376 protein-coding genes, 3 tRNA genes, 3 pseudogenes and 1 riboswitch are annotated in these 438,645 nt (G+C 61.0%); of the genes and pseudogenes, 198 read left to right on the top strand and 184 right to left on the bottom strand.

Translation table 11 applies throughout. The features are described from left to right. Nucleotides 1-86: 86 nt before the first annotated feature. Both A7D21_RS01895 and A7D21_RS01890 read right to left on the bottom strand, forming a co-directional pair. Entirely contained in the window at nt 87-1,580 is a 1,494-nt protein-coding gene (locus A7D21_RS01895; RefSeq protein ID WP_053254187.1) for a CoA-acylating methylmalonate-semialdehyde dehydrogenase, read from the bottom strand. A gap of 39 nt (nt 1,581-1,619) precedes the next feature. Further along, on the bottom strand, nt 1,620-2,969 hold the full coding sequence (locus tag A7D21_RS01890) for an aspartate aminotransferase family protein (protein WP_053254186.1): 1,350 nt from the start codon (nt 2,967-2,969) through the stop codon (nt 1,620-1,622). 125 nt (nt 2,970-3,094) lie between these two features. Here A7D21_RS01890 and A7D21_RS01885 point away from each other — a divergent pair, with 125 nt between their 5' ends. From A7D21_RS01885 to A7D21_RS01860, 6 genes are all read left to right on the top strand, one after another. Continuing rightward, nucleotides 3,095-4,015, top strand: a complete 921-nt coding sequence (locus A7D21_RS01885) for a LysR family transcriptional regulator (protein ID WP_053254185.1) — start codon at nt 3,095-3,097, stop codon at nt 4,013-4,015. Nucleotides 4,016-4,103: 88 nt separating this feature from the next. Then, complete coding sequence (locus A7D21_RS01880; RefSeq protein ID WP_053254184.1) at nt 4,104-5,498, top strand: uracil-xanthine permease family protein; 1,395 nt, start codon at nt 4,104-4,106, stop codon at nt 5,496-5,498. A gap of 87 nt (nt 5,499-5,585) precedes the next feature. Next, nucleotides 5,586-6,245 (top strand): TetR/AcrR family transcriptional regulator, encoded by a 660-nt coding sequence (locus A7D21_RS01875; RefSeq protein WP_053254183.1) that lies wholly within the window; start codon nt 5,586-5,588, stop codon nt 6,243-6,245. A gap of 12 nt (nt 6,246-6,257) precedes the next feature. Further along, nucleotides 6,258-6,839 carry a YigZ family protein gene (locus A7D21_RS01870; RefSeq protein WP_053254182.1) on the top strand — a complete coding sequence of 194 codons (582 nt, stop codon included), beginning with the start codon at nt 6,258-6,260 and terminating at the stop codon, nt 6,837-6,839. 186 nt (nt 6,840-7,025) lie between these two features. Continuing rightward, nucleotides 7,026-7,712, top strand: coding sequence for an SDR family oxidoreductase (locus tag A7D21_RS01865; protein ID WP_069550946.1), 687 nt, complete (start codon nt 7,026-7,028; stop codon nt 7,710-7,712). Between the two features lie 204 nt (nt 7,713-7,916). Then, nucleotides 7,917-9,275, top strand: coding sequence for an 8-oxoguanine deaminase (locus A7D21_RS01860; RefSeq protein ID WP_053254180.1), 1,359 nt, complete (start codon nt 7,917-7,919; stop codon nt 9,273-9,275). A 33-nt stretch (nt 9,276-9,308) separates the two neighbouring features. Here A7D21_RS01860 and A7D21_RS01855 read toward each other — a convergent pair whose 3' ends face one another. Continuing rightward, nucleotides 9,309-10,400 (bottom strand): calcium:proton antiporter, encoded by a 1,092-nt coding sequence (locus A7D21_RS01855; RefSeq protein ID WP_069550945.1) that lies wholly within the window; start codon nt 10,398-10,400, stop codon nt 9,309-9,311. 194 nt (nt 10,401-10,594) lie between these two features. On the opposite strand from A7D21_RS01855, the gene A7D21_RS01850 reads away from it, so the two are divergent. Continuing rightward, a complete protein-coding gene (locus A7D21_RS01850; protein ID WP_053254178.1) occupies nt 10,595-11,548 on the top strand; it encodes an adenosine deaminase in 954 nt (317 codons plus the stop codon). A gap of 136 nt (nt 11,549-11,684) precedes the next feature. Here the strand turns inward: A7D21_RS01850 and A7D21_RS01845 are convergent, their stop codons facing one another. The 3 genes from A7D21_RS01845 to A7D21_RS01835 form a co-directional block, all read right to left on the bottom strand. Next, entirely contained in the window at nt 11,685-13,055 is a 1,371-nt protein-coding gene (locus tag A7D21_RS01845; RefSeq protein WP_069550944.1) for an MFS transporter, read from the bottom strand. 102 nt (nt 13,056-13,157) lie between these two features. Beyond that, a complete protein-coding gene (locus A7D21_RS01840; RefSeq protein WP_069550943.1) occupies nt 13,158-13,844 on the bottom strand; it encodes a helix-turn-helix transcriptional regulator in 687 nt (228 codons plus the stop codon). 137 nt (nt 13,845-13,981) lie between these two features. After that, complete coding sequence (locus A7D21_RS01835) at nt 13,982-14,908, bottom strand: LysR family transcriptional regulator (protein ID WP_053254175.1); 927 nt, start codon at nt 14,906-14,908, stop codon at nt 13,982-13,984. Between the two features lie 118 nt (nt 14,909-15,026). On the opposite strand from A7D21_RS01835, the gene A7D21_RS01830 reads away from it, so the two are divergent. The 3 genes from A7D21_RS01830 to A7D21_RS01820 all read left to right on the top strand — a co-directional run bounded on the left by A7D21_RS01830 (nt 15,027) and on the right by A7D21_RS01820 (nt 16,686). Continuing rightward, on the top strand, nt 15,027-15,320 hold the full coding sequence (locus A7D21_RS01830; protein WP_053254174.1) for a putative quinol monooxygenase: 294 nt from the start codon (nt 15,027-15,029) through the stop codon (nt 15,318-15,320). Between the two features lie 24 nt (nt 15,321-15,344). Continuing rightward, nucleotides 15,345-16,358 (top strand): zinc-binding alcohol dehydrogenase family protein, encoded by a 1,014-nt coding sequence (locus tag A7D21_RS01825; RefSeq protein WP_053254173.1) that lies wholly within the window; start codon nt 15,345-15,347, stop codon nt 16,356-16,358. Between the two features lie 145 nt (nt 16,359-16,503). Next, nucleotides 16,504-16,686 carry a hypothetical protein gene (locus A7D21_RS01820; RefSeq protein WP_053254172.1) on the top strand — a complete coding sequence of 61 codons (183 nt, stop codon included), beginning with the start codon at nt 16,504-16,506 and terminating at the stop codon, nt 16,684-16,686. Between the two features lie 8 nt (nt 16,687-16,694). Here A7D21_RS01820 and A7D21_RS01815 read toward each other — a convergent pair whose 3' ends face one another. Together A7D21_RS01815 and A7D21_RS01810 are read right to left on the bottom strand one after the other, a co-directional pair. Continuing rightward, nucleotides 16,695-17,888: a multidrug effflux MFS transporter gene (locus A7D21_RS01815; protein WP_053254171.1), complete on the bottom strand. Its 1,194-nt coding sequence runs from the start codon at nt 17,886-17,888 to the stop codon at nt 16,695-16,697. 87 nt (nt 17,889-17,975) lie between these two features. Continuing rightward, on the bottom strand, nt 17,976-18,176 hold the full coding sequence (locus tag A7D21_RS01810; RefSeq protein ID WP_053254170.1) for a heavy-metal-associated domain-containing protein: 201 nt from the start codon (nt 18,174-18,176) through the stop codon (nt 17,976-17,978). A gap of 147 nt (nt 18,177-18,323) precedes the next feature. Between A7D21_RS01810 and A7D21_RS01805 the strand changes: the two genes are divergently transcribed. The 3 genes from A7D21_RS01805 to cueR all read left to right on the top strand — a co-directional run bounded on the left by A7D21_RS01805 (nt 18,324) and on the right by cueR (nt 21,370). Next, entirely contained in the window at nt 18,324-18,704 is a 381-nt protein-coding gene (locus A7D21_RS01805) for a hypothetical protein (protein WP_053254169.1), read from the top strand. Nucleotides 18,705-18,770: 66 nt separating this feature from the next. Continuing rightward, nucleotides 18,771-20,972, top strand: a complete 2,202-nt coding sequence (locus tag A7D21_RS01800) for a cation-translocating P-type ATPase (protein ID WP_069550942.1) — start codon at nt 18,771-18,773, stop codon at nt 20,970-20,972. Then, on the top strand, nt 20,969-21,370 hold the full coding sequence (gene cueR, locus A7D21_RS01795) for a Cu(I)-responsive transcriptional regulator (protein WP_069550941.1): 402 nt from the start codon (nt 20,969-20,971) through the stop codon (nt 21,368-21,370). The genes A7D21_RS01800 and cueR overlap by 4 nt, the downstream gene beginning before the upstream one ends. Before the next feature lie 145 nt (nt 21,371-21,515). On the opposite strand, the gene A7D21_RS01790 is transcribed toward cueR, so the two are convergent. Continuing rightward, the gene (locus tag A7D21_RS01790) at nt 21,516-22,415 is read right to left on the bottom strand and encodes a PA4780 family RIO1-like protein kinase (protein WP_053254166.1); all 900 of its coding nucleotides are present in this window, start codon (nt 22,413-22,415) and stop codon (nt 21,516-21,518) included. 134 nt (nt 22,416-22,549) lie between these two features. Continuing rightward, on the bottom strand, nt 22,550-23,827 hold the full coding sequence (locus tag A7D21_RS01785; RefSeq protein WP_069550940.1) for an acetyl-CoA C-acetyltransferase: 1,278 nt from the start codon (nt 23,825-23,827) through the stop codon (nt 22,550-22,552). A gap of 114 nt (nt 23,828-23,941) precedes the next feature. Between A7D21_RS01785 and A7D21_RS01780 the strand changes: the two genes are divergently transcribed. The 4 genes from A7D21_RS01780 to A7D21_RS01765 all read left to right on the top strand — a co-directional run bounded on the left by A7D21_RS01780 (nt 23,942) and on the right by A7D21_RS01765 (nt 30,140). Continuing rightward, the gene (locus A7D21_RS01780; RefSeq protein ID WP_053254164.1) at nt 23,942-25,294 is read left to right on the top strand and encodes a 3-oxoacyl-ACP reductase; all 1,353 of its coding nucleotides are present in this window, start codon (nt 23,942-23,944) and stop codon (nt 25,292-25,294) included. A 2-nt stretch (nt 25,295-25,296) separates the two neighbouring features. Then, nucleotides 25,297-26,145, top strand: a complete 849-nt coding sequence (locus A7D21_RS01775; RefSeq protein ID WP_069550939.1) for a MaoC/PaaZ C-terminal domain-containing protein — start codon at nt 25,297-25,299, stop codon at nt 26,143-26,145. Nucleotides 26,146-26,446: 301 nt separating this feature from the next. Then, nucleotides 26,447-28,282 (top strand): collagen-like triple helix repeat-containing protein, encoded by a 1,836-nt coding sequence (locus tag A7D21_RS01770; RefSeq protein ID WP_256555919.1) that lies wholly within the window; start codon nt 26,447-26,449, stop codon nt 28,280-28,282. A gap of 175 nt (nt 28,283-28,457) precedes the next feature. Continuing rightward, entirely contained in the window at nt 28,458-30,140 is a 1,683-nt protein-coding gene (locus tag A7D21_RS01765; protein ID WP_069550938.1) for a ShlB/FhaC/HecB family hemolysin secretion/activation protein, read from the top strand. A gap of 34 nt (nt 30,141-30,174) precedes the next feature. Here the strand turns inward: A7D21_RS01765 and A7D21_RS01760 are convergent, their stop codons facing one another. The 3 genes from A7D21_RS01760 to A7D21_RS01750 all read right to left on the bottom strand — a co-directional run bounded on the left by A7D21_RS01760 (nt 30,175) and on the right by A7D21_RS01750 (nt 31,096). Then, the gene (locus tag A7D21_RS01760; RefSeq protein ID WP_053254161.1) at nt 30,175-30,582 is read right to left on the bottom strand and encodes a response regulator; all 408 of its coding nucleotides are present in this window, start codon (nt 30,580-30,582) and stop codon (nt 30,175-30,177) included. 59 nt (nt 30,583-30,641) lie between these two features. After that, entirely contained in the window at nt 30,642-30,836 is a 195-nt protein-coding gene (locus A7D21_RS01755) for a Flp family type IVb pilin (RefSeq protein WP_053254160.1), read from the bottom strand. A 65-nt stretch (nt 30,837-30,901) separates the two neighbouring features. After that, nucleotides 30,902-31,096 (bottom strand): Flp family type IVb pilin, encoded by a 195-nt coding sequence (locus A7D21_RS01750; protein ID WP_053254159.1) that lies wholly within the window; start codon nt 31,094-31,096, stop codon nt 30,902-30,904. Between the two features lie 329 nt (nt 31,097-31,425). On the opposite strand from A7D21_RS01750, the gene cpaB reads away from it, so the two are divergent. From cpaB to A7D21_RS01710, 8 genes are read left to right on the top strand one after another with little or no spacing between them, the layout of a single operon-like run. Next, nucleotides 31,426-32,352: a Flp pilus assembly protein CpaB gene (gene cpaB / locus A7D21_RS01745; protein WP_069550937.1), complete on the top strand. Its 927-nt coding sequence runs from the start codon at nt 31,426-31,428 to the stop codon at nt 32,350-32,352. 15 nt (nt 32,353-32,367) lie between these two features. Continuing rightward, nucleotides 32,368-33,597, top strand: a complete 1,230-nt coding sequence (locus tag A7D21_RS01740) for a type II and III secretion system protein family protein (RefSeq protein ID WP_069550936.1) — start codon at nt 32,368-32,370, stop codon at nt 33,595-33,597. Further along, nucleotides 33,594-34,787 carry a pilus assembly protein gene (locus A7D21_RS01735; RefSeq protein WP_069550935.1) on the top strand — a complete coding sequence of 398 codons (1,194 nt, stop codon included), beginning with the start codon at nt 33,594-33,596 and terminating at the stop codon, nt 34,785-34,787. The genes A7D21_RS01740 and A7D21_RS01735 overlap by 4 nt, the downstream gene beginning before the upstream one ends. Next, nucleotides 34,784-36,052 carry a CpaF family protein gene (locus tag A7D21_RS01730; protein WP_069550934.1) on the top strand — a complete coding sequence of 423 codons (1,269 nt, stop codon included), beginning with the start codon at nt 34,784-34,786 and terminating at the stop codon, nt 36,050-36,052. Before A7D21_RS01735 ends, A7D21_RS01730 begins: the two co-directional genes overlap by 4 nt. A 13-nt stretch (nt 36,053-36,065) precedes the next feature. Continuing rightward, nucleotides 36,066-36,947: a type II secretion system F family protein gene (locus A7D21_RS01725; RefSeq protein WP_069550933.1), complete on the top strand. Its 882-nt coding sequence runs from the start codon at nt 36,066-36,068 to the stop codon at nt 36,945-36,947. 1 nt (nt 36,948) lies between these two features. Then, nucleotides 36,949-37,842 (top strand): type II secretion system F family protein, encoded by an 894-nt coding sequence (locus tag A7D21_RS01720; RefSeq protein WP_078827692.1) that lies wholly within the window; start codon nt 36,949-36,951, stop codon nt 37,840-37,842. A 10-nt stretch (nt 37,843-37,852) separates the two neighbouring features. After that, nucleotides 37,853-38,575, top strand: a complete 723-nt coding sequence (locus A7D21_RS01715) for a tetratricopeptide repeat protein (RefSeq protein ID WP_053254153.1) — start codon at nt 37,853-37,855, stop codon at nt 38,573-38,575. A 2-nt stretch (nt 38,576-38,577) separates the two neighbouring features. Next, nucleotides 38,578-38,847 carry a DUF3613 domain-containing protein gene (locus A7D21_RS01710; RefSeq protein WP_053254152.1) on the top strand — a complete coding sequence of 90 codons (270 nt, stop codon included), beginning with the start codon at nt 38,578-38,580 and terminating at the stop codon, nt 38,845-38,847. Between the two features lie 143 nt (nt 38,848-38,990). Here A7D21_RS01710 and A7D21_RS01705 read toward each other — a convergent pair whose 3' ends face one another. Both A7D21_RS01705 and A7D21_RS01700 read right to left on the bottom strand, forming a co-directional pair. Further along, nucleotides 38,991-39,773, bottom strand: coding sequence for a response regulator transcription factor (locus A7D21_RS01705; RefSeq protein ID WP_053254197.1), 783 nt, complete (start codon nt 39,771-39,773; stop codon nt 38,991-38,993). Nucleotides 39,774-39,898: 125 nt separating this feature from the next. Then, nucleotides 39,899-40,372, bottom strand: a complete 474-nt coding sequence (locus A7D21_RS01700; protein WP_053254151.1) for a prepilin peptidase — start codon at nt 40,370-40,372, stop codon at nt 39,899-39,901. Nucleotides 40,373-40,443: 71 nt separating this feature from the next. Between A7D21_RS01700 and A7D21_RS01695 the strand changes: the two genes are divergently transcribed. Both A7D21_RS01695 and A7D21_RS01690 read left to right on the top strand, forming a co-directional pair. Continuing rightward, nucleotides 40,444-40,881 carry a TadE/TadG family type IV pilus assembly protein gene (locus A7D21_RS01695; protein ID WP_053254150.1) on the top strand — a complete coding sequence of 146 codons (438 nt, stop codon included), beginning with the start codon at nt 40,444-40,446 and terminating at the stop codon, nt 40,879-40,881. Continuing rightward, nucleotides 40,878-43,610 (top strand): PAS domain-containing sensor histidine kinase, encoded by a 2,733-nt coding sequence (locus A7D21_RS01690; RefSeq protein ID WP_069550932.1) that lies wholly within the window; start codon nt 40,878-40,880, stop codon nt 43,608-43,610. Before A7D21_RS01695 ends, A7D21_RS01690 begins: the two co-directional genes overlap by 4 nt. Here A7D21_RS01690 and A7D21_RS01685 read toward each other — a convergent pair. The 5 genes from A7D21_RS01685 to A7D21_RS01665 form a co-directional block, all read right to left on the bottom strand. After that, a complete protein-coding gene (locus tag A7D21_RS01685; RefSeq protein ID WP_069550931.1) occupies nt 43,607-45,583 on the bottom strand; it encodes a pilus assembly protein TadG-related protein in 1,977 nt (658 codons plus the stop codon). The two genes, A7D21_RS01690 and A7D21_RS01685, sit on opposite strands and share 4 nt — an antisense overlap. 124 nt (nt 45,584-45,707) lie before the next feature. After that, nucleotides 45,708-46,265: a DUF4136 domain-containing protein gene (locus A7D21_RS01680; RefSeq protein ID WP_069550930.1), complete on the bottom strand. Its 558-nt coding sequence runs from the start codon at nt 46,263-46,265 to the stop codon at nt 45,708-45,710. A gap of 45 nt (nt 46,266-46,310) precedes the next feature. Continuing rightward, on the bottom strand, nt 46,311-46,913 hold the full coding sequence (locus tag A7D21_RS01675; protein ID WP_069550929.1) for a DUF4136 domain-containing protein: 603 nt from the start codon (nt 46,911-46,913) through the stop codon (nt 46,311-46,313). Nucleotides 46,914-46,937: 24 nt separating this feature from the next. Next, nucleotides 46,938-47,687, bottom strand: a complete 750-nt coding sequence (locus A7D21_RS01670; protein WP_069550928.1) for a methyltransferase — start codon at nt 47,685-47,687, stop codon at nt 46,938-46,940. Continuing rightward, nucleotides 47,680-47,988, bottom strand: a complete 309-nt coding sequence (locus tag A7D21_RS01665) for a MazG-like family protein (RefSeq protein ID WP_053254144.1) — start codon at nt 47,986-47,988, stop codon at nt 47,680-47,682. The genes A7D21_RS01670 and A7D21_RS01665 overlap by 8 nt, the downstream gene beginning before the upstream one ends. A 163-nt stretch (nt 47,989-48,151) precedes the next feature. Here A7D21_RS01665 and A7D21_RS01660 point away from each other — a divergent pair, with 163 nt between their 5' ends. The 3 genes from A7D21_RS01660 (at nt 48,152) to A7D21_RS01650 (ending at nt 50,338) form a co-directional block, all read left to right on the top strand. Then, a complete protein-coding gene (locus A7D21_RS01660) occupies nt 48,152-48,442 on the top strand; it encodes a hypothetical protein (protein WP_053254143.1) in 291 nt (96 codons plus the stop codon). A gap of 3 nt (nt 48,443-48,445) precedes the next feature. Next, nucleotides 48,446-49,801, top strand: coding sequence for an MATE family efflux transporter (locus A7D21_RS01655; RefSeq protein WP_069550927.1), 1,356 nt, complete (start codon nt 48,446-48,448; stop codon nt 49,799-49,801). 105 nt (nt 49,802-49,906) lie between these two features. Continuing rightward, a complete protein-coding gene (locus tag A7D21_RS01650) occupies nt 49,907-50,338 on the top strand; it encodes a hypothetical protein (protein WP_069550926.1) in 432 nt (143 codons plus the stop codon). Nucleotides 50,339-50,346: 8 nt separating this feature from the next. Here A7D21_RS01650 and A7D21_RS01645 read toward each other — a convergent pair whose 3' ends face one another. The 5 genes from A7D21_RS01645 to A7D21_RS01625 all read right to left on the bottom strand — a co-directional run bounded on the left by A7D21_RS01645 (nt 50,347) and on the right by A7D21_RS01625 (nt 55,575). After that, nucleotides 50,347-51,210, bottom strand: coding sequence for an alpha/beta hydrolase (locus A7D21_RS01645; protein WP_069550925.1), 864 nt, complete (start codon nt 51,208-51,210; stop codon nt 50,347-50,349). 156 nt (nt 51,211-51,366) lie between these two features. Then, the gene (gene speA, locus A7D21_RS01640; RefSeq protein WP_053254139.1) at nt 51,367-53,280 is read right to left on the bottom strand and encodes an arginine decarboxylase; all 1,914 of its coding nucleotides are present in this window, start codon (nt 53,278-53,280) and stop codon (nt 51,367-51,369) included. A gap of 213 nt (nt 53,281-53,493) precedes the next feature. Next, nucleotides 53,494-53,865 carry a translation initiation factor Sui1 gene (locus tag A7D21_RS01635; RefSeq protein ID WP_012722004.1) on the bottom strand — a complete coding sequence of 124 codons (372 nt, stop codon included), beginning with the start codon at nt 53,863-53,865 and terminating at the stop codon, nt 53,494-53,496. Between the two features lie 193 nt (nt 53,866-54,058). Beyond that, entirely contained in the window at nt 54,059-54,595 is a 537-nt protein-coding gene (locus tag A7D21_RS01630) for an NUDIX hydrolase (protein WP_053254137.1), read from the bottom strand. Between the two features lie 2 nt (nt 54,596-54,597). Continuing rightward, nucleotides 54,598-55,575 carry a DUF2333 family protein gene (locus tag A7D21_RS01625; RefSeq protein ID WP_371850841.1) on the bottom strand — a complete coding sequence of 326 codons (978 nt, stop codon included), beginning with the start codon at nt 55,573-55,575 and terminating at the stop codon, nt 54,598-54,600. A gap of 404 nt (nt 55,576-55,979) precedes the next feature. Between A7D21_RS01625 and A7D21_RS01620 the strand changes: the two genes are divergently transcribed. From A7D21_RS01620 to A7D21_RS01560, 13 genes are all read left to right on the top strand, one after another. Continuing rightward, entirely contained in the window at nt 55,980-57,650 is a 1,671-nt protein-coding gene (locus A7D21_RS01620; RefSeq protein WP_053254135.1) for a PleD family two-component system response regulator, read from the top strand. Nucleotides 57,651-57,703: 53 nt separating this feature from the next. Further along, entirely contained in the window at nt 57,704-59,665 is a 1,962-nt protein-coding gene (locus tag A7D21_RS01615) for a methyl-accepting chemotaxis protein (RefSeq protein ID WP_053254134.1), read from the top strand. A gap of 297 nt (nt 59,666-59,962) precedes the next feature. Continuing rightward, nucleotides 59,963-60,418 (top strand): type II 3-dehydroquinate dehydratase, encoded by a 456-nt coding sequence (gene aroQ, locus A7D21_RS01610; RefSeq protein ID WP_053254133.1) that lies wholly within the window; start codon nt 59,963-59,965, stop codon nt 60,416-60,418. A gap of 24 nt (nt 60,419-60,442) precedes the next feature. Then, nucleotides 60,443-60,904, top strand: coding sequence for an acetyl-CoA carboxylase biotin carboxyl carrier protein (gene accB, locus A7D21_RS01605; protein ID WP_017738537.1), 462 nt, complete (start codon nt 60,443-60,445; stop codon nt 60,902-60,904). 17 nt (nt 60,905-60,921) lie between these two features. After that, nucleotides 60,922-62,283: an acetyl-CoA carboxylase biotin carboxylase subunit gene (gene accC, locus A7D21_RS01600; RefSeq protein ID WP_053254132.1), complete on the top strand. Its 1,362-nt coding sequence runs from the start codon at nt 60,922-60,924 to the stop codon at nt 62,281-62,283. Nucleotides 62,284-62,557: 274 nt separating this feature from the next. Further along, on the top strand, nt 62,558-63,436 hold the full coding sequence (gene prmA, locus A7D21_RS01595; protein WP_069550924.1) for a 50S ribosomal protein L11 methyltransferase: 879 nt from the start codon (nt 62,558-62,560) through the stop codon (nt 63,434-63,436). A 30-nt stretch (nt 63,437-63,466) separates the two neighbouring features. Beyond that, nucleotides 63,467-64,705 carry a DUF3426 domain-containing protein gene (locus A7D21_RS01590; protein WP_069550923.1) on the top strand — a complete coding sequence of 413 codons (1,239 nt, stop codon included), beginning with the start codon at nt 63,467-63,469 and terminating at the stop codon, nt 64,703-64,705. 185 nt (nt 64,706-64,890) lie between these two features. Further along, entirely contained in the window at nt 64,891-65,904 is a 1,014-nt protein-coding gene (gene dusB / locus A7D21_RS01585; RefSeq protein ID WP_069550922.1) for a tRNA dihydrouridine synthase DusB, read from the top strand. Next, nucleotides 65,901-66,221 carry a DNA-binding transcriptional regulator Fis gene (gene fis / locus A7D21_RS01580; RefSeq protein ID WP_002555375.1) on the top strand — a complete coding sequence of 107 codons (321 nt, stop codon included), beginning with the start codon at nt 65,901-65,903 and terminating at the stop codon, nt 66,219-66,221. The genes dusB and fis overlap by 4 nt, the downstream gene beginning before the upstream one ends. Nucleotides 66,222-66,302: 81 nt before the next feature. Further along, entirely contained in the window at nt 66,303-67,910 is a 1,608-nt protein-coding gene (gene purH, locus A7D21_RS01575) for a bifunctional phosphoribosylaminoimidazolecarboxamide formyltransferase/IMP cyclohydrolase (RefSeq protein ID WP_053254128.1), read from the top strand. 170 nt (nt 67,911-68,080) lie between these two features. Next, complete coding sequence (purD, locus tag A7D21_RS01570; RefSeq protein ID WP_069550921.1) at nt 68,081-69,373, top strand: phosphoribosylamine--glycine ligase; 1,293 nt, start codon at nt 68,081-68,083, stop codon at nt 69,371-69,373. Between the two features lie 115 nt (nt 69,374-69,488). After that, nucleotides 69,489-72,260 (top strand): hybrid sensor histidine kinase/response regulator, encoded by a 2,772-nt coding sequence (locus A7D21_RS01565; RefSeq protein WP_069550920.1) that lies wholly within the window; start codon nt 69,489-69,491, stop codon nt 72,258-72,260. 162 nt (nt 72,261-72,422) lie between these two features. Next, nucleotides 72,423-73,019 (top strand): MarC family protein, encoded by a 597-nt coding sequence (locus tag A7D21_RS01560; RefSeq protein WP_003217330.1) that lies wholly within the window; start codon nt 72,423-72,425, stop codon nt 73,017-73,019. Here the strand turns inward: A7D21_RS01560 and A7D21_RS01555 are convergent. The 5 genes from A7D21_RS01555 to cobG all read right to left on the bottom strand — a co-directional run bounded on the left by A7D21_RS01555 (nt 73,016) and on the right by cobG (nt 78,372). Next, nucleotides 73,016-73,795 (bottom strand): hypothetical protein, encoded by a 780-nt coding sequence (locus A7D21_RS01555; RefSeq protein WP_069550919.1) that lies wholly within the window; start codon nt 73,793-73,795, stop codon nt 73,016-73,018. The two genes, A7D21_RS01560 and A7D21_RS01555, sit on opposite strands and share 4 nt — an antisense overlap. 237 nt (nt 73,796-74,032) lie before the next feature. Continuing rightward, on the bottom strand, nt 74,033-75,670 hold the full coding sequence (cobJ, locus tag A7D21_RS01550; protein WP_069550918.1) for a precorrin-3B C(17)-methyltransferase: 1,638 nt from the start codon (nt 75,668-75,670) through the stop codon (nt 74,033-74,035). Continuing rightward, nucleotides 75,670-76,401: a precorrin-2 C(20)-methyltransferase gene (locus tag A7D21_RS01545; RefSeq protein WP_053254123.1), complete on the bottom strand. Its 732-nt coding sequence runs from the start codon at nt 76,399-76,401 to the stop codon at nt 75,670-75,672. The genes cobJ and A7D21_RS01545 overlap by 1 nt, the downstream gene beginning before the upstream one ends. Beyond that, nucleotides 76,401-77,027, bottom strand: a complete 627-nt coding sequence (locus A7D21_RS01540; RefSeq protein WP_053254122.1) for a precorrin-8X methylmutase — start codon at nt 77,025-77,027, stop codon at nt 76,401-76,403. The genes A7D21_RS01545 and A7D21_RS01540 overlap by 1 nt, the downstream gene beginning before the upstream one ends. After that, on the bottom strand, nt 77,020-78,372 hold the full coding sequence (gene cobG / locus A7D21_RS01535; RefSeq protein WP_053254121.1) for a precorrin-3B synthase: 1,353 nt from the start codon (nt 78,370-78,372) through the stop codon (nt 77,020-77,022). The genes A7D21_RS01540 and cobG overlap by 8 nt, the downstream gene beginning before the upstream one ends. 38 nt (nt 78,373-78,410) lie before the next feature. On the opposite strand from cobG, the gene A7D21_RS01530 reads away from it, so the two are divergent. The 11 genes from A7D21_RS01530 (at nt 78,411) to A7D21_RS01480 (ending at nt 90,669) form a co-directional block, all read left to right on the top strand. Then, complete coding sequence (locus tag A7D21_RS01530) at nt 78,411-79,616, top strand: bifunctional cobalt-precorrin-7 (C(5))-methyltransferase/cobalt-precorrin-6B (C(15))-methyltransferase (protein ID WP_053254120.1); 1,206 nt, start codon at nt 78,411-78,413, stop codon at nt 79,614-79,616. After that, the gene (locus tag A7D21_RS01525; RefSeq protein WP_069550917.1) at nt 79,613-80,332 is read left to right on the top strand and encodes a cobalt-precorrin-6A reductase; all 720 of its coding nucleotides are present in this window, start codon (nt 79,613-79,615) and stop codon (nt 80,330-80,332) included. The genes A7D21_RS01530 and A7D21_RS01525 overlap by 4 nt, the downstream gene beginning before the upstream one ends. Before the next feature lie 277 nt (nt 80,333-80,609). After that, nucleotides 80,610-81,005 carry a DUF2946 domain-containing protein gene (locus A7D21_RS01520; protein ID WP_053254118.1) on the top strand — a complete coding sequence of 132 codons (396 nt, stop codon included), beginning with the start codon at nt 80,610-80,612 and terminating at the stop codon, nt 81,003-81,005. Nucleotides 81,006-81,051: 46 nt separating this feature from the next. Then, a complete protein-coding gene (locus A7D21_RS01515) occupies nt 81,052-81,534 on the top strand; it encodes a copper chaperone PCu(A)C (RefSeq protein ID WP_053254117.1) in 483 nt (160 codons plus the stop codon). A gap of 64 nt (nt 81,535-81,598) precedes the next feature. Beyond that, the gene (locus A7D21_RS01510) at nt 81,599-81,964 is read left to right on the top strand and encodes a DUF2946 domain-containing protein (protein WP_053254116.1); all 366 of its coding nucleotides are present in this window, start codon (nt 81,599-81,601) and stop codon (nt 81,962-81,964) included. Nucleotides 81,965-82,057: 93 nt separating this feature from the next. Continuing rightward, nucleotides 82,058-84,118 carry a TonB-dependent copper receptor gene (locus A7D21_RS01505; protein ID WP_069550916.1) on the top strand — a complete coding sequence of 687 codons (2,061 nt, stop codon included), beginning with the start codon at nt 82,058-82,060 and terminating at the stop codon, nt 84,116-84,118. A 98-nt stretch (nt 84,119-84,216) separates the two neighbouring features. After that, nucleotides 84,217-85,599, top strand: a complete 1,383-nt coding sequence (locus A7D21_RS01500; RefSeq protein ID WP_069550915.1) for a PepSY domain-containing protein — start codon at nt 84,217-84,219, stop codon at nt 85,597-85,599. Between the two features lie 150 nt (nt 85,600-85,749). Further along, entirely contained in the window at nt 85,750-87,858 is a 2,109-nt protein-coding gene (locus A7D21_RS01495) for a TonB-dependent siderophore receptor (RefSeq protein WP_069550914.1), read from the top strand. Nucleotides 87,859-87,929: 71 nt separating this feature from the next. Continuing rightward, complete coding sequence (locus tag A7D21_RS01490; RefSeq protein ID WP_069550913.1) at nt 87,930-88,718, top strand: ABC transporter ATP-binding protein; 789 nt, start codon at nt 87,930-87,932, stop codon at nt 88,716-88,718. Next, the gene (locus A7D21_RS01485; protein ID WP_069550912.1) at nt 88,715-89,662 is read left to right on the top strand and encodes an ABC transporter substrate-binding protein; all 948 of its coding nucleotides are present in this window, start codon (nt 88,715-88,717) and stop codon (nt 89,660-89,662) included. Before A7D21_RS01490 ends, A7D21_RS01485 begins: the two co-directional genes overlap by 4 nt. Then, nucleotides 89,659-90,669 carry an iron ABC transporter permease gene (locus A7D21_RS01480; protein ID WP_053254110.1) on the top strand — a complete coding sequence of 337 codons (1,011 nt, stop codon included), beginning with the start codon at nt 89,659-89,661 and terminating at the stop codon, nt 90,667-90,669. The genes A7D21_RS01485 and A7D21_RS01480 overlap by 4 nt, the downstream gene beginning before the upstream one ends. A 2-nt stretch (nt 90,670-90,671) precedes the next feature. Here the strand turns inward: A7D21_RS01480 and A7D21_RS01475 are convergent, their stop codons facing one another. Continuing rightward, a complete protein-coding gene (locus A7D21_RS01475) occupies nt 90,672-95,264 on the bottom strand; it encodes a DUF4329 domain-containing protein (protein WP_069550953.1) in 4,593 nt (1,530 codons plus the stop codon). Nucleotides 95,265-95,544: 280 nt separating this feature from the next. Between A7D21_RS01475 and urtA the strand changes: the two genes are divergently transcribed. From urtA to ureC, 11 genes are all read left to right on the top strand, one after another. After that, nucleotides 95,545-96,810, top strand: coding sequence for an urea ABC transporter substrate-binding protein (gene urtA / locus A7D21_RS01470; protein WP_053254109.1), 1,266 nt, complete (start codon nt 95,545-95,547; stop codon nt 96,808-96,810). A gap of 141 nt (nt 96,811-96,951) precedes the next feature. Continuing rightward, nucleotides 96,952-98,454 (top strand): urea ABC transporter permease subunit UrtB, encoded by a 1,503-nt coding sequence (gene urtB / locus A7D21_RS01465; RefSeq protein ID WP_053254108.1) that lies wholly within the window; start codon nt 96,952-96,954, stop codon nt 98,452-98,454. After that, the gene (gene urtC, locus A7D21_RS01460; RefSeq protein ID WP_053254107.1) at nt 98,454-99,533 is read left to right on the top strand and encodes an urea ABC transporter permease subunit UrtC; all 1,080 of its coding nucleotides are present in this window, start codon (nt 98,454-98,456) and stop codon (nt 99,531-99,533) included. The genes urtB and urtC overlap by 1 nt, the downstream gene beginning before the upstream one ends. Further along, nucleotides 99,530-100,390 (top strand): urea ABC transporter ATP-binding protein UrtD, encoded by an 861-nt coding sequence (gene urtD, locus A7D21_RS01455; RefSeq protein WP_053254106.1) that lies wholly within the window; start codon nt 99,530-99,532, stop codon nt 100,388-100,390. Before urtC ends, urtD begins: the two co-directional genes overlap by 4 nt. Nucleotides 100,391-100,536: 146 nt before the next feature. After that, on the top strand, nt 100,537-101,235 hold the full coding sequence (gene urtE, locus A7D21_RS01450; protein ID WP_069550911.1) for an urea ABC transporter ATP-binding subunit UrtE: 699 nt from the start codon (nt 100,537-100,539) through the stop codon (nt 101,233-101,235). A 42-nt stretch (nt 101,236-101,277) separates the two neighbouring features. Then, nucleotides 101,278-102,117, top strand: coding sequence for an urease accessory protein UreD (locus tag A7D21_RS01445; RefSeq protein WP_069550910.1), 840 nt, complete (start codon nt 101,278-101,280; stop codon nt 102,115-102,117). 3 nt (nt 102,118-102,120) lie between these two features. Next, on the top strand, nt 102,121-102,423 hold the full coding sequence (gene ureA / locus A7D21_RS01440) for an urease subunit gamma (protein WP_053254103.1): 303 nt from the start codon (nt 102,121-102,123) through the stop codon (nt 102,421-102,423). Nucleotides 102,424-102,432: 9 nt separating this feature from the next. Next, nucleotides 102,433-102,945 carry a GNAT family N-acetyltransferase gene (locus A7D21_RS01435; protein ID WP_053254102.1) on the top strand — a complete coding sequence of 171 codons (513 nt, stop codon included), beginning with the start codon at nt 102,433-102,435 and terminating at the stop codon, nt 102,943-102,945. A 5-nt stretch (nt 102,946-102,950) separates the two neighbouring features. Beyond that, on the top strand, nt 102,951-103,484 hold the full coding sequence (locus tag A7D21_RS01430) for a GNAT family N-acetyltransferase (protein ID WP_069550909.1): 534 nt from the start codon (nt 102,951-102,953) through the stop codon (nt 103,482-103,484). Beyond that, the gene (locus A7D21_RS01425) at nt 103,481-103,786 is read left to right on the top strand and encodes an urease subunit beta (RefSeq protein ID WP_053254100.1); all 306 of its coding nucleotides are present in this window, start codon (nt 103,481-103,483) and stop codon (nt 103,784-103,786) included. The genes A7D21_RS01430 and A7D21_RS01425 overlap by 4 nt, the downstream gene beginning before the upstream one ends. A gap of 114 nt (nt 103,787-103,900) precedes the next feature. After that, entirely contained in the window at nt 103,901-105,601 is a 1,701-nt protein-coding gene (gene ureC, locus A7D21_RS01420) for an urease subunit alpha (protein WP_053254099.1), read from the top strand. Nucleotides 105,602-105,695: 94 nt separating this feature from the next. Here the strand turns inward: ureC and A7D21_RS01415 are convergent, their stop codons facing one another. Together A7D21_RS01415 and A7D21_RS01410 are read right to left on the bottom strand one after the other, a co-directional pair. Continuing rightward, nucleotides 105,696-112,688, bottom strand: coding sequence for an NEL-type E3 ubiquitin ligase domain-containing protein (locus A7D21_RS01415; protein WP_069550908.1), 6,993 nt, complete (start codon nt 112,686-112,688; stop codon nt 105,696-105,698). Between the two features lie 78 nt (nt 112,689-112,766). Then, complete coding sequence (locus A7D21_RS01410) at nt 112,767-113,705, bottom strand: DnaJ C-terminal domain-containing protein (protein WP_069550907.1); 939 nt, start codon at nt 113,703-113,705, stop codon at nt 112,767-112,769. A gap of 238 nt (nt 113,706-113,943) precedes the next feature. Here A7D21_RS01410 and A7D21_RS01405 point away from each other — a divergent pair, with 238 nt between their 5' ends. Continuing rightward, nucleotides 113,944-115,212 (top strand): Hsp70 family protein, encoded by a 1,269-nt coding sequence (locus A7D21_RS01405; protein WP_069550906.1) that lies wholly within the window; start codon nt 113,944-113,946, stop codon nt 115,210-115,212. Nucleotides 115,213-115,566: 354 nt separating this feature from the next. Here the strand turns inward: A7D21_RS01405 and A7D21_RS01400 are convergent, their stop codons facing one another. The 3 genes from A7D21_RS01400 to A7D21_RS01390 all read right to left on the bottom strand — a co-directional run bounded on the left by A7D21_RS01400 (nt 115,567) and on the right by A7D21_RS01390 (nt 117,946). After that, nucleotides 115,567-116,580, bottom strand: a complete 1,014-nt coding sequence (locus A7D21_RS01400; protein WP_053254094.1) for an AI-2E family transporter — start codon at nt 116,578-116,580, stop codon at nt 115,567-115,569. A gap of 206 nt (nt 116,581-116,786) precedes the next feature. After that, complete coding sequence (locus tag A7D21_RS01395; protein ID WP_053254093.1) at nt 116,787-117,086, bottom strand: PsiF family protein; 300 nt, start codon at nt 117,084-117,086, stop codon at nt 116,787-116,789. A 71-nt stretch (nt 117,087-117,157) separates the two neighbouring features. Further along, complete coding sequence (locus A7D21_RS01390; protein WP_053254092.1) at nt 117,158-117,946, bottom strand: helix-turn-helix transcriptional regulator; 789 nt, start codon at nt 117,944-117,946, stop codon at nt 117,158-117,160. Nucleotides 117,947-118,043: 97 nt separating this feature from the next. Here A7D21_RS01390 and A7D21_RS01385 point away from each other — a divergent pair, with 97 nt between their 5' ends. After that, nucleotides 118,044-118,934 carry a DMT family transporter gene (locus A7D21_RS01385; protein WP_069550905.1) on the top strand — a complete coding sequence of 297 codons (891 nt, stop codon included), beginning with the start codon at nt 118,044-118,046 and terminating at the stop codon, nt 118,932-118,934. Nucleotides 118,935-119,044: 110 nt separating this feature from the next. On the opposite strand, the gene A7D21_RS01380 is transcribed toward A7D21_RS01385, so the two are convergent. Together A7D21_RS01380 and A7D21_RS01375 are read right to left on the bottom strand one after the other, a co-directional pair. Beyond that, nucleotides 119,045-119,935: a triacylglycerol lipase gene (locus A7D21_RS01380; RefSeq protein WP_053254090.1), complete on the bottom strand. Its 891-nt coding sequence runs from the start codon at nt 119,933-119,935 to the stop codon at nt 119,045-119,047. A 77-nt stretch (nt 119,936-120,012) separates the two neighbouring features. After that, complete coding sequence (locus tag A7D21_RS01375) at nt 120,013-120,654, bottom strand: FMN-dependent NADH-azoreductase (RefSeq protein ID WP_053254089.1); 642 nt, start codon at nt 120,652-120,654, stop codon at nt 120,013-120,015. A 136-nt stretch (nt 120,655-120,790) separates the two neighbouring features. Between A7D21_RS01375 and A7D21_RS01370 the strand changes: the two genes are divergently transcribed. Both A7D21_RS01370 and A7D21_RS01365 read left to right on the top strand, forming a co-directional pair. After that, nucleotides 120,791-121,690 (top strand): LysR substrate-binding domain-containing protein, encoded by a 900-nt coding sequence (locus A7D21_RS01370; protein ID WP_069550904.1) that lies wholly within the window; start codon nt 120,791-120,793, stop codon nt 121,688-121,690. Nucleotides 121,691-121,788: 98 nt separating this feature from the next. Then, a complete protein-coding gene (locus tag A7D21_RS01365; RefSeq protein WP_053254087.1) occupies nt 121,789-122,319 on the top strand; it encodes a bacterioferritin in 531 nt (176 codons plus the stop codon). A gap of 133 nt (nt 122,320-122,452) precedes the next feature. On the opposite strand, the gene A7D21_RS01360 is transcribed toward A7D21_RS01365, so the two are convergent. Continuing rightward, nucleotides 122,453-124,522: an AsmA family protein gene (locus A7D21_RS01360; protein ID WP_069550903.1), complete on the bottom strand. Its 2,070-nt coding sequence runs from the start codon at nt 124,520-124,522 to the stop codon at nt 122,453-122,455. Between the two features lie 368 nt (nt 124,523-124,890). Here A7D21_RS01360 and A7D21_RS01355 point away from each other — a divergent pair, with 368 nt between their 5' ends. The 7 genes from A7D21_RS01355 to A7D21_RS01325 all read left to right on the top strand — a co-directional run bounded on the left by A7D21_RS01355 (nt 124,891) and on the right by A7D21_RS01325 (nt 130,069). Then, nucleotides 124,891-125,262: a hypothetical protein gene (locus A7D21_RS01355; RefSeq protein WP_053254085.1), complete on the top strand. Its 372-nt coding sequence runs from the start codon at nt 124,891-124,893 to the stop codon at nt 125,260-125,262. A 151-nt stretch (nt 125,263-125,413) separates the two neighbouring features. Further along, nucleotides 125,414-126,046, top strand: a complete 633-nt coding sequence (locus tag A7D21_RS01350) for a TetR family transcriptional regulator (protein ID WP_069550902.1) — start codon at nt 125,414-125,416, stop codon at nt 126,044-126,046. 298 nt (nt 126,047-126,344) lie between these two features. Continuing rightward, entirely contained in the window at nt 126,345-126,845 is a 501-nt protein-coding gene (gene ureE / locus A7D21_RS01345; protein WP_053254083.1) for an urease accessory protein UreE, read from the top strand. Then, nucleotides 126,842-127,516 carry an urease accessory protein UreF gene (locus A7D21_RS01340; RefSeq protein ID WP_053254082.1) on the top strand — a complete coding sequence of 225 codons (675 nt, stop codon included), beginning with the start codon at nt 126,842-126,844 and terminating at the stop codon, nt 127,514-127,516. Before ureE ends, A7D21_RS01340 begins: the two co-directional genes overlap by 4 nt. 36 nt (nt 127,517-127,552) lie before the next feature. Then, nucleotides 127,553-128,167 carry an urease accessory protein UreG gene (gene ureG / locus A7D21_RS01335; protein WP_017849719.1) on the top strand — a complete coding sequence of 205 codons (615 nt, stop codon included), beginning with the start codon at nt 127,553-127,555 and terminating at the stop codon, nt 128,165-128,167. A 26-nt stretch (nt 128,168-128,193) separates the two neighbouring features. After that, nucleotides 128,194-128,766: a HupE/UreJ family protein gene (locus A7D21_RS01330; RefSeq protein ID WP_053254081.1), complete on the top strand. Its 573-nt coding sequence runs from the start codon at nt 128,194-128,196 to the stop codon at nt 128,764-128,766. 181 nt (nt 128,767-128,947) lie between these two features. Beyond that, the gene (locus tag A7D21_RS01325) at nt 128,948-130,069 is read left to right on the top strand and encodes an AGE family epimerase/isomerase (protein WP_053254080.1); all 1,122 of its coding nucleotides are present in this window, start codon (nt 128,948-128,950) and stop codon (nt 130,067-130,069) included. Between the two features lie 120 nt (nt 130,070-130,189). Here A7D21_RS01325 and A7D21_RS01320 read toward each other — a convergent pair whose 3' ends face one another. The 9 genes from A7D21_RS01320 to A7D21_RS01280 form a co-directional block, all read right to left on the bottom strand. Then, nucleotides 130,190-131,095 carry a cation diffusion facilitator family transporter gene (locus A7D21_RS01320; protein WP_053254079.1) on the bottom strand — a complete coding sequence of 302 codons (906 nt, stop codon included), beginning with the start codon at nt 131,093-131,095 and terminating at the stop codon, nt 130,190-130,192. 182 nt (nt 131,096-131,277) lie between these two features. Continuing rightward, on the bottom strand, nt 131,278-132,045 hold the full coding sequence (locus A7D21_RS01315) for an SDR family oxidoreductase (RefSeq protein WP_053254078.1): 768 nt from the start codon (nt 132,043-132,045) through the stop codon (nt 131,278-131,280). Between the two features lie 778 nt (nt 132,046-132,823). After that, on the bottom strand, nt 132,824-133,540 hold the full coding sequence (locus A7D21_RS01310) for an ABC transporter ATP-binding protein (RefSeq protein WP_053254077.1): 717 nt from the start codon (nt 133,538-133,540) through the stop codon (nt 132,824-132,826). Next, the gene (locus A7D21_RS01305; protein ID WP_053254076.1) at nt 133,537-134,412 is read right to left on the bottom strand and encodes an ABC transporter ATP-binding protein; all 876 of its coding nucleotides are present in this window, start codon (nt 134,410-134,412) and stop codon (nt 133,537-133,539) included. The genes A7D21_RS01310 and A7D21_RS01305 overlap by 4 nt, the downstream gene beginning before the upstream one ends. Further along, nucleotides 134,409-135,686, bottom strand: a complete 1,278-nt coding sequence (gene livM, locus A7D21_RS01300; protein WP_053254075.1) for a high-affinity branched-chain amino acid ABC transporter permease LivM — start codon at nt 135,684-135,686, stop codon at nt 134,409-134,411. The genes A7D21_RS01305 and livM overlap by 4 nt, the downstream gene beginning before the upstream one ends. Nucleotides 135,687-135,688: 2 nt before the next feature. Next, entirely contained in the window at nt 135,689-136,603 is a 915-nt protein-coding gene (locus tag A7D21_RS01295) for a branched-chain amino acid ABC transporter permease (RefSeq protein WP_053254074.1), read from the bottom strand. A gap of 232 nt (nt 136,604-136,835) precedes the next feature. Beyond that, entirely contained in the window at nt 136,836-137,972 is a 1,137-nt protein-coding gene (locus tag A7D21_RS01290) for a branched-chain amino acid ABC transporter substrate-binding protein (protein ID WP_053254073.1), read from the bottom strand. 386 nt (nt 137,973-138,358) lie between these two features. Then, on the bottom strand, nt 138,359-139,642 hold the full coding sequence (locus A7D21_RS01285; RefSeq protein ID WP_069550901.1) for an FAD-binding oxidoreductase: 1,284 nt from the start codon (nt 139,640-139,642) through the stop codon (nt 138,359-138,361). Between the two features lie 172 nt (nt 139,643-139,814). Next, nucleotides 139,815-141,305 carry an aldehyde dehydrogenase family protein gene (locus A7D21_RS01280; protein WP_053254071.1) on the bottom strand — a complete coding sequence of 497 codons (1,491 nt, stop codon included), beginning with the start codon at nt 141,303-141,305 and terminating at the stop codon, nt 139,815-139,817. 154 nt (nt 141,306-141,459) lie between these two features. Between A7D21_RS01280 and A7D21_RS01275 the strand changes: the two genes are divergently transcribed. From A7D21_RS01275 to nadE, 3 genes are all read left to right on the top strand, one after another. Next, nucleotides 141,460-142,356, top strand: coding sequence for a LysR family transcriptional regulator (locus A7D21_RS01275; protein WP_053254070.1), 897 nt, complete (start codon nt 141,460-141,462; stop codon nt 142,354-142,356). 225 nt (nt 142,357-142,581) lie between these two features. Beyond that, complete coding sequence (pncB, locus tag A7D21_RS01270) at nt 142,582-143,796, top strand: nicotinate phosphoribosyltransferase (protein ID WP_053254069.1); 1,215 nt, start codon at nt 142,582-142,584, stop codon at nt 143,794-143,796. Nucleotides 143,797-143,799: 3 nt separating this feature from the next. Beyond that, on the top strand, nt 143,800-144,627 hold the full coding sequence (gene nadE / locus A7D21_RS01265) for an ammonia-dependent NAD(+) synthetase (RefSeq protein ID WP_069550900.1): 828 nt from the start codon (nt 143,800-143,802) through the stop codon (nt 144,625-144,627). Between the two features lie 196 nt (nt 144,628-144,823). On the opposite strand, the gene azu is transcribed toward nadE, so the two are convergent. Then, nucleotides 144,824-145,270 (bottom strand): azurin, encoded by a 447-nt coding sequence (gene azu, locus A7D21_RS01260; RefSeq protein ID WP_053254067.1) that lies wholly within the window; start codon nt 145,268-145,270, stop codon nt 144,824-144,826. 331 nt (nt 145,271-145,601) lie between these two features. On the opposite strand from azu, the gene A7D21_RS01255 reads away from it, so the two are divergent. Next, a complete protein-coding gene (locus A7D21_RS01255; protein ID WP_053254066.1) occupies nt 145,602-145,784 on the top strand; it encodes a hypothetical protein in 183 nt (60 codons plus the stop codon). Nucleotides 145,785-145,830: 46 nt separating this feature from the next. Here the strand turns inward: A7D21_RS01255 and A7D21_RS01250 are convergent, their stop codons facing one another. The 13 genes from A7D21_RS01250 to rnr form a co-directional block, all read right to left on the bottom strand. Further along, a complete protein-coding gene (locus A7D21_RS01250) occupies nt 145,831-146,721 on the bottom strand; it encodes a transglutaminase family protein (protein ID WP_053254065.1) in 891 nt (296 codons plus the stop codon). After that, nucleotides 146,721-149,207 (bottom strand): circularly permuted type 2 ATP-grasp protein, encoded by a 2,487-nt coding sequence (locus A7D21_RS01245; RefSeq protein ID WP_069550899.1) that lies wholly within the window; start codon nt 149,205-149,207, stop codon nt 146,721-146,723. Before A7D21_RS01245 ends, A7D21_RS01250 begins: the two co-directional genes overlap by 1 nt. Nucleotides 149,208-149,366: 159 nt before the next feature. Next, nucleotides 149,367-152,657: a DUF2126 domain-containing protein gene (locus A7D21_RS01240; RefSeq protein ID WP_069550898.1), complete on the bottom strand. Its 3,291-nt coding sequence runs from the start codon at nt 152,655-152,657 to the stop codon at nt 149,367-149,369. A 176-nt stretch (nt 152,658-152,833) separates the two neighbouring features. After that, nucleotides 152,834-153,283 carry a hypothetical protein gene (locus A7D21_RS01235; protein WP_053254062.1) on the bottom strand — a complete coding sequence of 150 codons (450 nt, stop codon included), beginning with the start codon at nt 153,281-153,283 and terminating at the stop codon, nt 152,834-152,836. Further along, complete coding sequence (locus A7D21_RS01230; RefSeq protein ID WP_053254061.1) at nt 153,276-154,199, bottom strand: hypothetical protein; 924 nt, start codon at nt 154,197-154,199, stop codon at nt 153,276-153,278. Before A7D21_RS01230 ends, A7D21_RS01235 begins: the two co-directional genes overlap by 8 nt. A gap of 204 nt (nt 154,200-154,403) precedes the next feature. Beyond that, nucleotides 154,404-156,707 carry a YgiQ family radical SAM protein gene (locus tag A7D21_RS01225; protein WP_053254060.1) on the bottom strand — a complete coding sequence of 768 codons (2,304 nt, stop codon included), beginning with the start codon at nt 156,705-156,707 and terminating at the stop codon, nt 154,404-154,406. A gap of 113 nt (nt 156,708-156,820) precedes the next feature. Then, on the bottom strand, nt 156,821-158,218 hold the full coding sequence (dnaB, locus tag A7D21_RS01220) for a replicative DNA helicase (protein WP_017526410.1): 1,398 nt from the start codon (nt 158,216-158,218) through the stop codon (nt 156,821-156,823). Between the two features lie 110 nt (nt 158,219-158,328). Next, entirely contained in the window at nt 158,329-158,775 is a 447-nt protein-coding gene (gene rplI / locus A7D21_RS01215) for a 50S ribosomal protein L9 (protein ID WP_003171376.1), read from the bottom strand. An 18-nt stretch (nt 158,776-158,793) separates the two neighbouring features. After that, a complete protein-coding gene (locus A7D21_RS01210) occupies nt 158,794-159,687 on the bottom strand; it encodes a hypothetical protein (protein WP_053254059.1) in 894 nt (297 codons plus the stop codon). Between the two features lie 36 nt (nt 159,688-159,723). Continuing rightward, entirely contained in the window at nt 159,724-159,954 is a 231-nt protein-coding gene (gene rpsR, locus A7D21_RS01205; protein WP_002551829.1) for a 30S ribosomal protein S18, read from the bottom strand. 28 nt (nt 159,955-159,982) lie between these two features. After that, nucleotides 159,983-160,405, bottom strand: a complete 423-nt coding sequence (gene rpsF / locus A7D21_RS01200) for a 30S ribosomal protein S6 (protein WP_003217491.1) — start codon at nt 160,403-160,405, stop codon at nt 159,983-159,985. Between the two features lie 326 nt (nt 160,406-160,731). After that, entirely contained in the window at nt 160,732-161,487 is a 756-nt protein-coding gene (gene rlmB, locus A7D21_RS01195) for a 23S rRNA (guanosine(2251)-2'-O)-methyltransferase RlmB (RefSeq protein WP_053254058.1), read from the bottom strand. Next, nucleotides 161,484-164,117, bottom strand: a complete 2,634-nt coding sequence (gene rnr / locus A7D21_RS01190; RefSeq protein WP_069550897.1) for a ribonuclease R — start codon at nt 164,115-164,117, stop codon at nt 161,484-161,486. The genes rlmB and rnr overlap by 4 nt, the downstream gene beginning before the upstream one ends. A 224-nt stretch (nt 164,118-164,341) precedes the next feature. Here rnr and A7D21_RS01185 point away from each other — a divergent pair. The 4 genes from A7D21_RS01185 to A7D21_RS01170 all read left to right on the top strand — a co-directional run bounded on the left by A7D21_RS01185 (nt 164,342) and on the right by A7D21_RS01170 (nt 167,440). Next, nucleotides 164,342-164,428, top strand: a tRNA-Leu gene (locus A7D21_RS01185). Nucleotides 164,429-164,605: 177 nt separating this feature from the next. Next, a tRNA-Leu gene (locus tag A7D21_RS01180) sits at nt 164,606-164,692 on the top strand. Between the two features lie 157 nt (nt 164,693-164,849). Beyond that, complete coding sequence (locus A7D21_RS01175; RefSeq protein ID WP_069550896.1) at nt 164,850-165,875, top strand: extracellular solute-binding protein; 1,026 nt, start codon at nt 164,850-164,852, stop codon at nt 165,873-165,875. Further along, complete coding sequence (locus A7D21_RS01170; RefSeq protein WP_069550895.1) at nt 165,875-167,440, top strand: iron ABC transporter permease; 1,566 nt, start codon at nt 165,875-165,877, stop codon at nt 167,438-167,440. Before A7D21_RS01175 ends, A7D21_RS01170 begins: the two co-directional genes overlap by 1 nt. Before the next feature lie 91 nt (nt 167,441-167,531). On the opposite strand, the gene A7D21_RS36530 is transcribed toward A7D21_RS01170, so the two are convergent. From A7D21_RS36530 to A7D21_RS01110, 13 genes and pseudogenes are all read right to left on the bottom strand, one after another. Next, nucleotides 167,532-168,236, bottom strand: coding sequence for a methyl-accepting chemotaxis protein (locus tag A7D21_RS36530; RefSeq protein WP_371850831.1), 705 nt, complete (start codon nt 168,234-168,236; stop codon nt 167,532-167,534). Between the two features lie 201 nt (nt 168,237-168,437). Then, nucleotides 168,438-168,491, bottom strand: a pseudogene (locus A7D21_RS36525) (hypothetical protein); the annotation flags it as partial. Nucleotides 168,492-169,605: 1,114 nt separating this feature from the next. Beyond that, complete coding sequence (locus A7D21_RS01160; RefSeq protein WP_053254053.1) at nt 169,606-170,895, bottom strand: adenylosuccinate synthase; 1,290 nt, start codon at nt 170,893-170,895, stop codon at nt 169,606-169,608. 54 nt (nt 170,896-170,949) lie between these two features. Next, nucleotides 170,950-172,137 carry an ATP phosphoribosyltransferase regulatory subunit gene (locus tag A7D21_RS01155; protein ID WP_053254052.1) on the bottom strand — a complete coding sequence of 396 codons (1,188 nt, stop codon included), beginning with the start codon at nt 172,135-172,137 and terminating at the stop codon, nt 170,950-170,952. Between the two features lie 303 nt (nt 172,138-172,440). Next, the gene (gene hflC / locus A7D21_RS01150) at nt 172,441-173,307 is read right to left on the bottom strand and encodes a protease modulator HflC (RefSeq protein WP_069550894.1); all 867 of its coding nucleotides are present in this window, start codon (nt 173,305-173,307) and stop codon (nt 172,441-172,443) included. Further along, on the bottom strand, nt 173,307-174,482 hold the full coding sequence (gene hflK / locus A7D21_RS01145; protein WP_012721916.1) for an FtsH protease activity modulator HflK: 1,176 nt from the start codon (nt 174,480-174,482) through the stop codon (nt 173,307-173,309). Before hflK ends, hflC begins: the two co-directional genes overlap by 1 nt. 96 nt (nt 174,483-174,578) lie before the next feature. After that, complete coding sequence (hflX, locus tag A7D21_RS01140) at nt 174,579-175,880, bottom strand: ribosome rescue GTPase HflX (RefSeq protein WP_069550893.1); 1,302 nt, start codon at nt 175,878-175,880, stop codon at nt 174,579-174,581. Between the two features lie 12 nt (nt 175,881-175,892). After that, on the bottom strand, nt 175,893-176,153 hold the full coding sequence (gene hfq, locus A7D21_RS01135; protein WP_003188059.1) for an RNA chaperone Hfq: 261 nt from the start codon (nt 176,151-176,153) through the stop codon (nt 175,893-175,895). A 93-nt stretch (nt 176,154-176,246) separates the two neighbouring features. Beyond that, a complete protein-coding gene (miaA, locus tag A7D21_RS01130) occupies nt 176,247-177,218 on the bottom strand; it encodes a tRNA (adenosine(37)-N6)-dimethylallyltransferase MiaA (protein WP_053254049.1) in 972 nt (323 codons plus the stop codon). After that, a complete protein-coding gene (gene mutL / locus A7D21_RS01125; RefSeq protein WP_053254048.1) occupies nt 177,218-179,131 on the bottom strand; it encodes a DNA mismatch repair endonuclease MutL in 1,914 nt (637 codons plus the stop codon). Before mutL ends, miaA begins: the two co-directional genes overlap by 1 nt. Further along, nucleotides 179,131-180,552 carry an N-acetylmuramoyl-L-alanine amidase gene (locus A7D21_RS01120; RefSeq protein ID WP_053254047.1) on the bottom strand — a complete coding sequence of 474 codons (1,422 nt, stop codon included), beginning with the start codon at nt 180,550-180,552 and terminating at the stop codon, nt 179,131-179,133. The genes mutL and A7D21_RS01120 overlap by 1 nt, the downstream gene beginning before the upstream one ends. Nucleotides 180,553-180,569: 17 nt before the next feature. After that, complete coding sequence (tsaE, locus tag A7D21_RS01115) at nt 180,570-181,040, bottom strand: tRNA (adenosine(37)-N6)-threonylcarbamoyltransferase complex ATPase subunit type 1 TsaE (protein WP_053254046.1); 471 nt, start codon at nt 181,038-181,040, stop codon at nt 180,570-180,572. Beyond that, entirely contained in the window at nt 181,028-181,888 is an 861-nt protein-coding gene (locus tag A7D21_RS01110; RefSeq protein ID WP_069550892.1) for an NAD(P)H-hydrate dehydratase, read from the bottom strand. Before A7D21_RS01110 ends, tsaE begins: the two co-directional genes overlap by 13 nt. Nucleotides 181,889-181,951: 63 nt before the next feature. On the opposite strand from A7D21_RS01110, the gene queG reads away from it, so the two are divergent. Further along, nucleotides 181,952-183,016, top strand: a complete 1,065-nt coding sequence (gene queG, locus A7D21_RS01105; RefSeq protein WP_053254044.1) for a tRNA epoxyqueuosine(34) reductase QueG — start codon at nt 181,952-181,954, stop codon at nt 183,014-183,016. Here queG and A7D21_RS01100 read toward each other — a convergent pair. Both A7D21_RS01100 and orn read right to left on the bottom strand, forming a co-directional pair. Further along, complete coding sequence (locus tag A7D21_RS01100) at nt 183,013-183,630, bottom strand: trimeric intracellular cation channel family protein (protein ID WP_169875734.1); 618 nt, start codon at nt 183,628-183,630, stop codon at nt 183,013-183,015. The genes queG and A7D21_RS01100 overlap by 4 nt on opposite strands. Before the next feature lie 191 nt (nt 183,631-183,821). Next, entirely contained in the window at nt 183,822-184,364 is a 543-nt protein-coding gene (gene orn / locus A7D21_RS01095; protein ID WP_003171343.1) for an oligoribonuclease, read from the bottom strand. 108 nt (nt 184,365-184,472) lie between these two features. On the opposite strand from orn, the gene rsgA reads away from it, so the two are divergent. Further along, nucleotides 184,473-185,504 (top strand): small ribosomal subunit biogenesis GTPase RsgA, encoded by a 1,032-nt coding sequence (gene rsgA, locus A7D21_RS01090; RefSeq protein ID WP_032890468.1) that lies wholly within the window; start codon nt 184,473-184,475, stop codon nt 185,502-185,504. A gap of 49 nt (nt 185,505-185,553) precedes the next feature. Here the strand turns inward: rsgA and motB are convergent, their stop codons facing one another. Beyond that, a complete protein-coding gene (motB, locus tag A7D21_RS01085; protein ID WP_053254042.1) occupies nt 185,554-186,582 on the bottom strand; it encodes a flagellar motor protein MotB in 1,029 nt (342 codons plus the stop codon). 3 nt (nt 186,583-186,585) lie between these two features. Further along, nucleotides 186,586-187,437, bottom strand: coding sequence for a flagellar motor stator protein MotA (gene motA / locus A7D21_RS01080; protein ID WP_069550891.1), 852 nt, complete (start codon nt 187,435-187,437; stop codon nt 186,586-186,588). A 166-nt stretch (nt 187,438-187,603) separates the two neighbouring features. On the opposite strand from motA, the gene A7D21_RS01075 reads away from it, so the two are divergent. The 3 genes from A7D21_RS01075 to asd are packed head-to-tail and all read left to right on the top strand — an operon-like array spanning nt 187,604 to nt 190,889. Further along, entirely contained in the window at nt 187,604-189,139 is a 1,536-nt protein-coding gene (locus A7D21_RS01075; RefSeq protein WP_053254040.1) for an HDOD domain-containing protein, read from the top strand. A 57-nt stretch (nt 189,140-189,196) separates the two neighbouring features. Further along, nucleotides 189,197-190,012: a rhodanese-like domain-containing protein gene (locus tag A7D21_RS01070; RefSeq protein ID WP_069550890.1), complete on the top strand. Its 816-nt coding sequence runs from the start codon at nt 189,197-189,199 to the stop codon at nt 190,010-190,012. A gap of 16 nt (nt 190,013-190,028) precedes the next feature. Further along, a complete protein-coding gene (asd, locus tag A7D21_RS01065) occupies nt 190,029-190,889 on the top strand; it encodes an archaetidylserine decarboxylase (protein ID WP_053254038.1) in 861 nt (286 codons plus the stop codon). Nucleotides 190,890-191,031: 142 nt separating this feature from the next. On the opposite strand, the gene serB is transcribed toward asd, so the two are convergent. Further along, nucleotides 191,032-192,246 carry a phosphoserine phosphatase SerB gene (gene serB, locus A7D21_RS01060; protein WP_069550889.1) on the bottom strand — a complete coding sequence of 405 codons (1,215 nt, stop codon included), beginning with the start codon at nt 192,244-192,246 and terminating at the stop codon, nt 191,032-191,034. Between the two features lie 133 nt (nt 192,247-192,379). Here serB and A7D21_RS01055 point away from each other — a divergent pair, with 133 nt between their 5' ends. Further along, entirely contained in the window at nt 192,380-193,915 is a 1,536-nt protein-coding gene (locus A7D21_RS01055; RefSeq protein WP_069550888.1) for an AhpA/YtjB family protein, read from the top strand. A gap of 191 nt (nt 193,916-194,106) precedes the next feature. On the opposite strand, the gene A7D21_RS01050 is transcribed toward A7D21_RS01055, so the two are convergent. The 9 genes from A7D21_RS01050 to A7D21_RS01010 all read right to left on the bottom strand — a co-directional run bounded on the left by A7D21_RS01050 (nt 194,107) and on the right by A7D21_RS01010 (nt 203,426). Further along, the gene (locus A7D21_RS01050) at nt 194,107-194,814 is read right to left on the bottom strand and encodes a membrane integrity-associated transporter subunit PqiC (RefSeq protein ID WP_073638736.1); all 708 of its coding nucleotides are present in this window, start codon (nt 194,812-194,814) and stop codon (nt 194,107-194,109) included. 176 nt (nt 194,815-194,990) lie between these two features. After that, a complete protein-coding gene (parC, locus tag A7D21_RS01045) occupies nt 194,991-197,255 on the bottom strand; it encodes a DNA topoisomerase IV subunit A (protein ID WP_053254034.1) in 2,265 nt (754 codons plus the stop codon). Nucleotides 197,256-197,265: 10 nt separating this feature from the next. Next, complete coding sequence (locus A7D21_RS01040; protein WP_069550886.1) at nt 197,266-197,787, bottom strand: TIGR02281 family clan AA aspartic protease; 522 nt, start codon at nt 197,785-197,787, stop codon at nt 197,266-197,268. Continuing rightward, nucleotides 197,784-198,779 carry an esterase-like activity of phytase family protein gene (locus A7D21_RS01035; protein ID WP_069550885.1) on the bottom strand — a complete coding sequence of 332 codons (996 nt, stop codon included), beginning with the start codon at nt 198,777-198,779 and terminating at the stop codon, nt 197,784-197,786. The genes A7D21_RS01040 and A7D21_RS01035 overlap by 4 nt, the downstream gene beginning before the upstream one ends. After that, entirely contained in the window at nt 198,779-200,683 is a 1,905-nt protein-coding gene (parE, locus tag A7D21_RS01030; RefSeq protein WP_053254031.1) for a DNA topoisomerase IV subunit B, read from the bottom strand. The genes A7D21_RS01035 and parE overlap by 1 nt, the downstream gene beginning before the upstream one ends. Nucleotides 200,684-200,728: 45 nt before the next feature. After that, on the bottom strand, nt 200,729-201,337 hold the full coding sequence (locus tag A7D21_RS01025) for a YqiA/YcfP family alpha/beta fold hydrolase (protein ID WP_053254030.1): 609 nt from the start codon (nt 201,335-201,337) through the stop codon (nt 200,729-200,731). 116 nt (nt 201,338-201,453) lie between these two features. Then, complete coding sequence (cpdA, locus tag A7D21_RS01020; protein ID WP_069550884.1) at nt 201,454-202,269, bottom strand: 3',5'-cyclic-AMP phosphodiesterase; 816 nt, start codon at nt 202,267-202,269, stop codon at nt 201,454-201,456. A 99-nt stretch (nt 202,270-202,368) separates the two neighbouring features. Further along, entirely contained in the window at nt 202,369-202,818 is a 450-nt protein-coding gene (locus A7D21_RS01015; RefSeq protein WP_017138485.1) for a DUF1249 domain-containing protein, read from the bottom strand. Beyond that, nucleotides 202,809-203,426, bottom strand: a complete 618-nt coding sequence (locus tag A7D21_RS01010) for an NUDIX domain-containing protein (RefSeq protein WP_053254028.1) — start codon at nt 203,424-203,426, stop codon at nt 202,809-202,811. The genes A7D21_RS01015 and A7D21_RS01010 overlap by 10 nt, the downstream gene beginning before the upstream one ends. Nucleotides 203,427-203,619: 193 nt before the next feature. Here A7D21_RS01010 and A7D21_RS01005 point away from each other — a divergent pair, with 193 nt between their 5' ends. Next, nucleotides 203,620-204,366 carry an RsiV family protein gene (locus A7D21_RS01005; protein ID WP_069550883.1) on the top strand — a complete coding sequence of 249 codons (747 nt, stop codon included), beginning with the start codon at nt 203,620-203,622 and terminating at the stop codon, nt 204,364-204,366. Here A7D21_RS01005 and cytX read toward each other — a convergent pair. Together cytX and thiC are read right to left on the bottom strand one after the other, a co-directional pair. After that, nucleotides 204,335-205,624 (bottom strand): putative hydroxymethylpyrimidine transporter CytX, encoded by a 1,290-nt coding sequence (gene cytX / locus A7D21_RS01000; protein WP_069550882.1) that lies wholly within the window; start codon nt 205,622-205,624, stop codon nt 204,335-204,337. The two genes, A7D21_RS01005 and cytX, sit on opposite strands and share 32 nt — an antisense overlap. Before the next feature lie 139 nt (nt 205,625-205,763). Beyond that, nucleotides 205,764-207,653 carry a phosphomethylpyrimidine synthase ThiC gene (gene thiC, locus A7D21_RS00995; protein ID WP_053254025.1) on the bottom strand — a complete coding sequence of 630 codons (1,890 nt, stop codon included), beginning with the start codon at nt 207,651-207,653 and terminating at the stop codon, nt 205,764-205,766. 146 nt (nt 207,654-207,799) lie between these two features. After that, nucleotides 207,800-207,905, bottom strand: a riboswitch (TPP riboswitch). Nucleotides 207,906-208,101: 196 nt separating this feature from the next. Between thiC and A7D21_RS00990 the strand changes: the two genes are divergently transcribed. Beyond that, a complete protein-coding gene (locus tag A7D21_RS00990) occupies nt 208,102-209,541 on the top strand; it encodes a TolC family outer membrane protein (protein ID WP_053254024.1) in 1,440 nt (479 codons plus the stop codon). A 107-nt stretch (nt 209,542-209,648) separates the two neighbouring features. Here the strand turns inward: A7D21_RS00990 and waaA are convergent, their stop codons facing one another. Both waaA and A7D21_RS00980 read right to left on the bottom strand, forming a co-directional pair. After that, nucleotides 209,649-210,926: a lipid IV(A) 3-deoxy-D-manno-octulosonic acid transferase gene (waaA, locus tag A7D21_RS00985; RefSeq protein ID WP_069550881.1), complete on the bottom strand. Its 1,278-nt coding sequence runs from the start codon at nt 210,924-210,926 to the stop codon at nt 209,649-209,651. 23 nt (nt 210,927-210,949) lie between these two features. Continuing rightward, nucleotides 210,950-211,840, bottom strand: coding sequence for a LysR family transcriptional regulator (locus tag A7D21_RS00980; RefSeq protein WP_053254022.1), 891 nt, complete (start codon nt 211,838-211,840; stop codon nt 210,950-210,952). A 102-nt stretch (nt 211,841-211,942) separates the two neighbouring features. Here A7D21_RS00980 and A7D21_RS00975 point away from each other — a divergent pair, with 102 nt between their 5' ends. The 4 genes from A7D21_RS00975 to A7D21_RS00960 are packed head-to-tail and all read left to right on the top strand — an operon-like array spanning nt 211,943 to nt 215,328. Then, on the top strand, nt 211,943-212,278 hold the full coding sequence (locus A7D21_RS00975) for a multidrug efflux SMR transporter (protein ID WP_053254021.1): 336 nt from the start codon (nt 211,943-211,945) through the stop codon (nt 212,276-212,278). Nucleotides 212,279-212,333: 55 nt separating this feature from the next. Then, nucleotides 212,334-213,509 carry an FAD-binding oxidoreductase gene (locus tag A7D21_RS00970; RefSeq protein WP_053254020.1) on the top strand — a complete coding sequence of 392 codons (1,176 nt, stop codon included), beginning with the start codon at nt 212,334-212,336 and terminating at the stop codon, nt 213,507-213,509. Further along, the gene (locus A7D21_RS00965; protein WP_069550880.1) at nt 213,506-214,318 is read left to right on the top strand and encodes an aldo/keto reductase; all 813 of its coding nucleotides are present in this window, start codon (nt 213,506-213,508) and stop codon (nt 214,316-214,318) included. Before A7D21_RS00970 ends, A7D21_RS00965 begins: the two co-directional genes overlap by 4 nt. Nucleotides 214,319-214,359: 41 nt before the next feature. Continuing rightward, nucleotides 214,360-215,328, top strand: coding sequence for a hypothetical protein (locus tag A7D21_RS00960; RefSeq protein ID WP_053254018.1), 969 nt, complete (start codon nt 214,360-214,362; stop codon nt 215,326-215,328). Between the two features lie 122 nt (nt 215,329-215,450). Here the strand turns inward: A7D21_RS00960 and A7D21_RS00955 are convergent, their stop codons facing one another. The 3 genes from A7D21_RS00955 to msbA all read right to left on the bottom strand — a co-directional run bounded on the left by A7D21_RS00955 (nt 215,451) and on the right by msbA (nt 219,826). Further along, a complete protein-coding gene (locus A7D21_RS00955; RefSeq protein ID WP_069550879.1) occupies nt 215,451-216,386 on the bottom strand; it encodes an NAD-dependent epimerase/dehydratase family protein in 936 nt (311 codons plus the stop codon). After that, nucleotides 216,379-217,803, bottom strand: coding sequence for a bifunctional D-glycero-beta-D-manno-heptose-7-phosphate kinase/D-glycero-beta-D-manno-heptose 1-phosphate adenylyltransferase HldE (gene hldE, locus A7D21_RS00950; protein WP_069550878.1), 1,425 nt, complete (start codon nt 217,801-217,803; stop codon nt 216,379-216,381). Before hldE ends, A7D21_RS00955 begins: the two co-directional genes overlap by 8 nt. 217 nt (nt 217,804-218,020) lie before the next feature. Then, the gene (gene msbA, locus A7D21_RS00945; protein ID WP_053254015.1) at nt 218,021-219,826 is read right to left on the bottom strand and encodes a lipid A export permease/ATP-binding protein MsbA; all 1,806 of its coding nucleotides are present in this window, start codon (nt 219,824-219,826) and stop codon (nt 218,021-218,023) included. Between the two features lie 159 nt (nt 219,827-219,985). Here msbA and A7D21_RS00940 point away from each other — a divergent pair, with 159 nt between their 5' ends. Then, nucleotides 219,986-221,845: an O-antigen ligase family protein gene (locus A7D21_RS00940; protein ID WP_069550877.1), complete on the top strand. Its 1,860-nt coding sequence runs from the start codon at nt 219,986-219,988 to the stop codon at nt 221,843-221,845. 41 nt (nt 221,846-221,886) lie between these two features. Here the strand turns inward: A7D21_RS00940 and A7D21_RS00935 are convergent, their stop codons facing one another. The 9 genes from A7D21_RS00935 to A7D21_RS00895 all read right to left on the bottom strand — a co-directional run bounded on the left by A7D21_RS00935 (nt 221,887) and on the right by A7D21_RS00895 (nt 230,941). Continuing rightward, on the bottom strand, nt 221,887-222,771 hold the full coding sequence (locus A7D21_RS00935) for a glycosyltransferase (protein WP_053254013.1): 885 nt from the start codon (nt 222,769-222,771) through the stop codon (nt 221,887-221,889). Next, nucleotides 222,768-223,922 carry a glycosyltransferase family 4 protein gene (locus A7D21_RS00930; RefSeq protein WP_069550876.1) on the bottom strand — a complete coding sequence of 385 codons (1,155 nt, stop codon included), beginning with the start codon at nt 223,920-223,922 and terminating at the stop codon, nt 222,768-222,770. The genes A7D21_RS00935 and A7D21_RS00930 overlap by 4 nt, the downstream gene beginning before the upstream one ends. Continuing rightward, nucleotides 223,919-224,803, bottom strand: a complete 885-nt coding sequence (locus tag A7D21_RS00925; RefSeq protein ID WP_053254011.1) for a DUF6625 family protein — start codon at nt 224,801-224,803, stop codon at nt 223,919-223,921. The genes A7D21_RS00930 and A7D21_RS00925 overlap by 4 nt, the downstream gene beginning before the upstream one ends. Before the next feature lie 59 nt (nt 224,804-224,862). After that, complete coding sequence (locus A7D21_RS00920) at nt 224,863-226,278, bottom strand: PIG-L deacetylase family protein (protein WP_053254010.1); 1,416 nt, start codon at nt 226,276-226,278, stop codon at nt 224,863-224,865. Then, nucleotides 226,275-227,171: an antimicrobial resistance protein Mig-14 gene (locus tag A7D21_RS00915; RefSeq protein ID WP_069550875.1), complete on the bottom strand. Its 897-nt coding sequence runs from the start codon at nt 227,169-227,171 to the stop codon at nt 226,275-226,277. Before A7D21_RS00915 ends, A7D21_RS00920 begins: the two co-directional genes overlap by 4 nt. Then, nucleotides 227,171-228,301, bottom strand: coding sequence for a glycosyltransferase (locus A7D21_RS00910; protein WP_053254008.1), 1,131 nt, complete (start codon nt 228,299-228,301; stop codon nt 227,171-227,173). Before A7D21_RS00910 ends, A7D21_RS00915 begins: the two co-directional genes overlap by 1 nt. Then, on the bottom strand, nt 228,285-230,042 hold the full coding sequence (locus tag A7D21_RS00905) for a carbamoyltransferase (protein WP_017138507.1): 1,758 nt from the start codon (nt 230,040-230,042) through the stop codon (nt 228,285-228,287). The genes A7D21_RS00910 and A7D21_RS00905 overlap by 17 nt, the downstream gene beginning before the upstream one ends. 141 nt (nt 230,043-230,183) lie before the next feature. Continuing rightward, nucleotides 230,184-230,540, bottom strand: coding sequence for a YceK/YidQ family lipoprotein (locus tag A7D21_RS00900; protein ID WP_232005444.1), 357 nt, complete (start codon nt 230,538-230,540; stop codon nt 230,184-230,186). 65 nt (nt 230,541-230,605) lie between these two features. Beyond that, a complete protein-coding gene (locus tag A7D21_RS00895) occupies nt 230,606-230,941 on the bottom strand; it encodes a YceK/YidQ family lipoprotein (protein WP_053254007.1) in 336 nt (111 codons plus the stop codon). A 172-nt stretch (nt 230,942-231,113) separates the two neighbouring features. On the opposite strand from A7D21_RS00895, the gene A7D21_RS00890 reads away from it, so the two are divergent. Continuing rightward, nucleotides 231,114-233,216 (top strand): TonB-dependent receptor, encoded by a 2,103-nt coding sequence (locus A7D21_RS00890; RefSeq protein WP_069550874.1) that lies wholly within the window; start codon nt 231,114-231,116, stop codon nt 233,214-233,216. Between the two features lie 120 nt (nt 233,217-233,336). On the opposite strand, the gene A7D21_RS00885 is transcribed toward A7D21_RS00890, so the two are convergent. From A7D21_RS00885 to glnE, 8 genes are all read right to left on the bottom strand, one after another. Beyond that, entirely contained in the window at nt 233,337-234,788 is a 1,452-nt protein-coding gene (locus tag A7D21_RS00885) for a lipopolysaccharide kinase InaA family protein (RefSeq protein ID WP_069550873.1), read from the bottom strand. Then, nucleotides 234,788-235,540 (bottom strand): lipopolysaccharide kinase InaA family protein, encoded by a 753-nt coding sequence (locus tag A7D21_RS00880; protein WP_053254004.1) that lies wholly within the window; start codon nt 235,538-235,540, stop codon nt 234,788-234,790. The genes A7D21_RS00885 and A7D21_RS00880 overlap by 1 nt, the downstream gene beginning before the upstream one ends. After that, entirely contained in the window at nt 235,537-236,271 is a 735-nt protein-coding gene (locus A7D21_RS00875; RefSeq protein ID WP_053254003.1) for a lipopolysaccharide kinase InaA family protein, read from the bottom strand. The genes A7D21_RS00880 and A7D21_RS00875 overlap by 4 nt, the downstream gene beginning before the upstream one ends. Next, on the bottom strand, nt 236,271-237,077 hold the full coding sequence (rfaP, locus tag A7D21_RS00870; RefSeq protein WP_069550872.1) for a lipopolysaccharide core heptose(I) kinase RfaP: 807 nt from the start codon (nt 237,075-237,077) through the stop codon (nt 236,271-236,273). Before rfaP ends, A7D21_RS00875 begins: the two co-directional genes overlap by 1 nt. Further along, nucleotides 237,074-238,198: a glycosyltransferase family 4 protein gene (locus A7D21_RS00865; RefSeq protein WP_069550871.1), complete on the bottom strand. Its 1,125-nt coding sequence runs from the start codon at nt 238,196-238,198 to the stop codon at nt 237,074-237,076. Before A7D21_RS00865 ends, rfaP begins: the two co-directional genes overlap by 4 nt. Continuing rightward, nucleotides 238,198-239,259, bottom strand: a complete 1,062-nt coding sequence (gene waaC, locus A7D21_RS00860) for a lipopolysaccharide heptosyltransferase I (protein WP_053254000.1) — start codon at nt 239,257-239,259, stop codon at nt 238,198-238,200. Before waaC ends, A7D21_RS00865 begins: the two co-directional genes overlap by 1 nt. Nucleotide 239,260: 1 nt before the next feature. Beyond that, nucleotides 239,261-240,295 carry a lipopolysaccharide heptosyltransferase II gene (gene waaF / locus A7D21_RS00855; RefSeq protein ID WP_053253999.1) on the bottom strand — a complete coding sequence of 345 codons (1,035 nt, stop codon included), beginning with the start codon at nt 240,293-240,295 and terminating at the stop codon, nt 239,261-239,263. Nucleotides 240,296-240,481: 186 nt separating this feature from the next. Beyond that, a complete protein-coding gene (gene glnE, locus A7D21_RS00850) occupies nt 240,482-243,421 on the bottom strand; it encodes a bifunctional [glutamate--ammonia ligase]-adenylyl-L-tyrosine phosphorylase/[glutamate--ammonia-ligase] adenylyltransferase (RefSeq protein WP_069550870.1) in 2,940 nt (979 codons plus the stop codon). Between the two features lie 383 nt (nt 243,422-243,804). Between glnE and aceE the strand changes: the two genes are divergently transcribed. The 4 genes from aceE to msrA all read left to right on the top strand — a co-directional run bounded on the left by aceE (nt 243,805) and on the right by msrA (nt 251,840). Then, the gene (aceE, locus tag A7D21_RS00845; protein WP_017138519.1) at nt 243,805-246,450 is read left to right on the top strand and encodes a pyruvate dehydrogenase (acetyl-transferring), homodimeric type; all 2,646 of its coding nucleotides are present in this window, start codon (nt 243,805-243,807) and stop codon (nt 246,448-246,450) included. 11 nt (nt 246,451-246,461) lie between these two features. Next, nucleotides 246,462-248,108 (top strand): dihydrolipoyllysine-residue acetyltransferase, encoded by a 1,647-nt coding sequence (gene aceF, locus A7D21_RS00840; protein ID WP_053253997.1) that lies wholly within the window; start codon nt 246,462-246,464, stop codon nt 248,106-248,108. 318 nt (nt 248,109-248,426) lie between these two features. Then, nucleotides 248,427-251,120 carry a bifunctional diguanylate cyclase/phosphodiesterase gene (locus A7D21_RS00835; protein ID WP_053253996.1) on the top strand — a complete coding sequence of 898 codons (2,694 nt, stop codon included), beginning with the start codon at nt 248,427-248,429 and terminating at the stop codon, nt 251,118-251,120. A gap of 72 nt (nt 251,121-251,192) precedes the next feature. Next, nucleotides 251,193-251,840: a peptide-methionine (S)-S-oxide reductase MsrA gene (gene msrA, locus A7D21_RS00830; RefSeq protein WP_069550869.1), complete on the top strand. Its 648-nt coding sequence runs from the start codon at nt 251,193-251,195 to the stop codon at nt 251,838-251,840. Between the two features lie 144 nt (nt 251,841-251,984). Here the strand turns inward: msrA and A7D21_RS00825 are convergent, their stop codons facing one another. Then, nucleotides 251,985-252,821, bottom strand: a complete 837-nt coding sequence (locus A7D21_RS00825; protein WP_017138523.1) for a 23S rRNA (adenine(2030)-N(6))-methyltransferase RlmJ — start codon at nt 252,819-252,821, stop codon at nt 251,985-251,987. A 250-nt stretch (nt 252,822-253,071) separates the two neighbouring features. Here A7D21_RS00825 and A7D21_RS00820 point away from each other — a divergent pair, with 250 nt between their 5' ends. Further along, nucleotides 253,072-254,343 (top strand): O-acetylhomoserine aminocarboxypropyltransferase/cysteine synthase family protein, encoded by a 1,272-nt coding sequence (locus tag A7D21_RS00820; protein WP_069550868.1) that lies wholly within the window; start codon nt 253,072-253,074, stop codon nt 254,341-254,343. Here A7D21_RS00820 and A7D21_RS00815 read toward each other — a convergent pair. The 3 genes from A7D21_RS00815 to putP form a co-directional block, all read right to left on the bottom strand. Further along, the gene (locus A7D21_RS00815; RefSeq protein WP_069550867.1) at nt 254,335-255,060 is read right to left on the bottom strand and encodes a DUF4123 domain-containing protein; all 726 of its coding nucleotides are present in this window, start codon (nt 255,058-255,060) and stop codon (nt 254,335-254,337) included. The two genes, A7D21_RS00820 and A7D21_RS00815, sit on opposite strands and share 9 nt — an antisense overlap. Nucleotides 255,061-255,086: 26 nt before the next feature. After that, nucleotides 255,087-257,096 carry a type VI secretion system tip protein VgrG gene (locus tag A7D21_RS00810; RefSeq protein WP_069550866.1) on the bottom strand — a complete coding sequence of 670 codons (2,010 nt, stop codon included), beginning with the start codon at nt 257,094-257,096 and terminating at the stop codon, nt 255,087-255,089. 203 nt (nt 257,097-257,299) lie between these two features. Then, complete coding sequence (gene putP, locus A7D21_RS00805; protein WP_053253991.1) at nt 257,300-258,784, bottom strand: sodium/proline symporter PutP; 1,485 nt, start codon at nt 258,782-258,784, stop codon at nt 257,300-257,302. Nucleotides 258,785-259,245: 461 nt separating this feature from the next. On the opposite strand from putP, the gene putA reads away from it, so the two are divergent. Then, entirely contained in the window at nt 259,246-263,199 is a 3,954-nt protein-coding gene (putA, locus tag A7D21_RS00800; RefSeq protein ID WP_069550865.1) for a trifunctional transcriptional regulator/proline dehydrogenase/L-glutamate gamma-semialdehyde dehydrogenase, read from the top strand. A gap of 213 nt (nt 263,200-263,412) precedes the next feature. After that, on the top strand, nt 263,413-265,215 hold the full coding sequence (locus A7D21_RS00795; RefSeq protein WP_069550864.1) for an acyl-CoA dehydrogenase: 1,803 nt from the start codon (nt 263,413-263,415) through the stop codon (nt 265,213-265,215). On the opposite strand, the gene A7D21_RS00790 is transcribed toward A7D21_RS00795, so the two are convergent. Both A7D21_RS00790 and A7D21_RS00785 read right to left on the bottom strand, forming a co-directional pair. Then, the gene (locus A7D21_RS00790; RefSeq protein ID WP_053253988.1) at nt 265,212-265,505 is read right to left on the bottom strand and encodes a cell division protein ZapA; all 294 of its coding nucleotides are present in this window, start codon (nt 265,503-265,505) and stop codon (nt 265,212-265,214) included. The two genes, A7D21_RS00795 and A7D21_RS00790, sit on opposite strands and share 4 nt — an antisense overlap. Continuing rightward, on the bottom strand, nt 265,502-265,732 hold the full coding sequence (locus A7D21_RS00785; protein ID WP_038844376.1) for a hypothetical protein: 231 nt from the start codon (nt 265,730-265,732) through the stop codon (nt 265,502-265,504). Before A7D21_RS00785 ends, A7D21_RS00790 begins: the two co-directional genes overlap by 4 nt. A gap of 223 nt (nt 265,733-265,955) precedes the next feature. On the opposite strand from A7D21_RS00785, the pseudogene A7D21_RS36520 reads away from it, so the two are divergent. The 6 genes and pseudogenes from A7D21_RS36520 to trxC form a co-directional block, all read left to right on the top strand. Continuing rightward, nucleotides 265,956-266,732 (top strand): annotated as a pseudogene (locus tag A7D21_RS36520) (MCP four helix bundle domain-containing protein); the annotation flags it as partial. A gap of 30 nt (nt 266,733-266,762) precedes the next feature. After that, nucleotides 266,763-267,635: a methyl-accepting chemotaxis protein gene (locus A7D21_RS36515; protein WP_371850830.1), complete on the top strand. Its 873-nt coding sequence runs from the start codon at nt 266,763-266,765 to the stop codon at nt 267,633-267,635. Between the two features lie 240 nt (nt 267,636-267,875). Next, nucleotides 267,876-269,618 carry a potassium/proton antiporter gene (locus A7D21_RS00775; RefSeq protein ID WP_069550863.1) on the top strand — a complete coding sequence of 581 codons (1,743 nt, stop codon included), beginning with the start codon at nt 267,876-267,878 and terminating at the stop codon, nt 269,616-269,618. Nucleotides 269,619-269,674: 56 nt separating this feature from the next. Further along, a complete protein-coding gene (gene mscK, locus A7D21_RS00770) occupies nt 269,675-273,013 on the top strand; it encodes a mechanosensitive channel MscK (RefSeq protein ID WP_053253985.1) in 3,339 nt (1,112 codons plus the stop codon). 48 nt (nt 273,014-273,061) lie between these two features. Continuing rightward, on the top strand, nt 273,062-274,525 hold the full coding sequence (gene selO / locus A7D21_RS00765) for a protein adenylyltransferase SelO (protein ID WP_069550862.1): 1,464 nt from the start codon (nt 273,062-273,064) through the stop codon (nt 274,523-274,525). Between the two features lie 194 nt (nt 274,526-274,719). Next, a complete protein-coding gene (trxC, locus tag A7D21_RS00760; RefSeq protein ID WP_069550861.1) occupies nt 274,720-275,154 on the top strand; it encodes a thioredoxin TrxC in 435 nt (144 codons plus the stop codon). Nucleotides 275,155-275,284: 130 nt separating this feature from the next. Here the strand turns inward: trxC and A7D21_RS00755 are convergent, their stop codons facing one another. Continuing rightward, nucleotides 275,285-275,512, bottom strand: a complete 228-nt coding sequence (locus A7D21_RS00755; protein ID WP_069550860.1) for a DUF6124 family protein — start codon at nt 275,510-275,512, stop codon at nt 275,285-275,287. Nucleotides 275,513-275,989: 477 nt separating this feature from the next. After that, complete coding sequence (locus A7D21_RS00750; RefSeq protein ID WP_053253981.1) at nt 275,990-276,760, bottom strand: ParA family protein; 771 nt, start codon at nt 276,758-276,760, stop codon at nt 275,990-275,992. 337 nt (nt 276,761-277,097) lie between these two features. On the opposite strand from A7D21_RS00750, the gene A7D21_RS00745 reads away from it, so the two are divergent. Genes A7D21_RS00745 through A7D21_RS00650 form a run of 20 tightly spaced genes read left to right on the top strand, consistent with a single transcriptional unit; the run spans nt 277,098 to nt 294,355 of the window. Then, on the top strand, nt 277,098-277,817 hold the full coding sequence (locus A7D21_RS00745) for a beta-ketoacyl synthase chain length factor (protein WP_053253980.1): 720 nt from the start codon (nt 277,098-277,100) through the stop codon (nt 277,815-277,817). Then, nucleotides 277,793-278,605, top strand: coding sequence for a 1-acyl-sn-glycerol-3-phosphate acyltransferase (locus A7D21_RS00740; protein WP_053253979.1), 813 nt, complete (start codon nt 277,793-277,795; stop codon nt 278,603-278,605). Before A7D21_RS00745 ends, A7D21_RS00740 begins: the two co-directional genes overlap by 25 nt. Further along, complete coding sequence (locus A7D21_RS00735; protein ID WP_014716603.1) at nt 278,583-278,852, top strand: phosphopantetheine-binding protein; 270 nt, start codon at nt 278,583-278,585, stop codon at nt 278,850-278,852. Before A7D21_RS00740 ends, A7D21_RS00735 begins: the two co-directional genes overlap by 23 nt. Nucleotides 278,853-278,861: 9 nt before the next feature. Further along, on the top strand, nt 278,862-279,116 hold the full coding sequence (locus A7D21_RS00730) for an acyl carrier protein (RefSeq protein ID WP_053253978.1): 255 nt from the start codon (nt 278,862-278,864) through the stop codon (nt 279,114-279,116). Next, entirely contained in the window at nt 279,113-279,658 is a 546-nt protein-coding gene (locus A7D21_RS00725; RefSeq protein WP_053253977.1) for a hypothetical protein, read from the top strand. Before A7D21_RS00730 ends, A7D21_RS00725 begins: the two co-directional genes overlap by 4 nt. Beyond that, the gene (locus tag A7D21_RS00720; protein ID WP_069550859.1) at nt 279,655-281,325 is read left to right on the top strand and encodes an acyl-CoA synthetase family protein; all 1,671 of its coding nucleotides are present in this window, start codon (nt 279,655-279,657) and stop codon (nt 281,323-281,325) included. The genes A7D21_RS00725 and A7D21_RS00720 overlap by 4 nt, the downstream gene beginning before the upstream one ends. Continuing rightward, nucleotides 281,318-282,052, top strand: coding sequence for a glycosyltransferase family 2 protein (locus tag A7D21_RS00715; RefSeq protein ID WP_053253975.1), 735 nt, complete (start codon nt 281,318-281,320; stop codon nt 282,050-282,052). Before A7D21_RS00720 ends, A7D21_RS00715 begins: the two co-directional genes overlap by 8 nt. Then, complete coding sequence (locus tag A7D21_RS00710) at nt 282,049-282,984, top strand: glycosyl transferase (protein WP_069550858.1); 936 nt, start codon at nt 282,049-282,051, stop codon at nt 282,982-282,984. Before A7D21_RS00715 ends, A7D21_RS00710 begins: the two co-directional genes overlap by 4 nt. Then, nucleotides 282,968-284,509 (top strand): histidine ammonia-lyase, encoded by a 1,542-nt coding sequence (gene hutH / locus A7D21_RS00705; RefSeq protein WP_053253973.1) that lies wholly within the window; start codon nt 282,968-282,970, stop codon nt 284,507-284,509. The genes A7D21_RS00710 and hutH (A7D21_RS00705) overlap by 17 nt, the downstream gene beginning before the upstream one ends. Then, nucleotides 284,502-284,927 (top strand): thioesterase family protein, encoded by a 426-nt coding sequence (locus tag A7D21_RS00700; protein WP_069550857.1) that lies wholly within the window; start codon nt 284,502-284,504, stop codon nt 284,925-284,927. Before hutH (A7D21_RS00705) ends, A7D21_RS00700 begins: the two co-directional genes overlap by 8 nt. After that, entirely contained in the window at nt 284,924-285,514 is a 591-nt protein-coding gene (locus A7D21_RS00695; RefSeq protein WP_053253971.1) for an outer membrane lipoprotein carrier protein LolA, read from the top strand. Before A7D21_RS00700 ends, A7D21_RS00695 begins: the two co-directional genes overlap by 4 nt. Continuing rightward, entirely contained in the window at nt 285,504-287,816 is a 2,313-nt protein-coding gene (locus A7D21_RS00690; RefSeq protein ID WP_069550856.1) for an MMPL family transporter, read from the top strand. The genes A7D21_RS00695 and A7D21_RS00690 overlap by 11 nt, the downstream gene beginning before the upstream one ends. Nucleotides 287,817-287,849: 33 nt before the next feature. After that, nucleotides 287,850-289,097, top strand: a complete 1,248-nt coding sequence (locus tag A7D21_RS00685; protein ID WP_078827646.1) for an NAD(P)/FAD-dependent oxidoreductase — start codon at nt 287,850-287,852, stop codon at nt 289,095-289,097. Next, entirely contained in the window at nt 289,094-289,828 is a 735-nt protein-coding gene (locus A7D21_RS00680) for a class I SAM-dependent methyltransferase (protein ID WP_053253968.1), read from the top strand. Before A7D21_RS00685 ends, A7D21_RS00680 begins: the two co-directional genes overlap by 4 nt. Beyond that, on the top strand, nt 289,825-290,307 hold the full coding sequence (locus tag A7D21_RS00675) for a hypothetical protein (RefSeq protein WP_053253967.1): 483 nt from the start codon (nt 289,825-289,827) through the stop codon (nt 290,305-290,307). Before A7D21_RS00680 ends, A7D21_RS00675 begins: the two co-directional genes overlap by 4 nt. Further along, nucleotides 290,304-291,470: a beta-ketoacyl-[acyl-carrier-protein] synthase family protein gene (locus A7D21_RS00670; RefSeq protein WP_069550854.1), complete on the top strand. Its 1,167-nt coding sequence runs from the start codon at nt 290,304-290,306 to the stop codon at nt 291,468-291,470. The genes A7D21_RS00675 and A7D21_RS00670 overlap by 4 nt, the downstream gene beginning before the upstream one ends. Then, nucleotides 291,467-291,928 carry a hotdog family protein gene (locus A7D21_RS00665; protein ID WP_053253965.1) on the top strand — a complete coding sequence of 154 codons (462 nt, stop codon included), beginning with the start codon at nt 291,467-291,469 and terminating at the stop codon, nt 291,926-291,928. Before A7D21_RS00670 ends, A7D21_RS00665 begins: the two co-directional genes overlap by 4 nt. Continuing rightward, complete coding sequence (locus A7D21_RS00660) at nt 291,925-292,653, top strand: 3-ketoacyl-ACP reductase FabG2 (RefSeq protein WP_069550853.1); 729 nt, start codon at nt 291,925-291,927, stop codon at nt 292,651-292,653. The genes A7D21_RS00665 and A7D21_RS00660 overlap by 4 nt, the downstream gene beginning before the upstream one ends. Beyond that, nucleotides 292,653-293,879 carry a beta-ketoacyl-ACP synthase gene (locus tag A7D21_RS00655; RefSeq protein ID WP_053253963.1) on the top strand — a complete coding sequence of 409 codons (1,227 nt, stop codon included), beginning with the start codon at nt 292,653-292,655 and terminating at the stop codon, nt 293,877-293,879. Before A7D21_RS00660 ends, A7D21_RS00655 begins: the two co-directional genes overlap by 1 nt. Before the next feature lie 26 nt (nt 293,880-293,905). Next, a complete protein-coding gene (locus A7D21_RS00650) occupies nt 293,906-294,355 on the top strand; it encodes a hypothetical protein (protein WP_053253962.1) in 450 nt (149 codons plus the stop codon). A gap of 290 nt (nt 294,356-294,645) precedes the next feature. Here A7D21_RS00650 and A7D21_RS00645 read toward each other — a convergent pair whose 3' ends face one another. Next, on the bottom strand, nt 294,646-295,539 hold the full coding sequence (locus A7D21_RS00645) for a LysR family transcriptional regulator (RefSeq protein ID WP_069550852.1): 894 nt from the start codon (nt 295,537-295,539) through the stop codon (nt 294,646-294,648). A 172-nt stretch (nt 295,540-295,711) separates the two neighbouring features. Between A7D21_RS00645 and A7D21_RS00640 the strand changes: the two genes are divergently transcribed. After that, the gene (locus tag A7D21_RS00640) at nt 295,712-296,938 is read left to right on the top strand and encodes an MFS transporter (RefSeq protein WP_222944631.1); all 1,227 of its coding nucleotides are present in this window, start codon (nt 295,712-295,714) and stop codon (nt 296,936-296,938) included. A gap of 116 nt (nt 296,939-297,054) precedes the next feature. Here the strand turns inward: A7D21_RS00640 and hemE are convergent, their stop codons facing one another. The 10 genes from hemE to pilM all read right to left on the bottom strand — a co-directional run bounded on the left by hemE (nt 297,055) and on the right by pilM (nt 311,511). Then, entirely contained in the window at nt 297,055-298,122 is a 1,068-nt protein-coding gene (gene hemE / locus A7D21_RS00635) for a uroporphyrinogen decarboxylase (RefSeq protein ID WP_053253959.1), read from the bottom strand. A 242-nt stretch (nt 298,123-298,364) separates the two neighbouring features. Further along, complete coding sequence (locus tag A7D21_RS00630) at nt 298,365-299,783, bottom strand: FAD-dependent oxidoreductase (RefSeq protein WP_053253958.1); 1,419 nt, start codon at nt 299,781-299,783, stop codon at nt 298,365-298,367. Between the two features lie 32 nt (nt 299,784-299,815). Next, the gene (gene gltB / locus A7D21_RS00625; protein ID WP_053253957.1) at nt 299,816-304,261 is read right to left on the bottom strand and encodes a glutamate synthase large subunit; all 4,446 of its coding nucleotides are present in this window, start codon (nt 304,259-304,261) and stop codon (nt 299,816-299,818) included. A gap of 352 nt (nt 304,262-304,613) precedes the next feature. Next, nucleotides 304,614-306,182, bottom strand: coding sequence for an SPOR domain-containing protein (locus tag A7D21_RS00615; RefSeq protein ID WP_053253956.1), 1,569 nt, complete (start codon nt 306,180-306,182; stop codon nt 304,614-304,616). Nucleotides 306,183-306,192: 10 nt separating this feature from the next. Further along, on the bottom strand, nt 306,193-307,293 hold the full coding sequence (gene aroB / locus A7D21_RS00610) for a 3-dehydroquinate synthase (protein ID WP_053253955.1): 1,101 nt from the start codon (nt 307,291-307,293) through the stop codon (nt 306,193-306,195). Between the two features lie 124 nt (nt 307,294-307,417). Further along, entirely contained in the window at nt 307,418-307,936 is a 519-nt protein-coding gene (gene aroK, locus A7D21_RS00605) for a shikimate kinase AroK (protein WP_003209345.1), read from the bottom strand. Nucleotides 307,937-307,940: 4 nt separating this feature from the next. Next, nucleotides 307,941-309,269, bottom strand: a complete 1,329-nt coding sequence (locus tag A7D21_RS00600) for a type IV pilus secretin PilQ (RefSeq protein WP_053253954.1) — start codon at nt 309,267-309,269, stop codon at nt 307,941-307,943. A gap of 69 nt (nt 309,270-309,338) precedes the next feature. Then, nucleotides 309,339-310,310: a pilus assembly protein PilP gene (locus tag A7D21_RS00595; protein ID WP_053253953.1), complete on the bottom strand. Its 972-nt coding sequence runs from the start codon at nt 310,308-310,310 to the stop codon at nt 309,339-309,341. Further along, nucleotides 310,307-310,858 carry a PilN domain-containing protein gene (locus A7D21_RS00590; RefSeq protein ID WP_069550851.1) on the bottom strand — a complete coding sequence of 184 codons (552 nt, stop codon included), beginning with the start codon at nt 310,856-310,858 and terminating at the stop codon, nt 310,307-310,309. The genes A7D21_RS00595 and A7D21_RS00590 overlap by 4 nt, the downstream gene beginning before the upstream one ends. Then, the gene (pilM, locus tag A7D21_RS00585; protein WP_069550952.1) at nt 310,855-311,511 is read right to left on the bottom strand and encodes a type IV pilus assembly protein PilM; all 657 of its coding nucleotides are present in this window, start codon (nt 311,509-311,511) and stop codon (nt 310,855-310,857) included. The genes A7D21_RS00590 and pilM overlap by 4 nt, the downstream gene beginning before the upstream one ends. 220 nt (nt 311,512-311,731) lie before the next feature. Here pilM and A7D21_RS00580 point away from each other — a divergent pair, with 220 nt between their 5' ends. Then, a complete protein-coding gene (locus tag A7D21_RS00580; protein WP_371859146.1) occupies nt 311,732-314,194 on the top strand; it encodes a penicillin-binding protein 1A in 2,463 nt (820 codons plus the stop codon). A gap of 193 nt (nt 314,195-314,387) precedes the next feature. On the opposite strand, the gene A7D21_RS00575 is transcribed toward A7D21_RS00580, so the two are convergent. Together A7D21_RS00575 and rpmE are read right to left on the bottom strand one after the other, a co-directional pair. Next, nucleotides 314,388-315,656 (bottom strand): malic enzyme-like NAD(P)-binding protein, encoded by a 1,269-nt coding sequence (locus tag A7D21_RS00575; RefSeq protein WP_053253950.1) that lies wholly within the window; start codon nt 315,654-315,656, stop codon nt 314,388-314,390. Between the two features lie 288 nt (nt 315,657-315,944). Beyond that, on the bottom strand, nt 315,945-316,175 hold the full coding sequence (gene rpmE / locus A7D21_RS00570; RefSeq protein WP_017738861.1) for a 50S ribosomal protein L31: 231 nt from the start codon (nt 316,173-316,175) through the stop codon (nt 315,945-315,947). Nucleotides 316,176-316,535: 360 nt separating this feature from the next. Between rpmE and A7D21_RS00565 the strand changes: the two genes are divergently transcribed. The 10 genes from A7D21_RS00565 to A7D21_RS00520 all read left to right on the top strand — a co-directional run bounded on the left by A7D21_RS00565 (nt 316,536) and on the right by A7D21_RS00520 (nt 329,455). Then, nucleotides 316,536-318,755 carry a primosomal protein N' gene (locus tag A7D21_RS00565; protein WP_069550849.1) on the top strand — a complete coding sequence of 740 codons (2,220 nt, stop codon included), beginning with the start codon at nt 316,536-316,538 and terminating at the stop codon, nt 318,753-318,755. 203 nt (nt 318,756-318,958) lie between these two features. After that, entirely contained in the window at nt 318,959-320,695 is a 1,737-nt protein-coding gene (gene argS / locus A7D21_RS00560) for an arginine--tRNA ligase (RefSeq protein WP_053253948.1), read from the top strand. Nucleotide 320,696: 1 nt separating this feature from the next. Further along, complete coding sequence (locus A7D21_RS00555; protein WP_053253947.1) at nt 320,697-321,398, top strand: SPOR domain-containing protein; 702 nt, start codon at nt 320,697-320,699, stop codon at nt 321,396-321,398. 257 nt (nt 321,399-321,655) lie between these two features. Then, nucleotides 321,656-322,186, top strand: a complete 531-nt coding sequence (gene hslV / locus A7D21_RS00550) for an ATP-dependent protease subunit HslV (RefSeq protein ID WP_010563201.1) — start codon at nt 321,656-321,658, stop codon at nt 322,184-322,186. A 36-nt stretch (nt 322,187-322,222) separates the two neighbouring features. After that, on the top strand, nt 322,223-323,560 hold the full coding sequence (gene hslU, locus A7D21_RS00545) for an ATP-dependent protease ATPase subunit HslU (protein WP_053253946.1): 1,338 nt from the start codon (nt 322,223-322,225) through the stop codon (nt 323,558-323,560). Between the two features lie 148 nt (nt 323,561-323,708). After that, nucleotides 323,709-324,086, top strand: a complete 378-nt coding sequence (locus tag A7D21_RS00540; RefSeq protein WP_053253945.1) for a gamma-butyrobetaine hydroxylase-like domain-containing protein — start codon at nt 323,709-323,711, stop codon at nt 324,084-324,086. A gap of 249 nt (nt 324,087-324,335) precedes the next feature. Beyond that, a complete protein-coding gene (gene phaC / locus A7D21_RS00535; protein WP_069550848.1) occupies nt 324,336-326,015 on the top strand; it encodes a class II poly(R)-hydroxyalkanoic acid synthase in 1,680 nt (559 codons plus the stop codon). Nucleotides 326,016-326,190: 175 nt separating this feature from the next. Beyond that, a complete protein-coding gene (gene phaZ / locus A7D21_RS00530) occupies nt 326,191-327,036 on the top strand; it encodes a poly(3-hydroxyalkanoate) depolymerase (RefSeq protein WP_053253943.1) in 846 nt (281 codons plus the stop codon). 88 nt (nt 327,037-327,124) lie between these two features. Next, the gene (phaC, locus tag A7D21_RS00525; protein ID WP_069550847.1) at nt 327,125-328,807 is read left to right on the top strand and encodes a class II poly(R)-hydroxyalkanoic acid synthase; all 1,683 of its coding nucleotides are present in this window, start codon (nt 327,125-327,127) and stop codon (nt 328,805-328,807) included. A 27-nt stretch (nt 328,808-328,834) separates the two neighbouring features. Continuing rightward, the gene (locus A7D21_RS00520; RefSeq protein WP_053253941.1) at nt 328,835-329,455 is read left to right on the top strand and encodes a TetR/AcrR family transcriptional regulator; all 621 of its coding nucleotides are present in this window, start codon (nt 328,835-328,837) and stop codon (nt 329,453-329,455) included. A gap of 170 nt (nt 329,456-329,625) precedes the next feature. On the opposite strand, the gene A7D21_RS00515 is transcribed toward A7D21_RS00520, so the two are convergent. The 3 genes from A7D21_RS00515 to A7D21_RS00505 form a co-directional block, all read right to left on the bottom strand. Beyond that, entirely contained in the window at nt 329,626-330,567 is a 942-nt protein-coding gene (locus tag A7D21_RS00515) for a phasin family protein (protein WP_069550846.1), read from the bottom strand. 12 nt (nt 330,568-330,579) lie between these two features. Next, nucleotides 330,580-331,002: a phasin family protein gene (locus A7D21_RS00510; RefSeq protein ID WP_053253939.1), complete on the bottom strand. Its 423-nt coding sequence runs from the start codon at nt 331,000-331,002 to the stop codon at nt 330,580-330,582. Nucleotides 331,003-331,107: 105 nt separating this feature from the next. Next, nucleotides 331,108-331,383, bottom strand: coding sequence for a polyhydroxyalkanoic acid system family protein (locus tag A7D21_RS00505; RefSeq protein WP_053253938.1), 276 nt, complete (start codon nt 331,381-331,383; stop codon nt 331,108-331,110). 144 nt (nt 331,384-331,527) lie between these two features. Here A7D21_RS00505 and ubiE point away from each other — a divergent pair, with 144 nt between their 5' ends. The 12 genes and pseudogenes from ubiE to A7D21_RS00450 all read left to right on the top strand — a co-directional run bounded on the left by ubiE (nt 331,528) and on the right by A7D21_RS00450 (nt 341,700). After that, nucleotides 331,528-332,298 (top strand): bifunctional demethylmenaquinone methyltransferase/2-methoxy-6-polyprenyl-1,4-benzoquinol methylase UbiE, encoded by a 771-nt coding sequence (gene ubiE / locus A7D21_RS00500; protein WP_003171186.1) that lies wholly within the window; start codon nt 331,528-331,530, stop codon nt 332,296-332,298. Next, complete coding sequence (locus A7D21_RS00495) at nt 332,298-332,921, top strand: SCP2 domain-containing protein (RefSeq protein WP_053253937.1); 624 nt, start codon at nt 332,298-332,300, stop codon at nt 332,919-332,921. Before ubiE ends, A7D21_RS00495 begins: the two co-directional genes overlap by 1 nt. Continuing rightward, nucleotides 332,918-334,522 (top strand): ubiquinone biosynthesis regulatory protein kinase UbiB, encoded by a 1,605-nt coding sequence (gene ubiB / locus A7D21_RS00490; protein WP_053253936.1) that lies wholly within the window; start codon nt 332,918-332,920, stop codon nt 334,520-334,522. Before A7D21_RS00495 ends, ubiB begins: the two co-directional genes overlap by 4 nt. Before the next feature lie 41 nt (nt 334,523-334,563). Then, nucleotides 334,564-334,956: a phosphoribosyl-AMP cyclohydrolase gene (hisI, locus tag A7D21_RS00485; RefSeq protein ID WP_012721796.1), complete on the top strand. Its 393-nt coding sequence runs from the start codon at nt 334,564-334,566 to the stop codon at nt 334,954-334,956. A gap of 2 nt (nt 334,957-334,958) precedes the next feature. Then, nucleotides 334,959-335,291 carry a phosphoribosyl-ATP diphosphatase gene (locus tag A7D21_RS00480; protein WP_053253935.1) on the top strand — a complete coding sequence of 111 codons (333 nt, stop codon included), beginning with the start codon at nt 334,959-334,961 and terminating at the stop codon, nt 335,289-335,291. A 25-nt stretch (nt 335,292-335,316) separates the two neighbouring features. Continuing rightward, the gene (locus A7D21_RS00475; protein ID WP_012721795.1) at nt 335,317-335,595 is read left to right on the top strand and encodes a twin-arginine translocase TatA/TatE family subunit; all 279 of its coding nucleotides are present in this window, start codon (nt 335,317-335,319) and stop codon (nt 335,593-335,595) included. Between the two features lie 10 nt (nt 335,596-335,605). Further along, complete coding sequence (tatB, locus tag A7D21_RS00470; RefSeq protein WP_053253934.1) at nt 335,606-336,025, top strand: Sec-independent protein translocase protein TatB; 420 nt, start codon at nt 335,606-335,608, stop codon at nt 336,023-336,025. After that, nucleotides 336,022-336,813: a twin-arginine translocase subunit TatC gene (gene tatC, locus A7D21_RS00465; protein ID WP_069550845.1), complete on the top strand. Its 792-nt coding sequence runs from the start codon at nt 336,022-336,024 to the stop codon at nt 336,811-336,813. The genes tatB and tatC overlap by 4 nt, the downstream gene beginning before the upstream one ends. Next, the gene (locus tag A7D21_RS00460) at nt 336,810-337,517 is read left to right on the top strand and encodes a 16S rRNA (uracil(1498)-N(3))-methyltransferase (protein ID WP_069550844.1); all 708 of its coding nucleotides are present in this window, start codon (nt 336,810-336,812) and stop codon (nt 337,515-337,517) included. Before tatC ends, A7D21_RS00460 begins: the two co-directional genes overlap by 4 nt. 186 nt (nt 337,518-337,703) lie before the next feature. Then, nucleotides 337,704-338,762, top strand: a pseudogene (locus tag A7D21_RS36510) (methyl-accepting chemotaxis protein); the annotation flags it as partial. Continuing rightward, on the top strand, nt 338,748-339,620 hold the full coding sequence (locus A7D21_RS36505; RefSeq protein ID WP_371850828.1) for a methyl-accepting chemotaxis protein: 873 nt from the start codon (nt 338,748-338,750) through the stop codon (nt 339,618-339,620). The pseudogene A7D21_RS36510 and the gene A7D21_RS36505, both read left to right, overlap by 15 nt. A gap of 172 nt (nt 339,621-339,792) precedes the next feature. Further along, nucleotides 339,793-341,700: a methyl-accepting chemotaxis protein gene (locus tag A7D21_RS00450; protein WP_069550842.1), complete on the top strand. Its 1,908-nt coding sequence runs from the start codon at nt 339,793-339,795 to the stop codon at nt 341,698-341,700. A gap of 5 nt (nt 341,701-341,705) precedes the next feature. On the opposite strand, the gene A7D21_RS00445 is transcribed toward A7D21_RS00450, so the two are convergent. From A7D21_RS00445 to hutC, 22 genes are all read right to left on the bottom strand, one after another. Further along, complete coding sequence (locus A7D21_RS00445; RefSeq protein WP_053253929.1) at nt 341,706-342,440, bottom strand: amino acid ABC transporter ATP-binding protein; 735 nt, start codon at nt 342,438-342,440, stop codon at nt 341,706-341,708. Further along, entirely contained in the window at nt 342,433-343,392 is a 960-nt protein-coding gene (locus A7D21_RS00440) for an amino acid ABC transporter permease (protein ID WP_069550841.1), read from the bottom strand. The genes A7D21_RS00445 and A7D21_RS00440 overlap by 8 nt, the downstream gene beginning before the upstream one ends. A 145-nt stretch (nt 343,393-343,537) precedes the next feature. Beyond that, entirely contained in the window at nt 343,538-344,335 is a 798-nt protein-coding gene (locus A7D21_RS00435) for a transporter substrate-binding domain-containing protein (protein ID WP_053254192.1), read from the bottom strand. 211 nt (nt 344,336-344,546) lie between these two features. Further along, a complete protein-coding gene (locus A7D21_RS00430; RefSeq protein WP_053253927.1) occupies nt 344,547-345,347 on the bottom strand; it encodes a transporter substrate-binding domain-containing protein in 801 nt (266 codons plus the stop codon). A gap of 186 nt (nt 345,348-345,533) precedes the next feature. Continuing rightward, the gene (gene mdoH / locus A7D21_RS00425) at nt 345,534-348,104 is read right to left on the bottom strand and encodes a glucans biosynthesis glucosyltransferase MdoH (RefSeq protein WP_053253926.1); all 2,571 of its coding nucleotides are present in this window, start codon (nt 348,102-348,104) and stop codon (nt 345,534-345,536) included. Beyond that, entirely contained in the window at nt 348,097-349,872 is a 1,776-nt protein-coding gene (locus A7D21_RS00420) for a glucan biosynthesis protein G (RefSeq protein WP_069550951.1), read from the bottom strand. The genes mdoH and A7D21_RS00420 overlap by 8 nt, the downstream gene beginning before the upstream one ends. Nucleotides 349,873-350,138: 266 nt before the next feature. Continuing rightward, the gene (gene dtd, locus A7D21_RS00415) at nt 350,139-350,576 is read right to left on the bottom strand and encodes a D-aminoacyl-tRNA deacylase (RefSeq protein WP_069550840.1); all 438 of its coding nucleotides are present in this window, start codon (nt 350,574-350,576) and stop codon (nt 350,139-350,141) included. Further along, entirely contained in the window at nt 350,573-351,544 is a 972-nt protein-coding gene (pip, locus tag A7D21_RS00410) for a prolyl aminopeptidase (RefSeq protein WP_053253924.1), read from the bottom strand. The genes dtd and pip overlap by 4 nt, the downstream gene beginning before the upstream one ends. A 105-nt stretch (nt 351,545-351,649) precedes the next feature. Then, nucleotides 351,650-352,585, bottom strand: a complete 936-nt coding sequence (locus A7D21_RS00405) for an alpha/beta hydrolase (RefSeq protein WP_069550839.1) — start codon at nt 352,583-352,585, stop codon at nt 351,650-351,652. Between the two features lie 155 nt (nt 352,586-352,740). Then, complete coding sequence (locus tag A7D21_RS00400) at nt 352,741-353,688, bottom strand: choline ABC transporter substrate-binding protein (RefSeq protein ID WP_069550838.1); 948 nt, start codon at nt 353,686-353,688, stop codon at nt 352,741-352,743. Between the two features lie 176 nt (nt 353,689-353,864). Next, on the bottom strand, nt 353,865-354,665 hold the full coding sequence (hutG, locus tag A7D21_RS00395) for an N-formylglutamate deformylase (RefSeq protein WP_053253921.1): 801 nt from the start codon (nt 354,663-354,665) through the stop codon (nt 353,865-353,867). Nucleotides 354,666-354,694: 29 nt separating this feature from the next. Then, nucleotides 354,695-355,900, bottom strand: coding sequence for an imidazolonepropionase (gene hutI, locus A7D21_RS00390; protein ID WP_069550837.1), 1,206 nt, complete (start codon nt 355,898-355,900; stop codon nt 354,695-354,697). Between the two features lie 15 nt (nt 355,901-355,915). After that, nucleotides 355,916-357,325 carry an amino acid permease gene (locus A7D21_RS00385; protein ID WP_069550836.1) on the bottom strand — a complete coding sequence of 470 codons (1,410 nt, stop codon included), beginning with the start codon at nt 357,323-357,325 and terminating at the stop codon, nt 355,916-355,918. Between the two features lie 181 nt (nt 357,326-357,506). Continuing rightward, nucleotides 357,507-359,045 (bottom strand): histidine ammonia-lyase, encoded by a 1,539-nt coding sequence (hutH, locus tag A7D21_RS00380; RefSeq protein WP_139372183.1) that lies wholly within the window; start codon nt 359,043-359,045, stop codon nt 357,507-357,509. Between the two features lie 45 nt (nt 359,046-359,090). Continuing rightward, nucleotides 359,091-360,614 (bottom strand): histidine ammonia-lyase, encoded by a 1,524-nt coding sequence (gene hutH, locus A7D21_RS00375; protein ID WP_069550949.1) that lies wholly within the window; start codon nt 360,612-360,614, stop codon nt 359,091-359,093. Nucleotides 360,615-360,750: 136 nt separating this feature from the next. Further along, nucleotides 360,751-361,575 (bottom strand): glycine betaine/L-proline ABC transporter ATP-binding protein, encoded by an 825-nt coding sequence (locus A7D21_RS00370; RefSeq protein ID WP_053253918.1) that lies wholly within the window; start codon nt 361,573-361,575, stop codon nt 360,751-360,753. Beyond that, nucleotides 361,572-362,423, bottom strand: a complete 852-nt coding sequence (locus A7D21_RS00365; RefSeq protein ID WP_053253917.1) for a proline/glycine betaine ABC transporter permease — start codon at nt 362,421-362,423, stop codon at nt 361,572-361,574. Before A7D21_RS00365 ends, A7D21_RS00370 begins: the two co-directional genes overlap by 4 nt. A gap of 71 nt (nt 362,424-362,494) precedes the next feature. Further along, nucleotides 362,495-363,460 (bottom strand): ABC transporter substrate-binding protein, encoded by a 966-nt coding sequence (locus A7D21_RS00360; protein WP_053253916.1) that lies wholly within the window; start codon nt 363,458-363,460, stop codon nt 362,495-362,497. Nucleotides 363,461-363,529: 69 nt separating this feature from the next. Beyond that, nucleotides 363,530-364,987 (bottom strand): cytosine permease, encoded by a 1,458-nt coding sequence (locus A7D21_RS00355; RefSeq protein ID WP_069550835.1) that lies wholly within the window; start codon nt 364,985-364,987, stop codon nt 363,530-363,532. Nucleotides 364,988-365,130: 143 nt separating this feature from the next. Further along, nucleotides 365,131-366,801, bottom strand: coding sequence for a urocanate hydratase (gene hutU / locus A7D21_RS00350; RefSeq protein WP_069550834.1), 1,671 nt, complete (start codon nt 366,799-366,801; stop codon nt 365,131-365,133). Between the two features lie 405 nt (nt 366,802-367,206). Beyond that, the gene (locus A7D21_RS00345) at nt 367,207-367,767 is read right to left on the bottom strand and encodes a HutD family protein (protein ID WP_069550833.1); all 561 of its coding nucleotides are present in this window, start codon (nt 367,765-367,767) and stop codon (nt 367,207-367,209) included. Then, on the bottom strand, nt 367,764-368,474 hold the full coding sequence (gene hutC / locus A7D21_RS00340; protein WP_232000148.1) for a histidine utilization repressor: 711 nt from the start codon (nt 368,472-368,474) through the stop codon (nt 367,764-367,766). Before hutC ends, A7D21_RS00345 begins: the two co-directional genes overlap by 4 nt. A 147-nt stretch (nt 368,475-368,621) precedes the next feature. On the opposite strand from hutC, the gene A7D21_RS00335 reads away from it, so the two are divergent. Continuing rightward, on the top strand, nt 368,622-369,986 hold the full coding sequence (locus A7D21_RS00335) for a formimidoylglutamate deiminase (protein ID WP_053253911.1): 1,365 nt from the start codon (nt 368,622-368,624) through the stop codon (nt 369,984-369,986). 131 nt (nt 369,987-370,117) lie between these two features. Here A7D21_RS00335 and A7D21_RS00330 read toward each other — a convergent pair whose 3' ends face one another. The 6 genes from A7D21_RS00330 to A7D21_RS00305 form a co-directional block, all read right to left on the bottom strand. After that, nucleotides 370,118-370,687: a lipocalin family protein gene (locus A7D21_RS00330; protein ID WP_053253910.1), complete on the bottom strand. Its 570-nt coding sequence runs from the start codon at nt 370,685-370,687 to the stop codon at nt 370,118-370,120. A gap of 30 nt (nt 370,688-370,717) precedes the next feature. Further along, on the bottom strand, nt 370,718-370,972 hold the full coding sequence (locus A7D21_RS00325; protein WP_017849914.1) for a hypothetical protein: 255 nt from the start codon (nt 370,970-370,972) through the stop codon (nt 370,718-370,720). Nucleotides 370,973-371,115: 143 nt separating this feature from the next. Then, a complete protein-coding gene (locus A7D21_RS00320) occupies nt 371,116-372,126 on the bottom strand; it encodes a class 1 fructose-bisphosphatase (RefSeq protein WP_053253909.1) in 1,011 nt (336 codons plus the stop codon). Between the two features lie 96 nt (nt 372,127-372,222). Then, on the bottom strand, nt 372,223-373,566 hold the full coding sequence (locus A7D21_RS00315; RefSeq protein WP_069550948.1) for a DUF3999 domain-containing protein: 1,344 nt from the start codon (nt 373,564-373,566) through the stop codon (nt 372,223-372,225). Continuing rightward, nucleotides 373,566-377,078 (bottom strand): DUF2339 domain-containing protein, encoded by a 3,513-nt coding sequence (locus tag A7D21_RS00310; protein ID WP_069550832.1) that lies wholly within the window; start codon nt 377,076-377,078, stop codon nt 373,566-373,568. Before A7D21_RS00310 ends, A7D21_RS00315 begins: the two co-directional genes overlap by 1 nt. Before the next feature lie 170 nt (nt 377,079-377,248). Further along, entirely contained in the window at nt 377,249-379,699 is a 2,451-nt protein-coding gene (locus A7D21_RS00305; RefSeq protein WP_053253907.1) for a glycogen/starch/alpha-glucan phosphorylase, read from the bottom strand. A 236-nt stretch (nt 379,700-379,935) separates the two neighbouring features. Between A7D21_RS00305 and A7D21_RS00300 the strand changes: the two genes are divergently transcribed. After that, entirely contained in the window at nt 379,936-380,370 is a 435-nt protein-coding gene (locus A7D21_RS00300; RefSeq protein WP_069550831.1) for a YkgJ family cysteine cluster protein, read from the top strand. 185 nt (nt 380,371-380,555) lie between these two features. Here the strand turns inward: A7D21_RS00300 and typA are convergent, their stop codons facing one another. Further along, nucleotides 380,556-382,376 carry a translational GTPase TypA gene (gene typA / locus A7D21_RS00295; protein ID WP_053253905.1) on the bottom strand — a complete coding sequence of 607 codons (1,821 nt, stop codon included), beginning with the start codon at nt 382,374-382,376 and terminating at the stop codon, nt 380,556-380,558. A gap of 139 nt (nt 382,377-382,515) precedes the next feature. Continuing rightward, a complete protein-coding gene (gene thiI / locus A7D21_RS00290; RefSeq protein WP_069550830.1) occupies nt 382,516-383,970 on the bottom strand; it encodes a tRNA uracil 4-sulfurtransferase ThiI in 1,455 nt (484 codons plus the stop codon). 333 nt (nt 383,971-384,303) lie between these two features. On the opposite strand from thiI, the gene glnA reads away from it, so the two are divergent. Then, nucleotides 384,304-385,710: a glutamate--ammonia ligase gene (gene glnA, locus A7D21_RS00285; RefSeq protein WP_034117297.1), complete on the top strand. Its 1,407-nt coding sequence runs from the start codon at nt 384,304-384,306 to the stop codon at nt 385,708-385,710. A gap of 68 nt (nt 385,711-385,778) precedes the next feature. On the opposite strand, the gene A7D21_RS00280 is transcribed toward glnA, so the two are convergent. Next, nucleotides 385,779-386,018: a DUF6124 family protein gene (locus A7D21_RS00280; RefSeq protein ID WP_069550829.1), complete on the bottom strand. Its 240-nt coding sequence runs from the start codon at nt 386,016-386,018 to the stop codon at nt 385,779-385,781. 429 nt (nt 386,019-386,447) lie between these two features. On the opposite strand from A7D21_RS00280, the gene A7D21_RS00275 reads away from it, so the two are divergent. From A7D21_RS00275 to ntrC, 3 genes are all read left to right on the top strand, one after another. Further along, on the top strand, nt 386,448-386,984 hold the full coding sequence (locus A7D21_RS00275) for a chorismate mutase (protein WP_069550828.1): 537 nt from the start codon (nt 386,448-386,450) through the stop codon (nt 386,982-386,984). Nucleotides 386,985-387,370: 386 nt separating this feature from the next. After that, nucleotides 387,371-388,456, top strand: a complete 1,086-nt coding sequence (glnL, locus tag A7D21_RS00270) for a nitrogen regulation protein NR(II) (RefSeq protein WP_053253901.1) — start codon at nt 387,371-387,373, stop codon at nt 388,454-388,456. Beyond that, the gene (gene ntrC / locus A7D21_RS00265; RefSeq protein WP_017138632.1) at nt 388,453-389,889 is read left to right on the top strand and encodes a nitrogen regulation protein NR(I); all 1,437 of its coding nucleotides are present in this window, start codon (nt 388,453-388,455) and stop codon (nt 389,887-389,889) included. The genes glnL and ntrC overlap by 4 nt, the downstream gene beginning before the upstream one ends. Before the next feature lie 625 nt (nt 389,890-390,514). Here ntrC and A7D21_RS00260 read toward each other — a convergent pair. Further along, complete coding sequence (locus tag A7D21_RS00260; RefSeq protein ID WP_053253896.1) at nt 390,515-390,955, bottom strand: hypothetical protein; 441 nt, start codon at nt 390,953-390,955, stop codon at nt 390,515-390,517. Between A7D21_RS00260 and A7D21_RS00255 the strand changes: the two genes are divergently transcribed. After that, nucleotides 390,954-391,409: a tRNA (cytidine(34)-2'-O)-methyltransferase gene (locus A7D21_RS00255; protein ID WP_053253895.1), complete on the top strand. Its 456-nt coding sequence runs from the start codon at nt 390,954-390,956 to the stop codon at nt 391,407-391,409. The two genes, A7D21_RS00260 and A7D21_RS00255, sit on opposite strands and share 2 nt — an antisense overlap. Before the next feature lie 132 nt (nt 391,410-391,541). Here A7D21_RS00255 and secB read toward each other — a convergent pair whose 3' ends face one another. From secB to A7D21_RS00240, 3 genes are read right to left on the bottom strand one after another with little or no spacing between them, the layout of a single operon-like run. After that, the gene (gene secB / locus A7D21_RS00250; RefSeq protein ID WP_053253894.1) at nt 391,542-392,021 is read right to left on the bottom strand and encodes a protein-export chaperone SecB; all 480 of its coding nucleotides are present in this window, start codon (nt 392,019-392,021) and stop codon (nt 391,542-391,544) included. A 42-nt stretch (nt 392,022-392,063) separates the two neighbouring features. Beyond that, nucleotides 392,064-392,318: a glutaredoxin 3 gene (gene grxC / locus A7D21_RS00245; RefSeq protein ID WP_053253893.1), complete on the bottom strand. Its 255-nt coding sequence runs from the start codon at nt 392,316-392,318 to the stop codon at nt 392,064-392,066. Between the two features lies 1 nt (nt 392,319). Beyond that, nucleotides 392,320-392,733: a rhodanese-like domain-containing protein gene (locus tag A7D21_RS00240; protein ID WP_053253892.1), complete on the bottom strand. Its 414-nt coding sequence runs from the start codon at nt 392,731-392,733 to the stop codon at nt 392,320-392,322. A gap of 151 nt (nt 392,734-392,884) precedes the next feature. On the opposite strand from A7D21_RS00240, the gene gpmI reads away from it, so the two are divergent. From gpmI to A7D21_RS00215, 5 genes are all read left to right on the top strand, one after another. Further along, a complete protein-coding gene (gene gpmI / locus A7D21_RS00235; RefSeq protein WP_053253891.1) occupies nt 392,885-394,411 on the top strand; it encodes a 2,3-bisphosphoglycerate-independent phosphoglycerate mutase in 1,527 nt (508 codons plus the stop codon). Nucleotides 394,412-394,660: 249 nt separating this feature from the next. Further along, a complete protein-coding gene (locus A7D21_RS00230; protein WP_053253890.1) occupies nt 394,661-395,956 on the top strand; it encodes a murein hydrolase activator EnvC in 1,296 nt (431 codons plus the stop codon). Nucleotides 395,957-395,986: 30 nt separating this feature from the next. Then, the gene (locus A7D21_RS00225; RefSeq protein WP_053253889.1) at nt 395,987-397,303 is read left to right on the top strand and encodes a S41 family peptidase; all 1,317 of its coding nucleotides are present in this window, start codon (nt 395,987-395,989) and stop codon (nt 397,301-397,303) included. Between the two features lies 1 nt (nt 397,304). Continuing rightward, complete coding sequence (locus tag A7D21_RS00220) at nt 397,305-398,090, top strand: divergent polysaccharide deacetylase family protein (RefSeq protein ID WP_069550827.1); 786 nt, start codon at nt 397,305-397,307, stop codon at nt 398,088-398,090. A gap of 63 nt (nt 398,091-398,153) precedes the next feature. Next, complete coding sequence (locus A7D21_RS00215) at nt 398,154-399,446, top strand: Vps62-related protein (protein WP_069550826.1); 1,293 nt, start codon at nt 398,154-398,156, stop codon at nt 399,444-399,446. On the opposite strand, the gene A7D21_RS00210 is transcribed toward A7D21_RS00215, so the two are convergent. The 6 genes from A7D21_RS00210 to hisB all read right to left on the bottom strand — a co-directional run bounded on the left by A7D21_RS00210 (nt 399,399) and on the right by hisB (nt 403,267). Continuing rightward, nucleotides 399,399-400,154: an ABC transporter substrate-binding protein gene (locus tag A7D21_RS00210; RefSeq protein ID WP_053253886.1), complete on the bottom strand. Its 756-nt coding sequence runs from the start codon at nt 400,152-400,154 to the stop codon at nt 399,399-399,401. The genes A7D21_RS00215 and A7D21_RS00210 overlap by 48 nt on opposite strands. A gap of 66 nt (nt 400,155-400,220) precedes the next feature. Then, complete coding sequence (gene hisF / locus A7D21_RS00205; RefSeq protein WP_003171107.1) at nt 400,221-400,991, bottom strand: imidazole glycerol phosphate synthase subunit HisF; 771 nt, start codon at nt 400,989-400,991, stop codon at nt 400,221-400,223. Nucleotides 400,992-401,000: 9 nt separating this feature from the next. After that, a complete protein-coding gene (gene hisA, locus A7D21_RS00200; RefSeq protein ID WP_069550825.1) occupies nt 401,001-401,738 on the bottom strand; it encodes a 1-(5-phosphoribosyl)-5-[(5-phosphoribosylamino)methylideneamino]imidazole-4-carboxamide isomerase in 738 nt (245 codons plus the stop codon). A gap of 39 nt (nt 401,739-401,777) precedes the next feature. Further along, nucleotides 401,778-402,035: a DUF2164 domain-containing protein gene (locus A7D21_RS00195; protein WP_053253883.1), complete on the bottom strand. Its 258-nt coding sequence runs from the start codon at nt 402,033-402,035 to the stop codon at nt 401,778-401,780. Continuing rightward, nucleotides 402,036-402,674, bottom strand: a complete 639-nt coding sequence (hisH, locus tag A7D21_RS00190) for an imidazole glycerol phosphate synthase subunit HisH (protein WP_053253882.1) — start codon at nt 402,672-402,674, stop codon at nt 402,036-402,038. Beyond that, a complete protein-coding gene (gene hisB, locus A7D21_RS00185; protein ID WP_017849940.1) occupies nt 402,674-403,267 on the bottom strand; it encodes an imidazoleglycerol-phosphate dehydratase HisB in 594 nt (197 codons plus the stop codon). The genes hisH and hisB overlap by 1 nt, the downstream gene beginning before the upstream one ends. A 220-nt stretch (nt 403,268-403,487) precedes the next feature. On the opposite strand from hisB, the gene A7D21_RS00180 reads away from it, so the two are divergent. Both A7D21_RS00180 and A7D21_RS00175 read left to right on the top strand, forming a co-directional pair. Then, entirely contained in the window at nt 403,488-404,744 is a 1,257-nt protein-coding gene (locus A7D21_RS00180; protein ID WP_053253881.1) for an MASE1 domain-containing protein, read from the top strand. A 43-nt stretch (nt 404,745-404,787) separates the two neighbouring features. Further along, a complete protein-coding gene (locus A7D21_RS00175; RefSeq protein ID WP_053253880.1) occupies nt 404,788-406,128 on the top strand; it encodes an HdeD family acid-resistance protein in 1,341 nt (446 codons plus the stop codon). A 51-nt stretch (nt 406,129-406,179) separates the two neighbouring features. Here the strand turns inward: A7D21_RS00175 and A7D21_RS00170 are convergent, their stop codons facing one another. After that, complete coding sequence (locus A7D21_RS00170) at nt 406,180-407,841, bottom strand: OFA family MFS transporter (RefSeq protein WP_053253879.1); 1,662 nt, start codon at nt 407,839-407,841, stop codon at nt 406,180-406,182. 325 nt (nt 407,842-408,166) lie between these two features. Between A7D21_RS00170 and A7D21_RS00165 the strand changes: the two genes are divergently transcribed. From A7D21_RS00165 to A7D21_RS00065, 22 genes are all read left to right on the top strand, one after another. Beyond that, a complete protein-coding gene (locus A7D21_RS00165; RefSeq protein ID WP_069550824.1) occupies nt 408,167-410,383 on the top strand; it encodes an AsmA family protein in 2,217 nt (738 codons plus the stop codon). Next, a complete protein-coding gene (gene mutY, locus A7D21_RS00160) occupies nt 410,380-411,447 on the top strand; it encodes an A/G-specific adenine glycosylase (RefSeq protein WP_069550823.1) in 1,068 nt (355 codons plus the stop codon). Before A7D21_RS00165 ends, mutY begins: the two co-directional genes overlap by 4 nt. Continuing rightward, a complete protein-coding gene (locus tag A7D21_RS00155) occupies nt 411,444-411,716 on the top strand; it encodes an oxidative damage protection protein (RefSeq protein WP_053253876.1) in 273 nt (90 codons plus the stop codon). Before mutY ends, A7D21_RS00155 begins: the two co-directional genes overlap by 4 nt. Before the next feature lie 103 nt (nt 411,717-411,819). Beyond that, nucleotides 411,820-411,895, top strand: a tRNA-Phe gene (locus A7D21_RS00150). Between the two features lie 175 nt (nt 411,896-412,070). Then, nucleotides 412,071-413,291: an integrase arm-type DNA-binding domain-containing protein gene (locus A7D21_RS00145; protein ID WP_069550822.1), complete on the top strand. Its 1,221-nt coding sequence runs from the start codon at nt 412,071-412,073 to the stop codon at nt 413,289-413,291. Beyond that, nucleotides 413,291-414,283, top strand: a complete 993-nt coding sequence (locus tag A7D21_RS00140; RefSeq protein WP_069550821.1) for a hypothetical protein — start codon at nt 413,291-413,293, stop codon at nt 414,281-414,283. The genes A7D21_RS00145 and A7D21_RS00140 overlap by 1 nt, the downstream gene beginning before the upstream one ends. Before the next feature lie 231 nt (nt 414,284-414,514). Further along, nucleotides 414,515-414,721 carry an AlpA family transcriptional regulator gene (locus A7D21_RS00135; RefSeq protein WP_069550820.1) on the top strand — a complete coding sequence of 69 codons (207 nt, stop codon included), beginning with the start codon at nt 414,515-414,517 and terminating at the stop codon, nt 414,719-414,721. Continuing rightward, the gene (locus A7D21_RS00130) at nt 414,722-415,087 is read left to right on the top strand and encodes a hypothetical protein (RefSeq protein WP_069550819.1); all 366 of its coding nucleotides are present in this window, start codon (nt 414,722-414,724) and stop codon (nt 415,085-415,087) included. Beyond that, nucleotides 415,084-415,557 (top strand): Rha family transcriptional regulator, encoded by a 474-nt coding sequence (locus tag A7D21_RS00125; RefSeq protein ID WP_069550818.1) that lies wholly within the window; start codon nt 415,084-415,086, stop codon nt 415,555-415,557. The genes A7D21_RS00130 and A7D21_RS00125 overlap by 4 nt, the downstream gene beginning before the upstream one ends. Before the next feature lie 320 nt (nt 415,558-415,877). After that, entirely contained in the window at nt 415,878-416,036 is a 159-nt protein-coding gene (locus A7D21_RS35725; protein ID WP_171902591.1) for a hypothetical protein, read from the top strand. Then, nucleotides 416,033-416,329, top strand: coding sequence for a hypothetical protein (locus A7D21_RS00115; RefSeq protein WP_069550816.1), 297 nt, complete (start codon nt 416,033-416,035; stop codon nt 416,327-416,329). Before A7D21_RS35725 ends, A7D21_RS00115 begins: the two co-directional genes overlap by 4 nt. Further along, nucleotides 416,326-416,553, top strand: a complete 228-nt coding sequence (locus tag A7D21_RS00110) for a hypothetical protein (protein WP_069550815.1) — start codon at nt 416,326-416,328, stop codon at nt 416,551-416,553. Before A7D21_RS00115 ends, A7D21_RS00110 begins: the two co-directional genes overlap by 4 nt. Continuing rightward, nucleotides 416,550-416,849: a hypothetical protein gene (locus A7D21_RS00105; protein ID WP_069550814.1), complete on the top strand. Its 300-nt coding sequence runs from the start codon at nt 416,550-416,552 to the stop codon at nt 416,847-416,849. Before A7D21_RS00110 ends, A7D21_RS00105 begins: the two co-directional genes overlap by 4 nt. Nucleotides 416,850-416,855: 6 nt before the next feature. Continuing rightward, a complete protein-coding gene (locus A7D21_RS00100) occupies nt 416,856-417,143 on the top strand; it encodes a hypothetical protein (protein WP_069550813.1) in 288 nt (95 codons plus the stop codon). Next, a complete protein-coding gene (locus A7D21_RS00095) occupies nt 417,136-417,360 on the top strand; it encodes a hypothetical protein (protein ID WP_069550812.1) in 225 nt (74 codons plus the stop codon). Before A7D21_RS00100 ends, A7D21_RS00095 begins: the two co-directional genes overlap by 8 nt. Further along, entirely contained in the window at nt 417,357-418,235 is an 879-nt protein-coding gene (locus A7D21_RS00090; RefSeq protein WP_069550811.1) for a toprim domain-containing protein, read from the top strand. The genes A7D21_RS00095 and A7D21_RS00090 overlap by 4 nt, the downstream gene beginning before the upstream one ends. Beyond that, nucleotides 418,222-420,018 (top strand): DUF927 domain-containing protein, encoded by a 1,797-nt coding sequence (locus A7D21_RS00085; RefSeq protein ID WP_069550810.1) that lies wholly within the window; start codon nt 418,222-418,224, stop codon nt 420,016-420,018. Before A7D21_RS00090 ends, A7D21_RS00085 begins: the two co-directional genes overlap by 14 nt. Nucleotides 420,019-420,370: 352 nt before the next feature. Continuing rightward, nucleotides 420,371-420,676: a hypothetical protein gene (locus tag A7D21_RS00080; protein WP_069550809.1), complete on the top strand. Its 306-nt coding sequence runs from the start codon at nt 420,371-420,373 to the stop codon at nt 420,674-420,676. Continuing rightward, complete coding sequence (locus A7D21_RS00075; RefSeq protein WP_069550808.1) at nt 420,673-421,602, top strand: sigma-70 region 4 domain-containing protein; 930 nt, start codon at nt 420,673-420,675, stop codon at nt 421,600-421,602. Before A7D21_RS00080 ends, A7D21_RS00075 begins: the two co-directional genes overlap by 4 nt. Before the next feature lie 1,708 nt (nt 421,603-423,310). Then, on the top strand, nt 423,311-423,511 hold the full coding sequence (locus A7D21_RS00070) for a hypothetical protein (protein WP_069550807.1): 201 nt from the start codon (nt 423,311-423,313) through the stop codon (nt 423,509-423,511). Nucleotides 423,512-423,817: 306 nt separating this feature from the next. Beyond that, entirely contained in the window at nt 423,818-424,096 is a 279-nt protein-coding gene (locus A7D21_RS35080) for a hypothetical protein (RefSeq protein WP_141718192.1), read from the top strand. A gap of 710 nt (nt 424,097-424,806) precedes the next feature. Beyond that, nucleotides 424,807-425,481 (top strand): hypothetical protein, encoded by a 675-nt coding sequence (locus tag A7D21_RS00065; RefSeq protein WP_069550806.1) that lies wholly within the window; start codon nt 424,807-424,809, stop codon nt 425,479-425,481. 20 nt (nt 425,482-425,501) lie between these two features. Here A7D21_RS00065 and A7D21_RS00060 read toward each other — a convergent pair whose 3' ends face one another. After that, on the bottom strand, nt 425,502-427,109 hold the full coding sequence (locus A7D21_RS00060) for a glycosyltransferase family 39 protein (RefSeq protein ID WP_069550805.1): 1,608 nt from the start codon (nt 427,107-427,109) through the stop codon (nt 425,502-425,504). Nucleotides 427,110-427,197: 88 nt separating this feature from the next. Then, entirely contained in the window at nt 427,198-428,163 is a 966-nt protein-coding gene (locus A7D21_RS00055; protein WP_069550804.1) for an arsenic resistance protein, read from the bottom strand. A gap of 163 nt (nt 428,164-428,326) precedes the next feature. Here A7D21_RS00055 and A7D21_RS00050 point away from each other — a divergent pair, with 163 nt between their 5' ends. Both A7D21_RS00050 and A7D21_RS00045 read left to right on the top strand, forming a co-directional pair. Beyond that, nucleotides 428,327-429,235 (top strand): alpha/beta fold hydrolase, encoded by a 909-nt coding sequence (locus tag A7D21_RS00050; RefSeq protein ID WP_069550803.1) that lies wholly within the window; start codon nt 428,327-428,329, stop codon nt 429,233-429,235. Nucleotides 429,236-429,307: 72 nt separating this feature from the next. After that, nucleotides 429,308-429,727 (top strand): hypothetical protein, encoded by a 420-nt coding sequence (locus A7D21_RS00045; protein ID WP_069550802.1) that lies wholly within the window; start codon nt 429,308-429,310, stop codon nt 429,725-429,727. A 77-nt stretch (nt 429,728-429,804) separates the two neighbouring features. Here A7D21_RS00045 and gabP read toward each other — a convergent pair whose 3' ends face one another. Then, complete coding sequence (gene gabP, locus A7D21_RS00040; RefSeq protein WP_053253870.1) at nt 429,805-431,196, bottom strand: GABA permease; 1,392 nt, start codon at nt 431,194-431,196, stop codon at nt 429,805-429,807. Nucleotides 431,197-431,751: 555 nt separating this feature from the next. On the opposite strand from gabP, the gene A7D21_RS00035 reads away from it, so the two are divergent. From A7D21_RS00035 to A7D21_RS00015, 5 genes are all read left to right on the top strand, one after another. After that, complete coding sequence (locus A7D21_RS00035) at nt 431,752-432,525, top strand: ABC transporter ATP-binding protein (protein WP_053253869.1); 774 nt, start codon at nt 431,752-431,754, stop codon at nt 432,523-432,525. 13 nt (nt 432,526-432,538) lie between these two features. Next, a complete protein-coding gene (locus A7D21_RS00030) occupies nt 432,539-433,291 on the top strand; it encodes an ABC transporter substrate-binding protein (protein WP_069550801.1) in 753 nt (250 codons plus the stop codon). Between the two features lie 74 nt (nt 433,292-433,365). Beyond that, the gene (locus tag A7D21_RS00025) at nt 433,366-434,061 is read left to right on the top strand and encodes an ABC transporter permease (protein ID WP_069550800.1); all 696 of its coding nucleotides are present in this window, start codon (nt 433,366-433,368) and stop codon (nt 434,059-434,061) included. Nucleotides 434,062-434,099: 38 nt separating this feature from the next. Continuing rightward, entirely contained in the window at nt 434,100-434,789 is a 690-nt protein-coding gene (locus A7D21_RS00020; protein ID WP_053253900.1) for an ABC transporter permease, read from the top strand. Further along, the gene (locus A7D21_RS00015) at nt 434,770-435,957 is read left to right on the top strand and encodes a methyltransferase (protein ID WP_069550799.1); all 1,188 of its coding nucleotides are present in this window, start codon (nt 434,770-434,772) and stop codon (nt 435,955-435,957) included. Before A7D21_RS00020 ends, A7D21_RS00015 begins: the two co-directional genes overlap by 20 nt. A 240-nt stretch (nt 435,958-436,197) precedes the next feature. Here A7D21_RS00015 and bcsQ (A7D21_RS00010) read toward each other — a convergent pair whose 3' ends face one another. Continuing rightward, entirely contained in the window at nt 436,198-437,103 is a 906-nt protein-coding gene (gene bcsQ / locus A7D21_RS00010; RefSeq protein ID WP_069550798.1) for a cellulose biosynthesis protein BcsQ, read from the bottom strand. Nucleotides 437,104-437,271: 168 nt separating this feature from the next. After that, on the bottom strand, nt 437,272-438,135 hold the full coding sequence (gene bcsQ / locus A7D21_RS00005) for a cellulose biosynthesis protein BcsQ (protein WP_256555894.1): 864 nt from the start codon (nt 438,133-438,135) through the stop codon (nt 437,272-437,274). Between the last annotated feature and the right edge of the window lie 510 nt (nt 438,136-438,645).

The raw sequence follows: 438,645 nt of genomic DNA, 5'->3' as shown, positions 1-438,645 counted from the left end.
ACCTTTTTCATATTTCTGTCATATCGATCAACAAGGCCCACAACGCAAAAGCCGGCCCCAAGGGGCCGGCTCTTAATTACAACACCTTACAAACTAGGAAACGCAAATTGCGATGCTTCATGGCTGGCCCGTTGCGGCCAACGCTGGGTAATCGCCTTGCGACGGGTATAGAAACGCACCCCATCCGGCCCATAGGCATGCAAGTCGCCAAACAACGACCGCTTCCAGCCACCAAAGCTGTGATACGCCACGGGCACCGGCAGTGGCACGTTAACACCGACCATGCCCACTTCAATCTCGTCACAGAACAGGCGTGCCGCCTCGCCGTCACGGGTGAAGATGCAGGTGCCGTTGCCATACTCGTGATCGTTGATCAGTTGCATCGCCGCTTCCAGGCTATCAACTCGAACCACACACAACACCGGCCCAAAGATCTCTTCTTTATAGATGCGCATCTCAGGGGTCACACGGTCAAACAGACTGCCGCCCAGGAAGAAGCCCTCTTCATGCCCGGCAACACTCAGGCCACGACCGTCCACCACCAGCTCGGCACCCGCCGCCACACCGTCTTCTATATAGCCACTGACTTTGTCCCGTGCCTGGCCAGTCACCAACGGTCCCATATCCAGGCCACACGAAGTGCCCGCACCGATCTTCAGGGCCTTGACCTGCGGCACCAGCTTGGCAATCAACGCATCCGCCACCTGGTCACCCACGCAAACGGCAACCGAGATCGCCATACAGCGCTCACCGCAGGAACCATACGCCGCGCCCATCAGGGCGCTCACGGCGTTATCCAGATCCGCATCCGGCATCAGCACTGCGTGGTTCTTCGCCCCACCCAGTGCCTGCACGCGTTTGCCGCGTTTGGTCGCTTCGGAGTAGATGTATTCGGCGATCGGCGTCGACCCTACAAAGCTCAGCGCCTTGACTTCCGGCGCTTCGATCAGCGCATCCACCGCGCCCTTGTCACCGTGCACCACGCTCAGCACGCCTTTGGGCAGACCCGCTTCCTGCAGCAGTTGTGCAATCAGCAGCGTCGAACTTGGATCACGCTCCGATGGTTTCAGGATGAAACAGTTGCCGCACACGATCGCCAGCGGGTACATCCACAAGGGCACCATCGCCGGGAAGTTGAACGGGGTAATACCAGCCACTACGCCCAACGGCTGGAAATCCGACCACGCATCGATGTTCGGCCCCACGTTACGGCTGTATTCGCCCTTGAGAATCTCCGGCGCCGAACAGGCGTACTCCACGTTCTCGATCCCGCGTTTCAATTCGCCCGCAGCGTCTTCCAAGGTCTTGCCATGCTCTTCGCTGATCAACTGCGAGATACGTGCTTCGTTCTGCTCCAGCAATTGCTTGAAACGAAACATCACCTGAGCGCGCTTGGCCGGTGGGGTATTGCGCCAGGCCGGGAAGGCCGCCTTGGCCGAGTCGATTGCACGTTGAATGGTTTCGCGGCTGGCCAACGGCACTTGGTGAATCACCTGGCCGGTGGACGGGTTATACACATCGGCAGTGCGACCGGACTCACTGACCAACTGGCCGTTGATCAAATGCTGGATAAGGCTCATGCAGGGCTCCTGAAAAGTTGTTCTATATAGAAGGAGAAATCAGTCGATCTTGTTCAACACTTCGCCGACCGCATCGAACAGGCGATCCAGGTCCTGCGGCTTGCTGTTGAAGGTTGGCCCGAACTGCAGGGTGTCACCGCCAAAGCGCACGTAGAAACCGGCTTTCCACAAGGCCATACCCGCCTCAAATGGACGCACGATGGCATCACCGTCACGCGGGGCAATCTGGATCGCGCCGGCCAGGCCGTAGTTGCGAATATCGATCACGTTCTTGCTGCCCTTCAAACCGTGCAGCGCATTCTCAAAGTGCGGGGCAACCTCGGCGACGCTCTGCACCAGGTTTTCTTTCTGCAACAGGTCCAATGCCGCCAGGCCAGCGGCGCAAGCCACCGGGTGCGCCGAGTAGGTATAACCGTGGGGGAATTCCACCGCGTATTCCGGCGTCGCCTGGTTCATGAAGGTCTGGTAGATCTCGCTGCTGGCAATCACCGCGCCCATCGGGATCGCGCCGTTGGTGACTTGCTTGGCGATGCACATCAGGTCCGGGGTCACGCCAAAGCTGTCGGCACCGAACATCGAGCCGGTACGGCCGAAACCGGTGATGACTTCATCGAACACCAGCAGGATGTTGTGCTGGTCGCAGATCTCACGCAGACGTTTGAGATAGCCTTGCGGCGGCACCAGCACGCCCGCGGAGCCGGCCATCGGCTCGACAAACACCGCCGCGATATTCGACGCGTCGTGCAACTCGATCAGTTTGAGCAGCTCATCGGCCAAGGCGATACCGCCCTGCTCCGGCATGCCACGGGAGAAGGCATTGCTCGCCAGCAAGGTGTGAGGCAGGTGGTCAACATCCATCAAGCCTTGACCAAACAGCTTACGGTTACCGTTGACGCCGCCCAGGCTGGTACCGGCAATGTTCACACCGTGATAACCACGGGCGCGGCCGATCATTTTGGTCTTGGTCGCCTGGCCCTTCAGGCGCCAGTAAGCACGTACCATCTTCACTGCGGTATCGGCGCACTCGGAACCGGAATCGGTGAAGAACACGTGGTTCAGGTTGCCTGGGGTCAGATCGGTAATCTTTTCCGCCAGTTGGAATGACAACGGATGACCGTATTGGAAGCCTGGGGAGTAGTCCAGCGTGCCCAATTGTTTGGATACAGCTGCCTGGATTTCCTTGCGGGTATGCCCGGCGCCGCACGTCCACAGGCCCGACAATGAGTCGTACACCTTGCGCCCCTTGTCATCGGTCAACCAGCTGCCTTCGGCGGCCACGATCAGGCGCGGGTCACGCTGGAAGTTACGGTTAGCGGTGTAGGGCATCCAGTGAGCATCCAACTTCAGTTGGCTGGCCAGGGACGAAGGGGCGTTTTCGGGCATGTTCATCAGCAAAACCTCGCAAGGCAAAAGGCAGCGTCGGGATTGAAAAGCGTTCTTGCAGCTAAATTGCCACGGGGATAAAGTCGGTGAAATCCAACTCTTCTAACCTTCAGTCAGGCCTTCACTAAACTATGAGCAGCCGTCGATCCGACCCTCTGGCCCAAGTCAGCGACTTCGATATACGCCTGTTGCGCATCTTCCGCAGCGTGGTGGAGTGCGGTGGTTTCTCGGCGGCGGAAACCGTACTGGGTATCGGCCGCTCGGCCATCAGCCAGCAAATGAGCGACCTGGAGCAACGCCTCGGATTAAGGCTGTGCCAACGCGGGCGCGCCGGGTTCTCCCTGACCGAAGAAGGCCGCGAGGTGTATCAATCGGCCCTGCAGCTATTAAGCGCCCTGGAAAGTTTTCGCACTGAGGTGAACGGTCTGCACCAGCACTTGCGCGGCGAGTTGATCATCGGCCTCACCGACAACCTCGTCACCCTGCCCCATATGCGCATCACACATGCCCTGGCGCAATTGAAGGAACGCGGCCCCGACGTGCAAATCCAGATCCGCATGATCGCCCCCAACGAAGTCGAGCAAGGTGTACTCGACGGTCGCCTGCATGTCGGTGTGGTGCCTCAGGCCAGCGCCTTGTCAGGCCTCGAATACCAACCGCTGTACAGCGAGCGTTCGCTGCTCTACTGCGCGGTCGGCCACCCATTGTTTTATGCCGACGACAAGCAACTGGACGACACCCGTATCGACAGCCAGGACGCCATCGCCCCAACCTTCCGTCTGCCTGCCGAGATCCAGGCCCATTACCAGGCACTCAACTGCACCGCCAGCGCCTCGGACCGCGAAGGCATGGCTTTCCTGATCCTCACCGGTCGCTATATCGGCTACTTGCCCGACCACTACGCCAGCCTTTGGGTGCAACAAGGCCGACTGCGTGCGCTGAAACCGGCTACACGCTTTTACGATTTAAGCCTCGCATCGGTCACGCGCAAGGGGCGTCGCCCTCATTTGGTGCTGGAAAGCTTTCTCGAGAGTTTGGCGGCAACGCGCTAAGCCGGGCCTTTTGCTAAAAGCTGAGCAACTGGACAGCTTTTTGCAAGGGAGCCAGGACCTAGAACCGTCCGTCTCGAGTTTGCCCGCCATGCCACCAGAATCCTCCAGCCCCAGCGACCTGATCTACGGCCTCAACGATCGCCCCAAACCGATCCCCGCCCTACTGGCAGCCTTGCAACATGTGCTGGCTGCCTTCGTTGGCATCATCACTCCACCGCTGATCATCGGCTCCACCCTTGGCCTCACCGCTCACCTGCCCTACTTGATCAGCATGGCGTTGATGGTTTCCGGCGTAGGAACGTTCATCCAGGCGCGTAGACCTTTTGGCATCGGTGCCGGGATGATCTGCCTGCAAGGCACCAGCTTTGCGTTTCTCGGCGCGGTGTTGTCGGCGGGGTTCCTGGTCAAGCAACGTGGCGGTAGCCCGGAGGACATCATGGCGATGATCTTCGGCGTGTGCTTCTTCGGCGCGGCCGTACAAATCGTGCTGAGCCGGTTTATCGGGCAACTGCGTCGAGTCATCACGCCATTGGTGACCGGCATCGTCATCACCTTGATCGGTATCAGCCTGATCAAAGTGGGCATCACCGACCTTGGCGGGGGGTTCAACGCTCCCGACTTCGGCGCGCCCACCAACCTGGCGCTGGGTCTGTTCGTGGTGCTGACCATCATCCTGCTGAACCGCTCGAACACCCCGTGGGTGCGCCTCTCGGCGATCATCATCGGCCTGGCCCTCGGCAGCCTCGCGGCGTGGTTCAGTGGCAAACTGGTGCCGCAAGCCTTGCCCGACCTGCCGCTGGTCAGCCTGCCGATACCGTTTCGCTTCGGTTTCAATTTCGACTGGAGCGCCTTCCTGCCCATCGCGCTGATTTATCTGATCAGCAGCATCGAAACCGTCGGCGACCTCACCGCCAATTGTATGATCGCTCGCCAGCCTATCAGCGGCCCGTCTTATATAAGCCGGCTCAAAGGCGGCGTACTCGGCGATGGCGTCAGTTGCATGATCGCGGCCACTTTCAGCGCCTTTCCGAATACGACCTTCGCGCAGAACAACGGCGTGATTCAACTCACCGGCGTGGCCAGCCGTTACGTCGGTTTATACATCGGCGTGGTGCTGTGTTGCCTCGGGCTGTTTCCGCTGATTGGCGCCGTGCTGCAGCAAATTCCCAAGCCGGTATTGGGCGGCGCGACCCTGGTGATGTTCGGCAGCGTGGCCGCCGCCGGTGTGCGCATCCTCGCCCAGGCACCGCTGGACCGGCGCAGCATGCTGATCATTGCCACCTCATTTGGCGTCGGCCTGGGCATTGCCGCACAACCGAACCTGCTGCATTTGATGCCGCCTTTGGTGCAAAACCTGTTCGACTCAGCCATCACCAGCGGGGGCCTGACCGCCATCGTGTTGTGCCTATTATTGCCCGAAGCCAAAGCGGCGCGCATTGCCGCAAACCACGCCCCGGAAAGCGACACGCTGGAACCGCTTTGACGGTTTTATTGCATCGGGACTTGTCTGAGGCTTGAGGGTGGGTTATCTGTGCACACGTCGTCTCTATCGATCAGCACGGAAACCTCCATGAGCCTCGAAGTTCCTGCCCACAGCAACCACGCCGGTAAACCCGCCAGCCGCATTCGGCAAAAGAATGAACAAGCAATTCTCCAGGCTGCTGAAGACGAGTTCGCGCGCCATGGCTACAAAGGCACCAGCATGAACACCATTGCCTCGAGTGCCGGGCTGCCCAAGGCTAATTTGCACTATTACTTCACCAACAAACTCGGCCTGTACATCGCGGTGCTGAGCAATATCCTTGAATTGTGGGACAGCACGTTCAACGCGCTCACCGCCGAGGACGACCCGGCCGTGGCGCTCACCCGCTACATCCGCACCAAAATGGAATTTTCCCGGCGCCACCCGCAAGCCTCGCGAATTTTCGCCATGGAAATCATCAGTGGCGGCGAATGCCTCACCGAATATTTCAGCCAGGACTACCGCGCCTGGTTCAGTGGCCGGGCGGCAGTGTTCCAGGCCTGGATCGACGCCGGCAAGATGGACCCCATCGACCCCGTGCACCTGATCTTCCTGTTGTGGGGCAGCACCCAGCACTACGCCGACTTCGCCACCCAGATCTGCCGCGTCACCGGGCGTACCAAGCTGACCAAGCAAGACATGGAAGACGCGGGCACCAACCTGATCCACATCATTCTCAAAGGCTGTGGCATCAAGCCGGCCCTATAAACGAAGCGATTTATGCCTTTCACGCTCACAGGCCTTTGCGAATTTCGTGAAGAAATACGCAAAAGCCGCTTTATCACCCTGGCGGCGCCCATCACCAGCCCGCAAGACGCCCAGGCGTTTTTCGAGCTGCACAGTGACCTGAACGCCACGCACAACTGCTGGGCCTGGAAACTGGCCGACCAGTACCGCAGCAATGACGATGGCGAGCCCGGCGGTACTGCCGGTCGACCGATTCTGGCAGCCATCGAAGCCCAGGGGTTTGATCAAGTCGCGGTGCTGGTGATCCGCTGGTACGGCGGCATCCAACTGGGCACCGGCGGCCTGGCCCGCGCCTACGGCGGCGGCGCAAACAAATGCCTGCAGACTGCCGACCGCATTGAGTTGATCAGCCGCGTACCGCTGAGTTGCGCCTGCGGTTTTTCCGAATTGAACCTGGTGAAACTGCGCGTTGCCGAACTGGGCGGGCTGGTGACGGAAGAAACCTTCACCGCCAACGGCGTCGAGTTACAGCTTGCACTGGGCGAAGCACACATCGCTACGCTGCAGACTCAACTCGCCGACCTGAGCCGTGGGCGTATCCTGCTGGAACGCTGAAACTGCCCACATCTACTGTGCACCCGCCTGTGGATAACCTGAGCACATCCGCCTGTAACCCTTCTGTCACAAGGCGTTGCGGGCGCTGTTCACTTTTTGTCCAATGAGACTTCGCGCCATTTAGCCAAGTCTGCGCTAATGTAGTTCGCTCAATTTCCTGAACCGCGACTTCAAAGGAAGCCCTGCATGTCTACGCCAAAAACTGCACTGATCATCGGCGCCTCGCGCGGGCTGGGCCTTGGCCTGGTCAAGCAATTGATCGAGGACGGCTGGGACGTGACCGCCACCGTGCGCGATCCGAACAAGGCCGATGCCCTGAAAGCCGTTGGCCCGGCACAGATCGAGAAACTGGACATGGACGATCAGCAAGCCGTAATCGCCCTGAGCCAGCGCCTCAAGGACCGCACCTTCGACCTGCTGTTCGTCAACGCGGGCGTCAAAGGCCCGGCCAACCAGGAACCTGGCCACGCCACCCTCGCGGAAGTCGGCCAGCTGTTTTTCACTAACGCCGTGGCGCCGATCAACCTGGCCCAGCGGTTTGTCGGGCAGATCCGCAAAGACAGCGGTGTACTGGCCTTCATGAGCTCAGTGCTCGGCAGCGTGACCATTCCCGATGGTTCGGACCTGGCGCTGTACAAGGCCAGCAAGGCCGCACTCAACTCCATGACCAATAGCTTTATCACCCAGCTGGGCGACCACACACTCACCGTGCTGTCGCTGCACCCGGGCTGGGTGAAGACCGACATGGGCGGCGAAAACGCACAGATCGATGTCGACACCAGCGTGCGCGGCCTGGTGGATCAGGTGAATGCCTACACAGGCAAGGGCGGCCATCACTTTGTTGACTACAAAGGCGACACCATTGCCTGGTAAGGCCCCCGGATCAACAGGTGGGACGAGCAATGCGACGATTCGACTTGCCTCTTCCCACACTGATCGGGTGCTCTTTCCTACACCTAGACCAGATCGCGAACTACACGTAATCTAGCCACCTCGCCTTCACCGGCGACCCTGGATCAGCAGACAGGGCAACACTGAGCTGGCAAACCTGAACCCATCATTCAGAGGAGCCGGCCAATGCCTGCGACCCGTATCTGGTTAAAAAACCCCCTCGCGATTTTCACTGCCAATGGCCTCGACGCCCGTGGTGGCCTGGTGCTGCAAGACGGTGTGATCACCGAAGTGCTGGGCTGGAGCCAAGAGCCCGCAGTACCTTGTGGACACGTGTTCGACGCCCGCGAGCACGTGATTCTTCCCGGTTTGATCAACACCCACCATCACTTCTATCAAACCCTGACACGCGCCTGGGCGCCGGTCGTCAATCAGCCGTTGTTCCCGTGGCTGAAAACCCTGTATCCGGTTTGGGCGCGTTTGACCCCTGAAAAACTCGCCCTGGCCTCCAAAGTCGCGCTCGCGGAACTGCTGCTCTCGGGCTGTACCACGGCAGCCGATCACCACTACCTGTTCCCCGACGGCCTGGAAAATGCCATCGACGTACAGGTCGATAGCGTGCGCGAGCTGGGCATGCGTGCCATGCTTACGCGAGGTTCCATGAGCCTGGGCGAGGCCGATGGCGGCCTGCCGCCGCAACAAACCGTGCAACAAGGCCAAGTTATTCTCGAAGACAGCCAACGCCTGATCCGCGAATACCACCAGCGTGGCGACGGCGCGCAGATCCAGATCGCCCTGGCGCCCTGCTCGCCGTTTTCCGTCACGCCGGAAATCATGGAAGCCAGCGCCGAACTGGCCAACAACCTCGACGTGCGCCTGCACACGCATTTGGCAGAAACCCTCGATGAGGAAGACTTCTGCCTGCAGCGTTTCGGCCTGCGCACCGTGGATTATCTCGACAGCGTCGGCTGGCTCGGCCCACGCACCTGGCTGGCCCATGGGATTCACTTCAACCCGGATGAAATCGCGCGCCTGGGGGCTGCGGGCACGGGCATCTGCCATTGCCCGAGCTCAAATATGCGCCTGGCTTCCGGTATCTGCCCGACCCTGGACCTGCTTGCCGCCGGTGCGCCCATTGGCCTTGGCGTGGACGGTTCCGCCTCCAACGATGCATCCAACATGATCCTCGAAGCCCGCCAGGCCCTGTACATCCAGCGCCTGCGTTACGGCGCGGAAAAGATCACGCCTGAAGGCGTGCTGGGCTGGGCGACCAAGGGCTCGGCGCAACTGCTGGGGCGTACGGACATTGGTGAGTTGGCGGTAGGCAAACAGGCTGACCTGGCGCTATTCAAACTCGACGAACTGCGCTTCTCCGGCAGCCACGATCCGATTTCGGCGCTGCTGTTATGCGGCGCCGACCGTGCGGACAGGGTGATGATCGGCGGCAAATGGCGAGTCATCGACGGCCAGGTCGAAGGCCTGGACCTCAAAGGCTTGATCGCCGACCACACCCAGGCGGCGCGGCAGTTGATCGCCGGAACCTAATCAACATGGGGTTCGTCGACTCTACTTAGTCGGTTACAACCCAAGCAGCGACAGCATGATAAAGGTCGCAAACAACACGAAATGGGTCATCCCTTCGATGGCGTTGGTTTCGCCATCGTTGAGGTTGATCGCGCTGACGACCAGCGTGATCAACACCATCACGGTTTGCACCGGCGTCATTGCCATCTGGAACGGCTGGCCAGTGTAGAGCGCCATGGCCTCCATCACCGGCACCGTCAGAATGACAGTCGACAATGAAGCGCCCAATGCGATGTTCACGACCGACTGCATACGGTTGGCCAAGGCCGCGCGCAATGCCGTCAAAATTTCCGGTGCCGCCGAAATCGCCGCGACCACAATTGCGGTGATGACCGGCGGTGCACCGGTGCCTTCCAGGCCCAGGTCGAGGGTCTTGGACATCACCTCGGCCAGCGCGCCGATCACAATCACCCCGAACACCAGCGTACCGATGGAGAACGCCAGACTTATCGATGGCTCCTGCTGTTCTTCAGGCTGTTTTTTGCGGCGTTTTTCCGGGTAGCTGTAGCTGAAGAAATAACTGTGCGGCCCGACCTGCATGCGCAGAAACAAGGTGTAGAGCACCACCATCGCGCCGATGGTGAAGGCCGAGTAAATTTTCCAGTCCGCTTCTGGGATAAATTCCGGCACCACCATCGACACGCCCATCGCGGTGAGGATCATCACACTGTAAGTGCGCGCCGAATCATCGTTGTAGGACTGCTCGCCATGCTTGATGCCGCCCATCAATGCGGCCAGGCCGAGGATGCCGTTGATATCGAGCATCACCGCCGAGTAAATGGTGTCGCGCACCAGCGTCGGCGACGGCTCGTTGCTCATCATGATCGCCAGGATCACCACCTCCACCAGCACGGCGGCGAGCGTCAGGATCATCGTGCCGTAGGGGTCACCGACTTTTTCCGCGAGTTGTTCGGCATGGTGCGCCACGCGCATCGACGCCATGACGATAAAGCCGATCAGTGCTACGCCGGCCAGCAGCGCCACCATTTGCCCGTTGTGGAGCATCCAGTGCTCCAGCGGGTAGGCTGCGATGGCGGCAATCAGCGCCAGCAGCATGTATTTTTCTTGCTTGAGGGATGTGAGCATTCCGGGCCTTTTCATACGGCTAATCAGTCATTGATGGGGTACAGACTGCGCCACGCTGCTAACGTTTCGTTACACCTTAGTTCACAAGGCTTATAAGTGAAAAAAAACCAATACTCTCCTGCTGGTCAGGTTTTGCCGATTATTTCAGCCATGGCCTGTAGAATGCCGCCATTGCACCTGATGAGAATTTAGACATGTACGATTGGCTCAACGCCCTCCCCAAGGCTGAATTGCACCTGCACCTGGAAGGCTCGCTGGAGCCTGAGTTGCTGTTCGCCCTGGCCGAGCGCAACAAAATTGCGCTGCCGTGGAACGACGTCGATACCCTGCGCAAGGCCTACGCCTTCAACAACCTGCAAGAATTTCTCGACCTGTATTACAAGGGCGCCGATGTGCTGCGCACCTCCCAGGATTTCTACGACCTGACCTGGGCCTACCTGCTGCGCTGCAAAGAACAGAATGTGATCCACACCGAGCCGTTCTTCGATCCGCAGACCCACACCGACCGTGGCGTGCCGTTTGAAGTGGTGCTGAACGGGATCGCGGCTGCACTCAAAGATGGCGAACAGCAACTGGGCATCACCAGCGGCCTGATCCTCAGTTTCCTGCGCCACTTGAGCGAAGCCGAAGCCGAAAAAACCCTCGATCAAGCGCTGCCGTTCCGTGACGCGTTTGTGGCCGTCGGCCTGGACAGTTCAGAAATGGGTCACCCGCCGAGCAAGTTCCAACGCGTGTTCGACCGTGCCCGGCATGAAGGCTTCCTCACCGTGGCCCACGCCGGCGAAGAGGGCCCGCCCGAGTACATCTGGGAAGCCCTCGACCTGCTGAAAATCCAGCGGATCGACCATGGCGTGCGCGCCATCGAAGACGAGCGTTTAATGCAACGGATCATCGACGAGCAGATCCCGCTGACCGTGTGCCCGTTGTCCAACACCAAGCTGTGTGTGTTCGATGACATGGCTCAACACAACATTCTCGACATGCTCGAGCGTGGTGTGAAAGTGACAGTGAACTCGGATGACCCGGCGTACTTCGGCGGTTATGTCACCGAGAACTTCCACGCGCTGTACACCTCGCTGGGCATGACCCAGGACCAGGCCAAACGCCTGGCGCAGAACAGCCTGGATGCGCGACTGGTAAAGCCATAAGCAACACTGATTGAATGAATACAGGCTAAATGTGGGAGCGGGCTTGCTCGCGAATGCGGTGTGCCAGTCACCAGATACATTGACTGACACACCGCATTCGCGAGCAAGCCCGCTCCCACACTGGCCTCACCAGCCTTTAGATTTCAGTTAGCTCTTCCAGCGTCTTGCCCTTCGTTTCCTTCCCGAACACCCACACCACCAGCGCCGCCACCGCAAAGCACAGCGCACCCAAGGCAAACACCCCGCCCTGCCCGGTTATCGGGAACACCAGCCCGGTCACCAACGGCCCCAGCAATGACCCGACCCGGCCAATTGCCGACGCAAACCCCGAGCCCGTCGCCCGCGCCGAAGTGGGATACAACTCAGGCGTGTAGGTGTACAGCACCGCCCACATGCCAAACAGAAAGAACTGCATCAACAACCCTGACGTAATCAGCAGCCCGACGTTGCCGCCGAATACCGCGCTCTGCCCATACAAGAACGCCATTACCCCGCCGCCCAGCAACGTCACGACACACACCGGTTTGCGCCCCCAGCGTTCCACCAGCCAGGCCGCCATCAGGAACCCGGGAATCCCGCCCAGGGAAATGATCACCGTGTAGTACACCGACTGCGTCACGGCAAAACCCGATTGCTGCAATAACGCACTCAGCCACGACGTCAGCCCGTAGAAGCCGAGCAAGGCAAAAAACCACACGCTCCAGATCATCATCGTGCGCTGGCGATACTGTGCCGACCACAACTGCTCAAAGGCGGAGAAAAAGGTCCCCGGCACGCTCTCCACACGTGGCAAGGCAATTGGCTCCGGCAAGTCCGTGCGGCCGAGGGACTCGCGCACTTTGCGCTCAATGCCCTGCAACACCTTATCCGCCGCCTCATGCCGCCCTGCCTGCTCAAGCCAGCGCGGTGACTCGGGGATAAAAAATCGAATCGCCAACACAAACACCGCCGGCACCGCCAACACCAAAAAGATGTCCCGCCAGCCAATCACCGGCAGCAGGAAATAAGACAACACACCCGCCGCCACAAAACCCAAAGGCCAGAAGCCATCCATCAAGGCGATATAGCGCCCGCGCCGTTTGGCGGGGATCAGCTCTGAAAGCATCGACTGCGCGATCGGAAACTCCATGCCCATGCCGATTCCCAGCAGGATGCGGAACAGCGTCAGCGTCTCCACCGTCTGCGCGGTGGAACACAGGTAGCTGGCGACACCCCACAACACGATGCTCCACTGGAACACCGGTTTGCGCCCAAAGCGATCAGCCAGCATGCCGGACAAAGACGCACCGACCACCATGCCGAAAAAGCTCGAACTGGCGAGTAACCCCGCCTGGGCAGTGCTCAGGCCGAACTCGGTTTTGATCGAACCTAACAGGAAGGTCATCATCGCCAGGTCCATGGAGTCGAAGAAAAACGCCAGGGCGATGATGATAAAGATGACGCGGTGGTAACCGCTGATGGGTAACCGTTCCAACCGTTCCGCTGCGCTATAGCCTTGCATACCCATGCCACACCCCTGTATGAAAAATCCCCAAAGCGAGTGTGCGGCATCGTTTTGCCCGGTTATTGCTGGATACGACCTGACTGAAACTCTGAACGACGCTCGCGCCTATGGCGCGGTCAGCCGGTTGATTTGTGCAAGCCCGGTATCCGTCACCAACAACGCGCAGGACTCGTTGATCACGCGGATCCATCCGGACTGTAAAAAAAGCTGCAACAACCCCACCCCCAACGAGCCGCCCAAGTGCGGTTGCTGCTGGCTCCAATCAACACAGTCACAGGCCAGGGGTGATGCCAGTGCCTGGGTGTAAATGCCCAGGCCCGCCAGATGCCGAGCGCCCTTGACGGTGACGTCGGTGCGCTGTTCATGACGGTTGATCCAGCCTGCTTCCAGCATCCGTCGGTACAGCCTTGCCGCCAACTCACCGCCCAGATGGCCATGGCACAACCGCGCATGGCGCAATGATGCCGGGGCGGCCAATGCCTGCGGGATAGCCAGCGGCGAACCACGCGCCGCGCTGGCCATGGTGGTACTGGCCAAGGCGTCGATAGCGGCACTGACATCGGTAGCCGCTACACGGTACAGCCGCTTGCCACGCCGGGTTTCGATCCGCAGCAAACCGCCGCCAGCCAGACGCGCCAAATGCGCATTGGCCGATGCCGCTGACAGCCCGGCGAGTGCGGCCAACTCATCCGAGGTTTTTGCCGAACCGTCCATCAAGGACCAGAGCATCGCGGTGCGCTTGGGGTCAGCGAGCAAGCTGGCGATCTGACTGATGCAAGGTGCTTCTTCCATGTATTCACTCCTTGTTAAATCATTTGTCTGCTGCGGTTGGAACCAAAGTATAAGGGCGCAAACCGCCCGCTCCGCGGCGTCTGACAGCGCGGATTGGGACAGGATTTGAGTGAAATTTCCTGCTGTAGTGAAGGCGATTACGCAGTACGCAATGGCCCTGGCCGTTGCGCGGTCAATACCGCACAACGGGACACGAGCATTTCCCGCAGCAGGTTAATCGGTTTGCTCAGTTGCGCACGGTGGGCGCACAGTAAATTGAGCGGCGTACGCTCGCCACGCAACTCCGGCAGGATCAAGCACAAGCGCCCGGCCAACACGTCGCTGCTCACATCCAGCCAGGATTTGTAGGCAATGCCGACTCCCGCCACCGCCCAGCGGCGTACCACATCGGCGTCGTCACTGAAGCGGTCACCGGTCACCGTCAGGCTGACCTCGCGCTTGCCATCATGAAAACTCCAATGGTCGTGCACGCGACTGCCGAGCATATACAGCAAGCAATTGTGCTGGGCCAGTTGCTCCAGATGGCGGGGTTCGCCATGCCGGGCGAGGTAGCTGGGCGCAGCGCACAGCACCCGGATATTATCCGGGGCGATGGGCAGCGCGATCAGGCTGGAGTCTTCGGGCTCGCCGTAGCGCAGCGCGATGTCCACTGGCTGGCGGAACAAGTCGGCAATCCGGTCGCCGAGCAGCAGGCGGATGCTCAGTTGCGGGTATTCACGCTGAAACTCATCCAGCCACGGCAACAACTGATTACGCCCGAAGTCCGAAGGTGCCGACAGTTGCAAAACACCGCTGACATGGTCCTGGCCGCTGGCCAATAAGCGCCGCCCTTCGTCCAGCGAACTCAACGCGGCGCGGGCATATTCCAGGAAGCCCTCGCCCTCGGCAGTCAACCGCAGGCTGCGGGTGGAACGTGCCAGCAAACGCGCACCGAGTTGCTGTTCAATACGCTTCAACGCGGCGCTGGCTACCGCAGGCGACAGGTCCATCACCCGCGCCGCCGCCGACAAACTGCCCAGGTCCGCTGCCCGCACAAATAACTGCAAATCATCAAAGCGCAGCATGCATTTCCACCAATTATCAAAATTCTATTGAAACAGACTGCTGTTTTAGCCGCTTTTATCTTCACCGGAAATAGCCAATCATCTGCCCATCCCGTTTATCACGTGCCAGGAGTTGAATATGTCCGCTGCCTTTAACGTCATCGCCACGCTGATCGCCAAGCCCGGCCAACACGCCACCCTCGAACCGCTGTTGCGCGATTTGCTGGAGCCGACCCGCCGCGAGGCCGGTTGCGAGCAGTACGACCTGCATCAAGACCTGCAACACCCCGAGACCTTCTACATGCTCGAACGCTGGAGCGACGACGCCGCGCTGGCCGATCACGACCAGAGCGCGCATATCCAGAACTTCCGCACCAAGGCTGCCGACGTGATCGAACACTTCGAACTCAAGCGCCTGAAGTTTCTCGCCTGATTACCGCCCTTTTCCGGAGCCCCCATGAAAGCCATTGCCTACTACGCCTCATTGCCGATCGACGATCCAAAATCCCTGCAAGACATCGAACTGCCAGAGCCCGTCGCCGGCCCACGCGACTTGCTGGTGGAGGTCAAAGCAATCTCGGTCAACCCGGTGGACACCAAGGTGCGCCAGAACGTCGCCCCGGAAAATGGCGCCGCCAAGGTGCTGGGCTGGGACGTGGCCGGTGTGGTCAAGGCCGTCGGCAGCGAAGTGACGCTGTTCAAAGCCGGTGACAAGGTGTTTTACGCCGGCTCCCTGGTACGCCCGGGCGGCAACAGCGAACTGCACACAGTGGATGAACGCATCGTCGGCCACATGCCCAAAAGCCTGGGTTTCAGCGATGCCGCCGCGCTGCCGCTGACCGCCATCACCGCCTGGGAGCTGTTGTTCGAGCGCCTGCAAGTACGTGAAGGCAAACAGGATGAAGGCCAGAGCCTGCTGGTCGTCGGCGCTGCTGGCGGTGTGGGTTCGATCCTGACCCAACTGGCCAGCCAGCTCACCGCGCTGACAGTCATCGGCACCGCCTCGCGCCCGGAAACCCAGGCATGGGCGAAGGCGCTCGGCGCCGACTTGGTGATCGACCACAGCCAACCGTTGAGCGAAGCACTGAAAAACGCCGGCCACCCACACGTGACCCATGTCGCCAGCCTGACCCAGACCGACCATCACCTGGACCAACTGGTAGAAGCCCTGGAACCGCAGGGCAAGCTGGCATTGATCGACGACCCCAAGGCGCTGGATGTGAGCAAGCTCAAGCGCAAGAGCCTGTCGTTGCACTGGGAGTTCATGTACACGCGCTCGATGTTCGAGACACCGGACATGATCGAACAACACAACCTGCTCAACCGCGTGGCCGAGTTGATCGACGCCGGCACCCTGAAAACCACGGTGGGCGAGCACTTCGGTGTGATCAATGCGGCGAACCTGCGCCGCGCCCATGCGCTGCTGGAAAGCGGCAAGGCCAAGGGCAAGATTGTGCTGGAAGGGTTCTAAAAACAGTCTGTCAGTGTCGTCCATTATTCATGTGAGTAATGGACGACACCGCTAGTCAGAGAGTTGATCTTTGTCATATTTGTGAGCGCATTCGGGTTTATATTGGCCGCCTTTGCCACGATTCTTTTACGTGAGGAAGTCAGCAATGAAGATCCTGATAAGAGCGTTAGCAAAATCCCCGGGCAACAAATGGCAAGTCAGCCTCGACGGTGATGCTTTCACCTTCCGCAACGAAGCCGAGGCCCGTGCCTTTGCCGACACCCTGCAGGCGCGTATCCGCGCCCCCCACCGCTTTCCCCTCAACCAGCAACGTTCCGCCGCTGGCTGATCCGCACCTCAGACCTGCGCCTGCGCGGCCCTCGCCCGTTGCAGGCGCTGGGTCAACGTTGCAATGGTCACCGCCAACACACCGCACACGCTGATGACAATCGCCATCGGCATGGCCGTGCCGTCGTGCAATACGCCCACCAGCGACGCCGCGCCCGCCGCCACACCAAACTGAATGCAGCCAAGCAGCGCCGATGCACTGCCTGCCCGCGCACCCTGCCCGCTCATGGCGCAGGCTGACGTGTTGGGCAAAATGCAGCCCAGGCTTGCGATACAAATGAACAGGGGCACCAACAACGGCCACAAGGCCTCGGTGCGCAAGGCGGCAATGCCCAACAGGGTCAACGCCGCCACTACATAGACCCATACGGTGCGTGACAGCAAAAACGCCGGGCCACGCTTGGCCAGCAACCGCGCATTCAGTTGTGCAACCAGGATAAAGCCGGCAGCGTTGGAGCCGAACAGCCAACCGTAATGCTCGGCAGGCACACCGTACAGCTTGATGAATACAAACGGTGAGCCGGCGATATAGGCAAACATCCCGGCGATCGAGATGCCGCCGGTCAACGCGTAGCCGAGGTAAACCCGGTCTGACACCAGCGCGGCGTAGCGGCGCAGTGACCCGGACAACGGCTGGCGAGGCTGGTGGGCCGGAAAGGTTTCCGGCAACCCGACGGCCACGGCAATCGCCGCCATCACGCTGAACACCGACAACGCCAGGAAGATCGACTGCCAGCCCCACACCCCAACCATCACCCCACCTGCCAACGGTGCGAGGATCGGCGCCAGGCCAGTAACCAGCATCAGTTGCGAGTAAACCTTGGCTGAGCCCACGGCATCACATTTGTCGCTGACGACCGCCCGCGAAATCACCATCCCCGCGCAGCCGCCAAGGGCTTGTACGAAGCGCGCGCCGATCAGCCACTCCAGCGATGGCGCATAAGCGCAGGCGAAGGACGCCAAGGTAAACAGGGTGACACCGCTGAGCAGCGGCACGCGCCGGCCAAAGCGGTCCGCCAATGGTCCGTAGATGAGTTGGCCGATGGCCAGGCCCGCGAAATACACTGCCAGGGTCAGCTGGATATGTTTTTCGTCGGTCGCGAACGCCGTGGCCATTGCCGGAAAGCCCGGCAGGTAAAAGTCGATCGCCAACGGCGCGAAGGCGCTCAAGGCACCCAGAATCAGAATTATGCGGAGGTTCATCAGACACCCAAGTGAGTCGGCAGCCCGACAGTCTAGCCGCGCTTGGGTGCCCTGAACATTACGATAGCTCGCTAACTATCAAAAAATTCAAGCAAGCCTGGCACTGTAGCCTTCTTCAGTGATCAGGCTGATGACCTGATCGGCAGACAACCGACTACTTTCAACACTCACGGCTTTCGCCGCCAGGTCGACCTTGACACTCGCCGCCGGGTCCTGGCTTTGTACCGCCTGGGTCACCGCCCGGACGCAATGGCCGCAGGTCATTCCTTCAACGCTGAAAACTTGCATGACATGACTCCTTTGATGAGGTTGTGGCCAGTTTTGACCTTGCCATGATGGCAAGGTCAAGCGTTGAAACTTTCGGCCGGGCTGGTATTCAGCCGCTGCCTCGGCCAAGCTTCATTTCTCTTAGATATGAACCACGGAGCATTCGCCATGCGCTGGTCGTTTTTTAGCCTTATCGGCCTGTTGAGCTTGTCTGCCGCTGCGCCCATGGCCTGCGCCGATGAAGACTATGCGGTGCTGATCATTTCCCGCGAACGCCTGGAAGTGCCGACTAACTGCGAGATCGGCCTGTATATCCAGGATCAATTGGCCGGGCGTCTGTTTCAGGAACAGGCCACCTCGTTTAACTTGCCGGCTGGCAATGTGTCGCTGCGCCTGAAGCTGCTGCCCGGCCAATCGCCTGGTTGCCTGCCGGGCATGCTCGCCCCGCCGGCGCAGAACATCACGCTCAAAGCCGGCGACATACGCAAGTTGCGGATCGCGCAGGGCCCGGACGGCATGTACCTGAAACCCGCTGCACTGGAATATTAAAGGCGCTTGACCTTCCCCACAGGTCAAGGTTGATCCTAGGGGCAACTTCTTTTGGAGGACTGCCCCATGAATGGATCCACCACCTTTGACCTGCCCATCAGCGGCATGACCTGCGCCAGCTGTGCCGGCCGCGTCGAACGGGCGCTGGGCAAGGTGCCGGGGGTGCAAAGCGTCAGCGTCAACCTGGCCAATGAACGCGCGCATGTCGAAGTGCTGGGCAAGATGGACCCCGCAGTGTTGATCGCCGCCGTCGACAAGGCCGGTTACACCGCCAGCCTGCCCCAAAGCGAAACCGTCACCGATGCCAATCAAGCCCAACGCCTGCACCGCGAGCGTTGGTCGTTGCTGCTGGCCATTGTGTTGGCGCTGCCGTTGGTACTGCCGATGCTCGTGGAGCCCTTCGGCCTGCATTGGATGCTCCCCGCCTGGGTGCAGTTCGCCCTGGCCACGCCGGTGCAATTCATCTTGGGCGCGCGCTTCTATATCGCCGCCTGGAAAGCCGTACGCGCCGGCGCCGGCAATATGGATTTGCTGGTCGCCATCGGCACCAGCGCCGGTTACGGCCTGAGCCTGTATGAATGGCTTACCGCGCCCGCTGGCACCATGCCGCATCTGTACTTCGAAGCTTCCGCCGTGGTGATCGCTCTGGTGCTGCTTGGTAAGTACCTGGAAAGCCGCGCCAAACGTCAGACCGCCAGCGCCATCCGCGCCCTCGAAGCGTTGCGCCCGGAGCGCGCGATTCGCCTGTTTGAAGGGCGCGAAGAAGACGTCGCCATCAGTGCGTTAAAGCTCGACGACCTGGTGTTAGTGAAGCCCGGCGAACGTTTCCCGGTGGATGGCGACGTCGTGGACGGCCAGAGCCACGCCGACGAAGCCTTGATCAGCGGCGAAGCCCTGCCCGTGCCGAAACAACCGGGCGACCCGGTCACCGGCGGCGCCATCAACGGCGAGGGCCGTTTGCTGGTGCGCACCCGCGCTGTTGGCGGGGAAAGTGTGTTGGCCCAGATCATTCGCCTGGTGGAAGACGCGCAGGCGGCCAAAGCCCCGATCCAGAAACTGGTGGATAAGGTTAGCCAGGTCTTTGTGCCCGCCGTGCTGGTGCTGGCGCTGATCACGTTGCTGGGCTGGTGGCTATACGGGGCGCCACTGGAAACCGCGATCATCAATGCCGTCGCAGTGCTGGTGATTGCCTGCCCATGCGCATTGGGGCTGGCCACACCGACAGCGATCATGGCCGGTACCGGCGTCGCCGCGCGCTACGGGATTCTGATCAAGGACGCCGAAGCCCTTGAGCGTGCCCATGATGTCAGCGCCGTGGTGTTCGACAAGACCGGCACCCTCACTTCAGGTACGCCAAAGATTGCGCATTTGGTGGCGGTGGATGGCAATGAAACCCTGCTGCTGCAACAAGCCGGCGCGCTGCAACGCGGTAGCGAGCACCCATTGGCCAAGGCCGTGCTGGATGCCTGCCGCGAAAAAGCGCTGACCGTCGCGGATGTGAGCGCCAGCCAATCCCTGACCGGGCGCGGCATTGCCGGCACCCTTGAGGGCCGGCAACTGGCGCTGGGCAACCGTCGAATGCTCGAAGAAAACGGCTTGAATGCAGGCAGCCTGGCCGACGCCGCCAAGGCGTGGGAAGCCGAAGGCCGCACGTTATCCTGGTTGATCGAACAAGGCGCGCAGCCCCGCGTGCTGGGGCTGTTCGCCTTTGGCGATACGCTCAAGCCCGGCGCCCTGGAGGCGGTGACACAACTCAAGGCCCGGCACATCAGCAGCCATTTGCTCACCGGCGACAATCGCGGCAGTGCCCGCGTGGTGGCCGATGCCCTGGGTATCGATGATGTACACGCCGAAGTCCTTCCCGCCGACAAGGCCGCCGCCGTCGCCGAGCTGAAAAAGACCGGCGTGGTGGCGATGGTCGGCGACGGCATCAATGACGCCCCGGCCCTGGCCGCCGCCGATATCGGTATCGCCATGGGCGGCGGCACCGACGTGGCGATGCACGCGGCCGGAATCACCCTGATGCGCGGCGACCCACGCCTGGTGCCGGCCGCGCTGGAGATCAGCCGCAAGACCTACGCTAAAATCCGCCAGAACCTGTTCTGGGCCTTTGTGTATAACTTGATCGGCATACCGCTGGCGGCGTTCGGGTTGCTCAACCCGGTATTGGCGGGTGCGGCCATGGCCCTGTCCAGCGTCAGTGTGGTGAGCAATGCGTTACTGTTGAAAACCTGGAAGCCTGAGGATTTGGAGGATCAACACCCATGAACATCGGCCAGGCAGCCCGTCAGAGCGGGCTGAGCGCGAAGATGATTCGCTACTACGAATCCATCGGCCTGCTCAAAGCCGCGCACCGCACCGACAGTGGCTATCGGGTGTATGGCGGCGGCGACTTGCACACACTTGCGTTTATCAAGCGCTCGCGGGATTTGGGCTTTTCATTGGAAGAGGTCGGCAAACTGCTGACCTTGTGGCAAGACCGACAGCGGGCCAGCGCCGACGTAAAAGCCTTGGCGCGCCAGCACATCGAGGCGCTGAATCAGAAGATTATGGAGCTGGGGCAACTGCGCGATACGTTGCAGGACCTGGTGGAGCATTGCCAGGGCGATCATCGGCCGGATTGTCCGATTCTCAAGGAGTTGGCATCGGGCAGCTGTTGCGCCTGAGCATTTAGCCGGCGCACTGCAACGCCAAATGTGGGAGCGGGCTTGCTCGCGAATGCAGGGTGTCAGTCACTTCATCTTTCACTGATCAACCGCATTCGCGAGCAAGCCCGCTCCCACATTTTTTAGATCTTCATTTGCAGGAAGATCATTGCATCCAGGGCGGCGGCGGTGGTTCGTCGGGCACTTTACTCGCCGGCGCATCATCCGCCGCCCGTATCGCCTGGCGACGCTCTTCATCCAGCCGCGCCGCTTCGATCTCGCGGATCACACCGCCCACGTCCGCCAACTCTTCCGGCTCGTCGAACTCGCCGGTCAAGACGCTGGCCGGGTGCAAGGTGCCGGCTTCATACAACGCCCACATTTCCTTGGCGTACTTGGTCTTCTTCAACTCCGGGGCAAAGCGCCCGAAGTAGGAAGCCATGTTGCCCACATCCCGCTCCAGCATGTTGAACGCGTGGTTGTTGCCAGCGGCATCCACCGCCTGCGGCAGGTCGATGATCACCGGGCCCGTCGGCGTGAGCAGTACGTTGAACTCGGACAGGTCACCGTGCACCAGGCCGGTACACAGCATCAGCACGATCTGGGAAATCAGGAAGGCGTGGTATTCGCGCGCCTGGTCCGGCTCCAGCGTGACGTCGTTCAAGCGCGGTGCCGCATCGCCGTATTCGTCGGCCACCAGTTCCATCAACAGCACGCCTTCGAGGAAGTCGTACGGCTTGGGCACGCGAACGCCCGCACCCGCCAGACGGAACAATGCCGCGACTTCGGCGTTTTGCCAGGCGTCTTCAGTTTCTTTTTTGCCGAACTTGGAGCCCTTGGCCATGGCCCGGGCCTGTCGGCTGTTGCGGACCTTGCGGCCTTCCTGGTATTCGGACGCCTGACGAAAACTTCGTTTATTCGCCTCCTTGTAAACCTTGGCGCAACGCAATTCGTTGCCGCAGCGCACCACATAAACAGCTGCTTCTTTACCACTCATGAGTGGGCGCAGCACTTCGTCGACCAGACCGTCTTCGATCAGGGGTTCAATGCGTTTAGGAGTCTTCATCAGCTTTTATTGTGGGTCCTTTATTACCAAATACGCGTATGGCACTCGTTATACGGCAATCAGCTCGCCGGTGGGAGAGGCTACCGACCTCTGACCACTGAAGAATGCATGCAATGGGCCAATTTCTTCGGCAATTAGCGTTCGATGATCGCCGTCACGCCCTGACCGCCGGCGGCGCAGATCGAAATCAGCCCACGGCCCTTGCCCGCTGCGTCCAGCAGCTTCGCCAGATTGGCGACGATGCGCCCGCCGGTGGCGGCAAACGGGTGCCCGGCCGCCAATGAACTGCCTTTGACGTTGAGCCGGCTGCGGTCGATGGCGCCCAGCGGCGCATCCAGCCCCAGGCGCGTCTTGCAGTAGTCGGCATCTTCCCAGGCCTTGAGCGTGCACAACACCTGGGCAGCGAACGCTTCGTGAATCTCGTAATAATCAAAGTCCTGCAACGTCAGGCCGTTCCTCGCCAGCAGGCGCGGCACGGCATACACCGGCGCCATCAACAGGCCTTCGGCACCGTTGACGAAATCCACCGCAGCCGCTTCACCATCGCGCAAGTAGGCGAGGATCGGCAAACCGCGCGCCTTGGCCCAGGCTTCACTGCCCAGCAATACCAGGGAGGCACCGTCGGTCAGCGGCGTCGAGTTGCCCGCGGTGAGCGTGCCCTTTTCGCTACGCTCGAACGCCGGCTTGAGACTGGCGAGTTTTTCCAGGGTCAAGTCCGCGCGCACGTTGTTATCACGGGTAAGGCCCAGAAAGGGTGTGAGTAAATCGTTGTGCCAACCTTCGGCGTAGGACGCAGCCATTTTCTGGTGGCTTTCCAGCGCCAGTTGATCTTGCTCGGCGCGGGGGATTTGCCAGGTCTGCGCCATCAGCTCGCAGTGCTGGCCCATCGACAAGCCGGTGCGCGGTTCGCCATTACGCGGCAGTTCCGGTTTGAGGTGATGCGGACGAAGTTGTAACAAGACTTTTAATTTATCCGCCATGGACTTGCTGCGGTTGGCTTGCAGCAGGAGCTTGCGCAGCCCCTCATTCACGCCGATCGGCGCGTCGGACGTGGTGTCGACGCCACCGGCAATCCCACACTCGATCTGGCCCAGGGCGATCTTATTGGCCACCAGCAACGCCGCTTCCAGGCCGGTGCCGCACGCCTGCTGAATGTCGTATGCCGGCGTTTGCGGCGACAGGCGCGAGCCCAGCACGCACTCGCGGGTCAGGTTGAAATCCCGTGAATGCTTGAGCACCGCCCCCGCCGCCACCTCGCCGATGCGCAGGCCGTGCAGGTTGTAGCGTTCGATCAAGCCTTCCAGCGCCGCCGTCAACATCGCCTGGTTACTCGCCGTGGCATAAGGGCCATTGGAGCGGGCGAAGGGGATGCGATTACCGCCAATGATCGCTACACGGCGCAATTGAGTCATGGAAAGCTCCCTGAAGGTGATGAGGTGAGTCTGTGAGACTAGCCTAGGCTCAATCGAACGACTTTCACCTCTTGATGGTCCACCGTTTGAACCCCAGCACTCGGAGAGCGTTCCATGTCTGACCGTTATATCGACTTCGCCAACTCAAGCCTCGGCCATCGCCTGGTCGCCGCCATTGGCCTGCCGTCACCGGTACGCCTGGAACGCTGGCAGGCCGGACGCCTGCGCCCGGTGGAAGGTGCGCTGTTGTTGGGTGGCGGCGCGCTCGCGGCCAAGGTGCTGCCGTTTGCCAATAAACTCACCGACGCGATTTACAGCTACGGCCCTGAGCCATTGGCGGCGTCCGCGTGGATCCCGGGGCATGGCCCCAAACTCAAGGCCGTGGTGTTCGATGCCAGCGACTTGCAGCACACCGACCAGCTCAAACAGCTGCGCGAATTCTTTCAGCCGTTGCTGAAAAATCTTGCACACAGCGCCCACGTGGTGATCCTTGGCCGCGCCCCGGAAACCCTCAGCGATCCGTTCGCCGCCAGCGCACAGCGTGCCCTCGAGGGCTTCAGCCGATCCCTGGCCAAAGAGCTGCGCAGCGGCGGGGTTCTGCAGTTGTTGTACGTCGGCGAAGGCGCCGAGGATCAGCTGGAAGGCGCGCTGCGATTCTTCCTCTCCCCCAAAAGTGCCTATATCTGCGGCCAGGTGATTCGCCTGCAAGCCTGCGCCACACCGGTCGCGGATTGGACTCGCCCGCTGGCCGGGCGCAAAGCGCTGGTCACTGGCGCCGCACGGGGTATTGGCGCCGCCATTGCCGAAACCCTGGCGCGCGACGGTGCCGATGTGATCGTACTGGATGTGCCCCAGGCCAAGGCTGATCTTGACGCGCTTGCGGCGCGCCTGGGGGCGCGCACTATCGTGCTGGATATCTGCGCCGAAGATGCCGCTGCACAGTTGATCGAACACTTGCCGGACGGCATCGACATCGTGGTGCACAACGCCGGCATCACCCGCGATAAAACCCTGGCCAATATGACCCCGGAATACTGGGACGCCGTACTGGCGGTCAATCTCAACGCGCCGCAGGTGCTGACCAAAGCCCTGCTGGACAGCGGCACCCTGCACGACAACGGCCGCGTGGTGCTGCTGGCTTCCATCAGTGGCATTGCCGGCAACCGTGGGCAAACCAATTATGCGGCCAGCAAGGCCGGCTTGATCGGCCTGGCTCAGGCGTGGGCCCCTTTGCTTCAAGAACGCGGCATCAGCATCAACGCGGTTGCCCCCGGTTTTATCGAAACCCAGATGACCGCGCACATTCCCTTCGCCCTGCGTGAGGCTGGGCGCCGCATGAGCTCATTGGGCCAGGGTGGTTTGCCGCAAGACGTGGCCGAAGCGGTGGCCTGGCTCGGTCAGCCGGGTTCCGGAGCGGTCAGCGGCCAAGCATTGCGGGTGTGCGGGCAAAGCCTGCTGGGAGCGTGAGCATGGAGTGGCGGACATTAGACAGCACCCCGTTTCTGCCGCCGCTGTACTGGCGGGCGGCGCTCAAGCGCAAGATCACCGGCAGTACGTTGCCCGATGAAGGGCTGCGCTGCCACCTGCGCGTGAACCCCGAGCACCTGGCCGCTTATCGCCAGGTGTGCGGGTTTGCGGACAGCCCGGTGCTGCCGGGTACGTATCCGCACGTGCTGGCGTTCGGTTTGCAAATGCAATTACTCACCGACAAACAGTTTCCGTTCCCGCTGCTGGGGCTGATTCACCTGAGCAACCGCATCCGCATCCATCGCCCATTGGGCGGTGTGAGTCACCTGATGGTTGGCGTGCACGCGAACAACCTCCAGCCCCATGCCAAGGGCGCGACCTTTTATATCGTGACCACGGTGCAAGATTCCCTCGGTCTGTTGTGGGAAGCCGAGAGCCGAATGCTCTGTCGCGGAGTGAAACTGGAAGGCACGCCGCACGATGATCACGTGTCGGCCACAGGAGACGTCAGCGAATTGGCCCGTTGGAAGGCACCCGCCGATATCGGCCGCCGATATGCACGAGTATCCGGCGACTACAACCCGATCCACCTGAGCGCATTGACGGCCAAGCTCTTCGGCTTCCCGCAGGCGATCGCCCACGGGCTGTGGAGCCTGGCGCGAACGCTGGCCGCGCTGGATGAGAACGTGCCTGCTGCCAATGTTGAAATAGAGGTCGAATTCAACAAGCCCGTGCGCCTGCCCAGTGAAGTCATCTTACTGGCCCATGCCGCAGGTGCCAGCGGCGAGTTGCTGTTAAAGGGAATGGGTGACCTTCAGCATATGGCGGGCAAGTGGCACCCGATCGCATGAGAAAAACCATTTAATTGTATATATACACCCTAAGTTATAGCGGACGCCCTGGCGTCCGTTTTTTTATTTAACCCATTGATATATAAAACATAGATAACTTTATACAGCCCTCTGTTACACCCTTCGCATTAACCATTAAGCCGACTAAGACCTTGTGTATATAAATTGTTAATACCAAGTTGAGCGTTGCGAGAAAGAGTGCCCGGGTCTGTGATAACCACACGGACAAACGTATCGCTATCCAAGAAATAACGAGCGTTTGAAAACAACCAAGGTTGTACAGGTGCAAGGGAACTCCATCATGAAAACTCAAACTCAAGTAGTGTTATGGAAAACAAGTACCGCGCTGGCCCTGATCATGGCGATGAGCCTCGGTGGCTGCAGCAGCGGTGGTGGCGGGCATCACAGCAGCGTGGCGGCATCCTCGCCTGACGCAGGCGCGGGAACCGGCGGTGGCACGGGTGGCGGTGGTACGGGCGGTGGTACGGGCGGTGGCACCGGTGGCGGTACTGACGGCGGCACGGGCGGCGGTACTGGCGGTGGCACGGGCGGTGGCACGGGCGGTGGAACCGGTGGCGGTACTGACGGTGGCACGGGCGGTGGAACCGGTGGCGGTACTGGCGGTGGCACCGGTGGCGGTACTGGCGGTGGCACGGGTGGCGGAACCGGTGGCGGTACTGGCGGTGGCACCGGTGGCGGTACTGGCGGTGGCACGGGTGGCGGAACCGGTGGCGGTACTGGCGGTGGCACCGGTGGCGGAACCGGTGGCGGTACTGGCGGTGGCACGGGCGGCGGAACCGGTGGCGGTACGGGTGGTGGCACGGGCGGCGGCACTGGCTCGGTAACACCGCTGGTAACAGGCCAGATCGTCGGCGCCCTGGGCACCACCGTCGGCAACGTAGGCACAGCGGTGGGTAACATTGGTTCGAGCTTGAACGGTGTTCCAATTGTCGGCGTTACCGCTGGCGGCCTGGTCACGTCCACCGGCAATGCCGTCACCAGTATCGGCACCGGTGTCACAACAGGCCTGGGCTCCCTGGGTACCGACAGCAACTCCCTGGGCAAAACGGTTGCTGGCGTAGGCACCGGCGTCGCCAATCTGGGCACCGGCGTGTCCACTGCGGGCCAATCCCTGGGCACCACACTGAGTGGCGTACCCGTGGTGGGTGGCTTGACCGGAGGCGTAGGCACAGCAGCGGGTGGATTGGTTAATACTGCCGGTCAGGCAGTCACCATGCTCGGCGATACCCTTAGCACCGCCAGCACCACCGGCCCACTGGGCTCGTTGACGAATACGGTGGGCAGCAAAGTGCTGGTGCCTGTGGTTTCCCTGGTGGAAAACACCACCGGCAACCTCGGCACGGCCACCGGCCTGGGCAGTCCGGTCAATGGCCTGCTGAATAAAGTCGGCAGTACCGTCACCGGCGTGGGCGGTCAAGTCGCCAGTGCCGGCGGTGCCGGCAACCCTGTCACGACGGTGGTGGGCGGTGCATTGACCGGGGTTGGCAGCGTGCTCGACAAGTCCGGCGGCTATGTCGCTCCTGCCAGCGCTGCGCCAGCCTCAGGCATACCTGAATTGGTGGGCGGACTGGTGGCCAATGTGGGTAACGGGCTGAATGCCGGCAACACCAACGGCACTGTCAGCGCAGCCGGTGTAACCGGCGGCGCACTGGGCGGCACCGTCGCCTCGCTGGGTACCGTGATCGGTGGCAATGGCGTCGCCAATACGGCCGCCACGGCGCCGGTGGCAAGCGTGGCCACCACCGTCGGCGCGGCCCTGAACCCTGTGACAACCGGTGTTGCCAGCCTGACGCAAAATGTCGGCACCACCACAGGCGTCGGCGCTCCGGTCAACGGTCTGGTGACCCAAGTCGGCGGTGCAGTCAGCGGCGTCGGCACCACGTTGACCGCCGCCAACGCCAACCCGGTGACTAACGCCGTGGGCACCACCGTCACCGCCGTCGGCAACACCGTGGGCGCGGTAGGTGGGTTGGTCACCGGCGGTACCGGCAGCGGTGGTGGCCTGCTCGGCGGTCTGACCGTCGGCGCCGGCACCAGTGCCCCGGCCAGTGGCACCACCAGCACCGGCACAAGTGGTGGTCTGGGAGGGTTGTTAAACGGTCTGACCGGCAAATAATAGAATGCACCTGGCCGATTAGACGGCCTCCCCTACAGCGCCTACGCTTGGTTGAGACGAGAGACCCTATCAGTCTCTCGTCTTTTTTATAGGGCTTGATGCCACGCCCTCCCGAACCGCGTCCCAGAACCCGGCGGGCCCGAGACGCTGCTGCAGTCTGACCATGGAGTGTCCTATGCGCGTGTTGACTCCGTTGTTTTTGCTTACCCTCAGTGCTTACGTTCAGGCTGAGACCCTTCCCAGTTTCCTCAACAGCAACGACACCATTCGCAACCTGCCGGTGCCTAACCTACCTGCCGACGCCTATCGACCCGTCACGCCACAAACCCAGGTGCCGCAAGCACCCGCCACCCAGAACCAGCCGTTGCAGATGGACACCAAAGTCACCATCCGCAAGCTGCAGATCGAGGGCGGCACGATCTATCCACTGACCGAAACGGCCCAGGCTTACGCAGCGTTGCTCGGCCATGAAACCAACCTCGCGCAATTGATCGAAGCCACCCGCAGCATCACGCGTCGCTATCAACAGGACGGCTACCTGTTGTCCTACGCGTTCTTGCCGCAACAGACCTTCGAAAATGGCCTGGTGCGCGTGGTATTGGTCGAGGGGTACATCAAGGATTACCAGCAAAGCGGTGACATCGGCGCGGTGTCGGCCTACGTCGACAAACTGGCCAACAAGCTCATGGCCGAACGCCCTCTCACGCGCAAGACGTTCGAGCGCTACACCACCCTGATGGGGCGTATCCCCGGCGTGACCTTGCAGGCGCAAGTGCCGCCGCCGGGCACCACTGATGGGGCCGCGCACATGAAGATCGAAGCCACGCGCAAACCCTTCACCACCAGCATGAGCCTGGTCGATGACAACCGTAACGGCACGCAAGCATTGCTCACCGCTACCAGCAACTCCCAGACGTCGATGGGCGAGCAATTCTACGTCAGTGGTTTGTTCCCACCGGGTGACGATAAACAGCACTACTACCGCGTGGGCTACAGCCAGTTCATCAACGCCGAGGGCAGCCAAGTGGTGGTGGGCGCCGAGCGCTATCGCGCCGACCCCAAAAGCAACATCCAGCTTAACGGTGGCTTCGAACTCAAACCGCATCAGTCGATTGATCGCTACACCATCGGCTTCAGCCATCCGCTGATTGCCTCACCGAATGAATCACTGACCCTGGCTACACGCCTGTACGCGGTGGACCAAACCACGCGCTATCAACTGGTGGGTTACCCGCAGCGTTTCGACATCGAAACCAACCTGCGCGCCCTGGCCTTCGAGGGCGACTGGCGCAAGTCCGACACGCGCCAACTGCGCATCCTCAGCGCCGGGCTTTACCAAGGCATCAACGGCTTGGGCGCCACGACGCGCAGTGACCTGGAGGTGACGAAACCCGACCTGGACTTCTTCCGCCTGCGCCTCTCCGGCGTGCAAAGCGACAAGTTCTTCGATAACTGGCAGGGCGTGCTGTCGGGGGCGTTCTACTGGAGCGACAGCACCTTGCCCGACAGCGAGCGCGCCACATTCGGCGGGCAGAACTTCGGCCGCGGATACCCCGATGATCAAGCCTCAGGCGACAAAGGCTGGGGCGCGGCGTACGAGGTCAACTACAGCTTCAATCGCGCCGGCGAGTGGCTCAAGGTTGTGCAACCTTATGTGGTGCTCGACCGTGCCAAGACCTGGTTCAACGAACTGCCAGCCAAAAGCAATGACCTGTCATCCGCTGCCGTGGGCGTGCGCTTTGGCGATAACAAGTACTACAACATTGCGCTGGAAGCGGCCAAACCGATGTCGGACATCGCCCTGGACAGCTTCAATCGGCGCCCGCGTTATACGCTGAGCTTCAGCTATCAACTCTGAATGAGGAGACTGTGCAGAGGGCGTTAACGCCCTCTCACAGGGAGGACTTTCTAAGCGGGAAAAGGCTGTCGAGGGTATCGAACAAGCGCTTCAGGTAAATCGGTTTGCGGAACAGATCCAGCACTTGCAGACGCAACATATCGCTGACGTCATCCATCTCGGCATGGCCCGACATCACGATCACCGGCAAGTGTTGACGAGCGGTGTGTTCGCGCAAACGCTTGATCAACGAGATACCACTTTCCTCGGGCATCCGCAGGTCGGTAATGACCAGCGCGATATCGGGGTGCAGGGTCAGTTCCTGCAAGGCAAAGGTGACGGAGGTCGCCGTAAAACAAACGAAGCCCTCGTTCTCCAGCGATTCCGCCAGTTCAACGAGGGCATCTTCTTCGTCGTCCACCAACAGGATCTGTTGACGGCAAGGTATAGCTGCAGCATTCATAGGCACTACCTGATGTTCCAATCAACAACGTGTGCACTCAACAGGAGGCCGTCTAACACTCACGTAGTGGTAATGGCGGTCTGGATTTTACCAATGAAGGTCGTAATCTGAGGTCCCAGCGTAGTCCCGGCTGCCAGTACCACCAGCGCTACAATTGCAACGAGAATAAGGTATTCGATCGCCGTTGCGCCGTCCTTGCGCTGAAAAAATACCTGGAGTTGAACATACAGTCTCATCAACAGATTAAAGACCATCTTACTTCTCCTCTGGCGACATGACGCCATATCAAAGCTCTGTCCACGCTACTTGCAGTGAGTCGTTACGTTGTCGTAATCGCCGTCTGAATTTTCCCGAAGAATGTCGTGATTTTTGGCCCCAGCGTCGTCCCGGCTGCCAGAATCACCAATGCAACAATCGCCACGAGAATGAGGTACTCAATCGCCGTCGCGCCATCCTTGCGATGAAAAAGTAACTGAAGTTGAACATGGAGTTTAATCAACAGATCAAGAATCATCGGAATGCTCCCTGGGCGACCAGACGCCCTGCCTCGGTGCTGCACAGTAATTGCGATGTGCCATCTGAGCATTGTCAACAAACTTCCCCCTCACAACTGTAAGAAGGGATTAATCACAAAGTAGTGGCTGCTTTGTTGACCTGCTAAAGCCTCGATTTCAAAGGCCGGTTTGTGCGCCACAAAGAAATGTTGCTGTCAGTAATGGCATTTTGTCCTAGCTGAACTACCTTCAAATAGCTAAATAGTTAGTTACCGTTCATAGCAGCTGGTTGCGGAATTAGCCTGTTTGGATAGTCGGGTTTTAGTGCAACGGGAAAGGGAGAGCCGTCATGAACACGCGGTTGAGCATGGTACTGGCGGGTGTGCTTTTGATAGGTGCGCTGTTTGCCGGTTATTGGGGGCTGGTGCTCAGTCGTCAACCTGCCCCTTTGCCGCCACCACCGCCACAGGCTGCACCGGTCGAAAAGGCGGTGGCCGTGGTGGAAGATCAAACCCGCCAACCGGTGGTGGTGTTGGCCCATGATGTACCACCCTTTGTTGCGCTGAATGCCGCCGACCTGGCCGTGGAAAAACTGCGCACAGTACCCGCCGGCAGCTTGACCAGCGTTGACCAGGCCATCGGCCGCACGCCCTGGCGAGCCCTGCGCGCCGGCACCTGGCTGAACGATGAGAGCTTCACCGCCGGCGGCCCGCTGGCCCGCATGATCCGCCCGGATGAACGCGCCCTGGCCGTCGCGGTCGATGAAGTGATTGGTGCCGCTGGCCAACTGAGTCCCGGTGACTACGTGGATGTGCTGCTGTACCTGCGCCAGGACGCCGCCAACCTCGAACAATCGGCACAAGTGGTGGTCCCGGCCATGCGCCTGCTCAGCGTCGGCGATCAAATGGGCCTGACCAACGACGGTGCCCCGGCCACACCACCGGCGCTCACCGCCGAGGAAAAAGCCCAACGCCACGCGCCCTCTCGCACCGTGGTGCTGGCAGTGCCCGAGCAACTGCTGAGCCGCCTGATGCTGGCGACCCAGGCCGGCACCTTGCGCCTGGCGGTGCGCAGCGCCGATGAACGCTTGCTGAGCCACTACTGGGCCGGCGAAAGCGATGCGCCGGGCAACCTGCAAAGCGCCAACCGCGATCTCTACCAATTCACTCAACTGGCCTTTGCCCAAGCCCCGAAAAAACTCGCCCAGGGCAGCCCACGCCGCACCGGTGTTGAAGTGATACGTGGCAATCAAGCAACCCAACAAACACCCGACTGAACAAGGATGCTGTGCATGAGCCGACGTTTCGCACCGGTGTTCACGCTGAAAATCGCCTGTGCCCTGATGCTGTCGAATGTGTCTGTGGGTATGGCCGTGGCCGCCCCAGGCAACTGCGGCAGCCTGGGCCAACTGCCCGCCGCACTCTCGGTAGGCGAGGGTCTGCAACAGGAGCTGCAATCACCCGTCGCGATCACGCGCCTGGCGATCGGCGACCCGAAAATTGCCGATGTCCACCTCAACGGGGACCGCGGTTTCCTGCTGACCGGTGTCTCCTCCGGCACCACCAGCCTGATGGTCTGGACCGCCTGCTCGAACACGCCGCGCCAGAGCATGGTATTCGTCAAAGGCAAGGCCACCTCGGCCCTCACCAACCTCGCACTGTCGCCTTCCGATGACCCGCTGCTGCCCAGCCAGGTGCAGACCGACATTCGTTTTGTCGAGGTCAGCCGCACCAAGCTCAAGGAAGCCAGCACGTCGATCTTCGGGCGCGGCGGCAACTTCCTGTTCGGCAGCCCCAGCAACGTGGCCAACCCGGTGAGTACGCCGTTTCGCGGCAACCTGCCGGTCAACGGCGACACCTTCAATATCGGCTTCGGTGGCGGGCGTGTCTCGGCCATGATCAACGCCCTGGAAAGCAGCGGTTTTGCCTACACCCTGGCGCGTCCGAGCCTGGTAGCCATGAGCGGCCAGAGCGCGACGTTCCTCGCGGGCGGCGAAGTACCGATTCCAGTGCCCAGCAGCGGTAGCAACAGCATCTCGATCGAGTACAAGGAGTTCGGGATTCGCCTGACGCTGACCCCGACCGTGATCGACCACAACCGGATCTCCCTCAAAGTCGCACCGGAAGTCAGCGAGCTGGACTACACCAACGCGGTGATCATCCAGAACATTTCGGTACCGGCCCTGACCATCCGCCGCACCGACACCAGCGTATCGCTGGCAGACGGTGAAAGCTTCGTGATCAGCGGCCTGATCAGCAGCAACAACAGCACCAATATCAGCAAATTCCCCGGCCTCGGCGACATCCCGGTCCTGGGGGCGTTCTTTCGCGATTCCTCGGTCAAACGCCAGGACAAAGAACTGCTGATGATCGTCACGCCGCACCTGGTGCAACCGTTGGCGGCCAACGCCCAACTACCGTCCTTGCCGGGCGAGAAGCTGCGCAACTACGACCCGAACTGGTACCGCCTGTATTTTCTGGAAAACGGTAATTTCGACCGACTCAACGGTTTGTCCCAATGAGCGATAGCCTGAGCCAGACGTTTCTGGCAATCACGCGCAATACCACCGACCTGGAATGGCTGCAGGGCGCGTTGGCGCCGCTTGGCCAAGTGGTCAGTGCCGGCAGTGGCACCCTGGACGAGCTGCTGGCGCTGGTGGATGTCACCTTCGCCAACCTGGTGTTCATCGGCCTCGACCGTGAGCACGTGGTCGCCCAAAGCGCGCTGATCGAAGGTGCGCTGGAAGCCAAGCCGATGCTGGCCATCGTCGCCCTCGGTGACGGCATGGACAACCAGTTGGTACTCAATGCAATGCGCGCCGGCGCCCGGGATTTTGTCGCCTACGGTTCACGCTCCAGCGAAGTCGCCGGGCTGGTGCGCCGCCTGAGCAAGCGCTTGCCGCAGGTCACCACCAACACCCAACTGGGCGGCCTGACCGTGCTGTACGGCACCCAAAGCAATGCCGACGGCGCCCTGCTCACCAGCCATTTGGCGTTGGTCGTGCAAAAGAGCGGCCAGCAAACGTTGCTGCTGGACCTGGGCCTGCCCCGCGGCGACAGCCTGGCGCTGCTGGGGCTGGAAAGCTCATTCAATTTTGGCGATGCCCTGCGCCACCTCAGGCGGTTGGACACCACCCTGATCAACAGCGCGTTTACCTCAGCCGAAGACGGTCTGCGCATCCTCGCCTACGCCCCCAACGACGAGCCCCTGGAGCTGACCAGCGCCGCCGAGCTGTACATGCTGCTCAGTGCCTTGCGCCAGCACTTCCAACACATTGTGGTGAACCTCGCCGGCCAACCGGACAGCGAAGCGCTGCGCACGTTTGTCAGCCACTGCGACAAGCTGTTGTGGTGCGCCGACCAGAGCGTACTGGACTGCCGTCGCAACCTTGGCGTGCTTAAACAGTGGCGCGAAAAAGGCATGAAACTGGAGCACGCCAAGCTCTTGGTCGACCGCTATATCAAAGGCTGCGCGCCCGATGCCGAGGCCTTGGGCAAAAGCTTCGGGCTGGAAGTGATCGCCGTGTTGCCGTTTAGCCCGGAGGTGCGCCTGAACGCCAAGAACCAGGGGCAAACCCTGTTTGCACTGGCCCCTCGGGAAAGCCTGACCCACGCCCTGAAAACCCTCGGCGAGCGCCTCGCAAAACGCTCGGAAGGCATGAAGAAACCGTCCAACACCTGGCTTGAACGCTTGCTGGGAGCCGGCAAATGAACGGCGAAAAACTCTTTGGCACACCGGCTCGCGAATTCGGGGGCAATACGGACCACGACGGGCTGAAGCTGGTGCTGCATCGTTACATCATCGATGCCATCGAAGAGTCGGGGAAAAACCTGCTGGAGGGCTCGCGCCAGCTGTTGGCGCAGTTCGTCATCGACAAAGTCGCTGAATACATCAACCGCCTGCACCTGGCGATTTCCCGTTATGAGATGGAACGGCTGGCCGAAGAAATCGTCGACGAGTTGACCGGTTTCGGCCCACTGGAAGTCCTGCTGCGCGACCCGTCCGTGACGGAAATCCTGGTCAATGGCCCACACCGGGTGTTTATCGAGCGTGACGGTTTGCTGCACCAGAGCGACCTGCGCTTTATCGATTCGCACCACGTTGAGCGGGTGATGCAACGCATCCTCGCGCCGCTGGGCCGGCGCCTGGATGAGTCATCGCCGATGGTCGACGCCCGTCTGCCCGATGGCAGCCGGGTCAACGCGATCATCCCGCCGATCGCCCTTGATGGACCGTGCCTGTCGATACGTAAATTTCGCAAGGACATGCTCAAGAGCAGCGACCTGGTCGCGATGCAGACCATCGACCAGAACATCTTTGACTTCTTCCAGGACGCGGTCGGCAAGCGCTGCAACATCCTCATCAGTGGCGGCACCGGCACCGGCAAAACCACTTTGCTGAATATTCTCAGCCAATTGATCAACCCCCATGAACGCCTGGTCACCATCGAGGACGTGGCCGAGTTGCAACTGGGCCACCCGCACGTCGTGCGCCTGGAAACCCGCCCGCCGAACGCCGAGGGCCACGGCGAGGTCAAGGCCAGCGACCTGATCCGCAACGCCCTGCGGATGCGCCCCGACCGCATTATTCTCGGCGAGATCCGTGGTGTCGAAGTGCTCGATGTACTGACCGCCATGAACACCGGCCACGACGGTTCCATGAGCACCGTGCACGCCAACAACGCCGGTGATGCGCTGCTGCGCCTGGAAACCCTGGTGGGGTTGACCGGCCGCGTGGTGGCGGAGAAAACCCTGCGGCAAATGATCTGCGCGGCCCTGGATGTGGTGATCCAACTGACCCGCCTGCCCGACGGGCGTCGTTGCGTCAGCGAAGTGGTCGAGGTGGTGGGCATCCGCGAAGACGTCTACGTGACTAACACCCTGTTCCGCCATGACCGGCGTACCGGTTTCGGTTTTCTGCGCGAAGCGGTCAACCCTGCCGGCGAAAAACTGCGCCGCGAACCGACACTGCCTTGAAGGAGGCACAACCATGACCGGGGCTATCCTGCTGCTCATCTGCCTGATCCTGATCGGCCTGTCGCTTCGGTCCTTTCAAAACGGCCTGCGCCGCGCCCAGACCGAGCGCGTGTTGGGCCGGCTCGCCGAAGGCCAGCCGCAACTGACCGAAGAGGCCGGCCAGTGGAGTGGCGTGGAAAAAATGTTCCTGCGTGCGGGCCTCGGCAAACCCAGCGACAGCTTGGGGCTGTGGCTGACGATGTGGGTCCTGGGCGTCGTGCTGGGTGGGTTGGTGGCCGGTTGGGCCGGACTGCTGGTGATGCTGGTATTGCCGCTGTTGCTGTTGCGCCTGTACATCGCCTGGCGCTACCAACGACGCATCAAGCGCATGATCGAACAGTTACCGCAATTGCTCGACCATACCGTGCGCAGCCTCAAGGCCGGACGCACGTTGGCCGATGCGGTGCTGGGCGGTATCGAGATCACAGAGGACCCGCTGCAAGAGGCCATGGGCCGTATCCGGCGCAACGTGCAGTTGGGTGTCAGCCTGCCGGAATCCGCCCACGACTTTGCCGAGTTCTACGAGCGTGATGAGTTTCGCCTGTTCGCGTTGGGCCTGAAGGTCAACCATCGCTATGGCGGCAACGCCAGTGAACTGCTGGAAAACCTGATCAAGATGATCCGCGAGCGCGAGCAGGCCGCTCGCCAGCTACGCGCTCTGACCGGCGAAACCCGGGTGACCGCCTATGTGCTCACCGCTCTGCCGATCTCGATGATCGGCTACTTCCTGGCGGTGAACCCCGCCTACCTGATGACCATGTGGAATGACGGCACCGGGCGCATGCTGTTGTTCGTGGCGCTGATCATGCAGCTGTTGGGCTGCTTCACCTTGTGGCGCATGTTGCGGAGCGTATGAGATGGCTATTTCGCTGCTGATCAGCGCCGTACTGTTCCTGGCTGCCCTGGCGCTGGTGCTGGCCAACTTGATTAAACATCGGCGCAGCCAACGCCTGGTCGCCCAGCGTTTGCAGGGCCAGATGGGCAGCGAACACAAGCTCGGCAACCTAATGCGCCAACTGGGCAACAGCCCTTTGGCGCAGCGTTCGGTCAGCCTGGACAACGAAACCCAAACCCTGCTCAACCGGGTCGGCTGGCGCCAGGCCTCCCAGCGCTCCATGTTCGCGGCCATCCAAGTGGGCACCCCGTTACTGCTGTTGGGCGTTGTGTTGGTGGGCCAGCAACTGCTGTTTCCCCACACGGCGTCGCCGTGGCTGGCGCCCTTGATTGGCCTGGGCATCGGCTACCTGCTGCCCAAGCGGATTCTGGCCAGGGCCGCCAATGCGCGGCAGCAACGCATTGCGCGCGAGGTCTCCACGTTCATTCCGCTGCTGCGCATTCTGTTCGAATCCGGCATGGCGGTCGAACAAGCGCTACGCGTGTTGAGCATTGAAGCGCAGCGCCTGCTGCCGGCGCTGACCCATGAACTGCGCCTGATCCTGACCCGCGTCGACTCCGGCCTGGAACTCAGCGAAGAGCTGGGTAAAACCGCCAGGATGCTGGCCGTGGACGAATTCACCGACACCTGCACCATCCTCCAGCAACTGGTGCAGCAGGGCGGCGGCGCGATGAAATCGTTATTGGCGCTCAAGCAATTGCTCGACGACCGACGCCTGACGCGCATTCAGGAATTCGTGTCGAAAATGTCCGCGAAAATGTCGGTAGTGATGATGGTGTTTTTGTTTCCCGCCCTGCTGATCGTGCTTGGGGGGCCGGCGTTTATCGGTATCTCTCGGGCCTTGAGTAACTTATGAGGAGCGCCCGATGAAAGCCTTGATAGCCGGTATGAGCCTGTTACTGCTCGGCGGTTGCGCCACCAATGGCCAGACCCCGTGGGGCGCCCTGACGGCCACCGGCACCTGCCCCAAGCCCGGCGCCGACCAGGAACTGTCGCTGAACCTGGCCGATGAAATGGCCAACGACGGCAAGCTGCACGCCAGCCTGGCCAACCTGCAGAGCTTGCCGGCCACGCTGCCCCAGGTGCGCCTGCGCCAGGCCAAGGCTTATCGGTTGCTGGGACGCAGCGAGGCCGAGCCACTTTATCGCAGCCTGCTCGGCACCTGCATGGCCGCAGAAGGCGAACACGGGTTGGGGCAACTGGCCTCGGCCAAGGGCGACAACGGGCAAGCCATGTCGCACTTGCAACGCGCGGCGCGACTGGCCCCGACCGACGAAAAGATCCGCAACGACCTGGGCGTGGTGTACCTCAACCAACTGCGTCTTGAGGATGCGCGATTCGAATTCTTGACCGCCATGGAACTCAAGCAGAGCGACCCGCTGGCGGCGATCAACCTGGTGACCCTGCTGATCTATCAGGACAACTGGCAGCAGGCCGCGCAACTGGTCACTCAAATGGGCCTGAGCCCCGAACAAGTCACCGATGCCCAGGCCAGGGCCGAAAAACTCAAGGGCTCCAGCGCAACCGTCGCCAAGGCCAAGGACCAGATCGCGACGGTCGTCGATCCAGCCAGCCACCCGAGGAATTGATCATGAACGTGCCTTATCTGACCAGCCTGGCAGTGCTGGTAATGCCCCTGAGCGTGATGGCCATAGACCCCGGCCCCTCGTCGCCGCAGCAGGCAGTCACCGAGAGCTGGCTGACCTTGCAGGCCAGTGGGCGTGCCGCATCAACGACACCGCAAAAGGCCACGGCCGCAGAACGCGAACAAGCCGCCCAGCGCTTACTGGAGAGCTACAAGCATCCGATTCCGGAGTATTTCGAACAGAAAGTCGGTGGGCAGACCCAAGGCAGTAATTGAGCCAATCCGGCACCCGCGTCGTGCCAAATGGAGGAGCGGGCTTGCTCGCGAATGCGTGGTAGCAGCCGAGACATCCTCAGCCGATTCACCGCTTTCGCGAGCAAGCCCGCTCCCACATTTTGGCCGAGTGTGAAAGGACAGGGTCAGTGGGCAGTGACACGCTGGCGCATTGCCGAATTGTTCGGCGATAGCGCCAACGCCAATTGCGTGCGGTTATGCATGTGGGTCAGGCGTAGAACCTGGGACACATACAGCTTCACGGTGTTCTCGGTAATGCCCAGCTCGCAGGCGATTTGATAGTTGGTCTGCCCCTTGCCCACCAGCCGCGCGACGTCCAACTGACGCGGCGACAATTGGTTGAAGATCGCCGGCGTTTCTAACGGCCCGACCTCCTCGGCCGAGGCATCTTCGCCTTCCAGCACTTGCGGGCTGCGGCGCACTTTGTCGAGGTCCTGGTACAGATCATTGATGGACTCGGAAAGAAATTGCAGCTTCTGGTTCAGGTGCCCCAGTTGCAGCTCCTTCTTGCGTTCTTCCAGCGCGGCTTCCTGGCGCTGCAAGCCTTCGAGCAACTCGTGCAGGTTGATCGGCTTCTGGTAGTAGTCCGCGATCCCCGCGCGCAGGGCCTTGATCACATCTTGCTTATCGGCGCGGCCGGTCAACATGATCGCCTCGAAGGCGCGCTGTTTGCCGGCCACCTTTTGCAGGGCCTGGACCAGCTCGATGCCGTCCATGTCCGGCATATGCAGGTCGCACAGCACCAGGCCGATCTCGGCGTCTTCGCTGAAGCGTTTCAAGGCCTGTTGGCTGGACTCACAAGGCACGCAGCGGAAACCGCTGCTTTCAAGGAACTCACAAAGCTCTTCCACGATCAACGGCTGATCATCGACTACGAGCACTTTTACTGCAGAGGTAAGCTTGTTCACGCGCGACTCCATGCCTTGCAAGCCAATAGTTTGACTAATCCTTCACCACGAAATATTCCTGCACCTGCGTATTAAACGTAGACGTACTTTCTGACTATGTACATAGCGTTAATACCCTCTGACGACTAATGGATCCAAAACCAGGCGAGTGCAAAGCCCACCAGTAAAAACGGCGCAAACGGCAATTTTTTTGACGAATTCGGGGCCAGGTACAGCAGATGCGTTTTAAGCCCTTGACGCATAAGCGGCCACAGTTTTGGCGCGAGTAACAGCCAGAGCACATTGACGGCCGCAGCGCCGACAAATGACCCCAGCAAATACTCGGCATTCGATGCCAGCGCCAGCGCCGCAAGCAGCTTGACGTCCCCCGCCCCCAGCCGGCCAAGGGCGTAACCGGGCAAGGTCAACAGCAGCGCGAGGATAAACGCCCACAGCCCCTGCGCGACGGATGCACCGAGCCAGGTGTTGCCCGTCCACACAAGATAAATCAACGCCAACAGGGCCGCGCCCAGCGTCAGGCGATTGGCAAGCAATCGTTGCCGGGCGTCCTGCCTCGCACACAGCGCCAACCACAACAGCACCACCGCAGCTTGGATCACTAAAAAACGTCCCTTTTCGCCGATTGATTCTATGCTGATATCAAGTAGTAGCCGTCAGGGTAGACGCGGTGATGAAAACAAGCCTCCCCAGTAAGCAAAAAGGCACGGCAGCGATCGAATTTGTGGCCGTGTTTGTGATTTTTTTCGCCGTGTTCTACGGCATGGTCAGCTATAGCCTGCCGCTGCTGCTCTTGCAGTCGTTCAACCAGGCAACCGCCGAGGCCGTGCGGCTGAGCGTGGCCCTGGACCCGACGATGCCGGGCTACCAGGCCGCCGTGCAGAGCACCGCCAAAAACGCTATCACCACGCGTTTGTATTGGATTCCGCCGGCGTACAACTTCAACATCAACCAAATCAGCACCACCTTCAACAACGGCCTGCTGTCGGTGCAGATCAACTACCCGTCGGCCAATCTCCAGTCGGTCATGCCCTTTATTGTCCTGCCCGGCATTGGCACCGTGCCGCAATTGCCGGTGACGTTGCAGGCCCAGTCGAGCCTGCAATTTTGAGTTCCGGCGACAAACTCTTCGGGCGCCTGCTCGGCCGCAGTAGCGCGCTGGCTATCGACACGCCACTGACCCCGGCTGCCGGTTTGCACATGCAGTTGGATGCTCAAGGCCATGTGCTGGAGATCAGCGGCACGCTGCGCCCGCAGTTGGGGCACCCGGTGAACTCGCCACGCTTGCACGACCTTCTGTGTACCCATAGCGCCCTGGCAGTGGAAGGTGTGCCGGCCGATTGGCAACGCCACAGCCTCGACCTGGATTTCCACAGCGTAGCCGGGCAGATCCTGCACACCCGGGCGACGATAGAAGCCCACGAGCACGGCTGGCTGTTGCATGCCGTCGATATCGGCGATTTGCTCGGCGGCCGAGACCGGGCCGAACAGCGCGAACAGAACCATCAACTGACCAGCCGGGTAAGTGAGCAATTGCGCGTGTGCAGCCTCAGCCGCCTGCCCGAGGTGTTCAATGAACAGTTGTGCAGCGTCGCGCAACGCTGGCGTATCCCGTGTGTCGCCCTCGCCTTGCTCGATCAGGAAGATCAGGGCTGGATGATCTACAGCCAGTACGCCAACCATGACGCCCCGCTGTTCTGGCACGCCGGTCAGCGGCTCGGCACCTGCCTGGAAAGTCTCAACGGTACGACGCCGCTGAGCCTGCAAGCCCCCTATGGGCGTGGTGAACACCCGCGTTTGCATAGCGTATTTGGGAATGCCGATGGTTTTCTGGTGCCCTATCGCGATGGCCAAGGCGTCGCCGCATGGCTGCTGTGCGGCGCCTACAGCGGCCAACCGCACACCGGCGATCGAGACTGGCTGAACCTCGCTGCTGCCCTGGCCGCGCCATTGCTCAGCCGCCTGCGCGAACACCGTCACCATCAACAACTGGAACGCCTGGAAGCCCTGCAAGGCTTGCTGGGCACTGGCTGGTTTGAGTTGTTGCCCGCGAGTGACGAAATCCAGCTCGCCCCCCAATTGATACGCAACCTCGACCCGGAGGAAGGCCCGACTCGGCAACCTCTGGACACGTGGCTGAACCTGATCCACCCCGCCGACCGCCAGGAGCTGCACAGTCGTCTGCACGACCTGCAAACCCTGGGTAAGCCGTTGCTCGCCAGCGTACGCCTGAACCGCAGCGACCCCGACCGGCCGCCGACCTGGTATCGCGTGCAGGGCCAAGTGCTGGGCGCCGGTGAGCAACGTCGCTGGGTCGGCTTTATGCTCGATATCAGTGACATCAAGAACCAGCAACTGCAAGCCGACGCCGCCCACGCCCGGTTGGACAACCTGATCGCCAGCTCACCGGCGGTGATCTATGTGCAGCGCTATGTGAACGGGGCCCTGCAGCCGGTGTTTTTCAGTGACAGCCTGCTCCCCTTGCTCGGCCGTACACTCGCCGAGTGCAACCACGACAGCCTGGTGCAATGGGTACACCCGGACGACCGCGACCTGTACTTCCAGCGCACCCGCCAACTGCTGCGTGAAGGCAGCGTGCGCAGCCGTTATCGTGTGCAGGACAAACAGGGCGACTACCACTGGCTGCTCGACGAAGCCAAGTTGCTGCGCGACGACCTTGGCGTGCCGGTGGAAGCGGTCGGCCTGTGGCTTGATGTCACCGAGGCGACCCTGGCGGCGCAACAGGTCAAGGACAGCGAGGAGCGCTACCGAATCCTCGTCGAAGACTCCCCGGCGATGATTTGCCGCTACCGCCCGGACCTGACCCTGACGTTTGGCAACACGCCACTGGCCAACTACCTGGAATGTTCACCCGCACAGCTGCACGGGGTGAACCTGGGGGACTGGCTGTCGACCGAACAGCGCGAGGCATTTACCCACCGCATCGAGCAACTGACGCCGGAATTTCCCGTCAGCACCGCCGAAATCAGCCTGCAATTACCTGGGCGCGAACATGCCTGGTGGGTGTGGTCGGACCGCGGGGTATTTGATGAGCACGGCGCATTGGTGGAAGTACAGGCCGTGGGCCGCGACAACACCGAGGTGCGCCGCTCTCAGCAACAACTGACGCAAAGCGCGAAAATGGCCACCCTCGGCGAAATGGCCACCGGCCTGGCCCACGAGATCAACCAGCCACTGAATGTGATGCGCATGGCCATCGTCAATGTGCTCAAGCGCCTGGGCAATGGCGACGCGCAGGTCGATTACCTGACCGAAAAACTGCAGCGCATTGACGCACAGGTACAGCGTGCGGCCCGTGTGGTGGACCACATGCGCGTGTTCGGCCGCCGTTCGGAGATCGAGCAACAACCCTTCGACCCGGCGCAGGCGCTGGAGGGCACACTGTCGTTGCTCAGCGAAGGCCTGCGCGGCAAAGGCGTGGACGTGCGCCTGACCCAGGCGCAGGTTCCGGTGCAGGTCAAAGGCTACATCGACCAACTTGAACAGGTGTTGATCAACCTGATGGTCAACGCCCGCGATGCGCTGGTCAGCCAACGCGAGAAAAACCCCGCGTTGCGCCCCTGGATTGCAGTGCACACCGAACACGACAGCCGCCACGTACGCATCTGGGTCGAAGACAACGGCGGCGGCATCGACCCACGTTTACTGGAGCGAATCTTCGAACCGTTCTTCACCACCAAGCCGATTGGCGTGGGGACCGGGTTGGGCTTGTCGGTGAGCTACGGCATCGTGGAAAACATGGGCGGGCGCCTGAGCGTCAGCAACGGTGAACACGGCGCGCGGTTTTGTATTGAGCTGCCCAGGGCCACCGACGCTTAAATCACCAGGTAGGCTTCGCCGGTCTGGCCGCAGGTCAGGTTGGCGCCGACGTTCACATTCGCCAGGCTGATCCCCAGGCTGTTCAACAGGTTGTTCAGGATCGGGTTGAGCAATGGGGCCAGCAGGCTATCCACGACCGGCGTGACGATGGCGCTGACACCGCTTAACAGCGAGACCGTATTCGCAATCAGGCTGCCCAGCGGGTTATTGCCCACCGGCTGATAGGCGGTAATGCCCACGCCACTGAGGGTGGTGGAAAGGCTGCTCACCACATTGGTGGCGGGCGTGGCGGCCAAATAGCTAGGCGTAAGGCCTACGTTGGGTGGTGTGGCAAACGGCGTGGGGCTGGAAAACACCTGGGTTTGGCTGCTCCCCACGATCGGGCTTTGCACCTTGATGCCGATACCGCCGCCGGCAAATGGCACCCGGGGACCGCAACTGCCGATAAAGGCAATCATGTGACAGGTCTTGGTGCCAATATCGATCAGTGCCAGAGGGGCCACCGTCATCGGCTGTGTGGTGGAAAACGCATTCGTGATCGCGCCCACATTCAGCGATGCCACAGAGGTTGTGGTGTTCGCCGTCAGACTCTTGGTACCTGCGTTGCCGGTTGGGCAGCTGTACGCGGTGACATAACTGCTGGCGCCCCCGGCATCCAGCACGATGTTAAGCGGCAAGTTGCCCGGCAACGGCAGCAAATCCAACTGTTGGCACCCGGCCCCCAGCAAACACAGCGCCGAGTTGATGGTGGTCACCAGGTTCAAGCTCAGCAGGCCATTGACCACCGGCGTCAACGGCCCCACCAGGTTATTCACCGCGGTGGTCAGCCCTGACAAGTTACTCAACACCGGCAAGCTGACCGTCACCTGCGTACGCACCTGAGCGGTACGTACATAAATCGCATTCGGCCCCAGTGGGTTGGCGGCGGCCAGTGCCGGGTTGCCAATGGCCGACAATTGCGGTGGCTCAATCACTTTGACTTGGGTGGTGATATTGGCCAGCCCCAGCAGGCTCACCGGCAAGGTTGCCGCCACCGCGCTCTGGCTGTTGGACAGTTGCACCACGCCCTGGATCAGTTGGAACACCTGCAGGTTGGCGTTCAGCGCGGCCGCGGTGGTGCCCGTCTGCAATTGCAGGATTTGCCCGAGGGTCAAGGGCGCCTGGTTGATCGCAGCGACTTGCAGGTTGCCCAGCGCCGTCAACACGTCTGCCGTCGCCCCGTTGGCGGTCAGCACGCTGATCGCGGCCTGGATCAACTGCGACGCGGTGACCGTGGTGTTGAGCAACTGGGTGTAGTTACCGGCGGCCACGTTCAGGTTGACCGCCAACTGGTCGAGGTAACTGAGCAGGTTGATATTGGTAGTGAGCAAGCCGTTCCAGCCCGCCAGGGTCAGGTTGACGTTGCCGCCGAGCAAGCCGCTGAACAACGGGTTCAACAGGCTCGCGCTGGCTGTGTTGACGCTGGCCAGGGTGCTGTTGATGGTGAGCTGGGCCAACGATGGCGCAGGCTTGGCCGCCACTGCCGTCGCCGTCAAGACGGTGTTGACGCTGATCGGGCCGCCGGAAACGAGTGCCCAGATCCCGCCGGCCACGCTGGTCGTGACAGTTTTGCTGAGCACCACTTGAATCGCCGATGACACCGCAGGGTTGGCACTGAAGGTGCGCACCCCAGACGCGCCAGTCGTTACCGTGCCGCAAAGGGTCGCCAGGCTATTGCCGTTACCCACCACAAAATAGTTGCGGGCCACACTCTGCGCCGCATAAGCCGCTGCGCTCAGGCCCGCCACACAGGTCCCGCCGCGACTCACGGCTTCCAGTGCCGCCGTATCCGCCACGCCTTGCAGCTTGCGTTTCTCCAGGTACAAACGGCCGCTGTCGACCACCAGCAACGTGCAGACCAACACCAACGCCAACACGCCAGCCGCCATCAAGCCAATGGCACCGCGCTGCTTGCAAGCCAATCGGGGAGACATCGAGCACTCCTGTGCCGGCGAGTTGCCGAGCGCTTACTCTCCTGGGGTGTCAATGAGTGTAGACAAGGGCTGCGGAGGATGACGGGCAAATGCGGGAGGCGGTTTGCTCCCGCACAGCTCAGGTTCAGTGCGGTGGGTAATTCGAGAGGATCTTGGTCACGGTGGTGCGGATCGCATTGCTGCGGTCCTGCGGGTTCGGCGTGCTGCTCATCATCTGCTCGTCGCTGCCACGCCACACCAGCTTGCCATCCTTGCCGTCCAACAGGTCGACCTGCAGGGTTGCCACCTTGTAGGTGATGTTGCGCGTTTCGTTGTACATCGGCGCGCCCCAGTACCCGTTCCACGGGCCGCCCCAGGCGCCGCCGTAATTGGTCGTGACTTGTTGCTGGCGGTCTTCGACGATCAGGTAAACCTGCACGTTCAGGTCAGCCTTGGTGCCTGCCGCTGCGGGACGCAGACCGCGCTGGTCAAGTTGTTCAGCCACGGCCTGGCGGATGCGTTGCTCAGTGAGGTCGCTCTTGATGCGCGGGTCATCCGGGCGATATTGCAGGGCCGGGTCCTTCCAGGCCCAGTTGCGGTAGGCCCCGAAGTCGCGGCTGGCGTCATAGTCGTTGTTGACCTGACTGGTCTGGCAGCCCCCCAGCAGTAAAACAACAGCAAGTGCAGCGAAGCGACGAAGCATGATTGTTCTCCAAAAAACGCCATAAGCCTGAGATGAGAATAGCGGCTAACTGGGCGGGTAAGCCGTCATGGCCTTCTGCATGGCTTCGCGCAGCGCATCCGCCCGCTCGCTCAAGCTGCCCTGGCTGGTCGTTTCGGCGCTGGTGCTCCAGACCGGCTGGCGGGTGCGGGCATCGAACAGGCTGATACGCGCCACCGCCACCGTCACTTCATAGGTGCGCACCACCGGCACCGAGTTGTACATGCCGTAACCGTTGCCATAGCGGTTATAGCCACCGTAACCATAGCCATAATCGTCCTGGACCTGGCGCAGGCGTTTTTCCAGGCGCACGTCGGCGCTTACCAGCAAGTCGGGCGCACGGTTGTCATGCAGGGGGCGCAAGCCGCGCTGGTCAAGGGCACCGCTGACCGCCTCGGCAATTTGCGCCGAGTCGGCCCACGCCGAATCCGCCGGCAGTTGGCCGTTAAGCCAGGCCCAACTGCGGTAGGCGCCATAGTCGCGGACCGGCGCCGGGTAAGCGCTGGCATCAAAGGTGTTGGCCGCCTGTGCCGGCGCCGGTGGCATCGGGGCCGAGGCGGCCACGTAAGGATTCGGGCTGGAGCATGCGCCCAACCCCAGGGACAACAGGATCAAACAGAGACGACGCATTTCGACCTCCGCAGACTGGGCCGCTTAAACCGGACGGCATATCCAGTGTAAATAACGCCCAAGTCCGGCAAAGCTTGGGTGACGACGGTGAGCGAGTTCCATCTCCAACAAATCCTGTAAATCGGCGCGGGCCTGGAATTCCACCGGCATGTAGTCGTGGAACACCCGCACGCCACTTTGGCTTTCGACCTGCCATAGCCCGTCGAGTTGCGCTGCCAGCTCGCGTGGGTCGAGGGGTTGTTGCGGCGTCAGGCTCTGCTTTTCGCCGGCCATGTCGTTCTTGCGCATTTTGCGGAAGTGGCCTTTGAGCAGGTTGCGATAAATCAGCGCATCACGGTTGTAAAACGCCAGCGACAACCAGCCGCCGGGCACCGTGAGTTGGTGCAGCACCGGCAGTATCGCATGGGGTTCGGCCAACCATTCCAGCACCGCGTGGCACAGCACCAGGTCGTAAGGCTCGGTGAGTTGGCCAAGCAGGTCCTGCCAGGGCGCGTGAATAAAAGTCGCGGTCTGCCCCGCATCGGCAAAGCGTTGGCGCGCGCCGTCGAGCATCGGCTCGGCGGGCTCGGCCAGCGTGACCTGATGGCCGCGTTCGGCCAGCCACAACGACATATGCCCCAGGCCGGCGCCGATATCCAGCACACGCAACGGGCGGTCCGGCAGGGCTTCGATCAGGTCGGCCTGGAGCACCGCCAGGCGAATCGCACCTTTGGCGCCGCCGTAGATTTTCTCGGCGAAGCGCGTGGCCAACTGGTCGAAATGACGATCACTCATGGGCAAACCGCCGTTCGCTGTCGGCCAGTTTCGCGCGCACCACTTCATTCATGTCCAGGCCCAGCTCACTGCACAGCAACAGCAGGTACAGCACAATATCGCCGACTTCCTGCCCGGCATGGGCGAGTTGGTCTGCGGGCAGTTGCCGCGACTGGTCTTCGGTCAGCCACTGGAAGATCTCCACCAGCTCGGACATTTCCACGCTGGCGGCCATGGCCAGGTTTTTCGGGCTGTGGAACTGCTTCCAGTGATTGGCATCGCGGATACGGTGCAGGCGTTCGGTGAGGTGTTCGAGGTTCATGCGGGGGCTCCTGAAGGTGTATAGCTTCGGGCGGATGATTAGCGAAGGCAAGTGAATCCCTGCACGCCGTAAACCTCTATGCTAGAAGGGAACTCGCGTGCGCCGATAACGACCAAAGGCTCAGGTCCGGCAGCTACGCCCACCTATTCATCAGGACACACACATGCAAACAGACTTTTTCGGCTGGCTGGGTCTCAAAATCGGCCAGATCATCCACTTTATCGTCGAGCTGTTCAGCGGGCTGTTCAACACGCTGTCCCATGCCGGCGGCGATTTTGTCGACGGGCTGTCCAAATCCCTGGGCATGGATACGTCGATCATCAGCATCATCACCCTGATCATCGGGCTGTTGCTGCTGTACTCGGCAGTGCGCGCGTTTATGCGGGCGTCGATCATTGCCGGGATTATCTGGTTGATGCTGGGCCTGTGGCTGCTCAGCTGGGTTGTGCACTGATACTTGAAAACACTCACGTTACTCACCGACTGGCGCGACCGCCCCACCCATCGCCGCGTCTGGGCCCTGGCCGCACCGATGATTTTGTCGAACATCTCGGTGCCGCTGGTAGCCCTGGTCGACAGCATGGTCATCGGCCACTTGCCACACGCCCACCAACTGGGCGCCGTGGCCGTAGGGGCCAGCCTCTATACCTTCCTCGCCTGGGCCATGGGTTTTCTGCGCATGGGCTCCACCGGGTTTGCCGCGCAGGCCGCCGGGCGTGGCGATGGTGCAGCGTTGCGACAGGTGCTGCTGCAAGGTCTGCTGCTGGCGCTGGGCCTGGCGATGCTCTTGGGCACGGTGGGCATCCCGCTGAGCCAGTTGACGCTGGAGTGGATGCAGCCCTCCCCCGAGCTGAATCAACTGACCCGCGACTTTTTCCACACGCGTTTGTTCGGCCTGCCTGCTGCGCTGGCCAGCTATGCGCTGGTCGGCTGGTTCCTCGGCACGCAGAACGCCCGTGCACCGTTGGCGATTCTGCTGACCACCAACCTGGTCAATATCGCCCTGAACCTGTGGTTTGTACTGGGCCTGGAATGGGGCGTAGTCGGCTCCGCACGCGCATCGGTCATCGCCGAATGGACCGGTGCCCTGCTCGGTCTGGCGCTCACGCAAAACGCCTTGCGCGCCTATCCCGGGCATATCGCCTGGGCCGCACTCAAGCGCTGGCAAAGCTGGCGCCCGCTGCTGGCGGTGAACCGTGACATCTTCATCCGCAGCCTGGCACTGCAGTCGGTATTCTTCATGATCACGGTGCAAGGCGCCCGTCTGGGTGATGCCACCGTGGCGGCCAATGCGCTGCTGCTCAATGGCCTGCTGCTGACTGCGCATGCCCTGGACGGTTTGGCCCACGCAGTCGAGGCCCTGTGCGGGCATGCCATCGGCGCCCACGACCGCCAGGCGTTACGCCGTGCATTGGTGGTCGCCTGCGGTTGGTCATTGATCGCCAGTGTGGGCTTCGCGCTGCTGTTTACCTTTGGCGGCCACCTGTTTATCGCCATGCAAACCAATATCCCCAGCGTGCGCGAAACCGCCGATATCTACTTGCCTTATCTGGCGGTGCTGCCGCTGATTGCCGTGTGGAGTTACTTGCTGGACGGCCTGTTTATCGGCGCTACCCGCGCACGGGAAATGCGCAACGGCATGCTGCTGACCGTGGTGATTTTGCTGCCGTTCGCGTGGGTCTTGCAGGGCTACGGCAACCACGGCTTGTGGATAAGCTTCCTGTTGTTCATGGCCTTGCGCAGTCTCACGCTGTGGGCGATCGCTTGGCGATTGAACAAGAGAAACGCGTGGCTCGGCGAGCCGACCTGTTAGTTCTCACAGGTTACAAAACCCCGTCACCGACGTTGAATGAAGGTTGGGCCTGCACAGCGATACGTTTCCGGCCTCAACCTTCTTTCCACTCAGGGACGAACAAACATGGGCAGCAATACCGTATTTATCATCGGCGCGTTGCTAGTGGCCGGTTTAATCGTGGCCGCCACGATGCGTGCGGCCAAGGCAAAAAAATCGCCGCCTCCGAGCGATGTCGTCGCTGCACCTGCCATTCAAACCCCACAGGTCACCCCGGACACCGGCGAGTGGGCAATCAAACCGGGGAGCGACATGCCTGCAACCCTGCCGGAGCTGCCTGCCTCAAGCGCCGTGGAGGTCTGGAACCAGACGGGTTTCCAGATATTCGCGACGCAGCAGGGCATTCGAGCGACCCTGTCGCCCCAGAGTCGCACGCTGATGAGTAATGGGGTTGCGCTGACAATCACGCCTGCATCACCGGACCACACGCTGCGCTCCGTCACGCTGGAGGAAGCAAGTACCGAGACCTCAACCGTGTACAGCCTCATCGTCCAATAGCGCCAGCCTCACTGGCCCGGAGTGGACTGGATAAACGCCGTGACCCGATCCAGCACTGGTGCCAGCCAGCGCAAGGGTTTGGCAATCGATGCCACCAATGTCGCGTGGTTGGTCTTGGTGAAGTAAAACACCTCGACCGGCACACCCGCGTCGTGCAGTTTTTTCGCCAGCCCGCCGGTGTTGCGTGTGGGGTTGACCAGCGTGTCGCTCGCCGAGGCAATCAACAGGCTCGGCGGCGCGCCATGGTCGACGTGGTTGATCGGCTGGGAGTCGGCCGGGGAATTCGGAAAGAAAAACACCGGGCGCACATCGCGGTTTTCAATCGGCAGAAAGTCATAGGGCCCGGTCAGGCCAATCCAGCCCTTGAGCATCGAGGGCGCCAGGTTCACCTCATTGAGCCAGCGCGCATCCAGCGCCAGCATCGAGGCGTTGTAGGCGCCGGAGCTGTGGCCCATCAGGTACAACTGCGTGGGGTCGGCGCCGTATTCGGCGATGTGTTGACGCGTCCAGGCCACCGCTTGGGCGCCGTCTTGAAGAAAGCTTGGGTAACGCACTTGCGGATAGAGCCGATAGTCGGCGATCACGACGACGATGCCGCGTGAGGCCAGTGCCTCGCCGACAAAACCATAATCGTCCTTGGCGCCGCTGTTCCAACTGCCACCGTAGAAAAACACCACGACGGGCGCGTTGGGTGCGGCCGCGACGGGGCGGTAGATATCGAGTTTTTGCCGGGGGTCATCACCGTAGGCGATGGATGCGGTTTTGGTGAAGGTGCTGGAGGGCGTCAGTGCGTTGAGCACTTTGATCGGCGAGCACGCCGCGAGAAATGCGGCGACCGCCAGGGTGAACACTTGCAAGAGTTTGCTCGACATCGTTCAGACCTCACGAAGAAGGTACAACCAAACGAAGATACAAATGTGGGAGTGGGTTTGCTCGCGAAAGCGGTGAATCAGTTAACACATGTGTGACTGATGTACCGCTTTCGCGAGCAAGCCCGCTCCCACATTTTAGATCTCTGCCAGCCGATATTACGAGGACAGGTACGAAGAGCGGGTCAAACCGAGACGCAACGCATCCAGGAACTGCGTGCGCTCGCTGGCACTGATTTTCGCGCTCGCGCACTTGTCGCGGTAATGCGTCATCAACTCCTCCGGCGACAAGTGCACATAGCGCAGCATGTCTTCGATGGTGTCGTGGGTCTCGATACCGGCGCTGTACACCGAACCGTCTTCGCGCTGGTAGATGTTCACCGAGTCGGTATCACCGAACAGGTTGTGCATGTCACCGAGGATTTCCTGGTAAGCGCCGACCAGGAAGATGCCCAGCAAGTAGTCTTCACCTTCATTCAAGGCGTGCACCGGCAGGCTGGTCTCGATGCTCTGCTCGTCGACGTATTGCTTGATCTTGCCGTCGGAGTCGCAGGTCAGGTCTTGCAGCACGGCGCGGCGCAGCGGCTCTTCGTCGAGACGGTGCAGCGGCAGAATCGGCAGAACCTGGCCGATGGCCCAGGTGTCCGGCAAGCTCTGGAATACCGAGAAGTTGCAGATGTACTTGTCGGCCAACTTGTCGTTGAGTTCGTCCAGCACTTGGCGGTGCGAGCGCTGACGGGCTTTCAACGAGTTGTGCAAGCGACGGCACACGGCAAAGTAGCACTGCTCGGCGAGGGCTTTTTCCGCCAGGGTCAGTTTGCCGTCAGCGTACTGGGTGGCCACGTCGCTCATGTAGTGAGTGGCGCGCCAGTAGGTTTCGGTGACCATTTCGATGTCGGTCGGGCCCAGCAGGTCCACCAGCCATTGCACGGTTTCCGGCAGGCTTTCCTTGTTCTCGATTTGCGGCACGTCGTCGTTGTGTTTTTCGACGTCGGTGACTTGCACCACCAGCATGGCGTGGTGGGCGGTCAGGGAGCGGCCGCTTTCAGAGAAGATGTTCGGGTGCGGCAGGCTCTGCGCGTCGCAGAATTCCTTGAGCATACCGACGACGACGCCGGCGTAATCGTCCATGTCGTAGTTGATCGAGCTGGCATTACGCGAGTGGGTCCCGTCGTAGTCCACGCCCAAGCCGCCGCCGACGTCGATGTGGTCCACCGGCAGGCCGAGGTTACGCAGTTCGCCGTAATAACGAATGGCTTCCTTGAACCCGTGCTGGTAGTCGGCCAGGTTGGCGATCTGCGAGCCCATGTGGAAGTGCAGCAGACGAATGCCTTGATCGAGGCCCGCCGCGCGGAAGCGCTCGACCACCGACAGCAACTGCGCCGCCGACAAACCGAACTTGGACTTCTCGCCACCCGTGTCCGCCCATTTGCTCGACGCCAGCGACGACAAACGCACGCGCAAGCCAACCTGCGGCTTGACCTTGAGGTTGGCGGCTTCTTCGATCACCAGGCCAACTTCGGATTCTTTCTCGATCACGATGAAAACATTGTGACCCAGCTTCTGGCCCATCAGCGCCAGGCGGATGAACTCACGGTCTTTGTAACCGTTGCAGACGATGGTGCCACCCTTGGGTGCCAAGGCCAGCACAGCCAGCAGCTCAGGCTTGGAACCGGCTTCCAGGCCGATGGAAACGTCCTGGGTGGCGATGATGTTCTCGATCACCGCTTCCTGCTGGTTCACTTTGATCGGGTACAGCGCGGTGTACTTGCTCTGGTATTCCAGGCGCTCGATATTGGAATCGAAAGCGCCGGTCAGTTGGCGTACACGGTCTTGCAGGATATCGGGAAAACGCACCAGCAGCGGCAAGGACAAACCGCTTTTGCGCAGCTGGTCGACTTGCTCGTACAGATCGACGGGCGTGCTGTTCGGGCCGTTCGGACGGACTTCAACGCGACCGGCATCATTGATCGCGAAATACCCGGCCCCCCAATGGCGAATCCCGTAAACACTGCGGCTGTCCGCAACTGTCCATTGGCTGCCATCGTCTTTGCGTGTGCGTCGTACGGACATCGAAGTCCCCTATATAAAGTCGAAGATCACCGCGCCCTTCTTGTAAGGCTGGCGAAGTCTAAAGAATGAAAATGACGATTTGCCTGTAAGCAAGGTAGACCCCACTCGCAGGACAGAGTTTAGACACCGGTCAGGAACAGGCTCTGTGAAAACCATGGAGACGACCGTTCGCGTTCAGCAAACCGGCGATCGGGGTGGGTTTCACAGAGGCTGCTAGCCGCCGGATTTCTTCGCCTTGTAACCCAGCTTGATCAGCTCGGCCAACAGCAACTCGACGTGATCGCCCTGGATCTCAATGACGCCGTCTTTCAGGGCGCCACCCGTGCCACAGCGCTTTTTCAGCGTGGTGGCGAGTTCCTTCAGGGCTTCTTCGGCCAGCGGCACACCGGTGATGGTGGTCACCGTCTTGCCGCCACGGCCCTTGCTCTCGCGTCGTACGCGGGCAATACCGTCGCCTTCAGGGATCAGGGTCTGTTTGCAGGTACACGAATCCACGGGCTGGCGACAGTCCGGGCAGTGTCGACCTGCGTCGGTGGAAAATACCAAGCCACCAAGGGCAGCGAAGGATGCGGCTTTTTTGGCCACCGGCAATCCTCTTGGGAGGACAAAGACAGATCGGTGCTCGGTTCTCGTAAACAGAACAGGGCATCGACCGCGAAGCCCCACTCAGGCAGGGGCAGCGCTACCGAACCGCAAAGGTGGTTCGGGTGAAAAGTCGCGCAGTGTAACGGCAAAAAGCCGACTTGCTAAGAGCCAAATAGCGCCAATTTATGCAACTTTAGCGACGCGAGGCCAGATAGCGCCGCAAGCCCTCTTGAGCGTCCGGGCAGTAAGGCTTTTGTTCAGCTTCCTGCAGGACCCTTTCAAGGGGTAAAAACCGCGCTTCCATGACCTCTTCGGGCTGCAGGCGTAAGGGGCCATCCCAGACCGCCGAATAGGATTTGCACCAGAGCCGGCTGGCGCCATCCTCGAAGTAGAAATGGTCATGCTCGACCAGGTCCACGCCGCCCACCCCAAGCTCTTCTTCCAATTCACGGGCCGCCGAATCGGCGTAACACTCGCCTGCCGCGACCATGCCACCCGCGGCCGTGTCCCAAAACCCAGGGTACAAGGCTTTGCTCAAGGTGCGCCGATGCACACACAGTTCGCCGGCCGAATTGAACAGGAAGATAAAGGTGCAACGGCCGATCAGGCCGCGCTCACGCAGGTCAGACCTGACGAGATGGCCGAGCAGGTTGTCCTGGTCGTCGACCCAGCAGATCAGTTCAGCATCAGAGGCCGCGCGGTGCGCGGCCTCATTTTGAGTAGCGTCCATCATTACCCCTGGTTGAGGAGCTGACGCAAGTCGATCACTGCAGCGTTTGCCCGGGAAATATAGTTGGCCATGACCAGCGAGTGGTTGGCGAGAACGCCAAAGCCACTGCCGTTGAGAATCATAGGGCTCCAAACCGGCTCCTGCGAGGCCTCCAGCTCACGAATGATCTGACGCACGCTGACGGTGGCATTTTTCTTGGCCAGCACGTCGGCAAAATCGACTTCGATGGCGCGCAGCAAGTGAGACAGAGCCCAGGCCTGGCCACGGGCCTCGTAGAACACGTTGTCGATCTGCATCCATGGGGTTTCCACCACTTCTTCATCGACCTGCGGCACTTCACCCGGCGCCAGGGCTTCGGTTTTCAGCGCGGTGTTCAGCTTGACCCGACCGACACTGGCCGACAGGCGTTGCGACAACGAGCCCAAACGAGTGGCGACATCACCCAGCCAGTTGTTCAGGTTGTCGGCACGCGCATAGAACAGCGCGCCTCTCTGGTTAGGGTCGGACAGACGCGCTTCGTAGCGGCTCAGGGAATTGATACCTTCCTGGTACTCCGACTCGCTGGATGGCAGCACCCAGCTCTTGTTGTCAAAGTTGAAGCGTGGCTCGGCCTTGGCCAAATCGGCGTCCTCGGCCGACTGCGACTGGGAACGGGCGAAGTCTTTACGCAGGGCACGGGTCAAGTCACGCACCTGCACCAGCACGCCGTATTCCCAGCTCGGCATGTTGTCCATCCACAAGCCTGGCGGGAAACGGTCGTTGGAGATATAGCCACCGGGCTTGTTCAGCAACGTGCCGACCACGGTCTTGAGGGTTTCGACAGTGGTGTAGCCAATCACCATCTGCTTGCCTTCCTTCTCCGCAGCAAGCTGGGCGTTTTGCTGGACCGGAAACAGCGCCGGCTCTTCGCTCCAGTACCAACCCAGGCCGCCGGTGACCAACAGGTACAAGGCCAGCACGCTGAGCAACGCTTTGCTCATCAGCAGGTTGCGAAAGTAGCCGCGTTGGGTCGACTTTGGCTCAGGGGCGGGGCCTTTGGCACTGCCTGCACGATTTTTCCAGTCCAGCATGGCGATATCCTTTCAATCACTTGAGTTCATGCACGTCAATTGTCCGGGTGCGGTCAAACACTCCGACCACAACCCTACCCCATCGTGCCCATCGGTGCGGGCCTTTTAACCAAAGTGGCGCACCGGGCAGATTCGACTATAAAGATCTGCAACCATAACGCATGCCGGCTTTTTACGCAGCGCGACCATAAGGTCAGAAACTGAATCGCACAGACGTGTACTTAATTGACGTATGACACTCATATATAAGAAAAGAGGTGCTAGCATAGAGCCATCAGTCGACCTCAGCATGCACCCTCACTAGTAGTCAGGATATGACCGAGCCAGAAGACCCCAGCCGTGAGCGTCTCAAGCAGCACTTTGCCCAGCGGGTAATTCATCAGGCACGTCAAATTCTTGAGATCTGGCAACGCCTGCAGCGCAGTGAATGGTCAAACACAGATTTGTCCGAACTCAGCGAAGCAAACCTGCGCCTGCTGCGTTTTGCCGAACGCTTCGAACAGCCGGAACACGGCCAACTGGCGCGGCACATTGGCGAGTCCCTCAAGGTCGTGGACGAGAACCGTGGCCGCCTCAGCAGCCAGGTGATCACCGAACTCAACCGCCTGATGCAGCGCCTGTCCCGCACCGGCCTGCGCCAGGGCGACCAGCTTGAGCAAACGTTCCTGCCACCGATGCGCAAGCCGATCTACGTGATGCTGGCCGATCACGACCGCGCCGAGCGCCTGGCCAAGCAACTGGAATTCTTTGGCATGAGCGCCCAGTCGCTGGACAGCGTGGCAGCGTTTCGGTCCTCGCTGGCCGAGCGCCTGCCTTCGGCGATTGTGATGGATGTGGATTTCTGCGGGGCCGGCCTGGGCCTCAAGCTCGCGGCCGAAGCCCAGGAAGGCCTTGAGCAAAAGCTGCCGCTGTTGTTCTTCAGCCTGCACGAAACCGATACCCCGACGCGCCTGGCCGCGGTGCGCGCGGGCGGCCAGGAGTTCCTCACCGGCACGCTGGAAGCCTCCAGCCTGCTGGAAAAGATCGAAGTGCTGACCTGCGTCGCGCAGTACGAGCCTTATAAAGTGCTGATCATCGACGACTCACGCGCCCAGGCATTGCACACCGAGCGCCTGCTCAACAGCGCCGGCATCGTCACGCGCACCCTGATCGAGCCGATCCAGGCCATGGCCGAGCTGGCGGACTTCCAGCCGGACCTGATCATCCTCGACATGTACATGCCCGCCTGTACCGGCACCGAACTGGCCAAGGTGATTCGCCACAACGACCGTTATGTCAGCGTGCCCATCATCTACTTGTCGGCCGAAGACGACCTGGACAAACAGCTGGACGCCATGAGCGAAGGCGGCGATGACTTCCTCACCAAGCCGATCAAGCCGCGCCACCTGATCACCACCGTACGCAACCGCGCCGCCCGCGCGCGCAACCTCAAGGCGCGCATGGTGCGTGACAGCCTGACCGGGCTGTACAACCATACCCACATCCTGCAATTGCTCGAAGACTGCAGCTTCCGCGCACGCCGCGAGAACAAACCGCTGAGCTTTGCGATGCTCGATATCGACCATTTCAAGCGGGTCAATGACAGCCACGGCCACCCCATGGGCGACCGCGTCATCAAGAGTTTGGCGCTGTTCCTCAAGCAGCGCTTGCGCAAGACCGATTACATCGGCCGCTACGGCGGTGAAGAATTCGCCATCGTGATGCCCGACACCGACCTGGAATCGGCCTGCAAGGTGCTGGATGAAATCCGTGGGCGCTTTGCCGAAATTCACTACCCCGCCCAACCCCAGGATTTATGGTGCACCTTCAGTGCCGGGCTGGTGGAGCTGTGCGACGACTCCGACAGCCTGATGATGGCCGCTCAGGCAGACGAGGCGCTGTACCGCGCCAAGGGCGCCGGACGTAACCGTGTGCAGGCCGCACGCACGTCAAAGCAAAGTGCCATCTTTTCACCGGAATCCACTGATACCGTCATAACCTTGTAATGAAAACGCAATAACTTCAGGCACTTATCTTTCGCTGTCGGTTGAAACCACGCATGCGCCTGAAGCTGCTGACCAATCTGAATACCCTTCTTCTGGTAGCCGTGTGCCTGGCACTTGGGGCGACGCTGTGGTGGTCGCAACGCGCACTCGAACGGCCTTACACGCTGATGGAGCGCTACCTGGGTTTGTCGCAAACCTTCCAGAACCAGGCCGCGCGCAATATCGACGACTACCTGGCCAGTGGCGACGCGTTGCGTTTGAGTAGCGCCAGCCAGAGCCTGGAAGACCTCTTGCAGCACCTGGATGAATTGCCCGCCGAGCTGACGCAAAACCTGCGTCCCAGCCTCGCGGACCTGGATGCCTTCAGCAAAACCGACCTGCTGGCCGCCGGCAAACTGGCCGGCGACCCGCAAGCACTGCTGCTACAGGCCGAGCGAGAGCTGAGCGCGAACCTGGAGCAACTGAGCCAGTACGCAATGGGCGTCAACTCGCCCGAGGCAGCCCGTTACTTGCCGCCACTGCTGGCCGCGTCCCAGCATTTGGGCAAGCTGTCACTGGCACGCGATAAGCTGGTGAGCAGCGGGCGCGCGGAATTGGCCGATGACGTAGAGCGCGAAGTCGCCAGCATCCGCACCCAGGCCGACCTGTTGGCGCAGTTACCCCTGCTGGGCGTAAAGGCCAGCGCGGAATCCAGCTCCGATGACTTTTCAGCCATGATGGGCCTTGAAAACAGCGGAAAAACCGACGTCCAGGACACCGGCGTCGACCTCAAGCGCGAACTCAACAGCCTGCTGACCCGCTACCCCGCCGAACTCAAGCGCACCCGTGAGCAGATCCAGCAGCGCACCGCACTGGCTGCAGGCACCCAGCTGAAAATCGCCGCCGTACAACAATCCATCGCCAGCCTGGAACCCGTGGTGCGCGCGCAACACGCCAAGATCCAGGGCGAAGTCCGCCTGATGCAAGGTGTGATGATCGGCCTGATCCTGTTGATCGCGCTGCTGATCGACACCCTGCAGCGGCGCCTGGCGCGAGTATTGACCAACCTGGCGCCAGCCCTGTCCACCTGGGCCGAGGGCGACTTCAGCCAGCCCATTGCGCTGGGCAAGACCAACCGTGAATTGCACGACATCGAAGCCTCCCTGAATCGCCTGCGCGCCTACCTGGTGGACCTGGTGGGCACCATTCGCGGGAATGCCGAGGAAGTGGCCGGCAGCAGCCGCGCCCTCGCCGAGCTGAGCAGTGGTCTGCATGACGGTGCCGAGCGCCAGGCCGGCGATACCGCGCAGATCCGTGACTCCCTGGGCGAACTGGAAGCCACCATCCAGCAAGTGGCCGGGGATGCCAGCCAGGCGGCCGGCGCCAGTCGCAGCGCGGGTCAAGCCGTGGAACAGGGCCAACGCGTGATCGGCCTGAGCCTGACCGGCTTGCACGCGCTGGTCGGTGAAGTGCAGCAAAACGCGCAGATGATCGAAAAACTCGCCGAAGAATCCGCGACCATCGGCGGCGTACTGACCGTGATCCGCTCGATTGCCGACCAGACCAACCTGCTTGCGCTTAATGCCGCCATCGAGGCAGCCCGGGCCGGTGAAGCCGGGCGCGGGTTTGCCGTGGTCGCTGATGAAGTGCGCTCACTGGCCCAGCGCACCGCCGGCGCCACCGCCGAGATTCAGGGGCTGATTGCCGGCCTGCAATCCGCGGCCCACCAATCGGTGCAAGGCATGCGCGCCCAGGTCGAGCACGCCGAAGCCACCGCGCAGCAAGCCCAGGCGGCCGACGGTGCGTTGGATAAAATCGTCGGGGCAATCCAGACGATTTCCGACACGGCAGTGCGCATCGCCGATGTGACCGCCCAGCAGAGTGGCGCCGTCAGTGAAATTCGCGATAACAGTGAACGCATCCACCAGTTGGGTGAAGATAATCTGCTGCGTATTGGCCAGGGCCGTCGCCAGGGCGACCACCTGCTGGTGCTGGGTGGGCAGCTCAATACGGCTGTGCAGGCTTTCCGCGTTTAATCCGCTCCAATGCCATGCACAGATCACAATGTGGGAGCGGGCTTGCTCGCGAATGCGGTGGGTCAGTCAATTCATTTCTTACTGATCCACCGCTTTCGCGAGCAAGCCCGCTCCCACATTGGATCTCCTGAGACTTCAGGACCGTGCTACCAATGACCGGAATCCAGGCCACAGTCACAAATTTCGCGCAATCCTCGCTAATCGTGCTGCCTACTGCATAGAACTGGACAGTCACAAACGCTTTGCGGCATAGTCGCCGAGTTCTGCCGTACCCACATCAATAACAAGGAACAGCCGATGGCGACCTTACTGGTTCTTCACGGACCCAACCTGAACCTGCTCGGCACCCGCGAACCGGGCGTCTACGGGGCAGTCACCCTCGATCAGATCAACGTGGATCTGGAGCGACGGGCGCGTGAAGCCGGCCACCATTTGCTGTACCTGCAAAGCAATGCCGAGTACGAATTGATTGATCGCATCCATGCCGCGCGTGGCGAAGGCGTGGACTTTATCCTGATCAATCCCGCCGCTTTTACGCATACAAGCGTTGCATTACGTGACGCGCTGCTGGCGGTGAGCATCCCATTTATTGAAGTGCACTTGTCGAACGTGCACAAACGCGAAGCTTTCCGCCATCACTCTTACTTCTCCGACGTAGCGGTAGGAGTGATCTGCGGCCTTGGCGCCAGCGGTTATCGACTGGCCCTGGAGGCCGCCCTGGAACACATTGAACAACCGGCCAAGCGCCCCTGACCGACCCTTGGGAGTTGATGATTCATGGATATCCGTAAAGTTAAGAAACTGATCGAACTGCTGGAAGAATCCGGTATCGACGAGCTGGAAATCAAGGAAGGCGAAGAGTCCGTACGGATCAGCCGTCACAGCAAGACCCCGGCCCAACAGTTCTACGCGCCACAGATGCAAGCGCCGGCACCAGCCGCTGCTGCTCCGGCCGCCGCACCTGCTGCCGCTGCGCCAGCCGCACCTGCTGCGCCTGTGTTGAACGGCTTCGTGGTCAAGTCGCCAATGGTCGGTACGTTCTACCGCACCCCGGCACCGACCTCGCCAGCCTTCGTTGAAGTCGGCGCGACCGTGAAAGTGGGCGACACCATCTGCATCGTTGAAGCGATGAAGATGATGAACCACATCACGGCTGAGAAAGCCGGCGTCATCGAATCCATTCTGGTAGAAAACGGTCAGCCGGTTGAGTACGACCAGCCGCTGTTCACCATCGTTTGAACCGCGGAGCACCTTCGATGTTGAAACCTGCGAAGAAACTGCAAAAAGTCCTGATCGCCAACCGCGGCGAAATCGCGCTGCGGATCCTGCGCGCCTGTAAGGAAGAGGGCATCAAGACCGTCGCTGTTTACTCGACGGCCGATACTGAATTGATGCACGTGAAGCTGGCGGACGAAAGCATTTGCATCGGCCCGCCACTGGCCACGAACTCGTACCTGAAAGTCTCGAACATCATCGCGGCCGCTGAAGTGACTGGCGCTGATGGCATCCACCCAGGCTACGGCTTCCTAGCGGAAAACGCCGACTTCGCCGAACAGGTGGAAAAATCCGGGTTTGCCTTCATCGGTCCGAAAGCCGAAACCATTCGCCTGATGGGCGACAAGGTATCGGCCAAAGACGCCATGATCGCGGCCGGCGTACCCACCGTTCCAGGTTCCGACGGCCCGCTGCCTGAAGACGAGGCAACCGCCCTGCGCATTGGTCGCGAAGTCGGTTACCCGGTGATCATCAAGGCCGCCGGTGGCGGTGGTGGTCGCGGCATGCGCGTGGTGCACAAGGAAGAAGACCTGATCGAAGCTGCCAAGCAGACCCGCTCCGAAGCGGCTGCCTGGTTCGGCAACCCGATGGTCTACCTGGAAAAGTACCTGACCAACCCACGTCACGTGGAAGTGCAGGTGCTGTCCGACGGCCAGGGCCACGCCATCCACCTGGGCGACCGCGACTGCTCGCTGCAACGCCGTCACCAGAAGGTACTGGAAGAAGCACCGGCACCGGGCCTGGACGAAACTGCTCGCCAGGAAGTCCTGGCGCGCTGCGTCAAGGCGTGTATCGACATCAACTACCGTGGCGCCGGGACCTTTGAGTTCCTCTACGAAAACGGTCGCTTCTACTTCATCGAGATGAACACTCGTGTACAGGTAGAGCACCCGGTTTCGGAGATGGTCACCGGTATCGATATCGTCAAGGAGATGCTGAGCATCGCCGCCGGTAACGTGCTGTCTTTCACCCAGGACGACGTGAAGCTCCACGGCCACTCCCTGGAGTGCCGGATCAACGCCGAAGACCCGAAAACCTTTATCCCAAGCCCTGGCCTGGTCAAGCACTTCCACGCGCCCGGCGGCAACGGCGTACGTGTGGATTCGCACCTGTACAGCGGCTACAAGGTTCCGTCCAACTACGACTCGCTGATCGGCAAGCTGATCACCTGGGGCGCCACCCGCGACGAGGCCATGGCCCGTATGCGTAACGCCCTGGACGAAATCGTGGTTGACGGCATCAAGACCAACATCCCGTTGCATCGGGATCTGGTTCGCGATGAAGGCTTCTGCGAAGGTGGTGTGAACATTCACTACCTGGAACACAAGCTGGCTAACCAGTAAGTGCTCCACCCAACAAAGCCGCCTTCGGGCGGCTTTGTTGTGTATGGCCCCTCCATTTTGAAGCTATACAGTCTAAATGTGGGAGGGGCCTTGCCCCCGATGGCAGCAGCTCAGTCATAGATTAGGTGACTGACCCTCCGCTATCGGGGGCTCGCCCCCTCCCACATTTGGACTGTGTACTGTCAGTACAGTCGTCTTCTTCTCCACGCTCGCGTAAACTTGCGCGCTTTCGCGACCCCGCCGTCGCACACTCATTTTTTCAAAGGTGCCCGCCATGCCTTGGCTGCAAGTCCGTCTCGCCATCAGCCCAGAACAAGCCGAAACCTACGAAGACGCTTTCCTCGAAGTGGGCGCTGTCTCGGTGACCTTCATGGACGCCGAAGACCAACCAATCTTCGAACCGGAACTCAACACCACGCCGCTGTGGTCCCACACCCACTTGCTGGCCCTGTTCGAAGACGGTACCGATGCCGCCGCCGTGCTGGCCCATATGGAACTGCTCACTGGCAGCCCGCTGCCGGAGCATCACAGCGAAGTGATCGAAGACCAGGATTGGGAACGTAGCTGGATGGACAACTTCCAGCCGATGCGTTTCGGCCAGCGCCTGTGGATCGTACCCAGCTGGCACGCCGCCCCTGAACCGGATGCGGTCAACCTGCTGCTGGACCCGGGCCTGGCATTCGGCACCGGTACTCACCCCACCACCGCGCTGTGCCTGGAATGGCTTGATGGCCAGGACCTGACCGACTGCAACGTGCTGGATTTCGGCTGCGGCTCGGGCATCCTGGCGATTGCCGCGCTGCTGCTGGGCGCCAAAGAAGCTGTCGGCACCGACATCGACGTGCAAGCCCTGGAAGCCTCCCGCGACAACGCCGGGCGCAACCATATTCCTGAAGGCAAATTCCCACTGTACCTGCCGGAGCAATTGCCCCAGGTCCAGGCCGATGTGCTGGTGGCGAATATCCTTGCCGGGCCGCTGGTGTCCCTGGCGCCGCAGCTGTCGAGCCTGGTCAAGCCAGGTGGGCGTCTGGCGCTGTCGGGTATTCTCGCCGAGCAAGGCGAAGACGTGGCGGCGGCCTATGCCCAGGACTTCGAGCTGGACCCGATCGCCAACCGTGACGGCTGGGTACGCATCAGTGGTCGTCGGCGCTAGAATGGGCGCTTGCCTGAATCGGATGGCCGCATGACTGACAGTTTCGTCACCCAGTGCCCGCATTGCCAAGCTCGCTTTCGCGTCAGCCACGCTCAATTAAGCGTGGCCCGTGGCGTGGTTCGCTGCGGCTCATGCCTGCAAGTGTTCAACGCCGCCCGCCAGTTGCTGGAGCAGCGTGCCGGTGCATCTGCGCCGCACGGTACACAGCCGGCTGCCGAGGCTGCCCCGCAAACACCGCGGGCGATCAGCCAGAAGCAGTGGACCGCCGAAGAGCTCGACCTGGACAACCTCGACCTGGACGAAGAACTGGCCAAGCTGGAACGCCGCGAGATTCAGCACACCCTGCCGCCAGGCACCGAGCGTCGCCAAGCAGGTGCCGACCGTCGGCAAAAGGAAGATGCCCTCAGCGCCAGCCGTGACACCGTCAAGGCCGAGGAAGAAAAGTGGGCCGCCAGCCTGTTCAGCGAACCGCCCGAGGAACGTGTCCAAGCCAGCGAAGAGCAACCCGAGCCGCCCAAGGCGCCTGCGACCAAGCAGCGCACCGAGCCGTCCATGTCGTTTCACATTGACGACGTTGACGATGAGCCGTCGCTGCACTCAACCCCTGACGATGACGATATCGACCCGCCGTTCACGCCGCTGACCGCTGCCGCCGACGAGCCCGAACCCGAAGAACGCTCACAGCCGCGTCGCAAACGCCCGCGCCCGGAAGCCAGCGTTCACGACGATGTACTCCAGGACCTGGAAGACGACCCGCTGCATCTTTACGCGCAGAAACGTCCGTCGGGCTGGGGCCGTCGCCTCCTCTGGATGTTCCTGGTATTGCTGGCCGCCGCCGGCCTGGCAGGCCAGTACATTGCCTATCAATTCGATGATCTGGCCCGCCAGGACGCGTACCGCCCATGGTTCCAGCAACTGTGCCCAACACTGGGCTGCACGGTGCCATCACGGGTCGATATCGCGCATATCAAGAGCAGTAACCTGGTGGTACGCAGCAACCCGGAGTTTGCCGGGGCGCTGGTGGTGGACGCCATCATCTATAACCGTGCGACGTTCTCCCAGCCTTTCCCGCTGCTGGAGCTGCGTTTTGCCGACTTGAACGGCAGCCTGATTGCCAGTCGTCGCTTCAAACCCGGCGAATACCTGAGTGGTGAATTGGCCGGTGTGAGCGAAATGCCTTCACAAACGCCGATCCATATCTCCCTGGACATCCTCGACCCAGGCAATAAAGCCGTGAATTACAGCCTGAGTTTTCACTCGCCCGAGTGAGCCGGCTCACGCTCCGAGGTTTGACGGCAAATTATTGACTGCCCCGCCACCTACCAAACCGGTGGCGATAAAGAAATAACTGTTCAGATTTTATCCAATTCAGCCTTTATCCAGTCATCGAGAGCGGGTATCATGCCAACCCTTTTTCGAACTCTAATGATCCGGCCCCACAACAGGGAAGTCCTATGTCGGCGGTACGCATCGGCCCATACACATTGCCAAACGGTTTGATTCTCGCCCCGATGGCGGGCGTCACCGATCAGCCCTTTCGTCAGCTGTGCAAGCGTTTGGGCGCGGGTCTAGTAGTCTCTGAAATGGTCACCAGCGACATGAGCTTGTGGAACACCCGCAAATCGCGGATGCGCATGATCCACGAAGGTGATCCCGAGCCCCGCTCGGTACAGATCGCCGGTGGTGATGCACAAATGCTGGCGGAAGCAGCGCGGGCCAACGTGGAGTTGGGTGCGCAGATCATCGATATCAACATGGGCTGCCCGGCCAAGAAGGTCTGCAACAAGGCCGCCGGTTCCGCGCTGTTGAAAGATGAGCAATTGGTTGCCGAGATCCTGCAGGCCGTTGTCGCCGCAGTGGATGTACCGGTCACCCTGAAGATTCGTACCGGTTGGGACCGGGACAACAAGAATGGCCTGACGGTGGCGAAGATCGCCGAACAGGCAGGAATTACCGCGTTGGCGGTGCACGGCCGCACCCGCGCCGACCTTTACACCGGTGAAGCCGAGTACGACACCATTGCCGCGATCAAGCAGGCGGTGTCGATCCCGGTGTTTGCCAATGGCGATATCGACTCAGCCGAGAAAGCCCGGCGCGTGCTGCACGCAACCGGTGCCGATGGCTTGTTGATTGGCCGGGCCGCCCAGGGGCGTCCATGGATTTTTCGTGAGATCGAGCATTTTCTGCGTACCGGCGACGTGTTGCCGGCACCGGAGCTGATCGAGGTGGAACGTATTCTGCTAGAGCATCTGGCCGCCCTGCACGCCTTCTATGGAGACGTGATGGGAGTACGCATTGCTCGCAAGCATGTCGGCTGGTATCTCGCAACCTTGCCGGGCGCCAGGGAGTTTCGCGCCCACTTCAATCGTTTGGATGATACGGAAGCACAGTGCGCCAACGTTCGTGAGTTTTTCAGCGAACGTTACAAGAGCCTGGGGACAGGGGACGGAGAGGGGGTGGCCGCATGACGATGATGACCGAGACTTTAGTGAGTGGAACAACACCCGTGAGCGACAACGTCAATTTGAAACAGCACCTGAACACACCGAGCGAAGAAGGCCAGACCCTTCGCGGGAGTGTCGAGAAGGCGTTGCACAATTATTTCGCCCACCTTGAGGGCGCTTCCGTCACGGACGTGTACAACCTGGTGCTCTCCGAAGTCGAAGCGCCCTTGCTCGAAAGCGTGATGAACTACGTCAAGGGCAACCAGACCAAAGCCAGTGAGCTGCTGGGCCTCAACCGTGGCACCTTGCGCAAAAAGCTCAAGCAGTACGATTTGCTGTAAGCATTCAATCAAACCAGAAAGGCGCCCGCGTAAAAACGGACGCCTTTTTTGCTGACTCCTTTGCTTTTGATGGAAATTGAAATGACCGACCAGACTACCCGCCTGCCGATCCGCCGTGCCTTGATCAGTGTCTCCGACAAGACCGGGATCCTTGAATTTGCCCGGGAGCTGGAAGCCCTGGGCGTGGAAATCCTCTCCACGGGCGGGACCTTCAAACTGCTGCAGGACAACGGCGTGGCCGCAGTAGAAGTCGCGGACTACACCGGTTTCGCAGAAATGATGGACGGGCGGGTCAAGACCCTGCACCCGAAAATCCACGGCGGGATCCTCGGTCGTCGCGGTATCGACGACGCCATCATGACCGAACACGGCATCAAGCCGATCGACCTGGTGGCCGTTAACCTTTACCCGTTCGAAGCCACCATCAACAAGCCAGGCTGCGACCTGCCGACCGCCATCGAAAACATCGATATCGGCGGCCCGACCATGGTTCGCTCCGCGGCCAAGAACCACAAAGACGTGGCCATCGTGGTTAACGCCAGCGACTACGCCAACGTGCTCGAAAGCCTGAAAGCCGGCGGCCTGACCTACGCCCAGCGTTTCGACCTGATGCTCAAGGCGTTCGAACACACTGCCGCCTACGACGGCATGATCGCCAACTACATGGGCACCGTGAACCAGGCGGCTGAAACCCTCAGCACAGAAGGCCGCAGCCAGTTCCCGCGCACCTTCAACAGCCAGTTCATCAAGGCCCAGGAAATGCGCTACGGCGAGAACCCGCACCAGAGCGCGGCGTTCTACGTGGAAGCCAAACCGGCCGAAGTCGGCATCGCCACCGCGACCCAGCTGCAAGGCAAAGAGCTGTCCTACAACAACGTGGCCGACACCGACGCCGCGCTGGAATGTGTGAAGAGCTTCGTCAAGCCGGCCTGCGTGATCGTCAAGCACGCCAACCCGTGCGGCGTGGCCGTAAGCCCGGACGCTGAAGGCGGCATTCGCCAGGCGTACGAACTGGCCTACGCCACCGACACCGAATCCGCCTTCGGCGGCATCATCGCCTTCAACCGCGAGCTGGATGCAGAAACCGCCAAAGCCATCGTCGAGCGTCAGTTCGTCGAAGTGATCATCGCCCCTTCCGTGAGTGAAGAAGCCCGCGCCATTGTTGCCGCCAAAGCCAACGTGCGCCTGCTGGCCTGCGGTGAGTGGTCGGCTGAGCGCGCCGCTGCCTGGGACTACAAGCGCGTCAACGGCGGCTTGCTGGTACAGAGCCGCGACATCGGCATGATCGGCAGCGAAGACCTCAAAGTCGTCACCAAACGCGCCCCGACCGAGCAAGAGATCAACGACCTGATCTTCGCCTGGAAAGTCGCCAAGTACGTTAAGTCCAACGCCATCGTCTACGCCAAGAACCGCCAGACCATCGGTGTCGGCGCCGGCCAGATGAGCCGCGTGAACTCGGCACGTATCGCCGCGATCAAGGCTGAGCACGCCGGTTTGCAGGTGGCTGGCTCGGTGATGGCGTCCGACGCGTTCTTCCCGTTCCGTGATGGCCTGGACAACGCTGCGAAAGCAGGGGTTACCGCCGTGATCCAACCGGGCGGTTCGATGCGTGATGCAGAAGTGATTGCCGCTGCCGACGAAGCCGGTATCGCCATGGTGTTCACCGGCATGCGCCACTTCCGTCACTGACAGATTTGATACCAAGTGGGCACTGGCTTGTGTAAGCGCTGGCTTGCCTGCGATGCAGACAGCTCGGTGTTTCAGTGCGACCGGGTTGATGCTATTGCAGGCAAGCCAGCTCCCACAGAAAAGCAGCCCACAGTGCTTCCAAGAATTGAGCGTCATCCGAGGGTTTTGAAATGAATGTTTTGATCATTGGCAGCGGTGGCCGTGAACACGCCCTGGCCTGGAAAGTTGCCCAGGACCCACGCGTCCAGAAAGTTTTCGTCGCCCCTGGCAACGCCGGCACCGCCATTGAAGCCAAGTGCGAAAACGTCGCCATCGACGTGCTGGCCCTTGAGCAGCTTGCTGATTTTGCCGAAAAGAATGTTTCCCTGACCATCGTCGGTCCGGAAGTGCCGTTGGTTGCCGGCGTCGTGGACCTGTTCCGTAGCCGTGGCCTGGATTGCTTCGGCCCGACTGCCGGTGCTGCGCAACTGGAAGGTTCCAAGGCGTTCACCAAGGATTTCTTGGCACGCCACAAGATCCCGACTGCGGACTACCAGAATTTCACCGAGATCGAGCCGGCCCTGGCTTACCTGCGTGAAAAAGGTGCGCCGATCGTGATCAAGGCCGACGGCCTGGCCGCCGGCAAGGGCGTGATCGTTGCGATGACCCTGCAGGAAGCCGAAGACGCCGTGCGCGATATGCTCGCTGGTAACGCTTTCGGTGATGCCGGTTCCCGCGTCGTCATCGAAGAATTCCTCGACGGCGAAGAAGCCAGCTTCATCGTAATGGTCGACGGCAAGAACGTTCTGCCGATGGCCACCAGCCAGGACCACAAACGCGTCGGCGACGGCGACACTGGCCCGAACACCGGCGGTATGGGTGCTTACTCCCCTGCCCCAGTGGTCACCGCCGAAGTACACCAGCGTGTGATGGACCTGGTGATCTGGCCGACCGTGCGCGGCATGGCCGACGAAGGCAACGTGTACACCGGCTTCCTGTACGCCGGCCTGATGATCGACAAAGCCGGTAACCCGAAAGTCATCGAGTTCAACTGCCGTTTCGGCGACCCGGAAACCCAACCAGTGATGCTGCGTCTGCAGTCGAGCCTGGTGCTGCTGGTGGAAGCGGCCCTGGCCCAGGCACTGGACAAGGTTGAAGCACAATGGGACCCGCGTCCGAGCGTCGGTATTGTGCTGGCGGCCGGTGGTTACCCTGCCGACTACGCCAAAGGCGACGTGATTGAAGGCCTGGATGCAGCGGCTATGCTGGAAGGCAAGGTGTTCCATGCGGGCACCGTGCTCAAGGACGGCAAAGTTGTAACCGCAGGTGGCCGTGTGTTGTGCGCCACCGCAATGGGTGCCAGTGTCGACGCCGCGCAACAACAGGCGTACAAACAGGCCGCAAAAATCGACTGGAAAGGTTGTTTCTACCGCACGGACATCGGCTACCGCGCCATTGCCCGTGAACGTGGCGAGAACAGCTGAACAGCTACACTTGAGTAGCTATCCGTTCGGTTAGGTAAGGGCCTCTGGCCCTTGCCCTACGCATGTCGCCCCGCGCATAGTTAACCCGTGCATCAACCTACGAAGGGATTTCGCCGTGCGCTGGCTCAGGATCGCCATAGGTTTCACAGTCAGTCTGCTGACCCTGCTCTGCTTGTTCCCGGCCCAGGCCGCCGCACAAGGCAGTGGTTGGGCAGTCTTGCTTGATGAACAGGCCGACCTGCAACTGAGCGACATTCGCTCCACCCGCTACACCAATCAATTCAGCCCCATCGAACTGGACCGGATTACCGCTGCAGAGCCGGACGGTGCGTTGTGGGTACGCTTCAAGCTGCAACCCGGCAAGCACGAGCAAGTGCTGCGGGTATTCGCCCCGGACCTGTCCCAGCTGAGCCTCTATGTACTGGACGGCGACACTCTGGTGGAACAACAAAGCACCGGCACCCGCCAGCCCCAGGCGGAGCGCCCGCTGCCCAGCAGCGATTTCATGCTGCCGATGCCCCAGAGCCAGAAGCCACTGGACGTTTATCTGCGCCTGGTCTCGGAACACGAACTGCGCCTCTATATCACCCTGGAACCGGCCGTGCTCGCCGCCGCCGATCAGACCCAGACACTGATCTATGGCCTGCTGTTCGGCTGCCTGCTGATGCTGATCCTGCACAACCTCACTCGCTTCGCTTACCACCGCTCGCGCAGCAGCCTGTGGCTGGCGGCCTGCGAGCTGCTGTTGATGCTGAGCCTGGCGTTGTTGCTCAACCTGGTGGGGCCGTGGCTGCCGAACTGGCACGCGATCCAGACCCCGGGCGCCTACCTGGCCCTGCTGCTGACCGCGCCCTGCGGGTTGATGTTTGCCTACCGATTCTTCATGCCCTTGGGCCCGCACCCGCTGAACAAGCTGTTGATGGCCGACATCCTGCTGATCGTGCTGTGCGGCCTGCTGCTGTTGTTCGTCAACACCTTGCCGCTGAACATCATCACCTACGCCCTGGTGGCCCTCGCCGGGCTGAGCATGTTGTTTATCTCGGCCTATCACTGGCAGAAAGGCTACCGGCCGGCACGCTTGTTCGTGGTGGCGATGGTGGTGTTCAACATCGGCACATTGATCATCCTCCCGGCCCTGCTCGGCCTGACACTGGTGGCGCCGCAAGGTTTGATCGTCACCCTGCTCGGGTTTATCTGCCTCAGCGGCCTGCTGATGAGCCTGGCCCTGGGCGAACGCCAGCGCGCGATTGTCGAGGCCCGCTTCAGCCTCAGCCGTGACCTGGCGGCCAGCAACGCCGAGATCGCCGCCAAGGCCGAGTTCCTGGCGAAGATCAGCCACGAAATCCGCACGCCCATGAACGGTGTGCTCGGCATGACCGAGTTGCTGCTCGGCACGCCGCTGTCGGTAAAGCAGCGTGACTACGTGCAAACCATCCACAGCGCCGGTAATGAACTGCTGACGCTGATCAACGAGATCCTCGACATCTCCAAGCTGGAGTCCGGGCAGATTGAGCTGGACGACGTGCAATTCGACCTCAACGCCTTGATCGATGACTGTTTGAGCATCTTCCGCGCCAAGGCCGAGCAGCAGAACGTCGAACTGATCAGCTTTATCCAGCCCCAGGTGCCGCGAGTGATCAGCGGCGACCCGACCCGCCTGCGTCAGGCACTGTTAAGCCTGCTGGAAAACGCCCTGCAAAAAACCGATGAAGGTGAAGTGCTGATCGTCGTCGCCCTCGACGAACGCAGCGTCAAGCCGCGCCTGCGCATTGCCGTGCAGGACAGCGGCCTGCCGATGGAAGCCGCCGAGCGCGACGCGCTTTTGCACAGCGAACTGCACAGCAAGAACTTCCTCTCGGCCACGCGCTTGAGCGGCCATCTGGGCCTGGTGATCGCGCGTCAATTGATCCTGTTGATGAATGGCGAGTTCGGCATCAAGAGCGGCAGCCACCAGGGCAGCACCCTGTGGCTGACCCTGCCATTGGACCCGGAACGCCTGGAGCATCCGACGTCCGACCTCGACGGCCCGCTCAAAGGCGCACGGGTGTTGGTCGTGGACGACAACGACACCTGTCGCAAAGTGCTGGTGCAGCAATGCACGGCCTGGGGCCTGAACGTCAGCGCCGTGCCGTCCGGCAAGGAAGCCCTGGCCCTGTTGCGCACCAAAGCTCACCTGCGCGATTACTTCGACGTGGTGCTGCTGGATCAGAACATGCCCGGCATGACCGGTATGCAACTGGCGGCGAAGATCAAGGAAGACCCGAGCCTGAACCACGACATCCTGCTGATCATGCTCACCGGCATCAGCAACGCGCCGAGCAAGATCATCGCGCGCAACTGCGGGATCAAACGCATCCTCGCCAAACCGGTAGCCGGCTACACGCTCAAGACCACCCTGGCCGACGAACTGACCCAGCGCAGCAAAGGCGCAGTGCCGCCGCGCCCTGCCCTCACTGCGCCGACAGCCGTGACCGTGCCCAGCGACTTCCGCATCCTGGTGGCTGAAGACAACAGCATCTCCACCAAAGTGATTCGCGGCATGCTGGGCAAGCTCAACCTCAACCCGGACACCGCCAGCAACGGCGAAGAAGCGCTGGAGGCGATGAAAGCCCAGCGTTACGACCTGGTATTGATGGACTGTGAAATGCCGATCCTCGATGGCTTCTCCGCCACTCAGCAACTGCGCGCGTGGGAAGTCAGCCACCAACGCATTCGCACACCGGTGGTCGCGCTCACCGCACACATCCTCTCGGAACATAAAGAGCGCGCGCGCCAGGCCGGAATGGATGGGCACATGGCCAAGCCGGTGGAGTTGTCGCAATTGCGCGAGCTGGTTGAGTTTTGGGTGGCGCAGCGTCAACAGCGACCTGAGCACGCACCGTCCTGACCGCAAACACACCCAATGTGCGAGCGGGCTGGCTCGCGAAGGCAGAGTGTCAGTCAATGCATCGTTAACTGATCCAGCGCATTCGCGAGCAAGCCCGCGCCCCCCTATGATCGGCGCCGCCTGATAGACTCTCCCCACTTCCCTCGCCTGTGAGCCGCGCCCATGCTCCATGTGTTATTCAGCGTTTACCTGAAGATGCTGGTGCTCTACAGCCCGTTTTTTGTGCTGTCCTGCTTTATCAGCCTGACCCGTGGTTATTCCAGCAAGGAGCGCAGGCGCCTGGCCTGGAAAGTGGCGTTGGCAACGCTGGTGTCGAGCGTATTGCTCTACCTGTTTGGCCGGGTGATTTTCAGTGTGTTCGGTATCACGGTGGACGCCTTCCGCATCGGTGCCGGCAGCGTGCTGTTTATCTCAGCCCTGGGCATGGCCCAAGGCAAGTCAGCGGTGCAGACCGACAATGTGCAGCAGGACGTGACCATTGTACCGCTGACCATCCCCCTCACCGTTGGCCCCGGCACCATCGGTGCACTGCTGGTGATGGGCGTCAGCCAACCGCATTGGGATGACAAGATCACCGCCATCCTCAGCATCGCCCTGGCCAGCCTCACGGTGGGCGTGGTGCTGTATTTGTCCAACCGTATCGAACGCATTCTCGGCGACCAGGGCTTGCAGATTGTCAGCCGGTTGATGGGGTTGTTCGTGTGTGCGCTTGCCGCGCAAATCATATTTACCGGGGTGCGCGGCTACCTGGTGCCTTAAATCCGATACTGGGCGATTGCCGACTGCACCTTGTCTCCCGCGCTTTCGCGCATCAGCTGCAGGGTCTTTTCGTTGACCACCGAGGTATTCAGCAGCAGGCACGTCTGCCCGCTGAAGGCCTCAAACGAGGCGCTGTCCCACTCCAGAAAAGGCACGCCGACCTGTTTGCTGACGCCGTGACTGCTGTAAGTCACTAACACCATCATCACTTCGCCATCGGTCTCGGCACACGAGGCCAAGCCGAAATCACCGCCCTGATGCACCGTGCTGTTGCGCTTGAACAACTCGAAGGACGCGGGTTGCTGCTTCATGGCCTCCAATGCGTCGGCTGCCAGCTTCGGCAGCGCTGCCAGCAGTGGCATGGCCAGCGACGTCGACGCCAGCATTGCCGCGATGATATTAAGCGCGGCCGTTTGCACCGTCAGGCCCTTGCCCGAGCTTTTGACCCGCTCGAAGCTGCTGCGCACCGGCAACCAGCCCAGGCTGATCATCACCTTGATAAATTCGTCGTACCACGCCTCCGTGCCGCGTTTTACTTTCAACACATCGCTGACATAACCACTGGCCAGCAAATAGCTTTTGCGGATGTACTCGCGGTTCAGCGCAGACATACCCTCGATAAACGAGATAACACCGTTGTTCACCACTGCCGCATTGCAATCATCCTCAGTGTCCAGCGGCGAAGAGGGCGTGATTGCCGGCGCCCCCGGCAGCTTGTAGGCGGCAATCAACTTGCGCCTTTTCGCACTGATGATCCTTTTGTGATATCGCTCCATTTTCCGTTCTCCACAAGCACCCCACATGGGGCTTGCCCCCACACTAGTCGAGTCGCAGGTGCGCTCGCCAGACGACAAACATCGCTTGGCACAACCGGCGAAAAAGCGCCCCCCAGCAATAACGACGCGCCTCCGTGGGCCTTCCCTGTTTCAGCGACAAAAAAAGAAAAAGCCCCGAATAACGGTCGGTTTTCACCCGGCGTTACTCGGAGCTTTCCTGCTTACGGCAGACCGCTTTCAGCCGGCGGGTTTCTCGCCATACCAGCGCGGCGTGTACACCCACTCGCCGCCACCGGCCCGCGCAAACGCGCAGGTGGTGGACGAGCCGATCAGCACCATGGTGCGCATGTCGACCTGCTCAGGCGTCAGCTGCCCCAGCGTGGTGACACGCAAGGTCTGGCCCGGTCGACCGATGTCACGCCCCAGCACAACCGGCGTCTGTGGCGTGCGGTGCACTGCGACGATTTCCAGCGCGCGCCCCAATTGCCACGGGCGCGAGCGCGAGATTGGGTTGTAGAACGCCAGGGCCAGGTCGGCCTGGGATGCCAGGTCCAGGCGCTTTTCAATAATCGACCAGGGCTTGAGGTTGTCCGACAGCGACATCACGCAGAAGTCATGCCCCAGCGGCGCCCCCGCCTGAGCGGCGGTGGCCAGCGAGGCCGAGACGCCCGGCAGTATCTCCAGATCGACTTGATGCCAGGCCGGGTCGCTCGACGCGTGCAACGCCTCGATGACCGCCGCTGCCATCGCAAACACGCCGGGGTCGCCGGACGACACCACCACCACTGAGCGCCCTTGCGCCGCCAGCTCAAACGCATGCCGCGCGCGCTGCATTTCTTCGCGGTTATCGGTGCAATGCTGCACCTGATCATCACGGAACGGCCCGGCCATGCGCACGTAGGTTTCATAGCCCAGCACATCGGTGCAGCGCGCCAGTTCCGCCTTGACTGCCGGGACCATCAACTCGGCCGCGCCCGGGCCCAGGCCAATCACCGCCAGACGCCCACGCGGCCGGCCCACGCGCGACAGGTCCAGAGGTTGCTCTGCAACGGTGATGACGATGTCCGCGTCTTGCTCAACGTCAGCGAACCGCAACGGCACCCCTAATTGCAGTGCAGCATCGTGCAAGGATGCGTCAGCCATCTGCGTAGCACTGGCCAACAGGCAGGCCAGGGATTGCACAGCAATGCCCGCAGCGTGCAAGGCCGCCCGCACACGCTCGGCCAATTGCGCCGCCGGTTTGCAGGTGACACACACCGTCTTCGGATAAATCAGTAATTCGTGGTCCGCCGGCACACGCTGGGCGCTGCTCACGTGAATCGCCAAGCGTGCGTGCTGATCCTGCGGCAGATTGGCCTGATCCAGCCACGGCGCCGCGCCTTCAATGCGCACGCGTTCTCCGGCGAGCAGGTCCGAGACGAAGCGTTTGCCCAGCTCCAGGTCGGCCAGTTGGTAACCCGCAGGCGGGTTGAGCAGGCAAGTGCCGAAACGCAGCTCGCCACTGGTCGTGATAGCAGCGGCAATGCCCAATGCAGCCGCGATGTCTCGTGCCATGACGTTCACACCGCCCAAACCACCGAGCAACGGCACCACGGCACTGCCATCTTCAGCGACGGCCAGCACCGCAGGCTCTTCACCCTTTTCGAGCAATAGCGGCGCCAGGGTACGGATGATGATGCCGGCCGCGCACAGGGCGATCAGCGGCGTACCTTGTTGGTAAAGCTGGCGCAACGTCGCGCCGAACTCGCTGTACGTGTGGTCCGCGCCTTCGACCCTACCGGCCAGGCCATGGATCAGCGCGCCCGGGTAAACACGCTGGAGCTTGCGCGCAGTCGCCAGGCTGCCCTGGCCCAGGATGACAATCGCCGGGCGCATCAACCTTGCCACCTTTCGCCCGGCACGATGATCAGCGAGAAGTACGGCGAAGACGCCGGGTCGACCTGATCCAGCGCCACGATTTTCTGGTTAGCCATGGTCGCGCGTTCTACGTACAACGCGCGTTCGGCCATGCCGAGTTCCTCCAGTACCTGGCGCACTTTGGGGAAGTTGCGGCCCAGCTTCATGATCACCGCCGCATCGGCATCTGCCAGGCGCCGCTTGAGGTCATCCGCGGGCAACACACCAGAGAGCACCGACAGGCTCTGATTGCGATACACCAACGGTGCGCCGAGCACCGAGGCGCCGCCGAGCATGGAGCACACGCCGGGGATCACTTGCGCCTCATAACGCTCGGCCAGGCGGTCATGCAAGTACATGTAGGAGCCGTAAAAGAACGGGTCGCCTTCGCAGATCACGGCGACATCGCGGCCTGCATCCAGGTGGGCGGCCACGTCGAGACTGGCGTTGTCGTAGAAGTCGCTGATGATTTGTTCATAGGACATCGGTGCCGGCAGCACTTCAGTGGTCACCGGGTACACCAGCGGCATCAGGGTCTGCTGCGCCACCAGGTGGTCTTCGATGATACCGAAGGCATTGCCCTTCTTGCCCTTGGCCACGAAGTACGCCACCACCGGCGATTCGCGGAGCAGGCGCAGGGCCTTGAGGGTAATCAGTTCCGGGTCGCCGGGGCCCACACCCAGGCCAATCAACCGTCCACGTGCCTGCATTATTCGACCTCCGTGGCCAAGGCGTTGACTGCGGCGGCGGCCATCGCACTGCCGCCGAGACGGCCTTGCATGATCACGAACGGTACGCCACGGCTGTCGGCCGCCAGCATCGCCTTGGATTCAGCGGCGCCGACAAACCCTACCGGAAACCCCAGGATCAACGCCGGTTTCGGCGCGCCGGCGTCGAGCATTTCCAGCAGGTAGAACAAGGCGGTCGGCGCGTTGCCAATGACCACCACGCTGCCTTCCAGGTGCGGGCGCCACAGCTCCAGCGCGGCGGCGGAACGGGTGTTGCCCAATTCCCGCGCCAACGCCGGCACGCTGTCGTCGCGCAAGGTGCAGATCACTTGATTGTTGGCCGGCAGCCGCGCGCGGGTTACGCCTTCGGAGACCATCCGCGCATCACACAGGATCGGCGCGCCAGCGGCCAACGCATCGCGCCCGGCCTTGCCCGCACCGTTGGAGAATTGCAGGCCGTCGATGGCCTCGACCATGCCGCACGCATGAATCACGCGTACCGCGAGTTTTTCCAGGTCGGCCGGGATGCGGTCCAACTTGGCTTCCGCGCGAATAATGGCGAAGGAGTTGCGATAGATCTCCTGACCGTCGCGGATGTAATCAATCATCGGTGTTGCTCCGTGAGCGTGCGCGTAACAGGGCGCCCGCCGCTTCAATGGAAAGAGTGCGCGCGTGCAGCCGGCCGAAACCTTGCGCGGCTGCCTCGCGAAAATAGACGTCGTAGTGGCCGGGGCTCACCGCCAGCAAGGTGACCGGCGCGACATGCGCAGCGGCGCAGGAACGCAGGCAGCCGGACAGGTGCACGTCATGGCCGGGTTGCAGGGCCGCCAGTTGCACGGCGTCGGCCTTGGTGTCGGCCAGGCCTTTGCCACAGCCGCTTGAGCCGGTACAGGCGATCATGCGCGCCAGCGGTTGCTCGACCGAGCAGAGAAAGCCCAGCTGCGCCAGACGCTCGGTGACGCTGGCGGCGTTATCCGTGTGTACGTTGGGCAGCAGCAGACCCTGCCAGGGCGTGAAACGCAGCGTGCCGTCGCCGTAATCAGTGGCCAGGTTGGCGGCGCCCTTGAGCATGCTTGAGTCGAGCCGCCCCAGTGGTGCAACGACGGCGACGTAGACATGATCGTGTTGGCGCTGTGGATAACTACCCAGATGCAGCAGCGCCCCGCTGGCCGGGCGTTTGAAACCATCAACCGGCAGCAACGGCAGGCTTAGACGGCTCAAGAAGTTATCCACAGGCAAATGCCGCATCCGGGTTTGCGCAGGCGTCGCCAGGTCGAGAAACCGCTCCAACACCGCCACCACCAACGCATGGCCCTGCGCCAACGGCACGGCGGCCAGCGGCGCATCCAGCCCGGGGCAGCCGGCCAGACCAAACGCTAGCAGTGTCTCGCCCTCGCGTTCAAAGGCCGACAGCCACAGGTCATGGTGGTGTTCGAGCATCGCCAGGGCTTCGCCGCCATCCAATTGCACAGCGAACTTGGCCGACAGCGCATGGAAGCGAGGATGGTCTTGCAGGGTGGCGAGGATCTGGTCGGCCAGCGGGCGGGTGTCGAACAGCATGTGCGGATCGATACCGGCGCTGGGGCTGAGCATCAGGTTGCGCACGTCGTCACCGGCGGCGTTGTTCGGGCCCAGGTCGGCGGCAAGAAGCATTGCGATCAAGGCGTCCTGCTCGGCGCCGATCCCGCGAATCTGCACGTTGGCGCGGTTGGTCGCCTCGATCACCCCACCCGCATAGGCCTGGGCGGCGTCCGCTACCGCATGGGCCTGGCTGGCGCTGATCGAACCGCCGGCCAGTTTGATCCGGCAAATGCCGCCATCCAACGCCTGGACGATACGCAGCAACCCCGGACAAGCCGAGGGGCGCAAGGTGTTCAGAGCAGGCGTTGGGTTCACGGGGCTACCGGTTGACGGGTAAAGGCGCGGTATTATGCCTGCTTTGTCCGGCGGCATGAAAAGCCTGCCCGTCGGATGTCGTTCAAGGAATTCATATGTCGCCCTGGCTGACGGTAGTAGGCATCGGTGAAGACGGCTTCAAGGGGCTGGGCAGAAATGCCCGGCATGCCTTGTTGCAGGCCTCCCGGATTATAGGCGGCCAACGTCAGTTGGACCTGTTGCCGGTGTGCATTCGTGGTGAACGCCAGCGATGGCCGAGCCCGTTTTCCCTGGAACCGGTGCTGGCGCGGCGCGGCGAGCCGGTGTGCGTGCTGGCCAGCGGCGACCCGATGTTCTACGGCGTGGGGGCCAGCCTGGCGCGGCAGGTGGCCGCTGAGGAATTGCTGATTTTGCCGGCGCCTTCGTCCGTATCCCTGGCGGCGGCGCGCTTGGGTTGGGCGTTGCAGGAGGTGGTGACCGTGTCCGTGGTCGCCCGGCCGCTGGCGGCGCTGAATGCGCACCTGGCCAGTGGTGCACGCCTGCTGGTGTTGAGCAATGACGGGCGCAGCCCTGCGGCGATTGCCGCGCTGCTGGTTGAATCCGGCTTCGGACCAAGCCGTATCAGCGTGTTCGAACACCTCGGCGGCAAAGATGAGCGGCGCATCGAGGGCTTGGCGCAGGCGTGGCAGCACGCCTTGGTGGCCGACTTGAATGTGGTCGCCATCGACTGCCTGGCCGACGCCAATACCCCGCGCCTGTCGCGCCTCGCCGGTCTGCCGGATACGGCGTTCAAGCACGACGGCCAACTGACCAAACGCGATGTGCGGGCCATGACGCTCGCGCGGCTCGCGCCCATGCCCGGCGAATTGCTCTGGGATGTGGGCGCCGGGAGTGGTTCGATCGGTATTGAATGGATGCGCGCGCACCCAAGTTGCCGTGCGCTGGCCATCGAGGCCGACGCAGGGCGCCAAGGCCTGATCGAACATAACCGTGACGCCCTCGGTGTGCCCGGTTTGCAATTGATTCGTGGCAAGGCACCGGACGTGCTGCACGGCCTGGAAGCACCGGACGCGATCTTCATCGGCGGCGGCGTCACCCGCGACGGCGTGCTCGACACCTGCTGGCAGCACCTGCGCCCCGGCGGGCGTCTGGTCGCCAATGCGGTAACCCTGCAAAGCGAAATGACCCTGATGGCCTGGCGCGCCCAACACGGCGGCGAGTTGACCCGTATCCATGTGGCACAGGCCCAGCCGCTGGGCGAGTTCGACACCTGGCGCCAGGCGTTGCCGATTACCCTGTTGGACGTGGTTAAGCCCCTATGAAACGCATCCTGCTGCTGGGCGGTGTGACTGAAGCACTGGCCATTGCCCGCACGCTGGGGCCAGAGCATATCTACAGCCTGGCGGGGGTTGGGCGTGTGCCCACCGATCTGCCCTGCCAGGTGCGCGTTGGCGGCTACGGCGGGGCTGAAGGCCTGGCGCAGTTTGTGCGCGCTGAAAATATCAGCCTGATCCTGGATGCCACGCATCCCTACGCGGCACAGATCAGCCAGAACGCTGCCCAGGCTGCCCGATTGTGTGGCATTCCGTGCTGGGCATTGCGCCGCCCGGCGTGGCAGCCGCAGGTGGGGGATGACTGGCGTGAAGTCAGTGATTGGGCTGAGCTGATCGAGGCGATGCAGCCCTTCAAGCGGCCACTTTTCACCTTGGGCCGCGAGCCGTTGCAGCACCTCGATGAAATCCCCGCCGACCAATTCTGGACGCTGCGCGCGCTGGATGTGTATCCGGGAAATGCACGCTGTGAAGTGATCGGGGCGCGTGGGCCGTTTCTGATCGAGGATGAGCGCGCACTGTTTGAGCGGCGTGGGATTGATGTGCTGATCAGCAAGAACAGCGGCAGCACGGCCACTGAGCCGAAGCTGGAGGTGGCGCGGGAGCTCGGAATACCGGTGCTGGTATTGAAGCGTCCCGTGCTGGCTCTGGTGGATCGAGCGTTCACCTCCGTGGCTGCGGTGCTACAGGCCGTCAACCCGCTGTAAACACCACCTATCCAGGGTGGGAGCGGGCTTGCTCGCGAAAGCAGCGTGTCAGCCAGCACATCAGGTGACTGACACGGCGCCTTCGCGAGCCAGCCAGCGCCCACAGGGTTCAGGGTCAGCCTGGATGTCGCGACTCACCGGCAAAATTGGCAATCTGTGGTTCCCGACTATCATGAAGGCAACCACTGCGACACCAAACCACACCGCGCTTTTTTACTTATCCTTACCGATCAGGCTAAATACCCACCTGATCGCTTAACCCTACGGATTGTCCGCCATGGCCCGTCAACGCTTTGCAATTGCCTGGATCGCCTGCTTTGCAGTGCTGTTCAACGCCTTTGCCATGCCGATGGCCAGCGCGATGCAGCAGTCCAGCGACCCCCTCCAGCAATTGCTGTGGGGCAGCTTTTGTTCCTCCAATGGCGCCAGCCTGAAAACCATTGCCCTGGGCAAACTGGAAATTCCGGCGCCGCAGCAGGACGATCATTCCACCATGCAGCATTGCTGGTGTTGCTCGGGCTCCGCGCCATTAGTGGCGTTGCCGGGGCATGTGCCGCAGTTGTATGTCACGCGGTTTGCCGCCGCACAGAGCCTGCCACCGCCGTCATTGCAAGCCCCGACCCCGCGCCAGCAATGGCCGAGCCTCAACCCGCGCGCCTCTCCAACGGTCTGATTTGTTCGCAAGTGAACTGCGTTTAGAACCGTTCTGGAGAACTGCCATGCTCAAATCTTCCCTGCTTCTGGCTGCGTTGCTGCTGCCGGTGTTCAGTGCTGCCAATGCCGATGACTACAAAGCCGGCGACCTGCTCGTCAGCGACCCCTGGTCCCAGGAGTTGCCGCCGAATGCGCCCACGGTCGCGGCGTATTTCGTGATCCATAACACCGGTGTTACCCCGGACCGCCTGCTCAGTGTCGAAACGCCAGTGGCCGACAAGGCCGAGCTGCATGAGCATGTGATGCAGGGCGACTTGATGAAGATGCAACAAGTGCCCAGCGTTGCCGTACCAGCCAAGGGTGACTTGACCTTCGCACCGATGGCCTATCACGTGATGTTGCTGGGCCTGAAAGACCGCAGCCTGCTGACCGATGGCAAGCAATTCCCACTGACCCTGACCTTCGAAAAAGCCGGCAAGGTACGCGTGGACGTCTCGGTACAAAAAGCGCCACCGATGGCCGGCCACGAGCATATGCACGCTCAATAGGCCAACCTCGATGGGCGCCCCACGCGCCAGGTTTTCCGCGCCGCGCCGCAGGCCCATGAGCCTGATGCGCGGCAGTTGGATCAGCCTGTTCGCCATGCTGATGATTTTTATCGGTCCGCTGATTTCCCAAGCGATGCCGATGGATCATCACGCCGGTATGTCGATGAGCATGTCCATGCCCATGGACATGCCCGGCTGCCATGGCGAACCCAAGCACAGCAAAGCGCCGGACGAACACCACGTCCTCTGGGAAAAATGCGGCTATTGCAGCCTGCTGTTCAGTTGCCCGGCCCTGCCCGGCAGTGTGTCCTATGTCACCCTCGGCACCCCGCCGTCGGCTACCGCCCTAACCCCCGCCCCGCGCCTGGGCCATGCCCGGCAGAGCATCTTCCCCGGCGCCCGCAGCCGCGCCCCGCCCGTCGTCGCGTAAGCACCTCACTGCGTTACTTCACCCCGGCCGACTTTAGACAGACAGCCGCAGGCTGCTGGCCGTGTTGTTTACGAATGATTGATGGAATTTTTCATGTCCAGGTTTTCTGCTGACACCCGTATGGGATGCACCCCCGTTTTCGCTGTTCTGCTTGGCACACTGTTGGTGCCACAGGCACAGGCTGAAGATCACGAATTGAGCCCCACCGTCATCACGGCGATCGCGCCCAGCTCGCCGCTGACCGTGGTCACCAACCCGAAAGACCCGCGCCAGCCAGTGCCGGCCAGTGACGGCGGCGACTACCTCAAGACCATCCCCGGCTTCGCCCTCGTGCGCAACGGCGGTACCAACGGCGACCCGGTGCTGCGCGGCATGTTCGGCTCGCGCCTGAATATCCTCACCAATGGCGGCGTGATGCTCGGCGCCTGCCCGGGCCGAATGGATGCGCCCACCTCGTATATCTCGCCGGAGACCTACGACAAGCTCACGGTGATCAAAGGTCCACAAACCGTGCTCTGGGGCCCGGGCGCGTCGGCCGGTACTGTCCTGTTCGAGCGCGAGCCGGAGCAGTTCGGCGAGTTGGGCACACGGGTCAACGCCAGTGTGCTGGCCGGCTCCAACGGGCGCTTCGATAAAGTCATCGATGCCGCCGCAGGTGGCCCATTGGGTTATGTGCGAGTGATCGGCAACCAGGCGCATGCCGACGATTACAAAGACGGCAACAACCACACCGTCGCCTCGCGCTACGACAAGTGGAATGGCGACGTCGCCGTCGGTTTCACCCCCGACGCGGATACCCTGCTGGAACTCACCGCCGGGCGTGGCGATGGCGAAGCACGCTACGCCGGGCGCGGCATGGACGGTTCGCAGTTCCTGCGCGAAAGCCTGGGGCTGCGCTTCGAAAAGTCCAATATCGGTGAGGTGCTGGATAAGGTCGAAGCCCAGGTTTACTACAACTACGCCGACCATGTGATGGACAACTACAGCCTGCGCACTCCGTCAGGCACCGGGATGATGGCTGGCCCCATGGCCTCCAACGTCGACCGGCGCACCTTGGGCGCGCGGATCAAGGCGACCTGGCGCTGGGCCGATGTGCAGCTGATCGGCGGCCTGGATGCGCAGACCGACGAGCACCGCCAGCGCATGGGCATGGGCATCGACACCTATAAGGATGTGCCGCGTAACAAGGACGCCAACTTTCATAATTACGGCGTGTTTGGCGAACTGACCTGGTACGCCGCGGACCGCGATCGCCTGATCAGCGGCGCGCGCCTGGACCGTGCCTCAGCCAAGGACTTCCGCCAAACCACCGGCTCGGGAATGATGGCCCGCCCCAACCCGACCGCCAACGACACCCGCACCGACACCTTGCCATCGGGCTTCATGCGTTATGAACACGACCTGGCCGACAGCCCCACCACCCTCTATGCAGGCCTTGGCCACTCGGAACGTTTCCCGGATTACTGGGAGCTGTTTTCCCCCAACACCGGCGCGGTAGGTTCGGTGAATGCCTTCGACGGCGTGAAGCCGGAGAAGACCACTCAGCTCGACTTCGGCGCCCAGTACAAAACTGCCGACCTGGAGGCCTGGGCCTCGGGTTATGTCGGCCAGGTGCGCGATTTCATCCTGTTCGACTACAAGCCCGGCATGATGGGTACCACCTCCCAGGCCCGCAATGTCGACGCGCGGATCATGGGCGGCGAACTCGGTACGGCCTACAAGTTGACCCAGAACTGGAAGGCCGACGCCACGCTCGCCTATGCCTGGGGCAAGAACAGCAGCGACGGCAAGGCACTGCCACAGATGCCGCCGTTGGATGCACGGTTCGGCCTGACGTACAGCCAGGACGACTGGAGCGCCGGCGCCTTGTGGCGAGTGGTCGCGGCGCAAAACCGTATCGACCAGAACAAAGGCAATGTGGTCGGCAAGGACTTCGACAAGAGCGCCGGCTTTGGTGTGTTCTCGCTGAACGCCGCGTACCGCATCAATAAAAACTTCAAGGTCAGCACCGGCGTCGACAACCTGTTCGGCAAAGCCTACGCCGAGCACCTGAACCTGGCCGGCAACGCCGGGTTCGGCTACCCGGCCAACGACCCGCAAGCCATCAAGGAGCCGGGGCGCACGCTCTGGACCAAGGTGGACATGAGCTTCTAACCGCATCGGGAGCAAGCCCCCTCCCACATGTGGGAGGGGGCTTGCTCCCGATGGCGGCATAACTGACCCAAAAAAATAATGCCTTGCGGAGCACCCTGATGACCACTCAAAAGATTTCCTTCTACAACCTCGCCTGGCGCTGGCACTTCTACGCCGGGCTGTTCGTCGCGCCTTTCATGGTGCTGCTGGCACTGACCGGCATCATCTACCTGTTCAAACCCCAGCTCGACCCACTGATGTATGGCGACCTGCTCAAAGTGCAAAGCGCCGAGCACGCACTGAGTGCCGACGAGCAATTGCAGAGGGCCCAGGCAGCTTTTCCCCAAGGCAAAATCAGCAAGTACCTGCCGCCCGCCGACGCCACCAGCAGCGCGCAATTTGTGATGCAGGCAGGCGGGCGCGACGTGACGGTGTTTGTTGACCCGTATCGCGGCACCGTACTCGGCGAACAGGATGCAAAAAACAACCTGCAGGCCATCGCCCGGGCCCTGCACGGTGAGCTGATGATCGGCACCGTGGGTGATCGCCTGGTGGAGCTCGCCGCCGGTTGGGGCGTGATGCTGGTGGTGTCCGGCGTGTACCTGTGGTGGCCTCGCGGCAGGTCGTCGGCCGGTGTGTTGTGGCCACGGTTCAGCCGCAGCGGCCGGGTGTTCTGGCGTGACATGCATGCGGTTGCAGGCTTCTGGGGCGCGGCGTTTCTGCTGGTGATGCTGCTCAGCGGCATGACCTGGACCGGCTTCTGGGGCAAGCAATACGCCGAACTGTGGAACACCTTCCCAGCGGCGATGTGGAACAACGTGCCGCAGTCTGACCAGCAGGCACGCGTCCTCAATACCGCCAGCCAACAAACCGTGCCCTGGGCCATGGAAAATACGCCGATGCCGATGTCCGGCGACCACGCCGAACACATGAAGCACGGCGCCATGAACAGCGCACCGGCCGCGCCGGCTGTGCGCCTGCAACAAGTCGTCGACCTGGCCACCGCACGCAAGGTCGAGCCCGGCTACAGCATCACCTTCCCGACCACTGCCGACGGCGTGTTCACGGTCGCGGTATTTGCCAACGACCCGCGCAACGACGCCACCCTGCATGTGGACCAGTACAGCGGCAAAGTGCTGGCCGATGTGCGCTGGGAACACTACAACACCGTCGCCCGCGCCACCGAAACAGGCGTGATGCTGCACGAAGGCAAGATGTTCGGCTGGGTGAACCAACTGATCGTGCTGCTGATTTGCCTGCTGATTTTGCTCAGTGCGGTCAGTGGTGTGGTGATCTGGTGGAAGCGCCGGCCACAGGGCGGGCTCGGCGTTCCACCGTTGCGCCATGACCTGCCGACGTGGAAAACCGCGGTGGTGATCATGCTCGCGCTGGCGATCATTTTCCCTTTGGTGGGCGCCTCGTTGATCGTGGTGTGGGCAGTGGATCGCCTGGTGTTGGCGCGCTTTTTCAACCCACATGAATCCGCCTCAGGTTCGGCATGAAACAGGCGAGATGCCCAGCACAGAGCCCTTCTGTAGCCTTGCGCGACCTTTGTCCCGCAGCCAATAAGTGTTAACTTATAACACTTTCTGCGTTATCGTTGCTCGCCGCGCCCTGCGGCGAGCACCTCCCAAGAAGCGATAGATCGACCCATGAACAAGTACTTCGCGTGCGGCCTGTGCCTGCTCGCTTTGCATAACAGCGCCCAGGCCCTGACCCTGCCCGCCAGCCCCGTGACCGCGCCGGCCGTAGATGATGAACGCGTCGACTTGAATACCCCGACCACCGCCGGCTCGCGCCTGAACCTCACGGCCTTGCAAACGCCGGGCAGCGTCGAGAGCCAGACCGGCGAAAAAATCCGCCAACGCGGCGACGCCAGCGTGCAGGACGCCATCTCCCGCGCCACCGGCATCACCCGCACCGGAACACCGGGCGACGGCGGTACCTCGTTACAGGCACGCGGTTTTACCGGGCAAAGTTCGGTATTGCAGTTGTACGACGGCCAGCGCATGTTCGATGGCGCGGGCACTTCCACCTTCCCGGTGGACACCTGGTCGGTTGAGCGCGTGGACGTTCTGCGCGGCCCGGCTTCGGTCATGTATGGCCAGGGCGCCACGGGCGCGGTGATCAACACTCTTTCGAAGAAGCCGTTTGAAGGCCAGATCGAAAACCACATCCGTCTCGGCTACGGGTCCTATGACCGCCAGCAGCAAGCCCTGGACAGCGGCGGCTCGCTGACCGACACGCTGAGCTATCGCCTGAACATCAACCGCCTGCGCAGCAACGGTTTCATCGACCGTGGCGACTCGGCCAGCGACTTCGTCAGCGCCGCCCTGCGCTGGCAACCGGCCGACAACCTCAGCGTCACCCTGGCCCACGACTATGGCGACCAGCGCCCACAGAACGACTACGGCACCCCGCTGATCAACGGCCAGTTACACAAAAGCCTGCGCGCCAAGAACTACAACGTCAGCAACAACACACTGCACTACAACGACCAATGGACGCGCCTGACCAGCGCGTGGCAGATCAATGACAACGTCACTGCCACCAACGAGCTGTCGTACCTGAAAAACCAGCGCCGCTGGCAGAACGCCGAGAGCTATAACGATGTCGACGGCGGCTTGGTGCGCCAGAACTACCTGGGCATCAAGCACAACCAGGAACAGGTCGGCGACCGCCAGACCTTCACGTTCAAACACACGCTGTTCGGCCTCGACAGCCAGACCGTGACGGGCGTCGAGTACAACCGTATTCGCTTTCATCTGGTCAGCAATGCGCCCTTCGACGACTTGCCGGGCGGCGGCCAGCCGGTGGACATTCAGCACCCGGTGCCACAACCGTTTGTCAGTGACAGCCCATTTATTGCGCAGTCCGTTACCACCACCAAACAGCTCGCCGCCTTTGCCGAAAACCGCCTGCAACTCAGCGACAAACTCTCGTTGATCACCGGCGTGCGCCGCGACTATCTGCACATCGATAGCAATGATCTGACAACCGCGAACAGAGACGCCGACACAACCCTGACCGGCAATAACTGGAAAGCCGGACTGGTCTACGCGATCACTCCAGACATTTCGGTCTACGCCCAGTACGCCACCAGCACCGACGGTGTCGGCAGCCTGATCAGCCTGAGCCCGAGCCAGCAGCAGTTCGGTTTGTCCACTGCCAAACAGGCTGAAGTCGGCTTCAAGCAGGCGTTCTGGGACGCGCGTGGCGAATGGACCCTGGCGGCTTACCACATCGTCAAACAGAAATTGCTGGTGAGCATTCCCGGCACCGACCTCAAAGAACAAGTGGGTCAGCAATCGTCCAACGGCCTGGAAGTCAGCCTCGACCTGCAGCTGCCCGACGCTTGGCAACTGCAAGCCAACGCCGCCATCGTGCGCGCGCAGTACGACGACTTCTCTGAAGTGGTTAACGGCCAGGCGATTTCCCGCAACGGCAACCGCCCGGTGGATGTCCCCAACCGCACCGCCAACCTGTGGCTGAGCAACGCCGTGACCGACGATATACGCGCCGGCGCTGGTGTGCGTTACGTCAGCGCCCGTTATGCCGACACGGCCAACACCCGTGAAGTGCCGAGCTACACCGTGGCCGACGCGGCCGTGTCGTGGAGGGCGATGCGCAACACCACGCTGGGCCTGGAGCTGAACAACCTGTTCAACCGCACCTATGCGGTCAGCCAGTACAACAACGGTCAACAGTGGCTCCTGGGCGAGCCGCGCTCGTTTTTTGTCACCGCGGACTACACCTTTTAACGGCTACCCCAGGGGCTCATGTGCGAGCGTGCTCCCACCTTTTTTGATCTGCGCTGACCTTGAGTATGACCATGCCTTCACTCAGTCTCACCCAGCTTGGCTGGACCCCGCCGGGTCACGAGCACTGCAATCACCGGTTCCAACTGCGTGACGCGAGCTTGCAGGTCGGTGCGGGCGAATTTGTCGGCCTGATCGGACCCAACGGCAGCGGCAAGACCAGCCTGTTGCGTTGCGCCTATCGGTTCAGCAAACCGGAACACGGTGACGTGGTGCTCGAACACCAGAACGTGTGGAAACAAAGCGCCAAGTGGTGTGCGCAACGTATCGCCGTGGTGTTGCAGGAGTTTCCCGACGCCTTCGGATTGCGCGTAGATGAAGTGGTCGCCATGGGCCGTACGCCTCACAAAGGCCTGTTCGATGCCGACACGCGCCACGACCAACAGTTGATTCAAGAAGCCTTGAATTCAGTCGGCATGCAGGGCTTTGAAGACCACGCTTTCGCCACCCTGTCCGGCGGCGAAAAACAAAGGGTGATTCTCGCCCGTGCCCTGGCCCAGCAACCGCAACTGCTGATCCTTGACGAGCCGACCAACCACCTCGACCCGCGCTATCAGCTGGCGTTGCTACGGCTGGTCAAGCACCTGAACATCGGCACACTGGCCAGCATTCACGACCTGAACCTGGCCGCTGCCTTTTGTGATCGCCTTTACGTGATCAACCACGGGCGCATTGTCGCCAGCGGCACGCCTCACGAAGTACTGACCGCCGAACTGTTGCGCGACGTGTTTGGCGTCGAGGCCTTGATCGACACTCACCCTCTGTCTGGCTACCCGCGAATCACCTGGATAACCCAACCATGATCCTGCGCTCCCTGCTGTCTCTCGCCTTGTTACTCGGCACTGCTCAAGCGTTTGCCGAAGCAACCTATTACCCAGTGACGATTAAAAGCTGTAACCGCGACGTGACCTTTCAGGAGGCGCCGAAACACGCAGTCAGCCATGACATCAACATGACGCAGATGATGCTTGCCCTGGGCCTCAAGTCGCACATGGCAGGCTATAGCGGCGTGACCGGCTGGAAGTCGGTCACGCCGGAGATGGCCGAGACCCTCGACGGCCTGCCGGAGCTGGCGAGTAAGTACCCATCGGTGGAAACCCTGCTCAACGCCAACGTGGATTTCTTCTTCGCCGGCTGGGACTACGGCATGCGTGTGGGTGGCGACCTCACGCCGCAAACCCTGCAACCGTTGGGCATCAATGTGTATGAGCTGACCGAGTCGTGCGCGTTTGTGATGAAGCGCCCTGCCGCGACACTGGAAGACACCTATACCGACGTGCGCAACCTGGGAAAGATTTTCGATGTGCAAGACCGCGCCAACGCGCTGGTGGCAAAGATGCAGGCCCAAGTGGCCGAGGTGCAAAAAGACCTGCCCACCGACAAACCACGCGTGTTTCTCTATGACAGCGGTGAAGACCGCGCCATGACCTCCGGCCGCCTGGGCATGCCGCAGGCGCTGATCGAAGCAGCCGGTGGGCGCAATATTCTCGATGACATGGATGCCAGCTGGACGCGCGTGAACTGGGAGACCGTAGTGGATCGCAACCCCCAGGTGATCGTGATCGTCGACTACAGCGAAATCACCGCCGAGCAGAAGGCGCAATTCCTGCTCAACAACCCGGCCCTGCAGTCGGTGGACGCCATCAAGAATCAGCGTTTTATCGTGATTCCTTATGTGCAGGCCACGCCGGGGATCGATAACGTGCTGGCGGTGGAAACCCTGGCCAAAGGGTTCCACGGCGAATGATTACCCCGCGCTACGCCCTGTTGCTGGTCGCCCTTGGCGCGTTGTTAATGATCTCTTGCGTAGTCTCGCTGGGGTTCGGCTCGGCGCCGGTGCCGGTGGACGTGGTGTGGCGTATTTTACTGAACAAGGCGTTCGGCCTCGGTGACGTGAACTGGAGTTCCGGTCAGGAACATATCGTGTGGTTGATTCGCGTGCCGCGCATGTTGCTCGGCGCGCTGGTGGGCGCCGGGCTGGCGTTGATCGGCGCCGTGTTGCAGGCCGTCACGCGCAACCCTCTGGCCGACCCGCACCTGTTGGGCGTGACCTCCGGCGCGACCCTGGGCGCGGTGATTGTGGTGCTGCACGTCGGGGAAATCGTCGGCCTGCTGACGCTGCCCATCGCCGCCTTTCTCGGCGCGTTGCTGAGCATGCTGGTGGTACTGGCGGTGGCCAGCCGTCACGGGCGGCTGGAGAGTGATCGCCTGTTACTGTGCGGTGTGGCGGTGTCGTTCGTGATGATGGCGGTGGCCAACCTGTTGCTGTTCATGGGCGACCACCGCGCGGCCTCAGCGGTGATGTTCTGGATGCTCGGCGGCCTGGGCCTGGCGCGCTGGGAACTGCTGATGATTCCTGCCGTGACGGTCGTCTTCGGGCTGCTGCTGTTGCTGGGTATGGCGCGCCCATTGAACGCTCTGATGGCCGGCGAGCAAACCGCTGTGACCCTGGGCCTGAACGCGCGGAACGTGCGGCTGAAGGTGTTTTTGATAGCCTCTCTGATGACCGGCGTACTGGTATCCATCAGCGGCTCCATCGGCTTTGTTGGCCTGATGGTGCCGCACATTGCCCGACGCCTGGTCGGCGCCGAACACCGGCGATTGTTGCCGGTGTGCCTACTGTTGGGCAGCGTGTTCCTGGTCTGGGTAGATGTTGCGGCGCGGACCTTGATCGCCCCCGAAGACCTGCCCATTGGCGTGGCGACGGCGGCGATTGGCGGGTTGTTTTTTATTGGGTTGATGCGCAGGCGCTAGGGTCAGAGTTCGTCTTTGGTATGCACATACCAATATTCGTCGACGTGCGGTTCGGCCTGCACCTCGCTGACTTTCCACTCTTCACCCAGCACCCCCTCACGTGTCCAGAAGCTATCGGAGACCAACACGGACAGAATACCCAGTGCTCTTAACCGACTGATCCATACACTTGGGTCAGGCGCTTCACCTGGAGCAAGCAGCGTGGTTTCAGCCGCGCTGTGCACGGGCAGGTACTTGAGCAGCGCCCCACCCCGGCATGACAGGTAACACCTTGCCCCCTCGGGGGCATTGCGCTTGACCACCGCAAGATAGTCACGCAAGTCATCCTTGGCGACAAAGTTTTCCAGCAGTTTTATGTCGAGCGGCTCGCGGCTGGAGGTGGAGGCAATGGCTTTGTAGAACGACTGCACCGCTGCGATTTTGTAGGTACTCAGCACATTGCCGGGCGGCACGTCGAAGCCCGCATGATCAATCCAGAACAGCAACGCCAAGGTACTTGTACTTCCCGTGCCCTGATCCTCCACCGGGTCAATCGCGACATACCCCGCTGTTTCTCCAGGCACCAGAACCGCGCCCAGGTACTGCGTGCCCTTGAACGGCGCCACCAAGCCCTGAGCATACCGAGCGGCATCATCGGGATAAAAGAACAGCGGGCCGCAGAACGAATGAAAATGCGGGTCGTCAGCAAACGCATGAGGCGCTCTTTTCGGTAGCCAGTGCAGAGTGACCCGCTCTTTCCTGCCCCAGACTTCACTGGTGACGCGAATGGACAGCTCACCGGCACCTGCCAGGCGGCGCACATAATCACTGACGGTGAGGGAGCCTTGAAGCAAGTGCGTGCGCTCCAGGTGCGCCCTGCTCGTCCAATCGTAAAGTGACGACGTTTTGGGGAACCTGTACGTGAGTAACGCACCGTCGCTGCACAACAGATAGAGCGGCAGAACACCTCCAGTACGCGCGCTGCTGATAAAATTCAGCGCCTTGGCAATGTATTGGGGCGCTAGAAAACTGTGTGCCATTTCGTCATTGTCCGCCGCAATGGCAACATTCGAAGCGCACAGATACAAACCGTCGAGCACATAGCCCTGGGGCAACTGGCCGTTGATAAAGACCTGCTTGAAATCGGCAAGGTTGTCTCGCACCAGTGCCAACGTCGTCATGTACAGCGGCTTGCTCACCGACTTCAGCACATAACCGAACGCCACATCGGCTTGCGGCGTCCACTCGCGCTGGGCGTGACGAACGGCATCTAACGCCCGGGTGAAAATCGGGCCACCGGGCGAATCGAGGAACACCTGCCGAATATCCCCGGGGTTCGGCCGAGTTTGATGCGCCACAAAATCCCCGGTGATCTTCCTGGGCATCCCCCACAGCGAATCCCCCTCCACCACATAAAAATCACCGACCTTCGCCACCTCAGTGATAAACGCCTGCGGCGAGAGTGCGCCGCTGCGCAGTTGCTGTTCGACGCGGTTGTCGCCGTAATCACCTTTGACCAGGTTTCGCGGCGCCAGGCGCTCCTTGAGCTGCAATTGCCCATCAGAATCCGACAGCTGATAACTGAGGATCGAGCCATTAGTGCCAAACACATACTCGCGCTTGATATGAGCTTCACGGTGCAGCAGATTGGACAGCACCGCCGTCGGCAGCATGCTTTTGTAGATCGCTTTTTGGGTGGTGGACAACAGCAACGGCACCTCTTGGTCCAGCACGGACCGATAACGCGCCACAATCGAACTGCCCCCGGGATAAAGCCCCACGGCAACCGCTTGATCCGGGTAGATCCAGTGCAAAGCAAGCCCACGCGGTGGAAGCACCAGCGGCTCGGTCGCGGCGAACAACCCGTTAGCCAACCTGAGGAGCACCCCACCATAAGCACGTCCTTCTTTGCGCACCATGGCCGCAGCATGACGGGCGGCGTCGTCAGGGTTGGCGAAGGCGGGGCTTAAACGCCGCGGCATCAAGGTTTCATAGCCAGCCCAGGTAGGGCTGACCCCGCCTTTTTTATCCCAACACTGGCTGACACGTACGACGTGCAGACTGCGCTTGAGTGCCCACTCCCTGACGAAATCCAGAGGGGAGCGCTGACCCGAATTCAACTGCTCCCGGGCCTCGGTCAACACCCTGTCTGCGGCGCCGCCACTGCTCACGTCAAGCGGCGCAGGCTCGTACCGCAGCAGCGCGCCATCCAGGGTTGAAAAGTAAACTCGCGGGAGGTTCGCACCTTCCTGATTGGCGGCATAGAGGGTGGCGTAGAGCACATCCGGTGTGACAAAAAACAGCGTCAGCCATGCGTTCGACGTCGTCAGCCCGGTGGGTGACCATTGCTGCGAGCGAAACAGCCCGTGAATGGAAAACCCATCGGGCAGTTGGTAACTGCGGTCCGCATTGCGTTCAAACACACCGTTAAAATTGAACAATTTGTTCTGATCGGTGACCCCCACCACTTCGCTTGCGATGTACTGTTCCTGATCCTGATGTTTGAGGATGAAGGCAAAACAGGCCGCCTCGGGAAAGTTACGCCCATGTACTCGACCGTGGAGGTTCTGGGCCGCCTCGTCGGCACTGGCAAATACCGCACCGTAGGTGACGTAGTCGGGCGGGCCGGATCGCGGGGCGTAGGTGTAGTTGGCCGTCCAGTCGTTGTAGACCACTGAGCGCGGCCCCCACAGCGGGTTGCCCCGGATAATCTTGAAGTTCCCCGCTTCCGCCAGCCGCCAGACCCAGTTGCCGGGCTTGACCTGGCCACTTTCGAGACGCCGCTGCAGGCTGTTATTCCCGGCATTCGGGGCAATGTTGTCGAGCAGTAACTGCTCTCCCGAGGAGCGGTCAGGGGTGTACTCCAGCAAACAATTCGCGGCCCCCGACAGATACGCCACTCGCCCGGCCGCGATGATTGAATACATCTCATCGGGGCTGAACACCTGCTGGTTAATCAATGCCTCGTCGCGCGTCCAGCCGCGACGTAACACTGGCGCCGGATCGACCATGGACAGTTCGGGATGGGAGCCGTAACGCCCATGTAGCTTGTAAGGTTCGGGCGGTATCAACGGCCCTTTGTTGTCGGCGGGGAAAAACAACGTGAAGGCAAAGGGGTTGGCGGCGCTTTCCACCGGTTCGGTGACAACAAAGCGGCCGTCTTCGCCCTCAAGCACATACCCTCCATAGTAGCGGTCGCGCCTGGTGCCGACGCGTTCATGGGCATACACCACCGCATCACGTGCAGAGAGAAACGCGCGGCTCAAAGTCGCCGTATAAAACGACGTCAGCAGGTTGAAGCGGTTATCCACCCTGCCGACCGTACGCCACAGACCACCGGCCTGTACCACCGACAAATCGGTCGCTGCAATCACTCTGCGCACGTAATCACGCGGGCTCAACGTGCCCGCAAGCATGGCTGCCTGCGCGCCGTTATCGTTGACTTCACCCGCGCTTCCCATTCTGACCAGATCGCTGGTGGGCGTGGCCTCTGGCACCTTGAATGCCAGCAGTGCACCATCCGACGCTTGCATGTACAGGGACAAGCCACGAACCGGGTCCTGAATGTCCAGGGTCGCCCGCGCCTGACGCGTCGCGGCCACTATCTGCGCCGGTGTAAAGAAGGTACTGGCCAGCCATTTTTCTCGCGCTGCAACCTCGTCCGTTTCATACCAACTGCTGAAGTAAATGGCCGCCAGCCGGTACTGGGAGGGCAGCCGCAGCTTCCCATCGGGGCGTGTTGGAAAAACATTATCGGGCGAAAACACAGGCTGGCGCTTGGGCAGCGCTAACGTCGCCACGTAAGCCTCCTGACGGGTGTGCTTGAGCACAAACCCCACCTTTGGCTGTTGATCCAGTGCGTCAGTGGGCAAAAACCCACCCAGCACAGCCGCTTCCGGGGTTGAGAACACCGAGGTGAAAAAGGGCTGCTGCAGTACACCACCGCTGGTGGTCACGGGTGTGTTCATTCGCCAGCCCTTTGTCACCCGACCACGAACGCCCCCCCAAACTGCATTCGCAATCAGTACCCACAACTCTCCGACCTCGGCGAGATTCCTGACCGGCGATTCGAAATCACTGCTTGGTTCAACGGTTCCGGCCAGCAGTTTTTGGCCATAGGTTTTTTCCGCGCTCGATCCACTGCTGACATATTTGAGCAACACACTGTCCGGCCCGGAAAAATAGTGACTCTTGGCGAACGCCCGATTCCTGAAGCTGAAGAGTTGGTCTGCGGTCGAGTAAAAGTTGTTGAACAGCTGCGCCTGGTCGGCTGTAAAGCTGGGAAACATGGCCCGGATTTGTACGGCATCCGCAGGGTGGGAGTGATAGAACGCCTCAGCCACATAGCCCTCGGGGGCAATAAAGTTGCCCTCACTGTCTTTGGCCAACAGCAGCCCGTGATCGAAGACCATGCGTCTATCCGGTATGGGCTGAGTCGCGTAATAACGACTGCCGCGCTTGAGAATCACACCGCCATATTCGACATCGCGTCGTCGGCCTATCGCCTCGTGTGCCCAGCGGGCTGCGTCGTCGGCGCTGATAAACGCCGGGCTCAGGGGAGGGTGTTTCACAGGATGGCGCGTTGAATCAGCCGGTGTGGCAGGGATCGTGTCCATAAGGTTCTCGCTGGCGAAAAGGTCCAAGGCAAAACAGCGCCTTGTCTGAATCCGCATCCTGGAACAGGCCGGCGGGTGACTTGCGCTGTATATCTACCCCTTCGCCCCTTTTTGAAGCCTCCCGTGCACCCGATACCCATTGCGGCGCCAAGTTGGTGCGCAGCACTGCTCCCGTCAGCGGCCAGCCCCTGTAGATGCTCATGTTGAGTGGCGCAGGCACAGCCTTTGCAAAGTCCTGCGTATCTGCCCCACAAAAATATTGGCTTACGGAGATCGCACTATGAAGCGTCGCAGTTTGATCAAGGCTTTCACCCTGTCAGCATCGATTGCCGCCATGGGTTTGACCTGGACCGTACAGGCCGCCGAGACCATCAAGGTCGGCATCCTGCACTCGCTGTCCGGGACCATGGCAATCTCCGAAACCTCGCTTAAAGATATGGCGTTGATGACCATCGATGAGATCAACGCCAAAGGCGGTGTGAACGGCAAGATGCTCGAACCGGTGGTGGTGGACCCTGCCTCGAACTGGCCGCTGTTCGCCGAGAAAGGCCGCCAGTTGCTGACCCAGGACAAGGTCGCCGTGGTGTTCGGTTGCTGGACGTCGGTGTCGCGTAAATCGGTGTTGCCGGTGTTCGAAGAACTCAACGGTTTGCTGTTCTACCCGGTGCAGTACGAAGGCGAAGAGATGTCGCCGAACGTGTTCTATACCGGTGCAGCACCGAACCAGCAGGCGATCCCGGCAGTGGAATACCTGATGAGCGAAGAAGGAGGCGGCGCCAAGCGTTTCTTCCTGCTCGGCACCGACTACGTGTACCCGCGCACCACCAACAAAATCCTGCGTTCGTTCCTGCATTCAAAAGGCGTAGCGGATAAAGATATCGAAGAGGTCTACACCCCGTTCGGCCACGCCGATTACCAGACCATTGTTGCCAACATCAAAAAGTTCTCCGCTGGCGGCAAGACTGCGGTGATCTCAACCGTGAATGGCGACTCCAACGTGCCGTTCTACAAAGAGCTGGCCAACCAGGGCTTGAAGGCGACTGACGTACCGGTGGTGGCCTTCTCCGTCGGTGAAGAAGAGCTGCGCGGCATCGACACCAAGCCGCTGGTGGGTAACCTCGCGGCCTGGAACTACTTCGAGTCGGTGGAGAACCCGGTGAACAAGAAGTTCGTCGCCGACTGGAAGGCTTACGCCAAGGCGCACAACCTGCCAGGCGCGGATAAAGCCGTGACCAACGACCCGATGGAAGCCACCTACGTAGGCATCCACATGTGGGCGCAGGCGGTTGAGAAAGCCAAGTCCACCGACGTCGACAAGGTGCGCGAAGCCATGGCCGGCCAGACCTTCGCCGCGCCGTCGGGCTTCACCCTGACCATGGATAAAACCAACCACCACCTGCACAAGCCGGTGATGATCGGCGAGATCCAGGCGGATGGGCAGTTCTCTGTGGTGTGGCAGACCGAGAAACCGATCCGCGCCCAGCCGTGGAGCCCGTACATTCCAGGCAATGACAAGAAGCCGGATTACGCCGTGAAGAGCAACTGATCCGAGGGGTGTCGACACCAGAGTGTCGACACAAACCCTGTAGGAGCTGGCTTGCCTGCGATGCAGACGACTCGGTGTATCTGAAACACCGCGATCGCAGGCAAGCCAGCGCCCACATTTGTCCGCGTAAGGCCGACCAATATGCCCACTGCCCTTTACCGTTTCATCGTCGCGGCCTTGCTGTTGCTGCCTTTCGCAGCACAGGCAGGCGACGCCGACGACTTCCTCGCTGCCAACCCGACGCAACAAGCCAAGCTGCTCCAGGATTGGGCCGCCCAGCCCGACCCCGCGCGCATCGAACTGGTAGACGCCCTGCAACGAGGCCAGCTCACGCTCAACGGTGAAACCAAAACCGTACGCCTGAACAACCGCCTGCGCGGCCTGATCGACAACGTCCAAGCCAGCCAGCAACTGCTCGCCGCCGACCCCAAGGTGCGCTTGGCAGCCGCCAAAACCCTGCAAAAAAGCGCGCAACCTGCGCAACTCAAATTCCTCGACCAGCAGGTCGCCGCCGAAACCAACGAGGACGTGCACAGCGCCCTCAGCCTGGCGCTGGCCAACCTGCAGTTGGTCGACACCGACCCCGCCGTGCGCCTCGCCGCCGTGCGTTTGCTGGGCGGCACCGGTGACCCGCTGGCCCGTACGCGTCTTGAGGCGTTGCTCGCGCCAGGTGTCGAAACCGACGCCGCCGTGCACACCGCTGCCGAGACCAGCCTGGCGCAGGTCAAACGCAAACTGATGTTCGGCGAAATCCTCGGCCAGGCCTTCAGCGGCATGTCGCTGGGTTCGATCCTGCTGCTCGCGGCCCTGGGCCTGGCAATCACCTTCGGCCTGCTCGGCGTGATCAATATGGCCCACGGCGAGATGCTGATGCTCGGGGCGTACTCGACTTACGTGGTGCAGCTGATGATGCAGCGCTACGTGCCCGCCGCCATCGAGTTCTACCCGTTGATTGCGCTGCCAGTGGCGTTTTTTGTCACCGCTGCCATCGGCATGGTCCTGGAGCGTACGGTGATTCGCCACCTGTACGGCCGGCCGCTGGAAACCCTGCTCGCCACCTGGGGCATCAGCCTGATGCTGATTCAGTTGGTGCGCCTGGTGTTCGGTGCGCAGAACGTCGAAGTGTCCAACCCCGAATGGCTGTCCGGCGGCATTCAAGTGCTGCCCAACCTGGTGCTGCCGTACAACCGCATCGTGATCATCGCGTTCGCGCTGTGCGTGGTGGTGCTGACCTGGCTGCTGCTGAACAAGACCCGCCTGGGCCTCAACGTGCGCGCCGTCACCCAGAACCGCAACATGGCGGCCTGCTGCGGCGTACCCACCGGGCGGGTGGACATGCTCGCGTTTGGCCTGGGTTCCGGCATCGCCGGGCTGGGTGGCGTCGCGCTGAGCCAGATCGGCAACGTCGGCCCGGACCTGGGCCAGAGCTACATCATCGACTCATTCCTGGTGGTGGTGCTCGGCGGTGTCGGCCAACTGGCCGGTAGCGTCATGGCCGCCTTTGGCCTGGGCATCGCCAACAAAATTCTGGAACCGCAGATCGGCGCCGTACTCGGCAAGATCCTGATCCTCGCGCTGATCATTCTGTTTATCCAGAAACGCCCGCAAGGACTCTTCGCACTGAAAGGACGGGTGATCGACTGATGAACCAGCCATTGATGCTTACCGCCACGCAAAAGGCCGGGCCCAAAGTCACGATAGCGGTCGGCGCGGCCATCCTGATCCTGCTGCTGGCCCTGCCCGTGTGCTCGCTGCTGTCACCTGAACATCCGCTGCATGTGTCGGCCTACACCCTGACGCTGATGGGCAAGATCCTCTGCTACGCCATCGTCGCCCTGGCCCTGGACCTGGTGTGGGGTTACGCAGGAATGTTGTCCCTCGGCCACGGCCTGTTCTTTGCGCTGGGCGGTTATGCGATGGGCATGTACCTGATGCGTCAGGCGTCCGGGGACGAGTTACCGGCGTTCATGACCTTCTTATCGTGGACTGAGCTGCCCTGGTATTGGATGGGCACCGAACACTTTCTCTGGGCCCTGTGCCTGGTGGTGCTGGCGCCGGGTTTACTGGCCCTGGTGTTCGGGTTCTTCGCCTTCCGCTCGCGGATCAAGGGCGTGTATTTCTCGATCATGACCCAAGCCCTGACCTTTGCCGGGATGCTGTTGTTTTTCCGCAACGAGACCGGCTTTGGCGGCAACAACGGCTTTACCAATTTTCGCAGCATCCTGGGCTTCGGCATCACCGAGCCCGGCACGCGGGCGGTGTTGTTTTTTGCCACGGTGCTGTTGCTGGTCGCCAGCTTGTACACCGGCTGGCGCCTGGCGCAGAGCAAGTTCGGCCGTGTACTGACGGCATTGCGCGACGCCGAAAACCGCCTGATGTTTTGCGGTTACGACCCGCGCGGTTTCAAGTTGTTTGTGTGGGTGTTGAGCGCCGTGCTGTGTGGCTTGGCGGGGGCGTTGTATGTGCCGCAAGTGGGCATCATCAACCCCAGCGAAATGTCGCCGACCAACTCCATCGAAGCCGCTGTGTGGGTGGCCTTGGGTGGGCGCGGCACCTTGATCGGGCCGCTGCTCGGCGCCGGTGTGGTGAACGGCATGAAGAGCTGGTTCACCGTGGCGTTTCCGGAATACTGGCTGTTCTTTCTCGGGGCCCTGTTCATCATCGTCACCCTGTATTTGCCCAAGGGTGTCATCGGCCTGTTGAAGAAACGGGGTGAACAATGAGAGTCACTGCGACGGCGGAATTTATGCTCGAACCTATTCTTGAGCCGAACAAAGATGCGGGCAGCAGCCGCGATGCGATCGGCATCGGCCAGGCCGCAGGCAAGGGCCTCAACACCCGCCACGGCACCCTCCTGACCCTGGAAGACATCAGTGTCAGCTTCGACGGTTTCAAGGCGCTCAATGACCTGAACCTGTACATCGGCGTCGGCGAACTGCGCTGCATCATCGGCCCCAACGGCGCAGGCAAAACCACGCTGATGGACGTGATCACCGGCAAGACCCGTCCCAGCCACGGCAAGGCCTGGTTCGGCGAAACCCTCGATTTGACCAGCATGAGCGAAGTGCAGATCGCCCAGGCCGGTATCGGCCGCAAGTTCCAGAAACCCACGGTGTTCGAAGCCCTGAGCGTGTTCGAAAACCTGGAGCTGGCGCAGAAAACCGACAAGTCCGTGTGGGCCAGCCTACGCGCACGCCTGAGCGGCGAGCAGAAAGACCGTATCGATGAAGTGCTCGAGACCATCCGCCTGACGGCGTCGGTACAGCGCCCGGCCGGGCTGCTGTCCCACGGCCAGAAGCAATTCCTGGAAATCGGCATGTTGTTGATGCAAGACCCGCAGTTGTTGCTGCTGGACGAACCCGTAGCGGGCATGACCGACGCCGAAACCGAGTTCACCGCCGAACTGTTCAAGCGCCTGGCGGGCAAGCACTCGCTGATGGTGGTGGAGCACGACATGGGCTTCGTCGGCTCGATTGCCGACCACGTGACGGTGTTGCACCAGGGCAGCGTGCTGGCCGAGGGGTCGCTGGAACAGGTGCAGGAAAATGAGCGGGTGATCGAGGTTTACCTCGGTCGCTGACGCTGACGTGAACAGCTTTATGTGGGCGCTGGCTTGCCTGCGCTACAGGCGACTCGGTCTCCCCGTGGGACCACGGTGATGCCATCGCAGGCAAGCCGGCGCCCACATTGATCCGGTTCCCACAGGGAATTGAGGAGAACTCCAGAATGCTGCAAGTCGACAAGTTGCACCAGTACTACGGCGGTAGCCACATCCTGCGCGGGCTGTCCTTCGACGTGAACGTCGGCGAGGTCACCTGCCTGCTCGGCCGTAACGGCGTGGGCAAGACCACCCTGCTCAAATGCCTGATGGGTTTGCTGCCCGCCAAAGAAGGCGCGGTGAACTGGGAAGGCAAGGCCATTACCGGGCTCAAGCCGCACCAGCGCGTGCACGCGGGCATCGCCTACGTGCCGCAGGGCCGGGAGATTTTCGGCCGCCTGACCGTGGAAGAAAACCTGTTGATGGGCCTCTCTCGGTTTCCCGGTGCCGAGGCCAAAGCAGTCCCGGAGTTTATCTACGAACTGTTCCCGGTCTTGCTGCAAATGAAGCACCGCCGTGGCGGTGATTTGTCCGGCGGCCAGCAGCAACAGTTGGCAATCGGCCGCGCCCTGGCCAGCCGCCCGCGCCTGTTGATTCTCGACGAGCCCACCGAGGGCATTCAGCCGTCCGTGATCAAGGAAATCGGCATGGTGATCAAAAAGCTCGCCGCCCGTGGCGATATGGCGATCCTGTTGGTGGAGCAGTTCTACGACTTCGCCGCCGAGCTGGCCGACCAGTACCTGGTGATGTCCCGTGGCGAAATCGTGCAGCAAGGCCGTGGAGAAAATATGGAAAGTGAGGGTGTGCGTGGCCTGGTTTCTATATAAGTAAGAATCTAATCTTTAGCGTCCGAAGATAAGCCCAAAGCCATGAACCTGCCCGTTACCCCCGCCCTGTTCACCCCCAGCTGGCATGCCGAGCTGGAACTCGGCTACGCGCGTTTCGGCGACACCACGCGCCCGGTGATGCGCCGCCACCTTGGCCCGCTGCGCGTGCAAAAACACCTGTACGCCGAAGGCCCCGAGGTGTGCCAACACATCATCGTGCACCCGCCCGGCGGGATTGCCGGCGGTGATCGCCTGGACATCCGCGCCCATGTCGGCGCCAATGCCTGGGCGCAATTGACCAGCCCCGGCGCAGCCAAGTGGTACCGCGCCAATGGCCCGGCCTTTCAACAGCTTGAACTGACGGTAGAAGCCGGCGCCACCCTGGAATGGCTGCCCCAGGAAACCATCGTGTTCAGCGCCGCCCAGGCGGAACTCACTACGCGCGTAGCGCTGCAAGGCGACGCCCGGCTGTTTTATTGGGACGTGGTCGCCCTCGGCCGCCCCGCCAGCGGCGAGCGTTTTGACCTCGGCCACTTTCAATCGCACCTGGATATTCGCCGCGACGGCCAGTTGCTCTGGCACGAGCGCCAGCGCATTGTGGGCGCCGACGGTTTACTCGACTCCCCCATCGGGCTGGACGGCCAGCCGGTGTTTGCCACGCTGTTGCTCACCGGTGATATCGAGCCCGAATTATTGGAAACCTGCCGCGCCTTGCCCCATACGGTGCGCGGCGACCTGACCCAACTGCCCGGCTTGCTGGTGGCCCGCTGCCTGGCCAGTGAAGCGCTGCTGGCGCGGGCCTGGCTGATTGATTTATGGCGGCTGTTGCGCCCGGCGGTGCTGGGCCGTGAAGCCGTTTTACCGCGAATCTGGAGCACCTGAAGCATGGATTTAACCCCACGGGAAAAAGACAAACTGCTGATCTTCACCGCCGGCCTCGTGGCCGAACGCCGCCTGGCGCGGGGCGTGAAGCTCAACTACCCGGAAACCATCGCCTATATTTCCGCCGCGCTGATGGAAGGTGCCCGCGATGGGCGCACCGTCGCCGAACTGATGCACTACGGCACGACCCTGCTCAGCCGCGAGCAGGTGATGGAGGGCATCCCGGAAATGATCCCCGATATCCAGGTGGAAGCCACCTTCCCCGACGGTACCAAACTGGTGACCGTTCACCAGCCCATCCCGTGAGGCGCGGCCATGATTCGTGATGCAACCTGGCAAGACCTGCCGGCGATTCGTGACATCTACAACGACGCGGTACTCAACACCACGGCGATCTGGAACGAACAACCGGTCGACCTGGCTAACCGCCAGGCCTGGTTCAGTGCGCGCCAGGCCCAGGCCTATCCGATTCTGGTGGCGGTGGAAAACGATGAAGTCATCGGCTACGCGTCGTTCGGCGACTGGCGCCCTTTTGAAGGCTTTCGCTACAGCGTCGAACACTCGGTGTATGTGCGCAACGACCAACGTGGCAAAGGCCTCGGCCCGCACTTGATGCAAGCACTGATCGAGCGTGCCCGCAGCGGTGGCAAACACGTGATGGTCGCGGCCATCGAAAGCGGCAACCAGGCGTCCATCCGTCTGCATGCGCGCCTGGGTTTCATCAGCACCGGGCAGATGCCGCAAGTGGGCATCAAGTTCGGCCGCTGGCTGGACCTGACTTTTATGCAACTGACATTGAACCCGGACGCCGAACCGCCCAAGGAGTGAGATCAATGAGTGCTGCACAACTGCGTCGAGTGAATGCTGAAAGTTTTGCCCATTACCGCCTGGGCTTGATCGAGCTGTTGCTGGACGCGGTGCAGCATGGCGCCTCGGTTGGCTTCATGGCTGACTTCGATGAGCCCCAGGCGCGCGCCTATCTGAAAGGCGTGCAAGCCAGCGTGGAAGACGCCAGCCTGTTGCTGTGGGTGGTGGTGCGCGACGAGCAAGTCATTGCCAGCGTGCAATTGGCGCTGTGCCAGAAAGCCAACGGCCTGAACCGTGCCGAAGTACAAAAGCTGCTGGTTCACAGCAGCGCCCGCCGCCATGGCCTCGGCCAGCAATTGATGAACGCCCTGGAACTCGCCGCGCGCCAGCACAAGCGCGGCCTGCTGTACCTGGACACCGAAGCGGGCTCCGGTGCCGAGGCCTTTTACCAGTCGCTGCGCTACACCAAAATCGGTGAGTTGCCCGACTACTGCCAAAGCCCGGACGGGCGCTACACCCCGACCGCCATCTACTTCAAGACCCTGGGGCAACCTGCATGATTCCTGGTGAATACAAGATCCAACCTGGCGACATCGAGCTCAACGTCGGCCGGCGCACCATCACCTTGAGCGTGGCCAACAGCGGCGACCGACCGATTCAGGTGGGCTCGCACTATCACTTTTTCGAGACCAACGACGCGCTGACCTTTGATCGCGCTGCGAGCCGTGGCATGCGTCTGAATATTCCGGCGGGCACGGCGGTGCGGTTTGAGCCGGGGCAGAGTCGCGACATCGAGTTGGTGGATTTGAGCGGCGGGCGCCGAGTATTCGGCTTCGCCGGGCGGATTATGGGTGACCTTTAGGGCCTCATCGCGAGCAAGCCCGCTCCCACAGGGGAATGCATTCCAAATGTGGGAGCGGGCTTGCTCGCGAAAACGATTTCACATTCAACACATTTTTTCTCAGGGCTCACACACATGAAAATCAGCCGCCAAGCCTACGCCGACATGTACGGCCCCACCGTCGGTGACAAGGTCCGCCTGGCCGACACCGAGCTGTTCGTCGAAGTGGAGCAGGACTTCACCGTCTACGGCGAAGAAGTGAAATTCGGCGGCGGCAAGGTGATTCGCGATGGTCAGGGCCAGAGCCAGTTGCTCGCCCATGAAGTGGTGGACACGCTCATCACCAACGCGCTGATCATCGATCACTGGGGCATCGTCAAAGCCGACGTCGGCCTGAAGAACGGCCGCATTCACGCGATCGGCAAGGCCGGTAACCCGGACATCCAGCCCGGCGTGACCATGGCCATCGGCGCCAGCACCGAAGTGATTGCCGGTGAAGGCATGATCCTCACCGCCGGCGGTATCGACTCCCACGTGCACTTCATCTGCCCGCAGCAGATCGAGGAGGCGCTGACCAGCGGCGTCACCACCATGATCGGCGGCGGCACCGGCCCGGCAACCGGCACCAATGCCACCACCTGCACCTCAGGCCCATGGCATTTGGCGCGCATGCTGCAGGCCAGCGACTCGTTCCCGATGAACATCGGCTTCACCGGCAAGGGCAACGCCAGTTTGCCGGAGCCATTGGTCGAGCAGGTCAAGGCCGGCGCCATCGGTTTGAAGCTGCATGAGGACTGGGGCACCACACCGGCCAGCATCGACAACTGCCTGAGCGTTGCCGACGCGTACGATGTGCAGGTGGCGATCCACAGCGATACGCTCAACGAGTCCGGCTTCGTCGAAACCACCCTCGCCGCGCTCAAGGGCCGCACCATTCACACCTACCACACCGAAGGTGCCGGTGGCGGCCACGCGCCGGACATCATCAAGGCCTGCGGTTTCCCAAACGTACTGCCCAGCTCCACCAACCCGACCCGGCCGTTCACCCGCAATACCATCGACGAGCACCTGGACATGTTGATGGTCTGCCATCACCTGGACCCGAGCATTGCCGAAGACGTGGCCTTCGCCGAAAGCCGCATCCGCCGTGAGACCATCGCCGCCGAAGACATCCTGCATGACCTCGGTGCGTTCTCGATGATCAGTTCCGACAGCCAGGCCATGGGCCGCGTCGGTGAAGTGATCACGCGCACCTGGCAGACCGCCGACAAGATGAAAAAACAGCGTGGCGCCCTGCCCGGTGACGGCCCGGGCAATGATAATTTCCGCGCCAAACGCTACATCGCCAAGTACACCATCAACCCGGCGATCACCCATGGCATCAGCCATATTGTCGGCTCGATCGAAGTGGGCAAGTGGGCCGACCTGGTGCTGTGGCGCCCGGCTTTTTTCGGCATCAAGCCGACCCTGATTCTCAAGGGCGGCGCGATTGCCTCAAGCCTGATGGGCGACGCCAATGCGTCGATTCCCACGCCGCAGCCGGTGCATTACCGCCCGATGTTCGCCAGCTTCGGCAGCGCGTTGCATGCCACCAGCCTGACCTTTATCAGCCAGGCGGCGCAGGACGCCGGGTTGCCCGAGGCCCTGGGCTTGAAGAAGCAGATTGCGGTGGTCAAGGGCTGTCGCGACGTGCAGAAAACCGACCTGATCCACAACGATTACCTGCCGGATATCGAAGTGGACCCACAGACTTATCAGGTCAAGGCCGATGGCGTGTTGCTGTGGTGTGAGCCCGCCGAGGTGTTGCCAATGGCCCAGCGCTACTTTTTGTTCTAGCGAAGACAATTCAGCCCCGAAGACGAACATGACGGTTCTTCTGCGGGGCTGAATACACCGCGCCTGGCTCAAGTATCCAGCGCGCGCGACAGCCTTACACGACCTGTGCTTTGATCATGGATTCGGTGTATCCATAATCCATTCGCAACTCGGTGCCCGCCGGAATGTCTTCAATCGCAAATACCGCCGTCAAAACAAACCCCTTTCGCCGGGTTGTCGCTTCAGGTCCCATGCCCAGCCACATATCCGCCTCGACATTGAAGGGCACGGCCTCGACGTTATAACCGCCCGAGGCCTGACGCAGCGGCTTACCATCCGCATCATATTCAAAGTTGGTGTTGATTCTGGAGATAATGTTATCCCCAGACAGGTGAACCAGCGGCTCGCCAAGCGCCAGATCACCGAGCGCCGGTCGACTGCTCACGAGCATGGTGTAGGTCTGACCGCCCGGGCCAAAAAAACCAGAGGGCAGCACCGTCCCGCCGTAAACGCCGACTATTTCTCCTTTGCCGATACGCCTGTTGGCCACCACCATGTTCTGCCCGATCAGCGACTTCTCTTCAGGCACCTTCATATCCTGTGCAGTGAACGTACGCAGTTGCAGCTTCTCTTCATAACGTGCGCCCACCTCCTCATACCCTTCAAACTTGATGTAAGGCTTGACTTGATCGGAGGTGTATTTAGTAGCGGAATCCACCAGTTCAACGCGGCTTTGCAGTTTTCGAATGCGTATCGGCCTGCCCTGATAGTCCCTGAGTGGGTACTTACCGTTATTCGCTCGGTTATAACTGCCGATGGGATTGGGGGCGGCCGTGAAATGAACTTCACGCCTCATGAACCTGAGTTCGGCCGCCGTGTAAGGCACCATAGGCAAGGACTCGGCCGCGTCTTCAAACTCATCCTCGGAACCACCCGGTTTCATCCCGCCCGCCGTGCGTGGTCGCTTCCAAACCCCCGCGCTATCGGGCTTGGCGATGATCGCGCTGCTGACCAGCACAAACGGATTATCCGGCGCCTGCACCCACAACAGGTAATGCTCGCCTTCCCCATCGGGCATGCTCGCAACAAAGTACTGTTTGCCCTCGAACTCGATGGCGCGTGCCTGTGAGAGCTGCAACGCGCGCGCGCTGCTTTTGCCGGGTTCAACCAGCACTTCAAGCGGTTCGCGTGGCAACAGAATCTGTGCGACCTCGCGTCGGCTCAGTGTGTCGATCAGTGCGCTTTCCTTGATCGCGAGCTGTGCCTGCAGGTCATCGGCTTTCGCCCTGTAGATCCTCTCGGACAAGGTCTCGGCCACGCGACGCTCATGCAGCGCGGCCAACTGCTGATGATAGGGCTCGCTCTGTGCATCAAATTGCGCGCGGTACTTGTGGGTGACGTAGTCCTGCCAGAACTCTCGGGACAACAGCGCCTGATACTCCTGGGTAGAGTTATCCCGTTTGATGATCTTTTCATACGCGGCATCCAGCATCTGCGGTGTGACCCCGCCCAGGTCGGTGAACCTGACGCTCTGCGGCTGCCCCGGCAATTGCAGCCGGTCCTTGAGGCCGTAGCGATACGCCAGCCTGATCTCCACCTCTTCAGAGAGGCGTGTGACATGGGGCAACTTATCGGTCATCGACACCGTTGGGTCATTGACGATGGCCTCGCTGCGCTGGATGTCCTGAGACGCAAGCGTGTCGACTTCATGCAAACGGAACAAGCCTTTGGACAGGTTCGACAGCTGCGCCGCTTGCGCCTGCCCCGTAGCCTGTGTACGCGCCCTGTAGATCAGCGTTGCGACTTCCAGGTTGCTGAACGAGAACGCCGCGCGATCACAACAACCGGGCTCGCCGGCCCGGTCGAACAACTCGTTGCGGTGGTTTTCCGATTCCGGGGTGTTTTCGCTGATGCTGTCGATCACCTCCCAGACGCGACGTTGCAAGTCGGCATGCCCCGGGCCCGCAGGCTCCAGCCGGTTGAGAATGTCGAAGAACGGCCCCGCGCGCTCATTGTCGTGCAGCACCTGCCACTGGGCTTTTTTGGCTGACACCTGGTCCTCGCCGAACCCTTGGGTCCAACGCAGCAACGGCTGCTGCGTGCCCGCGTCGCGCACACGCGGGGTGCGAGTGGTGAGCGCGGTGGTCACCAGGGTGTTCGGATTGCTCGCAGAGGCCAGCCCCGCCCGTTCAAGGCGCTGGTTGTAGGCCCTGACCTGTTGCAGGGTGTCCGGGGTCAGAGGGTTACGGGAGACCCTCGTCAGGTTATTAATACGGGCCGTTTGCGCCAATTGATCATCCGGTGGCGCAATGACTGAGGCCGGGATAGTGGTGATGTTGTTATTACTGAGTTCGATCTGATCCAGCAACGGTTGCTCACCCAAGCCGGTAGGCCAGGTATCGATGCCGGCGTTTCCCATACTCAGGGAACGCATGTCAGTGATCAGGCTGAAGTCGGGCGCAATGCCCAGCGAGTTATCGTGCAGCCATAACGCGCGCAGCCTCACCCGTTGCGACAGGATCCGCGCCGTTTCCGGGGTGAGGCGAATCCGGTTGTTATGCAAAAACAAGCGGGTCAGGTTGTGCATTTCATCCAGGGCCGGCGGCAGCACCCTGAGCTGATTATTCGACAGGTCCAGCCACCGCAGATGCCGATAGCGTGTCAGGAAGCCTTCCGGCGAAGCGCTGAGCCCCATGTTGCTCAATTTCAGCGAGCCAACATGGCTGAAATCAACGTCCAGGTCCGGCAGGCTCGGCAACATCAGGCCGCTCAGGTCCAGCTCCACGCCAATCTGCTCTCCGTCATTGGCAAGCATTTGCGGGGTCTCGCGTCGCCAGCACGCGAGAATACGCTGCTGAGCCTGATAGCGGTCCTCAAGGCCGCCTGCGTTGACCTGTCGCTGGCCCGCACGAACGTAGCGTTGGTGTTCGCCACCCCCCGAAAACGCCCAGGCATTCAACTGCTGTTGCAAGGTGTTGAACGCTTGTTCGAGCCTGTCCAGTTCTGCGTCGGCACCGGCCCCCAAGCTCCAGACCCACTTTCTGGCCTCTTGCGTACGCTTGTTTGGGTACAGCCGTCGGAGTTTTTCGAGCCTTGGGTTACCGCTGTCAAATGCGCCATCACGGGCGCTTTTCACCAAGTCAGGTAGGGCCTGATTCACACGTTGCCAGTAACCATCAAATTTCTGCCAGTAATCAGCCGCAAATCGATTGCCCTCAAGCAGGGTGACGCCATTGAGTTGGGCACTCGCCTCTAGCTGCTCATCTGCCGGGTTGAGGAGTTCCTCGGGCACTTCGCGTAAAAGGTTATGGCTCAAGTCGACAACCTCCATCCCCGCGCGGGCCCGCAGTCCCTCTGGCCACGCATCCAGCTGCGTATTCCTCAGGTTCAGGCGTCTCAATCGAGGCATGGCACTCACATCCGGTGCAATGCTCAGCGGGTTATTGGCGAGGTAAAGCGTTTCAAGGTTGCCCAGGGTACTCAGTGTCCTGGCGCTGTGTGGGGTTAAGCGGAGGGTGTTGGACGTCAGGTCCAACGACGTCAGATTGTTCATTGCACCAATAGCGCCGGGCAGCTCGGTCAGCCTGCACCGGCTGATGACCAAGTCGTTGAGCCGGGTGAACTTTGTAAGGAAAACATCAGCGCTACCCGACCACTTGACGCCGACGAGCTCAAGTTTTTCGATAGAGCTGAAATCGGCGCTCAGTGTCGGCAGCTCCATCGCGCCATCCATCAGCAACCGCATGGGGCCCTCAGCCGTACGCTGCCAATGACTCAAGATCTGCCGGGCGATGCCAGACGCTCGGGCATCCACCGGGCCCGCAGCGGGTTGCGGTGTGTTCGCCTTAACCCAAACCTTCAAGTCCCTCTCCAGCGTCTTGAGCTCAGCTTCCCGAAGCGTCAGCCCACCTCGCACATCCGCACCCAATGAGGCAATCAAGGCAGTGACCTCGCTCTCTCCCATCGCGGGGTACAACTTATGGATCCGGGCCTTTACCGACGCCTCTGAAGGAGCAAAAACACCGGCCACCCGTTGCCGAAAACCACGACCACCGCCCAACAGGCGCAGCGTAGGGTCCACGGTCGGTTTGCGCACCGGGTGCTCCAGCAACACCGTACGCAGCTGCGCACGTGACAGCGGCGCTCGTGCAATCGCAGCTTTCATTTGCAGCGCGTCGGTGAACCCCAGGGCCTGGCGTTCAGTGGCAGACAACAGGTCCCAGGTCGCAGCAAAGAAGTCCCGCGGCTGGGTCGCCTGGAACAAACCGTTATCCATCTGTATCAGGGACCTGGCCATTCCCTCCGGGGCGCCAATCGCATCCAGCAGCAGCCCCTGCGATGAATACTGGCGCAGTTCCACCCGTGTCCCCCGGTGCCAACCGGGCAAGGTTTCCAGCGTGCGCAACGCCAGGCGCTGGCTGTCGAGGTTCGCCAGAGTGTCCAGTTGCAGCCCTTCATAAGCACGGGCTACGCGAGTTTCCTGTTCACACCATTTCGCCTGTTCGGCCTGTGCTTCGGGCAGCAGCCCGGTATTGCGCAAGGTCTGCACTTGCTCGGTGCTCAGGCTCTTGAGCAAGTGCGCCGCCATCGAGGTGGGCAAATCCGGATAGTCCGCCTGTAGTCGCTGCACATCGGGATCAGCCGATGCGGTCAACGCCCGGTAGCGCTCCTCCGCCAGTGGGCCTTTGTAGGTGTCCACCGTGTCACCCAGGTACTGGCGTAGCTTGCCCGCCCGCACATGCAGTGAGTCTTCGGCACTTCCAGGGATGTCGTTAAGCGTCGGGTCAACGCCTTGCAAGGTGTTCAACACCTCTTTAAGCAACTCGCCACGCGCCAGTTGGTCATCGTTGAAAACGACCACCCGCGTCGCAGTGTGCGGCTCCGTTTCCCAGAGTACCCTGGCGCCGCTGCCGAGCACGCGAAAACCGAGGTTTTGCGGCAACATGCCTCGGCGACGCATCATGTTCATTTGCAGCGCCAGATCAGCCTTGGCGTAGATGGCCGGGTCGCTGCTGCGCATCTGTTCAACAAAGGTCGTGAGCGCCTGATGGGCCTTGAAGTGCTGAATCGAATCCTCCAACAGCAAGGGTACCGGCTCATGCTCCACAAAGGTCTGGCGCAATGTGTCCTCTTCGACGCCGCTGGCCAGCCGGGCCTGCTCCAGCGTTTCGCGGCCAAGCCCACGCTGCTCCAGCCCCAGGCGCCTCATCAGGGTCGGTTTGTCCCAGGTCAGGGGTTCCTCGACTTCATGGCTCCAGGCGCCGGCGTCGTTATGTTCCAGTTGCGGTTCATACGCCCCCGGCCGATTGGGGTGCTGGATCCGGTACTGGCCGGTGTCAGGCTCTTGCCGAACCTGATAATAGTCACCCTCATGGGGCAACACTGTTTGCCCGTTATGCTGATACAGGCCCAATGCGTCTGGCTGGGCGTCTGGCCCCAGGTTGACCGGCACCTTATAGGGCGCCATATCCGGGTTCCACAACACCTGTTTACCGCTCGGCAGCGTGACCGGCTTGAGGTTGTCGACGATGCTCGCCCATTTGATTGCGGGCAACACCTTCGCGCCGGTGCCCAGCATCGCCGCATTGAGTGCCAAGCTGGACAAGTGCGCCCACAATGTCTTCAGATCGTTTCGCTCGTAGGCTTCGATGCCTTCATACACTTCAGTGCACATCTGCGCCGCGCCCACCGCCAGCATGATCGGCCCCAACCCCGGCACCACGAAAGCGGCGAGGTTGAACACGCTGATCACCGCGTCCAAATAGCTCGACAGTCGCTCCATACGCGCCTGACGGTCCTCATCCCCGGTGGGCACCGCCACGGCGCGGGCGTCCGATAAAATTTTGCGCACCTGGGCCGCGCGCAGTTGCTCCCATAGGTTGCCATTGATAGCCGTCTCATCCAGCGGCAACCTCACCGGCCTTGATGCCAGCGGGTAATCGCCCGCCTCGCCATCGCCGTTGGCGGGCTTGTACACCACATTAAATTGTTTAAAAAAGACCCCCTGCTCGCGCTGGGGCACGAACCGGCTGAAGAAGCGTCGATACGAGGCGCTGTGCAAGCGGGCCCTGAGGTCCGCCATAAACTCCGCACTGGAGGCGTACTCCCTGAGCGGCTGCTGTGGGTCGTTGGGGATGAACACGACCAGGCGCTCGACACTGTCACTGCCTTTACGCGCCGGGCCGATCAGCACTGGCCCCACCAACACACTGCCAAACACCTTCAATGCGGCAAACGTCACTGGTTTACCGTCGAGTGTGGCACTGGCGGGGTTAGTGATGACCTGTTTGATCATGCGGTACGCGTCAGCGCTGATGCCCCATTCGGTCTGGTGAGCCGCCACCTCTGCGCTCAGCGCCAATTGCTGGCGTTGGTGCTCTTGCAGCTGCGTTTCAAGTGCGCTGCGCTGGGCCGTGTCGTCCGGTTGGACAATGGCCTTGATGTGCTGCTGATACAAATTGCCTAAGTCCAGGCTGCGGCACACTTGGGCAAATTCATGGGGCGCGATGGACAGGGCCTGGGAATTGACCGCGTGAAAGGTCGGGATGACTTCGCCGTCGTACGAACTCCAGCGCGTTATGACCTGGCAATCGTTGCAGGCACTGGCGTGCTCTTCATCGGGCGCGAAATTGGCCAAGGCGGCCTCAAGTAAAGAAACACCACGGTATTCATAACTCAACGCCGAGTCGTTCTGCTGCTCAAAAACAAACGCACCGAACAGGTCGTCGCGACTTTTAAACCCATACTTGCGGGCGAAATAGACGTTCTTGACGTCCACGTCCAGGTTGAAGCGTTGTTTGATTGCGTCTTTAAGCGGCTGCTCGGCAAAGGCGCACGCGTCCTTGATGTCGCCGAGGGTGTTGTCCACCTGGTTCAAGGTTTCGCGGTAGCGGGTATGGCTGGCGGCCAGCTCAGCCTTTTGCTGAGCCGTGGCGGTCAGGTACCAGCTGGGCAGTTCCGTATCGTGGTTGGCGAGTTCTTCCTGGCGCCGGGTGGAACCCTGAGTGAACCACGCGGGTACACGTTCCTTGAGGAAGTCGTAATGCACGCCCCGAAGGTCAGCGTTGAAGGTGCCTTCGGGGGTTGAGGTAACGGGTTGTTCTGACATAACGGGCCATCCGTGCAGGTTGGAAAAAACCAACCTATCGAATAGCCCTAGCTGAAAAGCCCTAGATAGTTATGCGGCTCAGAAATGTTCACGCGGGTTGAACGCCGCTTTCTGCGCCAGTTCCTGCCACAACGCCTTGACCTCCTCGTCGCTGCTTTTGGGCATCACGGCCTTGAGCTGCACGAACAAATAGCCGCGCTGCCCGGCCTTGTTCAGCAAGCCATGGCCCTTGGCGCGCATGCGCTGGCCGTTCTGGCTGCCCGCCGGCACCTTGAGGTTGATCTTGCCGGTGAGGGTTGGCACCGCCACTTCCGCGCCCAGCGCCAATTCCCACGGCGCCAGAGGCAGGTTGATGATCAGGTTTTCGCCATCCACCTCGAACTTGGGGTGCGACGCAAACTTGATGATCAGGTACAGATCGCCGTTGGCGCCACCGCCAATACCCGGCGCCCCCTGACCTTTGAGGCGGATGCGCTCGCCGTCGGCCACGCCGGCGGGGATCTTCACGTTCAGGCTCTTGGTGGTGTTGCTGACATGACGACCCGAAGCGTCATATTGCGGCACCTGGAAGCTGATCTGCTTGGACTCGGTGGACAGCGTCTCTTCGAGGAGCACCGTCAGTTGCATCTCCACGTCCTGGCCCTTGCGCCCGGTCGGACGGCGCTGGCCGCCACCGAAGGCATCGCCACGGCCGCCGAAGATCGAACTGAAGAAGTCAGAAAAGTCTTCAGTACCCGCACCACCGCCAAAGCCGCCACGGCTCTGCCAGCCCGGTGGGCCCTGGAACGGCTGGCCATGCTGGCCGTATTTGCGCAGTTCGTCGTATTCCGCGCGCTTATCGGCGCTTTTAAGCGCTTCATAGGCTTCGGACGCGTCCTTGAATTTTTCTTCGGCGTCTTTTTCCTTGCTCACATCCGGGTGATATTTGCGTGCGAGCTTGCGATAGGCGGCCTTGATTTCCTTGTCATCAGCCGTCGGCTCGACACCCAGTATCTTGTAGTAGTCTTTGAAATCCATCGGCGGTTCACCATCCTTAATCGAGATCGCACAACCTGAGGCACAACGTGCGCTGCTTTGCACTTGTTGAGTCTTGTGGCCTGGGGGTGCGTCAAAGTGTTATCGGCGCTAGCCGTATGCATCAGATGTGGGGGCGAATCCCTCACTTTCAAGCACGATTTAACGGATGGTTGGCCTACGCATCCGCCTTCGACTGGCATACACTGCGCGGCCGTTTTGCAACCGGAACCCGATAGACATGAAAAACCCATCCCCAGCCCGTGCCTGCGGCATCGACTTTGGCACGTCCAACTCCACCGTCGGCTGGATCCGCCCCGGCGAGGAGACTCTTATTGCGCTGGAGGACGACAAGATCACATTGCCGTCGGTGGTGTTCTTCAACTTCGAGGAGCGTCGCCCGGTGTACGGTCGACTGGCGCTGCACGAATACCTGGAAAACTACGAAGGCCGGCTGATGCGCTCGCTCAAGAGCCTGCTGGGTTCCAAGCTGATCAAGCACGACACCAGCGTGCTCGGCACGGCCATGCCCTTCACCGACCTGCTGGCGCTGTTTATCGGCCAACTCAAAAGCCGCGCTGAAACCACCGCCGGCCGCGAGTTCGAAGAAGTGGTCCTGGGCCGCCCGGTGTTCTTTGTCGATGACGACCCGATGGCCGACCAGGAAGCGGAAAATACCCTGGTCGACGTGGCGCGCAAGATCGGCTTCAAGGACATCTCGTTCCAGTACGAACCGATTGCAGCGGCCTTCGACTACGAGTCCACCATCGAGAAAGAAGAGCTTGTGCTCATTGTCGACATTGGCGGTGGTACGTCCGACTTCTCGCTGGTGCGCCTGTCCCCGGACCGCCGTCACAACGACAACCGCCAAAGCGACATCCTCGCCACCGGCGGCGTGCACATCGGTGGTACCGACTTCGACAAACAACTCTCGCTGGCCGGCATGATGCCGCTGTTCGGCTACGGCAGCCGCATGAAAAGCGGTGCCTACATGCCGACCAGCCACCACATGAACCTGGCCACCTGGCACACCATCAACTCGGTGTACTCGCAAAAATCCCAGCTGGCCCTGGGCAGCATGCGCTACGACATCGAAGACACCGGCGGCATCGACCGCCTGTTCAAGCTGATCGAACAGCGCGCCGGGCACTGGCTGGCGATGGAAGTGGAAGAAACCAAGATCCAGCTGACCCACGAAGACAGCCGCCACGTGCTGCTGGACCGGGTTGAACCCGGGTTGAGCGTGGACCTGAGCCGCACACTGTTCGAGTCCGCGATTGATGGCTTGCTCGAGCGCGTGCGCAACAGCGTCACGCAATTGCTGACCGACGCCTCGGTGGACGTTGCCCAAGTGGACACGGTGTTCTTCACCGGCGGTTCCAGCGGCATTCCGGCACTGCGCCACAGCATCTCGGCGATGTTGCCGAATGCCCGGCATGTGGAAGGGAACATCTTCGGCAGCATTGGCAGCGGTTTGGCGATTGAAGCGAGCAAGCGCTACGGCTCCTGACGTGCCCCACTCTCACCAACGCTGAAAAACCAAATGTGGGAGCGGGCTTGCTCGCGATAGCGGAGTGTCAGTCGAAGTAAGTATCGACTGAACCACCGCCTTCGCGAGCAAGCCCGCTCCCACATTTAGACCTGCTTACACGCGAAATCCCGGTCGCCACAAAGGCCGTCTTCCACACACTGACTTCGCCTTACCCTGAATGTTGTAACGAGCCCATCCGAGGCCTTGCACCATTTGATCAATAACGCCAACAGTCCGCCCGTCGCCCAAAAAGCGACCCGGTTTGGCGACCTGCCAAATCACGGTTCAGAAGGCCTCTGCACATTCAGCAGCCTGCCTGACGATGCGATTGCGTCAAACCATCCCGCCGAGCTTCAGCTCACTCTTCAAATACGCATAATAAATCGGCCCCGCCACCACGCCTGGCAGACCGAATGCGGCTTCAAACACCAGCATCGCCAGCAACAACTCCCACGACTTGGCACTGATCTGCCCGCCCACGATGCGCGCGTTGAGGAAGTACTCGACCTTGTGGATCACGATCAAATACCCCAGCGCCGCCACTGCCACCCAGATCGAAATCGACAGTGCGACGATGGTGATCAGCGTGTTCGACATCAAGTTGCCGATCACCGGCAGCAGGCCGAGCAGGAAGGTCAGCACAATCAGGGTTTTGGTCAACGGCAGGTGAATCCCGCACAACGGCAGCACCACCGCGAGGAAGATCGCCGTGAACAGGGTGTTAAGCGCGGCAATCTTGATCTGGGCGAAGACGATGTTGCGAAACGCCTGGACCAGCAGGTGCAGGCGGTCGAACAGTGCGGCGGCCAGGGGTTTGCGCTTGGTCAGGTCGGGCACGCGCTGCAGGGCGATGATGGCGCCGAGCACCATGCCGATCAGCAGGGTGACGAACATGTGGGCGGCGTCTTTGCCGACCAGTTGCAACTCGCTCAAGTGCTTGCTCAGCCAGTCGCCGATGGCCACGCGAAACTCGGCGGCGCTGGCGGGCAGGTAGGCGTCGAGGAACGGCGGCAACTGGCCGCGCGCGCGGTCGACCACGCCCATGAATTTGTCGAGGGAGGCCCCAGGGTTTTCAGCTTCGTGGAGCAGGAAGCTGATGGCGCCGGCAAAGATCAGGGTCAGCACACTGACGATCAAGGTGCCGAGCAATGCCACCGCCAGCCAACGCGCGCGCCGGCCTTCGATCAGCCGTTGCAACTGCGGGGTGAGCATATTGACCAGCTCATAGACCAGCAAGCCGGCCAGCAGGCTGGGCAGCAGCTTGAGCGGCAAGACCAGCAACAACCCACCGAAGATGATGACGCAACTGACCAGCAATAACACGTGACGCTGAGAAAACGTTGGCATACAGCCTCAAAACGAACGGCGTTAAAGGATGGGCAGTCTGCCAGCCTTGAGGGAATCAAGCGAGAGGCCAGGTTGTGAATGCGATCAAGTGTGGGAGCCGGGCTTGCCCGCGATGCAGGCGCCTGGGTTTACCTGGCCTACCGAGGTGATGCTATCGCAGGCAAGCCAGCTCCCACATTTGAGCTCCAGCGTTGGCGAAATCGTGGTCAGCCTTTGAGGCAAGTGCTCATAAAGGTCTTACGCGCATCGCCGGTCAACGCCTTGGTTTTCGCCGTGGCATTGCAGTCCTTCATCTTCTGCTGCTGTGGGGTCAAGGTCTTGGCGTCGTTGGCGGCGGGCGCCGACAGGCAGGTCTTCATGAAAGCCTTGCGGTCATCGCCTTTAAGCGTCTTGGTGGTGGCTTCAGCATTGCAGGTGGTCATTTTATTTTGCTGGGCGGTAGCGGCGAAGCCTTGGGAACACAGCAGCAGGCCCATCATCAACAACGGAATACGCAGCATCTTCATGGAGTTTTCTCCCTGTTACCGTGCCAAAAGGGCACGGCCTACGCAGCAGTGTAGTCAAAACCTGTTACATGTCAGCGGCCGCGAATATTCGACCGGCGATACTGCTCCGGGGTGCAGCCCGCGTGGCGTTGGAACATGGCGATGAAGGCCGAGGCGGTGCTGTAACCCAAGTCGAATGCCACATGTTGCACGCTGCGCTCGCTGTCGAGGGCCTCAATGGCGGCGAGGTAACGCAGGCGTTGGCGCCATTCGCCAAAGCTCATGCCCAGCTCCCGCACAAATTGCCGGGCCAGGGTGCGTTCGCTCACGTGCACGTGCTCCGCCCATTGCGCCAGCGGGCGGTTGTCGCCGGGCTCGGCCTGCATGCCTTCGAGCACACTGAGCAGCCCGGGGTGGCGTGCATAAGGCAGAAAGCAATCGTGAATCGGCGCTTGCTTGAGTTGGTCCACCAGCACTTGGGCCAGGCGGATATCCGCCTCGGTTTGCGGGATGTTGACATCGCGCAGCGCAAAGTCGCCGAGGATCGCCTTGAGAATCTCGCTGATTGCCAAGGTGCACGGCGCCTGTGGTAACTGCTCGCAGAGATTCGGGGCGAGGCCCACCGAGCGATACACAATCGCTTGGGCGTTGTAGGAGCTGTGCTCAGTGTTCGGCGGGATCCACACTGCGTACTGCGGCGGCGACATAAAGCGGCTGCCGGCCACCTCCATGCGCATCACGCCGTTGGCCGAATAGTCCAGCGAGCCCCAGAAATGCCGGTGCGGCGTGCACTCGGTATCAGGCGCGAAATCGGAGTAACGGAAGTAGACCGGGCTTGGCAGGCGCGGGAAATCCGCGAGGCGTACGGTGTGTCTGGGCATATTGTCTGGATATAAAGGTCGGTTGTCTGGATCGCAGTATAGGCTTCGATCCAGACAGGGGATAATCCTGCCTCATCAACACACTTGGTTTCTTTCGATGCAATTTGCGTATCCCCTGCTGGCCATCTTTATCTGGGCCGGCAATACCGTGGTCAACAAATTGGCCGTGGGCACGATCTTCCCCGCTGAAATCGGCTTTTACCGCTGGTTGCTGGCTGCGCTGCTGTTTACCCCGTTCATGCTCAAGCCGGTAATTGCCAATTGGCCGCTGATTCGCCCTAACCTGGGCAAGATCTTCATCCTCGGCGTGCTCGGCATGGCCGTGTATCAAAGCCTGGCCTACTACGCCGCGACCCTGACCAGCGCCACCAACATGGGCATCATCCTCTCGCTGATGCCGTTGATGGCGCTGACCGCTGCGATTATCAGCCTCGGCCAGCGCCTGACCTTTGGCGCACTGACCGGCGCGGTGCTGTCGTTCGCCGGCGTGGTGGTGGTGGTGTCGGCCGGCAGCCTGGGCGCGCTGCTGCAACACGGGGTCAACCTGGGCGACGGCATGATGCTGATCGCCACCCTGGCCTACGCGGTCTACAGCACGCTGCTGAAAAAATGGCAGCTGCGCCTGCCGCCGCTGGTGTTGCTGTATCTGCAGGTGCTGGTGGCCGTGGTGGTGCTGTTTCCGCTGTTCCTGTTCTCGACCAAAGCGGGCCTGGGCTGGGCGAATATTCCGCTGGTGCTGTACGCCTGCTTGCTGGCGTCGATGCTCGCGCCGCTGGCGTGGATGCACTCGGTGAAGACCCTGGGGCCAAGCCGCACCACGTTGTTTTTCAACCTGCTGCCGTTGATTACCGCGTTGATTGCTGCGGTGGTGTTGAAGGAAGAATTGGCCATGTACCACCTGGTCGGCGGCTTGCTGACGCTGGGCGGGGTGATTTTGTCGGAGCGCTGGACCACGCCGGTTCGCCGCCAGGTCCGTGTTGCCGGATAGGCCGCCTTCGCGAGCAAGCTCGCTCCCACAGTCGATCACATTCCAACTGTGACACTCGGTCGAATGTGGGAGCGGGCTTGCTCGCGAAGAACGATAACGCGGTCCACCGGCTAAACCCCGGCAGCCTTCAACCGCTGCGCATGCTCGACAAACAACCGAATCGGCTCGGCGCCCTTGCCCACCAGCCCCAGCGACTGGTTGACGATATCGAAGTGGTCCAAGGCGTAGTCATCACCAATCACTACCCCCAGGTGTGAGCTGTAGCGCCCGACCATACCGTCGCACTGGCCCTTTTCGCGCACAAAGCTGCGGGCGAACAACCGGCAACTGCGGTTCGTGCCGTCCAGCAGGTTACGCCCGCGATCGGTCTTGCCCGGCTGCAAGGTGCCGGACCACGAGTAATAACGCACACCGTTGACCACTTCGGCGCCCTGCCCGCCCCACGTCTGCGGCAACCCTTGAGGAAACTGGCGATTGAACAGCGCCACACCTTCGCAGGTCAGGGACTGGTGCGAGGCCTGCAAGTCGGCCTTGAAGCGCGGCCCGCGATAGCCGGTTTCCAGCACCCCCATCACCCAGGCAGCCAGATGAAACAGCGCGCTCACAAGCCGGCCTTTCCAACTGGCCGGCGGGTAGTGGCTATGGAAATAGTCCGCCAATTCCGAACCCTGGTTAGGCCCGGCCACCGACGTCACCGACGCTACCCATTCCGGGCGCTTGGCCGCGGCATACCGCGCCGTCAGCGAGCCCTGGCTATGGCCGATCAGGTTGACCTTCTCAGCACCGGTGTCCCGACGAATCCGCTCGATCTGCAGCAACAATTGTTCACCGCGCACTTCGCTGGAATCCAGCGGTGCCACCTGCACGGGAAACACCTGCGCGCCACCCGCTTGCAGCGCCGGGACGATGCCGTACCAGTAAGGAAACAACCCCAGGCGCACGAAGCCGAGCATACCGGGCACCAGCACCAGGGGATAACGCGTGGCGAGAGACTCGGGCATGCGGCGGGCATCCTGATCAGGCAAGCGATACCGCCATCCTAGCCCACTGGACGTGACCGCCCCATGACCGAGGCCGGTTAAAAATGCCCTGCCAAGTCACGTAACTGACGCTCGGCCTCGTCACAGCCGCGCAGGAACACGCTTTTGTCCGACTCCTCACCCTCGGCGGCAATCACCCGAACGTCATCGATGCCGATGTAACCCAGCACCGTACGCAGGTGCGGGTCGGCATGGTTCATCCCTTCGTTTTCGCCGCCTGGGCCGAACCCGTTACCACCACGGCTGGTGATGATCAGTGCGCGCTTGCCGTTGAGCAACGCCTGGTATTGCGCGATGCCCTGGCTGTCTTGGCGGATGTCGAAGGTCAGGCCCAGGCGTACGATCTGGTCGATCCAGGCCTTGAGGCCGCTGGGCACGCCAAAGTTGTACAGCGGCAAGGAGATCACCAGCAGCTCATGTTCGATCAGCTCGCCGACCAGCTCATCGCTCAATTGCAGATCGGCCTTCATGACCTTGGGCAGGGATTGCGGTTCGGGGTAGAAATTCGCTGCGACAAACGCCTCGGTCACATGCGGGATAAAGGCCCGGCCGACTTCGCGCCGGGTGATCTGTGCATCGGGATTAGCCGCCTGCCAGGCCTCGAGAAACGATTCGGCCAGGCGCCGAGAGTGGGAGCGCTCGCCGCGTGGGCTGGCATGAACCACTAGCATTTTTTTCATCTGTTCAACCTTCAGGGGATACACTCAGGCAGCCTGGATGGCCGCCGCTCTTGCTTATGAATCTAGAGTTGCTCGCCCTGACCGACAAATGAGCAATAGTTAACTTGGCTGAATCTATTTCATCCGTGGAGACAACATGTTTGCCTCGCTGCCCCTAACCGCCCTGCGCACCTTTGAGTCAGCCTCACGCCTGTTGAGCTTCAAGGCTGCGGCCCAGGAACTGTCGGTGACGCCCACGGCGGTATCGCATCAGATTCGCGCCCTGGAAACCTGGCTGGGCGTGCCGCTCTTCGAACGCCTGCCACGCCAGGTGCGCCTGACCGAAGGCGGCGAACGGCTGTTTCACAGTGTGCATGGTGCCTTGCTGGACGTGGCGCAAAGCCTCGACACCCTGCGCCCGCAACGCAGCGCCGGGCACCTGACGGTCTCCACCACACCGGCGTTTGCGGCGCTATGGCTGGTGCCACGGCTGGGTCGCTTGTACGCGGCCCACCCGGACATCAACCTGCGCCTGGACACCCAGTGCGAGGTCGTCGACCTCCAGCAGGATGCCAGCGTCGATCTGGTGATTCGCTACAGCATTGGCGACTACCCCAACCTGTATGGGCAATGCCTGTTCGACGAGTGTTTTGCGGTGTATGGCTCGCCCGAGCAGGTCGCGCGCGCCAGCACTCAGGTGCCGACGCTCATCAGCGTGCGCTGGCACAACGCGCAGCTTTACGCCCTGGGCTGGCAGGCCTGGTGCGACAAAGCCGAGGAGACGTGGCTGGACCACACGCTGCCTGTGCGTGAATACGATGAGGAACACTACGCACTGCAGGCGGCGATTGCCGGCCAGGGGCTGGTGCTGGCGAGCAACATTCTGGTGTCGCAAAGCGTTGCCAGCGGTTTGCTGGTGCCCTATCGGCCGCAGATCAGCGTCGGCGGCGCCGGCTACAGCGCGCTGTGTGTGCCGGGGCGGGAACGGCATCCCCCGGTGCGAGCGTTTTTCCAGTGGGTACAGGAGGAGGCGAAGCGGTCCGGCCACACGTTGTGAAATCCGATAAAACTTTTTGCGTCGTCGAACACTCACAACTTGGAGCGATCACGCCGGCAGAGCGTGGCGCAAAACCGGATTAGCACCAGGAGATTGAGATGACTGAAGCACATTTGACTGACGTTGCGACCCTGCGCTCACGCGCCCGTCAAAACGTCGAAAACGGCGCCGTGACCGAAGGCTACGACGCTGATCGCGAGGAAATTATCCGCCTGCTCAACGCGTCGCTGGCCACCGAACTGGTCTGCGTGCTGCGTTATAAGCGTCACTACTTCATGGCCAACGGCCTGAAAGCCAGCGTCGCCGCCGATGAATTCCTCGAACACGCGACCCAGGAAGCCGAGCATGCCGACAAACTGGCCGAGCGCATCGTGCAGCTGGGCGGCGAGCCGGAGTTCAACCCGGACCTGCTGTCGAAGAACTCCCACGCACAATACGTGGCCGGCAACAGCTTGAAGGAAATGGTCTACGAAGACTTGGTTGCCGAGCGGATTGCGGTGGACAGCTACCGTGAAATCATCCAGTACATCGGCGACAAAGACCCGACCACGCGTCGCATCTTCGAAGACATCCTGGCCCAGGAAGAAGAACACGCCGACGACATGGCGGACATTCTGCAGGACCTGTAGGTCGTCACACCGCAAGCCCCATGTGGGAGCGGGCTTGCCCGCGATAGCGGAGTATCAGTCAACGAAGATATCGACTGATGCCTCCCCTTCGCGAGCAAGCCCGCTCCCATTTTTTTGCTGACTGTTGCGTCAATCAGCCTTTCACCGTCTTCGGCGCCTTGCCTTCCTTCATCTGCTGCAACAGCGGTGCACACTGGTTCGGCGCATCGCTACTCGGTGCCACCAACGCCAGCAACCCGGCAGCCGGGCCGGCGATCACACCCAGCGCGACCATGCCTGCCCCGCGCAGCATCAGCGGTACCGCTTTCACACCCGCATTGGGCTTGATAAACGGGCCGTTGACGTACAGCGGCGAACGCAGGGAAAACAGGCGAAAGCCCTTGGACTCCGGCGTGATGGTCAGGTCGAGCTGTTCGGTCGCCATGTTCGCGGTGCCATCGATGTAGATGATCGCGTTCTCGGTATCGAATACAAACAGGCGAGTGGTCGCCAGGCCGGTCTTGATGCCGAAATCCGCAGCCGCGCAGTTGATCTTCACTTCTTTGTCGCCGAACAGGCGGCCCACCACGTAGTTGCCCACGTTGAGCCCGGCGATTTCCATCAGGCCACGGCTGATTGCACCGTCGTTGATGAGCATTTTCAGGTCACCGTTGGAGGAGCCCAACAACGCCGCCACGGAGTTGCCGCGCCCGGACACATCGGCATCACCGTTGAGCTCACCAAAGCTGGTTTTCATCGGTTCAAAGGTCGGGAACAACTGCTTGAGTTTGAAGTTGCGCGCAGTCAGTTTCGCGCGGCCTTCCATCGGCGTGATGCGCCCGTTGAGACGAATCTGTGCGTCCAGTTTGCCGCCGGCCACCCCAAAGCGCAGGGGTTCCAGGCTCAGTTCGCCGTCGTTGAGGATCAGGTGGGTATAGAGGTCTGTGAACGGCAACTCGGCGCTGTGCACGATGCGCTTGCCGGTGAACTCCACATCGGCGTCCATGTCGCGCCAGCGCTCGGTGCGGAACTCTTCCACCGGCAACACCTTGGTCGCCGGTTGCTTGCTCTCGCCGCCACGGGCTTTTTGCTTGGCATTGGAGTCGGCACCGATCAATGGGGCAAGGTCGGTCATCAGCAATTGGTTGGAGACCAGTTTGCCACTGAGCTTGGGCCGAGGCTGACTGGCCACATAGCTGAGGTCGCCGTGGATATCACTGTTGCCGATCTTGCCGTTGAAGTTTTCATAGGTGAATGACGCGCCACTGGCTTCGTGCAGCTTGGCGATCAGGTGACCGTCGGTGGAATAGGCCGGCGAGTCGGGCAGCGTCACACCGGTCAGCGGGTAGAGGTTACCCAGGCTGCTGCCAGCGAGCTTCAGGCGCAGGTCCAGGGCACCGAGGTTAAGTGGGTCGGTCAGGGTGCCGGCCAGGGCGATGCTGGTGTCGGCGATTTTCACCTGGGCTTGCAGCGGGAACGGCTTGGCCGCGTCCTGCAAGGCGAGCAGGCCACCGATTTTGCCGGTGCCGTCGAGCTTCTGACCGTAATATTGGCCTTTGACCTTGAGGGCAAACGCATAGTCCTGAGGCGCCGAGCCTTTTTCCAGGGCCTTTTTAGCATCGGCGTCGCCGACGATCGCGCTGAACGGAATGGGCTTGCCCAGCAGGTCGATGATCACATCCAGCTGGGTTTTGAGCGTCTGGTCGTCAAGCGTTACGTGGCCTTTGTCGAAACCGATAGCGCCGATGTCCACCACCCAACTGGAAGGTTCGGCGTTGGGGTCTTTGGGGTCGAACTTGAAGGTCCAGTTGGCGCGACCATCGGCCAGGCGCTGCAAGTCGGCGCTCGGCTCGGTAAGGTCAATACGCGGGATGACCACACGCTGCGCCAGCAGCGCCAACGGCGAAATGCGCAGCTCTACGCGTTTGAGCGTGACCATCTGGGGTTTTTTCGACCAGTCGGGGTTACCCAGGGTGAGGTCCTCGGCAATCACGTGCGGCCAGGGCACCCAGGCCCGCCAGCCCCCTACATCCGGTTCACGGGCCCACACCACCGCCAGGTTGCCATTGATGGCGAAGGGGCGATGCAGCTCTTCGGAGACCTTGGCATTGAGCGGCGGCTTGATGCGGTTCCAGTCGAAAAACACCAGCACCAACACCACCACGGCGATTAACAGAACGAAGCTGGCGCAGCTCCAAGCAACAATTTTACGAGTGCGCGTCATTGCACAGGACTCCTGGTTACGACTGAGGGTGCGCACTGCCGCGCACCTTTTGACTGCAGCTTATAAGGCTACGACTGACAAATGGTCTGTGGGTTTAGCCTGAGTTCGAATTCATCGCAAAAAAAGCGATTCCTCCTACGGCTTGTATCGACCAGACCATCAACAATGCACCAGTGTTACCCGTAAACGGGTCGAAAATACCCACCATGGTGCAAAACCGCGGGCTTGAGAGGTCCGTTCTAGAGCCTCTGCCGAGAACAATCAATTCTGTTGATTATTACCATTGTGTTTATGAACTTTTATATCGACTTATCGAGAGTAGCATTAGCCCTGTACCCACTTTATCGCCCTCCCAAGGAGCAACCATCATGAAACGCCAATTACTCGCTACCGTTCTGCTGTCTGTCCTGGCTTCCAGCGCTTTTGCCCTGCCAGCCGCTGAACAAGCCACCCCACAGAACAAAGCCCAAGCCGTGCAGTCCAGCCAAACCCTGGCGCGCAGCGGTTCGCAAGAAGATGAAAACCGTGATTACGCCAAAGGCGCTGTTGCAGAAAATGGCTCGGAACACGCCAACAAACGCGCTTACACCGAAGGCGTTGCCGAAGGTGGCCGTGATCGCCTGGAACAGAAAGGTCTGGTAGAAGGCGGTGCTGAACAAGCCAACGACCGCGCTTACACCCAAGGTGTTGCCGAAGGCGGTGCTGACCGTCTGCAAGAACTGCATCAAGCACAGAGCTAAGCCTGTGCCGGCCCAGAAAAAAGCCCGATCGGCCGATCGGGCTTTTGCTTTTATATAGACCACGTCACGCTCAGCCCCCGCCAAGTTCGACGCCGATGAAGCTGTTTTGCTAGAGTGCGTCGTTGTACTTGCCGACAAAGCCCGCCCGCCGATGCTGCCCCGCGCCGAACAGAAGCAACAAACCCGCCTCGCCTTGATGGACGCAGCCCGCCATCTGATGGAGTGTGGCCGTGGGTTTGGCAGCCTGAGCCTGCGCGAAGTGGCCAAGACCGCCGGGATCGTGCCGACCGGGTTCTATCGTCACTTTGACGACATGGACCAGCCTGGGCTCGTCTTGGTGAGCGAGGTCGGCCAGACCTTCCGCGCCACTATTCGCCTGGTGCGTCACAACGAGTTCGTCATGGGCGGCATCATCGATGCGTCCGTGCGGATCTTCCTGGATGTGGTCTCGGCCAATCGCTCGCAATTCCTGTTCCTGGCGCGCGAGCAATACGGCGGTTGCCTGGCCGTGCGGCAAGCCATCGGTGCGCTGCGCGAAGACATCACCAGCGACTTGGCGGCGGACCTCACACTGATGCCCAAGCTCCAGCACCTGGATGCCGAAGGTCTGCACGTGATGGCCGACCTGATCGTCAAGAGCGTATTCGCCACCCTGCCCGATATCATCGACCCTCCCGCCCAGGCGCTGCCTGCCCACCTTACGCCTCAGGCGAAAATCACCCAGCAACTGCGCTTTATCTTTATCGGCCTCAAGCATTGGCAAGGGCTGGGCAGTACCGAGTAAGCCCGTCAGCCTGGCATGTGGAAGCCCAGTTCCTGACCCCGCGTAGGCCAGGTTTCTAAAAACGCCAGCAAGAAACAGATGAAAGAAACTTCATACAGAACAGGGCGAACCTCAACGCAAAACGCCCACATCCAGTGCTATAAACCCCATCACGCACCAAATTGAACCACTCCCGCAATCAACGAATGCCCTATTCGGTGGCACGACGATGCCTGCTTACAGGGATTTCCTACTCACGGGTGTGGTTGGCAAGCCCCTTGCTCTAGCTCTCTCATCGCTCATAGCTGGAAGCCTTCTGATGCTGGTGATCCACCGCCGAATCGCCCCCCAAGCCCTCTGGGCTGCCGAACTGCTGCTGAATTTCGAAGCGCGCAGTAAAAGCCGGCTGCGCTGTTTCAGTGCCGATGGCGAAGACGTCGGCCTGTTTTTGGAGCGCGGCCAGCCGCCGCTGCACGATGGGGAATTCCTACAAGCTGAAGACGGACGCGTCGTACGCGTCTGTGCTCGCCCTGAACAACTGCTGCACGTCACCTGCAGCAACGCGTTTGAACTGACCCGCGCGGCTTATCACCTCGGTAACCGCCATGTCGCCCTGCAAGTGGGCGACGGCTGGCTGCGCCTGCTCGATGACTACGTGCTCAAGGCCATGCTCGAACAGTTAGGCGCCCATACCGACACCATTGAAGCGCCGTTCCAACCGGAACACGGCGCCTACGGCGGTGGCCATCATCATTCACGCCACGGTGATGAAGACTTCAATTACCCGCCCAAGCTGCACCAGTTCGGCGTACGCCTATGAACCCAGCCTGGGCGCTGCTGCGTCTGGCCAGTCCGCAGTTGCCGATTGGCGGCTACAGCTATTCACAGGGCCTGGAAATGGCCGTGGACAATGGGCGCGTAAATGACGCCGCGAGTGCGCGTCGCTGGATCAGCGACCAACTGCTGCTCAACCTCGCGCGTTTCGAAGCACCGCTGTTGCTCGCCCACTGCCGCGCCGCCGCCGCACAGGATTGGCCGCGCCTGGCGCAATTGTGCGAAGAGCATCGCGCCAGCCGCGAGACCCGCGAGCTGTATCAGGAGAGTCGCCAGATGGGCTACTCCCTGCAACAACTGCTCAATGGCTTGCCGGAACTGGACGCCGCCGCGCGTGCATTTCTGGAGCCATGCGCCGAACCGCACCTGGCTCTGGGCTGGGCCCTGGCCGCGCGCGCCTGGCACATCAGCCCCGACGACGCCCTCGCCGCCTGGTTATGGAGCTGGCTGGAAAACCAACTCGCGGTATTGATGAAGACGCTGCCCCTGGGCCAGCAAGCCGCCCAGCGCCTGACCAGCGAACTGCTGCCGCTGCTGCAACAAGCCCAGCAGGACGCCGGGCGAATCGACCCCAACCATTTCGGCAGCGCCGCGTTCGGCCTGTCCCTGGCGTGCATGGCCCACGAGCGCCAGTACAGCCGACTGTTCCGTTCCTAGCCCTTTAACGTTGTCGCCTTTTACTTGGAGAAGCACATGAACACACAACCCCTGCGTGTCGGCATCGGCGGCCCGGTGGGCTCCGGCAAGACCGCCCTGACGCTGGCGCTGTGCCTGGCCTTGCGCGACCGCTACAACCTGGCGGTGGTGACCAACGACATCTACACCCGTGAAGACGCCGACTTCCTGGTGCGCAACCAGGCCCTGGCGCCGGAACGCATCATTGGCGTGGAAACCGGCGGCTGCCCGCACACCGCGATTCGTGAAGACGCCTCGATCAACCTGGAGGCGGTGGATCAGCTCAACCGCCGGTTTCCGGGCCTTGACCTGATTCTGGTGGAGTCCGGCGGTGACAACCTGTCGGCAACGTTCAGCCCGGAGCTGTCGGACCTGACGATCTATGTGATCGATGTGTCTGCCGGCGACAAGCTGCCACGCAAAGGCGGGCCCGGTATTTGCAAATCCGACCTGCTGGTCATCAACAAAATCGACCTGGCGCCGCTGGTGGGCGCCTCCCTGGAATTAATGAACAGCGACACCCAACGCATGCGCAACGGTAAACCCTTTGTGTTCAGTAATCAGAAAACCGGCGTCGGCCTGGATGAAATCGTCGCCTTTATTGAACGTCAGGGCTTGCTGACCGCCGCCTGATCTCACCCTAAAAAAGGAGCCTGTCCATGGGCCTCAACAAACTTCTCGCAACCGCCGCTCTGCTGCTCGCTCCGGCCCTCGCCTTCGCTCACCCCGGGCATGGGGACAATGGGCTGGTGGCAGGCATCAGCCACCCGTTGGGCGGCATCGATCACTTGCTGGCCATGGTCGCAGTCGGCCTCTGGGCGGCGCAGCAAAAAGGCAACGCGCGCTGGGCACTGCCTTGCACCTTTGTCGGCGTCATGTTGATTGGCGGCCTTTTGGGCTTTGAAGGCCTGCAATTGCCGGCACTTGAGAGCGGGATTGCCGCGTCAGTGCTGGCGCTGGGCCTGGCAGTAGCGCTGGCGGTGCGGCCGCCGTTGTTTGTGGCGGTGGGTGCGACGGGGTTGTTCGCGCTGTTTCACGGCGTGGCGCATGGCTTGGAGCTGCCGGAGATGTCCAGCCCGTGGGCGTATGCCGTAGGGTTTGTCGGCGCAACGGCGGTGTTGCATGCCGCCGGGTATGCGGTGGTGCGTTTCCTGCCGGCGGCGGCTGCACCGTTGGTGCGGGTCGCGGGTGCGGCTTCGGCGGCGACTGGGGTCTGGTTGCTGGCGGGCTGATTTTCAGCGCTGCTGAGGGCCTCTTCGCGAGCAAGCCCGCTCCCACATTTGACCGCATTCCAATCGGAGGACGCGGTTAAATGTGGGAGCGGGCTTGCTCGCGAAAGCGGTCTCAAAACCACCATCTATCCCAAGCCTGCTACCATGCGCGCCTACACCCCTGCCGTGACGACGCCAGCCGATGCCCATCGCTCCAAGCTCCGCCCCCAAGCCTTCGTTGAATGCCGTGCTCACGCACTTCCATGACCTGATCGTGCCGCTGTGGCAGGGCCCGGGCTGGAATGCCGAGTTGGCGTTGCCGTACGAGGCGCTGGACGCCAATCACACGCCATTGCCGCCGCAACGCTACCGCGCCATGGCGTGTGCCCGGCAGCTGTACCTGTTTGCCAGCCTGATCGGTGAACCCGGCTCGGCCTTCGCCGAAGAGCGTGCGGCGGCGCTGTTTCGTTCACTGCAACGGCACTTCCATGACGCCGAGCACGGTGGCTGGTTCTACAGCATCGACGCCCACGGCAAGCCGCTGGACAAGCGCAAAGACCTCTACACCCATGCATTCATCATCTTCGCCTGCGCCCACTATTGGGCCAAGGTGCGTGAGCCCCTGGTGGAATCCGTGCTTGATGCGGCCCTGGCGGTGGTCGCCGAACGTTTCGCCACCGGCGACGGCCTGTACGAAGCGGTATTGGAACGCAGCTGGTCATCCCTCAGGTCCGGCCCCCTGCAAAACCCGCTGATGCACCTGGCCGAAGGCTTCCTCGCCACGTTGGCCGTGCGTGAAGACGCCATTACGCAAGATGCACTGCTGGACCTCGCTACCGCGATGCAGAAGCGCTTCATCGACCGCCAGCACGGCGTGATGATGGAAAAACCGCTGGGCGCTGTGGATAACTGGTTTGAGCCGGGCCACCAGTTCGAATGGTTCTTTTTGCTGGAATCGTCAGACGTCCTGCGCAGCACCCCATTGCATGCATCGCTGACGCGGGCGTTTGCCTACGCCGAGCGCAAGGGTGTGGATAAACTCAGTGGTGCGGTCAGCGGCATGCTCGCCCTGGATGGCAGCGTGCGCGACGGTACTCAGCGAATCTGGGCCCAAGCCGAATACCTGCGCGCACTGACCTTGCGCCCCGGCAGTGAGGCGGTGCTGCAACGCCAATTGCTGGCGCTGCAACAACGATTCCTGCATGACAAAGGCTGGCACGAATGCCTGGACGCCGAGGGCGCCGTGAGCCGACGGGATATGCCGTCGACCACGCCGTATCATTTGGCGACCTGCTATCAAGGCCTGATCCAGCATCTCGGCTGATTTTCAGGGCCTCATCGCAGGCAAGCCAGCTCCCACATTGGACCGCATTCCAACGGTAGGACGCGGTTAAATGTGGGAGCGGGCTTGCTCGCGAAAGCCTCCCCTCGGTCTAACTGACTGTCACGCAATCCACTTGCGATCCCCGGTAAAACTGATCGTCAGCCAGCGCGCCGCATCCGGCGTGCCGAGCCCTGTGGATATCTCTTCACGCAGCCCATCCAGGGTCGCGACGTTATCCACCGGGTAGTTCGCCGGCAATACCACATGAATCTCGATAAACCGCGCCCGCCCGTGTTTTTGCACGTACGACACGTAGTCGTCGAAACCATGCCTGGCCTGGGCCGCGTCCATGACCTCGCGCACCTTGTCGTCCAAGTGGTCCGGGGCAATCCCCAGCACTTCGCGCAATGCCGGGCGCAGGATCTTGAACGCCGGCGCCAGCATGCTCAGGGCCAGCAGGATCAGGATCAGCGGGTCGACATACACCGCCCACTCGCCATACCCCTGAGACTTGAGCAACAGCGCGGCGAGAAAGCTGATCAGCAAACCCACCGAGAGCATCGCGTCCACCATCCAACTGATGTTGTCGAACTGGATCAGTGAGGATTTCAGTGTGCGATTGCGATAGCGCACGTAGAAGAAGTAGGCAAATTCAACGACGGTGAACACCGCCGCATAAATAATCACCAGCCCCAACTCGATTTCGCGCCCGCCGTTGATAATGCCGAACACACCGTTGAGAAACGCGTAGATCGCGATCAACAACAGGAAACTACCTTCGATCAGCAACACCATGGGTTCCAGGTGCCAATAGCCGAACTGGAAACGCTCGTTGCTTTTCTTGGCGATCAGCTTGGCCGTGATCAGCATCAACACCTTGATGGCGGTGGCGATCAGCGAGAAAAAGCCGTCGAATAGAATGGATTGGGCGCCAGAAATCACACCCGTGACAATCCCGGCGATCGCGACGGCGAACATCAGGATGGTCGATTGTTTGAGCAGTGCCTGCTCACCTCGGTTACTCACATTTCCTCCCGTCAAAACCTTTAAACCGCACAGTGCGGAGGGGTTTTACGGGGTGGAGTGTACCTTATGTCTTGTTTTGGCCGATTTGACGCCTTCGCAGGCAAGCCAGCGCCCACATTTGATCGGGTTCACACGGTCAACATGTGGGAGCCGGGCTTGCCCGCGATGGCCGCAACTCGGTCTTAGCCTTTAGCCCCGCGCTCAATCGCAAACCCAGCCCAGGTCTGGCTCACCGGCATCAACTCAAGACGGTTGATGTTGACGTGCGCCGGGGTGTTGAGCACCCAGAAGATGGTGTCGGCGATATCCTGCGGCTGGATCGGCTCGGCGCCGGCGTAGGTGGCGTCGTAGCGCGCCTGGTCACCGCCGAAGCGCACCAGCGAGAACTCGCTCTCGCACAAGCCTGGCTCGATGTTGGTCACACGCACGCCGGTGCCTTGCAGGTCGCAGCGCAGGTTCAGCGAGAATTGCTTCACGAACGCCTTGGAGCCGCCATACACGTGGCTGCCCGGATACGGATAGCTACCGGCGATCGAACCCAGGTTGATGATCCCGGCGCCACGGCCGTGAGCGATCAGGCGCGGCAACAGCAGGCTGGTGGTGGTCAGCAGGCCTTTGATGTTGGTGTCGACCATGGTTTCCCAATCGTCGAGGCTGCACTTGGGCGCAGGGTCGGTGCCCACGGCCAGGCCGGCGTTGTTGATCAGCCCGCGCAGCTTGGCGAACGATGGCGGCAGATTGGCAATCGCGTCTTCCATGCCCTTGCGGTCACGCACGTCCACGACCAGGCCGTGCACTTCAGTCTGCTTGGAAAGCTCTTCAACCAAGGCATTCAATCGGTCGGCACGCCGACCGGTGAGCACCAGTTTCCAGCCGGCTTCGGCAAAACGACGGGCGCAGGCTTCGCCGAAGCCTGAGGTTGCGCCAGTAATAAACAGCGTGTCGGACATGGTGTTCTCCTTGCGGGCATCGGGAAAAAAAACAGCCAGCAGAATGCCCTTACGCCGTCGTTGCGGCAACCGCTAAGCACACACCTTCATCTACGACTGATCAATTTTTAACCATTCACAGCTAACCCATATAAACCGGGCCTTGCAGCCATATGCGCGCAGGTTATCCACAACTGCGCCCACAGTCTTTGGGGGCAAGTGCAAAACGGCTCAAGCCGCTATGTACAAGGCTTGCAGGCAGTTTTAGAAAGTTTTTTGCTTGACCTTGGACGGGGCGTATGTAGGCCCGTGCACACAGGCGAAATCCGAACGATGGCTCCAGGCCAGTCATTCCGGCCTCTGCGGCCGTCTTTCCAGAGTTTAGTCACAGACTTATCCACAGGCTGAAGGGACATAAATCGGTCATATACCTGTGTCTTTAAACAGGTTGACAAATCCCTTGCGTGGTCACGAAAAACCCACTGATCATAAAACAACCACCGCGCTACAGCCCGCGCCGTTAAAGGCTTTCAGCCAGCTACTCCCACGTTACCCACAGCCGGTTCCACAGTGAATGGGGACAAGTCAAAACTGTGACAAAACAGGGATTTGCGGCGGCTATATGTCGCGCTTTAGAGGGCGGCTGGATTTGTTTTCCACAATTTCGAAAGCGACCCAAAAACAAATGTGGGAGGGGGCTTGCTCCCGATAGCAATGTGTCAGCCCGCACTTCGCAAACTGACACTCCACTATCGGGAGCAAGCCCCCTCCCACAGGGGTCATGCGTCAAAATTTGCGATCAGTGACCGCCCAGATAGGCGTTACGCACCTCTTCATTCACCAGCAGCTCCTTGCCGGTGCCTGTGAGGCGAATCTCACCGTTGACCATCACATACGCTCGGTCCGACAGGCGCAGTGCGTGGTTGGCGTTCTGTTCCACCAGGAAGATGGTCATCCCAGTGGCCGCCAGCTCGCGCAGGGTGGCGAAGATCTGCTTCACCACAATCGGCGCCAGGCCCAGGCTTGGCTCATCCAGCAGCAACAACTTGGGCCGGCTCATCAGTGCACGGGCAATGGCGAGCATTTGCTGCTCCCCACCGGACATGGTCATCGCCCGCTGGGTACGCCGCTCCTTGAGGCGGGGGAACAGCTCGAACATGCGCTGCATGTCTTCCTGGGCGAATTTGTCGCCAATCGGGATGGTGCCCATCAGCAGGTTTTCCTCGACGGTCATGTCGGGGAACACCCGCCGCCCTTCCGGCGACTGCGCAATGCCGTTGGACGCGATGTAGTGGGACGACTTGTGGGTAATGTCGACGCCGTTGTAGATGATTTGCCCCGACTCGGCCCGTGGCTGGCCGAAGATCGACATCAGCAGCGTGGATTTACCCGCGCCGTTGGAGCCGATCAGGCTGACAGTTTCGCCTTCGTTGATGTGCAGCGAGACTTTTTTCAGGGCCTGGATAGGGCCGTAAAACACGTCCAGGTCCTTCATTTCGAGGATAGGTGCACTCATACCAACTCCTCTTCGTCTGCGCCCAGGTAGGCGGCAATCACTTTTGGATCATTGCGGATCGCTTCCGGGCCGCCTTCGGCGATGACGTTGCCGTGGTCAAGCACCACGATGTGGTCGGAAATACTCATTACCATGCCCATGTCGTGTTCGATCAGCACCACCGTGAGGTCGTGTTCGTCGCGCAGCAGGCGAATCATCGCGCTGAGCGCTTCGGTTTCCTGGGGGTTGAGACCCGCTGCCGGCTCGTCCAGGCAAATGATCTGCGGCCGGGTGCACATGGCCCGGGCGATTTCCAGGCGGCGCTGCTGGCCGTAGGAAAGCTCACCGGCCAGGCGGTTGGCGCAGTCCACCAGGTCGACCACTTCCAGCCAGTAGAACGCGTGGTCGAGGGCGTCGCTCTCGGCCTTGCGATAGCCTTTGGTGTTGAGGATGCCCGCGAGCATGCTGCGGTTGACCCACATGTGCTGGGCCACCAGCAGGTTTTCCAACACCGACATTTCCTTGAACAGGCGAATGTTCTGGAAGGTCCGCGCCAAGCCTGCGCGGTTCACCAGGTGGGTGCCACCGAACATCTTGTAGTAGACACGGCTGAGGAAGCTTTTCGGCGACACGAAGTCCACCGCTTTAAAGCGCTCACCGAGCAGTTGGATCACGTTGGTCTGTTTACCCCGCACGTTGAGTTCGATTTTGCCGCCACTGGCTTTGTAGAAGCCGGTGAGGCAGTTGAACACGGTGGTCTTGCCGGCGCCGTTGGGGCCGATCAGGGCGAAGATCGAGTTGCGTTCGACCTTGAGGCTCACGTCGCTCAAGGCCTTGATGCCACCGAAGTGCATCATCAGATGTTCCACGGACAGCACGACTTCCTTGCTCATGGCGCCACTCCTTTACGTGGGGTCACACCGGTTCGGCTGATCCGAATCAGGCCGCGCGGTCGCCAGATCATCATCACCACCATCAACACGCCAAACAACAGCACGCGGTACTCGGAGAAGCTGCGCAACAGTTCCGGCGCCACCGTCAATACGAACGCCGCGATCACCACGCCGACGGTCGACCCCATGCCGCCCAACACCACGATGGCCAGGATCAGCGCCGACTCGAAGAAGGTAAACGACGACGGGTTGACGAAGCCCTGGTAGCTGGCAAAGAACACCCCGGCCAGACCGGCCGTGGACGCACCGATGGTAAATGCCGAGAGTTTGACCAGTACGTGGTTCAGGCCCATGGAACGGCAGGCGATTTCATCTTCGCGCAAGGCTTCCCAGGCGCGGCCGACCGGCATGCGGGTCAGGCGATGCTTGATGTACAGCACGGCCAGCACCACCAGGAACAGCACGATGTAGATGAACATGAACTTGATGTTGGGGTTGTAATCGATGCCGAAGAACTCATGGAACGGAATCCCGCCATCCTTTGCTTTACGCCCGAACTCCAGGCCAAGGAAGGTCGGCGAAGGCACCGGCATGCCGTTCGGCCCACCGGTAAACGACAGCCAGTTGTTGAGCACCAGTCGAATGATTTCACCGAAGCCCAAGGTCACGATGGCCAGGTAGTCACCGTGCATTCGCAGCACCGGGAACCCGAGTATGCACCCCGCCAGCGCCGCACAGATGGCCGCCAGTGGCAGCACCGTCCAAAAGCCCAGGCCGAGGTACTGATAACCCAGTGCCAGGCCGTAGGCACCGATGGCGTAGAACGCCACATAACCCAGGTCCAGCAGACCGGCCAGGCCCACCACGATGTTCAGGCCCAGGCCGAGCAGCACGTAGATCAGCCCGAGGATGACCACGGTCAGCAGGTACTTGTTGGCGAAGATCGGGAACACGATGGCGATCACGATCAGCGCCGGGATGATCCAGCGCAGCCGCGACTTGTAGTCCGGCGGCAGCACGTGCACGCCGGAGCCACTGGTCTCGAAACCCTGCAGAATCTTCGCCCCTTTGGGCGTTTGCAGGAACAGGCTCATGGCAAAGCGGCCGACCATCACGATGGCGACCAGGACGGCCACACGGGCCGGTTGCAGGTTGAAGCCGTAGCCGTCGAGGACCACGCCGACGATCGGACCGAACACGATCAACGAAATCAGCCCGGCAAGGACCGTATCGACGACACTTTTCTTGATATCGATAGATTTGGCAGCAGACATGTTTACACCTTCGCCACGAGCGGACGACCAAGCAGGCCCTGAGGACGGAAAATCAGAATCACCACCAGCAGGGAGAAACTGAACACGTCTTTGTAGTCAGAGTTGATCAACCCCGAGAACAGCGACTCGGAGATACCCAGGATGATCCCGCCGAGCATGGCCCCAGGCAGGGAACCGATGCCGCCGAGTACCGCTGCGGTAAACGCCTTGATGCCGATGATGAAGCCGGCGTAGAAGTCGAACGTGCCGTAATTCAGGGTAATCAGCACGCCGGCCAGGGCCGCCATGGCTGCACCGATCACGAATACGTAGGAGATCACCCGGTCGGTGTTGATACCGAGGATCGACGCCATCTTGCGGTCTTGCTGGGTGGCACGGCACATGCGGCCGAGCTTGGTGTATTTGATGATGTAGGTCAGCAGCCCCATGCCGAGAAACGCGGCCACCAGGATGAACACCTTGGTGTAGGTCAACTGCACGAACCCGCTGCCGATATCGACGCGCCAGGCGCCGGCCAGCAGGGTAGGAATACCTTGTTGTTTCGCGCCCTGAGCAATCTGGGCGTAGTTCTGCAGGATCAGGGAGATACCGATGGCGCTGATCAGCGGTGCCAGTCGGGTGGAGTTGCGCAACGGTTTGTAGGCGACACGCTCGATGACCCACCCGTAAACGCCGGTGACGACTACGGTGAATATCAAAGTGCCAAGAATGAGCAACGGGAAGGATTCAATGCCGAAGTAGGCCAGCAGTGCCAGACTGATCGCCGCGAGGTAAGCGGAAATCATATAAACCTCGCCATGGGCGAAGTTGATCATGCCAATGATGCCATAGACCATTGTGTAGCCGATGGCGATCAGGCCATAGACCGACCCGAGGGTCAGGCCGTTGACCAGTTGCTGCAGGAAGATACCATCCATAACGCAATCTCACGCGGTGAGAACCTGCACACCGGTGGGTGTGCGGCCCTTCTGGAGGAAAAGACAGACTTGATGCCTGACACGATGGGACGGGCAACCACGCCCCCCGAGGGAAACGGGCCGGCCGGCGATAACGGACTGACAACCAACAGCTGTGTTGAATGTGCAACCGCTCTCGCAGGCGAGCCAGCTCCCACAGGGGACCGAGGCGCTTAAACGATCGTGTTTGTTCTTACTTCTGCTTTTCCAGCTGGTGGTATTTGCCGTCTTTGTCCCACTGGTAAACCACGTAGTCGGAGATTTTCAGGTCGCCCTTGGCGTCCCAGGTCTTCTCGCCCATAACGGTTTTAACCGGGTGAGCTTTCAGCCATTTGGCTGCGTCTTCGCCCTTGTCGGACTTGGCACCGTTGAAACCGGCTGCCAGGGCCTGGATCGAAGCGTAGGCGTACAGGGTGTAGCCTTCAGGTTCGGTGCCGTTTTTGCGGAACTCTTCCACCACGGTCTTGCTGTCCGGCAGCAGGCGCGGGTCAGCGCCGAAAGTCATGTACACACCATCGACGTACTGCTTGCCGCCGGCGGTGGCGACCAGTTCGTCAGTGACGATGCCGTCATCGGACATGAACTTGACGTCTTTGAGGCCGGCTTCACGAATCTGCCGAACCAGTGGACCGGCTTCCGGGTGCAGGCCGCCGAAATAAACCACGTCAGCACCGGTGGAGCGGATTTTGGTGACCAGGGCGCTGAAGTCTTTCTCGCCACGGGTCAGGCCTTCTTCCAGCACCGGCTTCACGCCGCGCTTGGTCAACTGCGCAGCGGTAGCGTCAGCCAGGCCTTTGCCGTAGGTGTCTTTGTCGTTGATAACAGCGACCTTCTTACCTTTGAGCACATCGACGATGTAGTCGCCGGCGACGATGCCTTGCTGGTCATCACGGCCGCACATGCGGAACACCGCCGACAGGCCGCGCTCGGTGACGGTCGGGTTGGTGGAGCCTGGGGTGATCATGATGATGCCTGCGTCGGCATACACCTCGGAGGCAGGAATGGTGTTGGAGGAGCAGAAGTGCCCGACCACGCCGATGACTTTGTCCTGGTCTGCCAGGCGGTTAGCCACCGCTACGGCCTGCTTTGGCTCACAGGCGTCGTCGCCGGCCACCAGTTTGATCTGCTCGCCGTTGATCCCGCCGGCCTTGTTGATCACATCGGCTGCCGCTTGGGCACCCTTCATGTACTGCTCACCGAAAGCTGCGTTGGCACCCGTCATCGGGCCCGCCACGCCAATCTTCACATCAGCTTGAACAAACGTAGAAACACCCAGCGCCGTTGCAACGGCGAGGGCCAGAAAACCTTTCTTGTAAAACGTCTGGGACATGAGTGGTGCTCCGAGGTTTTTGTTTATTGGCACTACGAATTCAATGCAAACCTTCAACTGAAACTTTCAGAGAAAGCCAAGAGCAAGGCGCGTGCCATTACGTTTTTATTCTTCAAAAAGACACGGTGTCATTGTTATTACAGGCGTTTCGACTCCTTTTGCCAGGACGTGCAACCGTCTAGCGTCTGAAGGTGCAACCAATGGACCCAGAAAGTACAACCCTGGCAGGTCGCACCTGCAACCAGGCGGATAAACGGTCGTTCCTGCACCTGTAACAACGTGCGTAACGGAACTGCACATTTACAGTGCGTGATTGCTACGACTTGCACCAATACAGATTAGTAGCCTGCTAAGAAAATGCAGGCTTCTGAACGGTATTTCGCTGATCAGATCACGATCCGCAGGCATTGCCCGGCGTGATACAGCGAAAATCCTGCTTCATAAAGACAGCTGCGCAGGCCCACCCCGGCTAACGGCTGCATCGGCGCGAAGGGGATCGGCAACGCCTGGGGATTCTGGTGACACAAGTAGTCGGCAAATGCTTTGCCCACGACGCTGCCGGTGGTCACACCACGTCCGTTATAGCCCGTTACGGCGACCAGGCCCGGCGCTGGCTCGAACAGGCGCATCAGGTGGTCCGGGGTGAAGGCGATACAACCGGTCCAGGTGTATTCCCACTGCACCGATTTGAGGTATGGGAAGTAATGCTGCTGCACCCGATCAGCCCACGCCTTGAGGAACCACGCCGGTTTTTGGTTACCGTTGCCCAGGCTGCCGAGCAACAGGCGGCCATCAGCGTCGCGGCGGATGCTGCTGAGTACCTGACGCGTGTCCCACGAGCCCTGCCCGCCGGGAAGGATCTGCTCGGCGGCGGCGTCAGTAAGCGGGGCTGACGCAACCTGGTAGTAGTAGCCGGGGAAGAAATTTCGGCGAAGCTCGGTCCACTCACCTTCGGTGTAGGCATTTGAGGCGATCACGACTTGTGCCGCCTGCACCGAGCCCTGCGCGGTCTGCACTGACCAGTGCGCACCTTGGCGTTCAAGCTGGGTGACCGGGGAATGGTCAAACAGTTGGCCGCCAAGGCCGGCGGCGGCATTGGCCAGGCCAGTGGTATAAGCCATCGGGTTCAAGGTGCCGGCACGCCGATCCAGCAACGCCGCGGCAATTTTTTTCGTGCCCGTGGCGTCCTCGCAAGCCTGGCCGGTCAGCAACTCCACCGGCGCACCACGACGTTTCCATTGTGCTTCACGGCTGCGCAAATCCGCCTCGCCACGGGCGTTGTGCGCCATGTGCAAGGTGCCCTCGCGGCGCAATTGGCAATCGATGTTGTACTTGTCGATAAGGCTGAACACCAGCGACGGCGCCGCCCCCAACATGCGGTTGAGCTGGCTGCCCACCGCTTCGCCGAAACCGGCTTCGATCTCATCCGGGGGAATCCACAGGCCGGCGTTGACCAGCCCGACGTTACGCCCCGAACCGCCATGGCCGGTGCGATGAGCCTCCAGCACGGCGACGCTTTTGCCCTGTTCCAGCAAGTGAATGGCCGCCGACAAACCGGTGATACCGGCGCCGATCACGCACACATCCACCTTGACCTCGCCCTTGAGCGCAGCCCGATCCGGCCGGCCAGGGGTGAGGTGTTCCCACAAACATGTTTCGCGTAATGGCATTGCCAGACTCCGGAGAGGACCTAACAAACAACAATTATTTTGAATTGCAAACGCCCTCAAATGTGGGAGCTGGCTTGCCTGCGATAGCATCACCTCGGTGTTGCCGGCACACCGAGGTGTCTGCATCGCAGGCAAGCCAGCTCCCACATTGACTGCACTGCGACGTGAGGGATCAGTCGAACGTAATACCCTGCGCCAGCGGCAGTTCCAGCGAGTAGTTCACGGTGTTGGTCTGGCGACGCATGTACCCGCGCCACGCATCCGAACCCGACTCACGCCCGCCACCGGTTTCTTTCTCACCGCCAAACGCACCGCCGATTTCCGCGCCGCTCGGGCCGATATTGACGTTGGCGATGCCACAGTCACTGCCCACCGCCGACATGAACTGCTCGGCTTCACGCACATCGGTGGTAAAGATGCACGAAGACAGGCCTTGTGGCACGGCATTGTTCAGGCGCAGTGCCTCGGCGAAGTCGCTGTAGCCAATGACGTACAGAATCGGCGCGAAGGTTTCGGTGCACACCACGTCGCTTTGCTCAGGCATTTCTACAATCGCCGGCGACACGTAGTAGGCGTTCGGGAATTTGTCTTCCAGCTGACGCTTGCCGCCGAACACCTTGCCGCCCTCGCTCAAGGCCTGTTCCAGGGCGTCCTGCATGTTTTCGAAGCCGTGTTTGTCGATCAGCGGGCCGATCAGGTTGCCTTCCAGCGGGTGGCCGATGCGCACCTTGGAATAGGCGGCCTTGAGGCGGGTAACGATTTCTTCTTTGACCGACTCATGGGCGATCAGCCGACGCAGGGTGGTGCAACGCTGGCCAGCAGTGCCCACGGCGCTGAACAGGATCGCGCGTACGGCCATGTCCAGGTCGGCGCTTGGGCCGAGGATCATCGCGTTGTTGCCGCCCAATTCAAGGATGCTGCGGGCAAAGCGTGCGGCGACTTTCGGTGCCACTTCGCGGCCCATGCGGGTGCTGCCGGTGGCGCTGATCAGGGCGACACGCGGGTCATCCACCAGTGCGGCGCCGGCGTCGCGGCCGCCGATGATCACTTGGCTGAGGTACTCGGGGGCATCGGTGAATTTCTTCAGCACGCGCTCGAACAGCGCCTGGCAAGCCAATGCGGTGAGCGGGGTCTTTTCCGACGGTTTCCAGATCACGGCGTTGCCGCACACCAGCGCCAGCGTGGTGTTCCACGCCCATACGGCGACCGGGAAGTTGAAAGCGCTGATCACGCCGACCACGCCCAGCGGGTGCCAGGTTTCGCGCATGTGGTGGCCTGGGCGCTCGGAAGCGATGGTCAAGCCGTACAACTGGCGGGACAGACCCACGGCGAAGTCGCAGATATCGATCATTTCCTGCACCTCACCCAACCCTTCCTGGGTGATTTTGCCGGCTTCCCAGGACACCAACTCGCCCAGGTCGGCCTTATATTCGCGCAGCACATCACCGAACTGACGCACCAGCTCGCCGCGACGCGGTGCCGGTACTTTGCGCCAGGCGTCAAATGCATGCTCGGCGCGACTGACCTGTTGCTCCACCTCGGCGGCACCTTCCCAGTGCACACTGCCAATACGGCTGCCATCAATCGGCGAATGCACGGGTTGTTTACCCGACTGGTACAGCGCCGGGTTTACCCCGAGACGGTCAAGCAATGCGGCAACCATGGGTCACTCCTTCAATCTACAAACAAAAAAATTGCGCCGCGGCCCGCACGGCGATCCAGACCTTATTTGTAGCTGGCCCAAGACTTGCCAACAAACGACGATTAGGCGAGATATCATTCCGTTTATTCATGCAAAGAATAAAAAGAGGCGTGCCGTGCTGAACAAAAGACATTTGCCCTCGATCACCGCCCTGCAGTGTTTCGAAGCCGCCACCCGCCACCTGAGCTTCACCCGCGCCGCCGAGGAACTGAACCTCACGCAAAGCGCGGTGAGCAAACAGGTCGCCCAGTTGGAAGAATTGCTGCAGCACCTGCTGTTTCGCCGGGTACGCCGCCGCTTGCAGATGACCCCAGCAGGCGATTTGTACTTGGTGGAAGTGCGAAAAATCCTCACACAGGTGGAGATGTCCACCCATTACCTGCGCTCCTACGGCGGCGAGACCGAAGTGCTTCGCGTGTCCACGCCCTACACCTTCGGCGCGCGCTGGCTGGTGCCACGCCTGAAGGGCTGGCGCTTGCGCCATCCGCAAATCCATCTGGACCTGTGCAATGAACAGGAACCGGACGAGTTGCTGCAAGGCAAGGCGGACATGGCGTTCTATTTCGGCCAGGGTTCCCGGCCCGGCACGGAAAGCCTGAAACTGTTCAGCGAGGAATTGGTGCCTGTGTGCGCGCCGGAAAGCCTGCCCGCGCAGCCATTCACCGACCCCACGCAACTGAGCGACCTGGTGCTGCTGCAAAACGCCTCGCGCCCCCAAGGCTGGCATGACTGGTTCGCCAGCCAGGGCTTTCACACCGAGCACAGCTACCACGGGCCACGTTTCGACACCTTCTATATGTGCATTCGCGCGGCGCAGGTCGGCTGTGGCGTGGCCCTGCTGCCCCGCTTCCTGGTGGAAGAAGAACTGGCCGACGGCAAGTTGGTGATTCCTTGGCAGCACGCGTTGCCGAGCCAGGATGCGTATTACCTGGCGTATCCGGAGCATTCGGTGGAAGTGCCCAAAGTGCGCGACTTTGTGAAGTGGATGATGGAGCAGGTTGAACCTGTTTGAGCCACGTCGCCTGACATGCCGCCTTCGCGAGCAAGCCCGCTCCCACACGGGAATGCATTTCAAGTGTGGGAGCGGGCTTGCTCGCGAAGGCGCCAGTGGCCACAACAAAGGCCCCAATATGAAAAAACGCTGGCAAAAACCCACAGGTCTATGCGCCACTAGCGCCATTCCTTAATTGTGCGTAAAGGTCGGCGCCCATCGCTGACCCGTCTGGAGATTCCCGTTATGAGCGAGAGTGTGTTTGCCGATCGCATCGTGCAGAACCTGCTCGACACCGACTTCTACAAGCTGACCATGATGCAGGCGGTGCTGCACAACTACCCAAATGTGGAAGTTGAATGGGAGTTTCGTTGCCGCAACAGTGAAGACCTGCGCCCCTACCTGGCGGAAATCCGCTACCAGATCGAGCGCCTGGCCGAGCTGAGCCTGAGCCCGGATCAACTGGGCTTCCTGGAACGCATCAGCTTCATGAAGCCGGATTTCTTGCGCTTTCTCGGGCTGTTCCGCTTCAACCTGCGCTATGTGCAAACCGGCATCGAGAATGGCGAGCTGTTTATCCGCCTGCGCGGGCCCTGGCTGCATGTGATCCTGTTTGAAGTACCGATGCTGGCCATCGTCAGCGAAGTGCGTAACCGCTACCGCTACCAGACCGTGATTCTTGAACAGGCCCGCGAGCAGCTGTACCGCAAGTTCGATTGGCTGACCGCGAACGCCAGCAGCGATGAGCTATCGGAGCTGCAAGTGGCCGACTTCGGCACGCGCCGGCGCTTCTCGTACCGGGTGCAGGAAGAAGTGGTGAGCGTGCTCAAGCATGACTTCCCCGGCCGTTTTGTCGGCACCAGCAACGTGCACCTGGCCCGCGAGTTCGATATGAAGCCGCTCGGCACCATGGCCCACGAATGGATCATGGCCCACCAGCAACTCGGCCCGCGCCTGATCGACAGCCAGATCGCCGCCCTCGACTGCTGGGTCCGCGAATACCGCGGGCTGCTGGGGATCGCCCTGACCGACTGCATCACCACCGATGCCTTCCTCAGCGACTTCGACTTGTACTTCGCCAAGCTGTTCGATGGCCTGCGCCACGACTCCGGTGACCCGGTGCAATGGGCCGAAAAAGCCATTGCCCACTACCACAAGCTCGGTATCGAGCCGATGAGCAAGACCTTGGTGTTCTCCGACAGCCTGTCGCTGCCCAAGGCCCTGGAGATCTTCCGCGCCTTGCGGGGTCGCATTAATGTGAGCTTTGGTATCGGCACCAACCTGACCTGTGACATTCCAGGTGTTGAGCCGATGAGCATCGTGCTTAAAATGACCGCCTGCAATGGTCAGCCCGTCGCGAAAATCTCTGATGAAGCGGGCAAGACCCACTGCACCGACCCGAATTTCGTCGCCTATTTGCGTCACGTCTTTAAAGTACCTGCCCTACCTAGCAAGGAGTGAATCATGCAAGCCGTACAGCGTGAGATTGCGCAGCAGCTCAATGTCCAAGCACCGTTCAAGGACCAGGCCGCCCTGGAGGCCGAAGTTGCCCGCCGCGTAACTTTTATCCAGGACTGCCTGCGCAATTCCGGGCTCAAGACATTGGTGCTGGGCATCAGCGGCGGCGTCGACTCCCTGACAGCTGGCCTGTTGGCCCAACGCGCGATGCAGGCACTGCGCGCCAGCACCGGTGATGAGGCCTACCGCTTCATCGCCGTGCGCCTGCCCTACGAAACCCAGTTCGATGAAATCGACGCCCAGGCCTCGGTGGACTTTATCGAGCCCGACGAGCGCCACACGGTGAACATCGGCCCGGCGGTAAAAGCCCTGGCCAGTGAAGTCGCTGCGTTTGAAGGCAAGGCCGCCGTGTCCCGCGATTTCGTGCTGGGCAATACCAAGGCGCGCATGCGCATGGTGGCGCAGTACACCATCGCCGGTGCGGCCAGTGGCCTGGTGATCGGCACCGACCACGCGGCGGAAGCAGTGATGGGCTTTTTCACCAAGTTCGGTGACGGTGCCTGCGACCTGGCACCGCTGAGCGGGCTGGTGAAAAACCAGGTACGGGCGATCGCTCGGCACTTTGGTGCGCCGGAATCATTGGTCGAGAAAATCCCGACGGCCGACCTTGAGGATTTGTCGCCTGGTAAGCCGGATGAAGCCTCCCACGGCGTGACTTACGCAGAGATCGACGCCTTCCTGCACGGAGAGCCGGTGCGTGAGGAAGCATTCCGAATCATCTGCGACACCTATCGCAAGACCGAGCACAAGCGGGTCATGCCATTCGCGCCGTGAGGTGAGCCAGATAGTTTTGTACTGATAGTTAGACCGCCTTCGCGAGCACGCCCGCTTCCACATTTGAGCGCATCCTCAGGCTGGAACTCGTTCAAGGGTGGGAGCGGGCTTGCTCGCGAACAACGATCACGCAGTACGACAGACCGCCCACAAAAAAAGCGCCCCGCAAGGCGCTTTTTTTTCGACCGGAACCGACTTACTTGACGGTCACAGTGCCTTTCATCATCGAGATGTGGCCCGGGAACGAGCAGAAGAATGCGTAGTCGGTACCGGCAGCCAGCTTCGATACGTCGAAGGTCACCGAATCTTTCTCGCCGGCACCAATGATTTTGGTGTGGGCGATGACGCGGGTGTCGCCTTCTTTCAGGTAGTTTTTATCGATACCGGCGGCCATGCCGTCGCTGGCGATGCCAGGCATGTCGGCGGCGGAGCTCAGCACCCAGTTATGGCCCATGACGTTCTTCGGCAAGCTGCCGGAGTGGGTCAGTTCCACGGTGAACGTCTTGCAGCTTTTATCGATTTCAATGGCCTTGGTGTTGAAGGACATTTGGTCAGTGGAGTCGACAGTGACCTTGCACTCTGCAGCAAGCAACTGGCCGCTCGCCAGAGTCAGCAGGGAAACAGCAACGAGTTTGGCAAACATGTGAATCTCCAAGGCAGGGTTTAAAAACGCGAATTGCGACAAGGGTGCCTCAAGCAGGCTGGAATTCTTATGATCTGCATCAACAGATTGTATACAACTTTAGGCTATCAGACTGATCAACACAATCTACCAGCCAAAGATCTGCCACCCGCCTATGATCGGCCCATACCCCATTGGAGCCCGCGCTATGCACCTCAATCAACTGTTCAACGGCCTGCTGGCTGCGTATGCCTGCGGTAAGTGAAGGCAAAGCGCGTCGCTAAGCTGCTACCATAGCGTCCCAAGGCAGCTGCGCGCCGCCACCCTCACCTTCGACCCTAGAGGATCGCCCATGGCCAAACCTAATTACTCCTTCGCCAAACGTCAGAGAGACTTGGCCAAGGAGCAGAAGAAAGAGGAAAAGCTGCAACGTAAGAAAGCCGCTGCAGATGAAGAAGCAGGCGCACTGAACCCGGATGCTGAAGGTGAAGTGGCGACAGACGAAACCGAAGCACCGAAAGACCCGGCTGAATAAATTCTGTTGGGGTGAGCAGGCCCTCCCTGCTCACCCCAACCCACCTTCATTCCAGCGGCATCACCGTCACCCGCACCTCCGGGTCATGGCTCCCTCCCCCCAGAATCACCCCGCGCAACGGCGACACATCCGAGAAATCACGGCCCCAGGCCAAGGTGATGTGCTCCAGTGCCGGCTGCACATTGTTGGTCGGATCGAAATCTACCCAACCCGACTCCGGGCAATACACCGAAACCCACGCGTGGGACGCATCGGCGCCGATCAGCCGTGGCTGGCCGGGCGGTGGCTGGGTGAGCAGGTAGCCGCTGATGTACCGCGCCGCCAGGCCCCGCGAGCGCAGGCAGGCGAGCATCAGGTGGGCGAAGTCTTGGCACACGCCACGACGGCGCTCGAGCACTTCCACCAGCGGCGTGGCGACCTGGGTGGCTTCGGCATCGAACGTGAACTCGCTGAAAATCTTCTCCATCAACGCCTGCACACCCAACAGCAATGGCTCGCCGGGCGGAAAACAGCTTTCGGAAAACTCGACGAAGGTTTTTTTCAGGTGCACGTAGGGTGATTCAAAACGATAGCGACAGGCCTCGACCCGTTCCGCAGACACCGGCCGGCTGCTGTAGGTCAGGCTGTCGCGGGTCTGGTCCCAGGCGGGCGACTGCTGGAAATCCAACAGCGGCCGCGCCAACACTTCGACGGTCAGCCCGGCATTCACCAGCAACTCATCGTGGGGCCGCTCAAAGGCCAGGCGGGTGATGGGGTTACCAAACACGTCCAGTTCATCGCGACGCGAAGACGGCTCCGGGCTGACATCCAGTTGCTGCAAGGTGCAACGCTGCCAGGCACACGGCCGTGGCCACAGGTGCGCCAGTTGCTGGGCCAGGGAGACCGGGCTGTCGTAGTGGTAGTGGGTATCGTGGAAAATCTGGTAGCGCGCACTCATCACACCGACACCGTTTGCTGGCTGACATCATCCACATGGGCAAAATGGCGCAACGCCAGGCGATCCGACACTTGCCCACTCTCATCGGCGACTGCTTGCAGCAAGTCAGCCAGGCCATCCAGCGCGGCACGCACACTGGACTCGCCAAACAACGGGTTCTCCAGGCAACCCAGGTCGAAACGCGCCAGGCACTCCACCAACGGCGCCAGCCCGGTTTCACGCGGCACAGCAAAGTCGTCGTTGAGGCGACGCAAGGTACGGCTGACCAGTTTCAGCTGGAACAGCACTGCGTGCGGGTTCTGCTCGTCCAGCAGCAACAGGTCGAGCACCGGGATCAACTGCGGCACCGCCAGGTAACGCGAGCGATAGGTGATGCTGCTGTTGCCCAACTCCAGCAACCACTCAAGCCCCGCTTGATCGAACACCGCCACGCCACGCAGAAACGCCGCAAGGCTGCTGCTCAGAAATTGCAGGCGCTCGATGCGCCGGCCCATCATCAAAAAGCGCCAGCCTTCGTCGCGGGTCATGTCGTCCAGGGCAAAGCCGGACAGCGCCGCCAGGGACATCACCAGGCGGTTGAGAAAATCCAGCAACTCGCCAAAATCCGGGGTTTCGCGTTCCAGCTCCAGGGCTTCACGTTGCAGTTCGACCAGGGCCTGCCAGTTTTCCCGGGACAGTTTGCCGCGCACCTGGGACGCCGCCCACTGCAGGCGCTGCAGGTTGGCGCGCAGGCTCGACGGCCAATCATCGCCGAGCAAGGCGGCGAGCAGGCGCTCGGGCAACTCGCCCTCCTCCGGCAACAAGCGCAAGCTCTCGCCCAGCTCGATCGCCGCCTGCAAGGCCAGCGGATCGTCGCCATCGACATACCGCGCGAGCACGATACGCAGCCAACGCGCGCTGTCGTCACAGCGCTCGCAATAGCGGCCAAACCAAAACAGGTTTTCCACCACGCGAGAGGGCAGATAAGGATCGCGGCGCACCAGGTCATGGGTGCCAATCGCACGTTGTGCACGCCAGTGCTCACCACCGGCAACACGCTCGCTGAGCACCCAGGTGTCTTTGCTCGCGCCACCGCGTTGCATCGACACCACTTCGGCATCCGCCTCGGCAGCCACGCGGGTCAGGCCGCCAGGCAACACACGGTAGCCGTCGGCGCTGGCCACGGCGTACACGCGCATGCCGATGGCACGGTGCTGCAAATGGTCATCGACGGTGTGCCACACCGGTGCCTGGGACAGTTGCGCCAGCTCCTGAGCGACATAGGCGTAAGGCCTCGCGCGCATGCGTTCGGCCAGGGCCTGGCGCTGCTCATCATTCAAATCGCGGCCAAATACCGGGCTGAAGCTTTGCGACGGGAACGCCGGTTTGATCAGCAAATCCGGAAGTTTCTCCAAGGCTTCGGCAAGCACCGGCGCTTCACCGCACCACCAGGTGGCGATCGACGGCAGGATCAATTCTTCGCCAAACAGGAACTGGTTGATCTTCGGCAAAAAGCCGAGCAACCCCGGCGACTCCAGCACGCCACTGCCGAGGGCATTGGCCACCAGCACATTGCCCTGACGCACGGCATCGAGCAGGCCGGGCACGCCGAGGGCCGAGTCGGTGCGCAGCTCCAGCGGGTCGCAGAAGTCGTCGTCGAGGCGGCGCATGATCGCGTGCACCCGGCGCAGGCCACTGAGGGTTTTGAGGAACACGGTGCTGTCGCGCACGGTGAGGTCGCCACCTTCCACCAACGGGTAGCCAAGCTGGCGCGCGAGGTAGAGGTGTTCGAAATAGCTTTCGTTGAATCGCCCCGGGGTCAGCAGCACGATCAGCGGCGGCTGATCATCGCCGGGTGCCTGGCGGGCCAGGGTTTCCTGGAGGGTGCGGAAGAAACCGGTGAGGTGTTGCACCTGCAGATCGCGGTACAAGTCCGGGAACGCACGGGACACGATGGTACGGTTTTCCAACGCATAACCTGCCCCCGACGGTGCCTGGGTACGGTCGGCGGTGACCCACCAACGGCCGTCCGGCGTGCGCGCCAAGTCCACGGCATACAGGTGCAAAAACGCGCCGTCCGGCGGCTGAATGCCCTGGCAGGGCCACAGGAAATTGTTATGCCCAAACACCAGCTCAGCCGGCAGCAGGCCCTCTTTGATCAATCGCTGCGGGCCATACAGATCGGCCAGCACAGCATTGAGCAAGCGCGCCCGCTGGGCGATACCGGCCGACAGGTGCTGCCACTCATCGGCGGCCAGCACGTGGGGCAGTAAGTCCAGTTCCCAGGGGCGATCCGCGCCCTTGGGGTCGGCGTAGACGTTGTAGGTCACGCCGTTTTCCTGGATCTGCCGAGTCAGCAGTGCCTGACGTTGGGCCAGCTGCGCAGGCGTGCTGCGTTGCAGGTGATCAAGCAAGCGCTGCCAATGGGCACGCACCGCGCCACTGTCGTCCAGCAGTTCGTGATAAGTGCCCGCGGTCAGCGGGTAACGGTCGAGCAAGTCAGACATGGAACGCTCGGCAGAGGGTAAGGGAAGTCAGATTAACTCAAATTCACTGCAATCTATTGGGGGAGCTGGCTTGCCTGCGATTGCCATTTTCCAGTCACCTTATTGGCTGGCTGATCCATCGCTGTCGCAGGCAAGCCCGCTCCCACATTGACATCGCATTCAGTCATTTTTATTGGGGAAACGCCGCAGATCCAGGGTCATCGGCAATTCATCATTAATCTCTAAAGCAGGCACGGGGAGCTTGCCTGGGGTATGCCCCAAGCGGAAAAACCGCGCCATCCGCCGGCTTTCGGCTTCATTGGCATTCACCGGCAAGCTGTCGTAATTGCGCCCGCCCGGGTGGGCGACGTGGTACTGGCAGCCGCCCAGCGAACGCTGCATCCAGGTGTCGAGCACGTCGAACACCAACGGCGCGTGTACCGGGATAGTCGGTTGCAGGCAGTTGGCCGGTTGCCAGGCGCGATATCGCACGCCGGCCACGAATTCACCGACGCGTCCCGTCGGTTGCAGCGGCACCGGTATGCCGTTGCAGGTCAGCAGATAGCGCTGCGGCGCCAGCCCGCTCAACTTCACCTGCAAGCGCTCCAGGGAGGAATCCACATAGCGCACCGTGCCGCCCACTGCGCCCTCCTCGCCGAGCACGTGCCAAGGCTCCAGCGCCTGGCGCAGTTCCAGTTCGATGCCGCTGACGGCATAGTCGCCCACCTTGGGGAAACGGAACTCCAGATGCGCGGCAAACCATTCGGCCCGTAGTGGGTAACCGGCGGCATTCAGCTCGACAATCACGTCGGCAAAATCCTGCTCGATAAAATGCGGCAGCAAGAAGCGGTCATGCAACTCCGTGCCCCAGCGCGCCAGTTTCGGCGGCGCATACGGCTCACGCCAGAAGCGTGCGACCAACGCCCGCAGCAGCAATTGCTGGGTCAGACTCATGCGCGCATGGGGCGGCATTTCAAAGGCGCGCAGTTCCAACAGGCCCAGGCGCCCAGTGGCGCCGTCGGGTGAGTAGAGTTTGTCGATGCAGAACTCGGCGCGGTGGGTGTTGCCCGTCACGTCGATCAGCAGGTTGCGCAGCAGGCGGTCCACCTGCCATGGCGGGCATTCTTCGCCGACGGCAGGCATTTGAGCGAAGGCGATTTCCAGCTCGTACAACGCGTCGTTACGCGCTTCATCCACCCGAGGCGCCTGAGATGTCGGGCCGATAAACAGCCCGGAGAACAGGTACGACAGCGATGGGTGGTTATGCCAGTAGCTGATCAAACTGCGCAGCAAATCGGGGCGACGCAAGAACGGTGAGTCCTTGGGCGTCGCGCCGCCCAGCACAAAGTGGTTGCCGCCGCCGGTGCCCGTGTGACGGCCGTCGATCATGAACTTTTCAGTGGTGAGACGGGTTTGCCGTGCTTCTTCGTAAAGGAATTCCGTGCGCTCCACCAACTCGTCCCAGGTGGCGGACGGCTGCACGTTAACCTCAATCACCCCAGGGTCCGGCGTAACCCGGAAGTTACTCAAACGCGTGTCGAACGGCGGCTCGTAGCCTTCCAGCAATACCGGGCAGTGCAGCTCCTCGGCGGTGGCCTCAATGGCGGCCACCAGTTCCAGATAATCCTCGACGCGCTCCAGCGGCGGCATAAACAAATACAGGCGCCCGTCCCGCGCTTCGGCGCACAAGGCGGTGCGGGTCAGCCAGTCGGCGGACTCATCGACTTTCGGCACGCGCTCATCGCTGGCAGCCGGTTCGCCATGGCTTTGCAATTGCGCGCTGCTCGGCAGCTCCGGTTGGTCCTGGTTCGGGTCAGTCGGATGCACGAACGGATACTCCGCCGCCGTCACCCACGGTTGCGAGGCCAACGGCAAGCGATAGCCCAGTGGCGAGTCGCCCGGCACCAGGCGGCAGTGATTGTCGCGCAGGTACCAGCGCCCACTCTGCCAGCGATCATTGGCCGCCGTGCGCGCCAGCGGCAGCACGTGGCCGATGACTTTGTCCAGGCCCTGGCTGAACACTTTGCGCAGGCGCTCGCGCTCCAGGTCGTCGCTCAAACGCGGGTCCTGGGCGGTGACGTTCTGCGGCAGTGCACCTTCGCGCCACAGGTAATAGAAATTGTCTTCGAAGGCCGGGAATACAAAGCGCGCCGGCAGTTTGAGGCGTTCGGCGACACTGGCCAGGAAACGCCCGGCCATCACCCCATCGGCGCCGTAATCTGCTTGCTCATCGGCAATCAGCGCGCTGTTGTGCCAGATCGGCACGCCGTCGCGCCGCCAATAGCAGTTGAGCGACCAGCGCGGCAACTGCTCGCCGGGGTACCACTTGCCCTGTCCAAAGTGCACCAGGCCCTTGGGCGCATAGTGCTGACGCATGCGCTGGAACAGCTCGGCGGACAGCCGACGTTTGTCCGGCCCGAGGGCGGCGGTGTTCCACTCGGCGCCGTCGGGGTCGTCGATGGAGACGAAGGTCGGCTCGCCGCCCATGGTCAGGCGTACATCGTCCTTGAGCAGGTCGCCATCGATCTGCCGGCCGAGTGCCTGGATCGCCAGCCATTGTTCTTCGGTGTAGGGCTTGGTAACCCGAGGCGCTTCCCAAATGCGCTCCACCGACATTTCGTGGGTAAATTCGCACTCGCAAGGTTCCACCAGCCCACTGATCGGTGCGGCAGATGATGGATCAGGGCTACAGGCCAACGGGATATGACCTTCACCGGCGAATAACCCTGAGGTAGCGTCCAGGCCGATCCAGCCGGCGCCGGGCAAATACACTTCGCACCAGGCATGCAGGTCGGTGAAGTCCACGTCGGTGCCGGACGGGCCGTCGAGGGCTTTGACGTCGGCGGTCAGTTGGATCAAGTAGCCCGACACAAAGCGCGCCGCCAACCCCAGGTTGCGCAGCAATTGCACCAGCAGCCAGGCCGAATCGCGGCAGGAGCCGGAGGCGTTTTCGAGGGTGAACTCCGGGGTTTGCACGCCCGGCTCCATGCGGATCAAGTAGCCAATATCGGCCGCCAGGCGCTGGTTCAGCCCCACCAGGAAGTCCACGGCCGGCAGCGGCGTGCGGTCGATGCCCGCCAGGTAGGCGGCAAACTTCGGCGTCAGCGGCAGGGTTTCCAGGTACGGCGCCAGCTCTCGCTGCTCATCAGCGGCGTAGCTGAAGGGGATTTTTTCGGCGTAGGGCTCAAGGAAAAAATCGAACGGGTTGAACACCGCCATCTCGGCGACCAAGTCGACTTCGATGCGCAGTTCGTCCGTCTTTTCCGGAAACACCAGACGCGCCAGGTAGTTACCTTGCGGGTCCTGCTGCCAATTGATGAAGTGCTGCTCGGGCAGCACTTTCAATGCGTAGGACAAAATCCGCGTGCGGCTATGGGCTGCCGGGCGCAAGCGCACGATCTGTGGGCCGAGTTCGACAGCGCGGTCATAGCGGTAATGCGTAACGTGGTGCAACGCGACATGAATCGACACGGCGGCCTCCTGCGAGCCAGGGCATGGACACAACGTGCGCAAGACTTATGCCAGAGCAGCCGTCATTGCGCTTTCTCGTTAGACCCCGTGCAGTAGAGCACCAAAACGGCGCCATCACCGGTGCCGTGGTGCAAGTGCTGCACATATTTGTGGCGCAGGGTGGTGAATCTACCCAGCTAGCGTGCTTTGTGCGTTGCGAGCATGGCCTGGCGCAGCCGCCTCACTTCGACCAGTTTCTGGCGCATCTCGCGATGACGCTTGCTGTTGAGCAGCAGCAATCCCAGCAGCGGGAACAGCAGGCTCAAACCATAGGACAGCGGATGCGGACCGAAGGCGAGGGTAGGCAGCACTGCCAGAACGCAGAGTGCAAGCAGCATCACCAGCGGCCATACCCACTGCGGCCGCCCGCGCGCGATCATGAAGTTGCACTGCACAATCCCCCACGTCAGCGCGAGGCCACCCAGGAAGGAATACTTGAGGTTGTCGTCGATCGACAAGCGCGGGAAATAACTGTCGAAAATCAGCGGCACCGCAAACACCAGGCTGAACACCGCCGCGAAAATTGCGCCCATGAAGACCGGAAAATAGTGCGCCAGAAAACTGCGAATACCGGGTAGCTCATTCATTGCTCATTTCCTCATACAGCCCCACGGCAACGGTGCGTACGTTCCCCGAGATTGCACTGCCGGTAAAACCGATCGCCGCGCCCAGGGCATCCTGTATCTGGGTCACCGTCGCATGCTTGACCTGGGCGGGGGCGAAACGCTTGGTCGCCTCGCCAGACAGTTGTTTCAACTTGAGCATTTTGGCGCTCATACGCGGGTCCTGAATGCTGAGCAGCTCCTTCGTCAGCTTGGCACGCTCTTGCCGGGTCAATCCTCGCAGCACCTCCCGCACGCTTTTGCCGGTGGTGGCCTGATTCAGCCGCACCAGCTTAATCGTGGTCAGCGTCGATGCACCGACCCCGACCAACGACGCAGCATCCAGCGCGATCATCGTGTACTGATACCATTCCGAGCTGTCGAGCTTGTCATTTTTGGAGGGGTCACTGAGCTCATTGCTGACGCGATAGCCACTGGCAAAACACTGCAGCGTGCTGGCTGTGGCAGCGGTATAACCGATGGCCGTAATCACGCTGCTGGCACCCGCCGTGAACGGTACAGCGACGGTGCCGCTGAGCACCACGATCCAACCGATGACCGCGCCCGCGCAGGACAGAGACGTGTTGACCGCCTCTCCCACCAGGCGCGATTCGCGGGGATTGTCCTGGACCTGTTGCGCAAACTGCGCCGGCGCTATGTACTTCTGCGCTTCACGCAAAATTAAACGTTTAGGTGCAATGCTGCAGATGGGCTGAAATTCGCGCAGCGTGATGACGTTGAAGTCGGCGTCAATGTACACAACGCCCGCGCCGACGATGCTGGGGTCTGCATCGATGGCCGCAAACAGCCGTGGCAGGTTGATCTGGCTTTCGATGCGCTGGCGCGCCATGAACTGGGAGCGGTTGGAATCCATGCCGATACTGAGCAGGGGGTTGCTCATGAGAGTTCTTCCTTGAAGGTGATGGTGGCCTGGCAGGCCTCATCGCGGGCAAGCCCGGCTCCCACAAGGGAACGCGTTCCAACTGTGGGAGCTGGCTTGCCTGCGATGGCGATCTAATGACCATTACCTTAACAAACGGTCTACCCACCCGCTAGAAAGCAAAACGCCAGCACGAGGCTGGCGTTTTGCATATTCAGGCTGCGATCAACGCGGCACCACCGGCTTGCGCGCAGGCTTGCCGCCTTTGCCCTTCGCCGCATCCGCGCGCTCCTTGGCAGCCTGCTTGTTACGCGCCATGGCCGCAGCCTTGGCTTGTTCGCGCTTGTCCCACGGGTTGCTGCCATCACTGCCACGCGGCGGCAGACCGGTGTGCTGGGTGAGGATCTTGGTGGTGGTTTCCTTGGCAACCTTATGGCTGCCGGCCGGCGTCGAGTTCTTGCGACGGGCGCTTTGGTAGCTGTCGGTGGCCGGCTGGTGCAGCGGAATCAACTGGTCTTTGCCCGGCCCGATCAGGTCGGCACGGCCCATGCGGGTCAATGCTTCACGCAGCATCGGCCAGCCTTTCGGGTCGTGGTAGCGCAAGAAGGCCTTGTGCAGACGGCGCTGCTCTTCGCTCTTGACGATGGTCACCGCGTCGCTCTTGTAGGTGACCTTGCGCAGCGGGTTCTTGCCCGAGTGGTACATCGCGGTGGCGGTGGCCATCGGCGACGGGTAGAACGCCTGCACCTGGTCGGCGCGGAAGCCGTTACCCTTGAGCCACAGGGCCAGGTTCATCATGTCTTCATCAGTGGTGCCCGGGTGGGCGGCGATGAAGTAAGGAATCAGGTACTGCTCCTTGCCCGCTTCCTTGGTGTACTTCTCGAACATGCGCTTGAACTTGTCATAGCTGCCAATGCCCGGCTTCATCATCTGGTTGAGCGGACCTTCCTCGGTATGTTCCGGGGCGATCTTGAGGTAACCCCCCACGTGGTGGGTCACCAGCTCTTTAACGTATTCCGGCGACTCGACCGCGAGGTCATAGCGCAGGCCGGAAGCGATCAGAATCTTCTTCACACCCGGCAACGCACGGGCGCTGCGGTACAGCTGAATCAGCGACGAGTGGTCGGTGTTCAGGTTCGGGCAGATGCCTGGGAACACACACGAAGGCTTACGGCACGCGGATTCGATTTCCGGGCTCTTGCAGGCGATGCGGTACATGTTCGCGGTCGGGCCGCCGAGGTCGGAGATCACGCCGGTGAAGCCGGGCACTTTGTCGCGGATCTCTTCGATTTCACGAATGATCGACTCTTCGGAACGGTTCTGGATGATGCGGCCTTCGTGCTCGGTGATGGAGCAGAAGGTACAGCCGCCGAAGCAGCCACGCATGATGTTCACCGAAAAACGGATCATGTCGTAGGCCGGGATCTTTTCCTTGCCGTACGCCGGGTGCGGGACACGGGCGTAAGGCATGCCAAACACGTAGTCCATTTCTTCAGTGGTCATCGGAATGGGCGGTGGGTTGAACCACACATCCACTTCACCGTGCTTCTGCACCAGGGCGCGGGCGTTGCCTGGGTTGGTTTCCAGGTGCAATACGCGGTTGGCGTGGGCATACAGCACCGCGTCGCCACGGACCTTTTCTACCGAGGGCAGTCGAATCACGGTCTTGTCGCGGGTCATGCGCGGGCTGGCCAGGATCTGTACGACCTTGGCTTCTTCCGGGTCGTCCACCGGGCCTTTCTCTTGCTCGATGGCGCAGGCCTGGGTGTCCTGGGTATTCACATACGGATTGATGATCTTGTCGATCTTGCCCGGGCGGTCAATACGCGTGGAGTCCACTTCGTACCAACCTTGCGGCGTGTCACGACGAATGAACGCGGTGCCGCGCACGTCGGTGATGTCTTCGATCTTGTGCCCCCAGGACAAACGCTGGGCGACTTCAACGATGGCCCGCTCGGCGTTGCCGTACAGCAGGATATCGGCGGTGGCGTCGATCAGGATCGAGTTGCGCACGCGGTCCTGCCAGTAGTCGTAGTGGGCGATGCGGCGCAGGGACGCTTCGATGCCACCGAGCACGATCGGCACGTTCTTGTAGGCTTCTTTGCAGCGCTGGCTGTACACCAGGCTCGCGCGATCCGGGCGTTTGCCGGCCATGCCGCCTGGGGTGTAGGCGTCGTCGGAACGGATTTTCTTGTCGGCGGTGTAGCGGTTGATCATCGAGTCCATGTTGCCGGCCGCGACGCCGAAGAACAGGTTCGGCTCGCCGAGCTTCATGAAGTCGTCTTTGGACTGCCAGTTCGGCTGGGCAATGATCCCGACGCGAAAGCCCTGGGACTCCAGCAGCCGGCCGATGATGGCCATGCCGAACGACGGGTGATCCACGTACGCATCACCGGTGACGATGATGATGTCGCAGGAATCCCAGCCAAGCTGATCCATCTCCTCCCTGCTCATCGGCAGGAATGGCGCAGGACCGAAACATTCGGCCCAGTACTTGGGATAGTCAAATAACGGCTTGGCTGTTTGCATGACGGTGACCGGTGTTGAGATGAAAAATCGCGGGCGCGGAATATAGCACAAATTTTGACCAATTCCGACGGTAATGGTCGGAATTGCGCTGAGGCCCTGACAGGCGCTGAGACCTACTCGTCGTCGTCGAAGTTATAGCTACCCGGCGCGAGGTTTTCGAAGCGCGTGTATTTACCGATGAACGCCAGGCGGATAAAGCCAATCGGGCCGTTCCGCTGCTTACCGATAATGATCTCGGCAATGCCTTTGTGCTCAGTCTCGGGGTGGTACACCTCGTCCCGGTACACAAACATGATCACGTCAGCATCCTGCTCGATCGCTCCGGATTCCCGAAGGTCGGAGTTCACCGGGCGCTTGTTGGGGCGCTGTTCCAGGGAACGGTTGAGCTGGGACAGTGCCACCACCGGGCAATTGAATTCCTTGGCCAGGGCCTTGAGGGACCGGGAAATCTCGGAAATCTCGTTGGTCCGGTTGTCGCCGCTGGAACCCGGAATCTGCATCAGCTGCAGGTAGTCGATCATGATCAGGGCGATGTCGCCGTGCTCACGCACCAGCCGGCGCGTACGCGCACGCATCTCCGATGGGCTGATACCGGCGGTGTCATCGATGAACAACTTGCGATCGTTGAGCAGGTTGACCGCCGAGGTCAGGCGCGGCCAGTCGTCGTCTTCCAGGCGACCGGCACGGACCTTGGTCTGGTCGATACGGCCCAGGGACGAGAGCATACGCATGATCAGCGATTCGCCTGGCATCTCGAGGGAGTACACCAGCACGGTCTTGTCGCTGCGCAACACGGCGTTTTCCACCAGGTTCATCGCAAAGGTGGTTTTACCCATGGATGGACGGCCGGCGACGATGATCAGGTCAGACGGCTGCAGGCCGCTGGTCTTCTCGTCGAGGTCGGTGTAACCGGTGGAAATCCCGGTGATGGCGTTGTCGGTGTTGAACAGCGTGTCGATGCGGTCGATGGCCTTGGTCAGCAGGTCGTTGACGCTGACCGGGCCACCGGTTTTCGGCCGCGCTTCGGCGATCTGGAAGATCTGGCGTTCGGCTTCGTCGAGGATCTCGGCGGCGGTGCGGCCTTCGGGGTTGAAGGCACTGTCGGCGATTTCGGTGCTGATGCCGATCAACTGGCGCAGGGTGGCGCGCTCGCGAACGATCTGGGCATAGGCCTTGATGTTGGCGACGGACGGCGTATTTTTCGCCAGTTCACCCAGGTAGCCCAGACCGCCGACCTGGGAGGTCTGGCCTTCCTTGTCCAATTGCTCGGCCAGGGTCACCACGTCGATCGGCGAGTTCTGGTCGGCCAACTTGGCGATGGCGCGGAAGATCAGGCGGTGGTCATGGCGATAGAAATCACCGTCCGAGACTTGATCCAGCACGCGTTCCCAGGCGTTGTTATCCAGCATCAAGCCACCGAGCACGGCCTGTTCGGCCTCGATGGAATGCGGCGGCACCTTCAGGGCAGCGGTTTGCAGATCGTATTGCTCAGGAGCTGAAATATCGTTCATGGCCACTTGGAATTAGGGGGTTGTAGAAAAACAAAAGGCACGACCTGTAAACAGGATCGTGCCCGATGTTAACTGGCTGACACGCGAGGTGCCAGTCAGTTAGGTGCTGCTTAAGCTGCTACCACGACAACGCGTACGGTGGCTTCAACTTCGGCGTGCAGGTGCACGGCTACGTCGAATTCGCCTACGTTGCGGATGGTGCCGTTCGGCAGACGAACTTCGCTCTTCTGCACTTCAACGCCGGAGGCGGTCAGTGCATCAGCGATGTCGTGGGTGCCGATCGAACCGAACAGCTTGCCTTCGTCACCGGCGGTGGCAGTGATAGTCACTTCCAGCTCAGCCAGTTGGGCAGCGCGAGTTTCGGCCGAAGCTTTTTTGTCTGCTGCTGCTTTTTCCAGCTCAGCACGACGCTCTTCAAACGCAGCCAGGTTGGCAGCGGTTGCAGCGGTGGCTTTGCCGTATGGCAGCAGGTAGTTACGACCGTAGCCGGCCTTAACGTTCACTTTGTCGCCCAGGTTGCCCAGGTTGGCGACTTTTTCCAGAAGGATCAGTTGCATGTGAAAATCCTCTAACTTTTAACCTTCACCGTTCGCGTTATCGGCGTCTTTCGACGCCAGACGACCGCGAAAATCAATCAGGCCGTCGACAATGGCCAAAACCACGAGTAACGGATAGATCAGCTGCATGAACAGCAACAGCGTTACGTACAACCCCACCAGCCAAAACTTGGCCAGACGCTTTCGCGCAACCAGCCCATGAATCAGGGCCAGCCCGGCAAACACCAGCGGTACGCTGCAAATCGGCGCCAGCAAGGCCATCTGTGGACCGAAGTTCGGCCCGACAACCATGCACGCCAGCAGCAACATCGCCGGCCCCGCAGGGATTCTGATACTGCGAAACTCGCGACCAAAACCACCCGGGTTGTACAACAACGCCTGCCAATAACGCCCAAGAATCAGGCTCAGCACGCTGACGACCTGCAACAATGCCGCAATCAGGCCGGTCAGGACCGGGGCAATCAGTGACGCAAACCGCGCTCGCTCATCTACCGACAACTGCTGGTAGAGATCCCCGAGGGCCATCGGCAGGATCTTGACGATTTCCTGCGACAGCGCCTCGATTTGCGGGCGGAAAGCCGCGCCAAGCATCACTGAGTACACCAACCCCAATGCCACGCTGACCAGCAGCGTACGGACCCAGGACTCACTTGCGCGTAAAACCAACGCAAGGCTCGATGACCCCAGCAGTACCAAAAGTACCCGCGGATCACCAAATTGCAGCCACCAGATCAAGGCCGGCAACAATCCCAGGGCAAGGACGCCAAGGGCGTCCTTCAAACCGCGCCGCAGCAGCACTAGGCAACCTGCGGCAGCACCCAACCAATAAAGCAACGGCAATGCCGCACATCCAGCCACTACCAGAGTGGCCTGCACGCGACCGCGCATGATGAACTCAGCTAAGGCGCGCATGCATTCAATCCCTTACTACTTGTCGACTGCCCGGTCTCAGCGGCCGTGGCTGTCGGTGTAGGCCAGCAGGGCCAGGAAGCGGGCGCGCTTGATAGCGGTGGCCAGCTGACGCTGATAACGTGCTTTGGTACCGGTGATACGGCTTGGAACGATTTTGCCGGTCTCGGATACGTAAGCTTTCAGAGTGTTGAGATCTTTGTAATCGATCTCTTTCACGTCTTCAGCGGTGAAGCGGCAGAATTTACGACGACGGAAGAAACGTGCCATTTGATAGGCTCCTTAAAAGGTCCGTGGATTACTCGTCAGCGTTATCGCTGTTGTCGCTGTCATCACTATCAGCGCTTTCGGCGCCTTCGTGCTCAGGACGGTCGCGACGCTCACGGCGCTCACTGCGGTTTTCTTCAGCCTTGAGCATCTCGGATTGGCCGGTAACGGCTTCTTCGCGACGGATGACCAGGTTACGGATCACTGCATCGTTGTAGCGGAAGTTGTCTTCCAGCTCGGCCAGGGCCTTGCCAGTGCACTCAACGTTCAGCATCACGTAGTGAGCCTTGTGAACATTGTTGATTGCGTAGGCCAGTTGACGACGGCCCCAATCTTCCAGACGGTGGATTTTGCCGCCGTCTTCTTCGATCAGCTTGGTGTAACGCTCAACCATGCCGCCGACTTGCTCGCTTTGATCCGGGTGGACCAAAAAGATGATTTCGTAATGACGCATGAATGCTCCTTACGGGTTGTAGCCTGCCGCTCAAAAACGGTCAGACAAGGAGTGAATGACACTTATGGATCTTGCCAAAGGGAGGCACATCCGTGCCTGCCATGAAGGCAAGGGGCGCAATTGTAGAGAAGGGGGAGAAACGGCGCAAGGTGATTGGTGATTATTTGAACAATCACCCATTCAGCCCAAAAAAATGTGCGAGGGTCTTATGTGGGAACCGGGCTTGCCCGCGATGCAGGCACCTCAGTCTTTCAGCGAGACTGAGGTGACGCTATCGCAGGCAAGCCCGGCTCCCATATAAGCCCGCCCGCACATTTTTGATCGGGTTACTTCTTGCTCTTGGCCTTGGCACCGCGCTGGCGCTGGGCTTCAAACAGGCACACGCCGGTGGCAACCGACACGTTGAGGCTGCTGACGCTACCGGCCATCGGCAACTTCACCAGGTAATCGCAGTGCTCACGGGTGAGGCGACGCATGCCCTTGCCTTCAGCCCCCATGATCAGGATGGTCGGGCCGGTGAGGTCCTGGTCATAAAGGCTGACCTCGGCCTCGCCTGCCGTACCCACGACCCACAGGCCGCGCTGCTGGAGTTTCTCCAGGGTGCGCGCCAGGTTGGTCACGGCCACCAGCGGAATCACTTCCGCCGCGCCGCAGGCAACCTTGCGCACGACCGGCGTCAGGGTGGCCGACTTGTCTTTCGGCACAATCACCGCCAGCGCACCGGCAGCATCTGCCGAACGCAGGCAAGCGCCGAGGTTGTGCGGGTCGGTCACGCCGTCCAGCACCAGCAGCAGCGGCGCACCTTCGGTACGGTCGAGCAGTTCGTCGAGCATGGCCTCGCCCCAGACCTGGCTCGGACTTACGTCCGCCACCACGCCTTGGTGAACACCTTCTACCCACACGTCCATTTCACGACGCTCGGCTTGGCCGATGGCAACTTTATTCTGGGTCGCCAGCTCGACCAGCGCTTGTACGCGCGGCTCGCTGCGACCTTCTGCCAACCACACTTGCTTGACGCGCTTGGGGTGGTGACGCAGCAGTGCTTCTACGGCGTGCACGCCGTAGATTTTTTCCAGACTCATGACTTGGCCTTAGGTTTGCGCGACCCGCCGCTTTTCGCGGGAGCCGAACCCGCTTTTGGCGGGCCTTTACGGTGTTTACTCGGTTTGCTCGACGGCTTTTCGGCCCCCTGGGACTTTCCCCCAGACGCCGCTTTACCACCGCTTTTGGCTTCGCTGAGCAACTGCTGCTTCAACTCGCGGCTGCGACGCAACTCGGCGTTTTTCGCCGCAGCGTCGCTTGGGCGGTAGGCTTCGGGGGCCTTGTCCTTGGCCGACGAACGACGGCCAGCCTTGGCTGGCTCAGCCTCGACGGCCACTGCTTTGGCAGGCGCCGCCTTACCTTTGGCGGCCGGCGCTGCGGTTTCGCTGCCACGTTTTTTACGGCCAGTCGGCTCGACGGGCTTGTCAGGCATACCGAAGTCGATCTTGCGCTCGTCAAGGTCGACGCGCATGACCTGCACTTCCACGGTATCGCCCAAACGGAAGCTGCGACCGGTACGCTCGCCCGCCAGGCGGTGATGCACAGGGTCAAAGTGGTAGTAGTCACCCGGCAACGCGGTGACGTGCACCAAGCCTTCGACGTAAATGTCAGTCAGCTCAACGAACAGACCAAAACCCGTCACGGCCGTAATGACGCCTGGGAACGACTCGCCCACGCGGTCTTTCATGAACTCGCACTTCAGCCAGTTCACTACGTCGCGAGTGGCTTCATCGGCACGGCGCTCGCTCATGGAGCACTGCTCGCCCAGCTGTTCCAGGGCCGCCTCGTCGTACGGATAAATCCGTGCTTTCGGAATGGTCATGGCACCGGCGCGCTTGACGTGCGGGGTGTTCTGCTTGGAATGGATCACACTGCGGATCGCGCGGTGCGTGAGCAGGTCCGGGTAACGACGAATCGGCGAAGTGAAGTGGGTGTACGCTTCGTAATTCAGGCCGAAGTGGCCCTGGTTATCAGCGCTGTACACCGCCTGGCTCAGGGAGCGCAGCATTACGGTCTGGATCACGTGGTAATCCGGACGGTCCTTGATGCTCGCGAGCAGTGCCTGGTAGTCCTTCGGCGTCGGGCCATCCTTGCCTTTGTGCAGGGACAAACCGAGCTCACCGAGGAACGCGCGCAGCTTCTCCAGGCGCTCCGGCGGCGGGCCGTCATGCACCCGGTACAGCGCAGGAATCTCGTGCTTTTTCAGGAATTCCGCAGTGGCCACGTTGGCCGCCAGCATGCATTCCTCGATCAGCTTGTGCGCATCGTTACGCGTGGTCGGGGTGATTGCGGCGATCTTGCGCTCGGAACCGAAGACAATTCGGGTTTCCTGCGTTTCAAAGTCGATCGCGCCACGCACGTGACGAGCGCCCAACAGCACCTTGTACAACGCGTAAAGCTGCTTGAGGTGCGGCACGACATGGCCGTACTCACCGCGCAGCGCTTTAGCTTCGCTGGTCTTCGGCTGTTCCAGGATGGTGCTGACCTTGTTGTAGGTCAGGCGCGCCTGGGAATGGATCACCGCTTCGTAGAACTGGTAGTCCGTCATTTCGCCGGTTTTCGAGATGGTCATCTCGCACACCATGGCCAAACGGTCGACTTTCGGGTTCAGGGAGCACAAGCCGTTGGACAGCTGCTCAGGCAGCATCGGAATCACGCGCTCAGGGAAGTACACCGAGTTGCCGCGCACCTGGGCTTCGTTGTCCAGGGCCGAACCGATCTGCACATAGCTGGACACGTCGGCAATCGCGACGAACAGCTTCCAGCCGCCGGAGAACAGGCGCAACTTGCCAGGTTTGGCTTCGCAGTAGACCGCATCATCGAAGTCGCGGGCATCTTCGCCGTCAATAGTGACGAACGGCAGATGGCGCAGATCGATGCGTTTTTCTTTGTCCTTCTCTTCCACTTCCGGCTTGAGCTTGGCGGCTTCTTTGAGCACAGCCTCAGGCCAGACGTGAGGAATATCGTAGGTGCGCAACGCAACGTCGATTTCCATGCCCGGCGCCATGTAGTTGCCGACCACCTCAACGATATCGCCCTGCGGTTGGAAACGCGCAGTTGGCCAATGGGTGATTTTCACCTCGACGAACTGGCCGACCTTGGCGGCGCCGTTACGACCCGGGGTAATCAGCACTTCCTGCTGGACCTTGGGGTTATCGGGCACAACAAAGCCAATACCGCCCTCTTCGAAGTAACGGCCGACGATAGACTCGTGGGCACGCGACACCACTTCGACGATCACACCTTCACGGCGACCACGACGGTCCAGGCCGGAAACGCGCGCCAGCGCACGGTCGCCATCGAACACCAGGCGCATTTGCGCCGGGCTCATGAACAGGTCGTCGCTGCCGTCGTCCGGGATCAGGAAGCCGAAACCATCACGGTGGCCGGCAATGCGGCCGAGGATCAGGTCGAGCTTATCCACCGGCGCGTAGGTACCACGGCGGGTGTAGATCAGTTGAGCGTCGCGCTCCATGGCACGCAAACGGCGGCGCAGGGCTTCGAGCTGGTCTTCGGTGGTCAGACCGAATTCTTCAACCAGCTGCTCGCGGCTAGCAGGCGAACCACGATCGGCGAGATGCGCCAGGATCAGTTCGCGGCTAGGAATAGGGTTTTCATATTTTTCCGCTTCACGAGCGGCCTCGGGATCGAGGGACTGCCAATCGGCCATTAGAGAGTTTTCACCTTGTCTATATGCGGGTTAGTTTGGCATACGCGTATTGAAACGGGAAATTTCAGACGTCAACAAGCCTTTAAAAGCCCTTTGTAGCCCCTGGCGCACACCTTGCACGACCATTGGCGAAATTTTCCAGGCTTTTTTCATAGCAGGGCTTTACAGCTTAAAATCCGCTCCGTATAGTGCGCGCCATCGACGACGGCAACGTTGTTGATGCTGCCCAGGTGGTGAAATTGGTAGACACGCCAGCTTCAGGTGCTGGTGATCGCAAGGTCGTGGAAGTTCGAGTCTTCTCCTGGGCACCAATTTCAAACTCAAGGTTACGCCTTGAGTCTCCAAAAACCCGCGAAAGCGGGTTTTTGCGTTTCAGCCCTTTGATTTTTAACGAGAATATAGATTTATATTTTTGATATCAGGGGTTTACAGATCAAAAAGCCCTCCGTATAGTTCGCTCCATCAACGGCGCAAGCGTTGTTGATAATGCCCAGGTGGTGAAATTGGTAGACACGCCAGCTTCAGGTGCTGGTGATCGCAAGGTCGTGGAAGTTCGAGTCTTCTCCTGGGCACCAAATTCAGATCAAACCCGCGAAAGCGGGTTTTTTCGTTTCCGGGGTTTGAAAACTTCCCCAGTGATTTGCCCCTCATCCGCACTTGAGAAGTTTTATCGTTTATCCTGCTCATACAAATCGGCAATGATTTGTTGCACTTATACGAGGAAAGCTTCGGATGACCATACGCAATACCCGTCTCAAGACATCCCTTCTGCGTGGCCTGACCCTCACCCTGCTTGGCCTGACCCTGCTCTCGCCAACTGCCTACTCCGCCGACAAAGTGTCACTGACCTTGTACAACGGCCAACACAAAGAAGTCGGCGATCAACTCGCCAAGGCCTTCGAAGCCAAGACCGGCATTCACGTCAATGTGCGCAAAGGCAGCAGCAACCAGTTGGCCAGCCAGATCGTCGAAGAAGGCAACCGCTCCCCCGCAGACGTGATCTACACCGAAGAGTCGCCGCCGCTGAACAAACTCGGCGAGCAAGGCCTGCTGGCGAAGATCGACGCCAGCACCCTCGACGTATTACCCAAAGACTATGTCGGCAAAAACGCTGACTGGATGGGCGTGACCGCACGCACCCGCGTCGTCGCGTTCAACCCGAAACTGATTGCTGAAAAAGACCTGCCTAAATCGGTACTGGATTTCGCCGGCCCCGAGTGGCAAGGCAAAGTCGGCTTTGTACCTACCAGCGGCGCGTTCCAGGAACAAGCCGTGGCGATTATCAAACTGCACGGTCGCGAAGCCGCTGAAGAATGGCTGACCGGCCTGCGCGCCTTCGGCAAGGTGTACAGCAACAACATGGTCGCCCTTAAAGCCGTGGAAAATGGCGAAGTGGCCACCGTACTGGTGAACAACTACTACTGGTTTGCCCTCAAGAAAGAAAAAACCAACCTGGATTCACAACTGCATTACTTCACCGATGGTGACGCCGGCGGCCTGATTACCGTGTCTTCCGCTGCCGCACTGAAATCCAGCAAACACCCCAAAGAAGCCCAGCAACTACTGGCGTTCATGACCAGCGAAGAAGGCCAGCGCGTCATCACCAATACCTCGGCGGAATACCCGCTGCGCAAGGGCATGGAATCCAACCGTGGCCTCAAGCCTTTCAGCGAGCTGCAACCGCCGAAAGTCACCCCGGCCGACCTGGGTAACGCTGAAGAAGCCCTGGAACTGGAACGTGAGGTTGGCTTGAACTGATGAACCCATCGCTAACCGCCCCCGCCTTGCGCGGGGGTTTGCGCCCGCGCCGCAAGCGCCCCTCGATCTGGCTGTTGCTCCCCGTGCTGTTTCTGGTGGGCCTGAGCCTGTTGCCGCTGCTGTATGTCGGCACCAAGGCCTGGCAGGCCGGCTGGGCAGAGGCGGTGCATCTGCTGTGGCGGCCCTATGTATTCGGCCTGCTGCGCAACACCCTGGCGCTGATGATTGGCGTGACGCTGGCCTGCGGCGTAATCGGCCTGTCCCTGGCTTGGCTGCTGGAACGCAGCAACCTGCCGGGCCGGCGCATCTGGGGCGTGATCCTGTGCCTGCCGTTTGCGGTGCCGGCGTTTGTCAGCAGCTTTACCTGGGTGTCGCTGAGCGCCAACTTCGAAGGGCTGGGCGGGGCGATCCTGGTAATGACCCTGTCCAAATACCCGCTGGTGTTTCTGCCGGTGGCGGCGACCCTGCGCAATCTTGACCCATCCCTTGAAGAGTCGGCCCGCACCCTGGGACTGAATCGTTGGGGGGTGTTTTTCCGTATTACCCTGCCTTTGCTGTGGCCCTCACTCCTTGCGGGTGCGCTGCTGATCGCCCTGCATATGCTGGTGGAGTTCGGCGCGCTGTCGATCATCGGCCTGCAGACGTTCACCACGGCCATCTATCAACAATTCGAACTGGAATTCAGCAATGCCAATGCCGCGATGCTCTCGGCGGTGTTGCTGGTGATGTGCCTGACGCTGCTGTGGCTGGAGCTGCGCGTACGCGGCAAGGGCCGGCATGTGCGCATCGGCCAGGGCGCGGCGCGCCATGCTGAACAGGTTCAATTGGGTAAATGGGCGCCGCTCGGTCAACTCTATTGCCTGGCGCTGGCGATCATTGGCAGCGGCATTCCTTTGGGGATGCTCGGCTACTGGTTGGCGGTAGGTTCGTCAGCGGCGTTTCCCGTGGCGGAAATCGGCGAGGCGCTGCTGTCCTCCCTGACACTGTCACTGGGTGGCGCTGCGCTTTGCCTGATGCTGGCGGTGCCGGTGGGCCTGCTGGTGGTGCGCTACAAAGGCCGGCTGGCGATCTGGGCCGAACGCCTGCCTTATTTGCTGCATGCCCTGCCCGGCCTGGTGATCGCGCTGACGCTGGTGTATTTCGCACTGCATTATGTGCCGGCGCTGTACCAGACGTCGGTGTTGTTGCTGATCGCTTACGCGCTGTTGTTCCTGCCGCTGGCACAGGCGCCGATTCGCACCGCCTTGAACAAGGCCGCGCCGCAGCTGGAAGAGGCTGCGCGCACACTGGGCGCGTCGTCGTTCAGCGCGTTTTGCCGGGTGACCTTGCCGATCATTTTCCCGGCGTTGGGTGCCGCGTTTGCGCTGGTGTTTCTGGATGCGATGAAGGAATTGACGGCGACCTTACTGCTCAGCCCGACCGGGCTGAACACCCTGGCCACCGCCGTGTGGGCGCATACCTCGAATGTGGAGTTCGCGGCAGCCGCGCCCTATGCGGCGCTGTTGATTCTGGTGTCGGGGTTGCCGGTGTATCTGCTGACGACGCGGATGTATCTGAGCCGCTGAAATAGCTTTCGCGAGCAAGCCCGCTCCCACATTGGAATGCGTTTCAAATGTGGAAGCGGGCTTGCTCGCGAAAGGGTTCTCCCAGGCGACATCAAGCCCTGAACTGCCCCAGGCTCGCCTTCAACTGCGCCGCCAACCCATCCAGCACCTTGCCGCTGGCCGTGGTCTCCACCACCGCCTGCGCAGCGCGCTCGGCCTGGGCGTGAATCACTTCGACCCGCCCCCGCACCGCATGCGCGCCCTGGGCCTGATGCTCAGCCGCACGCGTCGCCAAGCCAATGGCCGCATGCACCTGTTCCACCGAAGCCTGCACCGTCTGCTGCAGGCGCACGCTGTCGCGCAGCACCAGCAAGCCTTCGCTCGCCTGACGCCCCGCCTTGCCGATGGTTTCCACCGCCTCACGTGCGCCCTGCTGCAACGCCACGATATGCGCCTGGATATCACCCGTGGAGCTCTGGGTTTTGCTGGCCAGGGCACGCACCTCGTCAGCCACGACCGCGAAGCCACGCCCGGTCTCACCGGCACGCGCAGCTTCGATCGCGGCGTTAAGCGCCAGCAAGTTGGTTTGCTCGGCAATGCCGTGAATCACCGTCAGCACCACTTCAATTTGTTCGCTTTGCTGCGCCAGGCGCTCAATAACCTGAGACCCCGCCTGCACCTGCCCCGCCAACGCTTCGATCAAGCTGCCGACTTCCGCCGAAGTGCGCGAGTTTTCGTCCGTTGCCTGGCGGATTTCCACCACTTGCTGCAACGCCGCTTGCATCGCGTGGCTTTCGGCCTGGGCCTCGTCTGCCATTTGCGACAGCGCACGCAAGCTCTCAGCCACTTCATCGCGCTGCAAACCGGCCGCTTTGTCGGCACCGGCATTGCGCAAGGTCATGGCGCCGATTTCCACGCCAGTACGCTGGGCCACATCCCCCGCCTCACGTACGATCGGCTGCAATTTATCCACAAAGCGATTGACCGCCGAAGCCATGTCGCCGATTTCATCCTTGCTGTTGATCTGCACGCGCTTGGTGAGGTCGCCCTCGCCCGCCGCCAAGTCATCCATGGCCGCAATCAGCAGCTTCAGGCGATTGACCACTCGGCGCCCCAACACGATAGCGATCAGCAGCAATACGCCGAACCCCACCAGTGCGAGCCCCATGCCGATACGCCAGCGCAGGGTGCCGGCGGCCTCCTGTACAGCGCTGGTGGTGTTGGCAGTCATCTGGGTCGCGGTAGCTTGCGCCGATTGCAGGCGTGCGCCCATGGCTGAAGCACTGTCGGCCGCAGCCCCTTTGAGACTGTCACCCACCAACTGATCGCCGCTGGCGATCAGCGCGGCAAAGCGTTTATCGAGCGCCTGCAGATCGGCCTCTACGGACGCCGTCGAAACCCCCATGCGCACTTTGCCGATCTCGACGCCGTTGGGGCTGATGGAGGCCTCTACGTAGTAAACGGCAGGATCAGCCTTGGCGGCGTCCAGCACCTTATCCAGGGCGCGGTCGCCCTGCCCTTTCGCCAGCAGTTCCTGGTTGATCGGGTTGTCACGGTTGAGATAACGGGTCAGATGCTCACCGGCCGCGTCGTCGTAGACCACGAACAGTACGTTGGGATTGCGCTGGGCACGCCGGGCAAACTCCGACAAGGTCGGCACGTCGCTGTCCCACATGGCGCGCGGCGCCACCGAGGCCAGCAGTTGCGCCATATCATTGGCGGAGTCTTGCAGGTCTTTTTCCAGGGTCGCACGTAATTGCTTCTGCTCTTCCTGCAGTCGCGTGGAAAGCCCTGCGGTCAGACGCTGGCGGGTACTGGAAGACAGGCTGTCCAGACTCGAGGTGACTTCCTTGCCGGCTTGCGCCAGTTCACCGGAAAGTTTCTGGCTGTCGACACCCAAGCGATTGCCCAAATCAGCTTCCAATGCAGTGACCGTGCTCCTCGTCAGAGCGACAGCCACCAGCACTTGCACCAAAAGAGCGATACCGAGGGTAACGAACACCGGCCGCAACAGCCGGCTTTGTAACAATGAGAGAACGGCAGACACTGGAAATCCCTCCACCACGGGTGCCATTAATTTGATAGCACCGCGAAAGAGAGAACCATAGCAAGGGTCGTGCCGTTTGCCTGGCGCCAATAAAAAAGGGCTCCCGAAGGAGCCCTTTACTTTTTACATCAACAGCTTATTAAGCGAACGGGTGACGCAGAACGATGGTCTCGTTGCGGTCCGGGCCCGTCGAAATAATGTCAATCGGCGCGCCGATCAGTTCTTCAACGCGTTTGATGTAAGCACGCGCGTTGGCTGGCAGTTCTTCCAGGGTTTTGGCGCCCACGGTCGATTCGGTCCAACCCGGCACTTCTTCGTACACAGGCTGCAGGCCTACGTAGCTGTCAGCGTCGGTCGGAGCAACGTCCTTGCCTTCTGCGTCTTTGTAGCCGACGCAGATGTTGATGGCTTCCAGACCGTCGAGCACGTCCAGCTTGGTCAGGCAGATGCCCGAAATGCTGTTCACATCGATTGCGCGACGCAGGATAACGGCGTCAAACCAACCACAACGACGGGCACGGCCAGTGGTCGCGCCAAACTCGTGACCTTGCTTGGCCAGGTGCGCACCGACTTCGTCGAACAGCTCAGTCGGGAACGGACCCGAACCTACGCGAGTGGTGTAAGCCTTGGTGATGCCCAGGATGTAGTCCAGGAACATAGGACCAACGCCCGAACCAGTAGCAACGCCACCGGCGGTGGTGTTGGAGCTGGTCACGTACGGGTAGGTGCCGTGGTCGATGTCGAGCAACGAACCTTGGGCGCCTTCGAACATGATGTCTTTGCCGGCGCGTCGCAGGTCGTGCAGCTCGGCAGTCACGTCCAGCATCAGCGGCTTGAGCAGCTCGGCGTATTCCTTGCACTCGGCCAGGGTGGTTTCGAAGTCGATGGCCGGCTCTTTGTAGTAACCAACCAACATGAAGTTGTGGTATTCCACCAGTTCACGCAGCTTGTCTGCAAAACGCGGCATGTTCAGCAGGTCGCCCACACGCAGGCCACGACGCGCCACTTTGTCTTCGTACGCAGGGCCGATGCCGCGACCGGTGGTGCCGATCTTCAGCTCGCCACGGGCCTTTTCACGGGCCTGGTCCAGCGCTACGTGGAAGGACAGGATCAGCGGGCAGGACGGGCTGATACGCAGGCGCTCACGCACCGGTACGCCTTTCTCTTCCAGCTTGGTGATTTCACGCAGCAGGGCGTCAGGTGCAACCACCACGCCGTTACCGATCAGGCACTGCACGCCTTCGCGCAGGACGCCCGACGGAATCAGGTGCAAGACGGTTTTTTCGCCATCGATGACCAGGGTGTGGCCAGCATTGTGGCCACCTTGGTAGCGCACTACGGCGGCAGCATGTTCGGTCAGCAGATCAACGATCTTGCCTTTGCCCTCATCACCCCATTGGGTGCCCAGGACTACGACATTCTTACCCATAACACTTGTCCTCATTCGCGCAAACTTGGTGCCGGCGATGGCCGGCAGGAAAACTCAAGAAGCCAGTGGCGATACTTGCCAAAGCCCGTTCTGCAGAATCAATTGCCGGTCGCAGTCCGCTTCACGGGCGGCGGCCAATGGCTGCCCAGGCAAAGCCTGGACAACACGCTGACCCTCACTGCGCAACTGGCAAACCTGCTGCCAGAGTGCTGCGTCCGTACTGTCGGGCATCCAGATGCCACCAGACGGCAGCTCGACCTCAGCACGCCCCAGGGTCACCAGGGTTTTCAAATCGGTGGAAAAGCCAGTCGCCGGACGCGCACGACCGAAGTCGGCGCCGATATCGTCATAACGACCGCCTTGGGCGATGGCCTGGCCAACACCCGGCACAAACACTGCGAACACCACACCGGTGTGGTAGTGGTAGCCGCGCAACTCACCCAGGTCAAAATACAGCGGCAACTGCGGGAACCGCGCCGACAAGCGCTCGGCAATCGCCAGCACGTCATCCAGCGCCGCCAGCACTGGCGCCGGCGCATTGGCCAGGCGCTCACGTGCAGCCACCAGCACTTCACGGCCACCACACAGATCAACCAGCGCGCGCAGCATGCCGGCGAGGTCAGCAGGCACACCCTCGGTGAGGGCAACCACTTCATCGATAGCCTTGCGTTGCAGGGCATCGAACAACTGCTGCTCAACTTCACCTGACAAGCCGGCCGCACGGGCCAGGCCACGGTAGATACCGACGTGACCCAGGTCCATGTGCACATCCGGCACATCTGCCAGTTGCAGCATGGCCAACATCAAGCTGATCACTTCAACGTCGCTGCTCGGGCTGGCATCACCGTACAACTCGGCGCCCAGCTGAATCGGGCTACGGGAAGACGACAAGGCTCGCGGCTGCGCGTGCAGCACGCTGCCGGCGTAGCACAGACGGCTTGGGCCTTCGCGGCGCAGGGTATGTGCATCAATACGCGCCACTTGCGGCGTGATGTCAGCCCGGAAGCCCATTTGCCGACCCGATTGCGGGTCGATGACCTTAAAGGTGCGCAGATCCAGGTCCTGGCCCGCGCCGGTCAGCAGGGATTCCAGGTACTCAATATGGGGAGTCACGACAAACTCGTAACCCCAGCTCTGGAACAGATCCAACACCTGGCGACGCGCTACTTCAATGCGCGCAGCTTCTGGTGGCAGTACTTCTTCGATGCCATCTGGCAGCAGCCAGCGGTCTACCGTTGCCATTACGCCATTCCCCTATGATCCGGGCGGCCAGCCCTCGGCCGAGCCTTGAGTGAAGCAGAAAATACCCGGCGCCTGCATAAACAACGCGCAAGAACGACGTGACGAACGGCCTGCAAACGGCCTCGTCGGGCACTTTCCTCGAAAAACCTGTGGCGTCTGCGCAACCAGCAACAATCAAACATGCAGACGCAAAAAAGCCGGGAATTTCCCGGCTGCCGCATCATACACCCGTTTTCTGAAAGGATCACCCCGCCAGGCGTTTTAGCCGCCCGACGGAGTGCTTCCTACAGAGTCACAGGCTGATTACTTGGACTTTTCCAGGTAGCGGAAGAAGTCGCTGCTTGGGTCCAGCACCATGACGTCGGTTTTGTTCGCGAAGCTTTCACGGTAGGCGCGCAGGCTGCGATAGAACGCATAAAACTCCTGGTCCTGGCCGTACGCCTTGGCGTAGATCGCCGCGGCTTGAGCGTCACCATCACCACGGGCCTCTTCAGACTCGCGATAGGCTTCCGCCAGCAGTACACGACGCTGACGGTCGGCATCCGCACGGATACCTTCAGCCAACTCGTTACCCTTGGCGCGATGCTCACGGGCTTCACGCTCACGCTCGGTGCTCATACGCTCGAACACGCTGCGGTTCACTTCCTTCGGAAGGTCGATCGCCTTGACGCGAACATCGATCACTTCGATGCCCAGCTCTTTCTCAGCCATAGCTTTCAACGAGCGTGTGATGTCAGCCATCAGCGCATCACGTTCACCGGATACCACCTCGTGCAGGGTGCGTTTACCAAACTGGTCACGCAGGCCCGATTCCAGACGGCGCGACAAGCGCTCGTCGGCAATCTGCTTGAGGCCGGAAGTCGCCGTGTAGAAACGCTCGGCATCCTTGACGCGCCACTTGGCGTAGGCGTCAACCATCACGGCTTTCTTTTCCAGGGTCAGGAAGCGCTGTGTCGGTGCATCCAGGGTCATCAGGCGGCCATCAAACTTGCGCACCTGGTTCACGTAGGGGACTTTCACATGCAGGCCCGGCTGGACATCCGCCTGGACCACACGACCGAATTGCAGCAACACCGCGCGCTCGGTCTGAGACACGATGTAGAAGCAGTTCCAGGCAGCGATGACCACGACGACGCCCACAATCAGGGCGGTCAGCGATTTATTGCTCATCAACGACTCTCCCTGGTACGTGTTTGCTGTTGCAGCAAGTCAGCGGCCGCACGGGCGCTCGCTTCGTTGGCAGCAGCGTTCGAACCGGTGGACGGCGCGCTGGTGCTGCTACGACCACCTTCGATCATCTTGTCCAGCGGCAGGTACAGCAGGTTGTTCTGCCCACCTTTGCTGCCGGTCACGAGAACCTTGCTGGTGTTGCTGAAAACTTCCTGCATGGTGTCCAGGTACAGACGCTCACGCGTGACTTCCGGCGCCTTGCGGTACTCGGCGACCAGCTTGGTAAAGCGATCCGCCTCACCCTTGGCACGCGAAACCACTTCATCGCGGTAACCGTTTGCATCCTCAAGGATACGCTGGGCCTGACCACGCGCTTCCGGCACGACGCCGTTGGCATAGGTTTCAGCCTGGTTACGCGAACGCTGCTCGTCTTCACGGGCGCGGATCACGTCGTCAAAGGCTTCCTGTACTTCGCGCGGTGCAGCTGCGCTTTGTACGTTCACCTGGGTGACCGTGATACCGGTGCGATAGGTATCGAGGAAGCGTTGCAGACGCTCCTTGATTTCGCTGGCCATCAACTCACGACCTTCGGTCAGCACCTGGTCCATGGCGGTGGAACCCACCACGTGGCGCAGGGCGCTTTCGGTTGCGTGTTGCAGGCTGATTTCAGGCTGATCAACGTTCAGCACGAAGTCCTGCAGGTTGCTGATCTTGTACTGCACGGTCAGCGGCACTTCGACGATGTTCTCGTCTTCGGTCAGCATCTGGCCCTGCTTGGTGTAGGCACGCTCACGCGTGACGTTCTCCATGTACTTCTTGTCGATCGGCGGGAAATAGATGTTCAGGCCTGGCCCGACCGTCTCGTAGTACTTGCCGAAGCGCAGCACCACGGCTTGCTCCTGCTCGTCCACCACGTACACGGCGCTGTACAGCCAGACGGCAGCCAGCACGACAAGACCCAGGCCCAGCAGGCCATAGCCGCCGCCCTTGCTTGTACGACCGCCTTCGTCACCACCGCGTTTTTTTCCACCACCGAACAACCCATTCAGGCTTTCCTGCAGCTTTCGGAAGGCCTCGTCGAGATCTGGTGGCCCCTTGCGGTCGCCATTATTGCGGCGCTTACCACCCCAAGGATCCTGATTATTCGAGTTGCCACCCGGCTCATTCCAAGCCATAGCGCTCTCCATCTGATAAAGCAAAGACGCACCCACGGCGCGCCGACCAATGCTACAGAATGCCTGCTACTGCGGCACAACCGCTTTAGGAGGCTTTTATTGCAAAGTGTGTTGTTCGATGAACTCGGCCGGTACCACACCTTCACGACTGACCAGCCGATTCAGCTCCGAACGCGGCAATCGAACGGCCAGCAAGCTGACACCTTCTTCGTCGTATTCTTCTTTCTGTACCGCGCCCAACTCAAAAAACTGTGCACGCAGTCGAGCAAAACGCTGAGGCAAGCGCAAGGTGCCGACAAACAAATCGCTGCCCAGCAACTCGGCAATGGCCTGTTCGAGCAACTCCAGGCCACTGCCATCGCGCGCCGACAACCATACCCGCTGGGGCTTGCCGTTCTCATCGCGCTGGATTTGTGGCTCAACGCCTTCAAGCAAATCGAGTTTGTTATAGACCTCGAGGATCGGCAAGTCCTGTGCACCAATCTCGCCCAGCACCACCATCACCTGCTCAATCTGCAACATGCGATCCGGTTCGGCCGCATCGATCACGTGCAGCAGCAGATCGGAGTTGCTCGACTCTTCGAGCGTAGACCGAAACGCCTCAACCAGCTTGTGGGGCAAGTGACGAATGAAACCCACGGTGTCGGCCAGGACAATCGGCCCCAGGTCGTCCAGTTCCAGACGGCGCAAGGTCGGATCAAGCGTGGCGAAGAGTTGGTCGGCCGCGTACACGTCCGATTTCGTCACGTTATTGAACAGTGTGGATTTGCCGGCGTTGGTATAGCCCACCAGGGAAACGGTAGGGATATCCGCACGCATCCGACCGCGTCGCGACTGCTCGCGCTGGCTACGGACCTTTTCGAGGCGCCCCTTGATCTGGCGCAGGCGCACCCGCAGCAGACGGCGGTCGGTTTCCAACTGGGTTTCACCCGGGCCACGCATGCCGATACCGCCACCTTGACGCTCAAGGTGAGTCCAGCCACGAACCAGGCGGGTGCTCATGTGGTCAAGCTGGGCCAGTTCTACCTGGAGCTTGCCTTCATGGGTACGGGCGCGCTGGGCGAAAATATCGAGAATCAGACCGGTGCGGTCGATCACGCGACACTCGAAAACACGTTCGAGGTTACGTTCCTGACTGGGCGTGAGGGTGTGATTGAAGATCACCAGATCGGCTTCTTCAGCATGGACCAGATCGCGTAGTTCCTCGACCTTGCCGCTGCCGATCAGGTATTTGGCGGTTGGCCGATGACGCGGTACGTTAAAAAACGCAACGGTCTCGGCGCCGGCCGAATTTGCCAACTCCTGAAACTCCTGCGGATCTTCGCGCGCCTCAGGGTCCTGTCCATCCAAGTGAACGAGGATTACTCGCTCACCACCACCGTGGCGCTCAAAGAACAAAGGAGACTCCTATCAGGCGTTACCTGGCTCAGCGTCACCCTGTTCGTCACCCGCTGCGCTAGGCAGACGGATAGGACGGACTGGAACGACTGTCGAGATAGCGTGCTTGTAAACCATCTGGCTGACGGTGTTTTTCAGCAGGATCACGAACTGGTCGAACGACTCGATCGTGCCTTGCAACTTGATACCGTTGACCAGATAGATGGAAACCCCAACTTTCTCTTTACGTAAAGTATTCAAGTAAGGGTCTTGTAGCGAATGCCCTTTTGACATGTGCCGCACTCCTTTAAGGATCAATAATAAAATTCGGAAAATAGATAGCTTATGGCCGTCACACCCCCAAGGATAGACGGCAATTGCAAGGACTCAGCTCAATATGGAGACCGTTCCCAAGTATTTCAAGGCGCGTGACAGATTGTCGCTGTCCAGGCTGTCCAACCAGTGCAAATCGCTCCAGCTGCGCAGCCAGGTGAACTGGCGCTTCGCCAATTGGCGCGTGGCAATGATGCCGCGCTCCTGCATTTCGGCTGACGTCAGCTTGCCGTCCAGATGATCCCAGACTTGGCGATAGCCAACAGCACGTATCGAAGGCAACCCAGCATGCAGATCGCCTCTTGAACGCAGTGCTACGACCTCGTCCACAAACCCCTGTTCCAACATAATTGTGAATCTTTGTGCAATTCGTTCATGCAGCACCTGGCGATTTGCCGGAGCAATGGCCAGATTCGCCACAGTATAGGGCAATTGTGACTGTCCAGATGCGCCTGCTTCAGCACTTTGCGCAGTTTGTTTCAGCCTATGTTCAGTCATGGTCTGGCCGCTCACACGCCAGACTTCCAGGGCCCGGGTGAGGCGCTGGGGGTCGTTGGGATGAATGCGCGCGGCGGACACCGGATCAACCGCTGCCAATTGGTCGTGCAGGGCCTGCCAGCCAAGGCGTGCAGCGGCTTCCTCGAGCTCGGCACGCACCTGTGCGTCGGCGGGCGGCATATCCGCCAGGCCTTCCTGCAAAGCCTTGTAATAGAGCATCGTACCGCCCACCAGCAGCGGAATATTGCCCCGCGCAGTGATTTCAGCCATGGCGGCCAGGGCATCGGTACGGAAATCCGCTGCGGAATAGCTCTCAGACGGGTCGATGATATCGATCAGCCTGTGCGGATGCTCGGCCAACAGCGCTTTGGACGGTTTGGCAGTGCCAATGTCCATGTCCCGGTAAACCAGTGCAGAGTCGACACTGATCAGCTCGCACGGCAGCACCTTGGTCAGCTCGATAGCCAGGTCGGTCTTGCCGGCGGCCGTAGGGCCCATCAGGAAGATGGCAGGGGGCAAGGCGCTCATCAACGGCCGCGCAAGAACAGTTTGTCCAGATCGTCCAGGCCCATCTGGGTCCAGGTCGGTCGGCCATGGTTGCATTGGCCGCTGCGCTCGGTGTTTTCCATGTCGCGCAGCAGACCGTTCATTTCCGGCAGGGCCAGGCGGCGGTTGGCGCGGATCGCACCATGACAGGCCATGGTACCGAGCAGTTCGTTGATATGTGCCTGGATGCGGTCGCTGGTGCCATATTCCATCAGGTCAGCCAGCACATCGGCGACCAGACGGTTGGCCTCAGCCTGCTTGAGCAGCGCGGGAATCTGGCGGATCGCCAACGTTTCCGGGCCGAGGCGCTGCAATTCGAAGCCCAGTTTCTGAAACACGCTGTGGTGCTCTTCGGCGCAGTCGGCCTCGCGCTGGCTGACTGCCAGGGATTCTGGCACCAACAAGGGCTGGCCGCTGAGGCCCTCACTGGCCATGGCGATCTTCAGGCGCTCGTACATGATTCGCTCATGGGCGGCGTGCATGTCCACCAGCACCAGGCCGTGGGCGTTTTCCGCCAAGATGTAGATGCCCTTGAGCTGGGCCAGCGCATAGCCCAGCGGCGGAATATCACCACCGCCCTCCGGCAACGCGACAGCGCCCGGCTCAGCGCCCGGCAGCGGCGCAAAGAACTCGCGATAGGCCGCCTGGGCCTCGGCTACCGGCACCGTCGACTGCGGACGCGGCGTGTATTGATACTGATAACCGGCGCCCGACCCGGCGCCCGGCGCTGTAAAAGCTGGCGCCGGCGGCGTCGATTGCAGCAAGTTGGCCGCCAGGCTCATTTCACCCTGAGGCCCGAATTCACCGGCTTCCGGCCCGCTAGGTCGCACCACCGCCGTCACGATCGGCGCCGACAGCTGGTCATCCGGGCGCACATCGCCCAGGGCGCGGTGCAAGGTGCCGTACAGGAAGTCATGCACCATGCGCCCGTCGCGGAAGCGCACTTCGTGTTTGGTCGGGTGCACGTTGACGTCGACCACCGAGGGGTCGACCTCAAAGAACAGTACAAACGTCGGATGGCGACCATTGAACAACACGTCGCGATACGCCTGGCGCACCGCGTGGGCCACCAGCTTGTCGCGTACCGCACGGCCATTCACAAAGAAATACTGCAAGTCCGCCTGGCTACGGGAGAAGGTCGGCAAGCCAACCCAACCCCACAGCCGCAAGCCGTTGCGTTCGATTTCAATCGGTAGCGCCTGTTCCAGGAAACCCGCGCCGCACACCGCAGCCACTCGCCGAGCGCGCGCGGCGTCGTCATTGGCTTCGTGCAGACTGAGGATGGTCTTGCCGTTGTGGCGCAAATGGAACGCAACGTCGAAGCGCGCCAGTGCCAGACGCTTGATGACTTCTTGCAGGTGATCGAATTCGGTTTTTTCAGCCTTGAGGAATTTGCGTCGCGCCGGGGTGTTGAAGAACAGGTCGCGCACCTCCACCGACGTCCCCACCGGGTGCGCCGCCGGCTGGACCCGAGGCGCCATGTCGCGGCCTTCGGTTTCCACCTGCCACGCCTGCTCGGCGTTGCGCGTACGGGAAGTCAGGGTCAGGCGCGCCACGGAGCTGATGGACGCCAATGCCTCACCGCGAAAGCCCAGGCTCATCACTCGCTCAAGGTCTTCCAGGTCGCGAATCTTGCTGGTGGCGTGACGGGCCAAGGCCAGCGGCAGGTCATCCGAAGAGATGCCACTGCCGTCGTCGCGCACCCGCAGCAGCTTGACGCCGCCCTGCTCCACGTCGACATCAATGCGCCGGGCACCCGAGTCGATACTGTTTTCCAGCAACTCCTTGATCACCGACGCCGGGCGCTCAACCACCTCGCCCGCGGCAATCTGGTTGGCAAGGCGCGGGCTGAGCAGCTCAATACGTGAACCGCTGGTCAACACTGATTCGCTCATTACTGCGCCGCCAATTCAGTGCCAGGAATGGTCAATACCTGACCGACTTTCAGCTCATCGGTTTTCAGGTTATTGGCGCTGCGCAAGGTCGCGGCCGAAACCTGGAAACGCACGGCGAGCATGGCCAGCGTGTCACCCGGCTGCACGCGATGGTCTCGCGGGCCCTGGGCGATTTTCCCGGAGTCACGCAGCCAGGCGATGTAGCTGCCAGGTGGCGGGTTCTGCTGGAAGAACTGACGAATACCCGCGCTGATCGAGCGAGCCAGGGCCTGTTGGTGGCCCGAACTGGCCAACTTGGAGGCTTCGTTGGCGTTGGAGATAAACCCGGTTTCCACCAGGATCGATGGAATGTCCGGCGACTTCAACACCATGAACCCGGCCTGCTCCACGCGCTGTTTGTGCAGCGAGGTCACGCGACCAATATTGCTCAGCACCTTTTGGCCGACGTTCAAGCTGGACGTCAGCGAAGCGGTCATCGACAGGTCGAGCAGCACGCCGGCGAGCATTTTATCCTTGTCATCGAGGGACACGTTACCGGCACCGCCGATCAAGTCGGAACGGTTTTCACTGTCGGCCAGCCACCGTGCGGTTTCGGACGTAGCGCCGCGGTCCGACAGGGCAAACACCGAGGCGCCAAAGGCGGCGGCCGAAGGTGCGGCGTCGGCATGGATCGACACAAACAGGTCTGCGCCCTTCTTGCGGGCGATTTCAGTACGGCCGCGCAACGGAATGAAGTAGTCGCCGGTACGGGTCAACTCGGCGCGATAGCCTTTCATGCCATTGACCTGACGCTGCAATTCACGAGCGATGGCCAGTACCACGTCTTTTTCGTGCTGCCCGCGCGAGCCGGAAGCACCCGGGTCTTCACCGCCGTGGCCGGCGTCGATCACCACGATAATGTCGCGCTTGCCCGCAGGCGCAGGCGGCGGCGGTGGCAGCTTGACCTGTGGTTGCGACGGGTTGACGGGCACTGCCGGCACGGTCGCAACACTTGGCGTTGGTGCCGGCGGCGGCGCGGCATCGGCGGCGTTGTCGAACAGGTCGACCACCAGCCGGTTACCGTATTGGGCGTTTGGCGCCAGCACAAAACTTTTCGGGGTCACGGCCTTTTTCAGGTCGATGACCACCCGCAGATCGGTCGGCGTACGCTGAGCCGAGCGCATCGACGTAATCGGCGTGTTGGCAGTGGAGACTTTCAGCGGCGCGGCCAGGGTCGCACCATTGATGTCGATCACCAGGCGATCGGGCGCCGTCAGGGTAAAGACGCTGTGCTGGACCGGGCCAGACAGGTCAAACACCAGTCGCGTGTTATCCGGCGCTCGCCACAGGCGCACACTTTTCACCTGTGAAGCAGCCAGAGCATTGAAAGTCATTGCCGCAAGCAACACCCCTACGACAGCAACCATCGCGCGAAAGCGCATACCAAACCCCACCAATTTTATTTGAATTCCAATGCCAGAGCAGCGCACCACGACTCACCGCGCGCACTCTGGGGCAACAACTTCAGCTGACGTCCGTGGTCATGCGGCGTAATGGTAATGGTCAGGTCCGGCTTTGGCAAAAAGCCTGTGCCTTTATCTGGCCACTCGATCAGGCACAACGCATCTTCGTCAAAATAATCACGGATGCCCATGTACTCCAGTTCTTCAGGATCGACCAGGCGATAGAGGTCGAAGTGGAAGGCGCGAACATCACCGATCTCATAGGGTTCGACCAAGGTGAACGTAGGGCTTTTTACCGCCCCGGCGTGCCCCAACCCACGAATAATCCCACGAGACAGTGTGGTTTTTCCGGCCCCCAAGTCGCCCTCCAGGAAGATCAACCCGGCACCGGCCGTCACGTGGGCAATGCGATTCCCGAACGCGACCATGGCATCTTCATCTGCCAGGAAAAGGGTTACTTCAGACACGGCGACTGCTCCTCCAGCAATTGACGAATGGCAGGTATCAGGTCACTGGCAGCCAAGCCGCGACCATAGGTGCCCTGGCGATCCCCCGCTGTGGCGTGCAACCACACGGCCAGGCAGCTGGCTTCATAAGCCGGCATGCCCTGGGCAAGTAAGGCGCCCACCACACCACTCAGGACGTCACCCAAACCGGCGGTGGCCATCGCCGGGTGGCCTTGATCACAGCGTGAAACGCGGCCGTCCGGGCTAGCAATCAAACTGCCAGCACCCTTGAGAATAGTCACTGCATTGAATTTCTGGCTCAACGCGCGCGCCACCTTAAGGCGATCAGCCTGAACCTCGACTGTCGTGATGCCCATCAACCGAGCCGCCTCGCCAGGGTGTGGGGTAATCACGCTGTTGGCTGGAAGGCTTACGCCGCCCGTGGCCAACTGATTCAACGCATCGGCATCCCAGACTTGCGGCTGCTGGGCATTAGCAGCGACGGACAACAGGCTTTTACCCCAGGACGCCGCGCCCAGACCGGGGCCGATGACAATGACTGAGATTTTTTCCAGCAACCCCATCAACTGGTTGGCCGAACTCACGCCGACGGTCATGACTTCCGGCAAGCGCGCCAGTGCCGCCGGCACGTGTTCAGGCCGGGTCGCCAGGGACACCATGCCCGCGCCACTGCGCAGGGCGCTTTCGGCACTCAACAGTGCCGCACCGCCAAAGCCTCGGTCGCCGCCTCTGACCAGCAGGTGGCCGAATTGGCCTTTATGGGCGTCCGGGGCGCGCGCAGCGAGTTGCGGCAAATGGCCGTGCAACAGCGGCTGTACGTCGGTTATTGCGTGTTTTGTCTGCGGCATGCGTCTTCAAGCTCCGATGTCTGGCAGAATTATACCTATCTAACCTGCGGTTTCCCTTGTCTCATGCCTGCCATCACCACCGATCTGCCCGCCCTCGCCCAATCGATCAAAGACTGGGGCCGCGAACTGGGCTTTCAACAAGTCGGCATCAGCGGCCTGGACCTGGCCGAGCATGAACAGCACCTGCAACGCTGGCTCGACGCGGGTTACCACGGCGAGATGGAATACATGGGCGCCCATGGCAGCAAACGCTCCCATCCCGATCAACTGGTGCCGGGCACTCTGCGCGTGGTGTCGCTGCGCATGGATTATCTGCCAGGCGATACCCAAATGGCGCAACTGCTGGCAAAGCCAGAGAAAGCCTACATATCCCGTTACGCCCTCGGCCGCGATTACCACAAGCTGATCCGCAAACGCGTGCAGCAACTGGCCGACCGCATTCAGGCACAGATCGGCCCGTTCGGCTTTCGCGCGTTTGTCGACAGCGCGCCCGTGCTGGAAAAAGCCATTGCCGAACAGGCAGGCCTGGGTTGGATCGGCAAAAACACCCTGGTACTCAATCGCAAGGCCGGCAGTTATTTCTTTTTGAGCGAACTGTTTGTCGATTTGCCCCTGCCGGTTGACGCCCCTCACACCAGCGAGCACTGCGGCCGCTGCACGGCCTGCCTGGACATCTGCCCCACTAATGCCTTCGTCGGCCCCTACGTACTGGACGCACGACGCTGCATTTCCTACCTGACCATCGAGCTCAAGAGCGCAATCCCGGAAGACCTGCGCCCACTGATCGGCAATCGCGTGTTCGGCTGCGATGACTGTCAGATCGTTTGCCCGTGGAATCGTTTCGCCCGCGCTACCGATGAGGGCGATTTCAAGCCCCGGCATAACCTGGATAACGCAGAACTGGCCGAACTGTTTATGTGGGACGAGGATAAATTCCTCACCAGCACTGAAGGCTCGCCCCTACGTCGCGCCGGTTATGAGCGCTGGCTGCGCAACCTGGCAGTGGGCCTGGGCAATGCGCCGTCGAGCATTCCCGTGCTCGAAGCCTTGAAGGCGCGCCGCGACTACCCCTCGGACCTGGTGCGCGAGCACGTGGAGTGGGCGCTGAACCAGCACGCTACACGCTAGTGTACGTCGTCGTTGTAGACGAATTTGGGCATTTCCCAGTGAAAACGGATCGCCAGCAGGCGCAATAGAAAGCCGCTGAACAAGGTGAGCAAAATCGCCTGCTCGCTGGGCAGTTCCAGGTACAGGCACAGCATGTAGAACCAGGCGGCAAGGAACGACACGCTGGCATACAGTTCACGACGGAAGATCAGCGGGATGTCGTTGCAGAAGATATCCCGCAGGATACCGCCGAACACCCCGGTAATAACGCCGCTGACCGAAGCCACCAGCATGCCGTGGCCCATTTCCAGTGCAGTCATGCAGCCAATCAGGGTGAAGGCCACCAACCCCACCGCATCGAGTGCCAGGAACAGCGAACGCAGGTGACGCATCAGCGGCGCAATAAAGATCGTCACCAGCGCGGCGATCGAGGTCAGCACCAGGTATTCCGGGTGTTTGACCCAGGTCAGCGGGTAATGCCCCAACAGCACATCACGCACCGAACCGCCGCCCAGCGCCGTGACGCAGGCGATCAGCACCACACCAAACCAGTCCATGCCGCGCCGACCCGCGGACAGGGCGCCGGTCATGGCTTCGGCGGTGATGGCGATGAGGTAGAGCATCAACAACATGATGGCGATCCTTGCAAAGAGGCCGGCAGTCTAATCATTTGCTGATGGCACCAAAAGAGGGCGCTTGGCGAAAGACCGAGGCACGCCCTTCGCGAGCAAGCCCGCGCCCACATTTAACCGCGTCCGTCCATTGGAATGCGGTCGAAGGTGGGAGCGGGCTTGCTCGCGAAGACGCCGGGCCAGGCGCCACAGATTCAAGCCTTGATGAAATGCTTGCGGTAATGCTGCAGCTCGGCGATCGATTCGCGGATATCGTCCAGTGCCAAGTGAGTGCTGCCTTTATGGAAGCTGTCCTTCACTTCCGGCGCCCAGCGTGCCGCCAGCTCTTTCAAGGTGGACACATCCAGGTTGCGGTAGTGGAAGTAGCTTTCCAGCCCCTTCATGTGCGTATAAAGGAAGCGGCGGTCCTGGCAGATGCTGTTGCCGCAGATCGGCGACTTGCCCTTGGGCACCCATTTTTCCAGGAACGCGATGGTTTCGGCTTCCGCTTCAGCCATGCTGATACGGCTGTCGCGTACGCGCTGGGTGAGGCCGGAGTTGCCGTGGGTGCGGGTGTTCCACTCATCCATGGTGGCGAGGACGGCATCGCTGTGATGGATGGCGATCACCGGACCTTCGGCCAAGGTGTTGAGGTTGCTGTCGGTGACAATGGTCGCCATCTCGATGATGACGTCGGTGTCGGGGTTCAGACCGGTCATTTCCAGATCGATCCAAATCAGGTTCTGTGGGTTTTGCATGGCTTGATTCTCTTGGCACCTTAGCGTAGCTGCGCAGTTTAGCAGGCGGGGCCGTGCTAGACTCGCGACCGTTTCACCCAACCTTTGCATTATCGACACGGAACACCAATGGCCAAACGCCAGCTCAATCGTCGCCAAAACTGGCGCATCGAAAAGATTCAAGGTGAGCGCGCTGCTCGCGCCGCCAAACGTGAATCCTCCGCCGTGGAAGCGCTCGAGGGCGGCGACCTGGGCCCCGAACAAACGGGCCTGGTGATCGCGCACTTTGGTGTGCAGGTCGAAGTCGAGGCGCTCGAAGGCGAACTCGCCGGCCAGGTATCCCGTTGCCACCTGCGCGCCAACCTGCCTGCGCTGGTGACCGGCGACAAAGTGGTCTGGCGCGCCGGCAACCAGGGCATCGGCGTTATCGTCGCCCAATTGCCGCGTACCACCGAACTGCGCCGGCCTGATAGCCGCGGCCAGCTCAAGCCGGTGGCGGCCAACGTCGACATGATCGTGATCGTGTTCGCGCCGCTGCCAGAGCCGCATGCCAACCTGATCGACCGCTATTTGGTCGCCGCCGAGCATGCGGGCATTCGCCCGTTGTTGCTGCTGAACAAATTCGACCTGATCGACGAGCAGAACGCCCCGGCGCTCAATGCGTTGCTGGCGGTCTATCGCACCCTGGGTTACCCGGTGCTGGAGGTCTCGGCACATCACGGCAACGGCATGGAACAGCTGCAACAGCAGTTGGACGGACGCATCAGCGTGTTTGTCGGCCAGTCTGGCGTGGGCAAGTCGTCGCTGGTCAACAGCCTGCTGCCGGAAGTCGACACCCGTGTCGGCCCGCTGTCGGAGCTGTCCGGCCAGGGCACTCACACCACCACCACTGCACGGCTGTTCCACTTCCCCGGCGGCGGTGAACTGATCGACTCCCCAGGGATTCGTGAATTCGGCCTCGGCCACGTCAGCCGCAGCGATGTGGAAGCGGGCTTCATCGAGTTCAACGACCTGATCGGCACCTGCCGCTTCCGCGATTGCAAACACGACCGCGAGCCGGGTTGTGCACTGCTCAAGGCCCTGGAAGATGGCCGCGTGCAGCAGCAGCGCATGAACAGCTATCGTTCGATTATTGCGAGTTTGCCTGAGAGCAGTTACTAAACTGCAGAGACAAAAAGGCCGCGATCATCGCGGCCTTTTTGCATGAGGGTTACGACCCGGGCGCCGGTGCAGGCGCCGTGGGATCTTTCACCCCGCCATCATCAAACAGGTTCAGTTTCTGCCGCAGCTCATGCGCCGGCAACGGCTCCTGCCCGGGTGGAATGGCGTTCGGATCAGCCGGCACTTCGCCTGGCGCCCCAGCACCTTGGTTCGGTGCCGATGGGGCCGCGCCTTGATCGCCTTCGATCGCACGCTGGGCTTTTTTGGTCAGCACCACGATATCGATCCGACGGTTGATCGGGTTGAACGGGTCCTTCGGATCGAATAGCTGCGAGGACGCAAAACCCACCACGCGCGCCACTTGCGGGTCCGGATAGCTGCCCGCCACCAGCGCACGCCGCGCAGCGTTGGCACGGTTGGCCGACAGTTCCCAGTTGCCGAAGTCGCCCTGCCCCGCATACGGCTTGGCGTCGGTGTGGCCACTGATGCTGATCTTGTTCGGCACCGCCTTGATCGTGTCGGCCATGGCCAACAGGATGTCTTCAAAGTACGGCTTCAAACGCGCACTGCCAGAGTCGAACATCGGCCGGTTGGCGGCGTCGGTGATCTGGATGCGCAAACCTTCCGGGGTGATTTCGAAAGAAATCTGATCCTTGAATTTCAGCAGTTGCGGGTTTTCTTCAACCTTGGTCTGCAGTTCCTGCAGCAACAACTCGAGGCGCTCTTTCTCGACCTGCTCAGCCATGCTCTCAACAGTGTCGCGCTCGATCGGGATGTTTTCCTGCGGCGATTCGGTCTTGACCTCGGGGTTGATGGTGCGCTCGGGTGCCAGCTGCGGCGAGCCGCCCAGGTCAATCACAAAGGGTGTACCACTTTCCGAAAAGCCTATCGGGTCTTTGAAGTAACCGGCGATGGCGATTTTTTGTTCCGGCGTGGCGGTAGACATCAGCCACAGCACCAGAAAGAACGCCATCATCGCCGTCGCGAAGTCGGCGAAGGCGATTTTCCAGGCACCACCGTGGTGCCCCGCAGCGAAGCGCTTGACGCGCTTGATGATTATCGGCTGGTTGTTTTCCATGGTTTAGCGACCGCGAACCGCTTGTTCCAGCTCGGAGAAACTTGGGCGATGTTTCGGGTACAGCACCTTGCGCCCGAACTCCACTGCCAGCGATGGCGGCATACCGGACGCCGAAGCCACCAGGCACGCTTTGATCGCTTCGTAGAGGTTGACCTCTTCCTTGGCATCGTGGGCCAGGCAGGTAGCGAGCGGGCCGAAGAAACCATAGGCCGCGAGAATACCGAAGAAGGTACCGACGAGGGCTGCACCCACGTGCATGCCAATCGCCTTCTGGTCGCCTTCGCCCAGAGATGCCATGGTCACCACAATACCGAGTACCGCCGCGACGATACCAAAACCAGGCATGGCGTCGGCAACGCCGGTCACCGCGTGAGACGGGTGTTCCAGCTCTTCCTTGAGGCTGAACAGTTCCATGTCGAACAGGCCCTCCAGCTCATGGGGGGCCATGTTGCCGGAGGACATGATGCGCAGGTAATCACAGATGTAGGCGGTCATGCGCTCGTCTTTGAGCACAGTCGGGTACTTGGCGAAAATCGGGCTGGCGGCGGCGTCTTCAATGTCGCCTTCGATGGCCATCATGCCTTCACGGCGGCTCTTGTTGAGGATCTCGTAGACCAGCCCCAGCACTTCCAAATAGAAGGTGTGGGAGAAACGCGAGCTGAACATGCCCAGCGACTTCTTGATCACGTGCATGGTCATGTAGCCGGGGTTGGCCTGCAAGAATGCACCCAAGGCCGCACCGCCGATAATCATCACTTCGAAGGGCTGGATCAGCGCAGCAATTTTACCGTGGGACAGAACGTACCCACCGAGTACGCTTGCGAAGACGACGATGATGCCGATAATTTTAGCCATAGGGGATTGGTACTTGTGCCGTCGGGTTCATGGACATATTGGGTGCAGCCGAAAACTCTTGTTCTACTTATCGGCAAAACTGCGCCAGACTATAGCCCGTTAAGGCGAAAAGCCAATTCGGCCCGTTCCGGGCGTGTAGAACGCAAGTGATGATCGCGCCCCAATCATGGCTAATGAAACGACAGTCCCAAGTACAAAACCCACCACACTCGTTGCTTGGATCAAGCGCCTGGACGAGGTGCTGCTGCCCGTCCCCCAGGCCAGCCACGAGCGCGTGTGCAAAGCCATTCGCGATAGCCGCAGCTCGTTGCGAGATATTGCCGAGCTGATGCAACACAGCCCGGCGCTGGTGCTCAGCGTAATGCGCGAGGCCAATAGCCAGGCCCACGGCAGCCTGTCGGGGCCGGCGGAAAACCTTGAAGTCGCGCTTAACCGCCTGGGCCTGAAACGCGCCGAGGAACTGTTGGCGCGCCTGCCCTCTTTGCCGGAAAAAGACATCCCCGTAGCCCTTCGGCAACTGCTGCTGGTGAGCCAGCACGCTTCCCAGCAGGCCAACGGCTTGTTCGCCAGCCGCCTCGCGCGGTTGTGGCAAGACATTCACTGGGGCAGCTTGCTGTTTTTGTCGCCGCTGTGGCCGATGGCTGTCGCGTACCCCAAGCTCCTGGAAGAATGGGAACTGCGCGTTATTCATAAAGGCCAGTCGGCACGCCAGGTCGAGAAAGAACTGTTTGGTGTACGCCTGCTGGACTTGTGCCTCGGCTTGACCGAAGCCTGGCACCTGCCGATCTGGGTATCCCAGGGCTATAACCTGCTGCTTAGCGAGCAGCGCTTGCTGGTCAAGGCGCTGCACATCGCCCGTGAAGATGACGCGCTGCGCCACCAGCAATTACTGGATGCCGACCCCAACCTGCGGCGCTGGCTCAACCAGCCGGCCAACACCGTGCTACTGGCCAACGGCCTGGCGATGTCCGCCCAGGAATCGTGGACCTGCCCGCACACCGAGCGCTGGCAATACCTCACCGCGCTGTACTTGCAGGAGCCGTTGAGTGAGGTGCAGCAGCAGGTTCACCAGCAAGCGGTGACCAGCGCCCGCACCACCCTGATGCCCGATCTTTGGCACCCGGCGTTGTCACTGATCTGGCCGTGGCATGTGCAGAAAATCCATCGCGGCTTGTTGCCTGCAGCGCCTCCCACCGCTGAAGCCTTGGCCGTGTGGCGCAAGCGCTGCACCGAATTGCTGGTCGAGCCGAGCCGCTTTGCCAACGCCATGCACCTGACCACGTGCGCCAAAGAAGCCCTGGTCGCCAGCGGTATGCAACGGGTACTGCTGTTTATGGCCGACCGCGCCCTGAGCACCTTGCGCGTGCATCAAGCCGACGGTTTGCCCAGGGACGCCGCGAACCTGAGCCTGGATGTGGTCAACAGCACGCTGCTGCAGCGCTTGCTGGAAAAGTCCGCCCAGGTGCGCCTCACGCCGGACAACCACGCGCAATTTTCCGCGTTGTTACCGCCGGTCCTGCGTCGTTTGTTTACCGGCGAACACCTGCTGTTACGCTCCCTGAGCTGTAACGGTCGCGTGGTGATGCTGATGGTCGCCGACCAGGGCGGCGGTCCCTTCTCGGAAACCACCGTGCAGGCGTTCGGCAAAACCGCTCAATGCATCGAGAAAGCGCTGCACAGCTTTACCAACCGCAGCGCCTGATGCTTGCGCTACAATCGCCGTCTTTTATCGCCAACATTTGTGCCCAGGAGACCTCACATGCCTGACTTCTCTGGCTTGCCGCTGGTGATCGAATCCAGCGACCTGCTCGCTCAACTGGATGCCGAACACCTGATTGTGGTGGACCTCACCAGTGCCGCCCGCTACGCCGAAGGGCATATCCCCGACGCGCATTTCGTTGACCCCAAACGCACCCAACTGGGCCAACCGCCCGCGCCAGGTTTGTTGCCGAACAAGGCCGAGCTGGAAAAACTGTTCGGCGAACTGGGGCACACCCCGGATGCCACCTATGTGGTCTACGACGACGAAGGCGGCGGCTGGGCCGGGCGTTTTATCTGGCTGCTCGACGTGATCGGCCACCAGAAATACCACTACCTGGACGGCGGCCTGCTGGCGTGGCTGGAAGGCCAGCACCCACTCTCCACCGAGGTGCCGGCGCCTGTCGGCGGCCCGGTCAGCCTGACCTTGCACGACGGCCCCACGGCCACCCGCGAATACCTGCAAAGCCGCCTCGGCGCGGCCGACCTGGGTATCTGGGACGCACGCGGCCCGCTGGAATATTCCGGTGAAAAGGTCCTCGCCGCCAAAGGGGGCCACATCCCCGGCGCGGTGAACTTCGAATGGACCGCCGGCATGGACAAGGCGCGCAACCTGCGCATCCGTCGCGACATGCCGCAAATCCTCGAAGACCTCGGGCTGACCAAAGACAAAGAAATCATCACCCACTGCCAGACTCACCACCGCTCTGGCTTCACCTACCTGGTGGCCAAGGCGCTCGGTTATCCGCGAGTCAAAGGTTATGCCGGTTCCTGGGGCGAATGGGGCAACCACCCCGACACCCCCGTTGAGATTTAAGGTTTAAGGACACTTAATGAAAAAGCAGTTGTTTATCCTCAGCCAATATTTGCTGCCGCACCACTTGCTGTCGCGCCTGGCCGGCTGCATTGCCGAGTGCCGTGTGCGCTGGTTCAAGAACGCCTTCACCAGCTGGTTCGCCAAGCGCTATCAAGTGGACATGTCCCAGGCGCTGGTCGAAGACCTGACCGCCTACGAGCATTTCAACGCGTTCTTCACCCGTGCATTGAAAGACGGCGCACGCCCGCTGGATCAAACCCCAGGCGCAGTACTGAGCCCGGCCGACGGCGCTGTCAGCCAGCTTGGCCCGATTGAACACGGCCGCGTATTCCAGGCCAAGGGCCACAGCTTCAGTGTGCTGGAACTGCTCGGCGGCGACGCGGCACTGGCTGCGCCCTTCATGGGCGGTGATTTCGCCACCATCTACCTGTCGCCGAAGGACTACCACCGCGTGCACATGCCGCTGGCCGGCACCCTGCGCGAGATGGTCTACGTGCCTGGGCGGATTTTCTCGGTGAACCAGACCACTGCCGAAAACGTGCCTGAGCTGTTTGCACGTAACGAGCGTGTTGTCTGCCTGTTCGACACCGAACGCGGGCCGATGGCAGTGGTGTTGGTCGGTGCAATGATCGTGGCGTCGATTGAAACCGTATGGGCCGGTTTGGTTACGCCGCCCAAGCGCGAGCTGAAAACCTTCCGCTACGACGAAGCCGCCCGCGCGCCGATCCATTTGGAAAAAGGTGCGGAACTGGGTCGCTTCAAGCTGGGTTCGACCGCGATCGTGCTGTTCGGGCCGGATCAAGTGAAATGGGCAGAAGAATTGGCAGCGGGTACGCCTGTGCAGATGGGCCAGGGCATCGCACTGCCCAAGGCCTGATTCAAAGCCGATTGAAGATCAAAATGTGGGAGCGGGCTTGCTCGCGAATGCGGTGTGACAGTCAATAGAGATACCGACTGATCTACCGCATTCGCGAGCAAGCCCGCTCCCACTTTGACCAGGGTGCTTCAGTGATGTCGGCTTACAGCTGACCGTCGCGGTCACGCAAGCCCAGCAGGTACAGCACGCCGTCCAGCCCCAAGGTCGAAATCGCCTGCTTGGCCGATTGCTTGACCAGCGGTTTGGCGCGAAACGCCACACCCAAGCCGGCAATTGCCAGCATCGGCAAGTCATTGGCGCCGTCACCGACCGCAATGGTCTGTTCCAGACGCAAACCTTCCTTGTGGGCCAGTTCCTTCAGCAGATCCGCCTTACGCTGTGCGTCGACAATCGGCTCGACGGCCACGCCGGTCACCTTGCCATCCACCACTTCCAGCTCGTTGGCGAACACATAGTCGATGCCCAGCTTGGCCTGCAGCTGCTTGGCAAAATAGGTAAACCCGCCCGACAGGATTGCGGTTTTGTAGCCCAGGCGCTTGAGTTCGGCGAACAGGGTTTCGGCGCCTTCGGTCAGGCGCAACGAAGCCCCGATGGAATCCAGCACGCTGACATCCAGGCCCTTGAGCAGTGCCAGGCGCTCCTTGAAGCTCGCGCGAAAGTCCAACTCGCCGGCCATCGCGCGCTCGGTGATGGCGGACACCTGCTCACCCACGCCAGCGGCCTTGGCCAACTCGTCGATGACTTCGGCTTCGATCAGGGTCGAGTCCATGTCGAACACCGCCAGGCGGCGGTTACGACGGAACAGCGAATCTTCCTGGAAGGCGATATCGACATTCAGCTCCTGGGCTACGCTCAGGAACTCGGCGCGCAGGGCTTGGGGGTCAGCCGGCTCGCCGCGCACGGAGAACTCGATGCAGCCCTTGCCCTTGTCGGCGGGCGTGTCCAATGGCATGCGACCCGACAAACGGTCGATATGGTCGATATTCAGGCCGTACTGCGCGGTGATTGAGCTGACCCGCTGCAATTGCTCGGCGGTCACCTTGCGAGTCAGCAAGGTCACGATGTGGCGCTTTTTGCCCTGGCCGTCGACCCAGTGTTGGTAATCCGCCTCGGAGACCGGGGTGAAACGCACCTGTTGATCCAGCTTATACGCCGTAAACAGGATGTCTTTGAGCACAGAAGACGCCTGCTCAGTGCTCGGGATTTCCACGAGGATCCCGAACGAAAGCGTGTCGTGGATCACCGCCTGGCCGATGTCGAGAATGCTCACACCACCCTGGGCCAGGACACCGGTAATGGCTGCAGTGAGACCCGGTCGGTCAAGACCTGTGATGTTTATCAGGACAATTTCGCGCAAAGCGCACCCCCAGGCTGGAAAAAAACCGCATTCTACCCACTTTCAGTGACCATCGGGCACAGCCAGCGCTTTGCCGGTTCTAGGCCTGTCGCTATACTGCGCGTCAACTTCACGGACCAAGAGCCGAGCGCAAGTGAACCGGCCCACGCCAGTAAAAACCGATAACTTCTTCCTGCTGATCTTCCGGGCACTGCGCCACCGCCGTGTACCGATCGCATTACGCATCGCCAGCCATAACGTGATCCTGGTCGCTCTGGCCTTGGTGATCTACGCCTGCGTGATGGGTTTGCAGTTCAAGCAGGCCATGCACGAGCAAGCCGACGCCCTGGGCGAAAGCTTGACTACCCAGACCGCCACTTCGGCGACTGAGCTGTTGGTGTCCAACGACATCCTCAGCCTCAACGTGCTGCTCAATAACCTGACCAAGAACCCGCTGGTGGCCCACGCCGCCATCTATAGCGTGGACAACCGGATCATGGCCGAAGCCGGGCAGCGCCCGAAAAACGGCCTGCTAGGTGAAGCCGAAGGCCTGTACCAGAGCAATATCACGTTTCAGGACGTGAAAGCGGGCCAACTGCGTATCAGCCTCGACATGCAGCAATTCCAGCAGCCGATGACCATCAGCCTGCAAAGCATGGGCATTCTCAGCGCGATCCTGCTGGCATTGGCCCTGGCCTTGAGCTTGCGCCTGGGCCGGCACATTTCCACGCCATTGATGCAACTGCGCATTTGGCTGCGCGACATCGACGAACATACCCCGGCCACCGACCGCCAGGATGAGATCGGCGACCTCGCCCGCCAGCTGCACGCCAGCTTCGCCCCGGAACCTGTGATCGTGCCAAAGGCTGAACCCGAGCCGGAATACGACGACACCGATTACGACGACGAGCCCGAGTTTGAAGTGCGCGACCTGCGCGACCCAGGCTTTGACGAAAGTGCACCGGTGGCCGGCCTCAAGCCTGCCACACGCCAGGTGATCAAGGCCGAGGAAGATGAACTGGATGATGAAGACCCGTTCTCCGACCTGCGCGACACCTCGGCCGCCGCGCCCGTTGTCGTCCCCAAGCCTGAGCCGGTGAAAAACACTGAGCCGCAGCACAGCGCCGTATTGGCTGTGCAATTGGGCGCCCAGGACCAACTGCGCCGCCTGCCCCGCGCCCGCCTGACAGAATTGCTGGAACGCTACCGCGACTGCCTCGACCAGGCCGCCTCGCTCTATCAGAGTGAACTGCACACCCTGAACGATGGCAGCACGCTGATGCTGTTCCACAGCGAAGACAGCGGCGAAGACTACCTGACCAACGCCATCTGCTGCGGCGAACTGCTGCGCGCCCTGGGCCATGCCCTGCAGATTGAAGTGGCTGACAGTGGCATTACGTTGCAACTGCAACTGGGCCTGACGGTGGGTGACGATCTATTCGGCATGAGCCAGATCGACCTGCTGCTGACCGAAATTGCCCAGGATGCACTGGCCTTGTCTCAACACAGCCGCAACCTGCTGCTGGTGGAGCGCAAGATCAGCGAAGATGCCCTGATCCGCCAACGCGCCCGTATCCGCCCGATTGCCAGCCCTGAAGGCGCAAGCTGCGTGGAGCGGTTGATGGAGCCGTACCCGTCGATGCTTGAGCGCCAGTTGGCGCGGATGCACGAGACCCGTGCCAAGCCCTAACCAACACCGATGGATCAATGTGGGAGGGGGCTTGCTCCCGATAGCAGGGTGTCAGTCAGCACATGCATTGGCTGACTCACCGCTTTCGGGAGCAAGCCCCCTCCCACATTTGGTCTGTGCCAAGCTTCGAATCGCAGACAAACAAAAAGGCCCGCTGAGTCAGCGGGCCTTTTTTGTGGGTCGGTTTCAGGTCAGAACCTGAACACTTCCATATCCGTACGAATCGGCGTTGCCATCGGCATCTTCGGCCTTTGCGGCACTGCCGGCTTGGCCTGGGCCGGGGCCTGCTTACGCGGCGCCTCGGCAATCGGCGGCTGGTTGGCCAATGGCTTGAGCGCCACCGACAACTGCTGCGCCAAATGCTGCAACAGCACGCCCTGGGCCTGGACCTGGGACGCGGTGGTGCCGGTGTGTTCTTCCTGCAGATGCACGATGCGGTTATCGCGCACTTGCCCACGACGGTCGATCAGACGCCACTGCGCATCCAGGATCGCCGGCTGCGAAGCACCGGAGTCGAGCCGGGTAATCGTCAGCAACACCTGTACATCCGGAGTGAAGCCGGCTGGCGCAGGTGCAAGCACCACACGCTGGCTGTCCAACTGGCCTGCAACCTGGCGCAGCAACAGTTGGTTGATATCGGACGACAAACTGCCCGCCCAACGGCCATCTGTGGAACCTTGCAGGCTGCCGTCGTTCTGACGTTGCAGCAGGGTTTCACGTTGCAGGTAATCGGCAACGACTACCGGGCCAAGCAATACGGCCATACCCGCTGTTTGAGCGGGCTGAGCCGGACTTCCGCTGTCCAGCTGGTACAGCGACACAGGCTGGTGTGTGCTGCAACCCGCCAGCCCCAAAAGGCCAGCGAGCATCAAAATTAAAGGAAGGCGTGGAGCAGTCATCATCCCATCCAGGTGGCTGCCACAAGGCGAACCACAATGTAATACTAAAAATAACCTAAACACGCTCGGCCACGCCGGCGCTGGAAAGGCCATATCATCCGTGAATATGCGCCCTGACTCCAGCGCCAAAGCGTCGATCTACGCGTTAAATCGTAGATCGAGGGCTCTAATCGGCGTTAAACAGGCGTTTCCACGAGCAAAGCATCCACTCGCTGGAAACCCCGCGGCAGTTTGTTGCCGCGTCGGCCACGCTCTCCCTTGTAGTGTTCAAGGTCGTCAGGGCGCAACGACAGCGTGCGCTTGCCGGCCTGGAGCACCAGGGTTGAACCTTCCGGGATCACGGCGATGTCGGTCACGTACTCTTCGCGACTGGCCACACGCTCCCCAGGAATCCCGATAATCTTGTTGCCCTTGCCTTTGCCCAACTGCGGCAAGTCGCTGATCTTGAACACCAGCAAACGCCCTTCAGTGGTCACCGACGCCAGCCAGTTGCTCTCGCGGTCGTCCACGGTGCGCGGCAGGATCACCTTGGCGTTGTTGGGCAAGCTCAACAATGCCTTGCCTGCCTTGTTCTTGGCCTGCAGGTCTTCGCCCTTGACCACAAACCCGTAACCCGCGTCGGAAGCGATCACATACAGCGAATCATCGTCCGGCAGCAGCACGCACTCGAAATTCGCCCCCGGCGGCGGTGTGAGACGCCCGGTCAATGGCTCGCCCTGCCCGCGTGCCGAGGGCAAGGTGTGCGCCGGCACCGAATAACTGCGCCCGGTAGAGTCGATAAACACCGCAAACTGGTTGGAACGACCGGCCGCAGCGGTCTTGAAACCATCACCCGCCTTGTAGGAAAGGCCGGTGGCGTCAATATCATGCCCCTTGGCGGAACGGACCCAGCCCTTTTCCGACAGAACGACGGTAATTTTCTCGTTAGGTAGCAGCTCGGTTTCTGTCAGCGCTTTGGCTTCAGCACGCTCGACGATGGGCGAGCGGCGATCATCGCCATAGGTTTCGGCGTCTTTGATCAGCTCGCTGCGCACCAGCTTCTTGAGCTTGGCTTCGCTGCCCAACAGGGCTTGCAGCTTGGCTTGCTCTTTGAGCAGCGCATCTTGCTCATCACGCAGCTTCATTTCTTCCAGTCGCGCCAACTGACGCAAGCGGGTGTCGAGGATGTAGTCAGCCTGGATCTCGCTCAGCTCGAAACGCGCGATCAGCTCGGCTTTCGGGTGCTCGGCGGTACGGATGATGTGGATCACTTCGTCCAGGTTGAGGTAGGCAATCAGCAAACCGTCCAACAGGTGCAAGCGACGCTCAACCTTGTCGAGACGGAATTGCAGGCGCCGACGCACGGTCTGCACGCGGAACTCCAGCCACTCCACCAGCAGGTTGCGCAGGTTTTTCAGCTGCGGCTTGCCGTCCAGGCCGATGATGTTGACGTTGACCCGGTAGCTGGACTCCAGGTCGGTGCTGGCAAACAGATGCTGCATCAGCACTTCGTGGTCGACGCGACTATTGGTCGGGATGATCACGATGCGGCATGGGTTTTCGTGGTCAGACTCGTCACGCAGGTCCGCAACCTGCGGCAATTTCGACGGTTTGGCCTGCATCAGCGCAGCGATCTGCTCCAGCACCTTGGCACCGGACACCTGATGCGGCAGCGCGGTGACGATAATGTCGCCATCTTCGATGTGATAAACCGCGCGCATGCGCACCGAGCCCTTGCCGGTCTCGTACATCTTCAGCAGGTCGGCGCGCGGCGTGATGATTTCCGCTTCGGTCGGGTAATCCGGGCCCTGGATATGCTCGCAGAGCTGCTCGACCGTGGCTTTTGGCTCGTCAAGCAGGCGCACGCAGGCGGTGGCCACTTCACGCAGGTTGTGCGGCGGCACGTCAGTGGCCATGCCGACCGCGATGCCGGTGGTGCCATTGAGCAGGATATTCGGCAAACGTGCCGGCAACACCAGGGGTTCGTCGAGGGTGCCGTCAAAGTTCGGCCCCCAGTTCGCAGTGCCCTGCCCCAACTCGCTGAGCAACACTTCCGAATAACGCGACAGGCGCGCCTCGGTATAACGCATGGCCGCGAAGGACTTGGGATCATCCGGCGCACCCCAGTTACCCTGCCCGTCCACCAAGGTGTAGCGGTAGCTGAACGGCTGGGCCATCAGCACCATGGCTTCATAGCACGCGGAGTCGCCGTGGGGGTGGAACTTACCGAGCACGTCACCGACGGTACGCGCCGACTTCTTGTGCTTGGAATCAGCGTCCAGGCCCAACTCACTCATGGCGTAGATGATGCGCCGTTGTACCGGCTTCAGGCCGTCGCCGATATGCGGCAAGGCACGGTCCATGATCACGTACATGGAGTAGTTGAGGTAGGCATTTTCGGTGAAGTCAGCCAGCGATCGGCGTTCTACGCCATCTAAGCTGTCTGCGAGGATGTCACTCATGCGGGCCTCATCATTGTTTGGTCTGGCGCAGCAGCAATGTGCCGCTGCGCTGGGTAAATTCAAGTTGTTTCAATGCACTCATGCCTAACAGCACCTGTTCCCCGCCCAAGCCCGGCGCAACCAGCGCACGCACGTCCTGAAGGACGATATCGCCCAGTTTCAGGCGGTCGAGGTGGGTGCGGTAGCCCTGACTCCGCCCATTGGCGGTGCTCAAGGTCACCGGCATGCCACGTTTGAGCCCGAGACGGTCGCCCAATTCGGCTGGAACCGCCACGTCGGTCGCCCCGGTGTCGAGCATAAACTCCACCGGTTGACCGTTGATCTGGCCGCTGGCAACAAAATGGCCTTGGCCGTTGCCCAGCAATTTCACTTCGATGTAACCCTCGTGCTGCTCCGAGGTCACTACGGCATTGGGGTTTTCCTGACGCGCTTCCCATTGCCCAAAAAACCGTGTGGCCAAAAACAGCCCCGCGCCCCACGCCACGAACATCAACACACGTCCGGCGCGCTTGCCGGGCGGTTGTGCACTCATGGCTGAGCACCCCAGCCACCGGCCGGCGCGGCAAAACGGTAGACGATCGGGCGTTTTTCACCATCGGCGCGAGGGCCGAAATTGTTGTCGATCCCCAGCCAGGCTCCGTCGGCATCCATCACCAGCGCTTCGGCCAGACCATAAGGCTGGGCATAACGCCGCTCCGGCGTCAGGGTCTCGTCGGCAAACGACCAGCACAACTCGACTTTTGCAGTGACCGCATCGCGCCGGCAAATCTGGAACGCATTGCGCTCCAGGGTAAACAGCTTGCCGTTGAACAGCGCGAGGTCGGCAAAATCCTTGGACACGGCCTTGGCGTGGACGAACTGCGCCGGCTGCACTTCCTGCCCGGCCTCACTCAGCAACACACAAGGCCCCTCACAATCCCACACGCTTTGCCCACGCTTGATCGAGATCAAGCCACGTCGCTCACGCTCGGCGGCCAGCCAGATCTGATTGCCTTGCGGGTTGATCGCCAGGCCTTCGAACAAGGCATTGAAATGCAGCAGCATGCCGCTGGCCCGCGCTTCGCGCACCATGCCCGGGGCAATTTTCAACCACTGCGGCGCACCACTCACCGGCACGTGCAGCACCGCCGCATGGGCTTCGCTGACAATGTAGCGGTCACCGGCGGCATCGCAGGTGATGCCTTCAAAGTCCAGGTCACCACCGCGAATGAACGAAGCAGCCTTGGTGCGCGAGCGCAGCCCCCACGGTAAACCGGACTCCGGCACCGGCGGCACGTCGATTTTCAGCGCTTCGGCCTTCCAGGTCGGCGCGCTGATATCGAGGCGGTAGATCTGGTCGTCATCACGGTCAGAAACGGTCCACAGCGCTTTGCCACACAGGGCCAGGCCCGACAGGTTACCGCCGCGCATGCCGTCCACCGGGTGTTCGGACACGAGTTTAAGCTCAACGGCGGGCGCGGCGACCACCTCGGTGGCCGCCAACCCGCTCAAAATCAGGATCGCCAGGGCGAAACCTGTGCGCATCAGCCCAGAACCTCGGCCAGGTTGCCTTTGGACTCCAGCCAGGCTTTGCGATCCGGTGCACGCTTCTTGGCCAGCAACATGTCCATCATTTCCGATGTGCCGGCGAAGTCTTCCAGGGTCAATTGCACAAGGCGCCGAGTGTTCGGGTCCATGGTGGTTTCGCGCAGCTGCGGCGGGTTCATCTCACCCAGGCCTTTGAATCGTGTGACCTGTGGTTTGCCGCGCTTTTTCTCGGCGACCAGACGGTCGAGGATGCCATCGCGCTCGGCTTCGTCCAGGGCGTAGAAAATCTCTTTACCCATGTCGATACGGTACAGCGGTGGCATCGCGACGTAGACGTGACCGGCATCCACCAGTGGGCGGAAGTGCTGGACGAACAGCGCGCACAGCAATGTGGCAATGTGCAGGCCGTCGGAGTCGGCGTCGGCGAGGATGCAGATCTTGCCGTAGCGCAGTTGGCTGATGTCTGCCGCACCCGGATCGACACCGATGGCCACGGCAATGTTGTGCACTTCCTGGCTGGCCAGGACTTCGCTGCCGTCGACTTCCCAGGTGTTGAGGATCTTGCCGCGCAACGGCAGGATCGCCTGAAACTCTTTGTCCCGTGCTTGCTTGGCGGAACCGCCGGCGGAGTCGCCTTCCACCAGGAACAGCTCGGAACGCATCGGGTCTTGCCCGGCGCAATCGGCCAGTTTGCCCGGCAGTGCCGGGCCCGCCGTAATGCGCTTGCGCTCGACCTTTTTGCTGGCTTTGAGGCGACGGCCGGCGTTGTTGATCGCCAGTTCCGCCAGGGCCAGACCCAGTTCCGGGTGTTCGTTGAGCCACAGGCTGAAGGCGTCCTTGACCACACCGGACACAAACGCCGCCGCCTCACGGGACGACAGTCGCTCCTTGGTCTGGCCAGAGAATTGCGGCTCCTGCATCTTCATCGACAGCACGAACGCGATGCGCTCCCACACGTCTTCCGGCGCCAGCTTCACGCCACGCGGCAACAGGCTGCGGTACTCACAGAATTCGCGCATGGCATCCAGCAAGCCCTGGCGCAAACCATTGACGTGGGTGCCGCCCTGAGCGGTGGGGATCAGGTTGACGTAACTTTCCTGCACGCTGTCGCCACCTTCGGGCAACCACAGCAGCGCCCAGTCGACCGCTTCTTTATTACCGGCCAGGCTGCCGCAGAACGGCTCGTTGGGCAGGCGTTCGAAGTCGCTGACGGAGTCTTCCAGGTAGGAGCGCAGGCCGTCTTCATAGTGCCACTCGACCTTCTCGCCGGTGCCTTTGTCTTCAAAGCTGACCAGCAGGCCCGGGCACAGAACAGCCTTGGCCTTGAGCACGTGCTTGAGGCGGCTGATCGAGAATTTTGGCGAATCGAAGTATTTAGGGTCCGGCGCGAAGTACACGCTGGTGCCGGTGTTGCGCTTGCCGACGGTGCCGATCACTTCCAGGTCGGTGGCTTTGTAGCCATCGGCGAAGGTCATCTGGTACTCGTTGCCGTCGCGCTTGACCTTGACCCGCACCAGCGTGGACAGGGCGTTGACCACCGAAATACCCACACCGTGCAAGCCACCGGAGAACTGGTAGTTCTTGTTGGAGAACTTGCCGCCGGCGTGCAGCTTGGTGAGGATCAGCTCGACGCCCGACACACCCTCTTCCGGGTGAATGTCCACCGGCATGCCGCGACCATCGTCAGACACTTCCAGGGAATGGTCGGCATGGAGGATGACTTGTACCGACTTGGCGTGCCCGGCCAAGGCTTCGTCGACGCTGTTGTCGATGACTTCCTGGGCAAGGTGGTTCGGCCGACTGGTGTCGGTGTACATGCCGGGGCGTTTGCGCACCGGGTCGAGGCCCGAGAGGACTTCGATGGCGTCGGCGTTATAAGAGCTAGCGCTGGGAGTGGCCATGGGGTCTCGTCGTGAGTCGTTCGATTAAAAAGTAACCTGCGATTCTTACAGTGAAGAAAAATCGAAGGATTGATACTGATCAGGGCCAATGCCGGCAAAGCTCAACATTGCCGGCAATTGCTGGGCGAACCCTTGGTAACCATGGTCGCCACCGGCCTGGATGCGCAAGGCACAGGCTCGGTAATACTGTTGGGCGAGGCGATAGTCCAGTGTTTCATCGCCGGTCTGCAACCACACCTGATAACGCGCGGCATCCTGGGGCGCCGGGACTTCCAGCTCGGCCAGTGCCGTGACGTGATCGTGGGTCAATTCCCAGGTTTCATCGGTGTAGAGGTTCTTCTGGGTGCCCAGGTAACCGTCGAACATCCGATGAGGGCTGACCGCCGGGTTGACCAGCAGCGCCTTAAGGCCATGGCGTTCGGCAAGATGGGTTGCATAGTAGCCGCCGAGTGAGCTGCCGACCAGCAGCGGCCGACCCAGCTGTGCAATGGCCTCCTCCAACTGAGCAATCGCCTGGCGGGGGTGGTGATGCAGGGCCGGCACGCGCAATTGGTCGGCCAGGCCGAGGCTGTCCATCACCGTCTTCAGTTGGCTGGCCTTGTTGGACGCAGGCGCGCTGTTGAAACCGTGGATATACAAGATCGAAGCGGACATGCCGGGCTCTCCGTGCTTCAGCCAAAGAGGCGCAGTTTACAGGGATCGAGGGGGTGTGTGAGTACCCTGTTGTCCAGCCAGCAAAGAACCCACATTTGGCTCAGTGTTTGCAGCCGTTAATAGCCGTTGCTGCCGTAATCGACGGTAAATTCGAACCCTTTTACCCGCTCCACGCCCGTCTCCAACCGTCCGTCGGCATGCAATCGCAGCCAGCGGTAACCCGGCGCCTGTTCGCTGACCTGGAAGTCTTCACTGCCCGGCGTGAACTGGATGCAGGTGGACGGCGACGCCAGCAGGCGCACGCCGTTGCGCTCGCGGTCGATTTCCTGGTGCACATGCCCCCAAAGCACCGCCTTGACCTGCGGAAAACGGTCGAGTACGGCAAACAGAGCGTCGGGGTTGCGCAGGCCGATGGGCTCCATCCAGGCACAGCCGATGGGCACCGGATGATGGTGAAAGCACACCAGATGGTGCCGACTCGGCGCCTCGCTCAAGGCCTGGGCCAGCAATTGCAGTTGCTGGTCTTGCAGGTAGCCGGGCACCGAACCGGGAACTGCCGAATCCAGCAGGGTGACGCGCCAGTTGCCGATGTCGAGCACCGGCTCCAGCAGATCACTGTGCACGGCGGCGTGCGCCATGACCTGCGGCTCGTCGTGGTTGCCGGGAATCCAGCGCGCTGGCGCAGCAATCGGCCGGGTCAGGTCACGAAATTGTTGATAGGACTCAAGCGTGCCGTCCTGGGACAAATCCCCGGTTGCCAGCACCAAATCGATCTGCGGCTGCTGCTCGCGCACCAACTCGATCACCCGCCGCAGGCTCTCGCAGGTGTTCATGCCGAGCAGCGTGCCCTCGGCCTCGGCAAACAGGTGGCTATCGGACAACTGCACCAGCAACGGCGGCGCATCAGGGTTCAAGGCGGATACGCTTGGCAAGGCGCTCTCCCAAGGCAATCACAGGAAATGGACATTTGGCGCGATTATGCTGGGGCAGGACACAAAGAGGAAAGCGGAGTAAGCAGACGCAGTTCACATCTACCGCACGACTTCGAACTCATGGCCCAGGGCCAGGCAGTGACTCAACCATTCACCGAGGAACACATTGAGCTGTGCTTTCTCATCGGGCTGGTGCATGAACACATTCGGGTAAGGATAGATGCTGCGAAAGCGCCGCGCATGTTCGGCGCTGATCACTTCGGCCATGCGCGCATCGTGATACACCTGGACTTCCAGCTGCGGCACCGGCAGCCACGGCAGGCTGTGTTCCTGGCGCACGCGCAGGGTGGTGGTGTACGGGCAGTTGACGATGACCTCAAGGGTCAGCACGCCGAGCATCTGGTCGCCATGGGTAACGGCAATGCGCCGCGCTTCGGGCGCGTGGCGCATGTCGGGAAGCAGGCGCATCAACCGCGCATAGTTGGCCTCGCAGGCGGCTTGCAGCCCGATCAGGTCGACTCGATAACGTTCCCGTGCCTTTACTGCCATAACCCCCTCACTTCCGCGCGATTAAGCGCAAGCCATTGCAGGGCGATAATGCTGGCTGCGTTGGAAATTTTGCCGTCACGCACCGCTTGCAGGGCATCTTCGAATGCCCAGGTGGTGACGCGGATATCTTCTGCCTCTTCTTCCAGTCCATGGACGCCACCCGCCCCGGCGCTGTCGCAACGGCCCAGGTACAAATGGACGAATTCAGTGCTGCCACCGGGCGACGGGAAATATTTGGTGATCGGCCACAGCGCGGAGAATGTCAGCCCAGCTTCCTCCTCGGCTTCGCGGTGTGCAACCTCCTCCGGCTCTTCATCCTTGTCGATCAGGCCGGCGACCATTTCCACCAGCCATGGGTTATCGGTACGGCCCATGGCGCCTACACGAAACTGCTCGATCAGCACCACTTGATCGCGCTGCGGATCGTAAGGCAACACGCACACCGCGTCATGCCGAACGAGGACTTCACGATTGATCAACCGGCTCATGCCGCCATCGAATTTTTCGTGGCGCAACTGCATGCGATCAAGCTTGTAGAAGCCCTGGTAAGCATTGTCATGCTGAACAATCTCGATCTTGTTCGGCGTCGACTTGGCAATGTCCGTCATGTCTGTCCTCGATGTACCCGTGCAATTCGCGCCATCCTAACGCGCTCCTGCCCGTTGGTGCAGCCCCTTTCCAGTTGCCGGGATAGACGGCGGACGTCAAACTCACTCTAATCAGCTTAGTGGCGAACTGACTGCTCTGTCGGCAGTCCAAGCGCTACTCTTTTCGCTTCCCATCGATTTCCGAAGGACACACATGTCGCTTTTAAAAGTCGCCTCCGTGGCCTGTATTGCCTTGACCCTCGGTGCTTGCCAGAGCCTGTTCCAGCCCAGCTACCTGAACCCCCTGGATACCAAGCCAGACGCCTCGGAGCAAATCAAACCCGGCTGCAACAGCCCTGATTGCCCGCTGGTGAACATCGATACCGTGCACTTCCCCTCCGAGCCGCAACTCGACACGCTGGTGGAGCAGCGCCTGCTGCAAATGACCCGCACCACCCCCGGCGCCAGCGTGCCGCCGACGCTGAATGCCTACCGCGACAAGTTCCTGCGCGAATCGCCCGACCGCAACAGCATGTACTTGCAGGCCAAGGTACGTGAGCAGCATGACGGGCTTGTGATCATCGAAGTGTCCAGTTACCTCGACACCGGCGCTGCCCATGGCGAGCCTGGCCGTGGGTTCATCAACTATTCGCGCCTGCTGCACAAAGAGCTGAGCCTGACCGACATGCTGTTGCCAGGCCAGGAGCAAGCGTTCTGGAATACCGCGAAAGTCGCCCACAACAGCTGGCTGATCAACTCGCAGATGGACCGTGACCCGGAGTTCGTGAAGAACTGGCCGTTCCAGAAAACCCCGAACGTGGCCTTGACCAGCAATGGCGTGGTGCTCAAGTACAACGTGGCGACGATTGCGCCTTACGCATTGGGGCTGATCGAAATGACCATCCCCTATGCGCGCCTCACCGGCGTACTCAAGCCCGAATTGGCGCCCGCGCGCCACTGAAGGCCCGGCCCAGGATGAACTGCAGCAAGCCTGCCAGCACCAGTGCCGGCAGGGTTGCGCCGATATCCGGGTAGAGATTGGCCAGCAGATGATACGTGCCAATGCCGCCCAACCAGGCGACCAGCGCAGGCCAGCGCAGGTTGCCAACCGCTCCCTGGCCACGGCGGCGCAGGATAAAGTGATCCACCAGCACCACGCCGAACAAGGGCGCAAACACCGAGCCGATCAGCAGCAGGAAGTTCTGATACTGCGCCAGCGGTGCGAAGCAGGCGATCAAGGTGCATATCACGCCGATAGTCAACGCCAGATGCTCGACTTTCCAACGCAACAGAATCCCGCTGGACACCGCCGCCGAGTGAATATCGGCAAAGGCGTTTTCCGACTCGTCCAACAGGATCAGCAACAGCGGAATGCCCAGGCCCGCGCCGGCCAGGGCCAGCAACAGCGCATTCACCTCACCACTTGGCGCAAACGCCAGGGTGTAGGCCACGCCCAGGCTCATCAACCAGAAATTGCCGATAAAGAACCCCAGCGCGGTACCGCCGAAGACAGCGTTGGCGCGCTTGCCGAAACGTGAGTAATCGGCGATCAGCGGCAGCCATGACAGCGGCATGGCAATGGCGATATCAAACCCTACCGCGAACGGCAGCGAACCGTCACCGGGCTTGGCCCAGAGTGCGGCGAGGTCGGCCTTGGCGAACAGGTTCCAGGTCAGCCACAGGCACGCGGCGAGCAGCAGCCAGATCCCCCATTTGCGCAGGATTTGCCGTACGAACGTCAGCGGGCCGCTGACCGCCAGCAAGGTCGCCAGGCCGCCGAAAAACAGCGTCCACAGCAACGGGCTCGCCAGCAGGCTGCCCTCGCTGAACGCGCGCGTACCCAACAGACTGGCGGCATCGCGCATCACGATGATTTCAAACGCGCCCCAGCCGATCAGTTGCAGCAGGTTCAGCAACGCCGGCAGGCTCGCGCCCCTGGCGCCGAGGCTGAGTTTAAGCGCGGCCATGGCCGACAGCCCGGTGTCGCTGCCAATCACGCCGACAGCGGCCAGCAACAGCACGCCCACCAGCGTGCCGAGGAAAATCGCCAGCAACGAGCCGGACAAGCCCAGCCCCGGCGCGAGCAAGGCACCGGTTTGCAGGACCATCAGGCCGATGCCGAGGGAGAACCACAGGGAGAACAGGTCGCGGGCGCCGAAGACGCGTTTGTCAGCGGGCACCGCGATGTCCGGGGAATAGGTGCTGGGTTGAATGCTCAAGGGTGTTATCTCTGAGGGACACTTTGTTGTTTGTCAGATTGCCTTCGCGAGCAAGCCCGCTCCCACATTTAGAATGCATTTCAAATGTGGGAGCGGGCTTGCTCGCGAAGAGGCCGGTACAGGCGCCTACAATCCCGGATCAGACCTTTTTGTAAAGCTGGCTCCCTTCCTGCTTGAACCGCTCCGCCTGCTCGGCCAAGCCCTTGGCCACATCCACATCCACCGCTTCAATGCGTTGGTTGGCGGCGTACTCGCGTACTTCCTGGGTAATTTTCATCGAGCAGAATTTCGGCCCGCACATCGAGCAGAAATGCGCGACCTTGGCCGAGTCCTTCGGCAGGGTTTCATCGTGATAGGAACGTGCGGTGTCCGGGTCCAGGCCGAGATTGAACTGGTCTTCCCAACGGAACTCGAAGCGCGCTTTACTCAAGGCGTTGTCACGAATCTGCGCGCCCGGATGGCCCTTGGCCAAGTCCGCTGCGTGGGCGGCGATCTTGTAGGTGATGATGCCGGTCTTCACGTCATCCTTGTTCGGCAAGCCCAGGTGTTCCTTGGGCGTGACGTAGCAGAGCATGGCGCAACCAAACCAGCCGATCATCGCGGCGCCAATGCCCGAGGTGATGTGGTCGTAGCCTGGTGCAATGTCAGTGGTCAGCGGGCCGAGGGTGTAGAACGGCGCCTCGTCGCAGCACTCCAACTGCTTGTCCATGTTCTCTTTGATCAACTGCATCGGCACGTGGCCCGGGCCTTCGATCATGGTTTGCACGTCGTGCTTCCAGGCGATTTTGGTCAGCTCGCCAAGGGTTTCCAGCTCGCCGAATTGCGCAGCGTCGTTGGCGTCGGCAATCGACCCCGGGCGCAGGCCGTCGCCAAGGGAGAAGCTGACGTCATAGGCCTTCATGATTTCGCAGATTTCGTCGAAATGCGTGTAGGTGAAGTTCTCTTTGTGGTGCGCCAGGCACCACTTGGCCATGATCGAGCCGCCACGGGACACGATGCCGGTGACGCGTTTAGCGGTCAGCGGCACGTAACGCAGCAATACACCGGCGTGGATGGTGAAGTAGTCGACACCCTGCTCGGCCTGTTCGATCAACGTGTCGCGGAACAGCTCCCAGGTCAGGTCTTCAGCGGCGCCGCCGACTTTTTCCAAGGCCTGGTAGATCGGCACCGTACCGATCGGCACCGGCGAGTTGCGAATGATCCACTCGCGGGTTTCGTGGATGTGCTTGCCAGTGGACAAGTCCATCACGGTGTCCGAACCCCAGCGGATGCCCCAGGTCAGTTTCGCCACTTCTTCTTCAATGGACGACCCCAGGGCGCTGTTGCCGATGTTGCCGTTGATCTTCACCAGGAAGTTACGGCCGATGATCATTGGTTCCAGTTCGGTGTGGTTGATGTTGGCCGGGATGATCGCGCGGCCACGGGCGATTTCTTCGCGCACAAATTCGGGGGTGATGATCTTCGGCACGCTGGCGCCGAAACTGTGGCCGGCGTGTTGCTGGTCAAGCAGGCCGCTGGCGCGGGCCTCTTCAAGCTTCATGTTTTCGCGGATGGCAACGTATTCCATCTCGGCGGTGATGATGCCTTTGCGCGCGTAGTGCATTTGCGTGACGTTGGCGCCAGCCTTGGCGCGGCGCGGGTTTTTCACGTGGGCGAAACGCAGCGCGGTCAGCTCGGCATCGCTGAGGCGCTGTTGGCCGAAATGCGAGCTCAGGCCGCTCAGGCGCTCGGTGTCGCCACGCGCTTCGATCCACGGCGAGCGTACATCGCCCAGGCCTTTGCGCACGTCGATGATGACGTTGGGGTCGGTGTACGGGCCGGAGGTGTCGTACACCACCACGGGCGCGTTGATCTCACCGCCGAAATCGGTGGGCGTCACGTCCAGGCTGATTTCACGCATCGGCACACGAATGTCCGGGCGAGTGCCTTGCACGTAGATTTTTTGCGAGCGGGTAAACGGCTGCACGGAGCCGGAGTCGACTTTGGCCGATTCACTCAGGTGCACGGTATTTTTTAATTTTGTAGTCATCACGGGCTCTCCAACTATCCAGGCGGTGGATTTTTGTCGGAGCGAACCTGTGACGGATGGACGCACTGAAACCAGTGCTGTGCAAGGCACGAGGGCTGTTCGATTGTCGAACAACATCCCGGACGAAGCACAAGAGGACTCGCCGGGTGACGAGAAATCTTGTTCCCTACGCAGGCGCTAACCTGATCAGGTTCAACGGGATCCGGTATTTACCGATCTCAGCCTTCCAACAAGGCACCCCGACAAGAACGCGGCCAGTCTAGACCAAGGCGTGGGCAAATTGCCAATAGCGGTGCATTCAGCGTGATGAATGGCGTGATTGCGGGATTGTTGCGCCGGGTCAGCAACACTACACTCGGGGGCCGCCACAATGCTTGACGCCAGGAATGGCCAGCCTTAGCCTTGGGCGCTAAATTATCGCCGTAATATTCACACTAGGGATCGCCTCATGCTGCGCAAACTTTCACTGGCTCTTGCCGTGTCTTGTGCGACCAATGGAATGGTCTGGGCAGCTGAAGCGCCCTTGTCCGCCAAAACCGATTTGGTCAGCGTCTACCAGGAAGCGGTGAACAACAACGCCGACCTGGCCGCCGCCCGCGCTCAATATGGCGCACAAAAAGAAGTGGTGCCCCAGGCCCGCGCCGGCTTGCTGCCCAACCTCTCGGCCGGCGCCGACAGCAATAACGTGCGCACCCAGATCGACCAGCCGGCAGCCACCGTCAACCGTGACGCGCATTCCTGGCGTGCAACCCTGAGCCAGCCGCTGTTCCGCGCCGATCGCTGGTTCCAGCTGCAAGCCGCCGAAGCCGTCAACGAACAAGCCTCGCTGCAGCTTTCGGCCACCGAGCAGAACCTGATCCTGCAAAGCGCCGAAAGCTACTTCGCCGTGCTGCGCGCCCAGGACAACCTGGCCTCGACCAAGGCTGAAGAAAGCGCCTTCAAACGCCAGCTCGACCAGTCCAACGAGCGCTTTGATGTGGGCCTGTCGGACAAGACCGACGTGCTGCAATCCCAGGCCAGTTACGACACCGCCCGCGCCAACCGCATCGTCGCCCAGCGTCAGGTGGACGACGCCTTCGAAGCGTTGATCACCCTGACCAACCGCCAGTACAACGCGATCCAGGGCGTTGTGCACACCCTGCCGGTGCTGCCACCGGCGCCGAACGACGCCAAGGCCTGGGTTGAAACCGCCGGCCGCCAGAACCTCAACCTGCTGGCCAGCAACTACGCGGTGACCGCCGCCGAAGAAACCCTGAGACAGCGCAAGGCCGGCCACTTGCCGACCCTCGACGCCGTGGCGCAATACGAAAAGGGTGACAACGACGCGCTGGGTTTCAGCAACCCGAACCAACTGCCAGTGCCCTACGGCGGCGATGTGTCCCAGCGCACCATCGGCTTGCGCCTGAACATCCCGATCTACAGTGGCGGCCTCACCAGTTCCCAAGTACGCGAATCCTATTCGCGCCTCGATCAAACCGAACAGCAACGCGAAGGCCTGCGTCGCCAGGTGGTGGAAAACACCCGCAATCTGCACCGCGCGGTGAATACCGATGTGGAACAGGTGCAGGCGCGTCGCCAGTCGATTATCTCTAACCAGAGCGCGGTGGAAGCCACCGAAATCGGCTATCAGGTGGGCACGCGCAACATCGTCGATGTGCTGGATTCACAGCGCCAGCTCTACGCGTCGGTGCGCAACTACAACAACAGCCGCTACGACTACATCCTCGACAACCTGCGCTTGAAGCAGGCTGCGGGCACGCTCAGCCCAGGTGATTTGCAGGACCTGACGCGTTACCTCAAGGCTGACTACAACCCGGACAAGGACTTCCTGCCGCCGGACCTGGCCAAAGCCGCCGCCGAGCAGCTCAAGGCCCGTCCAGGCTACTAAGCACAGCACAAACCAATGTGGGAGCGGGCTGGCCCGCGATGCAGGCACCGCGGTGTATCAGTGACACCCGGGTGATGCAATCGCAGGCAAGCCAGCTCCCACATTTTTCAGTGATTAAGCAGTTTGTCCAACCCATCCAGCAAGCGCTTCAACGCGCCCTGATTAGCCTGCATCACCTTCAATCCCGCTTGCGCCATCTTGCGCGCGTCCTGCGGCAGCTCGAACAGTTGCCGCACCGCCTCGGCCAATCCCTCTGCGTCATCCACCTCTCGCAGCGCCCCGGCATCGCGCATCATCGCGCTGATTTCGAGAAAGTTGAACAGGTGCGGCCCCATGATGACGGGCTTGCCCAACGCAGCCGGCTCCAGCGGATTATGCCCACCGGTCGGCACCAGGCTGCCGCCGACAAACGCGCTGTCGGCCAGGGCATAGAGAAACAGCAGCTCGCCCATGGTGTCGCCGAGCAGCACCGAGGTGTCTGCGGTAACAGGTTCACCGCTGGAACGGCGCACGGTGGCAAACCCTTGCTGCCCGCACAACTCGAACATCGGCCCGAAACGCTCCTGATGCCGCGGTACCAGAATCAGCAGCGCGTCGGGGTAGCTTTCGCGCAGTTGGCGATGGGCCGCCAGTACCACGTCGTCCTCGCCTTCATGGGTGCTGGCGGCGATCCACACCGGGCGCTCGCTGGCGCCCCATTGCTCGCGCAAGGCCGCAGCGCGCAGCGGCAGCTCGGGGTCGATGGTCAGGTCGAACTTGATCGAGCCGGTGACTTCAACCGTGTCCGGGCGGGCCCCCAGGCTCAGGAAACGCTGGGCTTCGGTGTGGGTCTGCACCGCGAACAGGCGCATTTCAGACAGCATCGGCGCGGTCAGCCTGGCGAAACGCGCATAGCCCTTGGCCGAACGCGCTGACAGTCGCGCATTCGCCAGCGCCACCGGAATACCGCGTTGCGCACAGGCGTGGATGTGGTTGGGCCACAACTCGGTTTCCATGATCACTGCCAATTTGGGCTGCACACGATCAAGAAAACGCTTGGCCGCGCAGGGCAAGTCATACGGCAAATAGCAGTGCTGAATGCGCGGCTCATTAGCGAACAGCGCCTGGATGCGCTCGGAGCCGGTAGGCGTCATGCAGGTCACCGTGATCGGCAGCGTGGGATGGCGCGCCATCAGCCCACGGATCATCGGCGCGGCGGCAATGCTTTCGCCTACCGACACCGCATGCACCCAGATGCCGCCCGGCTGCATGACCGGCAGCCCATACGAAAAGCGCTCGCCGACGCGCTTGGCATAGGCCGGCGCCTTGCGCGCGCGCAGCCACAGACGTAAAGCCACCAACGGCAGCGCCAGGTAAAACAGACAGCTGTAGAGAGTTCTATTCATGGCGGCGGAGTTTATCGGCTTTTTCAGTCAATCGCCCGCAAGCACTCGGCAAATCGTTCAGTCAGGAAGCGTGCTGCAGGGCCGAGGTGCTCGTCGCGACGCCAGACCAGTTCCACCACCAGCGCGGGCGGCGTCCATTCGCTGTTCAATTCCACCATCTGTTGCTGATAGGTCGGGTACTGCACAATATGCCGCGGCAACCAGGCCCAGCCCAGGCCACTCATCAGCCATTCGGCCAACACGTAGAAACTGTCGGCGCGCCACACCAGCGGGCTGGCGGCGTCGCTGCCGGGGTAAACACTGGTCTGGGTCGACATCAGCAACTGGCGGTACTGCGCCAGACGCTGACAGTCCACGTACGCCTCCTTGGCCAGCGGGTGGTTGACGCCGCACACCGTGACCATTTCCACACTGCCCACCACCCGACGCTCAAGCGCCTCGGGGATCAGGTCGTGATAGAACAACAGGCCGAGATCGGCTTTACGCTCCACCAGCTTGCGCGCCACATCGCCTTGCGCGGCGCTGGACAGCTGCACTTCCAGGAGCGGGTACTGCACGGCAAGCGCCTCAAGGCTATCGAGTACCGGCTGGAACAACATGGCTTCATCCTGGGCCAGACGCAGGCAGGCTTCCTCACCGCGCGTCAGTGACAGCGCGCGGCCATTAAGCCGTTCACACTGGCGCAACACCTCGCGCGCTTCCTCCAGCAAGACGCTGCCGGCTTCGGTCAGGCGCGGTTGACGGCCACTGCTACGCTCAAACAGGCTGAGCCCCAGATCAGCCTCCAACCAGGCAATTGCGTTGCTCACCGCTGACTGCGCCTTGCGCTCGCCGCGTGCTACAGCGGAAAACGAGCGCTGCTCGGCGACGCTCACAAACAAGCGCATCTGCTCCAGGTTCCACTGCACGCTCATGGCTAACCCATCTTTAATTCGGATAGGTAATGACTTTATCTCATCTCGTGAAGCGTTAGAATGCCCACCTAATCAAGCCTGCAACACACCGAGGACTACCCCATGAATGCCGCCTACCTTTATCTGGCCATTGCCATTTGCTCGGAAGTGGTCGCAACCGTTTCCATGAAAGCCGTCAAGGGCTGGAGTACGCCTCTGCCGCTGGCACTGGTCATCATCGGCTACAGCATTGCGTTCTGGATGCTGACCCTGGTGGTGCGTACCGTGCCGGTGGGCGTGGCGTACGCGGTGTGGGCCGGCATGGGGATTGTGATGGTCAGTATCGCGGCACTGTTTATCTATGGGCAAAAGCTTGATGTCCCGGCGATGCTCGGGATGGGCCTGATTGTACTGGGGGTGGTGGTCATTCAACTGTTCTCGAAAACCGCCGGGCACTGACCGCCACTCAACAGCCTGTATACTGCGCCTCTTGTCTTGAACACTGAGGTCGCCGATGCCATCCGTTATTTCCACCGACGTTCTGATTGTCGGCGCCGGAGTTGCCGGCCTCTGGCTTAACGCGCGCCTGCGCCGCCAGGGGTTTTCCACGGTACTGGTGGAAAGCGCCACACTGGGTGGCGGGCAAAGCGTGAAGTCCCAGGGGATTATCCACGGCGGCGCTAAATACGCCCTGCACGGCGCCCTCACCGGCGCATCCGAGGCAATTGCCGACATGCCGCGCCGCTGGCGCGAAGCCTTGGCCGGTGACGGCGAGCTGGACTTGTCCGGCGTGCGCTTGCTGTCCGAAGCCCATTACCTGTGGTCCCCGGGCACGCTCGCCGGCAACCTCACCAGCTTCTTCGCCAGCAAGGCCGTGCGCGGCCGTGTCGATCAGGTCAAGGGCGACGACTTGCCCCCGGCCCTGCAAGACCGACGCTTCAAGGGCAAGGTCTATCGCCTGGCGGAGCTGGTGGTGGACGTACCCAGCCTGATCGAACGCCTGGCCCAACTGGCGGGTGATGGCTTGCTCGCCGGGCAGCACATCGAACCGCTGTTGGACGGCGACACGCTCGTGGGCTTGAAAGTCGACGGCCGCGAGATCCGCGCCCAGCGCATCGTGCTGAGTGCCGGGGGAGGCACTGCTGATCTGCTGGCCGCTTTGGGCCTCAGCCAACCCGCCATGCAAAAGCGCCCGCTGCATATGATTATCGCCAAAGGCCCAGGCCTGAAACCGCTGTATGCGCACTGCCTGGGCGGCGGCACCAAGCCGCGCATCACCGTCACCACTCACCCGGCAGCCGACGGCAATTGGGTGTGGTACATGGGCGGCGATATCGCCGAGGCGGATGGCGTCGCGCGCACACCTGAAGAACAGATCGCTACCGCGCAAAAAGAGCTCGGGCAATTATTGCCGTGGATCGACATGAGCCAGACCCAGTGGGCCACGCTGCGGGTTGATCGCGCCGAGCCACTGCAATCGGGCCTGACCCGCCCCGACAACGCCTTCCTCGCCGAACAAGGCCGCCTGCTGGTGGGCTGGCCGACCAAGCTGGCGCTGGCGCCGGACTTCGCTGATCGCGTGCTCAACGCCCTGGAGCGCGACGGCATCCGCCCAAGCGCCAGCGAAACCCTGCCCGACCTGCCCAAGCCAGCCCTCGGCCAACCTGCCTGGGAGCACCTGTTGCCATGAGCCTGCCAACCCTGCACGACCTGCATCGCCCACTGGGCAGCACCGGCATTCTGGTCTCGCCACTGGGCCTGGGCACCGTCAAGCTGGGCCGCGACCAAGGGGTGAAATACCCTAACGGCTTCCAGATCCCCAATGACGACGAAGCGCGGAAGTTATTGCGCCAAGCCCAACAACTGGGCATCAACCTGATCGACACCGCCCCGGCCTATGGCCGCAGCGAAGAACGCCTGGGGCCGCTGTTACGCGACCAGCGCAAGGACTGGGTGATTGTCAGCAAGGTCGGCGAAGAGTTTGCCGATGGCGTTTCCCATCATGACTTCAGTGCCGCCCATACCCGCCTGTCGATTGAGCGCAGTTTGAAGCGACTTGAAACGGATTTTATCGACCTGGTGCTGGTGCATTCCGATGGTAATGACCTGCACATCCTCAATGATTGCGAGGTGTACCAGACCCTGGCGGAACTGAAAAAAGAGGGCAAGATTCGTGGCTTCGGCTTTTCCGGCAAAACCGTCGAAGGCGGTGTGAAGGCTCTGGAACAGGGTGATTGCGCGATGGTCACCTACAATCTGAACGAACAGGCCGAGAAAACCGTCATTGAATATGCAGCAGCCCATGGCAAAGGCATTCTGGTGAAAAAGGCCCTGGCCAGCGGCCACGTGTGCCTGGAGCCTGGAATGGATCCAATTCGCGCGAGTTTCATGCTGTTGTTTGCGCAAACGGGCGTCGCCAGTGCTATTGTCGGGACCATTAATCCGCTGCACCTGGCCCATAACGTGGCGACCGCTGCCCAAGTCATTCGTCAACTCTGATGCCGCCGACGCGGCCGACCCCGTCGCAAAAAGGAGCCGACATGCCGCGTACGCTCATTAGAAAAAACCCGAGTAACTTTAAAACACTGCCGCTGCACGTCGAAGCTACCCCCGAAGGCCTGAGCTACCAGAGCGTGGGCATGCCGCTCAACTTTGCCCAGACCCTGCAACGGCGCAAGCCGGTGGCGGTGGCTGACCCCGAGCGTTTCGCCCTCGAGCTGGCGAACCTCGGCGTGTCGGTGCGCCTGACCCTGCACTGGCAGAACAAGGATTACTGGGTACTGGTGCGCCAACGCCGCCAGGACCGTGGCGATGTGGTGCTCAAACTGATCTCCGGCTACGTCCCCGCCCACGAACTGAACCTGCCGCTGCACACCGCCATCCAGGAAATCGCCGAAGAGTGCCTGCTGGAAACCCCCGAAGGCTGGCTCGGCGGGCGCTTCAATGACACCTGGCTGCCGGCCCCCTACTCCGCCGCCTTGCATTACCGTGAAGCCTTGCCGTTTCGCTTGAGCCCACTGTCAGGTGCCGCGCGCCCGGTGCGTTGCGCCACCACGCAATTGATCGAACGCCCGCGGGCTTACGTGCACCTGCCCACGGCGTCACTGCAATTGATTTATGACTTGCGTCTGGAAGTGCCGAAGGAAGCCAAGTCCCTAAGCTTGTTCCATGTGGATGAACGGCTTGAAGGTGACCAGTTGGTCGCGCGCCTGGACCGCCAGCGGCCCGACCTGTACCTGATGCCCTTGAAAGATGGCCAGCCGCTTGCCGAGCTGTACACGGTCAAGAAGGACCAGCTTTACCCGGCCAGTACGCGCGGCGTGTACCTGGCGGAAAGTTTCGCCCAGCAGGAAGGCTGGTTGGTGCGCGACGAGCGCATTCGCTGGAAGGATTGGGTCAGGCAACAAGGGCTGGCACAGCCTGAGAAAGAGTCAAAGCTCAAGCGCTTGACCGGCAAGGCACGGCAGATGCTGCGCAAGATCGTGCCGAAGAAAAAAGCCAGCCGCTGAACTCAAAAACCAAGCAGATCAATGTGGGAGCGGGCTTGCTCGCGAACGCGGTGCATCAGTTACACATGTACTGACTGACACGCCGCATTCGCGAGCAAGCCCGCTCCCACAGTTGATTGTGTTCAGCTGTTTAGTAGCCGCTCCAGGCCGACCTTCAACGGGGTTGGCTCAGGCAGGGTAAAACTGGCCAGCAGCCGCTGGTTATTGGCCCGCGAATGCCGAATATCCCCCGAGCGCGCCGGCCCGTAAGTGATAGTCGGTAATTTGCCCACCACCTCTTCCAGCGCCTCCAACACCTGCGTGAGCGTGGTGGTGCGGTTCCAGCCGACGTTGATCGCACCCAACGGTGCCTCAGGCGCTTCGATGGCTTGCACCAACACATCCACCAGGTCTTCGACGTACATGAAGTCGCGGGTTTGCTCGCCATCGCCAAACACGCTGATCGGCACACCCTGTTGCACGCGCTCGCTGAAGATACTGATCACGCCCGAGTACGGCGATGACGGGTCCTGGCGTGGCCCGAAAATATTGAAGAAGCGGAAAATGACCGGTTCCAGGCCATGCTGGCGACGGTAGAAATCGAAGTAATGCTCACCGGCCAACTTGTCCGACGCGTAAGGCGTCAGCGGGGCCTTGGTGGTCTCTTCGTCAATCGAAGCGCCCTCGCCATTGTTGCCATACACCGCAGCGCTGGAAGCAAATACCACACGCTTCACACCGGCCTTGCGCATGGCTTCGCAGACATTCAAGGTGCCGACAAAATTGCTCTGGTGCGTGCTGACCGGGTCATCCACCGAGGCTTGCACCGAAGCCACCGCTGCCAAATGCACCACCGCCGTGGCGCCGATGGCGGCTTGCGCCACCAGGTCGGCGTTGGCGACATCACCTTCAATCAGCTGTACGCGTGGGTTATCCAACGGCACATTGCTGCGTTTGCCAGTGGACAGGTCATCCAGCACCCTTACGGCATAGCCCTTTGCAAGCAATGCATCGACCAGGTGCGAGCCGATGAAACCGGCACCACCGGTGATAAGGACCCACTTGTCTGCGTTACTCATTGTTGCGGATCTTCTCGACAATGGCCGTGGTCGAGCTGTTTTCAACCAGCCCGAGCACTTTGACCGTACCGCCGTAAGCGCTGACGATGTCGGCGCCCACGACTTGATCAACAGAGTAGTCGCCGCCCTTGACCAGTACGTCTGGCTTGACTTGGGCCAACAGGTTTTCCGGGGTGCCTTCAGAGAAGCTGATCACCCAGTCCACCGCGCCCAAACCCGCCAATACGGCCATGCGTCGGTCGACGCTGTTGATCGGACGGCCCGGGCCTTTCAAGCGGCTGACCGAGGCGTCGTCATTGACCGCGACGATCAGACGATCGCCTTGAGCGCGCGCCTGTTCCAGGTAAGTCACGTGACCGGCATGCAGGATGTCGAAGCAACCGTTAGTGAACACAATGCTTTCGTTGTGGGCACGGGCATCATCAATCGCCAGCAGCAATTGTTCCAGGCTCAGCACGCCACGCTCCGAGCCTTCGGAACGCTGGATCGCCCGGCGCAATTCAGGCGCACTGATGGCCGCGGTGCCCAGTTTGCCGACCACAATGCCCGCCGCCAGATTGGCCAAGGCCACGGCGTGGGGCAATTCTTCACCGGCCGCAATGGACGCCGCCAGGGTGGAAATCACCGTATCACCGGCACCGGTGACATCAAACACTTCACGGGCGCGCGCCGGCAAGTGCATCGCCGGGTGGCCCGGGCGCAGCAGGGTCATGCCGTGCTCGCCACGGGTAACCAGCAAGGCCCCCAGGTCGAGGTCAGCCATCAACGCGGCGCCCTTGGTCACCAATTCGTGCTCATCGGCGCAACCGCCGACAATGGCTTCGAACTCACTGAGGTTTGGCGTGATCAGGCTGGCGCCCCGATAAATCGAGAAGTCCTTGCCCTTCGGATCGGCCAGCACCGGAATGTTGCGGGCCTTGGCGGCCTGGATCAGTTCCTGATGGTTCTTCAGGGCGCCTTTGCCGTAGTCGGACAGGACCAGCACCTTGATGCCTTCGAGCAACGCGTCAACCTGACCGCTCAGGGCCAGGGCGTCGGTGGCGAAGGGTTCTTCGAAATCGATACGCAGCAATTGCTGGTGACGGCTCATGACCCGCAGCTTGACGATGGTCGGCTGATGGGCAATGCGCTGGAACAGCGCGCGCACGCCAGCACCGCGCAGGCTGTTGGCCAGGCTGTCGGCGGCTTCGTCGTCGCCGGTCACACCGACCAGGGAGGCCGGGGCGCCGAGCGCGGCAATATTGAGGGCAACGTTGGCAGCGCCACCTGGACGGTCTTCGATTTGCTCGACCTTAACTACCGGTACCGGTGCCTCAGGGGAAATCCGTGAGGTACCGCCATGCCAGTAACGGTCGAGCATGACATCGCCGACCACCAAGACAGGGGCTTGATCGAATCGCGGCATGGACAACTTCATGGAGCAACCCACATACAAAATGAACAGGGGCGCGATATTAGCACAGGGTTATGGAAGGCTTGTGGAGGGTGTGCACAGAAGATAGTGCGAGGGGCCTGCCATTGAATCCACCGAGGAACACATGTGGGAGCGGGCTTGCCCGCGATGGCGGTGAATCAGTCGAAACATTCGGTGACTGACACTGCGCTATCGCGGGCAAGCCCGCTCCCACAAGGTTTCAGGTGATATCGGCCGACACTGGGGCATCCAGGCCCATGGCATGCAGGCGGGCGTAGTAGCCGTTCTGTGCCAGCAGCTCGGCGTGGGTACCGCGCTCGACAATCCGGCCGTCGTCCATCACCAGGATCAGGTCGGCCTTCTCGATAGTGGACAAGCGGTGCGCAATCACCAGGGTCGTGCGGCCCTGCATGACCTTGTCCAGAGCCGCCTGAATGTGCCGCTCGGATTCGGTGTCGAGGGCCGAGGTGGCCTCGTCGAGAATCAGCAACGGCGCGTTCTTCAGCAAGGCTCGGGCGATAGCCAGGCGCTGGCGTTGGCCGCCGGACAACAGCACGCCGTTTTCACCCACCTGGGTATCGAAGCCTTTGGGCAACTGGTCGATGAAGTCCTTGGCATAGGCATCCGCCGCTGCCGCTTCAACGTCCGCCCGTGGCGCACCGGCCAGGTCGCCATAGGCGATGTTGTTGGTCACGGTGTCGCTGAACAGGGTGACATGCTGGGTCACCTGGGCAATGTGCTTGCGCAGGTTGAGCAGTTTGTAGTCCTCGATCTCTACACCGTCGAGCAGGATTTCGCCGCTTTCATGGTGGTAGAACCGCGGGATCAGGCTGGCCAGGGTCGACTTGCCGCTGCCGGAGCGGCCCACCAGGGCGATCATCTGTCCAGGTTCGGCGGTAAAGCTGATGTCCTTGAGCACATGGCGTTCGGTGCCAGGGTAGGTGAAGTTCAGTTGACGCACTTCCAGGCGGCCGCTGACCTTGTCGCGTTCGATGGTGCCGCGGTCGACTTCCTTCTCTTCGTCCAACTGTTCGAAAATGCTTTCAGCACCGGCCACGCCTTTCTGAATGGTCGAGCTGACTTCCGAGAGTTGACGGATAGGCTTGGGCAACAGGCCGGCCAAGGTGATGTAGGCCACCATGTCACCAGCGGACGCGTCGCCGCGAAGGTAAAGCACCAGGAACATCAGCACGGCCATGGCGGTGTAGATCACCAGTTGCAGCAACGGGGTGTAGATCGCCCCGGTGCGAGTCATGCGCAACTGCTTGTCGGTGTTGCCCTGGCTGGCCTTGAAAAAGCGCTTCTCTTCGTAGACTTCACCCCCGAAGCTGCGCACCACGCGATAGCCCTGGATGGTTTCGGAAGCCACGTGGGTCACGTCGCCCATGGCCACCTGGATCTTCTTGCTCTGCTTGCGGAATTTCTTGCTGGCCGTGCTGACCATCACCGCAATCAGCGGCAGGATGGCGATCATCACCAGCGTCAGGCGCCAGTTCATGAACAGCAGCGAGGCAAACAGGAAGATCACCGTCATGCCTTCGCGAATCACCACCTTGATGGCATCGGTCGCCGCACCCGTGACCATGGTCACGTTAAAGGTGATGCGGGAAATCAGATGCCCGGAGTTGTGGTTGTCGAAGTAACGGTTGGGCAGCGTCAGCAGGTTATTGAATAACTGCACGCGCAGGTCGTGGACCAGGCCCAGGGAGACCTTGGCCAGCAGGTAGTTGCCCAGGAACGAACCCAGGCCCTGCCAGGCCGCGATCAGAATGATCAACAAAGGCACGGCTTGCAGCAATTGCAGGTCGCGCAGAAACGGTACGTTGGGGAACAGCACCGCTTCCGGGTTGGATAGGCCGTCGACGAAGTACTTGAGGATGTACCCCAGCATGGGCTGGGTCGACGCGAAAATCAGAAATCCAACGATACTCAGCGCGAACAAGCCGGCATAGGGCTTAACGTACATGAGCAGGCGGAAGTATATTTTCAAGCTCGAAGGGCTTGCGCTCGGACTGGAGTCGGTCATATCACGCGGCGTTTTGAAAAAGGAGGCTGACTTTAGCACAGCTTCTCTGTTGTACTTGCACCCGGTATAACCCACGGCCCGGTTGGATCCAACCGACGACATTATATAGCGACTACTTTAAGATGGTCGGCTTTCTCAATTCTGGAATGGCTTTTCTGTATGCACTCCAAGCGCCTTGCCTACGGCTCAAATCGCGTTTTCGACTTCCTGGTCCTGTGGATTTTGCCCATTGGCTTGTTGTTGCTCCTGAGTTCGCTGTTCTACGTCACCAATCGCAATGTCATGCACCGGTTCTACTACGGTTTTTTCAGTGTGCCGACCTTGTTCCTGCTGTGCATGCGCCCGCGGGAAATCAAGGAGCTGTTGCGTGAACCCCTGATCATCGCGTTCCTGGCGTTTTGCGCCTGGGCAATCACCACCGTGCTGTGGAGCCCGGCGCCTACCGGCGACTCCAACCTGTTCAAGGTGCCGCTGCAAACCTTCATGCTGTTTGCCGGTTGTGGGTTGCTGCTGCATTACCGCAAAGACCTGTTCAAGCCGATATTTTTCAGCGCCGCCGTGATTGCGCTGGTGGTGTGCCTGTGCAACCTGGTGGCGTTCGCCAAAGGCTTCGAACCTGGCCTGAGCATGCGCATGATCGGCGGCCGTGGCGCCCTCGACAACCCACTGCTCAGCTCCCACCTCTTCGGCTTTTTCTGCGTCTACTGGCTCTATATCTGCATTACCACCCAGCGCCTGCGTGTGCTGTGTTTCAGTGCGCCTGCCCTGGCGATCATGGCGCTCGCGATCCTGGCGACCGGCTCCCGCACGCCGCTGGTTGCACTGACGCTGGCCGCCGTGTGGATCGCCTTTGTCAGCCGCAATCGCCGTTCAGCCCTGATGATTGCGACCCTGGTGCTGGGGGCGGCGGCACTTCTGCTGCTTTACCCGGAGGCCATTACCGAGCGAGGCAGTTCGTATCGCTTCGAGTTGTGGAGCATGACGCTGCAGCGTATCGCCGAACACCCCTTCATCGGACACAGCTACGACTCCGAATTGTCGCTGATCGTGGCCGGTGTCGAGCTGATGGAACCCCACAGCTTTGCGCTCGGCGTGCTCTATTACGTGGGCATCATCGGCTTTATCCCGTGGATCTTCATGCTGGGCTGGGGCCTCTATAAAGGCTTCAAAGAGCGTACACAGCCACTGTTCCTGCTGGCTTCCGCCCTGCTGGCCTACGGCATCGGCGCCGGCCTGACTGAAGGCGGCGGCATTCTGTCGCGGCCCAAGGAGCACTGGTTCCTGCTGTGGATCCCTCTGGCCCTGATCGCGGGCCTGAGCATTGCCAAACGTCGTGGCAGCCTGCTGCGCATGCCGGTGCAAACACCCGAGCAGCAGGCGTTTGAAGCCCTGCGCAGCGGCGCGGACGTTATCGAGGAAGATGGTCTCGGGCCGAAAGTCCTGCGCCTGCAGGATGGCAGCTTCCTCAAGCTGTTCAGGGCCCGCCGCTGGTACACCTCGGGCATGTTCAATCCCTATTCGGAACGCTTTGTCAGCAACAGTGAACAACTGCGACGGCTAGGCATTGCATCACCGACCATCCTTGACCTGTATTGCCTGCAGGATGGCAGCAGCGCCGTGCACTACCGGCCACTGCCCGGCCTGACGCTGCGTCAGGCCCTGCAAAGCCTGGACAGCAGCCTGCGCGAATCGCTGATTGAACGGTTTGGCCGGTTCATGGCTCAGTTGCACGAGCGCGGTGTATACTTCCGTTCCCTGCATTTGGGCAATGTGCTGCTCTTGGAAGACGGGGAGTTCGGCCTGATTGACGTGGCAGACATGCGCATCTTTCCGTCAGCGCTGCGCAACACTCTGCGCCAGCGCAACTTGAAGCATATGCAACGCTATTCGCAGGACCGCAACTGGTTGTTCGAAACCCACTTCGAACAGTTGATCAACGGGTATGCATCCGTCGCATCGCCGCACGCCACGCTGAAAATCCGCGAGCAGGTCCTCACACTCGCTCGCCCTGCCGCCTGAAGGCAAGCCCGGTGCGCCCCTGAAATGGGGCGCACGCGGTATCAGTCTTTTTCCAGCGGGGAAAAGTACAGCCGGCCAAGGCCGCGCCAGGTTTTCTTGTTCCAGGCCCGAAACGGGATCTGCGCCAGCAGCTCTCGCGCCAACGCACGATTGCGGTTGGACGTCTTGAGGAACATGGAGCTCAGGAACTTGTAACGCACCTCGTCATATTGCGGGTGGTCACTGAACAGCGCGTAGGAACGCAGGATGTTGTCGATCATGAATCGATGATTCTTGTACGAATTGGTAGCGTGCTTGCGGTAGCGCGCCATCACCACGTTCAAACCGTCGATGAAGTACCCGGCGCGGGTAATCTTCAGCTCGATCAACAAGTCTTCCAGGCGAATCTGCGGGTCGAACCCACCGACCTTTTCCAGCGCCTCGCGCCGAATCATCAGCGTGGGCGCCGGCGGGTAGGGTTTACGCTCCAGGAACATATCGTCGAAGTCCAGGCGCCGAAAAGGCACATCCCGGCGTTGGCGCTTCTCGGGAAACAGCTCGCCGTTGGAGTCGATCAGCTCGATATTACCCGCACAGATCCCCACCTCAGGCTTGCCGTCCATATACGCCACCTGGGTCGCGATGCGCTCCGGCAACATGATGTCGTCGGAACCGAACGGCACAATCAGCGGGCCTTGAGAGCGGGCAATCGCGCCATTGAGCGTATTGGTCAGCCCTTGATTCTGCTGGACACGAAAGTCGAAGGTATGGTGTTCCTGCAGTCGACGAATGCGCTCGACACTGTCATCTGTCGAACCATCGTCAATCACCAGCAGTTCAATGTTGGGGTACGTCTGGTTCAGGACACTGAGGATGCTTTCCTCAATGTAAGGCGCGTGGTTGTAAGACGCGATGATCACCGTGACCAAGGGCTGACTCTGGTTCATACATGGTTCCTGCGTGCTTGAGCCAATCCTGAATCAATCAGTTCCAGGTATTCCTGGCGGAACACCTCAATGTCGTGTTGTGCCTGAAGGTACTGATAAGCCTGTTCGCCTTTCTGCGCGAGTTCTTCATCGGACAGCGCCAGGTAGGTGTCCAGCGCCTGGGTCAGCTCGGGCACGTTGGCCGGCTCCACCGCCAGGCCGCCCGCGCCTTGAATCAGCGGCAGCATGGCCGGTACGCTTGAGGCGATCACCGGCAGCCGACCGCTCATGCCTTCCAGCAGTGCCAGGCCCAAACCTTCTGCCAGCGACGGCATCGCCCAGATATCAAAGGCGCGCACGTATTGCAGGGCATTTTCCTTGAAGCCCAGCAAATGCACCCGCCCCGCCAGGCCGAGGCTGTTGATTTGCGCGGCCAGGTTGGACTCTTCGCGCCCGGCGCCAATGATGGCGAGCTGCGCCGAAGGGTAGCGGTCTTTAAGCGCCGCAAATGCCTGCAACAAATAGGTGTGGCCCTTCACCGGCACCAGGCGCCCCAAGGCGCCGATCAACCGCACAGAAGGGTCGATGCCCAGCAACTCGCGCGCACGCTCACGGGAATGCTGCAAGCCTTCAGCCTGCTCGATGTCGATGGCATTGGTAATGGCGTAGGTATTGCGGTCGGTAAACCCGCACTGGCAGTCCAGCAGGTACTGCTTGACCGCTGGCGACACGCCGACAAAACGCCAATGCTCGTCGATCCAGCGCTGGGCCTGCTTGCGTCGATAAAGGCGGTCATACTCGCCAAAGCCGTGGGAGATGCCGATGCACAGCGGGATCTTCAACCAGCGGTTCAACTGCAACATCATGTTGACCGGCTTGAAGCGGTTGCACACCACGACGTCGAATTTTTCCTTGCGGCAAAACTGATACAGCCGCCACATCGCGCGCAGCCTCAAGCCCTTGAGCGACTTGTCGGAAAACTCGAAGTAGACGGACGTGGCCGCGCGGCTGACCGGGTCTGCAGGCCCTGGCCGGCCCCGCAAAAAAGCGGCGGTGACTTCATAGCGGTCCGCAGGCAATGCCTTGACGATCTGTTCGGCCAGGTCGGCAAAATCATGGGATTTAACATTGTAGTCAGGCTGCAATTGCAGGACCTTGAAAGGCCGACTCATAACTCTCCTCGATGGAAACCTGTGGCATCAACAACCCAGGATTTTTCAGCGGCCAGCGTCGCGATGTACTCGGCGTCTGGCGCCGGCAGCAAAGACCACTGATTGCGTTTCCAGCAGACAAAATGGAAATACGGAAACTCGCGGTCGCCATCCCTGTCGTTGGTCAGGCGACCATTATTCCAGAACCATTGATGCGGAAAGCGATCAGTGCCGTCGTGCCATTTGATCGCACCACCCGGCGTACTGAACGCCTCGGTGAATTCACTGCGCCGACGCCACGGGTTGAGCTTGCCTACCAGCTCGAACAGTGGCTTCGGGAAATTCTTGCGCCACAGGAAGATCCTGCTGAACGCGCCTTCATCCAGGGCATGATGCTCCTGATCAGTGAAGCGCGCTTCCCAATCCTTGATCTGCATGAACACTTGGCGCTTTTTGGCGGTATTGCGCATCAGGCACAAATGGCCGGCCACCCGCCGCTCATGGGTCGAGAACAGGTCATAGCCGGCCAACCGATCGGCAGTGAAGTATTCGCGCAGGTTGCCATAGATCAGGTCCAGGTCGCCAAACGCCCAGAAATCGTAGCCTTTGAGGCGGTCAGCATGAATGTGCCCCAGCGCTGGCTTGATATCACACAGCTTATACGGCGCTTGAGGCGCAAAGTTGATGTACAACCGCTGTGACACCAACGCGCAGTAATCGGCAAAGCTAATGCTTTCAATCCGGACGTTGTCCGGCACGTTGGCCGGTATCGGACAGTCGCTGAACAACAACCAGTCGATGTCCGCGTTGCGTCTGCAGCTTTCGAGAAAAAACGGCATCCAGAATGGCCAGTGACCAAAGTACGGGATAAGAAAAAGGATGCGGGGGCATGGATTAATCACTGGGGACTCACTGTCATTTTTTTACTGGGACGTGCTGCACGCCACTTCGTTGCTTAACGTTACTTGTGCTTGATGAACCAAAAAAGTTCATGCCGCCGGACGGCCTTGCGGAAAAACTCATTCTCACCCCACGGCGAAACAGCTCTCCCAGCCAGCAGGCGCTGTATGACCCGCCGCACCCGCCGCTTGAACGGCATCCTCGGTTGCAGGTCATGCATCATGCCCAACGACATCGCCTTGTCGCATTGACGGTCGTTGGATAACGGCAGGCAATAAGGCCACAACGTCTGAGTGGAATCAAAAACTGGCGGCAACGTGACACCGCTTCCCGAATCACCCATTGGCCAGCGGTCGTTGTCATGCAGATGGTTGGCGTAGCCGAGCAAGGTGGTCGGCTGCCACTCCAGGCCCTGCAAGGCTTCCAATACGGCCTGCTGGGCGCAGATATGATCAGGGTGCGGGTCAAGCAGCGGATGGGGCAACACGATAACTTCAGGGCGCGCCATCAACAGCACGGCCCGCAGGTCAGCCAACAGATTGTTCCAGGTGGGCTGGCCATCGGTGTCGGCAGGCAAAGGGAAAGGGTTGAATTGGCGAAATACCCGAATATCGCTGAGTTCGGCCTCTCGCGACGCCACTGCGCGATCCGGCTCGGCCTTCATCGCCGCCAACTGCAGGCAGAAATACCCAAGCTGAACCGAGTTTTCCGGCGGCACACCCGCCCAACGCGGCACGGCGATGCTGTCCCAGGCCCGCAAACGCCCCTTGAGCCTTGCCGCCTCAGGCTTGCCCAGGCCCATTTGCTGATAATGCTCGGCTTCAATCTCGCCGGCCGTCAACGTCACGATCCAGGGTTGCGCCGCCTGACTGTACAGACCAAAGGCTGCCAGCTCGGCGTCATCGGCATGGGGCGCAATCACCATCACCCGTTGCTGGCGCACATCTGGCTGGCGGAATACCGACAACACAGGCGTGCCCTGCACACGGCAGAACCGACCACTCAGCCGCAATTGCCCAGCGAGCAACGCTTGCGCCTGGCCGGTCAGGTTCAGATAACGCAGGCCATTGACGCCGCGCTCGAATACTTGGCGGTCACCGTCCGGCAGGGCGATGAACGGGTCGACAAAGCGGCCCAGCACACTGCTCTTGAGCCGCAGCGCGAGGATCAATGTTTCATCGCCCGACAGCTCGACGGTTTCGCCCAGTACCAGCCGGCCCTCGCTCAGCACCACCTTGGGCTGCTCGGTATCCGCTGCAAATTGATACTGGTAGTCATCCTTCGGCGAGTAAAACAGATGGTCGGCAAACCAGGCCTCATGGGCAACCCAGGCCAGCACTGCCAACAGCAGCGGCAGCCACCAGGCCACCAGCACACCCACGCCGATCAACACCAGCAAACCGACCAACAGCCCGATGCGTTTATTGCGGCGGTGGCGCTTGAGCAGCGCCTGCTTGCGGCTCGTAGGCTCACTCATACCGTGAACACCGGCACGGGGTTGCACCAACGGTCCTTGTACTCGCGGTCCGCACGGCCAAACGAAAACCGCAATGGCTTGCCGACTTCGCGCGCTTGCTCCCAGGCACTTTGGGTATTGAGGAAGCTCAATACACTGCCCGGGCTGAAGGCGCGGGTTTCGGGGTCAACGCCGCCATTGATGTACTCGACACTGATCCACTGCGGCGCTTCAACGCGGTAGACCAACTGAATGGCAATTGGCGCATCGTTGAGGAAGATCACCGAACCAATCAGCCATTCACGCAGCAGCTCAATCACCTGTGCCATGCGTTCGGCGCCCGTGGCGGGAAAGCCCCAGCGGCGCTGAAACAGGTCGCAGTAGATCGCCGCCAGCTCTGCGCTGGAAAACTCCTGCACCGGGCGCACCACACCGCCCGCCTCTTCCAACAGGCGCAACTCGCGGCGCTGGTTATAACGAAACTTCTTCGACAACTCTTCCGGGGTACGTGCCATGGCCAGTTGCTCGGCCTGCGGCTTGAGGCCTGCAAAGCGGCCCTCATTCAGCGCCGACAGGTAACGCGCGCGATGACGCAGCGCGGCTTGGGCATCCTCGGCGGCGGGCAGGATCAACTCGGCGTTACCCAGGTCGAACAAGCCTTTCTTGCCATGCCGTTTGAGGACATCCTTGGACAACGCCAGGTCCCGCCCCCAAGTCGCAATGCAAGCCTTGAGCTCACTGCCCTGCTCCCATGCCAGATAGCGCACAGGAATGTCGGCCAAGCCGGCAAGACGCTCGACCACCTGCGGATGCGTGGCAACACTGCCACCAAAACGCTGCCAGGCTTGGCTGTAGGTCGGCGCGTCAACGACGGACCAGCCGCGCTCGCGCCAGCCTTGGAATCGATTGAGCATCAAGCCCTCGCGGTCAATTCAAGTACGGGGGGCAACTGCCAGAAAGTAGCGCGCACCGCCGGGTCGGAAAACCGTTGGTGCAGGCGTTCCAGCATCATCTCGGCACACAGCTGGTGCTGTTGACGATCCATCGCCGCCAGGTGCTGAAGACCCTGGCCCAAGTGTTCGGCATCACCAAACGGAAACAGAATGCCCACGCCCTCGACCACTTCCCGGGCGCCGCCGCAGGCAGTGGCGAGCAACGGCACGCCGGCGACCATGGCCTCCAGCAACACCATGCCAAATGGCTCATGATCGGAGCTCAGGGCAAAGGCGTCGAACGCACGAAAATACCGACGCGCATCCGGCACCTGGCCGAGGAACAGCACTTGCTCGGCAATGCCCAGCTCGCGCGCCAGGGCCTTGAGGTCTTTCTCCAGGCGCCCGGTGCCGAGGATCGCCAAACGACTCTGTGCTGGCAAATGTGGCAACGCCAAGGCAAAGCCCTTGAGCAAGGTGGCCTGGTCCTTGTCCGGGTGCAGACGGCCGACATTGCCGACCACCCATTCATCCGGCGACAGCCCCAGGGCATCCCGCGCCTCATCGGCGGGCACCTGCAGAGCTTGCATGGCCTCGACATCGATGCGGTTATACAACGTCTGAATACGCGCTGCAGGCCAGCCCGGCAGGCAGCGACGCATATCATCGCGCACCGCATCGGACACACCGAGCAGGCTCAGGCGCTTGCTGAAAATCGACGCAAACAGCTTGCGGCTGCGGCGCCCGTAGTCACCAAACGCATGATGCACGCCGATCACCGGCAGGCGCGTGCCGAGCAAGGCGATATAGATCGGCTTGAACCGGTGGGCGATGCAGAAACTGAAGTTGCGCGACGCGGCGATCTTGCGCAGCTCACGGATGGCGCCCAGCTTCAGGCCACGAATGGCCTTGGAGCTGAACTCCATGAACAACACTTCATCGGATGCGCAACCAGCGGCTACCGCAGGGTCGGCGGCCCCGGTAAGAAACACGGTGGTCACCTTGTAGCCGGTGCCTGCGAACAAACTGGCGTACTGCCGCGCGCAGTCCAGAAACGGCCCGTCATAGCCGTGGCAGAACTGCAGGACGTGGCGCTCAGCCGACCGAGTCATAAGGGTCCACGCCGTCTTTGACGACCAGGATGTCTTCCATGATCAGGTATTGCAGGTCGGAGCCGAAGAACATGTTCAGCGCGTCGGTGGGCGAGCAGATCATCGCTTCGCCACGGCGGTTGAGCGAGGTGTTCAGCGACACGCCGTTACCGGTCAGCACTTCCAGCTCTTTCATCATGTCGTAGTAGCGCGGGTTGTATTCGCGCTTGAGCACCTGGGCGCGAGAGGTGCCATCTTCATGGACCACTTCCGGCACGCGGGTTTTCCACTCTTCCGACACTTCAAAAGTGAAGGTCATGAACGGCGCCGGGTGATCGACCTTGATCATCTGCGGGGCCACGGTGTCGAGCATCGACGGGCAGAAAGGCCTCCAGCGCTCGCGGAACTTGATCTGGTGGTTGATGCGGTCAGCCACGCCGGTGGCGCTCGGGCAACCGATGATCGAACGACCACCCAAGGCACGCGGGCCAAACTCCATGCGGCCCTGGAACCAGGCCACCGGGTTACCGTCGACCATGATCTTGGCGATGCGCTTGGGCATGTTTTCGATCTTGCGCCACACCGGCTTGCTCTCATGCTTGGCGCACGCAGCGATCACGTCTTCGTTGCTGTAGGACGGGCCGAGATAGACGTGTTCCATCTTCTCTACCGGTACACCACGGGCGTGGGACACATAGGCTGCCGCGCCAACTGCGGTGCCGGCATCGCCGGACGCCGGCTGCACGAACAGCTCTTTGACGTCGTCACGGGCAATGATTTTCTGGTTCAGCTTGACGTTCAGCGCACAGCCGCCAGCGAAGGCCAGTTTGCCGGTGTCCTTGAGGATGTCGCCCAGGTAGTGGTCGATCATCTGCAGGGCCAGCTTTTCGAACAGCGCTTGCATGCTGGCCGCGTAGTGGATGTACGGCTCGTCGGCGATATCGCCTTCGCGCTTGGGACCCAGCCACTCGATCAGTTTTGGCGAGAAGTAGAAGCCCTTGCCCTTCTCTTTATAACGGCGCAGACCGATGACGTTGGCGTAGTCGGTGTTGATCACCAACTCGCCGTTTTCAAACGAAGCCAGGCGCGAGAAATCATATTTGCTGGCATCGCCATACGGCGCCATGCCCATGACCTTGAACTCGCCGTCGAGCATCTCGAAACCGAGGAACTCGGTAATCGCGCCATACAGACCACCCAGGGAATCCGGATCGTAGAATTCCTTGATCTTGTGGATCTTGCCGTTTTCGCCGTAGCCGAAGAACGTGGTGGCGTACTCACCCTTGCCGTCGATGCCGAGGATCGCGGTTTTTTCCTGGAAGCCCGAGCAGTGGTAGGCGCTGGAAGCGTGGGCCAGGTGGTGTTCAACCGGCTCGATCTTGATTTTTTTCGGATCGAAGCCCAGTTGCTCCAGGCACCAGACGATCTTGTTGCGGTAGCGCTTGTAGCGACGGTTGCCCATCAGGATCGCGTCGAGCGCGCGGTCCGGGGCGTACCAGTAACGCTTGGCATAGTGCCAACGCGCCTCGCCGAACAGGCTGATCGGAGCGAACGGGATCGCCACCACGTCAACGTCGGAAGGCTTGATGCCGGCTTGTTCCAGGCAGAACTTCGCCGATTCGTAGGGCATGCGGTTCTTTGCATGTTTGTCGCGTACGAAGCGCTCTTCTTCGGCGGCCGCAATCAGCTTGCCGTCGATATACAACGCTGCGGAAGGATCATGGCTAAGGGCGCCGGACAGGCCAAGAATCGTCAATGCCACAGGGGTCTAGCCTCTTTTAGTCTGCATACAGGCGGGTTGCGCCTGAAAAAAGTGTGCCTCCCGCCTGAGCGAGAAACAGCTAAAGGGCGGGATTATAACTTAAAAGCAGTAGGAAGCTGTTAGCGGCAACCGGCAAGCGGACTACTTGTAGACCTGGATGTCGCCGTCCTGGCTTTGGCGGTAGACGGTGTAGGGCAGCACCAGCGTGTCGGCCAGACCCGAGGCCAGCGCCTCGATGGCAATGATCGGAAATATATTACTTGCCGGCTGGCCAAAGCCTGGGTTGTCTACGCCTTTTTCAGGTTTTGGCTCGCTGTTCAAGTAACAAAACCCGGATATCACCCCGCTGTAGATACGCGGCACGCTGCCACAGTGGCTGCGCGAATCCTTGAGGCCCTGACTGGTCACGGTGTCCGGGCGAAAGACCGTATTGATCGTTCCGCACCCTGAAAGCATCAGCAGGCTCGCGACCAACAGCACTTCGATTCCACGATTCACGAACAACTCCTTTTGCCTGAAAGAATGAAACCGGGCCGGCCCCGGCGCATTGATAACGCCTGTCACTACGAACGACCGGGCGGCCAGTAAACCCCCCTGTTACCCAGCGTGCTCTGCTGGTAAAGCGTGTAGGGCAGCACCACGGTATCAACAATACCCGACGCAGTCAGGTCCACCAGCACCAACGGTACGAGCACGCCGGTGTAGTCCGGTGGCGCGTTAAGCAGGCAAAAATTAAACGCCAGGCCGCTGTAGGCACGCGGGATGGATTCGCAATAGGTCTTCTGTTTGCGCAATTCACGCGTCGCCGCCAGGTCATCACGCAACAGCGTATTCAGCGTGCCGCAGCCGCCTAATGTGAGACTGGCGAGCGCCAATGCCACAGTCATTTTCAAGCTCATGGACGGTCCTCTCCCAGTGGTCCGCCACGCTAGCATCGACAAGACCGACACCCCAGACTCAGCACGCCCGCCGGCTCGTGAGAAAAATCCGAAATGGTAAAAATTGCCCAAGCCACTAAACTCGCGCCCTTTTGCGCGTTTATGCCCTATGCGCCCCAGATCCTGGCTGACCATGAAAACATTCGCCCGCCTCACCTTTTTGCTGCCCAGCCTGCTTGCCCTGAGCAACACCGCTATGGCCGACGACGCACCACTGATCCTCGACCCCAGCGTCGTCACCGGTTCGCGCAGCGCCAACCCGACCTTCGACCTGCCCTACTCGGTCGACAGCATCAGCCGTGAACAGATCAGCGACGGGCAACTCGGCATCAACGCCTCCGAAGCGCTGTCGCGGGTGCCCGGGCTGGTGGTCCAGAACCGTCAGAACTATGCGCAGGACCTGCAGATTTCCTCACGCGGCTTCGGCGCCCGCTCGGCGTTTGGTGTACGCGGCATCAAGCTGGTTGCTGACGGCATCCCCGCCAGCACCCCGGACGGTCAGGGCCAGGCGGCCACCTTCAACCTCGATACCGCCGAACGCATCGAAGTCCTGCGCGGCCCGGCGGCCACCTTGTACGGCAGCAATGCCGGCGGGGTCATCCAGATGTTTTCCCGCGACGGCGAAGGCCCGCCACGCATCGGCGCTGAAACCCTGGTGGGCAGCGACGGCTTGAACAAAAACCACCTCACCGCCGAAGGCGCGGCGAACGGCGCCGGTTTCGTGCTTGACGCCTCGCGCATGGACACCGACGGCTACCGCGACCACAGCAGCGCCCGCCGGGACCAGACCTTTGCCAAGCTCAACTTCCAGCCGGATGACGACAGCAAGCTGGCGCTGATCTACAGCAGCCTGGAGCAAAACGGCACGCAGGACCCGCTGGGGCAAACCTGGGCCGCGTACAAGGCCGACCCGCGTTCGGTAGCGCCGGCCGCACTGGAATACAACACGCGAAAAAGTATCGATCATCAGCAATTAGGCATGAATTACGAGCGCTACATCGGCGATGCGACGTTGCAGGTCAATGCGTACACAGGACGGCGCAGCGTGATTCAGTACTTGTCGATTCCGGACAAATTCGCCAGTGGCGCACTCAACCCGGCAAACGCTCGCGGCGGCGTAGTGGCTTTCGACCGCAAATTCTACGGGGGCTCGGTCCACTGGCTGCAACCCATCACCAGCGCCCCCGGCGACCTGACGCTGATCACCGGCCTTGATTACGACCGCAGCCAGGATGATCGCCAGGGCTATTCCAACACCCTCGACGGTGTGCACGGTGTCAAAGGCGCATTGGGTCGCAATGAAATCGACACTGCCACCAGCCTCGACCCCTTCGTACAAGCCAACTGGCTGCTGGGCGACTGGACCCTGCAGGCAGGCCTGCGCCACAGCACCATGAAGATGGACGTGGACGACCACTTCCTCCGCGACGGCAATGACAGCGGCAGCAAGACCTATCAGAAGAACACCCCGTCGGTCAGCGTGATGTATGCCTTTACGCCGGACCTGCATGGGTACGTGAGCGCGGGCAAAGGCTTTGAAACCCCGACCCAGGCCGAGTCGGCTTATTCGAGCAGCGCCAACGGCTTTAACTTTGCGCTCAAGCCATCGGTCAGCCAGCAGTACGAAGTCGGCCTGAAGGCAAAACTGGGCGAAGACACTCGCCTCAACGCCGCGTTATTCCAGATCACCACTGAAGACGAACTGGTCGTACAGCAATCCAGCGGTGGGCGCACCACCTATCAAAACGCTGGCCGCACCCTGCGCCGAGGCTTGGAGTTGGGCCTGGAAAGCCAGCTCAGCCAACAGTGGAGCACCCACCTCGCCTACACCCGCTTGCAGGCCACTTACGACAGTGACTTCGTCAGCGGCGGCAACACGACCATCAGCAAAGGCAACTACTTGCCGGGCGTACCGCAAACCACGCTGTTTGCCGAGCTGAACTGGAAACCCCGCGACTGGGTGAGCACCGCCCTTGAAGGCATGTATCGCAGCAAGGTCTACGTCGAAGACACCAACCAACAACGGGCAGCACCGGGCTACAGCGTGTTCAACTGGCGCGCACGCTTTGAGCAGAAGGTGGAGCACTGGACCTTCCACCAGACGTTGCGCCTGGATAACTTGCTGGATCGCCAGTACGTCGGTTCGGTGATTGTCGGTGACGGCAATGGTCGCTATTACGAAGCGGCGCCGGGGCGGTCGTGGTATGCGGGAGCGGGGGCTGAATACCAGTTTTGATCAGGCCATGTAGCGCCTGAGCGGCCGCCTTCGCGCGCAAGCCCGCGCCCACATTGGACCGCGTTTACCAATCAACATGTGGGCCGGCGGGCATGCTCGCGAAAGGGCCGAAGACCGGCTTTAACCGGCGACGCCGACCTCTCGGGGCAAACGCTGGTCGATCCGTTGGTACAAGGCGCTGCTCTCAGGCCAGTTGCGCATAAACCGCGCGCGGTCCTTGGCAAACGCCGGGGCGAAGCTGGCTTCACTGCGGTGCTGGCACATGGCATCGAGGTCAATCAACGCCCAGCGATCCTCGGCCCAGAACAGATTATGGCCCTTGAAATCGCCATGGCTGATGCGCTCACGAATCAACTCGGCAAACAGATGATCCAGGGCCAGCAGTTCGTTTTCGGGCGCATCGCCGTTCTCAACATACGGTGCGAAGCGCTCGATGATGTCCGGCCCCGGCAAGTAGTCGGTGACCAGATAAGCCCGGCTGCGCAGCCAGAAAAAACGCTTTTCCAGCACAGCCAGCGGCTTGGGCGTGGCGATCCCCAGAAAGGCCAGGCGGTTGCCTTCGCGCCAGGAGTGCCAGGCACGACTGGGGCGCCAGAAACGCTTGAGCCAATGGGCGAACCCCTTGATGTTGTAGCGTTTGATCACCAGCGGCCGACCGGCCACTTCGACCTTGGCGACAGTGGCCGCACCACCGGTCTTGTACAGGTGGCCCTGATCAAGCAACGCATCGGCCTGCTCCAGCACCGGTAGCATCGCAGGCGCTTCCTCGCGACGAATCGCACGCAAGGCAAAGGCGCCACGCACCACGCTGAACAGCGTGCACTCACGACCGACCTTGTTCAAAAAGTCTTTCAAGCGCCAGGCACTGACCTTGCGCACCTGCTTCTCCAGGGCTTCCAGCGGCAACGCGTGCTCGCCATTGCCCAGCAGGTAATACACCAGCAACTCTTCGGTGAACGGCTCAAGGTTTTTCGGCAGCTGGGCGAAAAACACCCCGAGGTTTTCCAGCACCCGATTGCGTGACAGCGGCTTGCCCGCTTCTTCGACGCGAATCCCGGCACCGTCAATCAGGTACAGCTTGCCGTCCTGGCGCAGCAGGTTGTCCAGGTGCAGGTCTTCCTGCCACAAGCCTTTGCTGTGCATCTGCGCGATCGCAGCCAACGCCTCGGCGAGCACGGCGGTCTGTTCGTCCGCCAACGGCGGCAAACCTTCGACCGCCTGCCAGGCATCGGCGAGGCTTTCGGCGCCTTCAATAAAGTCGAACAGCAGCCAGCCACCCTCACCTTCCTGCAAACCATCGGCCAGCAGCTGCGGCGTGGTCAGGCCTTGCTCAGCCAGCAGGCGGACGCCGCCGAGTTCGCGCTGAAAATGCCGTGCCGCCTTGTTGCCCACCAACAATTTGGCCAGCACCGTGCGACCGCGCCACACGCCTGCGCCCACATAGCGCTCGCCGGGCAATACGCGCAGCAGGCTGAGCAATTGCAGTTGCCCTGGGCCAGCAGCATCCGCCAGCTCGATGGTCAGCGGGAGGTCAGGCGTGCGACCGGCTTTTTTCAGCTCAGACAAACGCATCAGCGCTTCTCCTTGTGACTGCGACGGGCCGTCAGGCGCTCGAACCAGGCGGTGGTCAGCGAGCTGTCTTCAGGTTGATCCAGATAGGCCGCCAGCAATTGCCGCACGTGGGCATCCGACCACTGCGGCGCGCGCCGCAACAGCGGTTCCAGGTCCTTGACCCGGTCGCGCCTGCCGAACAGTAACGGGCGAGTTTTCTCCAGGTCGATCAACTGCGCGGCATAACCTGTGCCTGTGGCCTGCAGGAAAATATGCTTGGGGTAAAAACAGCCATGCACCTGACCCACGCTGTGCAGGTGTCGCGCCAGCTGACCGCAGGCCAGCAAGATCGCACGGTGCTGGGCATCTGTCAGTTGCGACCATTGCTCCAGCAATGAATCCAGGTCGTTCCAACCGTCCAGGGCACGGGTCAGCAACATCGCACGGTGCTCGCCATTGACCTTGCGCTCACCGAAAAACGCCGCCTGCAACGCCGGAATACCGCGCTCGCGATAACGGCTGATGTTACGGAATTCACGGGCAAACGTCGGCTCGCCAAACGGCTTGCTGAGTGTGCGTGTCAGGTAATTGCTCTGGCGCTTGAGGTAGTAGCCCTGCCCTTCAAGCTCCAGACGAAATACGCTGCTCCACCCCCCATCGCTGGTATTGGGTTCATCCACCGCGTCCAGTTGCCTGGCCCACAGGGCATCGAAGTCAGCCAGGCCGTTGCGCTCAAGCAGAGCGCGATCTTCGGCCGCCAGGAAATCACTCATTCGCGCCCCTCGAAAAACTTCACCACGTGGCGAATCCGCTGTTTGTCCGACGCCGTCAGGTGCGAGCGTTGGCGATATTGCAGGTAGAAGCGCAGGCGCTGGGTAGCCGACAAGTGATACTTGGCGACTTTGTCCAGGCAGGCCAGGTCTTTGGTAATTCGGTACTTGAGCCAGAACCCGCGCCAGAAATCACCGTTGGGGCAATCGATCAGGTACAGGGTCTGATGATCGTCGACCAACAGGTTGCGCCACTTCAAGTCGTTATGGGTGAAGCGATGCTCGTGCATCGTACGGGTGTATTCAGCAAGCTGGCGACTGATCACGCTGACCCACTTGGGGTCTTTCAAACAGGCATCATTGCGATCGGCCAGCACCGACAAGTCAGCGGTTCTCGGCAGCTCGCGGGTGATCATCGCCCCCCGCGCATAGGCCAGGCCCTTGCGCTCCAGGCCCCAGGCCACCACGTCGGCGGTAGGAATCCCCCACCTGGCGAAGCGCTTCAGGTTCTGCCATTCGGACTTCACCCGCGGCTTGCCCAGGTAGCGGCGCAGGCCTTTACCGGCACCGACGTAACGCTTGACGTAGAAATTGACCCCGCCGCGCTCTACGCGGATCACTTCCGACAACGGGTCGCGCGTCAGCTGCTCGCCCTGCAGCGCAAACACCGCCTCAAGGCTGCCGAAATCATCCGCCAGTGCGGCGTAAGCAGGTTCCAGGTTCCAACCCGCCATCAGAGCGCGTCCCCGTAGCGTTGTTTGCGCGCATAAAGCTTGTCGGCCTTGGCCTGCAGCCACTGCAGCAAGGGGCTTTCTTCGGCCAGGATCTGGCGCAGCGGCTGCTGGAAGTAGCCCTTGAGGAAGCGCAACTTGTCGCGACGCGTGAGGCCGATGTCCAGCGCCGAAAAGTACAGCGCGGCCAAGTCTTTGTCGCGCCAGCGATGGCTGATTTTGTCGCGCGTCTGGGCGCGGTGCAGGTCGATCACCGACAGTTTGAAGTGATCGAAGGTGACCGGCGTATCCGTGTGCAGCAGGAAGTGGCAGATGTAGCAGTCGCGATGGTTGACCCCACCGCGATGCATCATGCCGGTCATCCGCGCCACTTCAGCGATCAGCGCGCGCTTGAGGCGCGGCTCGGGCGGCTGTTTGGCCCAGTTGATGCTGAAATCTTCAAGGCTGACCGTAGGCGCCAACTCTTCGGTGATGATGAACGAGTGCTGGTCGGCCGGGTTGCTGCCGCGCTCGCCGTACGCCACGGCGGTCATGGTCGGCACGCCGATTGCCTGCAGGCGCTCGATGGCCTGCCACTCCTGACCCGCGCCCAGCACCGGCAGCTTGGCGGTGACCAGGTTCTTGACGATCTCGCCCCAGCCGATGCCACGGTGGATCTTCACAAAATAACCACGGCCATCCACTTCGGTACGCAAGGTGCGCCGCGCTTCAAGCTCACGGTACACCTCGCCTTGCAGCCGCTCGACTTCGGCGAACGCATCGCGCCCGGCCCAGAGGGTCTTGAACGGCTCGGCAAGCATCAACTTCATCGTTTTGGCTCCGCCAGAATCACATCCGCCGCGTGCTGCGGCATGCTGTAGAGGTCAGCCGTCTCGGCGAAGGCCAACCCATTGCGGCCCCAGGCCGCGCGCTGTGCAGTGTCGGTGAGCATTCGCGCCAGATACTGGTTGAGCTGCGCCTGTTCAAAAGGCTCATCCAGCACCAGGCCGCTGTCGGCTTCGGCGATGTAATGGGCATAACCACACACGGCCGAGACCAGCACCGGCAAGCCGGCCACCAGCGCTTCGAGCAACACCGTACCGGTATTCTCGTTGTACGCCGGGTGGATCAACAGGTCGGCGCCCAGCAGGAATCGCGGGATATCGCTGCGCCCCTTGAGGAACTGCACGTTATCGCCCAGCCCCAAAGTGGCGCTCTGCAGTTGGAATACTTTGGGGTCGTCCTGGCCAATTACAAACAGGCGTGTGCGTTTTTTAAGTTCTGCCGGCAAGGCGGCCATGGCCTTGAGGCTGCGATCGACGCCCTTGGTCTTGAAGCCAGAGCCGATTTGCACCAGCAGCAGGTCGTCCTCGCCCAGGTTGAATTCCTGGCGGAAGCCTTCACGCAGCTCGGCGGCGTTGGGCGGTGCGCGGCGGTCCTGGGCAATGCCCGGTGGCAACAGGTGGAAGCGCTCCAGCGGGGTGTCGTAATGCTTGATGAACAGCGGCTGCTGCACTTCGGAGATCATCAAGACTTCGGTCTTGGCATCCTTGGCAAACACCGCACGCTCGTACTCGGCGAAGTGCTTATAGCGGCCAAAGCTGCGGTACAGCGAGTGGCGCAGGTTTTGCGCCTTGTCTTCAAAGCAGCCGTCGGCGGCGTAGTAAACGTCCAGGCCCGGCATTTTGTTGAAACCAATCAGACGGTCCACCGGGCGCTTGGCCAGGTCGGCCTCCATCCACGCGCTGAGCTTCTCGTTGCGCCGATGATTGAAGAACGCCTTGACCGGCGCCACCAGCACTTCGAAACCCGGCGGAATCTCGCCTTCCCAGATCAGCGTGTAGACACGAATCTGATGGCCGCGCTGCTGGCACTCCAGGGCGATACGCATGAAGTCGCGCTGCAGGCCACCGAAGGGGAAATATTTGTACAGAACAAAAGCCAGTTGCATCAGTGCAGCTCCTCAGCCAGTAACAACGTGCTCAGTCGGCTTGCCACACGCTCAGGGTTCAAGCGCGTGAAGCACAGGGGCGACTCGCGTTTGATGTCGAACCGACGCAGATCGTCGGCCGTTGGTTGATAGGTACAGTGTTTTTGCAGGCACGGCGCACAGGGGAAGTCGCTGGCCAGGTGAATCTGGCCCTTGCCGTAAGCGCCGGTCAGGCCGGGGTTCGTCGGGCCGAACAGGGAAATGGTCGGCACGTCCAACGCAGCGGCCAAGTGACCGAGGCCGGTGTCCACCGCCACGCAGGCGCGGGCGCCAGCGAGCACACGGGCCACGCCGGCGAGGTTCAGCTTGGGCAGCACTTCGGCGTTCTGCAGGCCTTGGGCCAAGCGTTCGGCGCGGGCTTTTTCGTCGGCATTGCCCCACGGCAACTTCACGTCCACACCCAGGCGACCCATGCGTTCGGCCAGCTCGCGCCAATAGGCTTCGGGCCAGTGCTTGGTGTCCCAAGTGGTGCCGTGCAGCAGCAGCACAAACGGTTTTTTCGGCGGCAGGCCGAGCAGCTTGTCGACGCTCAAACCGTAATCGCCCAAGGCTTTGGGCAAGTCATAGCCCAGCGCCACGGCGAACAGTTGGCGCAAACGCTCCACTGCATGCTGCCCACGGGCCACAGCCAGGCGTCGCGAGTAGAAGCGCGCAGCGATTGGCTCGCGGGCGGAGTGTTTATCGAAGCCCGCCACCGGGGCACGCACGTAGCGTGTCAGCCAGGCGCTTTTGAGCAGGCCCTGGGCGTCGATTACCAAGTCGTATTTAGTCGACTGGACGCGCTGCTTGAAGCGGCGCCACTCACCGCTCTTGAGGGTTTGCCAGATGTTTTTGCGCCAGCGGCGAATCGCCACCGGGATCACCTTGTCCACCGCCGGGTGCCAGGTGGGGATCTCGGCAAAGCCTTCTTCCACGATCCAATCAAAGCGAATGCCAGGGATTGCCCGCGCCGCGTCGGTCAGTGCCGGCAAGGCGTGGATCACATCGCCCAGGGATGAGGTCTTGATTACCAATACGCGCAAACTAACGGACCTCGACCACAGAGCCCTGCAACCGCTGCAAGGCATCGCTGACCGGTTGCGGCAGCAACTGGCGCAGGCAATTGTAGTGGCCGAAACGGCAGGTGCGGTCAAAACACGGGCTGCACTCCAGGCCCAGGCGCACCACTTCGACCTTGTCGGCCAATGGCGGGGTGAAGCCGGGAGAGGTCGAGCCGTAAACGGCCACCAACGGGCGATTCAACGCCGCCGCCACATGCATCAGGCCCGAATCGTTGGACACCACCGCGTCGGCGCAGGACAACAGGTCGATAGCCTCGGCCAACGACGTGTCGCCACTGAGGTTCACGGCTTCTTCGCGCAGGCCGGGAATCAGGCGCTGGCGAATGTCCTCACCCACCGAGTGATCGTTTTTCGAACCGAACAGCCACACCTGCCAGCCTTCACGAATCTTCATTTCGGCGACTTTGGCGTAATGCTCCGACGGCCAGCGCTTGGACTCGCCAAACTCGGCGCCTGGGCAAAGCGCGAGTACCGGACGGTCGAGCATCAGGCCGAACTTGGCCAGGGCCGCGTCGCGCGTAACCGGGTCGATCTGCAGGCTCGGGCGCGGGTACGCTGTCGGCAACTCGGCACCGGGCTCGTAGGCCAGGGCCATGAAGCGCTCGATCATCAGCGGGTAACGCGCCTTGTCGAGGGTGCGCACGTCATTGAGCAGCACATAGCGAAACTCGCCGCGCCAGCCGGTACGTTTAGGGATGCCGGCAAAGTACGGCACCAGCGCCGATTTCAGCGAGTTGGGCAGCAGGATCGCCTGGTCGTACTGGCCGCGCATGGATTTGCCGATGCGTCGGCGCGTCGCCAATTCGAGTGCGCCGTGGCCGAGCGGGAAGCTCAAGGCCTTGCGCACCTCGGGCATGCGCTCAAGGATCGGCCGGCTCCACTCAGGGGCGAGCACGTCGATTTGGCAGTCGGGATGACGCTGTTTCAGGCACTGGAACAGTGTCTGCGCCATCACCATGTCACCGACCCAACTGGGCCCAACGATCAGAATATTCATGTAGTTTCCACAAACGATGCGGGGAGGCTTATGCCTCCCCGCCTCAATAATTACTGCCAGTCGCGGTGGACCTGGGAACCGCTTTGTGTGGGAGCTGGCTTGCCTGCGATGGCATCGCCTCGGCAGGCCTGCTACACCGAGTCGCTTGCATCGCAGGCAAGCCAGCGCCCACATATCAGTCGAGTATCAGCTTAACCCCAGCGCTTGCCAGATTCGCATCACCTGGCGCCGTTCGTCGGCGAACTGATCCCCGGCCACCGTACCGGCCTCGTTTTGCAAGGCCTGGCGGTGCGCGGCGGAACGGTAGGCCTTATACACCTCGCGCAGCAGATGGGCATCGGCAGCGGGCATCAGCCCAACCTGCTCCAGGCCTTCCAGAATGCGGATATTGTCGGTGTAGCGCAGCAACGATGGATGTTGCGCAGACCACGCCAAAGCGGCGTATTGCACCATAAATTCAATATCGACGATACCTCCGGCGTCCTGCTTGAGGTCGAACGCCGCCGTCGGCTCGAACGCATTGGCGCCGGTACCGGCCGCCGTAGTGCGGGTGCCCAGGTTATCGCGCATCTTGGCGCGCATCTCGCTGACCTCCTGACGCAGCTTCGCCAAGTCCCGCTCACGCCCCAGCACCTTGGCGCGGACGTGCTCGAACGCGTGGCCGACATCCTCGCTGCCCACCAGCACCCGAGCGCGGATCAGGGCCTGATGCTCCCAGGTCCAGGCTTCATTCTCCTGATAGCGCTCAAACGCTCCCAGTGAACTGACCAGCAAACCGGACGCGCCCGAAGGTCGCAGGCGCATGTCCACTTCATACAACTGGCCCGAGTTGGTTTGGGTGGTCAGCAGGTGAATGATGCGCTGGCCCAACCGTGTAAAAAACTGCGCACCGTCGATCGGCTTGGCGCCGTCGGTTTCGGCCTGCGGGTCACCGTCATGGATAAACACCAGGTCCAGGTCCGAACCATGCCCCAGTTCGATCCCGCCGACCTTGCCGTAACCGACGATGATAAAACCCGGATTGCACAGGCTGCCGTCCACCCGCTGCGGCGAGCCGTGGCGCGCCACGGTCTGGCGCCAGGCCAGGGCCAGCACTTGTTCGAGAATCGCCTCGGCCAGCCAGGTCAGGTAATCGCTGACCTTCATCAGCGGCAGGCTGCCGGCGATTTCCGAAGCCGCGACACGCAGGCGGTGGGCCAGCTTGAAGTGGCGCAGGGCTTCCATTTGCTGTTCGAGGTCATCCTCGGGAATCCGCGTAAGGCGCTCGCGCAGCTCTGCGGCGAGCTCCGGTGCCAACGGCGGCTTGAACAGGCGGCCTTCATTGAGCAGTTCGTCGAGCAGCAGCGGAAAGCGGGTGATTTGTTCGGCGATCCACGGGCTGGCGGCGCACAGCGTCAACAGCCGGCGCAGGGCGTCAGGGTTTTCGGTCAGCAGCACGAGGTAGGCCGAACGGCGGGCGACAGCCTCCACCAGCGGCAAGACGCGCTCCAGTACCAGGTCCGGGTTGGCGTGCTCGACCGCCTGGGCCAGCAGGCGCGGAATAAAAGCATCCAGCCGTTCGCGCCCCAGACGCTGCATGGCGCGCAATTGCGGGCTGCCACGCAGGCCGGCCAAGGCCTTGAGCGCTTTGGTCGCGTCAGTAAAGCCACCTTCGGCCAACTGCCGGCAGGCGGCCTCTTCATCCTGGGACTCTTCCCACAGCGGCAACCACTCACCACCCACAACCAATTCGCTTTCTTCGCCTTCTTCCTCGTCAGGGTCAGCGATCACCTGGCGGAAATGCCAGTCCACACGGCCACGCCAGTACATCAGGCGCTCATGGAATGCCGCCCAATCGGCAAAGCCCAGCATAAAGGCAATGCGCGCCTGGTCTTCCGGGCCGTCCGGGAGCATTTGCGTCTGCCGGTCGGCAATTGCCTGGATGGCGTGTTCGGTGTAACGCAAAAACTCGTAGCCATTGCGCAACTCGGCGATCACGGCCGATGGCAGGTAGCCCTGGCCTTCCAGGGTCCCCAACACATTGAGCAACGGCCTCTGTTGCAGGCTCAGGTCGCGGCCACCATGGATCAATTGGAACGCCTGCGCGATAAATTCCACCTCGCGGATGCCGCCCGAGCCCAGCTTGATGTTGTCGGCCATGCCTTTGCGCCGTACTTCCTGCTGGATCAGCTGCTTCATGGTGCGCAGCGCTTCAATGGCGGAAAAATCCAGGTACCGCCGATAGACGAAGGGTCGCAGCATGTCGAGCAACTGCGCACCGGCCACCTGATCACCGGCCACTACCCGCGCCTTGATCATGGCGTAGCGCTCCCAGTCGCGGCCCTGGTCCTGGTAGTACTGTTCCAGCGCATTGAAACTGAGCACCAACGCGCCGGCCGAGCCATATGGCCGCAGGCGCATGTCGACACGGAACACAAAACCGTCGACGGTCATCGGGTCGAGGGCCTTGATCAGTTTTTGACCAAGCCGAATGAAAAACTCCTGGTTATCCAGCGCGCGCTTCACGCCCACTGTCTCGCCGCCTTCTGGGTAGGCGAAGATCAGGTCGATATCCGAAGACAGGTTCAGCTCCACCGCGCCGAGCTTGCCCATGCCGAGGATGACCATGTGCTGGGCTTCACCGCTGCGCCGGCCGGTCGGCGTGCCGAACTGCACGCAGTGGCGCTGGTACAGCCACTGGTAGGCCTGATCGATACAAGCGTCAGCCATGTCGGAGAGGTCGCGGCAGGTTTGCACCAGGTCCGCTTGTCGGGTCAGGTCGCGCCAAATAATGCGCACTTGTTGGCGCGTGCGCTGGCGGCGCAACACACGGCCCAGCTCATCTTCTGTTTCGGCCTGTTGCACAGCGCCCGCGATCTGGCTGCACAGTTCGCCGGGCGCGAAGCCCCGGTCCAACTCGCCCCAGGCCACCAGTTCGAGCAACATCAAAGGGTCACGAACGCTCTGTTCAATGACGAAATCACTGGCGGCGCATACCCGGACAAAGTCGGCCCACCGTTGCGGCGTCCACGCAGAAAGGCCATGATCGTCGTCCAGCGCGGCCACTGCGTCACGAAATGACTGCTCGGCCCGGCTGGCGTAAGGCAAGAGAATGGCCGGTAATTCGGCGAGTGTTGGGAGGCTCATGGTCTATCCTTGATCGGCGCGTAAATGGCTTGTTGCTGTGAACGCAAGAACCACGCTCGGTGAAGGACTGTCGAACAAAGGTTATAAATAGCTGAAATTAAATTAATCTTGGCAGGCAACATCAAACTTTCACCTTTTCTTGTTCGCAAAAGATCAACAATAACGATTATGCTCACCAGCCAGACCGAGCAATCCGCTCAGTCTTGTGTAGTTTTACTACTCGTATATACATTCGAAAGGCTGAAATGGCCGACGATTTGTAGTAAAACTACAGGACGCCGAAGCAACCTTCGGCCATCCAAGAATTTATGTCGTCTGCCCACAAGGCCAGTCGCAAACTTCAGGCAACCGATTCTGGTAGCCTTTCCGCCCTGGAGCAAGCCATGCAAGACCTCGATCCCGTCGAAACCCAGGAATGGCTGGACGCCCTGGAATCGGTTCTCGACAAAGAAGGCGAAGACCGTGCTCACTATTTGATGACCCGTATGGGCGAACTCGCGACCCGCAGCGGCTCGCAACTGCCTTACGCCATCACTACGCCATACCGCAACACCATCCCCGTTACCCACGAAGCACGCATGCCTGGCGACCTGTTCATGGAACGCCGCATTCGCTCGCTGGTACGTTGGAACGCCATGGCGATGGTAATGCGCACGAACTTGAAAGATTCTGACCTGGGCGGTCACATCTCCAGCTTCGCGTCCAGCGCAACTCTGTATGACATTGGCTTCAACTACTTCTTCCAGGCCCCGACCGACGAACACGGCGGCGACCTGATCTACTTCCAGGGCCACACCTCGCCAGGCGTTTACGCCCGTGCGTTCATGGAAGGCCGCATCACCGAAGAACACATGAACAACTTCCGCCAGGAAGTGGACGGTAACGGCCTGTCGTCGTACCCGCACCCTTGGCTGATGCCTGATTTCTGGCAGTTCCCGACGGTATCCATGGGCCTTGGCCCGATCCAGGCGATCTACCAGGCACGCTTCATGAAGTACCTGGAAGCCCGTGGCTTCATCCCTGAAGGCAAGCAGAAAGTCTGGTGCTTCCTGGGCGACGGCGAGTGTGACGAGCCGGAATCCCTGGGCGCCATCTCCCTGGCCGGCCGCGAGAAGCTCGACAACCTGATCTTCGTCATCAACTGCAACCTGCAGCGCCTCGACGGCCCGGTTCGCGGCAACGGCAAGATCATCCAGGAACTCGAAGGTGTGTTCCGCGGTGCTCAGTGGAACGTGACCAAAGTCATCTGGGGTCGCTTCTGGGACCCACTGCTGGCCAAAGACGTCGACGGTATCCTGCAACGTCGCATGGACGAAGTCATCGACGGCGAGTACCAGAACTACAAAGCCAAAGACGGCGCGTTCGTGCGTGAACACTTCTTCAACACGCCTGAACTCAAGGCGATGGTTGCAGACCTGTCCGACGACGAAATCTGGAAACTCAACCGTGGCGGCCACGACCCGTACAAGGTCTACGCGGCGTACCACGAAGCGGTCAACCACAAAGAACAACCGACCGTCATCCTGGCCAAGACCATCAAGGGTTATGGCACCGGTGCCGGCGAAGCGAAAAACACTGCGCACAACACCAAGAAGGTTGATGTTGAAAGCCTGAAGCTGTTCCGCGACCGCTTCGACATCCCGGTCAAGGACGAAGAGCTGGAGAACCTGCCGTTCTTCAAGCCAGAGCCAAACAGCGCCGAAGCCCGCTACCTCAGCGAGCGTCGCACTGCACTGGGCGGTTTCGTGCCACAGCGCCGCGCCAAGTCCTTCGACATTCCGACACCGCCACTGGATACCCTCAAGGCGATCCTGGACGGCTCGGGCGACCGTGAAATCTCCACCACCATGGCCTTCGTGCGAATCCTCGCGCAACTGGTCAAGGACAAGGAAATCGGCTCGCGTATCGTCCCGATCATCCCGGACGAAGCCCGTACCTTCGGTATGGAAGGCATGTTCCGTCAGTTGGGCATCTACTCCTCCGTCGGCCAGCTCTACGAGCCAGTCGATAAAGACCAGGTGATGTTCTACAAGGAAGACAAGAAGGGCCAGATCCTCGAAGAAGGCATCAACGAAGCGGGCGCCATGAGCTCCTTCATCGCTGCCGGTACTTCGTACTCCAGCCACAACCAGCCGATGCTGCCGTTCTACATCTTCTACTCGATGTTCGGCTTCCAGCGTATCGGCGACCTGGCGTGGGCAGCAGGCGACAGCCGTACCCGCGGCTTCCTGATCGGCGGCACCGCCGGCCGGACCACGCTGAACGGCGAAGGCCTGCAACACGAAGACGGTCACAGCCACATCCTGGCTGCCACCATCCCGAACTGCCGCACCTTTGATCCAACCTACGGCTACGAGCTGGCGGTGATCATCCAGGACGGCATGAAGAAGATGACCGAAGAGCAGCAGGACGTTTTCTACTACATCACCGTGATGAACGAGTCCTACCAGCAGCCAGCCATGCCGGCCGGTGTCGAGGAAGGCATCATCAAGGGCATGTACCTGCTCGAAGAAGACACCAAGGAAGCGGCGCACCACGTGCAGCTGATGGGCTCCGGCACCATCCTGCGTGAAGTCCGTGAAGCGGCGAAGATCCTGCGTGAAGAGTTCAACGTTGGCGCTGACGTCTGGAGCGTTACCAGCTTCAACGAACTGCGTCGCGACGGCCTGGCGGTCGAGCGCAACAACCGCCTGCACCCAGGTCAGAAGCCTGCGAAGAGCTATGTCGAAGAGTGCCTGGCCGGCCGTAAGGGTCCAGTCATTGCCTCTACCGACTACATGAAACTGTTCGCTGAACAAATTCGCCAGTGGGTCCCGTCCAAGGAATTCAAAGTCCTGGGCACCGACGGTTTCGGCCGCAGTGACAGCCGCAAGAAGCTGCGTCACTTCTTCGAAGTCGACCGTCATTTCGTGGTGTTGGCAGCCCTGGAAGCCTTGGCTGACCGTGGTGAGATCGAACCTAAGGTGGTGGCTGACGCTATCGTCAAGTTCGGGATCAACCCGGAAAAACGCAACCCACTGGACTGCTGAGGAGACTTTTTGTGAGCGAACTCATTCGCGTACCTGACATCGGCAGCGGTGAAGGTGAAGTAATCGAGCTGTTTGTGAAGGTCGGCGACAAAGTCGAAGCCGACCAGAGCATCCTGACCCTGGAATCGGACAAGGCGAGCATGGAAATCCCTGCTCCCAAGGCCGGCGTGGTCAAGAGCCTGAAAGTGAAGCTGGGCGATCGCCTGAAAGAAGGCGACGAACTGCTGGAGCTGGAAATCGAAGGTGCCGCGGATGCGGCCCCTGCGGCAGCACCTGCTGCCGCTGCTGCACCTGCACCGGCTGCTGAAAAGCCTGCCGCCGCCGAGGCTCCAGCCGCCCCGGCTGCTGCACCCGCCGCTGCCACTGTTCAGGACATTCATGTTCCGGACATCGGTTCGTCGGGCAAGGCCAAGATCATTGAGCTGCTGGTCAAGGTCGGCGACACCGTCGAAGCCGACCAGTCGCTGATCACCCTGGAGTCCGACAAGGCCTCCATGGAAATCCCTTCGCCGGCTGCCGGCGTGGTGGAAAGCATTGCGGTCAAGCTGGAAGACGAAGTCGGCACTGGCGACTTCATCCTCAAGCTGAAAGTACAAGGCGCTGCTGCCCCGGCGGCTCCGGCACCGGCTGCCGCGCCAGCAGCCAAGGCTGAAGCGGCCCCGGCCGCTGCCGCACCTGCACCGGCTGCAAAAGCCGAGGCCGCACCGGCCCCTGCGGCGGCTGCCCCTGCGCCAAGCGGTGCCAAGGTTCACGCCGGCCCTGCCGTGCGTCAGCTGGCCCGTGAGTTCGGCGTTGAGCTCAACGCTGTGTCGGCCACCGGCCCTCACGGTCGCGTGCTGAAGGAAGACGTGCAGGTTTACGTCAAAGCCATGATGCAGAAAGCCAAGGAAGCTCCGGCTGCCGGCGGCGCTACCGGTGGTGCTGGTATTCCACCGATTCCGGTCGTGGACTTCAGCCGCTTCGGCGAAACCGAAGAAGTGCCGATGACCCGCCTGATGCAAATCGGCGCGTCGAGCCTGCACCGCAGCTGGCTGAACATTCCGCACGTGACCCAGTTCGACCAGGCCGACATCACCGACCTGGAAGCTTTCCGCGTTGCGCAGAAAGCCGTGGCCGAGAAGGCCGGCGTGAAACTGACCGTGCTGCCGCTGCTGCTCAAGGCTTGCGCGCACCTGCTCAAGGAACTGCCGGACTTCAACAGTTCGCTGGCACCCAGCGGCAAGGCGATCATTCGCAAGAAGTACGTGCACATCGGCTTTGCCGTCGACACCCCGGATGGCCTGCTGGTACCGGTCATCAAGAACGTCGACCAGAAGAGCCTGCTGCAACTCGCTGCCGAAGCGGCTGCGCTGGCTGCCAAGGCCCGCGACAAAAAGCTCACCGCAGACGATATGCAGGGCGCGTGCTTCACCATCTCCAGCCTCGGTCACATTGGCGGCACTGGCTTCACGCCAATCGTCAATGCGCCGGAAGTGGCGATCCTGGGTGTTTCCAAGGCCACTATCCAGCCTGTATGGGACGGTAAAGCGTTCCAGCCGAAACTGATGTTGCCGCTGTCGTTGTCCTACGATCACCGTGTGATCAACGGCGCTGCCGCTGCACGTTTCACGCAGCGTTTGAGCCAACTGCTGAACGACATCCGCACCATCCTGCTGTAAGCATCAACGGGCCTCCCTGTCACCGGGGAGGCCTGGCTGCACCGATTTCCGAGCGCCACGCTCGTACCTCAACCCCGCCAATTGGCGGGGCTTTTTTTCGCCTGCTTTTTTTGTCCGCGCCAGGCGCGTCGAGGCTGCGTCAATACGCCACCCATCACCCCGATTGCAGAAACCGCTCTCGCGGCCGATAACAGCCTTATAGCACTTAGCCTTCATCCTCTCTTGTCAGTGCGTGCTGCATGATGCAACCTTGCCGCAGGCGACAGTAAAGAGGGCGTGAGCCCGGCGCCGTGCGCATTTTTCCAAGCGAGTTTCCCCATGAAAAGCCAACCCGATGTCGCCCGTATGGCGGCCGAGGTAGTGACGCAGTTACCGGTGCCTTCGCGCCTCGGTATGCTGCGTTTCGAGCGGCTTAATGAGGCAAGCTGGGCGCTGCTGTACCTCGACCCCAATTGCGAGCGCCAATTCGGCCTGCCAGCGGTCGAACTGTGCGCGCTGGTCGGCACTCCCTACGCCAGCCTGATGGAACCTCAGGTGCGCTATCAACTGCACGATGCGATCCAGCAGCAACTGTCCCAGAGCCCGCATTACCTGGTGCGCTACACCCTGCACACCAGCGACGGCCCGCTGAGCCTGTTGGAAATGGGCGAGGCTTACAAACAACACAATCGTCACTTGGTGCGCGGCTACCTGATGGTGGTCGACGGGCTGTTCAGCGAAGCGCCCGTAACCGCCCCGACCGCAGACCTGGAAAACCAGAACAGCCGCCTGCAGATCGCCCTGGAGCTCAACCAGCGCGCCCAACAGGAACAGTTGCAGCACCTGGAACGGGTACGCGCTCAACAGGAGCTGATCCTGCTGCTGGCACGCCAGCGCTACACCACGCCCAATTCGCTGCAAGAAGCCGCCGAGCTGATCACCCGCAGTGCGTGCGACATCTACCAGATCGACTGCGCAAGCATCTGGAACCTTGAAGGCCAGCGCCTGGTACCGATCTCGGCCTACCACCGCGCCGACCAACAGCATCATCTGCCCGAAGCGATCGACGCCAGTAATTTCCCGGACTACCTGGAAGCCCTGCATTCGAGCCGCGCCATCGACGCCACCCATGCAATGCGTGACCCACGCACCCGGGAAATGGCGGAGAACCTGCGCGCCAAGGATGTGCACGCGATGCTCGACGCGAGTATCCGCGTTGATGGCCAGGTCATCGGCGTGCTGTGCCTGGAACAGAGCGGCAGCTCGCGCGCCTGGCAGACCGATGAGATCGCCTTTGCCGGCGAGCTGGCGGACCAGTTCGCACAAGTGATCAACAACCACAACCGGCGCACCGCCACCAGCGCGTTGCACCTGTTCCAGCGTGCGGTTGAGCAAAGCGCCAACGCCTTTTTGCTGGTCAACTGTGACGGCGTGGTGGAGTACGTCAACCCGAGCTTTACCGCAATCACCCAGTACAGCGCCGAAGAAGTCCATGGCCACCGCCTCGCGCAACTGCCGGCCTTGGAAAATCTCAGCGAACTGCTCTTCGACGCGCCATCCAGCCTGGCCAAGAGCAACAGCTGGCAGGGTGAATTCAAGAGCCGACGCAAAAACCTCGAACCGTACTGGGGCCAGCTGTCGATCTCCAAGGTGTATGGCGACAACCGTGAGCTGACCCACTACATCGGCATCTACGAAGACATCACCCAGACCAAGCTGGCCCAGCAGCGTATTGAACGCCTGGCCTACACCGACAACCTGACCAACCTGGGCAACCGCCCGGCGTTTATCCGCAACCTGGATGAACGCTTTGCCCGCGACAGCGACAGCCCGATCAGCCTGCTGCTGGTGGACATCGATAACTTCAAGCGGATCAACGACAGCCTCGGCCACCAGACCGGCGACAAGCTGCTGATCAGCCTGGCTCGCCGTCTGCGTAACAGCCTGAGTGCCGGCGGCAGCCTGGCGCGCTTTGCCAGTAACGAGTTTGCGGTGTTGCTTGACGACGCTGACCTGGAAAGCGGCCAGCAGGTTGCCAGCCAGTTGCTGGCAACCCTCGACAAACCGATGTTCGTCGACAACCAGTTGATCAGTGTCACCGGCTCCGTGGGCCTGGCTTGCGCGCCGCTGCACGGGCGTGACCCACAGACCCTGATGCGTAACGCCGGGCTCGCCCTGCACAAGGCCAAGGCCAACGGCAAACACCAGGTGCAGGTGTTTACCGAAGCCCTGAATGCCGAAGCCAGTTACAAGCTGTTCGTGGAAAACAACCTGCGCCGCGCCCTGACCCAGAACGAGCTGGACGTGTTCTACCAGCCCAAGCTGTGCCTGCGCAGCGGTCGCTTGCTGGGCATGGAAGCGCTGTTACGCTGGAACCATCCGGAAAAGGGCATGATCCGCCCCGATCAATTTATCAGCGTGGCTGAAGAGACCGGCCTGATCATTCCTATCGGCAAATGGATCGCGCGCCAGGCCTGCCGCATGAGCAAGCAGTTGAGCGCCGCCGGCATGGGTAATCTGCAGGTGGCGATCAACTTGTCGCCCAAACAATTCTCCGATCCGGACCTCGTGGCGTCGATCGCCACGATCCTCAAGGAAGAACAGCTGCCCGCCAATCTGCTGGAGCTGGAACTGACAGAAGGCCTGCTGCTGGAGGCCACCGAAGACACGCGCCTGCAGCTGGATCAGTTGAAGAGCTTTGGCCTGACCCTGGCCATGGACGACTTCGGCACCGGCTACTCCTCGCTGAGTTATTTGAAAAAATTCCCCATCGACATCATCAAGATCGATCGCAGCTTTATCCACGAAATCCCGGACAACCAGGACGACATGGAAATCACCTCGGCGGTGATCGCCATGGCCCACAACCTCAAGCTCAAGGTGGTGGCCGAAGGCATCGAAACCAGCGAGCAACTGGCGTTCCTGCGCCGGCATCGCTGCGATGTGGGCCAGGGCTACCTGTTCGACCGGCCAATCCCCGGTGCAGAGCTGCTTGAGAAGCTTAAACGCTATCCTCGCGGGCCTATCGCCTGACAGCGCTGTAACACTCGGGCACACTGGCTGTCTGTCTTATTACATAACTCAATCTGACTGAGAGGACTGATCATGGTCTTGCGCTCGGAAATTCTGGTGAACAAAAACGTGCTGCCTACTCAAGAACAAGCTTTGCCTGGCCGTGAAACCCCGATGAAGCTGCCGGAAACGCATTTCGTCAACGGCAACCCGCTGCTGGGTCCATTTGTCGATAACGTAGAGTTCGCGATATTCGGCCTCGGTTGCTTCTGGGGTGCGGAGCGCAAATTCTGGCAGCGCGACGGCGTGGTCAGCACCGTCGTCGGGTACGCCGGCGGTTACACGCCGAACCCGACGTACGAAGAAGTCTGCTCAGGCCTGACCGGCCACAGCGAAGTGGTGCTGGTGGTGTTTGACCAAGACAAGATCAGCTACGAAGAACTGCTGAAAATGTTCTGGGAACTGCACAACCCCACCCAAGGGATGCGCCAGGGCAATGACATCGGCAGCCAGTACCGCTCGGTGATCTACGCGGTGAAACCTGAGCATCTGGAGGCGGCGAAGGCCAGCGCCCAGGCGTATCAGAGTGAACTGACCAAGGCCGGGCTGGGCACCATCACCACAGAAATCGACGAAGCGCCGACGGTGTATTTCGCCGAGGCGTACCACCAGCAGTACCTGGCGAAGAATCCGCAGGGCTATTGCGGGATCGGTGGCACGGGCGTCACCTGCCCGATCTAAGACTTGCGCAGTTCAAATGTGGGAGCGGGCTTGCTCGCGAATGCGGTGTATCAGTCGACATATCTGTTAACTGACACTCCGTCTTCGCGAGCAAGCCCGCTCCCACATTTAGCTTTTAGCTTTGTGTTTTGGCTTGAGATCTGATTACTCAGCGATGAGCCAATCCATCTGCCACCCGCCCTGGGTCTGGCCAAGCTTCTTGGACAGCCACGGCAGCAGCTCACGCAATTCCTCCTCCAACCCCCACGGCGGGTTGGCAATCGCCAGGCCCGAGCCGGTCAGGGTATTGGGCGTGTCCAGCGGATGCACCAGCAACTCCACGCGCAGCAACTTCGGCGCACCGGTGCCGGCCAGGTCCTGGTAGAAGCGGCGCAACATGCGCTGGTCCTTGACCGGATACCAGATCGCCGCAACAGTCTGGCGCATACGGCTGACCGCCTCCTTGAGGGACGCTGCGCAGCGCTGCATTTCATCGAGTTGTTCAAACGGCGGGTCAATCAGCATCAGTGCGCGTTTCTCCGGCACCGGCAACAGCGCACGCGGCACATGCCAGCCTTCGCCCAGGTGCACTTTGACCCGGCGATCACCTTTCATGTTGTCCTTGAGCAGTACGCCGTCTTCCGGGTGTTTCTCATTGAGCAACACCCGATCCTGAGGCCGCGTGAGGCGGCGCGCGAGCTCCGGCGAGCCCGGGTAGTAACGCAACTGGCCATCCGGGTTCATTTCGTGCAGCACGCGCATGTAGTCGGCGGTCAGCGGCGGCAGATCGCTTTCGCCCCACAGACGCGCAATGCCTTCCAGGTATTCACCGGTGCGGTTGGCCTGGTCGCCCTGCAAGTCGTACAGACCGATCCCGGCGTGGGTGTCGAGGTAGGCGAACGGCTGCTCCTTGCGCGACATCAGGGCGATGAGGCGGGTCAAAGTCAGGTGTTTGAAGACATCGGCGTGGTTGCCGGCGTGAAAGGCGTGACGATAATTCATGGTTGCTCCTGCGCAGGGGGCGAAGTTTACCTTCAACAGGGGCAAAGGTGCAGGGCTGCGTGTCGGGCGGTGCTTATGTCACAAACACAGGTACACCGCAGAAAACAGTCTAATTCCACCTATGGCAGCAGGCTTGCCCGCGGTGCAAGCGACGCGGTATTACCCGTACACCGCGCTGACGCTATCGCCGGCAAGCCAGTTCCCGCCGTGTTCGGGGGCACCCATGAATCCAAGGAGGTCTATCACCATCATGAAAGACGCCACTATTGCACTGCATCACGGCTTCAAATCGGACCCGACCACCAAGGCGGTCGCTGTGCCGATCTACCAGAACGTCGCCTTCGAATTCGATAACGCCCAACACGGCGCCGACCTCTTCAACCTGGACGTCCCCGGCAACATCTACACGCGAATCATGAACCCCACCAACGACGTGCTGGAACAGCGTCTCGCCGCGCTTGAAGGCGGCATTGCCGCCCTGGCCGTATCGGCCGGCAGCGCGGCGATCCACTACGCAATCCAGACCCTGACCCGCGCCGGTGACAATATTGTCACCACCCCGCAACTCTATGGCGGCACCTACACCCTGTTCGCCCACCTGTTACCGAGCTTTGGCGTCGATGTGCGTTTCGCTCGCAACGACAGCGCCGAAGCCATCGCCGAACTGATCGACGACAACACCAAGCTGGTGTATTGCGAAAGCATCGGCAACCCGGCCGGCAATATCATCGATATCGAAGCCCTGGCGAAAGTCGCCCACGCCCGGGGTGTCCCGCTGATGGTGGACAACACCGTGGCCACGCCAATCCTGTGCAAACCGATCCAGTTCGGCGCCGACATCGTGGTGCACTCGGTGACGAAATACGTCGGCGGCCATGGCAACTCCCTCGGCGGCGTGATCGTCGACAGCGGCACCTTCCCGTGGTCCCAATACCCCGAGAAATTTCCCGGCCTCAACCAGCCCGAGCCGGCCTACCACGGCGTGGTCTACACCGAAAAATTCGGCCCTGCCGCTTTCATCGCCCGCGCCCGTACCGTGCCGTTGCGCAATACCGGCGCAGCCCTCGCACCGATGAACGCATTCCTGTTGCTGCAAGGCCTGGAAACCCTGGCCCTGCGCATGGAGCGCCATACCGAGAACGCGCTGAAAGTTGCGCAGTTTTTGCAAAGCCACACCGAGGTGGAGTGGGTCAGCTACGCCGGGCTACCGGACCACCCGCACCACGCACTGGCGCAAAAATACATGCAGGGCAAACCCTCGGCGATTCTCTCCTTTGGCTTAAAGGGCGGCTATGACGCTGGCGTGCGCTTCTACGACGCCCTGCAAATCTTCAAACGCCTGGTGAATATTGGCGACGCCAAATCACTGGCCTGCCACCCCGCGTCCACGACTCACCGACAGATGAACGAGCAGGAACAGACCAAGGCAGGCGTGAAGCCGGAGATGATTCGTCTGTCAGTGGGCATCGAGGCGATTGAGGACCTGATCGAAGACCTGCAGCAGGCATTGGGTTCAACTTAACGCTGAGGCGAGGTCATAGATCAGCGCTTCATGGCTGATGTCCGGCCTGCGCACGCAGTAGGCGACCTTGTGCCGCAAGGTCGCCGGCTTAAAGGCGGTGTACAGGTCAGGGCGCTGTTCTTCGAGCCATTGCAGCAGGTTGTCGACCAGCACGTGGGGCGATCGCGCTGCCAGGTGCCCCAGCAACGACTCTGGCACTCGCCACCATGGGCTGACGTTGGCGGCGGTGACGGGCCCCGTCGCAACGGTCAGCGGTTGGCCATTGATCAGATACCGCTGGAACACCGGCAACACGCTCCCCGTCTCGTCACCCAGGTTGCGCACAATCGGCAGAAACTGCGCAGCATCCCAGAAGCGCAAAAACACGGCCTGGTCACTGTGCACAAACACCTTGGTCAAGCTTTGCAGGTGCGCGACCACCGTTTCCGGCAGGCTGGATGAAACCGCCAGCCAGCCCCAATCCGTTGACTCGGTGGTAGCGACCCAGTCGAGGAAGGGACTGCCGGGCTCAATGAGCCCGACATAAGGCATTACCTCGCGCCACTGCGCATAGGCTGAGCCTGCCCAGATCGCCCGGAGTGGCGCACCGGCAGCCATGGCTTGCCAAGCGGCAACTGGTTTGGCGTCGCTGGTTCCGCTGAGCAGCACAAAAATCTGCTCATTGGGTAACAAAGGGCATTGAGCCAGCCAAGCGCGTGGCGCCAAAGCGTGAGGCATGAGGGGCAATTCCTTTTAAATTAAGCTTAAAGGTGTCGGGTGATATCACATTGACCGTTCTTGCAGCGCTCACACTCTTCGCAAAACGGAGCGCTGCGTTTCAGGCTGGCCACTTGCACGCGGCTTAAGGGTGCGGGAATAACCGCCAGCAGTTTTTCTTTCACTCCCGCCATTAACGGCGCAGCGGCGGGGCCGGGCGCACCGCCAAGCTGAATCGGCACACTGCTGAATATGCCGGCTGCCGACACCGTGATCGACTGCCCTCCGGCCTGGATCGTCACGGTGGCGCCCGCGTCGATGACGACGCTTTGCCCTGCGCCGATCTGAATGCTCCGACCTGCCCGCACCTGTTGCGACCCGCCAATCACCAGGTGATCGTCCTGCTTGAGCTCGGCCAGGCGGTTGCCGTGGGTGATGCGCTGCTCTTCACCTTGAAGCTCATGATGGGACTCGCCACCGACCCTCACCCGGCGCAGGTTATCAACCTGGACCTGCTGGTCATGCAGCACGTGCTGGGTCCAATCACGCTGGGCACGCAGGTAGATTTCCTCGGCGCCCTTGCGGTCCTCAATCCGCAGTTCGTTGTAGCCACCCCCGCCCGGGCTGCTGTGACTGCGCAAAATGCTGCGGGTCTTGTCCGCCGGCAGGTCCAGCGGCACCGGTGTCGCGGCGTTGGGCAGGCACCCCATCACCAGGGGCATATCCATATCGCCATTGACGAAGCCGACCAGGACTTCCATGCCAACCCTGGGGATCAGCACCGAACCATAACGGTCATGGGCCCAGGCACTGGCGACTCGCAGCCAGCAACTGGAATGGTCGTCATGCGCCCCGTCGCGATCCCAGGCCATCTGCACTTTGACTCGCCCGTATTCATCGCAGTGGATTTCGCTGTCGGCTGGGCCGGTGACCACCGCGTTCTGGTAACCCGCAAGGGTCGGACGCTGCTGCTCAGGCATGGGCGGACGAAAGATCACGTCCCACGGCGCAGCGATGAATGCGTTGCGATAGCCCTGGCGAAAATCCCCGCCGTCGACCTCAGTCACGGCCTCCTCGAGCACTTGGGGTTGTTTGCCTTCGTGGGTGACGTGCGTCAGCAGCCACACGTTGTTCCATTCTTCACGTGGGTGCCCGCTCAGCTTGAGGAAACGCCCGCAGACCAACCCCGGCTCATCACCTTCACCGTGGGCGATGCGAGCGTCCCGGCGGTGGCGTTCCAAACCGCGCTGTGCGAGGTATTTGCCATGCAGGCGGTCGGAAAATTGACCGGGGTAGCGTTGCTCCTCCAGCGTGGGAAGCGCCTCGCCGGCGACTTCGCTCTGCAACGCCAGGCGTGGCTTGCGGAAGTCGTAATCGCGCACGCTCACTGACGTCGTACGGGTTTCCAATTGCACCGCAAACCGTTTGATCGCCGGCGCGCCCGCCACCATTCCGGAACCGGGTGAGTACGGGGTCGGCTGATCAGCCTGGGTAAACACTGTCTGGTCATCGCCAAACACCAGCCGGTGCCCCTCCGGCGAATGCTGGAAGTGATAGTGAATCCCCTGCTCGGCACACAGGCGCTGAATGAACGCCAGATCGGTCTCCCCGAACTGCACACAATATTCACGCTGCGGGTAATGACCGCTCAGCCGAAACTCGAAGCGGTCGCTCTGAATCCCCTGCCCCACCAGCACCAGCGCAACGATCTGCGGCACGGTCTTGTGCTGGAAAATACGCTGATGGCTGCTGTGCATCAGGTAGGCCAATTGCGGCACAAGGCTAACCTGGTAGCGCGTAAGACGTCGTCCGGAATCGCCCTGGGCCACCCGGTAAACCAAGCCGTGCACGCCATGGCCGCGTTCATCAAAACCCAGATACACCTGGCGATGCAGCATGCTTTCGAGGTCGATATCGGGTTGCTCGCTGACCAGCTCAAGCTCAAAACGATAAGGCTGGCTGAGCGCCTCATGACCTTTGAAGCTATAGACTTTAAGGTCGCACGCAACGCCATCCAGGGTTAGGTTAAAGGCACTTTGATTGGCAGGAGCGAACATCCGGTGTTTCTCTGCGAAGGGTAGGCGCCAGATTCTGCACCACTGCTGCGCCCGGCTGAGCACGCCTCGGGAAAATCAGTAAAGCCCTACACGCACGCGTCCGAATGCTCTTGCGGCCGACGTAAATCGCACGCAAAAAAAAGCCCGCATCCTACGGATGGCGGGCCTTTTCTCAGCTCATCGGGCGCTAAACGCCGGAAGAATTACTTGTTGAGGTTGTAGTCTTTTTCCGCAGCATCAAAACGCTCGACCATACCTACCGTCGGTGCGCCCAGCTTGCTCACGAAGTAGATCGCCAAGCTGGCGAAGATAAAGCCTGGAATGATTTCGTACAGGCCCAGCAGGTTGAAATGCTTCCACACGATTACGGTGATAGCGCCCACCAGAATGCCCGCCAATGCGCCGTTGCGGGTCATGCCTTTCCAGATCACCGAGATCAGTACAACCGGACCAAACGCAGCGCCGAAACCGGCCCAGGCGTAGCTGACCAGACCCAGTACGCGGTTGTCCGGGTTAGCTGCCATAGCGATAGCAATCAGGGCAACCAACAGCACCATGGCACGACCGACCCACACCAGTTCAACCTGGGAAGCGTTTTTGCGCAGGAAGGTTTTGTAGAAGTCTTCAGTCAAGGCGCTGGAGCACACCAGCAACTGGCAGCTCAGGGTACTCATGACAGCCGCCAGAATGGCCGACAACAGCACGCCAGCGATCCATGGGTTGAACAGCAGCTTGGCCAGTTCAATGAACACACGCTCGTGGTTCTCGGTAACCGGCCCCGCGACTTCAGGGTGCGCCGAGAAGTAAGCGATACCGAAGAAGCCCACCGCCACAGTGCCGCCCAGGCACAGGATCATCCAGGTCATGGAAATACGGCGCGCCTTGGCAATCGACTTCACCGAATCCGCCGCCATGAAGCGCGCGAGGATGTGCGGCTGGCCGAAGTAACCCAAACCCCAGCCCATCAGCGAGATGATGCCGATGAACGAGGTGTTTTTCAGCATGTTGAAGTTGTCCGGGTTCTTGGCTTCGATCGCCAGGAACGTGGTGTCGATGCCGCCGGTGGCCAACAGCACGATGATCGGCGTGAGGATCAGGGCGAAGATCATCAGCGTGGCTTGGACGGTATCGGTCCAGCTGACGGCAAGGAAACCACCAACGAAGGTGTAGGCAATCGTCGCCGCAGCGCCGGCCCACAGCGCCGTCTCGTAGGACATGCCGAACGTGCTTTCAAACAGGCGGGCACCGGCGACGATGCCGGAGGCGCAATAGATGGTGAAGAACACCAGAATCACCACCGCAGAGATGATCCGCAGCAGGCCGCTTTTGTCTTCGAAACGGCTGGAGAAGTAATCCGGCAGCGTCAGGGCGTCACCGTTGTGCTCGGTCTGCACCCGCAGGCGGCCGGCCACGAACAACCAGTTCAGGTAGGCACCGACGATCAGGCCGATGGCGATCCAGCTTTCCGACAGGCCGGACATGTAGATCGCGCCCGGCAGGCCCATCAACAACCAGCCGCTCATATCGGAAGCACCGGCCGACAAGGCTGTGACCACGCTACCGAGGCTGCGACCGCCGAGGATGTAATCGGAAAGGTTGTTGGTGGAGCGATAGGCCATTAAGCCAATCAGCACCATTGCTGCGATGTAGATCACGAACGTGATCAGGGTAGGATTACTAACGCTCATAAGAGTGACGCCCTGGCTTTGTTTTTATGTAGCGACGGTCTGTCAGACGCCACCCACTGGTTCAGTGAGTAAACGTAACTGGTTGCCGCGCATTTATGACTGACGTTTCCCCAGGAAAGCCGCCAGCCGATGAACCGAACCGTGAAGGTGGTTGCACCTTGGCCGCGAATGCTATTCAACAAAGCAAATAAGGTGCAACCAGTTTCTTGAGATTAAGTTGCACCTTAGCGCAAATCGTCGAAAAGCCGTGTTTTTTGCTCCTTTTCGGAGCAAGAACTGCCGATCTCAGAAGCAAATGCACCAAAGCGAAGCCAATTCGCTTGAAGGCCGGATTTTTTCCTGTGAAGCGTCGAAAATTTCCTGAACAAAAAGGGTTGCACCCGGTTGCACCTCTTGTTGGGCAAAGCTAATCTTGCCGCCAGCAGATGCCACTCGGTAGTGGCACCCATGAGGATAAAAAGATGGCAACGACCACCCTTGGGGTCAAACTCGACGACCCGACCCGCGAACGCCTGAAGGCGGCCGCGACCTCCATTGATCGCACGCCGCACTGGCTGATCAAGCAGGCGATTTTCAATTACCTGGAGAAACTTGAGGGTGGTGCAACCCTGACCGAGCTCAATGGTTTGGGCAGTAAGGACGCTGAAGACGCTGGCGACATCCAGCCCGACCACGCCCACCAGTGCTTCCTGGAGTTTGCCGAGAGCATCCTGCCGCAATCGGTACTGCGCGCCTCGATCACCGCCGCTTACCGCCGCCCTGAGCCGGAAGTGGTGCCAATGCTGATCGAGCAGGCACGCCTGCCGCAGGCAATGGCCGAGGCCACCAACAAACTGGCCGCGTCGATTGCTGAAAAACTGCGCAATCAGAAGAGTGCCGGCGGCCGTGCCGGTATTGTTCAGGGCCTGCTGCAAGAATTTTCCCTGTCGTCCCAGGAAGGTGTGGCCCTGATGTGCCTGGCCGAAGCGCTGCTGCGTATCCCGGACAAAGGCACCCGCGACGCGCTGATCCGCGACAAGATCAGCACCGGCAACTGGCAGCCGCACCTGGGCAACAGCCCGTCGCTGTTCGTCAACGCCGCGACTTGGGGCCTGCTGCTGACCGGCAAACTGGTCGCCACCCACAACGAAGCGGGTTTGACCTCGTCCCTGAGCCGCATCATCGGCAAGAGCGGCGAGCCGATGATCCGCAAGGGCGTCGACATGGCCATGCGCCTGATGGGCGAACAGTTCGTCACCGGCGAAACCATCGCCGAAGCCCTGGCCAATGCGAGCAAGTTCGAAGCCAAGGGTTTCCGCTATTCCTACGACATGCTCGGTGAAGCCGCACTGACCGAACACGATGCGCAGAAGTACCTGGCCTCGTATGAGCAAGCCATTCACTCCATCGGCAAAGCCTCACACGGCCGTGGGATTTATGAAGGCCCAGGCATCTCCATCAAGTTGTCGGCATTGCACCCGCGTTACAGCCGTGCGCAATACGAGCGTGTGATGGAAGAGCTGTACCCGCGCCTGCTGTCCCTGACCTTGCTGGCCAAGCAGTACGACATCGGCCTGAACATCGACGCCGAAGAAGCCGACCGCCTTGAGCTGTCGCTGGACCTGCTGGAACGCCTGTGCTTCGAGCCGCAACTGACCGGCTGGAACGGCATCGGTTTCGTGATCCAGGCTTACCAGAAGCGTTGCCCGTATGTGATCGACTACGTCATCGACCTGGCGCGCCGCAGCCGCCATCGCCTGATGATCCGCCTGGTAAAAGGCGCGTATTGGGACAGCGAAATCAAGCGTGCCCAGGTTGAAGGCCTGGAAGGCTACCCGGTCTACACCCGCAAGGTGTACACCGACGTCTCCTACATTGCTTGCGCACGCAAACTGCTGTCGGTGCCGGAAGTCATCTACCCGCAGTTCGCGACGCACAACGCCCACACACTGTCGGCCATCTACCATATCGCCGGTCAGAACTATTACCCCGGCCAGTACGAGTTCCAGTGCCTGCACGGCATGGGTGAACCGCTGTACGAGCAGGTTGTAGGCAAGGTTTCCGATGGCAAGCTGAACCGTCCGTGCCGCGTGTACGCACCGGTCGGCACCCACGAAACACTGCTCGCCTACCTGGTGCGCCGCCTGCTGGAAAACGGCGCCAATACCTCGTTCGTCAACCGGATTGCCGACCAGTCCATCTCGATTCAGGAGCTGGTGGCCGATCCAGTGGCCAGCATCGAGCAAATGGCGACGCTGGAAGGCGGCTTCGGTCTGCCACACCCGCGTATTCCATTGCCGCGCGACCTGTATGGCAGCGACCGCGCCAACTCGGCCGGTATCGACCTGGCCAACGAACACCGCTTGGCCTCGCTGTCTTGCGCCTTGCTGGCCACGGCCCACAACGACTGGAAAGCCGCGCCGATGCTCGGTTGTGCGTCCAGCAATGAAGCCGCCGTCGCTGTGCTGAACCCATCTGACCTGCGCGATGTGGTCGGCCATGTACAGGAAGCCACTGTCGAAGACGTCGACAACGCCCTCCAGTGCGCCATTAACGCCGGTCCGATCTGGCAGGCCACCCCGCCCGCCGAACGCGCCGCGATCCTGGAGCGTGCCGCCGACTTGATGGAAGGCGAGATTCAGCCGCTGATGGGCCTGCTGGCTCGCGAAGCCGGTAAAACGTTTGCCAACGCCATCGCCGAAGTGCGTGAAGCCGTGGACTTCCTGCGCTACTACGCGGTGCAGGCCCGTAACGATTTCACCAACGACGCCCACCGCCCACTGGGCCCGGTGGTCTGCATCAGCCCGTGGAACTTCCCGCTGGCGATTTTCAGTGGCCAAGTTGCTGCGGCACTGGCCGCCGGTAACCCGGTATTGGCCAAGCCAGCCGAGCAAACACCCTTGGTGGCTGCGCAGGCCGTGCGCATTCTGCTCGAGGCCGGCATCCCGGAAGGCGTGCTGCAACTGCTGCCGGGCCAGGGCGAAACCGTCGGCGCGCGCCTGGTGGGTGATGATCGCGTCAAAGGCGTGATGTTCACGGGTTCCACCGAAGTGGCGCGCCTGCTGCAACGCAGCGTCGCCGGTCGCCTGGATACCCAGGGCCGTCCGATTCCGCTGATCGCCGAAACCGGTGGCCAGAACGCGATGATCGTCGACTCTTCGGCACTGACCGAACAGGTGGTGATTGACGTCGTGTCCTCGGCCTTCGACAGCGCCGGCCAACGTTGCTCGGCCCTGCGTGTACTGTGCCTGCAGGAAGATTCGGCAGACCGTGTCATCGAAATGCTTAAGGGCGCCATGGCTGAATGCCGCCTGGGCAACCCGGAGCGCCTGTCGGTGGACATAGGCCCGGTGATCGACGCCGAAGCCAAGGCGGGTATCGAGAAACACATCCAGGCCATGCGTGACAAAGGCCGCGCCGTGTACCAGGTGGCAATTGCCGACGGCGAAGAGATCAAGCGTGGCACCTTTGTGATGCCAACCCTGATCGAGCTGGAAAGCTTCGACGAACTGCAACGGGAGATCTTCGGCCCGGTGCTGCACGTGGTGCGCTACAAGCGCAAAGAGATCGACCAGCTCATCGCGCAGATCAACGCATCCGGCTACGGCCTGACCCTTGGGGTGCACACGCGCATCGACGAGACCATCGCCAAGGTGATCGACAACGTCCATGCCGGTAACGTCTACGTCAACCGCAACATCGTCGGTGCCGTGGTTGGTGTGCAGCCGTTCGGCGGCGAAGGCCTGTCAGGCACCGGCCCGAAAGCCGGTGGCCCGCTGTACCTGTACCGCCTGCTGTCGACTCGCCCTACGGATGCCATCGAGCAATCCTTCGTGCGTGGCGACAAGCTGGCCGCACCGGATGTGCGTCTGCGCGACGCCATGAGCCTACCGCTGACCGCCCTGAAAACCTGGGCCGACAGCCACAAGCTCAGCGACCTGAGCGCCCTGTGCAGCCAGTTCGCCGTGCAATCGCAAAGCGGTATCACCCGCCAACTGGCCGGCCCGACCGGCGAGCGCAACAGTTACGCCATCCTGCCCCGCGAGCACGTGTTGTGCCTGGCGGAAGTGGAAGGCGACCTGCTGACGCAACTGGCGGCGGTATTGGCCGTCGGCGGTTCGGCGGTCTGGCCGGAAACCGACCTGACCAAGGCCTTGTTCCCACGCCTGCCAAGAGAGATTCAGGCGAAGATCAAGCGCGTTGCTGATTGGACCAAGGACGAGGTGGTGTTCGACGCCGTCTTGCACCACGGCGATTCCGACCAATTGCGCGCCGTTTGCCAGCAAGTGGCTCAGCGCGGCGGGGCGATTGTCGGGGTGCATGGTTTGTCGCAGGGTGAAACCGCGATAGGCCTTGAACGCCTGGTGATCGAGCGTGCGTTGAGCGTTAACACCGCTGCAGCGGGTGGTAACGCCAGCCTGATGACCATCGGCTAACTAATCTGGGAGCGGGCTTGCTCGCGAATACGGTAAATCAGTCAGTACATTGGGTGACTGACACTCCGCATTCGCGAGCAAGCCCGCTCCCACATTGACCGCACTCGCAGCGCCCTTCTCTCGTTCTGCCCTTCCATCACGCAAATCAATCTTGCTATCCAGCCTCCATTCGCACACTTAGACTCTGGCCTATTCCCCTACAGGTAAGCCGCCATGTCCGAGACGCTGCTCAGTTCCCGCAATCTGGCTTTCGAGCTGTACGAAGTCCTCGATGCCGAGGGCCTGACTCAGCGCGAGCGGTTTGCCGAACACAACCGTGAAACCTTCGATGCCGCCATCAGCACCGCGCGCAGCATTGCCGAGAAGTTCTTCGCACCGCACAACCGCAAGAACGACGAAAACGAACCGCGCTATGAAGACGGCCAGGCGATCCTGATCCCGGAAGTGAAACCCGCCGTGGACGCGTTCCTCGAAGCCGGCTTTCTGAACGCCGCCCGCAGTTTCGAAGCCGGCGGCATGCAACTGCCGACCTTGCTGTCCCAGGCCTGTTTCGCGCACTTCCAGTCGGCCAACGCCGCTTCCACGTCCTACCCGTTCCTGACCATGGGCGCCGCCAACCTGATCGAAAGCTTCGGCACCGAGGAACAGAAACAGCGCTTCCTGCAACCGATGATCGACGGCCGTTTCTTCGGCACCATGGCGCTGACCGAACCGCATGCCGGCTCGTCGCTGTCGGATATTCGTACGCGCGCCGAGCCTGCTGCCGACGGCAGTTATCGGCTCAAGGGCAATAAGATTTTCATCTCCGGTGGCGATCATCCGCTGTCGGAAAACATCGTGCACATGGTGCTGGCCAAGTTGCCGGATGCACCGGCCGGGGTGAAGGGCATTTCGCTGTTTATCGTGCCCAAATTCCTGGTCAACGACGACGGCAGTCTGGGCCCACGCAACGACGTGCTGCTGGCCGGGCTGTTCCACAAGATGGGCTGGCGTGGCACCACGTCGACGGCACTTAACTTCGGCGATAACGGCAACTGTGTCGGCTATCTGGTGGGCAAACCCCATCAGGGCCTGAGCTGTATGTTCCAAATGATGAACGAGGCGCGCATCGGCGTCGGCATGGGCGCGGTGATGCTGGGTTACGCCGGCTATCTCTACTCGCTGGAGTACGCTCGCGAACGTCCGCAAGGGCGCCTGCCCGATAGCAAAGACCCGAGCACCGCGCCGGTCGCGATCATCCAGCACGCCGATATCAAGCGCATGCTGCTGACCCAAAAGGCTTACGTAGAAGGCGCCTTCGACCTGGGCCTGTATGCGGCGCGGCTGTTCGACGACACCACCACGCTGGCCAGCGATGCCGAGCGCAAGCACGCCCACGAATTGCTCGACTTGCTGACGCCCATCGTTAAATCCTGGCCGTCGGAGTTCTGCCTCAAGGCCAATGAACTGGCGATCCAGATTCTCGGCGGCCATGGCTACACCCGCGAATACCCGGTGGAGCAGTACTACCGCGACAACCGCCTGAACCCGATCCATGAGGGGACCCACGGCATCCAGTCGCTGGATTTGCTCGGGCGCAAACTCGCGCAAAACGGCGGTGCGGGGTTGAAACAGCTGATCCGCCTGATCGCCGACACCGGCGCGCGTGCTCAGAAACACGCATCACTGACGGCATTGCGAGAACCCCTGGAACACCTGGTGGCACGCCTGCAAAGCGTGACCATTGGCCTGCTGACCGATCTGGCCCAAGGCAAGGTCAACAGCAGCCTGGCGAATTCGGCGCTGTACTTGAAGGTATTCGGGCACACGGTGATTGGCTGGCGCTGGCTGGAGCAGGCAATTCGCGCCGAAGAAGGCTTGGCCAGGGGCAATGCGGCCGATGTCGCCTTCTATAAAGGCAAGCTCCAGGCCGCTCGGTACTTCCTGACCTGGGAAGTGCCGAGTTGCCATCATGAACTGACGATTCTGGAGGCACGCGATGACACGTGCCTGGGGATGCAGGATGAGTGGTTCTAAGGCGTTCCGATCGCCTTGGAAATCACGTCGACCGTGGCGCTGACTTGCTCTTGGTAACGGTCGAGTTCCTGCTGGTGGTGCTTTTGCATTTCGATCTGCTCGGCGCACAGGTTCAGTGCGGCCAGTACCAATAATTTGTCACCGATCAGGGTCGGGTACTTTTTCTTGGTGGTGGCCAGGGACGCCTTGAGCATGGTCACGGCGTGCATCAGGGTTTGATCCCCCCCATCCGGCGCCTTGATCGAGTAATCCTCTCCGAGAATCGAAACGACCTTTATCCCTTCATTCATGCGCCGACAGGCCCTGCGCTCACGCGCTCAACCAACGCCTGGATGCGAGCGGCGGTGGCGCCGTGCTTTTCTTCCTGCTCCATCAGGTTCAGTTGCAGGCTGTCGTTTTCATCCTTGGCGCGGGCCAGTTCCGCCTTGAGGGATTCGTTGCTGCCCAGTAGGTCCTGATTCTGCTGTACCAGGTCGCTGACCAGTTGTTCCAATTGGCTGAGGGATGCTTCTAACATTTTGATTTCTCGGGCATTTTCAAAGGGCGGTGACGATAAAGAAAATTCACCTCGGATGCCAGGGTTATCCCCGGCGCGCAGCCCGTTTTTTAAGGGCCGGGCCGCACTTTCGAGCCTTAGTGACTGCATTTACCCGATCTGGTTCCTGAATCCGCGCAACTGCTCGTCAGATGCGACAAAAGCGCACGCGGCCTTAAGACTTTAGTCGCATGGCCGATAGCTGATGCACACCCCGTCTCACGGCCGCACGGATCGCGCTTCTCCCCAGGATTCCAGCATGTCTCTTCGTAATATGAACATCGCGCCGAGGGCCTTTCTTGGCTTCGCGTTTATTGGCGCACTCATGTTGTTTCTCGGTGTGTTCGCCCTGAACCAAATGAGCAAGATTCGCGCAGCCACCGAAGACATCACGCTGTCGAGCGTGCCAAGCATTCGCGCCCTCGATGAGTTCACCCAACTGACCCTGCGCCTGCGGGTGTTGTCCTACCGCTTGCTGACCAACCGCGAGCCGGACGTGCAGCAAAAGACCCTGGAAGCGTTTGAACTGCGCAACCAGCAGATCCGCGCCGCTCAGGGCGCCTACGAAAAACTCATCGAAGGCAGCGAAGAGCGTGCCGCCTACGACGAATACGTGCGTTTGCTCAGCCAGTACCATCAGATCGAGGAGCGCATGAAGAGCTTGTCTCGCGCCAACCAGATCGACGAGCTGCGCACCTTGCTCAACACCGAGTTGCTGAGCAACGCCGAGCAGGTCAATTCGGTGTTGGCGCGCCTGCTGGACATCAACAACAAGATGGCCAACGCGACTAACCAGGAGGCCAAAGACCAGTACGACATGGCCTTCGACCTGGTGGTGGGCCTGCTGATTATTGCCACGGCGTTGACCCTGTTGTTCGCGTGGTTGCTGACCCGCAGCATCACCCTGCCAATCGCCCAGGCCCTGGAAGCCGCCGAGGAAGTGGCTGAAGGCAACCTGACGCGCCCGATCAACGTCGACGGCAACGACGAAGCCGGCCGCCTGCTGGCGGCCATGGCCAAGATGCAAGACAAGCTGCGCGACACCTTGCAACGCATCGCCGGTTCCGCCACCCAGCTTGCGTCGGCAGCGGAAGAGCTGAATGCCGTCACCGACGAAAGTGCGCGCGGCCTGACCCAGCAAAACAATGAAATCGAACAAGCCGCCACCGCCGTCAACGAGATGACCAGCGCCGTCGAAGAAGTCGCGCGCAATGCGGTGAGCACTTCCGAAGCGTCGCGCAATGCGACCACTTCCGCCGGTGACGGCCGTGATCTGGTGCAGGAAACTGTCAGCGCCATCGAGCGCATGAGCGGCGACGTGCAAGCCACGGCCACCTTGATTGGCGAGCTGGCGAATGAATCGCGGGATATCGGCAAGGTGCTGGACGTGATTCGCGGCCTGGCCGACCAGACCAACCTGCTGGCCCTGAACGCTGCCATTGAAGCCGCGCGTGCCGGTGAAGCCGGCCGCGGGTTTGCCGTCGTGGCAGATGAAGTGCGGGCTTTGGCCCATCGCACCCAGCAGTCCACCAGCGAGATCGAGCGGATGATCGGCAGCATTCAGGCCGGCACCGAGCATGCGGTGGATTCGATGCGTAACAGCACCGAGCGCGCGGAATCGACGTTGAATATCGCCAAAGGCGCCGGGATGTCGCTTGATACGATCAACACCGCGATTGTCGAGATCAACGAGCGCAACCTGGTCATCGCCAGTGCGGCGGAGGAGCAGGCGCAAGTGGCGCGGGAAGTGGACCGAAACCTGGTGAATATCCGTGATCTGTCGGTGCAGTCGGCGACCGGCGCCAGCCAGACGAGTGCCGCGAGCAGTGAGCTGTCGCGCTTGGCGGTGGATTTGAATGGGATGGTGGGACGCTTTCGCCTTTAACTGACACACCCAGGTCAACAATGTGCGAGCTGTGTTTAGTCGTGCTCGCGAGTGCTGAGTGCCCGTCAAGCTATCTGCCGGCTGACACACCGTATTCGCGAGCAAGCCCGCGCCCACATTTGGATCTGTTCGATTCAGAAAAAGCTTTTTGACAGCACCGCAATTCAACAGGTTAGAATCGCTGGCACGCAGACTGCATGGTCAGTTCGCGCCCGTCTTCCCCGTTCTGGAGTACTGCCTTTGAATGCGACGACCATCAACAGCCTGTTCTTGATCGGCGCGTTGCTGGTGGGTGCGAGCATTCTGGTCAGTTCTCTTTCCTCACGCCTGGGCATCCCGATTCTGGTGATCATCCTGGCGGTCGGCATGGCCGCCGGCGTCGACGGCGGCGGCATCATCTTCGATAACTACCCGACCGCCTACCTGGTGGGCAACCTCGCGCTGGCAGTGATCCTGCTCGACGGCGGCTTGCGCACACGGGTGGCGAGTTTCCGCGTGGCACTCTGGCCGGCTTTGTCGCTGGCCACGGTGGGGGTGTTGATTACCACCGGCCTCACCGGCATGGCCGCGGCCTGGCTGTTTGACCTGAATATCATTCAAGGCTTATTGATCGGCGCCATCGTCGGCTCGACGGACGCCGCGGCAGTGTTCTCGCTGCTGGGCGGCAAGGGCCTGAACGAACGGGTCAGCGCCAGCCTGGAAATCGAATCCGGCAGCAACGACCCGATGGCGGTGTTCCTCACCGTCACCCTGATCGACATGCTGGCCAGCGGCCAAACCGGCCTGCACTGGAGCCTGTTGGGCCACCTGATCCGTGAATTCGGCATCGGCGGTATCGTCGGCCTGGGCGGCGGCTGGCTGATGCTGCAAATGGTCAACCGCATCAACCTGGCCACCGGCCTGTACCCGATTCTGGTGATCGCCGGCGGCCTGGTGGTGTTTGCCTTGACCAACGCTCTGCATGGCAGCGGCTTCCTCGCCGTGTACCTGTGCGGCCTGGTGATCGGCAACCGCCCGGTGCGTAGCCGTCATGGCATTTTGCACATGCTCGACGGCATGGCCTGGCTGGCACAGATCGGCATGTTTTTGGTGCTGGGCCTGCTGGTCACACCTCATGATTTGCTGCCGATCGCCCTGCCGGCCCTGGGCCTGGCGCTGTGGATGATCCTGTTTGCGCGGCCGCTGTCGGTGATGGTCGGCCTGTTGCCGTTCAAAGCCTTCCACGATCGTGAAAAAGCCTTTATCGCCTGGGTCGGCCTGCGCGGCGCGGTGCCGATCATCCTCGCCGTGTTCCCGCTGATGGCCGGCCTGCCTCACGCGCAGCTGTACTTCAACCTGGCGTTCTTTATCGTGCTGGTGTCGTTGCTGGTGCAGGGCACAAGCCTGCCGTGGGTAGCCAAGCTGCTGAAAGTCACCGTACCGCCGGACCCTGCGCCGATTTCCCGCGCAGCCCTGGAAGTGCACGTCACCAGCGAGTGGGAGCTGTTCGTCTACCGCCTGGGCGCCGAGAAATGGTGCATCGGCGCGGCCCTGCGCGAACTGAAAATGCCCGAGGGCACCCGCATCGCGGCGCTGTTCCGCGGCCAGCAACTGCTCCACCCGTCGGGTAGTACGGTGCTGGAAGTCGACGATTTGCTCTGTGTGATTGGCCACGAACACAACCTTCCGGCGCTGGGCAAGCTGTTCAGCCAGGCACCGCAACGCGGCCTCGACCTGCGTTTCTTCGGCGATTTCGTGCTCGAAGGCGACGCCCAACTGGGCGCGGTCTCGGCGTTGTACGGCCTCAAACTGGACGGCATCGACCCGGATATGCCATTGAGCCGCTTCATCACCCAGAAAGTCGGCGGCGCGCCGGTCGTGGGCGACCAGGTGGAGTGGAACAACACCCTGTGGACCGTCGCGGTCATGGACGGGAACAAGATCGGAAAAGTCGGCGTCAAATTCCCCGAAGGAAGTCGTCCAGGCCCTGGACTCTTCCTCTAAACTGCGGGGCTATGGCGCCACGCCCCCACCTTCTTTACCTTGCTCGATCGGTATCCATGACAACTCTGCGCACCTTCATCGCCACTGCCCTGCTCGGCCTGACCCTTTGTGTCGGCAGCGTTTATGCCGCCGACCCGCCCAGCGCCGACGCCATCCAGCAAACGCTGGACAAGCTGCCCGACCGCAAGCTGCCCGACGCCGACATGAAGGCGCTGCAAACAATCCTGCAACAGACCCTGACCTACCTGGGCAACAAGCAGGATTACGAGCAGCGCCTCACCGACCTCAAGCGTCAGCTGGAAGCCGCTCCGCGTCAGACCACCGATAACCAGCGTGAGTTGGTGCGGCTCAAGGCCACCAAAATCATCCCGGTGGCCCAACGCTACGCCACCCTGCCGGTGCCGCAGCTCGAACAATTGCTGGTGCAGCGCAGCACCCAGCAAGGCGACCTGCAAAAAGAACTGGCCGACGCCAACAGCCTGACCATCGCCGCCCAAACCCGCCCCGAGCGCGCCCAGACTGAAATTAGCAGCAGCCAGACGCGCATCCAGCAGATCAACACGATCCTCAAGGCCGGCAAAGACAACGGCAAGTCACTCAGCGGCGACCAGCGCAACCAGTTGAACGCCGAACTCGCGGCCCTCAATGCCCTGATCCCGCTGCGTCGCCAGGAACTGGCCGGCAACAGCCAGCTGCAAGACCTGGGTAACAGCCAGCACGATCTGGTGGTGGAAAAAACCGCGCGCCTGGAACAAGAGATCCAGGACCTGCAAACCCTGATCAACCAGAAACGCCTGGCCCAGTCCCAGCAGACCGTTACCCAACAATCCATCGAAGCGCAGAAAGCCGGCGGCAGCAGCCTGTTGGCCACGGAGAGCGCAGCCAACCTGAAGCTCTCCGACTACCTGCTCAAAAGCACCGACCGCCTCAACGACCTGACCCAGAAAAACCTGCAGACCAAGCAGCAACTGGACACCGTGACCCAAAGCGACTCGGCGCTGGACGAGCAGATCAACGTGCTCAAGGGCAGCCTGCTGCTCTCCAAGATCCTCTATAAACAAAAGCAGGCGCTGCCACGCCTCACCGTGGATCGCAACCTGGCAGACGACATCGCCAACATTCGCCTGTACCAGTTCGAGGTCAACCAGCAGCGCGAGCTGATCAGCACCCCCAGCACGTATGTGGATAACCTGCTCGCCAATCAGCCACCCGACGACGTCACGCCGCAACTGCGACGCACCCTGCTGGAGTTGGCAATCACCCGCAGCGACCTGCTGGAGCGCCTGAGCCGTGAGCTGAGCGCGCTGCTGAACGAATCGATCACCCTGCAACTGAACCAGAAACAACTGCTCAGCACCGCCACTAACCTGCGTGCGACCCTCGACGAGCAGATGTTCTGGATCCCCAGCAACAAGCCGCTGGACACCGAGTGGCTGGAAACCGTACCGGACCACCTGAGCAAGCAAGTCACCACCCTGCCCTGGGCCTCCAGCGTCAGCGAACTGTATGACGGCCTGACCCAGCGCCCGCTGCTGTTCCTGCCATTACTGCTATTGATCGGCGCGCTGTTGTGGCGACGCAAAGCCTTGTACCAGCGCCTGAACAAGGTGCACCTGGACATCGGCCACTTCAAACGCGACAGCCAGTGGCACACGCCGCAGGCGATTCTGATCAATATCCTGCTGGCAATGCCGGTGTCCCTGGGCCTGGCGCTGTGCGGCTACGCCCTGCAGATTGACGCCCGTGGGCAAAACGCCAACCTGGGCGCTGCCTTGTTGCAGATCGCTCAGGCATGGCTGGTGTTTTATACCGCGTACCGGATACTCGCCCCAGGCGGCGTGGCAGAGCTGCACTTCCGCTGGGAACGGCCTCAGGTGCACTTTCTGCAAGGATGGGTACGCAAGCTCGGGCTGGTGGTACTGGCCCTGGTGGCGGTGGTGGCGATCGCCGAGCACCAGCCGGCCGCGCTGGCCGACGACGTGCTGGGCATCGGCGTGGTGCTGACCTGCTATGCGCTGATGGCCTGGCTGCTGGGCCGCCTGCTGCTGAACAGCCCGACCCACGAAAAAGCCTCGCTGTTTCGCAAAGCCGTAGGCTTGATGTTTACCGCCCTGCCCATCGCCCTGTTTATCGCCGTGTGCTTTGGCTACTACTACACCGCGCTCAAGCTCAGCGACCGTTTGATCAACACCTTGTACCTGCTGATGTTCTGGCTGGTCATCGAGGCCACCTTCGTACGCGGCCTGGGAGTGGCCGCACGGCGCCTGGCCTATGCGCGCGCCCTGGCCAAACGCCAGGCCGCCAAGGAAGCCGGTGACGGCGAAGCGGTGATAGAAGAACCGACCCTGGACATCGAGCAAGTCAACGAACAGTCCATGCGCCTGATTCGCCTGGCCCTGCTCGGCGGGTTTATCGCGGCACTGTATTGGGTGTGGAAAGACCTGATCACCGTGTTCTCCTACCTGGACAACGTCACGCTCTACGAATACACCAGCGGCACCGGCGCCAATATCAGCATGGTGCCGATCAGTATCGGCGACTTGCTCGGCGCGTCGATCATCATCGGCATCACCTTTGCCCTGGCGCGCAACCTGCCCGGCCTGCTTGAGGTGCTGGTGCTGTCCAAGCTGGATCTGGCCCAGGGCAGTGCCTACGCCACAACCACCTTGCTGTCGTATGTAATTGCCGGCGTCGGCTTCGTCTCCACGCTGTCCACCCTCGGCGTGAGCTGGGACAAATTGCAATGGCTGGTGGCAGCGCTGTCGGTGGGGTTGGGCTTCGGGATGCAGGAGATCTTCGCCAACTTTATCTCCGGCATCATGATCCTGTTCGAACGCCCGGTGCGCATCGGCGACACCATCACCATCGGCAACCTGTCGGGCACAGTCAGCAAGATCCGCATCCGTGCCACCACCATCACCGACTTCGACCGCAAAGACATCATTGTCCCGAACAAAACCTTCATCACCGGGCAATTGATCAACTGGTCGCTGACCGACACCATCACCCGCGTCACCCTGAAACTGGGCGTGGACTACGGTTCAGACCTGGACCTGGTGAAGGAACTGTTGCTCAAGGCCGCCAGGGAAAACCCACGCGTGCTGAAAGAGCCGGAACCCCATGTGTACTTCCTCAACTTCGGCGAAAGCACCCTCGACCACGAACTGCGCATGCACGTGCGCGACCTGGGTGACCGCAACCCAGTGATCGACGAGGTAAACCGCTTTATCAACCGTGAGTTCAAGCACCACCACATCAACATCTCGTTCCGCCAGATGGAGGTCTACTTGAAAAACCTCCACGGCCAGGAATACAAACTGGTGGAAGTCGACACCCCGGCCAAGCCCGCCAACGACGGCGGTGTGCAAGAGCCGCCGCCAAGCAAACTCGACTAACGCATCTATCCCCAGCAGAATGCTCGGACATTCTGCTGGAGATGGCCGGTGAAAGCCCTCGACGAACTGACCTTCGACAACCGCTTCGCACGCCTGGGCGACGCGTTCTCAACCCACGTACTGCCCGACCCCCTCGACGAGCCGCGCCTTGTGGTGGCGAGCAATGCCGCCATGGCACTGCTTGACCTCGACCCGGCGGTGGCCGAAACGCCGGTGTTCGCCGAGCTTTTCAGCGGGCACACGCTGTGGGCCGAAGCGGAACCACGGGCGATGGTCTATTCCGGGCATCAGTTTGGCGGCTACACCCCGCAACTGGGTGATGGCCGTGGGTTGTTGCTGGGTGAGGTGTACAACGAGGCTGGCGAGCATTGGGACTTGCACCTCAAAGGCGCGGGGATGACGCCTTACTCGCGCATGGGCGATGGTCGCGCGGTGCTGCGTTCTTCGATTCGTGAATTTCTCGCTTCCGAAGCCCTGCACGCGCTGGGCATCCCCAGCAGCCGCGCGTTGTGCGTGGTCGGCTCCAGCACCCCGGTGTGGCGCGAGACTCAGGAACGCGGCGCCATGGTGTTACGCCTGGCGCACAGCCATGTCCGCTTCGGGCATTTCGAATACTTCTACTACACCAAGAAGCCCGAACAGCAGGCAGCACTGGCCGAACACGTGTTGAACCTGCACTACCCCGAGTGCCGTGAACAGCCCGAGCCGTACCTGGCAATGTTCCGCGAAATCGTCGAACGCAATGCCGAAATGATCGCCAAATGGCAGGCCTATGGCTTCTGCCACGGCGTGATGAACACCGACAACATGTCGATCCTGGGCATCACCTTCGACTTCGGGCCATTTGCGTTTCTCGACGATTTTGACGCGCACTTCATCTGCAACCATTCCGATCATGAAGGGCGTTATTCCTTCAGCAACCAGGTGCCGATCGGGCAGTGGAACCTGAGTGCGCTGGCCCAGGCGCTCACGCCGTTCATCAGCGTTGACGCCTTGAAGGCAGCGTTGGGCCTGTACCTGCCGCTGTATCAGGCGCACTACCTGGACTTGATGCGCCGCCGGTTGGGGCTCACCACTGCCGAAGAAGATGACCAGAAGCTGGTGGAACGCTTGCTGAAACTGATGCAGAACAGCGGTGTGGACTACACGCTGTTCTTCCGGCGCCTGGGCGATGAGTCAGCGGCGTTGGCCGTGGCGCGGCTGCGTGATGACTTTGTCGATCTGGCCGGGTTCGATGCCTGGGCTGAGCTGTACAAAGCCCGTGTTGCCCGGGATGGGGAGTGCAGCGACGTGCAGCGCCGCGAGCGCATGCATGCGGTCAACCCGCTGTACATCCTGCGCAACTATCTGGCGCAGAACGCCATCGCCGCCGCCGAGTCAGGCGATTACAGCGAAGTCAGGCGGCTGCATGACGTGCTGAGCAAACCGTTCGACGAACAGCCGGGCATGGAGCAGTACGCCCAGCGGCCGCCGGATTGGGGCAAGCATTTGGAGATTAGTTGTTCGTCATAAAACCCCTGGATAAAGGTTTCCACTGACACCCCAAATCGGTCGGCCAGCAACACAGCACACGCTCCAACAGCCTGGGTACTGGGTTTCACATCAGCATCGGCAAACTGTGAGTGGATGAGACATCGCCTTCACAGCTTGATAAACCCTGGACTTGGCTCCAAATACATTCCATTGGCCATACCAAGGAGCCCACCATGTCCGAACCGCTTGTCATCCCCTGCCCGCATTGCAACGGCCTCAACCGCATCCCCGGCGAACGCCTGGGCGATGCGCCGAAATGTGGGCGGTGCAAGCAGCCGGTGTTGTTGAACACGCCTTTTGAGCTGAAACAAGGCGACTACGCCAGCCAGATCAAAGGCGACTTGCCGCTGCTGGTGGACGTGTGGGCCGAGTGGTGTGGGCCGTGTAAGTCTTTTGCGCCGGTGTTTGAACAGGCAGCCGCTCAGTTGGAAGGCACGTGTCGCTTGGCCAAGCTGGACAGCGAAGCCAATCAGCAGCTCTCGGCGCAGTTGGGGATTCGTTCGATACCCAGTTTGATTCTGTTCAAGAACGGTCGCGAAGTGGCGCGCCAGAGTGGGGCGTTTCCGTTGCCGCAGTTGATGAGCTGGTTGCGTAGCCAGGGCGTGTAATTCGGATTTCGCGAGCACCGCGCCCCATGTGGGAGGGGGCTTGCTCCCGATGGCAGTGGGTCAGTCAATGTATGCAGTGACGGGCACACCGCTATCGGGAGCAAGCCCCCTCCCACATTTTTGTCCGCGTTTACCTTGAGGCTACGGGGGATTCGCGGTCCATCATCTGGCCGACCAGCATTACGCCGAGCTCACTCAATTGATGGATGGCCAGGGCCACGTCGCGGTGTTCGCCAGTGAGGTTGTTGGACAGATTGAGCAATAGGGTGCGCACGGAAGAAAAGGTTTCGTAGCTGTTGAGCACGAGGGTTTCGGTGGGGAGGTTGGGGGTAATGCTGTAAAGATTACTAGTTTTCATCGTTATTCCCGGAGTGGGCCGTCCTTACCTCGCTACTAAACGAGGGTGGCAGCTGTGCGCAGGTTAGTAGACCGGGGAACAACGCAAAGCCGGCGCACCCGAAGATGCCCTACGCACAGCCACCATCAAACACAGACAAAAGTCTGCTAGATGAAGCTCGTGCACTTTACGCCGTTCTTCGGGCTACTAAACCCGACCGCTGAACATTCAGCGACCGAAGAACCTTAGAGACGCCCATCCAGACGCACAAGCCGGCGGATTCTGGCTTACCTGTAGGCAACGATACAAGGCACACCCCCGTTTGCCAGACCCTTCCTACAGCCTATGTGGGCCCCATCCAAATCCCCCTACAGGAATGCAAAAACAAATGTGGGCGCGGGCTTGCCTGCGATGGCATCGCCTCGGTGTGCCTGACAGACCGGGTCGCCTGTATCGCAGGCAACCCAACGCCCACAGGTTATGCGGTGACGGCAAGGATCAGGCGTTTTCCAGCAAGTTATGCAACGCCACAAACTGTTGCGTCAGCTTATGCCGTGGGTCGAGGTGGATCAGCGGCATGTTCTCCTGGTGCGACTCGCGCATGCGCACCGAGCTGGCCAGGTACACCGGCAGCACCGGCAGGCCTTCGGCAATCAGCTCATCAAGCATCTGCTGCGGCAAGCTCGCACGGGCCTGGAACTGGTTGACCACGATGCCTTCCACTTCCAGGCCTTCATTGTGGTCTTCCTTCAATTCTTCGATTTCCGCCAACAGGCCGTACAGCGCCTGGCGCGAGAAGCTGTCGCAATCGAAGGGGATTAGCACACGATCAGCGGCAATCAGCGCCGAAACCGCATAGAAATTCAGGGCTGGCGGCGTATCCAGATAGATCCGGTCGTAATCCTCGCTCAGCTCGTCCAGCAGCTTTCGCAACTTATTGATCTTGTGCTTGGCTTCAAGTTTGGGCTGCAGGTCCGCCAGCTCGGCGGTCGCGGTGATGACATGCAGGTTATCGAACGGCGTTTCGTAGATATCCACGCGATTTTTCTTCGAAAACGGCCCGGAAGACAGGGTTTGCTTGAAGAATTCGGCAATGCCCATCGGGATATCGTCGCCGGTCAGCCCAGTGAGGTACTGGGTTGAGTTGGCCTGTGCATCGAGGTCCACCAACAGGGTTCGATAGCCTTCACTGGCGCTCACCGCCGCCAGGTTGCAGGCGATGCTGGACTTGCCAACGCCACCTTTCTGATTGAACACCACACGCCGCATGGAAAAACCTCCGTGTATCAATGAATGTCCGAGTGTAGAGGGCAAAAGCGCCTGTTAGCTACCTCGTTCATCCATGCACTGCTGCATCGCGGGGCCAGATTCTGCCGAGCCCCGACACATTAAAAGGAATAGTCCGACAATCCTCCTGGCTTCAGGTAAAGGACAATGTGTAAATCCTTTCCAGGAAATTGTAATAAGCCGTGAACAATTATTTACCAAAGTTTGCTAGAACCCCGCAGCACCGGGATAATGCGCGCCATTCGGCCATTGTTCCCTGTCCCGGTATTCGGGGCCAACGGCCGCACATGGAAGCCCGCAGGGGCGGGATAACTTCTCAGTGATCACTTTCAATATCGCCCAATGGCGCGCCTGGGCTCCTGGCCTGGAGAGTGCGCACGACTGGCACGCCTGGTGCCAGGCCCCTGTGGTGCTACCCGCGAGCGATGCATCCCCCGATGTGGCGTTCCTGCCCGCCATGCAGCGCCGCCGCCTGAGCCGACTGGCGCGCATGGCGTTCAGCGTGGGCTGGCCGCTGGCCGAGGGCCTGCAAGACCTGCCGCTGGTGTTTATCTCCCGGCACGGCGAAACCCCGCGCACCCTCGACATCCTCAGCGACCTGGCCAACGAGCAGCCACTGTCGCCCACCCAGTTCAGCCTGTCGGTGCATAACGCGGTGATTGGCCTGTGGTCGATCCTGCGTAATGAAACCAGCGAAATGACCGCCCTCGCGGCTGCCGGCGACGGCCTGGAACACGGCATGCTCGAAGCCGCCGCGCTGCTCAACGAAGGCGCCCCGGCAGTATTGCTGGTGATTACCGAAGAACAGCCACCCGCGGCCTACGCCAACTGGATTGTTGACGTGCCCTTCCCCTACGCACTCGGCCTGCTGTTGACGCCGGGCGACGAGTGGCGATTGGAACTAAACAGCGGCGCTGTCCAACTCAGTCAAACCCAGTGGCCCCATGCCCTGAACCTGCTGCGCACCCTGCTCACTGATCAGGCCGCCTGCCAACATGCCTGGAAGAACCGCGTATGGAACTGGCAACGCCAGCCATGACCGACAAGCCACGGGACGCCTATTACTGGCGCCTGTTCGCCACCGCCGCCAGCTTCGTCCTGTTCGGCGTCGGCGGGCTGTGCCTGCGTCTGCTGGTGTTCCCCTTGCTCGGTTGCCTGCCGGGCAGCGCTGAAAAACACCAGCGCCGCGCCCGTCACACCATCAGCAAGCTGTTCTGGTTCTTTATCTGCCTGATGCAACGCGCCGGCGTGCTGACCTACAGCGTCGAAGGCGCAGAAAAACTCGGCCGCCCCGGCCAGATGGTCATTGCCAACCACCCGTCACTGATCGACGTGGTGTTTTTGATCGGCCTGGTGCGCCAGGCCAACTGCGTGGTCAAGCAGAGCCTGTGGCAAAACCCCTTTACCCGTGGGCCGGTGCGTGATGCCAGCTATATCAGCAATGACGGCAGCGCCGAAATGCTTGATGCCGCCGCCGATGCCCTGCGCGAAGGCCAGACGCTGATCATCTTTCCCGAAGGCACCCGCACCGCACCCGGCGCGATGCCCGCCTTTCATCGCGGGGGCGCCGCCATTGCGCTGAGGGGTGCGACAATCATCACCCCCGTGGTGATCAAGGTCAGCCCCACGACCCTGACCAAGGCCGAACCCTGGTATCGCATCCCCAAATGCCGCGTGCACTTCAGTTTGCGGGTGGGTGCCGATATAGAACCACAAGCGTTTGCCGCACTTGGGCCTGCGCCCCAGGCTTCACGCAAGCTCAACGATTACCTGCATGACTATTTCATTAAGGAGCTCGCCGAAGATGAGCGACCAACACCGCCTTGAGCACGACATAAAGACACTGATCATCGAGGCCCTGGGCCTGGAAGACATCAGCGTCGACGACATAGGTAGCGAACAAACCCTGTTCGGCGAAGGCCTGGGCCTGGATTCAGTCGACGCCCTGGAATTGGGCCTGGCGATTCAGAAAAAGTACGGCATCAAGATTGATGCCGACGCCAAGGACACCCGCAATCACTTCACCAACGTGGCCAGCCTTGCGGCGTTCGTCACGGCCAGACAGGCAGCTTGAGACCGGACCATGCAAACTCGTGACGATATTTTCAACACCCTGCGCAACGCCATGGTGGAACTGTTTGAATTGCCGCCGGAACGCGTCACCCTCGACGCCAACCTCTACCAGGACCTGGAAATCGACAGCATCGATGCCGTCGACCTGATCGACCATATCAAGCGCCAGACCGGCAAGAAGATCGCCGCCGAAGAATTCAAGGCGGTGCGCACCGTCAATGACGTGGTTGAGGCGGTGTACCGTCTGGTCACGCCCGCCGCATGAGACGCTTGATCGGCCTTGGCCTGTTGCTGGCGGGGCTGCTGTACCCCTTTGCGGTGTATTACGGCACCGAACACTTTGCACCCTGGCAATTCGGCTTGCTGTTGGGCAGCCTGTGGCTGTTGCGGGCACTGACCGGTGCGCGCCACCCCGGCAGCCGCTGGATGGCCGTGGCGGTGATCCTGTTCTGCCTGCTGCTGGCCTGGTTCGACAACCCGCACCTGTTGCGCTGGTACCCGAGCCTGGTCAGCGCGTTCATGCTGGCGCTGTTTGGCCTGAGCCTGAAATATGGCCCGCCGATGGTCGAACGCCTGGCACGCATGACCGAGCCACAGCTGCCGCCCGAAGCGATTGTGTATACCCGCCAGGTCACCGTGGTGTGGAGTGTGTTTTTTCTGTGTAATGGCCTGCTCGCCGCCGCGCTCACCCTGTGGGCGCCGTTGAGCTGGTGGACGTTGTACAACGGGCTGATCGCCTACGGGCTGATGGGGCTGTTGTTTGCCGTGGAATGGCTGGTACGACAAAGGGTTCGAGGCCGCGTATGAATGGGTTGAAACTTGAGCACGTGCTGCTTGAGCCGCTGGAACAACGGCCGATCACCACCGAGCCTGCGATGAATCACGCCCAACTGTGCGCCCAAGCCCTGAGCCTGGCGGCGGGCCTGCAAGCGCGAGGTATCCAGCGTTTGGCGGTGCACCTTGAAGACGCCGGCCAACTGGCGATTGCCCTGCTGGGCGCCTGGCGAGCCGGGGTCAGTGTGCTGTTGCCCGCCGACCTGCAACCCCAGACGCGCCAACGCTGGGACAAGGCCGTCGACGCCTGGCTGGTTGAAGCCGCCGATCTCGACGGGTTGTATCAGGCGCCATTGCGCCCCGCCGCGCTCGATCTGGATACTTGCCAACTCAGCCTGTGCACCTCCGGCTCAAGCGGCGAGCCCAAGCGTATCGACAAGACCCTGCGCCAACTGGCCAATGAAGTCCAGGCCCTGGAAAACCTCTGGGGCGCAGACCTCAAAGACGCCTGCATCATCGGCAGCGTCGCCACCCAGCACATCTACGGTTTGCTCTTTCGCGTGTTGTGGCCGCTGTGCGCCGGTCGCACTTTTGTGCGCAAACAACTGGCCTTCCCCGAAGACATGCAGCGCGCCAGCCGTGAGCACCCGCAATTTGCCTGGGTCGCCAGCCCGGCGTTGCTCAAGCGCATGGGCGATAACCTTGACTGGCCCGCGCTGAGCCACGTGGCGCGGGTGTTCTCTTCCGGCGGCGCGTTGCCCGTGGAGGCTGCCGGCAGCCTGTACGACCGCTTGCAGCAATGGCCGACGGAAATCCTCGGCAGCTCGGAAACCGGTGGCATCGCCTGGCGCCAGGGCGCCCAACCCTGGCAGCCGTTTGCCGACGTGCAACTGAGCCAGGACACCGACGGCGCCCTGCGCATCGCCTCACCGTACCTGCCCGCCGGGCATATCGAACACACTGCCGACGCTGCGCGCATCCATTCCGATGGCCGTTTCGAGCTGCTGGGGCGCCTGGACCGTATCGTCAAACTGGAAGAAAAACGTATCTCACTGCCCATGCTGGAACAGGCGCTGATGACCCATGACTGGGTCGCCGACACCCGGATGGGCGTGGTGCAGGAAAACCGCGCATCACTCGGCGCATTGGTGGTGCTCAGTGCCGAGGGCTTGCATGCCCTGCGCAACCAGGGCCGCCGCACCGTCACCCAAACCTTGCGCCAACACCTGAGCCAACATTGCGAAGCGCTGGCCCTGCCCCGCCGCTGGCGTTTGCTGCGCCAATTGCCGCTTAATGCCCAAGGCAAACTGCCCCAGGCCGACGTCGCCGCGCTGCTGCTGGCACCACGGCCAAAAGCGCCGGAAGTGCTGGAGGAAGTCGAAGTCGATGGCGAATGGACCGTGCAACTGAACATTCCGCCGGACCTGGCCTACTTCAGCGGCCACTTCCCGGTCACGCCGGTGCTGCCTGGCGTGGTGCAAGTGGAGTGGGCGTTCAACCTCGGCCAGCAACTGCTCGACCTGCCCGCCACCTTTGCCGGCATGGAAGTGCTCAAGTTCCAGCAACTGGTGCGACCCGGCGACCAGATTGAACTGCACCTGCGCTTTGACCCGGAACGCGGCAAGCTGTACTTCGCCTACCGCAACGGCGTCGCAGCCTGCTCCAGCGGTCGCATTCAACTGGTGACCGCGCATGCATAACCCCTGCGCCCTGATCCCGGTCTACAACCACGAAGCCGCCGTGCCGGCCGTGGTCCAGAGCCTGTTGAACAGTGGCCTGCCGTGCCTGCTGGTCGACGACGGCAGCAGCCCGGCCTGCGCAGCGGTATTGGCGCAATTGGCGACACTTGAAAACGTCACCTTGCTGACCCTGCCGAACAATCAAGGCAAGGGCGGCGCGGTCATGGCCGGCTTCCGTGAGGCCGCGCGCCTGGGCTTCAGCCACGCGCTGCAAGTGGATGCCGACGGCCAGCACGACCTGCGTGAAGTCGAGTGCTTCCTCGACAGCTCCCGCATGCACCCGGACGCGGTAATCTGCGGCTACCCGGAATACGACGAGAGCGTGCCCAAGGGCCGCCTGTACGCACGTTACCTGACCCATGTGTGGGTGTGGATCAATACCTTGTCGCTGCAGATTCGCGACTCGATGTGTGGCTTTCGCGTGTACCCGCTGGCGCCCACCCTGGCGTTGATGGACTCAGCCTACATTGGCACACGCATGGATTTCGACTCGGACATCCTGGTGCGCCTGGCCTGGCGTAACCAGCCGATGCGCTGGCTGCCGACCCACGTGCATTACCCCGCCGACGGCTTGTCGCACTTCCGGTTGTTCCGCGACAACGTGCGCATTTCGGCCATGCACACGCGGCTGTTCTTCGGCATGTTGGTGCGCGCGCCGATGATCCTGTGGCGTCGGTGGCAAGCATGAGCGACAGCAGCAAACACTGGGCCGACCGTGAGGAGCGCGGCAGCTTCTGGCTGATGAAGCTCACCGCCGTCGCCGCCAAGCTGCTCGGTCGCCGCCTGCTAAGCCCGGTGCTGTACGGCATCGTGTTGTACTTCTTCCTGTTCGGCCGCACGGCACGCCGGAGTGCCTGGGAATACCAGCAGCGCCTGGCCGACTGGAGCGGGCGCGCTGCGTTGCGGCCCAGCCACACACGTGTGTTCGGGCAGTTCATGGCCTTCGCCGACGCCCTGCTCGACAAGCTCGACGTGTGGAACGGCAAGCTGCGCATCGAACAAATCGAAATTAACGACCCCGCGCAATTGCGTGGGCAACTGCGCGGCGAGCGCGGGCAGATGCTGGTAGGCGCACACTTGGGCAACCTCGAAGTCTGCCGTGCGCTGGCCGAGATCGGTGAGCAAGTCACCATGAACGTGCTGGTGCACACCAAGCACGCAGAACGCTTCAACCGCCTGCTGGGCGAAGCCGGGGCGACCCATTTGCGCCTGATCCAGGTCAGCGAGCTGGACCCGGCGACCATGCTGCTGCTCAGCCAGCGCCTGGACGACGGCGAGTGGCTGGCGATTGCCGGTGACCGCGTGCCGCTGCACGGCGGGCGCAAGGTCCGCGTGGATTTCCTCGGCCATGACGCCGCCTTCCCCCAAGGCCCGTGGCTGCTGGCCGGCCTGTTGAAATGCCCGGTCAACCTGCTGATGTGCCTGAAACACAACGGCCGCTATCGCCTGACCATCGAGCCGTTCACCCCATTGATCGAATGGAAGCGCAGCACCCGCGAGCAGGTGATTGCCCTGTGGACCGCACGCTACGCTGCACGCCTGGGCCAGTTCTGCCTGGAAGCGCCCCAACAATGGTTCAACTTTTACCCTTTCTGGAAGACCGATGACGACGCATCTTGAGCCGGTAACCTTTGGCGAACACGCTTTGCGCATTGAAGACGTATTGGCCCTGGCCAACCGTCAGGTGCCCACGCAATTGCAGGATGATGCCGCCTATCGCCAGCGCATTGCCAAGGGCGCGCAGTTTCTCGACTCGTTGCTGGACAAGGAAGGCGTGATCTATGGCGTGACCACCGGCTACGGCGACTCCTGCGTGGTGGCGGTACCGTTGCAGCACGTCGAGGCTTTGCCGCGTCACCTGTACACGTTCCACGGGTGCGGGCTGGGCAAGTTGCTTGACGCCCAAGCCACGCGGGCTGTGCTGGCGGCGCGTCTACAGTCGTTGTGCCACGGTGTTTCCGGAGTGCGTGTGGAGTTGCTGGAGCGCCTGCATGCGTTCCTTGAACACGACGTGCTGCCGCTGATCCCGGAAGAAGGCTCGGTGGGCGCCAGCGGTGATCTGACCCCACTGTCGTACGTCGCTGCGACCCTGTCCGGCGAGCGTGAAGTGATGTTCCGAGGTGAACGCCGCCAGGCCGCCGACGTGCACCACGAATTGGGCTGGGAGCCGCTGGTCTTGCGCCCCAAGGAAGCCCTGGCATTGATGAATGGCACCGCCGTGATGACCGGCCTCGCCTGCCTGGCCTTCGCCCGTGCCGACTACCTGCTGCAACTGGCCACACGCATCACCGCGTTGAACGTGGTGGCGCTGCAAGGCAACCCGGAACACTTCGACGAGCGCCTGTTCGCCGCCAAGCCGCACCCCGGGCAGATGCAAGTCGCTGCCTGGTTGCGCAAGGACCTGGCGATTGATGCGCCGACCGCACCGCTGCACCGCCTGCAGGATCGCTATTCGCTGCGCTGCGCGCCGCACGTGCTTGGCGTGTTGGCCGACAGCCTGAACTGGCTGCGTTCGTTTATCGAAATCGAACTGAACAGCGCCAACGACAACCCGATCATCGACGCCGAAGAAGAACGCGTGCTGCACGGTGGGCACTTCTACGGCGGGCATATCGCCTTCGCCATGGACAGCCTCAAGACCCTGGTGGCCAACGTTGCCGACCTGCTCGACCGCCAGCTCGCACTGCTGGTGGACGTGCGTTACAACCACGGCCTACCGAGCAATCTGTCCGGCGCCCCGGCCGACCGCGCGATGATCAATCACGGTTTCAAGGCCGTGCAGATCGGCACCAGCGCCTGGACCGCCGAAGCGCTGAAAAACACCATGCCGGCCAGCGTGTTCTCGCGCTCCACCGAATGCCATAACCAGGACAAGGTGAGCATGGGCACCATCGCCGCCCGCGATGCAATCCGCGTGCTGGAGCTGACCGAACAGGTTGCCGCCGCGACCCTGCTCGCCGCTAACCAGGGTGTGTGGCTACGCGCCCAGGCTGACGATGCACGCGCGCTGCCGCCAGCCTTGGCCGCCATGCATGAAGAGCTGGCCAAGGACTTCCCGCCGGTCATCGAAGACCGCGCGCTGGAAGGCGAACTGCGCCTGTGCCTCAAACGTATCGCCGAGCAACACTGGAGGCTGCATGCGTAGCCAGGGCGTATTGCATTGCGACACCGAGATCCTCGTGCCGTTTTTCGATATCGACACCATGAATGTGGTGTGGCACGGGCATTACGTGAAGTACCTGGAAGTGGCGCGCTGCGCGCTGCTGGACAAGATCGGCCACAACTACACGGCAATGCTTGAGTCGGGTTATGCCTGGCCGGTGATCGACATGCAGCTGCGCTACGTGCGCGGCGCCACCTTTGGCCAGACCATTAATGTGCGCGCCAGCCTGGTGGAATGGGAGAACCGTTTGAAGGTGAACTACCTGATCAGTGACCTTGCCAGCGGCGAACGTTTGACCCGCGCCAGCACCGTGCAAGTGGCCGTAGAAATCGCCAGCCGCGAGATGCAGTTGGCCTCGCCGAAAATATTCACCGACGCCGTCGAAAGGGCTTTGGCATGAGAGTTTTAATACTGTTTGCAAGCTTGATGCTGAGCCTCAATGCCCATGCGTTTGACCTGCAACAACTCAGCGACCAGTTGGCCAAACCCTCGGTGATCCACGGCAGCTTCATCCAGGAAAAACACCTGCGCGCCCTGCCGCAGCCACTGGTCAGCAAAGGCACCTTCGTGCTCGCCAAAGACCACGGCCTGCTGTGGCTGCTGAAAACCCCGCTGCAACAGGACTACCGCATCAGCGCCCAGGGCATTGCCCGGCGTGACGCTAACGGCTGGCAACTGCTGCCGAACAAGAGCGCCGGCGCCGAGCAGAATCGCCTGTTCCTCGCCGTGCTCCAGGGCGACAGCAGCGGCTTGCAGCGCGACTTCGAACTGCAACTGCAAGGCGCAGCCAACCAGTGGAAGCTGACGCTGACCCCACGTTCACTGCTGCTCAAGCAGGTCTTCACCCAGATCAATATCGACGGTGGCGAGCTGGTGAACACCATCGAATTGCTCGAAACCCAAGGCGACAGCACCGTGCTGCGCATGCAAGACAGCACGGCCAGCCAACCGTTGAGCGACGCGGAGCAACACGACTTTGCCCAGTGAGCGCCTGCTGCCACGCCTGTTCCTGATCCTGCTGGTGGCCGTGCTGGCCCTGGCCGGCTGGCAATGGCGTCATGGCGCGCCGCTGTCGGCCAACTTGATGGAGCTGGTGCCCGGCAACACGCCGGATGCCCTCGAGCTGAAAGCCGAGCAGCGCATGCAAGCGCCGTTGAACCGCGAAATGCTGGTGCTGGTGGGGCATACCGACCGCCAGCAAGCGGTGGCCGTGGCACAGCAACTGGGCGAGCGCTGGCAAGCCAGTGGCCTGTTTGAAAAAGTGCAGTGGAACCTGCAAGCCGACTTGCCAGCGCTGCGTGAGCAACTGCTGCGCGGGCGACTGGCGATGCTCTCGGCCAAAGACCGCGAACAACTGATCGAGCACCCCGACGCGTTTATCCAGCAACGCGTGCAAGCGCTGTTCGACCCGTTCACCGGGTTCAGCCTGGTGCCGAGCCAGGATGACTGGCTGGGCCTCACCGGGCGCATCCAGAACAGCCAGCCGCAACACGGTTCGGTACAACTGGATATCGGCAGCGGCGCGTTGATCGCCGACGCCGATGGCAAAAGCTGGGTGCTGCTGCGTGCGCGCACCGCCGGCAATGCCTTTGACATGAAGCTGCCGCTGCAAGTGGCGGCGTTGCTCCAGGCCAGCCGCGCGCAGGCCAGCGAGCAAGGCGCGCAATTGCTCGCCGCCAGCGGCTTGCTCTATGCGGCCAACGGGCAGCAGCAGGCCACCCGCGAAATTACCTGGGTCGGCGGTGGCGCGACCCTTGGCATTCTGCTGCTGTTGCTCCTGGCGTTCCGCCGCTGGCGCGTGCTGCTGGCGTTTGTGCCGGTGCTGGTCGGCATGCTGTTTGGCGCGGTGGCCTGTGTGGCGCTGTTCGGCCATATGCATGTGATGACACTGGTGCTCGGCTCCAGCCTGATCGGCGTGGCGGTGGATTACCCGCTGCACTACCTGTCGAAAAGCTGGAGCCTGCAGCCGTGGCGCAGCTGGCCGGCCTTGCGCCTGACCCTGCCGGGGCTGAGCCTGAGCCTGGCGACCAGCTGCATCGGCTACCTGGCGCTGGCCTGGACGCCCTTTCCGGCGCTGACGCAAATCGCGGTGTTCTCCGCCGCAGGCTTGGTCGGCGCCTACCTCTCGGCCGTGTGCCTGCTGCCCGCGCTGCTCAAGGGCCTCGAACTGCGCCCGGCGCAATGGCCGCTGCGCATTGCCGAATGCCTGTGGTTGTTGCGTGCGTCGCTGATCAAGCGTGTACCGAGCCCGTTTTTGCTGGCGTGGGTGCTGTTGTTTTGCGCCGGTGGCCTGTGGCAACTGAACAGCAAAAACGACATCCGCCAATGGATCGGTGCCCCGCCGCAACTGCTGCAAGAGGCCCAGGCGGTGGCGCGCATCACCGGGTTCCAGCCCACCAGCCAGTTCTTCCTGGTGCGTGCGGACAACCAGCAGCAGTTGCTGGAACGCCAGGCCAGCTTAGGCAAACGCCTGGATCAACTGGTGAACATGAACAAGCTGCAAGGCTACCTGGCACTCAACCAACTGGTCAGCCAGCCTGCCGAGCAGCAGCAACTGCGTGATGCGCTGGACGCACTCGCGCAACACTGGCAGCCGCTGCTGGACCTCGGCGTTCCCGCCAGCGCCCTGCAGGCTGAAGTCGCGCAACTGAAAGCCCTGCCCACCGAAGACATCGACGCGGCACTGGTGGGGCCGTTGGCAGAACCGTGGCGCACGCTGTGGCTCGGCCCGGTAGACGGCGGCGTGGCCGCGATGGTCAGCTTGCAAGGCTTGAACAACCCGGCGCTGCTGCGCGTGCAGGCGCTGGACTTGCCCGGCGTGCAACTGGTGGATCGCCTGGGGGATTTGAACCGGGTGTTCGCCGACACGCAGATCAGCGCGGCGGAATTAAAATTGATGTCATGCGTGCTGATCGTCGTATTGCTGATCCTGCCGTTCGGCGTTGGCGGTGCCTTGCGCATCGTCGCCCTGCCACTGCTCGCGGCGCTGTGCAGCCTGGCGAGCCTGGGTTGGCTGGGCCAGCCGTTGACGCTGTTCAGCCTGTTCGGCCTGCTATTGGTCACCGCCATCAGTGTCGACTATGCCATCTTGATGCGTGAGCAGATCGGCGGCGCCGCCGTGAGTCTTTTAGGTACGCTGCTGGCGGCGCTGACGACCTGGTTGTCGTTTGGCCTGCTGGCCGTGTCAAGTACACCGGCCGTGAGTAATTTCGGCCTGTCGGTCAGCCTGGGCCTGGCTTTCAGTTTTATGCTGGCGCCTTGGGCCGGCCATCGGAAGCACGCCTTATGAATGTGATTATCGCCAAAGTGGCAAGGAGCCCTCGTGCCCATAGTTGAAATGGAACGTCGCCAGGTGGTGGTGATCGGTGCCGGCCCGTCCGGTGCCATCGCCGCTGCGCTGTTAAAGCGTAACGGGCATGATGTATTGATTATCGAGCGTCAGCATTTCCCACGGTTCTCGATCGGCGAAAGCCTGTTGTCGCACTGCATCGACTTTATCGAAGAAGCCGGCATGCTCGACGCCGTGCAGGCCGCGGGTTTCCAGGTAAAAACCGGGGCCGCATTCGCCTGGGGCGAGCGTTACAGCGCGTTTGATTTCGGTGACACGTTCAGCAACGGCAAGCCCACCACCTTCCAGGTGCAGCGGGGCGAATTCGACAAATTGCTGGCTGACCAGGCCGCCTTGCAGGGCGTGGACATCCGCTACGGCGAAACCATCATCGGCGTCGATTTCACCGGCGAAAGCCGTTACCTGCATGTGCGCCGCGAGAATGGCAGCGAATACCACCTCAAGGCCAAATTCGTGCTCGATGCCAGCGGTTACGGCCGGGTGCTGCCGCGCCTGCTGGACCTTGAAGCACCGTCGAATTTCCCGGTGCGCCAGGCGGTGTTCACCCACGTTGAAGACCATATCGAGCACCCGGGCTTCGACCGCAGCAAAATTCTTGTCACCACCCACCCAACCCAACGCGATATCTGGTTCTGGACCATCCCGTTCAGCAACGGCCGCTGCTCGGTGGGCGTGGTCGCGGCCAAGGCGCATTTCGACGGCCGCGACGGCGACCTCGACGCGTGCCTGCGCGGGTTTATCGACGAAACCCCAAGCCTGTCCGGCGTGTTGCAAAACGCCGTCTGGGATACCCCTGCGCGCACCATCGGCGGCTATTCGGCCAACGTCAAAACCCTGCACGGCCCGGGCTTTGCGCTGTTGGGCAATGCCGCAGAATTCCTCGACCCGGTGTTTTCCTCCGGCGTGACCATCGCCATGCGTTCGGCAAGCATGGCCGCAGGGCTGCTGCATCGCCAACTCAAGGGCGAGACCGTGGACTGGCAAACCGAGTTTGCCGAACCGCTGAAACGCGGTGTCGACACCTTCCGCTGCTACGTCGAAGGCTGGTATGCCGGGACCTTTCAGGACGTGATTTTCCACCCCGGCAGTTCGCCGGAGATCCGTCGGATGATCAGCGCGATCCTCGCCGGTTATGCGTGGGATGAACGCAACCCGTTTGTCAGCGAGCCCAAGCGGCGGTTGCGGATGCTGTCGGAGATTTGTGCGAGTGAGCCGGTATGAGCAGTCAGTATTTGAGTAAGAACTACGTCGAAGAAACCAAGTTCGGCTTCTGGTTCCTGCGCAGCCACACTTGGCAGCACCACGTCCTGCGCGTAGCGATCAACGACCTGCGCGGCCTGTTCAGCGAGCCACTCCCCGTGGCGCCAGTGTTGCTGGACGCCGGGTGTGGCCAGGGCAAATCCTTCAAGCTGCTGCAGCACGCATTCGCGCCCAAGCGCCTGATCGGCCTGGATGCCGACCTCCACAGCCTGGAATTGAGCAAGACCGAAGCCGCGCGCCAAGGCCTGGCCATCGAGTTGATCGGCAGCGACTGTGCGACCCTGGAGGTGCCGGATGAAAGCGTCGACATCCTGTTCTGCCACCAGACGTTCCACCATCTGGTCGAACAGCATCGCGCACTGAAGGAGTTCTACCGCGTGCTCAAGCCGGGCGGCTATTTGCTGTTTGCCGAATCCACCGAAGCCTATATCGACACCTGGGTGATTCGCTGGTTGTTCCGCCACCCGATGCACGTACAGAAAAGCGCCGAAGAGTACCTAGCGATGCTCCGCGAGCAGGGCTTTGAGTTTGGCCCGCAGAACGTTTCCTACCCGTATTTGTGGTGGAGCCGTTCGAGCGATTTCGGCCTGCTGGAGCGCTGGGGCCTGCGTAACCCGCCGCCGGTGGGCCAGCGTGAAGAAACCCTGGTCAACTGCGTCGCACGTAAACCGCCAGTGAGCGCGGCACCATGATCCGCCTGCTGTTGATCGGTTGCCTGCTGCTGCTGAGCGCCTGCGCCAGCCAGCCGCCGCTGCCCGAGAGAACGCCGGTGTTGAGCCTGCCGATGCAACTGCACGTGCAGCGCCGGGCGGGCGGCCAGAGCCAGGACTGGCTGCTGGTGATCCAGCGCGAAGGCGCTGCCCTTCGCTGGTCGATGATGGACCCACTGGGCATTCCCCAGGCCCGGCAAAAGCTGATCAATGGCCAGTGGCAGGCCGATGGCTTGCTGCCGCCCAACCCGCAGGCACGCGAGCTGTTTGCCGCCTTGCTGTTTGCCCTGACCTCGGCCGATGACGTGCGCGCGCTTTACCCGAGTGCCCAGGCCATGGACCTCACACGCACGCTGCCAGGCCATTGGCAAATCGTGTATCAGTCTTCCGAGGTGTTTAGCGTGAACATGACGGGCCAATCCTTGAGCTACCGCGTCACGCCGCTTGGGGTCGCCCGATGACGGCTTATCTCAATGCGCTCGGCGTGATCTGCGCCCTGGGGCGCACGCCGTCCGAGGTCAGCCGCAGCTTGTTCGCCGGCGACTGCTCCGGCATGCGCGCCGAAAGTGGCTGGGTGCCGGAACGTGTGGTGCCGGTGGCGGGTGTGCATTGGCAACTGGCGAGCATCCCGACTGAGTTGAACCAGCAAAGCAGCCGCAATAACCAGTTGCTGCTGGAAGCGGCATTGCAGATCGAGGTTGAGATCCGCCAGGCGATCCACACCTACGGTGCTTCCCGCGTCGGCGTGGTACTGGGCACCAGCACCTCGGGCATCGACGAAGCCAGCCGTGGCATCGCGCACTACCTGCGCGACCAGCAGTTCCCCGGCGACTACGATTACCAGCAACAGGAACTCAGCGCGCCAGCGAACTTCCTGGCCGACTGGCTGCAATTGAGCGGCCCGGCTTATGTGATTTCCACTGCCTGTACTTCCAGCGCCCGCGCGCTGATGAGTGCCCAGCGCCTGCTGGACCTGGGCGCGTGCGACGCGGTGATTTGCGGCGGCGTCGACAGCCTGTGCAAGCTGACGTTGAACGGCTTTACCTCACTGGAGGCCGTCTCCAGTGAGCGCTGCAACCCATTTTCGGTGAACCGCAACGGCATCAATATCGGCGAAGCCGCGGTGCTGTTCCTGATGACCAAAGCGCCCGCGCCGATTGCCTTGCTCGGCAGCGGCGCGAGTTGCGATGCACATCATATCTCCGCCCCCGAGCCCACCGGCAAAGGCGCACTGCTGGCCATGCGCAAGGCCTTGGCCAGCGCGAAACTGGCGCCTGAGCAGATCGGTTACCTGAACCTGCATGGCACCGCGACCCATCATAACGACGCCATGGAAAGCCTCGCTGTCGCCAGCCTGTTCCCCGAAGGCGTTGCCTGCTCATCGACCAAACCCATGAGCGGGCACACCCTCGGTGCGGCCGGCGCGCTGGAAGCGGCGTTCTGTTGGCTAAGCCTGACCCACGGCCGGGTGCCGCCGCACGTGTGGGACGGCCAGGCCGACCCGGCGTTACCCACGTTGCACTGGGCGCACCCTGGCGACACCTTGAAAAAACGCTGCCTGATGAGCAACTCGTTTGCCTTCGGTGGCAATAACGTCAGCCTGATTATCGCAGAGGCCCCATGATCGATTGGCCACTCGCCGAACTGCTGCCTCACGCGGGCGACATGATCCTGATTGACCAGGTGCTGTCGTTCGATGAAGAACAGGTTCACACCCGCACCACCGTCAAGCCCGGCGGCCTGTTCAACCGCCCGGACGGCAGCCTGCCGGCCTGGGTCGGAATCGAGCTGATGGCGCAAAGCGTCGCGGCCTATGCCGGTTGCCGCGCCCGCCAAAAGGGCGAAGCCGTGGAACTGGGTTTCCTGTTGGGCACACGTAAGTTCGAGTGCAACGTGGAATGCTTCCCGGCCGGCGCCGAACTGCGCATCCACGGCCTGCGCTCCCTGGAAGACGACAACGGCATGGGTGTGTTCGAATGCCACCTCAGCGGTGACGGTATCCAGGCCAGCGCGCGCTTGAACGTATTTCGACCGCCCCAGGCGACCCACTATTTAGATGAATCGAAGGACGAAACGCCATGACTGCAACCGTACTGGTCACCGGCTCCAGCCGTGGCATCGGCCGCGCCATTGCCCTGCGCCTGGCCCAGGCCGGGCATGACATCGTGCTGCATTGCCGCAGTGGTCGCGTCGAAGCCGATGCGGTGCAGGTCGAGATCCAAGCCCTGGGCCGCAACGCGCGGGTGCTGCAATTTGATGTGGCGGACCGTGCCAGCTGCAAAGCAATCCTTGAAGCCGATGTGGAGCAACATGGCGCCTATTACGGCGTGGTGCTCAATGCCGGCCTGACCCGCGACGGCGCATTCCCGGCCTTGTCGGAAGACGATTGGGACGTGGTGATGCGCACCAACCTGGATGGCTTCTATAACGTTTTGCACCCGGTGATGATGCCGATGATTCGTCGTCGCGCAGCGGGCCGTATCGTCTGCATTACCTCGGTTTCCGGGCTCATCGGCAACCGTGGCCAGGTCAACTACAGCGCCTCGAAAGCCGGCTTGATCGGTGCGGCCAAAGCCCTGGCCATCGAGCTGGGCAAGCGCAAGATCACCGTTAACTGTGTGGCGCCCGGCTTGATCGACACCGCCATGCTCGATGAAAACGTGCCGGTGGAAGAGCTGATGAAGATGATCCCCGCACAGCGCATGGGCACGCCGGAAGAAGTCGCCGGCGCCGTGAATTTCCTGATGTCGGCCGAAGCCGGCTATATCACCCGCCAGGTCCTGGCGGTGAACGGAGGCCTGTGCTGATGAAGCGCGTCGTTGTCACCGGCATGGCCGGCATGACCTCCCTGGGCAGCGACTGGGACACCATCGCGGCCAACTTTCGCGCCAACCGCAGCGGCATTCGGCGCATGGACGAGTGGGACCGTTTCAGCGAATTGAACACGCGCCTGGCCGGGCCGATCGACGATTTCGTGGTGCCCGCTCACTGGACACGCAAGCAACTGCGCAGCATGGGCCGCGTGTCGCGCCTGGCTGTGTGGGCAGCGGAGCAGGCGTTGCAGGATGCCGGCTTGCTCGGCGACGAGTCGATCAAGGACGGGCGCATGGGCGTGGCCTGCGGCTCGTCCACCGGCAGCACCGATGAGATCAAGGCGTTCGGCAATATGCTGCTGAACTCGGTGGCCGAAGGGCTGAACGCCAACTCCTACGTGCGCATGATGCCGCACACGACGGCGGCGAATATCAGCATTTTCTTTGGCCTCACCGGGCGCTTGATTCCCACGTCCAGCGCCTGCACCAGCGGCAGCCAGGGCATCGGCTATGCCTATGAGGCCATCAAGTTCGGCCGCTTGCCGTTGATGCTCGCGGGCGGCGCCGAAGAGCTGTGCCCTACCGAAGCCATGGTGTTTGATGCGCTGTACGCCACCAGCCTGAAAAACGATGCCCCACAAACCAGCCCGCGCCCTTATGACAGTGGCCGTGATGGCCTGGTGATAGGCGAAGGCGGCGGCATGCTGGTGTTGGAAGAGCTGGAACACGCTCTGGCGCGTGGCGCGCATATCCATGCCGAGATTGTCGGTTTCGGCAGCAACGCCGACGGCCAGCACACCACCCGCCCGGAGCAGAAAACCATGCGCCGCGCGATGGAGCTGGCCCTGGAAGATGCCGGGCTGGAGCCTTCCGCCATCGGCTACGTCAACGGCCATGGCACCGCGACCGATCAAGGCGATATCGCCGAAACGCTGGCCACCCACAGCTTGTTCGGCAGCCGTATGCCCATCAGCTCGCAGAAGAGCTTCCTCGGCCACACCTTGGGTGCGTGCGGGGCGCTGGAGTCCTGGTTCAGCATCGAAATGATGAACCGCGACCAGTACGTGCACACCTTCAACCTGGATAGTGTCGACCCGCAATGCGGCGAGCTGGATTACCTGCAAGGTGGCTTTCGCGAGATGCACCACGACTACGTGATGAACAACAACTTTGCCTTTGGCGGCGTCAACACCTCGCTGATTTTTCGCCGCTGGTCCTGACTTTTTAATCGATTGGAGAAAACGGAATGTCTTCCTTGCTGCGCGCCACCCTGATCACATTGGCCCTGCTGAGCACCGCCGCTTGCACCAGCAAACCGGTGCTGAACACCCAGCACGAGCTGCCGGCCACGACCCAGGTCGGCGAAGAAACCATGAAACAGGTGATTGTCGCAGCCCTGCAAAAACGCGAGTGGACCGTGCAACGTTTCGGCCCGCACCTGGTGCAGGCCGAGATCACTGTGCGTAACCAGTATTACGCGGCCATCGACATTCGCTACACCCGCAACAGCTACGCCATCACCTACCGCGACAGCCGCGACCTGGGCTACAAGGACGGCAAGATCCACCGCAACTACAACCGCTGGGTGAGCATGCTCGACCGCGACATCATGGCGGGCTTGCAGAGCCGTGGTGCGAATGTGCCGGGTTCGGCGGCGCAGTTGTTTGAGCAGCCGGGGACGGCGAAGCAGAACTGAGAGCGTCAGCCCGTCAGAAACGACAAAGGGCGCCTTTCGGCGCCCTCTTCACAAATAGGTTGGCGTGTCATCGCCGCGTCCTGCCTGGCTCTGCGATGGCTGGATGCCCAGGATCCTCAGAGTCTCACAAGCCCCTTTCGGGAACTCGGCCAGTCTGCCTGAAAACAGCTCGCCTGCAATCGGTGGCAAAGCGCCGCTCAGCTCTGATCCACTTCATCGCACCCCCAGCGCACTGCGCACCGCCGCTTTATTCTTGCGAATGACTAAGCCGGTTGCGTTACTGACAGTCCCTACATCGCCGCCTTGCGCGTCAGAAGCTCCACAAACGCCCTGGCCATCGGGGTTTGCGCGCCTTTGCGTTGCACCAGCCACACGGCCGTCACGGCGTCCTGATCGAGCAAGGTGCGATACACCACGCCATCAATGCGTATGCGCTGGTAAGACGCCGGCAACACTGACACCCCCAAGCCTGCCGCCACCAGGCCAATGATGGTCATCGCCTCGCCCGCTTCCTGGGCGAAGTGCGGGCTGAAGCCAGCGTCACGCGCCAGGGTGAGCAATTGTGCGTAGAGGCCGCTGCCGTAGCTGCGAGGGAAAAACACGAACGGTTCTTCAGCCAGCTGCGCCAGGTACAAGCCGCGCTCGCTGCCTTCCACCAAGCGGTGCCCGGCGTTCAGGACGGCGACCAGCGGCTCACGCATGAGCTCGATGACACTCAACGAGTCCGGCAACGGCAACGGGCGCATCAGCCCGACCTGGATCGACTCATCGACGAGCGACTCGGCCACTTCGGTGCTGCTCATTTCCTGCAAATTCAGGTGGACCGCCGGGAACGCCTGACGAAACGCAAAAATCGCCTGTGGGATGCTGGCGTTGAACGGCGCCGACGAGGTGAAGCCGATCTTCAATTCGCCAAGCTCACCCAACTGCGCGCGCCGCGCCACATCGGCGGCTTTATCGACCTGCGCCAGCACCAACCGCGCCTCGTGCAGGAACAACCGCCCGGCCTCGCTCAACTCGACCCGACGATTGGTCCGCTCAAACAAACGCGCGCCCACCTGTTGCTCCAGCGCCTGAATCTGCTGGCTCAGCGGCGGCTGCGAGATGCCCAGTACCTGCGCGGCACGGCCGAAATGCAGTTCTTCGGCGACGGCGATGAAGTACCGCAGGTGACGCAATTCCATGCAAACCTCATTAGGTCGTAAAAGCTATCAAACAGGTCGAACAATATATTGGAAAGAATCATTAGGCAGCTATATTCTTTTTTGCATTGCCAGTCCTGGCAGGCTTTCCCTCGCCGAGGTCCCCGTGAAATCTGCTGTTGCTCCATTTGCTCAAGAAGCCCCGCCTACCGCCCTGGATGAGGTGGTGGCCCAGCTCAACGAGGTGTTCATCGAGAAAGGCACGCCGATGTTCATGCGCACGGTGCTGGCGCTGTTCTCCGGCGGGTTTGCGACCTTTGCCCTGCTGTATTGCGTGCAGCCGATGATGCCGGCGCTGTCTCACGAGTTTTCCATCAATGCCGCGCAAAGCAGCCTGATTCTCTCTGTCTCGACGGCGATGCTCGCCTTGGGCTTACTGATCACCGGCCCGATTTCCGACACCTTGGGGCGCAAACCGGTGATGGTCGCCGCGCTGTTCTGCGCGGCACTGGCCACCATCGCCAGCGGCTTGATGCCGACATGGGAAGGGATTCTGCTGATGCGCGCACTGGTGGGCCTGTCATTGAGCGGCCTGGCCGCCGTGGCGATGACCTACCTGAGCGAAGAGATCCACCCGCAACACATCGGCCTCGCCATGGGCTTGTATATCGGCGGCAACGCGATTGGCGGCATGAGTGGGCGCCTGATCATCGGCGTGCTGATCGACTTCGTCAGTTGGCACACCGCAATGCTGATCATCGGCGCCCTGGCGCTGATCGCAGCCACCGTGTTCTGGAAAATCCTCCCCGAATCACGCAACTTCCGCGCCAGCAGCCTCAAGCCACGCAGCCTGGTGGATGGCTTCGTCATGCACTTCAAGGACGCAGGCTTACCCTGGTTGTTTCTCGAAGCCTTCCTGCTGATGGGCGCGTTCGTGACGATGTTCAACTACATCGGCTATCGCCTGCTGGCTTCGCCCTATGCATTGAGCCAGGCGGTGGTTGGCCTGCTGTCGCTGGTGTATTTGTCGGGCATCTACAGCTCGGCAAAAATTGGCTCCCTGGCGGATCGCCTCGGCCGTCGCCGCGTGCTGTGGGGCACCATCGTGCTGATGCTCGCCGGCATGGTCCTGACCCTGTTCAGCCCACTGTGGCTGGTGGTGCCGGGCATGCTGATCTTCACCTTCGGCTTCTTCGGCGCCCACTCGGTGGCCAGCAGCTGGATCGGCCGTCGCGCAGTGAAAGCCAAGGGGCAGGCGTCGTCGTTGTACCTGTTCTGCTACTACGTAGGCTCGAGTGTGGCCGGTACGGCAGGCGGGTTCTTCTGGCACTTTGCCGGGTGGAATGGGATTGGCGGGTTTATCGTGGCGTTGCTGATTGGCGCGCTGTTGGTGGCGCTGAAGCTGGCGAAGTTGCCGCCGCTGGGGAATGTAAAGGCCTGACGCGGTCCTGCTTTATGTGGGAGCGGGCTTGCTCGCGAAGGCGGTGCTTGAGTGACGAATTTATCGACTGACACTGCGCATTCGCGAGCAAGCCCGCTCCCACATTTGTTTTGCGTTTACTCGTGGTACTGCGCCGACAGCTCATGCACTGCGCGCAGGAACGCGCCGGCGTGTTCCGGGTTCACTTCCGGCGTAATGCCATGGCCGAGGTTGAACACGTGCCCGCTGCCCTTGCCGTAGCTGGCCAGGATGCGGCCGACTTCGGTGCGGATCGCTTCCGGCTTGGCGTACAGCACGGTGGGGTCCATGTTGCCTTGCAGCGCCACTTGGTTACCGACGCGACGGCGGGCTTCGCCGATGTCGCAGGTCCAGTCCAGGCCCAGTGCATCGGCCCCGGCGTCGGCGATGCTTTCCAGCCACAGGCCGCCACCTTTGGTGAACAGGATGACCGGCACTTTGCGGCCTTCGTGCTCGCGGATCAGGCCGCTGACGATCTTGCGCATGTAGGCCAGGGAGAACTCCTGGTACGCCGCCGCCGACAGGTTGCCGCCCCACGTGTCGAAGATCTGCACCGCTTGGGCACCGGCCATGATCTGGCCGTTGAGGTAGCTGGTGACCGACTGCGCCAGCTTGTCGAGCAGCAGGTGCATGGCTTGCGGGTTGTCGTAGAGCATGGCCTTGGTTTTGCGGAAGTCTTTCGACGAGCCGCCTTCGACCATGTAGGTGGCCAGGGTCCATGGGCTGCCGGAGAAGCCGATCAGCGGCACACGGCCATTGAGCTCGCGGCGAATGGTGCTGACAGCATCCATCACATAACCGAGGTCTTTATGCGGATCAGGGATCGGCAAGGCCTCGATGTCGGCCAGGGTGCTGACGACTTTCTTGAAACGCGGGCCTTCGCCGGTTTCGAAGTACAGGCCTTGGCCCATGGCGTCGGGAATGGTCAGGATATCGGAGAAGAGGATGGCCGCATCCAGTTGTGGGTAGCGGTCCAGCGGCTGCATCGTGACTTCGCAGGCGAACTCCGGGTTCATGCACAGGCTCATGAAGTCGCCGGCGTGGGCGCGACTGGCGCGGTATTCCGGCAGGTAGCGACCGGCTTGACGCATCATCCACACGGGCGTGACGTCTACAGGTTGCTTGAGCAGGGCACGAAGGAAACGGTCGTTCTTGAGGGCAGTCATGTCGGCATCCGCAAAAAAAGTGCGGGCATTTTCTCAGAGCGCGACGCAAAAGGCACGGAGTGAGCCGTGCCTTTTGTCTATCGGGTCAATTTGTCGCGGACATAAGAGCGCCGCAAAACAAATGTGGGAGCGGGCTTGCTCGCGAAAACGGTGGGTCAGCCAACACATCTGGTGACTGATACACCGCATTCGCGAGCAAGCCCGCTCCCACATTTTGATCCCATTTCAACTGGGGATCGGAGTCAGACCTGCAGGTAGTCCAGGATCCCTTCGGCGGCGTTGCGGCCTTCGAAGATCGCTGTCACCACCAAATCAGACCCGCGCACCATATCGCCACCGGCGAAGATTTTCGGGTTGCTGGTCTGGTGTTTGTACTGGCCTTGTTCCGGGGCGACCACGCGGCCCTGGCTGTCGGTCTGGATCTCGAACTGCTCGAACCATGGCGCCGGGCTTGGGCGGAAGCCGAAAGCGATGACCACGGCGTCAGCCGGGATGATCTCTTCGGAACCCGGAATCGGCTCGGGGCTGCGACGGCCACGGGCGTCCGGCTCGCCGAGACGGGTCTCGACCACCTTCACGCCTTCGACGCGGTCTTCACCGACGATAGCGATTGGCTGGCGGTTGTAGAGGAATTTCACGCCTTCTTCCTTGGCGTTCTTCACTTCTTTACGCGAGCCCGGCATGTTGGCTTCGTCACGACGGTACGCACAGGTTACCGACTTGGCGCCCTGGCGGATCGAGGTGCGGTTGCAGTCCATCGCGGTGTCGCCACCGCCCAGCACAACAACCTTCTTGCCTTTCATGTCGACGAAATCTTCCGGCGCCTTTTCAAAGCCCAGGTTGCGGTTGACGTTGGCGATCAGGAAATCCAAAGCATCGTAAACGCCCGGCAGGTCCTCACCGGCAAAGCCGCCCTTCATGTAGGTGTAGGTGCCCATGCCCATGAACACGGCATCGTATTCGGCGAGCAGTTGCTCCATGGTGATGTCTTTGCCGATTTCGGTGTTCAGGCGGAACTCGATGCCCATGCCGGTGAACACTTCACGACGGTTGCTCAGTACGGTTTTTTCCAGCTTGAACTCGGGGATGCCGAAGGTCAGCAGGCCGCCGATTTCCGGGTTCTTGTCGAACACCACCGGGGTCACACCGCCACGCACCAGCACGTCGGCACAGCCCAGGCCCGCCGGGCCTGCGCCGATGATCGCGACGCGCTTGCCGGTCGGCTTGACCTTGGACATGTCCGGGCGCCAGCCCATGGCGAACGCGGTGTCGGTGATGTACTTCTCCACCGAACCGATGGTCACCGCGCCGAAGCCGTCGTTGAGGGTGCAGGCACCCTCGCACAGGCGGTCTTGCGGGCACACCCGGCCGCAGACTTCCGGCAGGGTGTTGGTCTGGTGCGACAGCTCGGCGGCGGCGAGGATGTTGCCCTCGGCCACCAGCTTGAGCCAGTTCGGAATGAAGTTGTGCACCGGGCACTTCCATTCGCAATACGGGTTACCGCACCCCAGGCAGCGGTGGGCCTGGTCGGCCGAGTGCTGGGGTTTGAAGGGTTCGTAGATTTCCACGAACTCTTTCTTGCGTTGACGCAACAGTTTCTTCTTCGGATCTTTGCGCCCGACATCGATGAACTGGAAGTCGTTATTCAGACGTTCAGCCATGTTAAAACCTCATCAAACTCTTCAGGCGCATATCACTGCGGGTTGGCACGGATGCTGGAAAGCAACGATTTCAGGTTGGCAGCCTTGGGCTTGACCAGCCAGAAACGACGCAGGTAATCATCGAGGTTTTCGGCGAGGTTACGACCCCATTCGCTGCCGGTCTCCTCGACATACTCGTCCAGCACGTGCTGCAAGTGGTTCCGGTAGGACTCCATGGCTTCGCCGCTGATCCGCTGGATCTCGACCAACTCGTGGTTGACCTTGTCGACGAAGGTGTTGTCCTGGTCCAGCACGTAGGCGAAACCGCCGGTCATGCCCGAACCGAAGTTGTAACCGGTCTTGCCCAGTACCGCGACAAAGCCACCGGTCATGTACTCACAGCAGTGATCGCCGGTGCCTTCCACCACGGTGTGGGCACCGGAGTTACGCACGGCGAAACGCTCACCGGCAGTACCGGCCGCGAACAGCTTGCCACCGGTAGCGCCGTACAAGCAGGTGTTGCCGATGATGGCACTGTCCTGAGTCTTGTAGATGCTGCCTTTAGGCGGAACGATCACCAGCTTGCCGCCGGTCATGCCCTTGCCCACGTAGTCGTTGGCGTCACCTTCCAGGTACATGTGCAGGCCACCGGCGTTCCACACGCCGAAGCTCTGGCCGGCAGTGCCGTTGAAACGGAAGGTGATCGGCGCCTTGGCCATGCCCTGGTTGCCGTGCTTGCGCGCGATTTCACCGGAGATGCGTGCGCCGATGGAACGGTCGCAGTTGCAGATATCCAGAGCGAAGTCGCCACCGCTGGCGTCGTTGATCGACGCGCTGGCCATGTCGACCATCTTCTCGGCCAGCAGGCCTTTGTCGAACGGTGGGTTGCGATCCACCTGGCAGAATTGTGGCTTGTCTGCCGGGATATGGTCGCTGCCCAACAGCGGCGTCAGGTCCAGGTGCTGTTGCTTGGCGGTCTGGCCTTCGAGGATGTCGAGCAAATCGGTACGCCCGATCAACTCTTCCAGCGAACGCACGCCCAGCTTGGCCAGCCACTCACGGGTTTCTTCGGCGACGTAGGTGAAGAAATTCACCACCATGTCGACGGTGCCGATGTAGTGGTCTTTGCGCAGCTTCTCGTTCTGCGTCGCGACGCCGGTGGCGCAGTTGTTCAGGTGGCAGATGCGCAGGTATTTGCAGCCCAGGGCGATCATTGGCGCAGTCCCGAAGCCAAAGCTTTCGGCGCCGAGGATCGCGGCCTTGATCACGTCGAGGCCGGTTTTCAGGCCACCGTCGGTCTGCACCCGGACTTTGCCGCGCAGGTCATTGCCGCGCAGGGTCTGGTGAGTTTCAGCCAGGCCCAGTTCCCACGGCGCGCCGGCGTACTTGATGGAGGTCAGCGGCGAGGCGCCGGTGCCGCCGTCGTAGCCGGAGATGGTGATCAGGTCGGCATAGGCCTTGGCCACACCGGCGGCGATGGTGCCTACGCCGGCTTCTGCGACCAGCTTCACCGAGACCAGGGCCTGCGGGTTGACTTGTTTCAAGTCGAAAATCAGCTGCGACAAATCCTCGATGGAGTAGATGTCGTGGTGCGGCGGCGGCGAAATCAGCGTCACGCCCGGCACTGCATAACGCAGCTTGGCGATCAGGCCGTTGACCTTGCCGCCTGGCAGTTGGCCGCCCTCACCGGGCTTGGCGCCCTGGGCGACTTTGATCTGCAGCACTTCAGCGTTAACCAGGTATTCCGGGGTTACACCGAAACGACCCGTCGCCACTTGCTTGATTTTCGAGCTCTTGATGGTGCCGTAGCGCGCCGGGTCTTCACCGCCTTCGCCGGAGTTGGAACGCGCACCCAGGCGGTTCATGGCTTCGGCCAGGGCTTCGTGGGCCTCAGGCGACAAAGCACCCAGGGAGATACCGGCGGAGTCGAAACGCTTGAGGATCGATTCCAGTGGTTCGATTTCGCTGATCGCCAGCGGGGTGTCCAGGGTTTTCACCTTGAACATATCGCGGATCATCGACACCGGGCGGTTATCCACCAGCGCGGTGTATTCCTTGAACTTGGCGTAGTCGCCCTGCTGCACAGCGGCTTGCAGGGTGCTGACCACATCCGGGTTGTACGCGTGATATTCGCCACCGTGGACGAACTTGAGCAGGCCGCCTTGCTGGATCGGCTTGCGCGCGCTCCAGGCTTCGGCCGCCAGGGCTTTCTGTTCGGCTTCGATATCGACGAAACGCGCACCTTTGATGCGGCTCGGCACACCCCGGAAACTCAGGTCGCAGACCTCTTCGGAGAGACCGATGGCTTCGAACAATTGAGCGCCACGGTACGAGGTGACGGTGGAGATGCCCATCTTCGACAGGATCTTCAACAGGCCCTTGGTAATGCCCTTGCGGTAGTTCTTGAACACCTCATAGAGGTCGCCCAGCACTTCACCGGTGCGGATCAGGTCGCCCAGCACTTCGTACGCAAGGAACGGGTACACCGCCGAGGCGCCAAAACCGATCAGCACCGCAAAGTGATGCGGGTCGCGGGCAGTGGCGGTTTCGACGAGGATGTTGGAGTCGCAGCGCAGGCCTTTTTCGGTCAGGCGGTGGTGCACAGCACCCGTGGCCAGCGAAGCGTGGATCGGCAGTTTGCCTGGCGCGATGTGGCGGTCGGTCAGCACGATCTGGGTACGACCGGCGCGCACAGCTTCTTCGGCCTGATCGGCGACGTTACGCACAGCGGCTTCAAGGCCGAGGCTCTCGTCGTAGTTCAGGTCGATGATCTGGCGGTCGAAGCCTGGGCGCTCCAGGGTCATCAACGAGCGCCATTTGGCCGGAGAAACCACCGGCGAACTGAGAATGACGCGGGAAGCGTGCTCAGGCGATTCCTGGAAGATGTTGCGCTCGGCACCGAGGCACACTTCCAGCGACATCACGATGGCTTCGCGCAGCGGGTCGATCGGCGGGTTGGTCACCTGGGCGAACTGCTGGCGGAAATAGTCGTACGGCGTGCGCACGCGCTGGGACAGCACGGCCATTGGCGTGTCATCGCCCATGGAGCCGACGGCCTCGTAGCCTTGCTCGCCGAGCGGACGCAGCACCTGGTCGCGCTCTTCGAACGTGACCTGGTACATCTTCATGTACTGCTTGAGCTGGTCGACGTCATAGAAAGCCGAACCGTGGTCGTTGTCTTCCATGGTCGCCTGGATGCGCAGGGCGTTCTTGCGCAGCCATTGCTTGTACGGGTGACGCGACTTCAAGCGGTTGTCGATCGCATCGGTGTCGAGGATCTGCCCGGTTTCGGTGTCCACCGCCAGGATCTGGCCAGGGCCGACACGGCCTTTGGCGATGACATCTTCAGGCTTGTAGTCCCACACGCCGATTTCCGACGCGAGGGTGATGAAACCGTTGGTCGTGGTGACCCAACGCGCCGGGCGCAGACCGTTACGGTCGAGCAGGCACACCGCGTAGCGGCCGTCGGTCATGACCACACCGGCCGGGCCGTCCCACGGCTCCATGTGCATCGAGTTGTACTCGTAGAACGCACGCAGATCCGGGTCCATGGTTTCGACGTTCTGCCACGCTGGCGGAATGATCATGCGCACGCCACGGAACAGGTCGATGCCGCCGGTGACCATCAGCTCGAGCATGTTGTCCATGCTGGAGGAGTCGGAGCCCACGCGGTTGACCAGCGGGCCGAGCTCTTCGAGGTCCATCAAGTCGTTGGCGAACTTGGTGCGACGGGCCACGGCCCAGTTGCGGTTACCCGTGATGGTGTTGATCTCGCCGTTATGGGCGAGGAAGCGGAATGGCTGAGCCAGCGGCCATTTCGGCAAGGTGTTGGTGGAGAAGCGCTGGTGGAACACGCAGATTGCGGTTTGCAGGCGCTCGTCGCTCAGGTCTGGATAGAAGGCGGTCAAATCCGCCGGCATCATCAGGCCTTTATAAATGATGGTCTTGTGCGAAAAGCTGCAGATGTAGTGGTCAGTATCGGCGGCGTTGGACACCGACGAGCGACGACGCGAGGTGAACAGCTTGATCGCCATGTCCTGATCGCTCAGGCCATCGCCGGCGATGAACACTTGTTCGATCTGTGGCAGGCGCTCCAGGGCCAGACGGCCGAGCACGCTGGTGTCGATCGGCACTTTGCGCCAGCCCACCAGTTGCAGGCCGGCAGCCACGATCTCGCGGTTCATGTTCTCGCGAGCGGCTTCGGCTTTGACCGGGTCCTGGTTGAAGAACACCATGCCCACGGCGTACTGCTTGGGCAGGTCGACAGCAAATTGTTCTTTTGCGACAGCACGCAGGAACTGGTCGGGCTTTTGAATCAGCAAGCCGCAACCGTCACCGGTTTTGCCGTCGGCGTTGATCCCACCGCGGTGGGTCATGCAGGTCAGGGCCTCGATGGCCGTTTGCAAAAGGGTATGACTGGGCTCGCCCTGCATATGGGCTATCAGGCCAAAACCGCAGTTATCCTTGAATTCATCGGGTTGGTACAGACCTGCTTTCATAGACACTTTCTCACCAGGCTGCCTCTGTTACCGAGGCAAATTTCTTTTCAATTCAACCCGTTACCTTCCACGCCGAACGTACGCCAGCTTTGCGGGGGCAAAAGGGAGGTCATTGTACACACCGACACGAACGCTCACAAATTTAGCGACGAAATGTCGCAAATCTATGTCGCATTTATGAAAGGTTTAAAGCGATATGCTGTGCTAGTCAAAACTTTTTTAATTCTGACCGCTACGACTCAAAAGCTACTGTGACGCAGACACCACAAAGCGCGCGGCCTTGAGGGCAGCACGCACTTGCGGATTTTTTTGAGGTGCCGGGAGAGGCGGCCTGGGTAAGGCCGCCGAATCTTCAGCGAGTTGTTGCGAGTTCTTGTTGAACGCTGGCAACAGTGCGAGGCCAAGGTTTACCAGCCTGAACCTTCGCTGGCAAGGCTTTGATCGCGGAATCAGCTGCTGCACGGCTTGGGAAGCTGCCGTAAGTGATCACGTAGAGAGGCTTGCCGTTGAGCACTTTCTTGAAATAACGGTACTCGCCGCCCTGCTCTTTCACGAAGGCCTGAGCGTTGGCTTCGGAACTGGTACCGAGGATCTGCACCACGAAGTGGCCGGCCGGCTGGCTGGTGTACCAGCTGCTGCCCGCGGCGGCAGGCGCAGCCGCTTTGGCAACGGCGGCAGGTTTCTCAGCGGGCTTGGCGGCTGGCGCCGGCTTGGCCACTGGCGCAGGCGCGACTGGCTTGGCAACCGGAGCTGGCTTGGCGGTAGCGACGGTCGGTGCCGGGGTCGGCTTGGCCGCTGGAGTGGCTGCCGGGCCCGCTGGCACGCCTGCAGGCGGCGCAGTCGTGGTCACGGTTGGCGGCGTGGCGCTGGAGCCTTCCACCGGCACACCGTCATCGCCTTCGGAAATACCACCGGCGGCTTCGGCCAGCGGGCCGCGCATCACCGGCTGACCCACCATCGGCAGGTTGGTCGGCTGGCCGGAGTTGGCGAATTCGACATTTGGCGTGGGTTTGCCCAGTGGCAACTGCGCCTGTTCGGTTGGCGCACCGGCGGTGGCGGGTGCCTTGCTGCGGCCCGGAATCAACCAGGCGGCGGCAACAGCGACCACGACAACGGCGGAAATAGCCAATACGTGCTTCTTAGGCATAGTAAACCCCATCTTTGGACGCTTAACCGCAGAGCGGCTTGCAATCATGGCTTCGATCAAGGCATCCCGGGCAACCTGGTTGATGGTGCCAGGCCAGCCGTCGGAGCTTTCGTGAATATCAGAGATCTGCGAAGCGGAGAAAAGTTCGATACCGGCCCCGGCGCCTTCAAGGCGTTGAGCCAGGTATTCGCGGGTTTCTTCCTCTTCGTACGGTTGTAATTCGATGACGTGAAACAGCTCCTGATCACCACTGATCTGCTCCAGATCGGCGATCAACGACGACTCGCCAAACAGGAACACGTGCGGGCGACCTTCGGGCGTGCCCGCCGCCAGCGCCAGCAGCGCTTCCAGGGCAGACTCGTCGAGTTGTTCGGCGTCATCGACCAGCAAATACACTTCTTGCCCGGTCAGGCCCAGTTGCACCACTTGCTTGAGAATCGCGTTCGGCTCGGCATTGGACACATTCAGCGCCTGAGCCACCTGGCGTAGCACACCCGCCGCATCCCCCGCACCACGGGCCGACACCACCACGCTCTGGACCGATTGCTTGTTGGTGCTGGCAACCAGCGCCTGGCGCAGCAGGGTTTTGCCACTGCCCAACGGGCCGGTCACCACCAGCAGCAATTGGCTGTAGCGCGCCAGATGGTGCAATTGGCCAAGCACCGGCTTGCGCTGGGCAGGGAAAAATTTGAAACCAGGCACCCGCGGAGCAAAAGGGTCATGGCTTAACTGGTAATGGCCGAGGAACGCCTCGTCGGCATGCAAACTAGTCATCGGGATCTTATTAACCTTTAAGCTGGGCCAGGGCGCGGTAATCCGCTCCCAGCGTGGCCTGTAAAATCTCTTTCGGATAATCGTCGGTCACTACCGCTTCGCCCATGTGGCGCAGCAACACCAGTCGCAGGCGACCGTCGATCACTTTCTTGTCTATTGCCATATGTTCGAGGAAATCCGCCTCGGTCATCTCCAAGGGTGGAACGACCGGCAAGCCGGCGCGCTGGAACAGGCGTATACCCCGGTCCCGCTCCTGGGCACTGATCCAGCCCAGGCGTTGCGACATTTCCAATGCCATCACTGTGCCAGCCGCTACGGCTTCCCCATGCAACCACACACCATAGCCCATGTGCGTTTCGATCGCATGGCCGAAGGTGTGGCCCAGGTTCAGCGTGGCGCGTACACCGGACTCCCGCTCATCGGCATTCACCACCAGCGCCTTGGCCGCGCAGGAACGAGAAATCGCTTCAGTCAGCGCCACCTGGTCCAGCGCGCGCAGGGCATCCATATGTTCTTCGAGCCAGGTCAGGAACGGCTCGTCGCAGATCAGCCCGTACTTGATGACTTCTGCCAGCCCCGCCGACAACTCGCGCGGCGGCAGCGTGTTGAGGGTGGCGGTGTCGATCAGCACGACATTGGGCTGATAGAACGCGCCGACCATGTTCTTGCCCAGCGGGTGGTTGATGCCCGTCTTGCCGCCCACCGACGAATCGACCTGGGAAAGCAAGGTGGTCGGCACCTGGATAAAGTCCACACCGCGCTGGTAGCAGGCTGCCGCAAAACCGGCCATGTCGCCGATCACACCGCCGCCCAAGGCGACCACGGTGGTACGACGGTCATGGCGCGCAGTCAGCAGCCCATCGAAGATCAGTTGCAGGGTTTCCCAGTTCTTGTGGGCCTCGCCGTCAGGCAAGATCACTGAGATCACCGAATACGCCGCGAGGCTGCGGCTCAGACGCTCAAGATACAGCGGCGCGACCGTTTCGTTGGAGATGATCGCCACCTGCCGCCCGGCAATATGCGGAGCGAGCAATTCGGGCAGGTCCAACAAACCTTCGCCAATATGGATTGGGTAGCTGCGCTCGCCTAGATCGACCTTAAGTGTCTGCATGTGTCCCCGCGTGAAGATATATGTACGATCGGCAACGCTCGGATCTGACGCCGCCTGATGGCTCTACGCCACACCCCGAAGGCTGATAACGCGTCGCCGAGAATAGCGCATTTCGGGCCAGGCTTTAACGGGGCGGCAACTGTGCCAGGCGTTCAAGAATGTCGAGAACGACCATTCGTGGCGGCCGCTCATCGGTTTCCACCACCAGATCGGCGATTTCCCGATAAAGCGGATCACGCAACGTCAGCAAGTCCCGCAACGTTTTTGCCGGGTCGGCCGTGCGCAACAATGGGCGGTTGCGATCGCGGGCGGTGCGGCCCACCTGCTGCTCGACCGATGCGTGCAGATAGACCACGCGGCCACCGGCATGCAGTGCCCGGCGGTTTTCATCGCGCATGACGGCGCCGCCGCCGGTGGCCAATACCACGCCATCGCAGCCGCACAGCTCGGCAATCATCGCCTGCTCGCGGTCGCGAAAGCCCAGCTCGCCTTCCTTATCGAAGATCCATGGGATATTGGCACCCGTGCGCAATTCAATTTCCTTGTCGGAATCTTTGAACGGCAGGCGCAGCTCTTTGGCCAGCAAACGGCCGATGGTGCTTTTTCCAGCCCCCATCGGTCCTACAAGAATCAAATTTCGCACAGAATCAACGACTCACAGCAATCGCCTGGTTATTCATAATACGCGGAGTCAGGAATACCAGCAGCTCGGATTTTCTTTCCGCCAGCACATCGCGCCGGAAAAGGCGGCCAAGATACGGCACATCGCCCAAAAATGGCACTTTATCTACCACTTTGCTTTGGGTATTGGAGAAAACCCCACCGATGACGATGGTCTCGCCATCCTTGACCAGCACCTTGGCGTTGACTTCGTTTTTCTTGATCGGCGGCACGTCGTTGAGCTTGTTCAGATAGTCAGGCTCGTCCTTGGTGACCTTGACCTCCATGACCACCCAGCCATCAGGGGTGATTTGTGGCGTCACCTCCAGCGACAGCGAGGCCTCCTTGAACGACACCGACGTGGCACCCCGCGAGGTGGATTCCTGATAAGGGATCTCGGTGCCCTTGAGGATCCGCGCGGTTTCCTTGTCAGAGGTAACCACCTTGGGCTGCGAGACGATTTCACCGTTGCCGGTTTTCTCCATGGCCGTCAGCTCAAGGTCCAGCAGCAGGTTGTCGGTGATATAAGCGATACCCAGGCCTGAAGTACCGGTGAGCGAACCCATGTCGACAAACGGCGAGCTGGGCAGGCTTTCCGACGGTTCAGCGCCCTCGGCCAACGGTTTGTTGATACCGCCCGCCCCCCAATTGCCACGGTTGAGGCGCCCACCCCAGCGCACGCCAAGACTTTTGTCGTAATCGACATTGGCTTCAACGATTCGCGCCTCGATCATCACCTGGCGCACCGGGACATCCAGCTGCGCCACGATCCGCCGCAGCTCTTCGAGCCGTTCGCCGGTCTGGTAGGCGATGATGTTGTTGGTACGTTCATCCACGGCGACCGAACCGCGCTCATCGGGGATGCCTTCCAGGCTGGTGACAGATTGGAACAATTTGGCCAGGTCCGCCGCCTTGGCGTAATTGACCTGCAACAGTTCCCGGCGCAAGGGCGCCAACTCGGCCATTTGCTTGCGCGCCTCCAGTGTCAGCAGTTCGCGTGCGGCCAACTCTTCGGCCGGCGCCACCAGCAACACACCGGCTTTCACACGTTTGTCCAACCCCTTGGCTTGCAACACCAGCTCCAGTGCCTGATCCCAGGGCACCTCCTTGAGCCGCAAGGTGATGGAGCCTTGCACATCGTCGCTGGCCACCAGATTAAGCCCGGCGACATCCGCAATCTGCTGCAATACAGCGCGCAAAGCGATGTCCTGGAAGTTGAGGGTCAGCTTGTCGCCGGAATAGTGGGTACTCAACGCCGAGCTGCCGGGAGGTGGCAGCTGGATCAGGTCCAGGCGATTGGGCACAGCAAAAGCCATCGGTGCCGTGAACGCTATCCATAGCGCCACACCGAAGGACGAGAAAGTCCTTTTCATTGGTTGATTCCGTTATGAGTTGATAGTTAACACCAGGGTTCGCGAGCGCTGCAGCCATGCGCCCTGCTCATCCGGGAACAGCTCGGCCAGCTCGATATGGCCGGCATGAATGGCTGTGACCCGGCCGTGGTTGGGGCCCAGGTAGTCACCCACCGCCAGGCGGTGCACAGCCGAGGCTGCGCGCAGCAGGACGAAGGTTTGTGTGCCGCGGGACAAGGTGCCGACCATTTCGACTTGATCGAGGGCCAGACCTTCGAGCACTCCACGTTTACGCGCGAAGTCCGGTGCAGGTGCCGGCTGGCCTGGCGCGTGATAGGCCTGCGAGGCAGGGGGCTGGAACGGATCACGCAAAGAGGTCGCATCGTAGACAAATTGCGCCACCGGCTCGACAACGCGCTCAGGCTTGCCGCCAGGCAACCTGCCGCGATAAGCCTTGGCCAGTAGCTCAAGGCGCACTAACGGCCCATCAGAGCGAAGCGCAACATCGTGCACCGTGACGATCTGCGACAACCCGCCCAAGGCACTCACGAACGTCACCAGGTCATGGTAGGCGCCAAAAACCGCCACCTGCACCGGTTCCTCGATGAAGAGCGGCAGAGACAGTTCGTCGAGGACCGTGACGCCCTCGACCACCAAACCGTTGGCAGCCGCCAGCCGCGCAATGTCGTCGAGCAAGCCAGGCATATCCGACTCACCGGGCAATTGTCGTAACAGCCCGCCAACCGCCTCCTGCATCACCTGCTCCTGGCGGGCACGGTGCTCAAGACTGTCTGCCAACCCAGCCTTTTGTGTGAGGTCCTGTTGCAGCGCCACTTCCTGCGCTTCCAACGTGTGCAACCGCTCGCCTGCCGGCGTCAGCAACCAACCATCGCCCACCCCCCACACCAGACCTGCCAGCGCACAGCCCAGCAGAACCTTGCCCGGCAGGGGCCATTTAGCAGCGTTGTGAGAGAGCGTGGAAAAGTCGAGCCTGGGCAGGCTCATGGCTGGGCCTCGGTGGATTCCCCCTGGCGCACCATCAATTGAAAGGCGTTGCCGCCACCTTGCCCTTGCGCACGTACCTGTTGCAGTCGCGTGGCGTGAGCACCTTCTGATGCCTCCAGGCGACGCATCAGCTGGGCGATATCCTGGCTGGATTCGGCACTGCCGCTGACACTCACGGTGTTGCCCCTGGCTACAACCTCGTGCAGATGCACCCCATCCGGCACAGCACGGGCCAACTGGTCCAACAGCTGGGCGCTGGCCGAGCGGGATTCGTGCAGGTCCTGAACGACCTTCATGCGCGCAGCCAGTTGCTGGCTTTGCTCCTGCAAGTCGTCGATGGTCTTGATGCGGGCGTCCTGAACGGCGACTTCTTTAGTCAGGTGATTGTTGCGCGTCACCTGACGGTCTATAGCCTGATCGATGACCTGGTCCGCCAGCCAAACCGCCGCGAGCGCCACACCGGCGAACGCCAGCAGACATATCAGGAAGTATTTGCGCCGCCGCTCCGCCAGCGCCTGGCGCCAAGGCAAAAGATTGATTCGTGTCATCCAGCGAAACTCCTCAGGGCCAACCCGCAAGCAACTCCCATCCCGTGGGCATCCACGGCCCATTGTGCGCCATCAACCCGATGGCCCGGCGTGAAGCTGGCGAAATCCTGACGGCAAGCGCGCTCCAATGCAAACCCTTCGACGTCCACCACTCGCGCCGCCAGCCCGGCCAGAGCCAAAACCGCTTCGCGGGCCTCGACCTGCTCCTTGAGGCAGGCCGCCAGCAACACCTCGACTCGCGCCGCGCCCTGGGGCGACGGGCCACGGACCTGAAAATCAATGGCAACATCGTCCAACGGGTAAGGAATGTACTGGTCGGCCTCCATCTGGATCTTCCAGACCATTTCCTCGTCACTGAGCCCCGCTTCCATTTCGATCACCCGCGTGATGACCGATGGGCCCGACACCGCCACGGCCGCCTGCCGGGCGGACGTGTGCAAGCGAGATAACGCCTGCTGTAACGTCCACGCTATCGCTTCAAGGTCCAACAACGTGCCATCGACCACGGCATTGGCAGGCAACGCCTGCGCAGCATAGGACTGAACGCTGTAGCCACTGGCTGAATGGGCCAGCTCAATCAGCTTGATAGCTGCGTCATTGATGTCGACGCCCAGCAGGGTATCGGCTTTTCGCCTGAAAAATCCCTTTCTCATAAAACTCCCCAAAACTTTGCCTGTCATACCGCCTGATTGCGGCCGGGTGCGGTGCATTCGGTCGACTTGTTTAACTGGCACGAATGACGCCCCAAGCCGAAAATGCTTTAATGCCCAGCGTTTTTTCCCGCTTTTTATCTGCTGCTCGGGTCGATCCATCGTTTGCCATGCATGCCCCGACGCCTAACTCATTCTTTTCTCTGGAAATCCAAAAGCCTTGATTCGTCTGCTGAAGTTTTTCGGGTACTCCATTGTCGCGATCGTCTGCGGGCTGCTGCTCGTACTCAGCGGTGCCTACCTCTACCTTAGTCCGGGTTTGCCTTCCGTAGAGGCGCTCAGAAGTATCCAGTTGCAGATTCCTTTGCGGGTTTACAGCAGCGATGAAAAACTGATCGCGGAGTTCGGCGAAATGCGCCGTACACCGATCCGTTTCGCCGACATTCCACCCAATTTCATTAACGCGCTGCTGTCGGCTGAAGACGATAATTTCGCCAATCACTACGGCGTCGACCCGAGCAGCCTGGTGCGTGCCGCCACACAGTTGGTAAAAAGCGGACACATTCAGTCCGGCGGCAGCACCATCACCATGCAGGTGGCGAAGAACTTTTTCCTCACCAGCGAGCGCAGCTTTTCGCGTAAAGCCACTGAAATCCTGCTGGCATTGCAGATCGAACGTCAGTTGACCAAGGACGAAATCCTTGAGCTGTACGTCAACAAGATCTACCTGGGCAACCGCGCCTACGGGATCGAAGCGGCGTCCCAGGTCTACTATGGCAAGTCGATTCGTGACGCCAGCCTGGCGCAGATGGCAATGATTGCCGGCCTGCCAAAGGCCCCGTCACGCTTTAACCCACTGGCCAACCCCGCGCGCAGCAAAGAGCGTCGCGACTGGATCCTGGGGCGCATGTACAAGCTGGGCAAGATCGACCAGGCCGCCTATGAAAGCGCCGTCGCCGAGCCGTTGAATGCCAGCTATCACGTGCCGACACCGGAAGTGAATGCACCGTACATCGCCGAAATGGCGCGTGCCGAAATGGTCGGCCGTTATGGCAGCGAGGCCTACACCGAAGGCTTCCGTGTGACCACCACAGTTCCGAGCAACTTGCAGGACATCGCCAACAACGCTGTCCATGACGGCCTCGTCACCTATGACCAGCGCCATGGCTATCGCGGCCCCGAATCGCGCCTGCCCGGCAAAACCCTGAGCGCCTGGACCACCGAACTGAGCAAACAGCGCCCCATCAGCGGCCTGGAGCCGGCCATCGTCACCCAAGTGAAGAAGGATGGCGTGCAAGTACTGACCCGCACCGGTGAAGGCCATGTGTCGTGGGACAGCATGAAGTGGGCACGCCCGTTCCTGAACACCAACAGCATGGGCCCGATGCCCAAGCAGCCGTCGGACGTGGCGCAGGTGGGTGACTTGATCCGCGTAAAACGCCAGAAAGACGACAGCCTGAAATTCAGCCAGGTGCCTGTGGCTCAAGGCGCGCTGGTGTCTCTTGACCCGCAGAACGGTGCCATCCGCGCCCTGGTCGGTGGTTTTGCCTTCGAGCAAAGCAACTACAACCGCGCCACCCAGGCCAAGCGCCAGCCGGGCTCAAGCTTCAAACCGTTCGTCTACAGCGCTGCACTGGACAACGGCTACACCGCCGCCAGCCTGGTCAACGACGCGCCGATCGTGTTTGTCGACGAGTACCTGGACAAGGTCTGGCGTCCGAAGAACGACACCAACACGTTCCTCGGCCCGATCCGTATTCGCGAGGCGCTGTACAAGTCGCGTAACCTGGTGTCGATCCGCCTGCTGCAGGCGATGGGCGTTGGCAAGACTATCGACTACATGACGCGCTTCGGCTTCAACAAGTCGGACCTGCCACCCAACCTGTCCCTGGCCCTCGGCACCGCGACCCTCACGCCGATGGAAATCGCCACGGGCTGGAGCACCTTTGCCAACGGCGGCTACAAGATCACGCCGTACCTGATCGACAAGATCGAGAGCCGCAATGGCGACACACTGTTCACCGCCAACCCGCCGCGCGTGCCGGGCGATGTGGTCAACGGGGTTGCAGCACCTGATGGCATCGCCGCACCGAGCAACGGTGGCATCACCATCGAGCCGACACCCGGCGCAGCGCCAGCTGCAAACGCCCCGGCGCCAACCGAGCCACAAGCACCGGCGGTAGCTGAACGTATCGTGGATGGCCGTACCACCTATATCCTCAACAGCATTCTGGAAGACGTGATCAAGAAAGGCACCGGCCGTCGCGCCCTGGCCTTGGGCCGTGCAGACATCGCCGGCAAGACCGGTACCACCAACGAGTCCAAGGACGCCTGGTTCTCCGGCTACAACGGTGATTACGTGACCACCGTATGGACTGGTTATGACCAACCGGAAAGCCTCGGTCGTCGCGAGTTTGGTGGCACCGTCGCCCTGCCGATCTGGATGAGCTACATGGGCGCGGCCTTGAAAGACAAGCCGCTGCACACCCAACCTGAGCCGGAAGGCATTCTCAGCCTGCGGATCGATCCGGTGAGTGGCCGTGCGGCTTCACCCAGCACGCCAAATGCGTACTTCGAGTTGTTCAAGAGCGAAGACACCCCGCCGTCGGTCAACGAGCTGGGTAACGGCACCGCACCGGGCAGCCCGCTGCCGGCGGATGAGGCGGCACCGATCGATCTCTTCTAACTCGCGCAGATCCAATGTGGGAGCGGGCTTGCTCGCGAACGCGGTGGGTCAGTCAATGAACCTGGCGACTGACCCACCGCGTTCGCGAGCAAGCCCGCTCCCACCCTTGGAGCCCCACTAGGCCCAAGCGAATCGCCACAAAAAAGCCCCGACTCGTGAGAGCCGGGGCTTTTTGTTGGTGCGCTACAACCGCTTAGCCGTTGAACACATCATCCACGCTTTGCAGCGGGTAGTGCTTCGGATACGGCAGGGTGGCCACACCGGTCTCGATGGCGGCTTTAGCCACGGCATCGGAGATCAGGGTGATCAGGCGCTTATCCATTGGTTTCGGAATGATGTACTCACGGCCGAACGCCAGCGGGGCACCACCGTAGGCATCGCAGACATCCTGCGGCACCGGCAGCTTGGCCAGTTCACGCAGGGCGTTGGCGGCCGCTACTTTCATCTCTTCGTTGATGCGCTTGGCGCGAACGTCCAGGGCACCACGGAAGATGAACGGGAAGCCCAATACGTTGTTGACCTGGTTCGGGTAGTCCGAACGGCCAGTGGCCATGATCACGTCGTTACGGGTGGCGTGCGCCAGTTCCGGGGAGATTTCCGGATCCGGATTGGAGCAGGCGAACACGATCGGGTTGGCCGCCATGGACTTCAGGCCTTCGGCGCTGAGCAGGTTCGGGCCGGACAGGCCAACGAACACGTCTGCACCGTTCAAGGCGTCAGCCAGGGTGCGCTTCTCGGTCGCGTGGGCAAACATCGCCTTGTACTGGTTCAGGTCGGTACGCTCGGACTGAACAACGCCCTTGCTGTCGACCATGAAGATGTTTTCCAGCTTGGCGCCCATGCTCACCAGCAACTTCATGCAGGAGATGGCCGCAGCACCAGCGCCCAGGCAGACGATCTGAGCGTCAGCCAGGGTTTTGCCAGCGATTTCCAGGGCGTTGATCATGCCGGCCGCAGTAACGATCGCGGTGCCGTGTTGGTCATCGTGGAATACAGGAATGTCGCACTGTTCGATCAGGGCCTTTTCGATCTCGAAGCACTCAGGTGCCTTGATGTCTTCCAGGTTGATGCCACCGAAAGTGATGGAGATGCGCTTTACAGTGTCGATGAAAGCTTGCGGGCTTTCGGAATCGACTTCGATGTCGAAAACGTCGATGCCGGCAAAGCGCTTGAACAGCACGCCCTTACCTTCCATGACTGGCTTGGAAGCCAATGGGCCAAGGTTACCCAGGCCGAGAATCGCGGTGCCATCGGAAATCACTGCAACCAGGTTGCCTTTGCCGGTGTACTTGTACGCCAGTTCAGGATCGCGGGCGATTTCACGTACGGGCTCGGCAACGCCAGGGCTGTAGGCCAGCGACAGATCGCGGGCAGTGGCAGTGGCTTTGGTGAGCTCTACACTCAGCTTTCCTGGACGAGGATGGGCGTGATATTCGAGAGCGGCAGTTTTCAAATCAGACATATCGGCATTCCGCTTTTACTGTTGGTCGACGGACCGCCGAGGATACGCGTGTCGCAAAGTCCCTACAAGACTGGGCAGTCACAGGTGTCAAGGGCCCTGCGCTAAGACTTTCGGCCAAGAGCCACGGGATACAAGGGCTCAACTGTTCACAATCAACTTAAAAAATGTCTACAATTTTTTCTCAACAATCGCTTTTAACCGCGCATCGCCAAATCACAGGCACAAAAAAGGCGCCCACAAGGGACGCCTTTTTCAACAGCTGACAAAAGCCCAAAAGGCTTTTGAGGCTTACTCCGCTGGAGTAGCAGCCTTCTTGCCGAAAGCACCAAAGCGATCTGCGAAGCGCTGTACACGGCCGCCGGTGTCCAGAGTTTTCTGCTTACCGGTGTAGAACGGGTGGCACTCGTTGCATACGTCAGTACCCAGTGGCTTGCACAGGTTCGAACGTGTTTCGAACTTGTTGCCGCAGCTGCAGGTTACTTCGATGGTTTCGTACGCTGGATGGATATCGGCTTTCATGGTGACTTCCTCGGGCTAGCGTGCCGCCACTCGACACTATTGTCGAATACCGCACGTAATTAGGCCGCGGATTCTACCAGACCTTTCTAAACGCGCAAGCCGCACTTCCTGTGGTTTACCCCTATAAAGGCCCCTTTCATCAGAAAAAACCCCACACACCACCGTCCATGTGGGCACTGGGCTTGCCCGCGATCGCGATATCTCAGGCACCCCATCCAGCGACTGCCGAGCCGCCATCGCGGGCAAGCCCGGCGCCCACAGTTGGGCTGCCGTATTCCGAACAACGCGGGACACCCCCACAGCAGGTCTGCTAGGCTCCCGCCCCTGCGCCACTGCCTGCCTTTAGATGAGACTCCCCGCGTGCCCGACGCCATTTTGCGCCTAGCCCTGCCTTCGCCCCTGCGCCGCCTGTTCGACTACCGGGCGCCGGCCGGCGTGCTGCGGGCGCAGTTGCAGCCAGGCATGCGCGTGCGTGTGCCGTTTGGCCGCCGGGAGATGATTGGCATCCTGATCGAAGTCGCCGATCACAGCGAAGTGCCCGCCGAAAAGCTCAAGCCGGCACTGGCCATCCTCGACGCCACACCACCGCTGCCGCCCGCCTTGTTCAAACTGTGCCTGTGGACCGCCCAGTATTACCAGCACAGCCTGGGCGACACGCTGAGCTGGGCGCTGCCGGTGCTGTTGCGCCAGGGCGAACTGGCCGAAGCGCGCCAGGAACGCTTTTGGTCGATGGTGCCCGGTGCGCGCCTCGACGACCCACGCATCGCCCGCGCGCCGCGCCAGCGTGAAGCCCTGGCGACCCTGGCACAACACCCGCACGGCGTGGCCCACCAGCTGTTAAGCAAGCTGATGCTGAGCAAGGACAGCCTCGACCTGCTGCTGGCCAAGGGCATGGTGCAGGTGGAAATCCGCAAGCACGCGCCGGACCCGCGCCACGACCACTGGCTGGCCCAGCCCGAACTGCCGCTGAACCCCGAGCAGCGCGCGGCGTATGAAGCCATTCGCGCCGGTTTCGATACCTTTCATGCGTTTCTGTTGGCTGGCGTCACCGGCAGCGGCAAGACCGAAGTGTATTTGCAACTGATCCGCGAAACCCTGCAGGCCGGTAAACAGGCGCTGGTGTTGATCCCCGAGATCAACCTGGGCCCGCAAACCCTGGCGCGCTTCGAACAACGCTTTAACGCGCGCATCGCCCTGGTGCACTCGGCGGTCAACGACCGTGAGCGTTTGGAGTCATGGCTGGCGGCGCGGGACGGTGAGGCCGACATTATTATCGGCACCCGCTCGGCACTGTTCACGCCCATGAAAAACCCCGGGCTGATCATCATCGACGAGGAGCACGACGGCTCCTATAAACAGCAGGAAGGCCTGCGCTACCACGCCCGCGACCTGGCGCTGGTGCGCGCACGCCAGGAAAACATCCCGATTGTGCTGGGCTCCGCCACGCCCTCGCTGGAAAGCCTGCACAACGCCTACACCGGCCGTTACGGGCTCCTACGCTTGAATGAGCGCGCAGGTGGCGCCAAGCAACCACGTTTCCTGCGCCTGGATGTAAAAAGCCGCCCGCTGGACAGTGGGATTTCCGGGCCGATGCAACAAGCCATCGGCCAGACCCTTGCCGCCGGCCAGCAAGTGCTGGTGTTTCTCAACCGCCGCGGTTTTGCACCGACGCTGTTGTGCCATGACTGCGGCTGGATGTCCGAGTGCGAACGCTGTGATGCGCGTATGACCGTGCACCAACGCTACGGCGAGTTACGCTGCCACCACTGCGGGCATGTCGAGCGTGTGCCGCGCCACTGCCCGCAGTGTGGCAAAGTCGATTTGCGCCCGGTAGGCGCGGGCACCGAGCGCGCCGAAGAGCGCTTGGGCATCCTGTTCCCGGATTACCCGGTGCTGCGGGTCGACCGCGACAGCACCTCGCGCAAAGACGCGATGAACCAGCTGTTCGCCACCATCCAGAAAGGCCAGCCGTGCATTCTGGTCGGCACGCAGATGCTTGCCAAAGGGCACCACTTCCCACGTGTCACGCTGGTGTCGATCCTGGATGCCGACGGTGGCTTGTTTTCCGGAGACTTCCGCGCCAGCGAGCGCATGGCGCAGTTGATCGTGCAGGTCGCAGGCCGTGCGGGGCGCGCCGAAGAACCGGGCAAAGTCATTATCCAGACCCACCTGGCCGACCATCCGCTACTGATACAGCTGACCGAACAAGGCTATTTTGCCTTCGCCGAACAAGCGCTGAGCGAACGCCGCTCGGCCGGTTTACCGCCCTTCTCTCATCTGGCCCTGCTGCGCGCTGAAGCGCACAAACCCGGGCAGGCCGAAGGCTTTCTGGATGAAGCGTGCAGTGCCGCCGAACGGTTACTCGGCGAACTGGGTCTGACCGGCATCGAATTGCTCGGCCCGGTGCCCGCCCCCATGGAACGTCGCGCCGGGCGCTACCGTGCTCAGCTACTCTTGCAGGCATCATCCCGTGCACCGCTGCATCGGCTATTAAGTAGCTGGTTGCTTGCCCTGGAGCAAATGCCCAGCGGCCGGCAAGTGCGATGGTCGTTGGATGTGGACCCGGTGGACCTGTATTGACAGAAACCGCCTGATTGCAGGCGGCCAGCGCCCACCTGTAGAAATATTCATCCATTAAAATCTGGCAGCGGGCTTGCCCGCGATGAGGCCCGCAGGTCTACCAACCCGTCTGAACGGTTGGCAAGCCCGCCCTCGCCACGGATAATGCCCAGTTTTTCCACCTGCGCATCGCGCGCCGCCGCTTGCGGTCGAAAGAGAACACCATGAAAGACACCATTCGCCAGCTGATCCAACAAGCCCTCACCCAACTCGTCAACGAAGGTGTGTTGCCTGAAGGCCTGACGCCGGCGATCCAGGTGGAAAACACCCGCGACAAGACCCACGGTGACTTCGCCAGCAACATCGCGATGATGCTGTCCAAGCCTGCGGGCATGAAGCCACGCGACCTCGCGGAAAAAATCATTGCCGCACTGCCGGCCGACGCAAGCGTGACCAAGGCGGAAATCGCCGGCCCTGGCTTCATCAACTTCTTCCAGAACACCCAGGCCCTGGCTTCGCGCCTGGATGCGGCCCTGGCCGACGCCAACATCGGTGTGCGCAAGGCCGGCCCGTTGCAGCGCGTGGCCATTGACCTGTCAGCACCGAACCTGGCCAAGGAAATGCACGTCGGCCACTTGCGCTCGACCATCATTGGCGACGGCGTGGCGCGGGTGCTGGAGTTCCTGGGTGACGACGTGATCCGCCAGAACCATGTGGGCGACTGGGGCACCCAGTTCGGCATGCTGATGGCGTACCTGCAGGAAAACCCGATTACCAGCAACGAACTGTCGGACCTGGAAAATTTCTACCGCGCCGCGAAGAAGCGCTTCGACGAATCCGAAGAGTTCGCCGACCGCGCCCGTGGCCTGGTGGTCAAGCTGCAAGCCGGTGACAAGGAATGCCTGGAATTGTGGGGCCGCTTCCGTGAGATCTCGCTGTCGCACTGCCAGGAAATCTACGAACTGCTCAACGTGAAGTTGACCATGGCCGACGTGATGGGCGAAAGCGCCTACAACGACGACCTGATCAACGTGGTCAACGACCTCAAGGCCAAGGGCCTGCTGGTTGAGAGCAACGGCGCGCAGTGCGTGTTCCTCGAAGAATTCAAGACCGCCGACGGCGAGCCGTTGCCGGTGATCATCGTCAAGGCCGATGGCGGCTACCTCTATGCCACCACCGACCTGGCGGCCGTGCGCTACCGCAGCGGCGTGCTGAAAGCCGACCGTGCCCTGTATTTCGTCGACCAGCGCCAGGCCCTGCACTTCCAGCAGGTGTTTGAAGTGGCACGCCGCGCGGGCTTCGTCACCCACCCGATGCATATGGAGCATATGGGTTTCGGCACCATGAACGGCGCCGACGGCCGCCCGTTCAAGACCCGCGACGGCGGCACCGTGAAGCTGATCGACCTGCTGAACGAAGCCCAGGAGCGTGCCTACAACCTGGTGAAGGAAAAGAACCCGGAGCTGGCCGAAGCCGAGTTGCGCAACATCGCCCGTGTGGTGGGCATTGGCGCGGTGAAATACGCCGACCTGTCCAAGCACCGCACCAGCGACTACAGCTTCAATTTCGAGCTGATGCTGAATTTCGAAGGCAATACCGCACCGTACCTGCTGTACGCCTACACCCGCGTGGCCGGCGTGTTCCGCAAGTTGGGCAAGGACTTCAGCGAAGTTGAAGGCCAGATCAATCTTGAAGCGCCCCATGAACAGGAACTGGCCGCCAAACTGGCGCAATTCGGCGAAGTGCTGAACAGCGTCGGCGAGAAAGGCACGCCGCATATCCTTTGCACCTATTTGTACGAAGTCGCTGGCCTGTTCTCCAGCTTCTACGAGAACTGCCCGATTCTCACTGCCGACGATGAAGCCCAAAAGCAAAGTCGCCTGCGCCTCGCCGCATTGGCTGGACGGACCCTCAAGCAAGGCCTGGAACTGTTAGGCCTGGAAACTCTGGAGCGTATGTAAGTTGGCTGCCAAGAAAAAACCTGCACCCAAGCGCGGCGCCAGCCGCTATCAGGCACCGGCGAAGAAACCTATTCCGGGCTGGCTATGGATGGCTATCGGCCTGGCGGTCGGCGCATTTGTGGTGATTCTGATGAAGCTGGAGCCCGGCAAGGGCGACGACGTCAAACGCGTCAAGCAAGAGCAGCAGAAGGCCACAAAAATGGCCGAAGCGAACAAAACTGCGCCTAGCCCTACAGCACCGGTGAAGCCGAAATACGACTTCTATACGCTGCTGCCGGAATCGGAAGTGATCGTGCCGCCCGACGCCGTGCCGGAGAAGACCCTGCCGACGCCGCAAGTGCCGACCACGCCGGTGACCCCAGCGGAAGCCGCAAAAATCGACACAGCCCGTGCCCAGGCCGCATTGGCCGGCATCACCCCGCCACCGCCGCCGCCCGTCGCGACGACCAAGGCGGCGCCGGTGACCAAGTTCTTCCTGCAAGCGGGCTCGTTCCCCAAACAGGCCGATGCGGATCGCGTGCGCGCTCAGATCATTCTGTTGGGCCAAGCGGTGACGGTGGAGTCCGGCACCGTGAAGGACGCGACCTGGTATCGCGTACTGGTCGGGCCGTTCAGCAACCGCGAACAGCTGACCGTGGCGCAGAAACAATTGGCCGGCGCGGGCTTTAGCAACCTGTTGTTACAACAACGCCAGAGCCGCTGATTCTGAGAACACAGTAGGCCCCATGTGGGAGCGGGCTTGCTCGCGAATGCGGTAGATCAGTCACTATTTCCGGCGACTGACATACCGTATTCGCGAGCAAGCCCGCTCCCACATTTGGTTTCGGGGCGCGCTCAAACGTGTGTCGGACCCATAAACACCACTCGTCCGCCATAACCCCCTACGGTTGAAATCCCTCCCTCCACCCCCATATGAGTTTCCATCAGGGCATTTTCGCCCCGCTGCGTGGAGACTCACCCTTGACCACCATCGTTTCAGTACGTCGCCACGGCAAAGTCGTCATGGGCGGCGACGGCCAGGTTTCCCTTGGCAACACCGTGATGAAAGGCAACGCCAAAAAAGTGCGTCGCCTGTACCACGGCCAGGTACTCGCAGGCTTTGCCGGCGCCACCGCCGACGCCTTCACCCTCTTTGAGCGTTTCGAAGGGCAACTGGAAAAACACCAGGGCCACCTCGTTCGCGCCGCTGTCGAACTGGCTAAAGAATGGCGCACCGACCGCTCCCTCAGCCGCCTGGAAGCCATGCTGGCAGTCGCCAACAAAGATGCGTCCTTGATCATCACCGGGAACGGCGATGTGGTTGAGCCTGAACATGGCCTGATCGCCATGGGTTCCGGCGGTGGCTACGCCCAAGCGGCAGCCAGCGCCTTGCTGAAGAAAACCGACCTGTCGGCCCGTGAGATTGTCGAGACTGCCCTGGGCATCGCCGGCGATATCTGCGTGTTCACCAACCACAACTTCACCATTGAGGAGCAGGACCTCGCCGAGTAAGCCGTAGGCTTATTCCGCTTGAGGCCGCCAAACACTATGTCCATGACTCCCCGCGAAATCGTCCATGAACTGAATCGTCATATCATCGGCCAGGACGATGCCAAGCGCGCCGTTGCCATTGCGCTGCGTAACCGCTGGCGCCGGATGCAACTGCCCGAAGAACTGCGCGTTGAAGTAACGCCGAAGAACATCCTGATGATCGGTCCGACCGGCGTCGGTAAAACCGAAATCGCCCGGCGCCTGGCCAAGTTGGCCAACGCCCCGTTCATCAAGGTCGAAGCCACCAAGTTCACCGAAGTGGGCTACGTAGGCCGCGACGTCGAATCGATCATCCGTGACCTGGCCGACGCGGCCCTGAAAATGCTCCGCGAACAGGAAGTCACCAAGGTCAGCCATCGCGCCGAAGACGCCGCCGAAGAGCGCATCCTCGACGCCCTGCTGCCGCCGGCACGCATGGGTTTCAACGAAGACGCCGCACCGGCCTCGGATTCCAACACCCGCCAGCTGTTCCGCAAGCGCCTGCGTGAAGGCCAGCTGGACGACAAGGAAATCGAGATCGAAGTCGCCGAAGTGTCTGGCGTCGATATCTCCGCACCGCCTGGCATGGAAGAAATGACCAGCCAGTTGCAGAACCTGTTCGCCAACATGGGCAAGGGCAAGAAGAAAAGCCGCAAGCTCAAGGTGAAGGAAGCGCTCAAACTGGTGCGCGACGAAGAAGCCGGGCGCCTGGTCAATGAGGAAGAACTCAAGGCCAAGGCCCTGGAAGCGGTCGAGCAACACGGCATCGTGTTTATCGACGAGATCGACAAGGTCGCCAAGCGCGGCAACTCCGGTGGCGTCGATGTCTCCCGCGAAGGCGTACAGCGCGACCTGCTGCCGCTGATCGAAGGCTGCACCGTGAACACCAAGCTGGGCATGGTCAAGACCGACCACATCCTGTTCATCGCCTCGGGTGCATTCCACCTGAGCAAACCAAGTGACCTGGTGCCGGAGCTGCAAGGCCGTCTGCCGATTCGCGTGGAGCTCAAGGCGCTGACCCCGGGCGACTTCGAACGCATCCTCAGCGAGCCACACGCCTCGCTTACCGAGCAATACCGTGAGCTGCTGAAAACCGAAGGCCTGGCCATCGAGTTCCTGCCGGACGGCATCAAGCGCCTGGCGGAGATCGCCTGGCAGGTCAACGAGAAGACCGAGAACATCGGTGCCCGTCGCCTGCATACCTTGCTTGAGCGTCTGCTGGAGGAAGTGTCCTTCAGCGCCGGCGACATGGCCGGCTTGCAGAATGGCGAAGCGATCAAGATTGACGCTGCGTACGTCAACAGCCACTTGGGTGAATTGGCGCAGAACGAAGACCTGTCTCGTTATATCCTGTAAGCCTCACTCAGGACCGCTTTGCTTTACTGTGGGAGCGGGCTTGCTCGCGAATGTGCTGTATCAGCCTCAGATCTGCTGACTGACACAACGCATTCGCGAGCAAGCCCGCTGCTACATTTTGAAGCCGGTTCCTTCAGGATCATCACCAATGTCAAAATTCCCCACTGCTGTAAACCTGCACAAAACCTCCAACACCCTCGGCCTCACCTACGGGCCCGACGAGGTCTACCAGCTTCCCGCCGAACTGCTGCGCACCCACTCGCCTTCCGCCGAGGTGCAGGGCCACGGCAAACCCATCCTGCAATTCGGCAAACTCAACGTTCGGTTGATCAAGGTAGAACCGGCCGGTCAGTACGCACTGAAATTGACCTTCGACGACGGCCATGACAGCGGACTGTTCACCTGGGACTACCTCTACCAATTGGCCGTGCGCCAGGAAGCGCTGTGGGCCGACTATCTTGCGGAACTCAAAGCTGCCGGTAAAACCCGCGACCCGAGTGAGTCGGTCGTGCGGCTGATGCTCTAGCCCAGGCTTCTTGCTCTTTAGAGGGCATTTTCTAATTTCATCTGCTTGAATGCCCTGTCGCGTGGTCAACGATTGGCCCGCTTGCGAAAAAAATTAAACTCGGGTAACCAATGGAACTGGCAAGTTCCCTGCATTTAACGATGCGGTATTTACGGTCACCCGAGTCGCAGTACCAGGCTGGTGTCGTGTATCGAAATTGGGTGCGCAGCAATCGCCGGTACTCGTCTTTCGGACAATGGAGCGTCGTAGATGAGTAACAAGAATAACGATGACTTGAAACGCCAGGCCTCGGAAAACACCCTGGGGCTGAACCCGATCATCGCGTTACGCAAAAAGGACTTATTAGCCTCGGCGAAGATGGTGCTGACCCAAGCCATCAAGCAACCGTTACACAGCGTTAAACACGTTGCCCACTTTGGCATCGAATTGAAGAACGTGATGTTCGGCAAATCCGCGCTGGTGCCCGAAAGCGACGACCGCCGCTTCCACGACCCGGCGTGGAGTCAGAACCCGCTCTATAAGCGCTACCTGCAGACCTACCTGGCGTGGCGCAAGGAACTGCACGACTGGATCGCCGACAGCAACCTGTCGGAACAGGACATCAGCCGTGGCCACTTCGTGATCAACCTGATGACCGAAGCCATGGCCCCCACCAACAGTGCGGCCAACCCGGCGGCGGTCAAACGTTTCTTTGAAACCGGCGGTAAAAGCCTGCTCGATGGCCTGTCCCATCTGGCCAAGGACATGGTGCATAACGGCGGCATGCCGAGCCAGGTCAACATGGGCGCCTTTGAAGTGGGCAAGACCCTGGGCACCACCGAAGGCGCCGTGGTCTTTCGCAACGATGTGCTGGAGCTGATCCAGTACAAGCCCATCACCGAACAGGTGCACGAGCGCCCACTGCTGGTGGTGCCGCCGCAAATCAACAAGTTCTATGTATTCGACCTGAGCCCGGAGAAAAGTCTGGCGCGCTTCTGCCTGCGCAATGGCCAGCAAACCTTTATCGTCAGTTGGCGCAACCCGACCAAGGCCCAGCGCGAGTGGGGCCTGTCGACCTATATCGAAGCGCTCAAGGAAGCGGTCGATGTGGTCACGGCGATTACCGGCAGCAAAGACATCAACATGCTTGGCGCCTGTTCCGGCGGCATCACCTGCACCGCCCTGCTCGGCCACTACGCGGCGCTGGGCGAGAAGAAGGTCAATGCCCTGACCCTGTTGGTGAGTGTGCTGGACACCACGCTGGACACGCAGGTGGCGCTGTTCGTCGACGAGCAGACCCTGGAGGCGGCCAAGCGCCACTCCTACCAGGCCGGTGTGCTGGAAGGCCGCGACATGGCCAAAGTGTTTGCCTGGATGCGCCCCAACGACCTGATCTGGAACTACTGGGTCAATAACTACCTGCTGGGCAACGAGCCGCCGGTGTTCGACATCCTGTTCTGGAACAACGACACCACGCGCTTGCCGGCTGCCTTCCATGGCGACTTGATCGAGCTGTTCAAAAACAACCCGCTGGTGCGCGCCAACGCTCTGGAAGTGTGCGGCACGCCGATCGACCTCAAGCAGGTCACCGCCGACATCTACTCGCTGGCCGGCACCAACGATCACATCACGCCGTGGCAGTCCTGCTACAAGTCGGCACAGCTGTTTGGTGGCAAGGTCGAGTTCGTGTTGTCCAGCAGTGGGCATATCCAGAGCATTCTCAACCCGCCTGGCAACCCCAAGGCGCGCTACCAGACCAGCGATGGGCTGGCAGGCAAGCCGCTGGAGTGGCAGGAAAATGCAACCAAGCACACCGACTCCTGGTGGCTGCACTGGCAGGCATGGCAGGCAGAGCGGGCGGGAAAATTGAAGAAAGCACCTACAAGTTTGGGTAACAAGGCTTATGCCGCAGCTGAGGCTGCACCGGGTACTTATGTACACGAACGATAAACGAAACACTGTTTTGTAGCTGGAATGCGGTCAACTGTGGGAGCGGGCTTGCTCGCGAAGGCGGTGTGTCAGCCACCGAATGCATCAACTGACACACTGCTTTCGCGAGCAAGCCCGCTCCCACATTGATCGGGTTCCGACAGGGAAATATCGCGCCATTTCACAGGGCTTGAGCATGCCGCAACCGTTCATCTTCCGTACCATCGACCTGGATGGCCAGACCATCCGCACGGCGGTGCGCCCGGGCAAGCCTCACTTGACGCCGCTGCTGATTTTCAACGGTATCGGCGCCAACCTTGAGCTGGTGTTTCCGTTCGTCCAGGCGCTGGACCCGGACCTGGAAGTGATCGCCTTCGATGTGCCGGGCGTAGGCGGCTCCTCGACGCCCAAACGGCCCTATCGATTTCCAGGATTGGCCAAACTTACCGCACGCATGCTCGATTACCTCGACTACGGCCAGGTGAACGCCGTTGGTGTGTCCTGGGGCGGGGCGCTGGCGCAACAATTTGCGTATGACTACCCCGAGCGCTGCAAGAAGCTGATCCTGGCGGCCACCGCGGCCGGGGCGTTCATGGTGCCGGGCAAGCCGAAGGTGCTGTGGCTCATGGCCAGCCCCCGGCGTTATATCCAGCCGTCCCATGTGGTGCGCATTGCGCCAATGATTTATGGCGGCTCGTTCCGCCGCGATTCAAAACTGGCCGCCGAGCACGCCAGCAAAGTGCGCTCGGCCGGCAAGCTGGGTTACTACTGGCAGCTGTTCGCGGGGCTGGGCTGGACGAGCATTCACTGGCTGCACAAGATCCGCCAACCCACCCTGGTGCTGGCGGGGGACGACGACCCGCTGATCCCACTGATCAACATGCGCATGCTCGCCTGGCGTATTCCCAATGCACAGTTGCACATCATTGATGACGGCCACTTGTTCCTGATCACCCGGGCCGAAGCCGTGGCGCCGATCATCATGAAGTTTCTCGAGGAGGAGCGCCTGCGGGCTGTGATTCACCCGCGACCGGCGGTGTAAGGACTGCACCGCCGCGCAACTTGCCGAGAACCGACTATGGTTCTGAATTGGCGTGCCTGTTGTTGCCTTGACGAAGGAGTGTTGGCTCATGCGAGAAAGACCCGTGACGAACCCGGCGCCCATCCCTGCCGCGTTCATCAATGCGCAAAATGCGATTACTGGCCTCAGGGGGCGGGATCTGCTGGCAACCCTGCGCAGCGTCGCAAGTCACGGCTTGCGCAACCCGGTGCATACCGCGCGTCACGCGCTGGCGCTGAGCGGCCAGCTGGGCCGCGTCCTGCTGGGCGAAACCGTGCACGAGCCCAACCCTAACGACGCGCGCTTTATTGACCCCACCTGGAAGCTCAACCCGCTGTATCGACGCAGCTTGCAAGCCTATTTGAGTTGGCAGAAACAGACCCGCCACTGGATCGATGACAGCGCCTTGAGCGCAGATGATCGAGCCCGTGCGCACTTCGCATTCGCCTTGTTCAACGATGCCGTCTCGCCCTCCAATACGCTGCTCAACCCACTGGCCATCAAGGAGTTGCTCAACTCAGGCGGCAACAGTGTGGTGCGCGGCGTGAGCAACCTGTTCAACGACTTACTGCACAACAATGGCTTGCCAAGTCAGGTCAGCAAACACGCTTTTGAAGTGGGCAAGACTGTCGCCACCACCCCGGGTTCAGTGGTGTTTCGCAACGAGCTGTTGGAGCTGATCCAATACAAGCCCATGAGCGAAAAACAGTACGCCAAGCCCCTGCTGATCGTGCCGCCGCAAATCAACAAGTACTACATTTTCGATCTCAGCCCGGCCAACAGCTTTGTGCAGTACGCCCTGAAAAACAGCCTGCAGACCTTTATGGTCAGCTGGCGCAATCCGGATGTGCGTCACCGTGAATGGGGCCTGTCCACCTATGTGGCGGCGCTGGAAGAAGCGTTGAATGTGTGCAGGGCGATCACCGGCGCCCGCGAGGTCAACCTGATGGGCGCCTGCGCCGGCGGCCTGACCATTGCCGCGCTGCAAGGCCACCTGCAAGCCAAACGCCAGCTACGGCGCATTTCCAGCGCCAGTTACCTGGTGAGCCTGCTGGACAGCCAGATCGACAGCCCCGCCACCCTGTTCGCCGATGAACAAACCCTGGAAGCCGCCAAGCGCCGCTCCTACCAGCAAGGCGTGCTGGACGGTCGCGACATGGCCAAGGTGTTTGCCTGGATGCGCCCCAACGACCTGATCTGGAACTACTGGATCAACAACTACCTGCTGGGCAAGGAACCGCCAGCGTTCGACATCCTGTATTGGAACAACGACAACACGCGGCTGCCCGCCGCGCTGCATGGCGATTTGCTGGACTTCTTCAAGCACAACCCGTTGAGCCACCCCGGCGGCCTGGAAGTGTGCGGCACGCCTATCGATTTGCAGAAGGTCACGGTGGACAGCTTCAGCGTGGCCGGGATCAACGACCACATCACACCGTGGGACGCGGTGTATCGCTCCACCCAATTGCTGGGCGGCGAGCGGCGCTTCGTACTCTCCAACAGCGGGCATATCCAGAGCATCCTCAACCCGCCGGGCAATCCCAAGGCCAACTACGTCGAAAACCCCAAGCTGAGCAGCGACCCACGCGCCTGGTACTACGACGCCAGCCACGTCGAAGGCAGCTGGTGGCCGCAGTGGCTGGCGTGGATTCAACAACGCTCCGGCGTGCAGCGCGAAACCCTGACCGCCCTGGGCAACCAGAATTACCCACCGATGGAAGCGGCGCCGGGCACCTATGTGCGAGTGCGCTGAGCTCAACGATCACATTAAGAAGACTGGATGAAGACCCGCGACCGTATCCTTGAATGTGCCCTGCAGTTGTTCAACCACAAGGGCGAACCGAACGTGTCGACCATGGAGGTGGCCAATGAAATGGGGATCAGCCCCGGCAACCTCTACTACCACTTCCATGGCAAGGAACCGTTGGTGCTCGGGCTGTTCGAGCGCTTTCAGAACGAGCTGGCACCGCTGCTCGACCCACCGCCGGATGCGCAGTTGAAGGCCGAGGATTATTGGTTATTCCTGCACCTGATCGTCGAGCGCATGGCCCATTACCGGTTTCTGTTTCAGGACCTGTCGAACCTTGCTGGGCGGCTGCCGAAGCTGGCCAAGGGCATTCGTCACTTGCTCACGGCGCTCAAGCGAACACTGGCTTCGTTGCTTGCGCGGTTGAAGGCAGCCGGGCAGTTGGTCAGTGACACCCAAGCATTGGGGCAACTGGTGGAGCAAATCACCCTGACCTTGCTGTTTTCCCTGGATTACCAGCGAATTCTCGACCGTGAAGGCGAAGTGCGGGTGGTGGTGTACCAGATCATGATGCTGGTGGCGCCGCATCTGCTGTTGCCGGCGCGACAGGCGACCGAGCGGTTCGCACTGAAATACCTGGATGATCTGGATTGAACATGTGGGAGCGGGCTTGCCCGCGATAGCGGTGGATCAGCCAATTTCAATGTGACTGACACTGCGCCATCGCGGGCAAGCCCGCTCCCACATTGGATTTGAGGTGTTCATAAAGTCGCAAAAAAACGCCCGACCTTCACAGGCCGGGCGTTTGTTGTGCCCTGAAAAAATCAGGACTGACTGGATGACGTCGGCGTTGCCGGCGTGACAGTCGGGGCAGTAGCAGCGTGCGTCGGCGCGGACACCGAGTTGGCTGTCGACGCGGTTGGCGCTGGGGTTGCGGGCTTGGCCGCGACGGCAGGCTTTGGCGCTGCGGGCTTTTTCGCGACCGCGGGCTTCTTGGCGGCGGCTGGTTTTGCCGCTGGCTTGGCAGCCACAGGTTTTGCTGTTGCGGTTTTTGCTGCAGCAGCGGGTTTTGCCGCTGCAGTTTTAGCGGCTGGCTTCGCGGCCGGTTTGGCGACTGCCTTGGCTGCAGGTTTAGCCGCTGGCTTGGCAGCGGTTTTCGCCGCCACTGGCTTGGCTGCCGACTTGGCGGCCGGTTTGGCAGCAGCGGTTTTTGCCGCAGGCTTGGCAGCCGCTTTAGCCGCAGGTTTGGCCGCCGGCTTGGCTGGCGCTTTAACCAGTGGCTTGGCCGCGGGTTTCGCAGCGGGTTTGGCAGCGGCGGTTTTCGCGGCAGGCTTGGCAGCAGGTTTAGCGGCTGCCGTTTTAGCCGGGGCCACTTTGGCACCGGTGAGTTTTTCGATTTGCTTGGTCAGGGTATCGACCTTGCTGTGCAGCGTCTTCAGTTCCGCTTTGCTGGGCACGCCCAATCGCGAAATAGCACTGTTGAGACGCTTGTCGAAAGTCTCTTCCAACTTGCCCCAGGTATCCGAAATGCTCGATTTCGCAGAACCGGCGCTCGCTTTTGCCGCCTCTACTTTTTTACCGACTGTGCTCTTGGTCAACTTCTCGGCCTTCTCGCCGTCCTTGACCAACGTCTCGAAGTATTTGCCGCCGTCACTGCTAACCTTCGAGTACACGCCTAAACCAGCAAGCCAGATTTTACGGGAATATTTTTCAACTTCCCCGATCCACGAGCTGCCTTCTTTCTGAGTAGTCTTTTTAACAGCCATCCCGATGTCTCCTTAGTGTTTACGCGCGACACGTTCTAGCAATGCCGTCAGCTCTTCGAGCTTAGCAGAGAGTGTCTCAACGTCATGTTTAGACGCAATGCCGATTCGATTCAAGGCACTTGCAACACGCGTGTCAAAAGCTTTTTCAACTTTATCCAGTTGAACTTCAACCAGGCCTTTGACGCTTGAGACATTACTCTTTACTTGGTCAATCTGACTGTTGGCGGCATCAAGTTGTTCAACCACAACTTTTTTACCTTTACTTTCAACATGTTGACCAGACTTAACCAGCTCTTTGAAGTACTCGGCACCCTCGCTGCCGACCTTGGCATAGGCACCAAGGCCCGCCAGCCAGATCTTGCGGGCATAGCTTTTAACGTCACTCAGGGCGGTAGACTGAACGTCGATTTTTTTCTTCAAAATAACTTTGGCCATGGTGCACCTCACGCAGATTAGGGTCGAGGAACGGCCCGCAGGAGTTGAGGGCTTGGGCACAAAGTAGGGTGAAAAATTAGAATCGGCACCCTAAGAACACAGCGATCAGGCCAATGCCTTATCCAGGGCCTTCTCGATTTCAGACTTGATAGTGCCACTCATGGCCGACATCAACAGTCCCAGTTCCACATCAATACGCAACGAATCATCCGCAACCAACACAGTGCCTTTAACCCCCGAACGCTTGAGGTTCAAGGTATCGCCGGACCACGATGGCTCCAGGCCATATTGCTCCTTGAGTTTGTTCGCCAACTTCTCGGCCTTCGCGCGCGCGCCGTCCTTACCCAGGGTGTGTGCACGTTCAACGGTAATACGGGCCATTGCTATGACTCCTCTTTATAGCGACTGGAACACCTGCCATGCGGCAAAAGGTCTCGGTGACCGTCTATCTTACCTTCAGCCTTGCCAAGACAAAGCAGGCCTTGGGGATTATCATGTCCCGCATTCTCTTTTGGTGACAGCGATATGACTGATCAGCGCAAAGGCAGCGATGCCGAACCCACCACTCACTTCGGTTTCAAGAACGTCCCGGAAAGCCAGAAAGCGGAAAAAGTCGCTGAGGTGTTCCACTCCGTAGCCGCCAAGTACGACCTGATGAACGACGTGCTGTCGGGCGGCATGCACCGCCTGTGGAAGCGCTTCACCATTGAGTTGTCGGGCGTACGCACCGGCAACCGCGTGCTGGATATCGCCGGCGGTACGGGCGATCTGGCGGCCAAATTTTCCAAGCTCGTCGGCCCTACCGGCCAGGTCGTGCTGGCGGACATCAATGGCTCGATGCTCAAGGTCGGCCGCGATCGCCTGCTGGATAAAGGTGTGGCCGGCAATATCGAGTTCGTCCAGGCCGATGCGGAAAAGCTGCCGTTCCCGGACAACCATTTCGACTGCGTGACCATCGCCTTCGGCCTGCGCAACGTGACCCATAAAGAGGACGCGATCCGCTCGATGCTGCGCGTACTCAAGCCGGGCGGCCGCCTGCTGGTACTGGAGTTCTCCAAGCCGACCAACGCGCTGATGTCCAAGGTCTACGACACCTACTCGTTCGCCTTCATGCCGCTGATGGGCAAGCTGATCACCAACGACGCCGAAAGCTACCGCTACCTGGCTGAATCGATCCGCATGCACCCCGACCAGGAAACCCTCAAGTCGATGATGGTAGAAGCCGGTTTCGACCGCGTGACTTACCACAACATGACCTCGGGTATCGTCGCCCTGCATCGCGGTATCAAGCCCTGATGCTGTTCGCCGGTCTTCTCGCCAGCGTTGAACACGGCCTCAACCGTGTGCTGCGCCTGGACAGCACCGCCCTGGCGCGGCTCGCGCACTTGAACGGCAAAATCATTGCCGTCGATTGCCGCAGCCCCGCCTTGCAGCTGTTTATCCTGCCCAGCGATGAAGGCCTGCTGCTCGCAAGCGCCTGGGCCGCCGAGGCCGATTGCACCCTGCGTGCGCCGGCGTCGAGCCTGTTGCACCTGGCGCTGAGTCGCCATAAAACCGCCATCCTGCACAGCCCAGAAGTGGAGCTGGAAGGCGACAGCGCGGTGCTGATGGACCTGGCCGCCGTGCTGCAAGACCTGGAACTGGATTGGGAATACGAGCTGTCGCGCTGGATCGGCCCCGTCGCCACCCAGCTGATCAGCGGGCACCTGCGCAGCCGCTCGCGCTGGTACCAGCAGGGGTTCGCCAGCCTCAACCAGAACCTCGCCGAATACCTGAGCGAAGAATCGCGCACCCTGGTTGGGCAACGGGAAGCGCAAGCGCGCTTTCGCGAACTCGACAAGGCCAAAATCGACCTGGAACGCCTTGAGGCGCGCTTCGAGCGCCTGAGCCGGTCCCTTGATCCAAGCGATAACGCATGAAGCTGCTCGCCGTCCGCCGTTTGTTTCGTATCCAGCGCGTCGTAATCCGCTACCGCCTCGATGACCTGCTGTTCGCCCTGCCCTTGCCGTGGTTTCTGCTGGCGGTGCGTTATGTACTGCCGTGGCGCTGGTTCCCGCGCAAGCCGCTGGAGCTGAGCCGTGGCGCGCGCCTGCGCCTGGCGTTGCAGGACCTGGGGCCGATCTTTATCAAATTCGGGCAGATCCTCTCCACGCGGCGCGACCTGCTGCCGGAAGATATTGCCGACGAACTGATGCTCTTGCAGGACCGCGTACCGCCCTTCGACTCCCAGCAATCGATGAAGCTGATCGAAGAGCAGTTGGGCAAGAAGATCAGCGAAGTGTTCAGCCGCTTCGACATCGACCCACTGGCCTCGGCTTCGGTCGCACAAGTGCACGCCGCGCAGCTCAAGACCGGCGAAGAAGTGGTGGTGAAGGTGATTCGCCCGGGCCTCAAGCCGATCATCGGCCAGGACCTGGCGTGGCTGTTCATCCTCGCCCGCGCCGCCGAACGTTTCTCTGCCGATGCGCGCCTGCTGCACCCGGTGGACGTGGTCGCCGATTACGAAAAAACCATCTACGACGAACTCGACCTGCTGCGCGAAGCCGCCAACGCCAGCCAGCTCAAGCGCAACTTCGAAGGCTCGCCCCTGCTGTACGTGCCCCAGGTGTATTGGGACTGGTGCCGCCCGAAAGTGCTGGTGATGGAGCGCATCTACGGCGTGCAGGTCACCGACCTCGCCACCCTGGCAGACCAGCGCACCGACATGAAGATGCTCGCCGAACGCGGGGTGGAGATTTTCTTCACCCAGGTGTTCCGCGACAGCTTCTTCCACGCCGACATGCACCCCGGCAACATCTTTGTCAGCACCGTGAACCCGTGGAGCCCGCAGTACATTGCGATCGACTGCGGCATCGTCGGCAGCCTGACCCCGGAAGACCAGGATTACCTGGCGCGTAACCTGTTCGCCTTCTTCAAGCGTGACTATCGCCGCGTGGCGCAGTTGCACATTGATTCGGGCTGGGTGCCGGCGGAAACCAAGCTCAACGAATTCGAAGCGGCGATCCGTACGGTGTGCGAACCCATCTTTGAAAAACCGTTAAAAGATATTTCATTCGGCCAGGTGCTGATGCGCCTGTTCCAGACCGCGCGCCGCTTCAATATGGAAGTGCAGCCGCAGCTGGTATTGCTGCAAAAGACCCTGCTCAACATCGAAGGCCTGGGCCGTCAGTTGTACCCGGACCTCGACCTGTGGAATACCGCGCAGCCGTTCCTCGAACGTTGGATGCGCGAGCGCGTCAGCCCGAAAACCCTGCTGGGCAACCTGCAAAGCCAAGTGGAGCAACTGCCGCACCTGGCCAACATGACCCGCGACCTGCTGGAGCGCATGTCACAACCCCACGCCAAAGACCCTGCGCCGCCCTGGCAAACGCGCAAGGACGACTGGTTCCTGCGCCTGCTGGGCGCTGCGCACCTGGTCGGCGGCGTGATGCTGGCCATTGGCGGGCCGCTGAACCAATTGGGGCATTGGCCGGCGGGCATCATGGTCGCCGTGGGTGTTTATCTGATCGTGCGTCGATAACCCATCCGGTTATACACTGTCGCAAATTGCCGGAGCCGAACATGAAAGACTGGCTGGACGAGATCAAGTGGGACAGTGACGGCCTGGTGCCGGCCATTGCCCAGGACTACAAGACCGGGCGCGTATTGATGATGGCCTGGATGAACCGTGAGGCCCTGAGCCTCACCGCCACTGAGCAGCGCGCCATTTACTGGTCACGTTCGCGTGGCAAACTGTGGCGCAAGGGCGAAGAGTCCGGGCACGTGCAAACCCTGCACGAGATGCGCATCGACTGCGACGCCGACGTGGTGATCCTCAAGGTCGAGCAAATCGGCGACATCGCCTGCCACACCGGCCGTCACAGCTGCTTCTATCGCGTGTTCGAGAATGGCGAATGGAAGGTTGTGGAACCGGTGCTTAAAGACCCGCACGCCATTTACTCGGCAGGACATTGAACATGAGCGATACCCTGAACCGTGTGGCCCAAGTGCTGGAAGACCGCAAAGGCGCGGACGCCGACAGCTCCTATGTCGCCAGCCTGTACCACAAGGGCCTGAACAAGATTCTGGAAAAACTCGGCGAAGAATCCATCGAGACAATCATCGCCGCCAAAGACGCACAGATCAGCGGTGATTGCAGCGATGTGATCTACGAAACCGCTGACTTATGGTTCCACAGCCTGGTCATGCTCGCCCAACTGGGGCAGCATCCACAGGCCGTGCTGGATGAACTGGACCGTCGCTTCGGCTTGTCCGGGCACGTCGAAAAGGCCTCGCGCCCGTCCGCCTGAATAACTTTTACAGAGGAATTGCAGCATGGGCATTTTTGACTGGAAACACTGGATCGTCATTCTCGTGGTGGTCGTTCTGGTGTTCGGCACCAAGAAACTCAAGAACCTGGGCACCGACGTGGGCGAGTCGATCAAGGGCTTTCGTAAAGCCATGAACGATGATGAAAAGCCCGCTGACCCGGTCGTCAACCCGGTACCTCCGGCCCAGCCTGTGCACCCGCAGGCGACCCAGCCGATCACCGAGCGTCGGACTTTCGACGTGCAGGCTGAAAAAGTCGAAGAGCCGACCCGCAAAGACTCGTGAGCACTGACTAATGTTTGGTATCAGCTTCTCTGAACTGCTCCTCGTCGGCCTCGTGGCCCTGCTGGTACTGGGGCCGGAACGCCTGCCCGGTGCCGCACGCACGGCCGGCCTTTGGATCGGGCGCCTGAAACGCAGTTTCAACGCCATCAAACAGGAAGTTGAACGGGAAATCGGCGCCGACGAAATCCGCCGCCAATTGCACAACGAACATATTCTGTCGTTGGAGCAGGAAGCGCGGAAGATTCTGTCGCCGGTGCAAGAGCCGACCAAACCGGCCGAGCACAGCATCGCGCCACCGCCCGTGGCCGACGTTGCGCCGGTGGTGGAACACACCCCCACGCCGCCCGCTCACACCCCGACCGAGCCAGCGCCGACGCCCGTTGCGTCGCCCGCTCCCCATGACCCTACATTGCCGCCGCGAGCCCCATGAGCGCTGATAAACCGGAAGACGACCATCACATGCCGCTGGTCTCGCACCTCACCGAGCTGCGTACCCGCCTGCTGCGTTGCGTAGCGGCCATCTTCATCATCTTTGCCGGGCTGTTCGCCTTTACCCAGCAAATCTATACCTTCGTCTCCACGCCGCTGCGCCAGTACCTGCCGGCCGGCGCGACGATGATCGCCACCGACGTGTCGTCGCCGTTCCTGACGCCGTTGAAGCTGACCATGATGGTCTCGCTGTTCCTGGCGATTCCGGTGATCCTGCATCAGATCTGGGGCTTTATCGCACCGGGCCTGTACAAGCATGAGAAGCGCATCGCGGTGCCGCTGCTGGTGTCGAGCATCCTGCTGTTCTACACCGGCATGGCCTTCGCCTATTTCCTGGTGTTCCCGCTGATCTTCAAATTCTTCGCCGCCGCCACCCCGGCCGGCGTGGAGATGATGACCGACATCACCAGCTACCTCGACTTCGTGATGACGCTGTTCTTCGCCTTCGGCGTGGCCTTCGAAATCCCGGTGGCCGTGGTGCTGCTGGTGTGGATCGGTGTGGTCGACGTCAAATACCTGAAGAAAATCCGCCCGTACATCATCATCGGCTGCTTCGTGGTCGGCATGATCCTTACGCCGCCGGACATCTTCTCGCAGACCCTGCTGGCCGTGCCGATGTGGATGCTGTTCGAGATCGGCATCCTGTTTGGCAGCCTGATCAGCAAGCGTGGCGACCACCCGGATGACCAACCCGTCGACGACGACCAGCCGCCTGCGACGCAGCCGTGAACCTGCTGCTGCTTGAAGAGGCCGACTTTATCGCGGCCGACCGGGTCATATTGCGTGATCGGCGCCTGGTGCACATGCAGGAAGTCCACCGCGCTGCGGTGGGTGACAACCTGCGCGTCGGGCGTATCGGCGGGCTGATGGGCAATGCGCAACTGCTGCGCCTGGAAGCCAGCGAAGCCGAGCTGCAAGTCAGCTTTGAACAACCGCCGCCGGCCAAGCTGCCGCTGACCCTGCTGCTCGCCCTGCCACGCCCCAAGATGCTGCGCCGGGTGCTGCAAACCGTGGCCGCGATGGGCGTGCCGAAGGTGGTGTTGGTCAACAGTTACCGGGTTGAAAAGAGCTTCTGGCAAACTCCGTTTCTAGAGCCCGAGGCGATTCGCGAGCAACTGATCCTTGGCCTGGAACAGGCACGGGACACCGTCCTGCCCGACATCATTATCGAAAAACGCTTCAAACCGTTTGTCGAAGATCGCCTGCCCGCCATGACCGACGGCACCCTGGGCCTGATCGGCCATCCCGGTGATTACCCGGCCTGCCCGCGTGGCCTGGATGAGCCTGTGACCCTGGCCATCGGCCCGGAAGGTGGCTGGATTCCTTACGAGGTGGACCTGCTGGCCAAGGCCGGCTTGCAACCGGTGCAACTTGGCGCACGAATCCTGCGCGTAGAAACCGCCGTCACCGCCCTGCTCGCCCGCCTCTTCTAACAACGCCAAACCCTGTGGGCGCGGGCTTGCCCGTGATAACGGTGGATCAGTCAGACTATCTGCCACTGGTACACCGCTATCGCGAGCAAGCCCGCTCCCACAGTGGATTGGCGTCGCTACAGAATCTTCCTACGCTGCCGATAGCCTCTGAATAAGTCCAAGCCTTGTTCAAAGGGAGTTCGCCGTATGTATCGTTGGTTAGCCGAAAAACTCGGGAATGTGAGCGTCAATCGCAAGCTGAGCATTGGCTTTGGCCTGGTGTTGGTCCTGACGCTGTTGATCACCTTCACGGGTTGGACCGGCCTGGGCGATGTGATCAATCGCGGCGACAAACTGGGCTTCATCTCCAGCCTCAACGGCCTGACCAAAGACCTGCGCCTGGCGCGTCTGGACTTTGACATGCGTCGCGGCGAACAGGGCACGGACGCGGTCACCGGCCTGCTCACGCAGCTGGACACCGGCCTGAAAACGGCCCAAACCCTGATCGAGCAACCCGATGACAAGGCCCTGGTAGAACAGCAACTGGAGGCCTTGAACCAATACAAAAAGGCCTTCGCCACCATGGTGCAGGCGGGTCTGAAGCGCGAAGGCGCCCGCAGCAAGCTCGGCGACACCGCCGACAACGCCGTGGCCAAGATCAAGGAGATCGAAGCCGCCTTGCTGCAAGGCGATAGCATCACGCAGTTCAACAGCGTGGTCGATCTGAGCAAGCTGATCCAGCAATCACGCTTCCAGGTTCGCGGCTACACCTACAGCGGCAAGACGGAGGCCGAACAGCCGGCCCTGGACGCTATCGACAATGCCCTGAAGAAAATTACCGAACTCCAGGGCCAATTGCCGGCCCAGTATCAGGCCAACCTGCAAGAGGCCAGCACCTCCCTGCAGGCCTACCGCGGCGCCGTCAGCCAATACCGCGACTCCCAGGTCGCCAGCGCTGCGGCCCTGAAAATCATGATCGCCCAAGGCGATATCCTGCTGGGCCACAGTGAGAAACTCACCACGTCCCAAACTGCCGTGCGCGATGCCGATGCCGCACACGCCAAGCAACTGTTGCTGCTGGCCACCGTGCTGGCGCTGATCTTCGGCATCGTCGCCGCCTGGGCCATCACCCGTCAGATCGTTATTCCGCTGAACCAGACCCTCAATGTCGCTGAGCGCGTCGCCTCCGGCGACCTGAGCCACAACCTGAACTCCACGCGCCAGGACGAACTGGGCCAACTGCAACGCGCCATGCAAAGCATGACCCTCGGGCTGCGCACGCTGATTGGAGGCATCAGCGAAGGCGTCACCCAGATCGCCAGCGCCGCCGAACAACTGTCCGCCGTGACCGAGCAGACCAGCGCCGGGGTCAACAGCCAGAAGATCGAGACCGACCAGGTGGCCACCGCCATGAATGAAATGGCCGCCACTGTGCAAGAAGTGGCACGCAACGCCGAGGAAGCCTCGGAGGCGGCTGTCGCGGCGGATCAGCAGGCGCGCGAGGGTGACAAGGTGGTCGGCGAAGCCATCGCCCAGATCGAGCGCCTGGCCACCGAGGTCGGCAATTCCACCGAGGCCATGGGCCATCTGAAACGCGAAAGCGACAAGATCGGCAGCGTGCTCGACGTGATCAAATCGGTGGCCCAGCAAACCAACTTGCTGGCACTCAACGCCGCCATTGAAGCGGCGCGTGCCGGTGAAGCCGGACGTGGCTTTGCCGTGGTGGCCGATGAGGTACGCAGCCTGGCCCAGCGCACCCAGAAGTCCACCGAAGAGATCGAAGAACTGATCGTCGGCCTGCAAAGCGGCACCCAGCAGGTCGCGGCCATCATGGACAACAGCCGTGGCCTGACCGACAGCAGCGTCGAGCTGACCCGGCGTGCCGGTAACGCACTGGGTAATATCACGCGTACGGTTTCGACCATTCAGGCGATGAACTCGCAGATTGCTACCGCCGCCGAGCAACAAAGTGCCGTGGCCGAAGAGATCAACCGCAGCGTACTGAATGTGCGTGATGTCTCTGAACAGACCTCTTCGGCCAGTGAAGAAACCGCTGCATCCAGTGCGGAACTGGCGCGCCTGGGGATTTACCTGCAAACCCTGGTCGGCCGCTTCAAGGTTTGATCCCGTCGCGACGGCCATCATGGCCGTCGCCCTCACAGCTTGTGAAATTTCCTACGCGCTTTTCAGGTCGTGGATTACACACCTAGCGCCGAATAAAAGTAGCGTTTCAACTTCCCTGGCCGCTGTCAGCCGGACCGTCGAAACGCTCCTTTTGATTCGTTGGAGGTTTACCATGATTCGTCCACTGACCCGCCTGTTAGGCAATCTCGGCATCACCCTCAAACTTGCCCTGGGCTTTGGCCTGGTGCTCTGTCTTAGCCTGGTCATCGCGTCCACGGGCTGGCAAGCGTTGGACGCCTCGCTCGCACGCTCTCAGAAGCTGACCATCCTCTCGCAACTGGCGGTCGTCGGCGAAGAGCTGCGCGCCGATCGTATCGTTTACCGAACCCTCAGCGACCCGGCGAGCCTGGTCAAGATTGGTTTGCATATCGAAAAAATCGACGGCCTGCTGGTGACGCTTTCGCCGCGTTTTTCCGACCCGATCAATCAACAGCAGTTGCAACAAAGCCGCCGCTTTGCGACCGGCTTCAAAACCGCCTTGGGTGGCCTGGAAAATTTGATCAAACAGCGCGAAACCGCGCAGGAACAGCTCAAGCTTGGCGCGGTACAGGCCAGCGACGTGCTGGCGCAGTTGTCCAGTGACCTGCCCAATCAGGACGACGAAAGAGCCCTCGATGCCGTAGAGCAACTGCGGCAAGCCATGGAGCAAGCCGAAGACCGCGCGCGCAACCCCGCCTGGGCTGCGGCTTCGTTGGACAGTTACGCCAAAGGCGTCGATGAATCGATCCAGGCACTCGACCGCGCAGAGGCCACCGTGATGACACTGCCCGTTAACAACGTCGCGCTTAAGAGCGCGTTGCTCGACTATCGCACGCAATTGGCGCGGCTCAAGGACGCCCAGCTCACCACCGAGACCACCCAGAACCAGCTTGAGCAATGGCTGGATCAGTTGCTCACGGAAAGCGACCTGTTGAGCCAGGACCAAACCGCCAAACGTGACAAAGAAGCGGGCATCGCTCGCACCTTGCTGCTCAATGTCACCGCAGCGGCACTGTTAGTGGGCGCACTGGCCGCGTGGCTGATCGCCATGCAGATCGTCAAACCGCTGCACCATGCGCTGTTGGCTGCCAATCGAGTCGCCGAGGGCGATCTGAGCCAGGACATCACCACCACTCGCCGCGATGAATTGGGGCAGCTGCAACGCAGCATCGGGCAAATGACGCTCAACCTGCGCGGCTTGATCGGGGGCATCGGCGACAGTGCGCGACAGATCGCCAGCGCTGCCGAGCAGTTGTCCAGCGTGACCGAACATTCGCGCGCTGGCGTCGAGGAGCAGAAACAGGAAACCGAACAAGTGGCCACGGCCATGAATGAAATGCTCGCCACCTCCCAGGAAGTTGCACGCCACGCCGAGCAAGCCTCGAACGCTGCCACCGAAGCCGATCAACAGGCAAGCGCGGGCGACCAGGTGGTGGCCGAGGCGATTACTCATATCGAACACCTGGCCCAAGAGATGGCTCACTCAAGCCAGGCCATGCAAGGGCTGCGGCAGGAAAGCCAGAAGATCGGCAGTGTGCTGGAGGTGATCAAGTCGGTCTCGGAGCAAACCAACCTGCTGGCCCTCAACGCCGCCATCGAAGCCGCTCGCGCCGGTGAAGCCGGCAGAGGTTTTGCGGTCGTTGCCGATGAGGTACGCAGCCTGGCGCAACGCACCCAGCAGTCGGCGGAGGAAATTGAAGAACTGATCGGCAGCCTGCAACGCGGTACACAGCAGGTCGCCGACATCATGGACAACAGTCGCAGCCTCACCGATAACAGTGTGCAACTGACCCGCCGCGCGGGGGACGCTCTGGCCAATATCACTCGCACAGTCTCGGTGATCCAGGAGATGAACCCTCAGATTGCCGCCGCTGCCGAGGAGCAAACCGCAGTGGCCGAAGAGATCAATCGCAGCGTGCTGAAGGTCAAGGATGTGTCGGAACAGACCTCGACCGCCAGTCAGGAGACCGCAGCGGCCAGTGTCGAACTGGCGCGCCTGGGCTCGGATTTGCAGGGTTGGGTGGGCAAGTTCAGGGTGTAAAACCGTTACAGCACCTGGCGCAGAAAGGCCTGGGCCCGCGGGTCTTTCGGCGCCTCGAAGAACTGCGCCGGTGAGGCGTCTTCCAGCAACTTGCCATGGTCGAAGAACAACACCCGGTCCGCCACTTCGCGGGCAAAGCCCATCTCGTGGGTGACGCAGACCATGGTCATGCCTTCCAGAGCCAGGGTCTTCATCACGTCCAGCACTTCGCCGACCATTTCCGGGTCCAGCGCCGAGGTGGGCTCATCAAACAGCATCACCTTGGGTTCCATGGCCAACGCACGGGCGATCGCCACCCGCTGTTGCTGACCACCGGACAAACGCGAGGGGAATTCGTTGGCCTTTTGCGCAATGCCGACTTTTTCCAGCAGTGCCAGCGCCTTGGCTTCGCGCTCTTTTTTGCCGCGCTTGCGCACGACTTTTTGCGCCAGGCAGAGGTTTTCCAGCACGGTCATGTGGGGGAACAGGTTGAAGTGCTGGAACACCATGCCGACTTCGCGGCGATAGGCGTTCACATCCGTTTTCGGGTCGGCCAGTTGCAGGCCGTCGATGCTCACCGAGCCTGCGTCAAACGCCTCCAACCCGTTAAGGCAGCGCAGAAAGGTGGATTTTCCCGACCCCGAAGGGCCGATCACCACCAGCACTTCACCCTTGGCGACTTGGGTGGTGACGTGGTCCACCGCGCGCACCACGTGGCCACGGGTATCGAAGACTTTTACCAGATCGCGGACTTCAATCACTTTGCGCGAGCCTCCGCTCAAGCCGGCTGGCCATTTTCGACAGCGGCAGGTTGATCAACAGGTACAGACCTGCCACACAGAACAGGATTTCAAACGGCGAGAACGAGGTGGTGATGACTTCACGGCCGCTTTTGAGCAGCTCGGTAATCGCGATCACCGACACCAGCGACGTGTCCTTCACCAGGCTGATAAATTGCCCGGCCAGCGGCGGCAACACGCGCTTGAACGCTTGCGGCAACACCACGTGACGCATCGACTGGCTGGCACTCAAACCCAGGGACCGTGCGGCTTCATTCTGGCCACGGGTGATGGACTGCACGCCGGCGCGGACGATTTCCGCCACATACGCGCCGGTGAACAGCGACAACGCGGCGATCCCGGCGAATTCCCGGGACAGGTTAAGCACCGTTCCGATGAAGAAATAGAAAATAAAAATCTGCACCAATAGCGGCGTACCGCGCACCAGTTCGACGTAGATCGTCGACAGATCGCGCAGGGTCGGGTTGCTGGACAGACGGCACAAACCGGTCGCCAGGCCAATCACCAGCCCCAGAATTCCGGAGATAACCGACAGCCACAAGGTGGTCCACAAGCCCCACATCAGCGGGCCCAGCGCCCAATGCCGGGTTACGCCGATCACATCGCCTTCAGCCACGTCGTCACCGCGCGCCACTTGCAGGCTATTGTCGGCAACCGTCAGCGTTTGTTCGGCACCGGCGTCATTGCGCAGCGTCACGTGGGCTACGTCGCCGTTGCGCACCAGTTCAATGACGGTGGAGATGTCGGCGGCACGTTGCGAGGTTTCCGCCTGATAGGCGAAGTACTGCGGCACGCGGTTCCAGCGCCACTCGTAGGACATCAGCGAGGTGGCGTAGTACAACGCGCCAGCCAGGCCAACCAGCACGGCCACAGTCAGCAGGTGCCAGGGCCATTGGGCTTTTTTCTGTTTCATTTCAGCTTCCGGGATTGATGTCGCCTGTCAGGCCGCTTTCGCGAGCAAGCCCGCTCCCACACTTGACCGAGTTCCAACATGAGAATGCGGTCAAGTGTGGGAGCGGGCTTGCTCGCGAAAGGCGCGACTCGGTATTCAGCCTGGCTTATTCCATGTCCTTGAGCCACTCGGCGCTCTTGAACCACTTGTCATGGAGGCGATCGTAGGTGCCGTCGTTACGGATCTGGTGCAGGAAATTGTTGATGTAGTTGAGGCTGTCGTAATCGCCTTTTTTCAGGCCGAACGCCAACGGCTCAAAGGTGAAGGGCTCGTCCAGGAACACCAGCTTGCCGTTGCCGACTTTTTTCTCGGCAACCACGTTGTACGGAGCGTCATACACAAAGGCATCGGCCTTGCCGTTGACCACGTCCAGCACGCCTTCCTGCTCATTGTCATAGCCGTGGTACTTGGCTTTGGAGATCATCTTTTTGGCGATCATCTCACCGGTGGTGCCGAGCTTGGAGGTCAGGCGATATTTCTCGTCGTTCAGGTCTTTGTAGGACTTGATGGTGCCTTCCAGGTCTTTGCGAATCAGCAACGTCTGGCCGACCACGATGAAGGGTTCGCTGAAGTTCAGGCGCAGGTTGCGCTCCTGGGTCAGGGTCATGCCGCTGCCGATCATGTCGAACTTGCCGGTCAGGAACGCAGGGATGATGCCGTCATAACCGGTGGAGACCAGCTCCAGTTTGACGCCCATGGACTTGGCCATGGCCTTGAGGATGTCGACTTCGAAACCGATGATCTCACCGCGCTTGTCGGTCATTTCGAACGGCATGTAGGTCGGGTCCATGCCGACTTTCAGCGTGCCGCGCTTGACCGCATCGTCGATGGCGCCAGCATGCGCTGCAGTGACGGCGACCAGCGCGGTGACGCCGAGCATCAGCCTCGAAAGATACTTTTTCATCATCACGTCCCCTGAACCATTGCTTGTAAGGTCGGCGCGCAAAAGGGCTGCACCATTTCGGGGTGCGATCCTAACCCACTCGCTGCCCGTCACAAAGGTTTCACAGGTAAATGTTATCGGCGTAGGTCGGAAAAGCCCCACAACGGTGCAGAGAAGCACGGGCGTAGACACGTGCGCAGGCAACTGATTGATGTGTAAACAGTTATGACGATCAGTCCATCTCCCCCACCCAGGTGGTGTCCTTGAACCACTTGTCATGCAACTGATCGTAGGTGCCGTCCTGCGCTATTTGATTGAGGAAATGGTTGATCCAATTCAGGCTGTCGTAATCACCTTTTTTCAGGCCGAACGCCAGGGGCTCAAAGGTAAACGGCTGCTCAAGTGCAAAGAGTGTGTGGTTTTCCGGCCTGGCCATCGCAATCAGGTTGTAGGGCGCGTCATGAATGAAAGCATCGGCCCTGCCCTCCACCACCTCCCGCACGCCTTCTTCCGGCGTGGCGAAACTGCGCAGGCGAGCGGCGCCCAGAAAACGTTGCGCCGCGGCTTCCCCCGTAGTGCCTTCAATGGCGGCGATCCGGTAACCCGCTTCGTCCAGGTCTTCTATGCTGGAAACCTTGCCCGCAAGGCTCGGATGCAGCAGTACGGTCTGGCCCACCACGATAAAGGAGTCGCTGAAATTGAGTTTAAGGTTGCGCTCCTGCGTCACCGTCATGCCGCTGCCAATCAGGTCAAACTTTTTCGCCATCAGGCCCGGCAGCAACTCGGTATAGGGCACCGCCACCAACTCCAGCTCGACCCCCAAGGCTTGGCTCATCGCCTGGAGCAAATCGACTTCAAAGCCGACGATACGCCCCTGTTTATCCGTCATTTCAAAGGGCACGTAGGTGGGCGTGGTGCCGACTTTAAGCACGCCACGCCGAACGGCATCCTCTAGGGCGCCAGCATTCACCCAGCCGACACACGCCAATGCGGCAACGCCGATCAGCCATGCCGAATAATACCTGTTGATCATGAATCCCCCCGCAGCCTCGTCAATATGGGGGGCGATCCTACCCCAGCAAAAGGCACGGCAATACGTCTCGAACAAAGGTCTTTTGTTTCGAAATAACAAGGGGTTAGAGCTAAGAGGAAGAAGCGTGAAACGCTGTAGGACCAGCGCTTCGAACGCCCCCGAGGTGAACCCTCGGGGGTGTCTGAATCAGGCCAGTTGGGCCTGGGACGACAGGGGTTGCAGCGGCAGCAATGGCGCGTGCGGATCAGCCTTGATCGATTCACGCCAGGCGCCGAGCCACTCGGCGTGGCCTTCGTTCCACACCTGCTGGTGCAGACGAGCGAGGGCCACCGGGTCACTGAGCAACGCCAGGCGCTCGCCATTGTTGAGGCCGGCAGGGCCGACTTTCAACGCGTGGCGAACACGTTCCTGACGCAGGTGCTCGATCGGCTCCGCCTCACGGTGACGCGAGGTCGCCAGGGCGCAGGCCAGGGCGTTTTGCTGCGGGTCGACCACCGAACGCACAAACCCGTCATTGAGGGCGTGCCAACGGTTTTCGTGGGTGTACTTCTCGGTCGACAGCAGGGCTTGCGGCGGATTGTATTCCTCGGGGATCAGGAACAGGCTCTCGTCGCGGGACTTGAGGCCCAGCTTGACCCGGCTGGAGATCACCGACACCGGAATCGACAGCATCAGCGAACCCACGATCGGGATCAGCCACCACAGGAAGCTTGGGTTCAACCACACCACCAGCAGCGCCCACAGGAAGCCAAGCAGGGTTTGTGGACCGTGGCGCTTGACCGCCTCGCTCCATGGCGTGGAGTCGTCGTCACGCTGCGGCGAGTTCCAGGTCGCAGCCCAGCCGAGGAACGCAGCGAGCACGAAACGGGTGTGGAAGATCATCCGCACCGGGGCCAGCAGCATGGAGAACAACATCTCCAGCAGCATCGACAAGGTCACCTTGAACTTGCCGCCGAACTCTTTCGCGCCCTTGGCCCAGATCAGGATGATGCTCAGCAATTTAGGCAGGAACAGCAACACAATGGTGGTGGAGAACAGCGCCACCGCCTTGTCCGGATGCCATTGCGGCCACAGCGGGTACAACTGGCGTGGCGCCATGAAGTACTGGGGTTCCATCAGGGTGTTCACCGCCAGCAACGCTGTCGACAGCACCAGGAAGAAGAACCACAACGGTGCCGACAGGTACGACATCACGCCGGTCAGGAACACCGCACGGTGTACCGGGTGCATGCCTTTTACCAGGAACAGGCGGAAGTTCATCAGGTTACCGTGGCACCAGCGACGGTCACGCTTGAGTTCGTCCAGCAGGTTCGGCGGCAGCTCTTCATAGCTGCCCGGCAGGTCGTAGGCAATCCACACGCCCCAGCCGGCACGGCGCATCAGCGCTGCTTCAACGAAGTCGTGGGACAGAATCGCACCGGCAAACGCCCCTTTACCCGGCAACGGCGCGAGGGCGCAGTGCTCGATAAATGGCTTCATGCGGATGATGGCGTTGTGGCCCCAGTAGTGCGATTCACCCAACTGCCAGAAGTGCAGGCCAGCCGTAAACAGCGGGCCATAGACGCGGGTAGCGAACTGCTGCATGCGCGCATACAGGGTGTCCATGCCCGACGCCCGTGGCGCGGTCTGGATAATCCCGGCATCCGGCGTGGCTTCCATCAGGCGCACCAGGCTGGTCAGGCATTCGCCGCTCATCACGCTGTCGGCGTCGAGGACCACCATGTACTTGTATTCACCGCCCCAACGACGGCAGAAGTCGTCAAGGTTGCCGCTCTTGCGCTTCACGCGACGGCGACGACGGCGATAGAAGATCTTGCCGAAACCACCGGCTTCGCGGCACACATCAAGCCAGGCTTGTTGTTCGGCGATGCAGATATCGGCTTCGTTACTGTCGCTGAGGACGAAGAAATCAAAGCGATCCAGGTCACCGGTGGCGGCTACCGACTCAAACGTCGCACGCAGACCGGCAAATACCCGGGGCACGTCTTCGTTGCAGATCGGCATCACCAACGCGGTGCGGGCATCTTTCGGAATCGGCTCGTCGCCGGCACTTTTACCGGAGATCCGGTATTTATCGTGACCGGTGAGCAGTTCGAGGAAGCCCATCAGCGCGGTCCAGAAACCGGCCGAAACCCAGCAGAACAAGATCCCGAACATGATCAGGATGCTGGTTTGCAGGGCGTAAGGCAGTACCTGGGTGGCGGTTTGCAGCAGGGTCTGATTGCGAATCTCGTCGAAGTCGACCAGCGACCAGCCCTGGTACGGCATGATGCCTTTCATGTACCAGCCGGCAACGATGGTCTGGCCGAGCATCAGCACCAGCAGGATATAGCGACGGATCGAACCCACGGTACGCCAGCGAGCCGCTGGCAATACACGCTCGTCCTTCGGCGGTGCCGGAGGGTTGGTGCGACCGGTCATCCGGCGCCAGCCGCGCACCAGGATGTTGGTACGCCAAGGCTCGGGCACCACTTTGGTCCGACGGATCGGCGGCGTGGCCTTCAGGCAGACACGGCCACTGGCATCGAGTGCCAGCATTTCTGCATCTTGCAGCTCTTCAGCCGTGTTGAGGGTCAGCCGACGGCCAACCGACGCTTGGGCAGCGTCGGTTGGTGCGTCGAAGGTTGCGGACGACAAACGTTGGTGCAGCTCGCTGAAGGAAGTGCAGCCCGCCAGTTCGGCGCGCTGCTCTGCAGTCATCGGGAGGTGCGCCAGGTACTCGGAGAGCGTCTCGGGCGTGGCTTGAGAATTACTCATCGGCAGGCAACTGATAGCTCCAGGTCTCGGTCAGGACATGTTCTGTCTTGGCCGGATCTGGGTTAGAGAGTGGAGTGGCTGAGGCCGCTTCTGGCTGCTTGGCGTCCTTGTCTTTCGCGTCTTTGGCGTCTTTAGCTTCTTTCGCGTCTTTCTTGGCCTGTTTCTCGTGTTGCTTGGCCAACAGCTTGTCGGCTTTGAGCACCTGGGTCGAGACCTTCTCAGGCTCAGGTTTGACGATGTCCTCAACCAACGCCGCACGCATTTCGGTCGGCTTGCCTGCGTCTTTGATCTTCATGCGCAGGGTCAGGCGCCAGCCTTTGGTGTGCTCGTTGTAGCGCACGCTGTTTTCAACGATTTCGGCGTTGTCGCCAACACTCACCTGGCTGCGAACCGGGGCGTCCGCCGGCAGGTTCTTCAGGGCCGGGCCCTCGAAGTCCACCAGGTAGGCCACGCTGCCGTCAGGCTGACGGATCAGGTTGGATTGCTTCACGTCACCGGTGGAACGCAGGGTCTGCTTGACCCAGGCGCTGTCGGCCGGGTGCAGGGCCTTTTCGTCCATGGTCCAGTGCAGGCGGTAGCTGACGTCCAGCGGCTCGCCGACTTTCGGCAGTTCGGCCGGGCTCCAGAACGCAACGATGTTGTCGTTGGTTTCGTCGGCGGTCGGAATCTCTACCAGGTCGACGGAACCCTTGCCCCAGTCGCCTTCAGGCTCGATCCAGGCGCTTGGGCGCTTGTCGTAGTTGTCGTCCAGGTCTTCGTAGTGGCTGAAGTCACGGCCACGTTGCAGCAAGCCGAAACCACGCGGGTTCTCGACGCTGAAGTTACTGACCGACAGGTGTTTAGGGTTGTTCAGTGGGCGCCAGATCCACTCGCCATTGCCGGCATGGATCGACAGACCGCTGGAGTCGTGCAGTTCACGACGGTAATTGAGCACTTTCGACGGCTGGTTCGCGCCGAACAGGTACATGCTGGTCAGCGGGGCAATGCCCAGCTTGGTGACCTTGTCGCGCAGGAACATCTGCGACTTGACGTCGACAATGGTGTCGGTGCCAGGGCGCAGGGTCAGGCGATAGGCGCCGGTCGCGCGTGGCGAATCCAGCAGGGCGAAGATCACCAGCTGTTTTTCGCCCGGTTTTGGACGCTCGATCCAGAACTCGGTGAAACGCGGGAACTCTTCGCCGGACGGCAATGCAGTGTCGATCGCCATGCCACGGGCGGACAGGCCATAGGCCTGGCCTTTGCCGACGACGCGGAAGTAGCTGGCGCCGAGCATGGTCATGATTTCGTCTTGCTTGTCGTCTTTGTTGATCGGGTAAAGCACACGGAAACCGGCATAACCCAGTTGTTCGGTGGACTTTGGATCATATTTCACGTCACCGAAATCGAAACGCGTCGGGTCGTACTTGATTTCATGAACACTGTCGGCGGTCACTTCGTTGATTTTCACCGGCGTGTCGAAGTGCATGCCCTGGTGATAGAAGGACAGTTTGAACGGCGTGTTCTGATCGGCCCATTCGGCTTTTTCGTTACGGAAACGAATCTTCTGATAGTCGGCGAATTTCATTTCGCGAAATTCGTTAGGCAGATTGCTGCGCGGAGCTTCGTATTTCTGCCCGGCCAGCTCTTTTGCCTTGGCCGACACATCATCCAGACTGAATGCCCACAGTTGACCCGCGCCGAACAGGCAAAACAGGGCAGAGCCCGTTACCAGTGCGTTTCGTAACCGTTTGGCAGACAATTTTGGTGCATTACAGGGACTAACAATCACGAGCAACCCTCGCCGAAAACAGATCAAAAAACCAACGGCCAGCTATCTATATGCCAGGTTGGCGAGCATTGTTCCGACTCCCCTGGGTCAAAATGATTCCCCAATGGTCGACGGACAAGTCTCTACCTAAGTCAAAAATGGACCAAACAACGCTGATCCCCGTAGCGCGCGATTATCTAGTAGCCCGCGAAACAACGCATCAGGGACAACGAAGTATTTGTAGCGAAACCCTGCGTTTTTAGGCATTAAAGTCGTTTTTAATACATTCATGTCTGTAAGAGGAAGGTCACAGGGCCATCATTGACCAAATGCACCTGCATATCCGCGCCAAAACGCCCTGACGCCACCTTGCCATGCAATTGTTGCGCTTGTAACAACAAGTACTCAAAAAGCGCTGCTCCGAGTGCCGGAGGGGCCGCCGTGGAGAAGCTCGGCCGCAGCCCGCTTTTGGTGTCCGCCGCCAGGGTGAACTGCGACACCAGCAACAAACCACCACCGATATCCTTCAAGGACAGGTTCATCTTGCCCTCGTCGTCACTGAATACCCGGTAGTTAAGCAGCTTGTGCAACAGTTTGTCGGCGCTCTCGGGCGTATCTGAAGGTTCGACGGCTACCAGCACCAACAAACCCTGGTCAATTGCCCCTACGACTTCGCCCGCAACCTCGACGCGGGCGCCACGCACCCGCTGCAACAGGCCCTTCATGCTTCTTCAGGGGGCAGATCAAGCAGGCGTCGTGCCATCTCGCCGGTCGCGCGCACCAACGCATCGGTGATGCCCGGTTCGGACGCGGCATGGCCGGCTTCGCGGATCACTTGCAGCTCACTGTTGGGCCACGCCTGATGCAGCTCCCAGGCATTGTCCAGCGGGCAGATCATATCGTAGCGGCCATGAATGATTACGCCAGGCAGATGGGCGATCTTGTGCATGTCGCGAATCAGCTGGTTGGGCTCCAGGAAGGAGTCGTTGGTGAAGTAGTGGCACTCGATACGCGCAATGGACAGCGCGCGCTGCGGCTCGGAAAAACGCTCGACATGCTGCGGGCTCGGGCACAGGCCCAACATACGACCTTCCCAGCCGGACCAGGCTTTGGCCGCGTGCATCTGGGCGATCTGGTCGTTGCCGGTCAGGCGCTTGTGGTAAGCCGCAACCATGTTGTGGCGCTCATCCGCAGGGATCGGCGCAAGGTAATCCTGCCAGTAATCGGGGAACATGCGGCTCGCGCCGTCCTGGTAGAACCAGTGAATGTCTTGCGGGCGAGCCAGGAAGATGCCGCGCAGGATCAGGCCATGCACACGCTCAGGATGGGTTTGTGCGTAGGCCAGGGAAAGGGTCGACCCCCAGGAGCCGCCGAACAGCACCCATTTTTCGATGCCCAGGTGCTCGCGGATGCGCTCAAGGTCGGCGACCAAGTCCCAGGTGGTGTTGTTTTCCAGGCTTGCGCGAGGGGTGGAGCGCCCGCAACCGCGCTGGTCGAAGGTCACAATGCGGTAAAGGTTCGGATCAAAGTAGCAGCGGCTCTGCGCGTCGCAACCGGAGCCCGGGCCGCCATGAATGAAGACGACGGGCAAGCCCTCGGGGGAGCCACTTTCATCGACGTACAGCGTGTGGGTGTCATCGACTGCCAGATCGTGCCGGGCGTAGGGTTTGATCTGCGGGTACCAAGTCTGCATTGCGCGCTCCGTAGGGTGTCGGTTTCATCCCTGGGGGGACGTCTATTATTTTTTGCCGTCTGGCATCATAAACCCGAATTGTGCAATGAGCATGTCCTTGAGCGCTTAGACCTGTGTCAGCCCTTCGCTCCTCAGGTAATCCAGCAGACAGTCATACAGTTGATCCACCTCCGCCACTTGGCCGCGCGCGCGCAAACAGCCGTGGATCAGGCCCTTGCCCGGATACATCAGCGCGGACACGCCCGCCGCTTGCAGGCGTTCGGCGTAGAGCCTGCCGTCATCACGCAGCGGGTCGAACTGGGCCACGGCGATCAATGCCTTGGGCAAACCGCTGAAATCCTCGGCCAGCAGTGGCAGTGCATAGGGCGATGGATGGCCGGTGCCCGGCAGGTAGAGCGCCCGGTAGCCGTCGGTGTCGGCCGTGCTGAGCAGCGGCGCATCCCGGCAGTCACGCCGCGACGGCAAATCAGACGCGCCGCCCAGCCCTGGATAAATCAGCACTTGAGCCAGGGGCAGCGGCTGGCCGTCATCGCGCAGGCCCAGACACAGCGCCGCAGCCAGATTGCCGCCCGCGCTGTCACCGATCACCGCCAGACGTTGCAGGTGGATGGCGTGCGGCCCCTCGCCCGCCTGGATCGCTTGCCACACCGCGCGGCAATCCTCGTAAGCCGCCGGGAACGGGTGTTCGGGTGCCAGGCGATAATCGATGGCGAGCACCAGCACCTGCAGCGTATTGGCCAACTCGAAACACATGAAATCATGGGAATCCAGCCCGCCGACCACCCAACCGCCGCCGTGCATATAAAGGAGACAGGGCCAGCCCTCCGTCGGCGCCGGAGCCGTGGGTAAGTAACTGCGCACGCCTACGCCGCCCAGTGCGAAGTCCGAGACTTGCAGCCCTTCAGGCTTCGGTGGCGTGAAGGCCTGGCACATACGGTTGTAGTTGTGGCGTAAGCCTGCCAGCGACGCGTCGTCACGGGTGAAGGCGTCGGTTTTGGCGACGAAGGCGCGCATCGGCGAAGAAATAGGATATTCGGACATACGTAAATGTCTCTGACAATGGCGATCAACCGGTGGGAGCGGGCTTGCTCGCGAATACGGTGTATCAGCCGCCTGATCAGCTGGTTGACCCACCGTATTCGCGAGCAAGCCCGCTCCCACCTCTGCGCTGTGTTGTTTGATCTACCGTGGCCGGCTTAAGGTTTGAGGCTGGCCTGCACTGCTGCCATGCCATCGCTGCCATCAAACGCCGTAACCCCGGCCAACCAGCGCTGCAAATCCTCAGGGTGGTCACGCAGCCATTGCTTGGCCACATGCTGCGGCGACTGACGCTCCATGATCGGTACCATCAACTGGCTTTCCTGGGCGGCGGTGAAGGTCAGGTTTGCCAGCAGGCGGTTGGCGTTGGGGCAACGTTCGCCAAAGTCCGGCGCGGTGACGGTGGAAACCGTAGCGCGACCTTCGTCCGGGCCGAACACATCTTCACTGCCGGTGAGGTAGGCCATTTTCATATTGATGTTCATCGGGTGTGGGGTCCAGCCGACAAACACCACGAACTCCTTGCGATTCACCGCGCGCTGCACCGCCGCCAGCATGCCTGCCTCACCGGAGGCGACCAGTTTGAAGTCGCCGAGGCCGAAGTGGTTGGTGTCGATCATTCTCTGGATATCGGTATTGGCACCGCTGCCGGGCTCGATACCGTAGATCTTGCCGCCCAGTTTGTCCTTGAAGCGGGCGATGTCGGCGAACGTTTTCAATCCGGCATCGGCCACGTACTGCGGCACGGCCAGGGTGGCTTGGGCATCGGAGAGGCTGGGCGTGTCGAAGACCTTGACCTGCTTGGCGGCCAGGAATGGCGCGATATTGTTGTCCATCGCCGGTTTCCAGTAGCCGAGGAAGATCTCCAGGCGCTTGTCGCGGATGCCGGCAAAGATGATCTGCTGCACCGCACTGGTCTGCTTGCTGTCGTAGCCCAGGCCGTTGAGCAGCACGTCGGCCATGCCCGAGGTGGCGATCACGTCGGTCCAACTGACCACGCCCATGCGCACCGCTTTGCAGGAGGCCGGTTCAGCGGCCATGGCTTGTGCACTCAGGAGTGCGGCGCCGATGAGGGTCAACAGGTAACGGTTGAACGGTCTTTTCATCAAAGAGGTCTCACTCGGCAGCTTTATTGTGGGGAGTGGCGTCTGACGCGCCCTGCCCACAACCTTACCCAGCGGGACCTCTGCTAACACGACCAGTGGCGACCGGCAGTTGCACTGGGGCGACCGTGAGGCCGCCATCGCGGGCAAGTCGAACGCTATTTCAGCAGCACCGAAAATTACCGGTAGTGCTTGTGCCCCCAGTTCAGGAACCCTTCCAACAATTGCTTCAACACCACCCGTGTCGGCTCGGCCAGATCAGGCCGATAACGAAACGGCTCGAACTCTTCCATATAAGCGCTCTGGCACAGCTCCAATTGCACGGCGTGGATATCCTGCGCCGGGTCGCCGTAGTGGCGGGTGATGTGCCCGCCCTTGAAGCGCCCGTTGAGCACGTGGGTGTACTGCGGATGCGTGGCGCAGATGGCTTCCAACTGGCTGGCCAGCTGAGGATCACAAGCGGCGCCGTTGAAAGTGCCGAGGTTGAAGTCCGGCAGCTTGCCGTCGAACAGGTGCGGGATCACCGAGCGGATCGAGTGCGCATCAAACAGCAATGCATAGCCAAACTCAGCCTTGAGCCGCGCCAGTTCTTCTTGCAGGGCGCGGTGGTACGGGCCCCAGATTTTTTGCAGGTAGGTGGCGCGCTCCGCCGGGGAAGGCTCCAGGCCTTCGCGGAACAACGCCACGCCGTCGAACAACGTCGCCGGGTATAGCCCGGTGGTGGCACCGGCGTACAAGGGTTTGTCGTCCGACGGCCGGTTCAGGTCGATGACAAACCGCGAGTACTCGGCCGACAAGGTGCTGGCGCCCAGTTCCTCGGCAAAGTCATACAGCGTGGGAATGTGCCAATCGGTGTCCGGCAGGCTTTGCGCTTCGGGGATCAACCCGGCTTCCACCGCGGGCGTCAGGCGCAGGCCGGCGTGGGGCATGCTGATCAGCAGCGGCACACGGCCTTGTTTGAAGTTCAGAACCTTATCCACAGCAGTACTCCTCGTTCACAAAGGCAGCCTTAAACAGTGACATCGACGCCGTGGCGCACGACGCGTTTATCCAGTTCGCCGCCCAGCCAGTAGGCCAGGTCGGCGGGACGATCAATCTGCCAGGCGACAAAGTCGGCGACCTTGCCCGCCTCCAGCGAACCATGGGTCTGGCCCATGCCCAGCGCGGTGGCCGCGTGTTGCGTGGCGCCCGCCAGGGCTTCTTCCGGGGTCATCCGGAACAGGGTGCAGGCCATGTTCAGCATCAGGCGCACCGACAACGCCGGTGAGGTGCCGGGGTTGAGGTCACTGGCGATGGCGATCTTCACGCCGTGTTTGCGCAGGGCTGCCATCGGCGGCAACTGGGTTTCGCGCAGGAAGTAGAAGGCGCCCGGCAACAGCACCGCGACGGTGCCGGAAGCGGCCATGGCGATGGCATCTTCTTCGGTCATGAACTCCAGATGGTCCGCCGACAACGCCTGGTAACGCGCGGCCAGGCTGGAGCCGTGCAGCGACGACAGTTGTTCGGCGTGCAGCTTCACCGGCAGGCCCAGTTGCTGGGCGACTTTAAACACCCGCTCCACCTGTTCCGGGGAAAACGCCAGGTATTCGCAGAACGCATCCACCGCGTCCACCAGCCCCTCCGCTGCCAGGGCCGGCAGCATCTCAGTGCAGATGTGGTCGATGTAATCATCCGCGCGGTCCTTGTACTCCGGCGGCAACGCGTGGGCCGCCAGGCAGGTGGCACGCACGCTGACCGGCAGCGCTTCGCCGAGGCGCCGAATCACCCGCAGCAATTTGCGCTCACTGGCCAGGTCCAGGCCGTAGCCGGATTTGATCTCCACCGTGGTCACGCCGTCGCGCAGCAGACTGCGCAGGCGCTTGTGCGCGCTGGCAAACAATTCATCTTCGCTGGCGGCACGCGTGGCGCGCACGGTGCTGGCAATACCGCCACCCTTGGCGGCGATTTCGGCGTAGCTCACGCCTTCCAGGCGCTGCTCGAATTCGCCGCTGCGATTGCCACCGAACACCGTGTGGGTGTGGCAGTCGATCAGCCCGGGGGTGACCCACGCGCCTTGCAGGTCATGCACCTGCGCGTAATCCGCCGCTGGCGCCTGGCTACGGGGGCCGATCCACTCGATCAGCGAACCCGCGGTGACCATGGCGGCATCCTCGATGATCGAGTATTTGCCCTGGGCCATGGTTGCGACGTGGCAGTGTTGCCAAAGCGTTTTCATCAACGCCTCCCTAAGTTATCGATGAGACAAAGCCGAGTCGTAATGGACCTTGGCGCCCTGCCCGGCAACGGGCTTGACCCACAGCAGGTAGGCGAGCACCAGCAGCACGATCCAGACGGCGCCGACCAGCAAAGCGGCCTGGGTGTCCGGGAAGTAACCCAGCACGCCAAACACGAACAGCATGAACACAATGGCGGCCGCTGGCGCGTAGGGCCAGAACGGTACCGGGAATTTCAGCTCGGCGACCTGCGCCTGGGTCATCGAACGGCGCATCGCGACCTGAGTGAACAAAATCATCAACCACACCCACACCGTGGCGAAGGTCGCGATCGAGGCAATCAACAGGAACACATTTTCCGGGATCAGGTAGTTGAGCACCACGCCGCCAAGCAGCGCCGCGCCCATCACCACCACGGTCATCCAGGGCACGCCTTGCTTGGACAACTGAGCAAAGCCCTTGGGCGCCTGACCTTGCTGGGCCAGCCCGTACATCATGCGGCCGGCGCCGAAGATGTCGCTGTTGATGGCTGAGACCGCCGCCGAGATCACCACGATGTTAAGAAGGGTCGCCGCCGAGCCGATGCCAAGGTTGCTGAAGATCTGCACGAACGGGCTGCCCTGGCTGCCGATCTGTGGCCACGGGTAGAGGGCCATCAGCACAAACAGGGTCAGCACATAGAACAACAGGATGCGCAGCGGCACCGCGTTGATCGCCTTGGGGATAACGCGTTGCGGGTCCTTGGCTTCACCGGCGGTGATGCCGATGATTTCGATGCCGCCGAAGGCAAACATCACCACCGCGAACGAGGCGATCAAACCGCCGACCCCATTAGGCATGAAGCCGCCATGGGCCCACAGGTTGCTCAGGCCACTGGCCTGAGTCTCACCCGCCGAGTGGATGCCGAACAGCATGATGCCGAAGCCGCCGAGAATCATCGCCACGATGGCGCCAACCTTGAGCAACGACAGCCAGAACTCCATCTCGCCAAACACTTTGACGCTGCACAGGTTCAGGCCGCCGATCAAAAACACAATGCCGAGCACCCACACCCAACGCGCGACGTCAGGAAACCAGAAGCCCATGTAAATGCCGAAAGCGGTAACGTCGGCGAGGCAGACGATGATCATTTCAAACGCATACGTCCAGCCGAGGATAAACCCGGCCATGGGGCCCAGGTAGGTGCTGGCGTATTGGCCGAAAGAGCCGGACACCGGGTTGTGCACGGCCATTTCGCCAAGGGCGCGCATGACCATGAACACAGCGGCACCGCCAATCAGGTAGGCCAGCAGAACGGCAGGGCCCGCCATCTGGATGGCCGAGGCGGAGCCATAGAACAGCCCGGTGCCGATCGCGGAACCGAGTGCCATGAAGCGAATATGTCGGGCACTGAGCCCGCGTTTCAAACCCTTTTCTTGCTGGTGCATTTCTCTTCCCTAATTATTTTTATCCCGAGAAAATCCATCGCTATCGCACATTAAATGTGGGCGCTGTCGAGCTTTAGCGAGGCTGCGAAGGCGGTGTGTCAGGCAACAAAAATGTTGCCTGTGCCGACGCCTTCGCAGCCTCGCTGGGGCTCGACAGCGCCCACATTGGACAGCGGCGAGCTTAGAGGCTTGGCAGCAACGTGGCCGGCACCAGCTCATTCAGGCAGCGGCTGGCGAGCAGCTCAGTGGCGGCAATGATGTCCGGGGCAAAGAAGCGGTCCTTGTCGTAGAACCCCACTTTGGCGCGCAGGATGCCACGGGCTTTTTCCAGCTTCGGCGAAGTTTTCAAGCCTTCGCGCAGGTCCAGGCCCTGGCAGGCCGCCAGCCATTCAACGGCAAGGATGCCACGCGTGTTCTCAGCCATTTCCCACAGACGCTTGCCGGCAGCCGGGGCCATGGACACGTGGTCTTCCTGGTTGGCGGACGTCGGCAGGCTATCAACGCTATGCGGATGGGACAGCGCCTTGTTCTCGCTGGCCAGGGCTGCCGCCGTGACCTGGGCGATCATGAAGCCGGAGTTCACCCCGCCATTGCCCACCAGGAACGGCGGCAGTTGCGACATGTGCTTGTCCATCATCAGCGAGATACGACGCTCGCTCAGGGAGCCGATTTCAGCGATGGCCAGTGCCATGTTATCCGCGGCCATGGCCACCGGTTCGGCGTGGAAGTTACCGCCGGAGATCACGTCGCCTTCGGCTGCGAACACCAGTGGGTTATCCGACACGGCGTTGGCTTCCACCACCAGCACTTCGGCGGCCTGGCGGAATTGAGTCAGGCAGGCGCCCATGACTTGCGGCTGGCAGCGCAGGGAGTAAGGGTCTTGCACCTTGTCGCAATTCTGGTGCGACTGCGAGACCTGGCTGCTTTCGCCCAGCAGATCGCGATAGGCCGCAGCCGAATCGATCTGCCCGCGTTGGCCACGCGCCGCGTGAATCCGTGCGTCGAACGGCGAGCGCGAGCCCAGCACGGCTTCCACGGTCAAGCCACCACACGCGAGTGCGCCGGCGAACAAATCTTCGCCTTCGAACAGGCCGCGCAGGGCGTACGCGGTGGACACCTGCGTGCCGTTGAGCAGCGCAAGGCCTTCCTTGGCGGCGAGGGTCAGCGGCGCCAGGCCGGCGACTTTCAGCGCTTCAGTGGCTTCCAGCCATTCGCCTTTATAGCGCGCCTTGCCTTCGCCGAGCAGCACCAACGACATGTGTGCCAGGGGCGCCAGGTCACCGGATGCACCGACCGAACCTTTGAGCGGGATGTGGGGGTACACCTGGGCATTGATCAAGGCGATCAGCGCGTCGATCACCTGGCGGCGAATCCCCGAGAAGCCACGGCTCAGGCTGTTCACCTTGAGCACCATGACCAGCCGCACCAGCGCATCGCTGATCGGCTCACCGACGCCGGCGGCGTGGGACAGCACCAGGGAACGCTGGAGGTTTTCCAGGTCTTCGCTGGCGATGCGGGTCGAGGCCAGCAGGCCAAAACCGGTGTTGATGCCGTAGGCCGTGCGATTCTCGGCGAGAATCTGCTCCACGCAGGCAACGCTGGCTTCGATCTGCGCCGTGGCGCTGTCATCCAGGCTGAGGGTTACCGGCTGCTGGTAGATAGCCCGCAGTTGGGCAAGGCTCAGTTGGCCTGGAATCAGATTTAGCGCAGTCACATTCATACTCCTTGTGAATTGTTCTTTTGAATACTTCTGTTGAATAAGTGCTCAGTGCAAATTCGGTAATACGTGGTGCAGCAAAGTGCTGTCGTTGAGCAGCGCGGCGGCGCTCGCGATGTCCGGCGCCAGCCAGCGGTCCTGCTCATAGGCCGGGACTGTTTCGCGCAACAGGCGCCAGGCACAGTGAGTGCCTGCGCCGAAACGCTGGTCCTTGAGAAACTCGAAGGCCTGGGCCGCCAGCAGGTATTCGATGGCGAGAATCTGGGTGACGTTGGCCAACAGCTGATGCAGCTTGAGCGCGGCATTGGTGCCCATGCTCAGGTGGTCTTCCTGCAGGCCGGAGGTGACGAAGTTGTCGAGCACCGCCGGTTGGGCCAGTTGGCGGTTTTGCCCGCACAGGGATGCCGCGACGTACTGCACGATCATCATCCCGGAGTTGACCCCGGGGTTGCTGACCAGGAACGCCGGCAAGCCGCTGACATGCGGGTTGATCAGGCGGTCCAGGCGGCGCTCGGCCACCGCGCCGATTTCAGCCATGGCAATGGCGAGCATGTCGGCCGCCAGCGCTACGGACTGACCGTGCGGGTTGGCCTGGGACACTACGCGGTAGTCGTCCGGAGTGCCGAGCACCAGCGGGTTGTCCGTGGCGCTGTTGAGTTCGGTCTCGATCTGGCGAGTGGCGTGTTCTACCTGGTCGCGGGCTGCACCGTGAATCTGCGGGATCGAGCGAATGCTCAGGGCGTCCTGGGTGCGGATGCCCTTGCTGCTGGCGATCACTTCACTGCCGTCGAGCAAGGCGCGCAGGTTGATACCCACGTGTTGCATGCCGGGGTGCGGCTTGAGGGCGATGATGGTTTCGTCAAACGCATCGATCTGGCCGCGCAGGGCCTCAAAGCTCATGGCGCCGATTACGTCGGCCCATTGCAGCAAGTGATGCGCGTCGGCCAGGGCCAGGCAGCTCAGGCCGGTCATGCACGGCGTGCCGTTGACCAGGCACAGGCCGTCCTTGGCGCCGAGCACCACCGGCTGCAAACCTTCTGCGCTCAGGGCCTGTTGCGCCGTAACGATGCGGCCCTGGTAGCTCACATTGCCAACACCGAGCAAGGCCACGCCGACGTGGGCCATGTGGGTCAGGTAACCCACCGAACCCTGGGACGGCACTTGCGGCGTGATGCCGTGGTTAAGCAGCGCCAGCAACGAATGCACCACCTGCGGATGCAGGCCGGATTTGCCGTGGCTGTAGTTGATGATGGCCGCGCAAATAATCGCGCGGGTCTGCTCGTCGCGGAGCACCGGGCCGACGCCACAAGCGTGGCTGAGCAGGGTGTTGCGCGACAGCTGGCTGAGTTGCTCGCCCTTGAGCGACACGTTGCACAGCGCGCCCAGGCCGGTGTTCACGCCATAGGCGCGTTCACCGCGGGTGACGATGCGCTGCACGATGGCCTGGGCATTGTCGATGCGCGCCCAGGCGTGGCCCGACAGTTCGAGCACCGCGCCATGACGGGCCACGGCGACCACGTCCTGCCAGCGCATCGGGGCGTCGGCGATGATGATTTTTGCTGCCTGGGACATCTTCATACCTTCTTCAATTCTTGTGCAGCCTTACCGGCCTCTTCGCGGGCAAGCCCGCTCCCACAGGGGAACGCATTCCAAATGTGGGAGCGGGCTTGCTCGCGAAGAGGCCAGCCGGCTCACCTCAAAATCCGGGTCAGACCACCGCCGCCCGCCGCTGAACAAACCGGTCCACATACTCATCCGCCGGCGAATGCAAGATCTCGCGTGGCGTGCCGACCTGGATCAGCTTGCCGTCCTTGAGGATCGCAATGCGGTTGCCGATACGCACGGCCTCGTCGAGGTCGTGGGTGATGAACACGATGGTCTTGTGCAGGGTCTTTTGCAGCTCGAGTAACTGGTCCTGCATCTCGGCGCGGATCAGCGGGTCGAGCGCACTGAAGGCTTCGTCCATCAGAATGATGTCGGTGTCAGCCGCCAAGGCGCGAGCCAGGCCCACACGCTGGCGCATGCCGCCGGAAAGCTGGTGCGGGTATTTGTTTTCGTAGCCTTTGAGGCCCACGGTTTCGATCCAGTGCAGCGCGCGTTCGGCGCAGACCTGCTTGGTTTCGCCACGCACTTTCAAGCCATAGGCGACGTTGTCGAGCACGCTCTTGTGGGGCAGCAGGCCGAAGCTCTGGAACACCATGCTGATCTTGTGCCGACGGAATTGGCGCAAGGCTTCCATGTCCAGTTGCAGGATGTCTTCGCCGTCCACCAGGATCGCGCCGCTGGTGGGATCGATCAGGCGGTTGAAGTGACGCACCAAGGTCGACTTGCCGGAGCCCGACAAGCCCATGATCACAAAGATCTCGCCGGTGCCGATGCTCAGGGACAGGTCATTCACGCCGACCACGCAGCCGGTCTCGGCCAGCACCTGGTCCTTGGTCTTGCCCTGGCCAACCAGGGCCAGCGCGTCCTTGGAGCGGTTGCCGAAGATCTTGAAGACGTTCTTAACTTCAATTTTGCTGACAGTAGTCATTTGTTCGCCTCATGCCGTGGACGACCATAGGCCTGGGTAATGCGGTCGATGACCACTGCAAGAATCACGATCGCCAGCCCGGCTTCGAGGCCACGGCCAACGTTGAGGGTCTGGATGCCGACGAGGACGTCTTCACCCAGGCCACGGGCACCGATCATCGAGGCAATCACCACCATCGACAGCGCCATCATGGTGGTCTGGTTGATCCCGGCCATGATGCTCGGCAGCGCCAGCGGCAGTTGCACGCCGAACAGTTGCTGCCAGCGGTTGGCACCGAAGGCATTGATGGCTTCCATGACCTCGCCGTCGACTTGGCGAATGCCCAAATCCGTCAGGCGAATCAGCGGTGGCGCGGCGTAGATCACCGTGGCGAAAATCGCCGGCACCTTACCGAGGCCGAACAGCATCAGCACCGGAATCAGGTACACGAAGCTGGGCATGGTTTGCATGATGTCGAGCAACGGCATCAGCACCGAACGCAGGCGATTGCTGCGTGCCGACAGAATGCCCAGCGGAATGCCGATCAGCACCGAGATCACCGTGGCGACCATCATCAGTGCGAGCGTTTGCATCAGTTTGTCCCACAGGCCCACCGCGCCCACCAGGAACAGCAAGCCAACGATGACCGCCGTGGTCAGCACCTTGCGGGTGGCGTGCCAGGCGATCCCGCCGACGATGATTAGCATCAGCCACCAGGGCGCCGCGCGCAGCAACCCTTCCAGGTTGACGATGGCCCATAGCAGGGTGTCGGAGATGTGCCGGAACACATCGCCATAGTTGGTGACCAGCGAGTCCACCCAACCGTTGACCCAGTCGGCGATGGAAAACGTAAAACTCTCAGGAAACATAGCGTGCTCTCGATCCAGTGGGTTGTGGCCAGGCGTCCGGTTGCCGGTGAAGGCAACCGGAAACGCTCAACCTACAAGGCCGCGTCGATTTTCTTGGCTGCGTCGTCGCTCACCCATGCGTGCCAGACTTCAGGATGTTCCTTGAGGAAAATTTTCGCCAGTTTTGGCGACTCAATTCGCTCTTTGGCCATGCGGCCCAGGTTCTGGTTCAGCAGATCGATAGGCAGGTTGACCTTCTCCAGCACGGCCACCAACTCCGGCGCCTGCTCATGGAAGGTCTTGGACAAGCCAACCTTGATGCTCACGGTTTTATCCACACCGGGTTTTTCTTCCAGCTTGACCAGATCAACCTGGCCCATCAGCGGGGTGGGCGACCAGTAGTAAAACAGGATCGGCTCGCCACGCTTGTAGCTCGACAGCACCGCCGCATCCAGCGCCGGGCCGGTGCCCGGGCGGAAGTTGGTGTAGGTGCTTTCCAGGCCGTAGCTTTTGAGCATCTCGCTGTTGTCCAGCTCACAGGTCCAGCCGGCCGGGCAGTTGTAGAAACGGCCTTTGGACGGCTCTTCCTGGTCCTTGAACACCGAGGCGTATTTGGCCAGGTCGGCGATGTTTTTCAGGCCCGGCGCCTTGGGTTCCAGCTTGCGCTTGGCGTCGCCTTCGATCACATAACGCGGCACGTACCAGCCTTCGACAGCACCGACAACCGGGGCACCGACGCCGACGACTTTGCCGGCCTTCTCGGCCTTGTTCCAGACTTCACTGCGGCCGACCCACTCTTCGGCAAACACCTGGATGTCGTTGCTGCTCAGGGCGTTTTCCATGGTGATGGAGTTGCCCGGCAGGCTGTCGGTTTTGCAGTCGTAGCCTTTCTCCAGGACGGTTTGCAGGATGTCGGTGAGCAACATGCCGCTTTCCCAGTTCAGGCCGGCGAATTTCACCGGTTTGCCGGATTCGCACCAACCGGCCGCTTGCGCGCCGACACTCGCCAGCAGGCCTGCAGAAAACAGTGTGGCCAGCAGGGTCTTATTCATGTTCATTGTTGTGACGCTCCCAATCTTGAAATGGATTACGGAAGTCAGTAGGCATCCTGCCCTGTCCACGTCCCATCAGGCCTGTGCAGTCAGCCCGTTTGTCGTTGGTGTAGCGCCCTGCTCTTGCGGCAGGATCAGTCGTTCAGGAATTGCGCTGTGCCATTTTTTCGCACAGACGTAATAGAGGGCTGCGGGAAGCACCAGACCGATGATCCAGGAAATATCCACATCACCCAGCGCGGCCACCAGCGGGCCGGTGTAGAACTTGGTCGAGATGAAGGGCAATTGCACCAACACGCCGAAGACATACACGCTGATACCGAGCAGGTTCCAGCGGCCGTAGCGACCGTTCGGGTCGGCCAGCGCCGGCACGTCATAGCGCTCGCGGGTGATGCAGTAGTAATCCACCAGGTTGATCGCACTCCAGGGCGTAAAGAACGCCAGCAGGAACAGGATGAAAGACTTGAACGCCCCGAGGAACGAGTGCTGGCCGAGCAACGCGATCAGGGTCGCAGTGCCGACAATGACCAGCACGAAAACCAGGCGCTGCAGACGCGTGACCTCCAGGCGACCCCGAAAGCCGCTGATGATGGTCGCGATGCACATGAAACTGCCGTAGGAGTTCAGCGTAGAGATGGTGACCTTGCCGAAAGCGATGCTGAAGTACAGCAGCGCAGCCGTGGCCCCCGTGCCGCTCAAACCCACGATGTAAGCCACTTCGTGGCCTGCGAATTGCCCGTTGGACATGGCCGCGGCAAACACGCCGAGGATCATCGCTACCTGTGCACCAATGACCGAACCCGCGCCAGCGGCGAGAAAGGTTTTCAGCGAAGACGTCTTGCTCGGCAAGTACCGTGAATAGTCCGCCACGTAAGGGCCGAAAGCGATCTGCCAGGAGGCCGCGAGCGACACCGCCAGCAAAAAACTGCTCCAACTGAAGTGGCGGATTTGCAGAAGAGCACCAACGTCGGTCTGGCTGATCAGGCGGCTGAACAGGTAGACGAACGCAACCACACCGATGACGCTGGCGACGCGGCCGATCCAATGGATCACCCGGTAACCGAGCACTGTGACCAGCACGATGACACTGGCGAAAATAAGGATACCGACGCTGTCACTGACGCCAAACAACTGGCCCAGCGCTTGGCCGGACAGTACGGTGCCGGTCGCGGTAAAGCCCAGGTACATCAAACAGACCAGTACGATCGGGATGGCCGCGCCATAAACACCGAACTGCACCCGGCTGGAGATCATCTGCGGCAGGCCCAGCTTCGGTCCTTGCGCTGCATGCAACGCCATGACACCGCCACCGATCAATTGGCCGATCAACAGACCGATCAACGACCAGAACACATCACCGCCCAGCACCACGGCCAGAGCCCCGGTGACGATCGCGGTGATTTGCAGGTTGGCACCCATCCATAGGGTGAACTGACTGAACAGACGGCCGTGTCTTTCCGCTTCCGGGATGTAGTCGATCGAACGCCTTTCGATCAACGGGGTGGTGCTTGCACGTGCGTCATTTGCAGCCATGTGTGTTCAACCTCTGATGGATTGTTTTTGTTTGCAACACAGATCAAATGTGGGAGCGGGCTTGCTCGCGAAAGCGGAGGGTCAGCTAACGATTACGGTGACTGGCACACCGCATTCGCGAGCAAGCCCGCTCCCACATTGAATTACTTGATCATCGGGAGATTGAGGCCCTGCTCCTTGGCGCAGTCGATTGCGATCTGGTAACCGGCGTCTGCGTGGCGCATCACCCCGGTAGCCGGGTCGTTGTGCAGTACGCGGGCAATCCGCTCAGCCGCTTCATCGGTGCCGTCGCAGACGATCACCATGCCGGAGTGCTGCGAGAAGCCCATGCCCACGCCGCCGCCGTGGTGCAGCGAAACCCAGGTCGCGCCGCTGGCGGTGTTGAGCAAGGCGTTGAGCAGTGGCCAGTCGGACACAGCGTCGGAACCGTCCTGCATGGCTTCGGTTTCGCGGTTCGGGCTGGCGACCGAGCCGGAGTCGAGGTGGTCACGGCCGATCACTACGGGTGCCGACAGCTCGCCGCTGCGCACCATTTCGTTGAACGCCAGGCCCAGCTTGGCACGCTGGCCCAGGCCCACCCAGCAGATACGTGCCGGCAGGCCCTGGAAGCTGATGCGCTCGCGCGCCATGTCCAGCCAGTTGTGCAGGTGCGCGTCGTCGGGGATCAGCTCTTTGACTTTGGCGTCGGTCTTGTAGATGTCCTGCGGGTCGCCAGACAGCGCCGCCCAACGGAACGGGCCGATGCCACGGCAGAACAGTGGGCGGATGTAGGCCGGTACGAAGCCTGGGAAGTCGAATGCGTTTTCCACGCCTTCTTCTTGTGCCATCTGGCGGATGTTGTTGCCGTAGTCGAAGGTCGGGATGCCTTGCTTCTGGAATTCCAGCATGGCGTTGACGTGCACGGCCATCGACTGCTTGGCGGCCTTGATCACGGCAGCCGGTTCGGTTTTCGCGCGGGCGCGGTATTCGTCCCAGGTCCAGCCGGCCGGCAGGTAGCCGTTGAGTGGGTCGTGGGCGCTGGTCTGGTCGGTGACCATGTCCGGGCGCACGCCACGCTTGACCAGCTCCGGCAGGATTTCCGCCGCGTTACCCAACAGGGCGATGGAGATGGCCTTGCCTTCCTGGGTGTATTTGGCGATGCGGGCCAGGGCGTCGTCGAGGTCGGTGGCTTGCTCGTCGACATAACGGCTGCTCAGGCGGAAGTCGATGCTGACCTGCTGGCACTCAATGTTCAGCGAGCACGCCCCGGCCAGGGTGGCAGCCAGTGGCTGAGCGCCGCCCATGCCGCCGAGGCCGGCGGTGAGTACCCAGCGGCCGGTCAGGTCACTGTTGTAATGCTGGCGACCGGCTTCGACGAAGGTTTCGTAGGTGCCCTGAACGATGCCCTGGCTGCCGATGTAGATCCAGCTGCCGGCGGTCATCTGGCCGTACATGGCCAGGCCCTTGGCATCCAGCTCGTTAAAATGTTCCCAACTGGCCCAGTGCGGCACCAGGTTGGAATTGGCGATGAGCACGCGCGGGGCGTTGCTGTGGGTCTTGAACACGCCGACCGGCTTGCCGGATTGCACCAGCAGGGTCTCGTCGTCGTTCAGGTTAGTGAGGCTCTCGACGATCTGGTCGTAGCACTCCCAGTTACGCGCCGCACGGCCGATACCGCCGTATACCACCAATTCTTTCGGGTTCTCGGCCACTTGCGGGTCGAGGTTGTTCATCAGCATGCGCAGCGGCGCTTCAGTCAGCCAGCTTTTGGCGGTGAGCTTGTTACCGCGGGCGGCGCGGATTTCGACGTCACGGTATTTTGTAGGCTTGGTCACAGCTAGGACTCCTCGGCGATCGATGCGCGAACATGGATGGTGCGCAGGAGAGTCTTACGCACACATCTTTACTTGTACATACAAGCATATGCAATCAAGCGGCCAACTTTCGCAACGCGGGTGTCAGATTTTTTGCGCAGGTGTGCGAAAGCCTTGGAAATTAAGGCGTGGAGGCTTGGCGAAATTTCTTACGGAGGAGTTTTTCAGGGAGGGCGATTGTTCATAACAACGCGGCGTTGCGCCACGCTGGGGCATTCGGTAACAAATTGGTGCGCGAGCCGGAAACAGATCCCTTGAACAGCACAGATACACATGTGGGAGCGGGCTTGCTCGCGAATGCGGTGGGTCAGCCAGCCTATCTGGCACTGATACACCGCGTTCGCGAGCAAGCCCGCTCCCACATGTTTAACCGCGCGGGGTCAGCTCGATAATGCAGCAGCGGCCGGTAACCGAGAGGTCCAGCAGGGCGGTGTTACCGTCGATTTGCAGGCAGTCGTGATGCCCCAGCTTTTGGTCCAGCACCTTCACTTCATCCGCGACGCTGAACACCAGCACGGTCTGCGCGGTAGTGAAAAAACGCTGCACACCATCCATCCACTGCAAGCGTGCGTGGTAATGCTGCGGCGAATAAATCAGGTTGAAATCGCGGATCGGCCCGGTGATCAGGCGACAGGAAACGTCGCTTTCACCGCTGAACGCGAAGGGCTGCAGCGGTAACAACCCGCGCTGCTCCTCGCCATCGACGGTCAGGACCATGCCCGCGCCCTTGATCACGGTAATGACGCGCTGGTAGCCGGCGAAGGTGGAAAACCCACCCGACTCACCAATGTCGGCAATCGACAGGCGCCAGCCAAAGCCATCCAGGCCAGTACCGGCGTCGCGGGTAATTTCTTCGGTGCTACCGCCGCCGTTTTTCCATGGCATGCGGATGTAATCGGTGGCGCGCCAGACTTTCACTGCACTCATTTACTGAAACGTCCTTCCAGGCTATGACGGGAACCGGGGTGGATCAAACGCGCAGCGGTCACCGGCTGGCGCCCGGACCAGGTGCGTCGGCGGATCAACAGGCACGGCTCGCTCGGCTCGATCTGCAGCAACTTGCACTCTTCGGCATCAGCAAGGATCGCTTCGACCACATGCTCGCCTTCGGTCAGCGGCGCAACCTGGTTCAAGTAGGCGTAAGGCGTTTGCTGGGTGAAATCCTGCTGCAAGTAGTCCGGCGCCACCAGGGCGTTGACGAAACGGTCTTCGATTTGCACAGGAATGTCGTTCTCGAAGTGCACGATCAACGAGTGGAACACCCGCCCGCCTTCGCGCATTTCCAGGGCGACGGCGCGCTCGGAGCCTGCGGCCTCTTCGCACAGGTGAATGACCTGGCAGGTATGCCGATGACCGCGGGAGGCGATCTCATCGGCAATGTTGTGCACTTCAAACAGCGCCGATTGGCTCTTGGGTTCGGCGACGAAAGTGCCAACACCTTGCATGCGCACCAGCAACCCTTCGGCGGTGAGCTCACGCAGGGCGCGGTTGATGGTCATGCGGCTGAAACCCAGCTGGCTGACCAACTCGCTCTCCGACGGCACGCGGTAATGGGGCGGCCAGTTGCCGTTGAGGATTTGCTGGCTGATCATCTGTTTGACGCGGGCGTACAAGGGCGCCGGACTTTCGTCCATGTGGGCAGCCAGCGAAGACTTGGCAGGCGGAGTCGGCACAGGGAATCCTTGCAGGGGGAAAAGATGCATAGATTGCCGGAGTTTACCGAGCAGGCAAACGTCTGTATATGTATATACAAATAAACACACGACCGGGGTGCCTTGATCATGTCCGCTTTCTTTGCCGAACGCGCGCTGCTGCCTAATGGATGGGCCAACGATGTACGCTTTGAAGTCAGTGCCGATGGCCTGCTGACCCACGTTGAGCCCAACGCCAGTGCAGAGCGCGCCGAACGGCTTAGAGGCCCGGTATTGGCGGGCATGCCCAACCTGCATTCCCACGCGTTCCAACGCGCCATGGCAGGTTTGGCCGAAGTGGCCGGCAACCCGAATGACAGCTTCTGGACCTGGCGCGACTTGATGTACCGCATGGTCGGCAAGATCAACCCGGAGCAACTCCAGGTCATCGCCCGCCAGCTGTACATCGAGATGCTCAAGGCCGGTTACACCTCGGTGGCGGAATTTCACTACGTGCATCACGACGTCAGCGGCCAGCCCTATGCCGACCGTGCTGAGCTGTCGCGGCAGATCAGCCAGGCGGCCGCCAGCAGTGGGATAGGCTTGACCTTGCTGCCCGTGCTCTACACCCACTCCGGGTTTGGTGGCCAGGCGCCGAATGAAGGTCAGCGGCGCTTTATCAACAGCACCGAAAACTATCTGGACCTGCAAGCACACCTCAAGCCGATGCTTGCCGCCCAACCGGCGCAGCAGCTGGGCCTGTGCTTCCACTCGTTGCGCGCCGTCACGCCGCAGCAAATCAATGACGTGCTGGCCGCCAGTGACAAGGCTTGCCCGGTGCACATCCACATCGCCGAGCAGCAAAAAGAAGTCGATGACTGCCTGGCCTGGAGTGGCAAGCGCCCGCTGCAATGGCTGTATGACAATGTTCAAGTCGATGAGCGCTGGTGCCTGGTGCATGCCACCCACGCGGATCCTGACGAAGTCACGCGCATGGCCAAGAGCCGTGCGATCGCCGGTCTGTGCCTGACCACCGAAGCCAACCTGGGCGACGGGATTTTCCCGGCCGTGGATTTCCTCGCTCAAGGCGGACGCCTGGGCATTGGTTCCGACAGCCATGTGTCACTTAGCGTGGTGGAAGAATTGCGCTGGCTGGAATACGGCCAGCGCCTGCGTGACCAGCGGCGTAACCGCGTGTACCGCAGCGATCAGCCAATGGTCGGCCGTACACTGTTTGATGCTGCCGTGGACGGTGGCGCCCAGGCGCTGGGCCAGCCGATTGGTCGCTTGGAAGTGGGCAAACGCGCGGACTGGCTGGTGCTCGACGGCAACGACCCGTACCTGGCGACGGCGACGGAGGACGGGATTTTGAATCGCTGGCTGTTCGCCGGAGGTGATCGGCAAGTGCGCGATGTGCTGGTGAACGGGCAGTGGGTCGTACGGGACGGGCATCATGCCGGTGAAGAGGAAAGCAGCCGCGCCTTCACGCAAGTGCTGAGGGATATGCTGGGCTAACAAGCCATCCCAAACAAAGGTGGGAGCGGGCTTGCTCGCGAATGCGGCGTATCAGTCATTACATCTGTCGACTGACACTGCGTATTCGCGAGCAAGCCCGCTCCCACATGCTGATCAGCGAAGGCTCAGGTTTACTGCGAAGTCTTCGCCATCTGCTTGTCCGACGTACGCCAGATCAACCGCGTGGTGTCGTACCCTTGCTGCCGCGCCCTGCTGAGCAGGTCTTCGCGGGTGTCGGCGCTGACCGTCGGCGTGCGTGACAAGATCCACATGTAGCGCCGGCTTGGGCTGCCAACGATGGCGGTCTTGTAGTCATCACTGACGTACAGCACCCAGTAATCGCCCTTGGCGACGCCCGGCAACAGCGCCGTGAACCAGTTATTGAATTCCACCCAAAGCTTGTCCGTCTTGCCGGGCACTTGCGGCGTGGCGGTGCCCTTGGCTTCTTCCCACTTCCACTCAGGCGTCAGGCAGCGGTTGAACACCGACATGTCGCCATCCGGCAGCAGGCTGTAGCGCGCTTCGGACTGCGCACAGTTGCGCTGGAAGTACATCGGCAATCGGGCCAACTCGTACCAGGTGCCCTGGTATCGCTTGAGGTTGACGTTGCTCGCTGTCTTGGGTTGCAGATCATCGCCAGAATGGCTGGCGCAGCCCGCCAAAAACAGGCTGGCGCAAAGGAACAAAACAAAACGCATCATTCTTCTTCTCCCGCAGGCTCGCGCCCCGGTTTACTTCAGGCCTTGCCCGGAAAACATCAGAACTTTGTCACCGGCGTACTGCACGCTGATAAAGCTGTTTTTATCGCCCCACGTGCAACTGGACATACCCAGTGCGCCGGAACAATCGGTCGGCTTGCCCAGCAACGACTCAACCTCGGCCTTGGCCATGCCAGCCGACAGCTTCGCGTAATTTTCTTGATTGACCTTGCTGCACGCGGCTAAGAGCACGCAAAAAGCCAACAAAGCGAGACGGCGTAAAGACATGGAAAAGCTCCTGAAGAGACGAAGCAGCTGGGGTATCTGCCAGAAGCTTAGAAGGGAAAAGGGGTGTCTGGTTCCCGACGAGCGAAAACAAAAAAGCCCCGAAAACGCTGAAACGTTTCGGGGCTTTTTATTACCGCAAGGTTTTACTTCTTGTGGTAACCGGTCACACGCTCAACCTCTTCCTTCGAACCCAGGAACACCGCTACACGCTGGTGCAGGCCTTCAGGCTGGATGTCGAGGATGCGTTGGTGGCCGTCAGTGGACGCACCGCCCGCTTGCTCGACCAGGAACGACATCGGGTTGGCTTCGTACATCAAGCGCAGTTTGCCAGGCTTGGAGGGCTCACGGCTGTCACGTGGGTACATGAACAGGCCACCACGGGTCAGGATACGGTGCACGTCGGCCACCATCGCGGCGACCCAGCGCATGTTGAAGTTCTTCTTCAACGGGCCTTCTTCACCGGCCATCAACTCGCCGACATAGCGCGTAACCGGCTCTTCCCAGTGACGCTGGTTGGACATGTTGATCGCAAATTCCTGGGTGGAGGCAGGAATAGTGATGTCTTCGTGGGTCAGCACGAAGCTGCCCATTTCACGGTCCAGGGTAAAGCCTTTTACGCCGTCACCCAGGGTCAGCACCAGCATGGTCTGTGGGCCGTAGATCGCATAGCCGGCAGCAACCTGCTCGGTGCCTGGCTGCAGGAAGGCCTTTTCGTTCAGGGCTTCGTTCTGGCTCAGGTATTCGTTCGGGCAACGCAGTACCGAGAAGATGGTGCCGACCGGCGCGTTGATGTCGATGTTGGACGAACCGTCCAGTGGGTCGAATACCAACAGGTACGCGCCTTTCGGGTACTTGCCCGGGATCTGGTAGGCATTGTCCATTTCTTCGGACGCCATGCCGGCCAGGTGACCGCCCCATTCGTTGGCTTCGAGCAGGATCTCGTTGGAGATGACGTCGAGCTTCTTCTGCACTTCGCCTTGGACGTTTTCAGTGCCCATGCTGCCCAAGACACCACCCAGCGCGCCTTTGGACACGGCGTGGCTGATTTCCTTGCAAGCACGCGCCACCACTTCGATAAGGAAGCGCAGATCGGCAGGCGTGTTGTTGCTGCGGGTCTGCTCGATCAAATAGCGACTCAGGGTAACGCGGGACATGTAAGGCTCCGGAGAATGGGGGGCTTATAAACCCGCGCAGTTTAACGCGAGTCGAGGCGTATTTCCTCTAATCAGAGGATTTAACTCCAATAGAGTTCACGGTTTGCCGGCTGGCGCGCGCAACAAACTGTAGGCCATCGCCCCCAGTGCCGCCACACCCAGCAGGAGCACGGCCCACAGGCCAAGTTTCTTCCAGTCGCCGCCCACTTCGGGCAACGGGACCACGGCGCTGGGTTTGACCACCACCGCTCCCGTGACCGTGGCCTGACCCAACGTCTTGAGGCGCTCGGCGCTGTAGTCAGGGATCAGGGTCGACAACGGCAGGTTCGCCGCCTTGACCGAGCCATTGCCTAACGCCAGGGTAAACGGTGGTTCGCCCCGCGCCAGAAACACCAATTGGGTGGCGCGCACGGCAAAACGCAGAGCCGGGGCTTCGATGCCCAGGCCACCGCCGCGCTCATCCACCTGCAATTTGAGCTCGGCCACAGCCTGACCAGGCAGCTGCAATTCGTCCTGCACCACGTCCTGGCCGTTCTGGGTCAGGCGGTACAACAAACCATTGCTCAGCGGCTGCCAGGCTTGATGGGCGTCGCGGCGCCCCGCCAAGGTGACCGGCGCCAACGTATTGGGCTGTTTCAACTCAACACGCACGCGCTCCACAGGCAGCCCCGTCGGCAGTTGCCAGGTGTATTCCCCGGCTTTGAGCCGCGCCCCCGACAGCGGTTGCGACCACACCAACGGCAGCGGCAAACGGCTGCTGGAGGCGCTGACCAGCTTGGCCGAGGTCAGTTGCGGCGCAGGTTGGCCCTGCCACACCAAACGCAGGTAACGCGCCGACTGCCCCGGCAGGCTGACGTCATGCTGCTCGACGCGCTCATCGGCAAACGACAGGCGCGCCACCTGCCCATCGCCCCACGACTGCCAGTGCTGCAAGTCATCGCTGGCTTCAATGCTGAAACGCTGGAAGCCATCCTGCTCGCGGCGCCAGTCCAGGCTCAGTTGCTGCAGCGGCGCCTTGATCGCGCTGGCATCCAGCACCCAGCCGCGCAGCACTTGCTGACCTGCCTTGGACGGGCGCACTTCGAGCAGCGTGCCTTCGGCAGTGGACTTCATCATCACGTTCGGCACGCTTTCGCGGGTGTCGGCGGCGTACAGTGGAAACCACTTCACGTCAGCCACATCGCGGCGTTCAGTACGCTGCGCTGATTGACGCGACAGCGCATAGGCTTGCGGCTCACCGGCGGCATTGAACACCCGCACATCACTAAGGTCAGCCTGACGCGCGCTCAATTGCACCGCCAATGGCAGCTCCAGGCGATACCAGGGGCCGTTGCCGTTCACGGCCAGCGGCACGTGTGTGGTGAAGTCGGCGGGCGCTTCCTGGGCCCACACCGACAACGTCGTACACATGCCCACCGCGATTACGCTCAACTTACCGATCAAGAGGATGCTCCTTCAGTTTCCAACACCGGTTCGGCGCGCTTGGGCGGCAGCGGCGCAAAGTAGCCCACCACCAGCAACAGCCCGCCCACGCCGATAAACGACACGATCCGCGCCAGCCCGCCACGGTTGCTCAGTTCGACAAAGAACAGCTTGGCGACCACTAGCGCAATCAGCGCCGCGCCGATCAGCCACACTTCGCGACGATGGCGCAGGTGGCCGCCGATCATCAGGCCGAGGGCGACCAAGGTCCACACAATCGACAGGCCGGCCTGCACCAACATCGACTCCAGCAGTGCATCCAGCTGGAAGGGCACGCCAGCCCAATGGTGGGCAGTGCGCATCACCAATGCGGTACAGAAGGCAAACAGCGAAATACCCGCGACACCTTGGGCGATCAGCTCAGCACGCGGCCCGCGTTGCGGCGCCACGCTGCGCGCGCATAAATACACACCCAGCAGCGCAAACAGCAGGCCCAGGTCCAGCGGGTTGAGCAGCGGTACATACGGCAGCGGTTTGGCCGTACCGTCACTGAAGATAGTTGCCAGCCAGAACCAGCCAAGCATCAATACCGCCAGCGGCAGTGCTGCCAGCACGCGGTATTCACGCGGGTAGGCCGAGACTGGCCATGGCCAGCTGCGCGGCGCAGCCGCCAGCACCAGATAAAGGCTCGGCAGAATCGCCCAACCCAACCAGCGCCAGGCGTTGTACTCGCTCGACAGCAACAGCAGGCCGTAACGCAGCTCCAGCGCCAACACGCCGATCAACATCCAGCAGCCGAGTACATGAGCAACGCTCAGCACTCTGCCGGGAACCACTGCCGCCAAGCGCCGCAACGAGGTGAAGTGCACCCCAAACACCGCCAGCCAGGCCAGCCAGCCGTAATGCGCCGCCGGGTGGTAGTAGTCATGGGCAGACACCAGCAACACCACGCCCGCCGCCGGCATCAGCAAGGCGCACAGAATGCCCAGCGATGCCCAGCGCAAACGTTCGGCCAGCACTGCCCAGATCGCCACGCTCACCGCCGCGATGCCGAGCAAAAATGGCCCCTGCAGCTCCTGCGGGATAAACCGCAACACTTCACCGATCAGCGCCAGCGTCCACCAGGCCGCGCCCCACACCAGCAGCAGGTCGGACAGGCGTTGCAGCTTCAACACAGCAAACACCGGCGCATGCGGTTCACGCTGCAAGCGCCAGGCGCCGACCATCGCGGCCAAGCCCAGCACCATCGGTGTCCAGAACCCGCTGTGCGCCAAGGGGCGCAAGCCATCGCCGGTCAGCGGCCCAAGCAACTGCGGCGCCGCCAACAGGAACGAGCCGCCGCCGACCAATTGCAGCAGCAGCCCAAACACGAAGCTGACGCGCTGTTGCAGGTACAGGCTCAGCCAGATGATCAACAAGCCACTCGCCGCCCACACGCCGCTGGCACTTTCCCAAGGCAGTACGAACAGCACAGCAAGATTGATCAGCACCAAACCTGCGAGCAACACCACGGACAGACCGCGCAGTAACCGCACGTCGCTGCGCACCATGTCATCGCGCGCCGCCAGCAGCATGCCGCCGACCAAGGCCAGGCCGATCAGCGAGGCCGTCAACAAGCCGGACCAACCCGCACTGAAGACCGCCGCCCCGTCGCCGCCTTGCAAGCGCAGCAGGAACAACGCCCCGCCAAGCAATTGCACGGCGAAGGCGCTGAACAGGAAGGTACGCGAGCCGATGCGCAGGCCGATAAACAGAGTGACCAGACCGGCGATTGCCCAACTGATGGCCGTGCCTTGGGTCAGTAACAGCAACGGCGCGAGCAGGTACAAAAAGCTCAGGCCCAGGCTCGCCAATACCGGCAAGCCTTTGCGCTCCCAATCGGCTGCCTGTTCAGTCGGCGCCTTGCGCAACTGAGCGAAGCTGAACAGCAATGCCGCGCCCAGTAGCAGCGCACCCAACGGCGCAGCGTCGAGCAAGGTCTGTGCGCCCACGCGCAGCTCGCTGAGGAACGCCAGCGCCGACCCCAGTTGCAACAACAGGCCAAAGGCCCGCGCCAAAGGCCGCTGCTGACGCAAGCCTAGCCAGAAGATCCCGGCGCCCTCCACCGCCCACGCGGCAGCCGTCCAGCGTGCATCGAGGCCCAGTGGAATCGCCAGGCTGGCAAAGATCACACCCAGCGCCAGGCAGGTTTCCGCCAGCAACAAGGCGCGCCCACCCCTCAACAACCGGGCCAGGACCATGTAGATAAGCCCCAAGCCCAACGCACTGAACGCTGCTGCAAACTCCAGGTGCTGCACCAGCGCGAACTGCAAGCCGAAGCCCACCAGCGGCGGACCGAACAGCATGCTGCCGTCGACATAATCGCCCTTGCCCGCCGACCAGCGCAGCAGTGCGTCACGGCCTTCAGGGGCGTCGCCCAGCGCCAGCAGTTTGCGCCGCGCAAACAGCAGCCCGATGGCCAGGTACATCAGGAAAAACAGGATCAGGAACGGCTCGGTGCTCCACAGCAGGTCCGGCGTGTAAGCGCGCATGCCCCAGGCGAAACCAATGCCGAAGGTACCGACAAACCCGATCAGGTTGAGCAAACGCCAGGCCTTGAACCAGGCGATGGCGAGGATGCCGGCGTTGAGCAGCGCGAAGTAGCTGAACAGCGCCACATGGTTACCGGCGCCGGTAGAGGTCAGGATCGGCGCGGCAAAACCACCCAACGCCGCCGCGCAGGCCAGGCCGAGGGCATCCTGGGTGATCGCCAGGATCGCCGAGAACACCGTGACCGCCACCAGCAGGCCGAGTGCCGCGCCGGGATCGATCAACGGGTGCAGGCGCATCGCCGCGAACACGGTCAGGTACAACACGGCAATGCCGGTGCCTTGCAGCATCAAGCCGTAATTGCTGTTACGCAGCCGCAACCACCAGCCCAGCCCGAGCAGGCCGATGGCGGCGGCGGCAACGCCGGCGTAGCGCAGCTCGATCGGCACCACTACGCCTTCGGTGGCGTAGCGCAGCAGGAAGGCCAGGCCGAGGAAGAGCAGCACCACGCCGACGCGCAGCACGGTGTTACCGCCAAACAGCCAATTGCGCGCGCCACTGATGGCCCGTTCGATCAGGTTGGGGCCTCGGGGAATGGCCGGCGCTTCAGGTTGCGGCGTTGGCGCTGCGGCCCAGACGTCATCCGGCAGTGGCTGGCTTGCCTCGGCCACCACGGCAACAGGCGCCAGCTCGGCGGGCAACTCCCAAACAAGTTCGGGCTTTGCAACGACAGGTGCAGGTTCAGGGAGGGGGGCTTCGACGATCACGCTGTTGGTCGGCGCGGGCACTTCCAGTTGCCGCAGGCGCTCACCGAGGGCTATCAATGCCTTCTGCGTGGTCTCTAACTGACGCGCTTGCTGGTCTGCCTGGGCGGACAACTTCGACAGGCGAATCGCCTGGCCAATACCCAGGCCCAAGAGCGCACCGAAGCCGGCATCGGTGAACGACTCATCGAGTGTCCAGCCGAGCACCAGGCCAATCAGCATGAAAATCCATTGCATGGTCGATATCCCTAAGCAGCCCGAGGCGGGCAAACCGGGGCCTAGTATATCGACGCGGGGCTAATGTGGGAGCGGGCTTGCTCGCGAAAGCGGGGTGCCAGTCGACATATTTGTTAACTGACCCTCCGCATTCGCGAGCAAGCCCGCTCCCACACTTTTTACTGCGGTGTTTAGTCGAGCGCTTTCCAGATCTCGGTGGCGTATTCGCGGATCGTCCGGTCCGACGAGAACCAGCCCATGCGCGCCGTATTGAGCACCGCCGAACGCCACCACGCCTTCGAGTCGTGCCAATGCGCTTCGACCCGCGCCTGGGCGTCCCAATAGGCATCGAAGTCGGCACACACCAGGAAGCGGTCGTAGTCGATCAGCCCGTCGATCAAGCCCACATAACGGCCCGGATCATCCGGCGAGAACACCCCGCCGCGGATCGCTTGCAACACATCGTTGAGGCGATGGGAGGCTGCCACATCCGGCCCGGCGTGGAATTCACCGGCGTGCTTGCGGGCTTCCACTTGTTCGGCGCTGAGGCCGAAGATAAACATATGCTCGGCGCCCACCCGCTCATGCATCTCGACGTTGGCGCCGTCCATGGTGCCGATGGTCAGCGCGCCATTGAGGCCGAACTTCATGTTACTGGTGCCCGACGCTTCAAAGCCGGCGGTGGAAATCTGCTCCGACAAGTCCGCCGCCGGAATGATGCTTTCCGCCAGGCTGACGTTGTAGTTGGGCAGGAACACCACCTTGAGCAAACCGCGCACGGTGGGGTCGTTGTTCACGGTGCGCGCGATGTCGTTGGTCAGCTTGATGATCAACTTGGCCTGGTGATAACTCGCGGCGGCCTTGCCCGCGAAGATTTTCACCCGTGGCACCCAATCGGTGCCCGGCTCGGCGCGGATTGCCTGGTACAAGGCCACGGTGTGCAGCAGGTTCAACAGTTGGCGCTTGTACTCGTGGATGCGCTTGACCTGCACATCGAACATCGCCGCCGGGTTCACCGAAATGCCCAGGCGCTCGTGGATGATCTCGGCCAGTGCACGCTTGCTGTGCAGGCGCTGTTCGGCGAAGGCTTTGCGGAACACCTGCTTCTCGGCGAAGGTTTCCAGCTCCGTCAGGCGGGTTTCCATGGTGTCGAGGATGTCCGGGCCCAGGGCTTCCACGAGCATCTCGGTGAGCTTGGGGTTGGCCTGGTACAACCAGCGGCGGAAGGTGATGCCGTTGGTTTTGTTGTTGATGCGCTCCGGGTACAGCTTGTGCAGTTCGGAGAACACCGTGCTACGCATCAGCTGGGTGTGCAAACCGGACACACCGTTGACGCTGTGGGAGCCGAGGAATGCCAGGTTACCCATGCGCACGCGGCGGCCGTTGTCTTCTTCGATCAGCGACACCGCGCGCAACACGTCGAAATCGTGGATGCCCTTGGCCCGCAGCGAATCAATGTGCTGGGCGTTGATCAGGTAGATGATCTGCATGTGCCGCGGCAGCATGCGTTCCATCAGGCCTACCGGCCAGGTTTCCAACGCCTCGGGCAACAAGGTGTGGTTGGTGTAGGAAAGCGTTTCAACCGTCACGTCCCACGCGGCTTCCCACGGAATGTCGTGCAGGTCTACCAGTTGGCGCATCAACTCGGCCACGGCGATGGACGGGTGGGTGTCATTGAGCTGGATGGCAGCGTGCTCACCCAGGCTGAGCACCGAGCCGTGCATGTTTTTGTGGCGACGCAACAAGTCTTGCAGCGAAGCGGAGACGAAGAAGTATTCCTGGCGCAGGCGCAGTTCCTGCCCTGCTTCGGTGCTGTCGGCGGGGTAAAGCACGCGCGAGATGCTTTCGGCGCGGGCCACTTCGGCGACGGCGCCCAAGTGGTCACCGGCATTGAAGCGTTCCAGGTGCAGGTCTTCCACGGCCCGTGCACGCCACAGACGCAGGGTGTTCACACTGGCGCCGCGCCAGCCCACTACCGGGGTGTCATAAGCAACGGCGCGCACGGTTTCGTTGGGCGTCCACACCTGGATCAGCTTGCCGGAGGCATCCGGCAGGGTTTCGACGCTGCCGCCAAAGCCGATCGGGTAAATCACTTCGGCCCGCTCAAACTCCCACGGGTTGCCGAAGTCCAGCCAGCGCTCGGTCTGTTCCTGCTGCCAGCCATCCACAATCGCCTGGCGGAACAAGCCGTGCTCATAGCGAATGCCGTAACCGTGGCCGGCAATGCCCAAGGTCGACATGCTTTCCATAAAGCACGCCGCCAAGCGGCCAAGGCCGCCGTTGCCGAGCGCCGCGTCGGGCTCCAGCAGGCGGATGCGTTCCAGGTCGACGCCCAGTTCGGACAGGGCTTCGCGCGCAATCTCCAGCACGCCGAGGTTGCTCAGGCTGTCGTAAAGCAAGCGGCCGATGAGGAATTCCAGCGAGAGGTAATAAACCCGCTTCTGGCCTTTGCGGTAAATACGGCGCGTATGGTTCATCCAATGGTCGACCATCTGGTCGCGGGCGGCCAGGGCAATGGCTTCAAACCAGTCGTGGTCGAAGGCGTGGTCGGGGTCTTTACCCACCGCGTAAGTGAGTTTGGTCAAGACAGCATCGCGGAATGCGGCTACCTCTGCTTCTCGTGCAAGCGGTTCCTGAGACATCGGTGCGACCTCGGGCGAGATTGAAGGAGTTGCTAGAGCCTAGTCGGTCTGACAGACGGTGAACGTGCTGGTTCGGCAGTTTTTTAACTCATTCACCTTTGCGGGAAAATGATGCAGGGGTCGTGCCCGATCGGGGTTTGAGCAGCCTTCTGGCTGAAAGCCGCAAAATACTGTTCAAAAAATCATCAATCCCGGTATTATCGCGCGCCCAGATAGCGCCCCACCTTGGAACCCTGATGAAGCCTCAACTGATCGCCGCCGCGGAACTCGACCGTCTCGAGACTTGGCAGAAATATTCCGCCCACATGTGCGGTGGCTGCGTGTCCAGCTGCTGCATGCTGCCGGTTGAGGTGAAGATCAAGGACCTGATCCGCATTGGCATCGTCGATGAGTTCGAGCGCGGTGACCCGCCGAAGAACATCGCCAAGCGCTTGCAGAAAGAAGGCATCGTCGAGCGCTACAACTCCAAATCGGAGATTTTTACCCTGCAGCGCATGAGCAACAACGATTGCCTGTACCTGGATCGTAAGACGCGCTTCTGCACTATTTATGACAAGCGCCCGGATACCTGCCGCAACCACCCGAAAATCGGCCCGCGCCCGGGGTATTGTGCGTACAAGCCGAAGGAAGTGGTGCGCGAGACCAATTTCCGGACTCTCGACAAGTTCTGATGATCATGATGATCGTTCCCACGCTCCGCGTGGGAATGCAGCCCTGGACGCTCTGCGTCCGCCCTTAAAAGCGGGACGCGGAGCGTCCCAAGCGGCATTCCCACGCAGAGCGTGGGAACGATCAGGCATAAAAAAACGCCCCCGGCCTTTCGACCGGGGGCGTTTTTCATTCAGCCTGAGTTAACTCAGTTCTTGGCTTTCTTGGCAGCGCGGGTACGCTCGCCTTCGTCCAGGATCTTCTTACGCAGGCGGATCGACTTAGGTGTCACTTCGCACAGCTCGTCGTCCTGGATGAATTCCAGAGCCTGTTCCAGGGTGAAGCGAACAGGTGGAACCAGAGCGATGGTCTCGTCTTTACCCGAAGCACGCATGTTGTCGAGCTTCTTGCCTTTGGTTGGGTTGACGCCCATGTCGTTGTCACGGCTGTTCAGACCAACGATCTGACCGTTGTAGATCTCTTGACCGTGTTCAACGAACAGCTTGCCACGCGCCTGCAGCGTTTCCAGGGAGTAGGTCAGTGCCTTACCGGTTTCTACCGATACCAGAACACCGTTCTGACGGCCGGACATGTCGCCGGACTTCATGGTGTCGTAGCGATCGAAGATCGAGGTCAGGATGCCAGCACCGTTGGTCAGGGTCAGGAACTGGTTACGGAAACCGATCAGACCACGAGCAGGGATGTTGTATTCCAGACGCACACGGCCTTTGCCATCCGGCACCATGTTGGTCAGGTCGCCTTTACGCAGGCCCATCTCTTCCATGACCTTGCCCTGGGATTCTTCCGGGGTGTCGATGGTCACGTTTTCGAACGGTTCCTGCTTCACGCCGTCAACAGTACGGATGATCACTTCTGGACGACCAACGCCCATTTCGAAGCCTTCGCGACGCATGGTTTCGATCAGTACCGAGAGGTGCAGCTCACCACGGCCGGAAACCTTGAACTTGTCAGCCGAGTCGCCTTCTTCAACGCGCAGTGCAACGTTGTACAGCAGCTCTTTGTCCAGACGTTCCTTGATGTTACGGGAAGTCACGAACTTGCCTTCTTTACCGCAGAAAGGCGAGTCGTTTACCTGGAAGGTCATGGAAACGGTTGGCTCGTCAACGGTCAGAGGCTTCATCGCCTCGACAGTGTCCGGCTGGCACAGGGTGTCGGAGATGAACAGCGAGTCCATGCCGCTGACGCAAACGATATCGCCGGCGAAAGCTTCTTCAACGTCAATACGGTGCAGACCGTGGTGACCCATCAGCTTCAGGATACGACCGTTACGCTTCTTGCCATCAGCACCGATAGCCACAACCGGGGTGTTCGGCTTGACGCTACCACGAGCGATACGGCCAACGCCGATAACACCCAGGAAGCTGTTGTAGTCCAGTGCGGAGATTTGCATCTGGAACGCGCCTTCACGGTCAACCTTCGGCGGTGGAACGTGGTCAACGATTGCTTGGTACAGCGGGGTCATGTCTTCCGCCATGGCGGTGTGTTCCAGACCGGCAATACCGTTCAGGGCAGACGCGTAGATCACTTGGAAATCAAGTTGCTCTTCGGTAGCACCCAGGTTGTCGAACAGGTCGAAAATCTGGTCCAGAACCCAGTCCGGACGTGCGCCTGGACGGTCAACCTTGTTGATGCACACGATCGGACGCAGGCCGGCTTCGAAAGCCTTCTTGGTCACGAAACGGGTTTGCGGCATAGGGCCGTCTTGAGCGTCAACCAGCAGCAGAACGGAGTCAACCATCGACATTACGCGTTCTACTTCGCCGCCGAAGTCGGCGTGGCCCGGGGTATCCACGATGTTGATGTGGTAGCCGTTCCAGTTGATAGCGGTGTTTTTAGCCAGGATGGTAATACCGCGCTCTTTTTCCTGGTCGTTGGAGTCCATCACGCGCTCGTCGTTGAGCTCGTTGCGCTCCAGGGTGCCGGATTGACGCAAGAGTTTGTCTACCAGGGTGGTTTTACCATGGTCAACGTGAGCAATGATGGCGATGTTACGTAGATTTTCGATCACTTGTGTATCTCGATCAGAGGATTCGGTGTGCTGACAGGTCGTGGCAGCGATTAACAGTAGAGTCAGGCCTTGCCGTTACAGCTTGACGGCAGAGTCGGGGGGCCGGTGACGCAGGCCACAGGCAAACAGCCCCGGGCTCTTAGCTCGGTCGATAAACGCGCACATTGGCATGCCCCTCACTGAGCAAATGGTGGGCATGCAGGCGACTCATCACGCCTTTGTCGCAATACAGCAGGTACTGACGGCTGTTATCCAGTTCCTTGAAACGCGCGTTCAATGCGTAGAACGGCAGCGTTTGCACGTCGATGCCAGCGATTTCCAGCGGCTCATCTTCGGCGGCATCCGGGTGACGGATGTCGACGACAATCTGGCCGGCCAGGGCTTCACTGACTTCTTCGATTTGCACGTCTTGGCCCAATTCGTCGATTACGCGATCGATCGGCACCATTTTAGCGTTCTCGAGCGCACGCTCCAGAATCGCCATGTCGAACTGTTGTTCTTCGTACTCCACGCGGTTGCGCTTGGCGTGGGTCTTGGGGTTCACCGAAATGACCCCGCAATATTCAGGCATGTGCTTGGCGAAATCCGCCGTGCCGATTTCTTCGGCCAGGTCGATGATGTCCTGCTTGTGACTGGCGATCAGCGGGCGCAGCACCAGCTTCTCGGTCACGCAGTCGATCAGCGACAGGTTCGGCAGCGTCTGGCTGGAGACCTGAGAGATCGCTTCACCGGTCACCAACGCGTCGATCTGCAACTGATCGGCGATTCGGGACGCAGCGCGCAACATCATACGCTTCAATACTACGCCCATATGACTGTTATCGACTTTGCCGAGAATTTCACCCAGCACTTCCTCGAACGGCACGCTTACAAATAGCACGCGTTGGGAGCTGCCGTACTTCTTCCAGATAAAGTGCGCGACTTCCATCACGCCCAATTCATGTGCACGCCCGCCCAGATTAAAGAAGCAGAAGTGGCTCATCAGGCCGCGGCGCATGATCTGGTAGGCCGCCACCGTGGAATCGAAACCGCCGGACATCAGCACCAGGGTCTGTTCCAGGGCACCCAGCGGGTAGCCGCCGATGCTGTTGTGCTGGCTGTGAATCACAAACAACCGTTGGTCGCGAATTTCCATGCGCACTTCAATTTGCGGCGCTTTCAGGGAAATTCCGGCGGCGCCGCACTCGCGACGCAGCTTGCTGCCGACGTATTTCTCGACGTCCATGGAGCTGAAGGTGTGCTTGCCGGCGCGCTTGCAGCGCACCGAAAAAATCTTGCCTTCAAGCTCATTGCCAAAGTGCAGCTTGCACTTCTCGGTGATGTCGTCGAAGTCGCCCAGCGGGTACTCATCCACCTGCAGGAAATGCGCGATGCCCGGCATGCAGCTCAGGCGCTCGGTCATGTCCTTCAAGGCTTTGGCATCGGTGATACGGGTTTCCAGCTCGAGGTTGTCCCACACGCCATTCACCACCACAGCCGGGTCCAGGTCACGGAGCACGGCACGGATGTTCTTGGCCAATTGACGGATGAAACGCATCCGTACCGGTCGGCTTTTGATGGTGATCTCGGGGAACACTTTAACGATTAATTTCATGGAAACAGCGCGCGCCGGGCCTGCTGAAAAAGGGGGGCGCGGATTATAGCGGAAATCGCTCAAGGTTTAACCAGTTAATATGCATTACACACGACGCGCACCAAAACGGGTCATTTACGCCAATTAACGCTACATTGCAGTGCGTGATTTATTCCGTTTCGGCGGATTGCACCGTTATAGGGGCCATTTTGAGGCAAAAAGGCCATGTTGGCGCACTGGCATGCAATTTGCTCTCTTGTGAGGCAGGTTGCCTTGGTCGAGTATTCGCGCCGGCATCACCCACATTCTAAGGGCTAACTCCACTATCCAGCCCGAAGCCACCCGGAGGACACCATGTCGAAGTCGGTTCAACTCATCAAAGATCATGACGTTAAATGGATTGATCTGCGCTTCACGGACACTAAAGGTACTCAGCACCACGTGACCATGCCGGCTCGCGACGCGCTGGATGATGCTTTCTTCGAAGAAGGCAAAATGTTCGACGGTTCCTCCATTGCCGGCTGGAAAGGCATCGAAGCTTCCGACATGATCCTGATGCCGGACGACAGCACTGCCGTTCTCGACCCGTTCACCGAAGACCCAACCCTGATCATCGTCTGCGACGTGATCGAGCCTTCGACCATGCAAGGCTACGACCGCGACCCACGTGCGATCGCCAAGCGCGCCGAGGAATACCTGAAGTCGACCGGTATCGGCGACACCGTATTCGTAGGCCCGGAGCCAGAATTCTTCATCTTTGATTCGGTCAAGTTCAAGTCCGACATCTCCGGTTCCATGTTCAAAATCTTCTCCGAACAAGGTTCGTGGATGTCTGACCAGGACATCGAAGGCGGCAACAAAGGCCACCGTCCAGGTATCAAAGGTGGCTACTTCCCAGTTCCGCCGTTCGACCACGACCACGAAATCCGTACCTCCATGTGCAACGCCATGGAAGAAATGGGCCTGGTCATCGAAGTTCACCACCACGAAGTGGCGACTGCCGGCCAGAACGAAATCGGTGTGAAGTTCAACACCCTGGTGGCCAAGGCTGACGAAGTTCAGACCCTGAAGTACTGCGTACACAACGTGGCTGATGCCTACGGCCGTACCGCTACCTTCATGCCTAAGCCACTGTACGGCGATAACGGTTCGGGTATGCACGTTCACCTGTCCATCGCTAAAGAAGGCAAGAACACCTTCGCTGGCGAAGGTTATGCCGGCCTGTCCGACACTGCCCTGTACTTCATCGGCGGTATCATCAAGCACGGTAAGGCCCTGAACGGCTTCACCAACCCGTCGACCAACTCCTACAAGCGTCTGGTGCCAGGTTTCGAAGCACCGGTAATGCTGGCCTACTCGGCGCGTAACCGTTCCGCTTCGATCCGTATTCCTTACGTGTCCAGCCCACGCGCTCGCCGTATCGAAGCACGCTTCCCGGACCCGGCAGCCAACCCATACCTGGCCTTCGCTGCCCTGGTCATGGCTGGCCTGGACGGTATCCAGAACAAGATCCACCCTGGCGACGCCGCCGACAAAAACTTGTACGACCTGCCGCCTGAAGAGGCCAAAGAGATCCCACAAGTGTGCGGCAGCCTGAAAGAAGCCCTGGAAGAGCTGGACAAGGGCCGTGCGTTCCTGACCAAAGGCGGCGTATTCAGCGACGACTTCATCGATGCCTACATCGAGCTGAAAAGCGAAGAAGAAATCAAAGTACGCACCTTCGTACACCCACTGGAATACGAGCTGTACTACAGCTGCTGATCCGGTAGCGCTGCTTAACGTGGCGTAACGAAAAGACCTCCTTCGGGAGGTCTTTTTTTGCCTGGCGTTTAGCGAGCCGGGGCGTGGCGGTCGAGCAGTTTGCCAACCATCAAGGTGCCGAGGGCACTGAGCTGATGAATCGCCAGGACGGTATCGCGGTGTTTGCCTTCCAGCGCCTCTGACAAATCAAGCAACAAGGTGCTGACTGAGGTAAAGGCTTCGAAGCTGTTGACCAGCAGGGATTCGTCGTCACTGCCAGAGTCGATGGTGAAGACGGATAGAGGTGGATTTGGGGTTGCTTTGAACATGTCTTAACTTCCTCGAATGAGGCCGCCATCGACTCGCTACTAAACGATAGGGTGGCAGCTATGCGCAGGTTAGTAGACCGGGGAAGTTAAGCAAAAGCCGGCGCACCCGAAGATGCCCTACGCACAGCCGCCATAAAGGTCGGAGTGGTACGACTTAACTTAACCCTCAGGCTACTAAACCTGATCACTGATGAGCAGCGACCGAGCAACCTTAGAGACGACAAGCCAGCCGTACAAGCCGGCGGATTCTGGCGCACCTGTAGGCAAGCACGCAAGTTAAGGTAGCCTCTGGCTGACACTGCCAGAAATCTGCAAACCCAATCAACAGGTGGGAGCGGGCTTGCTCGCGAAGGCGGTGTATCAGTTAATGCATCGGGTGACTGACACACCGCCTTCGCGAGCAAGCCCGCTCCCACAAGGAGATCTACGTTGAAACATAAACTTGCATTCGCCCTGTTGTTCGCCTGCGCCACAGCCAGCGCCGCGCCGCCCACCCTGGAGCCTCTGCTCAACAGCATCGCCGAACGCCTGGAGATTGCCGACCAGGTGGCCCTGAGCAAATGGGACAGCCACAAGCCCGTAGAGGACAGGAAGCGCGAACAGGAAGTGATCGCCAGCGTGGTCGCCCAGGCGCCCACTTACAAACTCGACCCCGCCGCCGCCGAGCAATTTTTCTCGGCACAGATCGAAGCCAATAAGCTGGTGCAATACACCCATCTGTCCGACTGGCAGTTCCAGGGCAACGCGCCCGACGACCCGCGCCCAGACTTGGTCAAGCAAATTCGCCCGCAACTGGACCAACTGCAAAAACGCCTGCTGCAGCAACTGGCCGACTTCACCCCGCAGCGCACCGATCCACAGTGCCCGCAATGGCTGGCCACCGCCGTGCATGAGCCGCAGAATGATCCGCTGCGCCAACTGGCAATGATCCGCGCCACCGCCGAGCTGTGCATCTACAAAGGTTGAGGCCTGAAACCCAATCAAAATTGTGGGAGCGGGCTTGCTCGCGAAGGCGGTGTGTCAGTCACCTGATGCATTAACTGAAACACCGCCTTCGCGAGCAAGCCCGCTCCCGCATTTGGACTCGGTGCATTCAGTTGCGCCTTCCAAGCCTTCCTGAACAACCTTCACAAAACTGCACTATATTGGTGCGATAGCTTGCACGCTTCCCACCTGCCCAGCCCATTTTGGTTCGATTCTTCCCGAACAAGCTGGCAGAACGCCACAGTTTCGCGCCTTAAACCCCTATTTCAGGGCTTTAACGCTTCTTTTCGGAGCCTTGGTTTGGTTTTTGCATTTTCCTTGTATCAGCGTGTGCCTCAAGCCCGCGCCTTGCTCCAAAAGAGGTCCTGATGACCATCAGCGATGCACTGCACCGTTTGTTACTCGACAACCTGACCACCGCGACCATCCTGCTCAATGACGACCTGCGTCTTGAGTACATGAACCCGGCGGCGGAGATGCTCCTGGCCATCAGCGGCCAGCGCAGCCATGGGCAGTTCATCAGCGAATTGTTCACCGAGTCGGCCGAAGCCTTGAGCTCGTTGCGCCAGGCGGTGGAACAGGCACACCCGTTCACCAAGCGTGAAGCAATGCTCACTGCCCTCACTGGCCAGACGCTGACCGTCGACTACGCCGTGACCCCAATCCTGAGCAACGGCGCAACGTTGCTGTTGCTCGAAGTGCACCCCCGCGACCGCTTGCTGCGCATCACCAAAGAAGAAGCGCAGCTGTCCAAGCAGGAAACCAGCAAGATGTTGGTGCGCGGCCTGGCCCATGAAATCAAGAACCCGCTGGGCGGGATTCGCGGCGCGGCGCAACTGCTCGCCCGCGAACTGCCCGACGAGCACCTCAAGGACTACACCAACGTCATCATCGAGGAAGCCGACCGCCTGCGTAACCTGGTGGACCGCATGCTCGGCTCGAACAAGTTGCCCTCCTTGGCCATGACCAACGTGCACGAGGTGCTGGAGCGCGTCTGCCAGTTGGTGGAAGCCGAAAGCCAAGGCTGCATCACGCTGGTGCGCGACTACGACCCGAGCATTCCCGATGTATTGATCGACCGCGAACAAATGATTCAGGCGGTGCTTAATATCGTGCGCAACGCCATGCAGGCCATCAGCAGCCAGAACGAGCTGCGCCTGGGCCGCATCAGCCTGCGCACCCGTGCCCTGCGCCAGTTCACCATCGGCCATGTGCGCCATCGCCTGGTGACCAAAGTCGAGATCATCGACAACGGCCCGGGCATTCCTGCGGACCTGCAGGAAACCATCTTCTTTCCCATGGTCAGCGGCCGCCCGGACGGTACCGGGCTGGGCCTGGCCATTACCCAGAACATCATCAGCCAGCACCAGGGTCTGATCGAATGTGAGAGCCATCCTGGCCACACCACGTTCTCGATCTTTCTGCCTCTGGAACAAGGAGCCCCATCGACATGAGCCGTAGTGAAACCGTCTGGATCGTCGATGACGACCGTTCTATCCGCTGGGTCCTCGAGAAAGCCTTGCAACAGGAAGGCATGACCACCCAGAGCTTTGACAGCGCCGACGGAGTGATGAGCCGCCTGGCTCGTCAGCAGCCGGATGTGATCATCTCCGACATCCGCATGCCCGGCGCCAGTGGCCTGGACTTGCTGGCGCGGATCCGCGAGCAGCACCCGCGCCTGCCAGTGATCATCATGACCGCGCACTCGGACCTGGACAGCGCTGTCGCGTCCTATCAGGGCGGCGCCTTTGAGTACCTGCCCAAGCCATTCGACGTGGACGAGGCGGTGGCGCTGGTCAAGCGCGCCAACCAGCACGCCCAGGAACAACAAAGCCAGGAAGCCCCGCCCGCGCTGACCCGCACCCCGGAAATCATCGGCGAAGCGCCGGCGATGCAGGAAGTGTTTCGCGCCATCGGGCGTTTGAGCCACTCCAACATCACCGTGCTGATCAATGGCGAGTCGGGTACCGGTAAAGAGCTTGTCGCTCATGCGCTGCACCGTCACAGCCCACGGGCGGCCTCGCCGTTTATCGCGCTGAACATGGCGGCGATTCCCAAGGACTTGATGGAGTCCGAGCTGTTCGGCCATGAGAAAGGCGCGTTCACCGGCGCCGCCAACCTGCGGCGTGGCCGCTTTGAACAGGCGGACGGCGGCACACTGTTCCTCGATGAAATCGGCGACATGCCGGCCGACACCCAAACCCGCTTGCTGCGCGTATTGGCCGACGGCGAGTTCTACCGCGTTGGCGGGCACACGCCGGTCAAGGTCGACGTGCGCATCATCGCCGCGACGCACCAGAACCTCGAAACCCTGGTGCACGCGGGCAAGTTCCGCGAAGACTTGTTCCACCGTCTGAACGTGATCCGTATCCACATCCCACGCATGTCGGACCGCCGCGAAGACATCCCGACCCTCGCCCGCCACTTCCTCAGCCGCGCCGCCCAGGAGCTGGCCGTCGAGCCGAAGCTGCTGAAAAGCGAGACCGAGGAATACCTGAAGAACCTGCCGTGGCCGGGCAACGTGCGCCAGCTGGAGAACACCTGCCGCTGGATCACCGTTATGGCATCCGGGCGTGAAGTGCATATCAGCGACCTGCCGCCGGAGCTGTTGAGCCTGCCGCAGGACTCCGCGCCGGTCACCAACTGGGAGCAAGCGCTGCGCCAGTGGGCCGACCAGGCCCTGGCACGTGGGCAATCGAACCTGCTGGACAGCGCCGTACCGGCCTTCGAGCGCATCATGATCGAAACCGCCTTGAAGCATACCGCCGGCCGCCGCCGCGACGCCGCCGTGCTGCTCGGCTGGGGCCGCAACACCTTGACGCGCAAGATCAAGGAGTTGGGGATGAAGGTCGATGGCGGGGATGATGACGAGGGTGATGAGGCTTAACACCTCTTCCTGACCCACTGAAGATCCCCTGTGGGAGCGGGCTTGCTCGCGAAGGCCGTGCGTCAGTCAGCAGATGTATTGACTGACACACCGCCTTCGCGAGCAAGCCCGCTCCCACATTTGGTTCTCCACAAGGTTTGGGATCGTGCACCGCTTCAATGCACCATGAACTAGCATCGCGCACATCCAGCCAGCCTGAAACACCCGCCGAATCAACAAAAAATCAAATCACAAAAACAGCAAAGCCCCGTATTCCGGGGCTTTGCGCATTCTGGCAATTTTTTTTGGCACACATTGCAAACTCTGGCACGCGCCCTGCAATAACCCTGACATAACCCAGTTTCGGGGACCTTGGTACAGGCAGGCCGAGAATCCCCTCTTTACACCCGTGGTGCTTGATGCGAACCGCGTCGTGCCCCACACCCGTTTCGGGAACCTCGGTACAGGCAGGCCGGGGATTCCCTCTTTAATACCGAAGCCTTGTAAGGCTTCACCCCGTTTTGGGAGCCCTGGTACAGGCAGGCCGGGAACTCCCTTCTTTACACCCGGGGCTTATGCGGCACAGCGCCCATAGCCCCAGCCCGTTTTGGGAACCTTGGTACAGGCAGGCCGGGAATTCCCTCTTTTATTGCTCTCGGAGATGGATCTCCAACCGCCAGCGGCCATCGGCCTTCTCGCCTTTCCATTCCCCGTGCAATGGCCGAGCCGCCACCAGGTTCAGCAGCAAGCCGCCATCCGTTTTGCGGATGCGCCAATTCACATCGTTGTCATTGACCTTGAGCTGCCCACTGGCGGCCTTGCCTTGCGCGTCGAACAACAGCGCCACGGTGCCGTCGATATGTTCGCCGTGCAGCTTGGGCTCACTGTTGAACCACACCACCACATTGTCCGCAGCGGTCTCTACCTGCTGCAGCTCAACCGGGTCCGGGGTGGTCAGGCGGCCGATCATCAGGCCGATCATCAAACCGACAATCGCCAATGAGCCCATGACCTTGGGCAATAGCTTCGGTCTTGGGTCGTCTTCAGGGGTAGAATGCAGCGCATCTTTGCCTTCGGAGCCGTGCATGTTTCACGTCATCCTTTTTCAACCAGAAATTCCGCCGAATACCGGCAACGTTATCAGGCTGTGCGCCAACAGTGGCTGCCACCTGCATTTGATCGAGCCGCTGGGCTTCGACATGGACGACAAGCGCCTGCGCCGCGCCGGGCTGGACTACCACGAGTACGCCACCCTCAAGCGCCACGCCGATTTGGCCAGCTGCCTGGAAAGCCTTGGCCACCCACGGCTGTTCGCGTTCACCACCAAGGGCTCGCGGCCGTTTCATGATGCCCGCTTTGCCGAAGGCGACGCCTTCCTGTTCGGCCCGGAAAGCCGTGGCCTGCCGGCCGAGGTGCTCGATGCCCTGCCCGACGGCCATCGCCTGCGCCTGCCAATGCGCGAGGGTTGCCGCAGCTTGAACCTGTCCAACACCGTGGCCGTTGCCGTCTACGAAGGCTGGCGCCAGCTCGGCTTTAAATAACACCGCATAACAAATGTGGGAGCGGGCTTGCTCGCGAAAGCGGAGTGTCAGTCAACGAAGATATCGACTGAAGTACCGCATTCGCGAGCAAGCCCGCTCCCACATTTGATCGGTGTCGTTGCTCAGAACAGCTTATTGAACAGTCGACGAACCTTCTGTTTGCATGCGCTGCAGCTCTTGAGCGTACAGGGCATCGAAGTTCACCGGAGCCAGCATCAGCGCCGGGAACGAGCCACGGGTGACCAGGCTGTCCAGGGTCTCACGGGCATACGGGAACAGAATGTTCGGGCAGAACGCACCCAGGGTGTGGCTCATGGACGCTTCGTCCAGGCCCTGGATCAGGAAGATACCAGCCTGTTGCACTTCAGCGATGAAAGCGACTTCTTCGCCGTTCTTGACGGTGACCGACAGGGTCAGCACGACTTCGTGGAAGTCACCTTCCAGTGCCTTTTGACGGGTGTTCAGGTCCAGCGCAACGCTTGGCGTCCATTCCTGACGGAAGATAGCCGGGCTTTTCGGCGCTTCGAACGACAGGTCACGCACGTAGATCCGCTGCAGCGAGAATTGTGGGCCTTGGGCTTCTGCTGCTTCGGTGTTCTGTTGGTCAGTCATCGCAGATCCTTCTTGATCTTGGGGTCTTTTAGGGTTTTGGCGTCAGACGAGCAGCAGCGCATCGAGTTTACCGGCGCGCTCCAGAGCGAACAGGTCATCGCAACCACCGACATGCTTGTCGCCGATCCAGATCTGCGGCACGGACGTGCGTCCCGCTTTCTTGGTCATCTCGGCGCGCACCTGGGGCTTGCCGTCGACCTTGATCTCTTCGAAGGCAACGCCTTTTTTCTCAAGCAAGGCCTTGGCCCGCATGCAGTAAGGGCAATAATCGCTGGAATAAACGACGACCTGGCTCATATCACTTCACCAGCGGCAGGTTATCGGCCTTCCAGCTGCCAATACCGCCGGACAGTTTGGCGGCGGTGAAACCGGTCTTGAGCATCTCGCGGGCGTGGGTGCCGGCGTGCTGGCCTTGGGCGTCGACCAGGATGATGGTCTTGGCTTTGTATTTTTCCAGCTCGGCCAGGCGTGCGATCAGCTTGTCCTGCGGAATGTTCAGTGCGCCGACAATATGCCCGGCAGCGAAATCCTTGGCCGGGCGAATATCCACGACAACGGCCTCATCCTTGTTGACCAGCGCGGTCAGCTCCGACGTGCTCAGGCTGCGGCCACCGCGGCTCATTTCATGAGCGATCAGCAGCGCCAGCAGGATGACGAAGGCACCCGCGAGCAGGTAGTGGGCAGTGGCAAATGCAATCAGGTGATCAACCATCAAGGAGGTTCCAGGGCGTTAAAATGGCGGTAAGTATACACAGCCGTCAGGGGCGGCCAACCCCCGTAAAGCGGTGACGTGGTCGGAACTTCGCTTTAAACTGCCACTCACTTTTAGAATGCCTTCCTTTATTACCGCCGCGAGAGGATCTATGACTACCACGCCTAAACCTTTGGTCCTGATAATTCTCGATGGCTTCGGACACAGTGAAAGCCACCACGACAACGCCGTGTACTCGGCCAACAAGCCGGTACTCGACCGCCTGACTGCCACCGTACCCAACGGCCTGATCTCCGGTTCCGGTATGGACGTGGGTCTGCCGGACGGCCAGATGGGCAACTCGGAAGTCGGCCACATGAACCTCGGCGCCGGACGAGTGGTATACCAAGACTTCACACGCGTGACCAAATCGATCCGCGACGGCGAGTTCTTCGAGAACCCGACGATCTGCGCGGCGGTGGATAAAGCAGTCGCCGCCGGCAAGGCCGTGCACTTCATGGGCCTGCTGTCCGACGGCGGCGTTCACAGCCACCAGGACCACCTGGTCGCGATGGCCGAACTGGCCTTCAAGCGCGGCGCTGACAAGATCTACCTGCACGCCTTCCTCGATGGCCGCGACACCCCGCCTAAAAGCGCGCAATCGTCCATCGAACTGCTCGACGCCACCTTCGCTGCGCTCGGCAAAGGCCGTATCGCCAGCCTGGTCGGCCGTTACTTCGCCATGGACCGCGACAACCGTTGGGACCGCGTCTCCCAGGCTTACAACCTGATCGTCGACGGCCAGGCCGAATTCAACGCCGCCACCGCCCAGGAAGGTCTGGAAGCCGCCTATGCGCGTGGCGAGAGCGATGAGTTCGTCAAAGCCACCACCGTCGGCGAGCCGGTCAAAGTTGAAGACGGCGATGCCGTGGTGTTCATGAACTTCCGCGCCGACCGTGCCCGCGAACTGAGCCACGTGTTTGTCGATGCCGGCTTCAAAGACTTCGAGCGCGCCCGCCAGCCGAAGGTCGAGTTCGTCATGCTCACCCAATACGCCGCCAACATCCCGGCCCCGGCAGCTTTTGCCCCGGGTAGCCTGGAAAACGTGCTGGGCGATTACCTGGCGAAAAACGGCAAGACCCAGCTGCGCATCGCCGAAACCGAGAAATACGCCCACGTGACGTTCTTCTTCTCCGGCGGCCGTGAAGAACCGTTCCCAGGTGAAGAGCGCATCCTGATTCCATCGCCAAAAGTCGCCACCTACGACCTGCAGCCGGAAATGAGCGCGCCGGAAGTCACCGACAAGATCGTCGATGCCATCGAACACCAGCGTTACGACGTGATCGTGGTCAACTACGCCAACGGCGACATGGTCGGCCACAGTGGCAACCTGCAAGCGGCTGTGAAGGCAGTCGAATGCCTGGACCTGTGCGTCGGCCGTATCGTCGATGCCCTGGAAAAAGTCGGCGGCGAAGCGCTGATCACCGCCGACCACGGCAACTGCGAGCAGATGTCCGACGAATCCACCGGCCAGGCCCACACCGCTCACACCACCGAGCCGGTGCCGTTCATCTATGTCGGCAAGCGCGACCTGAAAGTGCGTGAAGGCGGCGTGCTGGCGGACGTGGCGCCGACCATGCTGAAGCTGATGGGGCTGGAGAAGCCGAAAGAGATGACCGGCACCTCAATCCTGGTCTGACACACCGCAAAACCTTGTGGGAGGGGCTTGCTCCCGAAAGCGGTGGATCAGTCGACCTCTATTTGACTGACTCACCGCCTTCGGGAGCAAGCCCCCTCCCACATTCGATCGCCAGCGTTTGGCAGATGTCTTTTTGCCATATGCCCGCCACTCGGCACCTATCTTGCCTTCCAGCCCGAATTGGGCGTTTTTTTTGCGGCGCTTGGCGGGCATACTAGGCCGTCCCTTTCCCTGGTGTCGCCCGCCTCTATGCTTCGCGCCTTGATTACCCTCGCTTTAGTCTGCCTGCTCCAACCGGCGTTTGCCGATGAGCGCGCACAAACCCAACAACAGTTGGACGCTACGCGTCAGGACATTACCGAGCTGAAAAAACTGCTCGGCAAGCTCCAGGAAGAGAAGTCCGGGGTGCAGAAAGACCTGCGCGGCACGGAAACCGAGATGGGCAAGCTGGAGAAGCAGGTCCAGGAGCTCCAAAAAGAATTAAAGAAGAGCGAGTCGGAACTGGAGCGACTCGACGCTGAGAAAAAAAAACTCCAGACCGCACGCGTTGAACAGCAACGCCTGATCGCGATCCAGGCCCGCGCCGCCTACCAGAGCGGCCGCCAGGAATACCTCAAGCTGCTGCTCAACCAGCAGAACCCGGAAAAATTTGCGCGCACCCTCACCTACTACGATTACCTGAGCAAGGCGCGCCTGGCGCAATTGAAGGGGTTTAACGAAACCTTGCGGCAACTGGCCAATGTCGAACAGGAAATAGCCGACCAGCAGTCGCAATTGCTCGACCAGAAGACCGCCCTCGACACGCAGCGCGACCAGTTGGACAAAGTCCGCAAGGAACGCCAGCAGGCCCTGGCCAAGCTCAATGACGACGTAAAAGCCCGCGACGCCAAGCTGCAAGCCCGCGAGCAAGACCAGGCCGACCTGGGCAAAGTCCTCAAAACCATCGAGGAAACCCTGGCCCGTCAGGCACGTGAGGCCGAGGAAGCGCGGCAAAAAGCGCTGATCGCCCAGCAGGAAGCGGAAAAAAAGCGCCAGCGTGAGGCCGAGCTGGCCGCCACCACCGACGCGCCAGCGCCGCGTAAACCGGCGCACGCAGCGCCTGGCCCAGTGGTTTCCAGCAGCGGCGAGTCTTTTGGCGGACCTTTTGCTTCAGCCCGTGGAAAACTTCCATGGCCTGTTGATGGTCGACTACTGGCACGCTTCGGTGAAACCCGTGGCGATGACACCCGCGCCAAGTGGGATGGGGTGATGATCAGTGCTGCCGCCGGCAGCCAGGTCCATGCCGTCCACGGCGGGCGCGTGGTGTTTGCCGATTGGCTGCGAGGCGCTGGTTTGTTGGTGATTCTTGACCACGGTAATGGCTATTTGAGCCTTTACGGCCACAATCAGACTTTACTCAAGTCGGCAGGTGATGTTGTAAAAGCCGGTGAATCCATCTCCACTGTCGGGAACAGTGGCGGCCAGGACACTCCGGCGCTGTACTTCGCTATTCGTCAGCAGGGCCGCCCAAGCGACCCTGCACAATGGTGCCGTTCCCAAGGATAGGGCCGCACCTACATTAGGAGTTCGTTCGACATGCTGCATTTGTCCCGCCTCACTTCGCTGGCCCTGACGATCGCCCTGGTGATCGGCGCGCCGCTGGCTTTTGCCGACCAGGCTGCACCGGCTGCACAAGCTGCCACGGCCGCGACCACCAAGGCGCCGCTGCCGCTGGACGAGCTGCGCACCTTTGCCGAGGTCATGGACCGGATCAAGGCAGCCTATGTCGAACCTGTAGACGACAAGACCCTCCTGGAAAATGCCATCAAGGGCATGCTCAGCAACCTCGACCCGCACTCCGCCTACCTGGGCCCGGAAGATTTCGCCGAGCTGCAGGAAAGCACCAGCGGTGAGTTCGGTGGCCTGGGCATCGAAGTCGGCTCCGAAGACGGCCAGATCAAAGTGGTCTCGCCGATCGATGACACCCCGGCGTCCAAGGCCGGCATCCAGGCCGGCGACTTGATCGTGAAGATCAACGGCCAGCCGACCCGTGGCCAGAGCATGACCGAAGCCGTCGACAAGATGCGCGGCAAGCTCGGCCAGAAAATCACCCTGACCCTGGTGCGCGATGGCGGCAACCCGTTTGACGTGACCCTGGCCCGCGCGACCATCACGGTCAAAAGCGTGAAGAGCCAGCTGCTGGAGTCGGGCTACGGCTACATCCGTATCACCCAGTTCCAGGTCAAGACCGGCGACGAAGTGGCCAAGGCCCTGGCCAAGCTGCGTAAAGACAACGGCAAGAAGCTCAACGGCATCGTGCTCGACCTGCGTAACAACCCGGGCGGCGTGTTGCAGTCTGCGGTGGAAGTGGTCGACCACTTCATCACCAAAGGCCTGATCGTCTACACCAAGGGCCGTATCGCCAACTCCGAACTGCGCTTCTCGGCCACCGGCAATGACCTCAGCGAAAACGTGCCGTTGGCCGTGCTGATCAACGGCGGCAGCGCCTCGGCGTCGGAAATCGTCGCCGGCGCCCTGCAAGACCAGAAGCGCGGCGTACTGATGGGCACCACCAGTTTCGGCAAAGGCTCGGTACAAACCGTGTTGCCGCTGAACAACGATCGCGCATTGAAGATCACCACGGCGCTGTACTACACGCCGAACGGTCGCTCGATCCAGGCCCAGGGCATTGTGCCGGACATCGAAGTACGCAAAGCCAAGATCACCAACGAGATCGACAGCGAGTACTACAAAGAGGCGGACCTGCAAGGTCACCTGGGCAATGGCAACGGCGGCGCCGACCAGCCGACCGGCAGCAGTGCCAAAGCCAAGCCCATGCCACAGGACGATGATTACCAACTGGCCCAGGCACTGAGCCTGCTGAAAGGCCTGAGCATTACGCGCAGCCGTTGATATGCGTTTTGCCCTGATCATCGCTGTGCTGTGCAGCCTGGCCGGAATCGCCCATGCGACTCCGGCCGACGCGCCTCGCAAAGCCTACCTGACCCTCATCATCGACGACCTGGGGCAAAACCTGCCGCGGGATCGGCGCGTGCTGGCCCTGCCCGGGCCGGTGACCACCGCGATCATGCCCGACACGCCCCACGCCGCCGAATTCGCTCGTGAGGCGCACAAGGCCGGCAAGATCGTGATCCTGCACATGCCCATGGACCCGGCCACCGGCCCGTTCGCGTGGCACCCCGACCTGCCCCTCGAAGAACTTGGCAAGCGCCTGGACGCCGCCTTCAAGGCCGTGCCTTACACCGCCGGCATCAACAACCACATGGGCAGCCGCATGACCGCCCAACCGGCTGCCATGGCCTGGTTGATGGCCGAGCTGCAACGGCGCAACAAGTTCTTTGTCGACAGCCGCACCAGCGCGCAAACCGTCGCGGCCGCCGAAGCACAGAAGATCGACCTGGCCCATGTCTCGCGGGATGTTTTCCTCGATGACGAACGCACGGAAGCGGCGATTACCACGCAGCTGCAAACCGCGATCAAGCTGGCGCACAAACAGGGTTCAGCAGTGATGATCGGCCATCCTTATCCACAGACCCTGGCCGTCCTTGAACGCGAGCTGCCCAAGCTCAAGGCCCAGGGCGTCGACTGGATTGATATCAAGTTGATGATCAGCGTGCGCAGCAACCAAGCCATGGCGGCACACGGCAAAAACGGTACGTACCTTCCGGCGCGTAGATAGTTACCGCTCGGCACCGACTGCACTGCTCGATAGTTGATGCTCCCATCAACTGGAGAGCCCTCCATGAAGCCTCTGCAATTCAATGACCTGCTCATCAGCTTTACCAGCGAGTTTCTGCCGCTGTGGAACGACAAGGGGTCGGGCGCGCACAAAGCCGTCGGCCTCTGGCGGCCGAGCACCGCCTCCGATGCCCTGAGGCCGTTTTTTACCTTGGGTGATATCGCGGTCAACCACTATCGCAATATCAACTACAGCAACGTTGTCGCCGTGGTCAGCGACGTGAATACCGTCGATGGCACGGCCCTGCGCGCGCCTGTCGATTATCAATTGGTGTGGCAGGATGAAGGCAGCGGAGCGCTGAGCAATGCGTCCATCTGGCGCCCGCTGCCGCCCGAGGGCTATGTGGCGATGGGGCTGGTGTACGGCGTCGACTACGACAAACCCTCACGCCATGCCGTGCGGTGCGTGCGACAAGACCTGGTGATGGCCGCTCAAGCGGGCGAATTGATCTGGGACGATAAAGGCAGCGGCGCCGCCAACGACTTGAGCCTCTGGTCGGTGACACCTCCCGATGCACCTGCAGGCGAAATATACCTCGCCCCCGGCACCTTCATCGGCCTTGGCGACTATGCCAAGCCAAACCTTGAGGCCTATTCACTGCGCCTGACATTGACAGCGCAGCTGCACGACCTGCCGCCACCGCCCGCGCTCAGCGGGTACGAAAACCCGGGCACTGATGAAGCCGTCCACACGCCTCAGGCGTGCGAACTGCCATGGTTCTGTATCAAAGACCCGGAGTTGGCCGTGATTGAACAGTTTCAGTCATCGCCCACCTACCGCCTGGAGCGCACGGACCGCCACCTGTGCGTCGGTTTTGGGCACAACACTGAGGCTACCAGTCAGCCATTCATGTGGACGGCCGCAAAAGGTGACGTAGGAGCGACCGCCAAGGCACTGGCGGCCAACACCAGCCTCGGGCTGGGTAAAGAGTGGCCGGTGGGCGAACACGTCTTCGAATTGAGTTTTTCGGCGCACCTGGATCGCAACTTCACACACACGCAGCGCTCAGCGAAAGGCTGGAACCAGCCTTCGTCGCTGGAAATCATCACGTATGTTCCGCCGAAAAAAGCCGTTGCGGCGTACCTTGTACAAAGCGAATACCGCCTGCTGCGACAGGACGGCAGCCAGGTTTCAAGCACCGCCAGTTATACCAACGGTGACAACGTCTACATGAGCGATTATCCAAACGCCGAGGTGCTGCCTGATGAGCAGCCTCCACCGGTAGAGGCGCCTCAAGCAGAGCCCGAACTAGAGGTAACGGGCCATGATCTGATCAACACCCCCCTCACCCCGTAACTGGTCGAGTGCTGCCTGAAGCTTGGCCACCACCTCATCCGGCACGTCTTTATTCAGCGCCAGGTACAACTGGGCACTGTTGAAGCGCAGCACGGTTTTCAGCTGGGTCACCCCCACCTGGCGGGCCAGATAACGGCCCGCCGGATCACCGGTGGCCCACAGGTCGATCTGACCATCCACCAGTTTTTGCGCGTTGTCCTGGTCACGCAGCGCAACGATCGGGTTAAGGCCCTGTTTTTCCAGGGTCTGCGCAATGGCGTCACCCTTGTAGGCGCCGATCTTGTAACGATGAGCTTGCTCAAGGCCTGTCAGCTCAATCTTGCTGTCGGCCTTGGCCAGCATCACCCAATCATCCGGGCCGATGGGGCCGACCCATTTGAACAGGGCTTCGCGGTCCGGTAGGCGGGCCATGACGAAGACGCCGTAGCCAGGTTTTTCCAGGGCGAGTTTGTAGATTCGCTCCCAAGGAAAGCGCAGGGTGAGGTTGTAGGAAATGCCGGCGCGCTTGAAGGTCTCACGCACCACGTCCACCGCAATGCCTTCGATGTTCTCGTCTTTGGCGAAGTTCTTGCCGTTTTTCGCCATGTTGTAAGGCGGGAAGTTTTCCGTCAGCAACACCAGGGAGGCATCGGACGGCTCCTCGGCGTGAGCCGAACCCGTCAACAGAATGGAGGTACTGGCGAGAGCAAGCAGCAGGGTCTTGAACATGAAGGCTACCGGATTCCATGGCAAGCGCAGAGAGTGCCGCGCGCCTGCCATGGTGTCCAGCAGCGTTTAACGAACGACGATACCGCGCGCCGCCATGTAGGCCTTGGCCTCGGGAACGGTGTATTCGCCAAAGTGGAAAATACTCGCCGCCAGCACCGCGCTGGCGTGACCTTCGATCACGCCGTCGGCCAGGTGCTGCAGGTTGCCGACGCCGCCGGAGGCGATCACCGGAATGCCCAGCGCATCACTGATGGCACGGGTCACACCGAGGTCGAAACCGTTTTTCATGCCGTCCTGGTCCATGCTGGTCAGCAGGATTTCACCGGCGCCCAGGCCTTCCATCTTCATCGCCCATTCCACCGCATCCAGGCCGGTTGGCTTGCGACCGCCGTGGGTGAAGATCTCCCAGCGCGGGGTTTCGCCCGGGCCGGAGACTTTCTTGGCGTCGATGGCGACCACAATGCACTGCGAGCCGAAGTGCTGCGCGGCTTCGCCGACGAACTCCGGGTTGAACACCGCAGCGGTGTTGATCGAGACCTTGTCCGCACCGGCATTGAGCAGGTTGCGGATGTCTTGCACGGTGCGCACGCCACCGCCCACGGTGAGTGGGATAAACACCTGGCTGGCCATGCGCTCCACGGTGTGCAACGTGGTGTCGCGGCCGTCGACGCTGGCGGTGATGTCGAGAAAGGTAATCTCGTCGGCACCTTGCTCATCGTAGCGACGGGCGATTTCCACCGGGTCGCCGGCATCGCGGATGTTCTCGAACTTGACGCCCTTGACCACGCGACCGTTGTCGACGTCCAGGCAAGGGATGATGCGTTTGGCCAGCGCCATGGTCAGTCCTCAGCCGTTGTAGGCGTCGCAGTAAGCCTGGGCTTCGGCGACGTCCAGGGTACCTTCGTAGATCGCGCGACCCGTGATGGCGCCGATAATGCCGGGCGCCTTGGCGTCCAGCAGCGACTTGATGTCGCCCAGGTTGTGAATGCCACCGGAAGCGATTACCGGAATCCTGGTGGCCGCCGCCAACGCAGCGGTGAAGGGTACGTTGCAGCCCTGCATCATGCCGTCTTTGGCGATGTCGGTATAAACGATGGCGGACACGCCGTCGGCTTCGAACTGCTTGGCCAGGTCGATGACCTGCACGGTGCTGATTTCAGCCCAGCCGTCGGTGGCGACAAAACCGTCTTTGGCATCCAGGCCGACAATCACTCTACCCGGAAAGGCGCGGCAGGCTTCTGCAACGAACGCCGGGTCTTTTACCGCCTTGGTGCCGATGATCACGTAGCTCACGCCGGCTTTGACGTAGTGCTCGATGGTTTCCAGGGAGCGGATGCCGCCGCCGATCTGGATTGGCAGGTGCGGGTAGCGCTTGGCGATGGCGGTAACCACCTCGCCATTCACCGGCTGGCCTTCGAAGGCGCCGTTCAAGTCCACCAGATGCAGACGACGGCAGCCCCCTTCCACCCATTTGGCAGCCATGCTCACCGGGTCATCGGAGAACACGGTGGAATCTTCCATGCGGCCTTGGCGCAGGCGGACACAAGCGCCGTCCTTGAGATCGATAGCGGGGATAATCAGCATCTGGCAAACCTTATTCGATATTCAGCAATGCTTGGGAAATCAGGGTTTCTCAAGCGACCACAGGTCGCTTTCGATGCTTTCGAACCTTTCTTTAAGGAGCGTCTGCGTGTCGAAAATCGCCCTGTTGTAATAGTGCGGCGCCACTTCGGTGGTGAACAGCTCAAGCATCTCGGCGACCTCGAACGAGCCCAGCTTGAGCTCGAAACGGTCCTCCATGAAGCGCTTGATCTTGAAGGTAGCCTCACGCTCCTGCTCGGGCGTGAGGTTCAAGACCGGCACCTTGGGCTGCTTGGCCATTTACCAGCGGCCATCCCACGCGGCGAAGTTCTGCAGCAACTGCAGGCCATGGGTATGGCTCTTCTCCGGGTGGAACTGCACGGCAAAGCGCGAACCGTCGGCCAGCGCCGCGGCGAAATCGACGCCGTAATGCCCGCCACCCACCACCTGGCGCGGGTTACCGGCGGCGATGTAGTAACTGTGCACAAAGTAAAAGCGCGCCATGTCCGGGATTTCGTGCCACAGCGGGTGATCCACAGTGCGGCGCACTTCGTTCCAGCCCATGTGCGGGACTTTCAAATGCTCGCCGTCTTCATGCAGGTCCTTGCCGAAGAACTTCACCTGGCCGGGAAACAGCCCGATGCAGTCGACGCCGCCGTTCTCTTCACTGCTGTCGAGCAAGGCTTGCATGCCCACGCAGATGCCGAGGAACGGGCGGTCCTGGCTGACTTCGCGCACCAGGCTGTCAAAGCCCAGGCGGCGGATCTCGGCCATGCAATCGCGAATCGCGCCGACGCCCGGGAACACTACCCGGTCGGCTTCGCGAATCACCTTGGCATCGCTGGTGATCAGTACCTTGCCAGCCCCAACGTGCTCGAGGGCCTTGGCCACCGAGTGCAGGTTACCCATGCCGTAGTCGATAACCGCGACCGTCTGCATTACAGAACGCCCTTGGTCGATGGCATTTGCCCGGCCATGCGCTCATCGAGCTCGACAGCCATGCGCAGGGCGCGGCCGAAAGCCTTGAACACGGTTTCGATCTGGTGGTGGGTGTTGGTGCCGCGCAGGTTGTCGATGTGCAGGCTGACCAGGGCGTGGTTGACGAAGCCCTGGAAAAATTCCTGGAACAGGTCGACGTCGAAGCCGCCCACGGTGGCGCGGGTGTAGGGCACGTGCATCTGCAGGCCTGGGCGGCCGGAGAAGTCGATGACCACACGCGACAGCGCTTCGTCCAGCGGGACATAGGCGTGGCCGTAGCGACGGATGCCTTTTTTGTCGCCGATGGCCTTGGCAAACGCCTGGCCGAGGGTGATGCCCACGTCTTCCACCGTGTGGTGGTCGTCGATATGCAGGTCGCCCTTGCTGACGATATCCAGGTCGATCAGCCCGTGACGGGCGATCTGGTCCAGCATGTGCTCAAGAAAAGGTACCCCGATATCAAATCGGGCCTTTCCGGTGCCATCCAGGTTAATCGAGGCTTTGATCTGGGTTTCCAGAGTGTCGCGCTCGACGGACGCCTTACGTTCGGCCATCACCAGCTCCGCAAAATCATTGGGCGAAAAAGGCAGCCATTATAGGGGCGCGGGCGCCAAACAGAAACATCGAAGGGCATAAGACTGATGGAGTGTCGAGGATAGACATGTGCATACAAGTGGCCGCCCCAGGATGGTGCACCCAGCGCATTTACCCGATGCCTCCGGCGGCTTCGCGCTAATATGGGCGCAATGTTTAAAACCGAATGAATATTCAACCATGACGATACCGACAGTCTTGCAGCGCAGCGGCGTCCTCCTCCTGTGGGCGGTGACCTACTACGTGACCGGCGTGGTGTCGCTGGCCTTTGAAGATCCCGTCTCGCAGATGGCGATTATCTGGTTCCCGGCGGGTATTTCCGTGTCGGCGTTCCTCAGCTCGCGACGCGCTGAGTGGCCGATGTTGTTTGCGGTGTTTCTGGTCGCACGGCTACTGCTGGATAAACACGGCTGGCAACACCTGCCGGCCGCCGCGACGCTTTCCGCGATGGCACTGTCAGGCTCTGTTGCGATTGCCTGGTTCGTTCGGCGCTTCGCTCGGCGTGGCGACGAACTGCATGCCATTTTGCTCTGGTTGCTGGCGACCTTGGCCGTTTGCTGCGCCCTGGCACTGCTCAGGAAAGGCTGGCAGATGCTGGCCGGCGAAGTTTCACCCAACACATTCTTGACCAACTGGATGTCGGGCATGAACGGCGTGTTCTTTTCCACCGTGGTGGTGATGAATCTACTCAACAGCAACCTGCGCGACTTTCCTGCTCGCCTGCGCACGAGGCTGGCCGGCGGGGTATGGTTGCTGCTGCTGGGATTGAACACCTGGTACGTTTTCGGGGCGACACCGCTCTGGCTCATCGACAGGCTGGGCTCCGACGCCGGCGCAGCGGCGTATTTCATCCTGGCCTGCCTGCCCATCGCCCTCACCCTCGCCGTTTGCATCACGTGGCGCAGCCCTGGCGGCTCGATCGCGCTACTGGTGCTGGGCAGTATCGTGGTCAATTTCACCGACCAGAAGACCGGGCCGTTTTATGTGCACGGTCTGTTGGAAGGCGAGCCGTTGCTGCTTGCACAAAGTTACCTGTCCATCACGGCATTGCTGGTGTTGGTAATCCGCCTGATGAGGCAATCCGCCCAACCTTATGACCTGCAGACCGGGCGCTTGGCGGGCAGCGGTGTGATGTACCAACTGCACCCGGGAACCGGGGAAATTCTCTGGGACGACAACCTTGAAACGCTGCTGGATGTGGGCGCCGCGCCCCTGCACACCGTGCAGCAGGTCCTGGAACGCGTACACCCAGACGACCGCGACAGCCTCAAACGCCACTGGTCACCGGAAACACATACCCGCGCTGCGTCGTTGGCCTTTCGCATCGACAAGGGCAATGGTGAATGGCTGACCCTTTATGACCAAAGCCCCGGCGCCCTGCGTGATGCCCATGGCCAAGTGATTGTCGGCAACTGGCAAAGCGGCCGCTATGCCTGAACGTTCGCCTGTGACAGCCTGCTTTTCCCTGTAGGGGTACCTAATGATTCAGATTGCTTTACTGCTGTTCGGCGTTGAATTCGTGCGTTCCAAATTCTGGATTCTCGGCCTGGCCGGCATTCTGTGGGGCTCGCTGGGCCTGGGCGTGATGTACGACGGCCTGGATGGCGCACTGTACTTTCCGATGCGCGCATTCGGATTGATGCTGCTGCTGGAAAGCATTGTCACCCTCAGCGTGGCCGCCAGCGGCGTGGGTTCTCAGCGGGCAGTCCTGTATTTCAAGGGCGGGATTTTCTTCTTCGTCGCCGTGCTGATTCTTGCGAACAATATCTATAGCCACCTGCTGCTGGCGATCATCTTTGGCCTGACTTACTTCGTGATCGGCTTGCTGACCATCAGCTCGGCCTGGGTGGTCAGGTTCCCGCACTGGCGATCGTCGTTGATCAGCGGCGTCGCTCAGTTGGCGTTCGCGGGGTTGCTGGTCAGCCCTTATCCCATCGCCCTCAGTGCAACGGTGTCGTTTTTCCTCGGTGCATTGATGATCGTCAGCGGCTTCAACACGGTGCGCATTGCGCATCGCGTGAGGCGATTGCGCGACGGCACGTCAACGTTCGAACTGCTTGAGCCACGGGATCTGCTGTCGGACTTCAAGAAGCTGCCACCGCAAAAACCGCTGGAGCCGCGCCAGGAACACGCGCCTGACTTGCAGGACCCGCTGATCGTGCACATCTGGACGCCGGAAGGCACCGCCGGCGCAACGACGATCCCTCGCCCGATCATCAATCGCTACATTGCGGCGGTGGATGAACAAGGCGTGATTTCCACCGGGCACGCAGCGCTTGAGCTGTCGCCCTCGGTGTACCTGAGCCTGTACCCGGTCGCGGACATCGATCGCTCCCCGGCGGAGTTCTTCCGCATCCTCAAGGCCACGCGCAATAACGACGTGCCCGGCACATTCCAGCCGGACTACGCCACTGAAGTGGCCAACTGGTGCGACTCGGATCGCAAGATCATTTTTCACCAGTACAGCCGCAAAGCGCTGATTGAGTTCTCGAATAACTATCGCCAACAGGCCACCTACAACCTGACCTACCGCAACTGTTCCAGCAGCGTGGCCTTTGCGTTGGAAGCATCGATGGATGGCGTGTTGTCGGAGCGGTCCCGGCGCTGGCGCTCGGTCCTGCAGACCTTGCTCATGCCTGAGTTGTGGATTGCCGCGCAAGTGCGCAAGCGCGCCATGACCATGGCATGGACACCCGGCCTGGTCATGGACTATGCACGTGCCTTGCGGGTGATTGTTCACCCGGTGCCGCGCCCCTGGTTTCAACGCATTCCATGGAGAGGCTCTTCAGCCCGGTCGTTGCCTGACAAGAAGCAGGACTAAAGTGCCCGACGCCCGCTCACCTTGCATGAGCGGGCACCGGGAAACCGGGTATCAGTGGAACAGTACGGCCGTCTTCTGCAGGGTCACCCACACACCCCACGCCAACGGAATACCCACCACCAGCCACGCCGCGACAGCCATTGGCACGCTGCCAGACGAAGCCTTCCACTCCAGCGAAGTGCTGGCGTCAGCGCCTTTGTCATGGCCCAGCGCCTGTTCGGCGGCCAGCTCTGCGTCCGTCATGAAGTACTTGTCGGCCACCGGGCGCACCAGCAGGTTGCAGATGAAGCCCAGCACCAACAGTCCCGCGAGGATGTACAAGGTGATGTCGTAGGCCGCCGCGCGTTCAACGCCGATGCTCAACTGATACTCACGCAGGTAGTTCACCAGCACCGGGCCCAACACGCCCGCCGCAGCCCAGGCGGTCAGCAGGCGACCGTGGATCGCACCGACCATTTGGGTGCCGAACAGGTCGGCCAGGTAAGCCGGGACGGTCGCAAAACCACCGCCGTACATCGACAGGATGATGCAGAACGCCGCCACGAACAGCGCTACGTTGCCCAGGTGACCGAGGTTCGGAATCAGCGCGTACAGGGCAAAACCCAGGGCGAAGAACACGAAGTAGGTATTTTTACGGCCCAGGTAGTCGGAGAACGACGCCCAGAAGAACCGGCCACCGATGTTGAACAGGCTCAACAAACCGGTAAAACCCGCTGCGATGGCGGCGATCGACGCCAATTGCCCTGCATCCAGCTGACCGAACGTCAGCCCATTGCCCAGCAACTTGCCACCGAACACTTCCTGAAGCAGTGGCGAAGCCATGCCGAGAATACCGATACCCGCGGACACGTTCAGGCACAGTACCAGCCATACCAAACGGAATTGCGGGGTTTTCCACGCCACACTTACGTGAACGTGACGATGGGTAATCATCGCATTGCTGGCTTTTTTCGCCGGGGCAGTCCAGCCCTCAGGCTTCCAGCCGGTTGGCGGCACGCGGTACGACAAGGCACCACCGATCATGAACACAAAGTAGATCACGGCCATGACCACGAAGCTCTGCCACACACCCACGCTGGTCGGCGAGGCGAAGTGGCCCATCAGCGCTGCGGCCAAAGGTGCCCCCACCATCGCGCCGCCGCCGAAGCCCATGATCGCCATGCCGGTGGCCATGCCGCGCTTGTCCGGGAACCACTTGATCAGGGTCGACACGGGCGAGATATAACCCAGGCCCAGACCGATACCGCCAATCACGCCGGAGCCGATCCACATCAGCCAGATCTGGTGGGTGTAGACACCCAATGCCGAGATCAACAGGCCGCCACACCAGCACAGCGCCGAAACAACGCCGGCCTTGCGTGGCCCGGCATGTTCAAGCCAACCGCCCCAAATGGCTGCCGAGCAACCCAGGAAGATGAAGAACAGGGTGTAGATCCAGCCCAGCATGGAGATGGGCCAGTCGCATTGGGAGGAGAAGACTTGCGCGATGAAACTCATGTCCGGCGCACAGGCGACCGGTGCGGTGATACCCAGCGCCTTGGACAGCGGCAACCAAAATACCGAGAACCCGTAGGCCATGCCGATACACAGGTGGATGGCCAGGGCGGCCGGTGGAACCAGCCAGCGGTTGAAACCCGGCTTGGCGATAATGCGCTCCTTGGACAGGAACGCAGGCTGTGCGGCATGACTGCTCGCCGCAGTGCTAGTGCTCATTGGTGTTTCCCCCAGTTATTAGTGTGTGTCCGTCAGGCGCTCTCTCCCTCGGCCTTGCACGCAAAGCGTGGCCGTTGTTTTGAGTAAAGCTTCCTTATAAACGCGACGTTGTGTCGCAGACGACAGACGAACTCGCGAAGATTAGCACCAGTGAGTGACAGAAAAACCAAACTGACATCACCTTTTTCACGCAATCTGGTCTGTTCGGCGACAAAATCCGATTTTGCCGACGCCAGATACAATGTAACGATGCGTGAACTGACGTAAGCCTTCGGGCGTTATACTCTGCGGCTAAATTTTGAAATCGACATACAAGGACTCGCCCATGAAAGCGTTCGGCAAAATCCTGGGTCTGGTACTTCTCGGGCTGTTGCTGATCATTGTGGCCCTGGGCTTTGCCCTGACCCACCTCTTCGATCCCAACGATTACAAAGACGAGATTCGCCAGATTGCCCGCGACAAGGCCCACATCGAGCTGACGCTCAATGGCGATATCGGCTGGAGCCTGTTCCCCTGGCTAGGCCTGGAATTGCACGAAGCCAGCGTGGCGACCCTGACCACCCCCACCCAACCGTTCGCCGACCTGCAAATGCTCGGCCTGTCGGTGCGCGTGCTGCCGCTGCTGCGCCGCGAAGTGCAGATGAGCGATGTGCGGGTCGAAGGCCTGAACCTGCGCCTCAACCGCGACAAGCAGGGCCATGGCAACTGGGAAGACATCGGCAAGAACGTGCCGGTCGCCAGCGCCGATGCGCCAGCGCCCGCCCCCGTGCAAACACCGGCCGAACCGGAACCGGAAAAGCCGCCGAAGCCGATCCGCCTGGACATCGACAGCCTGACCATCAACAACGCCCGCGTTGAATACAACGATGAGCAGACCGGCAAGCAATACAGCGCCGAAAGCATCCAGTTGAGCGCCGGCGCCGTGCACGAAGGCGCGAGCATTCCGCTCAAGCTCACCGCCTTCCTGGGCAGCAACCAGCCGCTGTTGCGCGTCAAGACCGAGCTCAACGGTAACCTGCGCATCCAGAACGCCCTCAAGCGCTACCAGTTCGAAGACATGAAGCTCAGCGGCGAAGTCACCGGCGAGCCGCTGCAAGGCAAGACCGTCACCTTCTCCACCCAGGGCCAATTGCTGGTGGACCTGGCGGCCAACATCGCCGAATGGACCAACTTGAAACTCTCCGCCAACCAGCTGCGCGCGCTGGGCGAACTGAAGGTCAACAACCTGGACAAAACCCCGCAACTCAGCGGTGCCTTGTCCATTGCCCAGTTTGACCTGGCCAAGTTCCTCGACAGCGTCGGCCATCCGCTGCCGGCCATGGCCGAAGGCAGCCTGAGCAAGGTTGAACTGGTCAGCCGTCTCAAGGGTTCGCCCACCAGCGTGGCCCTGGAAGACCTGAACCTGAAACTCGATGGCAGCACCTTCACCGGTCGCATCGCGGTCGATGACTTTGCCAAGCAATCCCTGCGCGTTCAGCTCAAGGGCGACACGTTCAACGCCGACAACTACTTGCCGGCCAAGTCCGAAGCCGCCAAAGGCGCGAGCGCCGCACGCCAGGCCGAAGTGCAGAACAGCGAAGCCGGCGCCATGGCCGCCGGTGGCACCACACCGTTGCCGGAGGCCCCAACCAAAGGCGCGTGGAGCACCGACAAGCTGCTGCCGTTGACCCGCCTGCGCACGCTGGACGTGAACGCCGACCTGGCCTTCGGCCAACTGACCCTGAGCAAACTGCCGATCCAGAATGCGGGGCTCAAAGCCTCCGGCATCGATGGCCAGCTCAAGCTCGACAGCCTGAGCGGCGGCCTCTACAACGGCAGCTTCCAGGCCAACGGCACACTCGATGTGCGCCAGGACATCCCGGTGTTGGCGCTGCAAACCCACATCAAGCAAGTACCGGTTGAGCGCATCCTGCAGGCTCAGGGGCAAAATCCGCCGGTGAAAGGCCAAATCACCCTTGATAGCAACCTCACCGGCCGTGGCAATAGCCAGAAGGCGCTGATCGACAGCCTCAATGGCACCGCCAGTTTTGTGATCAATAACGGCGCGCTGCTCAACGCCAACATTGAACAGCAACTGTGCACCGGCATCGCCCTGCTCAACCGCAAGACCTTGAGCAACACGCCACAAGGCAAGGACACGCCGTTCCAGGAACTGCGCGGCAACCTGACCTTCCGTAACGGCGTGGCCAGTAACCCTGACCTCAAAGTGCGCATCCCCGGCCTGACCGTCAACGGCAACGGTGACGTCGACCTGCGCGTGCTGGGCATGGATTACCGCGTCGGCATCATCGTCGAAGGCGACCAGCGCGACGTGCCGGACCCGGCCTGCCAGGTCGGCAGCAACTTCCAGGGCATCGAAGTGCCGCTGCGCTGCCGTGGCCCGCTGGAGCTGGGCGCCAATGCGTGCCGCCTGGACAAGGACGGCTTGACGCAAGTCGCCATCAAGGCGGCCGGCAATAAGCTCAGCGATAAACTTGAAGAGAAGCTCGACAAGGTCAACCCACAGTTGAAAGACGCTCTGAAGGGCCTGTTCAAACGATGAGAAACGAGCAGTTTTCACAGGCGGTGCTGGATTGGTACGACCGCCACGGTCGCCATGACCTGCCCTGGCAACAGGGCATCACGCCTTACCGGGTGTGGGTCTCGGAGATCATGCTGCAACAGACTCAGGTCAGCACTGTGCTCAACTATTTCGACCGTTTCATGGCCTCGCTGCCGACGGTCGAAGCGCTGGCTGCCGCGCCGGAAGACGAAGTGCTGCACCTGTGGACCGGCCTGGGTTACTACACCCGCGCACGCAACCTGCAGAAGACCGCGAGGATTATCGTCGCCGAGTACGCGGGTGAGTTCCCAAGGGATGTCGAGAAGCTCACCGAATTGCCCGGCATCGGCCTGTCCACTGCCGGCGCCATCGCCAGCCTGAGCATGGGCCTGCGTGCGCCGATCCTCGACGGCAACGTCAAGCGCGTGCTGGCGCGCTTTACCGCGCAGGAGGGCTACCCAGGCGAGCCCAAGGTCGCCAAGCAGCTCTGGGCGACCGCTGAGCGCTTCACGCCACACGATCGCGTCAATGCCTACACCCAGGCGATGATGGACATGGGCGCCACGCTCTGCACCCGCAGCAAGCCCAGCTGCCTGTTGTGCCCACTGGAAAAAAGCTGCGAAGCCCATATGCTCGGCCTGGAGACGCGCTACCCGATCCCCAAGCCGCGCAAAACCATCCCGCAGAAGCGCACGCTGATGCCGATGCTGGCCAATGCCGACGGTGCGATTCTGCTTTATCGCCGCCCGTCCACGGGCCTCTGGGGCGGTTTGTGGAGCTTGCCGGAACTGGATGACCTCGACGACCTGGAACACCTGGCCAACCAGCACTCACTGGCGCTGGGCGACCCGCAGGCACTGCCGGGGCTGATCCACACGTTCAGCCACTTCCAGCTGGCGATTGAGCCCTGGCTGGTGCAGGTCGAGGAATCCGCCCATCACGTGGCCGAGGCCGACTGGCTCTGGTATAACCTCGCCACCCCGCCGCGCCTGGGCCTTGCCGCCCCGGTTAAAAAACTGTTGAAGCGCGCGGCTGAAGTATTGAACGCAGGAGTTCCGTCATGACCCGCACCATCATGTGCCGCAAGTACAAAGAAGAATTGCCAGGCCTCGAACGCCCGCCGTACCCGGGTGCCAAAGGTCAGGACATTTTCGACCATGTCTCCGCCAAAGCCTGGGGCGACTGGCTGAAACACCAGACCCTGCTGATCAACGAAAAACGCCTGAACATGATGAACGGTGAAGATCGCAAATACCTGGCTGGCGAAATGGATAAGTTCTTTTCCGGCGAGGATTACGCCAAGGCCGACGGTTACGTGCCGCCTGCTCAATAATTGATCAAAACCCGGGGTCGGCACGTAAGCGACGGTAATAATTAAATATTTTTTGAAAACTTGCTTGACGCCCCCCTGAAAAACCAGTTTAATGCGCCCCGTTGCCCAGATAGCTCAGTCGGTAGAGCAGGGGATTGAAAATCCCCGTGTCGGCGGTTCGATTCCGTCTCTGGGCACCACCTTTCGTTTTCAGGTGGTTCCAACAACACCTGAAAGCCCACAGAGAACCCGCCTAGTGCGGGTTTTTTGTTGTCCATGATTCCCCATACAAACCTTGTAAGCCCAAATCTTTAGGGGCATTCTTAGGGTCATAGCCGGTTCGGTCGGATTCTTGCCCCTACGGAGTGCGCCCCAATGCCTCGCAAAGCCACGCCACTGACAGATAGCGCCATCAAGGTAGCCAAGCCCAAGGACAAGCCCTACAAGCTGACTGACGGGCAGGGTCTGTACTTAGAGGTAATGCCTACCGGCTCCAAGCTATGGCGACTCAAGTACCGGCATTCCGGCAAGGAAAAGCGATTGGCGTTAGGGGCATATCCAGCCGTGCCCCTACAGAACGCCCGCAAGAAGCGCGACGAAGCCCGAGAGCTGCTATCCGAAGGCACTGACCCCGGCGAACAGAAGAAAGCCGCCAAGGTCGCACAGAAGGTCGAGGGGCTGACTTTCGAGACGCTGGCGCGGGAATGGTACGACTACAACTCGCCACGATGGGCAGAAGCCACCGCCTACAAAGCCAAGCTGTATTTGGATAACGACATTATCCCCGGCATCGGCGCCCGCCCTATAAAATCCATCACCCGGCCCGAGTTGGTCGAGCTGGTGCGCACGGTCGAGGCAAGGGGCACGCTCAATGCCGCTGGCAAGATCCGCCAATGGCTACACCAGATATTCCGCTTCGGACTTGCTAAGGGCGTCGTGGAGGTCAATCCGGCCACCGATCTAAATGTGGTCGCCGCGCCTGCGAAAGCCGCTCGCCATCACCCGCACGTCACCTTTGCCGAATTGCCCGAGTTGCTGAGCAAGGTCGAGGCCGCGAACATTCATACCCTGACCAAGCACGCCGTCCGACTGTTGACGCTGACAGCGGTTCGCCCTGGTGAGTTACGCCAAGCGCCATGGTCTGAGTTCGATCTAGACGCCGCCGTCTGGACGATACCCGCCGCCCGCATGAAAGCCCGCCGTCCTCATATCGTCCCCCTGCCCCGCCAAGCCGTTGCGATCCTGCGCCAGCTCAACGAAATCACCGGGCGTTACTCGCTGGTCTTTGCTGGCGCCAACCCCGAACGCCCCATGAGCGAGAACACCATCAACAAGGCTTTGCGGTTGGCCGGGTACGAAGGCCGCCAAACCGGCCACGGCTTCCGCCACCTGCTGAGCACCGAGCTTAACGGGCGCGGGTACAACAAGGATTGGATTGAGCGCCAGCTTGCCCATGGTGACAGCGACGAGATACGCGGCACCTACAACCACGCCGCCTATGTCGAGCAGCGCCGGGAAATGATGCAAGCGTGGGCTGACTCGATAGATGCGCTATGCGCTGGCGCTAACGTGGTGAGCATGAGGCGTGCGAAATAATGATTCTTGACTGGCGCGAGCGAGAAAAAAAAGAGCGGGAAATCAAAAATAAGATAAGCAGCCTTAGACCGGAAGAGCTGGAATTTATCGACAGCAAAATCAGCGAACATTTGAAAAACCGCCTAAGAAGATGGGCGGCAAATCGCTGGTGGAGACTGTTCGGGTCGCAAGGGCATAGCCTGGAGACTCTGGAGGATGAATCCAGATTCATTGAATCACTGGACAAGGTTTTTACTTTCCCAGCCCCTAGCCACCTCATAGCCCAGCCGTCGCACGCGAGACAGGAATACACCACAAAGGAAACAACGAAGCGTGGCGTGTTTCAGACCATCACATTTTACGGACCGCCTGTTGGCCGTCTTTTGGAACTGATGCTTTACGGCTTTTTTGAATTCAACGGTAAGTGGATTTTTATTAATAGGTCGGGCCAATTCCCTAACGGAGAGAAGGCTCCCGATCAATGGCATGTAATGAGCGAAGGCACTCAGCCCTCAGACAGACTTGGCGTACGCATAACTGTTGCGATCAGGATCTGTCAGGGCAGGAAACATCACTACCCGCCCCCGAGCGCCGTTTTTTCGAGCCTGCCAACGACAGCCAAAGAACACTTCGCAGACGGATTCAAGGCACCGCTAGCACATGAAGATTGGCTGGGCTGGCTAGCAAATGAGGTTTGCCATCATCCGTTTGATTCAACGCCAACTACTGTTGATCTGGCTGGCGACTATCCGTTAGACAGCCATCCACTGATGGACTTAATCGCCAACGGTAAGCGCATCAGCGGCACACGAGTGGAGCCAGTCAATGACAACTACTTCGACTGCCGACCCGACAACCTTGCCAGCCGATCAAGCCGAGGCCGCAAGATGAAATGCAACTCATGCCGAAAGCCTACGACTGCCAAAGAATCGGACAGAGTTAAAGACTCCACGGGCTCGACATTCAGAATTTGCCGCGCCTGTCAGGCGTGGGCTGGGAGGCAGCGATCCTAAGATACGTTTGAAGACTATTGGGACGATTAGGGTATTGCGAAGAATGATGGGGATAAAGTATATTTGGCCCTAGTGTGTGGTAACTGCATCAAAGACATAGACAGCCGGCACGAAAGCCGGTTTTTTTTCGCCTGAACATTTACCCTCACCCTCTAGAACCCCGCCACCTGAGCGGGTTTTTTCATTTTTGGCCCGCCACCGTGCGGGCTTTTTTGTGCCCGGAGAAAAGCCATGAGCGTTAATACCCTTCGTCGTTTTATCAAACTGGCCGAAGTCAGAGATCTAACGACCCTTTCGACATCTGAGATCTACCGGCGCGTTGCGGCCGACATCTTCCCCAAGCAAGTGACGCTTGGGCCGAAGTCAGTTGTCTGGATCGAATCCGAGGTGCTTGCCTGGTGCGAGGCACGTATCACTGAAAGCCGCGAGGTGGCCTAAATGAAAAAGAGCCAGCCTCTTTACCAGCAGACCAGCCCATCGCAAGGCGATATTACCACCCCCGCTCCCGCCAGCAAGGCGCCAAGCAAGATCGCTCGCGTGCTGGAGCACATGCTGTATGACGGCAGCCTGATCCGGTTTGAAGCCGAGCGCCTCGGCGACCACTGCCTACATTCGACCATCAGCAGCTTGGCGAACGGTTACGGACTGAAATTTCAGCGCCAGCTCGAGCGTGTGCCGAACCACTGGGGCGAACCTTGCACCGTGACGCGCTACACCCTGCCAGCCAGCGAACGTCGCCGCGCCCGCAACGTGCTGTTGATGCTGTGCAAGCCCTTGAAGCAACGCCAGAAGGTGGCGGCATGAACGCTATCGTCCTGATCCGATCCAAAGGCGAGGCCCGCGCCGACAGCCGCGTACTGGCCGAACAACTGGGCGTTAAAGCCAAGAACACGCTTGGTCTGATCGAGCGATACATCGGCAAGTTTGAGCGGTTTGGGGTTGTTCCGTTTGAAACGGAGAAACCGGGCGCCGGTACTGCTGGCGGCAGGCCGGAACGGTTTGCGCTGCTCAACGAGGATCAGTGCTATTTCCTACTGTCCCTATCTCGCAACACTGATCGCGTCGTGGAGCTTAAGGCCGATCTAATCATGGCCTTCCGCGAAGCGCGTTATGGGCACGCCTGCCAGACGCTGGAGGCTCGCAAGATGGAAGCCAGCAACAGTGGTCGCCGGCTGGCTCACTGGCGCTATGACAAGCCGGGCGTGTACGCGCACGTCGCCCATTTGAGGGAGCAACTGAAACTCCCGCTCGACCTGGAGGGCGACTACCAATGAAGCACGCCATCCACCCAGCGCTGCCGTTGTCCAATCTGAAACAGGGGGTTGCATTCCAAAATGTACGGGGATACATTGCATCCGTCGCTGCAAATTCAGCGACCGGGATTGACGGCCCGACATACTTGGCGCACAGGCGCCCCATCCGACAGCAGGCGCTTTTTTTGTGCCTGCCGTTTCGTGTTATGGCGGCTGTGCGTGGGAGGCCTTCGGGCCTGCCGGGTTCCAAGTTCCCGGTCCGTCAACCTGCGCACAGCTGCCACCCTAATTCGTTTGACGGCGAACCGTGGCAGCTCCACCTGAAACTTGGAGCTATACCCATGCACGCCCTCATTCCGTCCAAAATCCGCGCCGCTGCCCACCGCGCAATGGCAATCGCCGCACTTCATGCCGACAGCTCATTGAGCGTCCGCCTCAATCGCTACCGCCATCACATGGACCGCGCACGCGCCCTAACGGCTGTGGAGGTGGCGCAATGACCGCTCTCGCCAAACTCCAAAACCTGACTCTAAGACGCGCTAATTTCGGCGGTATCAACGACGATCTTTTACAGGTCGTCGAGGGTGGGAGCGTATCCGTGGCGCTCGACTTGGCTGCCGACCTCAACCTGGCAGTCAAAGGGCTTTGTGGCCGACTCGATTTCAGCACCAACAATAATTGCGATCCAGTAACGTGCGCTGAACTCCGGGCTTTGGAGCTGATTTCCGGCACTGCTGCTGCGCTGCTGCAATCCATTCGCTACAGCCTGAAGGATCAAGGGGGCACGCAATGAATTTGCAGATCCTGCCCGTCACATCGCCAACCGATAGCGCCCACGACGACCTGCGCGACGTACAAGGCATTCTTGTACTGCTGAGCCTGGCACTTGCTGTTATCGCCTCACCGGCTACGCCAATCATCGTCGCCCGCGTCACCGCTGTGCTGGCGCAGCACACAGCCATGGCCTGGGCCGAGCTGCTGGACGGCGTGATTGAGTCGAGCGAGGCATCCCTATGAACAGCCTAAAGCTCCTGCTGATCGACGCCGAAGGTTTAGGGAGCCTGCCCGCCGAGCAGTTGGATAGCATAAGTTTGGCCGCAAATGACTTGGGCATGACCATAAGTCACGGCATATCTGCTATTGGCGTGCTTCTGGCCTGCGCCGCAACGGACGACGACAAGTTGAGCGCAGACACCCTTGTCGATATTGGCTGTCTGCTGCAAAGCCTGGGGAATCTCAGTTCGCGCGCGGCGAACATCGAAGTCAGGGCCGAGAACCACTCCCGGCATCGCGATACCAAGAAAGGGGCTTAACCCACCATGAATAACCAAATCTGCAAAACAGCGGGTACGCCGAAGGCTTGCCCGAAGAAAGCTACAGAGCTTTGGTTCGTCACCCATCCGAAGGTGCCCAAGGCGCTGCTGGGACCATTCTTGACTGAGGCCGACGCGGAGTGTGGCCGTATCGTGATGCGCAGCGCCGACGCAGTAGTGACGGCCTGCCTGGTCGATTCAATTGACGAAATCACCTACTGGCATGGCGCGAACAACGGCAAGGTCTGCCGGGCTTTTGCTGGCGCTGATCGCCGGGAGGTCGGCCATGAGTAACGTCATTCCCTTTGACCCGTTGAGCAGCATCGTGCGCGACGACCAACCACCACATATCGACCCGTACAGTTTTGCCCTCCTGGTGGGAGTGTTTAACGACCTGACGGCATTTCGTGACGGAGAGCCAAATCGTGAACGCGCCGCCCAGTTGCGCAAGACGGCCACCAAACTAAACGCCGTGCTGGCGCGGTTTGAGCCGCCCAAGGGGGCCGCATGACTGATCCCGCGATCCTATTCCGTGAAGCGCTCCAGTCAGTATTCGGGCCACTTGATTGGCTCCCCGACCCTGACGGCACCATTCACCGCTTCCACGTCCCCGGCGACAAATCCGGCACCCTCAATGGGTGGTACACGTTGTTTGCGGACGGCATCGCCTCGGGCGCGTTTGGTAGCTGGAAGGCTGGCGGCACTAATACCTGGAGCAGCCGAGAACCACACAATAACCACGAGGCCGAGCAAGTACGCCAGCGCATCGAGCAGGCCAGGCGCCAGCGTGAGGATGAGCAACGCAAGCGCCAGCTCAAGGCCGCGAACGTTGCACAACGCTGGTGGCGTGACGCACGCCGCGCCGATCCCGATCACCCGTACCTGATCGCCAAGTGCGTTCGGCCTCACGGCCTGCGCCAGCGCGGTGACGAATTGCTGATCCCGCTGTACTCCAGTGGCGTGCTGGTAAACCTGCAACGGATCACCACGAACGGGAATAAGCGTTTCCTGTTCGGGGGCCGGATCAAGGGCGCCTATTCGCCGCTGGGACGCATCACACCGGGCAAGCCGCTTTGCATATGCGAAGGCTGGGCAACGGGCGCCACGCTCCACGAAAGCGGCTACACCGTCGCCTGCGCCATGAATGCCGGGAACCTAAAGCCGGTGGCGCTGGCGCTTCGGGCTGAATACCACACCGCCGAAATAATCATCGCGGGCGACGACGACCGACAGACCGAGGGCAATCCAGGACGTGCCGCCGCCAATGCCGCCGCCGCCGCGTGTGGTGGCCTGGTGACTTTCCCGGAATGGCCCGCCGACGCACCGCTGACCCTTTCCGACTTTAACGATCTAGCAGCCTGGAGCCGCCACCATGCGCCCGCCTGAAGCCAACGTAATCAACCTGCGCCCCGAAGCGCCCATGGTCGAGCCCGAGCGTCCTTGCTGGGGCGTGTATGAGCACTGGGTAACGAATGAGAAGGGCCGCAGGCTCAAGCCCGGCGTGTACCGGCACGGGTTCAAGCGCAGCGCCGCTGATGATGACAGCGACGACGATAAGACCGACCGCCCCATCACTGATGAATGGATCGCCACGCCCGTGACGGTGGTGGCACGCACCACCAATAGCGACGATGGCAGCGAGGGGCGTTTTCTGCGCCTGCACACGGACAACGGCGCCAAGGAATGGATCATTCCCATGGAGGTGTTCGGCGGGAGCGGTGAAGACGCCAGGCGGACACTGTTTGGCATGGGCGTCATCATCGCGCTCAAGAAGCGCGGCCAGTTCATGGAGTACCTGCTGGACCAGCGCCCCGCCGAAGTGTTCGCCACCACCTGCCGCCCCGGCTGGCATGAGTCGGGCGCCTTCGTGCTGCCTGGGCGCACCATCGGCAGTGACAAGGTGCGCTATCAGGCCAGCGGTAAGGGGCAAAACCTATTCAGCGTGCGCGGGAGCCTGGACGGCTGGAAGGCCGAGGTAGCGGCCAAGTGCGAGGGGAACCCTGTACTGACCCTGGCCATTGGCTGCGCCTTGGCTGGCCCGCTGCTGAGCCTGGTGGGCGTGCTGGGTGGCGGTGTTCACCTGGTGGGCGACAGCTCCAGCGGCAAGTCACTGGCGCAACTGATCGGCTCATCGGTATGGGGCGACCCCGGCATATTCGCCGCCTCGTGGGATATGACCAAAGGCGGGTTGGAAATCGAGGCATCCAGCCGCAACGACACCATGTTGCCCCTGGACGAAATCAAACGTGCCGACCCCAAGCGCGTACAGGAAATGGCCTACTCACTCGCCAACGGCCAAGGCAAGGGCACCATGACCCGCGAGCGTGAAGGTCGGGCCAAGCTGTCGTGGCGTCTGCTGGCGCTGTCGAGTGGTGAACGCTCCCTGTCCGAACACGCGGCCATCGGCGGTAATGCGGCCCACGCTGGCGCTGAACTGCGCATGGTGGACGTGAACGCCGGTACTCGCACCCACCGCGCCTTCGATGAATTGCACGGCCTTGCTGGCGCCGACTTCCACCGCCTGCTGACCGTTGCTGTCGGTGCGCACCATGGGCATATCGGGCCAGCGTTCGTGGAAAAGATGCTCGCCAGCGATGACCGCCCCGGACTGCTGGAGGACTTCGCGGGCATACGCGCCAAGTTCATCGAGGATAACGCTCAAGCCGGACGGGTAGCGGATCGCTTCGCTGTCATTGCACTGGCTGGGGAAATGGCTATCGCCTACGGCCTGTTGCCCTGGACGCCTGGTAGCGCCCTTGCTGACTGCCAGTTGCTGTACGGCGAGTGGTTGAGCCGGGTGGGCGGTGGCAATGCCGAGGATCGCCAGATACTGGCGGGCATCCTCGATTTCATCGACAAGCACGGCAGTAGCCGCTTCTCAGACGTGAGCGACCAGACGCCCGACACCAAGGTATTCAACCGGGCCGGGTATTGGAAACTATCCGACGGCAAACAACTGTACCTGTTCAACAAGTCGGCATTGGTCGAGGCGGCACACGGGTATGGCCTGAGCCGCGTTATCAAGGCATTGGAGGGGGCGGGCGCTATTGCCGAACGTGGCGCTGATCGAAAGCGCCACGCCAAGAAGTACCGCGCCCCTGGTGGCGGCTCGCCCTGGCTGTATGTGATCGACCCGGAAGCCTTGGACGGTGAGGGTGGCGCCGTATGACCGTCGCAACTGCAAAACACGATTGCCCATATTCACAGGAACCTAGAATCGGTGGGAACAGTGGGAACAGTGGGAACAGCCAGGCAGGCCGGGGCTTTCAGCCGTTCCCACCTAATAAAAAGAGTGGGAACAAGTGGGAACACACAATCGCTTTCCAATATAAGAGAGCGATAAATATGCATGATTTGGTTATTACAGTTCCCACAAAAAATGGAGTGGGTACAAAATGGGAACAGAAAAACACCCCTGGAGGCCGCGTATTTACTGGGCTGTTCCCACTGTTCCCACTGTTCCCACACTTTTTGAATTCACAGGAACATTTGTATATGAGTAATCCGGGGGAGGTGACGCCATGAGCCTCCTTTCCGGCTTGCTCGATCACATGCCGCCGACCATTGCTGGCGATGACAAACCGACCGTTACCAAGCCCACCACGGAGCGTACACGCCTGGTTATGGTCGAGCGCCCCGCTCAATTGCAGGCAAGCACCTACACCAACGCCGCCAATGCAACGCCTGAGTGGCGCCACGCCCGTGACCAGTACCTGAATCACGTTATGGCCTGCCCATCCTGCTACGCGCCTACAGCCCGTCACTGCCTGGCTGGCGCTGACCTGCGCGCCATCTATGACCGCACGCCTATGGAATCGCCACGATGAAACCGGGAGATTCAGTATTGAAAGCAAAACATCGGGTTTCAGATGAGCAGCGTCGCCAAGTGCTGGAGCTGCGCCGCCGTCACTCACTGCGCGAAGTGGCCGAAGCGACCGGCCTACCACTGGGGACGGTAAAGACGTTGGTTTCACGTTCCGGGGCATTCCGTGACAACGAGCAGCACCGCGCCCTGTTCACCTTGCCGCCAATCAAGCCCAGCGCCGATACGCTGCCCAGCGTGCCGGAACTACCGCCGCAGCAAGTCGTGACCGGGGATAAGGAAGTGGACGCCGTGCTCTGGCTACACGCCGTCATTCGTACCGGGCAGGCCGCATTGATTGAGCGGGCCATGGAAGCGGCAAAGCGAATCAAGACACCACTCGGCGTGCTGGAGAAGCGCTACCGCGACCATCTGACGGCGACCAATCCCGGCAATCTGTTTGCCGCCTTGTCGTCGTTTGGCTTTGGCGACCTTGAAGCGATGGCGGCGAGAGCTACCGAGGACCACCGATTGCGGCTGGAGGGAGTGTCCCGCTTTGGTGGCGCCCTGATGGATGACACCGACGCCGAAGCATTTTGCATCGATGCGCTGCGCGGGCTGGAGGTTAGCGGACGGTTCGGTGACTTCGACAAGAGCCAGGTAGCCGACCGGTTCAACGCCCACCCTGATCTAATGCCGCGCACGCTAGCCGACTGCCTGTATGAGCTGGATTACTGGAGCCGCCTGTATTGGCTACGCAACGCCGTAGACCGTGACGCCAGCGACGGACCAGCCGAAGCGACAGCGCGTGACTGGTTTGTGTTTGGCCTGCTGGCGGAGATACGGCCACGGGACAAGGCAGAAGCGCTGGCTGTATTCCGCTACCTGGTCGCCAGCGAGCGCGACGATATGGCGGAGTCAGAGGCAATTCTTTGCAACCTGATCGGGTAGACCGCGCCACGAAACGCAACTACGCGAAAACGTGGCGCGAGACAGACCAAAACGTCTCACTCGGACCATATCGTCTGTCTCGCTGGGCTGCGCCAACCTTGATAATTGTTAACAGGCTGGAGGGTTGACCAGCCCCGGCCCGGCACTAACATTTACTAACAGGGCTGGCGCTTGGATGGCAACGCTGGGCGGCCATCAATCCAAAAGATCGCACTAATATCACGCTAAGGCTCGACGGGGGACTAGGCGGGGGACGTGGCGCCGGTTAACAGCGTGGTTAACACGGAAAGCGAGAAGCGAATGCCGGGAAATGTAACAGGGCGAGCTGTAACAGAGCGTGTAACAGGGAAACGCACTGTTTCGCGCAAGGTTCCCGAGTGACCACCATCAGTGACCACTTCCATCTGGTCACAAAACCATCAAACAGGGTTTGGGGAAACACAACCCCATGAATGAGCCGCGTCAAGTACCTACCGGCATGTTTTCGCGCAGTGTTTCACGCACACGTTTCACGCATCCTGGAGTGCGCGAAACTGTCCCTCAGACAGAATTGTCCGGCATTGGTTGGCACCATCGGTACGCATTCTGGCGTGCGTATCGGGCGCAATTTCGCGCTGGTTGTTCGCACCGAGGTTCGCACCTTTGGTTCGCAGTGCTGGCGCGAACCTGACAGGTAGTTACCGGAGCAGTTACCACCAGTAGTTACCACTTTTCACGGTTGCCAAACTCGATGTTTCCACTCTGGTTTCCAAGGTATGGCAGTGTTTATCACTGGTCGAACGCCGGTTTGCGAAACAACCCCATGAATGACGCATTTGACGCGCCTTAAAAAGGGCCATCGCTTGTTTGCGAAATTAACCCCATGAATGAGGCCGAATGACACGCAAACGACGCTGAATGAATCGTTCTGCGAAAACAACCCTATGGATGAAACCAGTTCTGCCAAAACCAACCCCATGAATGAGGCAAAAACACGTCAAATCGAGGTCGAATGACCCCGTTGCGAAAACACCCCATGAATGACCCGCCACTGGCGGTTTGAATCTCAGGTTTTCTCAGGTTCCACCGTGTCGAAAGCGACACACTGTGTAGGAATCAACACGGTGCCGAGCGCCTGCCACTTTGACCACGCTTTGACGGAGTGTGAGACAGGCATGATACGGAATTGCCGCAGGGTGGGCGTCTGAGGCCCGGCCTATGCGGGAGGCCCTCAAAGTCGAGGCTCTGGCCGTCTCATACCCCTGACAGACCCCTGACGGATTTTGGACAGCTTTGGACGGATCGGCGCCAGCGCCACCGAGCGCAATGGCGGGGAGCCAGCGGCATACCTGGGAAGCAGGCGGTTGGCTATCGTCCGGCCAGCACATCCACGTCCAAAATGGCCTAGGCGGGGCGAAATTCTTGACAGGCACTTGACGGATTGCCAGATCGCCACGCGCCAGCGCCTGGCTGGACGCCCTTATCTGTAAGGGCTGGCGCTTACTTATCGACTCGACAACAAGTGCGGCCCGTCCAAAAAAACATCAAGGGGGTGCAATAAATTTGCACCCTCTCCAGGATAATAAAAAGCTGTCTAGCCGATTCGCCAACAAACTACCGGGATCACGGTAGTTATCAGATAATCGAGCGACCCTTGAAGTCCGTTTTTCGGATAACAAACACCCCTCGATACCAGATTTTCCGGTATCGCACGCCAGAGGTTAAAGCCATGTCCGTTATCGACTGCGACTACCTACCCGCCGACAAGGTGGTGTTTCCACCCGAGCTGGCGCTATTGATTGTCAGGAAAGCCGCCGCCATGGCCGAAGCATTCGAGAGCCAGGCGCTCGACCAGCTAACAAAGGACGCCAGGCGTGCGCTTTTGCAGGGTTCGGAGCCGCGACGGATCATCAGGGAAATGCGTCTGTAGATAGCAGGAAAAAGTACCCGCTATCTAGCCCGCGACACGTTTTCGTTATGCGCGGATTGTGTCGCGGATAAACTACCCAAAATCCGGGTAGTTCTCCTGTTTGAAATCGGACAACCCCAGATCGCCACACAAGGCCGCCCAGTGTCGTAGCACCTGCCATACCGAAATGGGAGATCAGGCTAATTGCCGTGGAATCCCGTAATTACCGGAGCGGCTAAGTTTGAGCCATCCTGAACCGGGCTTGAAGGCGTACCGATAAACGGTGCCGTTCTGCCCTTTGCAATTGCTGTACAGGGACTATCCTCGATGAAAACGATAGCCAATTGCCTTCATTTTCATCGAGGACGCATCATGGGCTTTACCATTTGCTACAGCTTCAAAGGCCAAAGAAGGGTGCTTGAGCATCCGGCAGATTATCTCTCTCCGAACGTCGCCGTTTGCTACGCACTGTTGGATTCAGGAGCTGTTCTACAAGAAGCAATGCCGCATTGGGAGAGCAGCTATTTGGCTATTGTTGAGTTTGCAGAGGGACTTGGCATCACCGAAGTGAGATGGCATCAATCAATTTCTCGCCCTCATTGTTAGAGCTTCACCGTGGGCACGCTACAGACTAAAAGGGCGGTGGAAATACCTAGGAGTGGTTCGGATTCGCCCGCCTCTGCAATTGTGTGCCGACGATTAGCCTGTAAATCTTTACGGGCTGGCTATTGCAGTCAGCAGAAGTGACTACATTGGATATGAGCGCTTTCAGCCGGCGCGCAGAACGGGAGCAACCAAGTGAACGCACACCAGCACCGCCAACGCCTAGCGTTCTGGCGCGGGTCATTCTCCGTGATATTGGGGGTTGTCGTTCTGGTTCTGGCTTTGATGCTGGCTGACCGAACGGGCCAGGTGGCGCCTAAAGAACTCAATAGCGAAAACCTGACCCGGCCACCGGCCCACTCACAAGCGCCAGATCATAAGCCAGCCGCGCAAACTATTGCGGCACATCAATAGTCCAAATCGGGCCGATGAGAGGGGGTACTTTTCGTTTTGGGGGCATTTTTGGGGGCATCAACAAAAAACAAAACCATAACATCCCAGTAAATACGCTGCCTGTAGGCTACGGTTCGATTCCGTCTCTGGCACCACTAATACCGAAAAACCCCAAGCGAAGATGATTCCTTGGGGTTTTTTATTGCCTGCGATTTGGTGGTTGCCGGGCGACGCTCATCCCTGTCCCCGCCCGGGGTTATTTATCGCAAGGCTGATTCGTTTAGCTGTTACTGAATTTTCTGTTGCAAGGTAGTTATTTGATGACCCGTTACTTGTTCTGCGCGCTGTTGCTGCTGACGGCGCTGCTCAGTGGATGCGCCACGCAAATGGACGTCTCGATCGACGCGACACCGGATCCGGACTATCACTTTGATCGACAGGCCACGGTACTGGTGACGACGTCCGTGGGCGGCAGTGCGCAAAGCACGCTGAATGCCCGCTACTACCTGCGGGACATGGTCAATGCCATGAAGGACCAGGGCTTTCGGGAAGTGTTTACCGACACGACCCTCCCCAAGCACCATGCACCGATCAAAATGACCGTCACCCTTGATGTCGACAGCCGGCAGGTCACTTACCGCTACACCGCCACCGACTACGGCCAGGTGCCCACCAGCACGACCACCCAGTGCAAGAAAAACAAGAAAAAAGACGACCAGTTGACCTGCACCAGCAAGCCAAACACCACCTATGGCCCGGTGGGCACTTCCGAGCGAACCGGCTACACCACGCTCACCACCTTCACCGCCACTGCGCGGGATGAAGTCAGCAAGCGCGCGGTGTACCTGCTCCGGGCGATGTCCTACAACGAAGACTGCCAGGCCGCCAAGATTGAAACCTTCCTGGTGGAGCAAGGCCTGCAGAACCTGAATTTCCAGGACCGCGTGCACCGCAACTACACGGTTACGATGCCCGAGGGCTACCAGTGCAAATAGCCCGTCCTGGATCGCCGGCCTTACTTAAGTAAAAACACCATCAGCGGGTTGTCGTTCAAGCGCCCTTCGAAGTCTGGCGCCTGCTGCTGCATCGGTGTGCCCTTGAGCAGCGCGGCCTCTTTGCGCGGCACGATCACCCAGGATGGCCGGGGCAAGGTGAGCAGCTTCTCAGGCTCGTTCCCTGCCACGAACAGCGGCTGCTCATCGTGCGTAAGGTTCATCATGTAGCGTATCGCCCAGGTGTCGCGGCCGAGGTCGACAAATACCAGCGGCCCTGGCTGCGACGCACGCAGCGTCTCCACTTGGCTGACGAAATTATGCGTGTCGAACTGCAGGTCCTTGGACGGCTCTATCACCACCACCAACAGTAACCACTGCGCCACCAGTGCAATCAGGCTGAGCCACACCAGGCGCACTGCCCGACGCCAGGCAATCAACGCCGCCACTTGCAGAATCACCCACGCGCCGATCAACAGCGGCAACGAAACATCAGGCCAGTAGCCGTGTTTTTGCCAACTGGACCGACACACCAACAGGACAACCACGCACAACGCCGGTAGCGCCGCGACAAGCACTTCGTAGCAGCGGCGCACGCCGACCAGCCAGCTTTGCGCCTGGAGCAGCCCATAGGCGGCGACAGCGGCAAACATCGGCACCATCGGCAGAATGTAGTAAGCGCGTTTGAAGTGCGGCACCGACAGCCCGAGCAAAATCATCAAGCCACACGCCCCCAGCCGCACCACCAACTGCACGTCGTCATTGACCCATCGCTCAGACCAGCGATTGCGCAGCGCAATCAAGGTCGCCAGCGCCAGCGGCACCACCGGGAAGTACCGGTACAAACTCAGCTTGAAGTAGAAGTAGAACGGCTCGCCACTCTCATCGAGCCGCCCGCTGACCTGCATCCTGAACACGTCATCGGCAAACGCATCGCCACCGCTGAACCGCGCCAGCTTCATCAACACCCACCAGCAGGCCACGAGCAGCGCCAAGCCCACAACGCCGTGGATCAGCACCTGCTTGACCCGCTCCCCCGGCCGGCCCAGCGCCCAGTACACGCACACCACACCGCAGACCTCGATCAGCCCCAATGGCCCGCGAATCGCAAACGCCAACACAAACAACGGGAATACGGCCAGCTGCCTGACGCGCGACCCCAGGCGCTCGCCACTGTGCAGCAGGTAGAAACTGCCCACGCATAACAGCGCGACCATCAGGTCCAGGCACACCGAACGTGACTTATCGAGCAGCTGGGTGGTGAGTAACGTGAGCAACACCGTCAGCAACGCCCAGGGCCGGCTGGACGGCGCCAGCAGGCGATAGATCAGGGCGATCACGCCCGCCGAAGCAAGTGCTGTCGGCAGGACATTCGCGAGATGGTTCGGCGCACCGAACAGGCGCGCAAATACGAAACTGAAGAAGGTGGCGGTGCCCGGGTAGTCGGGATACGGCTGCCCGTAAGTGGTGGGGAAAAGGCTCGCGCCGTGGCGAAACATCTCCTGCATGAACAACGCCCAGCGCCCGTCAAATCCTTGGGGTTGTTCGTCCCAGACACCCAACGTAAACAGTAATAAAGCGATCAGAAAAATGCCCAGGGACTCCAGGCGATAACGACTGCGGTGATCCATTGAATGTCCTTTCAGGTAGGGTGCGCCCTCTCCATGGTGCCGACTCTGCCCCTGAATAGCGGCTGAACAAACCCGAATATTTATGGATCTAGCGACCGGCGCGCCCGACCAGCGCGGGAATCAACCGGATGTAGAGCAGCTCGCCCATCAGCTCAATCAGGGTTTGCAGAATCACCGCCGTCGCAGCCAGCCCGCGCACGTCTTCGGGCAAGGCCAGCGCCAGCGGCAATACCACCAGAGAGTTGCGGGTCGACGCACTGAACGTGACCGCCCGCGCAGTGACGGCCGGCAAGGCGAACAGCCGTGCAGCCAACGCGCCCATCAATGGCGCCAGTAACAGGAAGCCGACGTAGACCGGAATCACCGGCAACAACGACGCGATATCCCGCACCACCGAGGTGATCTGCGAGCCGATGACCACAAACAGCACCAGCGCCATCGCCGGCACCGGCAACCAGGCCCAGGCACTGTTCCACAGGTTGATGACCCTTGAGCGCCGTGCCAGAGAAGTCGTCAGCACCGCCAGGACCATCGGCAGCACGATCAACCACAGGAACGCCTCGACAAACGGCCCGGCCGCTACCACCACGGCGGACTGCGCGCCCAGCATGAAACTCAGGTACACCGGCAACAACGCTAACTGCAGCAACAACAGCACGGGCGTCGCCGCCAACATCCCCCGCGAGTCGCCTTTGCCGATATGGGTAAACACCACCACGTAGTCGATACATGGCGTCAGCAACACCAGTAAGGCGCCCACCAGCAAGGCCGGGCGCTCTACCAGACCACGGGTCAACGCCCACACCAGCAACGGCACCAGGATGAAATTGGCCAACAGCAAAGCCGAGATGAAACGCTTGTTGCCCAGGCCCTGGCGCAGATCCAGAAATGGAATTTGCAGGAACATGGCGTACATCAGCACGGCGATGGCGGGCGTGACCAGCACGCCAAGGCCCTGGGCCGACGAAGGCGCAAGCACACCGAATGCCGCCGCCAGCAAGACGGCGGCAAAGTACACAGGGATCTGGTTGTGCTCAAGGGTGTCGCGGGTCATGGGCTGACTCTGGCTGCTCAATAGACCGCCAGCCTAAGCACCGCGGGCGCTCAGGTCGAGCCTCGAAAATTTCCTGCGCGCATGGCGGGCTAAATTTGTTAGTTTCGGATGCTTATAAAAGCGCGCGGCTCCCAGGCCCAAAGCGTAAGGATCGAGCCGACCCATGAACCTGCCCACCCGACCTGCCCCAGAAGCTTTTCGCGAGCCGGCTGCCGATGGCTACCCTGTCAGCGGCTTCACCTGGCGCCATATCAGAACCGACCTGACACGCCCGGTCGTCATCATCAACGCCGCCACCTCGGTACGTTGCCGCCACTATTCACGCTTCGCCGACTACCTGTTCGCCAACGGCTTCGACGTCATCACTTACGACTACCGTGGCATCGGCGAATCCCGCCAGGGCTCGTTGCGCGGGTTCAAGGCGTCGTGGTCGGATTGGGGCGTGCTGGATTTCGAAGCGATGTTGCAGCGCGCAAAACGGGAGTTTGCCGGGCAGCCGATTGATGTGGTCGGCCACAGTTTTGGTGGCTGCGCGGCGGGGTTGGGCGCCTCTGGCGCGGTGATTCGGCGAATCGTGACGGTCGGCGCGCAGTTTGCGTATTGGCGCGATTACGCAGCGAACGGACGTTGGCGCATGGTCGGCAAATGGCATGTGCTGATGCCGTTGGTGACGGCGCTGTGCGGGTATTTCCCCGGCAAACGCCTGGGCTGGCTGGAAGATACGCCGGCCGGTGTGGTGCGCGACTGGGGCATGCCCACGCCCAGGTACGAGACGCGACCCAGCGGGCGCACCTTGGGTGAGTTGCCCTTCAGCCGCGTGAACGCGCAACTGCTGGCCATCAGCATCACCGATGACCCCTTTGGCACGGTAGCGGCCATCGAGCGGTTGCTGAGCTATTTCGATAGCAGCGAGCGCACTCATCTGCGGATTGCTCCGCAAGACATTGGCGAAACCGCCGTCGGGCATTTCGCCTTCTTCCGCAGCGATTATCAGGACCGGCTGTGGCCAATTGCGCTGAAGTGGCTGCAACACGGCGCACTGGCGCAAGGCACACCCGGCCAGCGCGTCTAGAAACCCTTGGGATTTGCCCCAACCTGCGCTTCAATACGCCACCCAGATCCAGACCCCAAGGACGTTGAGCCCATGGCCTCGCCGAACAAGCAGCAAAAACGTGCCCACCGGGCCAAGGCCAAGGCCAAGGCCAAGCAAAACCGTACCCAGCGCGCCGTTGCGACCAAGCCGGATGCGTTCGCAGGCGACGACAGCCGCATTGACCTTGAGTCCGTGGATTTAACCGAGTTGTTTGTCGAAATGCGCACCGCAGGCGAGACCAGCCAGCAGGCACTGTGTGCGGTGTTCCTGGCGCACCCGTTGCTGGCGGTGGTGCTGGAGCAGGAAGGTGAGGAAGAGGCGACCGACTTTATCCTGGCGGCGCTGATCGAGTATCGGCAATGGGCGACGGATACCGAGGATGAAGCCGCGGCGCTGGCGTGGGTCGAGTCGCCGCAATTCCAGGCCGATTATGTTGCCGCGTCCCAAGCGCTGATTGGCGCACAAGACTGATACAAAACCAAAAGTGGGAGCGGGCAAGCCCGCTCCCACAGGGTGAATGGCGTGCTGCAGAAGCAGCACGCGTCACATCAATTGAGCACTGCAGCACCGGCCCTTTGCGCCTTGCGACGGCTCGACACATACAACCCCGCCAACACCACCAGCAAGCTCAGGATCCCGGTCGCAATGATCTCGACCCGGTGCGCTTCCTGGAACAGCATGATTGTCAGCGTACCCACGATGAACACCATCACCGCGTAGGTCAGGCCAGGGAACAGCCACATCTTGAAGACAATCTTCTCGCCCGCTGCCGTGCGCTTCTGGCGCATGCGCAGTTGCGACACCGCAATGACCAGGTACACCAGCAACGCAATGGCGCCGGAACTGGCCAGCAGGAATTCGAACACTGCCGCCGGGGCCACGTAGTTGGCGAATACCGCCAGGAACGCCGCGCCAGTCGACAACATCACCGCCCAGTAAGGCGTGCCGCTCTTATTGGTGCGCTTGGCCACAGCCGGTGCGTCACCGCGACGGCCCAGGGAGAACAACATGCGCGAAGCGGTGTACAGCGCCGAGTTGAGGCAACTGGTCACGGCAACCAACACCACCAGGTCGACGATCAACTTGGCGTTCGGAATGCCCATGCGTTCCAGCACGGTCTGGTAGGAACCTACGGCCGCCAGGGTCGGGTCGTTCCATGGCACCAGGGACACAACGATGAAGATCGACAGCAGGTAAAACAAACCAATCCGCCAGATCACCGAGTTGGTGGCCTTGGTGATTTGCTGGCCCGGGTTCTTCGATTCCGCTGCGGCGATGGTGACGATCTCGGTGCCCATGAAGGAGAACATGGTGGTCAGGATTGCTGCCAACACCGCGCCCATGCCGTTGGGCATGAAGCCCTGCGTATCAAACAGGTGTGAAACGCCGCTGACCTGGCTGGTCGGCAGGAAGCCGAAAATGGCAGCCAGACCAAGAATCACAAAGCCCACGATTGCCACGACTTTGATCAGTGCAAACCAGAACTCGAACTCACCATAGTTTTTCACGCTGAACAGGTTGGTCGCTGTCAGCAGCAAGGTGATGATCAAGGTAAACGCCCAGATCGCCACATTCGGGAACCAGGCATGAAGGATGGTCGCCGCCGCGTTGGCTTCCAACGGAATCACCAACACCCAGAACCACCAGTACAACCAGCCGATGGTGAAACCGGCCCAGTGACCGATCGCGCGGTCAGCGTAGGTGGAGAATGAACCGGTGTCCGGCGAAGCCACCGCCATTTCGGCGAGCATGCGCATCACCAACACCACCAGTGTACCGGCAGCCGCATAAGCCAGCAGCACTGCAGGGCCGGCGGCAGCAATCGCGTGGCCGGAGCCGACAAACAAACCGGCACCAATAACGCCGGCAATCGACAGCATGGTGACGTGACGCGGTTTGAGCCCCTGTTCGAGGTCATTGGAGCTTTGCGTACTACTCATTGACACACCTTTGCGAGGAATTGCGAAAACGGTCCGCCCGACCTGCGATCCTTCTCGTGAAAAGAAACCAACGGGGCGTTCTTTATTTTTTACGCAAGATTTGCGCCAAAATGTTACAAGGTCGCGATTGACGCGGGCTGTAGGACAATTGATCAGTCATCGCAAGTCATTGAGAACAATGGCATTCCGCTATAGCGTTACCGTGCGACTCACTTTCAAGACACCTGCGCGCACCAAAAACACACACGAAAAGTACGTGACGCTCCAATACAGGGCCGATATGGACCGTTTGCCCGGTTAACCCTTCCAACACCCGGCCAAAGCTGGCACCATCGCGCCCTTTTTTACGCGAAGCCTGTGGATTTATCGGGTTCAAACGTCTGTTAGGTTGTTGATGGCGCGACACACTGCTGTGCCGATGCGACACCCTGCCGCACACCACCCGTTAACCGTCCGTAGCGCTGTTGGCTGCCATCTGAACGCTATGCTAGCTTGGCGCCTCGCCAGGAAGGCAGCCCAACAGCAAGAACGCACTGAACACAATGAGGACCGCACATGGCCCAGGCCGCGCCCGCGCTTGAAATCCGCAACTTGCACAAACGCTATGGTGAGCTGGAGGTACTTAAAGGTATCTCGCTGACCGCTCGCGACGGCGACGTGATCTCGATCCTGGGTTCCTCCGGTTCCGGCAAGTCCACATTCCTGCGCTGCATCAACCTGCTGGAAAACCCGCACCAGGGTCAGATCCTGGTCGCCGGTGAGGAGCTCAAGCTCAAGGCTGCAAAGAACGGCGAGCTGATGGCCGCCGACGGCAAACAGATCAACCGCCTGCGCAGCGAAATCGGTTTTGTGTTTCAAAACTTTAACCTGTGGCCGCACATGAGCATCCTCGACAACATCATCGAGGCGCCCCGCCGTGTGCTCGGCCAGAGCAAGGCCGAAGCGATAGAAGTGGCCGAAGCCCTGCTGGCCAAGGTCGGCATCAGCGATAAACGCCACGCCTACCCGGCGCAACTGTCCGGTGGCCAGCAACAACGCGCGGCGATTGCGCGCACCCTGGCGATGCAGCCCAAGGTCATCCTGTTCGACGAGCCGACATCGGCGCTTGACCCGGAAATGGTCCAGGAAGTACTTAATGTGATCCGCGCGCTGGCCGAAGAGGGCCGCACCATGCTGCTGGTCACCCATGAAATGGGCTTCGCCCGGCAGGTTTCCAGTGAAGTGGTGTTCCTGCACCAGGGCCTGGTCGAAGAGCAAGGATCGCCACAGCAGGTGTTTGAAAACCCGCTTTCGGCGCGCTGCAAACAATTCATGTCCAGCAACCGCTAACGGAGCAACATGCATGCAGAACTATAAAAAATTCCTTCTGGCCGCGGCCGTTTCGATGGCGTTCAGCGCGACGGCCATGGCAGAAACCTTGAAAATGGGGATCGAGGCGGCCTACCCGCCCTTCAACAATAAAGACGCCAGCGGCAACGTTGTCGGCTTCGACAAAGACATCGGCGACGCCCTGTGCGCCAAGATGAAAGTCGAGAAATGCGAAGTGTATGTGTCCGACTGGGACGGCATCATCCCGGCCCTGAACGCCAAGAAGTTCGACTTCCTGGTGTCCTCGCTGTCGATCACCGATGAGCGCAAGCAGGCTGTCGACTTTACCGACCCGTACTACTCCAACAAGCTGCAATTCATCGCGCCTAAAGCCACTGCGGACTTCAAGCCCGACGCGGCTTACCTGAAGGGCAAGATCATCGGCGCCCAGCGCGCGACGTTGGCCGGTACTTACCTGGAAGACAAGCTGCCGGACACCGAGGCCAAGCTCTACGACACCCAGGAAAACGCCTACCTCGACCTGACGTCCGGCCGCCTCGACGGTATCCTCGCCGACAAGTACGTGCAGTACGAATGGCTCAAGAGCAAAGACGGTTCTGCCTATGAATTCAAAGGCGACCCGGTTGTAGAAAGCGACAAGATCGGTATCGCCGTACGTAAAGGCGACCCACTGCGCGAGCGCCTGAACAAAGCCCTGGCAGAGATCAAGGCAGACGGCACCTACAAGAAAATCAACGACAAGTACTTCCCGTTCAGCATCGAATGATCTGAACGGCCTGACCGACGCGCTCGCTTGAGCGCGCCGGCTTTTAGCAATGCCTGCCGCGATATGAAAACACCATGAATTTCGATCTCTACGGATTCGGCCCGGCCCTCGCCGCCGGCGCGCTGATGACCGTCAAACTGGCGCTCACGGCCTTGTGCCTGGGGCTGGTGCTGGGCCTTGCCGGCGCCTTGGCCAAGACATCCCCCTACAAGCCGTTGCAATGGCTGGGCGGTGCTTACTCGACTATCGTTCGTGGCATTCCCGAGCTGCTGTGGGCGCTGCTGATTTACTTCGGCACCGTCAACCTGATGCGTGCCCTCGGCGAGTTCTTCGGTAACCCCGACCTTTCGCTCAGTGCCTTCGCCGCCGGGGTTATCGCCCTGGGGCTGTGCTTTGGCGCCTACGCCACCGAAGTGTTTCGTGGCGCGATCCTCGCCATTCCCAAAGGCCACCGCGAAGCCGGTGTGGCGTTGGGCTTGTCGAAGTTTCGGATCTTCACCCGGTTAATCATGCCGCAGATGTGGCGTATCGCCCTGCCGGGGCTGGGCAACCTGTTTATGATTTTGATGAAAGACACCGCGCTGGTGTCGGTGATCGGCCTCGAAGAAATCATGCGCCATGCGCAGATCGGCGTGACCGTGACCAAGCAGCCGTTCACCTTCTTTATGGTCGCGGCGTTCATGTACCTGGGCCTGACCGTGCTGGCCATGACCGGCATGCACTTCCTGGAAAAACGTGCCGCCCGCGGCTTTGCAAGGAGCACCCAATGAGCGGTGACTACAGCTGGCTGTCGCACTTCGACCTGGGCCTGAACTGGGCGGTGATCATCAAGTGGCTGCCCAAACTGGCCCAGGGTGCGACCCTGACCCTGGAGCTGGTGGCCATTGCCGTCATCGCCGGCCTGCTGCTGGCGATCCCGCTCGGTATCGCGCGCTCCTCGCGCCGCTGGTACGTGAGCGCCCTGCCCTACGCGTATATTTTCTTCTTCCGTGGCACGCCGCTGCTGGTGCAGCTGTTCCTGGTCTACTACGGCCTGGCGCAGTTCGATGCCGTGCGTGAGAGCTTTATGTGGCCCTACCTGCGCGATCCGTTCTGGTGCGCCACCGCCACCATGACCCTGCACACCGCCGCCTACATCGCCGAGATTCTGCGCGGCGCGATCCAGGCCATTCCGCCGGGTGAAATCGAAGCGGCGCGGGCCTTGGGCATGTCCAGGCCGAAGACGCTGTTCTACATCATCCTGCCGCGCGCCTCGCGCATCGGCCTGCCGGCGTACAGCAATGAAGTGATCCTGATGCTCAAGGCCAGTGCCCTGGCCAGTACCGTGACCTTGCTGGAACTGACCGGCATGGCGCGGACCATCATTGCGCGCACCTACCTGCCGGTGGAGATCTTCTTCGCCGCCGGGCTGTTTTATCTGCTGATGGCCTACATCCTGGTGCGCGGCTTCAAACTGCTCGAACGCTGGCTGCGCGTCGATGCTTGCCAGGGACGTTGAAGCACGCTTCGAAGCGCTGGATGCGTTTCTAATCGAGCACCAAGGGCTGTGGCGACCACGGCCCTTTACGCACCTGCAACTGCCCTGGGAAACCCAACATCCCGAGTTGGCCCAGTGGCTGCGCCAGCGCTCGTTGGCCGATGCCGAACGCTGTCACAACCACCCCTACGACCTGCCGGCACCCGCACCGTTTGCACCGTTGGCCGCGCAGGCATTGCAGCTCAGTGCTGTGGACCGGTTACCGGCACACGCGCTTGCACCCGCGCGCCATCGCCTGAATGTCGACGTACCGGGCCGCAAGTGGCAGCAAATCGAAGCCTTCGGTACTGCGCTTAATTTCGCCGAAACACCCACCCACTGGCTGGACTGGTGCGCTGGCAAAGGCCACCTCGGCCGCCGCCTGCTGCAACCCGGCCAACAGCTGACCTGCCTCGAATACGACCCGGCCCTGATCGCCTCGGGCCAGGCCTTGAGCGACCATCACGGCCTGCCCGCGGCCCATCGCCTGCAAGACGTGATGGCGGACGTGTCGATCCGCGCCGACCACACGCCCGTCGCCCTGCATGCCTGCGGCGACCTGCACGTGCGCCTGTTGCAACTGGCCAGTGCAGCAGGCTGCAAGCAACTGGCGCTGGCGCCGTGCTGTTACAACCGCATCAGCGCTGACCATTATCAAGCGTTATCGAGGGTTGGGCGTGCGTCGCGGCTGCAACTGTCGGTTGATGACCTGGGGCTGCCGCTGAGCGAAACCGTCACCGCCGGCAACCGTGTACGCCAGCAACGCGACACCTCCATGGCCCGGCGCCTGGGCTTTGATCTGTTGCAGAGGCAGTTACGCGGGCGTGACGAATACCTGCCCACGCCCTCCCTGCCCGCCCACTGGCTGGATAAACCGTTTGCCGACTATTGCCGGGAGCTGGCGGGCCTCAAGGGGTTTTCCACAGGCGAACAGGCTTGGGCGGCGCTTGAGGCGCACGGCTGGCGCCGCTTGGCGCACGTGCGAAACCTGGAGTTGGTACGAGCGCTGTTTCGGCGCCCTTTGGAAATGTGGCTGGTGCTGGACCGGGCACTTTTCCTGGCGGACCAAGGCTACAACGTCGAGATAGGCAGCTTCTGCGAACCCACTCTGACCCCGCGCAATTTGATGGTGCTGGCTGAGCGCGATTAGGGGGCAATTTTCCTACACGTGCCCTGTGGATAACTCTGTTGATACATTCTTGCCAGAGGCTGTAGCTATCAGCGCTACAGAGCAAAAGCCACCCTGGTCATTTTTTGTTCACAAAATAAAACGCACACAAAACAGGCAGTTGCAGCGTATTGAGAACGGTGCCACAAAATCGCGGTTTCCTGGCTACAACAACCAACCGATTGTGCATAAGCATTTGGCGCCACGCGAATAAACCGCGCTTTAGGCGGTTTTTTTCGGGGCCTTCAACAACCGGCAAAGCTCATTCAGATCGTCAGTGAACAACCTTTTTGCCACGGTATCCAACGGGTCAGTTGCAAAGGCCAAGGCTTCATTGATGGCCACGTCGCGATGAATCTCCAGCGGCGCTTTGCCCAACCGGTGCTTGAAGGCTTCAAGCATGTCCAGGCTGAATGCACTGCTCTCGTCCACCTGGTTGACCACCACATGCACAACGGGCGGGCGCTCACCCGCAAGGTGCGGCGCGAGCAGGACATCGAAATGGTCGAGCGTACCGAGGCAGGCGGCGTCGGCCTGCGCAATCACCAACACCACATCGGCAACGTTCAGCGCTTGATGGAAGTAGACGTTATTGCCGGCCGGCGTATCGATAATCACCGTTTGCCGCTCGCTCAGGCCCAGCGAAGTGAGCCGCTGCGCCAGCCAGCCGGGCTCGTGCTTGAGCCAACGCTCGAGGGTTTCCTGCTGCTCCATGTCGACATCGCCAAAGGTAATCACCTGGCAACCGGCAAAGCCAACCTGCTGCAACGGGCTCCATTTGCCATGTTCCAGGCTGGTGCGGCCGATGCCGGGCAATGTGGCACTGACGCCGAAGTGGTGATGCAAGGCGTTTTGCGGGTCCAGATCCAGCGCCACCACCGACTCGCCGTGGCGCTGTAAACCACTGCTCAAGGCCGTGGCCAGGGTGCTACGACCAACGCCGCCATTCATCGACACCAACGCCACCACTTTGGGGCGCAGCGCCGCGATATCAGTCAAGTGGGCTTGGGCAGGGTTGGGTTCATTTGCAGGCACGCTGCCAAAAAAGTGCAGGCGCGCATTAATGCCTTGGGCATCATGGGTAACGTTCTTGCCGAACAACATCAGCAGTTCTTCGCTAAGGCTCATAACCAGCTCCTCACGACGCGGCTGCAAGACGTGAAGGTCGGCAAGCAGGCACTTACCGCAGGTCTTATTATTGGCGTCTTAGTGAGGCATTCTGTGACAGGCGTACAAGAGTGTCATTATTTTGATGTTTTTACTGACCAACTTCTAGACGAGCGGTAAATAGTCAAATTAATGGCTTGGGTGCATGCGCCCTTTTAAGGCACGGCATAACGCATTTATATCCTGGCAACCGACAGTGTTCAGCAACGGGTCGAGCGGGTCGCGCCCGTAGGCGTGGGCCTCGCTGAATGCGCGATCGCGGCGCACCGCGCCCAGCACCGCATCGCCCAGGCGCAGCCTGAACACGCCGGCCATGTCCTGGCTGAACGCGTGGCCAACGTCCACTTGGTTGATCACGTAAAACCGTTGGGGTGGCGATTCGCCTGCGAGGTACGGCGCGAGCACGTCGTCCATGTTCGCCAAGCGGTGGAACGAAGCGGCGTCCGGCTGCACCACCACCAGCACCGCATCCGCCACCGACAGCGCTTGGCTGAGGTACACCGTATTACCCGCAGGGACATCAATCACCACCGTGTCCTGCCCATTCAGCCCGAGCCCGGCCAAACGCTTGCGCAGAAACCCCAGGTCCTGCCCCAGCCAGCGCTTCAGGCTTTGTTGCTGCACCGGGTCAGCCTCGCCAAAAGCGACCATACGGCACCCGGCAAACCCCCGCTTGGGCAAAGCCGCCCAGGTCTGGTTGAGCAGGCTGACAGCCCCAAGGCCCGGCAAATCAAACCCTGGGCACAAGTGATAACGCAAGGCGTTTTGCGGATCCAGGTCCAACGCCAACGCCGGATGCCCCTGACGCTGCAAACCACTGGCAAGCGCCGCCGCCAACGTGCTGCGCCCCACACCGCCCGTGGCAGAAACCACCACCACAACCTTCGGCGCCGAAGCATCCGAATACACCTCGCCATGCCGCTCTTCAGCCACCTCGGGCGGATACACAGCCTGCGCAGCGCCCTGGTTCAATTGTTCGAACAACCGCTGCAAAGACTCAGCCAGCGCAGTGCCTGGTATTGGACTGTGATCTGCACGCCCCACTGACTGACCCCTGCGTTAAACCGCTGATTCATTGTGGGGCGCATTGTGTGATAGCAAACTGATGCTGTCAGTACTGGGTGTTTGTAACGAAACGCTTTCAGATGAGCGGCACACCACAAACCACTGGCAACCCTTCATCGCCGCCAGCCTGCTCTCCTGGAGCCTGACCGCCCAACACCAATAGCGCCGCCCGCATGGGCTGCTGCGCGGTGAAGGCGCGGCTGACGTATCTGGACTCAAAGGCCCCAGTGCAGGTGCAGAAGCCGATGAAATTCACCGACGATTGCGGCGACGAAAATTGAGCTGATTTGCACGCCCTGAAGCGACGAAAAAGCGGTGATCGCAAAAAAACCTTCACTTCTGCAAAAATAGTCAGAATTCAGGGGTTTACAGAAGCTTATCAATCGCTATAATCGTCGCCCTAACACGCCGGTATAGCTCAGTTGGTAGAGCAACTGA

This window comes from Pseudomonas sp. AP19, assembly GCF_001728855.1.
GTDB classification, from domain to species: Bacteria; Pseudomonadota; Gammaproteobacteria; order Pseudomonadales; family Pseudomonadaceae; genus Aquipseudomonas; species Aquipseudomonas fluorescens.
Note: the sequence above shows the minus strand (reverse complement) of the source record. Positions and strands in the feature narration are given on the sequence as shown.

Excerpts from the sequence above, each read along its gene's own strand:
- A7D21_RS00910 (WP_053254008.1), bottom strand. The coding sequence starts at position 228,301 with ATGACTCGGTCGGCTGAGCGCCACGTCCTGCAGTTCTGCCACGGCTAT.
- A7D21_RS01885 (WP_053254185.1), top strand. The coding sequence starts at position 3,095 with ATGAGCAGCCGTCGATCCGACCCTCTGGCCCAAGTCAGCGACTTCGAT.
- A7D21_RS00330 (WP_053253910.1), bottom strand. The coding sequence starts at position 370,687 with ATGATGCGTTTTGTTTTGTTCCTTTGCGCCAGCCTGTTTTTGGCGGGC.
- thiC (WP_053254025.1), bottom strand. The coding sequence starts at position 207,653 with ATGACTACAAAATTAAAAAATACCGTGCACCTGAGTGAATCGGCCAAA.
- waaA (WP_069550881.1), bottom strand. The coding sequence starts at position 210,926 with ATGAATAGAACTCTCTACAGCTGTCTGTTTTACCTGGCGCTGCCGTTG.
- A7D21_RS00130 (WP_069550819.1), top strand. The coding sequence starts at position 414,722 with ATGAAAAAGAGCCAGCCTCTTTACCAGCAGACCAGCCCATCGCAAGGC.
- A7D21_RS36530 (WP_371850831.1), bottom strand. The coding sequence starts at position 168,236 with ATGGCAGACGAGGCCCAGGCCGAAAGCCACGCGATGCAAGCGGCGTTG.
- A7D21_RS00225 (WP_053253889.1), top strand. The coding sequence starts at position 395,987 with ATGCTGCATTTGTCCCGCCTCACTTCGCTGGCCCTGACGATCGCCCTG.
- putA (WP_069550865.1), top strand. The coding sequence starts at position 259,246 with ATGGCAACGACCACCCTTGGGGTCAAACTCGACGACCCGACCCGCGAA.
- A7D21_RS35725 (WP_171902591.1), top strand. The coding sequence starts at position 415,878 with ATGCACGCCCTCATTCCGTCCAAAATCCGCGCCGCTGCCCACCGCGCA.
- pncB (WP_053254069.1), top strand. The coding sequence starts at position 142,582 with ATGAGCGAGAGTGTGTTTGCCGATCGCATCGTGCAGAACCTGCTCGAC.
- A7D21_RS00980 (WP_053254022.1), bottom strand. The coding sequence starts at position 211,840 with ATGAGCGTGCAGTGGAACCTGGAGCAGATGCGCTTGTTTGTGAGCGTC.
- trxC (WP_069550861.1), top strand. The coding sequence starts at position 274,720 with ATGTCCGAACCGCTTGTCATCCCCTGCCCGCATTGCAACGGCCTCAAC.
- A7D21_RS00970 (WP_053254020.1), top strand. The coding sequence starts at position 212,334 with ATGCCATCCGTTATTTCCACCGACGTTCTGATTGTCGGCGCCGGAGTT.
- aroQ (WP_053254133.1), top strand. The coding sequence starts at position 59,963 with ATGGCGACCTTACTGGTTCTTCACGGACCCAACCTGAACCTGCTCGGC.
- A7D21_RS01755 (WP_053254160.1), bottom strand. The coding sequence starts at position 30,836 with ATGGTCTTTAATCTGTTGATGAGACTGTATGTTCAACTCCAGGTATTT.
- A7D21_RS00085 (WP_069550810.1), top strand. The coding sequence starts at position 418,222 with ATGCGCCCGCCTGAAGCCAACGTAATCAACCTGCGCCCCGAAGCGCCC.
- A7D21_RS00655 (WP_053253963.1), top strand. The coding sequence starts at position 292,653 with ATGAAGCGCGTCGTTGTCACCGGCATGGCCGGCATGACCTCCCTGGGC.
- hisH (WP_053253882.1), bottom strand. The coding sequence starts at position 402,674 with ATGCAGACGGTCGCGGTTATCGACTACGGCATGGGTAACCTGCACTCG.
- hemE (WP_053253959.1), bottom strand. The coding sequence starts at position 298,122 with ATGACTGCCCTCAAGAACGACCGTTTCCTTCGTGCCCTGCTCAAGCAA.
- A7D21_RS01410 (WP_069550907.1), bottom strand. The coding sequence starts at position 113,705 with ATGGATTTCAAAGACTACTACAAGATACTGGGTGTCGAGCCGACGGCT.
- A7D21_RS00880 (WP_053254004.1), bottom strand. The coding sequence starts at position 235,540 with ATGAGTGATTTCCTGGCGGCCGAAGATCGCGCTCTGCTTGAGCGCAAC.
- waaF (WP_053253999.1), bottom strand. The coding sequence starts at position 240,295 with ATGAATATTCTGATCGTTGGGCCCAGTTGGGTCGGTGACATGGTGATG.
- A7D21_RS01765 (WP_069550938.1), top strand. The coding sequence starts at position 28,458 with ATGCGCGTGTTGACTCCGTTGTTTTTGCTTACCCTCAGTGCTTACGTT.
- A7D21_RS01845 (WP_069550944.1), bottom strand. The coding sequence starts at position 13,055 with ATGGGTATGCAAGGCTATAGCGCAGCGGAACGGTTGGAACGGTTACCC.
- A7D21_RS01875 (WP_053254183.1), top strand. The coding sequence starts at position 5,586 with ATGAGCCTCGAAGTTCCTGCCCACAGCAACCACGCCGGTAAACCCGCC.
- A7D21_RS00645 (WP_069550852.1), bottom strand. The coding sequence starts at position 295,539 with ATGGAATTGCGTCACCTGCGGTACTTCATCGCCGTCGCCGAAGAACTG.
- prmA (WP_069550924.1), top strand. The coding sequence starts at position 62,558 with ATGCCTTGGCTGCAAGTCCGTCTCGCCATCAGCCCAGAACAAGCCGAA.
- ureA (WP_053254103.1), top strand. The coding sequence starts at position 102,121 with ATGGATTTAACCCCACGGGAAAAAGACAAACTGCTGATCTTCACCGCC.
- A7D21_RS01730 (WP_069550934.1), top strand. The coding sequence starts at position 34,784 with ATGAACGGCGAAAAACTCTTTGGCACACCGGCTCGCGAATTCGGGGGC.
- A7D21_RS01290 (WP_053254073.1), bottom strand. The coding sequence starts at position 137,972 with ATGTCCCAGACGTTTTACAAGAAAGGTTTTCTGGCCCTCGCCGTTGCA.
- A7D21_RS00520 (WP_053253941.1), top strand. The coding sequence starts at position 328,835 with ATGAAGACCCGCGACCGTATCCTTGAATGTGCCCTGCAGTTGTTCAAC.
- A7D21_RS00735 (WP_014716603.1), top strand. The coding sequence starts at position 278,583 with ATGAGCGACCAACACCGCCTTGAGCACGACATAAAGACACTGATCATC.
- A7D21_RS00015 (WP_069550799.1), top strand. The coding sequence starts at position 434,770 with ATGCTTGCCAGGGACGTTGAAGCACGCTTCGAAGCGCTGGATGCGTTT.
- A7D21_RS00700 (WP_069550857.1), top strand. The coding sequence starts at position 284,502 with ATGCGTAGCCAGGGCGTATTGCATTGCGACACCGAGATCCTCGTGCCG.
- A7D21_RS01715 (WP_053254153.1), top strand. The coding sequence starts at position 37,853 with ATGAAAGCCTTGATAGCCGGTATGAGCCTGTTACTGCTCGGCGGTTGC.
- queG (WP_053254044.1), top strand. The coding sequence starts at position 181,952 with ATGCCTGCCATCACCACCGATCTGCCCGCCCTCGCCCAATCGATCAAA.
- phaC (WP_069550848.1), top strand. The coding sequence starts at position 324,336 with ATGAGTAACAAGAATAACGATGACTTGAAACGCCAGGCCTCGGAAAAC.
- mdoH (WP_053253926.1), bottom strand. The coding sequence starts at position 348,104 with ATGAGTAATTCTCAAGCCACGCCCGAGACGCTCTCCGAGTACCTGGCG.
- A7D21_RS00725 (WP_053253977.1), top strand. The coding sequence starts at position 279,113 with ATGAGACGCTTGATCGGCCTTGGCCTGTTGCTGGCGGGGCTGCTGTAC.
- A7D21_RS00750 (WP_053253981.1), bottom strand. The coding sequence starts at position 276,760 with ATGCGGCGTGTGGTGTTCAATCAGAAAGGTGGCGTTGGCAAGTCCAGC.
- gltB (WP_053253957.1), bottom strand. The coding sequence starts at position 304,261 with ATGAAAGCAGGTCTGTACCAACCCGATGAATTCAAGGATAACTGCGGT.
- A7D21_RS00835 (WP_053253996.1), top strand. The coding sequence starts at position 248,427 with ATGAAAAGCCAACCCGATGTCGCCCGTATGGCGGCCGAGGTAGTGACG.
- mutY (WP_069550823.1), top strand. The coding sequence starts at position 410,380 with ATGAGAAACGAGCAGTTTTCACAGGCGGTGCTGGATTGGTACGACCGC.
- A7D21_RS01315 (WP_053254078.1), bottom strand. The coding sequence starts at position 132,045 with ATGTCCGACACGCTGTTTATTACTGGCGCAACCTCAGGCTTCGGCGAA.
- A7D21_RS00170 (WP_053253879.1), bottom strand. The coding sequence starts at position 407,841 with ATGAGCACTAGCACTGCGGCGAGCAGTCATGCCGCACAGCCTGCGTTC.
- pip (WP_053253924.1), bottom strand. The coding sequence starts at position 351,544 with ATGCAGACTTGGTACCCGCAGATCAAACCCTACGCCCGGCACGATCTG.
- A7D21_RS00255 (WP_053253895.1), top strand. The coding sequence starts at position 390,954 with ATGTTTCACGTCATCCTTTTTCAACCAGAAATTCCGCCGAATACCGGC.
- A7D21_RS01520 (WP_053254118.1), top strand. The coding sequence starts at position 80,610 with ATGGCCCGTCAACGCTTTGCAATTGCCTGGATCGCCTGCTTTGCAGTG.
- A7D21_RS00060 (WP_069550805.1), bottom strand. The coding sequence starts at position 427,109 with ATGGATCACCGCAGTCGTTATCGCCTGGAGTCCCTGGGCATTTTTCTG.
- ureC (WP_053254099.1), top strand. The coding sequence starts at position 103,901 with ATGAAAATCAGCCGCCAAGCCTACGCCGACATGTACGGCCCCACCGTC.
- A7D21_RS01285 (WP_069550901.1), bottom strand. The coding sequence starts at position 139,642 with ATGCCATTACGCGAAACATGTTTGTGGGAACACCTCACCCCTGGCCGG.
- A7D21_RS00895 (WP_053254007.1), bottom strand. The coding sequence starts at position 230,941 with ATGAGCTTGAAAATGACTGTGGCATTGGCGCTCGCCAGTCTCACATTA.
- secB (WP_053253894.1), bottom strand. The coding sequence starts at position 392,021 with ATGACTGACCAACAGAACACCGAAGCAGCAGAAGCCCAAGGCCCACAA.
- argS (WP_053253948.1), top strand. The coding sequence starts at position 318,959 with ATGAAAGACACCATTCGCCAGCTGATCCAACAAGCCCTCACCCAACTC.
- A7D21_RS01250 (WP_053254065.1), bottom strand. The coding sequence starts at position 146,721 with ATGAGTGCGCGCTACCAGATTTTCCACGATACCCACTACCACTACGAC.
- A7D21_RS01615 (WP_053254134.1), top strand. The coding sequence starts at position 57,704 with ATGCGCCTGAAGCTGCTGACCAATCTGAATACCCTTCTTCTGGTAGCC.
- A7D21_RS01510 (WP_053254116.1), top strand. The coding sequence starts at position 81,599 with ATGCGCGGCAGTTGGATCAGCCTGTTCGCCATGCTGATGATTTTTATC.
- ureG (WP_017849719.1), top strand. The coding sequence starts at position 127,553 with ATGAACACACAACCCCTGCGTGTCGGCATCGGCGGCCCGGTGGGCTCC.
- A7D21_RS01760 (WP_053254161.1), bottom strand. The coding sequence starts at position 30,582 with ATGAATGCTGCAGCTATACCTTGCCGTCAACAGATCCTGTTGGTGGAC.
- A7D21_RS00915 (WP_069550875.1), bottom strand. The coding sequence starts at position 227,171 with ATGCTCAATCGATTCCAAGGCTGGCGCGAGCGCGGCTGGTCCGTCGTT.
- A7D21_RS01630 (WP_053254137.1), bottom strand. The coding sequence starts at position 54,595 with ATGGACGCTACTCAAAATGAGGCCGCGCACCGCGCGGCCTCTGATGCT.
- A7D21_RS00180 (WP_053253881.1), top strand. The coding sequence starts at position 403,488 with ATGACGATACCGACAGTCTTGCAGCGCAGCGGCGTCCTCCTCCTGTGG.
- A7D21_RS00335 (WP_053253911.1), top strand. The coding sequence starts at position 368,622 with ATGTCCGCTTTCTTTGCCGAACGCGCGCTGCTGCCTAATGGATGGGCC.
- hisA (WP_069550825.1), bottom strand. The coding sequence starts at position 401,738 with ATGCTGATTATCCCCGCTATCGATCTCAAGGACGGCGCTTGTGTCCGC.
- A7D21_RS00115 (WP_069550816.1), top strand. The coding sequence starts at position 416,033 with ATGACCGCTCTCGCCAAACTCCAAAACCTGACTCTAAGACGCGCTAAT.
- A7D21_RS00140 (WP_069550821.1), top strand. The coding sequence starts at position 413,291 with ATGATTCTTGACTGGCGCGAGCGAGAAAAAAAAGAGCGGGAAATCAAA.
- A7D21_RS01685 (WP_069550931.1), bottom strand. The coding sequence starts at position 45,583 with ATGTCTCCCCGATTGGCTTGCAAGCAGCGCGGTGCCATTGGCTTGATG.
- A7D21_RS00345 (WP_069550833.1), bottom strand. The coding sequence starts at position 367,767 with ATGAGTGCAGTGAAAGTCTGGCGCGCCACCGATTACATCCGCATGCCA.
- A7D21_RS01225 (WP_053254060.1), bottom strand. The coding sequence starts at position 156,707 with ATGCAAACAGCCAAGCCGTTATTTGACTATCCCAAGTACTGGGCCGAA.
- motA (WP_069550891.1), bottom strand. The coding sequence starts at position 187,437 with ATGGCTAAAATTATCGGCATCATCGTCGTCTTCGCAAGCGTACTCGGT.
- A7D21_RS00990 (WP_053254024.1), top strand. The coding sequence starts at position 208,102 with ATGCTGCGCAAACTTTCACTGGCTCTTGCCGTGTCTTGTGCGACCAAT.
- rplI (WP_003171376.1), bottom strand. The coding sequence starts at position 158,775 with ATGCAACTGATCCTTCTGGAAAAAGTCGCCAACCTGGGCAACCTGGGC.
- accC (WP_053254132.1), top strand. The coding sequence starts at position 60,922 with ATGTTGAAACCTGCGAAGAAACTGCAAAAAGTCCTGATCGCCAACCGC.
- A7D21_RS00865 (WP_069550871.1), bottom strand. The coding sequence starts at position 238,198 with ATGCAACTGGCTTTTGTTCTGTACAAATATTTCCCCTTCGGTGGCCTG.
- A7D21_RS00175 (WP_053253880.1), top strand. The coding sequence starts at position 404,788 with ATGATTCAGATTGCTTTACTGCTGTTCGGCGTTGAATTCGTGCGTTCC.
- A7D21_RS00575 (WP_053253950.1), bottom strand. The coding sequence starts at position 315,656 with ATGTCTGATTTGAAAACTGCCGCTCTCGAATATCACGCCCATCCTCGT.
- A7D21_RS00720 (WP_069550859.1), top strand. The coding sequence starts at position 279,655 with ATGAATGGGTTGAAACTTGAGCACGTGCTGCTTGAGCCGCTGGAACAA.
- A7D21_RS00260 (WP_053253896.1), bottom strand. The coding sequence starts at position 390,955 with ATGCACGGCTCCGAAGGCAAAGATGCGCTGCATTCTACCCCTGAAGAC.
- bcsQ (WP_069550798.1), bottom strand. The coding sequence starts at position 437,103 with ATGAGCCTTAGCGAAGAACTGCTGATGTTGTTCGGCAAGAACGTTACC.
- ubiB (WP_053253936.1), top strand. The coding sequence starts at position 332,918 with ATGAAGCTGCTCGCCGTCCGCCGTTTGTTTCGTATCCAGCGCGTCGTA.
- A7D21_RS01865 (WP_069550946.1), top strand. The coding sequence starts at position 7,026 with ATGTCTACGCCAAAAACTGCACTGATCATCGGCGCCTCGCGCGGGCTG.
- A7D21_RS01485 (WP_069550912.1), top strand. The coding sequence starts at position 88,715 with ATGATCCTGCGCTCCCTGCTGTCTCTCGCCTTGTTACTCGGCACTGCT.
- A7D21_RS00595 (WP_053253953.1), bottom strand. The coding sequence starts at position 310,310 with ATGAGCCTGCCCAGGCTCGACTTTTCCACGCTCTCTCACAACGCTGCT.
- A7D21_RS00875 (WP_053254003.1), bottom strand. The coding sequence starts at position 236,271 with ATGGCGGGTTGGAACCTGGAACCTGCTTACGCCGCACTGGCGGATGAT.
- A7D21_RS00955 (WP_069550879.1), bottom strand. The coding sequence starts at position 216,386 with ATGAGTAACGCAGACAAGTGGGTCCTTATCACCGGTGGTGCCGGTTTC.
- A7D21_RS01660 (WP_053254143.1), top strand. The coding sequence starts at position 48,152 with ATGCAAACAGACTTTTTCGGCTGGCTGGGTCTCAAAATCGGCCAGATC.
- A7D21_RS01005 (WP_069550883.1), top strand. The coding sequence starts at position 203,620 with ATGTCGCTTTTAAAAGTCGCCTCCGTGGCCTGTATTGCCTTGACCCTC.
- A7D21_RS00505 (WP_053253938.1), bottom strand. The coding sequence starts at position 331,383 with ATGGCCCGTATTACCGTTGAACGTGCACACACCCTGGGTAAGGACGGC.
- A7D21_RS00730 (WP_053253978.1), top strand. The coding sequence starts at position 278,862 with ATGCAAACTCGTGACGATATTTTCAACACCCTGCGCAACGCCATGGTG.
- A7D21_RS00660 (WP_069550853.1), top strand. The coding sequence starts at position 291,925 with ATGACTGCAACCGTACTGGTCACCGGCTCCAGCCGTGGCATCGGCCGC.
- A7D21_RS01365 (WP_053254087.1), top strand. The coding sequence starts at position 121,789 with ATGACTGAAGCACATTTGACTGACGTTGCGACCCTGCGCTCACGCGCC.
- A7D21_RS01555 (WP_069550919.1), bottom strand. The coding sequence starts at position 73,795 with ATGGAGCGATATCACAAAAGGATCATCAGTGCGAAAAGGCGCAAGTTG.
- tatB (WP_053253934.1), top strand. The coding sequence starts at position 335,606 with ATGTTTGGTATCAGCTTCTCTGAACTGCTCCTCGTCGGCCTCGTGGCC.
- A7D21_RS01210 (WP_053254059.1), bottom strand. The coding sequence starts at position 159,687 with ATGCGCGCCTTAGCTGAGTTCATCATGCGCGGTCGCGTGCAGGCCACT.
- A7D21_RS01540 (WP_053254122.1), bottom strand. The coding sequence starts at position 77,027 with ATGATTGATTACATCCGCGACGGTCAGGAGATCTATCGCAACTCCTTC.
- A7D21_RS01785 (WP_069550940.1), bottom strand. The coding sequence starts at position 23,827 with ATGACTCAATTGCGCCGTGTAGCGATCATTGGCGGTAATCGCATCCCC.
- A7D21_RS00710 (WP_069550858.1), top strand. The coding sequence starts at position 282,049 with ATGAGCGACAGCAGCAAACACTGGGCCGACCGTGAGGAGCGCGGCAGC.
- A7D21_RS01825 (WP_053254173.1), top strand. The coding sequence starts at position 15,345 with ATGAAAGCCATTGCCTACTACGCCTCATTGCCGATCGACGATCCAAAA.
- A7D21_RS01040 (WP_069550886.1), bottom strand. The coding sequence starts at position 197,787 with ATGAGTGCACAACCGCCCGGCAAGCGCGCCGGACGTGTGTTGATGTTC.
- A7D21_RS01880 (WP_053254184.1), top strand. The coding sequence starts at position 4,104 with ATGCCACCAGAATCCTCCAGCCCCAGCGACCTGATCTACGGCCTCAAC.
- A7D21_RS00600 (WP_053253954.1), bottom strand. The coding sequence starts at position 309,269 with ATGGCTTTTGCTGTGCCCAATCGCCTGGACCTGATCCAGCTGCCACCT.
- cueR (WP_069550941.1), top strand. The coding sequence starts at position 20,969 with ATGAACATCGGCCAGGCAGCCCGTCAGAGCGGGCTGAGCGCGAAGATG.
- A7D21_RS01340 (WP_053254082.1), top strand. The coding sequence starts at position 126,842 with ATGAACCCAGCCTGGGCGCTGCTGCGTCTGGCCAGTCCGCAGTTGCCG.
- hutH (WP_053253973.1), top strand. The coding sequence starts at position 282,968 with ATGACGACGCATCTTGAGCCGGTAACCTTTGGCGAACACGCTTTGCGC.
- A7D21_RS01070 (WP_069550890.1), top strand. The coding sequence starts at position 189,197 with ATGCCTGACTTCTCTGGCTTGCCGCTGGTGATCGAATCCAGCGACCTG.
- A7D21_RS00510 (WP_053253939.1), bottom strand. The coding sequence starts at position 331,002 with ATGGCCAAAGTTATTTTGAAGAAAAAAATCGACGTTCAGTCTACCGCC.
- cpaB (WP_069550937.1), top strand. The coding sequence starts at position 31,426 with ATGAACACGCGGTTGAGCATGGTACTGGCGGGTGTGCTTTTGATAGGT.
- asd (WP_053254038.1), top strand. The coding sequence starts at position 190,029 with ATGAAAAAGCAGTTGTTTATCCTCAGCCAATATTTGCTGCCGCACCAC.
- rfaP (WP_069550872.1), bottom strand. The coding sequence starts at position 237,077 with ATGAAGTTGATGCTTGCCGAGCCGTTCAAGACCCTCTGGGCCGGGCGC.
- A7D21_RS01475 (WP_069550953.1), bottom strand. The coding sequence starts at position 95,264 with ATGGACACGATCCCTGCCACACCGGCTGATTCAACGCGCCATCCTGTG.
- A7D21_RS01530 (WP_053254120.1), top strand. The coding sequence starts at position 78,411 with ATGTCGCCCTGGCTGACGGTAGTAGGCATCGGTGAAGACGGCTTCAAG.
- A7D21_RS01390 (WP_053254092.1), bottom strand. The coding sequence starts at position 117,946 with ATGCCCAGACACACCGTACGCCTCGCGGATTTCCCGCGCCTGCCAAGC.
- A7D21_RS00230 (WP_053253890.1), top strand. The coding sequence starts at position 394,661 with ATGCTTCGCGCCTTGATTACCCTCGCTTTAGTCTGCCTGCTCCAACCG.
- motB (WP_053254042.1), bottom strand. The coding sequence starts at position 186,582 with ATGGAAAACAACCAGCCGATAATCATCAAGCGCGTCAAGCGCTTCGCT.
- A7D21_RS01775 (WP_069550939.1), top strand. The coding sequence starts at position 25,297 with ATGGAGTGGCGGACATTAGACAGCACCCCGTTTCTGCCGCCGCTGTAC.
- msrA (WP_069550869.1), top strand. The coding sequence starts at position 251,193 with ATGGTCTTGCGCTCGGAAATTCTGGTGAACAAAAACGTGCTGCCTACT.
- A7D21_RS00135 (WP_069550820.1), top strand. The coding sequence starts at position 414,515 with ATGAGCGTTAATACCCTTCGTCGTTTTATCAAACTGGCCGAAGTCAGA.
- A7D21_RS01665 (WP_053254144.1), bottom strand. The coding sequence starts at position 47,988 with ATGAACCTCGAACACCTCACCGAACGCCTGCACCGTATCCGCGATGCC.
- A7D21_RS01015 (WP_017138485.1), bottom strand. The coding sequence starts at position 202,818 with ATGGCAGTAAAGGCACGGGAACGTTATCGAGTCGACCTGATCGGGCTG.
- A7D21_RS00090 (WP_069550811.1), top strand. The coding sequence starts at position 417,357 with ATGACTGATCCCGCGATCCTATTCCGTGAAGCGCTCCAGTCAGTATTC.
- A7D21_RS00385 (WP_069550836.1), bottom strand. The coding sequence starts at position 357,325 with ATGCACCAGCAAGAAAAGGGTTTGAAACGCGGGCTCAGTGCCCGACAT.
- rpsF (WP_003217491.1), bottom strand. The coding sequence starts at position 160,405 with ATGCGTCATTACGAAATCATCTTTTTGGTCCACCCGGATCAAAGCGAG.
- A7D21_RS00890 (WP_069550874.1), top strand. The coding sequence starts at position 231,114 with ATGAAAACATTCGCCCGCCTCACCTTTTTGCTGCCCAGCCTGCTTGCC.
- A7D21_RS00820 (WP_069550868.1), top strand. The coding sequence starts at position 253,072 with ATGAAAGACGCCACTATTGCACTGCATCACGGCTTCAAATCGGACCCG.
- A7D21_RS00125 (WP_069550818.1), top strand. The coding sequence starts at position 415,084 with ATGAACGCTATCGTCCTGATCCGATCCAAAGGCGAGGCCCGCGCCGAC.
- A7D21_RS01280 (WP_053254071.1), bottom strand. The coding sequence starts at position 141,305 with ATGGTTGCCGCATTGCTTGACCGTCTCGGGGTAAACCCGGCGCTGTAC.
- A7D21_RS00065 (WP_069550806.1), top strand. The coding sequence starts at position 424,807 with ATGACCCGTTACTTGTTCTGCGCGCTGTTGCTGCTGACGGCGCTGCTC.
- A7D21_RS01780 (WP_053254164.1), top strand. The coding sequence starts at position 23,942 with ATGTCTGACCGTTATATCGACTTCGCCAACTCAAGCCTCGGCCATCGC.
- A7D21_RS01400 (WP_053254094.1), bottom strand. The coding sequence starts at position 116,580 with ATGCCAACGTTTTCTCAGCGTCACGTGTTATTGCTGGTCAGTTGCGTC.
- ureE (WP_053254083.1), top strand. The coding sequence starts at position 126,345 with ATGCTGGTGATCCACCGCCGAATCGCCCCCCAAGCCCTCTGGGCTGCC.
- mutL (WP_053254048.1), bottom strand. The coding sequence starts at position 179,131 with ATGAGCGAATCAGTGTTGACCAGCGGTTCACGTATTGAGCTGCTCAGC.
- A7D21_RS01230 (WP_053254061.1), bottom strand. The coding sequence starts at position 154,199 with ATGAGCAACCCCCTGCTCAGTATCGGCATGGATTCCAACCGCTCCCAG.
- rpsR (WP_002551829.1), bottom strand. The coding sequence starts at position 159,954 with ATGGCACGTTTCTTCCGTCGTCGTAAATTCTGCCGCTTCACCGCTGAA.
- A7D21_RS00370 (WP_053253918.1), bottom strand. The coding sequence starts at position 361,575 with ATGACTACTGTCAGCAAAATTGAAGTTAAGAACGTCTTCAAGATCTTC.
- nadE (WP_069550900.1), top strand. The coding sequence starts at position 143,800 with ATGCAAGCCGTACAGCGTGAGATTGCGCAGCAGCTCAATGTCCAAGCA.
- parC (WP_053254034.1), bottom strand. The coding sequence starts at position 197,255 with ATGAGTGACATCCTCGCAGACAGCTTAGATGGCGTAGAACGCCGATCG.
- A7D21_RS01255 (WP_053254066.1), top strand. The coding sequence starts at position 145,602 with ATGGCCAAACCTAATTACTCCTTCGCCAAACGTCAGAGAGACTTGGCC.
- A7D21_RS00695 (WP_053253971.1), top strand. The coding sequence starts at position 284,924 with ATGAGAGTTTTAATACTGTTTGCAAGCTTGATGCTGAGCCTCAATGCC.
- A7D21_RS01050 (WP_073638736.1), bottom strand. The coding sequence starts at position 194,814 with ATGACTGCTCCACGCCTTCCTTTAATTTTGATGCTCGCTGGCCTTTTG.
- speA (WP_053254139.1), bottom strand. The coding sequence starts at position 53,280 with ATGTCCGTACGACGCACACGCAAAGACGATGGCAGCCAATGGACAGTT.
- dusB (WP_069550922.1), top strand. The coding sequence starts at position 64,891 with ATGTCGGCGGTACGCATCGGCCCATACACATTGCCAAACGGTTTGATT.
- A7D21_RS00920 (WP_053254010.1), bottom strand. The coding sequence starts at position 226,278 with ATGAGTGAGCCTACGAGCCGCAAGCAGGCGCTGCTCAAGCGCCACCGC.
- phaC (WP_069550847.1), top strand. The coding sequence starts at position 327,125 with ATGCGAGAAAGACCCGTGACGAACCCGGCGCCCATCCCTGCCGCGTTC.
- glnL (WP_053253901.1), top strand. The coding sequence starts at position 387,371 with ATGACCATCAGCGATGCACTGCACCGTTTGTTACTCGACAACCTGACC.
- A7D21_RS01645 (WP_069550925.1), bottom strand. The coding sequence starts at position 51,210 with ATGTCGAGCAAACTCTTGCAAGTGTTCACCCTGGCGGTCGCCGCATTT.
- A7D21_RS00300 (WP_069550831.1), top strand. The coding sequence starts at position 379,936 with ATGAAGCCTCAACTGATCGCCGCCGCGGAACTCGACCGTCTCGAGACT.
- A7D21_RS01370 (WP_069550904.1), top strand. The coding sequence starts at position 120,791 with ATGTTTGCCTCGCTGCCCCTAACCGCCCTGCGCACCTTTGAGTCAGCC.
- A7D21_RS00165 (WP_069550824.1), top strand. The coding sequence starts at position 408,167 with ATGAAAGCGTTCGGCAAAATCCTGGGTCTGGTACTTCTCGGGCTGTTG.
- A7D21_RS00960 (WP_053254018.1), top strand. The coding sequence starts at position 214,360 with ATGCCGCGTACGCTCATTAGAAAAAACCCGAGTAACTTTAAAACACTG.
- fis (WP_002555375.1), top strand. The coding sequence starts at position 65,901 with ATGACGATGATGACCGAGACTTTAGTGAGTGGAACAACACCCGTGAGC.
- A7D21_RS00785 (WP_038844376.1), bottom strand. The coding sequence starts at position 265,732 with ATGTTAGAAGCATCCCTCAGCCAATTGGAACAACTGGTCAGCGACCTG.
- A7D21_RS01355 (WP_053254085.1), top strand. The coding sequence starts at position 124,891 with ATGAAACGCCAATTACTCGCTACCGTTCTGCTGTCTGTCCTGGCTTCC.
- A7D21_RS01590 (WP_069550923.1), top strand. The coding sequence starts at position 63,467 with ATGACTGACAGTTTCGTCACCCAGTGCCCGCATTGCCAAGCTCGCTTT.
- A7D21_RS01295 (WP_053254074.1), bottom strand. The coding sequence starts at position 136,603 with ATGGATGGTATCTTCCTGCAGCAACTGGTCAACGGCCTGACCCTCGGG.
- A7D21_RS01075 (WP_053254040.1), top strand. The coding sequence starts at position 187,604 with ATGGCTAATGAAACGACAGTCCCAAGTACAAAACCCACCACACTCGTT.
- A7D21_RS36505 (WP_371850828.1), top strand. The coding sequence starts at position 338,748 with ATGCAAAGCATGACCCTCGGGCTGCGCACGCTGATTGGAGGCATCAGC.
- A7D21_RS01490 (WP_069550913.1), top strand. The coding sequence starts at position 87,930 with ATGCCTTCACTCAGTCTCACCCAGCTTGGCTGGACCCCGCCGGGTCAC.
- hisB (WP_017849940.1), bottom strand. The coding sequence starts at position 403,267 with ATGGCCGAACGTAAGGCGTCCGTCGAGCGCGACACTCTGGAAACCCAG.
- orn (WP_003171343.1), bottom strand. The coding sequence starts at position 184,364 with ATGCAAAACCCACAGAACCTGATTTGGATCGATCTGGAAATGACCGGT.
- A7D21_RS01310 (WP_053254077.1), bottom strand. The coding sequence starts at position 133,540 with ATGAGTGCACCTATCCTCGAAATGAAGGACCTGGACGTGTTTTACGGC.
- A7D21_RS00440 (WP_069550841.1), bottom strand. The coding sequence starts at position 343,392 with ATGAAACAGAAAAAAGCCCAATGGCCCTGGCACCTGCTGACTGTGGCC.
- A7D21_RS01830 (WP_053254174.1), top strand. The coding sequence starts at position 15,027 with ATGTCCGCTGCCTTTAACGTCATCGCCACGCTGATCGCCAAGCCCGGC.
- tatC (WP_069550845.1), top strand. The coding sequence starts at position 336,022 with ATGAGCGCTGATAAACCGGAAGACGACCATCACATGCCGCTGGTCTCG.
- grxC (WP_053253893.1), bottom strand. The coding sequence starts at position 392,318 with ATGAGCCAGGTCGTCGTTTATTCCAGCGATTATTGCCCTTACTGCATG.
- A7D21_RS00325 (WP_017849914.1), bottom strand. The coding sequence starts at position 370,972 with ATGTCTTTACGCCGTCTCGCTTTGTTGGCTTTTTGCGTGCTCTTAGCC.
- A7D21_RS00365 (WP_053253917.1), bottom strand. The coding sequence starts at position 362,423 with ATGTTTCCTGAGAGTTTTACGTTTTCCATCGCCGACTGGGTCAACGGT.
- accB (WP_017738537.1), top strand. The coding sequence starts at position 60,443 with ATGGATATCCGTAAAGTTAAGAAACTGATCGAACTGCTGGAAGAATCC.
- A7D21_RS01425 (WP_053254100.1), top strand. The coding sequence starts at position 103,481 with ATGATTCCTGGTGAATACAAGATCCAACCTGGCGACATCGAGCTCAAC.
- A7D21_RS00495 (WP_053253937.1), top strand. The coding sequence starts at position 332,298 with ATGCTGTTCGCCGGTCTTCTCGCCAGCGTTGAACACGGCCTCAACCGT.
- A7D21_RS00755 (WP_069550860.1), bottom strand. The coding sequence starts at position 275,512 with ATGAAAACTAGTAATCTTTACAGCATTACCCCCAACCTCCCCACCGAA.
- A7D21_RS01170 (WP_069550895.1), top strand. The coding sequence starts at position 165,875 with ATGAACCCATCGCTAACCGCCCCCGCCTTGCGCGGGGGTTTGCGCCCG.
- A7D21_RS00940 (WP_069550877.1), top strand. The coding sequence starts at position 219,986 with ATGCACTCCAAGCGCCTTGCCTACGGCTCAAATCGCGTTTTCGACTTC.
- A7D21_RS00795 (WP_069550864.1), top strand. The coding sequence starts at position 263,413 with ATGTCCGAGACGCTGCTCAGTTCCCGCAATCTGGCTTTCGAGCTGTAC.
- A7D21_RS00590 (WP_069550851.1), bottom strand. The coding sequence starts at position 310,858 with ATGACACGAATCAATCTTTTGCCTTGGCGCCAGGCGCTGGCGGAGCGG.
- ubiE (WP_003171186.1), top strand. The coding sequence starts at position 331,528 with ATGACTGATCAGCGCAAAGGCAGCGATGCCGAACCCACCACTCACTTC.
- cobJ (WP_069550918.1), bottom strand. The coding sequence starts at position 75,670 with ATGCGCCCGGCGATTGTCATCCTGGGCCAGGGCAGCCTGGCGACTGCG.
- A7D21_RS00035 (WP_053253869.1), top strand. The coding sequence starts at position 431,752 with ATGGCCCAGGCCGCGCCCGCGCTTGAAATCCGCAACTTGCACAAACGC.
- A7D21_RS01395 (WP_053254093.1), bottom strand. The coding sequence starts at position 117,086 with ATGAAGATGCTGCGTATTCCGTTGTTGATGATGGGCCTGCTGCTGTGT.
- A7D21_RS00100 (WP_069550813.1), top strand. The coding sequence starts at position 416,856 with ATGAATAACCAAATCTGCAAAACAGCGGGTACGCCGAAGGCTTGCCCG.
- A7D21_RS01305 (WP_053254076.1), bottom strand. The coding sequence starts at position 134,412 with ATGAGCAAGGAAGTCGTGCTGTCCGTGGAACATCTGATGATGCACTTC.
- hldE (WP_069550878.1), bottom strand. The coding sequence starts at position 217,803 with ATGAAGTTGTCCATGCCGCGATTCGATCAAGCCCCTGTCTTGGTGGTC.
- A7D21_RS01725 (WP_069550933.1), top strand. The coding sequence starts at position 36,066 with ATGACCGGGGCTATCCTGCTGCTCATCTGCCTGATCCTGATCGGCCTG.
- hfq (WP_003188059.1), bottom strand. The coding sequence starts at position 176,153 with ATGTCAAAAGGGCATTCGCTACAAGACCCTTACTTGAATACTTTACGT.
- hisI (WP_012721796.1), top strand. The coding sequence starts at position 334,564 with ATGAAAGACTGGCTGGACGAGATCAAGTGGGACAGTGACGGCCTGGTG.
- A7D21_RS01805 (WP_053254169.1), top strand. The coding sequence starts at position 18,324 with ATGCGCTGGTCGTTTTTTAGCCTTATCGGCCTGTTGAGCTTGTCTGCC.
- A7D21_RS01770 (WP_256555919.1), top strand. The coding sequence starts at position 26,447 with ATGAAAACTCAAACTCAAGTAGTGTTATGGAAAACAAGTACCGCGCTG.
- parE (WP_053254031.1), bottom strand. The coding sequence starts at position 200,683 with ATGGCCACTCCCAGCGCTAGCTCTTATAACGCCGACGCCATCGAAGTC.
- A7D21_RS36515 (WP_371850830.1), top strand. The coding sequence starts at position 266,763 with ATGGCCAAGATGCAAGACAAGCTGCGCGACACCTTGCAACGCATCGCC.
- A7D21_RS00055 (WP_069550804.1), bottom strand. The coding sequence starts at position 428,163 with ATGACCCGCGACACCCTTGAGCACAACCAGATCCCTGTGTACTTTGCC.
- A7D21_RS00810 (WP_069550866.1), bottom strand. The coding sequence starts at position 257,096 with ATGTTCGCTCCTGCCAATCAAAGTGCCTTTAACCTAACCCTGGATGGC.
- rpmE (WP_017738861.1), bottom strand. The coding sequence starts at position 316,175 with ATGAAAGCCGATATCCATCCAGCGTACGAAACCATCGAAGTAACCTGC.
- A7D21_RS00105 (WP_069550814.1), top strand. The coding sequence starts at position 416,550 with ATGAACAGCCTAAAGCTCCTGCTGATCGACGCCGAAGGTTTAGGGAGC.
- A7D21_RS00435 (WP_053254192.1), bottom strand. The coding sequence starts at position 344,335 with ATGAAAAAGTATCTTTCGAGGCTGATGCTCGGCGTCACCGCGCTGGTC.
- A7D21_RS01680 (WP_069550930.1), bottom strand. The coding sequence starts at position 46,265 with ATGCTTCGTCGCTTCGCTGCACTTGCTGTTGTTTTACTGCTGGGGGGC.
- A7D21_RS00095 (WP_069550812.1), top strand. The coding sequence starts at position 417,136 with ATGAGTAACGTCATTCCCTTTGACCCGTTGAGCAGCATCGTGCGCGAC.
- A7D21_RS00815 (WP_069550867.1), bottom strand. The coding sequence starts at position 255,060 with ATGCCTCACGCTTTGGCGCCACGCGCTTGGCTGGCTCAATGCCCTTTG.
- A7D21_RS00650 (WP_053253962.1), top strand. The coding sequence starts at position 293,906 with ATGTCTTCCTTGCTGCGCGCCACCCTGATCACATTGGCCCTGCTGAGC.
- A7D21_RS00075 (WP_069550808.1), top strand. The coding sequence starts at position 420,673 with ATGAAACCGGGAGATTCAGTATTGAAAGCAAAACATCGGGTTTCAGAT.
- A7D21_RS01350 (WP_069550902.1), top strand. The coding sequence starts at position 125,414 with ATGCTGCCCCGCGCCGAACAGAAGCAACAAACCCGCCTCGCCTTGATG.
- phaZ (WP_053253943.1), top strand. The coding sequence starts at position 326,191 with ATGCCGCAACCGTTCATCTTCCGTACCATCGACCTGGATGGCCAGACC.
- A7D21_RS00930 (WP_069550876.1), bottom strand. The coding sequence starts at position 223,922 with ATGAGTCGGCCTTTCAAGGTCCTGCAATTGCAGCCTGACTACAATGTT.
- aroB (WP_053253955.1), bottom strand. The coding sequence starts at position 307,293 with ATGCAGACACTTAAGGTCGATCTAGGCGAGCGCAGCTACCCAATCCAT.
- A7D21_RS00430 (WP_053253927.1), bottom strand. The coding sequence starts at position 345,347 with ATGATCAACAGGTATTATTCGGCATGGCTGATCGGCGTTGCCGCATTG.
- A7D21_RS00615 (WP_053253956.1), bottom strand. The coding sequence starts at position 306,182 with ATGACTAGTTTGCATGCCGACGAGGCGTTCCTCGGCCATTACCAGTTA.
- A7D21_RS01560 (WP_003217330.1), top strand. The coding sequence starts at position 72,423 with ATGCTCCATGTGTTATTCAGCGTTTACCTGAAGATGCTGGTGCTCTAC.
- aceE (WP_017138519.1), top strand. The coding sequence starts at position 243,805 with ATGCAAGACCTCGATCCCGTCGAAACCCAGGAATGGCTGGACGCCCTG.
- A7D21_RS00240 (WP_053253892.1), bottom strand. The coding sequence starts at position 392,733 with ATGGTTGATCACCTGATTGCATTTGCCACTGCCCACTACCTGCTCGCG.
- A7D21_RS00220 (WP_069550827.1), top strand. The coding sequence starts at position 397,305 with ATGCGTTTTGCCCTGATCATCGCTGTGCTGTGCAGCCTGGCCGGAATC.
- azu (WP_053254067.1), bottom strand. The coding sequence starts at position 145,270 with ATGTTTGCCAAACTCGTTGCTGTTTCCCTGCTGACTCTGGCGAGCGGC.
- thiI (WP_069550830.1), bottom strand. The coding sequence starts at position 383,970 with ATGAAATTAATCGTTAAAGTGTTCCCCGAGATCACCATCAAAAGCCGA.
- A7D21_RS00630 (WP_053253958.1), bottom strand. The coding sequence starts at position 299,783 with ATGGCTGAACGTCTGAATAACGACTTCCAGTTCATCGATGTCGGGCGC.
- A7D21_RS00670 (WP_069550854.1), top strand. The coding sequence starts at position 290,304 with ATGACGGCTTATCTCAATGCGCTCGGCGTGATCTGCGCCCTGGGGCGC.
- A7D21_RS01515 (WP_053254117.1), top strand. The coding sequence starts at position 81,052 with ATGCTCAAATCTTCCCTGCTTCTGGCTGCGTTGCTGCTGCCGGTGTTC.
- A7D21_RS00935 (WP_053254013.1), bottom strand. The coding sequence starts at position 222,771 with ATGAACCAGAGTCAGCCCTTGGTCACGGTGATCATCGCGTCTTACAAC.
- A7D21_RS01035 (WP_069550885.1), bottom strand. The coding sequence starts at position 198,779 with ATGCGCACAGGTTTCGCCCTGGCGATCCTGATTTTGAGCGGGTTGGCG.
- A7D21_RS00110 (WP_069550815.1), top strand. The coding sequence starts at position 416,326 with ATGAATTTGCAGATCCTGCCCGTCACATCGCCAACCGATAGCGCCCAC.
- hslU (WP_053253946.1), top strand. The coding sequence starts at position 322,223 with ATGTCCATGACTCCCCGCGAAATCGTCCATGAACTGAATCGTCATATC.
- A7D21_RS00360 (WP_053253916.1), bottom strand. The coding sequence starts at position 363,460 with ATGAACATGAATAAGACCCTGCTGGCCACACTGTTTTCTGCAGGCCTG.
- A7D21_RS00355 (WP_069550835.1), bottom strand. The coding sequence starts at position 364,987 with ATGGCTGCAAATGACGCACGTGCAAGCACCACCCCGTTGATCGAAAGG.
- miaA (WP_053254049.1), bottom strand. The coding sequence starts at position 177,218 with ATGAGCGCCTTGCCCCCTGCCATCTTCCTGATGGGCCCTACGGCCGCC.
- hutI (WP_069550837.1), bottom strand. The coding sequence starts at position 355,900 with ATGAAAACGCTTTGGCAACACTGCCACGTCGCAACCATGGCCCAGGGC.
- A7D21_RS00475 (WP_012721795.1), top strand. The coding sequence starts at position 335,317 with ATGGGCATTTTTGACTGGAAACACTGGATCGTCATTCTCGTGGTGGTC.
- A7D21_RS01625 (WP_371850841.1), bottom strand. The coding sequence starts at position 55,575 with ATGAGCAAAGCGTTGCTCAGCGTGCTGGCCTTGTACCTGTTGGTCACC.
- glnE (WP_069550870.1), bottom strand. The coding sequence starts at position 243,421 with ATGAGCCTCCCAACACTCGCCGAATTACCGGCCATTCTCTTGCCTTAC.
- A7D21_RS01820 (WP_053254172.1), top strand. The coding sequence starts at position 16,504 with ATGAAGATCCTGATAAGAGCGTTAGCAAAATCCCCGGGCAACAAATGG.
- A7D21_RS00050 (WP_069550803.1), top strand. The coding sequence starts at position 428,327 with ATGAACCTGCCCACCCGACCTGCCCCAGAAGCTTTTCGCGAGCCGGCT.
- A7D21_RS01430 (WP_069550909.1), top strand. The coding sequence starts at position 102,951 with ATGAGTGCTGCACAACTGCGTCGAGTGAATGCTGAAAGTTTTGCCCAT.
- A7D21_RS00155 (WP_053253876.1), top strand. The coding sequence starts at position 411,444 with ATGACCCGCACCATCATGTGCCGCAAGTACAAAGAAGAATTGCCAGGC.
- A7D21_RS01650 (WP_069550926.1), top strand. The coding sequence starts at position 49,907 with ATGGGCAGCAATACCGTATTTATCATCGGCGCGTTGCTAGTGGCCGGT.
- A7D21_RS01010 (WP_053254028.1), bottom strand. The coding sequence starts at position 203,426 with ATGACGGACATTGCCAAGTCGACGCCGAACAAGATCGAGATTGTTCAG.
- A7D21_RS00310 (WP_069550832.1), bottom strand. The coding sequence starts at position 377,078 with ATGCAATGGATTTTCATGCTGATTGGCCTGGTGCTCGGCTGGACACTC.
- hutC (WP_232000148.1), bottom strand. The coding sequence starts at position 368,474 with ATGGACGAAAGTCCGGCGCCCTTGTACGCCCGCGTCAAACAGATGATC.
- A7D21_RS00305 (WP_053253907.1), bottom strand. The coding sequence starts at position 379,699 with ATGTCTCAGGAACCGCTTGCACGAGAAGCAGAGGTAGCCGCATTCCGC.
- A7D21_RS01245 (WP_069550899.1), bottom strand. The coding sequence starts at position 149,207 with ATGTCTGACTTGCTCGACCGTTACCCGCTGACCGCGGGCACTTATCAC.
- pilM (WP_069550952.1), bottom strand. The coding sequence starts at position 311,511 with ATGAGAAAGGGATTTTTCAGGCGAAAAGCCGATACCCTGCTGGGCGTC.
- A7D21_RS01545 (WP_053254123.1), bottom strand. The coding sequence starts at position 76,401 with ATGCAGGCACGTGGACGGTTGATTGGCCTGGGTGTGGGCCCCGGCGAC.
- A7D21_RS01815 (WP_053254171.1), bottom strand. The coding sequence starts at position 17,888 with ATGAACCTCCGCATAATTCTGATTCTGGGTGCCTTGAGCGCCTTCGCG.
- A7D21_RS01710 (WP_053254152.1), top strand. The coding sequence starts at position 38,578 with ATGAACGTGCCTTATCTGACCAGCCTGGCAGTGCTGGTAATGCCCCTG.
- A7D21_RS01895 (WP_053254187.1), bottom strand. The coding sequence starts at position 1,580 with ATGAGCCTTATCCAGCATTTGATCAACGGCCAGTTGGTCAGTGAGTCC.
- A7D21_RS00320 (WP_053253909.1), bottom strand. The coding sequence starts at position 372,126 with ATGTCCCGCGTTACCCTGAGTCGCTATTTGATCGAGCAGACCCGCAGC.
- A7D21_RS01155 (WP_053254052.1), bottom strand. The coding sequence starts at position 172,137 with ATGGCAACGGTAGACCGCTGGCTGCTGCCAGATGGCATCGAAGAAGTA.
- urtD (WP_053254106.1), top strand. The coding sequence starts at position 99,530 with ATGAGAGTCACTGCGACGGCGGAATTTATGCTCGAACCTATTCTTGAG.
- A7D21_RS00540 (WP_053253945.1), top strand. The coding sequence starts at position 323,709 with ATGTCAAAATTCCCCACTGCTGTAAACCTGCACAAAACCTCCAACACC.
- A7D21_RS00665 (WP_053253965.1), top strand. The coding sequence starts at position 291,467 with ATGATCGATTGGCCACTCGCCGAACTGCTGCCTCACGCGGGCGACATG.
- gpmI (WP_053253891.1), top strand. The coding sequence starts at position 392,885 with ATGACTACCACGCCTAAACCTTTGGTCCTGATAATTCTCGATGGCTTC.
- A7D21_RS01620 (WP_053254135.1), top strand. The coding sequence starts at position 55,980 with ATGACCGAGCCAGAAGACCCCAGCCGTGAGCGTCTCAAGCAGCACTTT.
- A7D21_RS01375 (WP_053254089.1), bottom strand. The coding sequence starts at position 120,654 with ATGAAAAAAATGCTAGTGGTTCATGCCAGCCCACGCGGCGAGCGCTCC.
- A7D21_RS01360 (WP_069550903.1), bottom strand. The coding sequence starts at position 124,522 with ATGACGCGCACTCGTAAAATTGTTGCTTGGAGCTGCGCCAGCTTCGTT.
- A7D21_RS01480 (WP_053254110.1), top strand. The coding sequence starts at position 89,659 with ATGATTACCCCGCGCTACGCCCTGTTGCTGGTCGCCCTTGGCGCGTTG.
- A7D21_RS00145 (WP_069550822.1), top strand. The coding sequence starts at position 412,071 with ATGCCTCGCAAAGCCACGCCACTGACAGATAGCGCCATCAAGGTAGCC.
- dtd (WP_069550840.1), bottom strand. The coding sequence starts at position 350,576 with ATGAAGGGCCTGTTGCAGCGGGTGCGTGGCGCCCGCGTCGAGGTTGCG.
- A7D21_RS00885 (WP_069550873.1), bottom strand. The coding sequence starts at position 234,788 with ATGCGTTTGTCTGAGCTGAAAAAAGCCGGTCGCACGCCTGACCTCCCG.
- A7D21_RS01675 (WP_069550929.1), bottom strand. The coding sequence starts at position 46,913 with ATGCGTCGTCTCTGTTTGATCCTGTTGTCCCTGGGGTTGGGCGCATGC.
- A7D21_RS01445 (WP_069550910.1), top strand. The coding sequence starts at position 101,278 with ATGAACCTGCCCGTTACCCCCGCCCTGTTCACCCCCAGCTGGCATGCC.
- A7D21_RS00405 (WP_069550839.1), bottom strand. The coding sequence starts at position 352,585 with ATGTCCGAATATCCTATTTCTTCGCCGATGCGCGCCTTCGTCGCCAAA.
- A7D21_RS00025 (WP_069550800.1), top strand. The coding sequence starts at position 433,366 with ATGAATTTCGATCTCTACGGATTCGGCCCGGCCCTCGCCGCCGGCGCG.
- urtA (WP_053254109.1), top strand. The coding sequence starts at position 95,545 with ATGAAGCGTCGCAGTTTGATCAAGGCTTTCACCCTGTCAGCATCGATT.
- hisF (WP_003171107.1), bottom strand. The coding sequence starts at position 400,991 with ATGGCGCTGGCCAAACGCATCATCCCTTGCCTGGACGTCGACAACGGT.
- A7D21_RS01385 (WP_069550905.1), top strand. The coding sequence starts at position 118,044 with ATGCAATTTGCGTATCCCCTGCTGGCCATCTTTATCTGGGCCGGCAAT.
- dnaB (WP_017526410.1), bottom strand. The coding sequence starts at position 158,218 with ATGAACGATATTTCAGCTCCTGAGCAATACGATCTGCAAACCGCTGCC.
- A7D21_RS00195 (WP_053253883.1), bottom strand. The coding sequence starts at position 402,035 with ATGGCCAAGCAGCCCAAGGTGCCGGTCTTGAACCTCACGCCCGAGCAG.
- A7D21_RS01810 (WP_053254170.1), bottom strand. The coding sequence starts at position 18,176 with ATGCAAGTTTTCAGCGTTGAAGGAATGACCTGCGGCCATTGCGTCCGG.
- A7D21_RS01495 (WP_069550914.1), top strand. The coding sequence starts at position 85,750 with ATGAACAAGTACTTCGCGTGCGGCCTGTGCCTGCTCGCTTTGCATAAC.
- A7D21_RS01160 (WP_053254053.1), bottom strand. The coding sequence starts at position 170,895 with ATGGGTAAGAATGTCGTAGTCCTGGGCACCCAATGGGGTGATGAGGGC.
- A7D21_RS01120 (WP_053254047.1), bottom strand. The coding sequence starts at position 180,552 with ATGCGCTTTCGCGCGATGGTTGCTGTCGTAGGGGTGTTGCTTGCGGCA.
- A7D21_RS00400 (WP_069550838.1), bottom strand. The coding sequence starts at position 353,688 with ATGAAAAGACCGTTCAACCGTTACCTGTTGACCCTCATCGGCGCCGCA.
- A7D21_RS00045 (WP_069550802.1), top strand. The coding sequence starts at position 429,308 with ATGGCCTCGCCGAACAAGCAGCAAAAACGTGCCCACCGGGCCAAGGCC.
- A7D21_RS01330 (WP_053254081.1), top strand. The coding sequence starts at position 128,194 with ATGGGCCTCAACAAACTTCTCGCAACCGCCGCTCTGCTGCTCGCTCCG.
- A7D21_RS01025 (WP_053254030.1), bottom strand. The coding sequence starts at position 201,337 with ATGTCCGCTTCGATCTTGTATATCCACGGTTTCAACAGCGCGCCTGCG.
- A7D21_RS00080 (WP_069550809.1), top strand. The coding sequence starts at position 420,371 with ATGAGCCTCCTTTCCGGCTTGCTCGATCACATGCCGCCGACCATTGCT.
- A7D21_RS01735 (WP_069550935.1), top strand. The coding sequence starts at position 33,594 with ATGAGCGATAGCCTGAGCCAGACGTTTCTGGCAATCACGCGCAATACC.
- purD (WP_069550921.1), top strand. The coding sequence starts at position 68,081 with ATGAATGTTTTGATCATTGGCAGCGGTGGCCGTGAACACGCCCTGGCC.
- A7D21_RS01870 (WP_053254182.1), top strand. The coding sequence starts at position 6,258 with ATGCCTTTCACGCTCACAGGCCTTTGCGAATTTCGTGAAGAAATACGC.
- A7D21_RS00975 (WP_053254021.1), top strand. The coding sequence starts at position 211,943 with ATGAATGCCGCCTACCTTTATCTGGCCATTGCCATTTGCTCGGAAGTG.
- rsgA (WP_032890468.1), top strand. The coding sequence starts at position 184,473 with ATGGCCAAACGCCAGCTCAATCGTCGCCAAAACTGGCGCATCGAAAAG.
- A7D21_RS00825 (WP_017138523.1), bottom strand. The coding sequence starts at position 252,821 with ATGAATTATCGTCACGCCTTTCACGCCGGCAACCACGCCGATGTCTTC.
- A7D21_RS00715 (WP_053253975.1), top strand. The coding sequence starts at position 281,318 with ATGCATAACCCCTGCGCCCTGATCCCGGTCTACAACCACGAAGCCGCC.
- A7D21_RS01740 (WP_069550936.1), top strand. The coding sequence starts at position 32,368 with ATGAGCCGACGTTTCGCACCGGTGTTCACGCTGAAAATCGCCTGTGCC.
- A7D21_RS01835 (WP_053254175.1), bottom strand. The coding sequence starts at position 14,908 with ATGCTGCGCTTTGATGATTTGCAGTTATTTGTGCGGGCAGCGGACCTG.
- hflC (WP_069550894.1), bottom strand. The coding sequence starts at position 173,307 with ATGAGCAATAAATCGCTGACCGCCCTGATTGTGGGCGTCGTCGTGGTC.
- A7D21_RS01720 (WP_078827692.1), top strand. The coding sequence starts at position 36,949 with ATGGCTATTTCGCTGCTGATCAGCGCCGTACTGTTCCTGGCTGCCCTG.
- A7D21_RS01790 (WP_053254166.1), bottom strand. The coding sequence starts at position 22,415 with ATGAAGACTCCTAAACGCATTGAACCCCTGATCGAAGACGGTCTGGTC.
- purH (WP_053254128.1), top strand. The coding sequence starts at position 66,303 with ATGACCGACCAGACTACCCGCCTGCCGATCCGCCGTGCCTTGATCAGT.
- A7D21_RS01695 (WP_053254150.1), top strand. The coding sequence starts at position 40,444 with ATGAAAACAAGCCTCCCCAGTAAGCAAAAAGGCACGGCAGCGATCGAA.
- A7D21_RS00030 (WP_069550801.1), top strand. The coding sequence starts at position 432,539 with ATGCAGAACTATAAAAAATTCCTTCTGGCCGCGGCCGTTTCGATGGCG.
- ntrC (WP_017138632.1), top strand. The coding sequence starts at position 388,453 with ATGAGCCGTAGTGAAACCGTCTGGATCGTCGATGACGACCGTTCTATC.
- A7D21_RS01500 (WP_069550915.1), top strand. The coding sequence starts at position 84,217 with ATGACCACTCAAAAGATTTCCTTCTACAACCTCGCCTGGCGCTGGCAC.
- glnA (WP_034117297.1), top strand. The coding sequence starts at position 384,304 with ATGTCGAAGTCGGTTCAACTCATCAAAGATCATGACGTTAAATGGATT.
- A7D21_RS01670 (WP_069550928.1), bottom strand. The coding sequence starts at position 47,687 with ATGAGTGATCGTCATTTCGACCAGTTGGCCACGCGCTTCGCCGAGAAA.
- A7D21_RS35080 (WP_141718192.1), top strand. The coding sequence starts at position 423,818 with ATGAAAACGATAGCCAATTGCCTTCATTTTCATCGAGGACGCATCATG.
- A7D21_RS01505 (WP_069550916.1), top strand. The coding sequence starts at position 82,058 with ATGTCCAGGTTTTCTGCTGACACCCGTATGGGATGCACCCCCGTTTTC.
- A7D21_RS00790 (WP_053253988.1), bottom strand. The coding sequence starts at position 265,505 with ATGAATGAAGGGATAAAGGTCGTTTCGATTCTCGGAGAGGATTACTCG.
- A7D21_RS00215 (WP_069550826.1), top strand. The coding sequence starts at position 398,154 with ATGAAGCCTCTGCAATTCAATGACCTGCTCATCAGCTTTACCAGCGAG.
- A7D21_RS00280 (WP_069550829.1), bottom strand. The coding sequence starts at position 386,018 with ATGTTCAAAGCAACCCCAAATCCACCTCTATCCGTCTTCACCATCGAC.
- putP (WP_053253991.1), bottom strand. The coding sequence starts at position 258,784 with ATGAGCGTTAGTAATCCTACCCTGATCACGTTCGTGATCTACATCGCA.
- A7D21_RS01840 (WP_069550943.1), bottom strand. The coding sequence starts at position 13,844 with ATGGAAGAAGCACCTTGCATCAGTCAGATCGCCAGCTTGCTCGCTGAC.
- A7D21_RS00515 (WP_069550846.1), bottom strand. The coding sequence starts at position 330,567 with ATGGCTGTTAAAAAGACTACTCAGAAAGAAGGCAGCTCGTGGATCGGG.
- A7D21_RS00070 (WP_069550807.1), top strand. The coding sequence starts at position 423,311 with ATGTCCGTTATCGACTGCGACTACCTACCCGCCGACAAGGTGGTGTTT.
- livM (WP_053254075.1), bottom strand. The coding sequence starts at position 135,686 with ATGTCTGCTGCCAAATCTATCGATATCAAGAAAAGTGTCGTCGATACG.
- rlmB (WP_053254058.1), bottom strand. The coding sequence starts at position 161,487 with ATGAGTCTGGAAAAAATCTACGGCGTGCACGCCGTAGAAGCACTGCTG.
- A7D21_RS00675 (WP_053253967.1), top strand. The coding sequence starts at position 289,825 with ATGATCCGCCTGCTGTTGATCGGTTGCCTGCTGCTGCTGAGCGCCTGC.
- rnr (WP_069550897.1), bottom strand. The coding sequence starts at position 164,117 with ATGGCCGATTGGCAGTCCCTCGATCCCGAGGCCGCTCGTGAAGCGGAA.
- A7D21_RS01850 (WP_053254178.1), top strand. The coding sequence starts at position 10,595 with ATGTACGATTGGCTCAACGCCCTCCCCAAGGCTGAATTGCACCTGCAC.
- A7D21_RS00480 (WP_053253935.1), top strand. The coding sequence starts at position 334,959 with ATGAGCGATACCCTGAACCGTGTGGCCCAAGTGCTGGAAGACCGCAAA.
- A7D21_RS01175 (WP_069550896.1), top strand. The coding sequence starts at position 164,850 with ATGACCATACGCAATACCCGTCTCAAGACATCCCTTCTGCGTGGCCTG.
- hflK (WP_012721916.1), bottom strand. The coding sequence starts at position 174,482 with ATGGCTTGGAATGAGCCGGGTGGCAACTCGAATAATCAGGATCCTTGG.
- A7D21_RS00450 (WP_069550842.1), top strand. The coding sequence starts at position 339,793 with ATGATTCGTCCACTGACCCGCCTGTTAGGCAATCTCGGCATCACCCTC.
- msbA (WP_053254015.1), bottom strand. The coding sequence starts at position 219,826 with ATGACCGACTCCAGTCCGAGCGCAAGCCCTTCGAGCTTGAAAATATAC.
- hutH (WP_069550949.1), bottom strand. The coding sequence starts at position 360,614 with ATGTCCCAGGCAGCAAAAATCATCATCGCCGACGCCCCGATGCGCTGG.
- A7D21_RS01860 (WP_053254180.1), top strand. The coding sequence starts at position 7,917 with ATGCCTGCGACCCGTATCTGGTTAAAAAACCCCCTCGCGATTTTCACT.
- urtE (WP_069550911.1), top strand. The coding sequence starts at position 100,537 with ATGCTGCAAGTCGACAAGTTGCACCAGTACTACGGCGGTAGCCACATC.
- mscK (WP_053253985.1), top strand. The coding sequence starts at position 269,675 with ATGACAACTCTGCGCACCTTCATCGCCACTGCCCTGCTCGGCCTGACC.
- A7D21_RS01435 (WP_053254102.1), top strand. The coding sequence starts at position 102,433 with ATGATTCGTGATGCAACCTGGCAAGACCTGCCGGCGATTCGTGACATC.
- A7D21_RS01235 (WP_053254062.1), bottom strand. The coding sequence starts at position 153,283 with ATGAATGAGCTACCCGGTATTCGCAGTTTTCTGGCGCACTATTTTCCG.
- A7D21_RS00740 (WP_053253979.1), top strand. The coding sequence starts at position 277,793 with ATGGAACTGGCAACGCCAGCCATGACCGACAAGCCACGGGACGCCTAT.
- A7D21_RS01750 (WP_053254159.1), bottom strand. The coding sequence starts at position 31,096 with ATGATTCTTGATCTGTTGATTAAACTCCATGTTCAACTTCAGTTACTT.
- A7D21_RS01855 (WP_069550945.1), bottom strand. The coding sequence starts at position 10,400 with ATGCTCACATCCCTCAAGCAAGAAAAATACATGCTGCTGGCGCTGATT.
- A7D21_RS01405 (WP_069550906.1), top strand. The coding sequence starts at position 113,944 with ATGAAAAACCCATCCCCAGCCCGTGCCTGCGGCATCGACTTTGGCACG.
- A7D21_RS01890 (WP_053254186.1), bottom strand. The coding sequence starts at position 2,969 with ATGAACATGCCCGAAAACGCCCCTTCGTCCCTGGCCAGCCAACTGAAG.
- urtB (WP_053254108.1), top strand. The coding sequence starts at position 96,952 with ATGCCCACTGCCCTTTACCGTTTCATCGTCGCGGCCTTGCTGTTGCTG.
- A7D21_RS00680 (WP_053253968.1), top strand. The coding sequence starts at position 289,094 with ATGAGCAGTCAGTATTTGAGTAAGAACTACGTCGAAGAAACCAAGTTC.
- A7D21_RS01800 (WP_069550942.1), top strand. The coding sequence starts at position 18,771 with ATGAATGGATCCACCACCTTTGACCTGCCCATCAGCGGCATGACCTGC.
- A7D21_RS01415 (WP_069550908.1), bottom strand. The coding sequence starts at position 112,688 with ATGTCAGAACAACCCGTTACCTCAACCCCCGAAGGCACCTTCAACGCT.
- A7D21_RS01525 (WP_069550917.1), top strand. The coding sequence starts at position 79,613 with ATGAAACGCATCCTGCTGCTGGGCGGTGTGACTGAAGCACTGGCCATT.
- A7D21_RS00965 (WP_069550880.1), top strand. The coding sequence starts at position 213,506 with ATGAGCCTGCCAACCCTGCACGACCTGCATCGCCCACTGGGCAGCACC.
- A7D21_RS01110 (WP_069550892.1), bottom strand. The coding sequence starts at position 181,888 with ATGCCGCAGACAAAACACGCAATAACCGACGTACAGCCGCTGTTGCAC.
- A7D21_RS01380 (WP_053254090.1), bottom strand. The coding sequence starts at position 119,935 with ATGCCCGAGTCTCTCGCCACGCGTTATCCCCTGGTGCTGGTGCCCGGT.
- A7D21_RS01325 (WP_053254080.1), top strand. The coding sequence starts at position 128,948 with ATGCCCATCGCTCCAAGCTCCGCCCCCAAGCCTTCGTTGAATGCCGTG.
- hutH (WP_139372183.1), bottom strand. The coding sequence starts at position 359,045 with ATGAATGTGACTGCGCTAAATCTGATTCCAGGCCAACTGAGCCTTGCC.
- cobG (WP_053254121.1), bottom strand. The coding sequence starts at position 78,372 with ATGCCGCCGGACAAAGCAGGCATAATACCGCGCCTTTACCCGTCAACC.
- gabP (WP_053253870.1), bottom strand. The coding sequence starts at position 431,196 with ATGAGTAGTACGCAAAGCTCCAATGACCTCGAACAGGGGCTCAAACCG.
- A7D21_RS00210 (WP_053253886.1), bottom strand. The coding sequence starts at position 400,154 with ATGTTCAAGACCCTGCTGCTTGCTCTCGCCAGTACCTCCATTCTGTTG.
- urtC (WP_053254107.1), top strand. The coding sequence starts at position 98,454 with ATGAACCAGCCATTGATGCTTACCGCCACGCAAAAGGCCGGGCCCAAA.